This window comes from Escherichia sp. WS1152 (genome assembly GCF_046487665.1).
Lineage (GTDB): Bacteria > Pseudomonadota > Gammaproteobacteria > Enterobacterales > Enterobacteriaceae > Escherichia > Escherichia coli.
In genome coordinates, this window is the sequence record NZ_JBJQJA010000001.1 from 403,700 (window position 1) to 814,351 (window position 410,652).

Annotated in this window: 411 protein-coding genes, 3 tRNA genes, 1 other RNA gene, 7 pseudogenes and 1 other annotated feature (1 of these 423 running past the window's edge); of the genes and pseudogenes, 255 read left to right on the top strand and 167 right to left on the bottom strand. The window is 50.0% G+C overall.

Annotated features, from left to right (window positions below; genetic code table 11):
* The 10 genes in view from ACJHW7_RS01825 to ycdU are tightly spaced (at most 13 nt apart) and all read left to right on the top strand, a layout consistent with a single transcriptional unit that may run on beyond the window.
* A protein-coding gene (locus ACJHW7_RS01825; protein WP_021574566.1) for a beta-ketoacyl-[acyl-carrier-protein] synthase family protein crosses the window boundary here: on the top strand, nucleotides 1-236 show its 3' portion. 2,323 nt of this gene lie to the left of the window's left edge; 236 of the gene's 2,559 nt are visible here — the last part of the coding sequence; the start codon falls outside the window, past its left edge; the stop codon is at nucleotides 234-236.
* 4 nt (nucleotides 237-240) lie between these two features.
* Nucleotides 241-1,464, top strand: a complete 1,224-nt coding sequence (locus tag ACJHW7_RS01830) for a beta-ketoacyl synthase (RefSeq protein WP_021574567.1) — start codon at nucleotides 241-243, stop codon at nucleotides 1,462-1,464.
* The gene (locus ACJHW7_RS01835; protein ID WP_000137012.1) at nucleotides 1,461-2,414 is read left to right on the top strand and encodes a hypothetical protein; all 954 of its coding nucleotides are present in this window, start codon (nucleotides 1,461-1,463) and stop codon (nucleotides 2,412-2,414) included. The genes ACJHW7_RS01830 and ACJHW7_RS01835 overlap by 4 nt, the downstream gene beginning before the upstream one ends.
* A gap of 10 nt (nucleotides 2,415-2,424) precedes the next feature.
* A complete protein-coding gene (locus tag ACJHW7_RS01840) occupies nucleotides 2,425-3,132 on the top strand; it encodes an ABC transporter ATP-binding protein (protein ID WP_001192027.1) in 708 nt (235 codons plus the stop codon).
* Nucleotides 3,116-3,772 carry a hypothetical protein gene (locus tag ACJHW7_RS01845; RefSeq protein WP_040234651.1) on the top strand — a complete coding sequence of 219 codons (657 nt, stop codon included), beginning with the start codon at nucleotides 3,116-3,118 and terminating at the stop codon, nucleotides 3,770-3,772. The genes ACJHW7_RS01840 and ACJHW7_RS01845 overlap by 17 nt, the downstream gene beginning before the upstream one ends.
* Nucleotides 3,773-5,083, top strand: coding sequence for an ABC transporter permease (locus ACJHW7_RS01850; protein ID WP_040234652.1), 1,311 nt, complete (start codon nucleotides 3,773-3,775; stop codon nucleotides 5,081-5,083).
* A gap of 8 nt (nucleotides 5,084-5,091) precedes the next feature.
* Nucleotides 5,092-5,880: an outer membrane lipoprotein-sorting protein gene (locus ACJHW7_RS01855; protein WP_040234654.1), complete on the top strand. Its 789-nt coding sequence runs from the start codon at nucleotides 5,092-5,094 to the stop codon at nucleotides 5,878-5,880.
* Entirely contained in the window at nucleotides 5,877-7,265 is a 1,389-nt protein-coding gene (locus tag ACJHW7_RS01860) for a hypothetical protein (RefSeq protein ID WP_040234655.1), read from the top strand. The genes ACJHW7_RS01855 and ACJHW7_RS01860 overlap by 4 nt, the downstream gene beginning before the upstream one ends.
* A 13-nt stretch (nucleotides 7,266-7,278) precedes the next feature.
* Nucleotides 7,279-8,220: an ACP S-malonyltransferase gene (locus ACJHW7_RS01865; protein ID WP_001536743.1), complete on the top strand. Its 942-nt coding sequence runs from the start codon at nucleotides 7,279-7,281 to the stop codon at nucleotides 8,218-8,220.
* A complete protein-coding gene (ycdU, locus tag ACJHW7_RS01870) occupies nucleotides 8,217-9,203 on the top strand; it encodes a protein YcdU (protein WP_063118271.1) in 987 nt (328 codons plus the stop codon). The genes ACJHW7_RS01865 and ycdU overlap by 4 nt, the downstream gene beginning before the upstream one ends.
* Before the next feature lie 192 nt (nucleotides 9,204-9,395).
* Here ycdU and ACJHW7_RS01875 read toward each other — a convergent pair.
* Nucleotides 9,396-9,483, bottom strand: a tRNA-Ser gene (locus ACJHW7_RS01875).
* 233 nt (nucleotides 9,484-9,716) lie between these two features.
* Here ACJHW7_RS01875 and ghrA point away from each other — a divergent pair.
* The 4 genes from ghrA to ACJHW7_RS01895 all read left to right on the top strand — a co-directional run bounded on the left by ghrA (nucleotide 9,717) and on the right by ACJHW7_RS01895 (nucleotide 12,618).
* Nucleotides 9,717-10,655 carry a glyoxylate/hydroxypyruvate reductase GhrA gene (gene ghrA / locus ACJHW7_RS01880; RefSeq protein ID WP_040234658.1) on the top strand — a complete coding sequence of 313 codons (939 nt, stop codon included), beginning with the start codon at nucleotides 9,717-9,719 and terminating at the stop codon, nucleotides 10,653-10,655.
* Nucleotides 10,656-10,709: 54 nt separating this feature from the next.
* Nucleotides 10,710-11,447, top strand: coding sequence for a zinc-binding phosphatase (ycdX, locus tag ACJHW7_RS01885; RefSeq protein ID WP_000283664.1), 738 nt, complete (start codon nucleotides 10,710-10,712; stop codon nucleotides 11,445-11,447).
* 23 nt (nucleotides 11,448-11,470) lie between these two features.
* Nucleotides 11,471-12,025 (top strand): molecular chaperone YcdY, encoded by a 555-nt coding sequence (ycdY, locus tag ACJHW7_RS01890; RefSeq protein WP_021556694.1) that lies wholly within the window; start codon nucleotides 11,471-11,473, stop codon nucleotides 12,023-12,025.
* Between the two features lie 101 nt (nucleotides 12,026-12,126).
* Nucleotides 12,127-12,618 carry a DUF1097 domain-containing protein gene (locus ACJHW7_RS01895; RefSeq protein WP_001383029.1) on the top strand — a complete coding sequence of 164 codons (492 nt, stop codon included), beginning with the start codon at nucleotides 12,127-12,129 and terminating at the stop codon, nucleotides 12,616-12,618.
* Nucleotides 12,619-12,681: 63 nt separating this feature from the next.
* On the opposite strand, the gene csgG is transcribed toward ACJHW7_RS01895, so the two are convergent.
* From csgG to csgD, 4 genes are read right to left on the bottom strand one after another with little or no spacing between them, the layout of a single operon-like run.
* A complete protein-coding gene (gene csgG / locus ACJHW7_RS01900; RefSeq protein WP_001189321.1) occupies nucleotides 12,682-13,515 on the bottom strand; it encodes a curli production assembly/transport protein CsgG in 834 nt (277 codons plus the stop codon).
* A 26-nt stretch (nucleotides 13,516-13,541) separates the two neighbouring features.
* Complete coding sequence (gene csgF, locus ACJHW7_RS01905; protein WP_001264088.1) at nucleotides 13,542-13,958, bottom strand: curli production assembly/transport protein CsgF; 417 nt, start codon at nucleotides 13,956-13,958, stop codon at nucleotides 13,542-13,544.
* Nucleotides 13,959-13,982: 24 nt separating this feature from the next.
* Nucleotides 13,983-14,372: a curli production assembly/transport protein CsgE gene (csgE, locus tag ACJHW7_RS01910; protein WP_000833288.1), complete on the bottom strand. Its 390-nt coding sequence runs from the start codon at nucleotides 14,370-14,372 to the stop codon at nucleotides 13,983-13,985.
* Between the two features lie 4 nt (nucleotides 14,373-14,376).
* On the bottom strand, nucleotides 14,377-15,027 hold the full coding sequence (gene csgD, locus ACJHW7_RS01915; RefSeq protein WP_000481500.1) for a biofilm master transcriptional regulator CsgD: 651 nt from the start codon (nucleotides 15,025-15,027) through the stop codon (nucleotides 14,377-14,379).
* 753 nt (nucleotides 15,028-15,780) lie between these two features.
* Here csgD and csgB point away from each other — a divergent pair.
* The 6 genes and pseudogenes from csgB to clsC all read left to right on the top strand — a co-directional run bounded on the left by csgB (nucleotide 15,781) and on the right by clsC (nucleotide 19,608).
* Nucleotides 15,781-16,236 (top strand): curli minor subunit CsgB, encoded by a 456-nt coding sequence (csgB, locus tag ACJHW7_RS01920; RefSeq protein ID WP_000791650.1) that lies wholly within the window; start codon nucleotides 15,781-15,783, stop codon nucleotides 16,234-16,236.
* A gap of 40 nt (nucleotides 16,237-16,276) precedes the next feature.
* Nucleotides 16,277-16,735 (top strand): curli major subunit CsgA, encoded by a 459-nt coding sequence (gene csgA / locus ACJHW7_RS01925; protein ID WP_000771428.1) that lies wholly within the window; start codon nucleotides 16,277-16,279, stop codon nucleotides 16,733-16,735.
* A gap of 58 nt (nucleotides 16,736-16,793) precedes the next feature.
* A complete protein-coding gene (gene csgC / locus ACJHW7_RS01930) occupies nucleotides 16,794-17,126 on the top strand; it encodes a curli assembly chaperone CsgC (protein ID WP_000992818.1) in 333 nt (110 codons plus the stop codon).
* A gap of 120 nt (nucleotides 17,127-17,246) precedes the next feature.
* Complete coding sequence (gene ymdA, locus ACJHW7_RS01935; RefSeq protein ID WP_021556696.1) at nucleotides 17,247-17,558, top strand: protein YmdA; 312 nt, start codon at nucleotides 17,247-17,249, stop codon at nucleotides 17,556-17,558.
* A gap of 94 nt (nucleotides 17,559-17,652) precedes the next feature.
* Nucleotides 17,653-18,185: pseudogene (gene ymdB, locus ACJHW7_RS01940) on the top strand (O-acetyl-ADP-ribose deacetylase).
* The gene (gene clsC, locus ACJHW7_RS01945; RefSeq protein WP_021556697.1) at nucleotides 18,127-19,608 is read left to right on the top strand and encodes a cardiolipin synthase ClsC; all 1,482 of its coding nucleotides are present in this window, start codon (nucleotides 18,127-18,129) and stop codon (nucleotides 19,606-19,608) included. The pseudogene ymdB and the gene clsC overlap by 59 nt, the downstream one beginning before the upstream one ends.
* Before the next feature lie 7 nt (nucleotides 19,609-19,615).
* Here the strand turns inward: clsC and mdoC are convergent, their stop codons facing one another.
* A complete protein-coding gene (gene mdoC, locus ACJHW7_RS01950) occupies nucleotides 19,616-20,773 on the bottom strand; it encodes a glucans biosynthesis protein MdoC (RefSeq protein WP_001070350.1) in 1,158 nt (385 codons plus the stop codon).
* Nucleotides 20,774-21,165: 392 nt separating this feature from the next.
* Here mdoC and mdoG point away from each other — a divergent pair, with 392 nt between their 5' ends.
* From mdoG to ACJHW7_RS01965, 3 genes are all read left to right on the top strand, one after another.
* A complete protein-coding gene (gene mdoG / locus ACJHW7_RS01955; protein WP_001300662.1) occupies nucleotides 21,166-22,701 on the top strand; it encodes a glucans biosynthesis protein MdoG in 1,536 nt (511 codons plus the stop codon).
* A complete protein-coding gene (gene mdoH / locus ACJHW7_RS01960) occupies nucleotides 22,694-25,237 on the top strand; it encodes a glucans biosynthesis glucosyltransferase MdoH (protein WP_001295445.1) in 2,544 nt (847 codons plus the stop codon). The genes mdoG and mdoH overlap by 8 nt, the downstream gene beginning before the upstream one ends.
* A gap of 172 nt (nucleotides 25,238-25,409) precedes the next feature.
* Nucleotides 25,410-25,637, top strand: coding sequence for a YceK/YidQ family lipoprotein (locus tag ACJHW7_RS01965; RefSeq protein WP_001237205.1), 228 nt, complete (start codon nucleotides 25,410-25,412; stop codon nucleotides 25,635-25,637).
* Here the strand turns inward: ACJHW7_RS01965 and ACJHW7_RS01970 are convergent, their stop codons facing one another.
* The 3 genes from ACJHW7_RS01970 to lpxL form a co-directional block, all read right to left on the bottom strand.
* Complete coding sequence (locus ACJHW7_RS01970) at nucleotides 25,638-26,012, bottom strand: MysB family protein (RefSeq protein ID WP_000180058.1); 375 nt, start codon at nucleotides 26,010-26,012, stop codon at nucleotides 25,638-25,640.
* A gap of 82 nt (nucleotides 26,013-26,094) precedes the next feature.
* Entirely contained in the window at nucleotides 26,095-27,321 is a 1,227-nt protein-coding gene (gene mdtG, locus ACJHW7_RS01975; RefSeq protein ID WP_000074172.1) for a multidrug efflux MFS transporter MdtG, read from the bottom strand.
* Between the two features lie 171 nt (nucleotides 27,322-27,492).
* Nucleotides 27,493-28,413, bottom strand: coding sequence for a kdo(2)-lipid IV(A) lauroyltransferase (gene lpxL / locus ACJHW7_RS01980; RefSeq protein WP_021556698.1), 921 nt, complete (start codon nucleotides 28,411-28,413; stop codon nucleotides 27,493-27,495).
* A 224-nt stretch (nucleotides 28,414-28,637) separates the two neighbouring features.
* Here lpxL and ACJHW7_RS01985 point away from each other — a divergent pair, with 224 nt between their 5' ends.
* Entirely contained in the window at nucleotides 28,638-29,690 is a 1,053-nt protein-coding gene (locus tag ACJHW7_RS01985; RefSeq protein ID WP_001144616.1) for a rhodanese-related sulfurtransferase, read from the top strand.
* A gap of 41 nt (nucleotides 29,691-29,731) precedes the next feature.
* Here ACJHW7_RS01985 and ACJHW7_RS01990 read toward each other — a convergent pair whose 3' ends face one another.
* The 10 genes from ACJHW7_RS01990 to mdtH all read right to left on the bottom strand — a co-directional run bounded on the left by ACJHW7_RS01990 (nucleotide 29,732) and on the right by mdtH (nucleotide 37,160).
* On the bottom strand, nucleotides 29,732-30,307 hold the full coding sequence (locus ACJHW7_RS01990) for a YceI family protein (protein ID WP_001723374.1): 576 nt from the start codon (nucleotides 30,305-30,307) through the stop codon (nucleotides 29,732-29,734).
* A gap of 3 nt (nucleotides 30,308-30,310) precedes the next feature.
* Nucleotides 30,311-30,877, bottom strand: coding sequence for a cytochrome b (locus ACJHW7_RS01995; RefSeq protein WP_000011108.1), 567 nt, complete (start codon nucleotides 30,875-30,877; stop codon nucleotides 30,311-30,313).
* Between the two features lie 260 nt (nucleotides 30,878-31,137).
* Entirely contained in the window at nucleotides 31,138-31,251 is a 114-nt protein-coding gene (locus ACJHW7_RS02000) for a YceO family protein (protein ID WP_001253418.1), read from the bottom strand.
* Nucleotides 31,252-31,298: 47 nt separating this feature from the next.
* Nucleotides 31,299-32,417: an N-methyl-L-tryptophan oxidase gene (gene solA, locus ACJHW7_RS02005; protein ID WP_021556699.1), complete on the bottom strand. Its 1,119-nt coding sequence runs from the start codon at nucleotides 32,415-32,417 to the stop codon at nucleotides 31,299-31,301.
* Between the two features lie 114 nt (nucleotides 32,418-32,531).
* Nucleotides 32,532-32,786 carry a biofilm formation regulator BssS gene (bssS, locus tag ACJHW7_RS02010; protein ID WP_000414437.1) on the bottom strand — a complete coding sequence of 85 codons (255 nt, stop codon included), beginning with the start codon at nucleotides 32,784-32,786 and terminating at the stop codon, nucleotides 32,532-32,534.
* Nucleotides 32,787-33,075: 289 nt separating this feature from the next.
* Nucleotides 33,076-33,321, bottom strand: a complete 246-nt coding sequence (gene dinI / locus ACJHW7_RS02015) for a DNA damage-inducible protein I (RefSeq protein WP_001217754.1) — start codon at nucleotides 33,319-33,321, stop codon at nucleotides 33,076-33,078.
* A gap of 73 nt (nucleotides 33,322-33,394) precedes the next feature.
* Nucleotides 33,395-34,441: a dihydroorotase gene (gene pyrC, locus ACJHW7_RS02020; RefSeq protein WP_021556700.1), complete on the bottom strand. Its 1,047-nt coding sequence runs from the start codon at nucleotides 34,439-34,441 to the stop codon at nucleotides 33,395-33,397.
* Nucleotides 34,442-34,546: 105 nt separating this feature from the next.
* Nucleotides 34,547-35,107: a lipoprotein gene (locus ACJHW7_RS02025; protein ID WP_021556701.1), complete on the bottom strand. Its 561-nt coding sequence runs from the start codon at nucleotides 35,105-35,107 to the stop codon at nucleotides 34,547-34,549.
* A 133-nt stretch (nucleotides 35,108-35,240) separates the two neighbouring features.
* Complete coding sequence (gene grxB / locus ACJHW7_RS02030) at nucleotides 35,241-35,888, bottom strand: glutaredoxin 2 (RefSeq protein ID WP_001612805.1); 648 nt, start codon at nucleotides 35,886-35,888, stop codon at nucleotides 35,241-35,243.
* A gap of 63 nt (nucleotides 35,889-35,951) precedes the next feature.
* A complete protein-coding gene (gene mdtH, locus ACJHW7_RS02035; protein ID WP_000092206.1) occupies nucleotides 35,952-37,160 on the bottom strand; it encodes a multidrug efflux MFS transporter MdtH in 1,209 nt (402 codons plus the stop codon).
* Between the two features lie 235 nt (nucleotides 37,161-37,395).
* Between mdtH and rimJ the strand changes: the two genes are divergently transcribed.
* From rimJ to murJ, 4 genes are all read left to right on the top strand, one after another.
* The gene (rimJ, locus tag ACJHW7_RS02040; RefSeq protein ID WP_000468186.1) at nucleotides 37,396-37,980 is read left to right on the top strand and encodes a ribosomal protein S5-alanine N-acetyltransferase; all 585 of its coding nucleotides are present in this window, start codon (nucleotides 37,396-37,398) and stop codon (nucleotides 37,978-37,980) included.
* 10 nt (nucleotides 37,981-37,990) lie between these two features.
* Nucleotides 37,991-38,638 carry a YceH family protein gene (locus ACJHW7_RS02045; RefSeq protein WP_021556702.1) on the top strand — a complete coding sequence of 216 codons (648 nt, stop codon included), beginning with the start codon at nucleotides 37,991-37,993 and terminating at the stop codon, nucleotides 38,636-38,638.
* A gap of 1 nt (nucleotide 38,639) precedes the next feature.
* Nucleotides 38,640-39,563: a Gfo/Idh/MocA family protein gene (locus ACJHW7_RS02050; RefSeq protein ID WP_000736162.1), complete on the top strand. Its 924-nt coding sequence runs from the start codon at nucleotides 38,640-38,642 to the stop codon at nucleotides 39,561-39,563.
* A gap of 109 nt (nucleotides 39,564-39,672) precedes the next feature.
* Entirely contained in the window at nucleotides 39,673-41,208 is a 1,536-nt protein-coding gene (murJ, locus tag ACJHW7_RS02055) for a murein biosynthesis integral membrane protein MurJ (RefSeq protein WP_001050672.1), read from the top strand.
* Nucleotides 41,209-41,247: 39 nt separating this feature from the next.
* On the opposite strand, the gene flgN is transcribed toward murJ, so the two are convergent.
* The 3 genes from flgN to flgA all read right to left on the bottom strand — a co-directional run bounded on the left by flgN (nucleotide 41,248) and on the right by flgA (nucleotide 42,697).
* Nucleotides 41,248-41,664, bottom strand: a complete 417-nt coding sequence (gene flgN / locus ACJHW7_RS02060) for a flagella biosynthesis chaperone FlgN (protein WP_000197358.1) — start codon at nucleotides 41,662-41,664, stop codon at nucleotides 41,248-41,250.
* A gap of 4 nt (nucleotides 41,665-41,668) precedes the next feature.
* Nucleotides 41,669-41,962 carry a flagellar biosynthesis anti-sigma factor FlgM gene (gene flgM, locus ACJHW7_RS02065; protein ID WP_000020884.1) on the bottom strand — a complete coding sequence of 98 codons (294 nt, stop codon included), beginning with the start codon at nucleotides 41,960-41,962 and terminating at the stop codon, nucleotides 41,669-41,671.
* Nucleotides 41,963-42,037: 75 nt separating this feature from the next.
* Nucleotides 42,038-42,697 carry a flagellar basal body P-ring formation chaperone FlgA gene (flgA, locus tag ACJHW7_RS02070; protein WP_021556703.1) on the bottom strand — a complete coding sequence of 220 codons (660 nt, stop codon included), beginning with the start codon at nucleotides 42,695-42,697 and terminating at the stop codon, nucleotides 42,038-42,040.
* A gap of 154 nt (nucleotides 42,698-42,851) precedes the next feature.
* On the opposite strand from flgA, the gene flgB reads away from it, so the two are divergent.
* The 11 genes from flgB (at nucleotide 42,852) to flgL (ending at nucleotide 52,817) form a co-directional block, all read left to right on the top strand.
* Nucleotides 42,852-43,268 carry a flagellar basal body rod protein FlgB gene (gene flgB, locus ACJHW7_RS02075; RefSeq protein ID WP_000884702.1) on the top strand — a complete coding sequence of 139 codons (417 nt, stop codon included), beginning with the start codon at nucleotides 42,852-42,854 and terminating at the stop codon, nucleotides 43,266-43,268.
* A gap of 3 nt (nucleotides 43,269-43,271) precedes the next feature.
* A complete protein-coding gene (gene flgC / locus ACJHW7_RS02080) occupies nucleotides 43,272-43,676 on the top strand; it encodes a flagellar basal body rod protein FlgC (protein ID WP_001196460.1) in 405 nt (134 codons plus the stop codon).
* Between the two features lie 11 nt (nucleotides 43,677-43,687).
* Entirely contained in the window at nucleotides 43,688-44,383 is a 696-nt protein-coding gene (flgD, locus tag ACJHW7_RS02085; protein WP_000020484.1) for a flagellar hook assembly protein FlgD, read from the top strand.
* A 24-nt stretch (nucleotides 44,384-44,407) separates the two neighbouring features.
* The gene (gene flgE / locus ACJHW7_RS02090; protein WP_040234667.1) at nucleotides 44,408-45,613 is read left to right on the top strand and encodes a flagellar hook protein FlgE; all 1,206 of its coding nucleotides are present in this window, start codon (nucleotides 44,408-44,410) and stop codon (nucleotides 45,611-45,613) included.
* Nucleotides 45,614-45,632: 19 nt separating this feature from the next.
* Nucleotides 45,633-46,388, top strand: a complete 756-nt coding sequence (gene flgF, locus ACJHW7_RS02095) for a flagellar basal-body rod protein FlgF (protein WP_000349311.1) — start codon at nucleotides 45,633-45,635, stop codon at nucleotides 46,386-46,388.
* 171 nt (nucleotides 46,389-46,559) lie between these two features.
* Nucleotides 46,560-47,342 carry a flagellar basal-body rod protein FlgG gene (flgG, locus tag ACJHW7_RS02100; protein WP_000625837.1) on the top strand — a complete coding sequence of 261 codons (783 nt, stop codon included), beginning with the start codon at nucleotides 46,560-46,562 and terminating at the stop codon, nucleotides 47,340-47,342.
* A gap of 52 nt (nucleotides 47,343-47,394) precedes the next feature.
* Nucleotides 47,395-48,093 carry a flagellar basal body L-ring protein FlgH gene (gene flgH / locus ACJHW7_RS02105; RefSeq protein ID WP_001295442.1) on the top strand — a complete coding sequence of 233 codons (699 nt, stop codon included), beginning with the start codon at nucleotides 47,395-47,397 and terminating at the stop codon, nucleotides 48,091-48,093.
* A gap of 11 nt (nucleotides 48,094-48,104) precedes the next feature.
* On the top strand, nucleotides 48,105-49,202 hold the full coding sequence (gene flgI, locus ACJHW7_RS02110; RefSeq protein ID WP_000589326.1) for a flagellar basal body P-ring protein FlgI: 1,098 nt from the start codon (nucleotides 48,105-48,107) through the stop codon (nucleotides 49,200-49,202).
* Entirely contained in the window at nucleotides 49,202-50,143 is a 942-nt protein-coding gene (flgJ, locus tag ACJHW7_RS02115) for a flagellar assembly peptidoglycan hydrolase FlgJ (RefSeq protein WP_040234668.1), read from the top strand. Before flgI ends, flgJ begins: the two co-directional genes overlap by 1 nt.
* 65 nt (nucleotides 50,144-50,208) lie before the next feature.
* Nucleotides 50,209-51,852, top strand: a complete 1,644-nt coding sequence (flgK, locus tag ACJHW7_RS02120; protein WP_040234669.1) for a flagellar hook-associated protein FlgK — start codon at nucleotides 50,209-50,211, stop codon at nucleotides 51,850-51,852.
* An 11-nt stretch (nucleotides 51,853-51,863) separates the two neighbouring features.
* Nucleotides 51,864-52,817 (top strand): flagellar hook-associated protein FlgL, encoded by a 954-nt coding sequence (flgL, locus tag ACJHW7_RS02125; protein WP_044865245.1) that lies wholly within the window; start codon nucleotides 51,864-51,866, stop codon nucleotides 52,815-52,817.
* A gap of 195 nt (nucleotides 52,818-53,012) precedes the next feature.
* Here flgL and rne read toward each other — a convergent pair whose 3' ends face one another.
* Nucleotides 53,013-56,198 carry a ribonuclease E gene (gene rne / locus ACJHW7_RS02130; RefSeq protein ID WP_021556704.1) on the bottom strand — a complete coding sequence of 1,062 codons (3,186 nt, stop codon included), beginning with the start codon at nucleotides 56,196-56,198 and terminating at the stop codon, nucleotides 53,013-53,015.
* A 572-nt stretch (nucleotides 56,199-56,770) separates the two neighbouring features.
* On the opposite strand from rne, the gene rluC reads away from it, so the two are divergent.
* Entirely contained in the window at nucleotides 56,771-57,730 is a 960-nt protein-coding gene (gene rluC / locus ACJHW7_RS02135; RefSeq protein ID WP_000846342.1) for a 23S rRNA pseudouridine(955/2504/2580) synthase RluC, read from the top strand.
* A 111-nt stretch (nucleotides 57,731-57,841) separates the two neighbouring features.
* Here the strand turns inward: rluC and yceF are convergent, their stop codons facing one another.
* Nucleotides 57,842-58,426: a 7-methyl-GTP pyrophosphatase gene (yceF, locus tag ACJHW7_RS02140; protein ID WP_001125202.1), complete on the bottom strand. Its 585-nt coding sequence runs from the start codon at nucleotides 58,424-58,426 to the stop codon at nucleotides 57,842-57,844.
* Nucleotides 58,427-58,624: 198 nt separating this feature from the next.
* Here yceF and yceD point away from each other — a divergent pair, with 198 nt between their 5' ends.
* The 14 genes from yceD (at nucleotide 58,625) to ptsG (ending at nucleotide 71,133) form a co-directional block, all read left to right on the top strand.
* Entirely contained in the window at nucleotides 58,625-59,146 is a 522-nt protein-coding gene (gene yceD / locus ACJHW7_RS02145) for a 23S rRNA accumulation protein YceD (RefSeq protein ID WP_001174481.1), read from the top strand.
* 51 nt (nucleotides 59,147-59,197) lie between these two features.
* A complete protein-coding gene (gene rpmF / locus ACJHW7_RS02150; RefSeq protein WP_000290727.1) occupies nucleotides 59,198-59,371 on the top strand; it encodes a 50S ribosomal protein L32 in 174 nt (57 codons plus the stop codon).
* Nucleotides 59,372-59,451: 80 nt separating this feature from the next.
* On the top strand, nucleotides 59,452-60,522 hold the full coding sequence (gene plsX, locus ACJHW7_RS02155; protein ID WP_071781259.1) for a phosphate acyltransferase PlsX: 1,071 nt from the start codon (nucleotides 59,452-59,454) through the stop codon (nucleotides 60,520-60,522).
* A gap of 67 nt (nucleotides 60,523-60,589) precedes the next feature.
* Nucleotides 60,590-61,543: a beta-ketoacyl-ACP synthase III gene (fabH, locus tag ACJHW7_RS02160; RefSeq protein WP_000288132.1), complete on the top strand. Its 954-nt coding sequence runs from the start codon at nucleotides 60,590-60,592 to the stop codon at nucleotides 61,541-61,543.
* A 15-nt stretch (nucleotides 61,544-61,558) separates the two neighbouring features.
* Nucleotides 61,559-62,488: an ACP S-malonyltransferase gene (gene fabD, locus ACJHW7_RS02165; RefSeq protein ID WP_000191372.1), complete on the top strand. Its 930-nt coding sequence runs from the start codon at nucleotides 61,559-61,561 to the stop codon at nucleotides 62,486-62,488.
* 12 nt (nucleotides 62,489-62,500) lie between these two features.
* Entirely contained in the window at nucleotides 62,501-63,235 is a 735-nt protein-coding gene (gene fabG, locus ACJHW7_RS02170; RefSeq protein WP_001008535.1) for a 3-oxoacyl-ACP reductase FabG, read from the top strand.
* Between the two features lie 210 nt (nucleotides 63,236-63,445).
* Nucleotides 63,446-63,682: an acyl carrier protein gene (gene acpP / locus ACJHW7_RS02175; RefSeq protein ID WP_000103754.1), complete on the top strand. Its 237-nt coding sequence runs from the start codon at nucleotides 63,446-63,448 to the stop codon at nucleotides 63,680-63,682.
* 87 nt (nucleotides 63,683-63,769) lie between these two features.
* Nucleotides 63,770-65,011, top strand: a complete 1,242-nt coding sequence (gene fabF, locus ACJHW7_RS02180) for a beta-ketoacyl-ACP synthase II (protein WP_000044679.1) — start codon at nucleotides 63,770-63,772, stop codon at nucleotides 65,009-65,011.
* Between the two features lie 119 nt (nucleotides 65,012-65,130).
* On the top strand, nucleotides 65,131-65,940 hold the full coding sequence (gene pabC / locus ACJHW7_RS02185; RefSeq protein WP_000478692.1) for an aminodeoxychorismate lyase: 810 nt from the start codon (nucleotides 65,131-65,133) through the stop codon (nucleotides 65,938-65,940).
* Nucleotides 65,941-65,942: 2 nt separating this feature from the next.
* Complete coding sequence (gene yceG / locus ACJHW7_RS02190) at nucleotides 65,943-66,965, top strand: cell division protein YceG (protein WP_000756809.1); 1,023 nt, start codon at nucleotides 65,943-65,945, stop codon at nucleotides 66,963-66,965.
* Complete coding sequence (tmk, locus tag ACJHW7_RS02195) at nucleotides 66,955-67,596, top strand: dTMP kinase (protein ID WP_001257000.1); 642 nt, start codon at nucleotides 66,955-66,957, stop codon at nucleotides 67,594-67,596. Before yceG ends, tmk begins: the two co-directional genes overlap by 11 nt.
* On the top strand, nucleotides 67,593-68,597 hold the full coding sequence (gene holB / locus ACJHW7_RS02200) for a DNA polymerase III subunit delta' (RefSeq protein ID WP_001267941.1): 1,005 nt from the start codon (nucleotides 67,593-67,595) through the stop codon (nucleotides 68,595-68,597). Before tmk ends, holB begins: the two co-directional genes overlap by 4 nt.
* Before the next feature lie 10 nt (nucleotides 68,598-68,607).
* Entirely contained in the window at nucleotides 68,608-69,405 is a 798-nt protein-coding gene (locus tag ACJHW7_RS02205; protein WP_000480245.1) for a metal-dependent hydrolase, read from the top strand.
* A gap of 294 nt (nucleotides 69,406-69,699) precedes the next feature.
* Nucleotides 69,700-71,133, top strand: coding sequence for a PTS glucose transporter subunit IIBC (ptsG, locus tag ACJHW7_RS02210; protein ID WP_000475719.1), 1,434 nt, complete (start codon nucleotides 69,700-69,702; stop codon nucleotides 71,131-71,133).
* 59 nt (nucleotides 71,134-71,192) lie between these two features.
* Here ptsG and fhuE read toward each other — a convergent pair whose 3' ends face one another.
* Complete coding sequence (fhuE, locus tag ACJHW7_RS02215) at nucleotides 71,193-73,382, bottom strand: ferric-rhodotorulic acid/ferric-coprogen receptor FhuE (RefSeq protein WP_021556706.1); 2,190 nt, start codon at nucleotides 73,380-73,382, stop codon at nucleotides 71,193-71,195.
* 333 nt (nucleotides 73,383-73,715) lie between these two features.
* On the opposite strand from fhuE, the gene hinT reads away from it, so the two are divergent.
* The 8 genes from hinT to ACJHW7_RS02255 all read left to right on the top strand — a co-directional run bounded on the left by hinT (nucleotide 73,716) and on the right by ACJHW7_RS02255 (nucleotide 79,986).
* Nucleotides 73,716-74,075: a purine nucleoside phosphoramidase gene (gene hinT / locus ACJHW7_RS02220; RefSeq protein ID WP_000807125.1), complete on the top strand. Its 360-nt coding sequence runs from the start codon at nucleotides 73,716-73,718 to the stop codon at nucleotides 74,073-74,075.
* Nucleotides 74,076-74,077: 2 nt separating this feature from the next.
* The gene (locus tag ACJHW7_RS02225; RefSeq protein WP_001225281.1) at nucleotides 74,078-74,455 is read left to right on the top strand and encodes a YcfL family protein; all 378 of its coding nucleotides are present in this window, start codon (nucleotides 74,078-74,080) and stop codon (nucleotides 74,453-74,455) included.
* A 13-nt stretch (nucleotides 74,456-74,468) separates the two neighbouring features.
* Entirely contained in the window at nucleotides 74,469-75,110 is a 642-nt protein-coding gene (lpoB, locus tag ACJHW7_RS02230; RefSeq protein ID WP_000164439.1) for a penicillin-binding protein activator LpoB, read from the top strand.
* Nucleotides 75,091-75,915 (top strand): thiamine kinase, encoded by an 825-nt coding sequence (thiK, locus tag ACJHW7_RS02235; RefSeq protein WP_001536833.1) that lies wholly within the window; start codon nucleotides 75,091-75,093, stop codon nucleotides 75,913-75,915. Before lpoB ends, thiK begins: the two co-directional genes overlap by 20 nt.
* A 10-nt stretch (nucleotides 75,916-75,925) precedes the next feature.
* Nucleotides 75,926-76,951: a beta-N-acetylhexosaminidase gene (nagZ, locus tag ACJHW7_RS02240; RefSeq protein ID WP_000529291.1), complete on the top strand. Its 1,026-nt coding sequence runs from the start codon at nucleotides 75,926-75,928 to the stop codon at nucleotides 76,949-76,951.
* A 22-nt stretch (nucleotides 76,952-76,973) separates the two neighbouring features.
* Nucleotides 76,974-77,516, top strand: coding sequence for an alpha/beta hydrolase YcfP (gene ycfP / locus ACJHW7_RS02245; RefSeq protein ID WP_000587933.1), 543 nt, complete (start codon nucleotides 76,974-76,976; stop codon nucleotides 77,514-77,516).
* Between the two features lie 399 nt (nucleotides 77,517-77,915).
* Complete coding sequence (gene ndh / locus ACJHW7_RS02250) at nucleotides 77,916-79,220, top strand: NADH-quinone dehydrogenase (RefSeq protein ID WP_000211045.1); 1,305 nt, start codon at nucleotides 77,916-77,918, stop codon at nucleotides 79,218-79,220.
* 226 nt (nucleotides 79,221-79,446) lie between these two features.
* Entirely contained in the window at nucleotides 79,447-79,986 is a 540-nt protein-coding gene (locus ACJHW7_RS02255; RefSeq protein WP_001043459.1) for a glycine zipper 2TM domain-containing protein, read from the top strand.
* 61 nt (nucleotides 79,987-80,047) lie between these two features.
* On the opposite strand, the gene comR is transcribed toward ACJHW7_RS02255, so the two are convergent.
* Nucleotides 80,048-80,680 carry a TetR family copper-responsive transcriptional repressor ComR gene (comR, locus tag ACJHW7_RS02260; protein ID WP_001301779.1) on the bottom strand — a complete coding sequence of 211 codons (633 nt, stop codon included), beginning with the start codon at nucleotides 80,678-80,680 and terminating at the stop codon, nucleotides 80,048-80,050.
* 240 nt (nucleotides 80,681-80,920) lie between these two features.
* Between comR and bhsA the strand changes: the two genes are divergently transcribed.
* Complete coding sequence (gene bhsA, locus ACJHW7_RS02265; protein ID WP_000800153.1) at nucleotides 80,921-81,178, top strand: multiple stress resistance protein BhsA; 258 nt, start codon at nucleotides 80,921-80,923, stop codon at nucleotides 81,176-81,178.
* A gap of 82 nt (nucleotides 81,179-81,260) precedes the next feature.
* Here bhsA and ldtC read toward each other — a convergent pair whose 3' ends face one another.
* From ldtC to ACJHW7_RS02280, 3 genes are all read right to left on the bottom strand, one after another.
* The gene (ldtC, locus tag ACJHW7_RS02270; RefSeq protein ID WP_072769094.1) at nucleotides 81,261-82,223 is read right to left on the bottom strand and encodes a L,D-transpeptidase LdtC; all 963 of its coding nucleotides are present in this window, start codon (nucleotides 82,221-82,223) and stop codon (nucleotides 81,261-81,263) included.
* Between the two features lie 143 nt (nucleotides 82,224-82,366).
* Nucleotides 82,367-85,813, bottom strand: a complete 3,447-nt coding sequence (gene mfd, locus ACJHW7_RS02275) for a transcription-repair coupling factor (RefSeq protein ID WP_040234675.1) — start codon at nucleotides 85,811-85,813, stop codon at nucleotides 82,367-82,369.
* Nucleotides 85,814-85,940: 127 nt separating this feature from the next.
* The gene (locus ACJHW7_RS02280; RefSeq protein WP_021556709.1) at nucleotides 85,941-87,014 is read right to left on the bottom strand and encodes an acyltransferase family protein; all 1,074 of its coding nucleotides are present in this window, start codon (nucleotides 87,012-87,014) and stop codon (nucleotides 85,941-85,943) included.
* A gap of 261 nt (nucleotides 87,015-87,275) precedes the next feature.
* On the opposite strand from ACJHW7_RS02280, the gene lolC reads away from it, so the two are divergent.
* The 5 genes from lolC to cobB are packed head-to-tail and all read left to right on the top strand — an operon-like array spanning nucleotide 87,276 to nucleotide 92,190.
* A complete protein-coding gene (gene lolC / locus ACJHW7_RS02285) occupies nucleotides 87,276-88,475 on the top strand; it encodes a lipoprotein-releasing ABC transporter permease subunit LolC (RefSeq protein WP_000284714.1) in 1,200 nt (399 codons plus the stop codon).
* A complete protein-coding gene (gene lolD, locus ACJHW7_RS02290) occupies nucleotides 88,468-89,169 on the top strand; it encodes a lipoprotein-releasing ABC transporter ATP-binding protein LolD (RefSeq protein WP_001033695.1) in 702 nt (233 codons plus the stop codon). Before lolC ends, lolD begins: the two co-directional genes overlap by 8 nt.
* Nucleotides 89,169-90,413, top strand: a complete 1,245-nt coding sequence (lolE, locus tag ACJHW7_RS02295) for a lipoprotein-releasing ABC transporter permease subunit LolE (RefSeq protein WP_024227161.1) — start codon at nucleotides 89,169-89,171, stop codon at nucleotides 90,411-90,413. The genes lolD and lolE overlap by 1 nt, the downstream gene beginning before the upstream one ends.
* Nucleotides 90,414-90,441: 28 nt before the next feature.
* Nucleotides 90,442-91,353, top strand: coding sequence for an N-acetylglucosamine kinase (gene nagK / locus ACJHW7_RS02300; protein ID WP_021556711.1), 912 nt, complete (start codon nucleotides 90,442-90,444; stop codon nucleotides 91,351-91,353).
* 15 nt (nucleotides 91,354-91,368) lie between these two features.
* The gene (gene cobB, locus ACJHW7_RS02305; protein ID WP_000952736.1) at nucleotides 91,369-92,190 is read left to right on the top strand and encodes a Sir2 family NAD+-dependent deacetylase; all 822 of its coding nucleotides are present in this window, start codon (nucleotides 91,369-91,371) and stop codon (nucleotides 92,188-92,190) included.
* 155 nt (nucleotides 92,191-92,345) lie between these two features.
* On the opposite strand, the gene potD is transcribed toward cobB, so the two are convergent.
* The 4 genes from potD to potA are packed head-to-tail and all read right to left on the bottom strand — an operon-like array spanning nucleotide 92,346 to nucleotide 96,157.
* Nucleotides 92,346-93,392: a spermidine/putrescine ABC transporter substrate-binding protein PotD gene (gene potD, locus ACJHW7_RS02310; protein ID WP_000759309.1), complete on the bottom strand. Its 1,047-nt coding sequence runs from the start codon at nucleotides 93,390-93,392 to the stop codon at nucleotides 92,346-92,348.
* Nucleotides 93,389-94,183, bottom strand: coding sequence for a spermidine/putrescine ABC transporter permease PotC (potC, locus tag ACJHW7_RS02315; protein ID WP_000580316.1), 795 nt, complete (start codon nucleotides 94,181-94,183; stop codon nucleotides 93,389-93,391). The genes potD and potC overlap by 4 nt, the downstream gene beginning before the upstream one ends.
* A complete protein-coding gene (potB, locus tag ACJHW7_RS02320; protein ID WP_000799401.1) occupies nucleotides 94,180-95,037 on the bottom strand; it encodes a spermidine/putrescine ABC transporter permease PotB in 858 nt (285 codons plus the stop codon). The genes potC and potB overlap by 4 nt, the downstream gene beginning before the upstream one ends.
* Nucleotides 95,021-96,157, bottom strand: coding sequence for a spermidine/putrescine ABC transporter ATP-binding protein PotA (gene potA, locus ACJHW7_RS02325; protein WP_000531594.1), 1,137 nt, complete (start codon nucleotides 96,155-96,157; stop codon nucleotides 95,021-95,023). Before potA ends, potB begins: the two co-directional genes overlap by 17 nt.
* 249 nt (nucleotides 96,158-96,406) lie before the next feature.
* Here potA and pepT point away from each other — a divergent pair, with 249 nt between their 5' ends.
* Entirely contained in the window at nucleotides 96,407-97,636 is a 1,230-nt protein-coding gene (gene pepT / locus ACJHW7_RS02330; protein WP_000359447.1) for a peptidase T, read from the top strand.
* 145 nt (nucleotides 97,637-97,781) lie between these two features.
* On the opposite strand, the gene roxA is transcribed toward pepT, so the two are convergent.
* The 8 genes from roxA to rluE all read right to left on the bottom strand — a co-directional run bounded on the left by roxA (nucleotide 97,782) and on the right by rluE (nucleotide 105,613).
* Nucleotides 97,782-98,903 (bottom strand): [50S ribosomal protein L16]-arginine 3-hydroxylase, encoded by a 1,122-nt coding sequence (gene roxA, locus ACJHW7_RS02335; RefSeq protein WP_001295435.1) that lies wholly within the window; start codon nucleotides 98,901-98,903, stop codon nucleotides 97,782-97,784.
* A gap of 75 nt (nucleotides 98,904-98,978) precedes the next feature.
* Nucleotides 98,979-100,439: a two-component system sensor histidine kinase PhoQ gene (gene phoQ, locus ACJHW7_RS02340; protein ID WP_000735413.1), complete on the bottom strand. Its 1,461-nt coding sequence runs from the start codon at nucleotides 100,437-100,439 to the stop codon at nucleotides 98,979-98,981.
* Nucleotides 100,439-101,110, bottom strand: a complete 672-nt coding sequence (phoP, locus tag ACJHW7_RS02345) for a two-component system response regulator PhoP (RefSeq protein WP_001265481.1) — start codon at nucleotides 101,108-101,110, stop codon at nucleotides 100,439-100,441. Before phoP ends, phoQ begins: the two co-directional genes overlap by 1 nt.
* 167 nt (nucleotides 101,111-101,277) lie before the next feature.
* Nucleotides 101,278-102,648, bottom strand: coding sequence for an adenylosuccinate lyase (gene purB, locus ACJHW7_RS02350; RefSeq protein ID WP_000423723.1), 1,371 nt, complete (start codon nucleotides 102,646-102,648; stop codon nucleotides 101,278-101,280).
* 3 nt (nucleotides 102,649-102,651) lie between these two features.
* Nucleotides 102,652-103,293, bottom strand: coding sequence for a high frequency lysogenization protein HflD (gene hflD / locus ACJHW7_RS02355; protein WP_095512890.1), 642 nt, complete (start codon nucleotides 103,291-103,293; stop codon nucleotides 102,652-102,654).
* 35 nt (nucleotides 103,294-103,328) lie between these two features.
* Nucleotides 103,329-104,435 (bottom strand): tRNA 2-thiouridine(34) synthase MnmA, encoded by a 1,107-nt coding sequence (gene mnmA / locus ACJHW7_RS02360; protein WP_021556712.1) that lies wholly within the window; start codon nucleotides 104,433-104,435, stop codon nucleotides 103,329-103,331.
* A gap of 53 nt (nucleotides 104,436-104,488) precedes the next feature.
* On the bottom strand, nucleotides 104,489-104,950 hold the full coding sequence (gene nudJ, locus ACJHW7_RS02365; RefSeq protein ID WP_000476093.1) for a phosphatase NudJ: 462 nt from the start codon (nucleotides 104,948-104,950) through the stop codon (nucleotides 104,489-104,491).
* 9 nt (nucleotides 104,951-104,959) lie between these two features.
* The gene (rluE, locus tag ACJHW7_RS02370) at nucleotides 104,960-105,613 is read right to left on the bottom strand and encodes a 23S rRNA pseudouridine(2457) synthase RluE (protein WP_001248691.1); all 654 of its coding nucleotides are present in this window, start codon (nucleotides 105,611-105,613) and stop codon (nucleotides 104,960-104,962) included.
* Nucleotides 105,614-105,784: 171 nt separating this feature from the next.
* On the opposite strand from rluE, the gene icd reads away from it, so the two are divergent.
* Nucleotides 105,785-107,035 carry an NADP-dependent isocitrate dehydrogenase gene (icd, locus tag ACJHW7_RS02375; RefSeq protein ID WP_000444487.1) on the top strand — a complete coding sequence of 417 codons (1,251 nt, stop codon included), beginning with the start codon at nucleotides 105,785-105,787 and terminating at the stop codon, nucleotides 107,033-107,035.
* A gap of 102 nt (nucleotides 107,036-107,137) precedes the next feature.
* Here icd and ACJHW7_RS02380 read toward each other — a convergent pair whose 3' ends face one another.
* From ACJHW7_RS02380 to bluF, 6 genes are all read right to left on the bottom strand, one after another.
* Nucleotides 107,138-107,461, bottom strand: coding sequence for an anti-adapter protein IraM (locus tag ACJHW7_RS02380; protein WP_000872356.1), 324 nt, complete (start codon nucleotides 107,459-107,461; stop codon nucleotides 107,138-107,140).
* A 252-nt stretch (nucleotides 107,462-107,713) separates the two neighbouring features.
* Nucleotides 107,714-107,758: a protein YmgK gene (locus tag ACJHW7_RS02385; protein ID WP_120795380.1), complete on the bottom strand. Its 45-nt coding sequence runs from the start codon at nucleotides 107,756-107,758 to the stop codon at nucleotides 107,714-107,716.
* 235 nt (nucleotides 107,759-107,993) lie between these two features.
* Nucleotides 107,994-108,104, bottom strand: coding sequence for a hypothetical protein (locus tag ACJHW7_RS02390; RefSeq protein WP_032143442.1), 111 nt, complete (start codon nucleotides 108,102-108,104; stop codon nucleotides 107,994-107,996).
* 52 nt (nucleotides 108,105-108,156) lie between these two features.
* Nucleotides 108,157-108,561, bottom strand: a complete 405-nt coding sequence (locus ACJHW7_RS02395) for a DUF1398 domain-containing protein (RefSeq protein ID WP_000373096.1) — start codon at nucleotides 108,559-108,561, stop codon at nucleotides 108,157-108,159.
* 220 nt (nucleotides 108,562-108,781) lie between these two features.
* Complete coding sequence (gene bluR, locus ACJHW7_RS02400; protein WP_021556713.1) at nucleotides 108,782-109,513, bottom strand: DNA-binding transcriptional repressor BluR; 732 nt, start codon at nucleotides 109,511-109,513, stop codon at nucleotides 108,782-108,784.
* Nucleotides 109,514-109,717: 204 nt separating this feature from the next.
* Nucleotides 109,718-110,929, bottom strand: a complete 1,212-nt coding sequence (gene bluF / locus ACJHW7_RS02405; RefSeq protein ID WP_021556714.1) for a blue light-responsive regulator BluF — start codon at nucleotides 110,927-110,929, stop codon at nucleotides 109,718-109,720.
* Nucleotides 110,930-111,242: 313 nt separating this feature from the next.
* Between bluF and ycgZ the strand changes: the two genes are divergently transcribed.
* The 7 genes from ycgZ to ycgH all read left to right on the top strand — a co-directional run bounded on the left by ycgZ (nucleotide 111,243) and on the right by ycgH (nucleotide 117,722).
* Entirely contained in the window at nucleotides 111,243-111,479 is a 237-nt protein-coding gene (ycgZ, locus tag ACJHW7_RS02410; protein ID WP_000554146.1) for a regulatory protein YcgZ, read from the top strand.
* 42 nt (nucleotides 111,480-111,521) lie between these two features.
* Nucleotides 111,522-111,794 carry a hypothetical protein gene (locus ACJHW7_RS02415; protein ID WP_000858015.1) on the top strand — a complete coding sequence of 91 codons (273 nt, stop codon included), beginning with the start codon at nucleotides 111,522-111,524 and terminating at the stop codon, nucleotides 111,792-111,794.
* A 28-nt stretch (nucleotides 111,795-111,822) separates the two neighbouring features.
* Nucleotides 111,823-112,089: a biofilm/acid-resistance regulator AriR gene (gene ariR, locus ACJHW7_RS02420; protein WP_000888778.1), complete on the top strand. Its 267-nt coding sequence runs from the start codon at nucleotides 111,823-111,825 to the stop codon at nucleotides 112,087-112,089.
* Between the two features lie 112 nt (nucleotides 112,090-112,201).
* Nucleotides 112,202-112,450, top strand: a complete 249-nt coding sequence (gene ymgC, locus ACJHW7_RS02425; protein WP_001065752.1) for a protein YmgC — start codon at nucleotides 112,202-112,204, stop codon at nucleotides 112,448-112,450.
* A gap of 335 nt (nucleotides 112,451-112,785) precedes the next feature.
* Nucleotides 112,786-114,309: a cyclic diguanylate phosphodiesterase gene (locus ACJHW7_RS02430; RefSeq protein WP_001359483.1), complete on the top strand. Its 1,524-nt coding sequence runs from the start codon at nucleotides 112,786-112,788 to the stop codon at nucleotides 114,307-114,309.
* A 131-nt stretch (nucleotides 114,310-114,440) separates the two neighbouring features.
* Entirely contained in the window at nucleotides 114,441-114,659 is a 219-nt protein-coding gene (ymgF, locus tag ACJHW7_RS02435; RefSeq protein ID WP_001299921.1) for a cell division-associated protein YmgF, read from the top strand.
* A 399-nt stretch (nucleotides 114,660-115,058) separates the two neighbouring features.
* Nucleotides 115,059-117,722, top strand: a complete 2,664-nt coding sequence (ycgH, locus tag ACJHW7_RS02440) for an autotransporter YcgH (RefSeq protein WP_021556715.1) — start codon at nucleotides 115,059-115,061, stop codon at nucleotides 117,720-117,722.
* A gap of 55 nt (nucleotides 117,723-117,777) precedes the next feature.
* On the opposite strand, the gene ACJHW7_RS02445 is transcribed toward ycgH, so the two are convergent.
* Genes ACJHW7_RS02445 through ymgI form a run of 3 tightly spaced genes read right to left on the bottom strand, consistent with a single transcriptional unit; the run spans nucleotide 117,778 to nucleotide 118,636 of the window.
* Nucleotides 117,778-118,113: a YmgD family protein gene (locus ACJHW7_RS02445; RefSeq protein WP_000979977.1), complete on the bottom strand. Its 336-nt coding sequence runs from the start codon at nucleotides 118,111-118,113 to the stop codon at nucleotides 117,778-117,780.
* A 3-nt stretch (nucleotides 118,114-118,116) separates the two neighbouring features.
* Complete coding sequence (locus tag ACJHW7_RS02450) at nucleotides 118,117-118,461, bottom strand: YMGG-like glycine zipper-containing protein (RefSeq protein WP_000726974.1); 345 nt, start codon at nucleotides 118,459-118,461, stop codon at nucleotides 118,117-118,119.
* Nucleotide 118,462: 1 nt separating this feature from the next.
* Nucleotides 118,463-118,636 (bottom strand): protein YmgI, encoded by a 174-nt coding sequence (gene ymgI, locus ACJHW7_RS02455; RefSeq protein ID WP_000122465.1) that lies wholly within the window; start codon nucleotides 118,634-118,636, stop codon nucleotides 118,463-118,465.
* A 100-nt stretch (nucleotides 118,637-118,736) separates the two neighbouring features.
* Between ymgI and ACJHW7_RS02460 the strand changes: the two are divergent.
* From ACJHW7_RS02460 to ACJHW7_RS02470, 3 genes and pseudogenes are all read left to right on the top strand, one after another.
* A pseudogene (locus ACJHW7_RS02460) lies at nucleotides 118,737-118,921 on the top strand (hypothetical protein).
* Nucleotides 118,882-119,004, top strand: coding sequence for an ATPase (locus tag ACJHW7_RS02465; RefSeq protein WP_071781262.1), 123 nt, complete (start codon nucleotides 118,882-118,884; stop codon nucleotides 119,002-119,004). The pseudogene ACJHW7_RS02460 and the gene ACJHW7_RS02465 overlap by 40 nt, the downstream one beginning before the upstream one ends.
* Nucleotides 119,005-119,038: 34 nt before the next feature.
* A pseudogene (locus ACJHW7_RS02470) lies at nucleotides 119,039-119,382 on the top strand (autotransporter outer membrane beta-barrel domain-containing protein); the annotation flags it as partial.
* A gap of 371 nt (nucleotides 119,383-119,753) precedes the next feature.
* Here ACJHW7_RS02470 and minE read toward each other — a convergent pair.
* From minE to minC, 3 genes are read right to left on the bottom strand one after another with little or no spacing between them, the layout of a single operon-like run.
* Nucleotides 119,754-120,020 carry a cell division topological specificity factor MinE gene (gene minE / locus ACJHW7_RS02475; protein ID WP_001185665.1) on the bottom strand — a complete coding sequence of 89 codons (267 nt, stop codon included), beginning with the start codon at nucleotides 120,018-120,020 and terminating at the stop codon, nucleotides 119,754-119,756.
* Between the two features lie 3 nt (nucleotides 120,021-120,023).
* Entirely contained in the window at nucleotides 120,024-120,836 is an 813-nt protein-coding gene (gene minD, locus ACJHW7_RS02480; RefSeq protein ID WP_000101055.1) for a septum site-determining protein MinD, read from the bottom strand.
* A gap of 23 nt (nucleotides 120,837-120,859) precedes the next feature.
* The gene (gene minC, locus ACJHW7_RS02485; protein WP_000072536.1) at nucleotides 120,860-121,555 is read right to left on the bottom strand and encodes a septum site-determining protein MinC; all 696 of its coding nucleotides are present in this window, start codon (nucleotides 121,553-121,555) and stop codon (nucleotides 120,860-120,862) included.
* A 519-nt stretch (nucleotides 121,556-122,074) separates the two neighbouring features.
* Between minC and ACJHW7_RS02490 the strand changes: the two genes are divergently transcribed.
* Nucleotides 122,075-122,443, top strand: a complete 369-nt coding sequence (locus tag ACJHW7_RS02490; protein WP_001056840.1) for a YcgJ family protein — start codon at nucleotides 122,075-122,077, stop codon at nucleotides 122,441-122,443.
* A 119-nt stretch (nucleotides 122,444-122,562) separates the two neighbouring features.
* Here ACJHW7_RS02490 and pliG read toward each other — a convergent pair whose 3' ends face one another.
* Nucleotides 122,563-122,964 carry a g-type lysoyme inhibitor PliG gene (pliG, locus tag ACJHW7_RS02495; protein ID WP_000695220.1) on the bottom strand — a complete coding sequence of 134 codons (402 nt, stop codon included), beginning with the start codon at nucleotides 122,962-122,964 and terminating at the stop codon, nucleotides 122,563-122,565.
* A gap of 241 nt (nucleotides 122,965-123,205) precedes the next feature.
* Between pliG and ACJHW7_RS02500 the strand changes: the two genes are divergently transcribed.
* From ACJHW7_RS02500 to ACJHW7_RS02510, 3 genes are all read left to right on the top strand, one after another.
* A complete protein-coding gene (locus ACJHW7_RS02500) occupies nucleotides 123,206-123,499 on the top strand; it encodes a YcgL domain-containing protein (RefSeq protein ID WP_001295992.1) in 294 nt (97 codons plus the stop codon).
* Nucleotides 123,500-123,570: 71 nt separating this feature from the next.
* The gene (locus ACJHW7_RS02505) at nucleotides 123,571-124,230 is read left to right on the top strand and encodes a fumarylacetoacetate hydrolase family protein (protein ID WP_000284277.1); all 660 of its coding nucleotides are present in this window, start codon (nucleotides 123,571-123,573) and stop codon (nucleotides 124,228-124,230) included.
* A 91-nt stretch (nucleotides 124,231-124,321) separates the two neighbouring features.
* Nucleotides 124,322-124,768 (top strand): YcgN family cysteine cluster protein, encoded by a 447-nt coding sequence (locus ACJHW7_RS02510; protein WP_001306825.1) that lies wholly within the window; start codon nucleotides 124,322-124,324, stop codon nucleotides 124,766-124,768.
* Nucleotides 124,769-124,974: 206 nt separating this feature from the next.
* Here the strand turns inward: ACJHW7_RS02510 and hlyE are convergent, their stop codons facing one another.
* Nucleotides 124,975-125,886: a hemolysin HlyE gene (gene hlyE, locus ACJHW7_RS02515; RefSeq protein WP_001306826.1), complete on the bottom strand. Its 912-nt coding sequence runs from the start codon at nucleotides 125,884-125,886 to the stop codon at nucleotides 124,975-124,977.
* A 372-nt stretch (nucleotides 125,887-126,258) separates the two neighbouring features.
* On the opposite strand from hlyE, the gene ACJHW7_RS02520 reads away from it, so the two are divergent.
* Entirely contained in the window at nucleotides 126,259-126,678 is a 420-nt protein-coding gene (locus ACJHW7_RS02520) for a translesion error-prone DNA polymerase V autoproteolytic subunit (protein ID WP_000897378.1), read from the top strand.
* A complete protein-coding gene (gene umuC, locus ACJHW7_RS02525) occupies nucleotides 126,678-127,946 on the top strand; it encodes a DNA polymerase V catalytic protein (protein ID WP_021556717.1) in 1,269 nt (422 codons plus the stop codon). The genes ACJHW7_RS02520 and umuC overlap by 1 nt, the downstream gene beginning before the upstream one ends.
* A 45-nt stretch (nucleotides 127,947-127,991) precedes the next feature.
* On the opposite strand, the gene dsbB is transcribed toward umuC, so the two are convergent.
* Both dsbB and nhaB read right to left on the bottom strand, forming a co-directional pair.
* Nucleotides 127,992-128,522, bottom strand: a complete 531-nt coding sequence (gene dsbB, locus ACJHW7_RS02530) for a disulfide bond formation protein DsbB (protein WP_000943459.1) — start codon at nucleotides 128,520-128,522, stop codon at nucleotides 127,992-127,994.
* A gap of 145 nt (nucleotides 128,523-128,667) precedes the next feature.
* Nucleotides 128,668-130,209: a Na(+)/H(+) antiporter NhaB gene (nhaB, locus tag ACJHW7_RS02535; RefSeq protein ID WP_000406391.1), complete on the bottom strand. Its 1,542-nt coding sequence runs from the start codon at nucleotides 130,207-130,209 to the stop codon at nucleotides 128,668-128,670.
* A 221-nt stretch (nucleotides 130,210-130,430) separates the two neighbouring features.
* Here nhaB and fadR point away from each other — a divergent pair, with 221 nt between their 5' ends.
* Entirely contained in the window at nucleotides 130,431-131,150 is a 720-nt protein-coding gene (gene fadR, locus ACJHW7_RS02540) for a fatty acid metabolism transcriptional regulator FadR (protein ID WP_000234823.1), read from the top strand.
* Nucleotides 131,151-131,200: 50 nt separating this feature from the next.
* Here the strand turns inward: fadR and ACJHW7_RS02545 are convergent, their stop codons facing one another.
* Nucleotides 131,201-132,733 carry a SpoVR family protein gene (locus tag ACJHW7_RS02545; protein ID WP_000190855.1) on the bottom strand — a complete coding sequence of 511 codons (1,533 nt, stop codon included), beginning with the start codon at nucleotides 132,731-132,733 and terminating at the stop codon, nucleotides 131,201-131,203.
* Between the two features lie 329 nt (nucleotides 132,734-133,062).
* Here ACJHW7_RS02545 and dadA point away from each other — a divergent pair, with 329 nt between their 5' ends.
* Together dadA and dadX are read left to right on the top strand one after the other, a co-directional pair.
* Complete coding sequence (gene dadA / locus ACJHW7_RS02550; RefSeq protein WP_001266908.1) at nucleotides 133,063-134,361, top strand: D-amino acid dehydrogenase; 1,299 nt, start codon at nucleotides 133,063-133,065, stop codon at nucleotides 134,359-134,361.
* Between the two features lie 9 nt (nucleotides 134,362-134,370).
* On the top strand, nucleotides 134,371-135,441 hold the full coding sequence (gene dadX, locus ACJHW7_RS02555; RefSeq protein WP_000197829.1) for a catabolic alanine racemase DadX: 1,071 nt from the start codon (nucleotides 134,371-134,373) through the stop codon (nucleotides 135,439-135,441).
* Nucleotides 135,442-135,608: 167 nt separating this feature from the next.
* Here dadX and ACJHW7_RS02560 read toward each other — a convergent pair whose 3' ends face one another.
* The 4 genes from ACJHW7_RS02560 to ldcA form a co-directional block, all read right to left on the bottom strand.
* Nucleotides 135,609-137,045 carry a hypothetical protein gene (locus ACJHW7_RS02560; protein WP_021556719.1) on the bottom strand — a complete coding sequence of 479 codons (1,437 nt, stop codon included), beginning with the start codon at nucleotides 137,043-137,045 and terminating at the stop codon, nucleotides 135,609-135,611.
* Nucleotides 137,046-137,412: 367 nt separating this feature from the next.
* Nucleotides 137,413-137,574, bottom strand: a complete 162-nt coding sequence (locus ACJHW7_RS02565) for a hypothetical protein (RefSeq protein WP_001312759.1) — start codon at nucleotides 137,572-137,574, stop codon at nucleotides 137,413-137,415.
* A gap of 120 nt (nucleotides 137,575-137,694) precedes the next feature.
* Nucleotides 137,695-139,431, bottom strand: coding sequence for a potassium/proton antiporter (locus ACJHW7_RS02570; protein WP_000340206.1), 1,737 nt, complete (start codon nucleotides 139,429-139,431; stop codon nucleotides 137,695-137,697).
* A 94-nt stretch (nucleotides 139,432-139,525) separates the two neighbouring features.
* Complete coding sequence (gene ldcA / locus ACJHW7_RS02575; RefSeq protein WP_040234682.1) at nucleotides 139,526-140,440, bottom strand: muramoyltetrapeptide carboxypeptidase; 915 nt, start codon at nucleotides 140,438-140,440, stop codon at nucleotides 139,526-139,528.
* Between the two features lie 99 nt (nucleotides 140,441-140,539).
* On the opposite strand from ldcA, the gene emtA reads away from it, so the two are divergent.
* Nucleotides 140,540-141,151 carry a membrane-bound lytic murein transglycosylase EmtA gene (gene emtA / locus ACJHW7_RS02580; protein ID WP_001295616.1) on the top strand — a complete coding sequence of 204 codons (612 nt, stop codon included), beginning with the start codon at nucleotides 140,540-140,542 and terminating at the stop codon, nucleotides 141,149-141,151.
* Between the two features lies 1 nt (nucleotide 141,152).
* Here emtA and ACJHW7_RS02585 read toward each other — a convergent pair whose 3' ends face one another.
* Nucleotides 141,153-141,887 (bottom strand): flagellar brake protein, encoded by a 735-nt coding sequence (locus ACJHW7_RS02585; protein WP_000020146.1) that lies wholly within the window; start codon nucleotides 141,885-141,887, stop codon nucleotides 141,153-141,155.
* 200 nt (nucleotides 141,888-142,087) lie between these two features.
* On the opposite strand from ACJHW7_RS02585, the gene ACJHW7_RS02590 reads away from it, so the two are divergent.
* Nucleotides 142,088-142,342 carry a GlsB/YeaQ/YmgE family stress response membrane protein gene (locus ACJHW7_RS02590; RefSeq protein ID WP_000511315.1) on the top strand — a complete coding sequence of 85 codons (255 nt, stop codon included), beginning with the start codon at nucleotides 142,088-142,090 and terminating at the stop codon, nucleotides 142,340-142,342.
* A 49-nt stretch (nucleotides 142,343-142,391) separates the two neighbouring features.
* On the opposite strand, the gene ACJHW7_RS02595 is transcribed toward ACJHW7_RS02590, so the two are convergent.
* The 10 genes from ACJHW7_RS02595 to dhaK all read right to left on the bottom strand — a co-directional run bounded on the left by ACJHW7_RS02595 (nucleotide 142,392) and on the right by dhaK (nucleotide 154,308).
* The gene (locus ACJHW7_RS02595) at nucleotides 142,392-144,362 is read right to left on the bottom strand and encodes a TonB-dependent receptor plug domain-containing protein (protein ID WP_021556721.1); all 1,971 of its coding nucleotides are present in this window, start codon (nucleotides 144,360-144,362) and stop codon (nucleotides 142,392-142,394) included.
* Nucleotides 144,363-144,387: 25 nt separating this feature from the next.
* A complete protein-coding gene (gene modD / locus ACJHW7_RS02600; RefSeq protein ID WP_000576838.1) occupies nucleotides 144,388-145,242 on the bottom strand; it encodes a ModD protein in 855 nt (284 codons plus the stop codon).
* Nucleotides 145,239-146,051 (bottom strand): class I SAM-dependent methyltransferase, encoded by an 813-nt coding sequence (locus ACJHW7_RS02605; protein ID WP_021556722.1) that lies wholly within the window; start codon nucleotides 146,049-146,051, stop codon nucleotides 145,239-145,241. Before ACJHW7_RS02605 ends, modD begins: the two co-directional genes overlap by 4 nt.
* Before the next feature lie 9 nt (nucleotides 146,052-146,060).
* Nucleotides 146,061-146,819, bottom strand: coding sequence for an ABC transporter ATP-binding protein (locus tag ACJHW7_RS02610; protein WP_000173324.1), 759 nt, complete (start codon nucleotides 146,817-146,819; stop codon nucleotides 146,061-146,063).
* The gene (locus tag ACJHW7_RS02615) at nucleotides 146,816-147,796 is read right to left on the bottom strand and encodes a FecCD family ABC transporter permease (RefSeq protein WP_021556723.1); all 981 of its coding nucleotides are present in this window, start codon (nucleotides 147,794-147,796) and stop codon (nucleotides 146,816-146,818) included. Before ACJHW7_RS02615 ends, ACJHW7_RS02610 begins: the two co-directional genes overlap by 4 nt.
* Nucleotides 147,796-148,818, bottom strand: coding sequence for an iron ABC transporter substrate-binding protein (locus tag ACJHW7_RS02620; RefSeq protein WP_021556724.1), 1,023 nt, complete (start codon nucleotides 148,816-148,818; stop codon nucleotides 147,796-147,798). Before ACJHW7_RS02620 ends, ACJHW7_RS02615 begins: the two co-directional genes overlap by 1 nt.
* Before the next feature lie 330 nt (nucleotides 148,819-149,148).
* The gene (treA, locus tag ACJHW7_RS02625) at nucleotides 149,149-150,846 is read right to left on the bottom strand and encodes an alpha,alpha-trehalase (RefSeq protein ID WP_000841726.1); all 1,698 of its coding nucleotides are present in this window, start codon (nucleotides 150,844-150,846) and stop codon (nucleotides 149,149-149,151) included.
* 319 nt (nucleotides 150,847-151,165) lie between these two features.
* Nucleotides 151,166-152,584, bottom strand: coding sequence for a dihydroxyacetone kinase phosphoryl donor subunit DhaM (dhaM, locus tag ACJHW7_RS02630; RefSeq protein ID WP_001383110.1), 1,419 nt, complete (start codon nucleotides 152,582-152,584; stop codon nucleotides 151,166-151,168).
* 10 nt (nucleotides 152,585-152,594) lie between these two features.
* Nucleotides 152,595-153,227 carry a dihydroxyacetone kinase subunit DhaL gene (gene dhaL, locus ACJHW7_RS02635; protein WP_001307735.1) on the bottom strand — a complete coding sequence of 211 codons (633 nt, stop codon included), beginning with the start codon at nucleotides 153,225-153,227 and terminating at the stop codon, nucleotides 152,595-152,597.
* 10 nt (nucleotides 153,228-153,237) lie between these two features.
* The gene (dhaK, locus tag ACJHW7_RS02640; protein ID WP_001536887.1) at nucleotides 153,238-154,308 is read right to left on the bottom strand and encodes a dihydroxyacetone kinase subunit DhaK; all 1,071 of its coding nucleotides are present in this window, start codon (nucleotides 154,306-154,308) and stop codon (nucleotides 153,238-153,240) included.
* A 227-nt stretch (nucleotides 154,309-154,535) separates the two neighbouring features.
* On the opposite strand from dhaK, the gene dhaR reads away from it, so the two are divergent.
* Nucleotides 154,536-156,455: a dihydroxyacetone kinase operon transcriptional regulator DhaR gene (gene dhaR / locus ACJHW7_RS02645; RefSeq protein WP_001385778.1), complete on the top strand. Its 1,920-nt coding sequence runs from the start codon at nucleotides 154,536-154,538 to the stop codon at nucleotides 156,453-156,455.
* Between the two features lie 99 nt (nucleotides 156,456-156,554).
* Here the strand turns inward: dhaR and ACJHW7_RS02650 are convergent, their stop codons facing one another.
* The 3 genes from ACJHW7_RS02650 to pth all read right to left on the bottom strand — a co-directional run bounded on the left by ACJHW7_RS02650 (nucleotide 156,555) and on the right by pth (nucleotide 162,076).
* Nucleotides 156,555-159,440 (bottom strand): autotransporter outer membrane beta-barrel domain-containing protein, encoded by a 2,886-nt coding sequence (locus tag ACJHW7_RS02650; protein WP_021556725.1) that lies wholly within the window; start codon nucleotides 159,438-159,440, stop codon nucleotides 156,555-156,557.
* 843 nt (nucleotides 159,441-160,283) lie between these two features.
* Nucleotides 160,284-161,375, bottom strand: a complete 1,092-nt coding sequence (gene ychF, locus ACJHW7_RS02655; RefSeq protein WP_000505866.1) for a redox-regulated ATPase YchF — start codon at nucleotides 161,373-161,375, stop codon at nucleotides 160,284-160,286.
* A gap of 116 nt (nucleotides 161,376-161,491) precedes the next feature.
* Nucleotides 161,492-162,076 carry an aminoacyl-tRNA hydrolase gene (gene pth, locus ACJHW7_RS02660; protein ID WP_021556726.1) on the bottom strand — a complete coding sequence of 195 codons (585 nt, stop codon included), beginning with the start codon at nucleotides 162,074-162,076 and terminating at the stop codon, nucleotides 161,492-161,494.
* A 277-nt stretch (nucleotides 162,077-162,353) separates the two neighbouring features.
* Between pth and ychH the strand changes: the two genes are divergently transcribed.
* The gene (ychH, locus tag ACJHW7_RS02665) at nucleotides 162,354-162,632 is read left to right on the top strand and encodes a stress-induced protein YchH (RefSeq protein WP_000823885.1); all 279 of its coding nucleotides are present in this window, start codon (nucleotides 162,354-162,356) and stop codon (nucleotides 162,630-162,632) included.
* Nucleotides 162,633-162,686: 54 nt separating this feature from the next.
* Here ychH and dauA read toward each other — a convergent pair whose 3' ends face one another.
* From dauA to lolB, 4 genes are all read right to left on the bottom strand, one after another.
* A complete protein-coding gene (dauA, locus tag ACJHW7_RS02670) occupies nucleotides 162,687-164,366 on the bottom strand; it encodes a C4-dicarboxylic acid transporter DauA (protein ID WP_024227163.1) in 1,680 nt (559 codons plus the stop codon).
* A 124-nt stretch (nucleotides 164,367-164,490) separates the two neighbouring features.
* Entirely contained in the window at nucleotides 164,491-165,438 is a 948-nt protein-coding gene (gene prs / locus ACJHW7_RS02675; protein WP_001298109.1) for a ribose-phosphate diphosphokinase, read from the bottom strand.
* 150 nt (nucleotides 165,439-165,588) lie between these two features.
* The gene (gene ispE, locus ACJHW7_RS02680; RefSeq protein WP_001260333.1) at nucleotides 165,589-166,440 is read right to left on the bottom strand and encodes a 4-(cytidine 5'-diphospho)-2-C-methyl-D-erythritol kinase; all 852 of its coding nucleotides are present in this window, start codon (nucleotides 166,438-166,440) and stop codon (nucleotides 165,589-165,591) included.
* Nucleotides 166,440-167,063: a lipoprotein insertase outer membrane protein LolB gene (gene lolB / locus ACJHW7_RS02685; RefSeq protein ID WP_001130692.1), complete on the bottom strand. Its 624-nt coding sequence runs from the start codon at nucleotides 167,061-167,063 to the stop codon at nucleotides 166,440-166,442. The genes ispE and lolB overlap by 1 nt, the downstream gene beginning before the upstream one ends.
* Nucleotides 167,064-167,276: 213 nt before the next feature.
* Between lolB and hemA the strand changes: the two genes are divergently transcribed.
* The 6 genes from hemA to kdsA are packed head-to-tail and all read left to right on the top strand — an operon-like array spanning nucleotide 167,277 to nucleotide 172,582.
* On the top strand, nucleotides 167,277-168,533 hold the full coding sequence (hemA, locus tag ACJHW7_RS02690; protein WP_001307737.1) for a glutamyl-tRNA reductase: 1,257 nt from the start codon (nucleotides 167,277-167,279) through the stop codon (nucleotides 168,531-168,533).
* Nucleotides 168,534-168,574: 41 nt separating this feature from the next.
* Entirely contained in the window at nucleotides 168,575-169,657 is a 1,083-nt protein-coding gene (gene prfA / locus ACJHW7_RS02695; RefSeq protein WP_000804726.1) for a peptide chain release factor 1, read from the top strand.
* Nucleotides 169,657-170,490, top strand: coding sequence for a peptide chain release factor N(5)-glutamine methyltransferase (gene prmC, locus ACJHW7_RS02700; RefSeq protein ID WP_021556728.1), 834 nt, complete (start codon nucleotides 169,657-169,659; stop codon nucleotides 170,488-170,490). Before prfA ends, prmC begins: the two co-directional genes overlap by 1 nt.
* Nucleotides 170,487-170,879, top strand: coding sequence for an invasion regulator SirB2 (sirB2, locus tag ACJHW7_RS02705; protein WP_000200378.1), 393 nt, complete (start codon nucleotides 170,487-170,489; stop codon nucleotides 170,877-170,879). The genes prmC and sirB2 overlap by 4 nt, the downstream gene beginning before the upstream one ends.
* 3 nt (nucleotides 170,880-170,882) lie before the next feature.
* Nucleotides 170,883-171,692, top strand: coding sequence for an invasion regulator SirB1 (gene sirB1, locus ACJHW7_RS02710; protein WP_001257044.1), 810 nt, complete (start codon nucleotides 170,883-170,885; stop codon nucleotides 171,690-171,692).
* Nucleotides 171,693-171,727: 35 nt separating this feature from the next.
* A complete protein-coding gene (kdsA, locus tag ACJHW7_RS02715) occupies nucleotides 171,728-172,582 on the top strand; it encodes a 3-deoxy-8-phosphooctulonate synthase (RefSeq protein ID WP_000811065.1) in 855 nt (284 codons plus the stop codon).
* Nucleotides 172,583-172,730: 148 nt separating this feature from the next.
* Here kdsA and ACJHW7_RS02720 read toward each other — a convergent pair whose 3' ends face one another.
* Both ACJHW7_RS02720 and chaA read right to left on the bottom strand, forming a co-directional pair.
* The gene (locus ACJHW7_RS02720; protein WP_000170965.1) at nucleotides 172,731-172,838 is read right to left on the bottom strand and encodes a type I toxin-antitoxin system toxin Ldr family protein; all 108 of its coding nucleotides are present in this window, start codon (nucleotides 172,836-172,838) and stop codon (nucleotides 172,731-172,733) included.
* Nucleotides 172,839-173,242: 404 nt separating this feature from the next.
* Nucleotides 173,243-174,343, bottom strand: a complete 1,101-nt coding sequence (gene chaA, locus ACJHW7_RS02725) for a sodium-potassium/proton antiporter ChaA (protein WP_001295620.1) — start codon at nucleotides 174,341-174,343, stop codon at nucleotides 173,243-173,245.
* A 269-nt stretch (nucleotides 174,344-174,612) separates the two neighbouring features.
* On the opposite strand from chaA, the gene chaB reads away from it, so the two are divergent.
* Together chaB and chaC are read left to right on the top strand one after the other, a co-directional pair.
* The gene (chaB, locus tag ACJHW7_RS02730; RefSeq protein WP_001146442.1) at nucleotides 174,613-174,843 is read left to right on the top strand and encodes a putative cation transport regulator ChaB; all 231 of its coding nucleotides are present in this window, start codon (nucleotides 174,613-174,615) and stop codon (nucleotides 174,841-174,843) included.
* 157 nt (nucleotides 174,844-175,000) lie between these two features.
* Complete coding sequence (gene chaC / locus ACJHW7_RS02735; protein ID WP_001297117.1) at nucleotides 175,001-175,696, top strand: glutathione-specific gamma-glutamylcyclotransferase; 696 nt, start codon at nucleotides 175,001-175,003, stop codon at nucleotides 175,694-175,696.
* A gap of 43 nt (nucleotides 175,697-175,739) precedes the next feature.
* Here the strand turns inward: chaC and ychN are convergent, their stop codons facing one another.
* Entirely contained in the window at nucleotides 175,740-176,093 is a 354-nt protein-coding gene (gene ychN, locus ACJHW7_RS02740; protein ID WP_001169669.1) for a DsrE/F sulfur relay family protein YchN, read from the bottom strand.
* Nucleotides 176,094-176,277: 184 nt separating this feature from the next.
* On the opposite strand from ychN, the gene ychO reads away from it, so the two are divergent.
* Nucleotides 176,278-177,672 (top strand): inverse autotransporter invasin YchO, encoded by a 1,395-nt coding sequence (gene ychO, locus ACJHW7_RS02745; protein ID WP_000086213.1) that lies wholly within the window; start codon nucleotides 176,278-176,280, stop codon nucleotides 177,670-177,672.
* Here ychO and narL read toward each other — a convergent pair whose 3' ends face one another.
* Both narL and narX read right to left on the bottom strand, forming a co-directional pair.
* Complete coding sequence (gene narL, locus ACJHW7_RS02750) at nucleotides 177,673-178,323, bottom strand: two-component system response regulator NarL (protein WP_000070491.1); 651 nt, start codon at nucleotides 178,321-178,323, stop codon at nucleotides 177,673-177,675. It lies immediately after the preceding gene.
* Nucleotides 178,316-180,112, bottom strand: coding sequence for a nitrate/nitrite two-component system sensor histidine kinase NarX (gene narX / locus ACJHW7_RS02755; protein WP_000918060.1), 1,797 nt, complete (start codon nucleotides 180,110-180,112; stop codon nucleotides 178,316-178,318). The genes narL and narX overlap by 8 nt, the downstream gene beginning before the upstream one ends.
* A gap of 338 nt (nucleotides 180,113-180,450) precedes the next feature.
* Between narX and narK the strand changes: the two genes are divergently transcribed.
* The 5 genes from narK to narI all read left to right on the top strand — a co-directional run bounded on the left by narK (nucleotide 180,451) and on the right by narI (nucleotide 188,897).
* A complete protein-coding gene (narK, locus tag ACJHW7_RS02760) occupies nucleotides 180,451-181,842 on the top strand; it encodes a nitrate transporter NarK (RefSeq protein ID WP_000019827.1) in 1,392 nt (463 codons plus the stop codon).
* A 392-nt stretch (nucleotides 181,843-182,234) separates the two neighbouring features.
* On the top strand, nucleotides 182,235-185,978 hold the full coding sequence (locus ACJHW7_RS02765) for a nitrate reductase subunit alpha (protein WP_000032935.1): 3,744 nt from the start codon (nucleotides 182,235-182,237) through the stop codon (nucleotides 185,976-185,978).
* Nucleotides 185,975-187,513 (top strand): nitrate reductase subunit beta, encoded by a 1,539-nt coding sequence (narH, locus tag ACJHW7_RS02770; RefSeq protein WP_000702660.1) that lies wholly within the window; start codon nucleotides 185,975-185,977, stop codon nucleotides 187,511-187,513. The genes ACJHW7_RS02765 and narH overlap by 4 nt, the downstream gene beginning before the upstream one ends.
* On the top strand, nucleotides 187,510-188,220 hold the full coding sequence (gene narJ / locus ACJHW7_RS02775) for a nitrate reductase molybdenum cofactor assembly chaperone (protein WP_000571681.1): 711 nt from the start codon (nucleotides 187,510-187,512) through the stop codon (nucleotides 188,218-188,220). Before narH ends, narJ begins: the two co-directional genes overlap by 4 nt.
* Complete coding sequence (narI, locus tag ACJHW7_RS02780; RefSeq protein ID WP_001160110.1) at nucleotides 188,220-188,897, top strand: respiratory nitrate reductase subunit gamma; 678 nt, start codon at nucleotides 188,220-188,222, stop codon at nucleotides 188,895-188,897. The genes narJ and narI overlap by 1 nt, the downstream gene beginning before the upstream one ends.
* A gap of 183 nt (nucleotides 188,898-189,080) precedes the next feature.
* On the opposite strand, the gene ACJHW7_RS02785 is transcribed toward narI, so the two are convergent.
* From ACJHW7_RS02785 to ACJHW7_RS02805, 5 genes are all read right to left on the bottom strand, one after another.
* Nucleotides 189,081-189,212, bottom strand: a non-coding RNA gene (locus ACJHW7_RS02785) — RtT sRNA.
* Nucleotides 189,213-189,258: 46 nt separating this feature from the next.
* Nucleotides 189,259-189,343, bottom strand: a tRNA-Tyr gene (locus ACJHW7_RS02790).
* A gap of 34 nt (nucleotides 189,344-189,377) precedes the next feature.
* Nucleotides 189,378-189,462: transfer RNA gene (locus ACJHW7_RS02795), tRNA-Tyr, on the bottom strand.
* A gap of 159 nt (nucleotides 189,463-189,621) precedes the next feature.
* Nucleotides 189,622-190,464, bottom strand: a complete 843-nt coding sequence (purU, locus tag ACJHW7_RS02800; protein ID WP_021556729.1) for a formyltetrahydrofolate deformylase — start codon at nucleotides 190,462-190,464, stop codon at nucleotides 189,622-189,624.
* Nucleotides 190,465-190,513: 49 nt separating this feature from the next.
* A complete protein-coding gene (locus ACJHW7_RS02805) occupies nucleotides 190,514-190,972 on the bottom strand; it encodes a YchJ family protein (protein WP_021556730.1) in 459 nt (152 codons plus the stop codon).
* Nucleotides 190,973-191,084: 112 nt separating this feature from the next.
* Here ACJHW7_RS02805 and rssA point away from each other — a divergent pair, with 112 nt between their 5' ends.
* From rssA to galU, 3 genes are all read left to right on the top strand, one after another.
* On the top strand, nucleotides 191,085-191,990 hold the full coding sequence (rssA, locus tag ACJHW7_RS02810) for a patatin-like phospholipase RssA (RefSeq protein ID WP_001226476.1): 906 nt from the start codon (nucleotides 191,085-191,087) through the stop codon (nucleotides 191,988-191,990).
* Nucleotides 191,991-192,081: 91 nt separating this feature from the next.
* Nucleotides 192,082-193,095, top strand: a complete 1,014-nt coding sequence (gene rssB, locus ACJHW7_RS02815) for a two-component system response regulator RssB (RefSeq protein ID WP_000193447.1) — start codon at nucleotides 192,082-192,084, stop codon at nucleotides 193,093-193,095.
* A gap of 201 nt (nucleotides 193,096-193,296) precedes the next feature.
* Nucleotides 193,297-194,205, top strand: a complete 909-nt coding sequence (gene galU / locus ACJHW7_RS02820; RefSeq protein ID WP_000718995.1) for a UTP--glucose-1-phosphate uridylyltransferase GalU — start codon at nucleotides 193,297-193,299, stop codon at nucleotides 194,203-194,205.
* A gap of 143 nt (nucleotides 194,206-194,348) precedes the next feature.
* On the opposite strand, the gene hns is transcribed toward galU, so the two are convergent.
* Nucleotides 194,349-194,762: a histone-like nucleoid-structuring protein H-NS gene (gene hns, locus ACJHW7_RS02825; protein ID WP_001287378.1), complete on the bottom strand. Its 414-nt coding sequence runs from the start codon at nucleotides 194,760-194,762 to the stop codon at nucleotides 194,349-194,351.
* Between the two features lie 603 nt (nucleotides 194,763-195,365).
* Between hns and tdk the strand changes: the two genes are divergently transcribed.
* The gene (gene tdk / locus ACJHW7_RS02830) at nucleotides 195,366-195,983 is read left to right on the top strand and encodes a thymidine kinase (RefSeq protein ID WP_000068079.1); all 618 of its coding nucleotides are present in this window, start codon (nucleotides 195,366-195,368) and stop codon (nucleotides 195,981-195,983) included.
* A gap of 300 nt (nucleotides 195,984-196,283) precedes the next feature.
* On the opposite strand, the gene adhE is transcribed toward tdk, so the two are convergent.
* Nucleotides 196,284-198,959, bottom strand: a complete 2,676-nt coding sequence (gene adhE, locus ACJHW7_RS02835; RefSeq protein ID WP_000301651.1) for a bifunctional acetaldehyde-CoA/alcohol dehydrogenase — start codon at nucleotides 198,957-198,959, stop codon at nucleotides 196,284-196,286.
* A 392-nt stretch (nucleotides 198,960-199,351) separates the two neighbouring features.
* Here adhE and ychE (ACJHW7_RS02840) point away from each other — a divergent pair, with 392 nt between their 5' ends.
* Both ychE (ACJHW7_RS02840) and ychE (ACJHW7_RS02845) read left to right on the top strand, forming a co-directional pair.
* Nucleotides 199,352-199,405, top strand: a complete 54-nt coding sequence (ychE, locus tag ACJHW7_RS02840) for a protein YchT (protein ID WP_211180492.1) — start codon at nucleotides 199,352-199,354, stop codon at nucleotides 199,403-199,405.
* Nucleotides 199,406-199,435: 30 nt separating this feature from the next.
* Complete coding sequence (gene ychE, locus ACJHW7_RS02845) at nucleotides 199,436-200,083, top strand: NAAT family transporter YchE (protein WP_000616773.1); 648 nt, start codon at nucleotides 199,436-199,438, stop codon at nucleotides 200,081-200,083.
* 157 nt (nucleotides 200,084-200,240) lie between these two features.
* Here ychE (ACJHW7_RS02845) and ACJHW7_RS02850 read toward each other — a convergent pair whose 3' ends face one another.
* The gene (locus ACJHW7_RS02850; RefSeq protein WP_021556731.1) at nucleotides 200,241-200,537 is read right to left on the bottom strand and encodes a hypothetical protein; all 297 of its coding nucleotides are present in this window, start codon (nucleotides 200,535-200,537) and stop codon (nucleotides 200,241-200,243) included.
* Between the two features lie 283 nt (nucleotides 200,538-200,820).
* Here ACJHW7_RS02850 and oppA point away from each other — a divergent pair, with 283 nt between their 5' ends.
* The 5 genes from oppA to oppF all read left to right on the top strand — a co-directional run bounded on the left by oppA (nucleotide 200,821) and on the right by oppF (nucleotide 206,407).
* Nucleotides 200,821-202,452, top strand: coding sequence for an oligopeptide ABC transporter substrate-binding protein OppA (oppA, locus tag ACJHW7_RS02855; protein ID WP_001297114.1), 1,632 nt, complete (start codon nucleotides 200,821-200,823; stop codon nucleotides 202,450-202,452).
* An 85-nt stretch (nucleotides 202,453-202,537) separates the two neighbouring features.
* Nucleotides 202,538-203,458, top strand: coding sequence for an oligopeptide ABC transporter permease OppB (gene oppB / locus ACJHW7_RS02860; protein WP_000911112.1), 921 nt, complete (start codon nucleotides 202,538-202,540; stop codon nucleotides 203,456-203,458).
* A 14-nt stretch (nucleotides 203,459-203,472) separates the two neighbouring features.
* On the top strand, nucleotides 203,473-204,381 hold the full coding sequence (gene oppC / locus ACJHW7_RS02865; protein ID WP_000979661.1) for an oligopeptide ABC transporter permease OppC: 909 nt from the start codon (nucleotides 203,473-203,475) through the stop codon (nucleotides 204,379-204,381).
* An 11-nt stretch (nucleotides 204,382-204,392) separates the two neighbouring features.
* Entirely contained in the window at nucleotides 204,393-205,406 is a 1,014-nt protein-coding gene (oppD, locus tag ACJHW7_RS02870; protein WP_000110954.1) for a murein tripeptide/oligopeptide ABC transporter ATP-binding protein OppD, read from the top strand.
* Nucleotides 205,403-206,407, top strand: coding sequence for a murein tripeptide/oligopeptide ABC transporter ATP-binding protein OppF (oppF, locus tag ACJHW7_RS02875; RefSeq protein ID WP_000994905.1), 1,005 nt, complete (start codon nucleotides 205,403-205,405; stop codon nucleotides 206,405-206,407). Before oppD ends, oppF begins: the two co-directional genes overlap by 4 nt.
* Before the next feature lie 52 nt (nucleotides 206,408-206,459).
* Here oppF and ACJHW7_RS02880 read toward each other — a convergent pair whose 3' ends face one another.
* Complete coding sequence (locus ACJHW7_RS02880; RefSeq protein ID WP_000366959.1) at nucleotides 206,460-206,789, bottom strand: HI1450 family dsDNA-mimic protein; 330 nt, start codon at nucleotides 206,787-206,789, stop codon at nucleotides 206,460-206,462.
* 34 nt (nucleotides 206,790-206,823) lie between these two features.
* Nucleotides 206,824-208,284 carry a cardiolipin synthase gene (cls, locus tag ACJHW7_RS02885; RefSeq protein ID WP_000214516.1) on the bottom strand — a complete coding sequence of 487 codons (1,461 nt, stop codon included), beginning with the start codon at nucleotides 208,282-208,284 and terminating at the stop codon, nucleotides 206,824-206,826.
* Between the two features lie 142 nt (nucleotides 208,285-208,426).
* Between cls and ACJHW7_RS02890 the strand changes: the two genes are divergently transcribed.
* Nucleotides 208,427-208,600: a YciY family protein gene (locus ACJHW7_RS02890; protein ID WP_001309467.1), complete on the top strand. Its 174-nt coding sequence runs from the start codon at nucleotides 208,427-208,429 to the stop codon at nucleotides 208,598-208,600.
* Between the two features lie 53 nt (nucleotides 208,601-208,653).
* Here the strand turns inward: ACJHW7_RS02890 and kch are convergent, their stop codons facing one another.
* A complete protein-coding gene (gene kch / locus ACJHW7_RS02895) occupies nucleotides 208,654-209,907 on the bottom strand; it encodes a voltage-gated potassium channel protein (protein WP_001299682.1) in 1,254 nt (417 codons plus the stop codon).
* Between the two features lie 504 nt (nucleotides 209,908-210,411).
* Here kch and ACJHW7_RS02900 point away from each other — a divergent pair.
* Entirely contained in the window at nucleotides 210,412-211,605 is a 1,194-nt protein-coding gene (locus ACJHW7_RS02900) for a tyrosine-type recombinase/integrase (protein WP_000627155.1), read from the top strand.
* 235 nt (nucleotides 211,606-211,840) lie between these two features.
* Here the strand turns inward: ACJHW7_RS02900 and ACJHW7_RS02905 are convergent, their stop codons facing one another.
* The 7 genes from ACJHW7_RS02905 to ACJHW7_RS02935 all read right to left on the bottom strand — a co-directional run bounded on the left by ACJHW7_RS02905 (nucleotide 211,841) and on the right by ACJHW7_RS02935 (nucleotide 219,121).
* Complete coding sequence (locus tag ACJHW7_RS02905) at nucleotides 211,841-212,083, bottom strand: DUF4060 family protein (protein WP_001237029.1); 243 nt, start codon at nucleotides 212,081-212,083, stop codon at nucleotides 211,841-211,843.
* A 38-nt stretch (nucleotides 212,084-212,121) separates the two neighbouring features.
* Nucleotides 212,122-213,234 carry a RecT family recombinase gene (locus tag ACJHW7_RS02910; RefSeq protein WP_000432226.1) on the bottom strand — a complete coding sequence of 371 codons (1,113 nt, stop codon included), beginning with the start codon at nucleotides 213,232-213,234 and terminating at the stop codon, nucleotides 212,122-212,124.
* A gap of 11 nt (nucleotides 213,235-213,245) precedes the next feature.
* A complete protein-coding gene (locus tag ACJHW7_RS02915) occupies nucleotides 213,246-216,155 on the bottom strand; it encodes a RecE family exodeoxyribonuclease (protein WP_370554237.1) in 2,910 nt (969 codons plus the stop codon).
* Nucleotides 216,156-216,293: 138 nt separating this feature from the next.
* Nucleotides 216,294-216,455: a YdaE family protein gene (locus ACJHW7_RS02920; RefSeq protein WP_016236987.1), complete on the bottom strand. Its 162-nt coding sequence runs from the start codon at nucleotides 216,453-216,455 to the stop codon at nucleotides 216,294-216,296.
* 11 nt (nucleotides 216,456-216,466) lie between these two features.
* Nucleotides 216,467-216,673 (bottom strand): hypothetical protein, encoded by a 207-nt coding sequence (locus tag ACJHW7_RS02925; protein WP_001567552.1) that lies wholly within the window; start codon nucleotides 216,671-216,673, stop codon nucleotides 216,467-216,469.
* 588 nt (nucleotides 216,674-217,261) lie between these two features.
* Nucleotides 217,262-218,665, bottom strand: a complete 1,404-nt coding sequence (locus ACJHW7_RS02930) for a hypothetical protein (protein ID WP_370554236.1) — start codon at nucleotides 218,663-218,665, stop codon at nucleotides 217,262-217,264.
* A 42-nt stretch (nucleotides 218,666-218,707) separates the two neighbouring features.
* Nucleotides 218,708-219,121 carry a helix-turn-helix domain-containing protein gene (locus tag ACJHW7_RS02935; protein WP_001568769.1) on the bottom strand — a complete coding sequence of 138 codons (414 nt, stop codon included), beginning with the start codon at nucleotides 219,119-219,121 and terminating at the stop codon, nucleotides 218,708-218,710.
* A 72-nt stretch (nucleotides 219,122-219,193) separates the two neighbouring features.
* Between ACJHW7_RS02935 and ACJHW7_RS02940 the strand changes: the two genes are divergently transcribed.
* The 25 genes and pseudogenes from ACJHW7_RS02940 (at nucleotide 219,194) to ACJHW7_RS03060 (ending at nucleotide 231,561) form a co-directional block, all read left to right on the top strand.
* Entirely contained in the window at nucleotides 219,194-219,412 is a 219-nt protein-coding gene (locus tag ACJHW7_RS02940; RefSeq protein ID WP_001568772.1) for a transcriptional regulator, read from the top strand.
* A gap of 11 nt (nucleotides 219,413-219,423) precedes the next feature.
* Nucleotides 219,424-219,981: a toxin YdaT family protein gene (locus ACJHW7_RS02945; RefSeq protein WP_001472167.1), complete on the top strand. Its 558-nt coding sequence runs from the start codon at nucleotides 219,424-219,426 to the stop codon at nucleotides 219,979-219,981.
* A gap of 84 nt (nucleotides 219,982-220,065) precedes the next feature.
* Nucleotides 220,066-220,974 (top strand): replication protein, encoded by a 909-nt coding sequence (locus ACJHW7_RS02950; RefSeq protein ID WP_000072106.1) that lies wholly within the window; start codon nucleotides 220,066-220,068, stop codon nucleotides 220,972-220,974.
* Nucleotides 220,971-221,660 carry a replication protein P gene (locus ACJHW7_RS02955; RefSeq protein WP_000838082.1) on the top strand — a complete coding sequence of 230 codons (690 nt, stop codon included), beginning with the start codon at nucleotides 220,971-220,973 and terminating at the stop codon, nucleotides 221,658-221,660. The genes ACJHW7_RS02950 and ACJHW7_RS02955 overlap by 4 nt, the downstream gene beginning before the upstream one ends.
* A 1-nt stretch (nucleotide 221,661) precedes the next feature.
* Nucleotides 221,662-222,006, top strand: a complete 345-nt coding sequence (locus ACJHW7_RS02960; protein WP_016066204.1) for a winged helix-turn-helix transcriptional regulator — start codon at nucleotides 221,662-221,664, stop codon at nucleotides 222,004-222,006.
* Nucleotides 222,003-222,200: a hypothetical protein gene (locus tag ACJHW7_RS02965; protein ID WP_016066205.1), complete on the top strand. Its 198-nt coding sequence runs from the start codon at nucleotides 222,003-222,005 to the stop codon at nucleotides 222,198-222,200. Before ACJHW7_RS02960 ends, ACJHW7_RS02965 begins: the two co-directional genes overlap by 4 nt.
* On the top strand, nucleotides 222,197-222,742 hold the full coding sequence (locus ACJHW7_RS02970; RefSeq protein ID WP_016236990.1) for an ead/Ea22-like family protein: 546 nt from the start codon (nucleotides 222,197-222,199) through the stop codon (nucleotides 222,740-222,742). Before ACJHW7_RS02965 ends, ACJHW7_RS02970 begins: the two co-directional genes overlap by 4 nt.
* Nucleotide 222,743: 1 nt before the next feature.
* Complete coding sequence (locus ACJHW7_RS02975; protein WP_016236991.1) at nucleotides 222,744-222,947, top strand: hypothetical protein; 204 nt, start codon at nucleotides 222,744-222,746, stop codon at nucleotides 222,945-222,947.
* A 3-nt stretch (nucleotides 222,948-222,950) separates the two neighbouring features.
* A complete protein-coding gene (locus ACJHW7_RS02980; RefSeq protein ID WP_016236992.1) occupies nucleotides 222,951-223,400 on the top strand; it encodes a DUF550 domain-containing protein in 450 nt (149 codons plus the stop codon).
* A gap of 53 nt (nucleotides 223,401-223,453) precedes the next feature.
* Nucleotides 223,454-223,774, top strand: a complete 321-nt coding sequence (locus ACJHW7_RS02985) for a hypothetical protein (protein WP_016236993.1) — start codon at nucleotides 223,454-223,456, stop codon at nucleotides 223,772-223,774.
* Nucleotides 223,775-224,029: 255 nt separating this feature from the next.
* Entirely contained in the window at nucleotides 224,030-224,680 is a 651-nt protein-coding gene (locus tag ACJHW7_RS02990) for a hypothetical protein (protein WP_016236994.1), read from the top strand.
* Entirely contained in the window at nucleotides 224,661-225,764 is a 1,104-nt protein-coding gene (locus ACJHW7_RS02995) for a helix-turn-helix domain-containing protein (protein WP_016236995.1), read from the top strand. Before ACJHW7_RS02990 ends, ACJHW7_RS02995 begins: the two co-directional genes overlap by 20 nt.
* A 46-nt stretch (nucleotides 225,765-225,810) precedes the next feature.
* A pseudogene (locus ACJHW7_RS03000) lies at nucleotides 225,811-225,909 on the top strand (DNA methyltransferase); the annotation flags it as partial.
* Between the two features lie 145 nt (nucleotides 225,910-226,054).
* Nucleotides 226,055-226,288, top strand: a complete 234-nt coding sequence (locus ACJHW7_RS03005) for a DinI family protein (RefSeq protein ID WP_016236996.1) — start codon at nucleotides 226,055-226,057, stop codon at nucleotides 226,286-226,288.
* A gap of 117 nt (nucleotides 226,289-226,405) precedes the next feature.
* Entirely contained in the window at nucleotides 226,406-226,654 is a 249-nt protein-coding gene (locus ACJHW7_RS03010; RefSeq protein ID WP_016066207.1) for a hypothetical protein, read from the top strand.
* A gap of 34 nt (nucleotides 226,655-226,688) precedes the next feature.
* The gene (locus tag ACJHW7_RS03015; protein WP_016066208.1) at nucleotides 226,689-227,288 is read left to right on the top strand and encodes a DUF1367 family protein; all 600 of its coding nucleotides are present in this window, start codon (nucleotides 226,689-226,691) and stop codon (nucleotides 227,286-227,288) included.
* Entirely contained in the window at nucleotides 227,288-227,494 is a 207-nt protein-coding gene (locus tag ACJHW7_RS03020) for a hypothetical protein (RefSeq protein ID WP_001568779.1), read from the top strand. Before ACJHW7_RS03015 ends, ACJHW7_RS03020 begins: the two co-directional genes overlap by 1 nt.
* A gap of 2 nt (nucleotides 227,495-227,496) precedes the next feature.
* A complete protein-coding gene (locus ACJHW7_RS03025; protein WP_016236997.1) occupies nucleotides 227,497-228,108 on the top strand; it encodes a recombination protein NinG in 612 nt (203 codons plus the stop codon).
* Nucleotides 228,105-228,242, top strand: a complete 138-nt coding sequence (locus ACJHW7_RS03030) for a YlcG family protein (protein WP_016156248.1) — start codon at nucleotides 228,105-228,107, stop codon at nucleotides 228,240-228,242. The genes ACJHW7_RS03025 and ACJHW7_RS03030 overlap by 4 nt, the downstream gene beginning before the upstream one ends.
* Complete coding sequence (locus tag ACJHW7_RS03035) at nucleotides 228,239-228,928, top strand: bacteriophage antitermination protein Q (RefSeq protein ID WP_016236998.1); 690 nt, start codon at nucleotides 228,239-228,241, stop codon at nucleotides 228,926-228,928. Before ACJHW7_RS03030 ends, ACJHW7_RS03035 begins: the two co-directional genes overlap by 4 nt.
* A 281-nt stretch (nucleotides 228,929-229,209) precedes the next feature.
* Entirely contained in the window at nucleotides 229,210-229,515 is a 306-nt protein-coding gene (locus tag ACJHW7_RS03040; RefSeq protein WP_001472851.1) for a phage holin family protein, read from the top strand.
* Nucleotides 229,502-229,942: a lysozyme gene (locus ACJHW7_RS03045; protein ID WP_001194848.1), complete on the top strand. Its 441-nt coding sequence runs from the start codon at nucleotides 229,502-229,504 to the stop codon at nucleotides 229,940-229,942. The genes ACJHW7_RS03040 and ACJHW7_RS03045 overlap by 14 nt, the downstream gene beginning before the upstream one ends.
* Complete coding sequence (locus ACJHW7_RS03050; protein WP_016236999.1) at nucleotides 229,939-230,409, top strand: lysis protein; 471 nt, start codon at nucleotides 229,939-229,941, stop codon at nucleotides 230,407-230,409. The genes ACJHW7_RS03045 and ACJHW7_RS03050 overlap by 4 nt, the downstream gene beginning before the upstream one ends.
* Before the next feature lie 32 nt (nucleotides 230,410-230,441).
* Nucleotides 230,442-230,846 carry a DUF2513 domain-containing protein gene (locus tag ACJHW7_RS03055; protein ID WP_001165319.1) on the top strand — a complete coding sequence of 135 codons (405 nt, stop codon included), beginning with the start codon at nucleotides 230,442-230,444 and terminating at the stop codon, nucleotides 230,844-230,846.
* 76 nt (nucleotides 230,847-230,922) lie between these two features.
* Entirely contained in the window at nucleotides 230,923-231,561 is a 639-nt protein-coding gene (locus ACJHW7_RS03060) for a hypothetical protein (protein WP_016237000.1), read from the top strand.
* A gap of 10 nt (nucleotides 231,562-231,571) precedes the next feature.
* Here ACJHW7_RS03060 and ACJHW7_RS03065 read toward each other — a convergent pair whose 3' ends face one another.
* Nucleotides 231,572-232,075 carry a hypothetical protein gene (locus ACJHW7_RS03065; protein WP_016237001.1) on the bottom strand — a complete coding sequence of 168 codons (504 nt, stop codon included), beginning with the start codon at nucleotides 232,073-232,075 and terminating at the stop codon, nucleotides 231,572-231,574.
* Between the two features lie 289 nt (nucleotides 232,076-232,364).
* Here ACJHW7_RS03065 and ACJHW7_RS03070 point away from each other — a divergent pair, with 289 nt between their 5' ends.
* The 24 genes from ACJHW7_RS03070 (at nucleotide 232,365) to ACJHW7_RS03185 (ending at nucleotide 252,354) form a co-directional block, all read left to right on the top strand.
* Entirely contained in the window at nucleotides 232,365-232,934 is a 570-nt protein-coding gene (locus ACJHW7_RS03070) for a hypothetical protein (protein ID WP_000210383.1), read from the top strand.
* Nucleotides 232,876-234,999, top strand: a complete 2,124-nt coding sequence (locus tag ACJHW7_RS03075; protein WP_268557378.1) for a phage terminase large subunit family protein — start codon at nucleotides 232,876-232,878, stop codon at nucleotides 234,997-234,999. The genes ACJHW7_RS03070 and ACJHW7_RS03075 overlap by 59 nt, the downstream gene beginning before the upstream one ends.
* 8 nt (nucleotides 235,000-235,007) lie before the next feature.
* A complete protein-coding gene (gene gpW / locus ACJHW7_RS03080; protein WP_000483309.1) occupies nucleotides 235,008-235,271 on the top strand; it encodes a gpW family head-tail joining protein in 264 nt (87 codons plus the stop codon).
* On the top strand, nucleotides 235,271-236,908 hold the full coding sequence (locus ACJHW7_RS03085) for a phage portal protein (RefSeq protein ID WP_001045359.1): 1,638 nt from the start codon (nucleotides 235,271-235,273) through the stop codon (nucleotides 236,906-236,908). The genes gpW and ACJHW7_RS03085 overlap by 1 nt, the downstream gene beginning before the upstream one ends.
* A complete protein-coding gene (locus ACJHW7_RS03090; protein ID WP_001052909.1) occupies nucleotides 236,905-237,771 on the top strand; it encodes a S49 family peptidase in 867 nt (288 codons plus the stop codon). The genes ACJHW7_RS03085 and ACJHW7_RS03090 overlap by 4 nt, the downstream gene beginning before the upstream one ends.
* A 1-nt stretch (nucleotide 237,772) precedes the next feature.
* Nucleotides 237,773-238,363, top strand: coding sequence for a hypothetical protein (locus tag ACJHW7_RS03095; protein WP_370554233.1), 591 nt, complete (start codon nucleotides 237,773-237,775; stop codon nucleotides 238,361-238,363).
* Nucleotides 238,363-238,767 (top strand): head decoration protein, encoded by a 405-nt coding sequence (locus ACJHW7_RS03100; RefSeq protein WP_174613345.1) that lies wholly within the window; start codon nucleotides 238,363-238,365, stop codon nucleotides 238,765-238,767. Before ACJHW7_RS03095 ends, ACJHW7_RS03100 begins: the two co-directional genes overlap by 1 nt.
* A 97-nt stretch (nucleotides 238,768-238,864) precedes the next feature.
* Nucleotides 238,865-239,914 carry a major capsid protein gene (locus ACJHW7_RS03105; protein WP_044076541.1) on the top strand — a complete coding sequence of 350 codons (1,050 nt, stop codon included), beginning with the start codon at nucleotides 238,865-238,867 and terminating at the stop codon, nucleotides 239,912-239,914.
* 1 nt (nucleotide 239,915) lies between these two features.
* The gene (locus ACJHW7_RS03110; RefSeq protein WP_065800238.1) at nucleotides 239,916-240,296 is read left to right on the top strand and encodes a hypothetical protein; all 381 of its coding nucleotides are present in this window, start codon (nucleotides 239,916-239,918) and stop codon (nucleotides 240,294-240,296) included.
* A 4-nt stretch (nucleotides 240,297-240,300) separates the two neighbouring features.
* Nucleotides 240,301-240,660 (top strand): hypothetical protein, encoded by a 360-nt coding sequence (locus tag ACJHW7_RS03115; RefSeq protein WP_053290024.1) that lies wholly within the window; start codon nucleotides 240,301-240,303, stop codon nucleotides 240,658-240,660.
* Nucleotides 240,657-241,202 (top strand): hypothetical protein, encoded by a 546-nt coding sequence (locus ACJHW7_RS03120; protein WP_040210568.1) that lies wholly within the window; start codon nucleotides 240,657-240,659, stop codon nucleotides 241,200-241,202. Before ACJHW7_RS03115 ends, ACJHW7_RS03120 begins: the two co-directional genes overlap by 4 nt.
* A gap of 2 nt (nucleotides 241,203-241,204) precedes the next feature.
* The gene (locus ACJHW7_RS03125) at nucleotides 241,205-241,402 is read left to right on the top strand and encodes a DUF2635 domain-containing protein (protein ID WP_113078429.1); all 198 of its coding nucleotides are present in this window, start codon (nucleotides 241,205-241,207) and stop codon (nucleotides 241,400-241,402) included.
* On the top strand, nucleotides 241,399-242,901 hold the full coding sequence (locus tag ACJHW7_RS03130) for a phage tail sheath subtilisin-like domain-containing protein (protein ID WP_023157310.1): 1,503 nt from the start codon (nucleotides 241,399-241,401) through the stop codon (nucleotides 242,899-242,901). The genes ACJHW7_RS03125 and ACJHW7_RS03130 overlap by 4 nt, the downstream gene beginning before the upstream one ends.
* Before the next feature lie 3 nt (nucleotides 242,902-242,904).
* Entirely contained in the window at nucleotides 242,905-243,276 is a 372-nt protein-coding gene (locus tag ACJHW7_RS03135) for a phage tail tube protein (RefSeq protein ID WP_000896638.1), read from the top strand.
* A 1-nt stretch (nucleotide 243,277) separates the two neighbouring features.
* Nucleotides 243,278-243,556: a phage tail assembly protein gene (locus ACJHW7_RS03140; protein ID WP_000807719.1), complete on the top strand. Its 279-nt coding sequence runs from the start codon at nucleotides 243,278-243,280 to the stop codon at nucleotides 243,554-243,556.
* Between the two features lie 141 nt (nucleotides 243,557-243,697).
* On the top strand, nucleotides 243,698-245,626 hold the full coding sequence (locus ACJHW7_RS03145) for a hypothetical protein (RefSeq protein ID WP_001568796.1): 1,929 nt from the start codon (nucleotides 243,698-243,700) through the stop codon (nucleotides 245,624-245,626).
* Nucleotides 245,627-245,969: 343 nt separating this feature from the next.
* Nucleotides 245,970-247,373, top strand: a complete 1,404-nt coding sequence (locus ACJHW7_RS03150) for a DNA circularization protein (protein ID WP_370554232.1) — start codon at nucleotides 245,970-245,972, stop codon at nucleotides 247,371-247,373.
* Nucleotides 247,370-248,455, top strand: coding sequence for a phage baseplate assembly protein (locus ACJHW7_RS03155; protein ID WP_001548480.1), 1,086 nt, complete (start codon nucleotides 247,370-247,372; stop codon nucleotides 248,453-248,455). Before ACJHW7_RS03150 ends, ACJHW7_RS03155 begins: the two co-directional genes overlap by 4 nt.
* Nucleotides 248,452-249,036, top strand: coding sequence for a phage baseplate assembly protein (locus ACJHW7_RS03160; protein WP_172901405.1), 585 nt, complete (start codon nucleotides 248,452-248,454; stop codon nucleotides 249,034-249,036). The genes ACJHW7_RS03155 and ACJHW7_RS03160 overlap by 4 nt, the downstream gene beginning before the upstream one ends.
* The gene (locus tag ACJHW7_RS03165; protein WP_001279799.1) at nucleotides 249,033-249,470 is read left to right on the top strand and encodes a phage GP46 family protein; all 438 of its coding nucleotides are present in this window, start codon (nucleotides 249,033-249,035) and stop codon (nucleotides 249,468-249,470) included. The genes ACJHW7_RS03160 and ACJHW7_RS03165 overlap by 4 nt, the downstream gene beginning before the upstream one ends.
* Before the next feature lies 1 nt (nucleotide 249,471).
* Entirely contained in the window at nucleotides 249,472-250,614 is a 1,143-nt protein-coding gene (locus tag ACJHW7_RS03170) for a baseplate J/gp47 family protein (protein ID WP_001116110.1), read from the top strand.
* Nucleotides 250,611-251,204 carry a YmfQ family protein gene (locus ACJHW7_RS03175; RefSeq protein WP_000051911.1) on the top strand — a complete coding sequence of 198 codons (594 nt, stop codon included), beginning with the start codon at nucleotides 250,611-250,613 and terminating at the stop codon, nucleotides 251,202-251,204. Before ACJHW7_RS03170 ends, ACJHW7_RS03175 begins: the two co-directional genes overlap by 4 nt.
* Nucleotides 251,205-251,255: 51 nt before the next feature.
* Nucleotides 251,256-251,918: a gp53-like domain-containing protein gene (locus tag ACJHW7_RS03180; RefSeq protein WP_370554231.1), complete on the top strand. Its 663-nt coding sequence runs from the start codon at nucleotides 251,256-251,258 to the stop codon at nucleotides 251,916-251,918.
* A 1-nt stretch (nucleotide 251,919) separates the two neighbouring features.
* Nucleotides 251,920-252,354, top strand: coding sequence for a tail fiber assembly protein (locus tag ACJHW7_RS03185; protein WP_370554230.1), 435 nt, complete (start codon nucleotides 251,920-251,922; stop codon nucleotides 252,352-252,354).
* On the opposite strand, the gene ACJHW7_RS03190 is transcribed toward ACJHW7_RS03185, so the two are convergent.
* Together ACJHW7_RS03190 and ACJHW7_RS03195 are read right to left on the bottom strand one after the other, a co-directional pair.
* Nucleotides 252,326-252,751 (bottom strand): tail fiber assembly protein, encoded by a 426-nt coding sequence (locus ACJHW7_RS03190; protein ID WP_370554229.1) that lies wholly within the window; start codon nucleotides 252,749-252,751, stop codon nucleotides 252,326-252,328. The two genes, ACJHW7_RS03185 and ACJHW7_RS03190, sit on opposite strands and share 29 nt — an antisense overlap.
* Before the next feature lies 1 nt (nucleotide 252,752).
* The gene (locus ACJHW7_RS03195) at nucleotides 252,753-253,106 is read right to left on the bottom strand and encodes a gp53-like domain-containing protein (protein WP_096321492.1); all 354 of its coding nucleotides are present in this window, start codon (nucleotides 253,104-253,106) and stop codon (nucleotides 252,753-252,755) included.
* A 55-nt stretch (nucleotides 253,107-253,161) separates the two neighbouring features.
* Here ACJHW7_RS03195 and ACJHW7_RS03200 point away from each other — a divergent pair, with 55 nt between their 5' ends.
* Nucleotides 253,162-253,710, top strand: coding sequence for a recombinase family protein (locus ACJHW7_RS03200; protein WP_000639140.1), 549 nt, complete (start codon nucleotides 253,162-253,164; stop codon nucleotides 253,708-253,710).
* Between the two features lie 118 nt (nucleotides 253,711-253,828).
* Here the strand turns inward: ACJHW7_RS03200 and ACJHW7_RS03205 are convergent, their stop codons facing one another.
* Complete coding sequence (locus ACJHW7_RS03205) at nucleotides 253,829-254,125, bottom strand: YciI family protein (protein WP_000967595.1); 297 nt, start codon at nucleotides 254,123-254,125, stop codon at nucleotides 253,829-253,831.
* Between the two features lie 223 nt (nucleotides 254,126-254,348).
* Here ACJHW7_RS03205 and tonB point away from each other — a divergent pair, with 223 nt between their 5' ends.
* On the top strand, nucleotides 254,349-255,068 hold the full coding sequence (gene tonB / locus ACJHW7_RS03210; protein WP_000171276.1) for a TonB system transport protein TonB: 720 nt from the start codon (nucleotides 254,349-254,351) through the stop codon (nucleotides 255,066-255,068).
* 39 nt (nucleotides 255,069-255,107) lie between these two features.
* On the opposite strand, the gene yciA is transcribed toward tonB, so the two are convergent.
* The 4 genes and pseudogenes from yciA to ACJHW7_RS03230 all read right to left on the bottom strand — a co-directional run.
* Nucleotides 255,108-255,506 carry an acyl-CoA thioester hydrolase YciA gene (gene yciA / locus ACJHW7_RS03215; protein WP_000108160.1) on the bottom strand — a complete coding sequence of 133 codons (399 nt, stop codon included), beginning with the start codon at nucleotides 255,504-255,506 and terminating at the stop codon, nucleotides 255,108-255,110.
* Between the two features lie 104 nt (nucleotides 255,507-255,610).
* Nucleotides 255,611-256,150 (bottom strand): septation protein A, encoded by a 540-nt coding sequence (locus ACJHW7_RS03220; protein WP_000808667.1) that lies wholly within the window; start codon nucleotides 256,148-256,150, stop codon nucleotides 255,611-255,613.
* 29 nt (nucleotides 256,151-256,179) lie between these two features.
* Nucleotides 256,180-256,923 (bottom strand): YciC family protein, encoded by a 744-nt coding sequence (locus tag ACJHW7_RS03225; protein ID WP_000028541.1) that lies wholly within the window; start codon nucleotides 256,921-256,923, stop codon nucleotides 256,180-256,182.
* Between the two features lie 27 nt (nucleotides 256,924-256,950).
* Nucleotides 256,951-257,040: pseudogene (locus ACJHW7_RS03230) on the bottom strand (YkgJ family cysteine cluster protein); the annotation flags it as partial.
* A gap of 239 nt (nucleotides 257,041-257,279) precedes the next feature.
* On the opposite strand from ACJHW7_RS03230, the gene ompW reads away from it, so the two are divergent.
* Nucleotides 257,280-257,918 (top strand): outer membrane protein OmpW, encoded by a 639-nt coding sequence (gene ompW, locus ACJHW7_RS03235; protein WP_000737226.1) that lies wholly within the window; start codon nucleotides 257,280-257,282, stop codon nucleotides 257,916-257,918.
* A 59-nt stretch (nucleotides 257,919-257,977) separates the two neighbouring features.
* Here ompW and ACJHW7_RS03240 read toward each other — a convergent pair whose 3' ends face one another.
* From ACJHW7_RS03240 to trpL, 9 genes are all read right to left on the bottom strand, one after another.
* On the bottom strand, nucleotides 257,978-258,484 hold the full coding sequence (locus ACJHW7_RS03240) for a ferritin-like domain-containing protein (RefSeq protein WP_021556732.1): 507 nt from the start codon (nucleotides 258,482-258,484) through the stop codon (nucleotides 257,978-257,980).
* Between the two features lie 45 nt (nucleotides 258,485-258,529).
* The gene (locus ACJHW7_RS03245; RefSeq protein ID WP_021556733.1) at nucleotides 258,530-259,030 is read right to left on the bottom strand and encodes a ferritin-like domain-containing protein; all 501 of its coding nucleotides are present in this window, start codon (nucleotides 259,028-259,030) and stop codon (nucleotides 258,530-258,532) included.
* Nucleotides 259,031-259,115: 85 nt separating this feature from the next.
* Nucleotides 259,116-259,295, bottom strand: a complete 180-nt coding sequence (locus tag ACJHW7_RS03250; RefSeq protein WP_021556734.1) for a general stress protein — start codon at nucleotides 259,293-259,295, stop codon at nucleotides 259,116-259,118.
* A 380-nt stretch (nucleotides 259,296-259,675) separates the two neighbouring features.
* Complete coding sequence (trpA, locus tag ACJHW7_RS03255; protein ID WP_021556735.1) at nucleotides 259,676-260,482, bottom strand: tryptophan synthase subunit alpha; 807 nt, start codon at nucleotides 260,480-260,482, stop codon at nucleotides 259,676-259,678.
* On the bottom strand, nucleotides 260,482-261,675 hold the full coding sequence (gene trpB, locus ACJHW7_RS03260; protein ID WP_000209513.1) for a tryptophan synthase subunit beta: 1,194 nt from the start codon (nucleotides 261,673-261,675) through the stop codon (nucleotides 260,482-260,484). The genes trpA and trpB overlap by 1 nt, the downstream gene beginning before the upstream one ends.
* Before the next feature lie 11 nt (nucleotides 261,676-261,686).
* Complete coding sequence (gene trpCF / locus ACJHW7_RS03265; protein WP_072769093.1) at nucleotides 261,687-263,048, bottom strand: bifunctional indole-3-glycerol-phosphate synthase TrpC/phosphoribosylanthranilate isomerase TrpF; 1,362 nt, start codon at nucleotides 263,046-263,048, stop codon at nucleotides 261,687-261,689.
* On the bottom strand, nucleotides 263,049-264,644 hold the full coding sequence (gene trpD, locus ACJHW7_RS03270) for a bifunctional anthranilate synthase glutamate amidotransferase component TrpG/anthranilate phosphoribosyltransferase TrpD (protein ID WP_000763524.1): 1,596 nt from the start codon (nucleotides 264,642-264,644) through the stop codon (nucleotides 263,049-263,051).
* The gene (trpE, locus tag ACJHW7_RS03275) at nucleotides 264,644-266,206 is read right to left on the bottom strand and encodes an anthranilate synthase component I (protein ID WP_021556737.1); all 1,563 of its coding nucleotides are present in this window, start codon (nucleotides 266,204-266,206) and stop codon (nucleotides 264,644-264,646) included. Before trpE ends, trpD begins: the two co-directional genes overlap by 1 nt.
* A gap of 21 nt (nucleotides 266,207-266,227) precedes the next feature.
* Nucleotides 266,228-266,321 (bottom strand) — a sequence feature (Trp leader region).
* Nucleotides 266,298-266,342: a trp operon leader peptide gene (trpL, locus tag ACJHW7_RS03280; RefSeq protein WP_001386774.1), complete on the bottom strand. Its 45-nt coding sequence runs from the start codon at nucleotides 266,340-266,342 to the stop codon at nucleotides 266,298-266,300. Its footprint overlaps the feature before it by 24 nt.
* Before the next feature lie 137 nt (nucleotides 266,343-266,479).
* Between trpL and rnm the strand changes: the two genes are divergently transcribed.
* From rnm to rluB, 4 genes and pseudogenes are all read left to right on the top strand, one after another.
* Nucleotides 266,480-267,361 (top strand): RNase RNM, encoded by an 882-nt coding sequence (rnm, locus tag ACJHW7_RS03285; RefSeq protein WP_001285678.1) that lies wholly within the window; start codon nucleotides 266,480-266,482, stop codon nucleotides 267,359-267,361.
* Nucleotides 267,358-267,978 carry an L-threonylcarbamoyladenylate synthase gene (locus ACJHW7_RS03290; protein WP_021556738.1) on the top strand — a complete coding sequence of 207 codons (621 nt, stop codon included), beginning with the start codon at nucleotides 267,358-267,360 and terminating at the stop codon, nucleotides 267,976-267,978. Before rnm ends, ACJHW7_RS03290 begins: the two co-directional genes overlap by 4 nt.
* A 27-nt stretch (nucleotides 267,979-268,005) precedes the next feature.
* Nucleotides 268,006-269,900: pseudogene (locus ACJHW7_RS03295) on the top strand (DUF2207 domain-containing protein).
* A 212-nt stretch (nucleotides 269,901-270,112) separates the two neighbouring features.
* Nucleotides 270,113-270,985, top strand: coding sequence for a 23S rRNA pseudouridine(2605) synthase RluB (gene rluB / locus ACJHW7_RS03300; RefSeq protein WP_001291216.1), 873 nt, complete (start codon nucleotides 270,113-270,115; stop codon nucleotides 270,983-270,985).
* Nucleotides 270,986-271,024: 39 nt separating this feature from the next.
* On the opposite strand, the gene cobO is transcribed toward rluB, so the two are convergent.
* Entirely contained in the window at nucleotides 271,025-271,615 is a 591-nt protein-coding gene (cobO, locus tag ACJHW7_RS03305) for a cob(I)yrinic acid a,c-diamide adenosyltransferase (RefSeq protein WP_001278904.1), read from the bottom strand.
* Nucleotides 271,612-272,370 (bottom strand): YciK family oxidoreductase, encoded by a 759-nt coding sequence (locus ACJHW7_RS03310; RefSeq protein WP_000559283.1) that lies wholly within the window; start codon nucleotides 272,368-272,370, stop codon nucleotides 271,612-271,614. Before ACJHW7_RS03310 ends, cobO begins: the two co-directional genes overlap by 4 nt.
* Nucleotides 272,371-272,589: 219 nt before the next feature.
* Here ACJHW7_RS03310 and sohB point away from each other — a divergent pair, with 219 nt between their 5' ends.
* Nucleotides 272,590-273,639, top strand: a complete 1,050-nt coding sequence (gene sohB, locus ACJHW7_RS03315; RefSeq protein WP_000422045.1) for a protease SohB — start codon at nucleotides 272,590-272,592, stop codon at nucleotides 273,637-273,639.
* 35 nt (nucleotides 273,640-273,674) lie between these two features.
* On the opposite strand, the gene ACJHW7_RS03320 is transcribed toward sohB, so the two are convergent.
* Nucleotides 273,675-273,926, bottom strand: a complete 252-nt coding sequence (locus tag ACJHW7_RS03320) for a YciN family protein (RefSeq protein WP_001031530.1) — start codon at nucleotides 273,924-273,926, stop codon at nucleotides 273,675-273,677.
* A gap of 379 nt (nucleotides 273,927-274,305) precedes the next feature.
* Between ACJHW7_RS03320 and topA the strand changes: the two genes are divergently transcribed.
* From topA to acnA, 6 genes are all read left to right on the top strand, one after another.
* A complete protein-coding gene (gene topA / locus ACJHW7_RS03325; protein WP_001309471.1) occupies nucleotides 274,306-276,903 on the top strand; it encodes a type I DNA topoisomerase in 2,598 nt (865 codons plus the stop codon).
* A gap of 209 nt (nucleotides 276,904-277,112) precedes the next feature.
* Nucleotides 277,113-278,087, top strand: a complete 975-nt coding sequence (gene cysB, locus ACJHW7_RS03330; protein WP_000776253.1) for an HTH-type transcriptional regulator CysB — start codon at nucleotides 277,113-277,115, stop codon at nucleotides 278,085-278,087.
* A gap of 318 nt (nucleotides 278,088-278,405) precedes the next feature.
* Nucleotides 278,406-278,546 (top strand): YmiA family putative membrane protein, encoded by a 141-nt coding sequence (locus ACJHW7_RS03335; protein ID WP_001300896.1) that lies wholly within the window; start codon nucleotides 278,406-278,408, stop codon nucleotides 278,544-278,546.
* Between the two features lie 2 nt (nucleotides 278,547-278,548).
* Nucleotides 278,549-278,716: a protein YciX gene (gene yciX, locus ACJHW7_RS03340; RefSeq protein WP_021556741.1), complete on the top strand. Its 168-nt coding sequence runs from the start codon at nucleotides 278,549-278,551 to the stop codon at nucleotides 278,714-278,716.
* 113 nt (nucleotides 278,717-278,829) lie between these two features.
* A complete protein-coding gene (ymiC, locus tag ACJHW7_RS03345; RefSeq protein WP_001310756.1) occupies nucleotides 278,830-278,925 on the top strand; it encodes a small membrane protein YmiC in 96 nt (31 codons plus the stop codon).
* Between the two features lie 163 nt (nucleotides 278,926-279,088).
* On the top strand, nucleotides 279,089-281,764 hold the full coding sequence (gene acnA / locus ACJHW7_RS03350; protein ID WP_021556742.1) for an aconitate hydratase AcnA: 2,676 nt from the start codon (nucleotides 279,089-279,091) through the stop codon (nucleotides 281,762-281,764).
* Between the two features lie 63 nt (nucleotides 281,765-281,827).
* Here acnA and ribA read toward each other — a convergent pair whose 3' ends face one another.
* Entirely contained in the window at nucleotides 281,828-282,418 is a 591-nt protein-coding gene (gene ribA, locus ACJHW7_RS03355; RefSeq protein ID WP_001176295.1) for a GTP cyclohydrolase II, read from the bottom strand.
* Nucleotides 282,419-282,587: 169 nt separating this feature from the next.
* On the opposite strand from ribA, the gene pgpB reads away from it, so the two are divergent.
* The 5 genes from pgpB to yciH all read left to right on the top strand — a co-directional run bounded on the left by pgpB (nucleotide 282,588) and on the right by yciH (nucleotide 286,241).
* Nucleotides 282,588-283,352 (top strand): phosphatidylglycerophosphatase B, encoded by a 765-nt coding sequence (pgpB, locus tag ACJHW7_RS03360; RefSeq protein ID WP_001256540.1) that lies wholly within the window; start codon nucleotides 282,588-282,590, stop codon nucleotides 283,350-283,352.
* Nucleotides 283,353-283,500: 148 nt separating this feature from the next.
* Nucleotides 283,501-283,809: a lipopolysaccharide assembly protein LapA gene (lapA, locus tag ACJHW7_RS03365; RefSeq protein ID WP_000876292.1), complete on the top strand. Its 309-nt coding sequence runs from the start codon at nucleotides 283,501-283,503 to the stop codon at nucleotides 283,807-283,809.
* 6 nt (nucleotides 283,810-283,815) lie between these two features.
* Nucleotides 283,816-284,985 carry a lipopolysaccharide assembly protein LapB gene (gene lapB / locus ACJHW7_RS03370; protein WP_000891353.1) on the top strand — a complete coding sequence of 390 codons (1,170 nt, stop codon included), beginning with the start codon at nucleotides 283,816-283,818 and terminating at the stop codon, nucleotides 284,983-284,985.
* A 192-nt stretch (nucleotides 284,986-285,177) separates the two neighbouring features.
* Nucleotides 285,178-285,915, top strand: a complete 738-nt coding sequence (gene pyrF, locus ACJHW7_RS03375) for an orotidine-5'-phosphate decarboxylase (RefSeq protein ID WP_024227164.1) — start codon at nucleotides 285,178-285,180, stop codon at nucleotides 285,913-285,915.
* Nucleotides 285,915-286,241, top strand: a complete 327-nt coding sequence (gene yciH / locus ACJHW7_RS03380; RefSeq protein WP_001362354.1) for a stress response translation initiation inhibitor YciH — start codon at nucleotides 285,915-285,917, stop codon at nucleotides 286,239-286,241. Before pyrF ends, yciH begins: the two co-directional genes overlap by 1 nt.
* Before the next feature lie 125 nt (nucleotides 286,242-286,366).
* Here yciH and osmB read toward each other — a convergent pair whose 3' ends face one another.
* The 3 genes from osmB to yciZ all read right to left on the bottom strand — a co-directional run bounded on the left by osmB (nucleotide 286,367) and on the right by yciZ (nucleotide 287,866).
* Nucleotides 286,367-286,585 carry an osmotically-inducible lipoprotein OsmB gene (osmB, locus tag ACJHW7_RS03385; RefSeq protein ID WP_000498253.1) on the bottom strand — a complete coding sequence of 73 codons (219 nt, stop codon included), beginning with the start codon at nucleotides 286,583-286,585 and terminating at the stop codon, nucleotides 286,367-286,369.
* Nucleotides 286,586-286,853: 268 nt separating this feature from the next.
* On the bottom strand, nucleotides 286,854-287,603 hold the full coding sequence (locus ACJHW7_RS03390; RefSeq protein ID WP_021556744.1) for a DNA-binding transcriptional regulator YciT: 750 nt from the start codon (nucleotides 287,601-287,603) through the stop codon (nucleotides 286,854-286,856).
* Between the two features lie 89 nt (nucleotides 287,604-287,692).
* Nucleotides 287,693-287,866, bottom strand: a complete 174-nt coding sequence (gene yciZ, locus ACJHW7_RS03395; RefSeq protein ID WP_001288368.1) for a protein YciZ — start codon at nucleotides 287,864-287,866, stop codon at nucleotides 287,693-287,695.
* Between the two features lie 37 nt (nucleotides 287,867-287,903).
* Here yciZ and ymiD point away from each other — a divergent pair, with 37 nt between their 5' ends.
* Nucleotides 287,904-288,032: a protein YmiD gene (gene ymiD, locus ACJHW7_RS03400; RefSeq protein ID WP_023148853.1), complete on the top strand. Its 129-nt coding sequence runs from the start codon at nucleotides 287,904-287,906 to the stop codon at nucleotides 288,030-288,032.
* On the opposite strand, the gene pdeR is transcribed toward ymiD, so the two are convergent.
* Nucleotides 288,014-289,999: a cyclic di-GMP phosphodiesterase gene (pdeR, locus tag ACJHW7_RS03405; protein WP_021556745.1), complete on the bottom strand. Its 1,986-nt coding sequence runs from the start codon at nucleotides 289,997-289,999 to the stop codon at nucleotides 288,014-288,016. The two genes, ymiD and pdeR, sit on opposite strands and share 19 nt — an antisense overlap.
* 53 nt (nucleotides 290,000-290,052) lie before the next feature.
* On the opposite strand from pdeR, the gene ACJHW7_RS03410 reads away from it, so the two are divergent.
* Nucleotides 290,053-290,157 carry a hypothetical protein gene (locus ACJHW7_RS03410; RefSeq protein ID WP_000221855.1) on the top strand — a complete coding sequence of 35 codons (105 nt, stop codon included), beginning with the start codon at nucleotides 290,053-290,055 and terminating at the stop codon, nucleotides 290,155-290,157.
* 76 nt (nucleotides 290,158-290,233) lie between these two features.
* On the opposite strand, the gene rnb is transcribed toward ACJHW7_RS03410, so the two are convergent.
* The 3 genes from rnb to fabI all read right to left on the bottom strand — a co-directional run bounded on the left by rnb (nucleotide 290,234) and on the right by fabI (nucleotide 294,295).
* Nucleotides 290,234-292,168: an exoribonuclease II gene (gene rnb / locus ACJHW7_RS03415; RefSeq protein WP_000484984.1), complete on the bottom strand. Its 1,935-nt coding sequence runs from the start codon at nucleotides 292,166-292,168 to the stop codon at nucleotides 290,234-290,236.
* Between the two features lie 67 nt (nucleotides 292,169-292,235).
* A complete protein-coding gene (locus ACJHW7_RS03420; protein WP_072847796.1) occupies nucleotides 292,236-293,363 on the bottom strand; it encodes a carboxymuconolactone decarboxylase family protein in 1,128 nt (375 codons plus the stop codon).
* 143 nt (nucleotides 293,364-293,506) lie between these two features.
* Nucleotides 293,507-294,295 (bottom strand): enoyl-ACP reductase FabI, encoded by a 789-nt coding sequence (fabI, locus tag ACJHW7_RS03425; protein ID WP_000506490.1) that lies wholly within the window; start codon nucleotides 294,293-294,295, stop codon nucleotides 293,507-293,509.
* Between the two features lie 477 nt (nucleotides 294,296-294,772).
* On the opposite strand from fabI, the gene ACJHW7_RS03430 reads away from it, so the two are divergent.
* From ACJHW7_RS03430 to ACJHW7_RS03450, 5 genes are all read left to right on the top strand, one after another.
* Nucleotides 294,773-295,339, top strand: a complete 567-nt coding sequence (locus tag ACJHW7_RS03430) for a TetR/AcrR family transcriptional regulator (protein ID WP_000202113.1) — start codon at nucleotides 294,773-294,775, stop codon at nucleotides 295,337-295,339.
* A 148-nt stretch (nucleotides 295,340-295,487) separates the two neighbouring features.
* Nucleotides 295,488-296,609 (top strand): efflux RND transporter periplasmic adaptor subunit, encoded by a 1,122-nt coding sequence (locus tag ACJHW7_RS03435; RefSeq protein ID WP_000873810.1) that lies wholly within the window; start codon nucleotides 295,488-295,490, stop codon nucleotides 296,607-296,609.
* Entirely contained in the window at nucleotides 296,609-299,716 is a 3,108-nt protein-coding gene (locus tag ACJHW7_RS03440) for an efflux RND transporter permease subunit (RefSeq protein WP_040234686.1), read from the top strand. The genes ACJHW7_RS03435 and ACJHW7_RS03440 overlap by 1 nt, the downstream gene beginning before the upstream one ends.
* A gap of 3 nt (nucleotides 299,717-299,719) precedes the next feature.
* Nucleotides 299,720-301,093 carry an efflux transporter outer membrane subunit gene (locus ACJHW7_RS03445; RefSeq protein ID WP_021556748.1) on the top strand — a complete coding sequence of 458 codons (1,374 nt, stop codon included), beginning with the start codon at nucleotides 299,720-299,722 and terminating at the stop codon, nucleotides 301,091-301,093.
* Nucleotides 301,094-301,101: 8 nt separating this feature from the next.
* The gene (locus ACJHW7_RS03450) at nucleotides 301,102-302,265 is read left to right on the top strand and encodes a multidrug effflux MFS transporter (RefSeq protein WP_000135022.1); all 1,164 of its coding nucleotides are present in this window, start codon (nucleotides 301,102-301,104) and stop codon (nucleotides 302,263-302,265) included.
* A 49-nt stretch (nucleotides 302,266-302,314) separates the two neighbouring features.
* Here the strand turns inward: ACJHW7_RS03450 and sapF are convergent, their stop codons facing one another.
* The 9 genes from sapF to puuA form a co-directional block, all read right to left on the bottom strand.
* A complete protein-coding gene (gene sapF / locus ACJHW7_RS03455; RefSeq protein WP_000573407.1) occupies nucleotides 302,315-303,121 on the bottom strand; it encodes a peptide ABC transporter ATP-binding protein SapF in 807 nt (268 codons plus the stop codon).
* Between the two features lies 1 nt (nucleotide 303,122).
* Nucleotides 303,123-304,115 (bottom strand): peptide ABC transporter ATP-binding protein SapD, encoded by a 993-nt coding sequence (gene sapD, locus ACJHW7_RS03460; RefSeq protein ID WP_001128858.1) that lies wholly within the window; start codon nucleotides 304,113-304,115, stop codon nucleotides 303,123-303,125.
* Entirely contained in the window at nucleotides 304,115-305,005 is an 891-nt protein-coding gene (sapC, locus tag ACJHW7_RS03465; protein WP_001146163.1) for a peptide ABC transporter permease SapC, read from the bottom strand. Before sapC ends, sapD begins: the two co-directional genes overlap by 1 nt.
* A complete protein-coding gene (gene sapB / locus ACJHW7_RS03470) occupies nucleotides 304,992-305,957 on the bottom strand; it encodes a putrescine export ABC transporter permease SapB (RefSeq protein WP_000583277.1) in 966 nt (321 codons plus the stop codon). The genes sapC and sapB overlap by 14 nt, the downstream gene beginning before the upstream one ends.
* On the bottom strand, nucleotides 305,954-307,597 hold the full coding sequence (gene sapA, locus ACJHW7_RS03475) for an ABC transporter substrate-binding protein SapA (protein WP_001250213.1): 1,644 nt from the start codon (nucleotides 307,595-307,597) through the stop codon (nucleotides 305,954-305,956). The genes sapB and sapA overlap by 4 nt, the downstream gene beginning before the upstream one ends.
* Before the next feature lie 311 nt (nucleotides 307,598-307,908).
* Entirely contained in the window at nucleotides 307,909-308,154 is a 246-nt protein-coding gene (locus ACJHW7_RS03480) for a YmjA family protein (protein WP_001015099.1), read from the bottom strand.
* A 133-nt stretch (nucleotides 308,155-308,287) separates the two neighbouring features.
* Nucleotides 308,288-309,673, bottom strand: a complete 1,386-nt coding sequence (puuP, locus tag ACJHW7_RS03485) for a putrescine/proton symporter PuuP (protein ID WP_000996861.1) — start codon at nucleotides 309,671-309,673, stop codon at nucleotides 308,288-308,290.
* On the bottom strand, nucleotides 309,663-309,827 hold the full coding sequence (locus ACJHW7_RS03490) for a protein YmjE (RefSeq protein WP_120795382.1): 165 nt from the start codon (nucleotides 309,825-309,827) through the stop codon (nucleotides 309,663-309,665). The genes puuP and ACJHW7_RS03490 overlap by 11 nt, the downstream gene beginning before the upstream one ends.
* Before the next feature lie 148 nt (nucleotides 309,828-309,975).
* Entirely contained in the window at nucleotides 309,976-311,394 is a 1,419-nt protein-coding gene (gene puuA, locus ACJHW7_RS03495; protein WP_001296746.1) for a glutamate-putrescine ligase, read from the bottom strand.
* A gap of 211 nt (nucleotides 311,395-311,605) precedes the next feature.
* Here puuA and puuD point away from each other — a divergent pair, with 211 nt between their 5' ends.
* The 5 genes from puuD to puuE all read left to right on the top strand — a co-directional run bounded on the left by puuD (nucleotide 311,606) and on the right by puuE (nucleotide 317,301).
* On the top strand, nucleotides 311,606-312,370 hold the full coding sequence (gene puuD, locus ACJHW7_RS03500) for a gamma-glutamyl-gamma-aminobutyrate hydrolase (protein ID WP_001307158.1): 765 nt from the start codon (nucleotides 311,606-311,608) through the stop codon (nucleotides 312,368-312,370).
* 26 nt (nucleotides 312,371-312,396) lie between these two features.
* Complete coding sequence (gene puuR, locus ACJHW7_RS03505; protein ID WP_001278727.1) at nucleotides 312,397-312,954, top strand: HTH-type transcriptional regulator PuuR; 558 nt, start codon at nucleotides 312,397-312,399, stop codon at nucleotides 312,952-312,954.
* A 274-nt stretch (nucleotides 312,955-313,228) separates the two neighbouring features.
* Complete coding sequence (gene puuC, locus ACJHW7_RS03510) at nucleotides 313,229-314,716, top strand: aldehyde dehydrogenase PuuC (RefSeq protein ID WP_032296666.1); 1,488 nt, start codon at nucleotides 313,229-313,231, stop codon at nucleotides 314,714-314,716.
* 1 nt (nucleotide 314,717) lies between these two features.
* A complete protein-coding gene (puuB, locus tag ACJHW7_RS03515; RefSeq protein ID WP_000134843.1) occupies nucleotides 314,718-315,998 on the top strand; it encodes a gamma-glutamylputrescine oxidase in 1,281 nt (426 codons plus the stop codon).
* A 37-nt stretch (nucleotides 315,999-316,035) separates the two neighbouring features.
* On the top strand, nucleotides 316,036-317,301 hold the full coding sequence (puuE, locus tag ACJHW7_RS03520) for a 4-aminobutyrate transaminase (protein ID WP_000069228.1): 1,266 nt from the start codon (nucleotides 316,036-316,038) through the stop codon (nucleotides 317,299-317,301).
* 119 nt (nucleotides 317,302-317,420) lie between these two features.
* On the opposite strand, the gene pspF is transcribed toward puuE, so the two are convergent.
* Complete coding sequence (gene pspF / locus ACJHW7_RS03525) at nucleotides 317,421-318,398, bottom strand: phage shock protein operon transcriptional activator (RefSeq protein WP_000852835.1); 978 nt, start codon at nucleotides 318,396-318,398, stop codon at nucleotides 317,421-317,423.
* A 166-nt stretch (nucleotides 318,399-318,564) separates the two neighbouring features.
* On the opposite strand from pspF, the gene pspA reads away from it, so the two are divergent.
* From pspA to ompG, 16 genes are all read left to right on the top strand, one after another.
* Complete coding sequence (gene pspA / locus ACJHW7_RS03530; protein WP_000511025.1) at nucleotides 318,565-319,233, top strand: phage shock protein PspA; 669 nt, start codon at nucleotides 318,565-318,567, stop codon at nucleotides 319,231-319,233.
* 53 nt (nucleotides 319,234-319,286) lie between these two features.
* On the top strand, nucleotides 319,287-319,511 hold the full coding sequence (pspB, locus tag ACJHW7_RS03535) for an envelope stress response membrane protein PspB (protein WP_001274963.1): 225 nt from the start codon (nucleotides 319,287-319,289) through the stop codon (nucleotides 319,509-319,511).
* On the top strand, nucleotides 319,511-319,870 hold the full coding sequence (gene pspC, locus ACJHW7_RS03540; RefSeq protein WP_000907382.1) for an envelope stress response membrane protein PspC: 360 nt from the start codon (nucleotides 319,511-319,513) through the stop codon (nucleotides 319,868-319,870). The genes pspB and pspC overlap by 1 nt, the downstream gene beginning before the upstream one ends.
* Before the next feature lie 8 nt (nucleotides 319,871-319,878).
* Complete coding sequence (gene pspD / locus ACJHW7_RS03545; protein WP_001295585.1) at nucleotides 319,879-320,100, top strand: phage shock protein PspD; 222 nt, start codon at nucleotides 319,879-319,881, stop codon at nucleotides 320,098-320,100.
* A 74-nt stretch (nucleotides 320,101-320,174) separates the two neighbouring features.
* Complete coding sequence (pspE, locus tag ACJHW7_RS03550; RefSeq protein WP_000473109.1) at nucleotides 320,175-320,489, top strand: thiosulfate sulfurtransferase PspE; 315 nt, start codon at nucleotides 320,175-320,177, stop codon at nucleotides 320,487-320,489.
* Nucleotides 320,490-320,700: 211 nt separating this feature from the next.
* Nucleotides 320,701-322,380 (top strand): glucosylglycerate phosphorylase, encoded by a 1,680-nt coding sequence (gene ycjM / locus ACJHW7_RS03555; protein ID WP_000810500.1) that lies wholly within the window; start codon nucleotides 320,701-320,703, stop codon nucleotides 322,378-322,380.
* Nucleotides 322,381-322,393: 13 nt separating this feature from the next.
* On the top strand, nucleotides 322,394-323,686 hold the full coding sequence (locus ACJHW7_RS03560) for an ABC transporter substrate-binding protein (protein WP_000597458.1): 1,293 nt from the start codon (nucleotides 322,394-322,396) through the stop codon (nucleotides 323,684-323,686).
* 20 nt (nucleotides 323,687-323,706) lie between these two features.
* Nucleotides 323,707-324,588, top strand: a complete 882-nt coding sequence (locus ACJHW7_RS03565; RefSeq protein WP_001080790.1) for a carbohydrate ABC transporter permease — start codon at nucleotides 323,707-323,709, stop codon at nucleotides 324,586-324,588.
* On the top strand, nucleotides 324,575-325,417 hold the full coding sequence (locus tag ACJHW7_RS03570; RefSeq protein WP_000224659.1) for a carbohydrate ABC transporter permease: 843 nt from the start codon (nucleotides 324,575-324,577) through the stop codon (nucleotides 325,415-325,417). The genes ACJHW7_RS03565 and ACJHW7_RS03570 overlap by 14 nt, the downstream gene beginning before the upstream one ends.
* A gap of 30 nt (nucleotides 325,418-325,447) precedes the next feature.
* On the top strand, nucleotides 325,448-326,500 hold the full coding sequence (locus ACJHW7_RS03575) for a zinc-dependent alcohol dehydrogenase (protein ID WP_000737327.1): 1,053 nt from the start codon (nucleotides 325,448-325,450) through the stop codon (nucleotides 326,498-326,500).
* Between the two features lie 17 nt (nucleotides 326,501-326,517).
* Complete coding sequence (locus ACJHW7_RS03580; RefSeq protein ID WP_000690232.1) at nucleotides 326,518-327,306, top strand: sugar phosphate isomerase/epimerase family protein; 789 nt, start codon at nucleotides 326,518-326,520, stop codon at nucleotides 327,304-327,306.
* 9 nt (nucleotides 327,307-327,315) lie between these two features.
* Nucleotides 327,316-328,371, top strand: a complete 1,056-nt coding sequence (locus tag ACJHW7_RS03585) for a Gfo/Idh/MocA family protein (RefSeq protein ID WP_001300711.1) — start codon at nucleotides 327,316-327,318, stop codon at nucleotides 328,369-328,371.
* The gene (ycjT, locus tag ACJHW7_RS03590; protein WP_032296667.1) at nucleotides 328,368-330,635 is read left to right on the top strand and encodes a kojibiose phosphorylase; all 2,268 of its coding nucleotides are present in this window, start codon (nucleotides 328,368-328,370) and stop codon (nucleotides 330,633-330,635) included. Before ACJHW7_RS03585 ends, ycjT begins: the two co-directional genes overlap by 4 nt.
* Entirely contained in the window at nucleotides 330,632-331,291 is a 660-nt protein-coding gene (gene pgmB / locus ACJHW7_RS03595) for a beta-phosphoglucomutase (RefSeq protein ID WP_032296668.1), read from the top strand. The genes ycjT and pgmB overlap by 4 nt, the downstream gene beginning before the upstream one ends.
* Nucleotides 331,292-331,304: 13 nt before the next feature.
* Nucleotides 331,305-332,387 carry an ABC transporter ATP-binding protein gene (locus ACJHW7_RS03600; protein WP_000057977.1) on the top strand — a complete coding sequence of 361 codons (1,083 nt, stop codon included), beginning with the start codon at nucleotides 331,305-331,307 and terminating at the stop codon, nucleotides 332,385-332,387.
* A gap of 44 nt (nucleotides 332,388-332,431) precedes the next feature.
* Nucleotides 332,432-333,337: a monomeric porin OmpG gene (gene ompG / locus ACJHW7_RS03605; protein WP_000735257.1), complete on the top strand. Its 906-nt coding sequence runs from the start codon at nucleotides 332,432-332,434 to the stop codon at nucleotides 333,335-333,337.
* 110 nt (nucleotides 333,338-333,447) lie between these two features.
* Here ompG and ACJHW7_RS03610 read toward each other — a convergent pair whose 3' ends face one another.
* Nucleotides 333,448-334,446 (bottom strand): LacI family DNA-binding transcriptional regulator, encoded by a 999-nt coding sequence (locus ACJHW7_RS03610; protein ID WP_000075383.1) that lies wholly within the window; start codon nucleotides 334,444-334,446, stop codon nucleotides 333,448-333,450.
* 154 nt (nucleotides 334,447-334,600) lie between these two features.
* Here ACJHW7_RS03610 and ACJHW7_RS03615 point away from each other — a divergent pair, with 154 nt between their 5' ends.
* From ACJHW7_RS03615 to tyrR, 3 genes are all read left to right on the top strand, one after another.
* On the top strand, nucleotides 334,601-335,998 hold the full coding sequence (locus tag ACJHW7_RS03615; protein ID WP_000825784.1) for a YcjX family protein: 1,398 nt from the start codon (nucleotides 334,601-334,603) through the stop codon (nucleotides 335,996-335,998).
* Nucleotides 335,995-337,056, top strand: coding sequence for a YcjF family protein (locus tag ACJHW7_RS03620; protein ID WP_000138717.1), 1,062 nt, complete (start codon nucleotides 335,995-335,997; stop codon nucleotides 337,054-337,056). The genes ACJHW7_RS03615 and ACJHW7_RS03620 overlap by 4 nt, the downstream gene beginning before the upstream one ends.
* A 147-nt stretch (nucleotides 337,057-337,203) precedes the next feature.
* Nucleotides 337,204-338,745, top strand: a complete 1,542-nt coding sequence (gene tyrR / locus ACJHW7_RS03625; RefSeq protein ID WP_001349886.1) for a transcriptional regulator TyrR — start codon at nucleotides 337,204-337,206, stop codon at nucleotides 338,743-338,745.
* 43 nt (nucleotides 338,746-338,788) lie between these two features.
* On the opposite strand, the gene tpx is transcribed toward tyrR, so the two are convergent.
* A complete protein-coding gene (gene tpx / locus ACJHW7_RS03630; protein ID WP_000084387.1) occupies nucleotides 338,789-339,295 on the bottom strand; it encodes a thiol peroxidase in 507 nt (168 codons plus the stop codon).
* Nucleotides 339,296-339,413: 118 nt separating this feature from the next.
* Here tpx and ycjG point away from each other — a divergent pair, with 118 nt between their 5' ends.
* Nucleotides 339,414-340,379 carry an L-Ala-D/L-Glu epimerase gene (gene ycjG, locus ACJHW7_RS03635; protein ID WP_001295588.1) on the top strand — a complete coding sequence of 322 codons (966 nt, stop codon included), beginning with the start codon at nucleotides 339,414-339,416 and terminating at the stop codon, nucleotides 340,377-340,379.
* Here ycjG and mpaA read toward each other — a convergent pair.
* The 4 genes from mpaA to ACJHW7_RS03655 form a co-directional block, all read right to left on the bottom strand.
* On the bottom strand, nucleotides 340,354-341,082 hold the full coding sequence (gene mpaA / locus ACJHW7_RS03640) for a murein tripeptide amidase MpaA (RefSeq protein WP_000217817.1): 729 nt from the start codon (nucleotides 341,080-341,082) through the stop codon (nucleotides 340,354-340,356). The genes ycjG and mpaA overlap by 26 nt on opposite strands.
* 308 nt (nucleotides 341,083-341,390) lie before the next feature.
* The gene (locus tag ACJHW7_RS03645) at nucleotides 341,391-342,029 is read right to left on the bottom strand and encodes an SDR family oxidoreductase (protein ID WP_024192759.1); all 639 of its coding nucleotides are present in this window, start codon (nucleotides 342,027-342,029) and stop codon (nucleotides 341,391-341,393) included.
* 17 nt (nucleotides 342,030-342,046) lie between these two features.
* The gene (locus tag ACJHW7_RS03650) at nucleotides 342,047-342,979 is read right to left on the bottom strand and encodes an alpha/beta hydrolase (protein WP_000680607.1); all 933 of its coding nucleotides are present in this window, start codon (nucleotides 342,977-342,979) and stop codon (nucleotides 342,047-342,049) included.
* The gene (locus ACJHW7_RS03655; protein ID WP_001345592.1) at nucleotides 342,979-343,899 is read right to left on the bottom strand and encodes an alpha/beta hydrolase; all 921 of its coding nucleotides are present in this window, start codon (nucleotides 343,897-343,899) and stop codon (nucleotides 342,979-342,981) included. The genes ACJHW7_RS03650 and ACJHW7_RS03655 overlap by 1 nt, the downstream gene beginning before the upstream one ends.
* 137 nt (nucleotides 343,900-344,036) lie before the next feature.
* Here ACJHW7_RS03655 and pgrR point away from each other — a divergent pair, with 137 nt between their 5' ends.
* Together pgrR and mppA are read left to right on the top strand one after the other, a co-directional pair.
* Complete coding sequence (pgrR, locus tag ACJHW7_RS03660) at nucleotides 344,037-344,936, top strand: DNA-binding transcriptional regulator PgrR (protein WP_000817693.1); 900 nt, start codon at nucleotides 344,037-344,039, stop codon at nucleotides 344,934-344,936.
* A gap of 336 nt (nucleotides 344,937-345,272) precedes the next feature.
* A complete protein-coding gene (gene mppA / locus ACJHW7_RS03665; RefSeq protein ID WP_040234693.1) occupies nucleotides 345,273-346,886 on the top strand; it encodes a murein tripeptide ABC transporter substrate-binding protein MppA in 1,614 nt (537 codons plus the stop codon).
* A 50-nt stretch (nucleotides 346,887-346,936) separates the two neighbouring features.
* Here the strand turns inward: mppA and ynaI are convergent, their stop codons facing one another.
* Complete coding sequence (gene ynaI / locus ACJHW7_RS03670; RefSeq protein ID WP_000559901.1) at nucleotides 346,937-347,968, bottom strand: low conductance mechanosensitive channel YnaI; 1,032 nt, start codon at nucleotides 347,966-347,968, stop codon at nucleotides 346,937-346,939.
* Nucleotides 347,969-348,211: 243 nt separating this feature from the next.
* On the opposite strand from ynaI, the gene ACJHW7_RS03675 reads away from it, so the two are divergent.
* A complete protein-coding gene (locus ACJHW7_RS03675; protein WP_000605090.1) occupies nucleotides 348,212-348,469 on the top strand; it encodes a DUF2534 family protein in 258 nt (85 codons plus the stop codon).
* Between the two features lie 49 nt (nucleotides 348,470-348,518).
* On the opposite strand, the gene uspE is transcribed toward ACJHW7_RS03675, so the two are convergent.
* From uspE to abgA, 6 genes are all read right to left on the bottom strand, one after another.
* Nucleotides 348,519-349,469, bottom strand: coding sequence for a universal stress protein UspE (gene uspE / locus ACJHW7_RS03680; RefSeq protein WP_001262123.1), 951 nt, complete (start codon nucleotides 349,467-349,469; stop codon nucleotides 348,519-348,521).
* Between the two features lie 151 nt (nucleotides 349,470-349,620).
* Nucleotides 349,621-350,373: a fumarate/nitrate reduction transcriptional regulator Fnr gene (gene fnr, locus ACJHW7_RS03685; RefSeq protein WP_000611911.1), complete on the bottom strand. Its 753-nt coding sequence runs from the start codon at nucleotides 350,371-350,373 to the stop codon at nucleotides 349,621-349,623.
* A 194-nt stretch (nucleotides 350,374-350,567) separates the two neighbouring features.
* Nucleotides 350,568-351,083 carry a methylated-DNA--[protein]-cysteine S-methyltransferase gene (ogt, locus tag ACJHW7_RS03690; protein ID WP_000945011.1) on the bottom strand — a complete coding sequence of 172 codons (516 nt, stop codon included), beginning with the start codon at nucleotides 351,081-351,083 and terminating at the stop codon, nucleotides 350,568-350,570.
* Between the two features lie 10 nt (nucleotides 351,084-351,093).
* Entirely contained in the window at nucleotides 351,094-352,620 is a 1,527-nt protein-coding gene (gene abgT / locus ACJHW7_RS03695) for a p-aminobenzoyl-glutamate transporter (RefSeq protein WP_000062967.1), read from the bottom strand.
* Nucleotides 352,621-352,653: 33 nt separating this feature from the next.
* On the bottom strand, nucleotides 352,654-354,099 hold the full coding sequence (abgB, locus tag ACJHW7_RS03700) for a p-aminobenzoyl-glutamate hydrolase subunit AbgB (protein ID WP_040234696.1): 1,446 nt from the start codon (nucleotides 354,097-354,099) through the stop codon (nucleotides 352,654-352,656).
* Nucleotides 354,099-355,409: a p-aminobenzoyl-glutamate hydrolase subunit AbgA gene (gene abgA / locus ACJHW7_RS03705; protein ID WP_021556761.1), complete on the bottom strand. Its 1,311-nt coding sequence runs from the start codon at nucleotides 355,407-355,409 to the stop codon at nucleotides 354,099-354,101. The genes abgB and abgA overlap by 1 nt, the downstream gene beginning before the upstream one ends.
* A 175-nt stretch (nucleotides 355,410-355,584) precedes the next feature.
* Between abgA and ACJHW7_RS03710 the strand changes: the two genes are divergently transcribed.
* Together ACJHW7_RS03710 and smrA are read left to right on the top strand one after the other, a co-directional pair.
* A complete protein-coding gene (locus ACJHW7_RS03710; RefSeq protein ID WP_000885454.1) occupies nucleotides 355,585-356,493 on the top strand; it encodes a LysR family transcriptional regulator in 909 nt (302 codons plus the stop codon).
* Nucleotides 356,494-356,822: 329 nt separating this feature from the next.
* Nucleotides 356,823-357,386: a DNA endonuclease SmrA gene (smrA, locus tag ACJHW7_RS03715; protein WP_001046829.1), complete on the top strand. Its 564-nt coding sequence runs from the start codon at nucleotides 356,823-356,825 to the stop codon at nucleotides 357,384-357,386.
* A 20-nt stretch (nucleotides 357,387-357,406) separates the two neighbouring features.
* Here the strand turns inward: smrA and dgcM are convergent, their stop codons facing one another.
* Nucleotides 357,407-358,639, bottom strand: a complete 1,233-nt coding sequence (dgcM, locus tag ACJHW7_RS03720; protein ID WP_000628065.1) for a diguanylate cyclase DgcM — start codon at nucleotides 358,637-358,639, stop codon at nucleotides 357,407-357,409.
* Nucleotides 358,640-358,832: 193 nt separating this feature from the next.
* On the opposite strand from dgcM, the gene ydaN reads away from it, so the two are divergent.
* The 4 genes from ydaN (at nucleotide 358,833) to dbpA (ending at nucleotide 361,728) form a co-directional block, all read left to right on the top strand.
* Nucleotides 358,833-358,880: a protein YnaN gene (ydaN, locus tag ACJHW7_RS03725; RefSeq protein ID WP_211180494.1), complete on the top strand. Its 48-nt coding sequence runs from the start codon at nucleotides 358,833-358,835 to the stop codon at nucleotides 358,878-358,880.
* A 13-nt stretch (nucleotides 358,881-358,893) separates the two neighbouring features.
* Entirely contained in the window at nucleotides 358,894-359,877 is a 984-nt protein-coding gene (gene zntB, locus ACJHW7_RS03730; RefSeq protein ID WP_000387388.1) for a zinc transporter ZntB, read from the top strand.
* Between the two features lie 274 nt (nucleotides 359,878-360,151).
* Nucleotides 360,152-360,322 (top strand): protein YnaL, encoded by a 171-nt coding sequence (gene ynaL, locus ACJHW7_RS03735; protein WP_021556762.1) that lies wholly within the window; start codon nucleotides 360,152-360,154, stop codon nucleotides 360,320-360,322.
* Between the two features lie 32 nt (nucleotides 360,323-360,354).
* Complete coding sequence (gene dbpA, locus ACJHW7_RS03740; protein ID WP_000123746.1) at nucleotides 360,355-361,728, top strand: ATP-dependent RNA helicase DbpA; 1,374 nt, start codon at nucleotides 360,355-360,357, stop codon at nucleotides 361,726-361,728.
* A 128-nt stretch (nucleotides 361,729-361,856) separates the two neighbouring features.
* Here the strand turns inward: dbpA and ttcA are convergent, their stop codons facing one another.
* From ttcA to nifJ, 4 genes are all read right to left on the bottom strand, one after another.
* Nucleotides 361,857-362,792, bottom strand: coding sequence for a tRNA 2-thiocytidine(32) synthetase TtcA (ttcA, locus tag ACJHW7_RS03745; RefSeq protein WP_000081418.1), 936 nt, complete (start codon nucleotides 362,790-362,792; stop codon nucleotides 361,857-361,859).
* Between the two features lie 175 nt (nucleotides 362,793-362,967).
* Nucleotides 362,968-363,402, bottom strand: coding sequence for a universal stress protein UspF (gene uspF, locus ACJHW7_RS03750; RefSeq protein ID WP_001295593.1), 435 nt, complete (start codon nucleotides 363,400-363,402; stop codon nucleotides 362,968-362,970).
* A 140-nt stretch (nucleotides 363,403-363,542) separates the two neighbouring features.
* Nucleotides 363,543-364,676 (bottom strand): porin OmpN, encoded by a 1,134-nt coding sequence (gene ompN / locus ACJHW7_RS03755; RefSeq protein WP_000837924.1) that lies wholly within the window; start codon nucleotides 364,674-364,676, stop codon nucleotides 363,543-363,545.
* Between the two features lie 365 nt (nucleotides 364,677-365,041).
* Nucleotides 365,042-368,566, bottom strand: coding sequence for a pyruvate:ferredoxin (flavodoxin) oxidoreductase (gene nifJ, locus ACJHW7_RS03760; protein ID WP_000628195.1), 3,525 nt, complete (start codon nucleotides 368,564-368,566; stop codon nucleotides 365,042-365,044).
* A 273-nt stretch (nucleotides 368,567-368,839) separates the two neighbouring features.
* On the opposite strand from nifJ, the gene ACJHW7_RS03765 reads away from it, so the two are divergent.
* Nucleotides 368,840-369,106 (top strand): DUF333 domain-containing protein, encoded by a 267-nt coding sequence (locus ACJHW7_RS03765; RefSeq protein ID WP_001200683.1) that lies wholly within the window; start codon nucleotides 368,840-368,842, stop codon nucleotides 369,104-369,106.
* Here ACJHW7_RS03765 and hslJ read toward each other — a convergent pair.
* Together hslJ and ldhA are read right to left on the bottom strand one after the other, a co-directional pair.
* Complete coding sequence (hslJ, locus tag ACJHW7_RS03770; protein WP_001298828.1) at nucleotides 369,103-369,525, bottom strand: heat shock protein HslJ; 423 nt, start codon at nucleotides 369,523-369,525, stop codon at nucleotides 369,103-369,105. The two genes, ACJHW7_RS03765 and hslJ, sit on opposite strands and share 4 nt — an antisense overlap.
* Nucleotides 369,526-369,635: 110 nt before the next feature.
* Nucleotides 369,636-370,625 carry a D-lactate dehydrogenase gene (gene ldhA, locus ACJHW7_RS03775; protein ID WP_000762229.1) on the bottom strand — a complete coding sequence of 330 codons (990 nt, stop codon included), beginning with the start codon at nucleotides 370,623-370,625 and terminating at the stop codon, nucleotides 369,636-369,638.
* Between the two features lie 207 nt (nucleotides 370,626-370,832).
* On the opposite strand from ldhA, the gene ACJHW7_RS03780 reads away from it, so the two are divergent.
* The 10 genes from ACJHW7_RS03780 to ACJHW7_RS03825 all read left to right on the top strand — a co-directional run bounded on the left by ACJHW7_RS03780 (nucleotide 370,833) and on the right by ACJHW7_RS03825 (nucleotide 388,487).
* Nucleotides 370,833-373,472, top strand: a complete 2,640-nt coding sequence (locus tag ACJHW7_RS03780; protein ID WP_040234700.1) for a YdbH family protein — start codon at nucleotides 370,833-370,835, stop codon at nucleotides 373,470-373,472.
* Nucleotides 373,469-373,654: a YnbE family lipoprotein gene (locus tag ACJHW7_RS03785; RefSeq protein ID WP_000706310.1), complete on the top strand. Its 186-nt coding sequence runs from the start codon at nucleotides 373,469-373,471 to the stop codon at nucleotides 373,652-373,654. The genes ACJHW7_RS03780 and ACJHW7_RS03785 overlap by 4 nt, the downstream gene beginning before the upstream one ends.
* Before the next feature lie 7 nt (nucleotides 373,655-373,661).
* Complete coding sequence (locus ACJHW7_RS03790; protein ID WP_000831640.1) at nucleotides 373,662-373,985, top strand: YdbL family protein; 324 nt, start codon at nucleotides 373,662-373,664, stop codon at nucleotides 373,983-373,985.
* A gap of 407 nt (nucleotides 373,986-374,392) precedes the next feature.
* Entirely contained in the window at nucleotides 374,393-380,287 is a 5,895-nt protein-coding gene (locus ACJHW7_RS03795; RefSeq protein WP_065311097.1) for an autotransporter domain-containing protein, read from the top strand.
* Nucleotides 380,288-380,506: 219 nt separating this feature from the next.
* Entirely contained in the window at nucleotides 380,507-381,367 is an 861-nt protein-coding gene (gene pdxI / locus ACJHW7_RS03800) for a pyridoxine 4-dehydrogenase (RefSeq protein WP_000097791.1), read from the top strand.
* A 63-nt stretch (nucleotides 381,368-381,430) separates the two neighbouring features.
* Nucleotides 381,431-383,737, top strand: coding sequence for a DUF2773 domain-containing bactofilin (locus tag ACJHW7_RS03805; RefSeq protein WP_000476131.1), 2,307 nt, complete (start codon nucleotides 381,431-381,433; stop codon nucleotides 383,735-383,737).
* Between the two features lie 169 nt (nucleotides 383,738-383,906).
* A complete protein-coding gene (locus tag ACJHW7_RS03810) occupies nucleotides 383,907-384,512 on the top strand; it encodes a CDP-alcohol phosphatidyltransferase family protein (RefSeq protein ID WP_000177502.1) in 606 nt (201 codons plus the stop codon).
* Nucleotides 384,512-385,408: a phosphatidate cytidylyltransferase gene (locus ACJHW7_RS03815; RefSeq protein ID WP_021556766.1), complete on the top strand. Its 897-nt coding sequence runs from the start codon at nucleotides 384,512-384,514 to the stop codon at nucleotides 385,406-385,408. Before ACJHW7_RS03810 ends, ACJHW7_RS03815 begins: the two co-directional genes overlap by 1 nt.
* Before the next feature lie 15 nt (nucleotides 385,409-385,423).
* Nucleotides 385,424-387,181, top strand: coding sequence for a bifunctional alpha/beta hydrolase/class I SAM-dependent methyltransferase (locus ACJHW7_RS03820; RefSeq protein ID WP_021556767.1), 1,758 nt, complete (start codon nucleotides 385,424-385,426; stop codon nucleotides 387,179-387,181).
* A complete protein-coding gene (locus ACJHW7_RS03825; RefSeq protein ID WP_021556768.1) occupies nucleotides 387,171-388,487 on the top strand; it encodes a phosphatase PAP2/dual specificity phosphatase family protein in 1,317 nt (438 codons plus the stop codon). Before ACJHW7_RS03820 ends, ACJHW7_RS03825 begins: the two co-directional genes overlap by 11 nt.
* A gap of 53 nt (nucleotides 388,488-388,540) precedes the next feature.
* Here the strand turns inward: ACJHW7_RS03825 and azoR are convergent, their stop codons facing one another.
* Nucleotides 388,541-389,146, bottom strand: coding sequence for an FMN-dependent NADH-azoreductase (gene azoR, locus ACJHW7_RS03830; RefSeq protein ID WP_000048948.1), 606 nt, complete (start codon nucleotides 389,144-389,146; stop codon nucleotides 388,541-388,543).
* A 200-nt stretch (nucleotides 389,147-389,346) separates the two neighbouring features.
* On the opposite strand from azoR, the gene hrpA reads away from it, so the two are divergent.
* From hrpA to aldA, 3 genes are all read left to right on the top strand, one after another.
* Complete coding sequence (gene hrpA, locus ACJHW7_RS03835) at nucleotides 389,347-393,249, top strand: ATP-dependent RNA helicase HrpA (RefSeq protein WP_021556769.1); 3,903 nt, start codon at nucleotides 389,347-389,349, stop codon at nucleotides 393,247-393,249.
* Nucleotides 393,250-393,520: 271 nt separating this feature from the next.
* Entirely contained in the window at nucleotides 393,521-394,321 is an 801-nt protein-coding gene (ydcF, locus tag ACJHW7_RS03840) for a DUF218 domain-containing protein YdcF (protein ID WP_001027962.1), read from the top strand.
* Between the two features lie 196 nt (nucleotides 394,322-394,517).
* Nucleotides 394,518-395,957, top strand: coding sequence for an aldehyde dehydrogenase (aldA, locus tag ACJHW7_RS03845; RefSeq protein WP_000115947.1), 1,440 nt, complete (start codon nucleotides 394,518-394,520; stop codon nucleotides 395,955-395,957).
* Between the two features lie 41 nt (nucleotides 395,958-395,998).
* Here the strand turns inward: aldA and gap are convergent, their stop codons facing one another.
* On the bottom strand, nucleotides 395,999-397,000 hold the full coding sequence (gap, locus tag ACJHW7_RS03850) for a type I glyceraldehyde-3-phosphate dehydrogenase (RefSeq protein ID WP_021556770.1): 1,002 nt from the start codon (nucleotides 396,998-397,000) through the stop codon (nucleotides 395,999-396,001).
* Nucleotides 397,001-397,188: 188 nt separating this feature from the next.
* Between gap and cybB the strand changes: the two genes are divergently transcribed.
* The 3 genes from cybB (at nucleotide 397,189) to yncP (ending at nucleotide 398,231) form a co-directional block, all read left to right on the top strand.
* Nucleotides 397,189-397,719: a cytochrome b561 gene (cybB, locus tag ACJHW7_RS03855; RefSeq protein ID WP_021556771.1), complete on the top strand. Its 531-nt coding sequence runs from the start codon at nucleotides 397,189-397,191 to the stop codon at nucleotides 397,717-397,719.
* A gap of 244 nt (nucleotides 397,720-397,963) precedes the next feature.
* A complete protein-coding gene (locus ACJHW7_RS03860; protein WP_000731833.1) occupies nucleotides 397,964-398,137 on the top strand; it encodes a periplasmic protein in 174 nt (57 codons plus the stop codon).
* Between the two features lie 25 nt (nucleotides 398,138-398,162).
* Complete coding sequence (gene yncP, locus ACJHW7_RS03865) at nucleotides 398,163-398,231, top strand: hypothetical protein (RefSeq protein ID WP_212591405.1); 69 nt, start codon at nucleotides 398,163-398,165, stop codon at nucleotides 398,229-398,231.
* Here yncP and hokB read toward each other — a convergent pair.
* Nucleotides 398,209-398,358, bottom strand: coding sequence for a type I toxin-antitoxin system toxin HokB (gene hokB, locus ACJHW7_RS03870; RefSeq protein WP_001320773.1), 150 nt, complete (start codon nucleotides 398,356-398,358; stop codon nucleotides 398,209-398,211). The genes yncP and hokB overlap by 23 nt on opposite strands.
* Nucleotides 398,359-398,756: 398 nt before the next feature.
* On the opposite strand from hokB, the gene trg reads away from it, so the two are divergent.
* Nucleotides 398,757-400,397: a methyl-accepting chemotaxis protein Trg gene (gene trg, locus ACJHW7_RS03875; RefSeq protein WP_040234704.1), complete on the top strand. Its 1,641-nt coding sequence runs from the start codon at nucleotides 398,757-398,759 to the stop codon at nucleotides 400,395-400,397.
* A gap of 37 nt (nucleotides 400,398-400,434) precedes the next feature.
* On the opposite strand, the gene ACJHW7_RS03880 is transcribed toward trg, so the two are convergent.
* A complete protein-coding gene (locus ACJHW7_RS03880; RefSeq protein WP_000414564.1) occupies nucleotides 400,435-401,358 on the bottom strand; it encodes a LysR substrate-binding domain-containing protein in 924 nt (307 codons plus the stop codon).
* A 216-nt stretch (nucleotides 401,359-401,574) separates the two neighbouring features.
* Here ACJHW7_RS03880 and ACJHW7_RS03885 point away from each other — a divergent pair, with 216 nt between their 5' ends.
* The 4 genes from ACJHW7_RS03885 (at nucleotide 401,575) to rimL (ending at nucleotide 405,761) form a co-directional block, all read left to right on the top strand.
* Complete coding sequence (locus tag ACJHW7_RS03885; RefSeq protein WP_000013789.1) at nucleotides 401,575-402,918, top strand: VOC family protein; 1,344 nt, start codon at nucleotides 401,575-401,577, stop codon at nucleotides 402,916-402,918.
* A 224-nt stretch (nucleotides 402,919-403,142) separates the two neighbouring features.
* Nucleotides 403,143-404,798, top strand: coding sequence for a glucan biosynthesis protein OpgD (opgD, locus tag ACJHW7_RS03890; protein WP_000375956.1), 1,656 nt, complete (start codon nucleotides 403,143-403,145; stop codon nucleotides 404,796-404,798).
* A 139-nt stretch (nucleotides 404,799-404,937) separates the two neighbouring features.
* Nucleotides 404,938-405,162 (top strand): YdcH family protein, encoded by a 225-nt coding sequence (locus ACJHW7_RS03895; RefSeq protein WP_001296778.1) that lies wholly within the window; start codon nucleotides 404,938-404,940, stop codon nucleotides 405,160-405,162.
* Between the two features lie 62 nt (nucleotides 405,163-405,224).
* On the top strand, nucleotides 405,225-405,761 hold the full coding sequence (gene rimL, locus ACJHW7_RS03900) for a 50S ribosomal protein L7/L12-serine acetyltransferase (protein ID WP_000140877.1): 537 nt from the start codon (nucleotides 405,225-405,227) through the stop codon (nucleotides 405,759-405,761).
* On the opposite strand, the gene ydcK is transcribed toward rimL, so the two are convergent.
* Nucleotides 405,756-406,736 carry a YdcK family protein gene (gene ydcK / locus ACJHW7_RS03905; protein WP_001234037.1) on the bottom strand — a complete coding sequence of 327 codons (981 nt, stop codon included), beginning with the start codon at nucleotides 406,734-406,736 and terminating at the stop codon, nucleotides 405,756-405,758. The two genes, rimL and ydcK, sit on opposite strands and share 6 nt — an antisense overlap.
* 123 nt (nucleotides 406,737-406,859) lie before the next feature.
* On the opposite strand from ydcK, the gene tehA reads away from it, so the two are divergent.
* The 3 genes from tehA to ACJHW7_RS03920 all read left to right on the top strand — a co-directional run bounded on the left by tehA (nucleotide 406,860) and on the right by ACJHW7_RS03920 (nucleotide 409,414).
* On the top strand, nucleotides 406,860-407,852 hold the full coding sequence (tehA, locus tag ACJHW7_RS03910) for a dicarboxylate transporter/tellurite-resistance protein TehA (protein WP_001190278.1): 993 nt from the start codon (nucleotides 406,860-406,862) through the stop codon (nucleotides 407,850-407,852).
* Nucleotides 407,849-408,442, top strand: coding sequence for a tellurite resistance methyltransferase TehB (gene tehB, locus ACJHW7_RS03915; protein ID WP_000586720.1), 594 nt, complete (start codon nucleotides 407,849-407,851; stop codon nucleotides 408,440-408,442). Before tehA ends, tehB begins: the two co-directional genes overlap by 4 nt.
* Before the next feature lie 303 nt (nucleotides 408,443-408,745).
* The gene (locus tag ACJHW7_RS03920) at nucleotides 408,746-409,414 is read left to right on the top strand and encodes a DUF3313 domain-containing protein (protein ID WP_001261020.1); all 669 of its coding nucleotides are present in this window, start codon (nucleotides 408,746-408,748) and stop codon (nucleotides 409,412-409,414) included.
* Nucleotides 409,415-409,431: 17 nt separating this feature from the next.
* Here the strand turns inward: ACJHW7_RS03920 and tnpA are convergent.
* Nucleotides 409,432-409,938 (bottom strand): annotated as a pseudogene (gene tnpA / locus ACJHW7_RS03925) (IS200/IS605 family transposase).
* A gap of 7 nt (nucleotides 409,939-409,945) precedes the next feature.
* Here tnpA and ACJHW7_RS03930 point away from each other — a divergent pair.
* Nucleotides 409,946-410,652, top strand: a 707-nt coding sequence (locus ACJHW7_RS03930; RefSeq protein WP_096960555.1) for an RNA-guided endonuclease InsQ/TnpB family protein, incomplete at its 3' end; no start/stop codon positions are given.

A 410,652-nucleotide genomic window follows, 5' to 3' on the forward strand; every position in this document is an offset into this window, starting at 1 on the left:
TAGTGAACTATAACGCTTGCTTTGGTTTTGTCGCCTCTGCCGCTGGTTTGCTTAACCTCGCCGTGATTACTGACTGCATTAAGAAGCAGGCAGTACCTGCGATTCCAAATACGGTGGAATTCTTTGATGAGCGTGTGAATTTTGTACGACAGTCGATGAAACTTGCGCTGAACCATGTCCTGCTTGTTGGCGCAACGGAAGGCGGCAACTACTACGCGTTCGTCATTAAGGGATAAGACTGTGGACAATGCCGCTATTATTTCGGGTTACAGCGTGTGGATGCCGTATGCCGAAGACTGTTCGCAGTTAATTGACAATCTGAAACAGGGGAAACGCGTTGCGCGTACACCCTGGTTTACCTCCAACGAGGAGGCCATTAAATGCGGGTTTAAGGGTAATCCGTCAGTGGCGACGTTGAAACAGGTGGACGATAGCGCATTGGACCTGCTGTCTCAGTTGATCGACGAAGCCCTGGAACAGGCAATGCTGGATAAGCATTGCCTGGCCGGGCGCAACGTTCGCGTTTACCTGACCGGTATTGGGCCGCGTATCGACGGGCTGGATTACAAGTCTTTCTATAATTACAACGATGTAGAAGATATCAACTTAACGCAATCCATCACAAATCTGCATGCCTCAAAGATGTCGCAGGACACGATTTCAAGCCATCTTGCGCGCAAATATCGCTTGCAGTATTTGCCGCCTAACATGAACTGCACCAGTAACTCGTCACTGACTGCGGTGCATCTGGCGACGCAGGGTATTGAGCAGGGCGGGATTGATCTCGCGATTGTGCTGAACTGTTCGAAAATTAAAACCCAGGACATCTGGTTCCTGGAAACTCAATCGATGCTGGACAGCGAACAGGTTCAGCCGTTTGGTGAAAACAGTAAAGGTGTGGCGTTCGCAGAAGGTTTTAGCGCGCTCCTACTGGAAAGCGTTCATCACCGCCGGGCGCGTCAACAAAGTGAGGGCGTAAGGGTGCAAACGACTTACACCCAAATCAGCGCGGGCCGCAGCAACGATGCCTCCTGGCTTAGCACTAACGTGCACAAGGTCATGCAGGCCGCGATGAAGCAGGCTGAAATTGCGCTGGAGGATCTTGCAGCCATTCTTCCACACGGCAACGGTTCGGCAGTGAGCGATAACGCGGAAGCCAAAGCCATCACCATGTTCGCAGGGGAGCGGCAGATCCCCGTTCTCGCCTATAAAGGGCAGATCGGCTATACCGCAACCGGATCTGGTGTTGTCGATCTGATCATTGGTCACCATTCGTTGACGCATCATCAACTGATCGCACCTGTTGGCAACGACGTCATTATCGACAGCATGGCTTCGCTGGTACTTACGGACGGCAGCGTGACAAACCATAGCAAACGCCATTTGCTGAAGGTTGGTGTGGGTGTCGATGGTTCGGTTATTGGCGTTGTTATGTCAAATATGCAAGCGGGGCGCGCGAAATGACGGAAAAGAGTATCTACCTGTCTTCCTGGGCGCTTACGGAACCGGACGACATTTTTTATTTTTATCAGCCGACCTGGCTCAACGCCTGGGAAGCACATATGTACGAAAGAGGATTATATGGCACCCGTGCTAATGGCTGGGGGCTGAAGCGCTTTGGCGTTGAGAACGATATTTATGCGCCGGAACGGATCCGTAATCCGCAATATATGCCTTACCTTGAGGCGATGGAGCAGGTGACCGATTCCGCATTACAACAAATGCCGACTAAAGAACGCATGAAGTTAATGAAATCGCGCACGGCATTTATTTATGCCGATTCCTGGGGCGAATCCGGTTCGTTTGAAAAAATTTCCAGTGCGCTGCATATCGCCACTATTGATACGCTTCCCAAGAATTTACTTAAGAAGTTTTCGATAACGGAACCGACTTGCAAGATTCGCGGCGAAAAACAGGCATTCGTTCAGGCGCTGCGTATGGCGCAGGATTATCTCGCCTGGGATGTATTCGATAACGTGGTGATTTGTGCTGCCTATCGGGCAATTCCGGTGCTGGTATTCTCTGAAGAAGATGTGGGTAAACCGCCTAAGCGTTTATTTCCCCGTCGTGCTGATGAGGTGAATTTATCTGTTGAACGAGTGGGTTGTTTTATTCTCAGCCAGCGTGAGAGCGCCATCAGGCTGCAATGCGGGGAATATCATTCCGGCACTGCGCCACAGCATGCTACGGATATTGATGTCATGGCCTTCAGCGAACGGCAACAAATGCCGTCCCGGCCTGCTGCTGGCGTTATCGACCTGGTGGCCCATTACGGTGAAAGCGGTTGTCTGACGCCCGCGTTGAGTATGGATTATTTAACCCGTCATATTCAGCCCGGTGGAAAAATGCGTACGGTCATTGCCGATAAACAGTTTGGTTATCACTACTTTGACCTTGAATACCTTGAAGGATAACGACAGTCGTATGCAATCTACTATTAAATCGTTGCCCGCTATTTCGCTTAGCAATATTTATAAGTGTTATGGCGCTGGGGCAGGAAAGGTTGATGCGCTTAAAAGCATTAATCTTGATATCAATAAAGGCGAATTTCTCGCACTGTGTGGGCCGTCAGGCAGTGGTAAAAGTACTCTGTTGAATATTCTCTCGGGTATTGATAAACCGACCAGCGGAACGGTGATATTTTTAAATAAATTACTGAACCAACTGCCAGAAGAGCAGTTGGCTGTGATTCGTGGAAAACATTTGGGTTTTATTTTTCAGTTTTTTAACCTTATGCCGGTATTAAATGTTTTCGATAACGTTTATTTCCCACTGGTGCTTAATGGTCAGTTCAGTAAAAAAGAAGCCACTGAACGGACGCTGCATTATCTCGATAGTGTTGGATTAAGCGGTTTTGGCGATCGCAAACCTGGACAATTATCGGGCGGTCAACAACAGCGTGTCGCCATCGCCAGGGCACTGGCCCACGAACCTATGGTGGTCATTGCCGATGAACCGACGGGAAATTTAGACCTGGCAACCGGCGAGGCTATTTTGGACTTGTTGTTGACGATTAATCAGCAGACCGGCACCACATTTGTTATTTCCACGCACTCCAGCGAATTAAAAGCGCGGGCACGGCGAGTGGTTGAAATTCAGGATGGAGTATTGATTCATGACTCAGATGCATAAAGGATTTTTGCTCATCGGCGTCTTTTTGTACGCGGCGTTTGTGGCTCCGAAGATTTACGCGGCAACACCCGACGCTGTTAACCAGGTTCTGCAACAGGGGCTCCCGGCGCAGCCTGCCGCGCTGGCGACGCTGACCGAGGCGTTAAAGAAAGAGTATGAAGCCAGGCACAATGTGGTGGCGCTGGTTTTTTACGCCTATGGCTTACTGCGTCAAGCGGACGGTTATGCGGCAACAAACGATTTTATCCATGCCTCAGAATACGCCAAAAGCGGCTTTTTCTGGTTGGATGAAGCGGTGGATTTGCAGGAGAAAAATCAACGCGTACGCTATTTACGCGCCCGCGTAGATGCCTATTTACCCGCAGACTCAGGGCGTTGCGTGGTGACAGTCAAAGACACTGAACACATGCTGGCTGACCCGGCGATATGGACGACAACGATCCGCGACCATATTCTGGCTATGCGTTATCGCGCCTTACGTCACTGCAAGGACACCACCCGCGCGAATACATTGTTGGCGCAAATTAAAGGGCAAAACGCCGCGCTTGCGCAGTCGCTGACGCAGGATTTTAATGTTGTACCAGAATGGGATAGTGAAGAGTTAACCCAGGTACTGCTGCCGCTGATGAAAGGTGAGTAAATGTCCGGGGAAATTTTAGCTGTTAATAGCGTTCTGCTGCTGATTCTGTTTTTTGTGTTTTATCAGCTTCTGTTTTATTCACGAGATGTCAAATTTGCATTTTTGAATCTCTTTCGCCACAAGCGTCGCTCTTTTTCTACTATAACCGCCATTGTATTGGGTGGCGTGGCAATTTTTTTATATGGCGGATTTATTGATTACTCTTTCTGGATCCTGAAAGAGCAGACGATTCGTACCAATATTGGTCATGTACAAATTTACAATCAGCACTATTTTGAAACGTCGAATAAAAATAAGAGCCTGATTGCCGATTATGCGGCGTTAAAGAAAGCTATTTTGTCGGACCCGACGCTGGCGGCGGATATTTCCACGCTCTCCGGGCAACTGGAGTTTACTGGCGTAATTTCACATTACGAGAGCGAAACCTCCAGCTATTTCTCCGCGCTGGGGGTGGAGCCGTTACCCGCTTTAAAGCTGGGATCGTTCGATAAGATTATCGCGGGGAGCGATCTTTCCCAGGTAAAAGGTGATGAAATCACCCTGGGCAGCGGTCTGGCGAAAACGTTGAATGCGAAATACGACGACTGGCTGGATGTGATGGTGGTCAACACGGCGGGCGGGCAGGGCGCATTGTCGCTAAAACTGCGTGGCATTTTTGAGTCAGGCATTAAAGATTATGACGATGTCGCGATGAAGATCCCGCTGGACACCGCGCAGCGCATGATGGGTACGGATGGCGTCAGCAAAGTGCTAATTCTGCTTAAAGAAGATGACACCGCGGCGTTTAGCGCAAAGCTGCGTCAATTTATCGAACGCAATCATTTGCCGCTGGTGGTCAAAGACTGGCGTGATGTTTCACTCTTTTATCAACAGGTTGAAGGGTTGCTATCGGGGATCTATTTCTTCATCAAGCTGATTGTTGCGCTGATTGTCATCTTCATGATCGGCAACTCGATGGCAATGAACATTGTTGAGCGCACCCGTGAAATTACCACTCTGCGTGCCATAGGCCTGAAGCCGCTTCACGTCACGCGCTTGTTTCTGACAGAAGGCATTTTTATTGGTGTGATTGGCGCCGTCGGCAGCCTGCTGGTGGGGGGCGTGTTAGCCTGGATTATTAATCTTTATGGTATTGCGATGCCGCCATCGCCTGGACAAACCATCGGCTATACCGCCTTTATAAAAACCAGTAACCCGGAATTGATTTGGGTGACGGTGGTATTACCCATTTTGACAGCAACAGGCGCCTCTGTGTTACCGGCTTTACGTGCTTCCCGGCTGAATATTTCTGACGCATTTAAATTCTCATAGGGCTAATTATGAATATGGCTTTTTACGGCAAGTGGTTTGCTTGCCTGTGGCTCGCTACGTCGTGCGTTCAGGCGGCGAGCACAGATAATAAGGCGCTGGAGATAATTCGTCGCGCTGACGAAATTCGTTCGCCGAATAAACCGTTTCGTTACACGCTGACGGTAACGGAATATAAAGCGGGCGCAACCCAGCCAGAGAATAAACAGGTCCTCGATATTTCCATGCGCTTTATGAAACCGCAGGGTAATGAAAAAGCGGATGCACGCTCGCTGGTGCGTTTTATTTATCCGCCGCGAGATAAAGGAAAAATCATGCTTTCCGACTGGTACGATTTATGGTTTTACACGCCGGAACTGCGACGTCCTATGCCTATTTCACGGCAACAAAGATTAATTGGGCAAATCTCTAACGGCGATGTCATTGTCACTAACTTTGAATATGCCTATGACTCGACCCTGGTGGGGGAAGTCACGTGTGCTGAAAAGCAGTGTTACAAGCTGGCGCTGGTGCGTAAATCGGCGGATATCACCTGGCCGAAGGTTATCTATTACGTTGAAAAAGACGGTGATAATCGCCCGTGGAAGGCGGCCTATTATTCGCAGGATGACCAGTTAATAAAAGAAGTGTTGTATCAGGATTTCCAGCCGGTGTTGGGGAAAACGCGACCCATGAAAATAACCGTTACCGATGTTCGTCACGGCAATAACTATTCAGTGATGGAGTACAGCGATGTTCGTCTGGAATCGCTGCCGGAGTTTCATTTCACCAAAGAGTATATTCAGCGAGGTGCGAAATGAAACGTACGCTGAAGATCTCTTCGTTGCTGTGTGTTGCGCTGCCGTTGACGGTACAGGCGGATTGCCTGTCAGGTGACGAGGTGGCACAAAACAGCGATGTGACGCTTTACGAGCAGGTGTCTTATGTCAATAAACAGGCTTCGGCCTGGCAGATTGCAGGCAAAAATCCCTACACACGTCACAACGGTTATCAGGAGGCGGGGATTGGCATCAATAGCGGTTGTTCGATAATCGACAATACGCTGGAGCTTAAGCTCAATCTGTATGGAATAAACGAATATGCGCTTAAACCCGCAGGGAAATTCGAAACGGATGATAGCCGCACGCGTGCGTTAATTAACCGCCTCAGTCTGGTCTATAGCGCTTCGGACAGCGTTCAATTTGAAGCTGGAAAATTTGCCGCGCCGTCAGGAATGTTCTTTTTGCGTTCGCCTTCTGATTTGCAAACGCATTATTACACCGGATTCCAGTCGACACGTTTGCACGATCCCAAAATGACATCGGCGTATCAGGCGTCATCGTGGGGCGCAAAAATGAACTTGGATACACGCGATTATGCGTTTTCGGCGAGCGTCATACCGAAGTTAGCCACCATCGACAAACGCTATGTGACGTCTGGCAACTGGTCTGCTAATCAGCAGGGAAACAGCGATGAAGCCTATCTGCTGAGCTACAGCGACCATCGCTTTGGTGAGCACACGCCGACAGTCAATGTGCGGCTCGGACCATCGCCGTCACTCGCGCTGTCTGACAGTTATCACTACACCCCGCAGCTGACGCTGAATGTCGACGCAGCCTACCACCGCTCCCAACAATGGCGGCATCTTTCCCACCATGAGACGGCGCAGGTCGAGGAATATCAGTTTCCGGATTCGCTCTATGAAACGAAAGACGAAAGCGGCGTGGAGCTGGCCCTGGGGGGGCAGTACACCAGCGATAATTTCAGCGTGTTTGGCGTTGAGTATTACTTTCAGAGCGAGGGGTATTCGCGCGCTGAACAGCGTCAGCAGCGCGAGTTAATTGACTTCCTCAATACCACAACCGGCTATGCGCCACTGGATCAGGCATTTGATTCTTACAAATACCTGATGGCTTCAGAAATCAGCAATACCGCCAATCAGGGGATGCTGCAGGGTAAGCACTATCTGAACGCCTGGGCCAGTCTGCCGCTGGCGGGAGAGTCGACGCTGCAGCCTTCGCTGGTGGTCAATCTCATTGATGGCAGCACGTTGCTGGGCCTGCATTATTCCACGCCGCTCAGCGCTATCAGTAACCAGCTTGAAGCCTATGCCGGTGGCTATAGCGCGCTGGGAAGTCGGTATTCTGAATTTGCGCTTTTTGGCGACACGTTAGGCCTTTATTTGGGCTTTAAATACTATCTATAAGGATAAAGAGATGATGAATAATGCTTCACAACCGACAGTACTGCTTTTTGCCGGTCAGGGTAATCCGGTTATTGGTATGGGCAGCGATCTTTGGGATCTCAACGCCAGTACAAAACATATCTGGGATTGTGCCAGCGATATTTCCGGACTGAACCTGCGTCGCCTGTGTCAGAAAGGGCCGATGAATCGCCTTATTCAAACGACGGTACAACAACTGGCGGTGACCGCAATTAATGTAACGCTCTATACCCTGTGCCGCGAGCGTCTTGAGAATTTAACGGTTGTGGGCTCCTGCGGACACAGCGTTGGTGAATACAGTGCGCTCTACGCCGCTGGAGCTATTTCTCTTGAGACGCTATTTGGCATGATTCACTTCAGAGCCAGCCTAATGCATGACGAAAGCCAGAGAAATAAAGGCGCAATGCTGGCGGTTAAAGGCATCAACCGCGAACAACTGCAGACGATGATTACGGAATCAGGCATTGCGCTGGATATTAGCTGTGATAACACGCCGCGCCAGCAGGTTATTGGGGGAACGCAGGCTGCGTTGAATGAATTTGCCACGCTGCTGATGGCCGCTGGATACGAACCGGTTAAACTCGGTGTGAGCGGTGCCTGGCACACGCGTTTGATGGAAGACGGCGTTCAGGCAATGCGCGATTATCTTGCCGGACTGGATATCGCTTCGCCAGAGCATCAGGTTCTGATGAACGTAACAGCAAAAAGCGAGGTCGCTCCGTCAATTATCAAAGAAAATCTCTCATTACACTTAACTCATACGGTGAAATGGACTGAATCTCTCGATACATTTCTGAATATGCCAACCTCGGTAGCTTTCCTTGAAATAAGTAATAAGCCCTATTTGGGGAATATGTTAAATGATTTCGCTGGCGTGGATCAGCAACGAGTTATGCATTGTCGTAAAGCATTTAGTGATGCGAAGGTATTCAAATGATTCCTGATTATTTAACTTTTATTCGCTTTCAGGATAAACGAAGTCTGATATACATTTATGCTATTGGACTTATTCTGATAGGCTTTTATTGGAAAAATGCAGGATTTACTTTTCCATCAGAGGATATTGGTGTCGTTAGTGGGATTCTGGCCCTGGTGCTGTATAATTTTATTTTTGATCTCAAGGCGTACTGGGCTTATAAATGCGTCACGAAGAATATCGATTTTTCGTGGTTTAAGAAAAAGCAGAACCACAAAATAGAATTATTTATTACGCAACCTCTGGTGGCAGGATTTCTGTCGTTAATCATGTTGAGTGCAATGAGTTGGGGGCTATACCAGCGTCTACCCTCGTTATATGCGCTGTTCCTGATTTCGTTACTTGGGCCGTTGGTTATCTTTCTGCTGTTTCGGATGATCCGCACCAGTTATGTCAAGCAGGTCGCTATTTCAGTAGCGAAAAAAGTAAAATATAAAAGTCTGACTCGCTATGTGCTGCTTTCGGTGTGCATCTCAACGGTTGTTAACCTGCTTACTATCAGCCCGTTGCGTAACAGTGATTCTTTTGTGATAGAGGGGCAGTGGTTAACGTTTAAATCGATAATTGCATTGCTCATTCTTTGTGGCGTAGTGTTGGCGATTAATCTGTTTTTTCTGCGCTTCTCCAGGCGGTACGCTTTTTTGGGCAGGCTTTTTTTGCAGGAAATCGATCTCTTTTTCTCCAGTGAAAATGTGTTGTCGACCTTTTTTGCCAAGCCGCTTTGGCTTCGGTTATTCATATTGCTGGTTATTGAAGTGATGTGGATTACGCTGGTGTCGGTATTGGCAACGCTTGTGGAATGGCGGATTTGGTTTGAAGCCTATTTTTTACTCTGCTATGTACCGTGCTTAATTTACTATTTTTTCTATTGTCGATTCCTCTGGCATAACGATTTTATGATGGCATGTGACATGTATTTCCGTTGGGGGCATTTTAATAAGTGAGGAAGTGATAGGAAGTGACCAGATAATACATATATGTTCTGTACTCTCTTGCGCATTTTGATTGTTGACTGAGTAACCAGACAGTTGATGTGCACGATTTCCCCTCGCCCTAACAGACGTGGGCGGGGGCACCCGGTGTGTGCAATATACGAAAAAAAAGCCCGTACTTTCGTACGAGCTCTTCTTTAAATATGGCGGTGAGGGGGGGATTCGAACCCCCGATACGTTGCCGTATACACACTTTCCAGGCGTGCTCCTTCAGCCACTCGGACACCTCACCAAATTGTCGTTCCTGTCTTGCTGGAACGGGCGCTAATTTAGGGAAATCATGACCTGAGGTCAACAAACTTTTTGAAAAAATCGCGCGTTTATTCAAACTTCAATCAATATGCAGTTTTAATAAGCGAAATCTGCTTTTTTTGCCACCGACCACGGATTTGTTATGCTGGTGGCCTTTGTAGATCATAACGATAAGTGCGAATAAATTTCGCACAACGCTTTTCGGGAGTCAGTATGGATATCATCTTTTATCACCCAACGTTCGATACCCAATGGTGGATTGAGGCACTGCGCAAAGCTATTCCTCAGGCAAGAGTCAGAGCATGGAAAAGCGGAGATAATGACTCTGCTGATTATGCTTTAGTCTGGCATCCTCCTGTTGAAATGCTGGCAGGGCGCGATCTTAAAGCGGTGTTCGCACTCGGGGCCGGTGTTGATTCTATTTTGAGCAAGCTACAGGCACACCCTGAAATGCTGAAGCCTTCTGTTCCACTTTTTCGCCTGGAAGATACCGGTATGGGCGAGCAAATGCAGGAATATGCTGTCAGTCAGGTGCTGCATTGGTTTCGACGTTTTGACGATTATCGCATCCAGCAAAATAGTTCGCATTGGCAACCGCTGCCTGAATATCATCGGGAAGATTTTACCATCGGCATTTTGGGCGCAGGCGTACTGGGCAGTAAAGTGGCTCAGAGTCTGCAAACCTGGCGCTTTCCGCTGCATTGCTGGAGTCGAACCCGTAAATCGTGGCCTGGCGTGCAAAGCTTTGCCGGACGGGAAGAACTGTCTGCATTTCTGAGCCAATGTCGGGTATTGATTAATTTGTTACCGAATACCCCTGAAACCGTCGGCATTATTAATCAACAATTACTCGAAAAATTACCGGATGGCGCGTATCTCCTCAACCTGGCGCGTGGTGTTCATGTTGTGGAAGATGACCTGCTCGCGGCGCTGGATAGCGGGAAAGTTAAAGGCGCAATGCTGGATGTTTTTAATCGTGAACCCTTACCGCCTGAAAGTCCGCTCTGGCAACATCCACGCGTGACGATAACACCACATGTCGCCGCGATTACCCGTCCCGCTGAAGCTGTGGAGTACATTTCTCGCACTATTGCCCAGCTCGAAAAAGGGGAGAGGGTCTGCGGGCAAGTCGACCGCGCACGCGGCTACTAATAAAGCATCAGGATTCCTGCTATCCTTGGCGGGAATTGAATACAGGAGAGAGTTATGTATCCCGTCGACCTTCATATGCATACCGTTGCCAGCACACATGCATATAGCACATTGAGTGATTACATTGCCCAGGCCAAACAAAAGGGCATTAAACTTTTTGCGATCACCGATCATGGCCCGGATATGGAAGATGCGCCGCATCACTGGCACTTCATTAACATGCGTATCTGGCCGCGAGTGGTTGATGGGGTAGGGATCCTGCGCGGCATCGAAGCTAACATTAAAAATGTTGATGGTGAAATTGACTGCAGCGGCAAAATGTTTGATTCGCTGGATCTGATTATTGCCGGTTTTCATGAGCCGGTTTTTGCACCACATGACAAAGCGACCAATACACAAGCGATGATCGCCACTATCGCCAGCGGCAATGTGCATATAATAAGCCATCCCGGAAATCCGAAATATGAGATAGATGTTAAAGCCGTTGCTGAAGCAGCCGCGAAACATCAGGTGGCGCTGGAAATCAATAATTCCTCATTTTTACACTCACGTAAGGGCAGTGAAGACAACTGTCGTGCGGTAGCCGCAGCGGTACGTGATGCTGGAGGTTGGGTGGCATTAGGCTCGGATTCTCACACCGCGTTTACCATGGGGGAATTTGAAGAGTGTCTTAAAATCCTCGACGCGGTAGATTTTCCGCCAGAGCGCATTTTGAATGTTTCTCCGCGCCGCTTACTGAACTTCCTTGAATCTCGCGGTATGGCACCGATTGCGGAATTTGCAGACCTTTAATTACTAGTAATGGAAATATATTAATGAACGAGTTTTCTATCCTCTGTCGTGTGCTGGGTTCGCTCTATTACCGCCAACCACAAGATCCTTTACTGGTGCCGCTGTTTACCCTGATTCGTGAGGGGAAACTGGCTGCGAACTGGCCACTGGAGCAGGATGAGTTGCTGACACGTTTGCAGAAAAGCTGTGATATGACGCAAGTCTCTGCCGATTACAATGCGTTGTTTATCGGCGATGAATGTGCCGTGCCGCCATATCGTAGCGCATGGGTTGAGGACGCAACGGAAGCGGAAGTGCGCGCTTTTCTTTCTGAACGAGGGATGCCACTGGCGGATACGCCAGCCGATCACATCGGCACATTGCTGCTTGCGGCTTCCTGGCTGGAAGATCAGTCAACGGAAGATGAGAGCGAAGCACTGGGAACACTGTTCAGTGAGTATCTGTTACCCTGGTGTGGCGCGTTCCTTGGCAAAGTGGAGGCCCATGCAACCACGCCTTTCTGGCGCACCATGGCACCGCTAACCCGTGATGCCATTAGTGCAATGTGGGACGAGCTGGAAGAGGATTCTGAAGAGTAAATGTGATCTGCGTCACTCATAACTGCAACAGATAATTTGTTGTTGCATAAAATGTGTGCTCGATCTCATTCATGGACGCGTTTTCTGCTATCATGCGCGGCATGAACATACTTCTCTCTATTGCAATCACAACAGGCATTCTCTCCGGTATCTGGGGATGGGTGGCTGTTTCCCTGGGCTTACTAAGCTGGGCGGGCTTCCTGGGCTGTACGGCCTACTTTGCCTGCCCGCAAGGTGGGCTGAAAGGGCTGGCGATCTCCGCTGCAACCCTGCTTAGTGGCGTGGTGTGGGCGATGGTCATTATTTACGGTAGTGCACTGACGCCACATTTGGAAATTCTCGGTTATGTCATAACCGGTATTGTCGCGTTTCTGATGTGTATTCAGGCCAAACAGCTGCTGCTTTCATTTGTTCCGGGGACGTTTATAGGCGCATGCGCGACGTTTGCCGGGCAGGGTGACTGGAAACTGGTGTTACCTTCGCTGGCGCTTGGGCTGATATTTGGTTACGCAATGAAAAACAGCGGCCTGTGGCTGGCGGCGCGTAGTGCAAAGACGGCGCACCGTGAGCAGGAAATCAAAAATAAAGCGTGAGGGGCACTCACGCTTTCGCTTAAGCAGTAAAATGCCGGATGATAATTCCGGCTTTTTTATCTGTCAGGATTCCGGTGGAACCGACATATGGCGGTATTTCACCAGAATGTCATTCTGCCGTTCTGCTTTGTTCTGCAAATCCCACAGACCACGGTCAATACCATCATTAATCAGGAAAATGACCCCTGTTTCGATAGCCGACATCAGACACAGCATAACGGGTTCGTTTGAGGTGTAACCCACTTCCCCTTCCAGCAAGCGCTGGTAGTCAATAAAGCGGAAAACCCCGGCCTGAACTTCATAGGAAAGTATCGTCTTACTGGTGTTCACCGAGGAGAGGATCTCACCGGTACTCACATTGACGACGCGCAGGTTCACGGCAATCTGATCGAGCTGGTATTGCGTGTCGGCACCGATCCCAAAATATCTTGCCCCAACCCCGCCCGATTTGACGTTGCTTTCATAACCGATAATCGAACCTTCAACCATGATATTTGCCGCCGTTAAAGATTGCAGCGGGATTCGGTTATTAATGGCAACCGTGCCGTTTTCTTGTGCCGCACGAATAATCTTGCGCTCGTTAAGCAGGTTTTGTAAGCCCTGGCGCTCCAGCGGTATAAACCAGCGAGAATCTTTCAATGCCGTGACCAGCATCGCCGTGGCGCTTTGCGGAACAGCAGTGGAGAAGTTACTTGCCGGGTAGGGTTTAAATTGCCCGGTTTCGTCCTGAATGTTGTATACCGAAACAAAGATCTTACCCGTCGGCGCTGGCAGATGGGTCAAATCTTTGTAGCTCTGAGCACGAGGCATTAATGTCGGTCTGGCGGCTTCTTTAGGCGGGGCGGTTAAGCATCCGCTCAGTAACATGACGGCAACCAAAAGAAATAAGCGCTGCATGATTATTTTCCTTATGAAGCTGGGGCTTAAAAATCGGTTGAGTTATTTTGTAAACCCGAAACCTGGATGGTCGAGGTTTGTCCGGTTTTACGATCTGTCACGTTCAACTGCAATTGACCATCGCGGTTAGCAATATCAACAATATAATCGTTGGTCACCATGCGGCCCGGTTTACCGGTATTAATATTCGACAGTAGCCCACCTAAAATTTGTGACTGGATGGCCTGAGTAAAGTTATCTAATGCTGAGGGTGTTTCAATACCAAAGTCATCGTTATAGCTCGGATCTTTATAAGAGTTTTGGGCCTGAGCGCTATTTAATAAAAAAGCGCCATTATTTGGGTTACCACCAAAGTTTGGATTACGGAACTGGAAAGTCATGGTTCCAGCCCAACTTAATGGCGAAATAAGCATGAGTAGAACTACTGCATGTTTGACACGCATTGCAGCCTCCGAACAATTTTTTATTTAGAATTCATCATGCGCCAAATCGCCCGTACTTAATAACGCCTGATTTATCTGGCGACGATTTAGTGCTTCTTCAGTTTGAATCAGTGCAAAGACGACAGTTTTTTCGAAGTCTCTTTTCAACGGGAATAAAAAAGTCTGGAAAATAACGTCCTGATTGACCGTTATAGTGATCCAACTTCCCCATCGTGCACTGGGCCTTTCATTAATCGTTAAGTTACCCGTATAGTCACTTTCCCATTTATCACTAAAGGCTCGGTAAAAATCATGGCCAATAGAGGAAACAGTATGGTCAGTTAACAATCCCGGGACTTCTACCTCAACGGCGTGAAGATTCCCTGCGGCGAACAGAAATTCTGCCGCCACAATCCAGCGTAAATAACGTTTCATGGCTTTATCGCCTGAGGTTATCGTTTGCCCAGGAAACCGCTTGTGTCCGGTTTTTTACGGCTATCTTCTTGAAAAGATTATAAAGATGCGTTTTAACCGTATTTTCGCTGATGAACAACGAACGAGCGATCTCGTTATTAGACGCGCCGATACGCAGCTTATTCAGGATCTCTTTTTCCCGATGAGTAAGGAGGGCTGATTCCGTGCTGTTATAACGATAGTTACCAGAATGTGTAATCAGGTAACTGGCAAGCTTTTGCGTAAAGTAGCATTCGCCGCGCAGGACGCCTTGCAACCCATTGACAACACGTTCTTGATCCTCCATGGCATAAAAAACGCCGTTGATATGAGGCCAGTTTTCAATGTCGCGGTACGGGTAATCTTCAGGCGTATTTAGCAACAATATTTTGATATTGTTGTTTTTCCTGCTCAAAGTATCCTGCCAATAATGGATAAGCTTTTTATCCGCTTCCATCATATCCAGAAGAATAATAGAGCCTGAAGAGATATCGTCCAGAGAACGTTGAATATTATGTAATTTTCCTGTAATTGCCAGCGATTGTTTAAGGTGCTGCAAGAGAGCTGTCGCCTGCAAAGAAGGTTTAGTGATCAACAATAATGTATGACCATGAATACTATGGACTTCATTAAACATGATGAAACCCCGCTTTTTTTATTGATCGCACACCTGACAGCTGCCTCTAAAATAGAAGCACCAGAAGTACTGACAGATGTTGCACTGCTGTGTGTAGTAATAAATCAGCCCTAAATGGGTAAAATATAAAACTAATGGATTACATCTGATTTCAATCTAGCCATTACAAATCTTAAATCAAGTGTTAAACATGTAACTAAATGTAACTCGTTATATTGAAATGTTAACTTTAAGGTTTTATTAAGTTTAGGAATGATAGAAAAGTTGTACATTTGGTTTTTATTGCACAATTTTAAAAAATCATACAAATGGTGCTAACTTACTAATAATGCATATAAAAAATATTTCGGTGTAGTCCTTTCGTCATGTAAAACGTTCTTGTTTTTTCTCCACACCACCGTGGACAATTTTTTACTGCAAAAAGACGAGGTTTGTCACGGCTTGTGCGCAAGACATATCGCAGCAATCAGCGACGGGCAAGAAGAATGACTGTCTGGTGTTTTTTGCTAGCGGAAAACGGAGATTTAAAAGAAAACAAAATATTTTTTGCGTAGATAACAGCGTATTTACGTGGCTTTTAATACTTTGGTATGAACAAAAAAAGAAAAATACAACGCGCGGGTGAGTTATTAAAAATATTTCCGCAGACATACTTTCCATCGTAACGCAGCGTTAACAAAATACAGGTTGCGTTAACAACCAAGTTGAAATGATTTAATTTCTTAAATGTACGACCAGGTCCAGGGTGACAACATGAAAAACAAATTGTTATTTATGATGTTAACAATACTGGGTGCGCCTGGGATTGCAGCCGCAGCAGGTTATGATTTAGCTAATTCAGAATATAACTTCGCGGTAAATGAATTGAGTAAGTCTTCATTTAATCAGGCAGCCATAATTGGTCAAGCTGGGACTAATAATAGTGCTCAGTTACGGCAGGGAGGCTCAAAACTTTTGGCGGTTGTTGCGCAAGAAGGTAGTAGCAACCGGGCAAAGATTGACCAGACAGGAGATTATAACCTTGCATATATTGATCAGGCGGGCAGTGCCAACGATGCCAGTATTTCGCAAGGTGCTTATGGTAATACTGCGATGATTATCCAGAAAGGTTCTGGTAATAAAGCAAATATTACACAGTATGGTACTCAAAAAACGGCAATTGTAGTGCAGAGACAGTCGCAAATGGCTATTCGCGTGACACAACGTTAATTTCCATTCGACTTTTAAATCAATCCGATGGGGGTTTTACATGAAACTTTTAAAAGTAGCAGCAATTGCAGCAATCGTATTCTCCGGTAGCGCTCTGGCAGGTGTTGTTCCTCAGTACGGCGGCGGTGGCGGTAACCACGGTGGTGGTGGTAATAACAGCGGCCCGAATTCAGAGCTGAATATTTATCAGTACGGTGGTGGTAACTCTGCACTTGCTCTGCAAGCTGATGCCCGTAACTCTGACTTGACTATTACCCAGCATGGTGGTGGTAACGGTGCAGATGTTGGTCAGGGCTCAGATGACAGCTCAATCGATCTGACCCAACGTGGCTTTGGTAACAGCGCCACTCTTGATCAGTGGAACGGTAAAGACTCTCATATGACAGTTAAACAGTTCGGTGGCGGCAACGGTGCAGCGGTTGACCAGACTGCATCTAATTCCACCGTCAACGTAACTCAGGTTGGCTTTGGTAACAACGCGACCGCTCATCAGTACTAATACATCATCTGTATTAAAGAAACAGGGCGCAAGCCCTGTTTTTTTTCGGGAGAAGAATATGAATGCGTTATTACTCCTTGCGGCACTTTCCAGTCAGATAACCTTTAATACGACCCAGCAAGGGGATATGTACACCATTATTCCTGAAGTCACTCTTACTCAATCTTGTCTGTGCAGAGTACAAATATTGTCCCTGCGCGAAGGCAGTTCAGGGCAAAGTCAGACGAAGCAAGAAAAGACCCTTTCATTGCCTGCTAATCAACCCATTGCTTTGACGAAGTTGAGTTTAAATATTTCCCCGGACGATCGGGTGAAAATAGTTGTTACTGTTTCTGATGGACAGTCACTTCATTTATCACAACAATGGCCGCCCTCTTCAGAAAAGTCTTAATTTGTTGAAATATCGAGCATAAGATGAATCTGGAGAGAATGGTCTGCTGCGAATCAGCCAACCTGAAAGTATGGATAACACAACCCTCAAGGATGACTAATCATTGAGGAAATAGAATAAATGTTCAGACCTTTTTTAAACTCTCTTATGCTCGGCAGTTTGTTTTTTCCTTTTATTGCCATCGCAGGAAGCACCGCGCAAGGGGGCGTGATCCATTTTTATGGCCAAATTGTGGAACCGGCATGTGACGTCGGCACCCAGTCATCACCCGTAGAAATGAACTGCCCACAGAATGGTTCTGTTCCGGGAAAAACCTATTCCAGTAAAGCGTTAATGAGCGGCAATGTCAAAAACGCGCAAATAGCCTCAGTAAAAGTGCAGTATCTTGATAAACAGAAAAAGCTGGCTGTAATGAACATCGAATATAACTAAGTTTCTGAACAACTCACGTTGCTGAGCAGAAAAATGCGATTTAACCAAAAAGCCTGCTGTACACTTAAGAAACAAGAAGGTGTAAGGAGGCGTTATGAAAACGCGTATTCATGTTGTGCAGGGTGATATTACCAAACTGGCCGTTGATGTGATTGTGAATGCGGCTAATCCGTCATTAATGGGAGGCGCGGCGTCGATGGGGCCATTCATCGCGCAGCGGGTCCGGCCCTGCTGGATGCTTGTTTAAAAGTCAGGCAACAGCAGGGCGATTGCCCTACGGGGCATGCCGTTATTACGCTTGCAGGCGATCTTCCCGCTAAAGCCGTAGTGCACACCGTCGGGCCAGTCTGGCGTGGTGGTGAACAAAACGAAGACCAGCTTTTGCAGGATGCCTATCTCAATAGCCTGCGACTGGTGGCGGCAAACAGCTATACGTCAGTGGCTTTTCCTGCAATCAGTACTGGGGTTTATGGTTACCCTCGTGCGGCAGCGGCTGAAATCGCAGTAAAAACCGTTTCAGAATTTATTACCCGTCACGCTTTACCCGAACAGGTATACTTTGTCTGTTATGATGAAGAAAACGCCCACCTCTACGAAAGACTCCTTACCCAACAAGGAGATGAATGATTTGCCCCGGCTGGCGAGCGCGGTGCTGCCACTGTGTTCGCAACATCCCGGTCAGTGTGGTCTTTTCCCTCTGGAGAAAAGTCTGGATGCGTTTGCCGCCCGGTATCTTCTGGCCGAAATGGCAGAGCATACGCTGGATGTTCAGTATTACATCTGGCAGGACGATATGTCGGGTCGGTTACTGTTTTCCGCCCTGTTAGCCGCAGCAAAGCGTGGCGTTCGCGTCCGTTTGTTGCTGGACGACAACAATACGCCCGGACTTGACGACATTTTACGCTTGCTTGACAGCCATCCCCGCATTGAAGTCCGGCTTTTTAATCCTTTCTCGTTTCGCTTGCTGCGTCCGCTTGGTTATATCACCGACTTTTCCCGTCTCAATCGCCGTATGCACAATAAAAGTTTCACTGTCGATGGCGTGGTGACGCTGGTAGGGGGGCGAAATATTGGTGATGCCTATTTTGGGGCAGGGGAAGAGCCACTTTTTTCGGATTTAGATGTCATGGCAATAGGACCCGTAGTAGAGGACGTTGCCGATGATTTCGCCCGCTACTGGTATTGCAAATCGGTTTCACCCTTACAGCAGGTGCTGGATGTCCCGGAAGGTGAAATGGCGGATCGCATCGAGTTACCCGCCTCATGGCATAACGATGCCATGACGCATCGTTACTTACGCAAAATGGAATCCAGTCCGTTTATAAATCATCTGGTTGATGGAACGTTGCCGCTTATCTGGGCGAAGACACGTTTATTAAGTGATGATCCGGCGAAAGGGGAGGGCAAGGCAAAACGGCATTCGCTGTTACCGCAGCGCCTGTTCGATATCATGGGCTCACCCAGTGAACGCATCGATATTATCTCTTCCTATTTTGTACCGACACGCGCAGGTGTGGCGCAACTCTTACGGATGGTGAGAAAAGGGGTAAAGATTGCGATCCTAACCAATTCTCTTGCCGCTAACGATGTTGCTGTCGTCCATGCCGGATACGCGCGCTGGCGCAAAAAATTGCTCCGTTATGGCGTGGAATTATATGAACTCAAGCCGACGCGTGAACAAAGTAGTACGTTACACGATCGCGGCATAACAGGTAATTCCGGTGCCAGCCTGCATGCTAAAACCTTTAGCATCGATGGTAAAACGGTGTTTATCGGTTCTTTCAATTTCGATCCGCGTTCAACATTGCTCAATACTGAAATGGGCTTCGTGATAGAGAGCGAAACGCTGGCTCAGTTAATTGATAAACGCTTTATTCAGAGCCAGTATGATGCGGCCTGGCAGCTCCGTCTGGACAGGTGGGGACGGATCAACTGGGTTGATCGTCATGCAAAGAAAGAGATTGTTCTCAAAAAAGAACCCGCCACCAGTTTCTGGAAGCGGGTTATGGTCAGACTGGCGTCGATATTGCCCGTGGAATGGTTATTGTAAACGCGGCTTAACGGGCTGGTGCTTTATCGTTCTCACGCTTAACAACCGGTTTACCAGAGAACAAAAACTTCAGTAATGGGATGCGTAAATGAATTTCATACAGAATTATCGCAATCCCTACTACGAATATCAGGCCACAGAGAAAACCAAGCCAGTTGGAGGTGATGTGCGGTGTAATGTATGCGCCGAAAAACAGCGTTAACGGGTGGTGAACCAGATAGATAAACAGCGATGCGTTAACAAAATAAGTCACCCGCGCTGACTGGAAGTTAAGCAAACGGTGGCCAAAGGAGAAGACCACATTCACCATCCACAGACCGAGGACCATGGTGATCACCGACTCGGTTTCGTACATCCAGGCATCGCCACTGCCATAGCGCTGGTTGAGTAAATAAGCGACAAACGCCAATGCTGCAGCGAGGGTACAGCCACGAGACGGCGTGGTAAATAAGGCTTTAAGATGAGGGAAAATGAAAGCCAGTGCGCCGAGGATAAAGAACGGTAAATAAAATAGCGTTTGCATGACAATAAAATTGAACATGCCATTACTCAGAATGGGCGGATACACAATAAAAATCGTTCTTCTTATTACCGCATAACCGATGCCGAGGCACAAAAAAATCACCGATAGTTTTACCATCGAGAATTTTTTATTCGTTTTATCAGAATTTTCTAAATTATTTCTGATGCGTTTAAATATCCATACGCACAGCGTCGTCATGACCACTAACACCAGTAAAAACCACAGGTGTGATATTAATTCCCAGGCCAACGTATTATATTTGTCATACAATGACAGTCCAGGCCAACTTTCCGCTTTCCCTTTGACGTATTGCAGCATAATAAATTGCGGTAATGTCAGTAGGGGGATGGCTGTTAACATCGGGATCCCTACACGTTCGACACGTACTTTCCACCATTTTTTCAAGGGATAGCGTAAAAAAAGCATGTAGGAAAAGTAGCCGGATATAACGAAAAATACCTGCATGCGGAACGAGTGGATGAAGTCATTAAAAAGGGTCAGCCACAATGACGGTTCGGCGCTATTCACATGCCATGTATGGCTCGAATAGATTAAAGAAATATGAAAAGGGATCCCTAACAACATCAGCCAGGCGCGGATGGAGTCGAGGAAATATTCACGTTGCGCGGGTACTGGATTCATATATGGTTAACTAATCTCGGATTTTTCGTCTTATCCCTGTCGGGTTATGCCTTTAGGCTTGTTGCCATAGCGACACCGACCTGACCGCGCCAGGCGCAGGCTTCAAGTTTTTATGCATAGCATCATCGCTACCACTAACCAGAATGGAAGCGTCTGTAAGACGGTTGATAAATAAATTTGCTGGCAAACCCTACACGAAGTCGATGCTTCTGTCTTTAGGAGAAGCACGGAAAGTGAAAACGGTTGCAATCAGGTGCTTAATCCATGAGCCAGCGTGCTGAACGATACCGGGATTCTGTTGTCGGAATGGCTGGTTATCCATTAAAATAGATCGGATCGATATAAGCACACAAAGGGGGAAGTGCTTACTAATTATGAAACATAAACTACAAATGATGAAAATGCGTTGGTTGAGTGCTGCAGTAATGTTAACCCTGTATACATCTTCAAGCTGGGCTTTCAGTATTGATGATGTCGCAAAGCAAGCTCAATCCTTAGCCGGGAAAGGCTATGAGGCGCCCAAAAGCAACTTGCCCTCCGTTTTCCGCGATATGAAATACGCGGACTATCAGCAGATCCAGTTTAATCATGACAAAGCGTACTGGAACAATCTGAAGACCCCATTCAAACTCGAGTTCTACCATCAGGGTATGTACTTCGATACCCCGGTCAAAATAAATGAAGTGACTGCCACCGCAGTCAAACGAATCAAATACAGCCCGGATTATTTCACTTTCGGCGATGTTCAGCATGACAAAGACACGGTAAAAGACCTTGGTTTTGCCGGTTTTAAAGTGCTTTACCCGATCAACAGCAAAGATAAAAACGATGAAATCGTCAGCATGCTCGGGGCCAGCTATTTCCGCGTGATTGGTGCAGGTCAGGTTTATGGCCTTTCTGCCCGCGGTCTGGCAATTGATACCGCCTTGCCATCGGGTGAAGAATTTCCACGCTTCAAAGAGTTCTGGATCGAGCGTCCAAAACCAACTGATAAACGTTTAACCATTTATGCATTGCTTGACTCGCCGCGCGCGACAGGTGCTTACAAATTCGTAGTTATGCCAGGGCGTGACACGGTTGTGGATGTGCAGTCGAAAATCTATCTGCGCGATAAAGTCGGCAAACTGGGGGTTGCACCGTTAACCAGTATGTTCCTGTTTGGGCCGAACCAACCGTCGCCAGCAAATAACTATCGTCCGGAGTTGCACGACTCTAACGGTCTCTCTATCCATGCCGGTAATGGCGAATGGATCTGGCGTCCGTTGAATAACCCGAAACATTTAGCGGTCAGCAGCTTCTCCATGGAAAACCCGCAAGGCTTTGGTCTGTTGCAGCGCGGTCGTGATTTCTCCCGCTTTGAAGATCTCGATGATCGTTACGATCTCCGTCCAAGCGCATGGGTGACTCCGAAAGGGGAGTGGGGCAAAGGCAGCGTTGAGCTGGTGGAAATTCCAACCAACGATGAAACCAACGATAACATCGTCGCTTACTGGACGCCGGATCAGCTGCCGGAGCCGGGTAAAGAGATGAACTTTAAATACACCATCACCTTCAGCCGTGATGAAGACAAACTGCATGCGCCAGATAACGCATGGGTGCAACAAACGCGTCGTTCAACGGGGGATGTGAAGCAGTCGAACCTGATTCGCCAGCCTGACGGTACTATCGCCTTTGTGGTCGATTTTACCGGCGCAGAGATGAAAAAACTGCCAGAAGATACCCCGGTCACAGCGCAAACCAGCATTGGTGATAATGGTGAGATAGTGGAAAGCACGGTGCGCTATAACCCGGTCACCAAAGGCTGGCGTCTGGTGATGCGTGTGAAAGTGAAAGATGCCAAGAAAACCACTGAAATGCGTGCTGCGCTGGTGAATGCCGATCAGACGTTGAGTGAAACCTGGAGCTACCAGTTACCTGCCAATGAATAAGACAACTGAGTACATTGACGCAATGCCCATCGCCGCAAGCGAGAAAGCGGCATTGCCGAAGACTGATATCCGCGCCGTTCATCAGGCGCTGGATGCCGAACACCGCACCTGGGCGCGGGAGGATGACTCCCCGCAAGGCTCGGTAAAGGCGCGTCTGGAACAAGCCTGGCCAGATTCACTTGCTGATGGACAGTTAATTAAAGACGACGAAGGGCGCGATCAGCTTAAGGCGATGCCAGAAGCAAAACGCTCCTCGATGTTTCCCGACCCGTGGCGTACCAACCCGGTAGGCCGTTTCTGGGATCGCCTGCGTGGACGCGATGTCACGCCGCGCTATCTGGCTCGTTTGACCAAAGAAGAGCAGGAGAGCGAGCAAAAGTGGCGTACCGTCGGTACCATCCGTCGTTACATTCTGTTGATCCTGACGCTCGCGCAAACTGTCGTCGCGACCTGGTATATGAAGACCATTCTTCCTTATCAGGGTTGGGCGCTGATTAATCCTATGGATATGGTTGGTCAGGATTTGTGGGTTTCCTTTATGCAGCTTCTGCCTTATATGCTGCAAACCGGTATCCTGATCCTCTTTGCGGTACTGTTCTGTTGGGTGTCCGCCGGATTCTGGACGGCGTTAATGGGCTTCCTGCAACTGCTTATTGGTCGCGATAAATACAGTATATCTGCGTCAACAGTTGGCGATGAACCATTAAACCCGGAGCATCGCACGGCGTTGATCATGCCTATCTGTAACGAAGACGTGAACCGTGTTTTTGCTGGCCTGCGTGCAACGTGGGAATCAGTAAAAGCCACCGGGAATGCCAAACACTTTGATGTCTACATTCTGAGTGACAGTTATAACCCGGATATCTGCGTCGCAGAGCAAAAAGCCTGGATGGAGCTTATCGCTGAAGTCGGTGGCGAAGGTCAGATTTTCTATCGCCGCCGCCGCCGTCGCGTGAAGCGTAAAAGCGGTAATATCGATGACTTCTGCCGTCGCTGGGGCAGCCAGTACAGCTATATGGTGGTGCTAGATGCTGACTCGGTAATGACCGGTGATTGTTTGTGCGGGCTGGTGCGCCTGATGGAAGCCAACCCGAACGCCGGGATCATTCAGTCGTCGCCGAAAGCGTCCGGTATGGATACGCTGTATGCGCGCTGTCAGCAGTTCGCGACCCGCGTGTATGGGCCACTGTTTACAGCCGGTTTGCACTTCTGGCAACTTGGCGAGTCGCACTACTGGGGACATAACGCGATTATCCGCGTGAAACCGTTTATCGAGCACTGCGCACTGGCTCCGCTGCCGGGCGAAGGTTCCTTTGCCGGTTCAATCCTGTCACATGACTTCGTGGAAGCGGCGTTGATGCGCCGTGCAGGTTGGGGAGTCTGGATTGCTTACGATCTCCCGGGTTCTTATGAAGAATTACCGCCTAACTTACTTGATGAGCTAAAACGTGACCGCCGCTGGTGCCACGGTAACCTGATGAACTTCCGTCTGTTCCTGGTGAAGGGGATGCACCCGGTTCACCGTGCGGTGTTCCTGACGGGCGTGATGTCTTATCTCTCCGCTCCGCTGTGGTTTATGTTCCTCGCGCTCTCTACTGCATTGCAGGTAGTGCATGCGTTAACCGAACCGCAATACTTCCTGCAACCACGGCAGTTGTTCCCGGTGTGGCCGCAGTGGCGTCCTGAGCTGGCGATTGCACTTTTTGCTTCGACCATGGTGCTGTTGTTCCTGCCGAAGTTATTGAGCATTTTGCTTATCTGGTGCAAAGGAACGAAAGAATACGGTGGCTTCTGGCGCGTTACATTATCGTTGCTGCTGGAAGTGCTTTTTTCCGTGCTGCTGGCTCCGGTACGCATGCTGTTCCATACGGTCTTCGTTGTCAGCGCGTTCCTTGGCTGGGAAGTGGTGTGGAATTCACCGCAGCGTGATGATGACTCCACTTCCTGGGGTGAAGCGTTCAAACGCCACGGCTCACAGCTGCTGTTAGGGTTAGTGTGGGCTGTTGGGATGGCGTGGTTGGATCTGCGTTTCCTGTTCTGGCTGGCACCGATTGTCTTCTCGTTGATCCTGTCACCGTTTGTTTCGGTGATTTCCAGCCGTGCCACCGTTGGTCTGCGCACCAAACGCTGGAAACTGTTCCTGATCCCGGAAGAGTATTCACCGCCGCAGGTGCTGGTTGATACCGATCGGTTCCTTGAGATGAACCGTCAACGCTCCCTTGATGATGGTTTTATGCACGCAGTGTTTAACCCGTCATTTAACGCTCTGGCCACCGCAATGGCGACCGCGCGTCACCGCGCCAGTAAGGTGCTGGAAATCGCCCGTGACCGCCACGTTGAACAGGCGCTGAACGAGACGCCAGAGAAGCTGAATCGCGATCGTCGCCTGGTGCTGCTAAGCGATCCGGTGACGATGGCCCGTCTGCATTTCCGCGTCTGGAATTCCCCGGAGAGATATTCTTCATGGGTGAGTTATTACGAAGGGATAAAGCTCAATCCACTGGCATTGCGTAAACCGGATGCGGCTTCGCAATAAAAACGTAGTTGCCTGATGCGCTATGCTTATCAGGCCTACATCGCTCCTGCAATGTGTTGATTTTGCAAGATTTTGTAGGTCGGATAAGGCGTTCACGCCACATCTGGCAAAAACAACGAGCCAATAAAAATACCGGCGTTATGCCGGTATTTTTTTACGGAAGAGGTATCAAATGCGTTTAATTGTGGTGAGCATCATGGTGACCTTGCTGAGTGGCTGTGGCAGCATCATTAGCCGCACTATACCGGGGCAGGGGCATGGCAACCAATATTATCCCGGTGTGCAATGGGATGTGCGTGACTCCGCCTGGCGTTATGTCACAATCCTTGATCTGCCATTCTCCCTGGTTTTTGATACTTTACTGCTGCCGATCGACATTCATCATGGCCCGTATGAGTAATTAACGTTCATCCCACTCATCAGCTGCTGCGCGTCCTTCCTCGGTATCCAGCGGTGGCTCAAGCTGAAATTCCCCCTCGTCCCATTCATGTAATGTATTCTCTTCCTGCCACTCCTGGCGGATCTCTATCTCATCATAGTCGCCATTAAAAACACTTTGCGCGGCTTCACCGCTAAGCATAGGTAAACATTCACCTTCTTCACCTTCGTCGGCAAAAAACTCAACTTGCCACATGATGTCGCCGTCCTGCAAAACGTATTTTTGGGCATTGAACTGTTGCACATTCGCATCTTCGGCGTCGATGCCGGGGTTGTCTGCAAGAAATTCTTCGCGTGCAGCGTCAATGGCTTCTTCAAGCGTTGCGTACATGGTCATCACGATTCTCCCTTTGAGTTGATGAGGTTTCAGGGAAAAGGATAGCTGATTCTCCGCTTTTGCAAGTATGAAAGGCGAAAAATCAGTTCGATACCTGGGGTATTCGACGACGACGTAGACTGTTCCATGAATAGACTGCGTTGAATAACACTACGCCAGCGGTGACGAGAAATACCGCTCTGAAACCGTAGTTCGCTGAAATCGCTGCTCCCATCAATGGTCCGGTAACGTTGCCAATATCACGAAACGATTGGTTATAGCTGAAGATACGTCCGGCGATTTGGTTGCTCGAGTTGTAAACCAACAGTGTCTGTACGGCGGGGAGTAGTGCACCATCGGCGGCACCGAGCAAAAAACGTAAAATCCCAAGTTGCAATGGCGTCTGAACGTAAGACATTGGGATCAACAGCAGTACAGAAAAGATCAGCGCCGTAATCAGGATCTTTTCGGGGCCGATTCGATCGCCAAGTTTGCCGAGTCGTGGTGCACTCAGCAGAGCCGCCACGCCTGGCACCGAGGCGATCATGCCACTGATAAAGGCGACGTTACTGACGTTACCCGCCAGTTCGCGGACATACAGCGTCAGAATGGGGGCAATTGAGCCCGTCGCCACTTGGATGATTAACGTAGTGACAAACAGGCTGAGTACCAGTTTCGGGTTTTTAAGTGATGTCACCACTTCCCGCATGTGCAGCATCTCTTTTTTGCTGACCGGCTGGAATTTTTCTCTGATGCAGAACAGGGTGACGAAAAAGCAGAGTATGAGCACACTGGCGGTAATAAAGAATACCGGACGTAAGCCGTAGCTATCGGCGAGCAAACCGCCAGCCATTGGGCCGAGCAACGCGCCGCTAACGCCGCCTGTGGAGAGCGTACCCAGTGCCCAGCCGCTTTTATTACGCGGTACTTGTGTGGCGATAAGAGCATTAGCGTTGGGGACAAATCCGCCAAGTAACCCAAGAAGCGCCCGCAGGATCAAAAACTGCCAGATATTTTGTGCCAGTCCCATCAACACCATCACGATGCCCATGCCGAGAGCAGAGCGTAATAGCATGAGTTTTCGGCCTTTACGGTCGGCGAGCCCACCCCAAAACGGTGAAGCGATGGCCGAAAATAAAAATGTAATGCTGAAGACAATACCGGACCACATATTCAGGGCGGAGTGACCGGTAACGCCAAGCTGCTCAACGTAGAGGGGTAAGAAGGGCATTACCAGACTGAAGGCGGCACCGGTAAGAAAACAGCCTAGCCAGGCGACGATCAGGTTTCGTTTCCAGTTTATAGGGGTGTCATTTTCACAGGGTGACATAGCAATCCGCTGTTGGTGCGCCAGGCGCGGTGAACATAAGAAGAAAAGATAAGCACACTAATTATGCGCCCGACTTCCAGGGGGCGCAATCCAGAGAGCTTTTATCGCTAAATCAGGGGGATTTGCTGTGGTAATGCCGGATGCCATTCTGAAGCATCCGGCATGGAAGATTTAATAGCGTGAAGGAACGCCTTCCGGGCGTGTTTTAAAGCGACGGTGTAACCACATATATTGCTCTGGTGCCATCATGATGCATTTTTCGACCACTTTGTTCATCCACGCGGCGGTAGTTTCGGCATCATCCAGTGGCGGAGAACACTCTGGCGGCAGCATAATCAATTGATACCCTTTGCCATCTGGCTTACGGCGTGGAACGAAGGGCACCAGACATGCGCCGGACATCCGTGCCAGCATCCAGGTTCCGGTCGTGGTCGCAGCCTGCTCAACGGCAAACAACGGGACGAAAACGCTTGAGCGCGGGCCGTAATCATGATCCGGTGCGTACCAGACCACTTCGCCTTTTTTCAGGGCTTTAATCATGCCTTTTAAATCTTTGCGGTCGAGCATCGATTTATTTGAGCGCAAACGGCCCCAGGTTTGTAGCCAGTCAATCAGTGGATTATCGTTCGGGCGGTAAACGCCAATCCCTGGTTCCTGCATACCAAACTGCCGCGCACCCAGCTCCAGTGTCAGAAAATGGATACCAACTAACAGGATGCCGCGTTTTTGCGCCTGCACGTCACGAATGTGTTCCATGCCGATCACTTCCGTCCAGCGGGCGATTCGGCGGTCCGGCCAGAACCACGCCATGCCAGTTTCCATCAGGCCCATGCCAACGGATTCGAAATTCTTCACCACCATTTTACGGCGTTCTTGTTCGCTCATTTCCGGGAAGCACAGTTCCAGGTTGCGATGCACAATTTTTGCGCGTCGTTTCATAAAACGTAACGCCAGTTTTCCTAATCCACAACCGAGGTGGTAGATAACCGGGTAGGGCAATTGCACGACTAACCAAAGTACGCCAATACCCAACCAGGTTAACCAATAACGCGGATGAAGCAGTGCGGTGGAGAACTTGGGTAGATTCGTCATATCAATCCTGTTTTTCAACCTATTCGGGCAATTGTATGTATTGTCGCATTTTTTCGCCCGCAACCAAAATTTGTGGCTGAAGACTGGGCGAAATTGCCGCGCTTGTAAATAACAAATAATTTTTAATGCGCAAATGTAGCGTAAAATGTGTGGATGTTAATTATCGATAATTGCTATATCATGCCGCGGATTTTTACTTTCCCATCTCGCAGGAACCGTACACCATGCCAGTGTTACACAACCGCATTTCCAACGACGCGTTAAAAGCCAAAATGTTGGCTGAGAGCGAACCGCGAACCACCATTTCGTTTTACAAGTATTTCCACATCGCCGATCCTAAGGCGACCCGTGACGCTTTATATCAGCTGTTTACCGCGCTGAATGTTTTTGGGCGAGTGTATCTGGCGCATGAGGGCATTAACGCGCAAATCAGCGTACCAGCGAGCAATGTTGAAACATTTCGCGCGCAGCTCTATGCCTTCGACCCGGCTTTAGAGGGTTTACGCCTGAATATCGCGTTGGATGATGATGGGAAATCTTTCTGGGTACTGCGCATGAAGGTCCGCGATCGTATCGTTGCCGACGGTATTGACGATCCTCACTTTGATGCCAGCAATGTTGGTGAGTATCTGCAAGCGGCGGAAGTGAACGCCATGCTTGACGATCCCGATGCACTATTTATCGACATGCGTAACCACTATGAGTATGAAGTGGGGCACTTTGAAAACGCGCTCGAAATTCCGGCAGATACCTTCCGTGAGCAGCTGCCAAAAGCAGTCGAGATGATGCAGGCACATAAAGATAAAAAAATCGTCATGTACTGCACCGGCGGCATTCGTTGTGAAAAGGCCAGTGCCTGGATGAAACATAACGGATTCAACAAAGTCTGGCATATCGAGGGCGGAATTATTGAATACGCCCGTAAGGCGCGCGAGCAGGGCTTGCCGGTGCGTTTTATTGGCAAAAATTTTGTTTTTGACGAGCGGATGGGCGAACGTATATCGGATGAGATTATCGCGCATTGCCACCAGTGCGGTGCGCCGTGCGACAGCCATACCAACTGTAAAAATGATGGCTGCCACCTGCTGTTTATTCAGTGTCCAGTATGCGCGGAAAAATACAAAGGTTGTTGTAGTGAAATTTGCTGCGAAGAAAGCGCGTTACCGCCAGAAGAACAGAGACGCCGTCGGGCAGGACGTGAAAATGGCAATAAGATCTTTAATAAGTCTCGTGGACGTCTGAATACAACACTGGGCATTCCTGATCCAACAGAATAAATATCATTGCCGGATGCGTGCCATCCGGCAACATTTCACTCTTACTTCTGCTGTACGCCTTCCACTGAAATAATCAGATCCACTTCCTGAGAAGCTGGACCTAAATCTGTCTTGATATTGAAGTCCTTGAGCTTAATTTTGCCTTCGGCCTCGAAGCCTGCACGTTTACCACCCCACGGGTCGTCGCCCTGACCAATTAATTTCGCTTCCAGCGTGACGGGTTTGGTTACACCATTCAGCGTCAGATCGCCGGTAATATCCAGTTCGTCACCGTCTTTCTTCACGCTGGTGGAGGTGAATGTTGCCTGTGGATATTTTGCGGTATTGAGGAAATCTGCACTGCGAAGATGTTTATCGCGTTCGGCGTGGTTAGTATCGACGCTGGTGGTCTTAATTGTCACATTCACTTTATCGGCAGCTGGATTTTTTTCATCAAAGGTAAAAGTACCGTCGAAATCTTTAAAGGTGCCATATAACCAGCTATAGCCAAGATGCTGGATGCGGAAGTTAACAAAGGCGTGCTGACCTTCTTTGTCAATTTTGTAATCGGCGGCAACCGCTGAACCGGCAGAGAACATCAGGGACGCGAAGGTTAAACCAAGCAGGCTTTTTTTCATTTTTTATACTCCATAGTCAGATGACGACTTTCCCAGCATGCGCTTCAGAGTGTCGTCTTTATCGATGAAATGATGCTTCAGGGCCATAAATCCGTGCATAACGGACAGTACTACGACGCTCCACGCGAGCCAAAAATGCAGGGCACCGGCAAAGTCTGCCTGTGCGCCAGCGTCGGCAAGGGTCGCGGGGACGTCAAACCAGCCAAAAACGCTGATCGGTTTACCATCGGCAGTTGAGATCAGATAGCCGCTGATGCCGATGGCGAACAGCAATAGGTACAATGCGAGATGTCCAGCTTTTGCGGCAAGACGAGTCATGGGCGAATAACTCGGCAGCGGACCCGGCGGTGGAGATATGACACGCCACAGAACGCGAATAACCAGCCCCATCATTAACAAAATACCGATGCTTTTATGCAGTTCGGGTGCTTTGTGATACCAGCCATCGTAATAACTGAGCGTGACCATCCACAGACCTAAAGCAAACATGCCGTAGACAATAATTGCGCTTAGCCAATGGAAGGCCGCAGATATAACACCATAGCGTTCAGGGGTATTTGTGAATGACATAAGTGCATCCAAAACGAATTTGCGAGAGAAAGAAAATGGCGTGTCGGAGAATGAATTGCAACACAAAAATAACAAATTGAATGATATTTATTTTTATTTCAATAATTTTGAATTAATAATGAAAGAATCTTCATAAGTTTAGTGGGTTCAGCATCAGAGGTGTCTGGTGAGTGCTGTAGAAGCAGGAATAATCTCATTCAATTTTTCACGCTAAATGAAAGGGAGATTAAATATTTGTCAGTTTATGTCAGTGCGGAAAACTAAAAATAAAACACATAGATCAGATCCATAATTGCCAACAATCCCCAGAGAAAAAGATAAAGCATCAGATGCTCGCGAATATTATTGATGAGATAGTGCAACAGCCGACGCATTAAATACTCCTGTAAAAACGGCCTCATTCTGGAGGCCGTAATGATGATTATTGGAAGCGGGAAAGCCTGAATGGCGTCAAATCAAAATCGCTTTTTTTGTTTTGCGCAAAATCGGCAGCTATTTCCCCTAAAACTGACGAAAATTTAAAACCGTGCCCACTCAGGCCGGTAATGAGCAGTGTATTATCGTGGTCGGGTAGGGTATCGATAATAAAATCTTCGTCAGGCGAATTATCATAGGTGCAGGCAGCGCCGTACAGGCAGCAACCGATACCCGGCAATACATTGCGCAAGAACGGGAAGGCTTCTGACCCATCACTGGCCACTTCCGCAAACGGAACACGTTCATCCGCTGAATGGATAACCTGGCCTCCGTTATGTTTGCCAATCTTCAACGCGTCGTTTTCTGCCGGAAAACCATAATATTGATCGCCATTGGGCAGTTCACCGGTAAACGCCGGGAATTTATTCTTCACGCTATAGCGGCCATCGGCCTGATACCAGGCAAATACTTTACGTACGGGCTGGACAGGCAGCTCCGGGAGCAGGTCTTTTACCCATGTTCCCGCGCAGACAATCGCTTTTTTCGCCTGATACTCACCATCAGCAGTTTCAATAGTTACGCCATCATCCTCATGACGAATTGCGGTGACCGGGCAGTTGAACAGTTGCGCACAGCCCGCTTCCTTCGCCAGTTGGATCCAGGTTTTAATCGCCAGTTCGCTGCGCAAAAAACCGGAATCAGTCTCAAATAAGCCGATGTAGTTGTCCGGGACGCGTATTTCTGGCCAGCGGGCCATAATCCCTTGCGCATCGAGCTTTTCAACGTTGAGTTGCCACTGTTCGGCGCTGTGGGCGACGTTGGCGAGAAATGCGGAGTCAGCCGGGCCAAGGTTAATGACACCAGAGCGTACAAAAATGGGATCATCTTCGTTGTGGCGGGAGAGGTCATCCCACAGCGTTTGTGCGCGGAGGACCAGCGGGACATACTTTTCGCCTTCACCATAAGCATGGCGAATTAATCGCGTATCGCCGTGGTGGCTGCCGTGTTGATGTGGTGGCATATGGGCGTCGGTCATAAGCACGTTTAAACCGGCGCGGGTTGCATAATACCCGGCGGCAGCGCCTACGGAACCGCTGCCAATAATGATGAGATCGTATTTCATTTTTTTCTCTCTGCTCTCATGGTTTAAGCAGAGTAATTAACTGAATGCAGATATACAACCCAGAAATGGTAAAGGCACCGGTGAGGTGCCTTTTGGGTGGATGGTCATGTCATGTTAATGACGCCGATACTCGTTTACCGGGAAATCACCGGATTCAATTTTGGCGATTCCTGCTTCTAATATCGAAATAAATTGTCTGGCAACATCAGTGGTTAACCAGAGCGTCTGACCAACTTCAGTCCCTTCCTGCTCGGACTTATTTGGGGTCTGGTAGTGCAAACGCAACATCAGCGCATCATAGCTATCAACGGTGCTGATGTCCCACCCTACGAGCGGATGAGTCTGAATGACTTCATTATTTTTTTCCATCATGGCCCCCTAATTCGTGTTACTAGACAACGTTATTCGAGGTTCAATGCGTTTTTATCTGAAGCAACTTCAGTATACCAATAAGTAAGGGTATTCACCGAATTTTTAAAGGGGGAAACAGATAAATTTCTGCTTTTAAGATTTATATGAACAATAAAACAGCATGTCATTCATATTTTTTTAGCATATTGTGCAATTATTTTGAGGAAGTGTAGAAATTTTGTACTCAAAATTTGTAAGTAAAATAAAAAAGCCGGGGCGACCCGGCAAAAACAAAAATCACTGCATATTATTCGCTGACAAACCAGTCATCGGCGCTTTCCCACGTTTCCTGGAGAATTTCGCTAATGCGCTGTTTATCTTCTTTTGTCGCGCCAATAACCGATAAATTATTCGCTGCGGCGTAACGTACCGATACGTGGCCTTCATTATCAGGAAACGCATACTGAATACGGCGGGAAAGTTCGCCAGCCAGGGCGTCAATAGCCCCAGCTGGCAATGGAGAAGTTTTCGCTATGGTGACTTCAATTCGCATAATAGCCCCCTGTTGAATATACTGGTTATTTATACAGGTAAAATAACCTAATGACAACAGGAAGCTACGATTTTTATTGTTTAACGGACCAGCGTACCGTTTCCCCGGCGAGGAATGGCACCAGCGTGTCATCTGTCAGTGCGATGCTTTCAGCAACCTGATGCTCTTCACGTACCAGTTCGATGAATGTGTCGTTGACCGGCAACCCATAGAACTGCGGGCCATTTACAGAACAGAATGCTTCAAAGTGCTGCAGAGCATTCATCTCTTCAAAGACGGTAGCGTAACTGCCCAGCGCGGTTGGGGCGTTGAAGCAGCCCGCGCAGCCGCAGGTGCTCTCTTTGCGATGACGTGCATGTGGCGCAGAATCCGTACCGAGGAATACTCGATTAAAACCGCTGGCGACCAGTTCACGCAGTGCCTGTTGGTGAATATTGCGTTTGAGGATGGGTAGACAATACAGGTGCGGACGCAAGCCTCCAACCAGCATATGGTTGCGGTTAAACATCAGATGCTGAGGAGTGATGGTGGCAGCCAGCCGTTCATTTCCGTCACGGACATAGTCGGCAGCATCTTTGGTGGTGATGTGCTCAAAAACGACTTTCAGCGCAGTCAGGCGCTGGCGCAGAGGTTCCATCACGCTTTCTATAAAGCGCGCTTCACGATCAAAAATGTCGATATCTGCATGTGTCACTTCACCATGCACCAGTAGCGGCATACCGATTTTTTCCATGCGCTCAAGTACCGGCATGATTGCGTCAATTGACGTCACGCCGTGGCTGGAGTTAGTGGTTGCGTTTGCCGGGTAAAGTTTTGCAGCGGTGAACACGCCTTCGTTAAATCCGCGCTCCAGCTCATTAGGATCCAGCGAATCTGTTAAATAACAGGTCATCAATGGGGTGAAATCGTGCCCGGCAGGTACGGCGTCAAGAATACGTTGGCGATACGCCACGGCAGCCTCAACGGTGGTCACGGGCGGAGCCAGATTGGGCATTACGATAGCCCGTCCATAAATTTCGCTGGTATACGGCACGACAGTTTTTAACATGTCGCCATCGCGGAGGTGAAGGTGCCAGTCGTCTGGGCGGCGGATCTTTAATACCTGGGATGGTGCAGTCATTAATCTCTATGCTCCGGCTGAAGGGATGTTTTTGCCGGACACAAAGGATAAGCGGAAACGTTTTCCTTTGCACGAAAAATAAAGGGCGCGAATGCGCCCTCGTGATTAATCAGTAAATGGAATGACAATTTCGCCTGGCTTCACTTCAATGCCTTTCGCCAGTTTTTTCGCCATTGCTTCGCCCTGGCTGCCATCTTCGCGCAGGACGTAAGAAGGTTGCTGGTTAAAGTAATTGCGTAATGCCTGGTTCAGATAGGGAAGCAACGTTTGCATCACCGTTTGCATTTTTTCCGGTTGTACCGTCGCATCGACCACTTCCATCTCTTTCAGGAAGATCGCACCTTTTTCTTTATCAAACACGGGCAGCGCTTTCAGCTTCAGTTTCATGGTCGCTTTCTGACTACCGAACAGGGAGTTCATGTCCAGATTGGCGTCTCCGGTTAGGGTAACCTTATTCGGCTCTTCGCGACCAATTTGGCTGGTCAGGTTTGTCAGAACAATATGGGCGTCAGCCACGCCGGGTAAACCGATATCTTTTGAGAAATTATTATGTTTCGCAAGCGACTGGTTAATTTCTTGTTCGGTGATGGTGTATTGGGTGAGTTGATTACAGCCAACGAGCAGGCCACTGACGATCAATGCAGCGGCAAATAAAAACTTGTTCATGGTAGTCCTCGACATGAAATCTGCGTCAATATCCTGACACAACGCAGCATGTGTCACCAGCGATAGACTCGCCAGCAGAAAAAACTGAAAACGGCGGCAACCCGCGAATACAGGCTGCCGCGGCGGGTCAGGATTAAATCGCCATTGATGATAACAAATTGATTTGTGTCTGTTTCGCCATATTATCGCGGTAATCAGCAACGCGGCTTGGCCAGTTGATTCCGGCTACCAGCGTCAGATTACGCAGTAGCGGAAATAGCTGAATATCATCTTCCGAAAGTTCGCCATTCACGGCGTTCGGTTTGACGATCAGTTTGTCCAGCGCACGTAAATCATCGCTGACATTCTTAATCAGACCGTCAGAGTGGGCCAGCAGGTCGGCAAAATTACCCGCGCTGGCCTCTTTCTTGTCGACGAAATATTTGCGCGCGGCGGGAGTAGAAAACTCATCAAATGCCGATTTGGCAAAACGCGGCAACAGCAGTTTGTTGGCGTAGCCATTGACCTTGCGCAGCCACTCTTCAATGGCAGGGGAACGTTTGCCGGTCAGTAACGGTTTGCCGTCGAGTTTATCGACATAGTGAACGATGTCCATGCTTTCTGGCATATAGCGGCTGTCATCTTTTTGCAGAATGGGAACCTGTTTTTGACCGACCATCCGGGTGGGTGTTTCTGCATCGTCGTTGAGCAGAACATGTAATTCGACGGGGATATTTTTCAGGCCGAAAATCATGCGGGCTTTGAGGCAGTAAGGGCAGTGATCGTAAATGTATAGCTTCACGTGACTCCTCCATTTGGCTGTCAGTTCACTTTCAGTATGGAGGAGTCAGGGGGGAGTATCAAATCAAGCGTCGCGTTCCAGCAAACGACGCGCGGCGCGTTTCTGGCTAAACTGCCAGCCCAGCGCAAGGAAAGTGAAGATGCCAATAATGCCCAGCATCATCCACGGAAGCTCTGGTTGGTGCGCCGATTTGCCCAGGTCAAACAGCCAGCCGCCACCGATATAACCAATAGCGCCACCAATCGCCAGACCCAGACGGCTAAACCCCATATAGCTGCCGCGAGCTCTTGCGTCCGCCAGCGAAGCACTTAAGGTTTCACGCGCAGGCTCGGCAATGATCGACCCGATATAAAACAGACAAATCAGGGTAAAAAGTTGTTGCAGGCCGCTGACCATGCCCACCGGCATCATGCTTAATGACATTATCAACAGCCCAGCCATCAACCGGTGTTCCAGACGAAAATGCTTTTCACTCCAGCGGGCGATAGGGTAGAGCAACGTTAACGACAGACACGCTTCAATGGCATACATCCATTTAACGGCAGAGGGCGCGCCAGCCACGTCGTTGACCATAATTGGCAGCATCAGCATCACTTGTACAGCCAGCATGTAGTAACCCGCCAGCGTCAGGACATAGGTGACAAAACGCTTGTCACGCATCACGCGGGTCATGCCTTCGCGAACGGGCGTGCGTACGGTGGAGAGTTTCCATGCTGGTAACAACCACGCATTGAACGCCGCACATAGCACAAATAGAACTGCCCCTGTGGCGCAGACCAGGCGAAAGTCGTATTGCAACAGCCAGCTCCCCAACAATGCGCCAATGACTGCACCGGCACTGTCCTGCATCATCAACAGCGAGAAAAAACGACCACGCTGTTGTGGACGGATTAGTTTCACCACCAGCGCCGAACGCGGCGGATCAAACAACGTGCCGCCGAGTCCCGAGAGCAGGCATGAAAACCACAATAGCCACGGTTCGTGGGCGATACCCATTGTGGCGAATCCGGCGGCGCGCATCAGCATACCGGTAACAATCATCGGTTTGGCACCAAAGCGGTCGGCAATTGCGCCGCCGAAAATACCCAGACCTTGCTGAATAAACTGGCGTAGACCGAGAGCAATACCGACCATGACGGCGGCCCAGCCCATTTGATCAACGAAGCGGATAGAGATCAGAGGGAAGACAACAAAGAACCCCAGCACGACCAGCATATTATCGATGAGCAGGAAATATTTACCCAGGTTCCTCGCCTGCGACACGCGGGACATTTCCCCTCCCGGGAAATAAAAGATGAGCACTTTCTATTCTGCATTGCCGCTAAGACTTTTCCCATCACTTCGGGGACAATATTTTTTTATCAAAACGTCGCTTTGATAGAGAGTTTTTATCAAATATGTGAATAATGCAGAAAATGGCATTTTGGACTTTTCACAGGGTCTGGTTGCGCAGGTATAGTAATACTTACAGCGTATTAAAGACGTTACGGGAAGGAGTAGGTATAGAATGTTTGGCTATCGCAGTAACGTGCCAAAAGTGCGCTTAACCACAGACCGACTGGTCGTGCGTCTGGTGCATGATCGTGATGCCTGGCGTCTTGCGGATTATTACGCAGAGAATCGCCATTTCCTCAAGCCCTGGGAGCCAGTGCGCGACGAAAGCCACTGTTATCCATCAGGCTGGCAGGCCAGGCTGGGGATGATTAACGAATTTCATAAACAAGGTTCAGCTTTCTACTTTGGCTTATTCGACCCGGACGAAAAAGAGATTATTGGCGTTGCCAATTTTTCCAATGTTGTTCGCGGCTCTTTTCATGCCTGCTATCTCGGTTATTCGATTGGGCAAAAATGGCAGGGCAAAGGACTCATGTTTGAAGCCCTGACCGCAGCCATTCGTTATATGCAGCGCACCCAACATATTCATCGCATTATGGCTAATTATATGCCGCACAATAAACGCAGCGGTGATTTACTGGCGCGACTGGGTTTTGAAAAAGAAGGCTATGCGAAAGACTATCTGTTGATTGATGGACAATGGCGCGATCACGTACTGACGGCATTAACTACCCCAGACTGGACGCCCGGCCGCTAAGGAGAATCTCATGAAATATCAACTTACTGCCCTGGAAGCTCGTGTGATTGGTTGCTTGCTGGAAAAGCAGGTGACCACGCCGGAGCAATACCCGCTCTCAGTCAATGGTGTAGTCACGGCCTGTAATCAGAAAACGAACCGTGAACCGGTCATGAATCTGAGTGAATCTGAAGTGCAGGAACAGCTGGATAATCTGGTCAAACGTCATTATCTACGCACAGTGAGCGGTTTTGGTAATCGGGTCACCAAATATGAGCAACGTTTTTGTAATTCAGAATTTGGCGATCTGAAACTGAGCGCCGCAGAAGTGGCGTTAATCACCACGTTGTTATTGCGTGGTGCCCAGACGCCGGGTGAACTGCGCAGCCGCGCCGCGCGAATGTATGAATTCAGCGATATGGCGGAAGTGGAGTTGACGCTGGAACAACTGGCGAATCGCGAAGATGGTCCTTTTGTGGTGCGTCTGGCCCGCGAACCGGGTAAACGCGAAAGCCGCTACATGCATCTTTTCAGTGGTGAGGTAGAGGATCAGCCGGCGGTAACGGATATGTCGAGCGCGGTTGACGGTGATTTACAGGCCCGCGTTGAAGCCCTGGAAATCGAAGTGGCAGAACTGAAACAGCGTCTTGATTCGTTGCTGGCCCACCTGGGAGATTAAAGTGAAAAAATTACGTATCGGCGTAGTGGGATTAGGCGGCATTGCGCAAAAAGCGTGGTTACCGGTGCTGGCGGCAGCGTCTGACTGGACGTTACAAGGAGCCTGGTCGCCTACGCGCGCGAAAGCCCTGCCAATTTGTGAAAGCTGGCGCATTCCTTATGCCGATTCGTTATCCAGCCTTGCCGCCAGTTGCGATGCGGTTTTTGTACATTCCAGCACCGCCAGTCACTTTGACGTGGTCAGTACGTTACTCAATGCGGGGGTACATGTCTGTGTCGATAAACCGCTGGCAGAAAATCTGCGCGATGCTGAACGGCTGGTGGAACTGGCGGCGCGGAAAAAACTGACGTTGATGGTCGGTTTTAACCGTCGTTTCGCACCACTCTACGGTGAGTTAAAAACGCAACTCGCCACCGCAGCCTCGCTAAGAATGGATAAACATCGTAGCAATAGCGTCGGGCCACACGATCTTTATTTCACGTTGCTGGATGATTATCTGCATGTGGTGGATACCGCGCTGTGGTTGTCGGGCGGCAAAGCCTCTCTGGATGGCGGTACGCTACTGACTAACGACGCTGGCGAAATGCTGTTTGCCGAGCACCATTTTTCGGCCGGTCCTTTGCAGATCACCACCTGTATGCATCGCCGTGCCGGAAGTCAGCGTGAAACCGTGCAGGCCGTGACTGACGGTGCGCTCATCGACATTACGGAAATGCGCGAATGGCGTGAGGAGCGTGGGCAGGGTGTAGTGAATAAACCGATTCCTGGTTGGCAGAGCACGCTTGAGCAACGTGGATTTGTCGGCTGTGCGCGGCACTTCATTGAATGTGTGCAAAATCAGACAGTTCCGCAAACCGCCGGCGAACAGGCCGTGCTGGCGCAACGTATCGTTGACAAGATCTGGCGCGATGCGATGAGTGAATAAACCCTGTAACATCTGGCGGTAGCAATTCACCATAATCCAGGTAGACTATTCGCCTCTTTCAGCGCCTGCCTTGCAGGCGTTTTGCCCGTGGGTCTGGATTAGAACACCGATGAATTTATTAAAATCGCTGGCCGCCGTCAGCTCGATGACCATGTTTTCGCGTGTGCTTGGCTTCGCACGTGACGCAATTGTCGCCAGAATCTTTGGCGCAGGGATGGCAACCGACGCCTTTTTCGTCGCTTTTAAACTTCCTAACTTGTTACGCCGTATCTTTGCCGAAGGGGCATTTTCCCAGGCATTTGTACCGATTCTGGCGGAATATAAAAGTAAGCAGGGTGAAGACGCCACGCGGGTCTTTGTCTCTTATGTTTCTGGCCTGCTGACACTTGCGCTGGCGGTTGTGACGGTTGCTGGCATGCTCGCCGCACCGTGGGTGATCATGGTGACCGCGCCAGGCTTCGCTGACACAGCTGACAAATTTGCCCTGACCAGCCAGCTACTAAAGATTACCTTTCCCTATATCTTGCTGATCTCCCTGGCGTCGCTGGTGGGAGCGATTCTGAATACGTGGAACCGCTTCTCGATTCCGGCGTTTGCGCCAACACTGCTTAACATCAGCATGATTGGTTTCGCGCTGTTTGCCGCACCGTACTTTAACCCACCGGTGCTGGCGCTGGCGTGGGCTGTTACGGTCGGCGGCATCCTGCAGCTGGTGTATCAGCTACCGCACCTGAAGAAGATCGGCATGCTGGTTTTGCCACGCATTAACTTCCACGATGCCGGAGCAATGCGCGTGGTGAAACAGATGGGACCGGCGATCCTTGGCGTCTCTGTGAGCCAGATCTCCTTAATCATCAACACCATTTTTGCCTCGTTTCTTGCTTCCGGTTCGGTGTCGTGGATGTATTACGCCGACCGCTTAATGGAGTTTCCGTCCGGTGTGCTGGGCGTGGCGCTTGGCACCATTTTGCTGCCGTCGCTGTCGAAAAGTTTTGCCAGTGGCAATCATGATGAATACAACCGTTTGATGGACTGGGGGCTGCGTCTTTGTTTCCTGTTGGCGCTGCCGAGTGCGGTTGCGTTGGGCATTCTTTCAGGTCCGTTGACCGTTTCGCTGTTCCAGTACGGTAAATTTACCGCGTTTGATGCGCTGATGACCCAGCGGGCGTTAATTGCCTACTCGGTGGGTTTGATTGGCCTGATTGTAGTGAAAGTGTTGGCTCCTGGCTTTTATTCCCGCCAGGACATTAAAACGCCAGTGAAAATTGCCATCGTTACGCTGATTTTAACGCAATTGATGAACCTGGCGTTTATCGGTCCGTTGAAACATGCCGGGCTGTCACTTTCTATTGGTCTGGCGGCGTGTCTGAATGCTTCGCTGCTTTACTGGCAGTTGCGTAAGCAGAAAATCTTTACCCCGCAACCTGGCTGGATGGCGTTTCTGTTGCGTCTGGTGGTGGCGGTACTGGTGATGTCTGGCGTGCTTTTAGGTATGTTACATATCATGCCGGAGTGGTCATTGGGTACCATGCCCTGGCGCTTGCTGCGTTTAATGGCGGTCGTGCTGGCGGGGATTGCCGCGTACTTCGCTGCACTGGCGGTACTGGGCTTCAAAGTTAAAGAATTTGCCCGCCGGACGGTGTAACAATGCATTCCGGCCTGCAGTGCAGGCCGGAGATAATCTTCAGATCGAAATCTTTTTACAGCCGCGATGGGTTGTTGAGGTCTGACCGTTCGCCCCATATAGCGTCGGTTCCTGATGCGGTTTCAACATTTCCAGCGCCTGTTGATTGCGCTCAATCTGTCCTTCCAGTAACCAGCCGTTATGTTGATTCATTTGGCGTAGTTGCTGCGTTTTCACAGCAATTTCCTGCCAGCGTTGACTAATATCAACGCTATTTGCTGTATTGGGTTCTTTCCTGCGTAACTGTTCGAGGTAATCCAACGTTGCCAGCAGTGAGCTTTTTTGTTCTGTAATCCATTGCAACTGGCTGCCGTTGATCTGCCCCATAGAGAGATGTTGCTGCTCTTGATCCATTACCGTTTTGAGATCGTTAAGCACAGCGGACATCTGGTCGAGGATCTCTGCAAGACGTGTCATACGATCAGTTACTCTGCAAGTCTTGCTGCGCTTCGTTGATCAGCGCATCGGCAATTTTGCCGGTGTCCATTTTTAGTTCACCGTTACGAATCGCCAGTTTTAACGCTTCGACACGTTCAAGATTGATATCACTGCTGCCGGGTTGCATCAGTTTTGCTTGCGCGTCGCTTAACGTCACACTGGTGCTGGTGGATGCTGTTGTTTTTGCCGCCCGGGTGTTCGTTACCGGCGCGTCAGTGGTTTCGCGCGGTTGAACGGTGCTTACGGGCTTCAGAGGCGAAGTGCGATCAATACTCATGGTTTATTCCTCATTGAGGGCGCTTTTATCATGTGTTGCTTATTTATCGGCAAGGGACGGGTAATCTTTAACAGCTTACAGGTTTATAAGAATATTCCCATCTGCATCAACAACGCCGCTGACTACCTGTCCAGATACCATGCGCACCCGCGCATTCTGTGCGACGGCTGCATTGTTCAGCGCCTGACCTTCTGCGTTGGCGCTAAACCCATCACCGCTGGCGATCACGTTGACGCGTTGTCCCGCTTTTACCCGCCATGCCTGGCGAAACTGGGTTAACTGGATAGGTTGATCGGGTGATAGATCGCGCAGGCTAACGGCATCAACAAGTTGATTGATATCCAGCACCGTACGCGGCGGCAGGGTATCCAGCCGTCCGCGTTTCAGTTTGACATTGCCAGCTCCCAGCTTTCCTCCTCGCACAATGGGCATCGCGGCAACCACATAATTTCCTGTGGCCTGCACATTAACCTGTAAATATCGTTTGTCGTTACCGCAGCGTGCCAACACATTCACATTGCCCCACAAGCGGGAATTATTGCTCATCGAAAGCAATGGCTGCTCGCACGGCGGTAGTAGATTGGGCGCTGTACGAATAGAAACACGAACCTCATCACTTATCCCTGCGAGCTGGGAGCTAAAAAAGGTTTGCAATTGCGATGTGAGATTGCTCGCCGCACTTAACGGACTGAACAGTATCGCGATGATCGCCACGCTACGTTTTATTGTCAGCATTTTCGCCCCCAGCCATTTCTACAACGTGAATTGTACCTGTCCGCAATGACCATCAACGGCATAAATAGCGACCCATTTTGCGTTTATTCCGTCGATAACGCGCGCGTAAAGGCATTTAAGCTGATGGCAGAATTTTGATACCTGCGGAGGAGATATGCTCGATAAGCTCGACGCCGCCTTACGTTTTCAACAAGAGGCGCTCAATCTGCGCGCCCAGCGTCAGGAAGTGCTGGCAGCAAACATCGCCAATGCCGATACCCCTGGTTATCAGGCGCGCGATATCGATTTTGCCAGTGAACTTAAAAAAGTCATGCAACGTGGACGGGATGCAACCAGTGTGGTTGCTCTGACGATGACCTCAACGCAACACATTCCGGCGCAGGCGCTGACGCCTCCTACCGCAGAACTGCAATACCGTATTCCGGACCAGCCTTCGCTTGACGGTAATACCGTCGATATGGATCGCGAACGCACCCAGTTTGCCGATAACAGCCTGCAATACCAGATGAGCCTTAGTGCGTTGAGCGGGCAAATCAAAGGCATGATGAACGTTTTACAGAGCGGAAATTAACGGATGGCACTGCTGAATATTTTTGATATCGCCGGATCGGCGTTAACTGCCCAGTCCCAGCGCCTGAACGTGGCGGCCAGTAATCTGGCGAATGCTGATAGCGTGACCGGTCCCGATGGACAGCCATATCGGGCAAAACAGGTGGTATTCCAGGTTAACGCTGCACCAGGTGCTGCGACAGGCGGCGTAAAGGTTGCCGATGTTATAGAAAGTCAGGCCCCGGACAAACTGGTTTATGAACCGGGTAATCCGCTGGCGGATGCAAAGGGCTACGTAAAAATGCCGAACGTTGATGTTGTCGGAGAGATGGTTAACACCATGTCGGCGTCACGCAGCTATCAGGCCAATGTTGAAGTGCTCAACACGGTGAAAAGCATGATGCTGAAAACCCTTACGCTCGGTCAATAAAGGAGAAAGCTATGTCCATTGCGGTAACCACCACCGATCCGACAAATACCGGCGTCAGTACCACCAGCAGTAGTTCGCTCACGGGCAGCAACGCCGCAGATTTACAAAGCAGTTTTCTGACTTTGTTGGTGGCGCAGCTGAAAAACCAGGACCCGACCAATCCAATGGAAAACAACGAGCTGACGTCGCAATTGGCACAAATCAGCACGGTCAGCGGGATTGAAAAACTCAATACCACGCTCGGATCTATTTCCGGACAGATTGATAACAGCCAGTCGTTACAGGCCAGTAACCTGATCGGTCACGGCGTGATGATCCCCGGCACCACTGTTCTTGCGGGAACCGGCAGTGAAGAAGGGGCTGTGACCACGACCACGCCGTTTGGTGTTGAGCTGCAACAGGCGGCAGACAAAGTTACGGCCACCATCACCGATAAAAATGGCGCGGTTGTGCGCACCATTGATATTGGTGAACTGACCGCCGGAGTCCACAGTTTCACCTGGGACGGTACGTTGACTGACGGCAGCACTGCGCCGAACGGTTCTTACAACGTAGCGATTAGCGCCAGTAACGGTGGTACACAACTGGTTGCCCAGCCGCTGCAGTTTGCTCTGGTGCAGGGTGTGATCCGCGGCAACAACGGTAATACGCTGGATCTCGGCACTTACGGCACCACCACCCTCGACGAAGTACGGCAGATAATTTAAGCCTTCACATTTCAGGAGTCAGTCATGGCCTTTTCTCAAGCGGTTAGCGGATTAAACGCTGCCGCCACCAACCTCGATGTTATTGGCAACAATATCGCCAACTCCGCCACCTACGGCTTTAAATCAGGCACGGCCTCTTTTGCCGATATGTTTGCCGGTTCGAAAGTGGGACTGGGGGTAAAGGTTGCCGGTATCACTCAGGACTTTACCGATGGCACGACCACCAACACCGGGCGAGGTCTGGACGTTGCTATCAGCCAGAACGGTTTTTTCCGTCTGGTAGACAGCAACGGTTCGGTGTTCTACAGCCGTAACGGACAATTTAAGCTGGATGAAAACCGTAACCTGGTGAATATGCAAGGTTTACAGCTGACGGGTTACCCGGCAACCGGTACGCCGCCAACTATTCAGCAAGGGGCGAATCCGACTAACATTTCGATCCCGAATACCCTGATGGCAGCGAAAACTACCACCACGGCGTCGATGCAGATCAACCTGAATTCCAGCGATCCGCTTCCCTCTGTTAACGCATTTGATGCCAGCAATGCGGATAGCTATAACAAAAAAGGTTCGGTGACTGTTTTCGATAGTCAGGGTAATGCTCATGACATGAGCGTGTACTTTGTGAAGACCGGGGATAATAACTGGGAGGTCTACACCCAGGATAGCAGTGATCCAACAGGCACAGCTGACCATGCAATGACGCTGGTGTTTAATTCCAATGGCGTTCTGACCTCAAATCCAACAGAGAATATTACCACTGGCGCAATTAACGGCGCAGATCCCGCCACGTTTAGCCTGAGCTTCCTCAACTCCATGCAGCAAAATACCGGCGCTAACAACATTGTGGCAACCACCCAGAACGGCTACAAACCGGGCGATCTCGTGAGTTATCAAATCAATGATGACGGTACGGTTGTCGGCAACTATTCCAACGAACAAACCCAACTGCTGGGGCAGATTGTACTGGCGAACTTTGCCAACAACGAAGGTCTGGCATCCGAAGGCGACAACGTCTGGTCTGCGACGCAATCTTCTGGCGTGGCGCTGTTGGGGACAGCCGGGACGGGCAACTTTGGCACCCTGACCAACGGTGCGCTGGAAGCGTCCAACGTCGATCTCAGTAAAGAACTGGTCAATATGATCGTTGCCCAGCGTAACTATCAGTCTAACGCCCAGACCATCAAAACCCAGGACCAGATCCTCAACACGCTGGTTAACTTACGCTAATCGCTGACGGGATAGCTCAATGGATCACGCAATTTATACTGCGATGGGTGCAGCCAGCCAGACGCTGAATCAACAGGCGGTAACCGCCAGTAATCTGGCCAATGCCTCTACGCCCGGTTTTCGTGCGCAGTTAAACGCCTTGCGCGCAGTGCCGGTGGAAGGGCTTTCACTGCCTACGCGCACGTTGGTAACGGCGTCAACACCGGGTGCAGACATGACGCCCGGCAAGATGGATTACACCTCGCGCCCGCTGGACGTTGCGTTGCAGCAGGATGGCTGGCTGGCCGTGCAGACCGCTGACGGCAGCGAAGGGTATACGCGTAATGGCAGCATTCAGGTTGATCCCACCGGGCAACTGACAATTCAGGGGCATCCGGTGATAGGCGAGGCGGGGCCAATTGCTGTGCCGGAAGGGGCGGAAATCACGATTGCTGCCGATGGCACAATCTCGGCGCTCAATCCGGGCGATCCGGCAAATACGGTTGCGCCAGTGGGGCGTCTGAAGCTGGTGAAAGCCACGGGCAGCGAAGTCCAGCGCGGTGACGACGGCATTTTTCGTTTAAGCGCAGAAAGCCAGGCTACACGTGGACCGGTACTGCAGGCAGATCCAACCTTGCGTGTGATGTCGGGGGTTCTGGAAGGCAGTAATGTCAATGCCGTTGCGGCAATGAGCGACATGATTGCCAGCGCGCGGCGTTTTGAAATGCAGATGAAGGTGATCAGCAGCGTCGATGATAACGCAGGCCGTGCCAACCAACTGCTGTCGATGAGTTAATTGAAAGGATACATGACAAGTATAAGTTGCCCGATGCGCAAGTTTATCGGGTCTATGGGGGCAATCGCAATTTATCGATTTTGCGAGCTCTTGTAGGCCGGATAAGGCGTTTACGCCGCATCCGGCAAGAAGACATATGCACTTTGTCACTAATCCACTACAGGACATTTTATGATCAGTTCATTATGGATCGCCAAAACGGGCCTTGACGCCCAGCAAACCAATATGGACGTCATTGCCAACAACCTGGCAAACGTCAGTACTAACGGTTTTAAGCGTCAGCGTGCGGTGTTTGAAGATCTGCTTTATCAAACCATTCGCCAGCCGGGGGCACAGTCTTCCGAACAAACCACCTTACCCTCCGGATTACAAATCGGCACGGGGGTACGCCCGGTCGCCACTGAACGCTTACACAGCCAGGGCAACCTGTCGCAGACCAACAACAGCAAAGATGTCGCGATTAAAGGGCAGGGCTTTTTCCAGGTGATGTTGCCAGATGGCTCATCAGCCTATACCCGTGACGGCTCTTTCCAGGTGGATCAGAACGGGCAGCTGGTGACGGCTGGTGGTTTTCAGGTGCAGCCAGCGATCACCATTCCGGCGAATGCGTTAAGTATCACCATCGGTCGTGATGGCGTGGTCAGCGTAACCCAACAAGGCCAGGCAGCTCCGGTTCAGGTTGGGCAGCTCAATCTCACCACCTTTATGAATGACACCGGGCTGGAGAGCATTGGCGAAAACCTCTACACCGAAACGCAATCCTCCGGTGCACCGAACGAAAGCACGCCGGGCCTGAACGGTGCGGGACTGCTGTATCAAGGGTACGTTGAAACGTCTAACGTCAACGTGGCGGAAGAACTGGTCAATATGATTCAGGTGCAACGCGCTTACGAAATCAACAGTAAAGCGGTGTCCACCACCGATCAGATGCTGCAAAAACTGACGCAACTCTAAGGCATAACCGGTGGCAGGTTCACCGGTTTATTGATTTTTGAAGATGATAGCCATGCAAAAAAACGCTGCGCATACTTATGCCATTTCCAGCTTGTTGGTGCTTTCACTAACCGGCTGCGCCTGGATACCCTCCACGCCGCTGGTGCAGGGGGCGACCAGTGCACAACCGGTTCCCGGTCCGACGCCCGTCGCCAACGGTTCTATTTTCCAGTCTGCTCAGCCGATTAACTATGGCTATCAACCGCTGTTTGAAGATCGTCGACCACGCAATATTGGCGATACGCTGACCATCGTGTTGCAGGAGAACGTCAGCGCCAGCAAAAGCTCCTCTGCGAATGCCAGCCGTGACGGTAAAACTAATTTTGGCTTTGATACTGTGCCGCGCTATTTGCAGGGGCTGTTTGGTAACGCTCGTGCCGATGTCGAAGCCTCCGGTGGTAACACGTTCAACGGAAAAGGCGGGGCCAATGCCAGCAATACCTTTAGCGGCACGTTGACGGTGACGGTTGACCAGGTACTGGTCAACGGCAATCTGCATGTGGTGGGTGAAAAACAGATTGCCATTAATCAGGGTACCGAATTTATTCGCTTCTCTGGCGTGGTTAATCCACGCACTATCAGCGGCAGCAATACCGTACCGTCTACTCAGGTGGCGGATGCGCGCATTGAATACGTAGGCAATGGCTACATTAACGAAGCGCAAAATATGGGCTGGTTGCAGCGTTTCTTCCTTAACCTGTCGCCAATGTAAGTGAGGCTGTGGTGATTAAATTTCTCTCTGCATTAATTCTTCTACTGGTTACGACGGCGGCTCAGGCTGAGCGTATTCGCGATCTCACCAGTGTTCAGGGGGTAAGGCAAAACTCACTGATTGGCTATGGCCTGGTAGTGGGGCTGGATGGCACCGGTGACCAGACAACCCAGACGCCGTTTACCACACAAACGCTTAATAACATGCTCTCACAGCTGGGAATTACCGTTCCGACGGGCACCAATATGCAGCTAAAAAACGTTGCTGCGGTAATGGTGACGGCGTCACTTCCACCGTTTGGACGTCAGGGGCAAACCATTGACGTGGTGGTTTCTTCCATGGGAAATGCCAAAAGCCTGCGTGGCGGCACATTGTTGATGACTCCGCTTAAGGGCGTTGACAGTCAGGTGTATGCGCTGGCGCAGGGCAATATTCTGGTTGGCGGCGCAGGAGCCTCCGCTGGCGGTAGCAGTGTTCAGGTGAACCAACTGAATGGTGGACGGATCACCAATGGTGCGGTTATTGAACGTGAATTGCCCAGCCAGTTTGGCGTCGGGAATACCCTTAATTTGCAACTTAACGACGAAGATTTCAGCATGGCGCAGCAAATCGCTGACACCATCAACCGAGTGCGTGGATATGGCAGCGCCACCGCGTTGGATGCGCGGACTATTCAGGTGCGCGTACCAAGTGGCAACAGTTCCCAGGTCCGTTTCCTTGCAGATATCCAGAATATGCAGGTTAATGTCACCCCGCAGGACGCTAAAGTAGTGATTAACTCGCGCACCGGTTCGGTGGTGATGAATCGCGAAGTGACCCTCGACAGCTGCGCGGTAGCGCAGGGGAATCTCTCAGTTACGGTAAATCGTCAGGCCAATGTCAGCCAACCAGATACACCGTTTGGTGGCGGACAGACCGTGGTAACGCCACAAACGCAGATCGATTTACGCCAGAGCGGCGGTTCGCTGCAAAGCGTACGTTCCAGCGCCAGCCTCAATAACGTGGTGCGTGCGCTCAATGCGCTGGGCGCTACGCCGATGGATCTGATGTCTATTTTGCAATCAATGCAAAGTGCGGGATGTCTGCGGGCAAAACTGGAAATCATCTGATGATCAGCGACAGCAAACTACTGGCAAGTGCGGCCTGGGATGCGCAATCACTCAACGAACTAAAGGCGAAAGCGAGCGAAGATCCGGCGGCAAATATCCGTCCGGTGGCCCGTCAGGTGGAAGGGATGTTCGTGCAGATGATGTTGAAAAGCATGCGCGACGCTTTACCAAAAGATGGCCTGTTCAGCAGCGAGCACACTCGCCTGTATACCAGTATGTATGACCAGCAGATTGCCCAACAGATGACGGCGGGCAAAGGTCTGGGGCTTGCAGAGATGATGGTTAAGCAGATGACGCCAGAACAACCATTGCCAGAGGAGTCCACGCCAGCAGCACCGATGAAATTCCCGCTCGAAACCGTGGTGCGTTATCAAAATCAGGCGCTTTCGCAGCTGGTGCAAAAGGCCGTGCCACGTAACTACGATGATTCGCTGCCGGGTGACAGTAAAGCATTCCTCGCGCAACTCTCGCTGCCCGCCCAACTGGCAAGCCAGCAAAGCGGTGTGCCACATCATTTGATCCTCGCTCAGGCGGCGCTGGAATCTGGCTGGGGGCAACGACAAATCCGCCGCGAAAACGGCGAACCGAGCTATAACCTGTTTGGTGTCAAAGCCTCTGGCAACTGGAAAGGGCCAGTCACTGAAATTACCACGACTGAATATGAAAACGGCGAAGCGAAGAAAGTAAAAGTGAAGTTTCGGGTCTACAGCTCGTATCTGGAAGCATTGTCGGATTACGTTGGGCTGTTAACACGTAACCCGCGCTACGCTGCCGTGACGACCGCCGCGAGTGCGGAACAGGGGGCGCAGGCCCTACAGGACGCGGGCTATGCCACCGATCCTCACTATGCCCGTAAACTCACCAACATGATTCAGCAGATGAAATCGATAAGCGACAAGGTGAGCAAAACCTACAGTATGAACATTGATAATCTGTTCTGAATAACTCAAGTCCGGCGGGGTGCTGCCGATAATACTCTGTAATTGAAGGCTTATAAGGAACCTCCATGTCCAGCTTGATCAATAACGCCATGAGCGGACTGAACGCGGCCCAGGCGGCGTTAAATACAGCAAGTAATAATATCTCCAGCTATAACGTTGCCGGATATACCCGCCAAACCACTATTATGGCGCAGGCCAATAGCACGTTGGGCGCTGGCGGCTGGGTTGGCAATGGTGTCTACGTTTCTGGTGTGCAGCGTGAGTATGATGCGTTTATTACCAACCAGTTACGTGCGGCGCAGACGCAAAGTAGCGGCCTGACTGCCCGCTATGAGCAGATGTCGAAAATCGACAATATGCTCTCCACCAGTACCTCTTCGCTGGCAACACAGATGCAGGATTTCTTCACCAGCCTGCAAACGCTGGTGAGTAACGCGGAAGACCCGGCAGCGCGCCAGGCGCTGATTGGGAAATCAGAAGGGTTGGTGAATCAGTTTAAAACCACCGATCAGTATCTTCGCGACCAGGACAAACAGGTCAATATCGCGATAGGTGCCAGCGTTGATCAGATCAACAATTACGCTAAACAAATTGCCAGCCTGAACGATCAAATCTCGCGTCTGACAGGCGTGGGGGCAGGGGCGTCACCTAACAATCTGCTGGATCAACGCGATCAACTGGTGAGCGAATTAAACCAGATTGTTGGTGTAGAAGTCAGCGTTCAGGATGGCGGCACTTATAACATCACGATGGCCAATGGTTACTCACTGGTTCAGGGAAGTACGGCGCGGCAACTGGCGGCAGTTCCTTCCAGCGCCGACCCTTCTCGTACGACTGTCACTTATGTTGATGGGACGGCAGGCAATATTGAGATCCCGGAGAAATTACTGAATACCGGGTCGCTGGGCGGCATTCTGACATTCCGTTCTCAGGATCTGGACCAGACGCGTAATACGCTTGGACAACTGGCGCTGGCATTTGCTGAGGCTTTCAACACCCAACACAAAGCCGGATTTGATGCCAACGGCGATGAGGGTGAAGATTTCTTTGCTATCGGTAAGCCCGCGGTTCTGCAAAACACGAAAAACAAAGGTAACGTTGCGATCGGTGCCACGGTAACTGATGCCTCCGCGGTACTGGCGACAGATTACAAAATCTCGTTCGATAATAATCAGTGGCAGGTCACCCGCCTTGCCAGCAATACCACTTTTACGGTGACGCCAGATGCCAACGGTAAAGTGGCATTTGATGGTCTGGAGTTGACGTTTACAGGAACGCCTGCCGTTAACGACAGCTTCACGCTGAAACCAGTAAGTGACGCCATCGTCAACATGGATGTATTAATCACCGACGAAGCGAAAATAGCGATGGCGAGCGAAGAAGATGCGGGTGATAGCGACAACCGCAACGGTCAGGCCCTGCTGGATCTGCAAAGCAACAGTAAAACGGTGGGCGGTGCGAAATCCTTTAACGACGCTTATGCCTCGTTAGTGAGTGATATCGGTAATAAAACCGCGACGTTGAAAACCAGTAGCACCACGCAAGGTAATGTGGTGACGCAGCTTTCCAATCAGCAGCAGTCGATTTCCGGTGTCAATCTCGATGAGGAGTACGGAAATCTGCAACGTTTTCAGCAGTATTACCTGGCGAATGCGCAGGTTCTGCAGACGGCAAACGCGATTTTTGATGCGCTGATTAACATTCGCTAAGGGGAGATAAAATGCGTTTCAGTACCCAGATGATGTACCAGCAAAACATGCGCGGCATCACCAATTCTCAGGCAGAATGGATGAAGTACGGCGAGCAGATGTCGACGGGTAAGCGAGTCGTTAACCCTTCAGACGATCCCATTGCTGCATCACAAGCTGTTGTTCTCTCCCAGGCACAGGCGCAAAACAGCCAGTACACGCTGGCACGTACTTTCGCCACTCAAAAAGTGTCACTGGAAGAGAGTGTACTTAGCCAGGTCACCACCGCTATCCAGAATGCTCAGGAAAAAATTGTCTACGCCAGCAATGGCACCTTGAGTGACGATGACCGGGCCTCGCTGGCTACGGATATTCAGGGGCTTCGTGACCAGTTGCTGAATCTGGCGAACACCACTGACGGTAACGGGCGCTACATTTTTGCCGGTTATAAAACAGAAACTGCGCCGTTTAGTGAGGCAGACGGCGAATATGTTGGCGGAGCAGAAAGTATTAAACAACAGGTCGATGCTTCGCGTTCGATGGTGATAGGGCACACGGGTGACAAAATTTTCGACAGTATTACCAGCAACGCGGTAGCGGAACCAGACGGTAGCGCTTCTGAAACCAATCTTTTTGCTATGCTGGATAGCGCCATCGCAGCCCTGAAAACGCCGGTCGCGGATAGCGAGGCGGATAAAGAAATCGCCGCTGCGGCATTGGATAAAACCAACCGTGGACTGAAAAACTCGCTGAATAATGTCCTTACCGTTCGCGCGGAATTAGGCACGCAACTGAACGAACTGGAGTCGCTGGATTCATTAGGTAGCGATCGCGCTTTAGGGCAAACGCAGCAGATGAGCGATCTGGTTGATGTGGACTGGAATGCAACTATTTCATCTTACATCATGCAGCAAACGGCATTGCAGGCATCGTATAAAGCATTTACCGATATGCAGGGATTGTCGCTCTTCCAGCTCAACAAATAATTTCGCTTTAAAACATATCATGAAACTGGGTATGTTTTGTCTGCCTGCTCTGGGATCGCCGGGGCGGGCATTTTTTTGCCTATTTTGCATTGTTGGTTAGCAAGGATGCCATTCGATGAATTTTAATATGTTGATTCAAAGATGAAATAAAAAAGCCCTGGCAGTTACCAGGGCTTGATTACTTTGAGCTAATTATTACTCAACAGGTTGCGGACGCGCAGGAGCGGCAGAGGCATGATGTGTTGCCGTATGACCACCTGCGGCACCTTTACCTTCGAAGGCAAAAGTAGGGCGCTGCCAGTCACTGTGACGCGGTGCCTCCGGAACATATTCCGGTGCTGGAGCGCGCGTCATTGGTGCGGTAGCGTGGTTATGCTCAACGGTGACCTCAGGTTCAACCGCAGCTACCGTTTCAACTTCTGCTGCGACTTCAGCGACGACTGGCGCGGCAGGTTGAGCAACAACTTCAGGTTCAGCAACTACAACCTCAGCAGTTTCGGCAACTTCTTCAATATCTGCCGTCTCTTCCTGCGGTTCAACCACCGGTTCTGCGTGTTCTGCAACTTCCTGGGCTACGGCAACATCAGACTCGGTAATCACCTGCGGCTGTTCAGTTACCGCGGCGGCAATTACTTCAGGATGCGTCGTTTCAACCACTTCCGGTTGCGGTTCGGCAATCTGAACGGGGGCTTCTACGACTTCAGCCACTTCTTCAACAACTGGCGCGCTAACAACCGGTTCGACAGCGGCGGCGACAGGCACCTCAGTCACCATCGGCTGCACTTGCACTTCTTCCTGTTCGCGCTGCTCTTCAACCTGTACATCTTGTGGACGTACAATCGGATAGCGGATCCAGACTTTGCCAGAGGCCAGTTCCGGAGACGCGCACGCTACGGTCAACGGCATTGGCGATTGGGTTGGATAACGCTCGTCACGATAGCGACGACGACGCTGACCACTCACGCGCAGGTGACGAGGCGAGCGGCGAGAACGACGCGGCATGCCACCGTTGTCACGGTTATCAGCATTGTTCTCTTCTTGCTGTTCTGGTGCAGTTTGCGCTACGACTGGTAGCGGGACTTTCACCAGTTCTGTGCGTGGAGCTGGCGCTTCCTGAACAATTGGTTCGGCAGCGGCAGTTTCTTCAACCACCGGTGCGACTACCGCTTCTTCGGCTACGCTTTGCTCGTAACGCACTTTCTGATTGAGCTGACGCTGTTTACGACGCGGCTGAACCGGACGTACACGTTCTTCCTGTTCGGTTTCCTGAACAGATTGCTCTTCAACATTCAGCGCCTTCGCTTCTTGTTGCGCCTGACGTTTATCATCGTTACGGCGGCGGCTACGTTCACGACGCGGCGCTTGTTGCTCGTCGGTGGTACGTGCTTTTTCCGTTACCTCAGCCTGCTGACGGCTCTCACGCGTCTCGGCAGTCTGCTGCTGTGCCTGGCGACGATTACGACGGTTTTCTTCGCGATTATCGCTGCCTTCTGCACGTTCACTACGGGTGTCGCGGCGCTCATTACGGTCACGGCGGTTGTTCTGACGAGGCTTGCGACGATCCTGTTGACGTTCCGGTTTCGCTTCTACTTTCGGTGCTGCTTGCTCGGACGGTTTGGTTTCTTCACCACCGCTGAACAGCGCTTTCAGTGCGCCGAAGAAGCGGCTCAACAGCCCAGGTTGTGCAGGAGCTGCTGGTGTTGCCGGTGCAGCTTTCGGTGCTGGGGCTACAACAGGTGCGGCAGGTTCAGCTGGCGTTGGCGCAGGCGGCACATCCGGCATGGCAAAGGTTGCCAGCGCAGGTTGTTCCGGACGCTTACGTTCAGCGAACTCTTCTTCAGACGGCAGCGCCATCGCTTCTTCATGCAGCTTCGGCAGCATGTAGCTTAAGGTTGGGGTTTCTTCCCCTTTGCGCACGCGCAGCACATGGTAGTGCGGGGTTTCCATCTGATCGTTTGGCACAATCACGCAGCGCACGCCGTCCTGACGAGTTTCAATCGCATTCACTGCAGAACGTTTTTCATTCAGCAGATAAGAAGCGATTGGCACAGGAACAATGGCGTGAACTTCCTGGGTGTTCTCTTTCAGCGCTTCTTCTTCGATCAGACGCAGAATAGAGAGCGACAGCGATTCGTTGTCACGCACGGTACCGGTACCGGAGCAGCGCGGGCAGACGTGATGGCTGGATTCACCCAGTGATGGGCTCAGGCGCTGACGGGACATTTCCAGCAGGCCAAAGCGAGAAATATGGCTGATTTGAATACGCGCACGGTCCTGACGCACCGCTTCACGCAGACGGTTTTCTACCGCACGCTGGTGGCGTACTGGCGTCATGTCGATGAAGTCGATAACAATCAGGCCGCCGAGGTCACGCAGGCGCAGCTGACGAGCAATCTCATCGGCAGCTTCGAGGTTAGTGTTAAACGCGGTTTCTTCGATATCGCCGCCGCGGGTCGCGCGTGCGGAGTTGATGTCGATGGCCGTTAACGCTTCGGTGCTGTCGATAACAATGGAACCACCAGACGGCAGACGAACTTCACGCTGGAAGGCGGACTCGATCTGTGACTCGATCTGGTAGTGGCTGAACAGCGGGATCTCGCCGGTGTACAGTTTGATTTTGCTGCTGAAATCCGGGCGACCTAATGCAGCGATATGCTGACGTGCCAGTTCGAGCACTTTCGGGTTATCGATAAGGATTTCGCCGATGTCCTGACGTAAGTAATCGCGGAATGCGCGAACGATTACGTTGCTCTCCTGATGAATCAGGAACGGGGCCGGGCGGCTTTCAGCGGCTTTTTTGATGGCTTCCCAGTGTTTCAGACGGAAGCTTAAATCCCATTGCAGCGCCTCAGCAGATTTGCCGACGCCAGCGGTGCGCACGATAAGCCCCATGCCTTCCGGCAGTTCAAGGCTTGCCAGTGCTTCTTTTAATTCGGTACGGTCGTCGCCTTCGATACGGCGAGAAATGCCACCCGCGCGCGGGTTGTTCGGCATCAGAACCAGATAGCTACCCGCCAGACTGATAAAGGTGGTTAATGCCGCGCCTTTGTTGCCGCGCTCTTCTTTATCGATCTGAACAATGACCTCCTGACCTTCACGCAACACATCTTTAATGTTGGGACGACCATGAGCACTGTAGTTAGCAGGGAAATATTCGCGGGCAATTTCTTTTAGTGGGAGGAAACCGTGACGTTCAGCGCCGTAATCAACAAAAGCAGCTTCCAGACTCGGTTCAATGCGGGTGATTTTACCTTTGTAGATGTTTGCCTTTTTCTGCTCGTGCCCTGGACTTTCGATATCCAGGTCATACAGACGCTGCCCATCTACAAGGGCAACGCGCAACTCTTCCTGCTGAGTTGCGTTGATTAACATTCTTTTCATCGTAACTTACTCATTATTCTTACATTGACGACTAAGCTGCGGGCAAAGTAACGCCTTTCCGGGTGTGAACCGATGGCCTCGTGTCTAGTCGCGTCGCCAACCTCACGGTTATCGTCAGCTCAAAGAGGCGCAGAGTGTCGGTTGCCCGTTTTTCATGCGGAAAAACAGCGCAATTATCAAAGAAACAGACTGGGTATTACTCTCCAGAAATATTTCCATCTACCGGTAAGGACTGCAACCCGCAGCCCGCTAACTGCCTGAAAGATCAATACGTCTTACGCCATTGCTGCGTGGATGATCGGTCGGGCAAAATGGGTTATTCCGTAAAATTTCTTGTTTTAACAAGGATGGACACGGAAACGGCCTCATTATTCCACTGCAAGCCTTGTTATAGCAAGATGACTTTTACCATTTATCACCCGCTTACTCACAGTTTTTTCACTTCTTGCTGGTGATTGGTTTAATAACCATCAATAAAGTGATCACGCAGTGAAGTAATAAGGTGCAAAAGTAAATATAAGCATAGAAAAATGAGTGGCGCGAATCCTGTTGGCTAATTAGAATCGCCAACCATGAAAACAGAGACTCCATCCGTAAAAATTGTTGCTATCACCGCTGACGAAGCGGGGCAACGTATCGATAACTTTTTGCGTACCCAATTGAAAGGCGTACCAAAAAGTATGATTTACCGTATTTTGCGTAAAGGCGAAGTGCGGGTGAACAAAAAACGTATTAAGCCTGAATATAAACTCGAAGCGGGTGATGAGGTGCGTATTCCACCGGTTCGCGTTGCTGAGCGGGAAGAAGAGGCGGTTTCGCCACATCTGCAAAAGGTGGCGGCGCTGGCGGACGTCATCTTATATGAAGATGATCACATCCTGGTGCTGAATAAACCTTCCGGTACGGCGGTACATGGCGGCAGTGGTTTAAGCTTCGGCGTTATCGAAGGTTTGCGGGCGTTGCGCCCGGAAGCGCGGTTCCTTGAACTGGTTCATCGTCTCGACCGGGACACTTCAGGTGTGTTGCTGGTAGCGAAAAAACGCTCGGCGTTGCGTTCTCTGCATGAGCAATTACGTGAAAAAGGGATGCAAAAAGATTACCTGGCGCTGGTGCGCGGTCAGTGGCAGTCGCATGTGAAGAGCGTTCAAGCGCCGTTACTGAAAAATATTCTGCAAAGCGGCGAACGTATCGTGCGTGTGAGTCAGGAAGGCAAACCGTCGGAAACACGCTTTAAAGTGGAAGAACGCTATGCATTTGCCACCCTGGTGCGCTGTAGCCCGGTAACCGGACGTACTCATCAGATCCGTGTGCATACACAGTATGCGGGTCATCCGATTGCCTTTGACGATCGCTACGGTGACCGTGAATTTGACAGACAGCTCACTGAAGCAGGCACGGGATTAAATCGTCTGTTCCTGCACGCCGCAGCGTTGAAGTTTACCCATCCGGGGACCGGTGAGGTGATGCGTATCGAAGCGCCGATGGATGATGGTTTGAAGCGCTGTTTGCAAAAGCTGCGTAACGCGCGCTAATACGAGCATATAAGCCTAATAATGGGCGGTTGGCCTGATAAGGCGTTTACGCCGCATCAGGCCGCCAGCACCGATTGCCGGATGCGAAGTAACCGCATCCGGCGTAAAAAACTATCCCATCAGCGGGTTTTTCCCTTCCCGACGTAACATCTGACACAGCGCGATTAGCGGTAAACCAACCAGCGTGTTAGGATCACGCCCCTCTAAACGCTCAAACAGCGTAATGCCAAATCCTTCACTCTTAAAGCTACCCGCGCAGTGCAGGGGATGTTCCTTACGCACGTAATTATCAATCTCCGCCTCGCTCAGGTGACGGAAATGGACGTCAAAAGGCTCCACTTCTGTTTGTAGATGCCCATTCGCCGAATTAAACAACGCCAGTCCAGTATAGAAGGTGACGATATTGCCGCTGGCTTTGCGTAATTGCAGACGGGCATTTTCTTCCGTTAACGGTTTACCGGTGATTTCGCCATCAAGAACACATACCTGGTCTGAACCAATAATTAAATGATCCGGATAACGTGACGCCAGAGATTGCGCTTTTTCTTGTGCCAGTCGAAGCACCAACTGTCGCGGTGATTCGTCGCTGCGTGGGGTTTCGTCGACCTCTGGTGCTGCACATTCAAAAGAGATTTGCAGTTTTTCCAGAAGAGCGCGACGCCAGGGCGAGGTGGAGGCTAAAATAAGTTTAGGCATATTTTTTTCCATCAGATATAGCGTATTGATGATAGCCATTTTAAACTATGCGCTTCGTTTTGCAGGTTGATGTTCGTTATCAGCACTGAACGAAAATAAAGCAGTAACCCGCAATGTGTGCGAATTATTGGCAAAAGGCAACCACAGGCTGCCTTTTTCTTTGACTCTATGACGTTACAAAGTTAATATGCGCGCCCTATGCAAAAGGTAAAATTACCCCTGACTCTCGATCCGGTTCGTACGGCTCAAAAACGCCTTGATTACCAGGGTATCTATACCCCTGATCAGGTTGAGCGCGTCGCCGAATCCGTAGTCAGTGTGGACAGTGATGTGGAATGCTCCATGTCGTTCGCTATCGATAACCAACGTCTCGCAGTGTTAAACGGCGATGCGAAGGTGACGGTAACGCTCGAGTGTCAGCGTTGCGGGAAGCCGTTTACTCATCAGGTCTACACAACGTATTGTTTTAGTCCTGTGCGTTCAGACGAACAGGCTGAAGCACTGCCGGAAGCGTATGAACCGATTGAGGTTAACGAATTCGGTGAAATCGATCTGCTTGCAATGGTTGAAGATGAAATCATCCTCGCCTTGCCGGTAGTTCCGGTGCATGATTCTGAACACTGTGAAGTGTCCGAAGCGGACATGGTCTTTGGTGAACTGCCTGAAGAAGCGCAAAAGCCAAACCCATTTGCCGTATTAGCCAGCTTAAAGCGTAAGTAATTGGTGCTCCCCGTTGGATCGGGGATAAACCGTAATTGAGGAGTAAGGTCCATGGCCGTACAACAGAATAAACCAACCCGTTCCAAACGTGGCATGCGTCGTTCCCATGACGCGCTGACCGCAGTCACCAGCCTGTCTGTAGACAAAACTTCTGGTGAAAAACACCTGCGTCACCACATCACTGCCGACGGTTACTACCGCGGCCGCAAGGTCATCGCTAAGTAATCACGCGTCTGCGTGATGAAGCTTAGTGAGGATTTTCCCCAGGCAACTGGGGAAAGACCAAACCGGGCGGCGACGATACCTTGACACGTCTAACCCTGGCGTTAGATGTCATGGGAGGGGATTTTGGCCCTTCCGTGACAGTGCCTGCAGCATTGCAGGCACTGAATTCTAATTCGCAACTCACTCTTCTTTTAGTCGGCAATCCCGACGCCATCACGCCATTACTTGCTAAAGCTGACTTTGAACAACGTTCGCGTCTGCAGATTATTCCTGCGCAGTCAGTTATCGCCAGTGATGCCCGGCCTTCGCAAGCTATCCGCTCCAGTCGTGGGAGTTCAATGCGCGTGGCCCTGGAGCTGGTGAAAGAAGGTCGAGCGCAAGCCTGTGTCAGTGCCGGTAATACCGGGGCACTGATGGGGCTGGCAAAATTATTACTCAAGCCCCTGGAGGGGATTGAGCGTCCGGCGCTGGTGACGGTATTACCACATCAGCAAAAGGGCAAAACGGTGGTCCTTGACTTAGGGGCCAACGTCGATTGTGACAGCACAATGTTGGTGCAATTTGCCATTATGGGCTCAGTCCTGGCTGAAGAGGTGGTGGAAATTCCCAATCCTCGCGTGGCGTTGCTCAATATTGGTGAAGAAGAAGTAAAGGGTCTCGATAGTATTCGGGATGCCTCAGCGGTGCTTAAAACAATCCCTTCTATCAATTATATCGGCTATCTTGAAGCCAATGAGTTGTTAACTGGCAAGACAGATGTGCTGGTTTGTGACGGCTTTACAGGAAATGTCACATTAAAGACGATGGAAGGTGTTGTCAGGATGTTCCTTTCTCTGCTGAAATCTCAGGGTGAAGGGAAAAAACGGTCGTGGTGGCTACTGTTATTAAAGCGTTGGCTACAAAAGAGCCTGACGAGGCGATTCAGTCACCTCAACCCCGACCAGTATAACGGCGCCTGTCTGTTAGGATTGCGCGGCACGGTGATAAAAAGTCATGGTGCAGCCAATCAGCGAGCTTTTGCGGTCGCGATTGAACAGGCAGTGCAGGCGGTGCAGCGACAAGTTCCTCAGCGAATTGCCGCTCGCCTGGAATCTGTATACCCAGCTGGTTTTGAGCTGCTGGACGGTGGCAAAAGCGGAACTCTGCGGTAGCAGGACGCTGCCAGCGAACTCGCAGTTTGCAAGTGACGGTATATAACCGAAAAGTGACTGAGCGTACATGTATACGAAGATTATTGGTACTGGCAGCTATCTGCCCGAACAAGTGCGGACAAACGCCGATTTGGAAAAAATGGTGGACACCTCTGACGAGTGGATTGTCACTCGTACCGGTATCCGCGAACGCCACATTGCCGCGCCAAACGAAACCGTTTCAACCATGGGCTTTGAAGCGGCGACACGCGCAATTGAGATGGCGGGCATTGAGAAAGACCAGATTGGCCTGATCGTTGTGGCAACGACTTCTGCTACGCACGCTTTCCCGAGCGCAGCTTGTCAGATTCAAAGCATGCTGGGCATTAAAGGTTGCCCGGCATTTGACGTTGCAGCAGCCTGCGCAGGTTTCACCTATGCATTAAGCGTAGCCGATCAATACGTGAAATCTGGGGCGGTGAAGTATGCTCTGGTCGTCGGTTCCGATGTACTGGCGCGCACCTGCGATCCAACAGATCGTGGGACTATTATTATTTTTGGCGATGGCGCGGGCGCTGCGGTGCTGGCTGCCTCTGAAGAGCCGGGAATCATCTCCACCCATCTGCATGCCGACGGTAGCTATGGTGAGTTGCTGACGCTGCCTAATGCTGACCGTGTGAATCCAGAGAATTCAATTCATCTGACGATGGCGGGCAACGAAGTCTTCAAGGTTGCGGTAACGGAACTGGCGCACATCGTTGATGAGACGCTGGCGGCGAATAATCTTGACCGTTCTCAACTGGACTGGCTGGTTCCGCATCAGGCTAACCTGCGTATTATCAGTGCAACGGCGAAAAAACTCGGTATGTCGATGGACAATGTCGTGGTGACGCTGGATCGCCACGGTAATACCTCTGCGGCCTCTGTCCCGTGCGCGCTGGATGAAGCTGTACGCGACGGGCGCATCAAGCCGGGGCAGTTGGTTCTGCTTGAAGCCTTTGGCGGTGGATTCACCTGGGGCTCCGCGCTGGTTCGTTTCTAGGATAAGGATTAAAACATGACGCAATTTGCATTTGTGTTCCCTGGACAGGGTTCTCAAACCGTTGGAATGCTGGCTGATATGGCGGCGAGCTATCCAATTGTCGAAGAAACGTTTGCTGAAGCTTCTGCGGCGCTGGGCTACGACCTGTGGGCGCTGACCCAGCAGGGGCCAGCTGAAGAACTGAATAAAACCTGGCAAACCCAGCCAGCGCTGTTGACTGCCTCTGTTGCGCTGTACCGCGTATGGCAGCAGCAGGGCGGTAAAGCACCGGCAATGATGGCCGGTCACAGCCTGGGGGAATACTCCGCGCTGGTTTGCGCTGGTGTGATTGATTTCGCTGATGCGGTGCGTCTGGTTGAGATGCGCGGCAAGTTCATGCAAGAAGCCGTACCGGAAGGAACGGGCGCTATGGCGGCAATCATCGGTCTGGATGATGCGTCTATTGCGAAAGCGTGTGAAGAAGCTGCAGAAGGTCAGGTCGTTTCTCCGGTAAACTTTAACTCTCCGGGACAGGTGGTTATTGCCGGTCATAAAGAAGCGGTTGAGCGTGCTGGCGCTGCCTGTAAAGCTGCGGGCGCAAAACGCGCTCTGCCGTTACCAGTGAGCGTACCGTCTCACTGTGCGCTGATGAAACCAGCAGCCGACAAACTGGCAGTAGAATTAGCGAAAATCACCTTTAACGCACCAACAGTTCCTGTTGTGAATAACGTTGATGTGAAATGCGAAACCAATGGTGATGCCATTCGTGACGCACTGGTACGTCAGTTGTATAACCCGGTTCAGTGGACGAAGTCTGTTGAGTACATGGCAGCGCAAGGCGTAGAACATCTCTATGAAGTCGGCCCGGGCAAAGTGCTTACTGGCCTGACGAAACGCATTGTCGACACCCTGACCGCCTCGGCGCTGAACGAACCTTCAGCGATGGCAGCGGCGCTCGAGCTTTAAAAGAGGAAAATCATGAATTTTGAAGGAAAAATCGCACTGGTAACCGGTGCAAGCCGCGGAATTGGCCGCGCAATTGCTGAAACGCTCGCAGCCCGTGGCGCGAAAGTTATTGGCACTGCGACCAGTGAAAATGGCGCTCAGGCGATCAGTGATTATTTAGGTGCCAACGGCAAAGGTCTGATGTTGAATGTGACCGACCCGGCATCTATCGAATCTGTTCTGGAAAAAATTCGCGCAGAATTTGGTGAAGTGGATATCCTGGTCAATAATGCCGGTATCACTCGTGATAACCTGTTAATGCGAATGAAAGATGAAGAGTGGAACGATATTATCGAAACCAACCTTTCATCTGTTTTCCGTCTGTCAAAAGCGGTAATGCGCGCTATGATGAAAAAGCGTCATGGTCGTATTATCACTATCGGTTCTGTGGTTGGTACCATGGGAAATGGCGGTCAGGCCAACTACGCTGCGGCGAAAGCGGGCTTGATCGGCTTCAGTAAATCACTGGCGCGCGAAGTTGCGTCACGCGGTATTACTGTAAACGTTGTTGCTCCGGGCTTTATTGAAACGGACATGACACGTGCGCTGAGCGATGACCAGCGTGCGGGTATCCTGGCGCAGGTTCCTGCGGGTCGCCTCGGCGGCGCACAGGAAATCGCCAACGCGGTTGCATTCCTGGCATCCGACGAAGCAGCTTACATCACGGGTGAAACTTTGCATGTGAACGGCGGGATGTACATGGTCTGACCGCGATTTGCACAAAATGCTCATGTTGCGCGCAGTCTGCGTGGTTATGAGTAATAATTAGTGCAAAATGATTTGCGTTATTGGGGGGTAAGGCCTCAAAATAACGTAAAATCGTGGTAAGACCTGCCGGGATTTAGTTGCAAATTTTTCAACATTTTATACACTACGAAAACCATCGCGAAAGCGAGTTTTGATAGGAAATTTAAGAGTATGAGCACTATCGAAGAACGCGTTAAGAAAATTATCGGCGAACAGCTGGGCGTTAAGCAGGAAGAAGTTACCAACAATGCTTCTTTCGTTGAAGACCTGGGCGCGGATTCTCTTGACACCGTTGAGCTGGTAATGGCTCTGGAAGAAGAGTTTGATACTGAGATTCCGGACGAAGAAGCTGAGAAAATCACCACCGTTCAGGCTGCCATTGATTACATCAACGGCCACCAGGCGTAAGTGAACATCTCCAGGCGGTCGTTCGACCGCCTGAGTTTTATCTTTTTGTCCCACTAGAATCATTTTTTCCCTCCCTGGAGGACAAACGTGTCTAAGCGTCGTGTAGTTGTGACCGGACTGGGCATGTTGTCTCCTGTCGGCAATACCGTAGAGTCTACCTGGAAAGCTCTGCTTGCCGGTCAGAGTGGCATCAGCCTAATCGACCATTTCGATACTAGCGCCTATGCAACGAAATTTGCTGGCTTAGTAAAGGATTTTAACTGTGAGGACATTATCTCGCGCAAAGAACAGCGCAAGATGGATGCCTTCATTCAATATGGAATTGTCGCTGGCGTTCAGGCCATGCAGGATTCTGGCCTTGAAATAACGGAAGAGAACGCAACCCGCATTGGTGCCGCAATTGGCTCCGGGATTGGCGGCCTCGGACTGATCGAAGAAAACCACACATCTCTGATGAACGGTGGTCCACGTAAGATCAGCCCATTCTTCGTTCCGTCAACGATTGTGAACATGGTGGCAGGTCATCTGACTATCATGTATGGCCTGCGTGGCCCAAGCATCTCTATCGCGACCGCCTGTACTTCCGGCGTGCACAACATTGGCCATGCTGCGCGTATTATCGCGTATGGCGATGCTGACGTGATGGTTGCAGGTGGCGCAGAGAAAGCCAGTACGCCGCTGGGTGTTGGTGGTTTTGGCGCGGCACGTGCATTATCTACCCGCAATGATAACCCGCAAGCGGCGAGCCGCCCGTGGGATAAAGAGCGTGATGGTTTCGTACTGGGCGATGGTGCCGGTATGCTGGTACTTGAAGAGTACGAACACGCGAAAAAACGCGGTGCGAAAATTTACGCTGAACTCGTCGGCTTTGGTATGAGCAGCGATGCTTATCATATGACGTCACCGCCAGAAAATGGCGCAGGCGCAGCTCTGGCAATGGCAAATGCTCTGCGTGATGCAGGCATTGAAGCGAGTCAGATTGGCTACGTTAACGCGCACGGTACTTCTACGCCGGCTGGCGATAAAGCTGAAGCGCAGGCGGTGAAAACCATCTTCGGTGAAGCTGCAAGCCGTGTGTTGGTAAGCTCCACGAAATCTATGACCGGTCACCTGTTAGGTGCGGCGGGTGCAGTAGAATCTATCTACTCCATCCTGGCGCTGCGCGATCAGGCTGTTCCGCCAACCATCAACCTGGATAACCCGGATGAAGGTTGCGATCTGGATTTCGTACCGCATGAAGCACGTCAGGTCAGCGGAATGGAATACACGCTGTGTAACTCCTTCGGCTTCGGTGGCACTAATGGTTCTTTGATCTTTAAAAAGATCTAAGTTGTCATTTTCCACCCATATAAAAGGTCCGCTTGCGGGCCTTTTTTCTTAGCTTTTATTCCGACTTGTTCCGTAGTGAACATGCTGCCACACTAACAATTCTCTGATAAGGAGCCGGTATGTTCTTAATTAACGGTCATAAGCAGGAATCGCTGGCAGTAAGCGATCGGGCAACGCAGTTTGGTGATGGTTGTTTTACCACCGCCAGAGTTATCGACGGTAAAGTCAGTTTGTTATCGGCGCATATCCAGCGACTACAGGATGCTTGTCAGCGGTTGATGATTTCCTGTGACTTCTGGCCTCAGCTTGAACAAGAGATGAAAACGCTGGCAGCAAAACAGCAAAATGGTGTACTGAAAGTCGTGATCAGTCGCGGTAGTGGCGGGCGAGGGTACAGCACATTGAACAGTGGACCGGCAACGCGGATTCTCTCCGTTACGGCTTATCCTGCACATTACTACCGTTTGCGTAACGAGGGGATGACGTTGGCGCTAAGCCCGGTGCGGCTGGGGCGCAATCCTCATCTTGCAGGTATTAAACATCTTAATCGGCTTGAGCAAGTATTGATTCGCTCTCATCTTGAGCAGACAAACGCTGATGAGGCGCTGGTCCTTGACAGCGAAGGGTGGGTTACGGAATGCTGTGCGGCTAATTTGTTCTGGCGGAAGGGCAACGTAGTTTATACGCCGCGACTGGATCAGGCAGGTGTTAACGGCATTATGCGACAATTCTGTATCCGTTTGCTGGCACAATCCTCTTATCAGCTTGTCGAAGTGCAAGCTTCTCTGGAAGAGGCGTTGCAGGCAGATGAGATGGTTATTTGTAATGCGTTAATGCCAGTGATGCCCGTACGTGCCTGTGGCGATGTCTCCTTTTCGTCAGCAACGTTATATGAATATTTAGCCCCACTTTGTGAGCGCCCGAATTAGTCATGAAAAAAGTGTTATTGATAATCTTGTTATTGCTGGTGGTACTGGGTATCGCCGCTGGTGTGGGCATCTGGAAGGTTCGCCATCTTGCCGACAGCAAGTTGCTTATCAAAGAAGAGACGATATTTACCCTGAAGCCAGGGACCGGACGTCTGGCGCTAGGTGAACAGCTTTATACCGATAAGATCATCAATCGCCCACGGGTTTTTCAATGGTTGCTGCGTATCGAACCGGATCTTTCTCACTTTAAAGCCGGGACTTACCGCTTTACACCGCAGATGACCGTGCGCGAGATGCTGAAATTGTTGGAAAGCGGTAAAGAAGCCCAGTTCCCGCTGCGACTGGTAGAAGGGATGCGTCTGAGCGACTACCTCAAGCAATTGCGTGAGGCTCCGTATATCAAGCACACGCTGAGCGACGATAAGTACACCACCGTAGCGCAGGCACTTGAACTGGAAAACCCGGAGTGGATTGAAGGTTGGTTCTGGCCAGACACCTGGATGTATACCGCCAATACCACCGATGTCGCGTTGCTCAAGCGAGCGCACAAGAAAATGGTGAAAGCGGTCGATAGCGCCTGGGAAGGGCGTGCGGACGGTCTGCCTTATAAAGATAAAAATCAGCTGGTGACGATGGCATCAATTATCGAAAAAGAAACCGCCGTTGCCAGTGAACGCGATCAGGTTGCCTCAGTATTTATCAACCGTTTACGCATTGGTATGCGCCTGCAGACCGACCCGACCGTGATTTACGGGATGGGAGAGCGTTATAATGGCAAACTTTCTCGTGCAGACCTGGAAACGCCGACAGCGTATAACACCTATACCATTACCGGTCTGCCGCCAGGTGCGATAGCGACGCCGGGGGCGGATTCGCTGAAGGCTGCTGCGCATCCGGCAAAAACGCCGTATCTCTATTTTGTGGCCGATGGTAAAGGTGGTCACACGTTTAATACCAATCTTGCCAGTCATAACAAGTCTGTGCAGGATTATCTGAAAGTGCTTAAGGAAAAAAATGCGCAGTAAGTATATCGTCATTGAGGGGCTGGAAGGCGCAGGCAAAACTACCGCGCGTAATGTGGTGGTTGAGACGCTCGAGCAACTGGGTATCCGCGACATGGTTTTCACTCGGGAACCTGGTGGTACGCAACTTGCCGAAAAGTTAAGAAGCCTGGTGCTGGATATCAAATCGGTAGGCGATGAAGTCATTACCGATAAAGCCGAAGTTCTGATGTTTTATGCCGCGCGCGTTCAACTGGTAGAAACGGTCATCAAACCTGCGCTGGCTAACGGCACCTGGGTGATTGGCGATCGCCACGATCTCTCCACTCAGGCGTATCAGGGCGGAGGACGTGGTATTGACCAACATATGCTGGCAACACTGCGTGATGCTGTTCTCGGGGATTTTCGCCCCGACTTAACGCTCTATCTCGATGTTACCCCGGAAGTTGGCTTAAAACGCGCGCGTGCGCGCGGCGAGCTGGATCGTATTGAGCAAGAGTCTTTCGATTTCTTTAATCGCACCCGCGCCCGCTATCTGGAACTGGCTGCACAAGATAAAAGTATTCATACCATTGATGCCACCCAGCCGCTGGAGGCCGTGATGGATGCAATCCGCACTACCGTGACCCACTGGGTGAAGGAGTTGGACGCATGAGATGGTATCCATGGTTACGACCTGATTTCGAAAAACTGGTAGCCAGCTATCAGGCCGGAAGAGGTCACCATGCGCTACTCATTCAGGCGTTACCGGGCATGGGCGATGATGCTTTAATCTACGCCCTGAGCCGTTATTTACTCTGCCAACAACCGCAGGGCCACAAAAGTTGCGGTCACTGTCGTGGATGTCAGTTGATGCAGGCTGGCACGCATCCCGATTACTACACCCTGGCTCCCGAAAAAGGGAAAAATACGCTGGGCATTGATGCGGTACGTGAGGTCACCGAAAAGCTGAATGAGCACGCACGCTTAGGTGGTGCGAAAGTTGTCTGGGTAACCGATGCTGCCTTACTGACCGACGCCGCGGCTAACGCATTGCTGAAAACGCTTGAAGAGCCACCAGCAGAAACCTGGTTTTTCCTGGCTACCCGCGAGCCTGAACGTTTACTGGCAACGTTACGTAGTCGTTGTCGGTTACATTACCTTGCGCCGCCGCCGGAACAGTACGCCGTGACCTGGCTTTCACGCGAAGTGACAATGTCACAGGATGCATTACTTGCCGCATTGCGCTTAAGCGCCGGTTCGCCTGGCGCGGCACTGGCGTTGTTTCAGGGAGATAACTGGCAGGCTCGTGAAACATTGTGTCAGGCGTTGGCATATAGCGTGCCATCGGGCGACTGGTATTCGCTGCTGGCGGCCCTTAATCATGAACAAGCTCCGGCGCGTTTACACTGGCTGGCAACGTTGCTGATGGATGCGCTAAAACGCCATCATGGTGCTGCGCAGGTGACCAATGTTGATGTGCCGGGCCTGGTCGCTGAACTGGCAAACCATCTTTCTCCCTCGCGCCTGCAGGCTATACTGGGGGATGTTTGCCACATTCGTGAACAGTTAATGTCTGTTACAGGCATCAACCGCGAGCTTCTCATCACCGATCTTTTACTGCGTATTGAGCATTACCTGCAACCGGGCGTTGTGCTACCGGTTCCTCATCTTTAAGAGAGACATCATGTTTTTAGTCGACTCACACTGCCATCTCGATGGTCTGGATTATGAATCTTTGCATAAGGACGTGGATGACGTTCTGGCGAAAGCCGCCGCACGCGATGTGAAATTTTGTCTGGCAGTCGCCACAACATTACCGGGTTATTTACACATGCGGGATCTGGTAGGCGAACGTGACAACGTCGTATTTTCTTGTGGCGTGCATCCACTCAACCAGAATGATCCCTACGATGTAGAAGATTTACGCCGTCTGGCGGCAGAAGAGGGTGTTGTAGCGCTGGGTGAAACCGGGCTGGATTATTATTACACACCGGAAACTAAAGTACGTCAGCAAGAGTCCTTCATCCATCATATCCAGATTGGTCGTGAACTGAACAAGCCGGTTATCGTCCATACCCGTGACGCCCGCGCCGATACGCTGGCAATTCTGCGCGAAGAAAAAGTGACGGATTGCGGTGGCGTACTACACTGTTTTACAGAGGACAGAGAAACGGCGGGCAAATTACTGGATCTCGGATTTTACATCTCCTTTTCCGGCATTGTGACCTTCCGTAATGCGGAGCAACTGCGCGATGCTGCGCGTTATGTCCCCCTGGATCGGTTACTGGTGGAAACTGACTCACCTTACCTTGCGCCGGTGCCGCATCGAGGAAAAGAGAATCAACCTGCGATGGTTCGTGACGTTGCAGAATACATGGCTGTGTTGAAAGGTGTTGCCGTTGAAGAACTGGCGCAGGTAACCACCGATAACTTCGCCCGTCTGTTTCACATCGACGCTTCCCGCCTTCAATCCATCCGTTGAATGAGTTTTTTTAAAGCTCGTAATTAATGGCTAAAACGAGTAAAGTTCACCGCCGAAAATTGGGCGGTGAATAACCACGTTTGGAATATTGTGACATATGTTTTGTCAAAATGTGCAACTTCTCCAATGATCTGAAGTTGAAACGTGATAGCCGTCAAACAAATTGGCACTGAATTATTTTACTCTGTGTAATAAATAAAGGGCGCTTAGATGCCCTGTACACGGCGAGGCTCTCCCCCCTTGCCACGCGTGAGAACGTAAAAAAAGCACCCATACTCAGGAGCACTCTCAATTATGTTTAAGAATGCATTTGCTAACCTGCAAAAGGTCGGTAAATCGCTGATGCTGCCGGTATCCGTACTGCCTATCGCAGGTATTCTGCTGGGCGTCGGTTCCGCGAATTTCAGCTGGCTGCCCGCCGTTGTATCGCATGTTATGGCAGAAGCAGGCGGTTCCGTCTTTGCAAACATGCCACTGATTTTTGCGATCGGTGTCGCCCTCGGCTTTACCAATAACGATGGCGTATCCGCGCTGGCCGCAGTTGTTGCCTATGGCATCATGGTTAAAACCATGGCCGTGGTTGCGCCACTGGTACTGCATTTACCTGCTGAAGAAATCGCCTCTAAACACCTGGCGGATACTGGCGTACTCGGAGGGATTATATCCGGTGCGATCGCAGCGTACATGTTTAACCGTTTCTACCGTATTAAGCTGCCTGAGTATCTTGGCTTCTTTGCCGGTAAACGCTTTGTGCCGATCATTTCTGGCCTGGCTGCCATCTTTACTGGCGTTGTGCTGTCCTTCATTTGGCCGCCGATTGGTTCTGCAATCCAGACCTTCTCTCAGTGGGCTGCTTACCAGAACCCGGTAGTTGCGTTTGGCATTTACGGTTTCATCGAACGTTGCCTGGTACCGTTTGGTCTGCACCACATCTGGAACGTACCTTTCCAGATGCAGATTGGTGAATACACCAACGCAGCAGGTCAGGTTTTCCACGGCGACATTCCGCGTTATATGGCGGGTGACCCGACTGCGGGTAAACTGTCTGGTGGCTTCTTGTTCAAAATGTACGGTCTGCCAGCTGCCGCAATTGCTATCTGGCACTCTGCTAAACCAGAAAACCGCGCGAAAGTGGGCGGTATTATGATCTCCGCGGCGCTGACCTCGTTCCTGACCGGTATCACCGAGCCGATCGAGTTCTCCTTCATGTTCGTTGCGCCGATCCTGTACATCATCCACGCGATTCTGGCAGGCCTGGCATTCCCAATCTGTATTCTTCTGGGGATGCGTGACGGTACGTCGTTCTCGCACGGTCTGATCGACTTCATCGTTCTGTCTGGTAACAGCAGCAAACTGTGGCTGTTCCCGATCGTCGGTATCGGTTATGCGATTGTTTACTACACCATCTTCCGCGTGCTGATTAAAGCACTGGATCTGAAAACGCCGGGTCGTGAAGACGCGACTGAAGATGCAAAAGCGACAGGTACCAGCGAAATGGCACCGGCTCTGGTTGCTGCATTTGGTGGTAAAGAAAACATTACTAACCTCGACGCATGTATTACCCGTCTGCGCGTCAGCGTTGCTGATGTGTCTAAAGTGGATCAGGCCGGCCTGAAGAAACTGGGCGCAGCGGGCGTAGTGGTTGCTGGTTCTGGTGTTCAGGCGATTTTCGGTACTAAATCCGATAACCTGAAAACCGAGATGGATGAGTACATCCGTAACCACTAATCCGTAAGACGTTGGGGAGACTAAGGCAGCCAGATGGCTGCCTTTTTTACAGGTGTTATTCAGAATTGATACGTGCCGGTAATGCTGAAATTACGCGGTGCGCCGTAGACGATAGAACCTTCCACGTTGGTATCGTAGGTTTTGTCGAACAGGTTATTGACGTTCCCCTGTAACGAGAAGTTTTTCGTCACCTGGTAGCGGGTGAAGAGATCCACCAGCGCGTAGCTACTTTGCTCGGCGCGGAACGTGCCATACGGTGTCACTGTGTCGGTATAAACGCGATTTTGCCAGTTAACACCACCGCCGACTGTCAACTCTGGCATGACAGGCAACCGATAGCTGGTGAACATTTTAACCGTGGTGCGTGGCAGATTAGGATTAACGGCGTTTCCTTCGTTATCCTCTGCAATATAGCGCGTTGCGCCAAATGTCAGCTGCCAGTTGTCGGTAATTGCGCCGTTGAGTTCAAATTCCACACCTTTACTGACTGTCCCATCCACCGCTTTATAGGCGGTTTCGCCGTTGCTGCCGGGGATAGGTGTACCGGTGGACTGAGCGACATTATCCTGCTCAATACGGAAGATGGCTAACGTGGTGGTCAGACGGCTATTCATCCAGTCCGATTTCAGACCCAGCTCGTAGTTGTTACCGGTGATTGGAGCCAGATATTTGCCTGAACTGTCACGATCATTTTGCGGCTGGAAAATAGAGGTATAGCTGGCGTAGGTCGACCAGTTATCATTGATGTCAAACACCAGACCAGCATAAGGCGTGGTGTGGTTTTTCTCCATGCTGTAAGTCAGCGTATCAACCCGCCAGTTGGTATAACGTGCGCCGAGGATCAGATGCAGCGGATCGGCAAGGGTGACACGAGTGGCAGCATATAACGATTTCATATGTGTGGTATCGTCCTGCGCCAGGCTCTGTGGTGACCAGTCGGTTTGTGGGAAATTGCCATTAAAGTTGTAGAAACTGCCAATTTCATCCGGGAAGATGTTGGCCCATGAACTGAAGTAACGATTGTTTTGTTTGCTGTAACTGCCACCAAACATTAGATTGTGCTGACGACCAAACAATTCATAACTACCGTCAGCGAACAAATCCAGCGCATCAACTTTACGTTTGCCACTGTTCCAACCGGTGCCGCCGACATAATCAAAGCCAGGTCCATAATTACTGTATGGCCCAACCAGCATACCATCCGCTTTGTTTACATAGGCATCGACATACATCATTTTGCTGTCAAATTCGACTTCAGAGTGGGTGGCATTCAGTGTCGCTTGCCAGGTATCAGCAAACCGCTGCTTCAGGGTCATAAAGACCTTGTTGATCTCTTTATCGTTGTACGCCCAGTCAGGTGCGGTACTGCGTGCGCGATCGTAACTGTTGCTGCTGCCATCAGTATTCCAGCGCGGTAAACCGCCCCAGGTTGGGCTATTAACATCAATGCGCTGATATTCGTAACCGGCTGAAAGCGTCGTAAGATCGCCTAAATCAGCATCGACAATGCCGGAGAAGAAGGTCTTTTCACTATTGTAGCGGTCCAGCCATGAGTCGTTATTCTGGTAGCCGCCGACAATTCGCGCGCGGATTTTACCGTCTTCGGTGAGTGGGCTTTGTAAATCCGCCACATACCGTTCTTTGTTCCAGCTACCGTATTCCGCCGAGACATCGCCTTTAAATTCACGACTGGTCGCGTGTTTTCGAACCATATTAATTGCCGCAGATGGATTACCCGTCCCGGTCATGAGTCCTGTCGCGCCACGCACTACTTCTACGCGTTCAAAAAGTGCCATATCAGAAAGTGCGTCGCCCAGATTCCAGCGCGATTCAAAATAGGTGGGGATACCATCAACCATATAGTTATCGATCTGGAATCCGCGGGAATAATAAAGAGCACGATCGGAATCCGCCTGACTTTTGCTGATCCCCAGCGTGTTTTCCATCACTTCGCCCAGCGTTTGTAACTGCTGATCTTCCATCCGCTGCTGGCTAACAATAGTGACCGACTGAGGAATATCACGTTGAGTCATCTGCATTTTGGTACCCGCAGAGGTAGACGTTACGCTGTAATCATTTTCGCCATCATCTGGAGCTGTGGCTGAACCCTCAACAATCACCGTTTCTTCAGTGGCTGGTGCAGCAAAAGCGGCAGAAGGTAATAGTGCCAGTGCTATGCAACCGGCAAGTAGTGACGGTTTGGTGATGGCTTGATATTGATTATCCCTGTTAAATTGTGTTGAAAGCATTTGAAATCTCTTGGTTTATGTTGTCGTCAGGCTCATGCCGGAGGAGGGTGATGAGCGGTTATATTTAGTGTGCGAATAATTTTGTTTGTAAATGCAAATGAGAAATATACGCATTCATATTTGTCGTGTAAACCAAACAGAGAATGTCTTTTCAGCGCATTCGCAGGCAGAAATGGGAATAATGGAGATATATACGGCAGCAAAACGATTTTTTGCTTAAGAAATCGTGAGTTAAGGTTGAAAGAGCAGGTTTAACTCGACCATACTCTATACTCGCAGTGTGGCGCGGCGTAGCATGGCGCAACGCATGGCTATTTGAAAAAGGAAAATGTCGTGGCAGAAGAAACTATATTCAGCAAAATTATTCGTCGTGAGATCCCCTCCGATATCGTCTACCAGGATGATCTGGTAACGGCGTTTCGCGATATTTCGCCGCAAGCGCCAACGCATATTCTGATCATTCCGAATATCCTCATTCCGACTGTGAACGACGTGTCAGCTGAGCATGAGCAGGCGCTGGGACGCATGATCACCGTAGCGGCAAAAATTGCTGAGCAAGAAGGTATTGCCGAAGATGGCTATCGTCTGATCATGAATACCAACCGCCATGGCGGACAAGAGGTTTACCACATCCATATGCACTTGTTGGGTGGCCGTCCGCTGGGACCAATGCTGGCGCATAAAGGTCTGTAACGATGAGAAAAGGATGCTTTGGGCTGGTGTCTCTGGCGTTGTTACTGCTGGTGGGCTGTCGTTCACATCCGGAAATTCCGGTGAATGATGAGCAATCGCTGGTGATGGAGTCATCTTTATTGGCTGCGGGCATCAGTGCAGAAAAGCCCGTCCTTTCGACGTCTGATATTCAACCTTCAGCATCCTCAACGCTTTATAACGAAAGGCAAGAACCCGTTACCGTTCATTATCGTTTTTACTGGTATGACGCCAGAGGGCTGGAGATGCATCCTCTGGAAAGGCCACGCAGCGTTACCATTCCCGCACATTCGGCGGTAACGCTGTACGGCAGCGCCAATTTTCTGGGGGCGCACAAAGTCAGACTTTATCTATATTTGTAAGGGGTGAATCTTGATGACAAAAATGAGTCGCTACGCCTTGATTACCGCGCTGGCGATGTTTCTCGCCGGTTGTGTGGGGCAACGTGAACCTGCACCGGTAGAAGAAGTGAAACCAGCGCCGGAACAACCAGCCGAGCCACAACAGCCTGTCCCCACAGTGCCCTCGGTGCCGACGATCCCGCAGCAGCCAGGCCCAATTGAGCACGAAGATCAAACTGCACCGCCTGCGCCGCATATTCGCCATTATGACTGGAATGGCGCAATGCAGCCGATGGTCAGTAAGATGCTTGGGGCTGACGGGGTGACTGCGGGTAGCGTCCTGCTGGTTGATAGCGTTAACAACCGTACTAACGGTTCGCTGAATGCCGCAGAAGCGACCGAAACGCTGCGAAATGCGCTGGCTAATAACGGGAAATTTACCCTGGTTTCCGCCCAGCAGCTGTCGATGGCTAAGCAACAGTTAGGTTTGTCGCCGCAGGATAGTTTAGGCACCCGTAGTAAAGCCATAGGCATTGCCCGCAATGTCGGCGCTCATTACGTGCTGTACTCCAGCGCCTCTGGCAACGTTAACGCTCCGACCCTACAAATGCAGCTGATGCTGGTGCAGACGGGCGAAATTATCTGGTCAGGTAAAGGTGCCGTTTCGCAGCAATAATCCCATCACGCGCGACGAATTGCTGTCGCGCTTTTTCCCGCAGTTTCATCCCGTCACGACGTTTAATAGTGGGCTTAGTGGCGGTAGTTTTCTCATTGAACATCAGGGCCAGCGTTTTGTTGTGCGTCAGCCGCACGATCCTGATGCGCCGCAGTCCGCGTTCTTGCGCCAGTATCGGGCTTTATCACAACTACCCGCATGCATTGCACCGAAGCCGCATTTATATCTCCGTGACTGGATGGTAGTCGACTATCTGCCCGGCGAGGTAAAAACGTATTTGCCGGATACTAACGAACTGGCAGGCTTGCTGTATTATCTACATCAACAACCGCGTTTTGGCTGGCGAATAACGCTGTTGCCGTTACTGGAACTGTACTGGCAGCAAAGCGATCCGGCGCGGCGGACAGTGGGTTGGCTGCGAATGTTAAAACGTCTGCGCAAAGCGCGGGAACCACGGCCTTTACGCTTAAGTCCATTGCATATGGATGTCCACGCCGGAAATTTAGTGCATAGCGCGTCAGGGTTAAAACTCATCGACTGGGAGTATGCCGGAGATGGTGATATCGCGCTGGAACTGGCGGCGGTGTGGGTGGAAAATATTGAACAGCATCGGCAATTGGTCAATGACTATGCCACTCGCGCGAAGATTTATCCGGCGCAATTATGGCGTCAGGTCAGGCGATGGTTTCCCTGGCTGCTGATGCTTAAAGCAGGGTGGTTTGAGTACCGCTGGCGACAAACCGGCGATCAACAATTTATCAGGCTGGCCGATGACACCTGGCGGCAGCTATTAATAAAACAATAAGGAGAGCAGTGTGGGTCCAGTAATGTTGGATGTCGAAGGTTACGAACTGGACGCGGAAGAGCGTGAAATACTGGCGCATCCGCTGGTGGGAGGGCTGATTCTCTTTACGCGAAACTATCATGATCCTGCCCAGTTGCGTGAACTGGTGCGCCAGATCCGCGCAGCATCGCGCAATCATCTGGTGGTGGCGGTAGATCAGGAAGGTGGACGCGTTCAGCGTTTTCGCGAAGGTTTTACCCGCTTACCGGCAGCACAATCCTTTGCTGCGCTGTTGGGAATGGAAGAGGGCGGCAAACTGGCGCAAGAGGCGGGTTGGCTGATGGCCAGCGAAATGATCGCTATGGATATTGATATCAGCTTTGCGCCAGTGCTGGATGTAGGACATATCAGCGCGGCGATTGGCGAGCGTTCTTATCATGCCGACCCAGAAAAAGCCCTGGCAATCGCCAGTCGGTTTATTGATGGGATGCATGAAGCCGGAATGAAAACGACCGGGAAACACTTCCCAGGACACGGTGCAGTAACTGCAGATTCACACAAAGAGACGCCGTGCGACCCACGCCCGCAAGCGGAAATTCGTGCCAAAGATATGTCGGTTTTCAGCACGTTAATCCGCGAAAATAAACTCGACGCCATTATGCCTGCGCATGTGATCTACAGTGATGTTGATCCGCGTCCGGCGAGCGGTTCTTCCTACTGGCTGAAAACCGTTTTGCGTCAGGAACTGGGTTTTGACGGCGTGATTTTCTCTGACGATTTATCGATGGAAGGTGCCGCGATTATGGGCAGTTATGCCGAACGCGGGCAGGCATCACTGGATGCGGGTTGCGATATGATCTTGGTCTGCAATAATCGTAAAGGGGCCGTCAGCGTGTTAGATAATCTGTCACCGATCAAGGCAGAACGTGTTACACGTTTGTATCATAAAGGTTCATTTTCGCGACAGGAACTGATGGACTCGGCTCGCTGGAAAGCGATCAGCGCCCGTCTGAATCAGTTACATGAACGCTGGCAGGAAGAGAAAGCAGGTCACTAACCTTGGCTTATGTGAGGAAGCGATGATTATCTATTTACACGGTTTTGACTCTAACAGTCCGGGTAACCACGAGAAAGTCTTACAATTGCAGTTTATTGACCCGGATGTACGCTTGATAAGCTACAGTACGCGGCATCCGAAACATGATATGCAGCATCTGCTTAAAGAAGTGGACAAAATGTTGCAACTGAACGTTGACGAGCGTCCGCTAATTTGCGGCGTTGGTCTGGGCGGATACTGGGCGGAACGGATTGGTTTTCTTTGCGATATCCGCCAGGTGATCTTCAACCCTAATTTGTTCCCTTATGAGAACATGGAAGGCAAGATTGATCGCCCGGAAGAGTATGCCGATATTGCCACTAAGTGTGTGACCAACTTCCGTGAGAAGAATCGCGATCGTTGCCTGGTGATTTTGTCGCGTAATGATGAAGCGCTTAACAGCCAGCGGACATCTGAAGAGTTGCATCATTATTACGAGATTGTCTGGGACGAAGAGCAGACGCACAAATTCAAGAATATCTCCCCGCATTTGCAGCGCATTAAAGCGTTCAAAACCCTCGGGTAAATGCCCTCGTCGCATCAGGTAACCTTGCCGGTACCTGATGCGCTCCGAATTCTGTAAGTCGGATAAGGCGTTCACGCCGCATCCGACAGTCGAGCATCAATGCCTGATGCGCCTCTTATCAGACCTACCGAACGCCCTACATACACCCCTCACGCTATATCACTCTCACAAATTCGCTCAAATAATAAGCAATAAACTCTGTTTTTTGATCTCACCCGGTAAAGTCGCCTATCTTTTCAGCAACAAAACTTGATTAACATCAATTTTGGTATGACCAATGCACCATTCATGTTATTCTCAATAGCGAAGAACATTTTCATTGCTGTAACCTGTTGTTAATTAAGAGCTATGCTAATAACCATTAATTAACAATTGGTTAATAAATTTAAGGGGGTCACGTTGACTACGCCATTGAAAAAGATTGTGATTGTCGGCGGCGGTGCTGGTGGGCTGGAAATGGCAACACAGCTGGGGCATAAGCTGGGACGCAAGAAAAAAGCCAAAATTACGCTGGTCGATCGTAACCACAGCCACCTGTGGAAACCGCTGCTGCACGAAGTGGCGACTGGCTCGCTTGATGAAGGCGTCGATGCGTTGAGCTATCTGGCCCATGCGCGCAATCATGGTTTCCAGTTCCAGCTGGGTTCCGTCATTGATATTGATCGTGAAGCGAAAACAATCACTATTGCAGAACTGCGCGATGAGAAAGGTGAACTGCTGGTTCCGGAGCGTAAAATCGCCTATGACACCCTGGTAATGGCGCTGGGTAGCACCTCTAACGATTTCAATACGCCAGGTGTCAAAGAGAACTGCATTTTCCTCGATAACCCGCACCAGGCGCGTCGCTTTCACCAGGAGATGCTGAATCTCTTCCTGAAATACTCCGCCAACCTGGGCGCAAATGGCAAAGTGAACATTGCGATTGTCGGCGGCGGCGCGACGGGTGTAGAACTCTCCGCTGAATTGCACAACGCGGTCAAGCAACTGCACAGCTACGGTTACAAAGGCCTGACCAACGAAGCCCTGAACGTAACGCTGGTAGAAGCGGGAGAACGTATTTTGCCTGCATTACCGCCACGTATCTCTGCTGCGGCCCACAACGAGCTAACGAAACTTGGCGTTCGCGTGCTGACGCAAACCATGGTCACCAGTGCTGATGAAGGCGGCCTGCACACTAAAGATGGCGAATATATTGAGGCTGATCTGATGGTATGGGCAGCCGGGATCAAAGCGCCAGACTTCCTGAAAGATATCGGTGGTCTTGAAACTAACCGTATCAACCAGCTGGTGGTGGAACCGACGCTGCAAACCACCCGCGATCCAGACATTTACGCTATTGGCGACTGCGCGTCATGCCCGCGTCCGGAAGGGGGCTTTGTTCCGCCGCGTGCTCAGGCTGCACACCAGATGGCGACTTGCGCAATGAACAACATTCTGGCGCAGATGAACGGTAAGCCGCTGAAAAATTATCAGTATAAAGATCATGGTTCGCTGGTATCGCTGTCGAACTTCTCCACCGTCGGTAGCCTGATGGGTAACCTGACGCGCGGCTCAATGATGATTGAAGGACGAATTGCGCGCTTTGTATATATCTCGCTATACCGAATGCATCAGATTGCGCTGCATGGTTACTTTAAAACCGGATTAATGATGCTGGTGGGGAGTATTAACCGCGTTATCCGTCCGCGTTTGAAGTTGCATTAATCGACGTACACTGGCGGATGTGGCATAAACGCCTCATCCGCCCTGGACAAATGGTACGAGCGGTAGGCCTGATAAGACGCGTTAAGCGTCGCATCAGGCATTCCTTCAGACTCCTCCGAATCCTTAAGTATTTCCAGCCATTCCCGCGCTTTTCATCTTCTGTCTGATAGCTGCTTTTCTCCTTCGCTTGCATGATTGGCATAACTGCAAAGAAGGAGGTATTCCCGTGAATAAATCAATGTTGGCGGGTATCGGGATTGGTGTCGCAGCTGCGCTTGGCGTAGCGGCAGTGGCCAGTCTGAACGTGTTTGAACGTGGCCCGCAATACGCTCAGGTTGTTTCTGCAACCCCAATCAAGGAAACGGTTAAAACACCGCGTCAGGAGTGTCGCAACGTCACAGTGACCCATCGTCGACCGGTGCAGGATGAAAATCGCATTACCGGGTCGGTGCTCGGCGCTGTTGCTGGCGGCGTGATAGGGCATCAGTTTGGTGGTGGTCGTGGTAAAGATGTCGCCACTGTTGTGGGGGCGCTGGGTGGTGGATATGCCGGTAACCAGATCCAGGGCTCTCTCCAGGAAAGCGATACTTACACGACTACGCAACAGCGTTGTAAAACGGTGTATGACAAGTCAGAAAAAATGCTCGGTTATGATGTGACCTATAAGATTGGCGATCAGCAGGGCAAAATCCGCATGGACCGCGATCCGGGTACGCAGATCCCGCTAGATAGTAACGGGCAACTGATTTTGAATAACAAAGTATAACAAGGCTGTACTCTGCAATTTGGCCCCTCATTCGCTCAGGCTGAGGGGCTTTTTTTGCGACTTATTTCACCAGTTCGGGCCATAAACGCAAAGTCGTTCCGGCAATCTGCATCAGTTTTTCCAGCGATGCACCTTCGCGTGCGCTGATCGACATCCCCTGAATAATACAATTAAGGAATTCTGCCAGATGTGTCACGTCACAGTGGGTCGGGATTTCCCCGCGCGCTTGTCGTTGACATAAAAACTGCTGCAAAGTGCGCTCTTGCATCGCATGGCGTGATTTCAACGTATTGGCGATATCTCCTGAATCTGGGGAGAGGGTGGTGCAGTTGTTGATCATGAAGCAGCCTGCCGGGGTGTCTTTGCCGGTAAAGCAGTTGGCGATGGCAGCAAAATAGTCAGCCAGCGCAGACTCCACGCTTTTCTCTTCACAAAACAGCTGTGCTTCATGCTTAGCGGCAAAACGATCGATATAGCGGTCGAGAACGGCACGAAATAACCCCTCTTTGTTGGTAAATTCCGCGTATAGCGTGGGCGCTTTGGCTCCGGTCGCTTCGACGAGGTCCGCAAGAGAAGTCGCTTCATAACCGTGTTGCCAGAACAATTTCATGGCCTTATCAAGCGCGGCATCCCTGTCGAACACTTTTGGGCGGCCACGGCTTTTTTTTACACATTGTGTTGAGTCAGTTGCCATGATGCCGTTGTACCTGGTGACTGTGAATGAAAGGTTATTATAAAAATAATCACCTCCGTTCACCAGTCCAGATCCCATAAAAATAATTGCTTTCTATTTAACTGAAATTTAAAGATTTTTAAATTAATTAATGATTGTTATAAAAAATATCTTGTATGTGATCCAGATCACATCTATCATTTAGTTATCGATCGTTAAGTAATTGCTTGCGACGTCATTCATCTGCATAAGGCCACTATTATGAAAAACGTAAAAACCCTCATCGCTGCGGCGATTTTAAGCTCCATGTCATTTGCCAGCTTTGCGGCTGTCGAAGTTCAGTCAACGCCAGAAGGCCAACAAAAAGTCGGTACAATCAGTGCTAACGCGGGGACAAATCTGGGATCGCTGGAAGAGCAGCTGGCGCAAAAAGCGGATGAGATGGGCGCAAAATCTTTCCGTATTACTTCTGTAACCGGTCCGAATACCCTCCATGGAACAGCAGTAATTTATAAATAAGCATTAACCCTCATTAATGCCTGCTACTGCTGATTTTTTCCCCGCGACATGCCGTGTCGCGGGGATTTTTTTTATCCAGGATTTACAGAGTTTGTGGGCTCACTTGATGACGGCGGACATCCACCGGCATCCCGGAACGGACATCCATCACATGTTGCATCACTTCAGCGTCAGTTTGTGCTGCATCTTTAAATGATTGCATTGCGCTATTCAGCGTAATTGGCAGCAGCTGCGGATCGTCATCAATCTTCTCTGACAGCGGCTGATGTACTTCAACCAGACGCGCACCGTTTGGTTCGGCAGAGACTTTTATCGGAGTGTTGATGATATTCACTTTGGTGCCTGGGGTGACCTGGCTAAAGAGTGTTTTGATATCGTCATCCCGCAGACGAATACAGCCAGAACTTACCCGCATGCCAATGCCGAAATCGGCGTTCGTACCATGAAGCAAATAAACGCCGCCATAGGCCGCCAGACGAATCGCATGATGGCCCATTGGGTTATCCGGTCCAGCCGGCACTACCGCAGGCAACTCAATTCCCTGTGCTTTATAACGGGCGCGGATGTTTGCCGTTGGCGTCCAGGTTGGGTTTGCACGTTTGTCTGAAACGGTGGTCACCATTGTCGGTGTCAGCGTGTCACCACCTAACTGACCAATACCTATTGGATACACGGTTACCGAATTTTTACCCGGCGGGTAGTAATAGAGACGCAGCTCCGCAATGTTGATCACAATGCCTTCGCGCGGCGCGTCTGGAAGTAGGGTTTGCAACGGGATCGTTAACACGCTGCCCGCGCGCGGTACGTAAGGATCAACGCCGGGGTTAGCCTGTAACAGAGCGAGAAAGCCGACGTTATATTTTTTGGCGATGGCTTCCAGAGAACCACCGTCATTTTCCACCACATGAAATTTGTTTTCGCCAACCAGACGACTGCCCGCTGGCGGCAGCGGCCAGGTGTTGGCTTTTGCCGGTAGCGCCAGCGCCACGGCAGCGGCGAACGTAAAAAACGTTAGCCAGCGAGAAAAACGCGTTATGATCATCACCAAAAATCCATAATAAATATAAGGTTATTGTAATAAACAGATAAGCCTGAATTATGGATGGTGACAGTGTCGGATAGTGCAGGGAAGTGCAAAGAATTTGTAAATGTTGCAGATGGGGGCGCAGAAACGCCCCCGATTTACCATTAAGCGATCGCGTTCTCTTCCAGTTCACGCATAAACTGGCGTACCCATTCGATACGCGTTTTCCGCTCACTCAAATCCTGAATAAATTTCAGGCGCGTCGGACCATCAAGGCGGTAATGCTGCGGCTGTTTTTGCAGCAAACCAATCAACCAGGCCGGATTAACGTGATTCTTCTCGGCAAATTCGATCACCCCGCCTTTCTCATTACCTTCCAGCTTCCTGATCCCCAGTTTCTGCGCTTGCTGGCGCAGACGGGCAATATCCAGCAGGGTACGCGCCGGATCCGGCAGCAGGCCGAAGCGATCGATAAGCTCGACTTTGATCTCTTCCAGTTCGTTTTCCGTTTTGGCGCTGGCAATACGTTTATAGAACGACAAACGCGTATTCACGTCAGGAATGAAATCATCTGGCAATAGCGACGGCATCCGCAGCTCGACTTCTGTTTGCTGGCTGGTGAGATCTTCCAGCGACGGCTCGCGTCCGGCTTTCAGTGCATCGACGGCGTTTTCCAGCAACTCCATATACAGCGAGAAACCGATGGTTTCCATTGAGCCACTTTGTTCTTCGCCAAGCAGTTCACCCGCGCCGCGGATCTCCAGATCGTGCGTTGCCAGCGCAAAACCTGCACCGAGATCTTCCAGCGAGGCAATCGCTTCAAGACGTTTTTGTGCATCGGTAGTCATCGCTTTTGGATGCGGCGTCAGCAACCATGCATATGCCTGATGATGCGAACGTCCGACGCGACCGCGTAACTGGTGCAGCTGCGCCAGACCGAAGTGATCCGCGCGTTCAATGATAATGGTGTTGGCTGTCGGGATGTCGATCCCGGTTTCGATAATGGTTGTACAAACCAGCACGTTGAAACGTTGATGATGGAAATCATTCATCACCCGTTCCAGTTCGCGCTCGCGCATCTGCCCGTGACCGATGGCGATCCGCGCTTCTGGTACGAGTTCTGCCAGCCGTTCGGCGGCTTTCTGGATGTTTTCCACATCATTGTAGAGATAATAAACCTGCCCCCCGCGCAAAATTTCACGCAGGATCGCCTCCCGAACCACCAGACTATCGTACTCACGGACAAAGGTTTTAACTGCCAGACGACGGGCGGGCGGCGTGGCGATAATCGACAGGTCACGCATTCCGCTCATTGCCATATTCAGCGTACGTGGGATCGGCGTTGCAGTAAGCGTCAGAATATCCACGTTCGCGCGCATCGCTTTAATGCGCTCTTTATGACGCACCCCGAAGCGGTGTTCTTCATCGACAATCAGCAGGCCTAAATCTTTAAACTTGACGTCACTTTGCAGCAGTTTGTGCGTACCGATCAGAATATCGATTTTCCCTTCCGCCACTTCCGCAAGGATTTGCGTCTGCTCTTTGGCGCTGCGGAAACGGGAGATCATTTCGATACGTACCGGCCAGTTGGCGAAACGGTCGCGGAAGTTGTCGTAATGCTGCTGCGCGAGAAGGGTGGTAGGCACCAGCACCGCCACCTGCTTGTGGTTATCTACTGCCAGGAAAGCGGCGCGCATCGCCACTTCTGTTTTACCAAAGCCAACATCGCCGCACACCAGACGATCCATTGCCAGCGGCTGACACATGCCGCTAAGTACCGCATTAATGGCCTGCGCCTGATCCGGCGTGGTTTCAAACGGGAAGCTGTCGCAGAACAACTGATACTGCTCACGATCGTGTTTAAACGCGAAGCCCTCTTTGGCGGCGCGTTGCGCGTAGATATCCAGCAATTCCGCCGCCACATCACGCACTTTTTCCGCCGCTTTCTGCCGCGCGCGTGACCACGCATCGCCGCCAAGTTTATGCAGCGGGGCGTTTTCTTCCGCGCCACCTGCGTAACGGCTAATCAGATGCAGTGACGACACCGGAACATACAGTTTGGCGTCGTTGGCATAGGTGAGCATCAGGTACTCGCCGGTAATGCCGCCAGCTTCCAGCGTGGTCATTCCGGCATAACGACCGACGCCGTGCTCCAGATGGACCACCGGCTGGCCAATATGCAGCTCCGCGAGGTTGCGGATCAGTGTATCGGGGTTGATGGTGCGGCGAGAGTCCTGACGACGGCGGGCAACGCGTTCACCGAGCAGATCGCTTTCGCAAATCAGCGCCAGATTACGTACCGTATCGACAAAACCATGCTCTGCAGCGCCAATCATCAGATAACGCCCACGGTCGCTGGCTTCATCAAGACGCATAATGCGTTGCGGAGCAATTTTAATTCGCGCGAGCAGTTCACCCAGCGCTTCACGGCGGCCTTCACTTTCTACCGAGAACACCACCGGACCGTCGAAAGACTCGAGGAACTTACGCAGCGCATCCAGCGGCGCTTTTTGTTGTGCCTGAACGGCCAGGTCTGGCAGTTTCTGGAAACCTAAATTGGCATTCGCGGCTTTTGTCGGTAAATGTTCAGTTTTTAGCTGCACTCGGGGCCAGTTTTTCAGCTCTGAGAAGAGCTCGTCCACCCGCAGCCAGAGCGATTGTGGTGGCAACAGTGGGCGCATCGGATCGACGCCGCGATTCTCAAAACGCGCCAGCGTGTCAGCCTGGAAACGTTCGGCACTGTTTTCCAGATCGCCAGTATTCACCAGCAAGGTATTGGCAGGGAAATAACTGAACAGCGGCGGCAGTGGTTCGCTGAAGAACAATGGCTGCCAGTACTCGATCCCGGCAGGTAATGTGCCTTTACTCACTTGCTGGTAAATATGTTCCGGATCGCGCTTCACTTCGAAGGTATCGCGCCACTGGCTGCGGAACAGTTCAATTGCCGCTTTATCGGTCGGAAATTCGTGCGCGGGCAACAGATTAATCGCTTCTACTTCCTCCAGCGTGCGCTGGCTGTCGACGTCAAACACCCGCAGGCTGTCGATTTCATCATCAAAGAAATCAAGACGATAAGGCAGCTCACTCCCCATCGGGAAGAGATCCAGCAACGCGCCGCGCGTGGCGTATTCGCCGTGCTCCATCACCTGGTCAACATGGCGATAACCGGCGCTGTCCAGTTGGGTTCGTAATGCATCTCGTGACAGGCGCTGACCTTTTTTCATCACCAGCGCATGACCGTGGAGAAAACTGTGTGGGCAAACGCGCTGCATAAGCGTATTCACCGGAACAATCAGTACGCCACGCTGCATCGTCGGTAGCTGGTAAAGGGTGGAAAGGCGCGAGGAGATAATGTCCTGATGAGGCGAAAAACTGTCGTAAGGGAGGGTTTCCCAGTCCGCCAGATTCATCACCATCTGATCGGTGAACTGGCTGATTTCATCATGCAAACGCAGAGCATTTTGCATATCTGGTGCAATGAGTACCACCGGACCGGCGTGACGTTCGGCAATTTCCGCCACCAGCGTCGCGCAGGCAGCGCCGGTTAACTCGCCCAGCAGACGCTGCTCACCCGCTTTGACGGGCAGCGTATAACGATATTGTTCAGGCATAACGGTTGTCAGATTCTCGTTAGGATATGCCTCAACATATGGGGGCATATCTCTGATAAGCAATGCTGTTCATTATCCGTAATCGACATGGTTTAGCAAATTGAATCGCCCCGGCTGGGGCGATGGCTTAGCGGGAGTAACTGACGGCAGCGGGCAGTGAAGGCGGGGAGAACAACAGATCGCTGAATGCTCGCTGTGAAAGTTTTCTTACCAGCAAGCCCGCAACAGTACAGATGAACAAACTGACAAAGGGATAAACCAGCAGGAGTGTCAGTTCGACTTGCGGCGACCAGCGTGCTGCGTTCATTTGCGCAAGCAGAGTTAAGCTGAATATTTCAACCAGAATGCGATGGGTGGTGTAGATAGCAATGGTGTTGGAGCCAATCACATTCAGCAGGCTGGTGGAGCGCATACCGAAACGTTGCTCGTATTGATAAAACAGCTTCATGATCACCACAATCGATACCAGCGACAACAGCAGCGATATAGTAAACAACCAGGCACCGACCGCCAGAACGGTCAGCAAAGAAGCCATCAGCAGATGGCGGCGCAACGGCACCTCTTTAACACAGGTCATTATTGTTGCGCCAAACCATGCGCCAAGGCTGTAATAAGGCAAATTGCGGATCACACTGTTCATTCCCCACCACGGCGTGGGAACGAAATTAACCGCCACACTCAGCAGTACAAACAAGGCGAATAGTGGCAGCGCCAGACGGCTAAAAATTTTACATACCACGAAATAGACAATTAACGCATACAGATACCACAAGCTGGTGCTGGCGGTGATCATCCCGTGCAGGAACTCACCGGTGGAATCGGCATACGCGGCATTGGAGGCATTGCTTAAATCGCGCTCAGGTGCCAGCCACTGGTTCAGCGCACTTAACGCCAGCCACTGCACTACGCCCCAAAGCGCCAGCACCCAAAAGATGCTCCAGATCCGTTTATCGAGACAATTTCCCCACGGTACGCTGTCGATATAGCGGCGAATCAAATAGCCGGATATAAAGAAAAAAACCGGCATACGAAAGGGTGCAAGGTAAAGATTGAAATAGATCCAGCATTTGCTCAGGACTTCCGATAACGGATGCTGAAAAGTGGTCATATGCGGATAAAAGGTAATGACCGAGTGATAAATCACCACCAGACAAATACATAACCCTTTGATCTGGTTAATCCATAGCTCTTTTTGTTTCATCAGGACAACACGCTCTTTTTTAATTTACATGCGGTTGATCCTGCGGGTTATGACCCGAGGTGTAATGGGTATCTGTCTGTATTGGATGATTTTTCAGATTAAGATCAGGCGGCAAGATTGATGATAAAACATGGCAATTTAGCCGATTGATTTACGGGGGCTTTTCAGATTAGCCCTGACGATCACTTACAGTTCAGACGTTTACCCATCTTGCTTTCGCTTATATACTCGTGTCTTTGCTACAGCAACCAGACGGATTTCATGTACCAACCTGTCGCTCTATTTATTGGCCTGCGTTACATGCGTGGGCGTGCAGCGGATCGCTTCGGTCGTTTCGTCTCCTGGCTTTCTACCATCGGCATTACCCTCGGGGTGATGGCGCTGGTCACAGTATTGTCAGTGATGAACGGCTTTGAGCGCGAGCTGCAAAACAACATCCTTGGCCTGATGCCACAGGCAATTCTCTCTTCTGAGCATGGCTCTCTTAACCCGCAGCAACTCCCGGAAACGGCAGTCAAACTGGACGGCGTTAATCGCGTCGCACCTATTACTACCGGTGATGTGGTACTGCAAAGCGCGCGCAGCGTGGCGGTCGGGGTGATGCTGGGTATCGATCCGGCGCAAAAAGATCCACTAACGCCGTATCTGGTCAATGTGAAACAAACTGACCTCGAGCCGGGGAAATATAATGTCATCCTCGGTGAACAGCTTGCCTCACAGTTGGGCGTCAATCGCGGTGATCAAATCCGCGTGATGGTGCCATCTGCCAGCCAGTTCACGCCGATGGGGCGTATTCCAAGTCAGCGCCTGTTCAATGTGATTGGTACTTTTGCCGCTAACAGTGAAGTCGATGGCTATGAAATGCTGGTGAATATTGAGGATGCCTCGCGTCTAATGCGTTATCCGGCAGGCAATATTACCGGCTGGCGTTTGTGGCTGGATGAGCCGCTGAAAGTTGACTCTTTAAGTCAGCAAAAACTGCCTGAAGGCAGCAAATGGCAGGACTGGCGTGACCGTAAAGGCGAGCTGTTCCAGGCCGTACGCATGGAAAAAAATATGATGGGCTTACTGCTGAGCCTGATTGTCGCCGTTGCGGCGTTTAACATTATTACCTCACTAGGGCTGATGGTAATGGAGAAGCAGGGCGAAGTAGCGATCCTGCAAACGCAAGGCTTAACTCCGCGACAAATCATGATGGTCTTTATGGTGCAAGGGGCCAGCGCCGGGATTATCGGTGCGATCCTCGGAGCGGCGCTTGGCGCCCTGCTTGCCAGCCAGTTAAATAATCTGATGCCGATAATCGGCGTCCTGCTTGATGGCGCGGCGCTGCCGGTGGCTATCGAACCTTTACAGGTCATTGTTATTGCGCTGGTGGCGATGGCTATCGCGCTGCTGTCTACGCTTTACCCTTCATGGCGCGCTGCCGCCACTCAACCCGCTGAGGCTTTACGTTATGAATAAGATCCTGTTGCAATGCGACAACCTGTGCAAACGCTATCAGGAAGGCAGTGTGCAAACCGATGTGCTGCACAATGTCAGTTTCAGCGTCGGCGAAGGTGAAATGATGGCGATCGTCGGTAGCTCTGGTTCCGGTAAAAGTACCTTGCTGCACCTGCTGGGCGGGCTGGATACGCCAACCTCCGGCGATGTGATTTTTAATGGTCAGCCAATGAGCAAACTGTCGTCGGCAGCGAAAGCAGAACTGCGCAACCAGAAGCTGGGCTTTATTTATCAGTTTCACCACCTGCTGCCGGATTTTACCGCCCTGGAAAACGTGGCTATGCCGCTGCTGATTGGCAAGAAAAAGCCCGCTGAAATCAACAGCCGTGCGCTGGAAATGCTAAAAGCGGTGGGGCTGGAGCATCGTGCGAATCACCGCCCATCTGAACTTTCTGGCGGCGAACGCCAGCGTGTGGCGATTGCCCGTGCGCTGGTCAATAACCCGCGTCTGGTACTGGCGGATGAACCTACCGGTAACCTCGATGCTCGTAACGCAGACAGCATCTTCCAGTTGCTCGGGGAGTTGAATCGTTTGCAGGGTACTGCCTTCCTGGTGGTTACTCACGACCTGCAACTGGCGAAACGTATGAGCCGCCAACTGGAGATGCGTGATGGTCGTCTGACGGCAGAACTGAGCCTGATGGGGGCGGAGTAATGGCGATGCCTTTATCGTTATTAATTGGCCTGCGTTTTAGTCGCGGACGGCGACGCGGCGGCATGGTGTCGCTGATCTCCGTCATTTCTACCATTGGCATTGCCCTTGGCGTGGCGGTATTGATCGTCGGCTTAAGCGCGATGAACGGCTTTGAACGCGAACTGAATAACCGCATTCTAGCGGTGGTGCCGCATGGCGAAATAGAGGCGGTGGATCAACCGTGGACTAACTGGCAGGAAGCACTGGATAACGTGCAAAAAGTGCCAGGTATTGCCGCTGCTGCGCCGTATATCAATTTCACCGGGCTGGTGGAAAGTGGAGCGAATCTGCGCGCAATCCAGGTGAAGGGCGTTAACCCGCAACAGGAACAGCGTCTGAGCGCATTACCCTCGTTTGTTCAGGGGGATGCCTGGCGCAATTTTAAAGCGGGCGAACAGCAAATTATCATCGGCAAAGGCGTGGCGGATGCGCTGAAAGTGAAGCAGGGCGATTGGGTGTCGATTATGATCCCCAACTCGAATCCTGAGCATAAACTGATGCAGCCAAAACGAGTGCGTTTGCACGTTGCCGGTATTTTGCAATTGAGTGGTCAACTCGATCACAGTTTTGCCATGATCCCGCTGGCGGATGCCCAACAATATCTTGATATGGGTTCCAGCGTGTCAGGTATTGCCCTTAAAATGACGGATGTTTTCAACGCCAATAAGCTGGTACGCGATGCGGGTGAAGTGACCAACAGCTATGTTTATATTAAAAGCTGGATTGGTACTTACGGCTATATGTATCGCGATATTCAGATGATCCGCGCCATTATGTATCTGGCGATGGTACTGGTGATTGGCGTGGCCTGTTTCAACATCGTCTCCACCTTAGTGATGGCGGTGAAAGACAAGAGTGGCGATATCGCAGTATTAAGAACGCTGGGGGCGAAAGATGGTTTAATTCGCGCCATCTTTGTCTGGTATGGATTGCTGGCAGGGCTGTTCGGCAGCCTGTGTGGGGTGATTATCGGCGTAGTTGTTTCACTACAACTTACCCCGATTATTGAGCGGATTGAAAAGCTGATTGGTCATCATTTCCTCTCCAGCGATATCTATTTTATTGATTTCCTGCCATCGGAATTGCACTGGCTGGACGTCTTCTACGTACTGGTCACAGCATTGTTGCTGAGTCTTTTGGCAAGTTGGTATCCGGCGCGGCGCGCCAGTAATATTGACCCTGCGCGAGTCCTTAGCGGCCAGTAAAGGCAGTACATTAAAACAAGGAGCGGCAATGTATTACGGGTTTGATATTGGTGGAACAAAAATTGCGCTTGGCGTGTTTGATAGCGGTCGGCAGTTGCAGTGGGAAAAGCGGGTGCCGACACCGCGTGACAGCTATGACGCATTTTTAGATGCAGTGTGTGAGCTGGTAGCTGAAGCTGACCAACGTTTTGGCTGTAAAGGTTCTGTCGGCATTGGTATTCCGGGAATGCCGGAAACAGAAGATGGTACGCTGTATGCCGCCAATGTCCCCGCTGCCAGCGGTAGACCGCTGCGTGCCGACCTGAGCGCACGTCTTGATCGCGATGTACGCCTTGATAACGATGCCAACTGTTTTGCCCTTTCAGAAGCCTGGGATGACGAATTTACGCAATATCCGTTGGTGATGGGGTTGATTCTCGGCACCGGCGTTGGCGGCGGGCTGATTTTCAACGGCAAACCGATTACTGGTAAAAGCTACATTACCGGCGAGTTTGGCCATATGCGTCTGCCGGTTGATGCGTTAACCATGATGGGGTTGGATTTCCCGTTACGCCGCTGCGGCTGTGGTCAGCATGGCTGCATTGAAAATTATCTGTCTGGTCGCGGTTTTGCGTGGCTGTATCAACACTATTATCATCAACCGTTGCAGGCTCCCGAAATTATTGCGCTTTATGATCAAGGCGATGAGCAGGCAAGGGCGCACGTTGAGCGTTATCTGGATTTATTAGCGGTTTGTCTGGGAAATATCCTGACCATTGTTGACCCTGACCTGGTCGTCATTGGTGGTGGCTTATCGAATTTCCCGGCAATCACAACGCAACTGGCGGACAGGCTGCCTCGTCATCTCTTACCTGTAGCTCGTGTTCCGCGCATTGAACGCGCGCGCCACGGTGATGCGGGAGGAATGCGTGGTGCGGCCTTCCTACATCTAACCGATTAAACAACAGAGGTTGCTATGCTGTCGCGTCGGGGTCATCGGTTAAGTCGTTTTCGTAAAAATAAACGCCGCCTGCGCGAGCGTTTGCGTCAGCGTATTTTTTTCAGAGATAAAGTGGTGCCGGAAGCAATGGAAAAACCAAGAGTACTCGTACTGACAGGGGCAGGAATTTCTGCGGAATCAGGTATTCGTACCTTTCGCGCCGCAGATGGCCTGTGGGAAGAACATCGGGTTGAAGATGTGGCAACGCCGGAAGGTTTCGATCGCGATCCTGAACTGGTGCAAGCGTTTTATAACGCCCGTCGTCGACAGCTGCAGCAGCCAGAAATTCAGCCTAACGCCGCGCATCTTGCGCTGGCTAAACTGCAAGATGCTCTCGGCGATCGCTTTTTGCTGGTGACGCAGAATATAGACAACCTGCATGAACGCGCAGGTAATACCAATGTGATTCATATGCATGGGGAACTGCTGAAAGTTCGTTGTTCACAAAGTGGTCAGGTTCTCGACTGGACCGGAGACGTTACCCCAGAAGATAAATGCCATTGCTGCCAGTTCCCGGCACCCTTGCGCCCGCACGTAGTGTGGTTTGGCGAAATGCCACTCGGCATGGATGAAATTTATATGGCGTTGTCGATGGCCGATATTTTCATTGCCATTGGTACTTCGGGGCATGTTTATCCGGCGGCTGGGTTTGTTCACGAAGCGAAACTGCATGGCGCGCACACCGTGGAGCTGAATCTTGAACCAAGTCAGGTCGGTAATGAATTTGCCGAGAAATATTACGGCCCGGCAAGCCAGGTGGTGCCAGAATTTGTTGAAAAGTTGCTGAAGGGATTATAAAGCAGGAAGCATTGCCTGATGCGCTACGCTTATCAGGCCTACAAGCGGACCACAATACCGACGAAAGAGCGGGATAAAACTTTACTGTCCTGACTCATTAGCCACATCCTTGCTAACTAAAAAACGGGCGGTAATACCACCGCCCGCTTGCTGAATTAACGTCCTGCTTTCAGCTTCTGATAATACTCTTCATAAATGCTGCTGGCTGCGCCAACGTCATTCTGCCATTCGCCATTTTTAATGGTTTCAGCATCCGGGTAGAGCGTCTTATCGTTCGCCACTTCTGGACTTAACAGCTTACGTGCCGCAAGGTTTGGCGTTGGATAACCGATAGTTTCAGCAACCTGTTTTGCCACATCCGGGCGCAGCAGGAAGTTGATCAATTTCAGCGCGCCTTCTTTGTTTTTGGCATTTGCCGGGATCGCCAGGCTGTCCATCCAGAATATGCCGCCTTCTTTCGGCCACACCACGTCAATAGGCGTACCCGCCTGGCGTGCAACGAAAGCAGAACCGTTCCAGATCATGCCGAGGTTAACTTCGCCTTCCATGTACGGGTTAGCCGGGTTATCGGAGTTAAACGCTGCGACGTTTGGCATCAGTTTTTTCAGCTCGTTATATGCAGCTTCAATCTCTTTCGGATCGGTGGTGTTACCGGAGTAGCCCAGCTTACGCAGCGCCATCTGGAACACTTCACGGGCATCGTCGGTCAGCAGCAGGCTGCCTTTGTACTCAGGCTTCCACAGATCGGCCCAGCTGGTAACGGATTTCGGATCTACCGCATCACCGTTAACGCCAATCGCCGTCGCCCCCCAGATATACGGAATGGAGTAGTCGTTATTCGGGTCAAACGGCTTGTTGAGCATGTCTGGATCGAGGTTGCTGAAATTGCTTAACTTCGACTTGTCGATCTTCTGGATCATCCCTTCTTTACGCATTTTATCGACGTAATAGGTTGAAGGAACCACCAGGTCGTAGGCACCGTCTTTGTACGTTTTCAGCTTGGCGTACATGGTTTCGTTCGACTCGTAAGTCGAATAGATAACCTTAATACCGGTTTCTTTGGTGAACTGTTCAAGCAGTCCTGGCGGCACGTACTCGGTCCAGTTGTAGAAATACAGCGTGTTGTTGTCATCGGCGTGAGCGGCGCTCATGCCCAGTGCCAGAGCACCCGCCGCGAGCAGGTGGCGTGACCATTTTTTCATTTAACGTCCCCTGTGTTACCTTTCGTTTTATCACGAGCAATAAGCTGGCTGGCAATAACCATCACCAGCGACAGCACCAGTAATATGGTTGCCAGCGCGTTAACTTCCGGCGATACGCCAACTTTGACCATCGAATAAATTTTTAACGGCAGAATTTCATAACTTGGTCCGGTGACGAACGAAGAAACTACCACATCGTCCATCGACAGGGTAAAGCTTAACACCCAGCCCGCCGCCACCGCTGGCATTGCCAGTGGCAGAATGATTTTTCGCAGAATGGTAAATTCGCTGGCACCGAGATCTTTCGCCGCTTCCAGCATTCGCACGTCAAAACCTTTCAGGCGCGAATACACTGTCACCACCACAAATGGCAGGCAGAAGGTGATATGCGAGAACAGCAGCGACCAGAAGCCAAGCTGAATACCCAGCAGCATAAACAGCACCAGCAGCGAAATCGCCATCACGATATCTGGTGACATCATCACCACAAACAGCATTCCGCTAACGAACGGCTTACCACGAAAGCGATAACGGTACAGCGCAACTGCCGTCAGTGAACCGATAAGCGTAGCAAACGTCGCCGAAAACACCGCCATTGTTAGTGAATGCTGCGCTGCCTGTAACAGGCTGTCGTTGTTCATCAGCAGGCTATACCATTTGGTGGTAAAACCCTGCCAGTTGATGCCAAAGCGCGAGCTGTTAAAGGAGTTCACAATCAAAATAATGATTGGGATATACAGGTACGCGTAGATAGCGGTCATAAAACCGCCGCGAAGCAGTCGACCGATCATTCGAGTTCCACCTTCTTATTCAGCAGACGAGAAGCGCGCCAGTAAACCAGCAACATCAGGCCCATTACGATAGTCAGCGTAATGCTGGTGGCTGCACCAAATGGCCAGTCACGAATATTAAGGAACTGGACCTTGATGACGTTACCGATCAGCAGGTTTTTCGCACCGCCCATCAGGTCGGACACATAGAACAGGCCCATCGCTGGCAGCATTACCAGCAGACATCCGGCAATAATTCCCGGCATCGTCAGTGGAATAATGATACGGATAAAAGTCTGTAACTTGCTGGCACCGAGATCGCGCGCTGCCTCAAGCAACGGCTTATCCAGTTTTTCGATACTGGAGTACAGCGGCATCACCATAAACGGCAGCAGAATGTAAACCAGACCGATAATCACCGCACTGGGCGTGAACATGATACGAATTGGTGTATCTATAACGCCCAGCCAGAGCAAAAACTCGTTGAGGTAGCCTTTGGTGCTGAGGAAAATTTTCAGCCCGTAGATACGAATCAATGAGTTGGTCCAGAACGGAACAATCAGCAGAAACAGCAGCAGCGGACGCACCTTGTGTGGCAGCTTCGCCAGAAACCAGGCAAATGGATAGCCCAGCACCAGGCAGGCGAGGGTGGCGATCAGCGCCATATTCAGCGAGTGCAATAGCACTTCAAAATAGAGCGGATCGAGCAGACGTGTGTAGTTATCCAGCGTAAAGACCATTTTGACGAAACTGGCGTCGTCGCGGGTCAAAAAGCTGGTGCCAATGATCATCAGGTTGGGCAGAAAGACAAACAACACAAGCCAACCGACAATAGTGACAATCACTACATTCTGGAACTTACTTGTGTTCTTCATCAGCCAGTACGACCTCCCAGCTTTCTACCCAATTAATGGCCATTTTTTGGTCGAGAGAGTGGTCAAAGTCAGGATCGTCTTCATTGAAGAATTCGCTGACCATCACCATCTTGCCATTTTCCAGTTCAACAACCGACTCCAGCGTCATGCCTTTGTAGTTACGCTCGCGAACGTAACCAATCAGCCCTTCAGCGTGGTTGTCGTCGTTAATCTCTTCAACACGTAAGTCTTCCGGGCGCAGCAGAACATGCAGTTTTTGCCCCGGTTCAACGGCGAAGTTAACGTAGATATTACATTCGCGGCCTTCAACGTTGGCGCGTACGCGCTGCTCGTCGAGACGTTCGATGACAGTGGCGTTAAACATATTGATTTCGCCAATGAACCCGGCAACAAACAGGTTTTTCGGCTCTTCGTAGATTTCACGCGGCGTGCCGTCTTGCTCAATGCGACCATCGCGCATCACCACAATCCTGTCCGACATGGTGAGTGCTTCTTCCTGGTCGTGAGTCACGAAGACGAATGTAATGCCAAGCTTACGCTGTAACGCTTTCAGCTCGTTCTGCATTTGCTTGCGCAGTTTGTAATCCAGCGCTGAGAGCGACTCATCCAGCAACAACAGACGAGGCTTGTTAACCACCGCGCGAGCAATGGCGACGCGTTGCTGTTGACCACCAGAGAGCTGATGCGGTTTACGTTGAGCGAAGGTTTCCAGCTGCACCATCCGCAGGGCTTCCATCACGCGGGGCGTAATTTCAGCAGCGGGGGTTTTTTGCATGCGCAACCCAAAGGCCACATTTTCGAACACGGTCATGTGGGGGAAAAGTGCGTAGCTTTGGAAAACAGTGTTCACATAGCGGTTTTCCGCCGGAACGTGGGTGATGTCCTCGTTATCCAACATGATGCGTCCGGAATCAACAGTTTCCAGACCTGCAATCAGGCGAAGAACGGTTGTTTTACCGCAGCCAGAAGGGCCAAGCAGCGTGAGGAACTCGCCATTGTTGATAGTCAGATCCAGCTGGGGAATGACCTCTTTACCATCAAAGCATTTGCGAATTCCCGCCAATTGCACCAGCGGTGAAAGCGAACTCGGTTGTTTATTCAATTTTTTACTCTGTCCCATGTAAACGCAACGGATGGCTTACCGATGCGGGGTTTGTGGTTAACCACCTTGGTGACTCTTAATGAGGGCGGTAATTCTACGGCAAACCGCTTGAATCGCCAATCTTTGTTGTGAATTACTGGCTTAGCTTTATATTCATTAAGGTAATGCTGATAAATATTCCCGCTTGCAGGGGTAAAAGTGACCTGACGCAATATTTGTCTTTTCTTGCTTCTTAATAATGTTGTCACAAAAAGTGAGGGTGACTACATGGATAAACTACTTGAGCGATTTTTGAACTACGTGTCTCTGGATACCCAATCAAAAGCAGGGGTGAGACAGGTTCCCAGCACGGAAGGCCAATGGAAGTTATTGCATCTGCTGAAAGAGCAGCTCGAAGAGATGGGGCTTATCAATGTGACCTTAAGTGAGAAGGGCACTTTGATGGCGACGTTACCGGCTAACGTCCCTGGCGATATCCCGGCGATTGGCTTTATTTCTCATGTGGATACCTCACCGGATTGCAGCGGCAAAAATGTGAATCCGCAAATTGTTGAAAACTATCGCGGTGGCGATATTGCGCTGGGTATCGGCGATGAAGTTTTATCACCGGTTATGTTCCCGGTGCTGCATCAGCTACTGGGTCAGACGCTGATTACCACCGATGGTAAAACCTTGTTAGGTGCCGATGACAAAGCAGGTATTGCAGAAATCATGACCGCGCTGGCGGTATTGCAACAGAAAAACATTCCGCATGGTGATATTCGCGTCGCCTTTACCCCGGATGAAGAAGTGGGCAAAGGGGCGAAACATTTTGATGTTGATGCCTTCGATGCCCGCTGGGCTTACACTGTTGATGGTGGTGGCGTAGGCGAACTGGAGTTTGAAAACTTCAACGCCGCGTCGGTCAATATCAAAATTGTCGGTAACAATGTTCACCCGGGTACGGCGAAAGGAGTGATGGTAAATGCGCTGTCGCTGGCGGCACGTATTCATGCGGAAGTTCCGGCGGATGAAAGCCCGGAAATGACAGAAGGCTATGAAGGTTTCTATCACCTTGCGAGCATGAAAGGCACCGTTGAACGGGCCGATATGCACTACATCATCCGTGATTTCGACCGTAAACAGTTTGAAGCGCGTAAACGTAAAATGATGGAGATCGCCAAAAAAGTGGGCAAAGGGTTACATCCTGATTGCTACATTGAATTGGTGATTGAAGACAGTTACTACAATATGCGCGAGAAAGTGGTTGAGCATCCGCATATTCTCGATATCGCCCAGCAGGCGATGCGTGACTGCGATATTGAACCGGAACTGAAACCGATCCGCGGTGGTACCGACGGCGCGCAGTTGTCGTTTATGGGATTACCGTGCCCGAACCTGTTCACTGGCGGTTACAACTATCATGGTAAGCATGAGTTTGTGACTCTGGAAGGTATGGAAAAAGCGGTGCAGGTGATCGTCCGTATTGCCGAGTTAACGGCGCAACGGAAGTCGTGATTGCCCGATGCGTATGTGGACTGCCAATTACCGGGATGAAACCGTTATATTGACACTGGTCCACATACTTATCGTGCCTACAGGCGTTCAGTGCATGTAGGCACGATAAGGCGCAATCAGCGCCACATCCGGCTTAAATCCAAACTTACCCTTCGAAGAACCAATACCCGCTATTGACCAGCGCCGCGAGCATCGCGAGGAATGACGGATCTTCCAGCGCATCGCCAAAATTCTCCGCAGTCAGCGCAATGTTGCTGGCGAGTGCATCCAGTGCCGGACGGTGCGGGGAATCGATCTTCTCACCATTGGCATACACGTCGTCGCCAATGCGCAATACGCGCAGACCACCCAGGCGCACCAGCACATCACCTTGTTTCAGCGCATCGTAGATTTCATCCGGCTGATAAGGCGGCTCTGGCGGCGCGATATCCAGTTCATGACGTGACTGGGATATAAACTCCCCAAACCATTGCTTAAAGTGTTCCGGCTGGTTGATCAATTCGAGCATCATCTCACGCAGTTTATCCATCTCTTGCGGCAGAACATCCGCAGGATGAGCGCGAGGTGGAACATCAGGATCGCTGTAGTAGTTGCCGCCCAGTTCACGTTGCAGCACATAATCGGCAAATCCACTAATCAGTTCCCGCGTATTTGGCGCGCGAAAACCCACGGAATAGTTCATCGCATTTTCCAGCGCGTAGCCTTCATGCGGGAATCCTGGCGGAATATAAAGAATATCGCCAGGCTCCAGCTCTTCATCGATGATGGCTTCGAACGGATCGACCTGTAACAGATCCGGGTGCGGACAGTGCTGTTTCATTTGCAGCTTTTCGCCCACTCGCCAGCGACGACGACCGGTACCCTGAATGATAAACACGTCGTACTGATCGAGATGCGGGCCGACGCCGCCGCCAGGTACAGAAAAAGAGATCATCAGATCATCAATACGCCAGTCCGGTAGTTCACGGAACGGTCGCATCAGCGCGGCGGTCGGCTCATGCCAGTGGTTCACTGCTTGCACTAACAATGACCAGTTAGTTTCACCGAGATGATCGTAGCTTTCGAACGGACCGTGGCTGACCTGCCATTTTCCATCCTGGTGACTGACCAGTCGACTGTCGACTTCGCTTTCCATCGCCAGACCCGCCAACTCGTCTGGAGAGATCGGGTCAATAAAATTATTAAAGCCGCGTTTTAACACCACCGGGCGTTTCTGCCAGTGACGTTCAAGAAAATCGGGCCAGTTAAGAGTGAGTTGGTATTCCATGTTAAGCATCCACAGGCTGGTATCTGCAACCGATTATAACGGATGCTTAACGTAATGCGTGAAGTATGGACATATTTATTCATCTTTCGGCGTAGAATGCTGGCGACCAAAAATCACCTCCATCCGCGCACCGCCAAGCATGCTCTCTCCGGCGACGATTTTACCCTCATATTGCTCGGTGATTTCGCGGGCTACCGCCAGCCCCACACCTTGCCCAGGGCGTAAAGTATCAACCCGTTGACCACGGTCGAAAATGACCTCTCGCTTGCTTAATGGAATACCGGGTCCATCATCCTCGACCACAATATAGAGATGCTCGTCGGTTTGCCTTGCAGAAATTTCGACAAACTCGAGGCAATATTTACAGGCATTATCCAGCACATTGCCCATCACCTCGACAAAATCGTTCTGCTCACCGACAAAGCTGATCTCTGGCGAAATATCGAGAGAGATATTGACCCCTTTGCGTTGATACACTTTGTTCAGCGCCGAGGTGAGATTGTCCAGCAGTGGGGCGACCGGATGCAGCTCGCGGCTGAGCAATGTCCCGCCGCGCATACTGGCACGATGCAGGTAGTAGCCAATTTGCTGTGAAATGCGGCTGATTTGCTCCAGCATTACCGGTTCAGCATCACTGACGCTCATCTTTTCACTACGCAGAGAACGCAGCGTACTTTGCAGCACCGCCAGTGGCGTTTTCAGACTATGGGTCAGGTCGGTGAGCGTTGTACGATATTTGTCGTAACGTTCGCGTTCGCTTTTTAACAATCGGTTCAGGTTTCGTACCAGACTGGTCAGTTCTCGCGTTGTGGCTGGATTGAGCAATTCGCGGTTATGTTCTTCCAGTTCGCGGACTTCTTTTGCCAGGGCTTCGATGGGGCGTAAACTCCACCAGGCGGCGACCCACAGCAGCGGGATCACTAACAGCAGATTGGCTGAGAGCACATAGATAAACCAGCTCCAGACCATATAGGAACTTTTTAGCTCCACCGGAATGGTATCCACCACCACAATGGTTAACTTTGGCATCCGCGATGTTGCCGGGTAGACGTTTACCGCCACCGAGTGGGTCATCTCTGCGTCGTCATCATCTTCCCGCACTTCCTGCAACTGTTGCTGTATCGAATGATCTCCACTCAGCAAGAGGCTGGTATCGTTAACATCCGCTTCAATTTCATGAAAACCATTCGATTTCAGCCAGTCAGGCTGGATCATCTTCATCAGCCAGGGCACGTCACGTTGCGCCCATAAAAGCTGCCCGTTCTCATCATAAATTAGCGTCATGGTGGGGCTTTGCTTGTCGATATTTTCGGGTAACTCGACATGCAACTTATTGTTTTCCCACTTCGCAAGGGTATAGAACAGATTGCTCTCGCCACGTAACAGCCGAAACGTAGTTTTATCGAAACTGACGCTATAACCGATCAGCGCGACCATTCCGTAGGCAAGCGAAAGCACCAGTACTACCGCTGCCGTTGCCAACAGAAAACGTACCCGCAGCGAGAGCGGGAAAAAAAGACGCAGTAATTTTTTCATCAGCGCAATTCGAACAGATAGCCCTGGCCGCGAACGGTGGTAATCACTTCTTGGGGATATTGTGCCTGAATTTTTTTGCGCAGACGTCCCATCAGTACATCAATGGTATGGCTTTCCCGCAGCTCCGCATCCGGATAGAGTTGGAGCATTAACGAATCTTTGCTCACCACTTTGCCATTATTGCGTATCAACGTTTCCATAATGGTGTATTCGAACGCGGTCAGTTTGATCACTTCGTCATTAATAGATAATTCACGGCGAGAGAGATCAACCTGAAACGGGGGGAGCGAAATGACCTGTGAAGCCAGGCCGCTATTACGCCGCATTAATGCCTGCATTCGCGCCATCACCTCTTCAATATGAAACGGTTTAGTCACGTAATCATCAGCACCGGCACTTAATACTTCGACTTTGTCCTGCCAGCTTTCACGGGCGGTTAATACCAGAATCGGCAGTGAAACATCATTGCTACGCCAGCGGCGAATCAGTGACAGACCGTCCTCGTCTGGCAATCCGAGATCGACAATCGCAATATCCGGTAAATGTTCATTGAGATAATAATCGGCTTCTTTGGCATCTTCTGCGTCATCGACCTGATGACCAGCATCCTGAATCTGAACTTTAAGGTGGTGACGTAACAACGCATTGTCTTCAACAACCAGTACGCGCATTTTTATTTCTCCCTGTCTTAATTATTAAAATAGTGTAACGCGATTATGTGGTTATGGGGGTAAACATTAAATAAACCAGCGGGGAGGGGAGGTAAAGTGAAAAAATAAAAAGCGGATAATCTTAATAAGCAGGCCGGACAGCATCGCCATCCGGCACTGATACGAGTTTATTTCAGCTCATCAACCATGGTGATGGCGCGACCAATGTAGTTTGCCGGCGTCATCGCTTTCAGGCGGGCTTTCTCTTCTTCTGGCAACGCCAGACCGTCGATAAACTGCTTCATGCCTTCGGCGTCAACGCGCTTACCACGAGTCAGCTCTTTCAATTTCTCGTACGGTTTTTCGATGCCATAGCGACGCATAACTGTCTGGATTGGTTCTGCCAGCACTTCCCAGTTGTGATCCAGCTCATCCAGCAGATGGTCACGGTTCACTTCCAGTTTGCTCACGCCTTTCAGGGTGGATTGATACGCAATCAGCGCATAACCGATACCCACGCCGAGGTTACGCAGCACGGTGGAGTCGGTCAGGTCACGCTGCCAGCGGGAAACCGGCAGTTTGCTTGCCAGATGCTGTAATACCGCGTTGGAAAGGCCCAGATTCCCTTCGGAGTTCTCGAAGTCGATCGGGTTAACTTTATGCGGCATGGTGGAAGAACCAATCTCACCAGCAATGGTTTTCTGTTTGAAGTGGTTAAGGGCGATATAACCCCAGACGTCACGGTCAAAGTCGATCAGAATGGTGTTGAAGCGCGCAACGCAATCAAACAGTTCGGCAATGTAGTCGTGCGGTTCAATCTGGGTAGTGTACGGGTTCCATTGAATACCCAGCGAGGTGACGAACTCTTCGCTGAACTGATGCCAGTCAACTTCCGGGTAAGCGGCGATGTGGGCGTTATAGTTACCGACCGCGCCGTTGATTTTGCCGAGGATCTCCACCTGGTTAAGCTGGCGGAACTGGCGCTCCATACGGTAGGCGACGTTTGCCATCTCTTTACCGATGGTTGACGGCGTGGCTGGCTGACCGTGGGTACGAGACAGCAGCGGGATATCGCGGTACTGAACGGCGAGATCTTTAATGCCATCAATTAGTTGACGCCAGTACGGCAGGATCACTTCATCACGCGCGGTTTTCAGCATTAATGCGTGGGAGAGGTTATTGATATCTTCCGAAGTACAGGCAAAGTGGATGAATTCAGAAACCGCGTGCAGTTCCGGGATCTCCGCCACTTTTTCTTTCAGGAAATACTCAACCGCTTTAACGTCGTGGTTAGTAGTACGCTCGATGGTTTTGATGCGTGCGGCATCTTCTTCGCTGAAATTGGCGACAATTGCATCAAGGTAACCGATTGCGTCGGCAGCAAAAGCAGGAACTTCCTTGATCGCTGCGTGCGCGGCCAGTTTTTGCAGCCAACGTACTTCAACTTGTACACGGAATTTCAGCAAACCATATTCGCTGAAAATCCCGCGCAGCGCGCTGACTTTATCGCCGTAGCGTCCATCGACAGGGGAAACGGCGGTCAGTGAGGATAATTCCATAGATCACAACTCCGGGGTTAAATGAGCAAGAATTTGTTTTGCCTGAGTGGTCAGGCGATTACGAGAAAACATCAATTGCAGACGTCCGCCGCCGACCTGGTGCCAGAGCACGGCGGCGCGAATGCCTGCCAGCAGGGTTGCGCGAACTTTCGCCTGCACTTGTGGGCTTTGCAGTACAGCAGGGGAACCGGTGACCTGAATGCGCGGGCCAAGCGGGCTAATCACATCAACATAGATAGCAGCCATCGCGCTCATCAGCGTTTCGGACTGTAAATCGAAGTGTTCGAGCTGGCGTTGCAGGCCGTTGATCCGGTTGCCCAGAGTGTCGAGCGCACCTTTCGCTGAGGAGAGTTTGCGCTCAAGCACCATCAGGCTGAGTGTGTAGCGGGTTAATTCGGCGTTTAAGCCCTGGCGACTGCTGGCATTGAGCACGCCGAGCAAGGTTTCCAGCCCGACGCGCAGGTTGGCTTCGCTACCGCCAAAAACCGCCAGCGTCGAGCTGGGGGTCATATCAATAATACTGTTGAGTGAGACGTGTAGCGCATCGGCATCACAATGCCCCTGGTGAGCGAGTTGTTGCACCAGGCGTGCCGACTGACAAATACCGGCCAGGGCGAGGGTGATGTCATAGTAATTCTTTGCCACGTTCACTGCTTCCTTGTTTTAAGTAAAGATAATAATCAGACCGGCAGCGGCAGACGCTGCTCAATAATACCGCCACCGAGGCACACTTCACCGTTATAGAAGACGGCAGACTGGCCCGGCGTCACGGCGGCAACGGGCTCATCGAAAATCACTTCAATGCGATCATCGTCCAGCGCCTTGACGGTGCAGGGGATATCGGTCTGGCGATAGCGGGTTTTTACCGTGCAACGCATAGTACCGGTGAATGGTTCACGATCGACCCAGTGCAGCTGCTGGGCAATCAGACCGACAGACATCAGACGCGGGTGTTCATGGCCCTGCGCAACAATCAGAATGTTGTTTTCGACGTCTTTATCGACCACATACCACGGTTCTTCGGTGCCTTCTTTGGTGCCACCGATACCCAGGCCTTTGCGCTGACCGAGGGTGTGATACATCAGCCCCTGATGCTCACCAATTTCATCGCCATCGACGGTAATGATTTTGCCCGGTTGCGCCGGGAGATAACGGCCCAGGAACTCGCGGAATTTACGTTCGCCAATGAAGCAAATGCCGGTAGAGTCTTTTTTCTTCGCGGTGACCAGACCAAGATCTTCAGCAATCTTACGCACCTGCGGTTTTTCCAGTTCGCCGACCGGGAACAGGCTTTGCACAATCTGCTCATGGCTGAGCGTATAAAGGAAGTAGCTCTGGTCTTTATTGCTGTCCAGACCACGCAGCAGGCGGCTCTTGCCATCGACATCGGCCCGACGAACGTAATGACCGGTAGCGATATAATCGGCACCTAAATCTTCGGCGGCAAATTCGAGGAAGGCTTTAAATTTGATCTCTTTGTTGCACAGAATATCCGGATTCGGCGTGCGACCGGCTTTATATTCGGCAAGGAACAGTTCGAAGACGTTGTCCCAGTACTCGGCAGCAAAGTTAACGGTGTGCAGTTCAATGCCGAGCTTGTCGCAGACAGCCTGGGCATCAGCCAGATCCGCTGCCGCTGTGCAATATTCCTCACCGTCGTCTTCTTCCCAGTTCTTCATAAACAGGCCTTCGACCTGATATCCCTGTTGTTGCAACAGCCAGGCAGAAACGGAGGAATCAACACCGCCGGACATGCCGACGATTACTTTTTTTGCGGTTTCAGACATTGGATCACTCACGACATTGAACTTCAAGGCGGCGTATTCTATCACGCAGCCTTTTAGATGACACCCTTTGTAAAAGGCCAGTTAAAATCGCCAATCATCTCCAGCGGATAGCGTTGCCCGCTTTGATAACAACGAATACTTTCCGCCACCAGTGGCGAACGAAGATTTGACGCCTGTAAAATTTCTTCGGCGCTAACCCAACGGCAGCAGTCGATATCGCTGTCATGAGGCTGGGTCGGGCATATTTGCTCAAGCTCAATGGCAAAAAGGAAACGCAAAAACGGCGTTTTATCTGGCGCAATCCACTGATGCATACGAATAAAGTGTTGCGGCTGCGCGCTGATGCCGGTTTCTTCCCACAGCTCACGGGCGGCGGCTTCCACTAAGGTTTCATCCGCTTCCAGATGCCCCGCCGGTTGGTTCCATAACGCTTTACCATTAATCGTCTCTTCAACGACTAAAAATTTGCCTTCTGCGTGCACCACGCAAGCAACGGTAACGTGCGGTTTAAACATTTTGCATCCTTAATCTGTCACTTCTCGCCATTCGCCATTAGCAAGATTATCCAAAGAGTAATCACCCATCGCATAGCGAATCAGTCGCAGCGTGGGGAAACCAACATGGGCGGTCATGCGGCGCACCTGGCGATTACGTCCTTCATATAAGGTGATCTTCAGCCAGCTGGTGGGAATACTTTTGCGTTCACGAATTGGTGGATTCCGCGGCCATAACCACGCAGGTTCGTCAACCAGCTCCGCGCCGGCGGGCAGGGTAGGGCCATCATTTAAGGTTACGCCATTGCGCAAGGCTTCAAGTGCGTCTTGTGTGGGAATACCTTCCACCTGCACATAATAGATTTTTCCGGTGCGTTTACCCGGCTGGGTTAAACGCGCCTGCAACGCGCCGTTATTGGTCAGCACCAGTAACCCTTCGCTATCGCGGTCAAGACGACCTGCTGCATAAACGCCCTGAACCGGGATGAATTCTTTTAATGTTTTGCGTCCGGCTTCATCGGTGAACTGCGGAAGAACATCGTAGGGTTTATTGAACAGGATCACACGCGTGGGCTGGTTTTCAGGTTTACGCCTGGTAGAACGTTGCGAGCTGAATCGCTTAACCTGGTGATTTCTAAAAGAAGTTTTTTGCATGGTATTTTCAGAGATTATGAATTGCCGCATTATAGCCTAATAACGCGCATCTTTCATGACGGCAAACAATAGGGTAGTATTGACAAGCCAATTACAAATCATTAACAAAAAATTGCTCTAAAGCATCCGTATCGCAGGACGCAAACGCATATGCAACGTGGTGGCAGACGAGCAAACCAGTAGCGCTCGAAGGAGAGGTGAATGGAAAGTAAAGTAGTTGTTCCGGCACAAGGCAAGAAGATCACCCTGCAAAACGGCAAACTCAACGTTCCTGAAAATCCGATTATCCCTTACATTGAAGGTGATGGAATCGGTGTAGATGTAACCCCAGCCATGCTGAAAGTGGTCGACGCTGCAGTCGAGAAAGCCTATAAAGGCGAGCGTAAAATCTCCTGGATGGAAATTTACACCGGTGAAAAATCCACACAGGTTTATGGTCAGGACGTCTGGCTGCCTGCTGAAACCCTTGATCTGATTCGTGAATATCGCGTTGCTATTAAAGGCCCGCTGACCACTCCGGTTGGTGGCGGTATTCGTTCTCTCAACGTTGCCCTGCGCCAGGAACTGGATCTCTACATCTGCCTGCGTCCGGTACGTTACTATCAGGGCACTCCAAGCCCGGTTAAACACCCTGAACTGACCGATATGGTTATCTTCCGTGAAAACTCGGAAGACATTTATGCGGGTATCGAATGGAAAGCTGACTCTGCCGACGCCGAGAAAGTGATTAAATTCCTGCGTGAAGAGATGGGCGTGAAGAAAATTCGCTTCCCGGAACATTGCGGTATCGGTATTAAGCCGTGTTCTGAAGAAGGCACCAAACGTCTGGTTCGTGCAGCGATCGAATACGCAATTGCTAACGATCGTGACTCTGTGACCCTGGTGCACAAAGGCAACATCATGAAGTTCACCGAAGGCGCGTTTAAAGACTGGGGCTACCAGCTGGCGCGTGAAGAATTTGGCGGTGAACTGATCGACGGCGGCCCGTGGCTGAAAGTTAAAAACCCGAATACCGGCAAAGAGATCGTCATTAAAGACGTGATTGCTGATGCATTCCTGCAACAGATCCTGCTGCGTCCGGCTGAATATGATGTTATCGCCTGTATGAACCTGAACGGTGACTACATTTCTGACGCCCTGGCAGCGCAGGTTGGCGGTATCGGTATCGCCCCTGGTGCAAACATCGGTGACGAATGCGCCCTGTTTGAAGCCACCCACGGTACTGCGCCGAAATATGCCGGTCAGGACAAAGTAAACCCAGGCTCTATTATACTCTCTGCTGAGATGATGTTGCGCCACATGGGTTGGACCGAAGCCGCAGACCTGATTGTTAAAGGTATGGAAGGCGCAATCAATGCGAAGACCGTAACCTATGACTTCGAACGTTTGATGGAAGGCGCTAAACTGCTGAAATGTTCAGAGTTTGGTGATGCGATCATCAAGAATATGTAATCACTACATGTGTTAAATATTTAAACGGGCGTATAACACGCCCGTTGTTTTATTTATGTAGATATTATTAATAGCATATCGAGCATATTTATATAAAACCCATTACTTGAGCCCATACGGGCATATTTTTATAATACAACTCTTATGCAAACATTTATTTGTTATTTCGCTTTCTCCTGGAGGACACTCTTGACTGCTTTTGAGTAAACTCCATAAATTCTTGTTGAATGGTGCAATGTTATAAATAGTAATAGGATATTCTTTATCCTTAAGGATAATACCAGGCTTAACAGGTGTAAATATACTTCCAGGAGGAAGAAATATAGTAGATTGATACCAGATGATCATTTTCATATCACCCCATATGGCTGAAAAAGATATGCCGCATGTAGGTTGAATTACCGTGTCAATTACTACCCACTTCATTTGTTATGTCTTATCCTACGGTATTTAATATAGTTCATTTGGATGTTCATTTCTTTATTTTGCATATGAGTATATTACCCTTCAAAAAAATAAATTAATTAAAACGATTGCTTATATAAAACAAAATTTAAAGCAAGGAATCTCAATGGATGTTAAACAAAATGAGATTTAGTGAAAACAATAAATTATTCACTTCGTTTTAGATTTGTTTAGCTATAATGTTATACATTCAAATGACTGAACATCCTGTAATTAAAACATAGCCTTTATGCTACTTTGTGCCAATTTGCTAAACATTATGGTTGCCTTTTTATATAACGATAATAATGAATATAAGCATGACATGAGAATAAGGTTTCAATTTTTGAGTTATATAGGAAAGGTTTAACCTGTTCCTGGCTAAAATACATATAACTGGATGATGACTAAACCAAAACACATGTGCGTTAAGTATTGAAACGGGCGTATGGCACGCCCGTTGTTTTTATAAATATATTAACCGTTATAAAATAACGTATAGAAAGTCAAGTGATCACATTTCAAATATCAATTTGATAGTATTGGCCTGGTGATTATTTATGGGTAGCAATAAAAGGACAGTATTTATCATCCATAGGGATAGTCTCTGTACTTTTATTCCCATTATGCTAATGCCTTACTGAATTATGAAGCATTTCTTAAGCATCCAACTTTAGCTAGATTAATGGTTTATTATTTTCTACATCTTCAATATATAAAAGCGTATTATCAATGGCGTAGTAACTGCGTTTGTTATGATTAACATCAGTAACCCAACGGAAAACGCCCGCGTCTGCCAGTGTTGAACAGTATTCCCGAAATGTAGATTTTCCGCAAATATGAAGCAATGCGGCCTCTTTTATTTTAGCAGGGTTCTTGGTCGTACTAACTTTTAACAGGTTCCTGGTTCCTCTTAATAACAAAACCGTGTCATCGTGAGTAATAATTCTGATGTTATCCGTAGCCAGATAATAAATGTAATGTGCAATACGGTGATGTTTTAATTCTGAATAAAACCAGGAGAAGTTTTGCTCTTTTCTCACTTGCTCAAACATCTTTTGAAAAACAACGACCTGATCCATCAGGATAATAACCTCTTGTTAGTTGTGAGACTGCGTAGTGTGCACGATCGGTTTTACCACTTCAATCTGGTCTGTCCTTTGGCTGTGATATGTACAAAGTGTGAAAGGGGGATTACCTGAATTCTCCCGGTGAGCATTTTGTAATGGACCAGCTCCGGTACAAACGCTGTTGTGGGTTCAGATTATAACATTCTGTCTAAGGGGCGGGATAAAGGTGAAATTAGGGGGCATGAAAGATGACTTTATAACCTTGCTCACCCCAGTGTTGTAAAAGTTCGTTTTGCCTTCTCGTTGGTGCCATGCCTGTCCAGACAATCAATGTTTGCGTCGGGAACAGTTCCGGACGCGGTGATTCAATGGGATCAGCAAGAACAGAAATATGCCATCCTGACAATGATAAACGCCATGCTTCCAGCCACAATCGAGCTCTCTCTTCAACATTCCACGCCATCAGAATGGCATCTTTACCGGGCTTACGGCGCATTTCGAAAAGCGAGGCTGCTGCATATTCAATTAATGCGCCGTCAAACATACTGCTCATAATGCGGGAGGTGTTGTGATCAAGCACGAGACGCTGGCGAACAGGAAGGTAAACATGATTAATCAATTGATCTACTGGGTACTCTCGACCCAGTGAAATAATTCTCGCGCGTAGTTTGGCAGGATTAGCCATACGAAGAATTGACATCATCTCTTCTTGCAGGCGGCTCCAGTCATCTTCCGTATCCTGGCTGGTGGTTTCCAGTAATGCTTTAACTTTGCCTACAGGGACGCCATTACTTATCCAACGCTTGATCTCTTCGATACGTTGTATGTCTTCTTCATCAAAGAGTCGGTGTCCGCCTTCACTGCGCTGTGGTTTTAACAAACCGTAGCGGCGTTGCCAGGCCCGGAGAGTGACAGGATTAATCCCGCAACGTTCAGCAACATCACCAATGCTGTAATAAGCCACAATTCCTCCTTGCGGTCACAAATCTCCGTCGCCTGTACACGACCCAATAATACTTTGTACAATATACGCTAAAATTGTACAAAGTATAAATAAGATTTCAGCTAAATTGGATGAAACATTATATTTAATGTGGATTAAATTAAAACATAACGTATTCATTTTCACGATGATTTCCAGAAAACATGCGAAATAATGTGCTGAAAATTATTTTTTCTCCGGCCACGCAACTGAAGGGATACCATTCAATTTAGCTTTGGCAAACAGATCTCCCTGAAACATCTCAATTCCTGCAGATTCAAGCCACATCCACTCTTCTGGTGTTGCCACGCCCATAGCAGAGACTTGAATTTCAAGTGATGTACAGCATTTCATGATCGCCTGAATAATTGCCTGCCGTGGTCCGCTTTTATGAACATTGGTAATCAATTCCTGACTGATTTTAATTCTGTCAGGCTGGAAGCGTGACAGGAGTAACAAACCAGCAAAACCTGCGCCAAAATGATCAATTGCTACACTGATACCGGCAGCCTTTAGCGATTTAACCGCTTCGGCAAACTCATCAAACCGAGATATGACTTCACTTTCAGTAAATTCAACGATGATTTGTTCAGGCACCAGATCATTGGCCTTTATTTCATCAAGTAAAAAAGAGACTGCGTCAGGCTCGTTAACCAGGGTCATAGGTAATAGATTGATTGATATCATTTTATCACCGAGCTCAAGTGCGTGTGCCATCGCGAATGCAAGCGCCTTACTTTTAAGATCCGCTGTGTAGATTTCCCCGTCTTTACGCTGACCAACCGCTATAGCTGACGGGCTGTCTTCATTTTTTTGCACAATGGCTTCAAAAGCGATTATCCGCCGCGATAAGGGATCGACAATAGGATGAAAGGCAAAGTGGTCGTTTATAGTTGGTGAAAGGGTACAGGAATCAAGTTCTTTATCAGATCCGTCAGCGATAAAAAGCCAGGAGTCTTCGGCAGGGATCTCGAAATAGGTTGATTGTTCGGTTGCAAGGACAAAAGTACGAAAAAATTGTAGCGCTCTGTCATCATAAGTTAGCTGAAATTTTGATGTGCCTTTGTCGAATACGGCCTGTAAAACGTCATCTCGCTCGTGCAGGCGCAAATCAAATAATTCCATTCCCGCTTTGCCAAAACGGCGAGCAGGCGCGTAATCGCACAGCAGCTCAACAATATTATAGTGCCGTGGATCCTGGCATATAGCCCGATATATCATTTTAACCTGTTCTTCCGGACCTTCCAGAAGCTGGAAAAAATGAGAACCATTAAACAGTAAGATCCCTGTTACGTCAGACTGCATGTTCCTGCGATTTGCTATCGAAACCATTTCTTCGATTTTTTTGACAGGTTCGTCGTCACGTATATGGCTACGATAAATAAGGGTGGTAAGCATTAACTGTCCAGGGTAATGGGAGAGGCGAGAGTAAGACGGTAACAGACATATCTTCCGGTGTCTTTCTTTTAATACCAAAACATAACTGTTTCTTTACATTGATAGAAAATGGAAAAAGTTGAACACGAGTTGGCGAAAAATCTTGTATAGGTTGTCAGTTAAATGATGCAATATGTTTTATCATAACGTATTGTTTTATATGCATTAGCACTAATTGCAAAAAATTAATTTATCATTCTGTACACATATTTCGTACAATTTTGCTATTGTTACCTCACTTAACATTGATTAACATTTTTAACAGAGGCGTAGCATGCATCAAAATTCAGTGACTTTAGATTCTGCGGGAGCAATCACTCGTTACTTTGCAAAAGCTAACTTGCCTACTCAGCAGGAAACTCTCGGGGAAATTGTGACTGAGATTTTGAAAGATGGACGTAATCTGAGTCGAAAGTCGCTTTGTGCCAAACTTCTTTGCCGACTGGAACAAGCGACAGGGGAAGAGGAACAGAAACATTATAATGCACTAATTGGGTTGCTTTTTGAATAATGCAACAGCCTGATTATTTAACAGGTTAGCTATGAAGTCGTTATGAAGACATCTGATAATGAAAGTATAAAATATGAAATTACTGGCCAGGCGGTGCTCCAGATACTGCGCATGAAGATAAATTTTTCGGTGCAGACTCTTATTAAGCAATTACTCGTAATGAAATCGGCTGAGGAAAATGCTTTCCGACGAGATTTAATTGACAGCATAATTCGTGATTTTAGCAACAGTGATACAGGAGGGCCAAACCGAAGAACAGCGATAGCTGACAATAAAAGTATGTTCAATGGTAAGAAAATAAACAGAATACATTAAAATTTCATAAGTAAGATGAGAGGTTACCATGCTTGAAGATACTACAATTCATAATGCAATAACTGATAAAGCGTTATCAAGTTACTTTCGCAGTTCGGGTAATTTGTTAGAAGAAGAGTCAGCAGTGTTAGGGCAGGCTGTGACTAATTTAATGCTTTCAGGCGATAATGTTAATAATAAAAATATTATCTTAAGTCTGATACACTCCCTGGAAACAACAAGTGATATTCTCAAAGCTGACGTGATCAGAAAAACACTGGAAATCGTGTTGCGATACACAGCGGATGACATGTAACTTTTAATTATTAAGTATAAGTTTATAGAAAACTCATTCATCTTATTTTTGTCTGTCGCTTTAGACTATACACAGCATAATTTTATTGGGTTAATATTTCTACGAGGCTGACATGAATAATTCAATCCCAGAGAGATTTATTTTTCAATGTGCTTTGTTTAAAAATCTCGAGAGGGAGGTGTTCATGACGCATGGGTATGTTGATAGTCATATTATTGATCAGGCTTTACGCTTGCGTTTAAAAGATGAAACCAGTGTGATTCTTTCTGATCTCTATCTGCAAATCTTGCAGTACATTGAAATGCATAAGACTACACTAACGGATATCATTATTAATGACAGGGAATCCGTGCTCTCTTAGAACTTGAGTAAGGTTATAGAATAAACATCAGCTGTATCATCATGCTGGTGCAAAGTGAGCATTTCAGGCGTTATGCTTTCTTAATATATCCGCAATATCAGGGGGCAAACAGGAATGGAGAGCGCTCGTTTTCCATTCTTGACGCCTGATATCCCACCTAATTTGTTTAATTCTGCCTACATTGTGCTCAATAATTAATAGGTTAGATGAAGATGGAGAAAATTTTATCTTCGGCGTGGATATTTGTGATGCTCTCTACCATGCTCTCTGTAGACGCCAGCGCGAGCGAATGAACGTCATTTTCATGTATTAAACCCTTTGTTCGGGACAAGCGAATGCGCAATACACTCATACCCATCCTCGTTGCGATATGCTTGTTTATAACCGGTGTCGCTATTTTGAACATCCAGCTCTGGTATTCCGCAAAAGCAGAGTACCTGGCGGGAGCAAGATATGCCGCCAACAATATCAATCATATACTTGAAGAAGCGTCACAGGCGACTCAAACAGCGGTTAACATTGCCGGGAAGGAATGCGACCTCGAGGAGCAATATCAGCTTGGCACTGAAGCAGCTCTGAAACCTCACCTGCGCACAATCATCATTCTCAAACAGGGAACGGTCTGGTGTACATCCTTACCGGGGAATCGGGTCCTGCTGTCTCGTATTCCTGTTTTCCCGGACAGTAATTTACTGTTGGCTCCGGCAATCGACACCGTTAATAGATTACCTATCCTGCTCTATCAGAGCCAATTTGCAGATACGCGCATTTTGGTTACGATAAGTGATCAGCATATTCGCGGGGCGCTTAATGTACCCTTGAAAGGGGTAAGGTATGTATTACGCGTGGCGGATGACATTATTGGACCTACGGGTGATGTGATGACGCTTAATGGACATTATCCCTATACCGAGAAGGTTCACTCCACAAAATATCATTTCACTATTATCTTTAACTCGCCGCCACTCTTTAGCTTCTACAGACTTATCGATAAAGGCTTTGGGATTTTGATCTTTATTCTGTTAATCGCCTGCGCCGCTGCCTTCCTGCTAGATAGGTATTTCAATAAAAGCGCAACGCCTGAAGAGATCCTGCGGCGGGCTATAAATAATGGGGAGATCGTCCCTTTTTACCAACCAGTGGTGAATGGTCGGGAAGGGACATTGCGGGGAGTTGAGGTGTTAGCCCGCTGGAAACAACCTCACGGTGGATATATTTCACCCGCGGCATTTATTCCACTTGCTGAAAAATCCGGATTAATCGTTCCGCTTACGCAAAGCCTGATGAATCAGGTTGCCAGACAGATGAACGCTATCGCGAGTAAATTGCCGGAAGGTTTTCATATTGGAATTAATTTTAGCGCCTCGCATATTATTTCGCCGACGTTTGTCGACGAGTGCTTAAATTACCGTGACAGTTTTACCCGCCGCGATTTAAACCTCGTTCTGGAAGTTACCGAGCGTGAGCCATTAAATGTTGATGAAAGTCTGGTTCAGCGGTTGAACATTCTGCATGAAAATGGTTTTGTCATCGCGCTGGATGATTTCGGTACTGGCTACTCAGGGCTTTCTTATCTGCATGACCTGCATATTGATTATATCAAAATTGATCACAGTTTCGTTGGCCGCGTCAACGCAGACCCAGAATCAACCCGAATTCTGGATTGTGTATTGGATCTGGCGCGTAAACTTTCGATCAGTATCGTCGCTGAAGGTGTCGAAACGAAAGAACAACTTGACTATCTGAACCAAAATAATATCACATTTCAGCAGGGTTATTATTTCTATAAACCTGTTACATACATCGACCTGGTCAAAATTATCCTTTCTAAACCGAAGGTGAAGGTTGTGGTTGAGTGAAAATCGATCACTAAGGCCATGATGCGGTGTAATTATAGACAGCTAATTAGCTCGTTGCCTCTTGTTACTATTGTTCATTATTTTGTTTGCTATAATTGTTTGAAAGTTTTGACAGGATTGCCATTAGTAGCATGAACAATAGTAATAATCTGGATTATTTCACTCTCTATATCATCTTTTCCATTGCATTTATGCTGATCACCCTCCTGGTCATTCTTATTGCAAAACCCAGTACCGGGCTGGGAGAAGTGCTTGTGACGATAAATTTGCTTAATGCCCTTGTTTGGCTGGCGATCAATCTGGTTAATCGGTTAAGGGAAAGACTCGTCAGCCACAGGGATCAGCAATAATCTTTCAGTTTCTCACTGTCAGTATGCGGCTGAATGGGGTGCTGACAGTGAACGCCTGGATCATTGAAGGAAAGGAATTATTGCGCAAATAGTTGTCAACCCTGGTGTTATCACAGTTGTTTTTATATATCATTGAAATAATTTCTATGGCAACTATCAATGATTGTGATGTCGAAGAGTTATTTGTTAAACAAAATCGTCACCTCAAAGTGATCAATGTCATGAAAATAAGGTGAAAAATGATAATGCCGACTTATTTATCATTTATATATTGTCGCTGTTTATCTATTTAAATTTCTTGTGCTTTTGTTTTTGTCTTTACCCTCCGTTTTGGTAATCTGAACTCATAGGTTATTTGACCAGGAATGTTTGTTAATCCAATGAATGGATGGTTAATCTATGAAACTGAAAAAAATCCCCGGGTTTAGTTTGGGACTTATTGCTCTGGCGGTGGGTAATGCATATGCAACACAATTGTTGGATGATTATAGTATAATTTCCTATATAACCGATGAAGAATCGCCGATTCAAATCAAAGATAATACTTTGAAAAGTAATGAAGAATATCTAACCACTGAAGACGAAAGCCATGCTGTGAAAGTGGATGACGGTGTAACTAGATATATAAATAATGCCAGTGTGATGACTAGTGGTGATGGATCTTATGGTATTTCTGTTGATAGTCAAAACAAAGTATTATATATAAGCGATAGCGATATTAAGACCTCTGGAAGCGTATCTAACAAAGAAAATAACCAAGATGTTAATGGAGGGATAACAGCCAGCGCAGTAGTCAGTGAATTTGGTGGCACCATCGTTATGAATGGTGATAATTTAGTCGAGACGGGGGGGGCATATTCAGCGGGACTTTTAAGTCAGGTTAATGATTCTGGAAATGTGGAAAATAACACTCGTCTTGAAACCATAGATAAAACGATCATTGTTACCTCTGGGGAAAATGCAGTAGGTGTTCTTGCATGTTCAAGTCCTGGAGAGTCTCGAACATGTGTCGATGCTGTAGATGATGAAGTTAGTGATTCTAACAGTTACGAAGTTATTAGCCGTGCTGATTTAAAAATGAATGGTGGTTCCATAACAACTAATGGCATTAATAGCTATGGTGCTTATGCTAATGGGAAAAAAGCATATATTAATTTAGATTATGTGGCACTTGAAACTGTGGCTGATGGAAGTTATGCAGTTGCTATTCGACAAGGTAACATTGATATAAAAAATAGTTCTATTACAACAACAGGCACTAAAGCCCCCATTGCAAAAATATACAATGGTGGAGAGTTATTTTTTTCCAATGTCACCGCGGTATCAGTAAAAGATAAAGGAATATCAATTGATGCATCAAATATCGATTCTCATGCCAAAATAGCACTATCAAGTGTTGAACTTTCAAGTGCTTTGGATAGTATTGATGTTAACAAAACTACAACGAATTTAAGCATCCTTAATCGAAGTATTATCACGCCTGGTAATAATATTCTGGTTAATAATACTGGGGGTGACTTAAACATAATTTCGTCCAACTCTACTCTAAATGGAGCGACTAAACTCGTTAGCGGCACAACCACGCTGAAGCTTTCAGAAAACACAATCTGGAATATGAAAGATGACTCCGTTGTTACCCATCTGACTAATTCAGACAGTATTATCAATCTTTCGTATGATGATGGTCAAACATTTACCCAAGGAAAAACATTAACTGTAAAAGGTAATTATGTCGGTAATAATGGTCAGCTTAATATCCGCACCGTATTAGGTGATGATAAATCGGCTACGGACAGACTTATTGTTGAGGGTAATACTTCGGGTTCAACTACCGTCTATGTGAAAAATGCTGGAGGAAGCGGCGCGGCCACGCTAAACGGGATCGAACTCATAACTGTGAATGGCAATGAATCTCCAGCAGATGCCTTCAGACAAGGTGATGCAAGGATTGCAGCTGGAGCTTTCGAATATCAACTAAAACAACAAGGCAAAAACTGGTATTTGACAAGTTATCAGTCAGTGAATGAGGAGGATAACAGCTCAGAGGGAAATTCAGAATCAACAGAAACGCCTACCCCCGTCCTGCGCCCCGAAGCTGGAAGTTACGTCGCTAACCTGGCAGCCGCTAACACTCTTTTTGTTATGCGTCTGAACGATCGTGCAGGTGAAACGCGTTACATCGATCCTGTAACTGAACAGGAGCGTTCAAGCCGACTTTGGCTACGTCAAATTGGCGGACATAATGCCTGGCGTGACAGCAACGGACAGTTGAGAACGACCTCGCATCGCTACGTCTCGCAGTTAGGGGCCGATCTGTTAACCGGTGGTTTTACCGACAGTGACAGTTGGCGTTTGGGAGTGATGGCTGGTTATGCCCGCGACTACAACTCAACTCATTCCAGCGTGTCGGATTATCGTTCGAAAGGGAGTGTCAGAGGCTATAGCGCAGGGCTGTATGCCACCTGGTTTGCCGATGACATCAGTAAAAAAGGCGCATACATTGACGCCTGGGCGCAATATAGCTGGTTTAAAAACTCCGTGAAAGGGGATGAATTAGCCTATGAATCCTATAGCGCGAAAGGCGCAACCGTCTCGCTGGAAGCGGGTTACGGCTTTGCCCTGAATAAATCCTTTGGTCTGGAAGCGGCGAAATATACGTGGATCTTCCAGCCACAGGCACAGGCTATCTGGATGGGCGTCGATCATAATGCGCATACGGAAGCCAATGGCTCACGTATTGAGAATGACGCAAATAACAACATCCAGACCCGACTTGGTTTCCGCACCTTTATTCGTACTCAGGAGAAAAACAGCGGTCCGCACGGTGACGACTTTGAACCTTTTGTTGAAATGAACTGGATCCATAACAGTAAAGATTTTGCTGTCTCAATGAACGGTGTGAAAGTCGAACAAGACGGGGCGCGTAATCTGGGGGAAATTAAACTTGGCGTAAATGGCAATCTGAATCCGGCGGCCAGTGTCTGGGGTAATGTGGGCGTGCAGCTGGGTGATAATGGCTACAATGACACCGCAGTGATGGTGGGCCTGAAATATAAGTTCTGATCCCCGTTAGCTAAAATACCGCGTCGAATTCATCGACGCGGTAACATATTAAATATTATTTTTTGCCGATAGCACGCATGGTGTCATCAATTGCCGTGATCAACAGCATTTGCGGGTCTTTAGCGCAAACCTGATTCAGTTTTTCTACCACTTTGGCGCTCAGTTCCGGAGATTGCTCAATTTTTAAATCACGGCTGGCAACGCTGGCATTACCCATTACCGCAACAATTTCTGCAACCTGTGCGCTGTCAGTTTTTGCCATTTCGTTGGCTTCTGCGCAAGTAATATAGGTTTCTGACGGCAAACCGTTTTTAATATTGTAGTCCTGCGCCCAGGTCATTGGTGCGAAAACAAACAGGCCCGCCAGTAAAGCAAATTTTTTCATCATCATTCCTTATTTCATTTTACCCAGAATTGCACCACCCGTACCGCCAATCACGGCACCTTTAATCGCCCCTTCGAGGCCATTGCCGGTCAGAACGCCAGTGACAGCACCAACGGCGGCACCCACTTTTGCACCTTTACGTGCATTTTTACCGTCGCGGCCTTTTTCTGTTACTGCACCAACACCAGCGCCAACAGCTGCACCTTTCAGTACGCCATTAACACCATTGCCAGTAAGTAATCCAACGCCTGCGCCTAGCAATGCACCTTTCGTGGTGCGGTTCATATCCGCCATCGCTGGCGTGGAGCAGAACAATGCTGAGATAAGCCCGAAGGCAAGTATTTTTTTCTTCAACTTAGATGTCCGGTATTAAGTAAGTTGCACACACAATAATTTCGTCTTCAATTAAGATCTGCTTAACTAAAGAACGCTCGCTATTATTCAGATAATTCAAAATGAGCGTGACGGTGATGATAGGAATTATGTTTTTTACGTGAATGAGAATAATCTTAAATGAGGAATAACTCATTGATTGACAATATTTTTATTCAAGAAGTGTCATTGACTGTTAACGCAATGTTGTAAAGGTAAGATAATCTGATTTATCAATATTATTGTGTGATTTTTATGTGAGCAGAAGATATTCATCAGCAACGATTACATTAGTCATTTTATTTTGCCGACGGCCTCATTGTCGAAAAATAAGCATACGACAATATTATCAGAAAAGAATAATTTTTATCCAACCATACTTCAGCACACTGCGTTTAAAAAATGCCTCTTTCTTATGCGGGATATCATCATTTCATCATGATGTCTTTGATAAGCGGTGAACACAATATTCTTGCGCTGCCTCTTCTTCAGGATAAATCCCCTGGTCTGGTGCCTGATGGCTGATGTTGCAGCCGAGCTAAGGTCACTTAGACGCTACTATCATTTATCCAATGGCATGGAATCGAAATCAGTCGATACCCGCAGTATATATCGTGAACTGGGTGCAACGCTGAGTTACAACATGCGCCTGGGGAACGGTATGGAAATGAACCCTGGCTGAAGGCGGCTGTGCGCAAAGAATTTGTCGATGATAATCGGGTGAAAGTGAATAGTGACGGTAATTTTGTCAATGATTTGTCGGGCAGACGTGGAATATACCAGGCAGGTATTAAAGCCTCATTCAGCAGTACGTTAAGCGGGCATCTCGGGGTGGGGTATAGCAACGGTGCCGGTGTGGAATCCCCGTGGAACGCGGTGGCTGGTGTGAACTGGTCGTTCTGACCACCAACGATTAAACTGCGCTTCGGCGCAGTTTTCGTTTACAGGATGTTGAAAGAGAAAATTCTGGGGCAAAAAAAGCCCGCCAGTTACGGCGGGAAACCTCATCCTATGGGAGAACAATGAATAATGAAATTGCGGGGTTATCATCTCCCAGTATATCCACACTAACAATAAGGTTATTTACTCAACCAGGCATAAACATTTTGTTCTGTGCGTGGGAACAGCCTTAAGGTGTAAAGAGGGAGGTGGAAATAGCAATGAGGAGTATCAGCAAGAATACTCGCCGCTTTACCACAACGTCGATGAGAGGGATGAAAAACTCAAGGCAGAGATGACTCTGCCTTGAAGATAAATGCGCTTTTACAGCGGGCCTATTTCAGCTCTTCTGCTTCCGGCAAGGTCACGTTCAGCTCAAGAATAGAAATATCGCCATCTTTTTGCTCAAGCTGTACGGTTACCATCTCAGGATCAATTTGTACGTATTTACAAATGACCTCAAGAATATCTTTACGCAACTGCGGCAGATAATGCGGTTCTGCATCGCTGCGACGGCGTTCAGCAACAATAATCTGCAGCCGTTCTTTTGCAATGTTGGCTGTGTTTTTCTTCCGCGAGAGAAAGAAATCGAGTAATGCCATAACTTATCCTCCGAACAAGCGTTTGAGGAAGCCTTTCTTCTCTTCTTCAATGAAGCGGAAAGGACGTTCTTCTCCCAACAGACGTTCTACGGTATCTGCGTAGGCTTTACCCGCATCGGCGTTAATGTCGAGAATGACCGGTTCACCCTGGTTAGAGGCGCGCAATACTGATTGATCCTCTGGGATCACGCCGACGAGTTTGATGCGCAGGATCTCCAGCACATCTTCCATGCTCAGCATGTCACCTCTGCTTACGCGGCCTGGGTTATAGCGCGTTAACAGCAGGTGCTCTTTAATAGGCTCTTCGCCATTTTCTGCGCGGCGTGATTTTGACGCCAGAATGCCTAAAATACGGTCAGAGTCGCGTACTGAGGAGACTTCCGGGTTGGTGGTAATAATGGCTTCGTCTGCAAAATAGAGTGCCATTAACGCACCGGTTTCAATCCCTGCCGGGGAGTCACAAACGATAAATTCAAAATCCATCGCTTTCAGATCATCAAGAACTTTAGCGACCCCTTCACGGGTGAGGGCATCTTTATCGCGTGTTTGCGATGCCGGCAGAATATAGAGATTTTCAGTACGCTTATCTTTAATTAACGCCTGATTTAGCGTTGCATCGCCCTGAATGACGTTGACGAAATCGTAAACGACCCGGCGTTCGCAACCCATAATCAGGTCGAGATTACGCAGGCCGATATCAAAATCTATCACGACAGTTTTCTTTCCCTTCTGGGCCAAACCAGTGGCGATGGCCGCGCTGGAGGTTGTCTTACCAACACCCCCTTTGCCCGAAGTAACAACAATAATGCGTGCCATAGAAATTCCTTGTTAAAAAGGGATCAATTTAACGGTTGAACGGTCAAAGCGTTTTCGACTAACTGCAGTCGCGCCGCTTTGCCATAAAATTCTGCTGGGATTTGATCACTCAGCCAGTATTCACCTGCGATGGACACCAGTTCCGCCATCAGGTTCGTACAAAATATTTGCGTTTCCCGGTCACCACTTGCCCCTGCCAGCGCACGACCGCGCATCATGCCATAGACATGAATGTTACCATCGGCAATTAATTCGGCCCCAGCGCTAACGTGGCTTGTAACAATCAGATCACATTGTGGAGCATAAATACGCTGACCGGAACGCACCGGGGTATCTATTAAACGCGTTTTTGTGACCGGCGTTGTATTTTGCGCTGGAGCCTGCGGTGCGGGAGCTGGACGTGGCGCTTTTTCCTTTCCTTCCGTCAGGATAGGCAGCCCCATTTTTTCAATTTCGGCTTTAAGTTGCGCATCTTTGCAGCCACTTACGCCAATAACCCGCAAACCGGTTGCCGAAACCGCCTTATGCATCGCTGACCAGTTTACCGGGTCTTCCAGTGCACTGACGTTGAGTACAACGGGGGCATGTTTTAAAAATGCGGGGGCCTGAGCGATTTTGTCTTCCAGCGCCTGATGGATAACCTTAGGTTCTGCCTCATGCAGATGAACCACAGATAAAGTGAAGCTACTGCCTTTAAGCTCGATTGGCGTGTTTGACATCCTGGCCTTACTCAATTAGCTATTAATCATCGCCAGCGCGCGATGATGTTCCGAAGACTATAAGGCATGTTATAGTCTGGATTATATTGAGGCAAGTCACCCTCCCATTTATTCAGAGTAAAAGTCTATTCTGTGATAAATGGCGCTGATTCATAGCTTAAAAAATACCCTTGTCAATCAACCCATTGCCGTCGTACTTTTGATTGTTCTTATTTACGCTTCCTTTTTCCGCACCCTAATCGTGACAGCATCTTTAGACCTGTTTAAATATCCAGTATTGAGGCAAGTGTATTTTTTCACCATGCCAGGCTTTCTTAACTTTCCATTTTTTGCAGCATCATTAAAGAACAGATACCCGTTATCTTAATATCCGCCACAGAATTGCTCTATCATAGAAACCGCAGAAGACGTCTGATACTTCTGTCAGGTCATCGTAACTCGTCCAGGTCAGCTGTTTTGATTACGGATTGATGATGAAATGAGCATAAGTGTTGTACGGTTGGATTATCAGGATGTGCTATGAATATGATGCGTATTTTTTATATCGGATTGTCAGGTGTGGGGATGATGTTCTCATCAATGGCGTCTGGAAATGACGCTGGCGGACTTCAATCTCCGGCGTGCGGCGTTGTTTGCGACCCGTATATTTGTGTGAACTCAGATGGCATTTCCCCAGAGTTAACAAGGAAATATCTCGGCGAAAAAGCCGCTGAAAACTTACAATCATTACAAGGCTACGATCCCAGCGAATTTACATTCGCTAACGGTGTATTTTGCGATGTTAAAGAAAAATTATGTCGTGATGATCGTTATTTTGGTGTGGATGGTAAGCGGAGTGGAAAAATCAATCAAACCACCACAAAGATGTTATTTATGTGTCGTGAGTGATGCCTTGTTTACATTATGTTCTATTCGGCATTGTCTGCTATTCGTCATTAACCTCTTGAGCGACAGAGAGGAGTGGGGCGTTAACGTTTATGACGGGGAGAGTCCCCGTCGGTTGACATTTACTTAATTTGAATATCGACGTTATATTTTTTAGTTTTGTTTTTACGGGCGTCGTTTCGGGTTTGCAGCACTCGCAGCTCATATTTGCCAGAAGCAGGGAGTGAGTATTGTCCGTGACTATCGAGTTCTGGGGAATATCTGGATAAATCAACAGAATCATCGATTCCTGGCCCGAAGAGGTAAGTATCAGCGCCTTCATTAGAGATACTCACATGCACTTTCTGACCTTTTTTGGCATAGAAGGTATATGTATCGTAATCGTATCCCTTTATTTCGCCGGAGTACTGAGCGCTGCTATGGCCTTTTCTGAACTCAACATTGACATTCTTACCCGCAGCAAAGCTCGTGGAGGTTAGCAGTGCAAGCAGCAATACAGCCTTACTGATGCTCTTGATTTTCATTGGTAGTCTCCTGTTCAGAATGAGTACGATGAACTGTTATAATATAACAATCCCTTACGGGGGAATTCCAGTGGCTTTCCTGCGTTCGGTAAAATCCCGTCGCGGCATTTTTGCCGGGGGGATTACTTATAAAGGGGGCATGGACTCAACAAACCGTAGAAATCTACAGCTGGCTGGCTTGTGGCGCGGGTTTCATTGATGTTAGCTTATGCCAAAACCTGGCATCTTAAAGAGTAAAAGTATGTTTTGTGTGATTTATCGAAGCAGCAAGCGTGACCAGACCTATTTATATGTCGAAAAAAAAGACGATTTTTCGCGTGTTCCTGAGGAATTGATGAAAGGTTTTGGTCAGCCTCAGTTAGCGATGATTCTGCCGCTGGATGGGCGGAAGAAACTGGTCAATGCCGATATTGAAAAGGTTAAACAGGCATTAACCGAGCAAGGTTACTATTTGCAGTTACCGCCACCACCCGAAGATTTGCTGAAGCAACATCTTTCCGTCATGGGGCAGAAAACAGACGACACTAACAAATAACCGATATCCGGCGGTGGCATTATCTTTGTCGGCGCGGGTTTTCATATCCACGATAAGGTGAGGGGAACGTTATGTATCAACATCACAACTGGCAAGGTGCGCTGCTGGATTATCCGGTGAGTAAAGTAGTTTGTGTTGGCAGTAACTATGCCAAACATATTAAAGAGATGGGCAGCGCAGTGCCCGAAGAGCCAGTGCTGTTTATTAAACCAGAAACGGCACTGTGCGATCTGCGGCAGCCATTGGCGATCCCATCCGATTTCGGTTCAGTTCATCATGAAGTCGAACTGGCGGTGTTGATTGGCGCGACGCTGCGTCAGGCTACGGAAGAGCATGTCCGCAAAGCCATTGCCGGTTATGGCGTGGCGCTCGATCTGACATTGCGTGATGTTCAGGGAAAAATGAAGAAAGCCGGGCAGCCGTGGGAAAAGGCTAAAGCGTTTGATAACTCTTGTCCGCTTTCCGGGTTTATTCCCGCGGCGGAATTCACCGGCGATCCGCAAAATACAACGCTGGGCCTGAGCGTAAACGGCGAACAACGCCAGCAAGGTACGACTGCGGACATGATCCATAAAATCGTTCCGCTGATCGCTTATATGAGCAAGTTTTTTACCCTCAAGGCCGGTGACGTTGTGCTGACAGGCACGCCTGATGGCGTCGGCCCGTTGCAAAGCGGTGATGAGCTGACAGTCACTTTCGATGGGCATTCTTTGACAACTCGCGTTTTGTAATACTTTTTGCCGCCTGAAAGCGGCGGCAAAACTTGCATCGCTGTGCCAGACTGGTTATAAGGTGCGTTTTAACGTAATGGCGGAACACCTGATGAGCGATGTACCTTTCTGGCAAAGTAAAACCCTGGACGAAATGAGCGATGCGGAATGGGAGTCGTTGTGTGATGGTTGCGGTCAGTGTTGCCTGCATAAACTGATGGATGAAGACACCGACGAAATCTACTTCACTAACGTCGCCTGTCGCCAGCTCAATATTAAAACCTGTCAATGTCGGAACTACGAACGTCGTTTCGAGTTTGAACCCGACTGCATTAAATTAACCCGTGAAAATCTGCCAACATTCGAATGGCTGCCAATGACCTGCGCTTATCGTTTGCTGGCGGAAGGTAAAGATTTACCTGCGTGGCATCCGCTGCTTACTGGTTCGAAAGCGGCAATGCATGGTGAACGTATCTCTGTGCGTCATATCGCAGTGAAAGAATCAGAAGTGATTGACTGGCAGGATCATATCTTAAATAAACCTGACTGGGCGCAGTGATAAATTTAATAGATGTTGATGGGGGCTTTCTTAATATACGTCTGGATGCTCGCCATTTCGTAGCCCTGTTTTTGAAAGCGCTCTGTCATAATGAGAGTTACCCGATACCTTATTATCAACAGGTAACTCTCAATCTTTAAAAAACGTCTGTATTTTTAAATGTGATAAACTTTATACCTTGAGTACATGGAGAGAATAATCGCTGATCAGACTTCAGGTACCTCAAAGAGTGTCTTTTTACCGTGTCTTTTCTGATACTCATTACAGGTGTTAATCATTTTTTTGGCCGCTTCTTTTAGCAAAGAAAGCATTAAATCATCATAATCAACATAGAATCTGGTTGTTTCAGTTTCCGTTTTTATCTCCCCGATGGCGGCTATTTCGGTGGTTAATTTCAATTTGGCGGCATCGATATCTTTATTCGCTTGTTTAACCGTGTTAGACAGGGTGGTAAAGAAACTCTGCACAGATTTTAACTTGTTCTTCAATTCTGGGATCAGTTTCCCTTCAACTACGCCCGCGGCAATAGAATAGGAAATGATTAATCCAAATGGACCGGCGACGACACCGGCTGCGGCACCGGCATACGCTTCCTTCCTGATTTTATCTACCTGTGACTGGAAATAGCTGCTTTTTTCTGAAAAATCATTGGTTAACTGGCTATCTAACGCCAGCAGTTTCCCGGAAGCGTTGTTGAAACTTTGTGAGCTTACCAGCAGGGATTTTTGCGCTTCATTCAGCTTCGTGATGCCGTCATCCAGTACCTTAATGAGAATGTCTTTCTGGGCGGATGCTTTCTTCTCATTGTACTCATCAAATAGCAAAATATACGCTGCGAGCAATTGCGTCGCAACACCACACCATTCATACACTGTTTGGGTTGCTTCAAAATACTTATCCTGGCTATCCATAAGTAAGGTTTTAATATCGCCAACTAAAACGGAGGCTGCCTGTGAATACTCCTGTTTAAAGCGACTTAACTCTTTTATGGTTTCATCAAAGGTCTGCCAGGGGATGACCTGATCGAGATATTTATTATAAAGATCCAATGCTCCATCTGCGGTTTCGATTGCGTTTTTAACTACCTCTACCGTTTTATCTGCAACGATTTCAGTCATAATCATTCGCCTCTTTAAATATATAAATTGTAATGAAACTCCTGTTTTACAACTATTAATGAATTTTACTTCATCTAATTCATAGTTAGCCGGGAGAGATGCGTCAATGTCTTTATTTCTATTAATATGATAAATATCAAACAATGTTTAATGTCATTATGGCGAATGCTTCTATTCTATTTTTTAGCCGGGTGATATTTTTCATTTCTGCTGGATGAGCGTCGTCGCCAGAAGGCCGCGTGAGCACAGGATAAGAGAACGAAAAATCAGCAGTCTATGCAGCGACAAATATTGATAGCCTGAATCAGTATTGATCTGCTGGCAAGAACAGACTACTGTATATAAAAACAGTATAACTTCAGGCAGATTATTATGTTGTTTATCAAGCCTGCGGATCTCCGCGAAATTGTGACTTTTCCGCTATTTAGCGATCTTGTTCAGTGTGGCTTTCCTTCACCGGCCGCAGATTACGTTGAACAGCGCATCGATCTGAATCAACTGTTGATCCAGCATCCCAGCGCGACTTACTTCGTCAAAGCAAGTGGTGATTCTATGATTGATGGTGGAATTAGTGACGGTGATTTACTGATTGTCGATAGCGCTATTACCGCCAGCCATGGTGATATTGTCATCGCTGCTGTTGACGGCGAGTTTACGGTGAAAAAATTGCAACTACGCCCGACGGTACAGCTTATTCCCATGAACAGCGCGTACTCGCCCATTACCATCAGTAGTGAAGATACGCTGGATGTCTTTGGTGTGGTGATCCACGTCGTTAAGGCGATGCGCTGATGTTTGCCCTCTGTGATGTAAACGCGTTTTATGCCAGCTGTGAGACGGTGTTTCGCCCTGATTTATGGGGTAAACCGGTGGTTGTGCTATCGAATAATGACGGTTGCGTTATCGCCCGAAACGCTGAGGCAAAGGCGCTTGGCGTTAAAATGGGCGATCCCTGGTTCAAACAAAAAGATCTGTTTCGTCGCTGTGGCGTGGTTTGCTTTAGCAGCAATTATGAGCTTTACGCAGACATGAGCAATCGGGTGATGTCGACGCTGGAAGAACTATCGCCCCGCGTCGAGATTTACAGTATTGATGAGGCATTCTGCGATCTGACAGGTGTGCGTAATTGTCGCGATCTGACTGACTTTGGCAGAGAAATTCGCGCAACGGTGCTACAACGTACCCATCTTACTGTTGGTGTGGGGATCGCCCAGACCAAAACGCTGGCTAAGCTTGCCAATCATGCGGCAAAAAAATGGCAGCGGCAGACGGGTGGGGTGGTGGATTTATCAAATCTGGAACGCCAGCGTAAATTAATGTCTGCTCTCCCCGTGGATGACGTCTGGGGGATTGGACGGCGGATCAGCAAAAAACTGGACGCGATGGGGATCAAAACCGTTCTCGATTTGGCGGATACAGAGATCCGGTTTATCCGTAAACATTTTAATGTCGTGCTCGAAAGAACGGTGCGTGAACTGCGCGGTGAACCCTGTTTGCAACTGGAAGAATTTGCACCGACAAAGCAGGAAATTATCTGTTCCCGCTCGTTTGGTGAACGCATCACGGATTATACGTCGATGCGGCAGGCCATTTGTAGTTACGCTGCCCGGGCGGCGGAAAAAATTCGCAGTGAGCATCAATATTGTCGGTTTATCTCCACATTTATTAAGACGTCACCATTTGCGCTCAATGAACCTTATTACGGCAATAGCGCGTCGGTAAAACTGCTGACGCCCACTCAGGACAGCAGGGATATCATTAACGCCGCTACGCGATCTCTGGATGCCATCTGGCAAGCGGGCCATCGCTACCAAAAAGCGGGCGTGATGCTGGGGGATTTCTTCAGTCAGGGAGTCGCGCAGCTCAATTTATTCGATGACAACGCACCGCGCCCCGGGAGTGAGCAATTGATGACGGTAATGGATACACTGAATGCTAAAGAGGGCAGAGGAACACTCTATTTTGCCGGGCAGGGGATCCAGCAACAATGGCAGATGAAGCGAGCCATGCTTTCACCACGTTATACAACGCGAAGTTCTGATTTACTGCGGGTCAAATAAATATAGCGGCAGGAAAAAAGCGCTCCCGCAGGAGCGCCGAATGGATTAGCGACCGAACAGATCACGTTTTTTCGCTTTAAACGGCTGGGAAATCACCACCAGCACTGCGACAATCAGGTAAGCGATAAAAATACCGAGCAGCCACTGCGGCATTTCCAGACCTAAAAAATCCCACTGACGCTCGGCGCAATCGCCAGAGGCGACAAACACTTGCGGCACCCATTTATCCAGCGGCAGCCATTCCGGGAAACGAACCATAAAATCACAGGTCGCAAACGGCGAAGGATAGAGCTGAAGCATGGTGTGCTCGTAAGTTAACTGCACACCGCGGAACGCACTATACAACCAGATAACCATCGCTACATAACGCAGTGGCGTTTTTGGAGCGATCGCGCCAATCAGCGCAGCACCCAGAACGCCGAATAACGCGCAGCGTTCATAAATACAGAGCACGCAAGGTTTCAGTAACATCACATGCTGGAACCACAGCGCCGTCAGTTCCAGTGCCAGAGCAGTAAACGCCATCAACAGCCACGCGCCCCGGCCTTGTGAACATTGGTTCAAAAATCGCAACATAATCATTTCCCTGCAATATGCATAGAGTGCGCAGTTTAAACCAATTCATTCGCTGCGCCACCAGGAGGCAGCAAAAATAGGACGCAATTGGACAATTATCGGGCGAAAAGGCAAACCGGGCATTTATATGCCCGGTAAGTTGTTATCAAAGCGTTGCTATCCAGCCCATTTGCATAAACCATTCGGTTACAGGGGCAAGCGTAAACTCGACGCAGAGCAGTCCGACGAGTGTCAGGACGAGGGTGTAAGGCAAGGCCATCCACACCATGCGGCCATAAGAGAGGCGAATCAATGGCGCGAGTGCAGAGGTCAGCAGGAACAGGAACGCAGCCTGACCGTTCGGCGTAGCGACAGAGGGCAGATTGGTACCGGTATTAATGGCGACCGCCAGCAGCTCGTATTGCTTCAACGTGATAGCGCCACTTTCCATTGCCGCTTTCGCTTCGTTGATATAAATCGTCCCCACGAAGACGTTATCCGAAATGGATGACAGCAGACCGTTGAAAATATAGAACAGCGACAGCTGAGCATGTTCCGATGCCTGCAACACAAACTGAATAATCGGCGAAAACAGTTGTTGGTCGATAATCACCGCGACTACCGAGAAAAACACCGTCAACAGTGCGGTGAATGGCAGAGATTCGGTGAAGGCTTTACCTATAGCATGTTCATCGGTGACACCGGTCAATGATGTTGCCAGAATAATGACTGACAAACCAATCAAGCCAACTTCCGCCAGATGCAACGCCAGCGCAGTCACCAGCCAGACGCCAATAATCGCCTGGACAATCAGACGGATTTTATCCTGACGGGTACGCTGGTGGCGGCTTTGATCGTCAAACTGTTGCAACACTTCGCGGACTTTCTCCGGCAGCGTTTCACCGTAGCCAAACCAACGCAGCTTCTCTACCAGCAGGCAGGTTAACAGGCCACAAATCAGAACCGGAACGGTCACCGGCGACATGCGCAGGAAGAAATCGCCAAAATGCCAGCCAGCCGCTTTAGCGATGATCAGGTTCTGTGGTTCGCCCACCATGGTCATTACGCCGCCTAATGCGGTGCCGACACCGGCATGCATCATCAGGCTACGCAGAAAGCCACGGAACTGTTCCAGAACTACTTTGTAATGCTTGTCGATATGACTATCGTCTTGCAGGTCGGTGTCTTCGGTACGGGAAGAGGCTACGCGATGATAAATACCATAAAAACCGACTGCAACGCTGATCACCACCGCCACGACGGTTAAGGCATCGAGGAACGCGGAGAGGAATGCTGCCGCCACGCAAAAAGAGAGCGACAGCAGCATTTTGGAGCGAATGCTTAACAGCAAACGGGTAAATATGAACAGCAACAGCTGTTTCATAAAATAGATACCCGCCACCATAAACATCAATAACAGCAAGACTTCAAGATTTGCCGCCACCTCTTCACGGACGTGTTCCGCGCTGGTCATGCCGATGAATACCGCTTCGATAGCCAACAGACCACCGGGGAGTAGCGGGTAGCATTTCAGGGCCATCGCCAGAGTGAAAATAAATTCCGCTACCAGCAACCAGCCAGCGACGAAAGGGCTGATGAGGAAAATTAACGGATTTACGATTAAGAAAATGATGAGGGCGAGTTTGTACCAGTCGGGGGACTGGCCCAAAAAATTGCGCCATAGCGCGCGGCCCCAGGAGATCTCCATGATGGTTTCCCTTACCTTACAAATAATCAATGATGTTTTTATGTTTAAACGCAAAGCTTAACGGTCAGGCAGGAGTGAGGCAAGTCTTGATAGTCAAGGGGAAAGAGATGCGGAAAATGAAGCCTTGATCCCTTTTTTCTTCTTTTTGTCTGCTATCAGCGTAGTTAGCCCTCTGGTATGATGAGTCCAACTTTGTTTTGCTGTGTTATGGAAATCTCACTATGGTCATTAAGGCGCAAAGCCCGGCGGGTTTCGCGGAAGAGTACATTATTGAAAGTATCTGGAATAACCGCTTCCCTCCCGGGACTATTTTGCCCGCAGAACGTGAACTTTCAGAATTAATTGGCGTAACGCGTACTACGTTACGTGAAGTGTTACAGCGTCTGGCACGAGATGGCTGGTTGACCATTCAACATGGCAAGCCGACGAAGGTGAATAATTTCTGGGAAACCTCTGGTTTAAATATCCTTGAAACACTGGCGCGACTGGATCACGAAAGTGTGCCGCAGCTTATTGATAATTTGCTGTCGGTGCGTACCAATATTTCAACTATTTTTATTCGCACCGCGTTTCGTCAGCATCCCGATAAAGCGCAGGAAGTGCTGGCTACCGCTAATGAAGTGGCCGATCACGCCGATGCCTTTGCCGAGCTGGATTACAACATATTCCGCGGCCTGGCGTTTGCTTCCGGCAACCCGATTTACGGTCTGATCCTTAACGGGATGAAGGGACTGTATACGCGCATTGGTCGTCACTATTTCGCCAATCCGGAAGCGCGCAGTCTGGCGCTGGGCTTCTACCACAAACTGTCGGCGTTGTGCAGTGAAGGCGCGCACGATCAGGTGTACGAAACAGTGCGTCGCTATGGGCATGAGAGTGGCGAGATTTGGCACCGGATGCAGAAAAATCTGCCGGGTGATTTAGCCATTCAGGGGCGATAATCCCTTCCGTTTAAAAAACAAACCCCTCAAACGAGGGGTTTTTGTTGTTTTTACAGATTTCCCATTCTCGGCGGGCAACGTTCCAGCAACTCGACGCTGCCGTCTTCGTTTTGCTGTTCCAGCATCACATCAAATCCCCACAGGCGATGCACATGCTTCAGTACTTCTTTGCGCCCCCGATCCAGCGGTGCGCGATTATGTGGAATGTAACGCAGTGTCAGCGAACGGTCGCCGCGCAAATCCACGTTCCAGATCTGAATATTCGGCTCCAGATTACTTAAGTTATATTGCGACGATAACCGGTTACGGATCTCCCGATAACCCTCTTCATTATGAATAGCGGAAATCTCCAGATAATTATGCCGATCATCATCCAGCACGGTGAAGAAGCGGAAATCACGCATCACTTTCGGTGACAGGAACTGGCTGATAAAACTCTCATCTTTGAAATCACGCATCGCGAAATGCAGCGTTTCCAGCCAGTCGGAACCGGCGATATCCGGGAACCAGTATTTGTCTTCTTCCGTTGGCGACTGACAAATCCGTTTAATATCCTGGAACATGGCGAACCCGAGGGCATACGGGTTGATGCCGCTGTACCACGGGCTGTTATAGGGCGGCTGGAAGACCACATTGGTGTGGCTGTGCAAAAACTCCAGCATAAAACGTTCCGTTACTTTCCCTTCATCATACAGATGGTTAAGGATGGTGTAGTGCCAGAAGGTCGCCCAGCCTTCGTTCATCACCTGAGTCTGTTTTTGCGGATAAAAATACTGGCTCACCTTACGCACAATACGCAGGATTTCACGCTGCCATGATTCCAGCAGCGGCGCATTTTTCTCCATAAAATAGAGCAGGTTTTCTTGTGGCTCGGACGGATAGCGGCGCGCTTCAGCAACCGTTTTCTCTTCCTCGCGCTTCGGCAGGGTACGCCAGAGCATATTGACCTGACTTTGCAGATACTCTTCGCGACTTTTCTGCCGGGCTTTCTCTTCTTGCAGCGAGATTTTTTGCGGGCGTTTGTACCGGTCCACGCCGTAGTTCATCAGCGCGTGGCACGAGTCCAGAAGCCGTTCTACTTCATCAACGCCATAGCGCTCTTCGCACTCGGTAATATATTTACGGGCAAAAATCAGATAATCGACAATCGAACTGGCGTCGGTCCAGCTACGGAATAAGTAATTGTTTTTGAAGAAAGAGTTATGCCCATAGCAGGCATGAGCCATCACCAGCGCTTGCATGGTAATGGTGTTCTCTTCCATCAGGTAAGCGATACACGGGTTAGAGTTAATGACGATTTCATAGGCCAGTCCTTGCTGACCGTGCTTATACAGCCGTTCAGTCTCGATAAACTTTTTACCGAATGACCAGTGCGGATAGTTAATTGGCATGCCGACGCTGGAGTAGGCATCCATCATCTGTTCTGAGGTTATCACTTCAATCTGGTGCGGGTAGGTATCCAGCCGGTAGAGTTTCGCCACCCGGTCTATCTCTGCCAGATAAACATCCAGCAGGTCGAACGTCCAGTCGGGTCCATCGCTCAAACGAGTGGTGTCCTTATTCATAGAATCGATCGTCGCCATACGCGCACCTCATTGTTGTCGGCGCTCTCTGTGTGGAGCACCTCATTTCAAGCATAGAACACCTGTTAAAAACCGCGTCGCCGGAGAATTTTTTTCTTTGCGATTTCTTATTATCAGAGTGCCACTAATCCGCTTCTGAACGGAATTTTATGCTGGATAAAAAGGGCGTTCAGCAGGAGATACTAAAGACGCCATATTGCCGCAGAGTCAGGGAGATGTGAGCCAGCTCACCATAAAAAAGCCGTATGTTGAATAATATTTTCAACTGAGTTATCAAGATGTAATTAGATTATTATTCTTTTACTGTATCTACCGTTATCGGAGTGGCTATGCGAGTTGTCATACTGGGAAGTGGTGTGGTAGGCGTTGCCAGCGCCTGGTACTTAAATCAGGCAGGACATGAGGTCACCGTCATTGATCGGGAGCCGGGGGCCGCCCTGGAGACCAGTGCCGCGAATGCCGGGCAAATCTCCCCCGGATATGCTGCACCGTGGGCGGCACCAGGTGTGCCTTTAAAAGCGATCAAATGGATGTTCCAGCGCCATGCGCCGCTGGCAGTTCGTCTCGACGGTACGCAGTTCCAGTTGAAATGGATGTGGCAAATGTTACGTAACTGCGACACCAGCCACTACATGGAAAACAAAGGGCGGATGGTGCGTCTGGCGGAATACAGCCGTGATTGCCTGAAAGCATTGCGCGCCGAAACCAATATTCAGTATGAAGGGCGTCAGGGTGGGACGCTGCAACTGTTCCGTACCGAACAACAGTATGAAAATGCGACCCGCGATATCGCCGTGCTGGAAGATGCCGGCGTACCGTATCAGCTGCTGGAATCCAGCCGCCTGGCGGAAGTGGAGCCCGCGCTGGCAGAAGTGGCGCACAAACTGACGGGCGGCCTGCAGTTACCCAATGATGAAACCGGAGACTGTCAGCTATTTACCCAGAATCTGGCGCGGATGGCGGAGCAGGCGGGGGTTAAATTCCGCTTTAATACGCCCGTTGACCAACTGCTTTGCGACGGCGAGCAAATCTACGGCGTGAAGTGTGGCGATGAAGTGATTAAGGCCGATGCGTATGTGATGGCGTTTGGTTCTTACTCGACGGCGATGCTCAAAGGCATTGTTGATATTCCGGTGTATCCGCTGAAAGGCTACTCGCTGACTATTCCAATTGCGCAGGAAGATGGTGCGCCAGTATCCACCATTCTTGATGAAACCTACAAAATCGCCATTACCCGTTTCGATAACCGCATTCGTGTTGGCGGAATGGCGGAAATTGTTGGTTTTAACACCGAGCTGTTGCAACCGCGTCGTGAAACGCTGGAAATGGTGGTTCGCGATCTCTATCCACGCGGCGGTCATGTCGAGCAGGCGACTTTCTGGACGGGTCTGCGCCCGATGACGCCAGACGGTACGCCGGTTGTCGGGCGTACACGCTTTAAAAATCTGTGGCTGAATACCGGTCACGGCACGCTCGGCTGGACGATGGCTTGCGGTTCCGGTCAGTTGTTAAGCGACCTGCTCTCTGGTCGCACACCAGCGATCCCATATGAGGATCTAAGCGTAGCGCGCTACAGCCGTGGATTTACGCCATCACGTCCGGGCCATTTACATGGCGCACACAGCTAAGGAAACGAGATGACCCGTCCGATACAGGCCAGCCTCGATCTGCAGGCATTAAAACAGAATCTGTCCATTGTCCGCCAGGCCGCGCCGCACGCGCGCGTCTGGTCGGTGGTAAAAGCGAACGCTTACGGGCATGGTATTGAGCGTATCTGGAGCGCGCTCGGGGCCACCGATGGCTTTGCATTGCTTAACCTGGAAGAGGCAATAACGTTACGTGAGCGCGGCTGGAAAGGACCGATCCTGATGCTGGAAGGATTTTTCCATGCTCAGGATCTGGAGATTTATGACCAGCACCGCCTGACCACCTGCGTACACAGCAACTGGCAGCTCAAAGCACTGCAAAATGCGCGGCTAAAAGCACCGTTGGATATTTATCTTAAAGTGAACAGTGGGATGAATCGGTTGGGCTTCCAGCCCGATCGCGTGCTTACCGTCTGGCAGCAGTTGCGGGCAATGGCGAATGTTGGCGAAATGACCCTGATGTCGCATTTTGCCGAGGCGGAACATCCTGATGGAATTTCCGGCGCGATGGCGCGTATTGAGCAGGCGGCGGAAGGGCTGGAGTGTCGGCGTTCGTTGTCCAATTCGGCGGCGACTCTGTGGCACCCGGAAGCGCATTTTGACTGGGTTCGGCCTGGCATTATTTTGTATGGCGCTTCGCCGTCCGGTCAGTGGCGTGATATCGCCAATACCGGATTACGTCCGGTGATGACGCTAAGCAGTGAGATTATTGGTGTCCAGACGCTAAAAGCGGGCGAGCGTGTGGGCTACGGCGGTCGCTATACTGCGCGAGATGAACAGCGAATCGGCATTGTCGCCGCAGGATACGCCGACGGTTATCCGCGCCATGCGCCTACCGGCACCCCTGTTTTAGTGGACGGCGTGCGCACCATGACGGTGGGGACAGTCTCGATGGATATGCTGGCGGTCGATTTAACGCCTTGTCCGCAGGCGGGTATTGGTACGCCAGTTGAGCTGTGGGGCAAGGAGATCAAAATTGATGATGTCGCCGCCGCTGCCGGAACGGTGGGCTATGAGTTGATGTGCGCGCTGGCGCTACGTGTCCCAGTTGTGACGGTGTAACTTGTTGTAAGCCGGATCGGAGGCAACGTCTTTTGGTTGCAAAAAAATCATCCATCCGGCTGGTCAGCAACTGTTGCCGTTAATGTGACAGAGCCATTTCCAATGATAGTGTCCATTAAAATGATGGACACTATTTCCCCGGAACCTGAACTCACCGCACAGGCGTTCTACATAAAACGCTTACGCTTCATTGTTGACTCGGAATCGACTTCAGATAAATCACGCTTCACCCTTGATGCAGATTCGGGTTCATGTTCAGAATGTTGATTAACAGGCTGCGAGTCCTGTTGTCTTTCCAGACTCAACAGGCCCAACTGCTGATTCAGGAGTTCCAGGTCCTCCTGTACCTTCACGCGCTCCAGGAGTTCCGGGTCATCCAGGAACTCCAGATCCATAAGGTCATCCAGGTCCTCCAGCTCCTCCAGTCCCTCCAGGTCAATCTGGCCTTCCTTGCGCAAAAAGTCTAAAAGGTCCTCCAGGCCCTGCTGGTTTTTCAGGCCCTCGACGGCTTTGAGCAGCGTCGGTAAATTGTCTTTGTCCCAAGGGTTACCATTACAGTCAAACACCTTCAGGCTCTGGGGCTGCGGCACCCGTACAGTTTTAAACTGATTTTCTCCACAGTAGTATATGATTAGTTTGGGCGGCAGCCGTGGTGAAGAGATCAAATCGTTACTAGAACAGTCAAATACCTTCAGGCGAGTCAAGTTCTCAAGCACCTCATCAGGTATTGAGTTAATATTGTTGCCAGCACAGGACAGTTTATACAGGTACTGGGGCATCGACGGCGGTAAAAATTGCAAGAAGTTTTCAGAACAGTTAATCACTCTCAGGTTAGTCGACAGCTCAGGCAGCCAGATAATATAGTTTTCATAGCACTTCAGTACCATCAGTTTCGGGGGCTGCACCTTCGGTAACAAGATCAAAAAATTCTCCATACATTCAAGCACTCTCAGCCCCTTTGGCATTACCTCCGGTAAGGCGGTCAACACGTTTCTACTGCAGTTAAATTCAATCAGATGTGGAGGCAAATTTTCAGGGAGTGAAGTCAGTCCAAGGTTGCTAAGATCGAGCATACTCTGTCTTGTTATGAGACATTCCTTCATTCTGCGCAATGCTTCTGCCCGGTCTTCAATCTGGCTTGCTGACTGGTTTTCTTCCAGGATATCTTCCTTGATTTCTTTCAGTCTTTCTTTCAGGTCTTCTTGGGGAATTTCTGACTGTTTGTTTTGCCGGTTTTCTTCCAGGACGTCGTGCAGTTTTTTTTGCAGGTTTTCTTGCAAACCTTCCCGCTCCATAGCCCATTGGCACCATTCGGCGACCATCATGAACTCGTTATGTTGCGGATTCAGGGGAGTCCCCAACGTGATGATGGTATTGTTGTCCACCTGTATGTTCACTTTGCCCGCGATACTGAGGTCAATGATCTGCCAGGGGGCATCACCCCAGCTGAATTTTTGCGGGCTGAGATACTTCATGTTCTGCAAAATTTGATTCTTGAGTTCCACCGACAGGAAGAGCCGCCTTGGCGGGCGTCGTACGCCTGTGTTAACGGAAGATGGGGGAATAGCGGGGGCGAATGGGCAGATGTCTTTAAAGCTAGCCATAATGCTACGTATCCTTGAAATAAATATCCTCTGGCAGCGCCGGAGACGTGAATGTGGTCACCGCAAAGGAGCCACAGGACGTCATTTGCGCTGATATAACTACTCATCGTTGACTTTTTCCCTGGTCAGAAATGCCGTGTCGGGTCTGGTACATGCTGTATTACGGCCCAGGCAGCTCTGACGTAATAAAGAAAATACGAGAGCGAACGACCCGGAAATAATCGTTATTAAGCAAAGGAATAACTATAAGAAATCGCTCATGCATCCGGTGCTACAGGCGGATGAAACGCCACTACAGATACAGAGCAGGCTGAAACGCGTATTGTGTGGGCTACGCCAGTGCGGCAGGTTGCGTGGGGGAATATGTTCAGGCGATGTCAGGCTGGGGCCCCTGATGGTTGACGGGGATACCGGTAATGCGGGGCTGGTTATTCTTCACCTGTTGCAGTCGGAAGAAGCCATTACGCTGACTTTCTTGAGCCGGTGTTTTGAGTTTATTGGCCAGAGCCTGCAATGGTTTGTCATCCATAATTTAACCTTCTTCTGATGTTGGAATGTGCATATCAAAATCAGGAAATGACAAGTTTATATACAGGCTCAGGCTGCGTTAAGCAAAGCATCGTAACCGGCGATAGATGCTGCATTAAATTTAAGATTCAGCTTCCTCTTCAGCCACTCGAACGCCAATCTTCAACACTTCATTATCTTCTTTCTCGGCCACCGTCCAGATCATTCCGGCAAACTCTACCTGGTCACCGACAACCGGTGCCGCGCCTAACAACTGCTGGACAATTTCACCCAGCGTTTGCTGTTTATCACGATATTCTCGCCCGTCTTCCAGGCCATATATCAGCGCAACATCAGCATATTTGGCGCTGGCTTCGAGAATGAAGTCACCAAAGAAGCGTTGATCCAGCGCGACCGGTGGCGACTGGCTGAACAGTTTACCGAGCGCCGGGAGATCGCGTTCCCGACCAATTACACACAATACATCGCCTTCGCGCAGTCGGGTGCTGCCGGTAGGATGAAGCAACTGGTTATCACGAAACAGTGCTGCAATACGCGTCTCTTTTGGCATATGCAAATCGCGCAGTGCCGCACCTACACACCATTTATCAGCACTCAATTGATAAACAAACTGCTCCCACGGATTTTCCGGATGAATATCCAGGCCAACGCGTGACACCGGACGTCCGACGGGCGGAACCACCACTTTGGCTTTTTTCGCCGCCCACGAGAGTGATGTTCCCTGCAAGAGCAGTGAAACCAGAACCACAAAGAAGGCGACATTAAAGAACAGTCGCGCATTCTCCAGCCCCGCCATCATCGGGAACACGGCCAGGATGATTGGCACCGCGCCGCGTAATCCCACCCAGCTGATAAACACGCGCTCACGCAGATTAAAACCACGGAACGGTAGCAATCCGGCAAATACCGAAAGAGGACGGGCGAAGAAAATCATCCATGCGGACAAAATGAGCGCCGGAATGGCAATAGGCAGCAGATCGCTTGGGTTAACCAACAGCCCCAGCACCAGGAACATGGCGATTTGCGCCAGCCAGGCGAGGCCGTCGAAATTTTGCAGGATGCCGTAGCGGTTGCGAATCGGCCGATTACCCAGCAGAAAACCGCACAGATAAACAGCCAGAATACCGCTGCCTTCCAGCGCCGTGGTTAAAGCAAAAATTAAAATACCGCCGCTTAATGCCAGCAATGGATATAAACCGGCGGGCAGGGCGATGCGATTAATCATTTGCAGCAGTAAATAACCACCGCCAAGACCGATGACAATCCCGAGGCCAAATTGCTGCAGAATATCGACCACGAACATCCAACTGACACTGCTTTCATGCTGCTGGATCATCGCAATCAGGGTAATCGTCAGAAAGACCGCCATTGGATCATTACTGCCGGATTCAATTTCCAGCGTCGAGCCAACACGTTCGTTAAGCCCCTTACCACCCAGCAGAGAAAAGACCGCTGCAGCATCGGTGGAGCCGACGATAGCGCCGATTAATAAGCCTTCAATCAAATCAAGATTAAACAGCCACGCCGCCATCATGCCGGTTAAACCAGAGGTGATAAGTACGCCCAGCGTCGCCAGCGACAGCGCCGGTCCTAACGCCACACGAAAGGAACTGGCCTGAGTGCGCATCCCGCCGTCGAGCAAAATAATCGCCAGCGCCAGGTTACTTACCATGTAGGCGAAGGGGTAATTATCAAACGGGATACCGCCGACGCCATCGACTCCCGCCAGCATGCCGATCGCCAGAAAAATAACCAGAATAGGAATGCCAAGACGGGAAGAAAATGAACTAAGTAATATACTGCTGGTGACAAGGATGGATCCTAAGATGAAAAGGCTAATTATTGTTGTGGCATCCAACGGTCGGTTACTCCTGATTACGCTGTCTCTTATATAAACCCTACCATATTAGCGGCAGAGACAGCGTTTTACTTAGCCCTGAAGCGTGATTTTTTTACATTTTAAGAACAGGATGACCGCTAATCGTCAACTGAGTGCCTTCATGGGTGTTATTAAGCATGGCATGTGCGCCCAACGGCAGCGTAACCGTGCGTTGTTCATGACCAAAATCGAGGCCGGTAATGAGTGGAATCGACAGGCGGGAACGCAGAAACGCGTACACTGACTCCAGGTTGTAACCTGCGTCATAATCATTGGGCGTGCTGCCGCTAAAGCTACCGAGAATAATCGCCTTCTGACGTGGCAAAATTCCAGCATGATAGAGCTGCAACAGCATACGTTCGACGCGGAAAGGGTGCTCGTTAATATCTTCCAGCACCAGAATACCGTTCTCAATTTGTGGCATCCACGGTGTACCGATCAGTGAAATCAGCATCGCAAGATTGCCTCCCCACAACGTGCCTTCGGCCCGACATGTCGGGCCTTCCCCTTGCCATTCAATGGTGAAGGTTTCATTGCGTAACGCCAGCCAGAAATGGTGCTCGGTAAAGGCGTTTAGTTCATCCGCGCCAAAGTTTGCTACCAGCATGGGGCCGCTAAAGGTGATGACATTGCCTTGCGCCAGAAGACCGCACTGAATGGCGGTAAAATCGCTATGCCCGCATATGAGCAACGGGTCATATTGTTGGCGAGCCACCAGTGCCTGCCAGTCAATATCTGCCAGTAAACGACTGGCACCGTAACCGCCGCGTACAGCCAGCACGATGGTGTTGGGGGTGGTCAGTCTGGCAAGGGAATTGAGATCTTCCAGACGCTCCGTTTCCGTACCCGCAAAACGCTCACAACGACGGGCAATAACCTCGACGTTATTGACTTGATGCCCCGCGTTGGTAAGGCGCTGGATACCACGCAGCGCGGCGTGCTGTTTAATGCAGTAACCCGATGGGGCAATTAAGTGAAACAGAGACATGGCAATTCCTTGCTGACAACAGAAACGAAATGTATATCATGCCGCTTAGGTGTGCCGTTGTCACCTCAACGGCGATTCCAGGCTATAAGGATAGAAGAAGTGAAATTGAGATGGTTTGCCTTTTTGATTGTGTTATTAGCGGGTTGTTCATCAAAGCATGACTATACGAACCCGCCGTGGAACGCGAAAGTTCCGGTGCAACGTGCGATGCAGTGGATGCCAATAAGCCAGAAAGCCGGTGCAGCCTGGGGCGTCGATCCACAATTGATCACAGCGATTATCGCTATCGAATCGGGTGGTAATCCGAACGCGGTGAGTAAATCGAATGCCATTGGTTTGATGCAGTTAAAAGCTTCAACCTCCGGACGTGATGTTTATCGGCGTATGGGCTGGAGTGGTGAGCCGACGACCAGCGAGCTGAAAAATCCGGAGCGTAATATTTCTATGGGGGCGGCTTACCTGAATATTCTGGAAACCGGCCCGCTGGCAGGCATTGAAGATCCGAAGGTACTGCAATATGCGCTGGTGGTGTCATATGCTAACGGGGCAGGTGCGCTGCTACGGACTTTCTCGTCAGATCGGAAAAAGGCAATCAGCAAAATCAACGATCTGGATGCTGACGAGTTCCTCGATCACGTAGCGCGAAATCATCCTGCGCCGCAGGCTCCGCGCTATATCTACAAACTTGAGCAGGCACTGGACGCGATGTAAATCAGTCGCGTACTTTGTCCGCTTTCTCCCGGGCTTCCCGCTCGAGAGAGAAAATAATCCGCTGTAATTGCCGCTCCACCGTCGGGCTGACGTTAAGAAAACGGAAGCTCAGACGGGGAGTGGTGATGGTTTCATTCTTGCCATCAATCACTTTGCGCTCGCTGATGGAGATTAACTGGGCGTCAAAGTGAAAAACACCCCATTGCCCCATGTTGACTTCAATCTGAGCGAAGCGCATACCTTCGTGCAACCCGGCAGGCTTTGCTGTTTCCAGTAATGCGCCCATGCCGCCTAACGACAAATCATACAGGCGGAAACGTAACGTACTGTTATCCGCCAGTTTGGTCTGGCAAAAATAAGGCGGATGGAGTGGGGCGGAGATGCGGAAATATCGGCGTCGTTGTACAAACCATAAGGTGGGAGGCGGTACGGTAATAAATGCCGGAAGCTGCAAGTATTCACTCTGCTGTAGTTGTTCAACAGTAAACTCGACTTTCGCTCCCTGGGTTTCGGCGGTAATGGTAATGTGCTGTGCCTTTAGCACGGCGATGTTGTCTTCGGCTTGACTGCCGAAATCCAGCACCAGTTTATCTGGGGTTATTACCAGTATTTTGCTGATCAGCTGCCCGCCATTCCAGCTGATACGCAAAGGAATTGCGGCTTTGTGCAAATCGCGTAACACGCCCAGGACGGCTAACGGATTTTGTTTCAGGAACTGCTCATGGTAATGACTCACGCGGAAAAACTCCTGACTGACAAACTGTCTTTGGTTTATCGGTCACAGTTAACAAAACTTAATACAAATGCGTGAATATTTTTTACATGTTGTTCTTAAATCAGCCGACAAACGCCCAGCATCGATCCCGCCCTTGCCTATACTTAGAGCGTTGACGTAAGCATTTCTTGCGTCCGATTCATCGAAACGAGGGCCTGAACATGGGAATTATTGCCTGGATTATTTTTGGCCTGATAGCCGGCATTATCGCCAAGCTAATCATGCCGGGGCGTGATGGTGGTGGATTTTTCCTGACCTGTATTCTCGGGATAGTCGGTGCGGTGGTCGGCGGCTGGCTGGCGACCATGTTTGGCATTGGCGGCTCCATCAGCGGTTTTAATTTGCACAGCTTCCTGGTGGCGGTGGTGGGAGCTATTCTCGTTCTGGGCGTATTCCGCCTCCTGCGAAGAGAATAAGATTTTCATAAGGCGGATAGCGATACAGATGCCGCTATCCGCTTTCACATCAGAACGTATACTCGACACCTGCCCAGAAATTGCGGCCTTCTTCAATAAACCCTTCACTGTAGGCATATTGGGTATCAAACAGGTTATTGACCGACGCATTGACGCTGAAGCCATGACCTAAGGTGTAATCGGCTCGAATGTGGGTCACCGCAAAACCGGCGGCTTTTTGTGAACCGTCACTGTTGCTGTAGCTGGAGGAACGCGCCTCTTCCGACAGCGTTACGCTTAACGGCTCCCACGGTTTGAGAGTCATCCATGCGGTCATTGTCTGCGTTGGCAGATCGGTTATCTTGCCGATGTCTTTGCGTTTGGCGTCAGCGTGGATCAGGGCGTAGCTCAATCCTACATCCAGTATATTGCTGATTTTCCCCTTAATACCGGCATCCAGACCGCTGTAATCCACCGTGCCGCTGTTCTGATTTTGAATGGTATCGGCATCGATATTGTGCGAGAGGATGGCATCACTCACCCGGTTATAGTAAACGCTGACCTCAAATCCCCAGTCGCGCGTGAAGGCACCATTCCAGGTTAAATCCACCCCGCGAGCGCGTTCCGGCTTGAGCTGCGGGTTAACAATCGCTATCTGGTTATACGCAGGTTTGGATGTGGTATAGCGTTCTTTCAGCGTCGGAAAGCGTGTGCGGTCATAGTACGAAAGCGCCAGAGTGTCTTCATTGGCAAAGTGGTATTTCCCCATCACTTGCCAGTTAAAAGCTGACTGATTGTTGTCGTCATAATGGGTGATGCTGCCATCTTTCTCGTGTTTTTTCGCTTCTACGCTATCGCGCCAGTCATAGCTGATTCCAGCCACGACATCGACATTATCAGCAGCAGCCCATTGATATTCACTGGCGAGCGACCAGGTACGATCTTCATAGCGATCGTAAGCGGCGTGCGGCGCACCTTTTTCCCGGTGTACGTCATCTTTCCAGTTAACGGCAAACGACAGCAGATCGTTTTCACGCACATCGGCTGCCAGTTGTAATCCGGCACCGTCGCTGTAATCGGAATAATGGCTGTAGCTGCCTTTTTTATTTTTCAAATCAGCCAGCGAGTTGTACATCATCAGCGTATTTTCAAAGGTGTCGCGATACAGCCGACTTTTCAGGGTAAAACGATCGTTTAGTTGGGTCGTTCCCTGATAATAAAAACTTTCTTTGTCATACTCTGGCCACTGCCAGTAGCGTGATTTTTGACCACTATTTCCGCTGTATGGCGGGTCATCTTTTTCACCATCCTGCTTAATGTAAGTCAGTGTGTATTCATCGTTTTCACGTGGTGTAAATCCGAGCTTCACAATACCGCGTTTATCATCAGCCGATGAATTAATCATCTTGCCGTGTTTGCCTGCAATATCATTATTTACACCATGCGGCAGGCCGAGAAAATCCTGCTTTAGCTGACTACCGCTGACTTGCAAATACCCCAGTTCGCTGCTGGCGGCAAATGAAGCATGCATATCGTAGGCATTGTCCTGGCTACGGCTCCATCCCTGGCGATATCCCAGACTTGCTTCCAGAGGTTTTGTTGGCTTCTGGGTGGTGATATTAATGGCTCCGCCCATCTGATTAGGTCCCTGAAGCAGCGACGAATACCCTTTGGAAACTTCGACTGCCCCCAGATTGTTGGTCAGAATCCGCGCCAGATCGAGGTTGCCGTCATAGGGAACATAAATGGGCACACCGTCGAAATAGACCGGCACCTGCCGACTATCAAAGCCACGAACTTTTACCTGTTCTTCGTTGCGGCTGCCTGACTTTTGCAGCACCACGCCGGGGACGACACTTAATGCCTGAGCGACATTCTGTTTATCCAGGGCCTTCATGGTGGGTTGATCGAGAACGGTGGTCGTCGTCGATGATACCGGACTGGACCATACGGTCAGCGAGTCGCTCTCCTGAACCGCTACGGCCTGCTGGGTAAAGGCAAGTGATAATGCTGTGCAGAGATAATGTTTTTTGAGTCTCATAGAATAAATTCCGTTTAACAAAGAATTAAATAGAGGCTGCGGGTTGCAGACTGACTTTGATGTCAGCCGGTGCCGCGTAATAAGGCGCGGAGGTAATAAAGAGGCGAATGCCGCAGTCGAGGTAATTTTTGAGTGTCGTCAGATTAATTCCGCCGGTCAGAGCCAGCGTGCAGTGGGGAGCCAGTGACGGCGCTATTTGCGCAATTTCAGTTGCCTGTTGCGGACTAAATTTGTCGAGCTGAAGTACGTCTGGTTGCGCGCGTAACGCGGCGATTGCCTCTTTCGGCGTGTCGGCTTCAACAACAATTTTCTTCTCGGGTGCGTGGCGACGTAACTGATTGATTGCGCCTGACCAGTCCTGATTGTCATGAAGAAAATGGCGGTGGTTGGCAAACAATAATATGGTTTCCGCACATCCGGCACGATGAATCAGTCCTCCGGCAGCCAGAATTGCCTGCGAGGCCAGTAAGCGGGTGCCCGGAATTGCTTTTCGGGTGCAGGCGATATTGCCATCAGGATAACGTTCACGAAGTAACGCCAGCATTTGATCGAGATAATCAGAAACACCGCAACTCCACTCCAGCACATTCTGGATTGCCTTCCATCCCTGATGAAGTGCTGCGGCATTACCCTGCGCACGGATTAGCCGCTGACCCGCGTTCGCTTGTGAACCGTCGCTGACCGCGTCATCAATAGTTAATCCCAGCGTAGTTAACATCTTACACGCGACAGAAACGCCGCTGACGCAGCCGCCCTGACGGAGAAAAAACTCTATATAGCCATGCTGGTGTCCAATATTTAATGCTCTCGTGGTCAGGTCACCGCCCTGGATATCTTCCAGAAGTAACGCATCGATTTGTGCCTGAGAAAGGAAAATCATCGCAGTGCCTCCTGCGGTACGCTATCCCACCAGATGAGCGCCCAGTCGCGGCTGGCAGGGGCGAGGGCACGAGCATCTTGTTGTTGATACCAGCGATATAACCGCTCACGCTCATCGTCGTTAAGCGCGCCAAGACTCCAGCTGACGTTCTGCTCAAAACGTTCCCAGGTGCTGTTATCCTGTTGGCAATTTTGTCCACGGATAAAATCAACGTGGGCATAAATTCCCATCTGATACAGGACGTTGAGCGCAAAGATATAGTTGGGTAATTCGATCACTTCCCGACCAGCCGCCCGCTGAATGGCTGGAGAGACGAACGAGGTGCTGACCAGATGAGTCGTATAGACGCGAAGCCGTGCCTGATTATTCAGTTTGCTCATTGCCTGGCGCATATCAGCCACCAGAGTGGAGCGGGAAGCCACGGCAATATCGCAGCGTGGCAGGTCACTCCAGTCTTCTTCCCAGGCGCGCTGGATCCAGTGGACATTGTCTGCCTTCAGCGCGGCGGCGCGACGGGCGGCAACGTTCAGCATCCCCTGACTGTAATCAACGCCATAAATCGTCGTGAGTTTGTCAGCCAGCGCCAGCGATACGGTACCCGGTCCGCAGCCCATATCGAATAAGGTCTGAGCGCCTTGTAGGTCAATTTTAGCGATCAGTTGTTGCAGGTAGCTGTCCGTAGGCGAGGCGCAATTTTCCGCCATTTTTTCCGCCCGTTGATCCCAGTGATCCGGCGTTTTTTCTGTGCGGTGGGCCAGCTTGAGTTGCTGCAGATAAAGGTCTGCAAAATCAATATCATCAATGAGCATGATTTTTCCTTAGTGGCTAATTGCAGAGAGGTGATGATGAATCTGGTCGGCAGAAACCCGATACAGGGCAGCCAGTTTGTTTGTTGTTAACTGTTCGGTCGGTAAGCCTTGTGTTACTCGTCCATCTGGCTCTACCTGGATAATGCTGTCGGCAATGGCGTTGGCATGGAGCGGATGATGAGTCGACATTAACATTGTCATGCCGTTATTTTTGAGCTGTGCCAGCGTGTCCAGTAGTTGGATCTGATGACCGAAATCGAGGCTGGAGGCAGGCTCATCCAGTAACAACAAGCGCGGTTGCTGGACGAGTGCACGGGCGATTAAAGCCAGCTGACGTTCACCGCCGCTAAGCGTATTCCAGCGTCGTGCCGCCAGATGCAAAATACCCAGCTTTTCCAGTTGCTCCGTGGCTTTCAGGCGTTCTTGCTTACCGGGAACGGAAAAAGCGCCTATGGTGGGGGCCAGGCCCATCAACACCATATCCAGCACACTAAAAGCAAAAATACCGTCGTGCGCCTGCGGCACCCAGGCAATAGCCTGCGCGCGCTGGCGATGGCTGAGTGTCTGCACAGGGAGGCTATCCAGTAAGACCTCGCCTTTTAATAACGGTATAACGCCAAGAATGGAGCGCATGAGTGTGGTTTTGCCGCAACCATTGGCTCCTAACAGACAACAAATTGTTCCTTGCGACAGGGTGAAGGACACGTCGCGTAGCACCGGATGGCGGGAGTAACCCAGAGACGCATGACGGACGGCAAGCAAAGTCACTGGCGACCTCCGCGTAACAACAAAAGCAGGAAAAACGGTGCGCCAACAAAAGCGGTCAGAATGCCAAGTGGGATTTCTGTTGTTCCAATGCTGCGTGCCAGCGTATCGGTAAGCAGGAGCAGAATCGCGCCAGTACACATTGCCATGGGCAACAGCTGCTGATGGTTATGACCGGTCAACAAGCGGGCAATGTGCGGAACGACCAGGCCGACCCAACCAATTATGCCCGCTATTGCTACCGTACTGGCGGTGATTAGTGTGGCGCAGACAATCAATCCAAAGCGCAGACGCGTCACGTTCAGTCCCAGCGAACGGGCTTCGTCGTCGGAAAGCGTGAGTAAATTCATGCGCCAGCGGAGAAAAAACAGGGGCAAGGAGCCAATGAGAATGATCGGTGTAGCATAGCAGAGATCGCGTAAGGTCACGGTGGACAGTCCCCCCAGCAACCAGAAGGTAATTGACGGTAACTGGGTGTAAGGATCGGCCAGCGTTTTAATTAGCGATATCCCCGCTCCGCACAACGTTCCTAACGCAATGCCTACCAGCACCAGGGTTAAGATCGGATCGTGGCGGGTCACCCGACGCGTAATCAACCAGACGCCCGCGACCACCATCAGCCCGCCGCAAAATGCGTACAGCTGGATGTAAACAATGGATAATCCCCACAGAATTGCCATGCAGGCACCAAGTCCGGCACCGGCGGAGACGCCTAAAATATCCGGTGAAACTAAGGGATTACGCAACATTCCCTGATAGGTGGTTCCGGCTCCTGCCAGCGCCGCGCCCAGTAACAGCGCAGCAAGAATACGCGGCACGCGGATTTGCCAGAAGACAATTTGTTCCTGCACAGGAACATTTTCTTGACGAAGAATTAGCGCCAGCAGTTGCTGCATATCGAGATGATAAGCCCCACTTACGGCGGCAAAAGTGATACTGATAGCTGCCAGCAGCAAAATGCATCCGTTTACGATTCTCATTAGCTTGCCACCAATTTTTGATAGTCGGCGTCACTGAGTGAACAATGCCAGAACAGTTGGGCGTAATGCTGCATGTCACTTTTAAACTGGCGATTGATGGCGGGGTCCAGCCAGGCGTGAAGTCTGCGTAATCCCAGAAGACGGTTGATTCCCGGCGGGGCATCCAGCCAGCCAAAGGGCAAGCCACTTAAAAATAAGATGCGTTGTTCCGCAACGGCTTTCACGCCCTGCCAGAGAGGATCACGACGAATAAAATCTGCAGTAACGGCCTCCTGAACCAGAATAATATCCGGCTGCCAGCGCAGGAGATTTTCCATGGAAACCTGTGTCAGGCCGTGGCGATCGGCGATTTGCGCGACGTTGTGCAAACCTAATAATTCCGCCGCCTCGGTATGCAACGAACCCTTTAAGCCCGTTTCCAGCCCTCGAGGACCGCGCGCAGCATAAAAGCGGAGGTTAGCGGCGGGTGAGGTGGCGAATGCCTGAGCTTCAGCAACGAAGCGGCTGGCGAGATTGGCTTGTTCTGCGGCGCGATGCTCTTCGCCTAACGTTTTGCCAAGCGTTGTTAACTGTTCTGCTGATTGCGCCAGTTTCCCGTTAAGCAATAACCAGGGTATTTGTGTCTGTTCGCTAACCTGCCGTGCCTGGGAGATCCAGGTTTCATCCGTATTGCCGCAATCAACGACCAAATCGGGATGTAACGCCATAAGCCCTTCCAGCGAGAGTGTGCTGGCGCGCCCGGCGAGTCGTCCCAGCCTGGGTAACTGGCGAATGTGCTCTGGCAATGGAATTAATGCCTGACGGGCAAAATCAAAAGAGGAAAAACCGACCATTTTTTCTGGCGCGACAGCCAGCAATAGCAAATCGGCGGGCGCACCTGCGCTGACGATGCGTGTAATGTTTTGGGCTTCGGGAAGCGTCAGTGAGGCCCAGAATTTGACTGATTGTGCAAAAGAAGGCAGATGATGCAGGAACAACGTCGACGCAAGAATCTGTGTAAACCTCCGTCTGGTTAGTGACATAAGTTATATCCTGATAATTAAAACCGCTATATATTTACATATATATCGAAAAAAATCATGTTTGATGTCAAAATTTGTCTAAAGAGACAGAGTGATTTGCTTGTTGTTTAAATAACACTTTGTTCCACAAGAAAATTGTCAGGGAGAATGGCGGAGTGGCGAAAAATATAAATAGAGGTGTACTGATTAACAAATTGATAAAATAAAATTAAAATCTTCTCTGATATAAGAAAATAAAGGCATAGACCGTAGAATGGGGGGCATTTCGTGGCGAAAAAAGAGCAATGCCAATTTTATGCACATAATGGCATTGCTCGATATACAGCAAAGTTAAGGCGTAGGTTCCGCCTCTTTTTGTTTTACCGGCTGTGTTGTTGATTCACTGAGTGGACGCGTCGCCGGAACATTGTCACACGGTTGCTCTTTCGGGCAGATCAAATCCAGCATTTTCAGCGTCACGCCATTGGTCCAGCCAAAGCCATCCTGTAATGGATATTCGCCACCGCCGCCCCCCGTTCCGGTGGTGCTGACATCATATTTTTCCACCAGCTTTTTCTCCCGGTCATAGGTGTGCTGAACATTGGTCAGGAAGTGCCAGCTAATGTCCATCGCCACCTCTTTTTGACCGTAGTTTTGTAATCCTTCTGTCGCGACCCACTGCAACGGTGCCCAGCCATTTGGCGCATCCCATTGTTGCCCACTTTTCACCGACGTGGTGTTCAGGCCGCCTGGTTGCAGCAGATGTGTTTTCGTCGCCGTCGCCATTTTGTTGGCGCGATCTTTCGCTGCCGCATTGACGTACAGCGGGAACAGGGCGGCAGCGGTTAACTGATTGCGCACTTTATGACTTTTCAGGTCGTAATCGGCATACCAGCCTTGTTGATCGTTCCACAGGTATTTTTCGATCCCTTTTTGACGGGCATTTGCCAGCGTTTCGTACTGGTTTGCCATCGCGTTATCTCCGGCAGCCTTGCTGGCGCGGGCGAGGATTTTTTCCATTTTAAACATCAGGCTGTTCAGATCGACCGGTACGATGCTGGTGGTGCGTATGGTATTTAACTGCTGCGGATTGTCCATCCAGCGCGAGCTGAAATCCCAGCCAGACGCAGCGGCAGAGCGCAGGTCGCGGTAAATTTCAGTGGCAGGTCGATTCGGATTGCTTTTGGCGGTGGCAATATCTTCCACCCATGACTCTGGTCGTGGCGTATCACGATCGTCCCAGTAGCGGTTGAGAAGGGTACCATCCTGAAGTTTTACAACGCGTTTTTCCTGTTGTCCGGCTTGCAGGTTTTCAACACCGTCCATCCAGTAAGCATATTCTTTTTGCATTTGCGGCAGGTATTGCTTCAATGCGGCATCGCCTTCATGCTGCGCCAGTAACTCTACCATCAGGGCAAAGAAGGGCGGCTGCGAGCGGCTTAAATAGTAACTGCGGTTGCCGTTGGGAATATGACCGTAAGTGTCTATTTCATGAGCAAAATTGGCCACCATATCCGCGACTTTATCCCAGTGACCGCTTTCGGCAAGTCCTAACATGGTGAAGTAACTGTCCCAGTAATATACCTCGCGAAAACGTCCGCCCGGCACGACATAAGGTTCCGGCAGCGGTAACAGAGAATCCCATTTTTCGGTGTTTTCGGTAGAACGCGTTAATACCGGCCAAAGTCCGTCAATATGTTCGCGCAGTGACTGTCCCTCTGGCGGAACATATTTCTCGCCCTCTGTCGGCAGGGTGAAATTGACGTTAACGAAATGGCGCAGATCAAATCCGCTCTGGTTTTGCTGCATCCGATAATCAGCAAGGATCATCAGCGGATCGCTGTTCGGCACGGCATCGGCAAAGGTTTTTTGGTCCGGAAAAAGTTTGGCGTTTTGCACATCATTAAACAGCGGCCCTAATAAAATATCAGGCGGCTGTGGCGTTACCGGTGTTTCTTCTGCCTGCACCGATAGCGCAGCGAAACACAAAAAGATGCAGGCTGGAATTAACGCCATTTTTTGCGGGCGAGAAGGTGCGGGGGATTTCATCAATCATTCTCCTTAGGCGAAACCGAATAAAACGGTATTCAAGTATCAGAAAACCTTAGTTCAGGATCGCACTAGCTGCATGATCGAAATCTCATTCTGCGAACTGTCAGGCATTTTAGAAAAGGGAATTAAAGGGATAAATAACGGCGAAATAGAGTGATCAAATAACGTCTGTTTATTAGCCAGCCAGCGGCGTTTGGTTCGCGATTAGCGAAGAAAAATCATCATAAATTGGTGAAAAATATAACAGGTAGTTAAAAAACATTAGTGCTGAGTAAATTGCCGGATGACATCAGAACGATGCCATCCGAACGGTGACTTAACCCTGACGGTTGAAACGTTGCGTTTTAACGTCCAGCGTTAGCTTTTCTTCTGGTTGTATCGCATACAGTTTCTCACCCTGCTGGCAAATCCAGCCAATCCCCAGTTCACGGGCGATCAGGGCGCTGTGGGATACCGGACTTCCGGCGCTAAGGCAGATACCTTTTACAACCGCCGGATCCAGTTGCAGTACTGCGGAGGGATAAATGTTCTCCGCCAGTAGAATAGTTGGCGAGTTAAACTGCGGGAGTTCTTCTTTCGTTTGGGTCAGGTGGACCAGGGTGCGATGCAGAAGATCGTCCACATCAATATAGCGAGCTTGTAGATATTCATCATCCAGTTGCTGGTATTGCTGGCTAAGTTCTTTAAGAACTTGCTGCCAGGCATATTCTGCCGTGCAATGTTCGTGCTGAAGGAGTTCGCTTGCCGCCGCCAGCAGTTCCGGATCATCTAACAGTGTATGGTGACCAGAAAAGATTGCGGCAATATCGTCAAGCCCGCTGGCTTCTGCTTTCGCTGTTAACGTCATCAGATCTAATAACGTGAAGTCAATGGCCTGGCGTAATCGATCTTGTTCCTCTTCCACGGTCAGGGTTGATTTGGCCTGTACCGTACATAAAACTGGTTGATAATAAAATGCTTTACCCGAAACAGGCGGAACGGGACGCAGAGTAGGTGGAGCAACTTCCTCCGTTTCACCAAAGTTATCTTCAGCCAGCTGACGGAAAGCGATCAGTGCCTCTTCAGCTTCTGGCCCTTTCGCAATCAGGCGCAGCGTATCGTTATAGCGAACTTGTAGTAACGCAATCTGGTTAATACTCTCCGGTGTGACGCATTTGCCGTTTTTTTCCAGCAACATATCGGCATTAAATGTCGATAAGGTATAAACCAGCCGGGAGGCCGGACGGACGTGCAGGCCGTTACGGTTTTTAATGACCACCGCCAGAGAACGGGCTTCTTCATCGTACGCAGGACATGTGTCAGAGATTTCAGTGTCGGAGGACGGTAAACCCAGTTGTTCACGTTTGGCTTCCAGCGCATGCATGGCGTCAAAGATAACTTTGTCGATCTCCGCCCCCGAGGCCGCGCTGACCGTTGCTGCCAGTGTACCTTCGACCAACGGTGCAGCACACAAACGTACTTTTGCAGCGATCTCGGGAGCCAGCAATTCCAGCGCAGTTTCAGCACTCAATAATGCGCTACCCATATCCATCATGACCAGCACATGGTCGGCATCGGCAACAGATTCTATGGCCTCCATCACTTTGACGGCATCGGTACCAATGGGATTTTGTGGATCGTCAATTCCCGCAGCAATGGCGATTTTACAACTATCACTCATTAACATCTGACGGGCTAATTCACCGACACCTTCTCCCAGTCGGCTGCTATGTGAAACTATGACCAGGTTTACCATCACCAATTCCTTACTCTTTTGCGGCTAATGCCAACATTTGCATCATAAACATCACCGAGGTTGCGCCGGGATCCTGGTGACCAATACTGCGTTCACCGAGATAACTGGCGCGGCCTTTGCGGGCTTGCATCGTAATCGTACTTTGTGCAGCGGATTCGGCGATGCTACTGGCAGCTTCGAGTGCCGCCGGAACAGAGAGATTTTGCTCGCTGGACTGACGTAACGATTCCACCACCGGCACCCACACATCACACATGGTTTTATCGCCAGGTTCGGCTTTCCCGCGACTGATTACGCCGTCCGCGCCATCGCGGAACATCTGATAAAGCTCTTCCAGCGTCAGGCTTTGCCGTGCCTGGGTCGCCTGTGCGGCGCGTATAAAGAAGGTACCGAATAGCGGACCACTGGCACCACCGACGCTGGAAAGCAGCGTCATACCGGTATTCTTGAGAATGAAACCGATATCTTTATCTGCGATAGCAGGGAGTTTTTCCACCACTTTGCTAAAGCCTCGGTTCATATTTAGCCCGTGGTCAGCGTCGCCAATCTCGCGATCCAGTCCGGTAAGATACTCGCTCTCGGTGTTGAAAATATCGCCACAACGAGTGAGCCAGTTAACAATTTGAGTTCTGCTCAGTGACATTGCTTTCTCCTTATTTACCCCAGTTAAGGGCCGGGGTGTGGACCGGGGCGTCCCAGAGTGCCAGCGTTTCGTCATCAACTTTCAGTAAGGTGATTGAGAAACCGGTCATATCCAGTGAGGTGCAGTACGCGCCAATTAAATTACGCTCGATAGTCAATCCCGCTTGCTGGCAACGTGTGGTCAGGCGGTTATAGACGCCGTACAGCTCAGAAAGTGGAGTTGCGCCAAGATTGTTAACCAGCGCAATCACCCTGTCGCCAGACTGGAGCGGTTGTTTGGTTTGTGGTTCTTCCTGCCAGCTGCCTTGTTGATAATCCCAGAAACGCAAAGTGCGATGGTATGAGCCATTTTCCAGCAGGGTGACGAACATTTCATCGACGGTTTGATCAAGGGAAGAGAAGGGGCGACGGTCAATACCCGGCTCACCATGAATGCCGACGCCAAACTCCATCTCATTATCCGCCAGGGTAAAAGAAGGTTTGCCCGCGGCAGGAACGGTACAGGCACCGAGAGCGATACCTATTGAGTGGCCTTGATTATTCAACTTACGCCCCAGTTCCGCACAGGCGTCCAGTGAGTCGCCACGCTCCGCCGCTGCGCCTACGAGTTTTTCAATTAATACGGTGTTGGCAACGCCGCGCCGCCCGGCGGTATAAAGACTGTCTTTTACTGCAACGTCGTCATCAATGACCACAGTGGTCACTTTTACGCCGCTATCGTGCAGTAACTCGGTCGCTGTTTCAAAGTTAAGAATATCGCCGGTGTAATTTTTGATAATCAACAGTACACCTTCGCCGCCATCAACTTGCATGGCGCATTCAAAGATTTTATCGGGCGTCGGTGAGGTGAAAATTTCGCCCGGACAGGCCCCCGAAAGCATCCCCTGACCGATATAACCACAGTGCATCGGCTCGTGTCCGCTGCCGCCACCCGACAGCAGGGCGACTTTTCCTGCAACAGGGGCATCAGCTCGGGTGACATACACCGGATCCTGATGCAGTGTCAGCGATGGATGCGCTTTCGCCAGTCCTGCCAGTTGTTCGTCCAGTACGTCTTGCACATCATTGATCAATTTTTTCATTATTTTGCTCCAGCAATTACGGTAGGGCATGGATGATGTTCAACGACACGGCGACCACTGACTGCCGATGAATCCATTGTGCATCAGGCAAGGGAAAAGAAAATTAGCCCAAATTATGTTTCATAGTGAAACATATGCTTTAATGAATGTTCCATATTGAAACTTTTACGTGTATTAATACTTAAAATTGAGAGCCGGAACACCTTTTGTCATAAGGGATGCGGGATATGAGTGGCGCTTTTAACAACGATGGTCGGGGCATATCTCCCTTAATTGCAACCTCCTGGGAGCGATGCAATAAGCTGATGAAACGGGAGACATGGAACGTACCACATCAGGCCCAGGGCGTGACATTTGCTTCTATTTATCGGCGTAAGAAAGCGATGCTGACGCTCGGGCAGGCTGCGCTGGAAGATGCCTGGGAATATATGGCACCGCGAGAGTGTGCGCTGTTTATTCTCGATGAAACCGCCTGCATTCTCAGCCGTAATGGCGATCCGCAAACCTTGCAGCAGCTAAGTGCACTTGGATTCCATGACGGCACGTATTGCGCCGAGGGAATTATTGGTACTTGTGCGCTATCGTTAGCGGCTATCTCTGGTCAGGCCGTGAAAACGATGGCCGATCAACATTTCAAACAGGCACTCTGGAACTGGGCCTTTTGTGCAACGCCGTTGTTTGACAGCAAGGGCCGATTGACGGGAACAATAGCGCTGGCGTGTCCGGTTGAGCAAACTACCGCAGCTGATTTGCCGTTGACGTTGGCAATCGCCCGCGAGGTCGGTAATTTACTGCTGACGGACAGTTTGCTCGCTGAAACTAACCGTCATTTAAATCAACTTAATGCCCTGTTAGAAAGTATGGATGATGGCGTGATTAGCTGGGACGAGCAGGGTAATTTGCAATTTATTAATGCCCAGGCGGCGCGGGTCTTGCGCCTTGACGCGACGGCAAGTCAGGGACGGGCAATCACTGAACTCTTAACGTTACCCGCCGTATTGCAACAAGCAATAAAACAGGCACATCCGCTCAAACACGTAGAAGCAACCTTTGAAAGCCAGCACCAGTTTATTGATGCGGTGATAACCCTTAAACCGATAATAGAAACGCAGGGAACCAGCTTTATTTTGTTGCTCCATCCTGTGGAACAGATGCGGCAGTTAATGACCAGTCAATTAGGAAAAGTCAGCCATACCTTCGCTCATATGCCACAGGACGATCCGCAAACCCGCCGCTTGATTCATTTTGGTCGCCAGGCGGCGCGCAGTAGCTTTCCTGTCCTGCTTTGTGGAGAAGAAGGCGTGGGCAAGGCACTGCTAAGTCAGGCAATTCATAATGAAAGCGAGCGTGCTGCAGGTCCTTATATCGCCGTCAATTGTGAGTTATATGGTGATGCGGCACTGGCGGAAGAATTTATTGGCGGCGATCGCACGGACAATGAAAATGGCCGTCTGAGTCGGCTGGAACTGGCGCACGGCGGCACGCTGTTTCTTGAAAAGATTGAATATCTGGCGGTGGAGTTACAGTCTGCTTTGCTTCAGGTTATCAAGCAGGGTGTTATCACGCGACTGGATGCGCGGCGTTTAATACCAATTGATGTCAAAGTGATTGCCACAACGACCGCGGACCTCGCAATGCTGGTGGAACAAAATCGTTTTAGTCGCCAGCTGTATTACGCGCTGCATGCATTTGAAATTACCATCCCGCCTCTGCGTATGCGGCGTGGCAGCATTCCGGCGTTGGTGAATAACAAATTACGCAGTCTTGAAAAACGCTTCTCTACGCGGCTGAAAATTGATGACGATGCCCTCGCTCGCCTGGTTTCTTGTGCATGGCCTGGCAACGATTTTGAACTTTACAGCGTCATCGAGAATCTTGCTCTGAGTAGTGATAATGGGCGCATTCGCGTCAGTGATTTGCCGGAACATCTGTTTACCGAGCAGGCGACAGATGATGTCAGCGCCACACGCCTTTCCACCAGTCTGTCATTTGCGGAAGTTGAAAAAGAGGCAATTATTAACGCAGCCCAGGTCACAGGCGGTCGCATTCAGGAAATGTCGGCTTTACTTGGAATCGGCCGCACTACGCTGTGGAGGAAAATGAAGCAACATGGCATTGATGCAGGGCAGTTTAAGCGCCGGGTATGAAAGACAGAGACGATTTCTGATACATCAGAGTGATCTATATTTCATTCCGGCGCACGCTAACATTATTCAGCATCGTTTAAGGGCTTGTCTATCCTGCACTTAAAAGCTGAAGCGATATCCTCCGTTGACTTGCTTCTGATCAAAGAGGTTACCCTGCGTGTAATCCGCTTCGAGGTAGAATGTGTGCTGTTTGTTATACTGTGCACTGACTCCCACGCCGTTATTCCAGCCATTACCTTTGAAACTGTACTTCTCCCGGGAGTTATTCAACTGATATTCTGTATCCCCTGAAAACTCGCGGATAGCGCCAGTCTTCACATAGATATTCAGCTGGCTGTTGCCTGCGGTGATGTCATATCCCAGTATCATGCTGGCACGCCCCAGCAGCGATTCGTAGTGATTCAGATGTATATTGAGACCATTACTCGCCTTCATAGCCATCTCATTCTGGTGGCTGTATGTGAGCTGGGTTTGCGGCTCTATATAGAACCCATAACCAGTAGGGGTCAGGTTGAACCTCTGCCCGGCTTCCAGGGAGATGCTCAATCCATTCGCAGTGCCGTTGGCGTTAACGCCGTTGTTCTGACTGTCCAGTACGTGGAAACTATTTTTCTGGCGCGATGCTTTTACAACGAGATCGCTGTAAAAACCGTTGTGTGCCATGTAACTGGCGTACATTCCCATGTAGTCTGAACGTGCGGTACCGTCGCCACCGCTATAGTCCGGCGATGCATGTGTTGAGCCAATATACAGACCGACATACAACGGCATTACATCAGAGAGACGTTTATCCCCACCAAACTGGATACCGCTGTAACCCATGTCAAAGCCGCTCAGTTTGCCACTGGCGAAGGAGTCCAGGCTTCCCCCATAACTGCGCAGCCAGATATTACCGTCTTTACTCTGATTTCGCAGGTCATCCATTCGTTGCATCAGCGTACGGTTTTCAACATAGTTTAATAAGTAACCGACATTGAGATAATTGCCGCCAGCATCTGCAGTCGTGGTGGGTTTAGGTGTGGGAGTGGGGTTAGGCGTAGGATCGGGTTCAGGCGTAGGATCGGGGTTGACTATGGGAGGCTGAGCGGGAGCCGGTGTTGGTTCAGGATTAGGAGTCGGTTCCGGAACTGTCCCGGAAGCGTAAAGCTCCCAGTTAGTGCCATTTTTACGCACATCGTACAGATATCCCCCCAACTCAACCTGAGAAGACGCGCTGAACGAGGCCGCACCGTCAGTGGTTTTTACCACTGTCAGAACTTCATTTCCCGTTGTGGCCTCGCTGCCCTGGTTGCGGATAGCCAATACATGATTACCAGCACTACTCCCGCTGATATTCAATAAATCCCCTTTATTATTAACGCCATTACCCTCGCCAACAACATCAGCACGCATAATAAAGGTACTGTTACCGCTCAGGTTCTCTACGTTTAATGTGGTAAATGTGCCGGCAGTTGATGCGTGGCTGGCAAAATCGACAGTTGAATGGCTCAGCGCCAGCGTGTCGAGATTAGAATTACTTGTTACGTTCCAGACGCTGTTATTCATTGCAACGTCCAGTTTCCCGTCATTGACATTATCGCTAAGGGAGGAACCTGTCCAAACCGACCCTGGGTGCATATCCAGATTGATTAGCCCACCTTTGGAGAGAACGCTACCGTTGATAAGCATACGACCCGAAGCGTTGATGCGGCTGGCGGCATAACCATCGTCATGTTGCGTTGCGATGGCCATCTGGTCGGGTGTACTCATATCAATGACCAGATCGCTCGTGAGGTCGATCTGGCTGTTGGTCATGGCATAAATCCCCCTGGCTCCTGCCGCGCCGGTGATAGCCAAACTGTCTCCGGTTATTCTACCGCCGCTGAGCGCCCACAAACCCAGCGCCAGACTGCCATTACGATCAACCGTAATATCGGTATTTTGCATGTTGATAACAGCCGTTGCCGTCTGGGCCGAGGCACCATAAGAACCGCCGGAAAAGATGCTGTTTCGTTGCGCTGCCGTGCCAGAAAAATTGATTGTCGCGTCTGAACCACTGGTGACGAGACCACCGCCCTGCGCGGAAGAAATATGGCTATCTGCACCGATAGTGGTTGTACCACCACGAACTTCGACGCCATTGGCCGCGGCTCCAGTTACATCAACAGTGAGTGCATTCGCGCTAACCTGGCCAAAGCTCCAGAGGCCGTGTGCATTATCGCCACTGGTTTTAATGGAACTGTTTGTTCCGAGATCGACAACAGAGTTTTTCTGTACGTTTATCCCCATGGCGCTGTATCCCTGAACATCGATTGTCAGGTCTGTCGCCGTAAAACGCGCAGCACCATTGGCGTTATTGCCGTTGAGACCACCGATATAAACACCTGTACTTCCATCGGTCTTGATTTTACTTCCGCTTCCAAGATCGACACTGGTGCCATAGTCATTGATGGTTAGGCCTATACCGTTCGAGTTTTCAATGGTGAATTGAGTGGCTGTTAGTGTTGAGCTATGCCCAATAATGATGCCGTCATCGTTACTCTTAATGGTGCTGCCTGTGCCTAAGTCAGCATGGGTATAGTCACCAATTAAATTAATGCCGATGGCAGAGGTTTGACCAACAACATCTACTGTGAGTCGGTTAGCTGTCAGGGAGCTGTTTTTGCCCTGAATAATGATTCCTTTTGCATATCCAGAGGCGTCGTTGACATTGACGGTGACATCATTACCCAGGTTGATATTGCCAGGCGTGTTTCCTGCTGGGGTCATTACACCATAGAGGTTTCCTGATGGATCGGCGGTATCTCCTGTAATTCTGTCACCATCATTAATAGTAATATTGGTGCCATATTGACTTCCTGTATCAGCAGCTATCAGCAGGGGGGAAAAGATAATTGCATTCAAACCAATAGCGCCAAATTTTATCAGTTGAATTGAGGGCGAACGGATTTTTAATTCAGCGAGACGATCGGCTTTGGTATTCCCATTGTGTTGTTTGATGCCCATACCACTCCTATATAGTACCCAGGCTATGGGTCTATGGATTTTGTCATTTTGTTTAAGTCAATGAATAATATCCTCTTATCATCATGATATTTGTATGGTGCAATCATGATGAGCTTCTCTGAGAATAATTCTCTATTACCGGGCAAAATCAGGAACACAGGAATTAATATATATTTAACATCCCCCTTACAAAGGTGAGTTTATATCGAGTTATTCCCTAAGTTGTCGTTACTTATTCCAATTCGTTACTATGAATATGACAAAAATATTACAACAAACAGCGGTTAAAAAATTTGGTGAATATTTTTGGTAATAATCCTAATTAGTTATGGGATTTTCGCTTGATGTATCTGCATAACAAAAACAATATGCGCCATTTTTGCATTACTAATAAGAAAAAGCAAAAAACATCGATATTCATTTTTGGTCAATGGGTTTTCTGGCCTATCGTTGTTATTGTGCTACTGGTTATCATTTTCATCTTGCCAGGATCGCACATAATCACGTTATTCGGGGACTTTATCTGCGGGATATTACCCTTCAGGTAAGTCCTTTTCTCGCCAGCATATTGGAGCGTGATCAATATTGATCGGCTGTGAAGGGGGCTGATGTGTAGTGGAACAAAAACTGACGTTATATCACTGCTAATGAGATATCCGTCATCTGAACACTTATGTCTTTAATTATTCTCGTGGTTCACTGTAGGCAATAAGCACAAAAGTGTAGGATGTTACAAGAATGATTAGGACTCGGTGAAATGAAAAATCCACGCAATTGCGTGGATTTTATATACTTTTGCGCTCTTCATGAGATTTAGCGAAACCTCATGAGACAACAAATTAATTAGACGTTGAAAAGGAAGTTCATCACATCGCCATCTTTAACGATGTAGTCTTTACCTTCTGCACGCATTTTGCCTGCTTCTTTCGCGCCTTGTTCACCTTTGTAAGTGATGAAATCTTCAAACGAGATGGTTTGTGCACGGATAAAGCCTTTTTCAAAATCAGTATGGATTTTGCCCGCTGCCTGCGGCGCGGTTGCTCCAACCGGAATGGTCCATGCACGCACTTCTTTCACCCCAGCGGTGAAGTAAGTTTGCAGGTTCAGCAGCTTATAACCGGCACGGATCACACGGTTCAGGCCCGGCTCTTCAAGCCCAAGCTCCTGCATAAACTCGTCACGTTCTTCGTCGTCCAGTTCGGCAATGTCTGCTTCAACAGCGGCACAAACCGGAACCACAACAGAACCTTCTTTCGCCGCGATTTCACGCACCTGGTCAAGATATGGGTTGTTTTCAAAACCGTCTTCGTTGACGTTGGCGATGTACATTGTTGGTTTTAGCGTCAGGAAGCTCAGGTAACGAATAGCCGCTTTCTCTTCAGCGCTTAAATCCAGCGCGCGCAGCATACCTGCGTTTTCCAGCTGGGGCAGGCATTTTTCCAGGACCGCCAGCTCAGCTTTCGCGTCTTTATCGCCACCTTTGGCTTTCTTCTGTACGCGATGAATCGCACGTTCGCAGGTGTCGAGGTCTGCCAGCGCCAGTTCGGTGTTGATAACTTCAATATCGTCAGCCGGGTTAACTTTGCCGGAAACGTGAATGATGTTGTCATTTTCAAAGCAGCGAACAACGTGACCGATCGCTTCGGTTTCACGGATGTTGGTCAGGAACTGGTTACCCAGACCTTCGCCTTTCGATGCGCCTTTTACCAGACCGGCGATATCGACAAATTCCATGGTCGTGGGAAGCGTACGCTGCGGTTTTACGATTTCAGCCAGTTGATCCAGGCGAGGGTCAGGCATTGGTACGACGCCTGTGTTCGGCTCAATGGTGCAGAATGGAAAGTTGGCCGCTTCAATACCGGCTTTGGTCAGCGCGTTGAACAGGGTAGATTTCCCGACGTTGGGCAAACCGACGATACCGCATTTGAATCCCATGATTTAAATCACCTTAATATCTTAATAATCAACCTGTTATTGCTAACAGATTGCAGAAATGGAAATAACTTTGCCTATTATACACGGCACTCGGCAAAAATGCCGCAGACAACGACTTATTGCGCTTTAAAGGCGTGCAATCGGTTCGTTGCTTTGGTCAAGCCATCTGTAAACCACATTTCAGTACAACGCGCCGCTTCGTCGATGGCTTCATCAATTAACTTCTGTTCACTAACAGGCGGTTTGCCTAACACAAAACCAACAACTTTATTTTTATCGCCCGGATGACCGATTCCGATGCGTAAACGGTGAAAGTTAGGGTTATTACCCAATTTACTGATGATGTCTTTCAGTCCATTGTGACCACCATGGCCACCGCTCAACTTAAATTTGGCGACGCCAGGAGGCAGATCCAGTTCGTCGTGGGCCACCAGAATTTCGTCCGGATTAATGCGGAAAAAACTGGCCATCGCCGCAACGGCTTTGCCGCTGAGATTCATAAATGTAGTCGGGACTAACAGGCGGACATCTTCGCCTCCAAGGGTGACTCGCGAAGTATAACCAAAGAATTTAGCCTCTTCGCGCAGCGGAGCGCGCAAACGCTCTGCCAGTAAGTCAACGAACCAGGCACCAGCATTATGTCGCGTTGCGGCGTATTCAGCACCGGGGTTCGCCAGGCCGACAATCAATTTAATCGTCACGTTTTTTTGTCCTGAGTGTGTACATAACTGGCGCGTAGTTTACTGGTTGCGGCCCCGCTTGACAAAAAACTGCGTATCAAATGCAGATAACGTAATAATTGCCTGAGTGGACTATTAGAAAGTCAGGGTGTTCAGGCGTTTATTTGTAAAGTTTTGTTGAAATAAGGGTTGTAATTGTGATCACGCCCGCACATAACCCACAGGGTGTTGTCTATACTTTACACATAAGGAAGAGGGGTATTCCCTGTTACAACCCAGAAAGTTCCGGAGGTGACATATGAAACGCAAAAACGCTTCGTTACTCGGTAACGTGCTCATGGGGTTGGGTCTGGTGGTAATGGTGGTCGGCGTGGGGTATTCAATCCTCAACCAGTTACCACAGTTTAATATGCCCCAGTATTTCGCACATGGTGCAGTGCTAAGTATTTTCGTCGGTGCCATTCTCTGGCTGGCGGGTGCCCGTGTTGGCGGGCATGAACAGGTGTGCGACCGTTACTGGTGGGTTCGCCACTATGACAAACGTTGCCGCCGTAGCGATAATCGCCGTCATAGCTAACAAATAATGCAGTTTGCTGACCAGTCAGTTTGCGCTGACTGGTCAATCTCGTACTTATAAATCCGCCATCGCCGCGCGACGATTCGGGAAGAACGCGAGGCGTCCCGGGAACGGTTGAATGCCTGCGCGAGCCATAGTGCGCAGTGGCTGGAATTCCACGTTGCACACGCGCAGTTCACATCCTTCGGGTAGACGCTTCACAAAACGCTGGAACGCATCAAGACCACCAGCATCAAGTACCGGAACGGCATCCCACTTCAGAATCACAATCCGTTTGCCTTCAAGACGTGACTCCAGGTCCGTGAACAAGCCTTCAGCAGCAGCAAAAAACAGCGGGCCAATAACGCGCAGAACCAGGACATCGTCTGGAACATCTACGACTACCGGTGCCAGGCGAGTCATACGTGCGATACGACGCATAAACAGCAGCGATGCCAGCACGATCCCCACGCTGATGGCAATAACCATATCAAACAGCACGGTTAGCGACATGCACAGCAGCATGACAATGATGTCATCTTTCGGTGCATGACGCAGCAAGTCGACCACTTTATGCGCTTCACTCATGTTCCACGCTACCATCAACAGCAGGGCTGCCATAGCGGAAAGCGGCAGCCAGGAGAGCAGCGGTGCCAGTACCAGCAGGGCAAGAATAACCAGAATAGAGTGGATCACCGCCGAGATAGGGGAAGTTGCCCCGGCACGGACGTTAGCGGCAGAACGCGCGATGGCAGCGGTAGCGGTAATACCACCAAAGAACGGAGCGATGATATTCCCCAGTCCCTGTCCAACCAGTTCGCTATTCGCCTTGTGTTTCGTCCCGGTCATACCATCCAGCACCACGGCGCAGAGCAGAGATTCGATTGCGCCGAGCATTGCCATTGAGAATGCCGCAGGCAGCAGTGTGCGAATAGAATCCCAGGTTAGCGTGAATTCTGAATTAGGCAGATCCCACGGCAGCACCAGTTGCGGCAGCAGTTGCGGAATACCGTTACCCTGAGAACCATCGGCCAGGACGTAGTGGAATTGCGAACCGATGGTAGCAACATGTCCGCCGAGCAGGTTAACAATCCCCATCACCGCGCAACCAGCCAGCAAGGCCGGAAGGTGACCGGGTAAACGAATGCCCAGACGCGGCCAGAAAACAAGAATACCTAGCGTCACAATGCCAATGGCAGCATCACCCACATTAATGGTCGGCAGCGCCATAAATAATGCGCCGACTTTTTGTAGATAATGTTCCGGGACATGGGCCATTTGCAGACCGAGAAAATCTTTAATCTGCATGGTACCGATGGTGATCCCGATACCCGAGGTGAAACCTAAGGTGACGGAAACCGGAATATACTCAATCAGGCGACCAAAGCGTGCCAGACCCATCAGAATCAAAAAGATCCCCGACAGCAAGGTCGCAACCAGCAGTCCTGCCAGTCCAAACTGTTGCGACACGGGATAGAGAATTACCACAAATGCCGCAGTCGGACCGGAAACGCTAAAGCGTGACCCACCCGTCAGAGCAATGACAATCCCCGCAACAGCTGCGGTATATAAACCGTACTGGGGTGCCACACCACTACCAATAGCCAACGCCATCGCCAGCGGGATAGCAATAATCCCGACGGTTATCCCGGCAATCAGGTCACGGGTAAACCGTGCGGCAGTATATTTTTCTTTCCAGCAAGCGTCGATCAGAGCGCGGAAAGGCATCACATGTGAGGAAAATATTTTGTTCACAATAATGTTTCATCCGTGAGCGCATCATCTGTCAACTAAATGGCAGGTGAAGGAGGCATAGGTCATACAAATGGATATTACAGACAAAAAAACCCGCCGCAGCGGGTCTTTGAGCCGGGTTCGATTAGTGTTCGAACATGGCAGAGATCGATTCTTCGTTGCTGATACGACGAATCGCTTCGGCCAGCATACCTGACAGGGTCAGAGTACGCACGTTCGGCAGTGATTTGATTTCATCGCTCAGCGGAATGGTATCGCAGACAACGACTTCATCAATTACAGAGTTACGCAGGTTGTTCGCCGCGTTGCCAGAGAAGATCGGGTGAGTCGCGTACGCAAATACACGTTTAGCACCACGTTCTTTCAGAGCTTCAGCAGCTTTACACAGCGTACCGCCAGTGTCGATCATATCATCGACCAGTACGCAGTCACGACCTGCAACGTCACCGATGATATGCATCACCTGGGAAACGTTCGCACGCGGACGACGTTTGTCGATGATTGCCATATCGGTATCGTTCAGCAGCTTAGCGATAGCGCGGGCACGCACAACGCCGCCGATGTCCGGAGAAACCACAATTGGGTTATCCAGATTCAGCTGCAGCATGTCTTCCAGCAGGATCGGGCTACCAAATACGTTATCAACCGGAACGTCGAAGAAACCCTGAATCTGTTCAGCGTGCAGATCCACTGTCAGCACACGGTCAACACCGACGCTGGAGAGGAAGTCTGCAACCACTTTCGCAGTGATTGGTACACGAGCGGAACGGACGCGACGGTCCTGGCGCGCATAGCCAAAGTAGGGGATAACAGCGGTGATACGACCTGCGGAAGCACGACGCAGGGCATCAACCATAACGACTAATTCCATCAGGTTGTCGTTAGTAGGGGCACAAGTGGACTGGATGATGAAAATATCACCACCGCGTACATTTTCATTAATTTGTACGCTGACTTCGCCATCGCTAAAGCGACCTACAGCGGCGTCGCCGAGTGAAGTGTACAGGCGGTTGGCAATACGTTGTGCTAGTTCCGGGGTGGCGTTACCAGCAAAAAGCTTCATATCAGGCACGAGAAGAACCTCAGGCATGCGTCCATTGGTGGAAAGAATCTGCCGAAAACTGTGCGGGCCAGGCATGATCCTTTCCAGGCGGTGTATTAAAGAGCGCGATGCAACGTCTGGAACAAGGTGACGTTGTCACCGAAACTCAGCTTGCCCGGCTTAAAGCATAGCTCTGTGCAATGGGGAAAGATTAACGCCTTTCGCCACAAAGCCATTGAGCCATTCCGGGGCTTGCTCTAGCACCTGGCGGGCTTCAGACTCTGTATCAAATTCAGCAAAGACACAGGCCCCTGTCCCAGTCAGGCGCGACGGGGCGTATTCTAACAGCCAGGAAAGCACCGCATCAACCTCGCGAAAACGTTTTCTTGCGATAACCTCGCAATCATTGCTGAATTCACATTTTAGCAACGTTTCTATTGACCTTTTTGGCGTATTGCGCGGGAGTTCAGGATCTTTAAAAATCACCGGAGTCGGAATACTTACACCAGGGTGCGCCACCAGATACCACTTCTCTGGCGGATCCACCGGCGTTAGTATTTCACCAACGCCTTCGGCAAACGCGGCATGCCCCCGAACAAAGACAGGAACATCTGCGCCCAGCGTCAGCCCCATTTCCGCCAGCTCATCCATGCTTAGCCCGCATTGCCAGAGATGATTTAATGCCACCAGGACCGTCGCGGCATTGGATGAACCACCGCCGAGACCGCCGCCCATCGGCAAACGCTTGTCAATGCTGATATTCGCACCGCTTCCCGTCGGAAGACGCCCGCTGTCTGCCGCAGTTTTCATCAACAACCGCGCTGCGCGAACGATCAGGTTATCTTCATGTTCCACGCCTTCAACGGGCGTTAACAGACGGATATCCCCATCGTCACGAAGCTCAATGCTGATGGTGTCGCCGTAATCAAGAAACTGAAACAGCGTTTGCAGCGTGTGGTAACCATCCGCACGCTGACCGGTAATGTATAAAAACAGATTAAGTTTTGCCGGAGAGGGCCACTGTGTCCGCATTATTTCACTATCCAGTTATCCATTTTTAACTTGATGCGTTGACCACCGTCGGTGAGTTCCATATTGGCTGGCATCGCAGGTTGCGTTTTGGTGTCATAACCACCATAAACAACCTTCCAGTTTTTGCCATTCTGGCTGTAGGTAATTTCGCTCAGGCGGTACTGGTCGTCCAGTTTGTAGTCGGTTGCATCACCCGGTAAACCTAAAATCCACTGGCGCAAGCTGTTGAGCGGAATTGGCATTCCAGTCAATTTGCCAATCATCTCTTCGGCGTCATCGGCGGTATAACGCTGACCTTTATTGTCGACTAACTGCACGTTACCCGGTTGAGCATTCAGCTCCAGTTCCGTGCTGCCCAATGGGTTAGTGAGCAGCAGACGGTAGCGATCCTGGCCGGTTTGCTGCCAGAAAAAGCGGGCGTACACTTTTTGTTGGTCAGAAATATAAGCGAACGCGCCGCGAGTCTGATACTGATTAAGATTGCGCACGTCTTGCTGATGCTGACGCCATTGTGGCGAATCCGGGCTTTTGCCAGGACCTTTGGGCGTGGTAACGGAACAGGCAGTGAGCACAAGAGCAGCCAGCGGTAGCAGGCGGATAAGACGAAAATCGGGCAGGGGCATAGTGATGACAAGTCCTTGAGATACGTTGCAGTTATAACCCTTAATGCTAGCGTTACCGTCCGCTATCGTCTATGTTCAAGTTGTCTTAATTGCCAGAATCTAACGGCTTTCGGCAATTACTCCAAAAGGGGGCGCTCTCTTTTATTGATCTTACGCATCCTGTATGATGCAAGCAGACTAACCCTATCAACGTTGGTATTATTTCCCGCAGACATGACCCTTTTAGCACTCGGTATCAACCATAAAACGGCACCTGTATCGCTGCGAGAACGTGTATCGTTTTCGCCGGATAAGCTCGATCAGGCGCTTGACAGCCTGCTTGCGCAGCCGATGGTGCAGGGCGGCGTGGTGCTGTCGACGTGCAACCGCACGGAACTTTATCTTAGCGTTGAAGAGCAGGATAACCTGCAAGAGGCGTTAATCCGCTGGCTTTGCGATTATCACAATCTTAATGAAGAAGATCTGCGTAAAAGCCTCTACTGGCATCAGGATAACGACGCGGTTAGCCATTTAATGCGTGTTGCCAGCGGCCTGGATTCACTGGTTCTTGGGGAGCCGCAGATCCTCGGTCAGGTTAAAAAAGCGTTTGCCGATTCGCAAAAAGGCCATATGAAGGCCAGCGAACTGGAACGCATGTTCCAGAAATCTTTCTCTGTAGCGAAACGCGTTCGCACTGAAACAGATATCGGTGCCAGCGCTGTGTCTGTCGCTTTTGCGGCTTGTACGCTGGCGCGGCAGATCTTTGAATCGCTCTCTACGGTCACAGTGTTGCTGGTAGGCGCGGGCGAAACCATCGAGCTGGTAGCGCGTCATCTGCGCGAACATAAAGTACAGAAGATGATTATCGCCAACCGCACTCGCGAACGTGCCCAAATTCTGGCAGATGAAGTCGGCGCGGAAGTGATTGCCCTGAGTGATATCGACGAACGTCTGCACGAAGCCGATATCATCATCAGTTCCACCGCCAGCCCGTTACCGATTATCGGGAAAGGCATGGTGGAGCGCGCATTAAAAAGCCGTCGCAACCAACCAATGCTGTTGGTGGATATTGCCGTTCCGCGCGATGTTGAGCCGGAAGTTGGCAAACTGGCGAATGCTTATCTTTATAGCGTTGATGATCTGCAAAGCATCATTTCGCACAACCTGGCGCAGCGTAAAGCCGCAGCGGTTGAGGCGGAAACTATTGTCGCTCAGGAAACCAGCGAATTTATGGCGTGGCTGCGAGCACAAAGCGCCAGCGAAACCATTCGCGAGTATCGCAGCCAGGCAGAGCAAGTTCGCGATGAGTTAACCGCCAAAGCGTTAGCGGCCCTTGAGCAGGGCGGCGACGCGCAAGCCATTATGCAGGATCTGGCATGGAAGCTGACTAACCGCTTGATCCATGCGCCAACGAAATCACTTCAACAGGCCGCCCGTGACGGGGATAACGAACGCCTGAATATTCTGCGCGACAGCCTCGGGCTGGAGTAGCAGTACATCATTTTCTTTTTTTACAGGGTGCATTTACGCCTATGAAGCCTTCTATCGTTGCCAAACTGGAAGCCCTGCATGAACGCCATGAAGAAGTTCAGGCGTTGCTGGGTGACGCGCAAACTATCGCCGACCAGGAACGTTTTCGCGCATTATCACGCGAATATGCGCAGTTAAGTGATGTTTCGCGCTGTTTTACCGACTGGCAACAGGTTCAGGAAGATATCGAAACCGCACAGATGATGCTCGACGATCCTGAAATGCGTGAGATGGCGCAGGATGAACTGCGCGAAGCTAAAGAAAAAAGCGAGCAACTGGAACAGCAATTACAGGTTCTATTACTACCAAAAGATCCTGATGACGAACGTAACGCCTTCCTCGAAGTCCGTGCCGGAACCGGCGGCGACGAAGCAGCGCTGTTCGCAGGCGATCTGTTCCGTATGTACAGCCGTTACGCCGAAGCCCGCCGCTGGCGGGTAGAAATCATGAGCGCCAGCGAGGGTGAACATGGTGGTTATAAAGAGATCATCGCCAAAATTAGCGGTGATGGTGTGTATGGTCGTCTGAAATTTGAATCTGGCGGTCATCGCGTGCAGCGTGTTCCTGCTACGGAATCGCAGGGTCGTATTCATACTTCTGCTTGTACCGTTGCGGTAATGCCAGAACTGCCTGACGCAGAACTGCCGGACATCAACCCAGCAGATTTACGCATTGATACTTTCCGCTCGTCAGGGGCGGGTGGTCAGCACGTTAACACCACCGATTCGGCAATTCGTATTACTCACTTGCCGACCGGGATTGTTGTTGAATGTCAGGACGAACGTTCACAACATAAAAACAAAGCTAAAGCACTTTCTGTACTCGGTGCTCGCATCCACGCTGCTGAAATGGCAAAACGGCAACAGGCCGAAGCGTCTACCCGTCGTAACCTGCTGGGGAGTGGCGATCGCAGCGACCGTAACCGTACTTACAACTTCCCGCAGGGGCGCGTTACCGATCACCGCATCAACCTGACGCTCTACCGCCTGGATGAAGTGATGGAAGGTAAGCTGGATATGCTGATTGAACCGATTATCCAGGAACATCAGGCCGACCAACTGGCGGCGTTGTCTGAGCAGGAATAATGGAATATCAATACTGGTTACGTGAAGCAATAAGCCAACTTCAGGCGAGCGAAAGCCCGCGGCGTGATGCTGAAATCCTGCTGGAGCATGTTACCGGCAGAGGGCGTACTTTTATTCTCGCCTTTGGTGAAACGCAGCTGACTGACGAACAATGTCAGCAACTTGATGCGCTACTGACACGTCGTCGCGATGGTGAACCCATTGCTCATTTAACCGGGGTGCGAGAATTCTGGTCGTTGCCGTTATTTGTTTCGCCAGCGACCTTAATTCCGCGCCCGGATACGGAGTGTCTGGTGGAGCAGGCACTGGCGCGGTTGCCTGAACAACCTTGCCGTATTCTTGATCTCGGGACGGGTACCGGGGCGATTGCGCTTGCGCTGGCTAGCGAGCGCCCGGACTGCGAAATTATCGCTGTAGATCGTATGCCTGATGCTGTCTCCCTGGCACAACGTAATGCCCAGCATCTGGCGATCAAAAATATCCACATTCTGCAAAGCGACTGGTTTAGCGCGCTAGCCGGGCAGCAGTTTGCGATGATTGTCAGCAATCCGCCGTATATTGACGAGCAGGACCCACATCTTCAACAAGGCGATGTCCGCTTTGAGCCGCTCACTGCGCTGGTTGCGGCAGACAGTGGAATGGCAGACATCGTGCATATCATCGAACAGTCGCGTAACGCGCTGGTATCCGGCGGCTTTCTGCTTCTGGAACATGGCTGGCAGCAGGGCGAAGCGGTGCGACAAGCATTTATCCTCGCGGGGTATCATGACGTCGAAACCTGCCGTGACTATGGTGATAACGAGCGCGTAACGCTCGGCCGCTATTATCAATGACAAGTTTTTCTACACTGCTTAGTGTTCATCTTATTAGTATCGCGCTTTCTGTTGGGCTATTAACCTTACGTTTCTGGCTACGTTATCAGAAGCATCCACAGGCATTTGCTCGCTGGACGCGCATTGTGCCGCCGGTTGTCGATACGGTGTTATTGTTAAGCGGCATTGCGTTGATGGCTAAAGCGCACATCCTGCCATTTTCCGGGCAGGCACAGTGGCTGACTGAAAAGCTGTTTGGAGTTATCATTTATATCGTTTTGGGTTTTATTGCACTCGATTATCGTCGTATGCACAGTCAGCAGGCGCGCATTATTGCCTTCCCGCTGGCGTTGGTGGTGCTGTACATCATCATTAAACTCGCCACCACAAAAGTACCGTTACTGGGGTAAGTCATGAGATCGTTAGCTGATTTCGAATTTAATAAAGCGCCATTGTGCGAAGGCATGATCCTGGCTTGCGAAGCAATCCGCCGCGATTTTCCCTCGCAAGATGTTTACGACGAACTGGAGCGTCTCGTTAGTCTGGCGAAGGAAGAAATCAGCCAGCTTCTGCCTTTAGAAGAGCAGCTGGAAAAACTGATCGCGCTGTTTTACGGCGACTGGGGATTTAAAGCCTCACGCGGCGTTTATCGTCTTTCCGATGCATTATGGCTGGACCAGGTGTTAAAGAATCGACAGGGCAGTGCGGTATCATTAGGTGCGGTTTTATTATGGGTCGCGAATCGTCTCGATTTGCCGCTGCTGCCGGTGATTTTCCCTACGCAGCTGATATTGCGCATTGAATGTCCGGATGGCGAAATTTGGCTGATTAATCCTTTTAACGGTGAATCGTTAAGCGAACATATGCTGGACGTATGGTTAAAGGGAAATATCAGCCCGTCGGCGGAACTGTTTTATGAAGACCTTGATGAAGCTGATAACATTGAGGTAATCCGCAAATTGCTGGATACACTCAAAGCCTCGTTGATGGAAGAAAATCAGATGGAGCTGGCGTTACGCACCAGCGAAGCTTTATTACAATTCAACCCTGAAGATCCCTATGAAATTCGCGATCGCGGGTTGATTTATGCGCAACTGGATTGCGAACACGTTGCGTTGAACGATTTAAGTTATTTCGTTGAACAGTGTCCGGAAGACCCGATCAGCGAAATGATCCGTGCGCAAATAAATAACATCGCGCATAAACATATTGTGCTGCATTAATTAATCGACATTTTACTCAAGATTAAGGCGATCCTATGAAACAAAAAGTGGTTAGCATTGGCGACATCAACGTAGCAAATGACCTGCCGTTCGTACTGTTTGGCGGTATGAACGTGCTGGAATCTCGCGATCTGGCGATGCGCATTTGCGAGCACTACGTAACTGTGACCCAGAAACTGGGTATCCCTTACGTGTTCAAAGCCTCTTTTGACAAAGCCAACCGCTCCTCCATCCACTCTTATCGTGGACCGGGCCTGGAAGAAGGGATGAAAATCTTCCAGGAGTTGAAGCAGACTTTTGGCGTGAAAATTATCACCGACGTTCACGAACCAAGTCAGGCACAGCCCGTTGCTGATGTCGTGGATGTGATTCAGTTGCCGGCGTTTCTTGCTCGCCAGACTGACCTGGTTGAAGCCATGGCGAAAACCGGTGCGGTAATTAACGTCAAGAAACCACAGTTTGTCAGCCCGGGACAGATGGGTAATATCGTTGATAAATTCAAAGAAGGCGGCAACGAAAAAGTGATTCTTTGCGATCGTGGTGCTAACTTCGGCTATGACAACCTGGTTGTCGATATGCTGGGCTTCAGCATTATGAAGAAAGTGTCTGGTAACTCGCCGGTGATTTTCGACGTGACCCACGCACTGCAATGCCGCGATCCGTTTGGCGCAGCTTCCGGTGGTCGTCGTGCTCAGGTGGCTGAGCTGGCACGAGCCGGTATGGCGGTAGGTCTGGCGGGGCTGTTTATTGAAGCGCATCCGGATCCGGAACATGCGAAATGTGATGGTCCATCCGCGCTGCCGCTGGCTAAACTGGAACCGTTCCTCAAGCAGATGAAAGCGATTGATGATCTGGTGAAAGGTTTCGAAGAACTGGATACCAGCAAGTAATCTTTTTTGCTTGAAAAATAAAGTCTTAGCGTTCTGCGTTAAGACTTTTTTCATGGGTGCCAGATACAAAAAAGGCCGCAGGCTGTTACCCCTGCGGCCGGTTTCGGGCGCATATTGCCATCACGGCAGCCTGACGCCCGTTTTCACCTTACTTCCGGTTACGCCACCAGCTGACAATCGCTGCGGTAATAATCCCCGCCAGGATCGGTGCTGCCAGGTCGTGCCAGAAAGTCATGGCAAACTGCGCGAGCGTCATATAGCCGCCTTGTTGTAATGACAACATTTTGCGGCTATTCTTGAAGTGTCTGGTTTCAAGATTAGCCCCCGTTTTGTTGTCAGGTTTTACCTCTCAACGTGCGGGGGTTTTCTCTTTCCAGCAACCAATGCCACCAGGGATAAAGCCCCCGCAACATTGCGCCTCACCGGATAATTCCGGCTTGGTGTGGATACTACGTCTCAATTCATCTTCACTTCATCCCTGAAATGTTTGCAATAAAGAGTACATTCCGGCTTTTCAACAGCTGTTGCAGTGGTTTCGTGCAGGTTGTGGTACAGGCTCGCAATTCTGATTAACGAGCTGTCCAGGTAGTATGAAGAAATACAATAAGCAGGAATTTATCTTATCTCCCCCGATTTCCGTCATCGGAGGAGATATAACTGTCAGGCAAATATCGTCATCAAATAGGCGGCAAACAGTGCCAGATGCGCTGCGCCATTGAGCACGTTAGTACGTCCGGTGGAGAAGGAGATATGGCACAGCACTAAAGAGGCCACCATCACCACCATTTCTGGCGCACCAAGTGCAAACTGTAATTCGTTACCCGTCATAAAGGCAATTAGCGTGACGACAGGTACGGTAAGCGAAATGGTTGCTAACACTGAACCAAAGAACAGATTCATCGCGCGCTGGACCTGGTTGTTCAACACTGCTTTTAACGCACCTAAACCTTCCGGCGACAGAATCAACAGAGCCACCAGGAAGCCAGTAAAGGCGACAGGGGCATTCATGCTGTCGAGCAATGTCTCCAGCGGGCTGGCATTCATTTTGGTGACTGCAATAACGGCAATCAGATGGATAATCAACCAGATAGCATGCCACACGCTGCTATGGGCAGACGGTTTACCGTGATGCGGGTCATCGTCATCACTGTCATCTTCGTGCTCGTAGACAAACAAACTTTGATGCGTTTTGGTCTGGATCAGCAAAAATACGCCATACATTGCCGCAGAAATTAATGCTACCAGTAACGCCTGACCGGTTGAAAAATTCGCCGCAGGCAGAGCCATTGGAAATACCAGTACGATTATCGCCAGGGGGAACAGCGCAATTAAATACTGCTTGATACCAAACAGATTCATATATTGGGTGGCAAACTTACGACCGCCCAACAATAATGAAAAGCCAACCAGCCCACCGGTAACAATCATAATGATTGAATAGAGCGTATCACGCATTAGCGTTGGCGCGGCGTCGCCGGTTGCCATTAAAGCTGAAATCAAACTGACTTCAAGAATAACCACTGAAAGGCTAAGAATAAGCGAACCGTAAGGTTCTCCCAGGCGATGGGCTAATACGTCCGCATGACGGACAACACTAAAGGCGCTACTTAAAATACCAATAAGCGCAAGAAGATTGATGGCAATGACCACTGGTAGTGTCTGGCTGCTTCCCCACAGGAACAGCACTACCAGCGCCAGAACCGGGAAAATAAGCGAAGTCTCCTTGTGGCGGGTTTTTACCGCCTCTTGAGCATTTGACATTATGGTTATCCCTTTGCAGATGAATTTATCGAAAATGTAAAAAATAGGTAGGAAAAATAACAGAAAGTGTCTGGATATCGGTAACATTTTACGAATTTTTACCCCACTGTCGATTTTTTACTCATTGGGACATAAAAATAAGTATTACGTTTAGACAATGTTTGTTTTAGCGTTTCTTAAGAACAGTCTGACATGAAAATTCTTATGTTTTGGCAAGAGTAGATATTGTTGACCACACTTAATGTTCAACTTTGTAAAAGGAGTCAACGATGCCGTATAAAACGAAAAGCGATCTGCCGGAAAGCGTAAAGCACGTTCTACCGTCTCATGCCCAGGATATCTATAAAGAAGCGTTCAACAGCGCATGGGATCAATATAAAGATAAAGACGATCGGCGTGATGACGCCAGTCGCGAAGAAACCGCGCATAAAGTGGCCTGGGCTGCTGTGAAGCATGAATATGCCAAAGGGGATGATGATAAATGGCATAAAAAATCGTAAAACCGGTAGCTTAGTTAAAGCTATTCGTGCGGTGTTGCCTTGCAAGTGGTCCGTGGATTGCATATTGTCCCGTTAGTGGTTTCAAAATGAGCAGTAAAAATGTCCGGAAGACACCAAAAAGTTGTCGCAGGGAAGTATGCAGTGGCGGAGGTGTAAGGTGATAACGCGTGATTTCTTGATGAATGCCGATTGTAAAACGGCATTTGGTGCCATTGAAGAATCACTCTTATGGTCAGCAGAGCAACGGGCGGCTTCGCTGGCGGCGACGCTGGCTTGTCGACCTGATGAGGGACCGGTGTGGATCTTCGGTTATGGATCGTTGATGTGGAATCCGGCACTGGAGTTTACCGAGTCGTGCACCGGTACACTGGTTGGATGGCATCGCGCGTTTTGCCTGCGCCTGACCGCCGGGCGCGGGACTGCGCACCAGCCGGGACGGATGCTTGCACTGAAAGAGGGCGGACGCACTACAGGCGTCGCCTATCGACTGCCAGAAGAGACGCTGGAGCAGGAACTAACCCTGTTGTGGAAGCGCGAGATGATTACCGGCTGTTATCTGCCAACCTGGTGTCAGCTTGATCTTGATGATGGATGCACAGTAAACGCCATTGTGTTTATTATGGACCCGCGACATCCAGAATATGAATCTGACACTCGCGCTCAGGTCATCGCGCCGTTGATTGCGGCGGCGAGCGGTCCGCTGGGAACCAACGCACAATACCTGTTTTCACTGGAACAGGAGCTTATCAAACTGGGAATGCAGGACGATGGGCTGAATGATTTGCTGGTATCGGTAAAAAAACTGCTGGCGGAGAATTATCCGGATGGTGTGTTACGGCCGGGATTCGCCTGAGTAAACTTCCCTCATAGTGGGGCGTCAGACGCCCCCTCAAACATTAAAATGTGAGCACTTTATCGGCTGACAGCGTCCATTGCGCCAGTTCCACAAGAGTACCGATTTCCACCCCATCAATAAGAGGAAGTGTGCTAATCCCGCGCCCGTCGGTACAGGTTTTGCACAATTTCACCGGTACATTCTGAGCGGTAAGGATCTCCAGCATTTGCTGAATGTTGTAGCCTTCCCCTGGTTTTTGCCCGCGCAACCCGGCTGTGACCGCATCAGACATCAGGAACAGACGCAGATCCAGATTGCTCTCCTGCTCTCGTAACGCAATGGCCAGCCGCAAGCTGTTAAACAAGGATTCGCTCCCGTAAGGTGCGCCATTGGCAACGATCACGATTTTTTGCATTATTTACTCCTGTATTCAGGGAATTAGACATTCATCTTCTATCTTACTGCTTCTGCAGCGTCTGACCAATCGGTCACATTTTTAAGGATTTTCCTGAAAGCGCGAGAAAATACGACAAAAGTTGCCAGTAATCGTTATTCTTTAAGGCTATGGTTTTTCATTATTACCGGAAGTTACCGACGTTTTGAGCCGTTTCGTTCCTCGCATTATCCCGTTTTATTTACTCTTGCTTGTAGCAGGCGGTACAGCTAACGCACAATCTACCTTCGAGCAAAAAGCGGCAAATCCCTTTGATAATAACAATGATGGTCTGCCGGATTTAGGCATGGCTCCCGAAAATCATGATGGGGAAAAACACTTTGCTGAAATTGTGAAAGATTTCGGCGAAACCAGTATGAATGATAACGGGCTGGATACTGGCGAGCAGGCAAAAGCTTTCGCATTGGGAAAAGTCCGCGACGCGCTTAGTCAACAGGTTAATCAGCACGTAGAGTCCTGGCTATCACCGTGGGGAAATGCCAGTGTTGACGTCAAAGTGGATAACGAAGGACATTTCACCGGCAGTCGTGGAAGCTGGTTTGTGCCGTTACAAGATAATGATCGTTATCTCACCTGGAGCCAGCTTGGTCTTACTCAGCAGGATGATGGGTTGGTGAGCAATGTGGGCGTTGGGCAACGCTGGGCGCGCGGCAACTGGCTGGTGGGTTATAACACTTTTTATGACAACTTGCTGGACGAAAATCTTCAGCGAGCGGGCTTTGGTGCCGAAGCGTGGGGCGAATATTTGCGACTATCGGCAAACTTTTATCAGCCGTTTGCTGCATGGCATGAACAGACAGCCACGCAGGAACAACGGATGGCGCGCGGGTATGACCTGACAGCCCGGATGCGCATGCCGTTCTATCAACACCTCAATACCAGTGTCAGCGTAGAACAGTATTTTGGTGATCGTGTTGATTTGTTTAACTCTGGTACGGGTTATCACAATCCCGTCGCGTTGAGTCTGGGATTAAATTACACCCCTGTGCCATTAGTCACTGTGACGGCCCAGCATAAACAGGGTGAAAGTGGCGAGAATCAAAATAACCTCGGGCTGAATCTTAATTACCGCTTTGGTGTACCGCTCAAAAAACAACTTTCTGCGGGTGAGGTTGCCGAAAGTCAGTCGTTACGTGGTAGTCGCTATGACAATCCGCAGCGAAATAATCTACCGACTCTTGAGTACCGACAGCGAAAAACGTTAACGGTGTTTCTGGCGACACCGCCGTGGGATCTAAAACCTGGCGAAACAGTGCCGCTGAAATTACAAATCCGCAGTCGTTACGGTATTCGGCAACTGATTTGGCAGGGCGATACGCAGATATTAAGTTTGACGCCGGGCGCACAAGCCAACAGCGCGGAGGGCTGGACGCTGATCATGCCTGACTGGCAGAACGGGGAAAGGGCGAGCAATCACTGGCGATTGTCTGTGGTGGTGGAAGATAACCAGGGGCAGCGTGTCTCCTCCAATGAGATCACGCTAACGCTTGTCGAACCGTTCGATGCATTGTCAAACGACGAACTGCGCTGGGAACCGTAATCAGAAAATGCGCTCCTGATGCACCCATACCGCTGCTTCCACGCGAGACTTGAGCTTCATTTTCTTCAGCATGTGCTTGACGTGCACTTTTACTGTGCTTTCGGTGATGTCCAGGCGGCGGGCAATCATCTTGTTCGGCAAACCCTGGGCAATCAGCTTGAGAATATCGCGCTCGCGTGGGGTTAACTGGTTAACATCGCGCTCAGTAGTGGCACGGTTAGCACGCAAGCTGGCGGCCAGAACAGGCGTTAATGCTTCGCTTAATACCATTTCGCCAGCAGCTGCCTGATGCAATGCTTTCAGCAGATCTTCCGGTTCCATATCTTTTAACAGATAGCCATCCGCGCCGCGTTTCAGTGCGGTGACCACATCTTCTTCATGGTTAGAGACGCTGAATACCACAATGCGCCCTGAGAGGGACTTTTCGCGCAGTTTATCCAGCGTTTCCAGACCGTTCATGCCGGGCATATTGAGATCTAACAGGATCAGATCGGGATCAAGAGACTCCGCCAGTTCAATACCCTGTTCGCCATTACTCGCTTCGCCAACCACGGTGATATCTGGTGCCATACTGATAAGCTGTTTTACGCCAGTTCGCAGCATCGGGTGATCGTCAATCAGCAGGATAGTAGCCGGTTCCTGATTACTCATGGGTATCTCCTTGGACGTCTGTGAAAGTTTTTTCGGGAATAAAGGTGACCACCACTTCGGTGCCACCTGATTCACGACGGCGGACGCGGCAATCGCCTCGTAAACTTTGCGCACGGTCGCGCATTATTATCATGCCGTAGTGATTGCTGCGGATGGCATTTTCAGGCACGCCGCAGCCGTTATCCTGGACGGTCAGTTTGACCTGATTATCGTTTTGCGCCACCGTCACCACGACTTCACTCGCTTGCGAGTGTTTGAGGGCGTTACTTAATGCCTCACGGGCAATTTGCAACAAGTGGATTGCCTGATGCGAAGGCACCAGGCGAGGCGGCAATTGATAATCCAGCTTCACCGGGAAGCCAAATTTGGCGCTGTACTCTTCGCAACTCGCCTCCAGCGCCGGACGTAATCCAGGCTCGGTGAGCTGCAAGCGGAATGTGGTGAGCAATTCACGCAACTGCGCCCAGGATGCATTCAGTTCGTTACGGATCTGACTTAACAGTTCGCGGCTGCTTTCTGGCAGCGCATCGCCCTGCATCTGTAAACAACTCACCTGCATCTTCATGCAAGAGAGAGATTGGGCAATAGAATCATGCAGTTCGCGCGCAATGGTGGCACGCTCTTCCATCACGATCAACTGTTGCTGACGTTCCTGATGGCGATCCAGCGCCAGCGTGGCGGTGAGTTGTTCAACCAGGGTATCCACCAGTTGTTGTTGATCATGGCTAAGATGACGCCCCTGCGGCAGGGTCGCCAGCAAAATACCGTACTGCGTATGAGAGTCAGCCAGCCGCCACTTCAGGGTTGTGCCGCGATCACCAACGGGTAATACGCCGCGCGGGCAGAGCTGGCAGCCTTTATCATCACAAGTCATATCTGGTTGGCAGGTAAACTCCTGATGATTCTCTTCATCATCAGTATCATAAACCCGCAGTTCGATATCACGTAGCAGGGTTAAATTCTGTAAGCCGTTGAGTACAGGTGACAGGCGTTCACACAGCGGGGCTTGGGAATGCAAACGGCGGTTAGCCTGCCATAAAAAAGAGAGGATCTGATTTTTATGCTCCAGCCCGGCGGTTTTCTCCTGAACCCGCTGCTCAAGTACGGCATAACTTTCGGCCAGTTCTGCAGACATATTGTTCAACGCAGTTCCAAGCATCGCCATTTCGTTGCGCCCGCTGATGTTTGCGCGTTGGGTAAAATCGCGATGACTGACGGCACTCGCCATTGCCAGCAGTTGCCGCCACGGTTGTAGCAGTCGCGCCCGCAACCAGATAATAGTGAACACCAGTAAAAGTGCCATAAATACCGCCATTACCCGATGGACCAGTACCACTGTCTCGATGCGCATTTCCGTGGTGCGGTCAAAACCAGATACCAGCTGATCAAGCCCGGCAACAAACTGGCTGACATCCGCTGACACCGTTTCTCGGTTTTGTGCACGCATCAGCGCAGGGATCAGTTCATTACGCCAGTAATCTTGTAAACCCTGTAATTGCGCCAGTTGTCCGTCTCGTTCTGCTGCTCGAGTCAACTCGGCGCTAAATGCCGTTTGTTCCATCTCTTTAATTAAGGGCTTGTCTTTCTCGCTTAATGGCACTGCTGCCAACAGACGGTAACTTTGCATGCGCAGCGATCCCGCTTTGTTGATCGCATGGGCGCTGCCCTGAACGCCTTGCACCAGCCAGCCAGAAACCGCCATCCCTGCCAGTCCAATAGCAGTAGAAAGCAACACAATAAGCGCAACCTGATTAACCAGGGTGAGCGGAGAGAGACAACGTTTAAGCATGTAAACCTCTTCCTTCAGGCTTTAAATGAGCAATAACCTTAATGAATGTGACGATACATTCTGGAATGGCAGTATTCTCGGCTATTGGCTGAAGTATACCCATACCCGGAAAGAGTTACTCCTTATTTGCCGTGTGGTTAGTCGCTTTACATCGGTAAGGGTAGGGATTCTACAGCACCGTGAAAAATCTCATAATTTTTATGAAATCACTGTACTCACTATGGGTAATGATAAATATCAATGATAGATAAAGTTATCTTATCGTTTGATTTACATCAAATTGCCTTTAGCTACAGACACTAAGGTGGCAGACATCGAAACGAGTATCAGAGGTGTCTATGAGTCACTCATCCGCCCCCGAAAGGGCTACTGGAGCTGTCATTACAGATTGGCGACCGGAAGATCCTGCGTTCTGGCAACAACGCGGTCAACGTATTGCCAGCCGCAACCTGTGGATTTCCGTTCCCTGTCTGCTGCTGGCGTTTTGCGTATGGATGTTGTTCAGCGCTGTTGCGGTGAACTTACCGAAAGTCGGTTTTAATTTTACGACCGATCAGCTATTTATGTTGACTGCGCTGCCTTCGGTTTCTGGCGCGTTATTACGTGTTCCATACTCCTTTATGGTTCCTATCTTCGGTGGTCGTCGCTGGACGGCGTTCAGCACCGGTATTCTGATTATTCCTTGTGTCTGGCTGGGTTTTGCCGTGCAGGATACCTCCACGCCTTATAGCGTCTTCATCATCATCTCTCTGCTGTGCGGCTTTGCTGGCGCGAACTTCGCTTCCAGTATGGCAAACATCAGCTTCTTCTTTCCGAAACAGAAGCAGGGTGGCGCGCTGGGCCTGAATGGTGGTCTGGGCAACATGGGCGTTAGCGTTATGCAGTTGGTTGCTCCGCTGGTGGTATCACTGTCGATTTTCGCAGTATTTGGTAGCCAGGGCGTCAAACAGCCGGATGGGACTGAGCTGTATCTGGCGAATGCGTCCTGGATATGGGTGCCGTTCCTTGCCATCTTCACCATTGCGGCGTGGTTTGGCATGAACGATCTTGCTACCTCGAAAGCCTCCATCAAGGAGCAGTTGCCGGTACTCAAACGGGGTCATCTGTGGATTATGAGCCTGCTGTATCTGGCAACCTTCGGCTCCTTTATCGGCTTCTCCGCGGGCTTTGCGATGCTGTCAAAAACGCAGTTCCCGGATGTTCAGATTCTGCAATACGCTTTCTTCGGGCCGTTTATTGGTGCGCTGGCGCGTTCTGCAGGTGGTGCATTATCTGACCGTCTGGGCGGAACTCGTGTCACGCTGGTGAACTTTATTCTGATGGCGATTTTCAGCGGCCTGCTGTTCCTGACCTTACCGACTGACGGGCAGGGCGGAAGCTTCATGGCGTTCTTCGCGGTCTTCCTGGCGCTGTTCCTGACAGCTGGGCTGGGTAGTGGTTCCACTTTCCAGATGATTTCAGTGATCTTCCGTAAACTGACAATGGATCGCGTGAAAGCAGAAGGGGGTTCTGACGAACGTGCGATGCGTGAAGCGGCAACCGACACGGCGGCGGCGCTGGGTTTCATCTCTGCGATTGGCGCGATTGGTGGCTTCTTTATCCCGAAAGCGTTTGGTAGCTCGCTGGCATTAACGGGTTCGCCAGTCGGCGCAATGAAGGTATTTTTGATTTTCTATATCGCCTGCGTAGTGATTACCTGGGCGGTATATGGTCGGCATTCTAAAAAATAAATCTTAATATTTGATTATCCTTTGCGCGGCATGATGTCGCGCTTTTTTTATGCGTCATTTAGTTACAACATACTAATGTTATATGGTTTATTTCGCCGGATTTCATTAAGAGCCATTAATATGTTACCCATGGGGAATACTCCTTAATACCCATTTGCATAAAAATCTTAATAGTTTAAATAACTACAGGTATAAAAAGTCTTAATTTACAGCATGTTATGCTGTAACTGTTAATTATCCTAAAGGGGTATCTTAGGAATTTACTTTATTTTTCATCCCCATCACTCTTGATCGTTATCAATTCCCACGCTGTTTCAGAGCGTTACCTTGCCCTTAAACATTAGCAATGTCGATTTATCAGAGGGCCGACAGGCTCCCACAGGAGAAAACCGATGAGTAAATTCCTGGACCGGTTTCGCTACTTCAAACAGAAGGGTGAAACCTTTGCCGATGGGCATGGCCAGCTTCTCAATACCAACCGTGACTGGGAGGATGGATATCGCCAGCGTTGGCAGCATGACAAAATCGTCCGCTCTACCCACGGGGTAAACTGCACCGGCTCCTGCAGCTGGAAAATCTACGTCAAAAACGGTCTGGTCACCTGGGAAACCCAGCAGACTGACTATCCGCGTACCCGTCCGGATCTGCCAAACCATGAACCTCGCGGCTGCCCGCGCGGTGCCAGCTACTCCTGGTATCTTTACAGTGCCAACCGCCTGAAATACCCGATGATGCGCAAACGCCTGATGAAAATGTGGCGTGAAGCGAAGGCGCTGCATAGCGATCCGGTTGAGGCATGGGCTTCTATCATTGAAGACGCCGATAAAGCGAAAAGCTTTAAGCAGGCGCGTGGACGCGGTGGTTTTGTTCGTTCTTCCTGGCAGGAGGTGAACGAACTGATCGCCGCATCTAACGTTTACACCATCAAAAACTACGGCCCGGACCGTGTTGCTGGTTTCTCGCCAATTCCGGCAATGTCGATGGTTTCTTACGCATCGGGTGCACGCTATCTCTCGCTGATTGGCGGTACTTGCTTAAGCTTCTACGACTGGTACTGCGACCTGCCTCCTGCGTCTCCGCAAACCTGGGGCGAGCAAACTGACGTACCGGAATCTGCTGACTGGTACAACTCCAGCTACATCATCGCCTGGGGTTCAAACGTGCCGCAGACGCGTACCCCGGATGCTCACTTCTTTACTGAAGTGCGTTACAAAGGCACCAAAACTGTTGCCGTCACACCAGACTACGCTGAAATCGCCAAACTGTGCGATCTGTGGCTGGCACCGAAACAGGGCACCGATGCGGCAATGGCGCTGGCGATGGGCCACGTAATGCTGCGTGAATTCCACCTCGACAACCCAAGCCAGTATTTCACCGACTATGTGCGTCGCTACACCGACATGCCGATGCTGGTGATGCTGGAAGAACGCGACGGTTACTACGCTGCAGGTCGTATGCTGCGCGCTGCTGATCTGGTTGATGCGCTGGGCCAGGAAAACAATCCGGAATGGAAAACTGTCGCCTTTAATACCAATGGCGAAATGGTTGCGCCGAACGGTTCTATTGGCTTCCGCTGGGGCGAGAAGGGCAAATGGAATCTTGAGCAGCGCGACGGCAAAACTGGCGAAGAAACCGAGCTGCAACTGAGCCTGCTGGGTAGCCAGGATGAGATCGCTGAGGTAGGCTTCCCGTACTTTGGTGGCGACGGCACGGAACACTTCAACAAAGTGGAACTGGAAAACGTGCTGCTGCACAAACTGCCGGTAAAACGCCTGCAACTGGCTGATGGCAGCACCGCCCTGGTGACCACCGTTTATGATCTGACGCTGGCAAACTACGGTCTGGAACGTGGCCTGAACGACGTTAACTGTGCAACCAGCTATGACGATGTGAAAGCTTATACCCCGGCCTGGGCCGAGCAGATTACCGGCGTTTCTCGCAGCCAGATTATTCGCATCGCCCGTGAATTTGCCGATAACGCTGATAAAACGCACGGTCGTTCGATGATTATCGTCGGTGCGGGGCTGAACCACTGGTATCACCTCGATATGAACTATCGTGGTCTGATCAACATGCTGATTTTCTGCGGCTGTGTCGGTCAGAGCGGGGGCGGCTGGGCGCACTATGTAGGTCAGGAAAAACTGCGTCCGCAAACCGGATGGCAGCCGCTGGCGTTTGCCCTTGACTGGCAGCGTCCGGCGCGTCACATGAACAGCACTTCTTATTTCTATAACCACTCCAGCCAGTGGCGTTATGAAACCGTCACGGCGGAAGAGTTGCTGTCACCGATGGCGGATAAATCCCGTTATACCGGACACCTGATCGACTTTAACGTCCGTGCGGAACGCATGGGCTGGCTGCCGTCTGCACCGCAGTTAGGCACTAACCCGCTGACTATCGCTGGCGAAGCGGAAAAAGCCGGGATGAATCCGGTGGACTATACGGTGAAATCCCTGAAAGAGGGTTCCATCCGTTTTGCGGCAGAACAACCAGAAAACGGTAAAAACCACCCGCGCAACCTGTTCATCTGGCGTTCTAACCTGCTCGGTTCTTCCGGTAAAGGTCATGAGTTTATGCTCAAGTACCTGCTGGGGACGGAGCACGGTATCCAGGGTAAAGATCTGGGGCAGCAGGGCGGCGTGAAGCCGGAAGAAGTGGACTGGCAGGACAATGGTCTGGAAGGCAAGCTGGATCTGGTGGTTACGCTGGACTTCCGTCTGTCGAGCACCTGTCTCTATTCCGACATCATTTTGCCGACGGCGACCTGGTACGAAAAAGACGACATGAATACTTCGGATATGCATCCGTTTATTCACCCGCTGTCTGCGGCGGTCGATCCGGCCTGGGAAGCGAAAAGCGACTGGGAAATCTACAAAGCCATCGCGAAGAAATTCTCCGAAGTGTGCGTCGGCCATCTGGGTAAAGAAACCGACATCGTCACGCTGCCTATCCAGCACGACTCTGCCGCTGAACTGGCGCAGCCGCTGGATGTGAAAGACTGGAAAAAAGGCGAATGCGACCTGATCCCAGGCAAAACTGCACCGCACATTATGGTCGTAGAGCGCGATTATCCAGCGACTTACGAACGCTTTACCTCTATCGGCCCGCTGATGGAGAAAATCGGTAATGGCGGTAAAGGGATTGCATGGAACACCCAGAGCGAGATGGATCTGCTGCGTAAGCTCAACTACACCAAAGCGGAAGGTCCGGCGAAAGGCCAGCCGATGCTGAACACCGCAATTGATGCGGCAGAGATGATCCTGACACTGGCACCGGAAACCAACGGTCAGGTAGCCGTGAAAGCCTGGGCTGCCCTGAGCGAATTTACCGGTCGTGACCATACGCATCTGGCGCTGAATAAAGAAGACGAGAAGATCCGCTTCCGCGATATTCAGGCACAGCCGCGCAAAATCATCTCCAGCCCGACCTGGTCTGGTCTGGAAGATGAACACGTTTCTTACAACGCCGGTTACACCAACGTTCACGAGCTGATCCCGTGGCGTACGCTCTCTGGCCGTCAGCAGCTGTATCAGGATCACCAATGGATGCGTGATTTCGGTGAAAGCTTGCTGGTTTATCGTCCGCCGATCGACACCCGTTCGGTGAAAGAAGTGATAGGCCAAAAATCCAACGGCAACCCGGAAAAAGCGCTCAACTTCCTGACGCCGCACCAGAAGTGGGGTATCCACTCCACCTACAGCGACAACCTGCTGATGCTGACTTTAGGTCGCGGTGGTCCGGTGGTCTGGCTGAGTGAAGCCGATGCCAAAGATCTGGGTATTGCCGATAACGACTGGATTGAAGTCTTCAACAGCAACGGTGCTCTGACTGCCCGTGCGGTTGTCAGCCAGCGTGTTCCGGCAGGGATGACCATGATGTACCACGCGCAGGAACGTATCGTTAACCTGCCTGGTTCGGAAATTACCCAACAGCGTGGTGGTATCCATAACTCGGTCACCCGTATCACGCCGAAACCGACGCATATGATCGGCGGCTATGCCCATCTGGCATACGGCTTTAACTACTACGGCACCGTAGGTTCTAACCGCGATGAGTTTGTTGTAGTGCGTAAGATGAAGAACATTGACTGGTTAGATGGCGAAGGCAATGACCAGGTACAGGAGAGCGTAAAATGAAAATTCGTTCACAAGTCGGCATGGTGCTGAATCTCGATAAGTGCATCGGCTGCCACACCTGTTCAGTTACCTGTAAAAACGTCTGGACCAGCCGTGAAGGCGTGGAATACGCGTGGTTCAACAACGTGGAAACCAAGCCGGGCCAGGGCTTCCCGACTGACTGGGAAAACCAGGAAAAATACAAAGGCGGCTGGATCCGTAAAATCAACGGCAAACTGCAGCCGCGCATGGGTAACCGTGCCATGCTGCTGGGTAAAATCTTCGCTAACCCGCATCTGCCGGGGATCGACGATTATTACGAGCCGTTCGATTTTGACTATCAGAACCTGCATACCGCGCCGGAAGGCAGCAAATCGCAGCCGATTGCCCGTCCGCGTTCGCTGATTACCGGGGAACGGATGGCGAAAATCGAAAAAGGGCCGAACTGGGAAGATGACCTGGGCGGTGAGTTTGACAAACTGGCGAAAGACAAGAACTTCGACAACATCCAGAAGGCGATGTATAGCCAGTTCGAAAACACCTTCATGATGTATTTGCCGCGCCTGTGCGAACACTGCCTGAACCCGGCATGTGTGGCGACCTGCCCGAGCGGTGCGATTTACAAGCGTGAAGAAGATGGCATCGTCCTGATCGACCAGGATAAATGCCGTGGCTGGCGTATGTGCATCACCGGATGCCCGTACAAAAAAATCTACTTCAACTGGAAGAGCGGTAAGTCTGAGAAGTGCATCTTCTGCTATCCGCGTATTGAAGCGGGTCAGCCGACCGTGTGCTCAGAAACCTGTGTCGGTCGTATCCGTTATCTTGGCGTGCTGCTGTACGATGCCGACGCGATTGAACGTGCAGCCAGCACAGAGAACGAGAAAGATCTCTACCAGCGTCAGCTGGAGGTGTTCCTCGATCCGAACGATCCGAAAGTCATCGAACAGGCGATTAAAGACGGTATTCCGCTGAGCGTTATTGAAGCTGCACAGCAGTCGCCGGTTTATAAAATGGCAATGGAATGGAAACTGGCGCTGCCGCTGCATCCAGAATATCGCACACTGCCGATGGTCTGGTACGTGCCGCCTCTGTCTCCGATTCAGTCTGCAGCAGACGCGGGTGAGCTGGGTAGCAACGGCATTCTGCCAGACGTCGAAAGCCTGCGTATTCCGGTACAGTATCTGGCGAATCTGCTGACCGCCGGTGATACCAAACCGGTACTGCGCGCGCTGAAACGTATGCTGGCGATGCGTCATTACAAACGTGCTGAAACCGTTGACGGTAAAGTTGATACCCGTGCGCTGGAAGAGGTCGGTCTGACCGAAGCCCAGGCACAGGAGATGTACCGTTATCTGGCGATTGCTAACTACGAAGATCGCTTTGTGGTGCCGAGTAGTCATCGTGAACTGGCACGGGAAGCCTTCCCGGAGAAAAATGGCTGCGGCTTTACCTTTGGTGATGGCTGCCACGGTTCAGATACCAAATTCAATCTGTTCAACAGCCGTCGTATCGATGCCATCGATGTGACCAGCAAAACGGAGCCGCATCCATGATCGAACTCGTGATTGTATCGCGTCTCCTTGAATATCCGGATGCTGCCTTATGGCAGCATCAACAAGAGATGTTTGAGGCGATTGCCGCGTCGAAAAATCTGCCAAAAGAGGATGCCCATGCGCTGGGCATTTTCCTGCGCGATTTAACGACGATGGATCCGCTCGATGCCCAGGCGCAGTACAGCGAACTGTTCGACCGTGGCCGCGCCACGTCACTGTTGCTGTTTGAACATGTGCACGGCGAATCCCGCGACCGCGGCCAGGCGATGGTGGACCTGCTGGCGCAGTACGAGCAGCACGGCTTGCAGTTAAACAGCCGCGAATTGCCGGACCATCTGCCGCTGTATCTGGAGTACCTGGCGCAGCTGCCGCAAAGCGAAGCCGTGGAAGGTTTGAAAGATATCGCGCCGATTCTGGCATTGCTGAGCGCGCGTCTGCAACAGCGTGAAAGCCGTTATGCCGTGCTGTTTGATCTGCTGCTGAAACTGGCGAATACCGCTATCGACAGCGACAAAGTGGCGGAAAAAATTGCCGACGAAGCGCGCGATGATACGCCGCAGGCGCTGGATGCTGTCTGGGAAGAAGAGCAGGTTAAATTCTTTGCTGACAAAGGCTGCGGTGATTCAGCAATCACTGCTCATCAGCGTCGCTTTGCCGGTGCCGTCGCGCCGCAATATCTGAATATCACCACCGGAGGACAGCACTAATGCAATTCCTGAATATGTTCTTCTTTGATATCTACCCGTATATAGCCGGGGCGGTCTTCCTGATTGGTAGCTGGCTGCGTTATGACTACGGGCAGTACACCTGGCGCGCGGCGTCCAGCCAGATGCTGGATCGCAAAGGGATGAACCTGGCGTCGAACCTGTTCCATATCGGTATTCTGGGGATTTTTGTCGGTCACTTCTTCGGTATGCTGACGCCGCACTGGATGTATGAAGCCTGGCTGCCGATTGAAGTGAAACAGAAAATGGCGATGTTTGCTGGTGGTGCCAGCGGCGTGCTGTGTCTGATTGGCGGCGTGCTTTTGCTGAAGCGTCGTCTGTTCAGCCCACGCGTGCGTGCAACGACTACCGGAGCGGATATCCTGATCCTGTCGCTGCTCGTTATCCAGTGCGCGCTGGGCCTGTTGACCATTCCGTTCTCCGCCCAACATATGGACGGTAGCGAGATGATGAAACTGGTTGGCTGGGCGCAGTCGGTAGTGACCTTCCACGGTGGCGCTTCTCAACACCTCGATGGTGTGGCGTTTATCTTCCGTCTACACCTGGTGCTGGGGATGACGTTATTCCTGCTGTTCCCGTTCTCGCGTCTGGTACACATCTGGAGCGTACCGGTGGAGTATCTGACACGTAAGTACCAGCTGGTGCGGGCTCGTCACTAAGCGAATTTTAGTTCACATAGACCCTGCTTCGGCGGGGTTTTTTTATGGGCACGGTGCGGGGTGAGTTGTCGGATGCGCTTCGCTTATCCGACCTACAGGGGAGGATATTGTAGGTCCGGTAAACGTGGTGCCATCGGGCAAAATTAGCTCGGAGTAACATGTTTTGATTATTTCAGGAAGCGATGGTGGTGGGGGAAGGATTACTCAGCGCTGCGCGCTTCGCCCTTCGGGTCGTTGCCTGCGGCAACGCTCTCTCGCTGGCGCTCAAGTCGAACCTTGGTCGAAGCTTCACATCCTTCCCCGCTTGGGCAGAATATTTAATTACGGATTCGTTTGAGAGTTCAGGGACTTTTGAAAGTGATGGTGGTGGGGGAAGGATTCGAACCTTCGAAGTCGATGACGGCAGATTTACAGTCTGCTCCCTTTGGCCGCTCGGGAACCCCACCAGGGGTAATTCAAATTTTGAGGTAATGCTTGAGATGGTGGTGGGGGAAGGATTCGAACCTTCGAAGTCGATGACGGCAGATTTACAGTCTGCTCCCTTTGGCCGCTCGGGAACCCCACCACGGGGTAATGCTTTTTACTGGCCTGCTCCCTTATCGGGAAGCGGGGCGCATCATATCAAATGACGCGCCGCTGTAAAGTGTTACGTTGAGAAAAATGAACTGGTTGCGTAATTTTCATCCGTAACGGATTAAAGGTAACCAGTTATTTTTGCTGGCGATTAAAGAATAATCGTCCGATTACCGTAAACAAAGACGCGCTGCGCCAGTACTTTGTAGAGCGCGCGACTTAAGACGTTTTTCTCGACGTCACGACCTGCGCGCATCATATCTTCAGCTGTGTAGGTATGATCGACATGAATAACGTCCTGCATGATGATTGGGCCTTCGTCCAGATTGTCATTCACATAGTGAGCTGTTGCGCCAATAATCTTCACGCCACGTTCATAGGCCTGGTGATAAGGACGTGCGCCGATAAACGCTGGCAGGAAGGAATGGTGAATATTGATGATCTTATTCGGGAAGCGTGACACAAATTCCGGTGTTAATACCCGCATATACTTCGCCAGCACCACGTAGTCAGGTTGATAAGCATCAATGGCTTCCGCCATCTTTTGATCGTGCTCGTTGCGGCTTAACCCTTCATGGCTTACCAGCTCAAACGGTATATCAAAACGCTCAACCAGAGAACGTAAAGTATCGTGGTTACCAATCACTGCCGCGATTTCGACATCCAGGCCGCCATAATTGGCTTTCATCAACAAATCGCCAAGGCAATGCGCTTCTTTAGTGACCAGAATCACTATCCGGCGACGACCGGCAGGATTCAGCTCACGCACGGAGCCTTCTGGCAATGCGCTATCGAGATCCGCCAGCAGGGTGGAATCATTAAAAATCCCTTCCAGTTCCGTGCGCATAAAAAAGCGCCCGGTACGGTGATCAACAAATTCATTGTTCTGTACGATATTTAACTCGTGCTTGTAGCAAATATTGGTAATACGTGCGATCAGACCTTTTTGGTCCGGACAAATAGTACGCAGAACTTTACGTTGGAGTGAATGCATTGCTGGAAAAACCTTGTTGAGAGTGTTTGCTAAACCGTACCGTCAACCATTATTGGCCGCAGCACTTTTTAAATTTTTTACCTGAACCACAAGGGCAGGGATCGTTGCGGCCAAACTGCGGACGTGTACCGTCAATATAGTACCATTGACCGTTTTCTTTCAAAAATCGCGAACGTTCAATTATTGCACCTGTTTTGCCACCTTCGATAAATCGAGCAACAAAACTGACAAATCCGATATTGTCGGCGTCCTGCCAACAATGTTCAAATACGGTCAATCCCAACCATTCAGTATGCGCAAATCCGGCAATCAATTCGGCACGTAACGCCGCTGCTCCACAAGATGGATGCCAGGTCTTTATTAAATAATCTGCGTCTTGCATCACAAAAGCGCAGTAACGCGAACGCATGAGATGTTCTGGATCAGGTGCAACCTTTTCACCAGACACATAAGGGTGGCAACATAGGCTATACTCGACAGCACTACCACAGGGACAAAGCTGAGACACAAATAATCTCCCTGGAAACAATAACGGCGTATTAACCGCCTGAGTAGCACTATGTTAACCGAGCAGTAGCGATGTGGCTACGATTGCATTCCAGGGGAATCTTGCGGGAATAATGAGAAAGATAAAAATAGGGCTGGCGCTGGGATCTGGCGCGGCGAGAGGTTGGTCGCATATTGGCGTTATTAATGCGCTAAAAAAAGTGGGTATTGAAATTGATATCGTTGCAGGATGTTCAATTGGTTCGCTGGTGGGCGCGGCCTATGCATGCGATCGATTATCTGCGCTGGAAGATTGGGTAACCTCTTTCAGTTATTGGGATGTTTTACGCCTGATGGATCTCTCCTGGCAGCGCGGTGGGTTACTGCGCGGCGAGCGTGTCTTCAATCAATACCGCGAAATAATGCCGGAAACAGAGATCGAAAATTGTTCCCGTCGCTTCGCGGCTGTTGCCACCAATTTAAGTACGGGGCGTGAATTATGGTTTACTGAAGGCGATCTCCATCTTGCTATTCGCGCATCATGCAGTATTCCAGGACTAATGGCACCCGTTGCGCATAACGGCTACTGGCTGGTTGATGGGGCAGTCGTTAACCCAATTCCTATTTCGCTCACGCGTGCATTGGGTGCTGATATTGTGATAGCGGTCGACCTGCAGCACGATGCTCATTTGATGCAACAAGATTTGCTCTCCTTTAATGTCAGTGAAGAAAATAGCGAGAATGGTGATTCTCTGCCGTGGCATGCGCGTCTGAAAGAAAGGTTAGGCAGCATAACGACACGTCGGGCAGTGACAGCACCAACGGCAACAGAGATTATGACCACTTCTATCCAGGTGCTGGAGAACCGCCTTAAAAGGAACCGCATGGCAGGTGATCCGCCCGATATTCTGATTCAACCTGTTTGCCCGCAAATATCTACGCTTGATTTCCATCGCGCGCACGCTGCCATTGCGGCCGGACAGCTGGCAGTGGAAAAGAAAATGGACGAACTTTTGCCGTTGGTACGCACCAACATTTGACCAGAATTTTTATCTACACTTAAGTTAATTCTGACAGGCGCAGGTGGCAATAGCATGCCACTATTGAGTAAAGCCAGTCAGGGGAGAGAACATGACGCAGCCATTGGTCGGAAAACAGATTCTCATTGTTGAAGATGAGCAGGTATTTCGCTCGCTTCTGGATTCGTGGTTTTCCTCATTGGGAGCGACAACGGTACTGGCGGCTGATGGGGTGGATGCCCTTGAGTTGCTGGGAGGTTTCACTCCAGACCTGATGATATGTGATATCGCGATGCCACGAATGAACGGGCTTAAACTGCTGGAGCATATACGTAACAGAGGCGACCAGACCCCAGTTCTGGTGATATCTGCCACTGAAAATATGGCAGATATTGCCAAAGCGTTACGTCTGGGCGTTGAAGATGTTTTGCTGAAACCAGTTAAAGATCTGAATCGCTTGCGCGAGATGGTTTTTGCCTGTCTCTATCCCAGCATGTTTAATTCGCGCGTTGAGGAAGAGGAAAGGCTTTTTCGCGACTGGGATGCAATGGTTGATAACCCTGCCGCAGCGGCGAAATTATTACAGGAACTACAACCGCCGGTTCAGCAGGTGATTTCCCATTGCCGGGTTAATTACCGTCAATTGGTTGCCGCGGACAAACCCGGCCTGGTGCTTGATATTGCCGCACTTTCGGAAAACGATCTGGCATTTTATTGCCTTGATGTAACCCGAGCTGGACATAATGGCGTACTTGCTGCCTTGTTATTACGCGCATTGTTTAACGGATTATTACAGGAACAGCTTGCACACCAAAATCAACGGTTGCCAGAGTTGGGCGCGTTATTGAAGCAGGTAAACCATTTACTCCGTCAGGCCAATCTGCCGGGGCAGTTTCCGCTATTAGTTGGCTATTATCATCGCGAACTGAAAAATCTCATTCTGGTTTCTGCGGGTCTGAATGCGACGTTAAATACCGGCGAACACCAGGTGCAAATCAGTAATGGTGTTCCGTTAGGCACTTTAGGTAACGCTTATTTGAATCAATTGAGCCAGCGATGCGATGCCTGGCAATGCCAAATATGGGGAACCGGTGGTCGACTGCGCTTGATGTTGTCTGCAGAATGAGCAAACGATAACGCGGGCTAAATTTGCATTACCAGCTAATGTCGGCTGGTGGTACTATCGTCGCCATTCGTATAAGTAATTGTCTTAATTATGCTAACTCGCATCCTTTTCAGAACTTAGCCCCTCCGGGGTGCTGATATACTGGGATGCGATACAGAAATATGAACACGTTCAAAACACGAACAGTCCAGGAGAATTTAAATGGCTGCCATTAATACGAAAGTCAAAAAAGCCGTTATCCCCGTTGCGGGATTAGGAACCAGGATGTTGCCGGCGACGAAAGCCATCCCGAAAGAGATGCTGCCACTTGTCGATAAGCCATTAATTCAATACGTCGTGAATGAATGTATTGCGGCTGGCATTACTGAAATTGTGCTGGTTACACACTCATCTAAAAACTCTATTGAAAACCACTTTGATACCAGTTTTGAACTGGAAGCAATGCTGGAAAAACGTGTAAAACGTCAACTGCTTGATGAAGTGCAGTCTATTTGTCCGCCGCACGTAACTATTATGCAAGTTCGTCAGGGGCTGGCGAAAGGCCTGGGACACGCGGTATTGTGTGCTCACCCGGTAGTGGGTGATGAACCTGTGGCTGTTATTTTGCCTGACGTTATTCTGGATGAATATGAATCCGATTTGTCACAGGATAACCTGGCAGAGATGATCCGCCGCTTCGATGAAACGGGTCATAGCCAGATCATGGTTGAACCGGTTGCTGATGTGACCGCATATGGCGTTGTGGATTGCAAAGGCGTTGAATTAGCGCCGGGTGAAAGCGTACCGATGGTTGGCGTGGTTGAAAAACCAAAAGCGGATGTTGCGCCGTCTAATCTCGCTATTGTGGGTCGTTACGTACTTAGTGCGGATATTTGGCCGTTGCTGGCAAAAACCCCTCCGGGAGCTGGTGATGAAATTCAGCTCACCGACGCAATTGATATGCTAATCGAAAAAGAAACGGTTGAAGCCTATCATATGAAAGGGAAGAGCCATGACTGCGGTAATAAATTAGGTTACATGCAGGCCTTCGTTGAATACGGTATTCGTCATAACACCCTTGGCACGGAATTTAAAGCCTGGCTTGAAGAAGAGATGGGCATTAAGAAGTAACATCCGTATCGGTGTTATCCACGAAACGGCGTTGAGCAATCGACGCCGTTTTTTTATAGCTTATTCTTATTAAATTGTCTTAAACCGGACAATAAAAAATCCCGCCGATGGCGGGATTTTAAGCAAGTGCAATCTACAAAAGATTATTGCTTGATCAGGAAATCGTCGAGGGATTTACCTTGCTCATCCATTGCTTTTTTGATTACAGCTGGAGTACGGCCCTGGCCAGTCCAGGTTTTAGTTTCGCCGTTTTCGTCAACGTAGCTATATTTTGCCGGACGCTGAGCACGTTTAGCTTTGGTGCCAGATTTAACGGCGGCAAGGCTATTCAGCAGCTCGTTCGGGTCAATACCGTCAGCGATCAGCATTTCGCGATATTGCTGCAGTTTACGAGTGCGCTCTTCAACTTCAGCAGCAGCCGCGCTTTCTTCTTCGCGACGTTCGTTAACAACAACTTCTAATTTTTCCAGCATTTCTTCCAGCGTTTCAAGTGTACATTCTCTTGCCTGCGCACGAAGAGTACGGATGTTGTTCAGAATTTTAAGTGCTTCGCTCATTGTAGTAATCTCAAACTTATATTGGGGTGGTTTGTTGAGGTAATAATAGAGCCTTAAATTCAGTTGTGCAATAGCCAGGAATGTAAGGAATTCAAAATTGTTCTTTATTTTGTGCCGCCAATAAATATCTTTTCATAAAATTAGCCAGAAAAGACGCGGCATATAGCCCTATTTGTACCGATGATTTCGCAGCACGTGAGGTTAAAACTTCCTGATTCATGTCACATTTTATGGGGAGATTATCGTAGGCTGACGACCTTTCAGTCTTCTGTATTAGTCGTGTTTACGAGAATTCCCTATTAAGCGAATGATGAAAAGTAGAACAGTCGCAATAAGAGCAGGGACTTAGTATTGCACTATCTCCTGGAGGTCAACAGAGGGCTATTACTTGCGCAACAGGTTAAAGATTGTGAATAGTTACCAGCAGTCATTTACCCGCTTATAACAAGCGAGGCAGTTGTAATGATAGCTCAGAAGGATTATGCAAGGCTTCGTAAGGGAGAACGCATATACCACTTCTGTGCATACTGTTGAGCTGAAAAACTGACGAATTATGATAAACTCCAGCCAACTTTATTTCATATCATTGAGGGCCTGTGGCTGATGGCACAGCTATATTTCTACTATTCCGCAATGAATGCGGGTAAGTCTACAGCATTGTTGCAATCTTCATACAATTACCAGGAACGCGGCATGCGCACTGTCGTATATACGGCAGAAATTGATGATCGCTTTGGTGCCGGGAAAGTCAGTTCGCGTATAGGTTTGTCATCGCCTGCAAAATTATTTAACCAAAATTCATCATTATTTGATGAGATTCGTGCGGAACATGAACAGCAGGCAATTCATTGCGTACTGGTTGATGAATGCCAGTTTTTAACCAGACAACAAGTATATGAATTATCGGAGGTTGTCGATCAACTCGATATACCCGTACTTTGTTATGGTTTACGTACCGATTTTCGAGGTGAATTATTTATTGGCAGCCAATACTTACTGGCATGGTCCGACAAACTGGTTGAATTAAAAACCATCTGTTTTTGTGGCCGTAAAGCAAGCATGGTGCTGCGTCTTGATCAAGCAGGCAGACCTTATAACGAAGGTGAGCAGGTGGTTATTGGTGGTAATGAACGATACGTTTCTGTATGCCGTAAACACTATAAAGAGGCGTTACAAGTCGGCTCATTAACGGCTATTCAGGAAAGGCATCGCCACGATTAATAAGAATTTCTTTACTGACAGGGTGAGCAGGGCGTTTTTATCCTGTCAGTCCGTTTTACGCACTTCTTCTGGGTTATACACCCTTCGCGGTAGTTTTTAACGCCGCTATACGCCTCACAGAGCGCTTAAGCACCGACGTTGACTAATGACCTGTAAAGTACAATATCGCTGTGTGTAGGCGTTATACATCGTCGCAAATATGATGAAGGCTAATGCTGTCGGTTTATGGAAAAGTTGCTTTGGGTAAACAAAAAAACGGCCCCAGAAGGGGCCGTTTATGTTGCCAGACAGCGCTACTGATTAAGCGGATTTTTTCGCTTTTTTCTCAGCTTTAGCCGGAGCGGCTTCTTTTTTCGCTGCAGTTTCACCTTCTACATAATCACGACCGTAGTAGGTATCCAGCAGAATCTGTTTCAGCTCGGAGATCAGCGGGTAACGCGGGTTAGCGCCGGTGCACTGGTCATCGAATGCATCTTCAGACAGTTTATCCACGTTCGCCAGGAAGTCTGCTTCCTGAACGCCAGCTTCACGGATAGATTTCGGAATACCCAGTTCAGCCTTCAGCGTTTCCAGCCATGCCAGCAGTTTCTCGATCTTAGCAGCAGTACGGTCGCCCGGTGCGCTCAGACCCAGGTGGTCGGCAATTTCAGCATAACGACGGCGAGCCTGCGGACGGTCATACTGGCTGAATGCAGTCTGCTTGGTCGGGTTGTCGTTCGCATTGTAGCGAATAACGTTACAAATCAGCAGGGCGTTTGCCAGACCGTGCGGAATATGGAACTGGGAACCCAGTTTGTGCGCCATTGAGTGACATACACCCAGGAAGGCGTTCGCAAACGCGATACCCGCGATAGTCGCTGCACTGTGAACACGTTCACGCGCTACCGGATTTTTAGACCCTTCGTGGTAGGACGCTGGCAGATATTCTTTCAGCAGTTTCAGTGCCTGCAGAGCCTGACCATCAGAGAACTCAGATGCCAGTACAGAAACATAAGCTTCCATGGCGTGAGTTACTGCGTCCAGACCACCGAAAGCACACAGGGACTTCGGCATGTCCATAACCAGGTTGGCGTCGACAATCGCCATATCCGGGGTCAGCGCATAGTCTGCCAGCGGATATTTCTGACCAGTAGCGTCGTCAGTTACAACCGCAAACGGAGTGACTTCAGAACCTGTACCAGAAGTGGTGGTGACAGCGATCATTTTCGCTTTCACGCCCATTTTCGGGAACTTGTAGATACGTTTACGGATATCCATAAAGCGCAGCGCCAGCTCTTCGAAGTGAGTTTCCGGATGTTCGTACATAACCCACATGATCTTCGCGGCGTCCATCGGGGAACCACCACCCAGCGCGATAATCACGTCTGGTTTGAAGGAGTTTGCCAGTTCTGCACCTTTACGAACGATGCTCAGGGTCGGGTCCGCTTCTACTTCGAAGAAGACTTCAGTTTCAACGCCTGCTGCTTTCAGTACGGAAGTGATCTGATCAGCATAACCATTGTTAAACAGGAAGCGGTCAGTCACGATGAGCGCACGTTTGTGGCCATCAGTAATCACTTCATCCAGCGCGATTGGCAGGGAGCCACGGCGGAAGTAGATAGATTTCGGAAGTTTGTGCCACAACATGTTTTCAGCTCGCTTAGCAACGGTTTTCTTGTTGATCAGGTGTTTCGGACCAACGTTTTCAGAGATGGAGTTACCACCCCAGGAACCACAACCCAGAGTCAGGGAAGGTGCGAGTTTGAAGTTATACAGGTCACCGATACCACCCTGAGAAGCCGGGGTGTTAATCAGGATACGAGCCGTTTTCATTTTCTGACCGAAGTAAGAAACGCGAGCCGGTTGGTTATCCTGGTCAGTGTACAGGCAAGAGGTATGACCGATACCACCCATAGCAACCAGTTTCTCTGCTTTTTCTACCGCGTCTTCGAAATCTTTAGCGCGGTACATTGCCAGAGTCGGGGACAGTTTTTCATGTGCGAACGGTTCGCTTTCATCAACAACGGTCACTTCACCGATCAGAATCTTGGTGTTTTCTGGTACAGAGAAGCCTGCCAGTTCAGCAATTTTATAGGCTGGCTGACCTACGATAGCCGCGTTCAGCGCACCGTTTTTCAGGATAACGTCCTGAACAGCTTTCAGCTCTTTACCCTGCAACAGATAGCCGCCGTGGGTTGCGAAACGTTCACGTACTGCGTCATAAACAGAGTCAACAACAACAACAGACTGTTCAGAAGCACAGATTACGCCGTTGTCGAAGGTTTTGGACATCAGTACAGATGCAACTGCACGTTTGATATCAGCAGTTTCATCGATAACAACCGGAGTGTTACCCGCGCCTACGCCGATAGCTGGTTTACCGGAGCTGTATGCGGCTTTAACCATGCCCGGACCACCAGTCGCGAGGATCAGGTTGATGTCTGGGTGGTGCATCAGTGCGTTAGACAGTTCAACAGAAGGTTGATCGATCCAGCCGATCAGATCTTTCGGAGCACCTGCAGCGATAGCAGCCTGCAGAACGATATCAGCCGCTTTGTTGGTGGCATCTTTTGCACGCGGGTGCGGGGAGAAGATAATGGCGTTACGGGTCTTCAGACTGATCAGCGATTTGAAGATAGCAGTTGAAGTCGGGTTAGTGGTCGGAACGATACCGCAAATAATACCGATTGGTTCAGCGATAGTGATGGTACCAAAAGTGTCGTCTTCAGACAGAACACCACAGGTTTTTTCATCTTTATAGGCGTTGTAGATATATTCAGAAGCAAAGTGGTTTTTGATCACTTTATCTTCGACGATACCCATGCCGGATTCGGCAACGGCCATTTTCGCGAGTGGGATTCGAGCATCTGCAGCAGCCAGAGCGGCGGCGCGGAAGATTTTGTCTACTTGCTCTTGAGTGAAACTGGCATATTCACGCTGGGCTTTTTTTACACGCTCTACGAGTGCGTTAAGTTCAGCGACATTAGTAACAGCCATAATGCTCTCCTGATAATGTTAAACTTTTTTAGTAAATCATCTGCTCGAATACGAGAGTATAGTCAGTGCGGTGATGATTTGCTTAACCGATGAAAATCAAAAGCTTACTCGCGCTCACACTCACTGTGATTTACTAAAAGAGTTTAAACATTAGAGTTATTATCTCTAATGCGTCACTTCCAGGTGGCGTAAGCAAGATTACTCACTTCTGGGTACTGATTACGTGATCCAAATCAAATTTTTGCAAAGCTGACACCTTTCAGCATCGCTTTTCGCCATTATAGCTAACAGTTAATAAATTGTAGTATGATTTGGTGGCTACATTAGCATGTTTTGCACAACTAGATAACAATAACGAATGATAGCAATTTTAAGTAGTTAGGAGGTGAAAAATGCTGTCAAAAGGCGTATTGTCAGCGCGTCTTTTCAACCTTATTTATGGCTAACATTATCCGGCTTTTGCTTCGGAGCTAACCGTGATTCAGACCCTTTTTGATTTTCCCGTTTACTTCAAATTTTTCATCGGGTTATTTGCGCTGGTCAACCCGGTAGGGATTATTCCCGTCTTTATCAGCATGACCAGTTATCAGACAGCGGCAGCGCGAAACAAAACTAACCTTACAGCCAACCTGTCTGTGGCCATTATCTTGTGGATCTCGCTTTTTCTCGGCGACACGATTCTGCAACTTTTTGGTATATCAATTGATTCGTTCCGTATCGCCGGGGGCATCCTGGTGGTGACGATAGCGATGTCGATGATCAGCGGCAAGCTTGGCGAGGATAAACAGAACAAGCAAGAAAAATCAGAAACCGCGGTACGTGAAAGTATTGGTGTGGTGCCATTGGCGTTGCCGTTGATGGCGGGGCCAGGGGCGATCAGTTCTACCATCGTCTGGGGTACGCGTTATCACAGCATTAGCTATCTGTTTGGTTTCTTTGTGGCTATTGCATTGTTCGCTTTATGTTGTTGGGGATTGTTCCGCATGGCACCGTGGCTGGTACGGGTTTTACGCCAGACCGGCATCAACGTGATTACGCGTATTATGGGGCTATTGCTGATGGCATTGGGGATTGAATTTATCGTTACTGGTATTAAGGGGATTTTCCCCGGCCTGCTTAATTAATTCCTTTCAAATGAAACGGAGCTGCCATGCTCCGTTTACTTCGTCATTATTTTTACTTTGTTCCCGCGCAGTTATCAAAAGCAAAAGGAATAGGTAAAAATATTCTTCTCAAATTACAGTTAGTTATAAGGATTTCCTTAACTGTTTCTCTTCACCATCATGTTATTTTCGCCACATCATAATCCTGGGCTTGCTGAAGAATAATTGAAATGATATTAGTAATTCCACTGCCTTTGGTAGAGGAAAGTGCTAAATAATAATCAATTGTTAAATTATTGTGCATTTCACTACTGGAACTGTAATCAGAAAAGATAGACATGCTTAACCAATCTCTATTTGATTGAATTGAAAAATGTTTGTTAAGACATGGATGCAAGCTATAGATTCTGATACGGTCAATAAAAGAGAATTGCTTAACAATTTTGCAAAATGTATTGGCGAGTAAGAAGCGCATTTGGTACTTTCCGGGCAACCGCCAGGCGATTCTTTATTGGTAATGAGAATAATTAACAATTAAAGAGCGTCGTGAAAGAATAATGTGTCTCGACAGGGGAGACACAGTACGAATCGACATAAGGTGATCGTCTGAATCACCAGAATAAATAAAGTCGGTGATAGCAATCCGTAACGATAAAGTAACCTGACAGCAGAAAGTCTCCGAGCCTGTGCAGGGTCCCAATCCGGGATTACACATGCTGGTTAATACCAGTAATTATAATGAGGGAGTCCAAAAAACAATGACCAACATCACCAAGAGAAGTTTAGTAGCAGCTGGCGTTCTGGCTGCGCTAATGGCAGGGAATGTCGCGCTGGCAGCTGATGTACCCGCAGGCGTCACACTGGCGGAAAAACAAACGCTGGTACGTAACAATGGTTCAGAAGTTCAGTCATTAGATCCGCACAAAATTGAAGGTGTTCCGGAGTCTAATATCAGCCGAGACCTGTTTGAAGGCTTACTGGTCAGCGATCTTGACGGTCATCCAGCACCTGGCGTCGCTGAATCTTGGGATAATAAAGACGCGAAAGTCTGGACCTTCCATTTGCGTAAAGATGCGAAATGGTCTGATGGCACGCCAGTCACAGCACAAGACTTTGTGTATAGCTGGCAACGTTCTGTTGATCCGAACACTGCTTCTCCGTATGCCAGTTATCTGCAATATGGGCATATCGCCGGTATTGATGAAATTCTTGAAGGGAAAAAACCGATTACCGATCTCGGCGTGAAAGCTATTGATGATCACACATTAGAAGTCACCTTAAGTGAACCCGTTCCGTACTTCTATAAATTACTTGTTCACCCATCAACTTCACCGGTGCCAAAAGCCGCTATCGAGAAATTCGGCGAAAAATGGACCCAGCCTGGTAATATCGTCACCAACGGTGCCTATACCTTAAAAGATTGGGTCGTAAACGAACGAATCGTTCTTGAACGCAGCCCGACCTACTGGAACAACGCGAAAACCGTTATTAACCAGGTAACCTATTTGCCTATTGCTTCTGAAGTTACCGATGTCAACCGCTACCGTAGTGGTGAAATCGACATGACGTATAACAACATGCCGATCGAATTGTTCCAGAAGCTGAAAAAAGAGATCCCGGACGAAGTTCACGTTGATCCATACCTGTGCACTTACTATTACGAAATTAACAACCAGAAACCGCCATTCAACGATGTGCGTGTGCGTACCGCACTGAAACTAGGTATGGACCGCGATATCATTGTTAATAAAGTGAAAGCGCAAGGCGACATGCCCGCCTATGGTTACACTCCACCGTATACTGATGGCGCAAAATTGACTCAGCCAGAATGGTTTGGCTGGAGCCAGGAAAAACGTAACGAAGAAGCGAAAAAACTGCTGGCTGAAGCGGGTTATACCGCAGACAAACCGTTGACCATCAACCTGCTGTATAACACCTCCGATCTGCATAAAAAGCTGGCGATTGCTGCCTCTTCATTGTGGAAGAAAAACATTGGTGTAAACGTCAAACTGGTTAACCAGGAGTGGAAAACGTTCCTCGACACCCGTCACCAGGGTACTTTTGATGTGGCCCGTGCAGGCTGGTGTGCTGACTACAACGAACCAACTTCCTTCCTCAACACCATGCTTTCGAACAGCTCGATGAATACCGCGCATTATAAGAGCCCGGCCTTTGACAGCATTATGGCGGAAACGCTGAAAGTGACTGACGAGGCGCAGCGCACAGCTCTGTACACTAAAGCAGAACAACAGCTGGATAAGGATTCGGCCATTGTTCCTGTTTATTACTACGTGAATGCGCGTCTGGTGAAACCGTGGGTTGGTGGTTATACCGGCAAAGATCCGCTGGATAATACCTACACCCGAAATATGTACATTGTGAAGCACTAATGGCAATACGTGGGGCAGGAGTGTCCTGCTCCACGGTGTCTGATTTTTATCGCATTACAGAAGGCACAGGCCAGAAGGTAGGGCAATGTTAAAATTTATTCTACGTCGCTGTCTGGAAGCGATTCCGACGCTATTTATTCTTATTACTATTTCGTTCTTTATGATGCGCCTCGCGCCGGGAAGCCCTTTTACCGGCGAACGTACTTTACCACCGGAAGTAATGGCCAATATCGAAGCGAAATATCATCTTAATGATCCGATCATGACACAGTATTTCAGCTACCTGAAACAACTGGCGCATGGCGATTTCGGTCCTTCGTTTAAATATAAAGATTATTCGGTCAATGACCTGGTTGCATCCAGTTTTCCCGTTTCTGCCAAACTGGGAGCCGCAGCATTTTTCCTTGCGGTAATACTGGGTGTTAGTGCTGGCGTTATTGCCGCATTAAAACAAAACACCAAATGGGACTATACCGTGATGGGGCTGGCAATGACCGGGGTTGTTATCCCCAGTTTTGTGGTTGCGCCATTATTAGTCATGATATTTGCGATCATTTTGCATTGGCTGCCGGGCGGTGGCTGGAATGGTGGGGCGCTTAAATTCATGATATTGCCGATGGTGGCGTTGTCACTCGCCTATATCGCCAGTATTGCGCGTATTACCCGTGGCTCTATGATTGAAGTATTACACTCCAACTTTATTCGTACTGCCCGGGCGAAAGGGTTACCTATGCGGCGGATCATTTTACGCCACGCATTAAAACCTGCTCTGTTACCCGTGCTCTCCTATATGGGCCCCGCATTTGTCGGCATTATTACCGGTTCTATGGTTATCGAAACCATTTATGGTTTGCCGGGGATTGGGCAACTGTTCGTTAATGGCGCATTGAACCGTGACTATTCCTTAGTGTTAAGCCTGACCATCCTGGTTGGTGCGTTAACCATTTTGTTTAATGCCATTGTCGATGTGCTATATGCGGTTATCGACCCGAAAATCCGTTACTGATACTGGAGCTCGCGATGATGTTAAGTAAGAAAAACAGCGAGACGCTGGAAAATTTCAGTGAAAAGCTGGAGGTCGAAGGGCGCAGCTTGTGGCAGGACGCACGTCGACGTTTTATGCATAACCGTGCGGCGGTTGCAAGTCTGATAGTGCTGGTGCTGATCGCGTTATTTGTAATCCTGGCACCGATGCTTTCGCAGTTTGCCTATGACGATACTGACTGGGCGATGATGTCCAGCGCCCCGGATATGGAGTCCGGTCACTACTTTGGTACTGACTCATCCGGTCGCGACCTGCTTGTGCGCGTTGCGATTGGCGGACGTATCTCACTCATGGTCGGTGTTGCTGCGGCACTGGTGGCAGTGGTCGTGGGGACACTTTATGGTTCGCTTTCCGGTTATCTGGGCGGTAAAGTGGATTCGGTAATGATGCGTTTGCTGGAAATCCTCAACTCCTTCCCATTCATGTTCTTCGTCATTTTGCTGGTGACCTTTTTCGGTCAAAACATCCTGCTGATTTTCGTGGCGATAGGCATGGTTTCCTGGCTGGATATGGCTCGTATTGTGCGTGGGCAAACCCTGAGTCTGAAGCGCAAAGAGTTTATTGAGGCGGCACAAGTTGGCGGTGTATCGACGTCGGGCATTGTTATTCGCCACATTGTGCCGAACGTACTCGGTGTGGTGGTGGTCTACGCATCGCTACTGGTGCCCAGCATGATCCTCTTTGAATCTTTCCTTAGCTTCCTGGGGTTGGGTACGCAAGAGCCGTTAAGCAGCTGGGGGGCATTGCTGAGTGATGGCGCGAACTCGATGGAAGTCTCTCCATGGTTACTGTTGTTCCCAGCGGGATTCCTCGTGGTGACGCTGTTTTGTTTCAACTTTATCGGCGATGGCTTGCGTGATGCCCTCGACCCGAAAGATCGTTAAGGAGTGCAGCCATGAGCGTAATTGAAACTGCAACTGTGCCGCTCGCACAACAACAGGCTGACGCACTGCTGAACGTGAAAGATTTGCGTGTCACCTTTAGTACCCCGGACGGCGACGTCACGGCGGTCAATGATTTAAATTTTTCCCTACGTGCCGGAGAAACGCTGGGCATTGTAGGTGAGTCTGGTTCGGGTAAATCGCAAACTGCATTTGCGTTGATGGGCCTGTTGGCTGCCAACGGACGCATTGGCGGATCGGCAACCTTCAATGGGCGTGAAATCCTCAATTTGCCAGAGCGTGAACTCAATAAACTGCGCGCTGAACAAATCTCAATGATTTTTCAGGACCCAATGACTTCGTTGAATCCCTATATGCGCGTCGGTGAGCAGTTGATGGAAGTGCTGATGCTGCATAAGAACATGAGCAAAGCTGAGGCGTTTGAAGAGTCGGTGCGGATGCTCGATGCGGTAAAAATGCCGGAAGCGCGTAAACGCATGAAAATGTACCCGCACGAATTTTCTGGCGGCATGCGTCAGCGAGTCATGATTGCGATGGCATTGCTATGTCGGCCTAAGCTGCTGATTGCGGATGAACCCACTACTGCGCTGGACGTCACCGTACAGGCGCAGATCATGACGCTATTAAATGAACTGAAGCGGGAATTTAATACCGCCATCATTATGATCACCCACGATCTTGGCGTGGTGGCGGGGATCTGCGACAAAGTGCTGGTAATGTACGCCGGGCGCACGATGGAATATGGCAACGCGCGCGATGTCTTTTATCAACCTGTTCATCCTTATTCTATCGGTTTGCTCAACGCGGTGCCTCGTCTCGATGCGGAAGGTGAAACAATGTTGACTATTCCGGGTAATCCGCCAAACCTGCTGCGATTACCGAAAGGTTGCCCGTTCCAGCCACGTTGTCCGCATGCGATGGAAATTTGTAGTAGCGCACCGCCGCTGGAAGAGTTTACGCCTGGCCGTCTGCGTGCTTGCTTTAAACCGGTGGAGGAACTGTTATGAATGCTGTAACCGAAGGAAGAAAAGTCCTCCTCGAAATCGCCGATCTGAAAGTGCACTTTGAAATCAAAGATGGCAAACAGTGGTTCTGGCAACCACCGAAAACTCTCAAAGCCGTAGATGGTGTAACTCTTCGCCTGTATGAAGGGGAAACATTAGGTGTGGTAGGGGAATCGGGATGCGGTAAGTCCACCTTTGCTCGCGCCATCATCGGTTTGGTCAAGGCGACCGACGGTCATGTTGCCTGGTTAGGTAAAGAGTTGCTGGGCATGAAGCCCGATGAATGGCGTGCCGTTCGCAGTGATATTCAGATGATTTTCCAGGATCCGTTGGCATCGCTAAACCCGCGTATGACCATCGGCGAGATCATCGCTGAACCACTGCGTACTTATCATCCGAAAATGTCACGCCAGGAAGTTCGCGAGCGCGTGAAGGCGATGATGCTGAAAGTCGGGTTATTGCCTAACCTGATTAACCGCTATCCGCATGAGTTCTCTGGTGGGCAGTGCCAGCGTATCGGGATTGCGCGTGCTCTTATTCTTGAACCGAAGCTGATTATCTGTGATGAGCCGGTGTCGGCGCTGGACGTGTCAATTCAGGCACAGGTGGTCAACCTGCTCCAGCAGTTACAACGTGAGATGGGATTGTCATTAATTTTTATCGCTCACGACCTGGCCGTGGTAAAACACATTTCCGATCGTGTGTTGGTGATGTATCTCGGCCATGCGGTAGAACTGGGGACCTATGATGAGGTCTACCACAATCCACTACATCCTTACACCAGGGCATTGATGTCGGCAGTCCCCATACCTGATCCGGATCTGGAGAAGAACAAAACCATCCAGTTACTGGAAGGGGAATTACCGTCGCCGATCAACCCGCCTTCCGGTTGTGTTTTCCGTACCCGTTGCCCGATTGCCGGTCCAGAGTGCGCCAAAACACGTCCTGTTCTGGAGGGGAGTTTCAGACACGCCGTTTCTTGCCTGAAAGTCGATCCGCTTTAAACACAAAAAGGGCTGACAGTTGTCAGCCCTTTTTCACGCCGAAAGTGATTATTTATTCCCGCCAGATGATATGGCAAAGTTTGTGATCTTTTTCGCGGCATAACAGAATGCGGGCGAAAACATCGTTGATTTCACCATCTTCACTGTCCGCCAGACCAATCACCACTTCGGCAAAAAAGTCTGGGTTCAAATCGAAATCAACATGTTCCTGCCAGTCTTCCGCCGGATCGAATAACTCCGCGCCGCCGCGCTCTTCAAACTGAAGATTGAACAGCAGAACATCAGCTGGATCGAGATTGTCGGCAGCCAGTTCGAGAAAAATATCGTAGGCCTGCTCAAGCGTTTCATCTTCAGTCAGGCGATTGTTTAGATCCATATCCATAGTCACTACCTGTTTAACCTCTGTTGGCGACGTTTTACAGCAACGGACTGAAGAAGTAAAACAGTCGCTCGGCGACACGTTGCCATAATGGACGTTTTAGCCATAAACGGGCATCGAGCAGACGTGAACGCGAAATATAATCGTCCTGAACGGCGGCAAGGTCTGCACCAAAACCTTTATCGTCGATTGCCAGAGTAATCTCGAAATTCAGCCACAGACTACGCATATCAAGGTTAACGGTGCCAACCAGACTTAGTTCGCCATCGACCAGCACGCTCTTGGTATGCAGTAACCCGCCTTCAAACTGATAAATTTTAACCCCAGCAGCAAGCAGTTCCGTAAAGAATGCGCGACTGGCCCAGCCGACCAGCATCGAGTCATTTTTTCGCGGAAGGATAATACTGACATCCACCCCGCGCTGCGCCGCCGTGCAAATCGCATGAAGTAAATCATCGCTTGGCACAAAGTAGGGCGTTGTCATGATCAAATATTCACGCGCCGAATAAGCCGCAGTCAATAATGCCTGGTGAATGAGATCTTCCGGAAAGCCGGGGCCAGAAGCAATTGTGTGAATGGTATGACCGCTGGCCTGCTCAAACGGCATAATATTGACATCAGGTGGTGGCGGTAGAATACGTTTCCCTGTTTCAATCTCCCAGTCGCAGGAATAAATAATCCCCATCGCGGTGGCGATGGGGCCTTCCATACGCGCCATCAGATCAATCCATTGCCCTACGCCCGCATCTTGTTTGAAGTAGCGAGGATCGACCATATTCATGCTGCCGGTGTACGCGATGTAATTATCGATCATGATCATCTTGCGATGTTGGCGCAGGTCCATACGGCGTAAAAACACACGCATCAGATTGACCTTTAAGGCTTCGACCACTTCAATACCGGCATTACGCATTAGCTCGGGCCACGGGCTGCGGAAAAAAGCCACACTCCCGGCGGAGTCGAGCATCAATCGGCAATGAATGCCGCGTCGCGCAGCCGCCATTAATGATTCAGCCACCTGGTCCGCCATGCCGCCGGGCTGCCAGATATAAAACACCATCTCAATATTATGGCGCGCGAGCTGGATGTCGCGGATTAACGCCTGCATCACATCATCTGACTCGGTCATCAGTTGTAGCTGATTCCCTTTGACCCCAGCGATCCCCTGACGACGCTCGCAAAGCTTGAATAATGGCGCAGCGACACTGCTATTTTCTTCGGCGAAGATATGCTTACAGGCTTTAAGGTCGTTAAGCCATTTTGCGGTGGAAGGCCACATCGCTCTGGCGCGCTCAGCGCGGCGTTTGCCTAAATGGAGCTCGCCAACGGCAAGATAGGCAATAATTCCGACTAACGGCAGAATGTAAATAATCAACAGCCAGGCCATCGCGGAGGGAACTGCGCGTCGTTTCATTAGAATGCGTAAAGTTACGCCTGCAATGAGCAACCAGTATCCCAGAATGGCCAACCAACTCACCAACGTATAAACGGTTGTCATAGATTAGAAATCCTTTTGAAAGCGCATTGTTATGAGTTTACGCATATGGATTCATCTGGCAAATAAAAACGCGGGAAAAGCACTGGTCAGCGTCGGGGGCGGGGGTATAATGACCATTCTGTTATTGCATAGAGTAGTTAACATGAAGCGGAGTAGAACGGAAGTGGGGCGCTGGCGCATGCAGCGTCAGGCTAGCCGACGTAAATCGCGTTGGCTTGAGGGGCAGTCGCGCCGAAATATGCGTATCCACAGCATCAGGAAGTGCATTCTAAACAAACAGCGTAACTCGTTATTGTTTGCGATCTACAATATCTAAATGTTCTGGGCACCATTGCGGTGCCCAATAAGTTTACTTTTCCGTCTTTAACTCTATTTTTGCACCGATTCTTTACTGTCAGCTTTCGTTTCTTGTTCATCGTTATCGCTGAAAATGCCATGACCGGAGTTCAACAACATTGAAACGAGCATATCATTATTAATCTCTTCACCATTTAAAACTCGCGCCAGAATTTCGCTGCCAAACAGTTGCGGTGAGAGAATGATATCCGGATGTACCATCTTAATCTTATTCAGGTTTTTGCTATCACTGACGGCGAGAACTGTTTTGACATCACTGCTCATATCTTTTGCCGAGAGTACAACAAACGCGTTATCTGCATCGTTATCACTCAGCGCCAGAATGGCCCGGCAACGATCGATTCCCGCTTTCTTTAATACTGAACTGTCATTACTGTCACCGGGGATAACATCAGCGTTATCGCCTAAGCGTTGCTCAAGTTGCTTGATATCATCTTCAGGCAAGTTGCTGATAACCGTTACGTTTTGTCCGCGTTGATTCAGTTGCAGGATCGTATTGATGGCGAGAATCGAATGTCCGCAAACAATAAAATGATCTTTACGATGCATTGTATGATTGTTTCCTTTTACAAGTTTGTTGAATCCCCCGCGGATAAGCGGACCAAAAATTGAGGTCATAGATGTGGCAAAAACGGTAATGCCGGAAATAATGACCGAAATAGTGAACAATCGTGCTGATTCAGAAACAGGGACAATATCTCCATAGCCGACGGTTGACATGGTTTCTATCGAAAAATAGAACGCGGTCATCAAACTTTCTATCCGCGGATTAAAACCTTCGCTTAAATAAAGCGCACCGTAGGTTGAGTAAAACAGTAATGTCGTGAAACTAATAAATGCAAAAATTGTCCCGGCTGCGGCGCTACTGTGGGAGAAGTCTTTGCGCAGTATCAGCAAAAACACCAGCGTAAAAATGCAAAATCCAATACTAAATTTCAGCCAGGGATAAAAATGCAGGGTGTAAATTAGCGCTATCAACAACAAAATGATACTGATTGCCCATGCGAGCTTTGCCCGGAACAGTAAGCCAATGGAGTTCAGGACAAGAAAGACGCCGAGCATAAATAGTGGGGCGTTTGCCAGCAAGGAGAGATCCAACTCTGAAAATGCTTTGATATGGAAAATATCAAGCAAATTGACCGACATACCATAGATTGTTTTAAAAATAAGCAATCCATTTAAAAAGACGGCCAGCGCGAGAATGTCGTGCCGTAGGGTCACCCATAAATTTGTTGCTGTTTGTTTGAATGTAGCCCAGTGACTCACTGATACCTCTGTAACCACAATTTTGTTTAATTATCTTAACGTGCACATTTTCTGAACATACATGCGACACGTGAATGTGTTAAACAATAGTAGATGACTTTATCCGCAGTAATCAAAGGTTTTGAGTGAGCAACTCTGCGTCAGGAAAGGGCATTTTTCCTGAACATGCTCACATCATATAAAGAAATACAGATAAAGTTATTATCTGCTTGTGGTGGTGAATGCACTGACCGGCAATAAGGAAAGGCCAAACAAGAACACGGTTGCAAAAACCGTGCCCTTAAATATTGAATCTCTATTCAGAACACTTTCTTAAATTGTCATTTGGCATATTACGAACAATTCCGCGTAAAAACGTTCTGTTACGCTAAACCCTTATCCAGCAGGCTTTCAAGGATGTAAACAATAACACTCTGCGAACTAGTGTTACATTGCGTGTAGCTTTGAGTGGGCAACTTTGTGTACACTTTTGTGTACCCAAAAACAAAAATGTGTACCCATTCAATGATCACCGACACAAAGCTCAGGAAGGCGCTCGGCAAGAAAAGAGATGATATCGAGATTATTTCTGATTCGCACGGGCTCAACGCCAGAATCAGCCAGGCCGGAAAAATATCATTTTTCTATCGGTATCGCTGGGCCGGTAAAGCGGTAAAACTCAATGTTGGTGATTATCCTGCAATGAGTATCACCCAGGCAAGAGAGCGTCGCCAACAATTCAGAAACTGGTTAACTGAGGGACTGGATCCGCGAGAGCAGGTGAAGCTGGATAAGCAGACCCGACAGGAAGCGATGTCCGTTGCCGAAGCGTTCAATTACTGGATTGAAAGGCACTGTATCGCTAACGGGCTAGTTAAAGTCGATTACTATCGCCAGGTGTTTGAGAAACATATCGCCGAACCGATGAAGAATGTCAAAGTCGATAACACAGCGAAAATGCACTGGATCAACGTCTTCGATTCTATAGAAAGCAGGGTGATGGCTCATTACATGCTTTCGCTGTGCAAACGGGCGTTTAGGTTCTGCGTTAACAGAAGTGTGATCGCCTCAAACCCACTCGAGGGATTACTGCCATCTGATGTCGGGCAAAAGCCTAAAAAGAGAACTCGCAGGATGGACGATGACGATCTGCGCAAAATCTATCAGTGGTTGAAAAGCCATATGTCGATAGAGTCCGTTTTCCTGGTGAAATTTATTATGCTTACCGGATGCCGTACGGCTGAGATTCGACTTAGTGAGAGATCATGGTTTCGATTGGATGATAATGAGTGGGTCGTGCCTGCGGGCAGTTATAAAACTCGGGTACATATTAGAAGGGGACTCTCAGACGCCGCCGTTAACCTGGTCAGAAATCACCTCAAGAAAATAAACACCAATCACCTGGTGACTTCACAACGTAAAATTGATGGCGGGATCAAAGATTCGCCCGTTCATTCACCTGTGGCATCCAATTACGCCCGTTCTATTTGGAATGGAACAGGTATGGCAGAGTGGTCGCTTCATGATATGAGGCGGACGATAGCCACAAATCTCTCTGAGTTAGGTTGCCCGCCGCACGTAATTGAAAAGCTGCTCGGGCATCAGATGGTGGGGGTTATGGCGCATTACAACCTTCATGACTATATCGATGATCAGAAACACTGGCTCCGCGTTTGGCAGAGCCATCTTGAAGAGATCATCGGAGAGCCCTTCAGTTAATTTATCTTCTTTTTATCCTCCCACTCTTTGATTGACTCAGAGCGCCAGCGGTTAGGGTTGCCGGGCCAGTCAGGGGGTGGGAACGGGCATACGAAGCCCCGAGGCATTGTGTCTGCACTTTGCCATGACCAAAGGGTTTTGCGTGAAATTTTGTAGCGACTGGTCAGGTCTGACGTTACCAAAATATCATCCATAGCTCTCTCCAGTTGCCCGTTCGGGCCATTCAAAATCTTTTTCAACCAACCTGCCCGGGCAGGGAGCGGAGACGGCGCATGCCGGTCATCGCTGTGGCCACGTAGCTCGCCTTTCGGTTCACCACCTCCACCCAGACTTTCACGCCTTCAACCTTCACCGTATAAGTCTCTTTCATCTTGCTTCGCCCATAGTCGCCATATGTTTGCAAGTGAGCTGCCAGCGCGATGTCGCATGCTTGGCGAGCTAAAGGTGATTGCTTACTTCCTCGATTGATCAGTCGCATATAATCTCCTTGAGGGAGGGTTACCCCTCCCGGTCTCGTCAGGCCACGTATTCCGGTTTCATATCCGCCAGGGTGATGCTGAATTGATCGTGCAGTTCATCGCCTAAGTGACGCTTTGAAGATGCAAGCATGCGCTCGGCTTCAGCGAACCGTTCGGCTGCATGCGGCTCGTCGGGCTGGGGCAGGGATTTAATAGCCTCCTCAACCTTGTTGCGTGCATCCACTAGGTAATAACGCTTTACGGCTTTGTTTTTCAGCTCGGTGAATAGTGCGGATCCCAGCGTAGCTTTCGCCGTTTCAATGTCGGCACGCAGCGATTTGGCGCTATCCACGTCCTGAGCAGATTCGATGCGTTCGCGGAAATCATCGGCAAGAGAGTCGACATTTACCGACGATTCCTGTGCGCTTTGCGTGGTTGTGACGGTGTCACCTGAGATATCAGCCAGGCTAACGCGTTGCGGCGTTGGGTTGATCTCTTTTTCTGTGCGCTGTTCAATCTCATCAGGGGTGTACACACCAAGAACAACTGCAGGGCAATACAGGCGCGCCCAGTATTTGAGTGCCAGATAAGCGATCTGCTGTTTCGGGTTTGATACCCAAAGTGGAGAATTACGTGTGATTACGCTGGAGAGGAAAACAGGCTCTCCCCAGGTGATATCACTTTCACCGCGAATAACGGCACCTACCCGTACCGACAGTCCTTGTTCATCAGCACTTTCCCAACCGCGTACCATTTCTTTCTTGTCGTACGTCCCGCCACCTTTCGCAGGCTTTTTAACGGTTATCTCGCGGCTGCTGGCACATTTCGACCAGTCGCCCTCGTACTCATAGTGAAAGCGGCCAACGATGGCGTTTGAGCTGGAGATCACCGCATTAACCAGTTGCGCTTCGTATCCCAGGACACCGTTAACCAGGTGCGTCTTTTGCGCCACGGCGTAAGGGTTCATACCCCACTGCATCGCCTGCATGATGATGGCCATGCAGTCTGCCGGATTGCCGCGGAGGTGCTCAGGCACCGTTACGGCTGCCTGTGCCATCAACCCGGCGACAGACTGAAGCTGGGTTAAAGCCTGCACGTTGAAAATGGCATTGCTGGCTGAGATCGTGTTTGGAGTCTGCTGTTCAGCGGTTACGATATTCGTGTTTTCCATCATCATTCCCCTTATGCATGAGTACGCAGCGCTTCAAGGCGGCGCAGGTCGAAGTCGTTCAGTTCGTCGGTGTAGTCAGCAGTGATTGGCGCTGGCCATTCACCTGTGTCGAATCCGGTTGCGATATTGCGCATCGCTTTGCGGTACTCGAGCATACCCAGCTCCAGTAGTTCAGCGGATGCCTCGATGATGGCGATCCAGTGGTAGTTCTCGTCTTTGTTGACGAAAATCCAGAAGAACTGATCCAGCGCTGCGGTTTCGCAGTACATAGCCGCGCTCAGGTGATAATCACGTTCAATAATTTCCCGGTGTAGCCTGGCGCGCAGGCTTTCCTGCTTAACATTCCACATGCTGATGGTTTTCAGGTCAGCACCGATACGCACGCCGTCTAGGTCGATCTCAAGGTCAGGGCGCACACGAACTTCCAGTCCCGTCTCCTCGTCAAAGCCAAAGTAGCTCACCTCAACGGCGCGGCTCGGGTGGGTTAGCAGCATGCCTGCGGTCGGGTGCGAGAGCAGTGCTGACTGAATTGCCTGCGCGGTGGCAAGTTGCTGGTGGGTAACCAGCACTTTCCCTTCCGGGTTGTTGCGCCAAGCATCGAGCAGCTCGTCGGCGAACACTGCATCTGGTTTGACTGCCTTCACGGCCTGAATCAGATCGGCCTTCGTGCCAGAGACTTTCAGCGGTTGCAGCTTCTGAGCTTCCTGCGCGACCAGGTCAGGATTGATAATCGCAAGTTGTTCGAGTAGTGCGTCGCGGCTGCCGCTGGTTTTAATCTGCGCTGGCAGGGTGGCGTTGTACTCTTTGATGCACGCCTTCATTGCTGTTGCTGTCTTCTTCTGATCTGCATCGATACGTTGGAATTCAGCTGGCAGCGCCATATAGTTCTGCGCCGTTTCATCCAGGCTAGCGCCCAGCGGCACCAGCGCTGGCAGGGTGGCGTTGTATTCATCCAGCAAAGCTTTGATATCGTCTGCGCTCAGTTGCGCTGGCAGGCTGGCGTTGTACTCATCAATAAACGCGCGGATCGTTGCCGTGGTGGTAAATGCACCTTCCGGAATTACGGGTTCAACGCTAAATTCTTCATCGAGCTGTTCTGGCTGCAACGCCAGCGCATGTACCAGGTTTCCCATGTCCAGCACTGAGGAGCGCTCTTTGACGATGGTTTTCTCAACGTGGCGCGCATTGAAGTACATCAGCGAAACGCGCGCATCTTTTACCTGGGTGGAACTGATGCCGTTGGCAGCGTGGTAAACCTCGTTCGGCAGACCTTCATAGCGCCCAGGCTCGAAGTAATCGGGGTAAAAAACAGCTTGTTCGTCAGATTGCGCCTCTGGCTCGACGTGTGCCAAAACTGGTTCAGTCTGGTTTACAGAATCGCTATTTTGAGCGACAGATTCCGTATTTTGGTTTACATCGGCCTGCTGGCCGGGATGTGACTCTTCACCAGTTTCCAGACTGCTTTCGCCTGACTGCATTTCATTACCAACATTTTTTTCATCACTGACAGTTTCTTGAACCTGCACATTGCTGGTGGTTTCCGTAGCCTGTTTCGTGCCATGAGTTGCTGAGTTCTGCAGTAAAGCCGTAACATCGAATATTCCGTTGCCGACATTTTTAACCAGTTCTTGTTCGGCTTTATGTGGTTGTGCTGTCGTTTCCTCTGCGCGGCGGCGTGCTTCTTCTTCACGTACGCGTTGCAGGTTCTCTTCGTGAGTGCAGAAGGGTTTGCGTGGAGACTCCTTACTTTCAGGTTGGGGAATTTCCTGTGTTGCGGGCTCAGCTTCATGCAATGGCAATAACTCAACAGCAGCATTAAACGCAGCAGTCATGGTCCGGTTAACAAACTCCAGGTGAGCGACAGGAGTTAGATGAATATTTTCCGGCGCGATACGTATCAGGTTAAAAATAGCTGTGCGGTTAACGCCAAGAACGCCGGGTTGATTGCGCAGAATGCTGCTCCATGATTTCCACGGTTCTTCTTTTTTGGTCACGATTTCTTTAGCGCGACGAAGAATGCTGCCCGGGATCTCGAAGTGGTTGAAGTCCATAGGCAGAAGGGCACATGCAATCTCTAAATCTAGAGTGTCAAGGGTATGGTATGTATCAGGTCCACGGTCAGTGACGTAACCGCCGTTGGCATTGGTTCCGGAATCAGTACGCTGAACACTACTGATGTGATTACCGGCAGCCCATTCACGCGCCAGGATGCCACGGTCAATGTAATCAGTAGCCGCCCACATTCTGGTGAAACGGAGTACCAGCGCGAGTTCGTGACGCTTGTCCTGGCTGAACACTTTGCGAATGGCATCGGTGTAGCGCCACAGGTCTTTGGTGTCGTAACCCTTCACTTCCGGGCAGTTCTCAGCAGCTAACAGCAAGTTCTGGACGTAACTGTTATCAGTGTCCATCTCCAGCGCGCCGATAGCTTCGTACTCTTCGCGGGTTACGTGGTGGCGCAGTTCGTCGGCGGTGAACTGGGAAAGCAGTTGCTTACGAAACGGCATCTGCACTACCGGGTAGAGGGTTGAGTCGTCGTCGTGTTCGTCCAGCGTGATGCCAGCGGTTTCTGGCAGCGTTGACTCAGTAGTTATGTGACTATCAACGGTCTGAGCCGTTTTCTCGTCAGAGTTTTCAGCTGTGACTTTTGGCAGCCAGGTGCGGTCATCGTTCTGCAGTTCGTAGCGTTCGCACCAGGTGTAATCCACTGCGCCTTCTTCCGGCAGGTCGTCATATACCGGGAAATCGGTGCGGATTGGTTTGGCATAATCTTTACCGCGGCCAGTTTCTTCAATTCCGGCTTCTTCCAGTGCCACATCGAGTTGGAGATTGGCGCGCGCTACACTTTTCGCAGTGAACCAAATCACTGCATCTTTCTTGCCAGACTTCTGACTGGCTTTTATCAGATGGAAAAATTCCATGTGAGATCCTCTTTTTTGAGTGTTAGAATCCCCGGGCCAGAGATAGCGCCCATTGGATGTTTTTTGGTTTGGTATAAATTCCGGTGTAACTTTGGTCGGTGGCACCGGACGTGAATCCCGCCTTGCGCGGGTTTTACGTTAGCCTTCGTGAGCCATCTGGTCGTGCGAAGCGCAACGTACTGAACAGTAATCACGTTGCTCGCGTTTCAACTGCGTGCCGTGGATAAAGAGCAGTTCGTTTTTAACTTCCTTCCCTTGCTTGATCGGCTTGCGGCAGTACGCGCATTTTTTCTCCTGCATAACTCACTCCGTTAATGGCTAAGGCCATGTCCTAAACCGTTTAGATAAACCTCAACCAGCAAATCTTTGGTGTAGGTACGTTCGATGCCACGGTGAAGATACAGGCGACCGCGTGCGTTAGCAGATGCGGTCCAGGTTGAGTCTTTGTGTTTTACAAGCATCCCCGGCTGAACTGCGCCGCGGTTTACTGTCTGTGTACCGTAGTGCTGATGAACCATGATGTTCTCCACTATTGCTGAGTGAACTTCGCTGGTGGTGCCGTGACGCTGATCTTCACAGTTGAGCGTTTTAACTCTGCAATTCACCACCGCGAAGCTCACTTCTGTGTTTGCCCTTGTCGCCAGGCTGGCGGAACGTTTCAAACCTACTGCGCGTTAATATCACCACCTCATTCCGGTTTTCGTATGTCCCGGACGGCTACTTCGAGGGCTCCATGCCTGGGTGGTTCGTGGTGCGTCTTGGTGAGTTAGATTAAATCACTGGTTTATATATATGTCAACTTAAGGTTGGTGTTAATTGTAAATCTGAGGTTTATGTGGCTGGGTTTTGTGACACGTCTGCAGAATCGCAGGCAAAAAAAATCCCGACGCTAAGGTCGAGATCGGGGACTTCGTGGCTGGGTGTTGGCGGCTGAGATGGTGGGTGAGGGTGTAAAAAACCCGGCGCTGTGGCCGGGTTTTTTCATTACTGCTGGTTAAATCCTTTCGGCGAGTGCTGCTGTTCTTTATTACCAAATTTTTGATTTACAATGATTTTATAAGCGTTATTGAGAGCTTGCTTTATAGACATTAATATCTCCTTATGTGTTATTGACGATTAAAGTAGTTAGAGTTTAGCTCTTTAGGGAAGTAGTGTTTACGATTTACCCAAACAAATCCATCAACTTTTGATATCACAGCGACATCAACAGGCCCACCGACAGTTTCATAATCATGTGATACTTTTCTTTTGAATGCAGTGATGTTCACTAATGATTCGGCCATATACGCAAGATCTGCCTTCCCAAGTGATTGCAACATCGATATCATTTTATTTGTATGGTTATTAACAATATAGCTTTCAAGTTTAGTATCGTGATCTTGTAAAAGTACGTTTTTGAGTTCCTCAATTTCACTGGAGAAGTGATTGGCTAGTACTCCATTGTTCATTGCAGGGAAAATATTGCTAGAAACATAATGATTAAGCCGATCAAAAACTTCCTCTGTAAGAGTTCTGTTAAAATTAATGATGTTAGGGTTGCACCCATCAATGAAAGTTACTACTTCATCTTCTTGAGCAAATGGTATAACAAACCCCATATTGGTTACCTCATTATGGGATTTATCATCAATATTATGGATCATCAATTTGTTTTTAAAAATGCCGTAGATATGAAGAGTGCAAATGGAAGGGTAATATTCTTCCTCTCCATAACCTGTTATAACAATCCCTGAATATGTACGACTAGCATGGACTTTGAAAATTAAACAAGTGGAATATAATATGACTTTTTCCATAAGCTCTTGCTGTATATTTTCACAGTTATCAAGAACAATAATTGATGAAATGTATGGCGATATTAAATCTTGTATATATGCTAAAGCATCATTAAACTCTTCTGTATCAAACCCTTCGAAAAAGAGATTATTCCTTAAGATTTCTATCTCTAAATCAAAGGCTTGCTTAACTATGTTTTGAAAAATAACATTGTCGAGTTCAACGACGGGGTTCATTGTTAAATAGTTTACTACATTATTATCATTAATGTATCTCATCAAACCTTTGAGGTTATCAACAACAAGGTTTATAACGCAAGCCTCTCTCATTTCATTTGTTATAAGGTCTGAGTTACCATTGATGAATTTTACAAAGTCATTAACATATTCTTTAATGGTAGGGAAACTAGTTTTCCCCAATTGTTTTCTATAGGATTTAATTATAAGTTCCCACGGTGCGCCACCCAGTGTCGCATTATTATAAATCATGATCCCCACGGGATGGTGTTTAGATAGTTCGAATAGTTTTTCCGCACTATTATTTATTTTTACTAATCTATTATGCTCTGTGGTGACTGCAGAGTCAGCAGCAAGGGCGATTCCAGTATTATTTATTACAACAATCTCAGCTGTCATTGCAAAACATCCCGTGTAGTAGTGATAAATATTAATTAAATTGATAGTTTTTTTCAATCTAACATAAATGGCGGAATCACCCCCCAGTAAAGACATCATTGTCTCATGGGAACTAAAAATTCAGGACAAACCTAAAGCGATTCAGTCCCCCTGCGAGCGAATCCGCCCCTTCATGTACTTCTCGTACAGCTCATCTAACTCTTTCAGGCGAAGCGCAAAAATGCGGAGCATGTTCTGCTGCTCTTCTTCCGGTAACTGGCGGTAGAGCTCGAGCAAACGCTGTTCGTCCGGTTTGAGACCGTCTTTCTCTCCAACGTCTTCACCGAGTAGCCAGGCGACAGAAATACCAACAGCGTCGGCTATGGCCAGTGCCGATTTCTTACTAATCACGCCTTTTTTGAACCAGCCGTTTACGGCCTGAGGGGTGACTCCAGCTATTCTTGCCATGTCTGCTTTGGTAACGCCGCGATCAGTGATCTCAGTAAGGCGCTCCACCAGAACGAGGTTGGGTTCTTCTTTTCTCATATGGTCATTGTAAATATTTGGTTTATGCACGCAATAAATCCAAAGTTTGCATGAAGTATAAATCTGTGGTTTACTTCTGCTATCAATAAGCAGGAGAAGCACATGTCCGCACTCGATAAAGCAATTAAAGCCGCTGGCTCTGCCAGAAAGCTCAGCATCGCGCTTGGTGTGACGAGTATGTCTGTAAGTCATTGGAAGAATCGTGACCAAGGGATCGTCCCGCCAAGCTATATCTTCCCGATTTTCAAAATGACAGGCGTAACCCCCCACGAGCTGCGCCCTGATCTCTATCCAAATCCCACTGACGGATTACCAAAGTAGGAGCACTGACAATGCAAACACTTTCTTTTCAACAGAATAACAGAGCGCCATCAGAGCACCTGAAATTCCAGTATCAACACAGTGAGGCTGAAGGCCAGCCGGTCGATCACCGGGCTATCTGTTCTGCCGTCCGCGCCTGGGCGGCGGCAGAGGGCCGCGTGGCGGTCGCTCTGGCGATTAAAGAGGCTGCCGAACAGGCCGAGCTTGACAGCATTGACATGACCGGCAGCGCCGATGTGTGGAACGTGAAGCTGTTTCGCTGGCTGGACAACCACGAGAAATCACCGGCCTACCGGGCGAACGTCGAGCAGCTGGCGCCGGTAATAATTTCGGTTCTGCCGCTGGCGTACCGGGATCGCGTGATTAAGCACGACTGCTTTGCGGTTCGTGTCGCCAGGTCGGTGAAAGAAGACGCTGAGGCGATACAGGCTGTCGTCCTCAAAGCCCCCAGACACGAACGGATGAAGGAAATCAGCGAGAGCATCGTAGCCAAGCTCTACCTGGACGGACCTGATTCTGTGGCGCCCATTATGGCGATGGTTACAACGATGCTGGGTGGTGCGCTATGACGGGCTCAGAAATGGCGAAAGCCGCGGTGCTCGAACACCAACGGCTTTCAGGTGCAAAAACTGTGCGTAATTGCGGAGAACAGTATGTCAAATACCGCTGAAATAATCAATTTCCCAAATAAAACCGAACAACCGGGAGGTCGTATGGCCGACCTGTCGAACGGGTATACCAAGGTCGCTAACGAGATCCAACAGCTTAAGCCTCGCCTGAGACTGTCAGGCCGGGAATGGCAATGTTTTGAGGCGGTGATCTGGCTTACCTACGGCTGGAACAAGAAACAGGACCGCGTGACAAATACGGTTATTGCCGAGCTTACGGGCCTGAGCGATACGCATGTATCGGACGCGCTTAAGTCTCTCGCAGAACGCAAAATCATCTTTTCACAGAAGCAGGGCATGATGAAAATCGTCGGTGTAAACACTGACCTTTCAGCATGGATTTTAGACAAACCGGAAACGGGAAGAAAATTCCCGAAAACGGGAAAATCCTTCCCGAAATCAGGAATAACCTTCCCGAAAACGGTAGACACCCAATACAAGAACAAGAACAGTATTAAAAGATCTTCGTCCGAGAATTCTGACGAATCCTCTGACGCACGTCTGAAGAAATTTTTATCAACTCATCCTGAAGCTGCGGTCTACACACCATCCGGTGCGAAGTGGGGCTCTGCTGAAGACCTCGAGACAGCTAAGTGGATTTCCTCCAGGGTGAAGCTGATTAACCCAACCTGCAAAGCCCCGGACATGACCTCCTGGTCTAACACTGTTCGCCTGATGCGCCAGATAGACAACCGGTCGCACCAGGACATCTGCGCGCTGTATGACTGGGCTAGCAAACACCACTTCTGGCAGACCAACATCCTGAGTCCCGAAAGCCTGCGTAAGCAGTGGGACAAGCTGACAATGCAGCGTAACGCCGGAGGTGAGCAGCGCGCTGTCAAGCCAGATCTGGACTTCAACAACACTGACTGGGCCTATGGGGTGATCCGATGAAATCTCTTGCAGAGCAGATGCGTAACCACGACCGCGAGCAGATGAGCCGCATGGCCCATAACCTGCCAGAGCAGTACCAGGAGTGCGCGCCGGTCGAGCAGGTGGCGCAGGTATTCAACAAGCTGTTCAACGAGCTGCGCGCCGCGTTCCCGGCCAGCATGGCGAACTTCCGCACCCAGGAAGACCTGAACGAATTCCGCCGTCAGTGGCTGCTGGCGTTTCAGGAGAACGGGATCCACACCATGGCTCAGGTCGATGCCGGCATGCGCATTGCCCGCCGCCAGGAGCGCCCATTCCTGCCGTCGCCGGGCCAGTTCGTCGCCTGGTGCAAGCAGAGCGGCGGCGCGCTGGGCGTCAACGTTGACCAGGTGATCGCCGAATACTGGGACTGGCGTAACCGCTCGTTCGAATTCATCTCCAGCGAGCAATTTCCATGGTCGCAGCCGGTCATGTACCACATTTGCGTAGAATTGCGCCACCGCAGCACCGAGCGCCAGTTAACGCATGGTGAACTGGCACGCGAGGCAGGCGATCTGCTGGACATGTGGGAAAGGCGCGTCACCGAGGGTAAGCCAGTGCCGCCGGTACGCCGGGCTATTGCCGCACCAGCTGCCGAGCAAGGGCCGACGCCGATCCAGCTGCTGCTGGCCAAGTACAACCGCAACAAGTCGAACGGGATGGTGTGACATGAACATAACAATCCGTGAGCAGGTGCTGGCAGCCCTGCGCAACAACCCAGGGTTGAACAACGCCAAACTGGCAGGGCTTATCGGCATGGACACCAAAAAGATATCCGGAACGGTGAGCACGCTGCTGGCAGACGGCCTGATCCGCTGCGAAGGAAAATACGGCCAGCGCCTTTACAGCCTGACCAGCTACGGAATGCGCTTCGCCCCTGACACGATACCTGGCATGAAGCAGGGTAAGTCGAAGTTAATTCAGCGGACGGACACAAACGTGATCTGCCAGGAGTGCCGCAACAGCGCGGCGATGAGAAGGGTATTGATGGTTTGGGGGAGGGTAGGGGTATGAAAATCGAAGATATCAAAAACGTTGCGGTGTTCTTCAATATGAACGGCAAGACAGTAGCGTTACGAATGGATGCTGAGCAGAAGCGGATCGTCGCATTAATGGCGCTTAACACGGCTGATGCTCGGGCAGAACTGATTGAAGTGCCGCACATGACTTTACCAGCAGACCCAGCCATGGAGGAGGCCGCCCAATGAGCAACATCGACAAACGTGGATTACGGGAAGCAGCGGAGAAGGCGACGAAAGGCCGGTGGGCTGTTGAGTTCGACGATGAGATTTACTCCACTGACGGCGTGAACCATGAGCAAATAGCCATGGTATTCAGTGAAAACGAAGCGCGTGATGCTGCATTTATCGCCGCAGCCAACCCCGCCACCGTGCTGGCACTGCTGGATGAGCTGGAAGCCGCAGAGAAGCGCATAGCAGAACTGGAGGCGCGTTCATTCAATCCAGCAATTCTGGATGTGGTAGCCGAACGTCAGCGGCAACAGTCGGTTGAAGGATGGACTCCTGAACATGATAACGCATATCAAAATAGCGAATTAGCAGATGCAGCGGCTTGTTACGCAATTCATGCGCACAACCAAGGTTTCTCCACTCCAGCACATTGGCCGTGGTCGCCTGATTGGTGGAAGCAATCAGGAGCACGCTGCGACTTGGTAAAAGCTGGCGCTCTTATTCTGGCAGAAATTGAACGCATTGACCGCGCCGCTGGCATTGGCGTGAAGGGGGAATGAGATGTCAAAGTCACCAATGAAACTCATGCTACGGGCATGGAACAAAGAGCTTAAAAATCCAGAATGGGGCATGGGCAATCGTAAACACCGCAAAGCTTGTGCTCGTGATTTTGCCGGAGCCAGCATAGAAACCGATGCTGATATCCCTAACCAAGCCGAAGCAGATGACCGCCTGGCGGAAGAACTTACTTACTGGACGGACTAACCCATGACAACTAACCACCCGGCGCACGGTCATGTATCACTCGATCGCCTGCACCAGATACGCGAAATACTCAGCAACGCAGCAGCACAAAGCGACGGCGGTAATCTCGGCTACGCAATGGCTGATGCTGTGAAGGTGATTGATGGAGTTCTGGAGTCGATGGCCCGTGAGCAAGTACGCCGTGAGCATGCTACATGGTCACAGGCTACTTTCGGCGATGTCGGTCCAGTTGGTCCGCTGAAGCACCTTTCCAAAGAAGCGCTCGAGGCGGCAGCTGAACCAAGTGACCTTACCGAATGGGCTGACATGCAATTCCTGTTATGGGATGCGCAACGTCGTGCCGGTATCAGTGATGAGCAGATTACCCTGGCGATGGTAGAAAAGTTGGCGGTTAACAAACAGCGCGAATGGCCTGAGCCGAAAGATGGTGAGCCGCGTCTGCACATCAAGTAGACTCTTATGGATAATTGAACCCTAATTCATTATGAACATAATAAGGAGTCCTTATGTCTTACATAATGCCTGAAAAAGGCCAAATGAATGAATATGGAATTGAGGCTTTCGGGATCCCGCTTACCAGTAGGCATGGAGTTGCGATGGAACTGTCTCAAATGCTACGTTTTTCTTACTATGTAGCTTCAGTTGGGCTTGTAAAATGTATTGAAAGTGTCTTCTATGATTCAGGCTCTTGCTGCTGTAATTTTGAATTTATTCCCGGGTTTAATGAGTATTCGGAGGAGGCAGAAAAAATTAGACAGTGCGCGCTACGTTCGATTGGGCAATTTGAATGGTTCGGTATGATTGAACACGGCGACATCAACGGCTAAGTGTTTAACTCCAATAGCAAACGAATAAAAGCCTCTAAGTTAGAGGTTTTTTATGTCTGAAAGGTAGCATTACCAAGTCTATGGTTGCCTAGCTCAGTCAGGCTTGTATTTGGTTGCTTAGCAATCAACTCATGCGACATGAGCGGGATCTTTCTAATCATCATTTTCGGTAAATGATTTTGGTTGCTTGGTTGACAAAATCGAGAAAATGCGAAAATATATGGTTTACGAATTCCAAAAAAAGCGAAACTTGAAATGAGCGACAACCAGTTAGCACCTTGTTGGGAATTTCAGCCTTACCTTGCTGAAAGCAATGTTCGTCAGTTGTTAGCGGAAATTGCTAATGTACTCGAGCAATTGTACTACCACAAACACACACTGGACAGTAACTGGTCCGAAGGTGTAAGGGCTTATGATTGGGTCAGAAATCATTTGATTCAAAGTGAAGGGACACTGCCGGGTCTGGAAATGGTTTCGAAGGGACTGGATTATGTGGTTGCGTTAAATAAAGTGCCGCTGCAGTTCTCCAAAGATTGCATTAATAACCCGAAGAAGAAGCATCGCCTTCTTCGAAATAGGGTGGAGCATGAGCAACTTTCATTGTTCGGTGAAACTGAAGCCGAGCAAGATATTACATGGCGGATCATCGCCGAACCATTTTTATCCGATGAAGAAGATGGCGAGCTGGAATCAACATTGCCTCGCTGGGAAGTGGCTTTAGTTGGGTTTAACGCATATGGTGCCCAGATCAGTATGGTTTCACACCAATCTACTGCTTCAGCGCCGCTTATGTCTCTTGATACCAACACTCTTCCGGATGAAGCTGAGATTGGCAAAGCCTCTCTTCGCCGCCGTAAAAAAGATCAAGATTTGGATGTGAGCAGTAATGGAACATCAAGTGAATGACTTTGCTGAGTATCGTGGGGATAAGCTCAAATTAGCCAGAATGGCTGTTGGGCTCTCCTGCGAAGAGTTAGCGGAGAAAATTGGTAAAACAAAACAATTCGTTAGCAAATTGGAAAAAGGGTTTAAACCATCAGAACAGTTGTTAGAATTAATCTCATCTGCGCTGATGATTAAATCTGATTTCCTATTTACTGAACGAAAATATGCTTTAGAAAGCGATGTTTGCCATTTTCGGAGTAAAAAATCGAGAACCCAAACATTAACCAATAGTGTTCTGGCAAGGGCGGAGATTCTTAACATTATAATCTCTGCCGTTGAGGGAGAAATCGAGTTTCCTGATGTTTTCATACCTGAGCACCCCGGTGCTGAATTGCTGACTCCAAATGATATTGAACGTGTAGCGGAAGACTGCAGAAGAGCATGGAACTTAGGGCTGGGACCTATATCCTCAATGGTCAAACTGGCTGAGAGTTTGGGGGTTATTGTTGCTCATGTGACAGGAGTGGATGACCGCGTAGATGCTTTTACTGTTCATAACAACAGGCCAGTAATCATCCGAAATAACGTCAAAAAGAGTATATGCAGATTCCGATCAGATTTAGGTCACGAATTGGGGCACTTGGTTATGCACGAAGGTATAACCACAGGAGATAAAGTGACTGAATCGCAAGCGGATCGTTTTTCAAGCGCGTTGCTAGTTCCTCGATTGTCCTTTATTAAAGAGTTTCCCCGTATACGAGGAAGACAATTCGATTGGAACGCCCTAGTTGAGTTTAAGCTTCGGTGGAAGATTAGTCTTAAAATGTGCATTTACCGAGCAACAACTCTAGGCCTGCTGACGCAGGAGCAGGCAAGAACAGGTTATATGCATTTGAACTCTAAAGGATATACGAAAGTTGAACCAGGAGATGAATTTATTCGCCCGGAAGAACCGAGTATGTTAGCTGAGGCGATTGAAATGCTGGATGATGCAACATGGATGAGCATTCTCATGAAAACTGGTTTAAGCCAGGAGTTGGTTAGGGAGTTATTCTCGGTAAACCGCCCACTGTCAAATCCAAGAAATCTACTTCAACTGGTTTGACTCAAAGCTTGTAATAAACCCGCTATATGCGGGTTTTTTCTTTCTGGTAGCGCGCTGTGGTAACGCTGTGCCTCCAGCGCTCGCTGAGGCGCTGGTGCGTGCTAATTTGCCGGAGCTTTGTCAGCAGAAACAAATAGCGGCGTAATAAAACATTGCTAATTCAACCCGCTACGGCGGGTTTTCTTTTTTTAATACTGACAGAAAATTAACAATTTGTGCTCTTAAAACGTTGATCATTTCCGTGCATAGGTATACTGTATAAAAACACAGTACATGCAATGGAGGCTATTATGAAAGTTGAATTAACCATTGATCGCATGAAAGAACTTCCTAAAGGCGCAGTACCAGCACTGGAGAAAGAACTGCTTAAGCGCCTGAATGATCACTATGACAATTGCAGGCTCACAATCCGCCGTGCCGGGTCCGATGGGTTAAGTGTTTTTGGTGGTGACAAGGACGATAAAAAGAAAATTGAATCAATCCTCCAGGATACCTGGGAAAGCGCTGACGACTGGTTTTATTAGAATTGCGCTTAAGGCTGGCGCGCATTTTTCAGAATACCGCAATTTGCGTAACCCTCTGATGCTGCTGCCGACAATCTTTAATCGCGTCTGTTAGTCGCTCGAAGGGAGAACATAAATGTGAGTGATTCAGCTTTGCAAACGTCAGAAGACAACTGGTATGACATTGTAAGAAGGTCTGACGGCTGCGTGGTGTTTAGCTTTCCTTCATCGGGCAGGCATCTAATTTATCGCGTCAATGGCATGGTTTCTATGCGGCCTTTGCTGGATGATGAAGAGGTCTTTACTCCTAATGGTTTTATGCAATTTATCCGCCGTCTCGGCTACCGGGTAACACCACCTTCTGATAATATGAAATCGACGGTCTGAACAACCGTAACCTACTGCGCCACGGAGAGAAACCATGGCGCACGAACTACAACTCATTAAGCAGTCCTCAGGAATTCTGATCCCCGCTACGCCGGAGACCAGCGATATTCTGCAATCAAAAATCAAACTTGGTGCCGTATTGGTAGCCGAATTTCGTCAGGTGAGGAATCCAGCATTCCATCGCCGTTTCTTTGCGCTCCTGAATCTCGGGTTTGAATACTGGGAACCCACCGGTGGGGCGATTTCTTCCAATGAACGTAAATTGGTGACCGGGTACGCTAAATTCCTCGCGGCATTTGGTGGAAACGAAGGCGCACTGCTGGATGCTGCCGAGCAGTATCTGGACCGTATCGCCGATAAGCGCGCCGGTAGTATCAGCATCTGCAAATCCTATGACGCATATCGTGCATGGGTGATCATCGAGTCTGGCCACTACGACGCCATACAGCTTCCCGACGGCACCCTTCGCAAACACCCCCGCAGCATTGCCTTTGCCAACATGGACGAAACCGAGTTCCAGCAGCTGTACAAAGCCGCGCTCGATGTTCTGTGGCGCTGGGTATTGTCCCGGGCATTCAAGGACCAGCGTGAAGCGGAAAACGCCGCATCGCAGCTCATGAGCTTTGCGGGGTGATGGCGATGAAATATTCCTGGTTCCACCATCACGAATGCACAACCGATCAGGCCGACGAGCTGGTGGCCAGTTACCGTCGTCGTGGCGCCACGGTAGAACGTAGCCTGAATCGCGACAACATCACCTGGACTATCAGCGCAAAATTGCCTGAATGCGAGCATCCGGCGCGTACACCAAGAACCTTTCGACAAAAGGTCTGGGGGTGATTATGGCTAAGTTACCGCGCCGGAAGTGCGCCAACAAGGAATGCCGCCAGTGGTTCAATCCAGTACGCGACACGCAGACCGTCTGCGGTTATGAGTGCGCCAGCGCCGTCGGGAAAGAGCAGACCAGAAAAGCCCGGGAGGCTGCACAACGCAAAGAGTCTGCCAAGCAGCGCGCCACTGAGAAGAAAGAACGTGCAGCCTGGCGCCAGCGAAAAGCTGCAGTTAAGCCGCTGAAGCACTGGATTGACCTGACGCAGCGTGCCGTAAATGACATTTGCCGCGAGACGGAGTTGGCGGAGGGGCGGGGCTGTATTTCCTGCGGAACTAAAACGGCGTTCGCCTGGCATGCTGGCCATTATCGGACTACGGCAGCCGCTGGGCATCTGCGCTTCACTCGCTTCAACATCCATCTTCAGTGTGATGTCTGCAACGTCTACAAATCCGGGAATATCGAAGCATACCGAGCCGCGCTGGTGGAACGTTATGGCGAAGAGCTGGTACTAGCGCTCGAGAACAATAACGCTCCGCATCGTTGGACTATTGAAGAACTGAAGGAAATCAGACTGACCGCGCTGGCTGACCTGCGCGCGCTGAAAAAGCAGGAGGCAGCATGACATTCGAATCCTATTTTGCCGATCACCTCCGCGTTCGTTGGCAACGATTGCGCTTATACCACTTTCCGGGCTCTGTGCTGACGGATTACCGAATACTGAAGAACTACATCAAAACCATAGGCGGTGCAGTATGAATACTCAATTTCTCGAATACGTGCGCCAGCAGTTGATGGTGGCCACCGCCGATTTAAGTGGTGCGACGAAAGGGCAGTTGATGGCGTGGCTTGAAAACGCGCAGTTCGATACGGGAACGTTTAAACGTAAAAAGCCTCGAGTGCTGGATGAAGTGACCGGGGAAATGATTACGCTGGATAACCCGCCAATACCGGGCAAGCAGTCGCATGCCAAGGGTTCGCATATTCCCCTGGTGCAGCCGGTTGAATACTCCAGCGCATCGTGGCGCCGCGCACTGATGTCACTCGAAGAACACCAGAAAGCGTGGCTGCTATGGAACTATAGCGAGAACGTGCGCTGGTGCTATCAGGTGGAAATCACTCAATGGGCGTGGGCAGAGTTCCGGGAGCAGCTCGGCGCGAAGAAGGTGGCCGGCAAAACGATGGAGCGCCTGAAGAAGCTTGTCTGGCTCGCGGCTCAGGACGTGAAAGCAGAGCTGGCAGGGCGTGAGACGTACGAATATCAGGCGCTGGCGTCGCTGGTTGGCGTAACGCCAAAAAACTGGTCAGAGACCTTTACTGACCGCTGGGTTGAGATGCGCAGCATCTTCCTGCGACTGGATAGCGGGGCTTTATTGCAGGTTACGCGATCACGTTCACAACAAAAGGCGACAAATTTAGACTCAAGTCTTGCAAAACTGGATTGAAACGCATATATTTCATGTAAATCTGATATCGTCGCCATAGCTTCGTAGGTCGACAAAGAATTAAGAGCCTCGCCATCGTGCGGGGCTTTTTTATTTGCGGTACGCAGCACACAGAACCCACTACCTGGGACCCTTCGGCCAGAGAGCCGACATTGCCTTACCCTCACATTGCCAGCCTGTCGCTGGCTTTTTTATTTGCGATGTCCGGTCGTTGTTTCCTGGCATCCTTCCACTCTACACAAACAGCACCCCGTTCCTTCGGAGGTGATATGGCAAAGCGTATGAATGACGACCACAAAATTGTAGGCCTGTCCTGGTTAGTCCTGCTCGGCATTGCATGCTGGGGCGGTTTAGTTCGCTACCTGATCGACGTAAAGCAGAATAAAGCGACATGGAGCTGGATAAACGCGCTGGCACAGATCGCTGTCTCCGGCTTTACCGGTTTGATTGGCGGGTTGATAAGCGTGGAGAGTGGGTTGAGTTTTCACATGATCCTTGTCACGTCCGGCATTAGCGGGGCGATGGGTTCAGTGGCTCTGACCTATTTCTGGGAACGCTTGACGGGGATGAAGAATGCAAACCAGTGATAAAGGCATTGCCCTGATCAAAGAGTTCGAAGGTTGCAAGCTCACTGCCTATCAGGACAGCGTCGGCGTTTGGACGATCGGTTATGGCTGGACTCAGCCCGTCGACGGGAAACCAATCCGTGCCGGGATGACAATTAAGCAGGAAACGGCAGAACGCCTGCTGAAGACAGGAATGGTCAGTTACGAAAGTGACGTGTCACGACTGGTTAAAGTTGGCCTGACTCAGGGGCAATTCGATGCCCTGGTGTCGTTCACGTATAACCTCGGTGCGCGGTCATTGTCGACATCGACTCTCCTGCGAAAACTCAACGCCGGAGATTACGCTGGTGCAGCCGATGAGTTCCTGCGCTGGAATAAAGCTGGTGGGAAGGTGCTGAATGGGCTGACACGTCGGCGGGAGGCAGAGCGAGCTCTGTTCCTGTCATGATTAGCGCACTGGTTAAGCGTTACTGGCTGCAGTTGCTGGTGCTGGCGTTAATCGGCGCACTGGCTTTCTTCGTGAACCACTACCGCGACAACGCCATCACTTACAGAGACCAGCGCGATAAGGCCACTGAGAAACTCCTCCTGGCGACCGCCACCATTAAAGACATGCAGACCCGCCAGCGTGATGTCGCTGCACTGGATGCCAAATACACCGGAGAACTGGCTGATGCGAAAGAAACCATTGAGCGTCTGCATAGCGATGTCATTGCTGGCCGTAAGCGGCTGCAGCTCAACGCAAACTGTCCCGCGAACGGAACGACCAGCACCGGCGGCCTGGGCGATGTTACCGGCCCCCGACTTACTGACTCCGCTGAACGGGATTATTTCACCCTCAGAGAGCGAATCGTCACAGTGACGAAACAGGTTGGATATTTGCAGGAATACATCAAAGAGCAGTGCTTAAATTGATGTTAAATTAACCTTTTACATACGGAGGGGTTATGCAAATAGATCAAGAATACCTTAAAGGTTTGCTCGAGGCTTTCGAGGCATCGGATTCACCTGATACCGATATTATTCGATTAAATGATTTAGGGTTCAATTGTGAAACTGACACATTTGTGTTTCATATGCGTTTGCTTGAGGATAGAGGGCTGATTATCAGGAGTGATGGAGAGCCCGGCTTTGGTGCTATTCAGTCTTTAGACGGAATGACTCACTGGGCTGTAATGCCCTTGCGATTGACCGCGATGGGGCATGACTTCTTGGATGCTCTCCGTAACAAAGAGGTTTGGGCAACATTAAAAACCGGATTCAAAGATGCCAGTATGGGCACGCTGATGACAGTTTCGAAGGAGCTGTTTAACCGAGCTCTAGCTAAGCAACTTGATAAAATGTTCGACTAACCGCCTACGGGCGGTTTTTTATTGTCAACTTTATGAGCAAACTGATCTTAATTACTGTAACTAGGTGGTCAATGATATGGCAACGCTTAAGGACCTTTCCAGTCAGTTAAGACAGCTGCAGAAGCAAATACCGTTTGCGACTGCCCAGGCTATGACTAAAGTGGTTCGCCAGATAGAAGCGGCCCAAAAAACAGCATTTGAGCGGAATCTGGATAATCCAACACCTTTTACAGTTAAATCGGTTGGGTCAGTTGGTGCCAGGAAAAACAGCCTTCGTGCGAAGGTGTTTGTTCGTGATACTGCTGCTGGTTACCTTGAACCCTTCGAGTTCGGCGGAGAGCACAAGCTTAATGGTAGTGCTTTGCTTAACCCGAAAGACATAAAGCTTAATAAATACGGCAACCTGCCGCGTAATAAGCTCTCTCAGCTCAAAGCAAAGGAAAATGTATTCGTAGGTGAGGTGGATGGCGTTAACGCTGTCTGGCAGCGTAAGAAACCGATGAAAGCTAAGAAGCGACGGGCCAAGCGCTCCGCTAATGGGACGCGAAGACCGAAACGCAAACAGCGTTCTCCAAAGCTTTTGATCCGGTTTGGTGATGCGCTACCTGTGACTCCAGTGCTGGGGTATATGGATAGGTCCCATACCATGGCGAACGCACTGCTACCGTCTGCTTTAAATCAGGCGATAGCAGAAGCCATCAGGACGGCAAAATAAAAGCAGTAACTTATAAGCTAATTTCGCAAGCTTTTATGAAGCTGTTTACTGCAGTTGTCGATCCAGAAACATTGGCTGACATGGAATGCTGGTTTCCGCCATCCTTTGTTTGCACACCAACTAACACTTTGGATTTCGCCCCCTGAAGCTGCTTAAGCACTGTTTTTAGTTGGTCCGCGTCATCCGATTGAATCTGGAGGCTCTGAACATTACGTCTTGAAAGGGTAGCATCGAGCTTCACTGCGGTATTCCCGTCGACCTTCATTATCAGGTCCATTGGTACCTCTGATAGTGATTCGGTGCTTTTATCCATTTCAACGTATGCCGCCGATAGCTTTTCTTTAGTGCAGTCAAACACAATGGCGCCATTGTCGGATGAAACCTCGCCAAGCATCATTGCTTTCTTACCACCAGAGAAAAGGTCATCTTCAGTATTAGTTACCCACTGGGCATGAGCAATTGGTGATGCCAGCACTGCGGCTACGAAAGTTATTTTGATTATATTGTTACCCATTACATTCTCCTTGTATTGAATAGGAATAATCATAGTCGGAGCGAATGGTCGAAGCCATTAAAAAATGGGTCCTTCCTGAGACTTTTGTAAGGTACGGGCATTGCGCGCCGCGGTGTTTTCCTAGCTACAACTTTCAGATTTGTGTCCCATGTCCCACCTCTGGCGATCATTACGGACACCTCGCCAGCTCTGGCTATTCCAGTTTATTCCAGTGGGACATTCTGGTGGGACATGGCAAAAATGTCCCAGGCGAATGTCCCACCCCAGAAAATGTCCCAGGTGATGTCCCATGACCACGATGAACCAGAGTCAGTACGCACAACATTCAGGTGTGGATCGCAAAACAATTGGTCGGTGGATTAAAGCCGGGCGCTTCATTGTGATGGACGGAGACCTGATTGACGTAGAGGCCAGCGATGCGGCATTGAAGAAAAACCGCGATGGCAAAGACCCGCGCGCCTCGAACGCGAAGAAAAAGAAAACTCCCGTCGTTAGCGATAACGATGATGACGGTGATGAAATCAATAAAACTGTCCGCCAGATAATGCTCACTGAAGGGGCAGATCTTTCGAGAGAGGAAGCGGGACGTATCCGCGAGAATTACATGGCCCTGCAGGCAAAGCTGCAGTATGAAAAAGACAGCGGCCAGCTTATTGAGCTGACAGCAGCCGAGGAGGTTTTATTCAACGCCTTTCGCCAACAGCGTGATGCCTGGCTTAACTGGCCGTCCAGGGTGGCGCCGCTAATGGCTGCTGATCTGGATGTACCGGCGGACAGGATGACAGAGGTGCTGATTGAACATGTCCACAAACACATCTCAGTCCTCGGAGAGCCAGAGTTTAACCCGGCAGAAGATTGAGCGTCTTGAATTAAGCGTCCGCAAAGGCTGGACACCCCCGCCGCGTATCAGTGTGCCGCAGTGGGCAGATGACTATCGTAAGCTGGCAAAAGAGGCTGGGAGCACTTCGGGAAACTGGGAAACATCGACGGTAGAAATTGCCCGCGGACCGATGCTTGCCGCGACGGAGTCCGGGGTTCATATCATCACTGTAATGTGCTGTACCCAGTTGATGAAGACAGCACTGCTGGAAAACCTTTTTGGCTATTTTGCCCACCTCGATCCTTGTCCGATACTGCTGCTGCAGCCGAAAGAAGAAGCCGCTGAACAGTTTTCGAAAGAGCGTATTAGCCCGCTGGTAAGGGTGACGCCGGTACTGCGTAAAATCATCGGTGATTCGAAACAGAAAAGCTCGAAAGAAACCATTCTTTACAAGGCATTCACTGGCGGATTTCTGGCGCTGGCGGGTGCTGGTAGCCCTGATAACCTTGCGCGTCGTCCGATTCGTGTCCTGCTGGCGGATGAAGTGGACAAGTACCCGATAACCCGCGAAGGCGATCCAATTGCGCTGGCCGAAGAGCGTACAGCGACATTTGGCCTGACCTGGCTGTCTGTACGCGCCTGTTCGCCGACGGTGGAGGATGAGAGCCGCATTGCTGACAGCTACGCCGACTCCGATCAGCGCCGGGCATCTGTGGTTTGCCCGCACTGTGGCCACCGCCAGTTCCCCGACTTTTTCAAACACGTTCAGTGGCCGAAAGAGGGAGATAAACACCTGACTAAATCGGCGATGCTCTATTGCGAATGCTGTGGTAGTGGCTGGTCCGAAGGACAGCGCCTCAGAACTCTGCACACTATTCGATGGCATCAGACGCGCCCATTTGAGTGCTGCGGGGAGCGGCACTCACCGCTGATGGATTATGACCTTGCCTGGCGGGCGGCAGACGAGGGCAGCGTTGAAAAGGTCTGGCAATGGTCAGAGTCGGAACGGCATGCGGTCTATCGCGCAATCTGCCCCTCCTGTGGAAAGGAGGCAGTCGATAACCACCACGCGGGGTACCAGGCATCCAAGCTTTTCAGCCCCTGGCAAAAAGATAAGCCGTCGGATATTGCGAAAAAATATATCGATGCGAAGGGCGATCCGGATAAGGAACAGGCGTGGTGGAATACCCAGATGGGGCTTCCGCACCGACCTAATCATGGGAAACAGCTCCCTGTTGATGTTCTGCTGGCGCGCCGGGAAATATTTCCGGCCGTCGTTCCGGACGGGGTGGCATTGTTAACAGCTGGAGTTGATACCCAGGACGATCGCTTCGAAATTACGATCACCGGCTGGGGGAGAGATGAAGAATCGTGGTCGGTCGCGCATGACGTTATTTATGGTGACCTTGAGACGGAAGAACCCTGGAAGCGACTGGATGCATACCTGAAACAGATCTGGCGACGTGGTGACGGGCGCGGCCTGAATATCATGGCAACGTGCATGGACTCCGGCGGCCACCATACGCAGAAGGTATACGAATTCGCCAAAGAGCGTCTTGGCCGTCGTGTCTGGGCAATTAAGGGGGAGTCTGCACAGGGAGGCAAACGCAATCCTGTCTGGCCGACCAAACGACCATCATCGAAAAGCAAAGCCAGTTTCCGCCCTGTCATTCTGGGGGTTAACTCAGCGAAAGACGTGATACGCGGTCGCCTGCATCTTGAGCCACCCAAACCTGGCGCCGCCGCTGCGGGTTATATGCATTTTCCTGACGATCGCGATCTCGGGTACTTCAATCAGCTGCTGGCGGAGCGACTGGTTTACAAAGTCATTTCCGGGCAGCGGTACAGTATCTGGGAAGCAATACCAGGACGAGCTAACGAAGCGCTTGACTGCCTCGTTTACAGCTATGCCGCGCTGTGCGGTCTCAAACATATGGGGTTAAAACTCAACGTCCGGGCCGCCAACCTCGAAGCCGATCCGGATAAGTTCCTGCCAGCGCCAGTTGGACAGGAAGAAAAAATCAATTACGAGCTGCCGGGTGCGGTTATTGAAGAACCAGCGCCGGTCAAACGTAAGCGAATATCGCAACTCCTGCCGAAATAAGGAAAATCATGTTCAACCGGAACACCAGCCTGCTTGCCGGCGCAATGACTGACGATCAGCTCAGGGATGCGCTTGCGAAAGCTCAGCAGGCGTACATTGATTTAGCAACCGGGAGCCACGGTGTTTCGTTTTCCTATACGCAGGGAGACGGGACGCGATCAGTGTCCTATCAGCAAAGCACCCTGGCTGATCTGCTGGCCCTGATTCAACTTCTGCAGGCGCAACTGGGGATTATCTCTCGTCCCCGGAAACCAGCGAGGTTTAGATTCTGATGAATAAAGTACAGATACTGGGCTCTGATGGGCAGCCGTTGCGACAGCAGCGTCCCTCTATGCTGGTGGGGGGGAGCCGCGTACCTTATGACGCAGCTGACTCTTTCAGCGATCAACTGGCGAACTGGCAACCCGCGCTGTGGTCCCCGGACAATGAAATTAACATTTACCGGGATCGCATCGTGTCCCGCGCACGCGATCTGGTCCGTAATGACGGCTGGGCAAACGGTGCGGTCACACGTCTGCTGGATAATGCGGTTGGTGCCAACTTCCGCCCCATCATGAAACCCGATTACCGTGTTCTCAGAATGATCACCGGAAACAAGGCGTTTGATGCGTCCTGGGCGGAAGAGTACGGAAAAGCACTGGACGGGCACTGGCGGACCTGGAGTAACGATCCTGGCCGGTATTGTGATGTTGAACGAAAACTCACCGTGTCGCAGATGTTGCGCCTGGGATTTCGTCACAAGCTTATTGACGGGGATGCTCTGGCCATTCTCCAGTACAGAACTGACAGGCTTGGTCCCGGAAGAGGGCGTTACGCCACCACGGTACAGATTGTCGATCCTGACCGCCTCAGTAATCCTCAGCAGAATTTCGATATGCCAAATGTCCGTGGTGGCGTTGAAATTGATGCGGACGGTGCGCCGGTTGCTTACCACATCAGGGAGGCCCATATCGGTGACTGGTGGAGCGGGGCTAAAACCATGACGTGGCAGCGTATCCCGCGTGAAACTGACTGGGGCCGCCCGCATGTGGTTCACGATTTTGATCATGAGCGTGGCGCGCAGCACCGCGGTAACGGCATCCTGACTCCGGTTATTCAGCGTCTGAAAATGCTGGTGAAGTATGACCAGAGTGAGCTTGAGGCAGCAATTCTTAATGCCATATTCGCCGCTTACATTGAGTCACCCTATGACCCTGCGATGGTTCAGTCTGCCCTGGGCGAGACCTATGACGAGTCGGAGTTAGGCACTTATCAGGACGGGCGTGTTGAGTTCCATAACGATCGGCGTCTGACACTTCAGAATGGTGCCCGAATGCCCATTCTTTATCCTGGTGAGAAAATCACGACGGTTAACGCGGCGCGGCCCTACAGCAATTTTGAAGTCTTCGAATCTGCTGTTCTCCGTAATTTTTCTTCAGGAACAGGGTTGTCCCCACAGCAGGTCACCCAGGACTGGTCTGACGTTAACTACAGTTCTGCACGCTCCTCGTTGCTGGAGGCATGGAAAACACTGACTCGCCGCCGGGACGATTTTTCTACCGGCTTCGCTCAGCCCATTCTCACCGCCTTTGTTGAAGAAGTTCACGACAATGAGGATTTACCCCTGCCCGCAGGCGCACCTGATTTTGTTGACGCCAGAGCCGCGTATTCTCGCGCGCGCTGGATGGGGCCAGGGCGCGGCTGGGTGGATCCGGTTGCAGAGAAAAAAGGCGCCATTCTTGGTCTGGATGCCGGACTTTCCACCCTCGAGATTGAGGTGGGTGAAAACGTCGGTGAAGACTGGGAAGAAGTGCTTGATCAGCGCCAGAGAGAAATTGAGTCATGTCTTAAACGCGGATTACCGCTTCCGAGCTGGGCACAGGCTGACCAGTTTGCGAGCCAGACCATTACCGATCCGGAGGAAAAGTGAATCTACCCCATCTGGCCCAGCGATTATTTAACACCCCGCTGGCGCTGCACCCGAGTAAAGCCGAAGTCATCATGGCATCCGTAATGGACCGATTTGGTATCAGTAAAATCGAATCTTCTCTTGCCATGGAGGATGACTGGTACGGATATGACGATAACCGGGGACGTGAATCCCGTAGTGATCCGGGTTATGACAATGTGCTGGGTGTCGCCGTCATCCCGATATGCGGAACGCTGGTGCAAAAACTGGGCAGTCTGCGTCCGTACAGTGGAATGACAGGGTATGACGGCATTCGTCAGGCGTTTCTTACTGCGATGGAAGATCCCGACATTTCGGGCATTTGCCTGGATATCGACTCACCCGGCGGCGAGGTCGCTGGATGCTTCGATCTGGTTGATGTCATTTACGGCTCCCGGGGGAAAAAGCCTATCCATGCCATTCTGACGGAAAGCGCTTATTCCGCTGCGTATGCCATTGCCAGTGCAGCGGACCGGATTTCTGTTCCGCGCACCGGCGGAGTGGGTTCTGTGGGTGTGATCACCATGCACCTTGACTGGACGCAGCGGATTAAAGATGACGGTCTTAAAGTTACGATCATCACCTATGGATCCCGCAAGGCTGAAGGTTCGCCGCTGAGAGAGTTGTCAGATGAAGCGCTGGCCGCCATCCAGCAGGACATTAACACCATGGGCGAATTGTTTGTGAACACTGTTGCCAGAAACCGGGGGATTAGCGCAAAGGTTATAAAAAGTACCCAGGCCGCCTGTTTTATGGCTGCTGATGGCGTTGAGATTGGACTGGCTGATGAGGTGTGTCCTCCTGACGCTGCGTTCAAAAACTTACTTGAAAAAACAGGAGCCTGAAATGGCAAAGAAAAAGACGTTTAGTTTTGCTCACCTCATTGGTCTTGGCCCTTCCGCTTCTGAGGAAGAAGAGGATAAAAAAGCCAAAAAAGCGAAAGCCCGTCGCGCGGAAGAGGACGAGCGCGAAGATGATGCCGATGATGATGAGCGCGACGACGACGCGGAAGAAGACGAACGCGACGATGATGCTGAAGATGACGGCGATGATCCGGATGCGTCAGAAGATGATGATTCTGAAGACGACGGCGACGACGATCGCAAAGAGAGTAAGGCGGTAAAAAATGCACGCGCTGCTGAGCGTAAACGCTGCGCCCGTATTTTCGGCAGTAAGCATGCAGCTGCGAATCCTTCACTGGCCGCGTCACTGGCTTTCAATACCGGGATGAGTTCTGCGGCAGCAATTAATGTCCTAGCCTCTTCGGCTCCGGCCGCAGCCGCATCTAAGCCATCCCGTAAACGCTCTCTCGATCAGCGTATGCAGGAAAGCCACCAGGTCCGGCTTAATCCGGATAGCGGACAGAAAGAGACCGGAAAGTCTGCGCTGGTAAGTAAAATGACCGGCCTCTACAACTCCACAAGAGGAGAGAAATAATGGATCAGTTTGGTCAGAATGCGTTTGCGCCTGGCATGAAGAGCGCGCTGTTTGTTCCGGATCAGCTTGTCGCTGGCACGCTCCAGCTGGTGACTGACACCGGGATCATTACGGGCGGTGCCTTTAAGCGTGGTACTGTCCTGGGCCTGGTGGCTGCCAGCGGGAAATACACGCAATGTGTGAAAACGGCTGAAGATGGCAGTCAGTTACCCGTTGCTATTCTGGTTGATGATGTTGATGCATCGTCTTCCGATCAGAACGGCGGCCTGTATCTGATGGGGGAATTCAACCAGCACCGAATTATTTTTGATAACTCCTGGACGATCGCTGACCTGAAAAAAGCGCTCCGACCGCTGGCTATCTTCCTGAAAGACAGTGACCAGGCACCTGTAACCACCTCCTGATTTCCCCCACGGCTCTCCTGACGAATGCTTTAACCGGCAGGGGCTGGCTCGTTTAAATTTTTTGCCAGCTGCGGCTGGCACTATCAAGAGACTGAATATGGAAAATATTTTTGATACCAGCGTGCTGGTGCAGGTTGTTCCTAACCTGAAAACCAGTCAGAACTGGCTGCTCGATCGCTTCTTCCCGAATGTCGTGACTTACGAGACTGAAGAAGTGGCGATTGATGTTGATGTCGGCCTGCGTCGTATGGCGCCGTTCGTCTCCCCGCTGGTGGAAGGTAAGCTGGTCGAGTCCCGTAAATACCAGACCAATACGTTCAAACCAGCTTATATCAAAGATAAGCGCGCGCCGGATCTGCGTAAACCGATTCGTCGCCAGATTGGTGAGCGTATTGGCGGTGAATATACCGCCGCAGAACGCGAAATGTTGAATCTGCAGTTTGAGATGACCGATCAGATTGACATGATCAACCGTCGTCTTGAGTGGATGGCGGCCAGCGCGCTGGTGTCCGGTACCGTCACGGTTGCCGGGGAAGGCTATGAAACCAAAGTAGTGGATTTCGGGCGCTCTCCGGATTTGACTATCACTCTGAGTGGTTCAGATAAGTGGCCGCTGACGGTTGCCGCGGGTGCCACTAATACCCAGCCCTCTGATGATATTGAAATCTGGCAGACGCTTTTCCTGAAAGAATCCGGTTCCGTCGCGACGGATCTGGTGTTCACAAGCAAGTCATGGCGTGCTTTCCGACTGGACACCACCATCAAAGATAACGCCATCACGTTCCCGGCGCTGAGCCCGTTTGGTAACCAGATTAACGCTGGCCCACAGGCGATGAAGGGCGCTATTTATAAAGGACGCTGGGGTAACTTTGACCTCTGGTTATATAACGACTGGTTTATTGACCCACTTGATAATGTCGAGAAGCCGATGATCCCCGACGGCGCCGTTATTATGTCTGGCGCTGATCTGATGGGTACCCGCGCTTTTGGCGTTATCCTGGACCCGGCATTTAACTACGGTCCCCTGGCCTATGCGCCAAAATCCTGGGTGAAAGAAGATCCGGCCCAGCGTCTTATCCTGATGCAATCCTCTCCGCTGGTTATTCCGAGCCGGGTAAATGCATCCCTTTGTGCAACGGTGGTCTGATATGGCTAAAACAACCAAAACTGTACTGGGCGATGATCTGAATGCGGAAGGCGCCACCGAAGACGCCCTGAATATCGACGACCTGAATGCTGGTGGCAGCGTTCATGAGACCCAACAGCATGACGATAAACACGGCGAACCATCAGATGATGAGGATACCGCTGAAGAAGATGACCAGGAAGATGCCCCGGAGCCTGAGTTTGTGGTGCTGAAAGGGAATTGCATCCGCCATGACGGTGAGGTCTATCGGGAAAACTCCCTTATTCCGGTCTCCGGTAAGGATGCCGAGCGTCTGCTGGCAGCAGGTGTAATTGCCGATGTCCATGCTCTGCGACAGCGTGCATTATCTGCTGTGCGTGGTGTGAAAATCACAACGGAGTAAGCAGATGGGCGTGGACTGGGATTTACATCTTCTGAGTCCGCTCCATGGCGTGTTTGGCGATGAGCATGAGTACCGTCCCCGCAACGGTACTCCTTTTACGATTAACGGTATTTTTGACCGTGGCTATGCGCAGATTGCAGAAAATCTTGATGGTGAATCAGAAATTAACACCTCCAGCCCGATGCTGGGTGTGCGTGATGCTGAATTTCGTCAATTGGGTAAACCGCAGCCTGCCGTATCTGACCGTGTGTTTATTAAAACGGTCGGGGGTCAGGTCATCAATCAGTTATTTGTTGTGTCCAACGTCGAACCGGACAGCCATGGCGGCTCGCGTCTCGTTCTCAATGTAGCGAAAACCCGATGAATGCTTCCGCAATACGACAAATGGTCGTGGCCGCGCTGAAAGATAAAACCGCCGCCGGCGATCGTGTGTATTCCCCGCGTGACTGGGCAACTTCGCCGGACTTGTACCCTGCATTGCTTGTTCAGACGCCATTTGATCACAAAAAGGCGCAGGGGCGAAATACCCCGGCCTTCACCTCTCTGACCACCGTTCGTATTACCGGCCGGGTTCAGGAGTATGACAGTGAAACCACTGATGATGGCGCCATGCGCGCGGAGGTTGCACTGGAGGAGCTCCGGGAACAGGTGGAAAGGGCGGTGATTAACAGCTACGAGTTGACCCGGAACATCCAGAAATATGCGGAGGTTCGCTCGACGATTGATGTTGATGCGGATGGCGAAGCGCATATGGGCCAGCTGCTTATCGAAATTGATATTGAGCACTATCAGGGACCGGAAGACTTTTATCCGATCGATACGGTACCGCTGGCGGGGATCGACATCACCATCAACATGCCGGACGGTACGCCGCAGCCGGGCGTAAAAATAGACCTTCAGGAGTAATCATGTTTGTAAAACCGAAGGACGGGATCAGCGTTCGCTGCCCTGTCAGGGGCATCCCATTGCCTAAAGAGGGTGCTGAAGTACCTGACAATATTTTCTGGCGTCGCCGTCTGAGTGATGGGGACGTGATCCTCTCTAAAAAGGATGAGGGCGCGCCAGAGAAACAATCATTACCTAAAAAAGCGGGAGAAAATGAATGACCGTACCTTTCGCTCGTGTTCCCGATAACCTGCGGGTAGGGCTTTTCTTCGTTGAGTTTGATAACTCAATGGCGAATAACGCCACTGCCACGCAGCGCACCCTGCTTATCGGTGGGATGCTCAGTACCGGCTCAACCCCCCCTGGTATTCCGCAGCGAGTTTCCTCTTCGGATACCGTCGGTGAGCTGACAGGAAAAGGGGGAATTCTGCAGGCCATGATGGCGGCGTATCAGAAAAATGATACCGCAGCCGAAGTCTGGATCCTGCCGCTGGAGGAAGACTCCGATTCCATGGTGGCTGCAACCGGCACCATTAAAGTGAGCAGCGCACCGACGGCAACCGGAGTGATCTCCCTTTATATTGCTGGTGAGCGCATTCAGTTGACCGTTGTAGCAACAGATACGGTGGCAGCGATCGCCACCTCTCTGGCCGCGGCGATTAACGCAAAAACCACGCTACCTGTAACCGCCAGTGCGACTACGGATACCGTAACCCTGACCGCGAAGAATCTTGGTGCTACGGGTAATGGGATCGACATTCGCCTGAACTTCCTCGGCTTACCTGGAGGCGAGTCCACACCTGCAGGCCTGGAACTGACGATTACTGCTATGTCTAACGGAGTCGGGGCTCCGGATATTACCGGCGCGCTGGCAAACCTGCAGGATCGGACATTCGATTTCATCATCAACCCTTACGACGATACAACCTCGTTGAATGTGATGAAGGAGTTCCTGTCAGACACTGGCGGTCGCTGGGCATGGGACAAGCAGCTTTATGGCCATTCCTTTGGTACCACCACCGGGACTTACGCCCAGCTCGGTACCAAAGGTGAGCTGCGCAATAACCAGCATGAGACCCTGCTGGGCGTAAATAAATCGCCGTCCCCTTCCTGGGCATGGTCTGCAGCTTACACCGGCGCAGCTGCGGTGAGTCTGCGTAATGACCCCGGCCGCCCGCTACAGTCGCTCGCTGTTCAGGGGGTGCTTGCGCCAGAACTGCAGGATCGCTTTGAGCTGACCGAGCGTAACAATCTGCTGTACAGCGGCATTTCGACATTTACGGTCGATGACGATGGCACGGTGCGCATTGAAAACCTGATCACCACCTACCAGAAAAACAGCTATGGCGATGCAGATGACAGTTATCTGGAAGTGGAGACGCTGTTCAGCCTGATGTTTGTGACCCGCTACCTGCGCACAGCGGTGACCAGCAAGTTTGGCCGTATGAAGCTTGCTGCGGATGGAACCCGATTTGCACCTGGCGCGGCGATCGTCACGCCAAACATTATCAAGGCCGATCAGATTGCCGAGTACCAGACTCTGGTATGGAACGGTTATGCGCAGGATGCGGAGGCATTCGCAAAAAATATCATCGTCGAGCAGAACGCCAAAAATCCGAACCGCGTCGATGTGCTGTGGCCGGGAACCCTCATGAACCAGTTGCGCATTTTCGCGCTGCTCAATCAGTTCCGCACTCGGGCTGAATCAACAGGAGCTTAAACGATGGCAGGTGATACTACTAACCGCCTGGCGGGAACCGCCTATGTCACTGTTAACGGTGTGACGGTAATGGTGGAGGGCTCGTTTAAATACCAGGCTGCCACCGTAAACCGTACCACCCTGACAGGGATGGATGGTGTGCACGGATATAAGGAAAAACCTGTGGCGCCATACATTTCTGCCCGACTGCGTGACAGTGGCGGAACGAATGTGCAGGGCTTTAACCAGCAGACGAACGTCAACGTGATCGCCGAGCTGGCTAACGGGAAAACTATCATTGGCCGTTCACTCTGGACGGTCAACGTCCAGGAAGTGGAAAGCGAAGATGCAGTATTTGATGTTCGCTGGGAAGGCCGCGACGTAACGGAGAACTAAGATGGCTGAGATTGAACGCGTTAAAACCATTCCATTAACCGTAGCGCTGGATGATGCTGCGGAGAAGACCACTTATACGCAGCTGGAGCTGAAAGCACCCACGCTAAGCCAGGCTGAGCAGTTTTACGAGAAACAGGCTGCGTCAACGTCGCTCGCGGCGATGCGCCTGCTTATTGCGCTGGTTTCCGGTACGCGTGAAAGCGTACTGCAGCCGATGGATTTTCTCGACTTCCGTAAGTGTGAGGAGTATCTGCTCAGTTTTTTGACCTGGAAGCCCTGACAACCTGGCAGGAAATGGCCGCTGACGTCACCTTCTATTTCCGCTGGTCTGAGGACAGGGCGTGGGGAATGACCCGCGCCCGGCTGAAATGGTGGGTGGCGCAGGCATCCCGGATAAACAAGCTTAGGAAACCTGAAGACGATGAGTAATTCTTTTGATTTTGAGCTGGTGGCCAGCGACCAGGTTAGCGAGGCTATAGACCGCATTAATGAGGCTGTCCGTGACCTGGAGCCGAAGCTAGATAAAACTAAAGAAGGGCTCAAGTTAGGCGGTCAGGAAACAGCCGACGGACTGAGCGGTTTTATTTCTCGCCTCGAGAATATGTCGAAGAGCGCGCGGGATAACGTGCAGTTTATTGGCGACATGGTTCCCCCACTGAAAATGGTGGGGGAGCTCACGGGGAAGATGGGGGCGCTGGGGTTAGCCGGTGCTGCCGGCTACGGACTGAAACAGGTCGCTTATGGATTTCGGGAGGCATCCCGTCAGGCCTATAATCTTGATGTCTCGGCAAAAAATGCGGGAATGCGCGTTGACGATTTTACCCGACTTTCCGGGGCAATGCGTATTCTTGGGGCAGACAGCGAGAGCGCTAATGCATCAATAGAAGGTATTTTCAAAGCATTCAATGAGGCTGCCAGTGGTAAAAACGAGGGGGTTATGGCAGCGATGGCGCAAATTGGTGCTCAAATCCAAAAAAACAGCGATGGTTCAGTAAATACCCTTAAAACACTGGAGTCTATCGCAAAAATTTTTCCAACCTTGCGACCTGAACAGCAGAAGTCCGCCGCTGATGCACTTGGGCTGACGCCCGAATTGCTGGCGCTAATGCGTGACGGTGAGCGCATGAAAAAGCTGCTGGCGAAATCGGATGAATTTGGTCTGACTGTGGATCCGGCACTAAATCAGCAATTGAGTGAAGTGAACGGCACTATGAATGAGCTCAGCGCATCCTGGGATGGTCTGTGGCAACGTTCAAAAAACAAGGCACTTAAGACCATTCTTTCGGATGGTTCAGTCAAAGACGGCCTTGAAGGTGTTACCGATCTGTTCACTAATGGTGATTTTACTGGGCTGTCTCATGCTCTCGGTTTTATCAACAGCAATGATGCTGAGAAACTACGGCGCATTCAGAACGATAAGGAACTTTATAACAGCTTACCCCGCAGTGAACGTGGGCAGGTTGACGCGGGTTTCATGACTGATGCTGTAAGAAAGCGGTACGATGCGAATTACCGCGCGACCGATTCTGCGATTCAATTGCAGAATGACTTATCCGCTATCAGCCAGCCACAATCCAACGTTGCACGCGGCAATGTTCCTTACGGGGAAACAAGGAATAACGCAATTGGCTTCAGAAATAATAATCCCGGTAATTTGAGGGCTGCAGCAAACGCAACGGGTAAAAATGGCGGATTTTCTACCTTTGCGAATGATGCCGACGGAAGAGCTGCAATGGCGAGACAGCTGATGTTGTATGGTGACAGGGGGAATAATACTCTGGATGGGATTATTCATACCTATGCTCCGCAATCAGAGAATAATACTCGTGCATATATTGATTCCGTATCAAAAAGTACTGGGTTTGGAGCGCAGCAGCGTATTAATCTCCACGATCCTGATGTGTTAAAAACACTGATGGCAGCAATGATTAAACATGAAAGCGGAGCACAGCCGTATACCGAAAATGAACTGAGCGATTCTGTCCGGACGGCCATCATTGACGATCGGTGGAAGGGTTTACGTAGCCCGGAAGTTCTGGCTCAACAGCGATATGATATTATCTCAGGTTCGCAAACTGGAAATCGTGACTCCAGCACTCTTAGTAACCCGAGTGATGAAACTGATATTCTCTCAGGCTCGCAGAACAGAAATCGGGAATCCATCATTCTGAGTGATACGGGTAAGAAAAGTGATGAAAGTGTACTCGGCGACAATCTGGCTAAGTCTCTTAAAGAGGCAATGTCAGAACAACCACTTAAGCTCGAAATCACAATGGTTAATGATAAGGGTGAGCGAAAAACCTATAATGCGGAAAATAATGGCAGAATAACAACGGCCATGAATTACTGATCACTGTCGTCATTTCGTTAAGGAAGAAGTTATGAATGAAAAAGTTTTTGGAGCAAAAGCCATTTAGACTCCAAAGGTTTTTGCGCTTGTTTACCTGGTAATTGGCATTTTCCTCGTTTTTTCTGTTGTCTCAATGAATTTCACGGCGATTACGATATCGGTGGTAAGTGCATTGCTTTTACGTGTGCTTTATGAGTTCCTAATGAACTCATTCAAGGCGACTGAGCATCTTTACAGGATCGCCGAATCTCTTGACCGTAATGGATCCAGCGATAAATAGATAAGTCATTTCAGTGCATATGTAAACCGCCGACATGGCGGTTTTTTTATTTCCGGAGGCGTGATGCCGTCAATTATCCAGGACGCAATAACTTCTCTTTTGGGGGGAGATACCAGCGATGACTGGCAGGGGCAGTTACGGCCCAGCTCATTCAGAGGTGTGCCATTTGCAATTGTTGCTGAGGAAGGGAGCCACGGCCGACGCCAGGCGGTACATGAATATCCCTACCGTGATACAGCCTGGATAGAGGATATCGGGCGGGCAACACGGCGATTTGTTATTCGCGGTTTCTTGATCCAGAACAGCCAGGTTTACGGCGGCGGCGATGCTATCACGCAGCGCCAGTCACTGATTGAAGCCTGTGAACAAAAAGGTAGCGGTACGCTTGTCCATCCGACACTGGGCGAATTAACGGTTTCCATCCCTGAGAATGGTTTGCGTATTTCCGGTTCGATGGAGAACGGGCGAGTATTTGAATTTACCCTGATGGCAATTGAATCAGGGCTTAAAGTGTTTGCTGTCACGGGCAGTACCGTTGCAGGCGCCACGGTGAAAACCAACTATCTGAAACTGGTCAGCACTGCTGTGCTGAGCACGATTGCCAGAGTTAAGAGTGAAATCCGCGGTGTCACACAGGCTATAAACACCATCAGAGGCACGGTCACGTTCTGGACTAACATGGTTGACAGCACCATCAGTCAGGTCACGAATCTCAGCAATGTCCTGAACTCCACGTTCGGGAATACCCGGTACGGACGTTACAGTAAAGGCTCTGTGGGCGGTAGTTCCTCTGCTGTTGCTGGCAAATCGTCAGTTGCTGATGTGGATGATGAGAGAGCACTGGCTGACAAGTTAACAGCCCAGTCGGTAATGGACCGGAAAAATGTTACCGACAGGTCGAGCCAGCTTAGCAGCTCCAACACACCTGATGAGTTTGTCCAGGGCGTCGCCGACGTGGTAAACGCAATTCTTAACAGCGCCGGCAGCGTTAATGACCGAATCACAGCGCTGGAAAAACTGGCTAATTCAATCAGCACGGAGTACCAGCAGTCCGACAGCAGCAAAGCGATTTCGGCGACCATGAACACGCTGATTGTTGTGCTATGTACTGGTGCCATGACCAGTGCCGCTGCGGACTCCAGACCAGCCAGTACAGACGAGGCAGAAGAGTTAACTCAACGAGTTTCTGTGCAACTTGATATGGCGCTGGTTCTGGCTGGAGACCGCGCGGACGATGATATGTATAACGCGCTTCTCGCCGTCAGATCGGCATTCCTTTCTACGATGAGTGAGCGTGCTTCTGGTCTGAGCGAGCTTCTGCAGGTTACTACCGCTCAGCCGCTTCCGGCGCTGACGCTGGCAAACCGATTATACCAGGATGCCACCCGTGCAGATGAACTGGTACAGGAAGCGCGCGTACCGCATCCGGCGTTTATGCCGACAACCATGAAGGTACTGAGGCAATGAATGCAGACAGCGATCTGGATGTTGTTTCTTTGACGGTCGACGGCAAAATCATCGAGGGGTGGGATTCTGTCCGGGTAACGCGGGGTATTGAGCGTTTTCCCTCTGATTTCGATCTTGGGCTAATGGATTACTTCCCTGGCAACGAAGATCGTCAACTCGTTGAAGAGGGAATGTCTTGTGAAGTTCGTATCGGAGATGATCTGACACTGACGGGATATGTTGATGACTGGGAACCCGCACTATCGCGCTCCCGCCATGAGGTCCGCGCCACGGGCAGGAGCAAATGTCAGGACCTGGTGGATTGCTCAGCCGAGTGGCCTAACAACGTCATCAATGCCAGTAATGCGCTTGAAATTGCTTCTCGCCTGGCATCCTACTACGGCATCACCGTAACCACGGATGTTGATGAACTTGTGAAGGTACCCCAGTTCACTCTGAACTGGGGTGAGTCTCCGCAAGAAGTCATCGATCGGGTGGCCAGATGGTCTGCTCTGCTTTACTACGATCAGCCCGATGGAAACCTGTTACTGACCCGGGTGGGAACACGTCGTGCGGCAAGTGGGATAGCCGAAGGGGTAAATGTCGAGCAGGCATACTACCGCAAATCGATGGCTGACAGGTTTTCAGATTATGTCGGTGTATCAATGAGCGTTTCTCCAATTGCAGGGTATTCGCCTGATACGGCCTATGACGCTGTGACTCTGGCAACGGCGAGAGATCCGGAGGCCGCCCGCATGCGGTACCGAAAACATATATCGATTGTGGAAAGTACCCTGATGGCTACTCAACAGGCACAAAGTGCGATCGACTGGGAAATGAACCGGCGGTACGGACGTTCAAAACAGCTCTCGGTAACCATCGATTCCTGGCGGGATAAAGACGGGAAACTGTGGGAACCAAACACATTGATCCCCGTTGATCTTCCCACCTTACGGTTGCCGAAGACTGAATTGCTACTGGCAGAAGTCACCTATATGCGCGATGACTACGGCACCCATGCACGCATGACGCTGATGCCGCCTGAAGCATTCTCCGTTCAGCCATATGCCTTCTACCAGAACCTGGCGGGATTCAATACATGAAGCAACTATTTAAACATGCAGCGACCAGGATCGCCGGCATGCTGGGGATTGGCCGGATCACGGCTATGAAAGATGGTGGGGTGGTGCAGTCTATCCAGTACCAGACTCCGCTGGAGGTGGCCAGCGCTCCGCGGATGGCAGAATTTGGCTTTTCATCCGGCCTGCCGTCAGGGACTGACGTGGTTCTGGCTTTTATTGGCGGTGATCGTTCCAGCGCGGTGGTAATTGCGTCCAACCATCAGGGGTTCCGTCATACAGGCCTGAAAGCGGGCGAAACGGTCATGTATAACCAGTGGGGCCTTAATATTCTCCTGACGGAGAAGGGGATCTTCCTGGATGCAAAGGGCCAGAATGTTGAGGTCAATAACGCCACTAACGTGACCATCAATGCCAGCAAGGGGATCCTTGCAAATACCCCGATCCTGAGGTGCACGGGTGACATTGTTGATAACTGTGAAACCAATACCCGAACACTGAAAGAGCTGCGGGATGCACATAATGACCATGATCATGTGGTTAAAAATGCCCAGAGTGGCAATGACAATATCCGCAGCCAAAAAACAGAGGATCAGGTGACATGAGTGACATCGCTTCATTCTGGAATGTGGATGAGATGTTTGCTGACTGGCAGAAAGGGCTGGGTGAACTCACCACGGGGAACGATTTACAGACTGCAATACTGGACAGCCTGTTTACCGACAGGCTGGCGCGCGCTGACGATGATTATGAGGATAGCGATCGCCGCGGCTGGTGGGGGGATTCCGGGGAGGAATCCCAACTGGGATCCCGGCTGTGGCTGCTACGGCGGAAAAAACTGACCCCGGATGTAGCAAAAAAAGCGGAGGAATACTCGAGTGAAGCGCTCAACTGGTTAAAGGTTGATGGCGTTGTCAGCGAGGTTATTCCTGTTGCAAGGATCGTCCTGCCTGACCGGCTCAATCTCATTATCCGCTATCAGGCACCGGGGAAGGACTGGCAGGAATTCAGGTTTTACTGGATATGGGAGCAACGTTAATATGCCGTTTAAACGACCGACGCTGAGCGAACTCCGCGACGGAAACCGGAAATTTATGCAGGCGGAGCTTGAGGATGTTGGTGCGCTCCTGCGCTTCGCGAACCTGAAGGTACTGGCTGACATGGATGCGGGGATGGGGCATCTGCATTACGCCTACCTTGACTATATTGCCCTGCAGACAAACCCGTTTACCTCTACCGATGAGTATCTCGCCGGGTGGATGGCCCTTAAGCAGGTATTCAGAAAACCAGCTGCAGCGGCGAAGTCGCCTGCGGTACAGGCTAGTGGCAGTGTTGACTGTATTATCCCTGTTGGCTCGATCATTAACCGCGGGGACGGATACCAGTACCGGACGGATGCAGATCTTAAAATTCAGGCAGATGGATTTGGTATCGTCGCGGTGACGGCCATACTGCCGGATATTACCAGTGATGTAACGGGTGGAGGCGCGCGCGGTAACGCTGATGCCGGGACCATAATGACCCTGGACGCGAATATTGCTGGCGTGGATCCACAGGTAACGTTACTGTCCGCTGCGACCGGCGGAGCCGATATTGAAACGGAAGAGGATTTTCGCAGTCGTGGCTTGCTGGCATGGCAGAATCCGCCTCAGGGTGGAAGCGACGCCGATTATAAAAAATGGGCGCTTGAGGTTTCGGGCGTCACCCGCGCGTGGGTAAAGCGGCGTCTGAACGGGGCCGGGACCGTTGGCGTGTATATCATGTGTGATCGGAATGACAATGGTGGGTTTCCGGTCGGTACCGACGGAATATCCCAACTTGAGGACTGGGGGGCTGTTAAAGCCACCGGAGACCAGCTCGCTGTCGCCGACCACATCTATCCGCAGCAGACAGACACTGCCATTGTTTTCGTATGTTCCCCGATCAAGAAAGTCATCAATATTGAAATCTCTGGGATCAAAAATGCCGACAGCACCACAGTTCAGGGGATAAAAGACGCGCTGACGGCGCTGTTTTTTGATGAAGCTAACCCTGATGGTTCCGGGAAAGTTTACCTCTCTGATATTAACGGGAGTATCGGCGGTGTTAGCGGCACGACGGGCTATATTCTTAACTCTCCGACGGCCAATATCACCTTTGCTGTTGGCGAAATTCCGGTGCTTGGCGGGGTGAATTTTGTATGAGCCTCTTTTCAAAAAATGATTATGCCGGTGCGCTTGGTGCGCTGCTACCGACGGGCAGGGCGTGGCCCCGGTCGCAAAGAACGGTACAGGCTGCGGTATTACGGGCACTGGGCAGCGCGTTTCAGCGTTCTGACAACGATGCGCAAAGCCTGATTACTGGTGCTTTTCCCCCTACAGCGACGGTAATGTTGTCAGAATGGGAAAGCTCTCTGGGGTTACCAGATGATTGTGCGATTGGTGAATCCGGTGGCGTCAGCGATCGCCAGCGCGCCGTGGTGGCAAAGTTAATCAGCACCGGCGGCCTGAACCGCGATTATTACATCCGGGTGGCTGCAGCTCTTGGTTATACCATCACTATCACACAGTTCCGGCCCGCTATGAGTGGCATGTCAGTATGCGGTGATGCGCTTAACGGTGACGAGTGGCCATTTACCTGGCGGATAAATGCGCCACAAACAACGATCAAGTATTCGCTTGCTGGCGCGTCCTACTGCGGAGATCCGCTCGCATCGTGGGGCAATAAACAACTGGAGTGTTCAATCAACAAAATTGCCCCATCCCATCTGAACATCATTTTCAATTATTCATAACTGATATTTCCCCCTCTGATTTTATCGCTTAACACTAAGTGAGGATTAACTATGCTCCGAATCGGGCAAGTCGAAGCCACTGCAACGCAGGATGGCAAATATACTGATGGAAGTGTTGCTGGTGGTATTGCCGCAACGAGGCTGCGGGCAGCAGCGTTTAATGCCATGCAGGAAGAGTTAGCGCATATCGTAGAGTCAGCAGGATTGGCGCTCGACATTAACGATATGACTCAGGTTTTAAAAGCCATTCAAAAACTCACACTGAGCCGTGCAAACCCATTTGCCGATATCAAATCAGATGGTGCAGCGGCGATTTCTACGGCTCTCACAAACCTTGGCTTAGGAGATATCAGTGTTGCAGGTGTTGCGACAGGTAGTATGGGCGAAACCGGATATGCCATATTTCCGATGATGATTGGCGGTACACGTAAGACGTTTATTATGCAATGGGGAACGCTGACACTTCTGAGGTCAGGCGGCACTGTGGATATTAATCTGCCGATTGCTTTTCCTACTATGGTTATGCAGGCATATGCAACACATGATAATGTGATACAAACCGCACGACCGACAGTATATGCAATTGCCCCAACAAGCCGAACCACTATCACTGCGACGGCGATGAGCTTACGTGCTGACTCAGTGGGTGCTGCAGTGACGCGCGGTAGTGACAGTGATTTGTGTTACGGTCGTTATCTTGCAATAGGGTACTGAAATGAATCTGAAATATTTTTCTCCATCAGAAAATGCGTTTTATGCCGGGGAGCTTAAGGAAAGCTATATTGCTGCAGACTCATGGCCTTCTGATGCCTTGGAGGTTGACGAAAGTCTATATCTTGAGTTTATCGATAAACCGCCGGAAGGTAAGTATCGAGGAGTGGATAATGCAGGAATGCCCTGCTGGCTTGAAATTCCTCCTCCCACCGCAGTGGAAATGGCATCGAATGCAGAGAATATGAGACAGCAGCTCATTGATGAGGCAAATGTTTATATAAACAAACGTCAGTGGCCGGGAAAAGCAGCGATAGGCCGTTTAAAGGCGGATGAACTGGAACGATATAACCTTTGGCTGGATTACCTGGATGCGCTGGAAGTAGTAGACACCTCCAGCGCGCCAAACATTAACTGGCCTGTTCCCCCGGAAGCGTAGGCCAGACGGGTTTTGCTGTATCTACGCGCATCAGCAGAACCCGATATTTTTTCCAGTCAGCCAGCGCGACTGTTTCCTCATCCGTCGCGATACCGGCGTCAACAGCATCCTGCCGCCAGGCAATTTCAGAATCTGCGTTAGCCTTCAGACTCAACTTCATTTTTTCTGCGTCCGCTATTTTTTCCTCATATGTTGGGGGCGGGACATCAACCCATGCAGGTATACCATCAACCACTCCCCGCACTTTCCCTACAGGCAACTCCCCGTTAAATTCAGCCTCAACAGTATCATCAATATCAATTAAATCACTAAGGTCATCCCATGACGATTGATAAGCAGGGAGCATTTCAATCGGGAAAAACGCGTTATATTTTGCTGACCATTTATATTTATTCATTTTATTCACCTATGCAGAACCAGTTAAAACGAACTTGAGAACCAGTACGGCGAAAAGAAAATGACGTCCGCGAAAGTAAATTATCATCTTGAATGATATAGGACATATCCGTGTTGGTTGCAGTCCCGGATAAGATAAGGATCACTCTACCTTGCGTGGTTGGAAAAGGAATCGGGAAATTAATGGTCGCTGATGCAGCCGTACCGGTGTAAACACCCCACTGCAATAGTTTCCCGTTAGGCAATTGGCACCATCCTGAGCCATCGCCAAAGCTGGACATATCCGGTATCTGATTTGCGCCAGTACCGACATCTCTTTTCGCGGCTTCTCCCAATTGAACCTTTTTTATAACCATCAAAAATCTGGTGATGCTTCGCCGTTTCTCCTGTTTTCATAACAGGAGAAATCCCATGATTTACGGTTATGCCCGAGTATCAACAAACCACCAGGACACTGAATTGCAACTAACGGCGCTCAAGTCAGCGGGTTGTGAGAAAATTTTTGAAGAGCATGCCAGCGGGAGGAAATCGAATCGGCCGGTTCTAAAACGGCTCATCGCCACTATGCAGCCGGGGGATGAACTGGTGGTCTGGAAGCTGGACAGGATAGGCCGCAACGTTCTGCATGCGCTGTTGATGTTCCAGCAGTTACAGGAAAAGGGTATCAACTTCCGCAGTATTACCGATGGCGTGGATCTCAAAACAGCCAGCGGCCGCTATAACTTTCGTAACATCCTTTCCGCAGCACAATATGAATCTGATCTTAATAGCGAACGTACCTTAGCAGGGCTGGCCGTAGCCAGGGCAAAAGGGCGAGTTGGTGGTCGCAGGCCTAAGTTCACGGATGAGCAATGGCGGGAAATGGGGGAGCGGATGGCAACCGGTGAATCACGACAAAGCGTATCAAAAACGTATGGAGTAGGGCTCTCAACTCTGTATAAAAAGTTTCCAGCTAGCTGATAACGGGAAAGAAACAGAGAAGGGCACAAATATTGTGTACTTTAATGTGCCCTTTAATTTATTGATTGGTGGTTGAATTGTCCGTAACTTTTTGATTTAAGTGCAAATTTCTAATAAATTAGAACACTTTCTTAAATGGTTTCACTGAAACGTGTTCATAGACACCTGCCGCTACGTACGGGTCAGCATCGGCCCAGGCCTGAGCTGCTTCCAGCGATTCAAATTCAGCAATAACGGTTGAGCCAGTAAATCCCGCAGCCCCTGGATCGTTACTGTCTACCGCTGGCATTGGACCAGCTGTCAACAAACGACCTTCATCATGCAGTAACTGTAAACGTGCTAAATGTGCCGGACGAACGGAAAGGCGTTTTTCGAGGCTATCAGCTTTGTCTTGAGCGTAAATAACATACAACACGGGCACAACTCCTTGTTCGGGAAAGTTGTAAAGTACGTTATTTGAAAGGGCGAAGATCTGCAACGGAAAGATGATGTCTTTGTTAAAACCATGCGTAAAGTAAGGTCAATTACGCCAAAAATGACATTTTCACTGATCCTGATCGTCTTGCCTTATTGAATATGATTGCTATTTGCATTTAAAATCGAGACCTGGTTTTTCTACTGAAATGATTATGACTTCAATGACCCTTGATTTACCTCGCCGCTTCCCCTGGCCGACGTTACTTTCGGTCTGCATTCATGGTGCTGTTGTGGCGGGTCTGCTCTATACCTCGGTACATCAGGTTATTGAACTACCTGCGCCTGCGCAGCCAATTTCTGTCACGATGGTTGCGCCTGCTGATCTCGAACCGCCACAAGCCGTTCAGCCGCCACCGGAGCCGGTGGTAGAGCCAGAACCGGAACCTGAGCCGATCCCCGAACCGCCAAAAGAAGCACCGGTGGTCATTGAAAAGCCGAAGCCGAAACCTAAGCCAAAACCGAAGCCGGTGAAAAAGGTACAGGAGCAGCCAAAACGCGATGTCAAACCCGTAGAGTCGCGTCCGGCATCACCGTTTGAAAATACGGCACCGGCACGCCCGACATCAAGTACAGCAACGGCTGCAACCAGCAAGCCGGTTACCAGTGTGGCTTCAGGACCACGCGCATTAAGCCGTAATCAGCCGCAGTATCCGGCACGGGCACAGGCATTGCGCATTGAAGGGCAGGTTAAAGTTAAATTTGATGTCACGCCGGATGGTCGCGTGGATAACGTGCAAATCCTCTCAGCTAAACCTGCGAACATGTTTGAGCGTGAGGTGAAAAATGCGATGCGCAGATGGCGTTATGAGCCGGGTAAGCCAGGCAGTGGGATTGTGGTGAATATCCTGTTTAAAATTAACGGCACCACCGAAATTCAGTAAGCAGAAAGTCAAAAGCCTCCGACCGGAGGCTTTTGATTATTACTCAACAGGTAAGGCGCGAGGTTTTCCTTCAGGATCAACCGCGACATACTTAAATAATGCTTCTGTCGCTTTATAGCGTTGCCCGATTGGTTCAGACGCTACTTTTTTCACCCACACTTCAATATTAATGCTGACCGATGTCGTCCCTTTCTGGACACAGCGTGCATAGCAGCACACCACATCGCCGACCGCAACCGGCCGTAAGAAAGTCATTCCTTCAACCCGCACGGTCACTACGCGACCGTGGGCAATTTCTTTCGCCAGAATAGCGCCGCCAATATCCATTTGTGACATTAACCAACCACCAAAGATGTCACCATTGGCATTGGTATCGGCGGGCATGGCTAAAGTACGTAAAACAAGATCGCCCTGAGGGACGTTATGTGTTGTAGACATGATAAAACCGACTTAAAAGGAAAATCACAGGCGCGATGCTACTATGATTTTCCTGAGGAGAACAGAGGAGATACAGCGCCAGCCCCGAAAGACTGGCAGTCTGGTTAGGATTTATCTTCCTGCGGCATGTGGCGGTAGATATAGATACCGCTTAACAATGTGAAGATTAAGGTAAGGGCGGTCAGGCCAAAGACTTTAAAGTTGACCCAAATATTTTGCGGCAGCCAGAATGCGATGTAGATGTTTGCCAGACCGCAAAGGATAAAGAAAACAGCCCAGGCCAGATTCAGCTTCGACCATACCGGTTGCGGTAGCGTGAGTTCTTTACCCAGCATCCGCTGAATTAGCGGCTTTTTCATCACCCATTGGCTGACTAACAGGGCTCCCGCAAACAGAGCATAAATGACTGTAACCTTCCATTTAATAAACTCATCATTGTGGAAGAACAGCGTCAAGCCACCGAAGACGACCACCAGAACAAAAGTGATCAGGGCCATCTTCTCAACCTTACGAAAGCGAACCCAGCTATAGATAAGCACAATCGCCGTGGCGACGATCAGCGCCGCAGTAGCCGCATAGATGTCATAAATCTTGTAAAACGCGAAAAAGACAACCAGCGGTAAAAAATCAAGAAACTGCTTCATTTTACGATTCCGTAATCAAATGCTTAAGGTTATTGGCGAATCAACATATACAGACGGAACAGATAGATGAGCAATACGGCTGAAATCAGGTTGCTCAAGGTGTTCGCCAGTACGGCACCAATTTCCGGGGTTAATGCGGCAAAAGAAGAGGCAAAAAGCAGCAACAGTGTTTTTGCCAGCAACCAGCTCAGTACTGCGGGTGCCACCAGACGCATATTCGCCCAAGTCAGCCGCATACTGCTACGCATCGAGGCAAAAATGCCCATTTTGTCCTGTACCAGCATCACCGGTGCCAGGGCCAGTAAAATGGCCATGATAATTCCCGGAACGACCACCAGCATGATGCCAATCTGTACTAAAAGGGTAGTCAGAAAAATCAGAATAAATAACTTGGGCAATATCGGCGCACTGGCACCAATAGCTCGCAGCGCACTGACTCTCTGACCCGCAGACACCAGCTGGATAATTAATATTACGCCTCCGGCGAGAATGGCGTTACCGATTAATCCTGAAAAAGTGGACGCCGCTGAAGCCTGCAGCAAAATTTGTTGCTGTTCCGGTGACATATTCTGAACCAGGTCGAACAACCCACTACTGCCGCTAACGGGCACGCCGTCATTGAGCTGCGCAAGCTGTGCATCACTGGGTGAGAAAACATGCCCTAACACCACTGTGATAAACGCACATAGCAACGATACCAACAGAATGGTCATAAATTGATTACGGAAGAAATTTCCGGTGTCACGGTATACGGACTGCGCCGTGATAGACATGCACTCTCCTTGAGTTTTATGCAGGTGTTAATTAGCGGGCAATTGTACCCTGGTTAAGCCTCGGGTGGCAGCATCAGGTCTTGTATGGAAAAGCATATCTTTGTAAAGCGGAGGTAATTGCTGGCCTTCAGGCGTGGGCAAACCGCGGCAAGTGGCGAACGAGTTAATATTTGCGTAGCGAAAATATTTAAAAATTGATTTAAATCACGTTAACCAGGATTCTCAATGCAACTTCTAAATTAATCCAGATCAATAAATGGTGAATTATCATATGTAATGTGATCTATGTAGGATCATTTGTTACTCCAATGTAGGTATATTCGTCACGTTTTTATAACCATAACGACGGAGCGGATATGAAAAAGTTAACAGTGGCGGCTTTGGCAGTAACAACTCTTCTCTCTGGCAGTGCCTTTGCCCATGAAGCAGGCGAATTTTTTATGCGTGCAGGTTCTGCAACCGTACGTCCAACAGAAGGTGCTGGTGGTACGTTAGGAAGTCTGGGTGGATTCAGCGTGACCAATAACACTCAACTGGGCCTGACGTTTACTTATATGGCGACCGACAACATTGGTGTGGAATTACTTGCAGCGACGCCGTTCCGCCATAAAATCGGCACCCGGGCGACCGGCGATATTGCAACCGTTCATCATCTGCCGCCAACACTGATGGCGCAGTGGTATTTTGGTGATGCCAGCAGCAAATTCCGTCCTTATGTTGGGGCAGGTATTAACTACACCACCTTCTTTGATAATGGATTTAACGATCATGGCAAAGAGGCGGGGCTTTCCGATCTCAGTCTGAAAGATTCCTGGGGAGCTGCCGGGCAGGTGGGGGTTGATTATCTGATTAACCGTGACTGGTTGGTTAACATGTCAGTGTGGTACATGGATATCGATACCACCGCCAATTATAAACTGGGCGGTGCACAGCAACATGATAGCGTACGCCTCGATCCGTGGGTGTTTATGTTCTCAGCAGGATATCGTTTTTAATTCCGCACAAAAACGACCCCGTAATATACGGGGTCAATAAGGACATGGCATAAAGGGTATTATTTCTTCGCTTCTACGCCATCAGTTTCAGAGCGAATTAAAAATTTCTCAGTTGTTTGCGGAATATGCTGAATCAGCCAGTCGGCCATTTGCTTTTCCTCATTTAAAATCGCTTCGATGATCGGAATTGAGGCTGTATCACCGGCATTTTTTGCTGCTGCTAATAGTGAAGTATAACAGGCGATTTCAAATTGCTCGAAGACATACCCGCTAATAGAACCTTTGACTATTTCATCAGAAGGGAATATACCACCGATTGACTGCCCAAGCGCAGCCATTTTACTCATGGAATCTTTAATGACTGAACGTGAAATGTCATTACGATCAAGAATAGTTTCCAGTTGAACAATCTGGTTTTTGGTTTCACTAAGATGTTGTTCAATACGAGCACGTAGTTCAGGATAATTATCTATACGGCTGGCCATGGATTCAAGCATAGATTCGGCTTGCGTTTCCATTGCATGGGCGTCACGTAACCAGTCATGATAATGTTCAATACGATTCATGAAAATGTCCTCTTTATAAAATGACTAAAAGTTAAAGTTCATATTTCAGGCTTTATTTTCGGCTTTCTTATTTACGTTATTAAGGGCCAGATCAGTCAGTTTGATGTCGGTGGCCTTTTCTTCTTCCAGGGTTTCTTTCAGAAGCTTCGCTGCTTTACGGTAACCTAATTGTTCAGCCAGCGTCGCTAATGTCCCGTAACTGGCAATCTCATAATGCTCGACTTTCTGTGCTGCGGCAATCAGTGCGGCATCACGCACTTCGTTTTTCTCGGTACTTTCGATGACCTCATTAGCTTCTTCAATAAGACCTTCCATTGCCACACATTTCATGCGCTTAATTTTCAGATTCGATTCTGATTCCACAACTTGATCAATACGTTCAATCTGTCCATGTGTTTCCTCGAGGTGCGCATGAAAAGCCTGACTTAATTTTTCGTTTGATGTTGCTCTTGCGAGTTTTGCCAGTGCCCGGGTTAATTGTTTTTCTGCGCTGTAGGTATCTGAAAGTAGGTGAATAAATACATCTTCCATGGTCTTGATATTCATATTTTTCTCCAGTGGAATCACTGCGAGCCATACGGCCCGCAGATGCAATTATCTTTATCAGCTGATATTAATAATTAACGGTGAATCAGGATTTACCTGATTTATTACCACTGTTTTGTTGACCGCCTTTTTTACCCGCTTCAGATGCGCGTTGCGGATCATTTTTAAAATTACCGCCGCTATGCTGACCGCCTTTACGGCCTGCGTCGGATGCCTTCTCACGGTCTTCGGCGAAATTTCCTGAACCACCACGATGTTCGGCCATGTTATTTCTCCCGTTGCGTTGCATTGTTTCATTAATATGAGTGTTGTGTGTCGACACTCATTAAAATTAGTCGCTAATGAGAATTAGTCAAATTAAGCGTAACGAGAAGAAAGTGGGAAAATATATTATGAGGAACGTTCTTGATATATTAACAATTGCCTGAGGAATAAGTGACTTAGAGAAAATTATTGATTTTACTGGTGTTATGTTGCGGGATTAATTTGTTTGATTATATTACTGTTGGGCGGAAAAATGACGTAAGTTGACGTTCGACAGGGGTAAGCGAAACGGCAAAAAGATAAATATTAAATGAATTTAGGATTTTTCCGGCTTCGTTAAAGAAAGTTAAAATGCCGCCAGCGGAACTGGCGGCTGTGGGATTAACTGCGCGTCGCCGCTTTCATCGGTTGTACAAAAACTTTCAGTGCCGCCAGAATTTTCTCTGGCTCATTAATATGTTGCTCGATGATTTTAACAATGGCCGAACCAGAAATCGCGCCCGCAGCTCCTGCATCAATCGCTGCTTTTACCTGATCCGGGGCGGAAATACCAAATCCCTGCAATGGAGGTGCAGCGTTGTACTCTTTCAGCTTCGCAACCAGATGATTGAGGGGTAACGCGGCGCGGTTTTCTGCGCCGGTCACGCCCGCTCGTGACAGCAAATAGGTGTAACCACGACCGTAAGAGGCTATCTGGCGCAGCAGGTCGTCATCGGCATTTGGCGGGCAGATGAAGATAGGTGCGACATTATGACGCAACGCGGCCTGGCGGAAGGGCGCGGACTCTTCAACTGGCACATCGGCAACAAGCACCGAATCGACGCCGACTTTTTCGCACTGGGCATAAAACTCATCAATGCCTTTGTTAAACACCAGATTGGCATACATCAACAGGCCAATGGGAATGGTCGGGTGTTTCTGGCGAATCAGTGCCAGCATTTCAAAACATTGTGCCGGAGTCACACCTGCCGCAAAGGCGCGCAGAGTGGCGTTTTGAATGGTCGGGCCATCCGCCAGTGGGTCGGAGAAGGGGATACCTAACTCCAGCGCGTCAGCACCGGCTTCAATTAGCGTATCGATAATTTTCAAGGACTGCTCAATGCCCGGATCCCCGAGCGTGACGAAAGGAACGAATGCGCCTTCTTTGCGCTCCTTCAACTGGGCAAACAGAGATTCGTAGCGTTCCATCAGATTTCCCCTCGTGCTTTCAAAATATCGTGAACGGTGAAGATGTCTTTATCGCCGCGACCGGAAAGGTTAACCACCAGTAGCTGCTCTTTTTCCGGGTTTTCGCGCATCATTTTCAGCGCATGGGCCAGGGCGTGGGAGGATTCCAGCGCCGGGATGATCCCTTCGTGCAGGCACAGCGTTTTGAAGGCTTCAAGGGCTTCATCATCGGTAATAGACACGTAATCAGCGCGTCCAGTGCTGTTAAGATACGCGTGTTGTGGGCCGACAGACGGGAAATCCAGCCCGGCGGAGATGGAGTAAGATTCTTCAATCTGCCCGTCTTCGGTTTGCATCATCGGCGCTTTCATACCGAAATAGATGCCCACGCGACCATGTTTTAACGGTGCGCCGTGCTCGCCGGTTTCTATACCGTGACCGCCAGGCTCCACACCAATCAGGCCGACGTCGGTTTCGTTGATGAAATCTGCAAACATGCCGATGGCATTCGAACCGCCGCCAACACAGGCGATAACGGCATCCGGCAGGCGACCTTCTCTTTCCAGAATCTGTGCTTTGGTTTCTTCGCCAATCATCCGCTGAAACTCACGGACAATGGTCGGATAAGGATGTGGGCCAGCTGCGGTGCCCAGCATATAGTGCGCGGTTTCATAACTGCCGGACCAGTCGCGCAGCGCCTCGTTACAGGCATCTTTCAGCGTCGCGGAACCGCTATGCACCGGGATCACTTCCGCACCCATTAAACGCATACGAAAAACGTTAGGCGACTGGCGTTCAACGTCTTTGGCACCCATATAAATACGGCATTTCAGGCCGAGCAGGGCGCTGGCAAGGGCCGACGCCACGCCATGCTGACCGGCTCCGGTTTCGGCGATGATTTCAGTTTTACCCATCCGCTTCGCCAGCAACGCCTGCCCCAGCACCTGGTTGGTTTTATGCGCGCCGCCGTGCAGCAAATCTTCGCGCTTCAGATACAGCGTGGTGTTCGTCCCAGCCGTAATGTTCTGGCATTTGGTCAGCGCTGTTGGACGCCCGGCATAGTTTTTCAGCAGGTCGTTGAACTGAGCCTGAAATTCAGGATCTTTTTGCGCGCTGACAAAAGCTTCTTCCAGCTGGCGCAGAGCAGGCATCAGGATTTGTGGCACGTACATGCCGCCAAACTCACCAAAATAGGGGTTAAGTAATGTTGTCATTGTTCCTTTCCTTAATATGCGCGCAGCGTCTGGAAAACCGAGGCCAAAAGACGTGCGTCTTTGATGCCCGGTTGCGACTCTACAGCAGAATTAAAATCAAGTCCGGCGCAGCCGGTTTGTGCCGCTTCCACGCAGTTATCTGCGCCTAAGCCCCCCGCCAGCAGAACGTTGCCAAGGGATTGACCGTTTAACAGTGACCAGTAGAAACGTTGCCCGCTTCCACCCAGGCCGTTGTCTAAAACATATTTATCAACGTGCTGAAGTTCGCGGGCGGGCAGGGTTTTACCGACGCTTAATGCTTTCCAGATGGCAACGTGTGCTGGCAGAGCTTCACGCAGCGTATCGATATACAGCTGATCTTCATTACCATGCAGTTGCACTGCCGCCAGCGATAACACCTTAGCTTTGTCCAACACATCGGCAATATCGTGATTGCGGAACACGCCAACATACTGCAACGGTGCCGCAGCCATCACTTCCTGCGCCTGTTCAACGTTGACGCAACGCGGTGATGTCGCAACAAAAATCAACCCACCGTAAATCGCGCCCCCGTCATAAGCTGCTTTAGCATCTTGCCCACGCGTCAGGCCACATACTTTATTCTCACCCAGCAATACCCGGCGCACGGCGGCGTGCAAATCGTCATGGGCCATCAACGCCGAACCAATCAGAAAACCGTTAGCGAAGTGGCTTAACTCGCGCACCTGAGCGTAAGTATTGATGCCGGATTCGCTGATTACCGTCACGTTGTGCCCCAGTTTCGGCGCAAGCTCGCGGGTACGGTTGAGATCAATCGACAAATCACGCAGATCGCGGTTGTTGATGCCAACGACCTTTGCCCCCAATGCAATGGCGCGCTCCAGTTCCTCTTCATTACTGACTTCAGTCAGCACACCCATCTCCAGACTGTGGGCGACGGCTGCAAGCTGGCGATATTGGTCGTCATCCAGTACTGAAAGCATTAATAAGCAGGCATCGGCCTGGTAATAGCGCGCCAGATAGATCTGGTAAGGGTCGATAATGAAGTCTTTACATAAAATCGGCTGCGGGGCGATTTGGCTGACGATGGGGAGGAAATCAAAGCTCCCCTGAAAATATTTCTCATCAGTCAGCACCGAAATTGCCGAAGCGTAATGTTTATAAATGGCGGCAATGCGTGCTGGATCGAAATCATCACGGATCACGCCTTTTGACGGCGACGCTTTCTTGCACTCCAGAATAAACGCCGTGCGCGCACCCTGTAGCGCATCATAAAAATGTCGCGAGCTAGGCTGAACCTCATTCTGAAAACTGGCCAGCGGTTGCTGCTGTTTGCGGGCTTCTACCCAAATCGCCTTGTCTGCGACGATTTTCGCTAAAACGGTTTGCATCATTTACCCTCGTGCCGCCAGTGCGGTGACTCTGTCGTAAGCGGAACCACTGCGCAGTACCTCAAGAACGGTTTGCGCATTGGCTTGCAGATCTTCATGGCCATGCAGGCGCATTAACATGGCGACGTTCGCAGCGACGGCTGCTTCATGGGCGGCGTCGCCTTTACCTTGTAACAAACGTGTTAAAATGTCACGGTTTTCTTCCGGTGTTCCGCCTGCCAGTTGCTCCTGGTGGTAGGGTGTCAGGCCAAAATCTTCAGCGGTCAATTGATAGCTCTTAATTTCGCCGTCATGCAGCTCGGCAACGATTGTCGGCGCGTGTAATGAAACTTCATCCATCCCGCCGCTGTGCACCACCGCCGCGCGTTGATACCCCAGCACGCGCAAGGTTTCGGCAATCGGCAGCACCAGTTCCGGACTATAAACACCAATTAACGCCAGCGGCGGATGCGCCGGGTTAATCAATGGTCCCAGCACGTTGAACAAGGTGCGGGTTTTCAGTTGCTGGCGAACCGGCATCGCGTGGCGGAATCCGGTGTGATACTTCGGCGCAAAGAGGAAACATACGCCTAACTCATCCAGCGCCTGGCGCGATTTATCGGCGTTCATATCAAGATTAATACCGAACGCCGCCAGCAGATCCGACGAGCCAGATTTACTGGAGACGCTGCGGTTGCCGTGTTTTGCGACTTTCAGCCCACAGGCCGCGGCGACAAACGCACTGGCGGTAGAAATATTGATGCTGTTGCTGCCGTCACCGCCGGTGCCGACGATATCGGCAAACAGATAATCCGGGCGCGGGAACGGCGCGGCATTTTCCAGTAGCGCGGTTGCTGCCCCGGCGATTTCGTTTGGGTGCTCGCCGCGAATTTTCATGCTCACCAGCGCCGCCGCCAGTTGTTCCGGCTTCAGCTCGCCACGTACCACCGCTGAAAACAGCTGGTGGCTTTCTTGTTGGCTAAGCGTCTGCGCCTGATACAGTTTTTCCAGAATCGGTTGCAGCGTGTTGGTTGGCTCTAGTTTCTGCTGCGCCCAGGCCAGCGTTTGTTCCAGCAGGCGAGCGCCCTGGGTAGTAAGAATGGATTCCGGATGGAACTGGAATCCACAAACGCGATCCGCATCGTGACGTACTGCCATCACCATGCCATTAAAATGGGCGTTGATGGTTAAACCGGCCGGAATATTACTGCCAACCAGCGAGTGATAACGCGCCACCGGCAATGGGTTTGTTAATCCGGCAAACATCGCCTGACCGTCATGTTCAATGCTGGAGGCTTTACCGTGAAGAATTTCGCCCGCCTGACCGACATACCCCCCGTAGGCTTCGACAATCGCCTGATGACCGAGGCAAATGCCAATAATCGGCAGCTTACCGCGCAAGCGGGTGAGGAGTTCTGGCATACAACCGGCTTCACTCGGCACACCTGGCCCCGGAGAAAGCATCAGCACCGGATTGCTCATCGTCGCCAGGCGTTCAATTAAGGTTTGCGCCGGAATATGGTTGCGGTAAATCACCACGTTATGCCCATTGCTGCGCAACTGATCTGCCAGGTTGTAAGTAAAAGAGTCGATATTATCGAGCAGCAGAATGTCAGCCATCAAAAAGTCTCCTGTGCATGATGCGCGGTGGCGATAGCGCGCAGTACAGCGCGGGCTTTATTACTGGTTTCGTCGGCTTCCGACTGCGGAACAGAATCAAGGACTACGCCAGCACCGGCTTGCACGGTGGCGATACCGTTTTCCACCAGCGCCGAGCGGATCACAATGCAGGTGTCGAGATCGCCATGCGCGGTGAAATAACCTACCGCGCCGCCGTAGCTGCCGCGGCGACGACCTTCCGCCTCGGCAATTAACTGCATAGCACGCACTTTCGGCGCACCGCTTAACGTTCCCATATTCATACAGGCGCGGTAAGCGTGCAGGGCGTCGAGATCGTGGCGCAGTTCCCCGACCACTCGGGAGACCAGGTGCATCACGTAAGAGTAACGGTCAACTTTGGTGAGATCGGCGACGTAGCGGCTGCCGGGGGTGCAAATGCGTGCCAGATCATTACGGGCGAGATCCACCAGCATCAGATGTTCAGAAAGCTCTTTATGATCGGTACGCATTTCCAGTTCGATGCGGCTGTCGAGGTCTCTGTCCAGTGAACCATCGGCACGACGACCGCGTGGACGTGTTCCGGCAATCGGGTAGATCTCAATCTGGCGGCTGGTGGCGTCATACTTGAGCGAACTTTCCGGCGACGCGCCAAACAGGGTGAAATCATTATCCTGCATAAAAAACATGTACGGGCTGGGATTACTCTTTTTCAACACGTAATAGGCCGCCAGCGGTGACGGGCAGGGCAGCGAGAAACGGCGAGATGGCACGACCTGGAAAATTTCTCCGGCGCGAATCGCTTTTTGCAACAAACGCACTACGCCACCGAACTCTTCATCGCTCTGGTTACATTCACAACGCATATGCGGCACGGAAACCACCGGCAGCGGCGGCGCGGCTTCGGCCAGTTGCTGACGTAGTTCGTTCAGGCGAGCAGTGAGACGTTGTTTTTCTTCTTCATTCGGAGCAAACAGACTGGCCTGAATACGGGTGCTTTTTTTCTGATGGTCAATCACCATCAGAGTTTCAGCGAGATAAAAACAGAAATCAGGGCAGTTATTTTCCGCTGCCAGTTGCGGTAAATCTTCAAATCCCGCCACCAGATCATAAGAGAACAGGCCACCAAAGAACATCGCTTCCCGTTCTTCCTTCGGTACATTCAACAGATTCTGCAATAAGCGGAAAGCGTCAAAAACCGAAAGAGAGCATAAACGGGCATCTTCATCCAGCAGTGGACTGACCGGGGGGAAGCGCAGTATACGGCAGTTTGGTGATTGTTCATTTTCCACACCCGCAGGAAGGGCGTTATCCAGTAGTGTCAGCAGGGCTTCGCCATTGCCGGAAAGCGCCTGGATTGTGACAGTGTCACCTAATGCTGTAATGCGCAGCGCACTGTCTACCAGCAGCAGGCTTTTTAAATCATCCTTGCTGTCGATATCTGCGGATTCCAGCAGCAGCGTCGCAGGGCGATCCCCACACAACTGGTGAAAAAGCGCGGTCGGGTTGTCGCGATAAGCGCCTTCGCAGGTTAGCAGTTCGAGAGTCGGTTTTTGTGTTTGCATTGTTATTCTCTAATTTTGTTCAAAAAAAAGCCCGCTCATTAGGCGGGCTGGGTATCTGATTGCTTTACGCATGGTGAATACACTGCCCGTTTCAGGAAGTGCGCCACCAAGCTTTCAGTACGAAAATTGCTTTCATTGTCGATACCCTTTTTACGTGAACTTGCGTACTAGTTAACTAGTTCGATGATTAATTGTCAACAGCTCATTTCAGAATATTTGCCAGAACCGTTATGATGTCGGCGCAAAAAACATTATCCAGAACGGGAGTGCGCCTTGAGCGACACGAATTACGCAGTGATTTACGACCTGCACAGCCATACCACAGCTTCCGATGGCTGCCTGACGCCAGAAGCATTGGTGCACCGTGCAGTCGAGATGCGCGTCGGCACCCTGGCGATCACCGACCATGACACCACAGCTGCAATCGCGCCAGCAAGAGAGGAAATTTCACGTTCGGGACTGGCGCTGAATCTTATTCCCGGCGTGGAAATTTCCACGGTCTGGGAAAATCATGAAATTCATATTGTCGGGCTGAATATTGATATTACTCATCCGCTAATGTGTGAGTTCCTCGCACAGCAGACAGAACGGCGCAATCAGCGGGCGCAGCAAATTGCCGAAAGACTTGAAAAAGCGCAAATACCTGGGGCGCTGGAAGGCGCACAACGACTGGCGCAGGGCGGCGCAGTGACGCGCGGTCATTTTGCGCGTTTCCTTGTTGAGTGCGGCAAAGCCAGTTCAATGGCGGATGTCTTTAAAAAGTATCTGGCGCGCGGGAAAACCGGATACGTTCCGCCACAGTGGTGTACAATAGAACAAGCTATTGATGTCATTCATCATTCTGGCGGTAAGGCGGTGCTAGCTCATCCTGGGCGGTACAATCTTAGTGCTAAATGGCTGAAAAGATTGGTTGCGCATTTTGCCGAACACGACGGCGACGCGATGGAAGTCGCGCAGTGCCAGCAATCGCCCAATGAACGCACCCAGCTGGCGACACTTGCGCGTCAGCATCATTTATGGGCATCACAAGGATCTGATTTTCATCAGCCATGCCCGTGGATCGAACTGGGTCGTAAACTCTGGCTGCCCGCAGGCGTTGAAGGCGTCTGGCAGCTATGGGAACAGCCGCAGAACACCACAGAGAGGGAATTATGAGCCAGTTTTTTTATATTCATCCTGATAACCCACAGCAACGTCTGATCAACCAGGCGGTGGAGATCGTGCGCAAAGGCGGGGTGATTGTTTATCCAACTGATTCCGGCTATGCGCTCGGCTGTAAAATTGAAGATAAAAACGCCATGGAGCGTATTTGTCGTATTCGCCAGCTGCCGGACGGTCACAACTTTACCCTGATGTGTCGCGATCTTTCTGAACTCTCGACCTATTCATTTGTCGATAACGTTGCGTTTCGTTTAATGAAAAACAACACGCCGGGCAACTATACCTTCATCCTGAAGGGGTCGAAGGAAGTGCCGCGCCGTCTGTTGCAGGAAAAACGCAAAACCATCGGTATGCGTGTGCCTTCTAACCCGATTGCGCAGGCTTTGCTTGAAGCACTGGGCGAACCGATGCTTTCCACTTCGCTAATGCTGCCAGGCAGCGAATTTACCGAATCCGATCCCGAAGAAATTAAAGACCGTCTGGAAAAACAGGTAGATTTGATTATTCACGGCGGCTATCTCGGGCAGAAACCAACAACGGTTATTGATCTTACCGATGATACGCCGGTCGTGGTGCGTGAAGGCGTAGGTGATGTGAAGCCTTTCTTATAACAAATTGCGTTCCACGGATGGAAGACTATGGCAGGGAAGTTTCGCTGCATTTTGCTGTTGATAGCAGGGCTGTTTGTATCATCTCTAAGTTATGCAGAAAACAAGGAGATGCCTTCTTATGAAGAAGGGATCTCGCTCTTTGATGTTGAAGCCACTCTGCAACCGGATGGGGTGCTCGACATCAAAGAGAACATTCATTTCAGGCGCGAAATCAGCAGATTAAGCACGGGTTTTATCGTGATTTACCACGACTATGGATGCAGCCTGATGGGGACGCTGCACTGCTGAACTATCATATTGTTGGCGTCACCCGTGATGGTATTCCTGAACCTTGGCATCTTGACTGGCATATCGGGTTAATGAGTATTGTCGTGGGCGATAAACAACGTTTCTTGCCTCAAGGCGACTATCATTATCAAATTCATTATCAGGTTAAAAATGCTTTCCTGCGTGAGGGAGATTCAGATCTGTTAATCTGGAACGTGACTGGTAACCACTGGCCGTTTGAAATCTATAAGACCCGATTTTCACTCAAGTTCCCTGATATCGCGGGTAATCCATTTAGCGAAATCGATCTCTTTACTGGAGAAGAGGGCGACACATATCGAAATGGCCGCATCCTTGAGGACGGAAGAATTGAATCCAGCGATCCGTTTTATCGTGAAGATTTCACGGTACTCTACCGTTGGCCTCACTCGTTACTTAGCAATGCCCCGGCTCCACAAACGACGAATATTTTCAGCCATCTTCTTTTACCCTCCACGTCATCGTTGTTAATTTGGTTTCCGTGTCTATTCCTGGTTTGTGGATGGTTATATCTCTGGAAGCGCAGGCCGCAATTTACGCCGGTAGATGTGATTGAAACCGATGTCATTCCGCCAGATTACACGCCCGGCATGTTACGTCTCGATGCGAAGCTGGTTTACGACGATAAAGGGTTTTGTGCCGATATCGTAAATCTGATTGTGAAAGGAAAAATTCATCTGGAAGATCAGTCTGACAAGAACCAGCAAATCCTGATTCGTGTTAATGAAGGCGCGACCAGAAATAATGAGGTATTACTGCCCGCAGAGCAGTTATTACTGGAAGCGTTATTTCGTAAAGGCGATAAGGTCGTTCTTACGGGGAGACGCAACAGAGTCTTACGCAGGGCATTTTTACGGATGCAGAAATTTTATCTGCCGCGTAAAAAGTCTTCGTTTTACCGACCTGATGCGTTTTTGCAATGGGGCGGAATGGCAATATTGGCGGTCATTCTCTACGGTAACCTGAGTCCCGTAGGTTGGGCAGGAATGAGTCTGGTGGGCGATATGTTTATTATGATCTGCTGGCTTCTTCCTTTTTTATTTTGTTCCCTTGAGCTTTTGTTTGCCCGCGATGATGACAAGCCTTGCGTTAATCGTGTAATCATCACTTTGTTTTTACCACTGATTTGTTCAGGCGTAGCCTTCTATTCTCTCTATATCAATGTCGGAGATGTATTCTTTTACTGGTATATGCCAGCGGGTTATTTTAGCGCTGTTTTCCTGACCGGTTATCTCACTGGCATGGGGTATATTTTTCTGCCAAAGTTTACCCAAACTGGACAGCAACGTTATGCCCACGGTGAAGCTATCGTTAACTATCTTGCGCGTAAAGAGGCGGCAACGCACAGTGGGCGTCGGCGGAAAGGGGAAACACGGAAACTGGATTACGCGTTGCCAGGTTGGGCGGTCTCGGCAAACCTTGGCAGAGAATGGGCAGCACGTATCACCCCATCACTCACAGCGGCTGTTCGCGCCCCGGAAATTGCCCGTAGTGGCGTTTTGTTCTCATTGCAGATGCACCTGAGTCTGGGGGCCAATAGCAGTTTGTTGGGGCGAAGTTATTCCGGTGGTGGTGCTGGCGGCGGCGCGGGTGGCGGAGGCGGTGGTGGCTGGTAATCAAGCTGATGTTAATCGAAACAAGCTTTAACCATAAAGATAGTGTAGTATGTTGCGCCTCAAAGCCAGGCCAGTTAAAACGTCGAGTCGTTTACTTAAGGCCTGAAGAGTTCAAACAGACTTTACTATCAGTGAGTCAGATGTAAGTTCTGACTCACTGTTGCACAAAAGCATATCAGACGCCTGGGAAGGCGACACCAAAAGGAAGCTCTATGAGCGAAAAGCTACAGAAAGTGCTGGCGCGTGCCGGCCACGGTTCTCGCCGTGAAATCGAATCTATTATTGAAGCCGGTCGTGTGAGTGTTGATGGCAAAATTGCTAAACTCGGCGATCGCGTTGAAGTTACCCCTGGATTGAAAATCCGTATCGATGGTCACCTGATTTCGGTACGTGAGTCCGCTGAACAAATTTGTCGCGTTCTGGCCTATTACAAACCGGAAGGTGAGTTGTGTACCCGTAACGATCCGGAAGGACGTCCAACGGTGTTTGACCGTCTGCCAAAACTGCGTGGCGCACGCTGGATTGCCGTGGGTCGCTTGGACGTTAATACCTGTGGTCTGCTGCTGTTCACCACCGATGGTGAACTGGCAAACCGTTTAATGCACCCAAGCCGTGAAGTTGAACGTGAATATGCCGTGCGTGTATTTGGTCAGGTTGACGACGCGAAACTGCGTGATTTGAGTCGTGGCGTGCAACTGGAAGATGGTCCGGCAGCTTTTAAAACCATCAAGTTCAGCGGCGGCGAAGGGATCAACCAGTGGTACAACGTGACTCTGACCGAAGGCCGTAACCGTGAAGTTCGTCGTCTGTGGGAAGCGGTTGGTGTGCAGGTGAGCCGCCTGATCCGTGTTCGTTACGGTGATATCCCACTGCCAAAAGGTCTGCCACGCGGTGGCTGGACGGAGCTGGACCTCGCCCAGACTAACTATCTGCGCGAACTGGTGGAGCTTCCGCCAGAAACCAGCTCTAAAGTCGCTGTAGAAAAAGACCGTCGTCGCATGAAGGCTAATCAGATTCGTCGTGCGGTGAAACGTCACAGTCAGGTGAGCGGCGGTCGTCGTTCTGGCGGGCGTAATAACGGTTAATCAAAGTATGCCGGACGTCATATCCGGCATTTTTACAGATTAATAATCAATCCCTATTTGCGCCTTAACACCGGCATCAAACGCATGTTTGATGGGGCGCAGCTCACTTACCGTATCCGCCAGTTCAAGAATATCCCGATGACAGCCTCGACCCGTGATAATCACCGTCTGTTGATGTGGACGTTCATTTAACGCCTGCACCACTTCTTCCAGTGGCAAATAGTCATACGCCACCATATACGTCAGTTCATCAAGCAAAACCATATCCAGTGAGGAATCAGCAAGCATCCGCTTTGCATGTTGCCAGACTTCGCGGCAGGCGGCGGTATCAGACTCGCGGTTTTGTGTATCCCAGGTAAAGCCCGTTGCCATCACCTGAAACTCAACGCCATGTGGCTCCAGCAGATTGCGTTCGCCATTAGGCCAGGTGCCTTTAATAAACTGCACGACGCCTACTTTTTTTCCGTGACCAACTGCGCGTGTTGCCGTACCAAATGCCGCGGTGGTTTTGCCTTTTCCATTGCCGGTAAAGACGATGATAATACCGCGTTCATCCTGGGCCTGGGCCACACGAGCATCTACTTTTTCTTTCACTCGCTGCTGACGCTGTTGGTAGCGTTCATCACTCATTGGGAAATTCCTGGTTTACGGCCCGGTTGGGCGTCAAAGGTCATGCCGGTTTTACGGCGGCTGTCATCGCCCATCAGCCAGAGGTAGAGCGGCATGATATCAGCGGGTGTTTTAAGTTTCTGTGGATCTTCGGTCGGGAAGGCGCTTGCGCGCATTGCGGTGCGCGTACCGCCTGGGTTAATGCAGTTGACGCGCAGGCGCTGCTGATATTCATCGGCCAGTACCTGCATCATCCCTTCGGTGGCAAATTTCGACGCTGCATATGCACCCCAGTTAGCTCGTCCCTGACGTCCAACGCTTGATGAAGTAAAGACCAGTGAACCGGCGTCCGATTTGAGTAATAAAGGAAGCAGTGCCTGGGTGAGCATAAAGGTGGCATTAACGTTGACCTGCATGACGTCCTGCCAGACCTGCGGATTTTGTTCGCTCATTGGGCAAATATCGCCGAGCAATCCGGCATTATGCAAAACACCATCCAGACGCGGATAATTAACGACAATGCGCTGTGCCAGTTGTTGGCAATCTTCGGACGTGCAGGTCAGCAAATCGAGAATAAACCACTGTGGCTGACGTCCAGTTTCTTCGTTTATGTGGCTGGCTACCTGACGTAATTTTTCTTCATTACGGCCCAACAGAATCACTGTCGCACCATAGCGTGCATACGTCATCGCGGCTTCACGGCCAATCCCATCGCTGGCTCCCGTCACCAGGATAATGCGATCATTGAGTAAATCTTGTTTTGGCTGGTAATGCATGGCTACTCCTCAACGACGTTGTCTGTCGCGCTGCCAGTGTACTTTATGACTTTGGGGCTTTATGCCTGAAACAGAAGGGCATTTCAATCAGCCTGGGGCGATAACACCGCAAAATGGATACTTTGTCATACTTTCGCTGCAATAACATCTCTGCGAGACGGCTTAACATGCCTGTTGTAAACTGTGAGCCAAAGCGTTGTTTAACCAAGGTGGGGACTCGTGGAATTGTTGTCTGAATATGGTTTGTTTTTGGCGAAAATCGTTACCGTTGTGCTAGCGATTGCGGCGATTGCCGCCATTATTGTCAATGTTGCTCAACGTAATAAACGCCAGCGTGGCGAGTTACGGGTCAACAATCTCAGCGAACAGTATAAGGAGATGAAAGAAGAACTGGCCGCGGCGCTGATGGACTCACATCAGCAAAAACAGTGGCACAAAGCGCAGAAGAAAAAGCACAAGCAAGAAGCGAAAGCAGCAAAAGCGAAAGCCAAACTGGGCGAGGTGGCAACTGACAGTAAACCTCGCGTCTGGGTGCTGGATTTTAAAGGCAGCATGGACGCCCATGAAGTGAACTCGCTACGTGAAGAGATAACGGCTGTACTCGCAGCATTCAAACCGCAGGATCAGGTTGTGCTACGTCTGGAAAGCCCTGGTGGCATGGTGCATGGTTACGGGTTGGCGGCTTCGCAGCTGCAGCGTCTGCGTGATAAAAACATTCCTTTAACTGTTACGGTAGACAAAGTCGCTGCCAGCGGCGGTTACATGATGGCCTGTGTGGCGGACAAAATTGTTTCCGCACCGTTTGCTATTGTGGGTTCCATTGGGGTGGTGGCGCAAATGCCCAACTTTAACCGCTTCCTGAAAAGCAAAGATATTGATATCGAACTGCACACTGCCGGGCAGTATAAGCGTACTCTGACGTTGCTGGGTGAAAATACCGAAGAAGGGCGGGAGAAATTCCGCGAAGAGTTGAACGAAACGCATCAGTTGTTTAAAGATTTTGTGAAGCGTATGCGTCCGTCTCTGGATATTGAACAGGTGGCAACGGGTGAACACTGGTACGGACAACAGGCGGTAGAGAAAGGCCTGGTTGATGAAATCAACACCAGTGATGAAGTTATTCTTAGCCTGATGGAAGGCCGTGAAGTGGTTAATGTACGCTATATGCAGCGTAAACGACTCATTGACCGATTCACCGGCAGCGCGGCAGAGAGCGCCGATCGATTGTTGCTACGCTGGTGGCAGCGGGGTCAAAAGCCATTGATGTAAAAGACAAACGCGAGGCTAAGACCTCGCGTTTTGCTTTAATCAACCAGATGATATTTTTCTGAAAGCACATGGGCCAGGTGTTTGAACATATTAAACACCGCGGTGCTTTTGGCTGTTGGCAATCCTTGTTCATCTAAAAAGTAGTCGCCGGTAAATACCAGCACGCCATTACGCTGCGTGACGCCGGTGGCTTCAATCCCTGCGAGCGTATCCTCATGCTCACGAATGATTTTGTTGGCCTCTTTCAACAGCGTTTCGCGGTCGATGGGTTGTGTCTCTTTGTTCATTATTTACTCCTTAAACAAGGACATTAGTCTACGCCAGGCATGGCTTGCAGACAAATATACCACGCTGGTGGCAAGAGCGCCTTACTGGCAACTTTGGATTTTGCATGCTAATAAAGTTGCGTATCGGATTTTATCAGGTACAGTGTGACGCTTTCGTCAATCTGGCAATAGATTTGCTTGACATTCGACCAAAATTCCGTCGTGCTATAGCGCCTGTAGGCCAAGACCTGTTAACTCAGTCACCTGAATTTTCGTGAACAGAGTCACGACAAGGGGTTGATATCCGCAGAGAACGAGTCCATATCGGTAACTCGTTGCCAGTGGAAGGTTTATCAACGTGCGACGCATTCCTGGAAGAATCAAATTAGGTAAGGTGAATATGGGTAAAGCTCTTGTCATCGTTGAGTCCCCGGCAAAAGCCAAAACGATCAACAAGTATCTGGGTAGTGACTACGTGGTGAAATCCAGCGTCGGTCACATCCGCGATTTGCCGACCAGTGGCTCAGCTGCCAAAAAGAGTGCCGACTCTACCTCCACCAAGACGGCTAAAAAGCCTAAAAAGGATGAACGTGGCGCTCTCGTCAACCGTATGGGGGTTGACCCGTGGCACAATTGGGAGGCGCACTATGAAGTGTTGCCTGGTAAAGAGAAGGTCGTCTCTGAACTGAAACAACTGGCTGAAAAAGCCGACCACATCTATCTCGCAACCGACCTTGACCGCGAAGGGGAAGCCATTGCATGGCACCTGCGGGAAGTTATTGGGGGTGATGATGCGCGCTATAGCCGAGTGGTGTTTAACGAAATTACTAAAAACGCGATCCGCCAGGCGTTTAACAAACCGGGTGAGCTGAATATTGATCGTGTTAATGCCCAGCAGGCGCGTCGCTTTATGGACCGCGTGGTGGGGTATATGGTTTCGCCGCTGCTATGGAAAAAGATCGCTCGTGGTCTGTCTGCCGGTCGTGTGCAGTCGGTGGCAGTCCGCCTGGTGGTCGAGCGTGAGCGTGAAATTAAAGCGTTCGTGCCGGAAGAGTTCTGGGAAGTCGATGCCAGCACGACCACGCCATCTGGTGATGCGTTGGCGTTGCAGGTGACTCATCAGAACGACAAACCGTTCCGTCCGGTCAACAAAGAACAAACTCAGGCTGCGGTAAGTCTGCTGGAAAAAGCGCGCTACAGCGTGCTGGAACGTGAAGACAAACCGACAACCAGTAAACCTGGCGCTCCTTTTATTACCTCTACGCTGCAACAAGCTGCCAGCACCCGTCTTGGATTTGGCGTGAAAAAAACCATGATGATGGCGCAGCGTTTGTATGAAGCAGGCTATATCACTTACATGCGTACCGACTCTACTAACCTGAGTCAGGACGCGGTAAATATGGTTCGCGGTTATATCAGCGATAATTTTGGTAAGAAATATCTGCCGGAAAGTCCGAATCAGTACGCCAGCAAAGAAAACTCACAGGAAGCGCACGAAGCGATTCGTCCTTCTGACGTCAATGTGATGGCGGAATCGTTGAAGGATATGGAAGCAGATGCGCAGAAACTGTACCAGTTAATCTGGCGTCAGTTCGTTGCTTGCCAGATGACCCCAGCGAAATATGACTCCACGACGCTGACCGTTGGTGCGGGCGATTTCCGCCTGAAAGCACGCGGTCGTATTTTGCGCTTTGATGGCTGGACAAAAGTGATGCCTGCACTGCGTAAAGGCGATGAAGATCGTATCTTACCGGCAGTCGATAAAGGCGATGCTCTGACGCTCGTTGAACTGACACCAGCCCAGCACTTTACCAAACCGCCAGCCCGTTTCAGTGAAGCATCGCTGGTTAAAGAGCTTGAAAAACGCGGTATCGGTCGTCCGTCTACCTATGCGTCGATCATTTCGACCATTCAGGATCGTGGCTATGTGCGAGTAGAAAATCGTCGTTTCTATGCGGAAAAAATGGGCGAAATCGTCACCGATCGCCTGGAAGAGAATTTCCGCGAGTTAATGAACTACGACTTCACCGCGCAGATGGAAAACAGCCTTGACCAGGTGGCAAATCACGAAGCAGAGTGGAAAGCTGTACTGGATCACTTCTTCTCGGATTTCACTCAGCAGTTAGATAAAGCTGAAAAAGATCCGGAAGAGGGGGGTATGCGTCCGAACCAGATGGTTCTGACCAGCATCGACTGCCCGACCTGTGGTCGCAAAATGGGGATTCGCACAGCGAGCACCGGGGTATTCCTTGGCTGTTCTGGCTATGCGCTGCCGCCGAAAGAGCGTTGCAAAACAACCATTAACCTGGTGCCGGAAAACGAAGTGCTGAACGTGCTGGAAGGCGAAGACGCTGAAACCAACGCGCTGCGCGCAAAACGTCGTTGCCCGAAATGCGGCACGGCGATGGACAGCTATCTCATCGATCCGAAACGTAAGTTGCATGTCTGTGGTAATAACCCAACCTGCGACGGTTACGAGATCGAAGAGGGCGAATTCCGCATTAAAGGTTATGACGGCCCGATCGTTGAGTGTGAAAAATGTGGTTCTGAAATGCACCTGAAAATGGGGCGTTTCGGTAAATATATGGCCTGCACAAACGAAGAGTGTAAAAACACGCGTAAGATTTTACGTAACGGCGAAGTGGCACCACCGAAAGAAGATCCGGTGCCATTACCTGAGCTGCCGTGCGAAAAATCAGATGCTTATTTCGTGCTGCGTGACGGCGCTGCGGGTGTTTTCCTGGCTGCCAACACTTTCCCGAAATCGCGTGAAACGCGTGCGCCGCTGGTGGAAGAGCTGTATCGCTTCCGCGATCGTCTGCCGGAAAAACTGCGTTATCTGGCCGATGCGCCGCAGCAGGATCCGGAAGGTAATAAGACTATGGTTCGCTTTAGCCGTAAAACCAAACAGCAATATGTCTCTTCGGAAAAAGACGGAAAGGCGACTGGCTGGTCAGCATTTTATGTTGATGGCAAATGGGTTGAAGGGAAAAAATAACCTTTAATTCTGTCAGGTTTTTATAAACAAAGGGTCGCGAAAGCGGCCCTTTTTTATTGCATATTATTTTTTCTTCACACCTATACACTAAGGCTATAAATGATATAGTGGTTATAGTTAGCACCTTTTTTATTATTAAATCGTATTAGTCACCCGCCAGGTGTGACGAAAAAACGATGTTCTGATGGCGTCTAAGTGGATGGTTTAACATGAAATTACAACAACTTCGCTATATTGTTGAGGTGGTCAATCATAACCTGAATGTCTCATCAACAGCGGAAGGACTTTACACATCACAACCCGGGATCAGTAAACAAGTCAGAATGCTGGAAGACGAGCTAGGCATTCAAATTTTTTCCCGAAGCGGCAAGCACCTGACGCAGGTAACGCCAGCAGGACAAGAAATAATTCGTATCGCTCGTGAAGTCCTGTCGAAAGTTGATGCCATAAAATCGGTTGCCGGTGAGCACACCTGGCCGGATAAAGGCTCGCTGTATATCGCCACCACGCATACCCAGGCACGCTACGCGTTACCAAACGTCATCAAAGGCTTTATTGAGCGTTATCCTCGCGTTTCTTTGCATATGCACCAAGGCTCGCCGACACAAATTGCTGATGCCGTCTCTAAAGGCAATGCTGATTTCGCTATCGCCACAGAAGCGCTGCATCTGTATGAAGATTTAGTGATGTTACCGTGCTACCACTGGAATCGGGCTATTGTAGTCACTCCGGATCACCCGCTGGCAGGCAAAAAAGCCATTACCATTGAAGAACTGGCGCAATATCCGTTGGTGACATATACCTTCGGCTTTACCGGACGTTCAGAACTGGATACTGCCTTTAATCGCGCAGGGTTAACGCCGCGTATCGTTTTCACGGCAACGGATGCTGACGTCATTAAAACTTACGTCCGGTTAGGGCTGGGGGTAGGGGTCATTGCCAGCATGGCGGTGGATCCGGTCGCCGATCCCGACCTTGTGCGCGTTGATGCTCACGATATCTTCAGCCACAGTACAACCAAAATTGGTTTTCGCCGTAGTACTTTTTTGCGCAGTTATATGTATGATTTCATTCAGCGTTTTGCACCACATTTAACGCGTGATGTCGTTGATGCGGCTGTCGCATTGCGTTCCAATGAAGAAATTGAGGTCATGTTTAAAGATATAAAACTGCCGGAAAAATAATTTCTTGCGTTATTATCGGCACCTTTTATGTAGCGAAGGTGCCGTAATATATTCTCTTTTGTTACTTATTTGTATACCGTGCACAATATTTTTATCCCTCATATTTATAGGGTAAATTACCTGTAAAGTAGTGTCTAATTACCCGCCTCGCAAACTCCAGTTTTCAAATATCTATTTCAGGTCAAAAGATTGAATTATTCACTGAAGACGATTCGTAAATTCGCTGGATTTTTGACTAAAGTTTCTTTAGGATTTGTCTCATCGTATGATTAATTACACCAATCGTTCAACGTCTTGCTGATAAGTGATGGCGATTATATGAGGTTAGCAATGCCTTCTGGAAATCAGGAACCCCGCCGCGATCCTGAATTAAAACGTAAAGCCTGGCTGGCGGTTTTTCTTGGTTCTGCACTTTTCTGGGTGGTTGTCGCACTGCTGATTTGGAAAGTGTGGGGATAACTATGGTTGGTCAGGAGCAACTGGAGTCGTCACCATTATGCCAGCATAGTGACAATGAAACAGAAACGAAACGGGAATGTACCGTCGTTATTCCAGACAACTGGCAACTAACATCGCAGCAGCAAGCCTTTATAGAACTGTTTGCTGAAGATGATCAGCCGAAACAATAATTATCATCATTCTTATTACCCATTTTTAATGAATTACAGGGCTTTTAATACACCGCAGCAATAACAGGTTGAGTTATCTCAACACAAAGTAATAACCGTTAAGGGTGTAGCCTATGATCAACACAAATATGAAATATTGGTCCTGGATGGGCGCGTTTTCTCTGTCGATGCTCTTCTGGGCCGAACTCCTCTGGATCATTACTCACTGATCCTTGACCCCGCTGCGGCGGGGTTGTCATTTGCTTTGCCACAAGGTTTCTCCTCTTTTATCAATTTGGGTTGTTATCAAATCGTTACGCGATGTTTGTGTTATCTTTAATATTCACCCTGAAGAGAATCAGGGCTTCGCAACCCTGTCATTAAGGAGGAGCTATGTCGTCAACCCTACGAGAAGCCAGTAAGGACACGTTGCAGGCCAAAGATAAAACTTACCACTACTACAGCCTGCCGCTTGCTGCCAAATCACTGGGCGATATCACCCGTCTACCCAAGTCACTCAAAGTTTTGCTCGAAAACCTGCTGCGCTGGCAGGATGGTAACTCGGTTACCGAAGAGGATATCCACGCGCTGGCGGGATGGCTGAAAAATGCCCATGCTGACCGTGAAATTGCCTACCGCCCGGCAAGGGTGCTGATGCAGGACTTTACCGGCGTACCTGCCGTTGTTGATCTGGCGGCAATGCGCGAAGCGGTTAAACGCCTCGGCGGCGATACTGCAAAGGTTAATCCGCTCTCACCGGTCGACCTGGTCATTGACCACTCGGTGACCGTCGATCGTTTTGGTGATGATGAGGCATTTGAAGAAAACGTACGCCTGGAAATGGAGCGCAACCACGAACGTTATGTGTTCCTGAAATGGGGAAAGCAAGCGTTCAGTCGGTTTAGCGTCGTGCCGCCAGGCACAGGCATTTGCCATCAGGTTAACCTCGAATATCTCGGCAAAGCAGTGTGGAGCGAATTGCAGGACGGTGAATGGATTGCTTATCCGGATACACTCGTTGGTACTGACTCGCACACCACCATGATCAACGGCCTTGGCGTGCTGGGGTGGGGCGTTGGTGGCATCGAAGCAGAAGCCGCAATGTTAGGCCAGCCGGTTTCCATGCTTATCCCGGACGTAGTGGGCTTTAAACTTACCGGAAAATTACGTGAAGGTATTACCGCCACAGACCTGGTTCTCACTGTTACCCAAATGCTGCGCAAACATGGCGTGGTCGGGAAATTCGTCGAATTTTATGGTGATGGTCTGGATTCACTACCGTTGGCGGATCGCGCCACCATTGCCAATATGTCGCCAGAATATGGTGCCACCTGTGGCTTCTTCCCAATCGATGCTGTAACCCTCGATTACATGCGTTTAAGCGGGCGCAGCGAAGATCAGGTCGAGTTGGTCGAAAAATATGCCAAAGCGCAGGGCATGTGGCGTAACCCGGGCGATGAACCGATTTTTACCAGTACGTTAGAACTGGATATGAATGACGTTGAAGCGAGCCTGGCAGGGCCAAAACGCCCACAGGATCGCGTTGCACTGCCCGATGTACCAAAAGCATTTGCCGCCAGTAACGAACTGGAAGTGAATGCCACGCATAAAGATCGCCAGCCGGTCGATTATGTTATGAACGGACATCAGTATCAGTTACCTGATGGCGCTGTGGTCATTGCTGCGATAACCTCGTGCACCAACACCTCTAACCCAAGTGTGCTGATGGCTGCAGGCTTGCTGGCGAAAAAAGCCGTAACTCTGGGCCTCAAGCGGCAACCGTGGGTCAAAGCGTCGCTGGCACCAGGCTCGAAAGTTGTTTCTGACTATCTGGCAAAAGCGAAATTGACACCGTATCTCGACGAACTGGGGTTTAACCTTGTGGGATACGGTTGTACCACCTGTATTGGTAACTCTGGGCCGCTGCCCGATCCTATCGAAACGGCAATCAAAAAAGGCGATTTAACCGTCGGTGCAGTGCTGTCCGGCAACCGTAACTTTGAAGGCCGTATCCATCCGCTGGTTAAAACCAACTGGTTGGCCTCGCCGCCGCTGGTGGTTGCTTATGCGCTGGCGGGAAATATGAATATCAACCTGGCTTCTGAGCCTATTGGTCATGATCGTAGAGGCGATCCAATATATCTGAAAGATATCTGGCCATCGGCACAAGAAATTGCCCGTGCGGTAGAACAAGTCTCCACAGAAATGTTCCGCAAAGAGTACGCAGAAGTCTTTGAAGGCACTGCAGAGTGGAAAGAAATTAACGTCGCACGATCCGATACCTACGGATGGCAGGAGGATTCAACCTATATTCGTTTATCGCCTTTCTTTGATGAAATGCAGGCAACACCAGCACCTGTGGAAGATATTCACGGTGCGCGGATCCTCGCAATGCTGGGGGATTCAGTCACCACTGACCATATCTCTCCGGCGGGCAGTATTAAGCCCGACAGCCCAGCGGGTCGATACCTACAAGGTCGGGGTGTTGAGCGAAAAGACTTTAACTCCTACGGTTCGCGGCGTGGTAACCATGAAGTGATGATGCGCGGCACCTTCGCCAATATTCGCATCCGTAATGAAATGGTGCCTGGCGTTGAAGGGGGGATGACGCGGCATTTACCTGACAGCGATGTTGTCTCTATCTATGATGCCGCGATGCGCTATAAGCAGGAGCAAACGCCGCTGGCGGTGATTGCCGGGAAAGAGTATGGATCAGGCTCCAGTCGTGACTGGGCGGCAAAAGGTCCGCGTCTGCTTGGTATTCGTGTGGTGATTGCCGAATCGTTTGAACGAATTCACCGTTCGAATTTAATTGGCATGGGCATCCTGCCGCTGGAATTTCCGCAAGGCGTAACGCGTAAAACGTTAGGGCTAACCGGGGAAGAGAAGATTGATATTGGCGATCTGCAAAATCTACAACCCGGCGCGACGGTTCCGGTGACGCTTACGCACGCGGATGGTAGCCAGGAAGTCGTACCCTGCCGTTGTCGTATCGACACCGCGACGGAGTTGACTTACTACCAGAACGACGGCATTTTGCATTATGTCATTCGTAATATGTTGAAGTAACAAGTATTTGCTTGCCGGTTATTTTGCTTCCGGCAAGCAAAAGAATTACACAATGCAAGAGGGTTATTTGTTCAGCAAATGACCCATTTTCTCGGCTTTGGTATCGAGATAATGTTCGTTATTGGGGTTACGACCTACAATCAACGGTACGCGTTCAACAATATTAATTCCTGCTTCGGTCAGAATTTCGACTTTTTTCGGGTTATTGGTTAACAAGCGGACTTCATTGACGCCAAGGAGTTTGAACATATCAGCGCAAAGAGTGAAGTCGCGCTCATCAGCGGCGAAGCCTAACTGGTGGTTAGCCTCTACGGTATCGTAACCTTGATCCTGCAGTGCGTAAGCGCGGATTTTATTCAGCAGACCAATGTTACGACCTTCCTGACGGTGATACAGCAAAATACCACGGCCTTCCTCGGCAATTTGCGTCAATGCCGCTTCGAGCTGGAAGCCACAATCGCAGCGCAAGCTGAACAGGGCGTCACCGGTCAGACATTCGGAATGGACGCGCGCAAGTACCGGGGTATGCCCGGAAATATCGCCATAGACTAGCGCGACATGATCGTGTCCGGTTGCCAGTTCTTCAAATCCCACCATCAGGAAATCGCCCCATGGGGTTGGCAGTTTGGCTTCTGCCACACGTTTAAGCTGCATGAAATTCTCCAGATAATGCTGGTTCTGTATTGGCTTATTTTGCCATAACGAGAAGGGGTTCACCTAATCACGACGTGTCGATCGTTCACGGAATGGCACAAATCTGTCAATTTTTCCTGGAACTGGCATTTTCAGTTATGATTGTGGGACTTATCAAAAAGGAGAGGCCATGCGTTCGATTGCCAGACGTACCGCAGTGGGAGCTGCACTATTGCTTGTTATGCCAGTAGCCGTATGGATTTCTGGCTGGCGTTGGCAACCTGGAGAACAAAGTTGGCTACTAAAAGCGGCTTTTTGGGTTACTGAAACTGTCACCCAGCCCTGGGGCGTCATTACACATTTGATTTTATTCGGCTGGTTTCTCTGGTGTCTGCGTTTTCGCATTAAGGCTGCCTTTGTATTATTTGCCATTCTGGCGGCCGCAATCCTTGTGGGACAAGGCGTTAAATCCTGGATCAAAGACAAAGTCCAGGAACCACGACCTTTTGTTATCTGGCTGGAAAAAACACATCATATTCCGGTTGATGAGTTCTACACTTTAAAGCGAGCAGAACGCGGAAATCTAGTGAAAGAACAGTTGGCTGAAGAGAAAAATATCCCACAATATTTGCGTTCACACTGGCAGAAAGAGACGGGGTTTGCCTTTCCTTCCGGTCACACGATGTTTGCTGCCAGTTGGGCACTGCTGGCCGTTGGTTTGCTGTGGCCGCGTCGGCGAACGTTAACCATTGCTATCTTGCTGGTCTGGGCAACGGGAGTCATGGGAAGCCGCCTGCTGCTCGGGATGCATTGGCCACGCGATCTGGTGGTAGCTACGTTGATTTCGTGGGCGCTGGTGGCGGTGGCAACGTGGCTTACGCAACGAATTTGTGGGCCATTAACACCGCCTGCGGAAGAAAATCGCGAAATAGCGCAACGAGAACAAGAAAGTTAACGCTGGTTGATTTTCCGAATTTAGCCCTTAAATCATCAACAATGCGCGTGGATGCCATTTCGCAGACGGCGCGAAAATGGTACTTTAAAGGGCTATTGCGGTAAGTTGACCATAATTTATTCGCTCTAACCACATAACGGGAAGTAATGTGAAATATTTACTCATTTTCTTACTGGTGTTAGCGATCTTCGTGATTTCGGTCACGTTGGGTGCGCAGAACGATCAACAGGTGACGTTTAATTATCTGTTAGCGCAAGGGGAGTACCGTATTTCCACATTGCTGGCGGTATTGTTTGCTGCGGGTTTTGCTATCGGTTGGTTGATTTGTGGCCTGTTCTGGCTGCGAGTTCGTGTTTCCCTGGTGCGCGCTGAACGTAAAATAAAGCGACTGGAAAACCAGCTTTCACCCGCGACTGACGTGGCTGTAGTGCAGCACTCGTCAGCGGCGAAGGAATAACTTTCTATGCTGGAGTTGTTGTTTCTGCTTTTGCCTGTAGCCGCTGCCTATGGCTGGTATATGGGCCGCAGAAGTGCGCAACAAAACAAGCAAGATGAAGCCAACCGCTTGTCGCGTGATTACGTAGCGGGGGTTAACTTCCTGCTTAGTAATCAACAGGATAAAGCGGTAGACCTGTTTCTCGATATGCTTAAAGAGGATACAGGCACCGTTGAAGCCCACCTTACGCTCGGAAACCTGTTCCGTTCGCGTGGCGAAGTTGATCGCGCTATTCGCATCCATCAGACCCTAATGGAAAGCGCCTCGCTGACCTATGAACAGCGTCTGTTGGCGATTCAACAACTGGGGCGTGATTACATGGCCGCCGGGTTATACGACCGCGCGGAAGACATGTTCAATCAGCTGACCGATGAAACTGACTTCCGCATTGGCGCTCTGCAACAGTTGCTACAAATCTACCAGGCTACCAGTGAGTGGCAGAAAGCAATTGATGTTGCCGAACGCCTGGTGAAGCTGGGTAAAGATAAACAGCGCGTCGAAATTGCCCATTTCTACTGTGAGTTAGCCCTGCAGCATATGGCCAGCGACGATCTCGATCGTGCCATGACCTTGCTAAAAAAAGGGGCGGCGGCAGATAAAAACAGCGCCCGCGTATCCATCATGATGGGACGCGTGTTTATGGCGAAAGGAGAATACGCCAAAGCCGTCGAAAGTTTGCAACGCGTGATATCCCAGGACAGAGAACTGGTCAGCGAAACGCTGGAAATGCTGCAAACCTGCTATCAGCAGTTGGGTAAAACTGCCGAATGGGCAGAATTCCTGCAACGCGCGGTGGAAGAGAACACCGGTGCCGATGCTGAATTGATGCTTGCTGATATCATCGAAGCGCGCGACGGTAGTGAGGCCGCACAGGTCTATATTACGCGCCAGCTTCAGCGTCATCCGACCATGCGTGTGTTCCATAAGTTAATGGATTACCACTTAAATGAAGCGGAAGAAGGGCGTGCCAAAGAGAGCCTGATGGTGCTGCGTGACATGGTTGGCGAGAAGGTACGTAGTAAGCCTCGTTATCGCTGCCAGAAATGTGGTTTTACCGCATACACCCTCTACTGGCATTGTCCGTCTTGTCGGGCCTGGTCAACCATTAAACCGATTCGCGGTCTTGATGGCCTGTAATTTTTAAAAAAATCCGACTTTAGTTACAACATACTAGTTATTGATGTTCCATTGTGCTCCGGCAACGACGGAGCAGAAAAAGCCTGCCAGGGGAAAAATCGCAACTGTTAATTTTTTATTTCCACGGGTAGAATGCTCGCCGTTTACCTGTTTCGCGCCACTTCCGGTGCCCATCATCAAGAAGGTCTGGTCATGACGTTAACTGCTTCATCTTCTTCCCGCGCTGTTACGAATTCTCCTGTGGTTGTTGCCCTTGATTATCATAATCGTGATGCCGCGCTGGCCTTTGTCGACAAGATCGACCCACGCGATTGTCGTCTGAAGGTCGGCAAAGAGATGTTTACATTGTTTGGGCCACAGTTTGTGCGCGAACTTCAACAGCGTGGTTTTGATATCTTTCTTGACCTGAAATTCCACGATATCCCCAACACTGCAGCGCACGCTGTCGCTGCTGCAGCTGACTTAGGCGTGTGGATGGTGAATGTTCATGCCTCTGGTGGGGCGCGTATGATGACCGCAGCGCGTGAGGCACTGGTTCCGTATGGCAAAGATGCACCGCTTTTGATTGCTGTGACAGTGTTGACCAGCATGGAAGCCAGCGACATGGCCGATCTTGGCGTGACACTGTCACCTGCAGATTATGCAGAACGTCTGGCGGCACTGACGCAAAAATGTGGCCTTGATGGTGTGGTGTGTTCTGCTCAGGAAGCTGTGCGCTTTAAACAGGTATTCGGTCAGGAGTTCAAACTGGTTACACCGGGCATTCGTCCGCAGGGGAGTGAAGCAGGTGACCAGCGCCGCATTATGACGCCAGAACAGGCGTTGGCGGCTGGTGTTGATTATATGGTGATTGGTCGCCCGGTAACGCAATCGGTAGATCCAGCGCAGACGCTGAAAGCGATCAACGCCTCTTTACAGCGGAGTGCATGATGAGTGATTCCAACAGCCGTCTGGTCTACTCTACAGAAACCGGGCGTATTGATGAGCCCAAAGCGGCCCCAGTACGCCCTAAAGGCGATGGTGTGGTGCGTATTCAGCGTCAGACCAGTGGACGTAAAGGTAAGGGCGTTTGCCTGATTACCGGTATCGATCTCGATGATGCCGAACTGACAAAACTTGCAGCGGAACTGAAGAAAAAATGCGGCTGTGGCGGAGCAGTTAAAGATGGAGTTATTGAAATCCAGGGCGATAAGCGTGATTTATTAAAATCACTACTTGAAGCGAAAGGGATGAAGGTAAAACTCGCAGGCGGTTAACATAAAAAGCCACGGATATATCCGTGGCTTTCGAATATTTTACTGTGTGTATTATTCAGTTATTTCGTACTGAACAGAATCAAGCGTATTATAATTGCGAGTCGATAATCGACATTTATTTACGATTATTTACCGACCTGGTGACCAATAACACCACCGACAGCTGCGCCACCTAATGTACCCAACGTACTGCCATCGGTCAGTACTGCACCGCCTAATGCCCCTGCACCCGCGCCGATTGCGGTGTTGCGGTCCCGTTTAGACCAGTTAGAACAGGCACTCAGAGACATTGCCAGGGTAATTGCCAGAACAGCCGCGGTCATTTTTTTGCTCGTTACAAACATAATACTCTCTCCTGAATTTATGATTCACGGAAGTAAGCTCTCTATAACTATAATAGCTAAGAATAAGCCTGGTGAAATTATTCCGTGAAATCCGCTCGCGCGCAGGGTTATATCACGCAGGTGATAATGACTTCCTGTTATATCGCTGATAATAATTTTATATCTTGAGAGTGTTAATAACAGGTAAATAGTCTTAATTATCAACCAGGAATCATCTTAGAGCGGATGATTTGCCAAACTGCAAATCATCCGTAGAGAAGGGAAATGGTTAAATGTCAACGACGTGAACGGTGAGTTTACTGTGCTCAAGATGCATCAGATCGCTGGCGCGTATTTTCGAATCGGTAATCACGCGATTGAATCGCTCAACGGGACCGATGGAGTATGAATGTACAGCACCAAATTTCGAGCTGTCAGTCAGGACTATCGCTTCGCACTCTTTTTCCAGCACGGCATTCACCACATCGGTACGCATCATATCGCGACCGGTGAATCCAGTTTCAGGTTGCCAGCCATCAATACCAATAAATGCTTTGCTGAAATGTACCTGTTGGATGCACTGGCGTGTCAACGGGCCAACCATACTTTCGCTTTTTTTCTGGTACACGCCACCGAGCAAAATAACTTCACAAGGCGCGTCTTTCAGCAAATGCGCGATGTAGCTGCTGACCGTGATGATAGTGACATTTTTCTTCTGCTCCCCCAGAGTCCGGGCGAGCAGGGCATTGCTGCTGCCATTTTCGATAAAGATGGTTTCGCCCGGTTGAACCAGTGACGCGGCAAACTCGGCGAGTTCACGCTTCAGCGTATAGTTGCTCATCATACGGGTTTCGACGTCATCACTATCAAGCGAAACTGCAGAGCCATGTGCACGGCGGAGGTAACTCAGTTTTTCGAGGGTGTTGAGATCCTGGCGAATGGTAACTTCAGAAACTCCAGTGGCTTTTGCCAGATCGGTTACGCTAACCTGACCCTGGTCAATGACCATCTGTAGAATAGTTTGTTGTCGGGAATTCATCGCTGTAATTCTTATAACGTTATAATACTAAATAAAAAAATACTGACGCGCCGGGCATCCTCAAATAGGAAAACCTGAAGGCACGATTGTTAAATCTCCCACGGTGCCTTCGGGATGTCTGGCGTAGATTCAGCAACCTGGCGCAAGAGTTCTGCTTTAAGTATCTCGAGATTATGGATCGCAGAGTGGTAATCGCCTGCCACAAGGATATCTAACACAATATCAATACGTTCGGCAACGCGCTGGGCATCAAATTCAGACATCAAGGACATCCTTATAGCAAAAGGGGGAAAATGAATAATGCAAAAATTGCCGCTAAAAGAGAAGTGTTTAACAGCAACGGCTAATTATCATCCGGGAATACGATATATAATGACGGAATATAGCGCTAAGTATATATATTCATCTACTTATGCGCGCTTCAGATAGCGTTTATACCAGCGTTCGAAGGCGACGGCGGGCATCGGTTTGGCAAACAAAAATCCTTGCCGCTCATTGATCCCATTCTTGGTTAAAAAAGCATCTTCCTTTGCACTCTCTACACCTTCGGCGATCACCTGAAGATTCAATGCCTGGGCCACAGCGACGATCGCCCGGACCAGTGACTGCGAGACAGGCTGTTTGTGAATATCCCGAACAAAAACCTGGTCAAGTTTGATGGCATCGATCGGAAAGCGCGCCAGTTGCGAAAGTGAAGAGTAGCCGGTACCAAAATCGTCCAGATGTACTTGCGCACCTAATTGGCTAAATTGTTGAATAACAGACAGTGCCAGTTCATCATTCTCAATCAGGCAGCTCTCTGTCAGTTCAACATCAATAGGGCAGTATTCAAAATTGAGTTCCTGGAGAACCTGTTTCAGGGCGGTGAAAATGGTTTGATCGGCGAGCTGACGTGCAGAAATGTTTACCGCCACTCGCAGGTTAATGCCTTTATCCCGCCACTTCGCCACCTGGCGTACGACATCGAGAATAACCCAACGGCCTAAAGGCACAATTAGCCCTGACTCTTCTGCGTAGGAAATGAAGTCCAACGGTGGAATCAACCCACGTTCAGGTGACTGCCAACGTACTAGTGCTTCCAGACTGCGCACTTCGCCACGCCAGGTGATTTTCGGTTGATAGTGAATAACCAACTGATCGTTTTCCAGTGCTTTACGCAAGTTGGTATCCAGCCAGAGATATTCAAATACCCGTTGATTCATTTCTGGGGTAAAAACGCAAAATTGTCCTCGTCCGCCTTCCTTTGCTGTGTACATTGCTGTGTCGGCGTGACGAATAATAGCCGCGCTGTCCGAACCATGTTCGGGAGAGAGTGCAATACCTACTGAACAGCTGGTATAAACTTCAATTAAACCAATGCGAAAGGGGAGCCGTAAGCGGGTCAAAATTCGTGATGCCATTGCTTCCAGCGCGCTTTGTGAGGTGTTGGATGCCAGTACCAGAAACTCATCGCCACCTGGACGCGCCAACACCTGGTCATGTTCGAGACAGCTTAAAATAGCCAATGACACGTCGCGTAATAACTGGTCACCAAACAAATGCCCATAGGCGTCGTTGACCTTTTTAAAATTATCCAAATCAAGATACACAACCCCAACTTTATTGTTATCTGCATGATTAATAGCGTGATCGATTAACTCCTGCATTGCGTTACGATTCGGCAGTCCGGTGATACTGTCGGTATTTGCCAGAATACGCAGTCGCTCCTGAGCGCGGCGCTCTTCGGTAATGTCGGTGCCGGAACAGATTAAAAAAATCTCGTTTTTGCCACTGCCGCTGTGGACAAATTTATTGCGAAACAGAAACAGCCGCTGGCCTTTACGTGTTGGTATCCACAGTTCGACTTCATATGCATTGCCGCTTCGAAAAAATACACGGTTATTGCGCCTGGATGCCGCAGCTTCACGACGGCTCATAAACAGTTTAAACACGCTTTGGCCAATGACGTCGTGTTCGTTCAACCCTGTGTAATCTTCACATAACCGATTGAAGCGTTGGATATTCCCCCGGCTGTCGAGAATCACTATTGCGGAATGTGCTTCAGAAACTACCTGCTCAGCAAAGGAAAGCCCGTGTGATAAATCACGAGCAACTGCCGGTGTGTCATGCCATGCAGACGCGTTGCCAGCCCATTCCCGTTTATTTATTTTTCGTCCTACCAGATGCACAGAAAGATCGCTCTCATCGACGGTCAGACTCATCATCAGGCTGGAGGTGATGACCGTCATTTCCCTGATGCGAGCAGCCTGTTCGGCAGATAACTGCAAAGTACGATCAGGTTCTGTGGTTTCGGTGGTAGAAAAGCGCAAAACATCGCTGCTTTCCGTCAACCGCCAGTATGGATTGTGCGATCCGAGAAAGTTGTACAACGTTGTGGACTCCCTAACGGTTTTCATGATGCATATCCTCCGGTTAACAGCGGAGTCCGCGGTTAAATAAAAGGAACAACATGACTTACATGAAATTAACGGCGGCTAAACGCATTGTTTTTTTTATATATTTATTTGTAATCCAGTTTTGGAAAAACGCCAGTTTTCAAACGAAAGTCAGTTAAAAAACTGCCGGGATATGATGAAGGTAGAGCGGGGAAATAAACGGCCCATTCATAAGGAATGGGCCGTGAAAGGAGATTACGCGACCGGGCGCGCAATAATGCTGCGGGTTTCCATGCGGACTTCGGCAATGGTGACGTCAATAACGTCAGTTACTTTATAAACCGTTTCACCTTTAATTTGTACGGTGCCGTTTTCCTGGCTGCAAACCAGTTCATCGCGCACAGCGTGTAAGAAAGGTGCCGGAATAAAGGCGATAGCGCCGTTATCAACCAAACGAACACGCATGCCGCCACGGCTGATATCGACAATTTCCGCTGCGAAACGGGTGTCGGTCCCGGCTTTGTCTTTCAGGAAGCGTGCGTATAACCAGTCACCAACATCACGTTCTGCCATCCGGTTGAGACGGCGACGCTCGGCCATTTGGACAGTGATTTCATCCTGTGGACGCGTCGCAGTTTCGCCTTTGATAACCGCTTTCAGCAGACGGTGGTTGATCATGTCGCCATATTTACGGATCGGCGAAGTCCAGGTGGCGTATGCCTCCAGACCGAGGCCAAAGTGAGGACCGGGTTCAGTGCTAATTTCAGCAAATGACTGGAAGCGACGAATGCGGCTGTCGAGGAAACCAGTTGGTTGCGCATCCAGTTCACGACGCAGTTTGCAGAAACCGTCCAGCGTGAGCACTTCTTCGGCATCGACATGCAGACCGTGCGTTTTCAGCAACGCTGCCAGCGCGTCGGCATTCGCCGGATCAAAGCCCATATGCACGTTATAGATACCAAAACCGAGCTTATCGCGCAGTACGCGAGCCGCACAAATGTTAGCGGCAATCATCGCTTCTTCGACGATACGGTTGGCAATGCGACGAGGCTCGGCGACGATATCCAGCACTTCACCTTTTTCACCGAGAATAAAGCGGTAATCCGGGCGATCTTTAAACACCAGTGCGTGGTTATGACGCCACTCGCCGCGGCGTTGGCAAATTTGCGCTAGCAAACGGACTTGTTCGGCAATTGCTTCACTTTCAGGCTGCCAGTCACCGGTATTCTCCAGCCAGTCAGAAACCTGGTCATACACCAGCTTCGCTTTGGATTCGATGGTGGCGGCAAAGAATTCGATATTATCTTCAATGGTGCCATCAGCGGAGAGCGTCATGCGGCATGCCAGTACCGGGCGGACTTCATTGGCGCGCAGTGAGCAGAGATCGTCAGAAAGCTCGCGAGGCAGCATAGGGATGTTGAAGCCAGGCAGATAGTTGGTGAATGCGCGAATTTTCGCGGCTTTGTCCAGCTTACTGCCTTCAGCAATCCACGCGGTTGGATCGGCAATCGCCACAATCAGCTGAAGTTTGTCATCCGGCAACGCCTTAGCGAAAAGGGCGTCATCCATATCTTCTGTGCTGGCACTGTCGATGGTGACAAAATCCAGCGCGGTCAGATCTTCACGAACCAGACCTTCATCGAGCATTTCGGTAGCGACGCCGTCTGGTGCTTCTTTTTCCAGATTATGGCGTGCAAGGGTAACCCACCACGGTACAAAGTGATCGTCACCAAAAGTGATGTATTGTGTCAGTTCTGCATAGAAAGAACGATCGCCTTTCAGCGGATGACGGCGCATTTCGGCAACCGCCCAGTCGCCTTCTTTAAACTCGTGGTTCAGGCCACGGGCTGCGCGGCAAGGAATGGCGTCTTTTAAGAGTGGATGATCAGGAACGATGGCCAGACGGTCATTTTTGCCCTGAACTTTACCCACGAAACGAGTCAGGAACGGTTCAACCAGTTCTTCTGGCTCTGCGGATTCACGTTCTTTTTCACTGTGGATCACCGCGATAATTCGGTCGCCATGCATGACTTTTTTCATCTGCGGCGGCGGAATGAAATAACTTTTTTGCGCGTCGACTTCCAGGAAGCCAAAGCCTTTTTCTGTGGCTTTTACCACCCCTTCAGCGCGTGGCGTCTGGGAATGCAGTTGCTGTTTAAGCTGCGCTAGCAGCGGGTTGTCCTGAAACATAATTGTCTATTTTGGTGGCCATTAGAGCGGCTGACAGTTTTACGCGAATCTGTCTGACGCGGCAAGGTTAATATGTCTCACCCAACGCGATTTTTAAGCGATTTATCCAGCCACACAGCCCGCTCCATACCAGCAGATTAATAATCTGCGTTGATGATTTTTCGTGTTCGAGTAAAGGGCTGAACTGGGCGGCGCTAAAGCGATCGGGTGCTCGGGTCAGCCATTGTATCGCCTGAACGGTAGCGCGCTCAACAGAATGACGGTCAGCCCATTGGTTAATTTCATTTTCGCCCTTGCGCAGAAGGGTGCTGATTTTTTTATATTCATTTGATGAATTCATACAGGTGGCAAAACAAGCAGGACTGCCATTTATCCGCGCGCATAACAACGCCGCAAGCTGATTATTCGGCTGTGTATTGACCCGTGTGCTGTTTAATAACTTTTCGAGAAGGGAAAGTGAAATAGGGTGGAGAGAGAGTATTTCGGCCAGTTGGCAAAGTTCTGCAGTTGAACTTTTTGTGTGCTCTTCAGGTAGTTTTTCCACCTCATAGCTGCTTCGCCAGCGTAATGATTCATCAGCAAACAGTGACGCGTCGGCGTAGTTTTGTATCTCCAGCCCGGGTAACCAGCGTACCGGATGCCCGAGATAAGCCTGAAATGTCGCAATTGTCCGCGCCTGAAAGCCAATAAAACCAATGATTTGGTTAATGATCACACAGTCCCAGGCAGTAAGACCGACGTCATTCAGATGCTGGCGCGATCGGTTGTCGATAATAGAAGGCGAGCTAGCCAGTTGGCGGGCATATTGCGTGATTTGTGCCAACCGATGATTACTTTCCCTGGTGGAATCAGGCCCGGGGAGCGGCGTAAGTCGCGCCGAATAGTAGTTACATAACCGCTGGACGCCGCAAACCTGAGCAACCGTCAGGGCCGTCGACAAGCGTTCATAATCGGTGAAGGTCTGTGAACGGGTCACGGTAAGCTGGTCAGGGAACAACTCCACTGCAAGAACACGCGCAGGGTCCAGCCATGAAAGGAAGGGGGCCAGCGTTTCTTTTTCAAGGATCACGTCGAGTAGAAAGGGATCGCTGACCTTTGCGGCTTCCGGGACCAGAGGCAGAATGTCATACTCCGTAGTACTGGATTGCGTTTCATGATACCAGTGGCTTTTGCCGGTGATGTGGCGTTGTTCCATGGGCGCTCCTTGGTCGTAAAGGAAATCGTTATCCTGACGCAAGGCGGGAAGGGGAGAAAGACGGATCGGCGATAACAAATATCAGAAAGGTATAACAGAGATAACGGGCGGCAGAACGCCGCCCATCTTTACCAACAGAACGATTATTTCAGTTCGAGTTCGTTCATTGCAGCAATGCTGAAACCGCCGTCAACGTGGACCACTTCACCGGAGATACCGGCAGAGAGATCGGAGCACAGGAATGCCGCAGAGTTACCCACATCTTCAATAGTAACGGTACGGCGAATCGGGGTAACGGCTTCGCAATGAGCCAGCATTTTGCGGAAGTCTTTGATACCGGAGGCCGCCAGAGTACGGATCGGACCAGCAGAGATGGCGTTAACACGCACACCTTCCGGACCCATCGCGTTCGCCATATAGCGCACGTTCGCTTCCAGAGACGCTTTTGCCAGACCCATAACGTTGTAGTTCGGGATAGCGCGCTCAGCGCCAAGGTAGGAAAGGGTCAGCAGGGCAGAACCCGGATTCAGCATGGAGCGGCAAGCTTTTGCCATTGCAACGAAGCTGTAGGAGCTGATGTCGTGGGCAATTTTGAAGCCTTCACGAGTAACGGCGTTAACATAGTCACCATCCAGCTGATCGCCAGGTGCAAAACCAATAGAGTGTACGAAACCGTCAAATTTCGGCCAAACTTTCCCCAGTTCAGCGAACATGGTGTCGATGCTGGCATCTTCGGCAACATCGCATTGCAGAACGATGTCAGAACCCAATTGAGCGGCAAATTCTTCTACGCGGCCTTTCAGTTTGTCGTTCTGGTAGGTGAATGCCAGTTCAGCTCCTTCGCGGTGCATCGCCTGAGCGATACCGTAGGCGATGGACAGTTTGCTGGCAACACCGGTTACCAGAATGCGCTTACCGGAAAGAAAACCCATAGCTTTAATCCTTATTGTTGATGCTTGTTGTGCCTGAAAATCAGGCGATTCGTCGTTTTAGTAAACAGTACGAACAGATAAACGGTTATTATAATCAACCTGGCTGTGGGTGGCTATAGTTGCGCTTTCTGTACCGGAGAGAAGCTGCGGTACAGAGCATTTTGCGTTATCTACTCTTGACGCCTGCAAGGGGTAGGTTGGGGAAATATCTTATAGAATCTGACTATGAAACTATTCGTATTAGCTCCGATAAGTTTGATGATGAAAACAGAACTGGCGACAACAAGTAGCAGCCTTTCTGATGAATTGACCCCAACTTAATATTGTCAACTATCTTCACAGAATCTCCACAATCTCTTCATTATCAGAATATGCACCATGAATAAGATAAAAATACTTTCCATTACTTTGGAGAAACGTATAATCAGCAAAAATGAGAACGATCATTCTCACCAAGTGATAGGCCAGGAGACAGAAATGACCAGCAAGCTGGAGATACGCCACAAACAGCGTCAGGATGAAATCATTAACGCCGCCCGTCGGTGTTTTCGTCGCTGCGGGTTTCATGCCGCCAGTATGTCGCAAATTGCCAGCGAAGCTCAGCTTAGCGTGGGTCAGATATATCGTTACTTCGCCAACAAAGACGCCATTATTGAAGAGATGGTTCGCCGTATCATCGACTTTCGTATTGCCCAAATGGACATTGACGCGCGTACCGATCACTTCCCGGAAGTCCTTGCCTTGCGTAAATCCTTAAATGAGGACGACGACGCGCTGATGCTGGAAGTGGCTGCAGAAGCCACACGCAACCCGCGGGTTATGGCAATGCTTGAAGAAGCTGACGCCAGAATGTTCGCTAACGGTTGTGCACATATGAAAAGAATGCATCCCCATCTTAGCGACGAGCACATTCGTTGCTGCGTTGAAGTGTTTGCTACCATGATGGAAGGTACGGTTTATCGTCGTTTAACACCGCAAAAAAGCGATCCACAACATCTGCAGGAAATATATCAGGATATTGTTAGTATGTTGATAAATAAATAAGAACAGAATTAACCAATAGCGGGGGATATTAATCCCCCTTATTTCATTGCGAAATTCATTTCGCGATGCGGGTTCGTTATAACTGAATATCCCTGACATATCCTCATTAATTTTAATGAGGAGGGTATTTCTCACCCTGGAGAAAATAATGAAGTATATAGCAACATCTGTAGTGGCAATGCTGCTCTTATCTGGTTGTGATAATACGCAAAGTAACAATTCATCCCCGTCAGAAACAGAAGTCGGCGTTGTTACAGTCAAATCTCAACCGGTCTCGGTAGTCAGTGAATTAACCGGACGCACCAGTGCTGCGCTCAGTGCCGAAGTACGTCCGCAGGTTGGGGGAATTATCCAGAAACGCTTATTTAAGGAAGGTGATCTGGTCAAGGCTGGACAGCCGCTCTACCAGATTGATGCGGCCAGTTATCAGGCTGCATGGAATGAAGCTCGGGCAGCATTACAACAAGCACAGGCACTGGTAAAAGCCGATTGCCAGAAAGCGCAGCGTTATGCCCGACTGGTGAAAGAGAACGGTGTTTCACAACAGGATGCTGATGATGCTCAGTCTACCTGTGCACAAGATAAAGCCAGTGTAGAGGCGAAAAAAGCCGCACTGGAAACTGCGCGCATTAATCTTGACTGGACCACGGTAACCGCACCGATTTCAGGGCGCATTGGCATTTCGTCGGTAACCCCTGGCGCACTGGTGACCGCGTCGCAAGATACAGCGTTAACGACTATTCGTGGTCTGGATACAATGTATGTCGACCTCACTCGCTCCAGTGTCGATTTATTACGTCTGCGTAAACAGTCACTGGCGACCAACAGTGACACCATGAGCGTCTCACTTATTCTGGAAGATGGCACAACCTACAGCGAAAAAGGGCGTCTGGAACTCACCGAAGTCGCTGTAGATGAGTCTACCGGTTCGGTGACATTACGGGCGATTTTCCCCAATCCACAACAGCAGTTATTACCGGGAATGTTTGTTCGCGCTCGTGTCGATGAAGGCGTGATGGAAGACGCTATTCTCGCGCCGCAACAGGGCGTCACGCGCGATGCTAAAGGCAATGCAACTGCGCTGGTGGTGAATAAAGACAATAAAGTAGAGCAGCGAACGCTCGAAACGGGAGAAACATATGGTGATAAATGGCTGGTGCTAAACGGCCTGCACAACGGCGACCGACTGATTGTTGAAGGTTCTGCAAAAGTCACTTCAGGGCAGACGGTCAAGGCTGTTGAAGTTCAGGCTAATGGAGGCAACGCCTGATGTTTTCGCGCTTTTTTGTTCGCCGCCCGGTCTTTGCCTGGGTTATCGCCATTTTGATTATGTTGGCGGGGATTCTGGCTATTCGCACATTGCCCGTCGCGCAATATCCTGACGTTGCGCCACCGACCGTTAAAATTTCAGCCACTTATACTGGTGCTTCTGCCGAAACGCTGGAGAACAGCGTGACTCAGGTTATCGAGCAACAACTCACTGGGCTTGATAATTTACTCTATTTCAGCTCAACCAGCAGCTCTGATGGTTCGGTCAGTATTAATGTGACCTTTGATCAAGGTACCGATCCAGATACTGCACAGGTTCAGGTGCAGAATAAAATTCAGCAGGCGGAGTCACGCCTACCCAGCGAAGTGCAGCAAACGGGTGTTACGGTGGAGAAATCACAAAGCAACTTTTTGCTGATTGCTGCCGTGTATGACACCACTGACAAAGCCTCCAGTTCGGATATCGCCGACTGGTTGGTTAGTAACGTTCAGGACCCGCTGGCGCGTGTTGAAGGTGTGGGGAGTCTGCAAGTCTTTGGCGCGGAATACGCTATGCGCATCTGGCTTGACCCGGCCAAACTGGCGTCTTATTCGCTAATGCCTTCAGACGTGCAAAGTGCTATTGAAGCGCAAAACGTGCAGGTTACTGCCGGGAAAATAGGGGCATTGCCTTCACCGAATACTCAGCAACTGACCGCAACGGTACGTGCGCAGTCTCGCTTGCAGACGGTGGATCAGTTCAAAAATATTATCGTGAAAAGCCAGTCAGACGGCGCAGTTGTTCGTATAAAAGATGTGGCTCGCGTTGAGATGGGCAGTGAAGATTATACCGCTATCGGCAAACTTAACGGTCACCCGTCTGCCGGGGTTGCTGTAATGCTTTCGCCCGGTGCGAATGCGCTGAATACGGCGACGCTGGTCAAGGATAAGATTGCCGAATTCCAGCGGAACATGCCGCAGGGATACGACATCGCTTACCCGAAAGACAGCACTGAATTTATTAAAATCTCTGTAGAGGACGTAATTCAGACGCTGTTTGAAGCCATCGTATTGGTGGTTTGCGTGATGTATTTATTCCTGCAAAACCTGCGTGCCACACTGATTCCGGGGTTAGCTGTCCCCGTCGTTTTGCTGGGCACATTCGGCGTTCTTGCGTTGTTTGGCTATTCGATTAATACCCTGACGTTGTTTGCAATGGTGCTGGCGATCGGCTTGCTGGTGGACGATGCCATTGTGGTAGTGGAGAACGTCGAACGCATTATGCGTGACGAAGGGTTGCCCGCGCGTGAAGCCACGGAAAAATCAATGGGCGAGATTTCTGGCGCACTGGTTGCCATTGCGCTGGTGTTGTCAGCCGTATTCCTGCCTATGGCCTTCTTTGGGGGATCTACGGGGGTAATTTATCGTCAGTTTTCGATAACCATTATCTCCGCAATGCTGCTTTCCGTGGTGGTGGCATTGACCTTGACTCCCGCCCTGTGCGGTTCCGTCCTCCAGCATGTTCCGCCACATAAAAAAGGCTTTTTCGGCGCATTTAACCGCTTTTACCGCCGTACTGAAGATAAATATCAGCGAGGCGTAATTTATGTCCTGCGCCGTGCTGCTCGAACGATGGGGCTTTATCTCGTACTGGGTGGTGGAATGGCCCTGATGATGTGGAAACTGCCGGGCAGTTTCTTACCCACTGAAGACCAGGGCGAAATCATGGTGCAGTACACGCTGCCGGCCGGGGCGACCGCTGCCCGTACAGCAGAAGTGAATCGCCAGATTGTTGACTGGTTCCTGATTAACGAGAAAGCAAATACCGATGTCATTTTTACCGTTGATGGTTTCAGTTTTAGCGGCAGCGGACAGAACACCGGGATGGCGTTTGTTTCGTTGAAAAACTGGTCTCAACGTAAAGGGGCAGAAAACACCGCCCAGGCTATCGCCCTACGGGCAACCAAAGAGCTGGGCACAATTCGTGATGCCACGGTATTTGCGATGACGCCGCCAGCCGTTGATGGGCTGGGGCAAAGCAATGGTTTTACGTTTGAATTGTTATCTAACGGTGGAACCGATCGCGAAACACTACTGCAAATGCGTAATCAGTTGATAGAAAAAGCGAATCAAAGTCCGGAGTTACATTCTGTTCGTGCCAATGATTTGCCACAAATGCCGCAATTGCAGGTAGATATTGATAGTAATAAAGCGGTGTCATTAGGGTTGAGTTTGAATGATGTCACCGACACCCTGTCCAGTGCGTGGGGCGGTACTTATGTGAATGACTTTATTGACCGTGGTCGTGTGAAAAAAGTCTACATTCAGGGCGACAGTGAATTTCGTTCCGCGCCGTCAGACTTAGATAAATGGTTTGTGCGCGGTAGCGATAACGCCATGACACCATTCTCTGCTTTTGCGACCACCCGCTGGCTGTATGGACCGGAAAGACTGGTGCGCTACAACGGTTCTGCAGCCTATGAAATTCAGGGGGAAAATGCGACTGGCTTTAGTTCCGGCGATGCAATGACAAAAATGGAGGAACTGGCAAACAGTCTTCCTGCGGGAACAACCTGGGCCTGGAGTGGTTTGTCATTGCAGGAGAAACTGGCCAGCGGTCAGGCATTGAGTCTGTATGCAGTTTCTATTCTGGTGGTTTTCCTCTGCCTTGCAGCACTGTACGAAAGCTGGTCAGTCCCGTTCTCGGTCATTCTGGTGATCCCTCTGGGGCTTCTTGGCGCGGCGCTGGCGGCCTGGATGCGTGATTTAAACAACGATGTTTACTTCCAGGTGGCGCTATTAACCACTATCGGCTTGTCGTCGAAAAACGCCATTCTGATTGTGGAATTTGCTGAAGCGGCGGTTGCAGAGGGCTATTCCTTGAGTCGTGCGGCATTACGCGCGGCGCAGACTCGTTTACGCCCAATCATCATGACCTCGCTGGCGTTTATTGCGGGGGTAATGCCGCTGGCGATAGCAACCGGCGCAGGGGCGAACAGCCGCATCGCCATTGGTACGGGCATTATTGGCGGTACGCTGACCGCTACGTTGCTGGCTATTTTCTTTGTTCCTCTGTTTTTTGTACTGGTGAAACGTTTGTTTGCCGGTAAACCGCGCCGTCAGGAGTAAGTTATGTTGCGTCGTTCTCTTATTTTTCTGGTGCTGTTGAGTGCGGGATGTGTCTCGCTCGATCCCCACTACAGCACGCCTGAATCCCCAATCCCGGCGACCTTGCCGGGAGCACAGGGCCAGGGAAAGGCAATCAGCCATGACTGGCAGCAGGTGATCCACGATCCCCGATTGCAGCAGGTGGTGACTATTGCACTGAACAGTAACCGCGATGTGCAAAAAGCGATTGCTGATATTGACTCAGCACGGGCGCTCTATGGGCAAACTAATGCGTCGTTATTCCCGACGGTGAATGCGGCCTTAAGTTCGACCCGCAGTCGTTCGCTGGCGAATGGTACGGGAACAACTGCCGAGGCTGACGGCACGGTGTCCAGTTATACGTTAGATCTGTTTGGTCGTAATCAGAGTTTATCTCGGGCGGCGCGAGAAACCTGGCTTGCCAGTGAATTTACAGCCCAGAACACCCGTTTAACGCTGATTGCTGAAATCAGCACCGCCTGGCTGACACTGGCGGCCGATAACAGCAACCTGGCCCTGGCAAAAGAAACGATGGCCAGTGCAGAAAACTCATTGAAAATTATCCAGCGCCAGCAACAGGTTGGCACGGCAGCAGCGACAGATGTCAGTGAGGCGATGAGTGTTTATCAGCAAGCGCGCGCCAGCGTTGCCAGCTATCAGACACAAGTGATGCAGGATAAAAATGCGCTGAACTTACTGGCAGGTACAACGCTTGAGGAAAATCTGCTACCGGGAACACTGGAAAGCCTGCCGGAACAGATGATAAGTCTGGTTCCTGCGGGAGTGTCATCTGACGTTCTGCTGCGTCGCCCGGATATCCAGGAAGCGGAACATAATTTGAAGAGCGCCAATGCCGATATTGGCGCGGCGCGGGCTAACTTTTTCCCGACGATTTCGCTGACTGCCAGCGCTGGTGTTGGCAGTGACGCATTGTCGTCGTTGTTCAGCCACGGAATGCAGATCTGGTCATTTACGCCATCGGTCACATTACCGCTGTTCACTGGCGGAAGTAATCTGGCGCAGCTTCGTTACGCAGAAGCACAAAAGCGTGGACTCATTGCCACCTATGAAAAAACCGTTCAGAGCGCATTTAAAGATGTCGCTAACGCACTGGCGCGGCGGACCACGCTTGAAGAGCAACTGGATGCACAGCGCCAGTATGTTAAAGCTGAGCAACAAACGGTCGATGTTGGCTTGCGTCGCTATCAGACGGGTGTTGGTGATTACCTGACCGTGTTGACGGCGCAGCGCAGCTTGTGGAGCGCACAGCAGGAGCTGCTGGCACTGCAACTGACTGATTTTACAAACCGAATCACGCTCTGGCAGTCGCTGGGCGGCGGCATGTCATCACTCAAGTAAGGAATAATATGGCTAGAGTCTCTCTTTCATGGGCATTGATTCTTGGTCTTTTAGCCGGTATCGGCCCGATGTGTACCGATCTTTATTTGCCGGCTTTGCCGGAGATGTCTGAGCAACTGGCGGCAACCACGACCATAACGCAATTAACGCTGACTGCATCACTGATCGGTCTTGGCGTCGGACAACTGTTATTTGGCCCTCTGAGCGACAAAATAGGGCGTAAACGTCCGTTAATCTTGTCGTTGCTATTGTTTATTGTTTCTTCCATTTTGTGCGCGACAACGAACAATATTTACTGGCTGGTGGTCTGGCGTTTTATTCAAGGGATCGCGGGGGCGGGTGGTTCGGTGCTCTCTCGTTCTATTGCTCGTGACAAATATCAGGGAGTAACGTTGACCCAGTTTTTTGCGCTGTTAATGACGGTGAATGGCCTGGCACCGGTGTTGTCGCCAGTGCTGGGCGGGTACATTGTTAGCACTTTTGACTGGCGCACTTTATTCTGGGTAATGGCTGAAATTAGCACCGTATTGTTGCTGGGCTGCGTGTTATTTATTAATGAGACCTTGCCAGAAAATAAAAGGGGCTCATCATTGCTATTAACCGGACGAAGCGTGGTGCAGAACCGCCGTTTTATGCGCTTTTGCCTGATTCAAAGTTTTATGCTGGCAGGCTTGTTTGCGTATATCGGCTCTTCGTCGTTCGTGTTGCAGAAGGAATTTGGCTTTAGTCCAATGCAATTTAGCCTGGTGTTTGGCCTTAACGGCATCGGACTTATCATTGCTTCATGGATCTTTTCGCGTCTGGCGCGACGGATTAATGCGATGACATTGTTGCGAGGTGGCCTGATAGCGGCAATTTTGTGTGCATTGCTCACGGTCTTATGCGCATGGACACAATTGCCCATTCCGGCACTGGTGGCATTATTTTTCACTATTGCATTTTGTAGCGGCATCGGCACTGTTGGCGGGGCAGAGGCTATGAGTGCAGTAGGGACACAGGAATCTGGAACGGCGTCTGCGTTGATGGGGATGAGCATGTTTGTCTTCGGCGGTATAGCCGCGCCATTGTCGGGATTTGGCGGAGAAACACTGTTAAAAATGAGTCTGGCAATTACGGTGTGTTATACACTGGCATTCCTGGTTGCTCTCACCAGAATCGACAATCAAAAGTAATGAATACCTCATCCTGAGGGGGGCCCCTGTCAGGATGAGGTGCAGAACACTAACGGTCCTTACGCCACGCATCCGCTGTCAATGCCTCGCCAAAATGACCGGCAATCAGCCGTTTGGTGAGTTCATGCAGCGGCGATGCCAGCACATCCGCGGTGCTGCCTCGCTCGACAACCTCGCCCTGATGCATCACCAGCACCTGGTCGCTAATGTGCTTCATCATTCCGATATGCTGGGTAACATAAATATACGAAATGCCCTGTTTTTCCTGTAATTCCAGCATCAGATTAATCAACTGCGAACGCATCGACATATCCAGTGAGGCGAGGGCTTCATCGGCAATAATGACTTTTGGGCGCAATATCAGCGCGCGCGCCAGACCCAGACGCTGTTTTTGCCCTGGTGCCAACATATGCGGATAGTAACTGACGTGATCCGGTAGCAGCCCAACCATACGCATCGTTTCAATAATCTGTTTGCGACGCTGTTCCGGTTCCAGGTCGGTGTTCAGGCGCAGTGGAAAATCCAGAATTTGCGAGATACGTTGACGGGGATTCAACGAGGTCGAAGGATCCTGAAAAATCATGCGAATACGCTGACTGCGGAAGGAATAATCGCCAAAATGCAGTGGATGATCGTCAATCAATAACTCGCCGCTGGTAGGCTCTATCATTCCCGCCAGCATTTTTGCCAGCGTGGATTTACCCGAACCATTCTCGCCAATAATCGCCAGTGTCTGGCCTTCACGTAGCGTAAAGCTCAAGGGTTTTACCGCTTCTACGGTCTGACGACGAAACCAGCCGGTCCGGTAGCGGAACGTTTTACTTAAATTACGCACTTCAAGCAGCGTTTCGATCATCTCACTCTTTCTCCATGTTCAGCGGGAAATGACAGGCATAGAGATGATTTTTCGCCCCCGTCAAACGTGGCGTCACAATGCATTCTCGTTGTGCATACGGGCAACGTGGCCCCAGACGACAACCAATCGGTAACTGTTCCAGCAGTGGGATAGCGCCGGGCAGCGTATTGAGGCGACTTTTATGCGGCATCGCGCTGCCGAAGTCTGGTATCGCGCGGATCAGCGCCTGGGTATAAGGATGATGTGGCATCGTCACCAACTCCTTACTCGGCGCGGTTTCCACTGTTTGACCGCAGTAAAGCACGTTAATTTTATCCGCCCATTGGCTAAGCATTTGTAAGTCATGGCTGATAAGCAAAATAGTGGTATTGCTGTTTTGGTTGAGACGCGTCAGCAGGCGAAAGATTTGCGCCTGGGTTGTTGGCTCCATTGAGTTGGTCGGTTCGTCAGCAATCAGCAGACGCGGTTGATTCGCCAGTGCAATGGCTATCATCACTTTCTGACATTCACCTTCGGTCAACTCATAGGGAAAACTGCGCATCGCATCTTTGTGATCTTTAATCCCCACGCGGTGCAGCAGTTCAATGGCACGGCGTTTGCGCCAGCCAAAACGCTGCCACCAACGGCCTTTATAGGTCCAGGCTGGGATGTTTTGCATCAACTGGCGACCCACACGTTCTGAAGGGTCAAGACACGACTGCGGTTCCTGGAAAATCATCGACACGTTATGGCCAACCAGTTTGCGCCGTTCGCGTGCGGAGAGACGCAGCAAATCGATATCATCAAAACGCATACGGTCAGCAGTAACACGCCAGTTATCTTTATTCACCCCACAAATCGCTTTCGCAATCAAACTCTTGCCGGAACCGGATTCACCAACAAGACCGCGGATTTCACCTTCGGTTAAGGTCATACTTACCCGGTCGACGGCTTTAACCCACTCATCACCGGTTTTAAATTCAATGGTCAGGTTACGAATATCGAGTAATGGCATTATTCCACCCCCGCAATAATCGCACGACGAACGCCATCGCCAAGGAGGTTAACCAACAACACGCTAATCATAATTGCCGCACCTGGCAGCATGACAGTCCACGGGGCGACATAAATCAGTTCCAGCGCATCACCGAGCATCGCTCCCCATTCAGGCGAGGGGAGTTGTGCGCCGAGATCGAGAAAGCCCAGCGCGGCGATATCGAGAATTGCCATCGACAGTGCGCGGGTGATCTCGGTGACCAGCCCGGCGGTGATGTTTGGCATCACAGCAAACCAGAGAATATTCAGCGTTGATGCGCCATCCAGACGGGCGGCGATAACGTACTCTTTTTCCAGTTCGTCATGCACCATGCTGTAAATCGAACGTACCATACGCGGCAGCAATGCCAGCCAGACAGCAAACATAGCGTGGGACAAACTCGGTCCGGCAAACGCTACAACGATAATTGCCAGCAGCAGCGAAGGGATCGCCAGTAAGGTATCCAGAATATGGTTAAGCACCGCTGAGCGTAGGCCGTGCGTCGCCCCGGCGAAGGTGCCCAGTACCAGGCCACAGATCGTCGCGGCAAGCGTCACCACAAATGCGCCACCCACGGTTGGCGCAGCTCCGCTCAGTAAACGGCTTAAAACATCGCGTCCGAGGTCGTCAGTCCCCAGGAAGAAAGAAACTTCGCCATAGCGCGACCATGACGGCGGCAATAATTGGTAACCGAGAAATTGCTGGTCGATGCCGTAAGGCGCAAACCAGCCGCCAAAAATACACAGTACAGCCAGCCCCGCGCAGCCGTACAGGCCGACCATCGCAGAGGCGTCACTATAAAATTTGCGCCAGGCGGTACGCAGCGTGCCCGGCGGGCGCTTTTCGCTGTATACGCTATCGTAAGGCATACCATTCCTTATGTTTCAGAGGGTTAGCCATGGCACCCAAAATATCAGAAATCACGTTAACAATAATGACCAGTGAGCCACACACCATCACTCCGGCGGAAATGGCTGCGTAATCCTGCTGGCGGATGGCGTTAATTAACCAGCGCCCTAAACCCGGCCAGCTAAAAACCATTTCGGTGATCATTGCCAGCGTCAGCATGGTGGAAAACTGTAAGCCCAGGCGAGGAATAACCGGCGGTAACGCGTTATGCAGAACGTGGCGACGCAAAATAGTAAAGCGCGACAAACCGCGGGTAGCCGCCGCTTTAACATAGTTCTGGTCATACACTTCGATAGTGCTGATACGCATCAGTCGGATCACTTCAGTTGTTGGCGCAACCGACAGGGTGATCACGGGCAATATCATATGGCGGATTGCGCTCATGATCATTTCATCCCGCCATGGTGAGTCCGAAAGCCAGGCATCAATCAACGCAAACCCGGTAATCGGTTTCACTTCGTACAGCAGATCGAAACGCCCTGAAACGGGCAACCAACCTAGCGTGAGTGAACAAAACAGCGTCAACAGAAGCGCCAGCCAGAACACCGGGATTGAAAAGCCCAGCAAGGCGATGGCGTTGATCAAGTTATCCTGCCACTTATGGCGCGTAATCCCGGCAATCATCCCCACGGGGATGCCAACAATCAGCGCAAAACCGAAGGCGAGGATGCACAGTTCCATCGTCGCAGGGAAGACCTCTTTTAACTGTTCGGCAATCGGTTGACCGTTAATGCTGGAAACACCAAAATCCCAGTGGATCAGGCCGTTAAACCAGAACACCCAGGCATTCCACAGTGACGCGCCTTGTAACGGCGCGTGTGGAGTGAAATAGCTCAAACTGAAGCCAACGAAGGTCAGCAGGAACAAGGTGACAATCAATAACAAAATGCGGCGTAAGGTGAAGATAATCATGGTTTTTTCACCTCATCCTGTTTCTCGCGATACACCCCAGCAAAGGAGGCGTTACCAAACGGGCTAAGTACCAGACCTTTGATATCGTACCGATAGGCCTGCAAACGCAATGACGACGCCAGCGGCAGAATAGGTAATTCCTGCGCCAGAATACTCTGCGCTTCGTCATAGGCTTCAATACGCGCTGCCAGCTGCTGCGAGGAGAGCGCCTTACGCAACACGCTGTCGAATTTCGGATCGCACCAGTGGGCGAGGTTGGTCTGTGAATGAATTGCCGCGCAGCTCAGTAACGGACGGAAGAAACTGTCCGGGTCGTTACTGTCCGTCGCCCAACCGGATAACGTCAGATCATGGCTCATATCCATCAACCGCGCCTCCTGAAAGCGACCTTCTACCGGCACAATCACCACTTTTACGCCAACCTGCGCCATATCCGCCTGAATCAGTTCGGCAGTTTTCAGTGGACTGGGGTTCCACGCCTGCGAACGTGTGGGCACCCACAGTTTCAGCGTTAAGTTTTCCAGCCCCAACGCCTTCAACTGTTCGCGCGATTTCGCCGGATTGTATTCAGTAATTTTAGCCTCGTTGTCATAGGCCCACGAGGCGCGCGGTAAAATAGAGGCCGCCGTTTCAGCCGTACCATAATAGATGGATTGCATCAGGCGCTGGTTATTAATCGCCAGTGCCAGTGCATGGCGGACAGCGGGATTATTTAGCGGCGGTTTGGCGGTGTTAAATGCCAGATAGGCGACGTTCATCCCAGGACGCAGCGTTAAACGCAAGCGCGGGTCGTCACGCAAAATGGATAGCTGGCTGGCAGCAGGCCAGGCCAGAACGTCGCATTCCCCGGTCAGGAGTTTCGACAGACGTCCGGTGCCGCCGGAGCCTAAATCCACCACTACCTGCGGCATTAACGGTTTACCGCGCCAGAAGTCATCATGACGTTGTAGGCGAATAAATTGCCCGGCGCGGTATTCCGACAACTGATACGGACCGGTGCCGACCGGTTGACGGTCGAGTTGCTCCTGGCGATCTTCTTTCTCTAACTTCCGGGCATATTCTGCCGACATGACCGAAGCATAATGGGTTGCGAGGTGCCACAAAAAAGAAGCATCCGGCTGGGCGAGTCGGAACTCAACGGTATGATTATCCAGTTTGCGGACGCTTTTCACGTTATCGGCAAATTGCAGGCTGTCGAAGTAGGGGAAGTTGCTGCCGTTGACGTTATGCCACGGGTTGTTGCGGTCAAAAATTCGCTGGAAGGTAAACACCACATCGTCGGCATTCATTTTACGAGTGGGAGTAAACCAGTCGGTTTTTTGAAACGGAACATCGCGACGCAGGTGGAAGCGATAGGTCGCGCCGTTGTCGAGTACTTCCCAGCTTTCGGCAAGTTCCGGCATCAGGCGATAGGTATAGGGATCGACATCCAGCAGTCGATCATAAAACTGGGCGGCAAGGGTATCGACAATTAACCCACTGCTCGCTTTGGATGGGTTAAAGGTGTTGACTTGCCCGCTGACGCAATAGACAAAACCGCTGTCGCGGATATCAGCATGCGGGGGGGATTCAGGCGCGGCGATTGCCTGACCACTCACAAGTCCAGCAATCACCAAAAGAGACGATAATACCTGGCGCATAATATTAAGGGATTTTATGTAAAGAGGCTATCTTACTAATATTTAATGACATTTGCCATTACCGTTTGTGTTCAGGGGTCGTAATGAGGGCCGTGTGGTTGGTCGTTGAACAGGTGGCGTCGCCATCTGTTCAACATTCGTACCCGTGATTTCTCTATAACTATAACTCACAGAACAACTTAGCGAGGAGCAGAGCGGTACGATCGTGAGAAACCCATTAAAGCACGCTGCAGTGCGTGTCATTTTAACCGGATGCGGCGTGAACGCTTTATCCGGACAACGATACTGACCGATCGTCTGCAATTAAATAATTACTCATTACCCCATTGATTCAAAAACTCTGCGATCTCATCAATGCGTACGGGATTAATCCCCGCTTCAGCAGCCATTTCATGTTGGGCTTCTTCGCTGATCTCTTCATTGTTCATCAAACGGGTGAGCAGTAACTGGAAGTAGTGGGCCAGCGGTGTGCGTTCAGCGTCTGCGACAGGCTCTGCGCATTCGGTCGCGTACTCATCGGCAATATCAAAATATTTTAGCGGGATATCGTGGTTCATTATTTGCCCCTGGGGTTAATGCGCTAAGCATAAGGGCGGATGATAGCACTCGTGATCCGGGTCATACATCTTTTTATAGTTAATGGCGCGGCGCATTACCCTCAGGCAGGATAATGCGGCGCGCATCCGACTATTACGTTTCGCTCACTGGCGTTCTGTCACCTTCGTACAGCGGCACTTTGCGATAGCGGCGGATCAGATACCACAAATATGCGCCGCCTAACGAAGCCCATACCAGACCCAGCGTCAGCGAGGTGGCTTCGAGGTTAATCCACAGCACGCCCACCGTCAGCGCGCCAACCAGCGGCATTAATAAATAGTGGAAGTGTTCCTTCCAGCTTTTATTCATTCCTTTGCGCCGCCAGAAGTGGTTGAACACCGACAGGTTAACGAAGGTAAACGCTACCAACGCGCCGAAGTTAATTAACGCTGTGGCGGTAACTAAATCGAAGAACAGCGCCGACATCGCGACAATCCCGACCATAATGACGTTCAGTGCCGGAGTCCGCCATTTCGGATGCACATAGCCAAACACGCGCTCCGGAAACACATTGTCGCGCCCCATCACATACAGCAGACGTGACACGCTGGCATGTGAGGCCAGGCCAGACGCTAACGTGTTCACAAACGTGGTGCAAAGGAAAATCGACTGGAACAGCTTACCGCCGACGTACAGCGCAATTTCAGGCAGTGCGGCGTCCGGGTCTTTAAAGCGGCTGATATCGGGAAAGAACAGCTGCATAAAGAACGACGCCGCGATAAAGATAACGCCGCCGTATACCGCCGTCAGGAAGATGGCTTTCGGGATCACGCGTGCGGCGTCCGGCGTCTCTTCCGAAAGCGTGGTCACCGCATCGAAACCGAGGAACGAGAAACAGACAATCGTCGCACCGGTAATAATCGGGATCAGGTGCGCGTTCTCGCTGATAAACGGCTGAAGTGACCAGACGGTGCCAACGCCTTCTCCTTTATGCAGTCCCTGAACCACCAGGAAGATAAACACCACCATGATGGAAATTTGCACCAGTACAAACAGGGTATTGAAGTTAGCGACCAGGTTGACGCTCTTCAGATTCGCGGCGGTTAAAATGGCGACGAAGGTTACCACCCACACCCACGGCGGCACTTCCGGGAAGAGGGCGGAGAGATAGATTTTCGCCAACAAAACGTTGATCATTGGCAAAAAGAGATAATCCAGCAGTGATGACCAGCCGACCATAAATCCGACGTGCGGATTAATCGACTTTTGCGCGTAGGTATAGGCCGAACCGGCCTCCGGAAACTGGCGAACCAGTTTGCCGTAGCTGATAGCGGTAAACAGCACGCCCGCCAGCGCCAGCAAATAGGACGCTGGAACGTGACCGTCGCTAATGCCGGAGACAATACCAAAAGTATCAAATACGGTCATCGGCGTGAGATAGGCCAGACCCATCATTACCACCTGCCACAATTTCAGTGATTTTCGCAGACGGGTTTTGCCGGGTTGCGCAGCAATATTCAGTGGTGAATTAATAGCCATAATTGCTGCCTCCCCTGCGTAATAAGGTTTGCGGTCGTGTCGACCTGAAATCAAACCTGTTTAGCAAGGGAAGCAAAGGGGGCGGAGTCCAGTCAGTAGCAGGAGGGGCGCATACGCAGCCTCCCTCGCCATGCGGGGATTTAATCATCGGCATCATCTCATTTCCTCGTCACAGTCTTAATCGTTAACGGAAGCCCGTTGCCGCCTGCGCTCCATAACGCGACATCCGGGAAATGTCTGGATTACCAGCAAATGTCAGGCCTGGCTCCGCTCAGGCCGATGAAACAACCCCGCATGGGGAATTACGCGTTTTTCAACATCCACTCAATTTCTGTTTCTGTGATGAGGCGCTCAAACTGCAACAGCTCATCATTTTTACAGGCGTGATACACATGGCAAAACCGTTCGCCTAAATAGCGGCGCAGGTGATCATTCTCGATAAACTCACCCAGGGCATCGCTCTGGCGAATCGGGAAGGGTAAGCCTTCCTGTTCCAGCCCGTTGCCTTCGACTTCTTCCTGCAACGGCAGCTCGTTATCAAGGCCATGCAAAATACCGGCAAAAATCGCTGCCATCACCAGATATGGGTTGGCATCGGCACCCGCCACGCGATATTCCACGCGGTGATTATGACGGTCGCCGCACGGAATACGCAGGGCGACGGTGCGGTTGTTATGGCCCCACGACGCCTGCGTCGGCACATACATTCCCGGCTGGAAGCGGCGATACGAGTTCACGTTTGGTGCCAGCAACGCCATCGACGACGGCATCAGGTCAATCATCCCGGCGAGCATCTTTTTCAGCAGCGGCGAATCTTCGCCTTCCGCGTCAGAAAGCACGTTCTCGCCACGGTTATTTTGCATACTGATATGGATATGCATTCCGCTGCCCGCGTGCTCTTCATACGGCTTCGCCATAAAAGTGGCGTGCATCTTATGCTTTTCTGCCATCAGACGCACCAGGCGTTTTAGCGCCAGCGCATCATCGCAGGCTTCCAGCACGTTATCGGTATGGTAAAGGTTGATTTCAAACTGACCCGGCGAGGCTTCGGCGACCGCACCGTCGGCGGGAATTAACTGTAACTGCGCCAGTTCATCAATATCATTGAGCACATCGGCGAAGTGGTTGAGGTTATCAACGGAGTAAACCTGGCTTTGTGTATTGCGGTCATCGGTGCCGGGCGCGCAGGGCGGTTGCAGATACCCTTCAGCGTCGCGCTGACGATCCAGTAAATAGAACTCCAGCTCTACCGCTACAACCGGGAACAATCCGCGCTGGCGTAGCTGCTGCCACAGGCGGTTAAGAACGTTCCGCGGCTCAACGTCAAAGGGAGCGCCATCTTCATCGACCATGGTCAGGAGCATCTGACCGATAAACTCTGGATCGGCGGCAGAAGGGGTTAAGGAACCGAGAACAGGAACACAAGTACGATCCGGCTCGCCCATTTCCTGACCCAGACCCGCTTCTTCTACTACGTTGCCCAGAATATCCATTGCAAACACCGAGGCCGGGAAATAACACCCTTTCTCCAACTTCTTCAGGCTTGAAACAGGGATACGTTTTCCACGGAAGCAACCATTCAAATCAGTAAGTAAAACATCAACATATTGCGTATTCGGGTAGCGCTCCAGGTAGCGTTTCACTTCCTGCGTAAAGGCGCTACCCCGCCTCTCTTCTGACTGCTGAACAAAGTTCTCTACTTCAACGATATTGGTTTCCATGATTCTTCGCCTTTGGTTTGTTTTCCGCTCGTTATCAAAGCGTAAAATATAATGACCACCATTCGAATCTGTATGCAAACTAAATGTTTGTCAAATGTTAAATTGAGTTTGCAAAAATGAAAACCCACTGCTAGATTGAAAAAATATTGAACATAAAGGTCATTTAAACCGCAGTAATGGCGATAATTTAGTCCACTTTGTGAGATTGAGCATGGAAAATATAATGAACAATCCGGTTATCGGTGTCGTAATGTGCAGGAACAGGCTTAAGGGTCATGCGACCCAGACTCTGCAAGAAAAGTACCTGAATGCCATCATCCACGCAGGCGGCTTGCCAATTGCGCTACCACATGCGCTGGCGGAACCGTCATTACTTGAACAACTTTTGCCGAAACTCGATGGCATTTATCTTCCTGGTAGTCCCAGCAATGTGCAGCCGCACCTATATGGTGAAAACGGCGATGAGCCTGACGCCGATCCCGGGCGTGATCTTCTGAGCATGGCGTTAATTAATGCCGCACTCGAAAGGCGCATCCCCATTTTCGCCATCTGCCGGGGTTTACAAGAACTGGTGGTGGCAACCGGTGGTTCGTTGCATCGCAAGCTGTGCGAACAGCCTGAATTGCTGGAACATCGGGAAGATCCCGAACTGCCGGTGGAACAGCAATATGCACCGTCGCATGAAGTTCAGGTTGAAGAGGGGGGATTACTGTCTGCGTTGTTACCTGAATGTAGCAACTTTTGGGTAAACTCTCTACATGGACAAGGGGCGAAGGTCGTTAGCCCACGGTTGCGTGTTGAAGCTCGCTCGCCGGATGGCTTAGTTGAGGCGGTTAGCGTCATCAATCATCCTTTTGCGCTGGGCGTACAGTGGCACCCGGAATGGAACAGTAGCGAGTACGCGCTTTCGCGTATATTGTTCGAGGGCTTTATCACCGCTTGTCAGCACCATATCGCTGAAAAACAGCGACTCTGACCACTACAGTTTAAGGAAATGCAAATATGAGTGATGAGGGACTGGCGCCAGGAAAACGCTTGTCGGAAATCCGCCAGCAGCAGGGGCTTTCACAACGTCGTGCCGCCGAACTCTCCGGGCTGACTCACAGTGCTATCAGTACGATAGAACAAGATAAAGTCAGCCCTGCCATCAGTACGCTGCAAAAGCTGCTGAAGGTGTATGGTCTGTCACTCTCGGAATTCTTTTCCGAGCCGGAAAAACCTGATGAGCCGCAGGTCGTCATTAATCAGGACGACTTAATTGAGATGGGCAGTCAGGGTGTGTCAATGAAGCTGGTTCATAACGGTAACCCGAATCGCACGCTGGCGATGATCTTTGAAACGTACCAGCCGGGCACAACCACTGGGGAAAGAATTAAGCATCAGGGTGAGGAAATAGGCACTGTACTGGAAGGTGAAATTGTTCTGACGATTAATGGTCAGGATTATCATCTCGTCGCGGGGCAAAGTTATGCCATTAATACCGGCATCCCGCACAGTTTCAGTAATACGTCGGCAGGTATTTGCCGAATTATCAGCGCCCATACGCCCACCACGTTTTAATCTTTTTGTTCTGTAAGCCGGGTAAGCGCAATGCGCCCGGCAATCTATACACAAAATCATTCAAGTTGCATCAAGGCGGCAAGTGAGCGAATCCCGATGAGCTTACTCAGGTAAGTGATTCGGGGGAGCGAACGCAGCCAAGGCAGAGGCGGCTTGAAGGATGAAGTGTATATAAAGAATGTCGCCAGAAATAAACGGGCATACGGCCCGGGGATCTCTGCGCCCTGACGTTCACAAACTGCATATATCTGATAGACGTGAAACAGGAGTCATAATGAATTTTCATCATCTGGCTTACTGGCAGGATAAAGCGTTAAGTCTCGCCATTGAAAACCGCTTATTTATTAACGGTGAATATACTGCTGCGGCGGAAAATGAAACCTTTGAAACCGTTGATCCGGTCACCCAGGCACCGCTGGCGAAAATTGCCCGCGGCAAGAGCGTCGATATCGACCGTGCGGTGAGCGCAGCACGCGGCGTATTTGAACGCGGCGACTGGTCACTCTCTTCTCCGGCTAAACGTAAAGCGGTACTGAATAAACTCGCCGATTTAATGGAAGCCCACGCCGAAGAGCTGGCACTGCTGGAAACTCTCGACACCGGCAAACCGATTCGTCACAGTCTGCGTGATGATATTCCCGGCGCGGCGCGCGCCATTCGCTGGTACGCCGAAGCGATCGACAAAGTGTATGGCGAAGTGGCGACCACCAGTAGCCATGAGCTGGCGATGATCGTGCGTGAACCGGTCGGCGTGATTGCCGCCATCGTGCCGTGGAACTTCCCGCTGTTGCTGACTTGCTGGAAACTCGGCCCGGCGCTGGCGGCGGGAAACAGCGTGATTCTAAAACCGTCTGAAAAATCACCGCTCAGTGCGATTCGTCTCGCGGGGCTGGCGAAAGAAGCAGGCTTGCCGGATGGTGTGTTGAACGTGGTGACGGGTTTTGGTCATGAAGCGGGGCAGGCGCTGTCGCGTCATAACGATATCGACGCCATTGCCTTTACCGGTTCAACCCGTACCGGGAAACAGCTGCTGAAAGATGCGGGCGACAGCAACATGAAACGCGTCTGGCTGGAAGCGGGCGGCAAAAGCGCCAACCTCGTTTTCGCCGATTGTCCGGATCTGCAAAAAGCGGCAAGCGCCACCGCCGCAGGCATCTTCTACAACCAGGGCCAGGTGTGCATCGCCGGAACGCGTTTGTTGCTGGAAGAGAGCATCGCCGATGAATTCTTAGCCCTGTTAAAACAGCAGGCGCAAAACTGGCAGCCGGGCCATCCACTTGATCCCGCAACCACCATGGGCACCTTAATCGACTGCGCCCACGCCGACTCGGTCCATAGCTTTATTCGGGAAGGCGAAAGCAAAGGGCAACTGCTGCTGGATGGTCGTAACGCTGAGCTGGCTGCCGCCATCGGCCCGACCATCTTTGTGGATGTAGACCCGAATGCGTCCTTAAGCCGCGAAGAGATTTTCGGTCCGGTGCTGGTGGTCACGCGTTTCACATCAGAAGACCAGGCGCTACAGCTTGCCAACGACAGCCAGTACGGCCTTGGCGGGGCGGTATGGACGCGCGACCTCTCCCGCGCGCACCGCATGAGCCGCCGCCTGAAGGCTGGTTCCGTCTTCGTCAATAACTACAACGACGGCGATATGACCGTGCCGTTTGGCGGCTATAAGCAGAGCGGCAACGGTCGCGACAAATCCCTGCATGCCCTTGAAAAATTCACCGAACTGAAAACCATCTGGATAAGCCTGGAGGCCTGAAATGACCGAACATACCAGCAGTTACTACGCCGCCAGTGCGAATAAATACGCGCCATTCGACACGCTGAATGAGTCGATTTCCTGCGACGTTTGCGTGGTCGGCGGCGGCTATACCGGGCTCTCTTCCGCGCTGCATCTGGCGGAAGCGGGCTTTGACGTAGTGGTTCTCGAAGCCTCACGCATCGGCTTTGGCGCAAGCGGGCGCAATGGCGGGCAGCTTGTGAACTCCTACAGCCGCGACATCGACGTGATCGAAAAAAGCTACGGCATGGACACCGCCCGTATGCTCGGCAGCATGATGTTCGAAGGTGGTGAGATCATCCGCGAACGTATCAAACGTTATCAGATTGACTGCGACTACCGCCCCGGCGGCCTGTTTGTGGCGATGAATGATAAACAGCTCGCCACACTTGAAGAGCAGAAAGAGAACTGGGAACGCTACGGCAATAAACAGCTGGAATTGCTGGACGCCAACGCCATTCGCCGTGAAGTAGCCAGCGATCGCTATACCGGTGCGCTGCTGGATCACAGCGGTGGGCATATTCATCCGCTAAACCTCGCCATTGGCGAAGCGGACGCCATCCGCCTCAACGGCGGGCGCGTGTATGAACTTTCTGCCGTGACGCAGATCCAGCACACCACGCCAGCCGTTGTGCGAACTGCCAAAGGTCAGGTGACGGCGAAGTATGTGATTGTCGCCGGGAATGCGTATCTGGGCGATAAAGTAGAGCCGGAACTGGCGAAACGCAGCATGCCGTGCGGCACGCAGGTGATCACCACCGAACGGCTGTCGGAAGATTTAGCCCGTTCGCTGATCCCGAAAAACTACTGTGTGGAAGACTGTAACTATCTGCTTGATTACTACCGTCTTACCGCCGACAACCGCCTGCTGTACGGCGGCGGCGTGGTCTACGGCGCGCGCGACCCGGATGACGTTGAGCGCCTTGTGGTGCCGAAACTGCTGAAAACCTTCCCGCAGCTGAAGGGCGTGAAAATTGATTACCGCTGGACGGGCAACTTCCTGCTGACCTTGTCGCGCATGCCGCAGTTCGGTCGCCTTGATACCAACATCTATTACATGCAGGGCTACAGCGGCCACGGCGTCACCTGTACCCATCTTGCCGGGCGTCTGATTGCCGAACTGCTGCGCGGCGACGCCGAACGTTTCGATGCCTTCGCCAATCTGCCGCATTACCCGTTCCCCGGCGGGCGCACGCTGCGCGTGCCATTTACCGCGATGGGCGCGGCTTATTACAGCCTGCGCGATCGTCTGGGCGTTTAATTTCCGATTAACAGTGAAGAGTCAAAAGGTGTGAAACATGAGCAACAATGAATTCCATCAGCGTCGTCTTTCTGCTACCCCACGCGGGGTTGGCGTGATGTGTAACTTCTTCGCCCAGTCGGCAGAAAACGCTACGCTGAAGGACGTAGAGGGCAACGAATACATCGATTTCGCCGCAGGCATTGCGGTGCTGAATACCGGGCATCGCCACCCTGATCTGGTCGCGGCGGTGGAGCAGCAATTGCAACAGTTTACCCACACGGCGTATCAGATTGTGCCGTACGAAAGCTACGTCACGCTGGCGGAGAAAATTAACGCCCTTGCCCCAGTGAGCGGGCAGGCTAAAACCGCATTCTTCACTACCGGTGCGGAAGCGGTGGAAAACGCGGTGAAAATTGCTCGCGCCCATACCGGACGACCTGGCGTGATTGCGTTTAGCGGTGGCTTCCACGGTCGTACATATATGACCATGGCGCTGACCGGAAAAGTTGCGCCGTACAAAATCGGCTTCGGCCCGTTCCCTGGTTCGGTGTATCACGTACCTTATCCGTCAGATTTACACGGCATTTCAACACAGGACTCCCTCGACGCCATCGAACGCTTGTTTAAATCAGACATCGAAGCGAAGCAGGTCGCGGCCATTATTTTCGAACCGGTGCAGGGCGAGGGCGGTTTCAACGTTGCGCCAAAAGAGCTGGTTGCCGCCATTCGCCGCCTGTGCGACGAGCACGGTATTGTGATGATTGCCGATGAAGTGCAAAGCGGCTTTGCGCGTACCGGTAAACTGTTTGCCATGGATCATTACGCCGATAAGCCGGACTTAATGACGATGGCGAAAAGCCTCGCGGGCGGGATGCCGCTTTCGGGCGTGGTCGGTAACGCGAATATTATGGACGCGCCCGCGCCGGGCGGGTTGGGTGGCACCTACGCCGGGAACCCGCTGGCGGTGGCTGCCGCGCACGCGGTGCTCAATATTATCGACAAAGAATCACTCTGCGAACGCGCGAATCAACTGGGCCAGCGTCTCAAAAACACGTTGATTGATGCCAAAGAAAGCGTTCCGGCCATTGCTGCGGTACGCGGCCTGGGGTCGATGATTGCGGCAGAGTTTAACGATCCGCAAACGGGCAAGCCGTCAGCGGCGATTGCACAGAAAATCCAGCAACGCGCGCTGGCGCAGGGGCTGCTCCTGCTGACCTGTGGCGCATACGGCAACGTGATTCGCTTCCTGTATCCGCTGACCATCCCGGATGTGCAATTCGATGCGGCAATGAAAATTTTGCAGGATGCGCTGAGCGATTAATAGCCCAACGCAATAATGTCTGATGCGCTGCGCTTATCAGGCCTGCAAACGACGTATTGATTATGTATGCCGAATAAAGCATTCACGCCGCATCCTGCAAGTTGTATTGCTCAACTTCGCTAAATCTGGTGCTTTTTCAACAACGCGCGGAACTGATGATAAGTTAACCCCAGTAATTCAGCCGCGCGCTTCTGGTTATATTTCCCTTGTTGCAAACTGAGTTGCAGCAACTCTTTTTCCTGCTGCATCTGAAACTCACGTAAATCCAGCGGCAGTGTTGGAAGCGAGGTGGTTTCTGAAACGGCGATAGCGTCTTCAGGCGGACGCCGTTTAAAGGGATCAATAATGATGTCATCAAGCGGATAATCGCTGGTGCCGTGGCGATACACTGAACGTTCCACCACGTTTTTCAATTCACGAATATTTCCCGGCCAACGATAATTCAGCAATGTTTCTCTGGCGCGCTCCGTAAACCCCGGGAACAGAGGCAGCTTGATTTCCCGACACATCTGGATGGCAAAGTGTTCTGCCATCAACATTATGTCGCTTTCGCGCTCGCGCAGTGGTGGCAGTTGTACAACATCAAAAGCCAGTCGGTCGAGCAGGTCAGCGCGAAAAGTGCCTTCATTGACCATCGCCGGGAGATCGGCATTCGTCGCGCATACCAACCGCACATTCACCTGCAATGGCTGGCTGCCGCCAACGCGCTCCAGTTCACCGTACTCAATCACGCGCAATAATTTCTCCTGCACCATCATCGGTGCCGTAGCGAGTTCATCAAGAAATAGCGTACCGCCGTCGGCACGTTCAAATCTCCCAGGATGACGTTTTTGCGCACCGGTAAACGCCCCCGCTTCGTGACCAAACAGTTCGGAATCCAGCAGATTTTCATTTAACGCCGCGCAGTTAAGGGAAATAAACGGCCCTTGCCAACGGGAGGAGAGATAATGCAGGCGGCTGGCAATCAGCTCTTTACCGGTGCCGCGTTCGCCGATGATGAGCACCGGTTTGTCCAGCGGTGCGAGATGCGAAACCTGTTCCAGCACTTCGAGAAAGCTGTTCGCCTCACCAAGTAAATTATCTTTGTATTCTGCCATGATGAAATTCGCCACTTGTTAGTGTAATTCGCTAACTCATCCTGGCATGTTGCTGTTGATTCTTCAATCAGATCTTTATAAATCAAAAAGATAAAAAATTGGCACGCAAATTGTATTAACAGTTCAGCAGGACAATCCTGAACGCAGAAATCAAGAGGACAACATTATGGGTATTTTTTCTCGCTTTGCCGACATCGTGAATGCCAACATCAACGCTCTGTTAGAGAAAGCGGAAGATCCACAGAAACTGGTTCGTCTGATGATCCAGGAGATGGAAGATACACTGGTTGAAGTACGTTCTACTTCGGCGCGCGCGTTGGCAGAAAAGAAACAGCTGACTCGCCGTATTGAACAAGCGTCGGCGCGTGAAGTTGAATGGCAGGAAAAAGCCGAACTGGCGCTGCTGAAAGAGAGAGAGGATCTGGCACGTGCAGCGTTAATTGAAAAACAGAAACTGACCGATCTGATTAAGAGCCTGGAACATGAAGTGACGCTGGTGGACGACACGCTGGCACGCATGAAGAAAGAGATCGGTGAGCTGGAAAACAAATTGAGCGAAACACGCGCTCGCCAGCAGGCATTGATGTTACGTCATCAGGCGGCAAACTCGTCGCGCGATGTGCGTCGTCAGCTGGACAGTGGCAAACTGGATGAAGCAATGGCTCGTTTCGAATCTTTCGAACGTCGTATTGACCAGATGGAAGCGGAAGCAGAAAGCCACAGCTTCGGTAAACAAAAATCGCTGGACGATCAGTTTGCCGAACTGAAAGCCGATGATGCAATCAGCGAACAACTGGCACAATTAAAAGCCAAAATGAAGCAAGACAATCAATAATAACATCCAGGCGGCGTCCGAACGCGCCGCCGCTCATCGTCTAAGGAGTACTTATGAGCGCGCTATTTCTGGCTATTCCGTTAACCATTTTTGTGCTGTTTGTTTTACCGATCTGGTTATGGCTGCATTACAGCAATCGTTCTGGTCGCAGTGAATTGTCGCAAAGTGAGCAGCAGCGATTAGCGCAACTGGCTGATGAAGCAAAACGGATGCGCGAACGTATTCAGGCGCTGGAATCTATTCTTGATGCAGAACATCCGAACTGGAGGGATCGCTAATGGCGGGCATTAATCTCAATAAAAAATTATGGCGTATTCCACAGCAGGGCATGGTCCGCGGCGTCTGCGCCGGGATTGCCAACTATTTTGATGTACCGGCAAAACTGGTGCGTATCCTGGTGGTGCTGTCGATTTTCTTCGGTCTGGCGCTGTTTACCCTGGTTGCTTACATCATTTTGTCATTTGCGCTTGATCCAATGCCGGACAACATGGCCTTTGGTGAGCAGCTACCTTCCAGCAGCGAATTGCTGGATGAAGTCGACCGTGAACTGGCGGCAAGTGAAACGCGTTTACGCGAGATGGAACGTTATGTCACTTCCGATACTTTCACGTTACGTAGCCGTTTCCGTCAACTGTGAGGAAAGTTATGAATACTCGCTGGCAACAGGCCGGGCAAAAGGTAAAGCCTGGTTTCAAATTAGCAGGCAAGCTGGTACTTCTTACCGCACTGCGCTATGGCCCGGCGGGTGTAGCGGGCTGGGCGATAAAATCAGTTGCTCGCCGACCGCTGAAAATGTTGCTGGCTGTGGCGCTGGAACCGCTGTTAAGTCGGGCTGCTAATAAACTGGCACAGCGTTATAAAAGGTGAGGGGAGTTTCGCAAAAATTGTTAAATCTCAGGCGTATAATGGATGGCAATTTTCATCCATAGAAGGACGCTTACATGTTTAAAAAAGGCTTACTTGCTCTGGCACTGGTGTTTTCACTGCCCGTTTTCGCCGCTGAACACTGGATCGATGTTCGTGTTCCAGAGCAGTATCAGCAAGAGCACGTTCAGGGGGCCATCAATATTCCCCTGAAGGAAGTGAAAGAGCGCATTGCCACCGCCGTTCCGGATAAAAACGACACCGTGAAAGTGTATTGCAATGCCGGACGCCAGTCAGGGCAAGCAAAAGAGATCCTTAGCGAGATGGGATATACCCACGTTGAGAACGCCGGTGGCCTGAAAGACATCGCAATGCCGAAGGTCAAAGGTTAAAAGAATTCACCATGAGCGGCGCTTATGCGCCGTTTTTTTTCTGTCACACCTTATTTACATCCCCATAGATTATTTGCGTCAGCTCACAAATACGCTTTTTCCCTGGTAAAAAATGATTTCCTGCGTGACTAAAACCCTTGTGCTCAATTGACAGTTTATTTTCTGCGGAGTAGTCTCTCGTTTCATGGGACCGCTACCACGGAAAGGCAACATGAAACAGAAAATTACGGATTACCTGGACGAAATCTACGGTGGAACATTTACCGCAACTCATTTACAGAAACTTGTAACGCGTCTTGAGAGTGCGAAACGATTAATTACACAGCGACGTAAAAAACACTGGGATGAAAGTGATGTCGTGTTAATTACCTATGCCGATCAATTTCACAGCAATGATTTAAAACCATTACCCACATTTAATCAGTTTTACCATCAATGGCTGCAAAGCATTTTTTCACATGTTCATTTGTTGCCGTTTTATCCATGGTCATCTGATGATGGCTTTTCGGTAATTGATTATCATCAGGTCGCCAGTGAAGCGGGGGAGTGGCAGGATATTCAGCAACTCGGTGAATGCAGTCATTTAATGTTTGATTTTGTCTGCAACCATATGTCGGCAAAAAGTGAATGGTTTAAAAACTATTTACAACAGCATCCAGGTTTTGAAGATTTTTTTATTGCCGTTGACCCGCAAACCGATCTCAGCGCCGTCACTCGCCCGCGTGCGTTACCGTTATTAACGCCATTCCAGATGCGCGATCATTCAACGCGCCATTTATGGACCACCTTTAGTGACGATCAAATTGACCTGAATTACCGTAGCCCTGAAGTGTTGCTGGCGATGGTGGATGTTTTACTCTGTTACCTTGCGAAAGGTGCTGAGTATGTCCGCCTGGATGCCGTTGGCTTTATGTGGAAAGAGCCGGGAACAAGCTGCATCCATCTGGAAAAAACACATCTGATTATCAAACTGTTACGGTCGATTATTGATAACGTTGCGCCAGGTACAGTGATCATTACCGAGACCAATGTTCCGCATAAAGACAACATTGCTTACTTTGGCGCAGGCGATGACGAAGCACATATGGTGTACCAGTTCTCGCTGCCGCCACTGGTGCTGCATGCGGTGCAAAAACAGAACGTTGAGGCGCTTTGTGCGTGGGCGCAAAACCTGACACTACCTTCCAGCAACACCACCTGGTTTAACTTCCTCGCCTCTCACGATGGCATCGGGCTAAACCCGCTACGGGGCTTGTTGCCTGAAAGCGAAATATTAGAGCTGGTCGAGGCGTTACAGCAGGAAGGTGCATTAGTAAACTGGAAAAATAATCCCGACGGTACACGCAGTCCGTATGAAATAAATGTGACCTATATGGATGCGTTAAGCCGCCGTGAGAGTAGCGATGAAGAACGTTGCGCCAGGTTTATTCTCGCCCATGCGATTTTGTTAAGTTTCCCCGGTGTGCCAGCGATATATATTCAAAGTATTCTTGGCTCGCGTAATGATTACGCAGGTGTCGAAAAACTCGGATATAACCGTGCGATTAACCGTAAAAAATATCACAGTAAAGAGATAACCCGAGAACTGAACGATGAAGCTACATTAAGGCATGCGGTATATCATGAGTTGTCGCGTTTAATTACACTTCGTCGCAGCCATAACGAGTTTCATCCGGATAATAATTTTACCATTGATACGATTAATTCATCCGTAATGCGTATTCAAAGAAGTAACGCTGATGGTAATTGTCTGACTGGATTGTTTAATGTCAGTAAAAATATTCAGCATGTAAATATTACTAATCTGCATGGTCGGGATCTGATTAGTGAAGTTGATATATTGGGTAATGAAATAACGCTGCGCCCCTGGCAGGTTATGTGGATTAAATAAAAAGGAACATCTCATGATTAAATCAAAAATCGTGCTGTTATCAGCACTGGTTTCCTGCGCCCTGATTTCAGGCTGTAAAGAAGAAAATAAAACGAATGTATCCATCGAATTTATGCATTCTTCGGTGGAGCAGGAGCGCCAGGCCGTTATCAGTAAATTGATTGCCCGTTTTGAAAAAGAAAACCCTGGCATCACCGTTAAGCAAGTGCCCGTGGAAGAAGATGCCTATAACACTAAAGTCATTACTCTTTCACGTAGCGGTTCGCTGCCGGAAGTGATCGAAACCAGCCATGACTACGCCAAAGTGATGGACAAAGAGCAGCTTATCGATCGCAAAGCGGTTGCCACAGTCATCAGCAACGTTGGTGAAGGCGCGTTTTACGATGGCGTACTGCGTATTGTGCGTACCGAAGATGGTAGCGCATGGACCGGTGTTCCTGTCAGCGCCTGGATTGGCGGTATCTGGTATCGCAAAGATGTGCTGGCAAAAGCGGGGCTTGAGGAGCCGAAAAACTGGCAACAGCTGCTGGACGTTGCACAGAAACTGAATGACCCGGCGAATAAAAAATACGGCATTGCGCTGCCTACAGCAGAAAGCGTGTTGACGGAACAATCCTTCTCCCAGTTTGCGTTATCCAACCAGGCTAACGTCTTTAACGCCGAAGGCAAAATCACCCTTGATACACCAGAGATGATGCAGGCACTGACCTATTACCGCGACCTTGCTGCCAACACTATGCCGGGTTCTAACGACATCATGGAAGTGAAAGACGCCTTTATGAACGGCACCGCGCCGATGGCGATTTACTCCACCTATATCCTTCCGGCTGTGATTAAAGAAGGCGACCCGAAAAACGTCGGTTTCGTGGTGCCAACCGAGAAAAACTCTGCGGTCTACGGCATGTTGACCTCGCTGACCATTACCGCCGGGCAAAAGACCGAAGAGACGGAAGCAGCTGAAAAATTTGTCACCTTTATGGAGCAGGCAGACAACATTGCCGACTGGGTGATGATGTCGCCAGGTGCTGCGCTGCCGGTGAATAAAGCGGTTGTCACTACCGCCACCTGGAAAGACAACGACGTTATTAAGGCGCTGGGTGAACTACCGAATCAGCTAATCGGTGAACTGCCAAATATTCAGGTCTTTGGTGCAGTAGGGGATAAAAACTTTACCCGCATGGGTGATGTGACGGGTTCTGGCGTGGTGAGCTCCATGGTGCATAACGTCACCGTGGGTAAAGCCGATCTCCCTGGCACGCTGCAAGCGAGCCAGAAAAAGCTGGATGAACTGATCGAACAGCACTAAACCCAGGACAGGAATCCGCAATGAACAGGCTTTTTTCAGGTCGTTCCGATATGCCCTTTGCGCTGCTGCTTCTCGCGCCCAGCTTATTACTGCTGGGTGGTCTGGTTGCCTGGCCAATGGTGTCGAATATCGAAATCAGTTTTTTACGTCTGCCGCTCAATCCCAACATCGAGTCAACCTTTGTTGGGGTGAGTAACTATGTGCGTATCCTCTCCGATCCCGGCTTCTGGCACTCGCTGTGGATGACGGTCTGGTATACCGCGCTGGTGGTGGCGGGCAGCACCGTGCTCGGGCTGGCAGTGGCGATGTTTTTCAACCGCGAGTTCCGTCTGCGCAAAACCGCGCGTTCGCTGGTGATCCTCTCCTACGTAACGCCGTCCATTTCGCTGGTGTTTGCCTGGAAATACATGTTCAACAACGGCTACGGCATTGTGAACTACCTCGGCGTCGATCTTCTGCATCTCTATGAGCAGGCACCGCTGTGGTTCGATAATCCGGGCAGTAGCTTTGTGCTGGTGGTGCTGTTCGCCATCTGGCGCTACTTCCCGTATGCCTTTATCTCGTTTCTGGCGATTTTGCAGACCATCGACAAATCGCTGTACGAAGCGGCAGAGATGGATGGCGCTAATGCCTGGCAACGGTTTCGTATCGTCACGCTGCCCGCGATTATGCCGGTCCTGGCGACGGTGGTGACCCTGCGCACCATCTGGATGTTCTACATGTTCGCGGATGTTTATTTGCTGACGACCAAGGTCGATATTCTCGGTGTATATCTCTACAAAACCGCCTTTGCCTTTAATGATTTAGGAAAAGCGGCGGCGATCTCGGTGGTGCTCTTCATCATTATTTTCGCTGTCATTCTGCTGACCAGGAAACGGGTGAACCTCAATGGCAACAAATAAACGCACACTCAGTCGCATCGGTTTTTACTGCGGGCTGGCGCTGTTTCTCATCATCACGCTGTTTCCATTTTTTGTGATGCTGATGACCTCGTTCAAGGGCGCGAAAGAGGCGATCTCACTGCATCCTACGCTGCTGCCGCAGCAGTGGACGCTGGAGCATTACGTCGACATTTTTAACCCGATGATTTTCCCGTTTGTCGACTACTTCCGTAACAGTCTGGTGGTGTCGGTGGTTTCATCCGTGGTGGCGGTATTCCTCGGCATTCTTGGGGCTTACGCGCTTTCCCGCCTGCGCTTTAAAGGTCGGATGACCATCAATGCCAGCTTTTACACGGTGTATATGTTCTCTGGCATTTTGCTGGTGGTGCCGCTGTTCAAAATCATCACCGCGCTGGGCATTTACGACACTGAGATGGCGCTGATCATCACCATGGTGACGCAAACTCTGCCCACCGCCGTGTTTATGCTGAAAAGCTACTTCGACACCATCCCCGATGAGATCGAAGAAGCGGCGATGATGGATGGCCTCAACCGTCTGCAAATTATCTTCCGCATCACCGTGCCGTTGGCGATGTCCGGGCTGATATCCGTGTTCGTCTACTGCTTTATGGTGGCGTGGAACGACTATCTGTTTGCGTCGATCTTCCTCTCCAGCGCCAGCAATTTCACCTTACCGGTGGGCCTGAACGCGCTGTTCAGTACGCCAGATTACATCTGGGGACGGATGATGGCGGCCTCACTGGTGACCGCATTGCCGGTGGTGATTATGTATGCGCTTTCGGAACGTTTTATTAAGAGTGGTTTGACCGCCGGTGGCGTGAAGGGCTAAAGCGGCCAGTTTCTTTACAAGGAGTTTTAAATGAAAAAGTTAGTAGCCACAGCACCGCGTGTTGCTGCGCTGGTTGAGTATGAAGATCGGGCGATTTTAGCCAATGAAGTGAAGATCCGCGTGCGTTTCGGCGCACCGAAACACGGAACGGAAGTGGTCGACTTCCGCGCCGCCAGCCCGTTTATCGATGAAGACTTTAACGGCGAATGGCAGATGTTCACTCCGCGTCCGGCAGATGCGCCGCGCGGCATTGAGTTTGGCAAATTCCAGCTTGGAAACATGGTGGTTGGCGACATTATCGAGTGCGGCAGCGACGTTACCGACTACGCGGTGGACGACAGCGTATGCGGCTACGGCCCGCTCTCCGAGACGGTCATCATTAACGCGGTGAATAACTACAAGCTGCGCAAAATGCCGGAAGGCAGCTCGTGGAAAAACGCCGTTTGTTACGACCCGGCGCAGTTTGCCATGAGCGGCGTGCGCGATGCCAACGTGCGCGTGGGTGATTTTGTTGTGGTGGTAGGGCTTGGCGCGATTGGTCAAATTGCCATTCAACTGGCGAAACGCGCTGGCGCGTCGGTGGTGATTGGCGTCGATCCTATCGCCCATCGCTGTGATATTGCCCGTCGCCACGGCGCGGATTTCTGCCTTAACCCCATTGGTACTGACGTAGGCAAAGAGATCAAAACGCTGACCGGCAAGCAGGGTGCCGATGTGATTATCGAAACCAGCGGCTATGCCGACGCGCTGCAATCGGCGTTCCGCGGTCTGGCCTACGGTGGCACCATCTCCTATGTCGCGTTTGCCAAACCATTTGCTGAAGGTTTTAACCTCGGACGCGAAGCGCATTTCAATAACGCCAAAATTGTTTTCTCCCGCGCGTGCAGCGAACCGAACCCGGATTATCCGCGCTGGAGCCGTAAGCGTATTGAAGAAACCTGCTGGGAACTGCTGATGAACGGTTATCTCAATTGCGAAGATTTAATCGACCCGGTAGTGACCTTTGCCAATAGCCCGGAAAGCTACATGCAGTATGTCGATCAGCATCCGGAACAGAGCATCAAAATGGGCGTTACGTTTTAATTCAAAGGAATGAAAAAATGAAAATAGGCACACAGAATCAGGCATTCTTTCCGGAAAACATTCTGGAGAAATTTCGTTATATCAAAGAGATGGGCTTCGATGGTTTTGAGATTGACGGCAAACTGCTGGTCAACAACATCGAAGAAGTCAAAGCAGCAATCAAAGAAACCGGTTTACCGGTGACCACCGCCTGCGGTGGCTATGACGGCTGGATTGGTGACTTTATTGAAGAGCGTCGTCTTAATGGCTTAAAGCAGATCGAACGCATTCTCGAAGCGCTGGCAGAAGTGGGGGGTAAGGGTATCGTCGTTCCGGCAGCGTGGGGCATGTTTACCTTCCGCTTACCGCCGATGACCTCGCCGCGCAGCCTGAACGGCGATCGTAAAATGGTGAGTGATTCCCTGCGCGTACTTGAACAGGTCGCCGCGCGTACCGGAACCGTGGTGTATCTCGAACCGTTAAACCGCTATCAGGATCATATGATCAACACCCTCGCCGATGCCCGCCGTTACATCGTCGAAAACGATCTTAAACATGTACAGATTATCGGCGATTTCTATCACATGAATATCGAAGAAGATAACCTGGCGCAGGCGCTGCATGACAACCGCGACCTGCTCGGTCATGTGCATATTGCGGATAACCATCGCTACCAGCCGGGCAGCGGCACCCTGGATTTCCACGCGCTGTTTGAACAGCTGCGCGCGGATAACTATCAGGGCTATGTAGTGTACGAAGGGCGTATCCGGGCGGAAGATCCTGCCCAGGCGTACCGTGATTCGTTGGCCTGGTTGCGTACCTGCTAAGAGGTCTTTGTGAAAAGTGCAATGACAAGCTCTCCGCTGCGGGTCGCGATAATAGGCGCAGGCCAGGTGGCGGATAAGGTTCATGCTTCGTACTACTGCACCCGCAACGATCTGGAACTGGTGGCTGTCTGTGACAGCCGCCTTTCCCAGGCGCAGGCGCTGGCAGAAAAATACGGGAATGCATCCGTGTGGGACGATCCGCAGGCCATGCTGCTGGCGGTGAAACCTGATGTGGTTAGCGTCTGCTCACCTAACCGTTTTCATTACGAACATACCCTGATGGCACTGGAAGCGGGCTGCCATGTGATGTGCGAAAAACCGCCCGCCATGACGCCAGAACAGGCGCGGGAAATGTGCGATACCGCGCGCAAACTGGGCAAGGTGCTGGCCTACGACTTTCACCATCGTTTTGCGCTCGATACGCAACAGCTGCGTGAACAGGTGACCAACGGCGTTTTGGGAGAGATTTACGTTACCACCGCCCGCGCCCTGCGTCGCTGCGGCGTTCCCGGCTGGGGTGTCTTTACCAATAAAGAACTGCAGGGTGGTGGCCCGCTGATCGACATCGGCATTCATATGCTGGATGCTGCGATGTATGTGCTGGGCTTTCCGGCGGTGAAAAGCGTGAATGCGCATAGCTTTCAAAAGATCGGCACGCAAAAGAGCTGTGGTCAATTTGGCGAGTGGGATCCGGCAACTTACAGCGTCGAAGATTCGCTGTTTGGCACCATTGAATTTCATAACGGCGGCATCCTGTGGCTGGAAACGTCATTTGCACTCAACATCCGCGAACAGTCGATTATGAACGTCAGCTTTTGTGGTGATAAAGCCGGTGCGACGCTGTTTCCAGCACATATCTACACCGATAACAACGGTGAATTAATGACGCTGATGCAACGGGAAATGGCAGACGACAACCGCCATTTGCGCAGCATGGAAGCCTTTATCAATCACGTACAGGGCAAGCCCGTGATGATAGCCGACGCCGAGCAGGGGTACATCATCCAGCAACTGGTGGCGGCGTTGTATCAATCCGCAGAAACAGGGACGCGTGTGGAATTATGACCAGGCCAGTAACGTTATCAGAACCCCATTTGAGCCAGCATACCCTGAACAAGTATGCATCGCTGATGGCGCAGGGGAACGGCTATCTTGGGCTTCGCGCCAGCCATGAAGAAGATTACACGCGCCAGACGCGAGGGATGTATCTGGCGGGGCTGTATCATCGGGCGGGAAAAGGTGAAATCAACGAACTGGTGAACCTGCCTGATATCTTGGGGATGGAGATTGCCATAAATGGTGAGGTTTTCTCGTTATCCCGCGAAGCCTGGCAGCGTGAACTTGACTTTGCCAGTGGAGAATTACGCCGTAGCGTTGTCTGGCGTACCAGCAACGGCACAGGTTACACCATCGCCAGCCGTCGCTTTGTTTCGGCAGACCAACTGCCGCTCATTGTGCTGGAAATCACTATTACGCCACTGGACGCCGACGCGTCAGTGCTGATTTCAACAGGTATCGACGCCACGCAAACCAACCACGGTCGCCAACATCTCGACGAAACCCAGGTGCGGGTGTTTGGTCAGCATCTGATGCAGGGGATCTACACCACCCAGGATGGACGCAGTGATGTGGCCATCAGCTGTTGCTGTATGGTGAGCGGTGATGTGCAGCAATGCTATACCGCCAAAGAGCGCCGTTTGCAGCAACATACCAGTGCGCAGCTTCATGCAGGCGAGACAGTGACGTTGCAAAAACTGGTGTGGATCGACTGGCGGGATGACAGGCAAGCCGTTTTAGACGAGTGGGGCAGCGCGTCGCTTCGCCAGCTTGAAATGTGCGCGCAGCAGAGTTACGACCAACTTCTTGCAGCATCAACAGAAAACTGGCGTCAGTGGTGGCAGAAACGTCGTATCACGGTAAACGGCGGCGATGCGCACGATCAGCAAGCGTTAGATTATGCGCTTTATCATCTGCGCATCATGACGCCTGCTCACGACGAGCGTAGCAGCATTGCGGCAAAAGGCTTAACCGGCGAAGGCTACAAAGGCCACGTTTTCTGGGATACGGAAGTATTTTTGCTGCCGTTCCATCTGTTTAGCGATCCGACGATTGCCAGAAGTTTACTGCGTTATCGCTGGCACAACTTGCCTGGCGCGCAGGAGAAAGCGCGACGCAATGGCTGGCAGGGCGCGCTATTCCCGTGGGAAAGCGCGCGCAGCGGCGAAGAAGAGACGCCACTTTTTGCCGCCATTAACATTCGCACCGGGCTGCGGCAAAAAGTGGCCTCGGCGCAGGCGGAACATCATCTGGTGGCCGATATCGCCTGGGCGGTTATTCAATACTGGCAGACCACGGGGGATGAAAGTTTCATTGCGCATGAAGGCATGGCGCTACTTCTGGAAACTGCAAAGTTCTGGATTAGCCGCGCGGTGAGGGTTAACGACCGTCTGGAAATTCATGATGTTATTGGGCCTGACGAATATACCGAACATGTCAATAATAACGCCTTCACCAGCTATATGGCGTATTACAACGTCCAGCAGGCGCTGAGTATTGCCCGCCAGTTTGGCTGTAGCGACGACGCGTTTATTCATCGTGCCGAAATGTTCCTTAAAGAACTGCGGCTGCCAGAAATTCAGCCCGACGGCGTTTTGCCGCAGGATGATTCGTTTATGGCTAAGCCGGCGATTAACCTGGCGAAATACAAAGCGGCGGCGGGGAAGCAAACCATACTGCTGGATTATTCACGCGCAGAAGTGAACGAGATGCAGATCCTCAAGCAGGCAGATGTGGTGATGCTCAATTACATGCTGCCGGAGCAGTTCTCAGCGGCATCGTGTCTTGCCAATCTGCAATTTTATGAACCGCGCACTATTCACGACTCGTCATTAAGTAAAGCAATCCACGGCATTGTTGCCGCACGCTGTGGCCTGCTGACCCAAAGTTATCAGTTCTGGCGCGAGGGGACTGAAATCGATCTTGGTGCTGATCCGCATAGTTGTGATGATGGTATCCATGCTGCCGCAACTGGCGCTATCTGGCTGGGGGCGATTCAGGGTTTTGCCGGGGTGAGCGTGCGTGACGGTGAATTGCATCTCAATCCGGCGTTACCTGAGCAGTGGCAACAGTTGTCTTTCCCTCTGTTCTGGCAGGGCTGCGAATTACAGGTCACTCTCGACGCGCAGCGTATTGCGATTCGAACTTCTGCGCCCGTTTCACTGCGTTTGAACGGTCAGCTTATATCCGTGGCTGAAGAATCTGTTTTCTGTTTGGGTGATTTTATTTTGCCCTTCAATGGGACCGCTACCACGCATCAGGAGGGTGAATGAAACTGCAAGGGGTAATTTTCGATCTGGATGGTGTAATCACCGATACCGCGCATCTGCATTTCCTGGCGTGGCAGCAGATTGCCGCTGAAATTGGCATCAGCATTGATGCGCAGTTTAACGAATCCCTAAAAGGGATCAGCCGCGATGAGTCTCTGCGGCGCATTCTGCAACACGGGGGCAAAGAGGGCGACTTTAACCCGCAGGAGCGGGCGCAACTGGCGTATCGCAAAAATCTGCTTTACGTCCACTCACTGCGCGAGCTGACGGTTAATGCTGTGCTGCCCGGTATTCGCAATTTGCTGGCAGAGCTCCGTGCACAGCAGATTCCGGTAGGGCTGGCTTCCGTCTCCCTGAATGCGCCGACGATTTTAGCGGCGCTGGAGCTGCGCGAGTTTTTCACCTTCTGCGCGGATGCTTCCCAGCTTAAAAACTCGAAACCGGATCCGGAAATCTTTCTCGCTGCCTGTGCCGGGCTGGGCGTGCCGCCGCAGGCATGTATCGGCATTGAAGATGCGCAGGCGGGCATTGACGCCATTAACGCCAGCGGTATGCGCTCGGTGGGGATCGGCGCGGGCTTAACCGGGGCGCAATTACTGTTGCCTTCAACGGAATCACTCACCTGGCCGCGGTTATCGGCCTTCTGGCAAAACGTATAGCAAAGGAATCAACATGGCTCAGCTTTCGTTACAACATATTCAAAAAATCTACGATAACCAGGTGCATGTGGTGAAGGACTTCAACCTGGAAATTGCCGATAAAGAGTTCATCGTGTTTGTCGGCCCGTCGGGCTGCGGTAAGTCGACCACCCTGCGCATGATTGCCGGGCTTGAGGAGATCAGCGGCGGCGATCTGTTGATCGACGGCAAACGAATGAATGACGTTCCAGCCAAAGCACGCAATATAGCGATGGTGTTCCAGAACTACGCGTTGTATCCGCATATGACGGTTTACGACAACATGGCGTTTGGCCTGAAGATGCAAAAAATCGCCAAAGAGGTGATTGATGAGCGGGTGAACTGGGCGGCGCAAATTCTCGGCCTGCGTGAGTACCTGAAACGCAAGCCGGGCGCGCTTTCCGGCGGGCAACGCCAGCGTGTGGCGCTCGGGCGGGCGATTGTGCGCGAAGCGGGCGTGTTTTTAATGGATGAACCGCTCTCTAACCTTGATGCCAAGCTGCGCGTGCAAATGCGCGCAGAGATCAGCAAGCTGCACCAGAAGCTGAATACCACCATGATCTACGTGACCCACGATCAGACCGAAGCGATGACCATGGCGACGCGGATTGTGATTATGAAGGATGGGATTGTTCAGCAAGTTGGTGCGCCGAAAACGGTTTATAACCAACCAGCGAATATGTTTGTTGCCGGATTTATTGGATCACCGGCGATGAATTTTATTCGTGGCACGATCGATGGCGATAAATTCGTTACGGAAACGCTTAAATTAACCATTCCCGAAGAGAAATTAGCGGTTCTGAAAACACAGGGAAGTTTGCATAAGCCCATCGTGATGGGAATACGTCCGGAAGATATTCATCCGGACGCGCAAGAGGAAAATAACATTTCCGCCAAAATTAGCGTGGCAGAATTAACCGGTGCGGAATTTATGCTCTACACCACGGTTGGGGGGCACGAGTTAGTGGTCCGTGCTGGTGCGTTAAATGATTATCATGCAGGAGAAAATATCACTATTCATTTTGATATGACGAAATGTCATTTCTTTGATGCAGAAACGGAAATAGCAATTCGCTAAATACAGGGGGAAGGCATTCCCCCAGAATAATACAAGGAACAATAATGAAAAAGTTATTACCCTGTACCGCACTGGTGATGTGTGCGGGAATGGCCTGCGCACAGGCCGAGGAAAGGAACGACTGGCACTTTAATATCGGCGCGATGTACGAAATAGAAAACGTCGAGGGTTATGGCGAAGATATGGATGGGCTGGCGGAGCCTTCAGTCTATTTTAATGCCGCCAACGGGCCGTGGAGAATTGCTCTGGCCTATTATCAGGAAGGGCCGGTAGATTATAGCGCGGGTAAACGTGGAACGTGGTTTGATCGCCCGGAGCTGGAGGTGCATTATCAGTTCCTCGAAAACGATGATTTCAGTTTCGGCCTGACCGGCGGTTTCCGTAATTATGGTTATCACTACGTTGATGAACCGGGTAAAGACACGGCGAATATGCAGCGCTGGAAAATCGCGCCAGACTGGGATGTGAAACTGACTGACGATTTACGTTTCAACGGTTGGTTGTCGATGTATAAATTTGCCAACGATCTGAACACGACCGGTTACGCTGATACCCGAGTCGAAACGGAAACAGGCCTGCAATATACCTTCAACGAAACGGTTGCCTTGCGAGTGAACTATTATCTCGAGCGCGGCTTTAATATGGACGACAGCCGCAATAACGGTGAGTTTTCTACGCAAGAAATTCGCGCCTATTTGCCGCTGACGCTCGGCAACCACTCGGTGACGCCGTATACGCGCATTGGGCTGGATCGCTGGAGTAACTGGGACTGGCAGGATGATATCGAACGTGAAGGCCATGATTTTAACCGTGTGGGTTTATTTTACGGTTATGATTTCCAGAATGGTCTTTCCGTTTCGCTGGAATACGCGTTTGAGTGGCAGGATCACGACGAAGGCGACAGCGATAAATTCCATTATGCAGGTGTCGGCGTAAATTACTCGTTCTGATAATGGGCTAAATTGCCGGATGCGGCGCGAGTACTTTATCCGATCTATAAATGTAGGCCGGATAAGATGCGCTAGCATCGCATCCGGCATTCAGGCAAGGTAGCTGGTATTTATTTCAGCGTCATATGCGTGGCAACGGTAATATTCTGTGGTGACGGTTTTCCAGAAATTAAGCGGAATAATAACTCGCAGCTTTGTTGACCTAACTCCTGCGTCGGAACATCGATGCCGCCTGGTGCAGGCGTTAAAATAAACGACAGCGTTTCATTACTATAACCCACCACCGCTAACTGCTGCGGAATAGCAATATTTTTCTCTGCCGCCGCACGATAAATGCTCATTAATTTCAGGCTGTCAGTGGCAAACACTGCCTCAGGCAACGGTGACTGACTTAATAATTGCCGTGCTGCTTGCAGTGCTGTTTCATGGGTATAACCGCCGTCAACAATCCATTTATCACGCACTGCAATATTATGCGCGGACAGACTTTGCTTATAGCCATTAACGCGATCAACCGAAACATGGACATCAAGCGGAGCATGCAGGCAGGCAATATTTTGATGCCCACTTTCAATTAATGCATCGGTCAACGCAATGCTGTCGCCAAAATTATCGGTATCGACAGAATAAACATGGGCATATTGACCTTCAACTTTGCCAATCACCACGACAGGAATATCGTATTTATCAAGTTGGGCAAAAAATGACTCATCCGCTGGCGAACTTAGCATAATAATGCCTTTAATCATTTTCTGCTTAATTTTGCTTTCACATTTTTGTAAGTCTTCTGCCGGATTGTGCGACGTCTGCAATATCACGTCGAAACCTTCCTCTTCAGCTTTGGCGGTGATGGCATGCAAAACTTCAGAGAAAAACGGATTACCCGCCGTAGTTTTGGTCGAACGGGTAGAAATCACCATAATGGCATCAAAACCCGAAGAGGTCAGCGCGCGGGCCAGCTTGTTTGGCTGATACTGTAATTCTTCAATGGCCCGTAACACTTTTTCGCGCGCTTCCGGGGAGATATTAGTTTGCTTATTCAGCACGCGTGATACGGTGGATTTTGATACGCCTGCAACCCTGGCAATATCATAAATAGTAGGGGACATAGGTCAGGAACTCCGTCCGAACGTGAATGCTGCACATCTTATGGAGTTCGCCCGTCGATGACAACACGGGCAGTTGATAATCAATGGCCTGGCCCCCACATTCATATCCTTACGAATGATTTTTTTCTGGTCTTCAGAGCAGCACAGGACAGCAATGAAGCGACTTAAAAATGAACTTAATGCGCTGGTGAATCGGGGTGTCGACAGACATCTGCGCCTCGCCGTAACCGGACTAAGCCGCAGCGGCAAAACAGCGTTTATCACTGCGATGGTCAATCAGTTGCTCAATATTCACGCCGGAGCACGCTTGCCGCTGTTAAGCGCGGTGCGTGAAGAGCGCCTGCTGGGCGTAAAACGCATTCCTCAGCGTGACTTTGGCATTCCGCGCTTCACATATGATGAAGGACTGGCGCAGTTATATGGCGATCCTCCCGCCTGGCCGACGCCAACGCGCGGCGTCAGTGAAATCCGCCTGGCGCTACGTTTTAAATCGAACGATTCGCTGCTACGCCACTTCAAGGACACCTCCACGCTGTATCTGGAGATTGTGGATTATCCCGGCGAATGGTTGCTCGACCTGCCGATGCTGGCGCAGGACTATTTAAGCTGGTCACGCCAGATGACGGGCTTACTCAATGGTCAGCGCGGCGAATGGTCGGTCAAATGGCGAATGATGTGCGAAGGGCTGGACCCGCTAGCGCCTGCCGACGAAAACCGGCTGGCAGACATTGCCGCCGCGTGGACCGATTATCTCCACCACTGTAAACAGCAGGGGCTGCACTTTATTCAGCCTGGGCGCTTTGTCTTGCCGGGAGATATGGCAGGTGCGCCCGCGCTGCAATTCTTCCCGTGGCCGGATGTCGATGCCTGGGGCGAGTCCAAACTGGCGCAGGCCGATAAGCACACCAATGCCGGAATGCTGCGCGAGCGGTTTAATTATTACTGCGAGAAGGTGGTGAAGGGGTTCTATAAGAATCATTTTCTGCGCTTTGACCGCCAGATTGTGCTGGTTGATTGCCTGCAACCTCTCAACAGTGGGCCACAGGCATTTAATGATATGCGTCTGGCACTGACGCAGCTGATGCAAAGTTTCCACTACGGGCAGCGTACCTTGTTCCGGCGTTTGTTTTCGCCGGTTATCGATAAGCTATTGTTTGCTGCCACTAAAGCGGACCATGTGACCATCGATCAGCACGCCAATATGGTTTCATTACTGCAACAACTGATTCAGGATGCCTGGCAAAATGCGGCGTTTGAAGGGATTAGTATGGATTGCCTGGGGCTGGCCTCGGTGCAGGCGACCACCAGCGGCATTATTGACGTCAACGGCGAGAAAATTCCGGCATTGCGCGGTAACCGGCTCAGCGATGGTGCGCCACTCACCGTTTATCCCGGTGAAGTTCCTGCGCGTTTGCCCGGTCAGGCGTTCTGGGACAAGCAAGGGTTCCAGTTTGAAGCGTTTCGCCCGCAGGTGATGGATGTCGACAAACCGCTGCCGCATATTCGTCTTGATGCCGCGCTTGAATTTTTAATAGGAGATAAATTGCGATGACCGAACCGTTAAAACCACGTATTGATTTCGACGGTCCGCTGGAGGTCGATCAGAATCCAAAATTCAGGGCGCAGCAGACCTTTGACGAAAATCAGGCGCAAAATTTTGCCCCGGCCACGCTCGATGAAGCGCCTGAAGAAGAGGGGCAAGTTGAAGCGGTAATGGATGCAGCGTTACGTCCGAAACGCAGCCTGTGGCGCAAAATGGTGATGGGCGGGCTGGCTCTGTTTGGCGCAAGCGTTGTCGGGCAGGGTGTACAGTGGACAATGAATGCCTGGCAAACTCAGGACTGGGTGGCGCTGGGTGGATGTGCCGCTGGGGCATTGATTATCGGCGCTGGCGTAGGTTCTGTGGTAACAGAGTGGCGGCGCTTATGGCGCTTGCGACAGCGCGCCCATGAACGCGACGAAGCGCGCGATTTGTTGCACAGCCACGGCACGGGCAAAGGCCGCGCATTTTGCGAAAAACTGGCGCAGCAGGCGGGTATTGATCAGTCTCATCCAGCGCTGCAACGCTGGTATGCCTCAATCCATGAAACGCAAAACGACCGTGAAGTGGTCAGTTTGTATGCGCATTTGGTCCAGCCAGTTTTAGATGCCCAGGCGCGGCGCGAAATCAGCCGTTCGGCGGCGGAATCAACGTTGATGATTGCGGTCAGCCCGCTGGCGTTGGTCGATATGGCGTTTATCGCCTGGCGCAATCTGCGTTTAATTAATCGCATCGCCACGCTGTATGGCATTGAACTGGGGTATTACAGCCGTTTGCGTCTGTTTAAGCTGGTATTGCTGAATATCGCTTTTGCCGGAGCCAGCGAACTGGTGCGCGAAGTGGGGATGGACTGGATGTCGCAAGATCTCGCTGCTCGTTTGTCTACCCGCGCAGCTCAGGGAATTGGTGCTGGACTTCTGACGGCACGACTCGGGATTAAAGCTATGGAGCTTTGCCGCCCGCTGCCGTGGATTGACGATGACAAACCTCGCCTCGGGGATTTCCGTCGTCAGCTTATCGGTCAGGTGAAAGAAACGCTGCAAAAAGGCAAAACGCCCAGCGAAAAATAATGCAATATCGGGTGCTGACCGGATATCTTTACGCCGAAGTGCCCGTTTTTCCGTCTTTGTGTCAATGATTGTTGACAGAAACCTTCCTGCTATCCAAATAGTGTCATATCATCATATTAATTGTTCTTTTTTCAGGTGAAGGTTCCCATGCGTCTGGAAGTCTTTTGTGAAGACCGACTCGGTCTGACCCGCGAATTACTCGATCTACTCGTGCTAAGAGGCATTGATTTACGCGGTATTGAGATTGATCCCATTGGGCGAATCTACCTCAATTTTGCTGAACTGGAGTTTGAGAGTTTCAGCAGTCTGATGGCCGAAATACGCCGTATTGCAGGTGTTACCGATGTGCGTACTGTCCCGTGGATGCCTTCCGAACGTGAGCATCTGGCGTTGAGCGCGTTACTGGAGGCGTTGCCCGAACCTGTGCTCTCTGTCGATATGAAAAGCAAAGTGGATATGGCGAACCCGGCGAGCTGTCAGCTTTTTGCGCAAAAATTGGATCGCCTGCGCAACCATACCGCCGCACAATTGATTAACGGCTTTAATTTTTTACGTTGGCTGGAAAGCGAACCGCAAGATTCCCATAACGAGCATGTCGTTATTAATGGGCAGAATTTCCTGATGGAGATTACGCCTGTTTATCTTCAGGATGAAAATGATCAACACGTCCTGACCGGTGCGGTGGTGATGTTGCGATCAACGATTCGTATGGGCCGCCAGTTGCAAAATGTCGCCGCCCAGGACGTCAGCGCCTTCAGTCAAATTGTCGCCGTCAGCCCGAAAATGAAGCATGTTGTCGAACAGGCGCAGAAACTGGCGATGCTAAGCGCGCCGCTGCTGATTACGGGTGACACAGGTACAGGTAAAGATCTCTTTGCCTACGCCTGCCATCAGGCAAGCCCCAGAGCGGGCAAACCTTACCTGGCGCTGAACTGTGCGTCTATACCGGAAGATGCGGTCGAGAGTGAACTGTTTGGTCATGCTCCGGAAGGGAAGAAAGGATTCTTTGAGCAGGCGAACGGTGGTTCGGTGCTGTTGGATGAAATAGGTGAGATGTCACCACGGATGCAGGCGAAATTACTGCGTTTCCTTAATGATGGCACTTTCCGTCGGGTTGGCGAAGACCATGAGGTGCATGTCGATGTGCGGGTGATTTGCGCTACGCAGAAGAATCTGGTCGAACTGGTGCAAAAAGGCGTGTTCCGTGAAGATCTCTATTATCGTCTGAACGTGTTGACGCTCAATCTGCCGCCGCTACGTGACTGTCCGCAGGACATCATGCCGTTAACTGAGCTGTTCGTCGCCCGCTTTGCCGACGAGCAGGGCGTGCCGCGTCCGAAACTGGCCGCTGACCTGAATACTGTACTTACGCGTTATGCGTGGCCGGGAAATGTGCGGCAGTTAAAGAACGCTATCTATCGCGCACTGACACAACTGGACGGTTATGAGCTGCGTCCACAGGATATTTTGTTGCCGGATTATGACGCCGCAACGGTAGCCGTGGGCGAAGATGCGATGGAAGGTTCGCTGGATGAAATCACCAGCCGTTTTGAACGCTCGGTATTAACCCAGCTTTATCGCAATTATCCCAGCACGCGCAAACTGGCAAAACGTCTCGGCGTTTCACATACCGCGATTGCCAATAAGTTGCGGGAATATGGCTTAAGCCAGAAGAAGAACGAAGAGTAAGCGCGAATATGCCTGATGGTGCAACACCATCAGGCATATTAACTTATGCTTTCAGTACCGCCAGAGCTGCTTCGTAATCCGGCTCGGTGGTGATTTCATCCACCAGCTGGCTGAAAATCACATTGTCATTTTCATCAATAACCACAACGGCACGCGCTGCCAGACCTTTCAGTGGGCCATCAGCAATTGCCACACCGTAGGCTTGCAGGAATTCAGCGTTACGGAAAGTGGAGAGGGTGATAACGTTGTTCAGACCTTCTGCGCCGCAGAAACGAGACTGGGCGAACGGCAGATCGGCAGAGATACACAGCACAACGGTGTTGTCGATCTCGGTTGCCAGTTGGTTAAACTTACGTACTGATGCGGCGCAAACTCCGGTATCAATACTCGGGAAAATGTTCAGCACTTTGCGTTTACCCGCAAACTGACCGAGGGTGACGTCAGACAGATCTTTTGCTACGAGAGTAAAAGTCTGCGCTTTGCTACCCGCCTGCGGGATGGAATTGGCGACTGTAACCGGGTTGCCCTGGAAATGAACGGTTTGTGACATGATTATCTTTCCTGTTTACATATAGTTAACGTCACACCTAGTTTATGCTAACTGTCAATAACACAGCAAACGCTATTTGCGCTTAATCCGCAGACCACCGCGACAACAAGGAGTAAAGATGAGAACCGTTAAGGTATTTGAGGAAGCCTGGCCCTTACATACCCCGTTTGTGATTGCCCGGGGAAGTCGCAGTGAAGCGCGCGTGGTGGTGGTTGAACTGGAAGAAGAGGGTATTAAAGGCACCGGCGAATGCACGCCGTATCCGCGTTATGGAGAAAGTGATGCCTCGGTAATGGCGCAAATTATGAGCGTCGTGTCGCAATTAGAGAAAGGGCTGACACGGGAGGAGTTGCAAAAAATTCTCCCTGCCGGCGCAGCACGTAATGCGCTGGATTGTGCATTGTGGGATCTGGCCGCGCGAAAACAGCAGCAATCGCTGGCTGATTTGATCGGCATAACGCTTCCCGAGACAGTTATCACTGCACAGACGGTAGTCATCGGTACGCCTGATCAGATGGCCAATAGTGCATCAACACTCTGGCAGGCAGGCGCGAAATTACTGAAAGTGAAGCTGGATAACCATCTTATTAGTGAGCGGATGGTGGCAATTCGCACAGCTGTGCCCGATGCGACGCTGATCGTTGATGCAAATGAATCCTGGCGTGCAGAAGGGTTGGCGGCGCGTTGCCAGCTATTGGCGGATTTAGGCGTTGCGATGCTTGAACAACCCCTTCCTGCGCAGGACGATGCGGCGCTGGAGAATTTTATTCATCCGTTGCCGATTTGTGCTGATGAGAGTTGTCATACACGTAGCAATCTGAAGGCGCTGAAAGGGCGCTATGAGATGGTTAACATTAAGCTCGATAAAACCGGTGGTCTGACGGAAGCGCTGGCGCTGGCGACTGAAGCGCGTGCACAAGGTTTCAGTCTGATGCTGGGCTGCATGTTGTGTACCTCTCGTGCCATTAGCGCCGCTTTACCGCTGGTGCCGCAGGTCAGTTTCGCCGATCTTGACGGACCGACCTGGCTGGCGGTAGATGTGGAACCGGCGCTTCAGTTCACGACGGGCGAATTGCATCTTTAGGATGCCAGCGCAGCAAGTTTGCCATCGCAAAGAGATATTTTTCGCTGGCTTCGTCGGAGGAGATGGGCGGAAACTCTGCGGTGATGCAATGCAAGTTGAGATCTGCACACCAACTGCCGAAAGAGCCAGGCGTTTCATAACCGACGCTGGTTACCAGAGGCAATTCAAACGCCTGGGCCAGCCATTCGCCTAATTCGCTGTGTCTGGGATCTTCAATACAGGCCAGTGGATCGTGGAATGAGACCACCCAGGCAGGTTGAATGCGGTGTATAAGCTGGCACAGCGCCTGGGTTTCAGGTTCGGAGCCAGGTTTGTCACCTGTCAGTAATACGACATCACGTTCTTCAGCGGCGCTGTTCCAGCGATAAACCGTTTCACCTTCCTTCCAGTTCGCCGCCGGAAAGTTTCTGTTTAAATCCACACCATTAGCATTGGCCCGTAACCCCAGCTGGCAGCCGTCAGGATTCACACACAGCACCACATGATGGCGGCGCAAAGAAGGTGTCAAAGTCCGCAGAGCACAGGAGAGCGTGACGACCGAAGAGTTTTCATCACCGTGAGTGCCAGCCAGAATCAAACCACTTTCGCGACTGGCTGCAGTGGCCGGAAACCAGATTAACGGCGCGCCCAATAATGAACGTCCGTAATGTTCTGTTCCGGGCGGAAATGCGCCGCGTTCGGCGCGTGGGCGGTTTACGGTCATGATCGTCTCTGGTTCAGGAAGTATTACAGGCAGTGTTGTGCAAATTTTGCGGATTATCAAATCCTTTTCTTCAACGCTATGTCATCGATCTTGTATCACTTTTTTGCCGGAAGTTGTTTGCATTTTTATTGATGTGCAGATATTAGAATTATGCTGACTTAGATGTAAGTCGTAATGTTATATACATGGCGTATTTTATTCTTACTGGTTCTACACATGTTAATCGCATCGGATTGATCAGTTCACCTTAATAAGTTTAATAAATCGTACTGCACATAGTACATTACGATGGTAACTATGTAATTGATTTAAATGAATAATGGCTTGTCACCATCAGTCACGGGTTGATTGATACCTATATTATCACCAATGTGTTTCTCAGGTTTATCGATGATATCTGTGATTAATGCTGCGACACTCTTACGTGATACGATCGTACCTTTGAATGGTTCATTGCGTGAGGTAAGCTCATAATCAATAATATCTTCATCAGTCAGCCAGGCAGGGCGAAGAATTGTATATTCCAGTCCAGAAGCCTCAATTGCATCCGCAGCCCTGCGGAATGGTTTTAGGGGCTCACCAATAACTGCATTATTCCATTCGCCAAATTTTCCTGGAACTTCATCATAAATACCGAGGGAAAGAACAAAGATCAGACGTTTAACATCACAGGCTTTCATCGCAGCGATCACTGAATTTGCCTGAATATCTAAATCTTCCCCCGTAAGGTTGGCATACACAACGTCCTGTCCCTGCATGGCCTGCTTCAGTGCTGCATGATTCAGTACATCTCCCATAATAATCTTGCTATTAGTTGGATAGGGTTTGTGGATTTTTGCTGGCTGACGGGCAAATAAAGTTTGTTTAATGGTTTGTTTATCTGCCAGTTGATTAATCACATGGCGGGCTATCTGACCGCCAGCACCAAGAATCAGTACATTTTTCATAATATTTCTCATGAAACTTATCCCAGATGGGTGTTGAAAAAAGGAATAACTTTTTCCAGCGCCTCCTGAACTGCTTCCGGTTTGTCATACAGTTCATAATGTGAGAAATCGGGTAATGAAACTAACTGACGATCCTGCGAAACCATCGCCCGGCCATAGACTTCCAGTCCATCACGATAAGCACCGAAGGCACCGACTTTTTCACCAACTACTACCATCACCGGCTGAGTCAGTAACACTTCAGTAAATGCGAAGGCATCCCAGGCCAGCGTTTTCTGTGCATGTGAGAACAACATTTTTGTCGCACCTCCCGGTTGTTGCCCGCGTGGTGTTTTATAGTAGTCAGTTGCTTCATAAACATCGCGTTCGGTCAGTCCATGGGATTTTGCTGCATCCAGGCTGGCGGGAAGTAATTCGTTGATCTGTAATTCTCCACCACGAGCCTCTTTGGTTCGTTGCGACGCCATTGCATTCAATGCGCCAATCGGATCGTAATTGCTGAAACCTTCCCGAAAAAGACGCCCGATATTAACACCCGTAATACTCACTACTGCTTTAATTCGTTTTTCTGTCAGCGCGGCATTAATGGCATAGCCACCACCCCCACACACTCCCAGCACGCCAATACGTTCAGCATTAACATATGGCAGAGTTACTGCATAATCGATAACACGGCTAATATCCTCTACGCGCTGTGTCGGATCTTCTATCCAGCGAGGCTCCCCACCAGATTCTCCCTGGAAACTGGCGTCATAAGCGAGAACGAGATAGCCTTTTTCAGCCAATGCTTTGCCATAGATATTGCCAGACGTCTGCTCCTTACAACTGCCAAAAGGATGGACGCTGATAATCGCCGGATACTGTTTTGACTCATCAAAATTTGGTGGAAACTGAATATTGGCAGCAATATGCCAGGCCATATCACTATTGCGGATTTGAATATGTTTCATTACAGAGTTTCCTCAAAGAACGGAGCTAATACTGAAATTGCTTCAGCCACATAGGCTTTGCCGTCATAAAGATCCATATGGTTTGCGCCTTCAACAATGTGATAGCGTTTATCCTGGCTTGATGCCCGATCGTACAGGTCGTCACTCATCCATTTGCTCCCTGCCTGGCTGCCCGCCACAATCTGCATCGGCTGAGTCAGGTACACTTCCGCCATATGGTAAGCATCATAGGTAATAATCTGGTTAAGGCTGCGCAAAGTAGCGTAACCCGGTGCTGTTGGATACTGCGCGCGAGGGGTGTGGTAATACTCCCAGGCCTGACGCAGTTCTTCGTTCGGCGCATCGGACTCCTTCATTGGTGCCAGTGGCATAACGGCATATTCTCCGCTGCTAATATCGCTGGTTCGGGCGTTTGAACCCGCTTCAACGTATGGCAGGGCATCAATAGATTTCACATTGTTTTCCCAACCATTACGGAACATCGAACCAATATTGACCGCACTAACGGTACCGATGGCCTTGATGCGGCGATCCTGAATTGCAGCATTGGCTGTATATCCTGCACCGGCACAAATTCCCATCGCACCAATTCGGGTATTGTCGACATAAGAAAGCGTTGTCAGGTAATCAATCACGGCACTGATGTCTTCAGTACGAATGTATGGGTTTTCTAACTGACGCGGCTCGCCGCCACTTTCACCTTGATAAGATGCGTCATAAGCAATAGTGACAAATCCCTTTTCCGCCAGTTTTTTGGCATAGGTTCCGGCCGTTTGTTCTTTAACGCCCCCACCTGGGTGAGATACCACAATTGCCTGATACTGACGGGTTTCATCAAATTTTGGAGGGAAATAGATCACTGCAGACAAAGAGATGGTTGGATTATTGCTGTTAGTGAAGCTGACTTTATTATTCATCATTCCGTTCCTCATGGAGTTGTCGGTTCGTTTTAACGGTTGGTGATATCACTATAGATATTGATCATTAAGTTGATTAGACCCAAAATCATGATTAGACCTATCATTTAAATGATTAATAGATTGCATGGAGATACTGAATGAAGCGTGAAGAAATCGCTGATCTGATGGCGTTTGTCGTCGTTGCAGAGGAGCGTAGCTTCACTCGTGCAGCAGCCCGCCTGAGCATGGCGCAGTCAGCTTTAAGCCAGATAGTGCGTCGTATAGAAGAACGATTGGGATTGCGGCTTCTGACGCGAACCACGCGCAGCGTTGTTCCAACTGAAGCGGGCGAGCATCTTTTGTCTGTTCTTGGCCCTATGTTGCATGACATAGATTCAGCCCTGGCATCCCTGAGCGAGCTGCAGAACCGCCCATCCGGGACAATACGTATTACTACTGTAGAACATGCAGCAAAAACGATATTGTTACCAGCAATGCGCACATTCCTGAAATCGCATCCTGAAATTGATATTCAGCTCACCATTGATTATGGTTTGACCGATGTCGTTTCTGAACGTTTTGATGCAGGCGTCCGTCTGGGTGGGGAGATGGATAAAGATATGATCGCCATTCGAATCGGGCCAGATATACCAATGGCTATTGTTGGCTCACCGGATTATTTTTCTCGCCGAAGTGTTCCAACGTCAGTGTCACAATTAATAGATCATCAGGCAATTAATTTGTATCTTCCCACATCGGGTACAGCAAATCGCTGGAGATTAATACGCGGTGGACGTGAAGTTCGTGTTCGCATGGAAGGTCAGCTTTTACTGAATACGATAGACCTGATCATTGATGCTGCAATTGATGGGCATGGATTGGCGTATCTACCTTATGATCAGGTTGAGCGGGCTATTAAAGAAAAAAAACTGATACGTGTTTTGGATAAATTCACACCAGATTTACCCGGTTATCACCTGTACTATCCACACCGTCGACATGCTGGCTCGGCATTCTCATTATTTATAGATAGGCTGAAGTATAAAGGTGCTGTTTAGCACTACTTGCTGATACATTAATTTAATTTCTCTCTTAACGTATTCTCAGTTCCTATCAACGTTTTGGTTATTTTTTATTCTTCGTACAATGGCGACAGATGCTGATTATGATACCGAAAACTGGTTTGAACGTGCGAAGCCTGAATGTAGTGTTCGGTGTTCTATGTGCTTTACCGCATTTTGGCGTCGATTATTTACACTAAATCTGATTTAATATATTGATACATAAAACATTTTATGCTTCCTGTGTCACTTTTTTGATGGAAGTTGTTTGCATTTCTTTAAGGCGAAACAAATAATTACGCATCAATTTTAATGTCGGTTAGAGGGAAACTTATGAAGCACTCTGTTTCAGTCACGTGTTGTGCGCTGTTGGTCAGCAGCATTTCTCTTTCGTATGCTGCAGAAGTTCCGAGCGGCACAGTACTGGCAGAGAAGCAGGAGCTGGTGCGCCACATTAAAGATGAGCCTGCGTCGCTGGATCCCGCTAAAGCCGTGGGCCTGCCAGAGATTCAGGTCATTCGCGATCTGTTTGAAGGACTGGTGAATCAGAACGAGAAAGGGGAGATTGTCCCCGGCGTTGCGACTCAGTGGAAAAGTAATGACAACCGTATCTGGACTTTTACCCTGCGCGATAACGCAAAATGGGCGGATGGCACACCGGTAACGGCGCAAGATTTTGTCTACAGCTGGCAACGTCTGGTGGACCCGAAAACGCTATCGCCATTTGCATGGTTTGCCGCGCTGGCGGGAATCAACAACGCACAGGCGATTATTGATGGTAAAGCTACGCCTGACCAGCTTGGCGTCACCGCAGTTGATGCCCATACCTTGAAAATTCAGCTTGATAAACCGTTGCCGTGGTTTGTGAATTTAACCGCTAACTTTGCCTTCTTCCCGGTGCAAAAAGCCAACGTAGAAAGCGGTAAAGAGTGGACGAAACCCGGAAATCTGATCGGCAATGGCGCTTATGTTCTTAAAGAACGCGTAGTCAATGAAAAACTGGTCGTGGTACCGAATACCCATTATTGGGATAACGCCAAAACGGTACTGCAAAAAGTGACCTTCCTGCCAATTAATCAGGAATCCGCAGCCACTAAGCGTTACCTCGCGGGGGATATTGATATCACCGAATCCTTCCCGAAAAATATGTATCAGAAGCTGTTGAAGGATATTCCGGGGCAGGTTTATACGCCGCCGCAGCTCGGGACCTATTATTATGCGTTTAACACGCAAAAAGGGCCGACGGCAGATCAGCGCGTTCGTCTGGCATTAAGTATGACGATAGATCGCCGCCTGATGACCGAAAAAGTATTAGGGACGGGCGAAAAGCCAGCGTGGCATTTTACACCAGATGTTACCGCCGGATTTACGCCGGAACCTTCGCCGTTTGAACAAATGAGTCAGGAAGAACTGAATGCGCAGGCAAAAACTTTGTTGAGCGCAGCTGGTTATGGTCCGCGAAAACCGCTGAAGCTGACGCTTTTGTATAACACTTCAGAAAACCATCAAAAAATTGCGATTGCTGTAGCATCGATGTGGAAAAAGAACCTTGGCGTAGATGTTAAATTGCAAAATCAGGAATGGAAAACCTATATCGATAGCCGTAACACCGGCAATTTTGATGTTATCCGCGCCTCATGGGTGGGGGATTATAATGAACCCTCCACTTTCCTGACATTATTAACGTCAACGCATTCAGGAAATATTTCACGCTTTAACAATCCGGCATACGACAAAGTTCTGGCCCAGGCATCGACGGAAAATACCGTTAAAGCGCGTAATGCCGATTACAACGCGGCAGAAAAAATCCTCATGGAGCAAGCACCGATTGCACCAATTTATCAATATACCAATGGACGATTAATCAAGCCGTGGCTGAAAGGTTATCCCATTAATAACCCGGAAGATGTGGCGTACAGCCGGACTATGTATATTGTGAAGCATTGATGTGATGGGAACTGGCGTTACCCTTGTGGATAACGCCAGTGATGTCTGATTTAGCGCCCCTGTTCCTGCGGTGTAATGTTATCCATATACAGCGTCTGGCTGGGGAAGGCAAAGTCCGCGCCGTGTGACTGCACAATATCGATAATCTTCAAATAAACGTCTTGCTGTGCAGCAAGCCATTCAGCCCATACCGTGGTTTTGGTAAAGCAATAAACCATAATATTCAATGACGAGTCGGCAAACTGGTTGAAATAAACCAGTAAGGTTTGTCGCTGGTCGATGGCCGGGTGATTTTTCAGCATCTCACGTACGGCTTCGACAATAACGCCCACTTTTGCCGCATCCTCATAACGTAAACCAATGGTCGTGGTAATGCGGCGGTTGGTCATTCGTCCTGGGTTTTCTACGCTGATCGACGAAAACAGCGAGTTCGGTACGTACAATGGACGATTATCAAAGGTCGTAATTTTGGTAATTCGCCAGCCAATTTCCGCTACTGTACCTTCGATATTTCTGTCCGGTGAACGGATCCAGTCGCCAATACTGAAAGGACGGTCGAAATAGAGCATGATCCCGGAAAAGAAATTACTCAGAATATCTTTACCGGCCATACCGACAGCCAGACCACCAATACCACCAAAGGTCAGCAAGCCAGAAAGGCTCATGCCGAAATGTTCGCCATAAAGCAGAACAAGCACCACAATAATGGTGATTTTGATAATGCGCGACATAATCCGCGCACTGGTGATATCGCGACCTTTTTTAATCTGCTGTTTTTCAAACTGATTAATCAGCAAAAATAGCTTAATCGTCAGAATAACCGCAATCAGGGACGTACAGATAAAATCGATAACGCCTGGGGTGATAAATTTGAGTTTATAGTTTTCTATAACATAATTAATAATGCTACCAACAGCACTGATAATTATGGTGTAGATTAAAAATTGCACCGCATGGAATAAAAAACCTTTTCTTTTACGATTTCCGCGGCGAAACCAAAAGCTCATCAGAATCAATGCTGCGCAGCTACCGAAAATAATGACCAGATTAAGCGCATTATTTGTAAACAGTTCAGCGATCATTGTTTTATCAGGCTCCTCCAGATAATTGTCGTCATGCCGGAAACCCCTGGCGGGGCTATTTTACCGCGACAATTCATTCAGATCATCAATAGTCAGGGAAGTAAGTAGCAATATTAGCTAACTAATCAATGCGTTGATTGTAAATCCAGCTAAGAGGTGAGGTTTTCAGAGCAGACAACGGTGAAATGTCATGGTATTGTTACGTTTAGGTAACAAGAAATTTGTCTGCACAAGGATTACATCATGATTATGGCGAAACTGAAGTCAGCGAAAGGGAAGAAATTTCTCTTTGGTTTGTTGGCGGTTTTCATTATTGCGGCGTCGGTTGTGACTCGCGCGACTATCGGCGGCGTTATAGAACAGTACAATATTCCGCTGTCTGAGTGGACGACATCAATGTATGTGATTCAGTCATCGATGATTTTTGTTTATAGCCTGGTCTTTACTGTGTTGCTGGCAATCCCGTTGGGAATTTATTTCCTTGGCGGCGAAGAGCAGTAAGTAAAAAATAGGCCCGATAACTCGGGCCTTGTCAGTTATTGAAGAGTCGTTAATCGTCTTCTTCGTCATCCAGTTCAACGGGTGTCTGATACTGGTCAGGTTTAATGACCAACAGATCGCAGCGAAGATGATCAATCACCTGTTCCGCCGTGTTGCCGAGGAATGCTGCTGAAATACCGGTGCGTCCTACCGTGCCCAGAACCACAATCCCCGCCTGTAAGTGCTCCGCCAAATCAGGAATCACCTCTTCTGGCAGACCTTTTTCTACGTGCGTCATGTTTTCATTAATGCCGAATTTCTGCCGCAGAGCTTTCATTGCCAGCAAATGTTGCCCACGAATGGCATCGTTATAAACGCTCGGATCAAATTCCGGCAGTTCAATCGCGATATTAATTGGCGTTACCGGATAAGCGCCAACCAGATGAACTTCGGTATGGTTGACTTGTTCTGCCAGTTCGATCGTCTCTTTGACCAGTTTTTCATTGAGCGCATTATGATACGGCTCTTCACTGGCGAGATTCACCGCCACCAGCGCCTTGCCTCCTTCCGGCCACGGCTGGTCTTTCACCATCCACACCGGGCTTGGGCATTTGCGTAACAGATGCCAGTCCGTTGGCGTAAAAATCACCGCTTCCAGACGGTCATGTTGGTGCGCCATTTTTAGCACCAAATCGTGCCCGCCGCTGATCACTTCCTGAATGATGGCTTCGAAGGGACGGTTATGCCAGACCACTTTAATTTCAATGGGAACGCCAGCATTGAGATAATATTTTGCCTGCTCGTGGATCCAGGCTGTACGCTGGCTGATGACGCCCTGACGCATAGCGGTACGTTCGTCCGGGGAGAGCAGGGTGGTCATTTCGTATGAGAAGTCATAGATCGGCAAAAAGGCTTTAATTTTGCCACCAATCCGTTGATGTAAATAAACAGCTCGCCGCAATGCTGGTTGGTCGTCCTGGTTAGGATCGATAACAACGAGCATGTTCTGATACATAGCCATACAGGGTCTCCTTACAACAACTGTCAACGCAGTTTGTAATTAAAAGATTAACCCATATCTGGTGAATGAAACAGTGATGAACCTTCTGCCAGATCAATAAATCAGAAAAATTTAATGATATGACAGAAGGATAGTGAGTTATGCGGAAAAATCAGGCAACGTTACGCGTATGACCAGCAAGCTGGGCCAGCGCATCGTTATTTTCGATGGTGATGTATTTACCTTTGACTGCCAGCATGCCGCTTTTCTGGAAGCGACCCAGCAGACGGCTGATGGTTTCTACCGTCAGGCCCAGATAGTTACCGATATCGCCACGAGTCATCGTCAGGCGGAATTCACGAGGGGAGAAGCCGCGTTGGGCAAAACGACGGGACAGGTTGTAGATGAATGCAGCCAGACGTTCCTCGGCATTTTTCTTCGACAACAGCAGGATCATGTCCTGATCGCCTTTGATTTCACCGCTCATCAGACGCATCATCTGCTGACGCAGATTCGGCATTTTACCGGACAAATCGTCCAGCGTTTCGAACGGGATTTCACATACCATCGAGGTTTCCAGCGCCTGCGCGAAGCTCGGGTGATGGCCGCTGCCGATGGCGTCAAATCCCACCAGGTCGCCTGCTAAATGGAAACCAGTGATTTGCTCGTCGCCTTGCTCAGTGATGGTATAACTTTTAATCGTACCGGAGCGGATGGCATAAAGCGATTTAAGTTCATCACCAGCCTTAAACAGCGTCTGGCCTTTCTGAATAGGCTTCTTCCGCTCAATGATATTATCAAGCTGATCAAGCTCATGTTCGTTGAGTGTGAACGGGATGCAAAGCTGGCTGATGCTGCAATCCTGGCAATGGATAGCACAACCGCCAGACTGAATGCGCCGTATAATTCGCTTTTCCGGGATCATAGGTCTGCTCAAGCCGTAATTGATATTTGTCAATTTTAACATCTTTTTAGGGAGCAAGTAAGTCTAAGCAAACCTTAACAGCAGAGAATTCCGATATTAGATGTAAATATATGTCTATCTATTTGAAAACCCTTAAGTTGTTAAGGGTAACTTTACATAAAAGTGTGAACAAGCTGGCACAAATTGTTTAATGTTTACAGCAAAAGATAACCTTCGTGGCGCAATAACCACTCTTTTCGCTGAACTCCGCCTGCATATCCGGTCATGGTGCCGTTTCGGCCAATAACCCGATGGCAAGGTACGACGATGCTGATGGGATTCGATCCGTTTGCCGCACCAACGGCACGCGCCGCGCCAGGGCGGCCTAATTGTTCAGCCAGTTGGCCATAATGCATTACCTGCCCGCAGGGGATAGTGCGCAGTGTTTTCCAGACTTCGCGCTGAAATGGCGTCCCCCCCGTGGCAGTGGGAAGCGTATCAATAATGCTAAGATTACCGGCAAAATATTCACGAAGCTTGTCGCTTAAACCACCTGGGTTGGTGGCAGAAATGCGCTCATAGCCTTCTTTGCGATAATGGATGTCCAGCAGCTGCACCATGCGTTCGCTGTACTCTTCCCATTCAACCGCCCGCAGGCGAAATTGCTCATCGCAAATCACCCACAGTGGACCCAGTGGCGTGGCAATTTTTTCTTCAAGTAATCTCAGCATCCGTTCTCTCTTAAGACAAACGTGGGTAAATACCCGGACCTATCGGCAGACCGACAAGATACCACGCCAGCAACATCAGCAGCCATACCACCAAAAAGATAAGCGGATAGGGCAAGACTAACGAATAGTAAGTACCCAGTTTCGCGTCTGGTTTGTAGCGTTGCAGGAATCCAAGAAACAGTGGAACAAAAGGAGATACCGGCGCTAAAGGCAATACGGATGAGTCGGCAATACGAAAGAGGATTTGCGCAAATGCCGGGTGAAAGCCAAGTAGCATAAACATTGGTACGAAAATGGGGGCCAGAATCGACCAGATTGCGGAACCGCTGGCAATAAACATGCATAAGAAAGAGGAAAGCAACGCCAGACCGACAAACGCCGGGATGCCGCTAAGCCCTGAACTTTCAAGTATATCGGTCAGCCCCACGGCGATGAATTTCCCCATGTTGCTCCAGTTAAACATGGCGACAAACTGGGCTAGGGGAAAAACCATCACGATAAATCCCGCCATCTCTTTCATCGGTTCAATCATTAAATGCGGTAAATCCGCCTGACGTCGAATTGTGCGGGTAGCGATGCCATAAGCCAGCGAGACAACAAAGAAAAAAAGAATGATCAGTGGCACGATACCTTTAATAAAGGGTGATGGCATCACGGTGTGATTAATCGGATCGCGCAATATCCCGTTTTCCGGGATCACCATCAGCGCGATCGCAGCAATAAAAAGTAGCGATACGACACCTGCTATGCGTAAACCAAAACGCTGACTTTCGGTCAATGTCTGCAGTTTCTCATCGCTGTTTCCCTGCCATTGACCTAACCGTGGCTCGATGATTTTGTCGGTTATCAGGCCGCCAACAATCGTCAGTACGACTACGGAGCTGGCCATAAAATACCAGTTATCAATTACACTGACGTGCATTTGCGGATTGAACGCAGCCGCCGCTTCCGTGCTGATCCCCGACAGCAACACGTCGGTTGTGACAATCAGTAAATTAGCCGTGAAGCCGCAACCTACGCCTGCAATGGCGGCCAGTAAACCTGCAACTGGATGCCTGCCCACCGCCAGAAAAATCAGCGCACCCATCGGTGGCATGATCACTAACGCCGCATCGGAAGAAATGTGGCTGAAAAAAGCAATAAACAGCACCATATAACTGGCGTAGCGGGCATTAACATGCGATGCCATTTTAACCATTAGCGCTGGCAGTAAGCCGACGCGCTCCGCTAGGCCGGCACCTAAAACCAGCGCCAGGATCGCTCCAAGTGGAGCAAAACCGCTAAAGTTTTTAATCACATTGGGTAAAAACCAGTGTAATCCTTCCACACTGAGCAGGTTTTTCACCACCACCGGCGTACCATCGGTCGGGTTTTTCGCACTGACGCCAAAGGCTGACAAAATTGCCGTCGTCACCATGAGTACGATTATCAAATAGATAAAGAGCAAAAAAGGATGGGGAACCTTGTTACCAATTCTTTCGACCCAGCCATAGAGCTTCCCGGATTGGGAGGACGACGGTATGGATGACATACTCATGGGCATTCCTCGGTTGTTGTGTTTGCGTTGTTGTTATTTTAAAGGTGACGGTGTCACGTTTTTCGGGATAGGGCAGTGATACGGTTGCGTGTCCGTAACTTGCTGATGCTCTTGTTGGCATTCTTGCAATAGCCCTGAATCAATGAAGAGATTGACTGTGGTTGCTGCCATAGTTTTCGCCGCCAGCAGCATTCCTTTATGAGCAATAGATGTTCGCCCCTGGCTAACCAGTTGCCACGTATGTAGCGGTGTACCGACGGCAAAACAGGGGCTGAAACACTGGGCAACAGGCAGTTTCCAACTGACGTCGCCGACATCAGTCGATGCCGCAAGCACGTTATCGGTGGCGGCATATGGAGCGACCTCATTCGCCAGTACCGTTTCACGATGACGTAGTGCAAAAACCTTGCCGTTTTCGCCACCGGTTGCGGCGATATTATTCAGACTGTTTTGCCGATCGTTGGAGGTGAGCGTAGCCTGAATTTGTCTCGCAAAAGCCAGTTCTTCGGAGTTCCATTCCGGGGTACCAAAATGGGATAGGGCCTGGTACATGGCATTTTCTAAGGTGCGATTCGGGAGATAACTGGAACAGGCTTTGTCGAAGCGGCATTCAACCGTGGTTTCGGTCATCAATGCCGCACCTTCGGCGATTTTGGCGACCCGATCATAAATATGCTGCACGTCGGTCATTTCGGGGGCGCGGATAAGATAAAGCACTTCTGCCTGCGCCTGGACCACGTTGGGCGAGATCCCGCCGCTATTTGTGATGGCATAGTGTACGCGCGCTTTTTCAATAATATGTTCGTTGAGGAAGTTGGTGCCAGTGGTCATCAACGTTACGGCATCAAGGGCGCTGCGTCCCAAATGAGGGGAATTCGCGGCATGTGCTGCGATCCCTTTAAAGCGCCATGATGCCTGAATGTTTGCCAGCGTGCGGGTATTGAACATACCGGCAAAGGCTTCCGGGTGCCAGGTGAGTGCCGCATCCACATCATCAAATACCCCCTCGCGAACCATGAACGTTTTACCCGAGCCGCCTTCTTCGCCAGGACAACCATAAAAGCGCACCGTGCCGCCTTGCCCATATTGTTCCAGCCATTTCTTGACGGTTATTGCAGCGGCAAAGGCGGCGGTTCCCAGCAAATTGTGTCCGCAACCGTGACCATTTTCACCGGGCGTCGCGGATGTAGGTTGCGCGCAACCTGCTTGCTGACTTAAACCTGCCAGGGCGTCATATTCTCCCAGCAGGGCGATAACCGGTTTGCCTTGACCAAACGAAGCAATAAAGGCATTTGGGATATTGCCTACGTTGCGGGTAACGGTGAAGCCTGCAGATTCCAGCGCCGAAGCCAGATGCTCCGCTGACCAGAACTCTTCAAAACGTGTTTCTGGATGATCCCAGATTTGATCGGCAATATCGGTATAACGTTGGCGATCGGCTTCAATCGCATCGTCGATAAAACGATAGATTTCCTGCATCAGATACCTCGCGTCCAGGGAAAATTGAGCGCGGTGCGCGCCAGCGTTTCGACGGCAATAGCGAGAACCTGCTCGTCAAAATCGAATTTTTCGTTGTGATGACCTGCCGCCAGCTGTGTGCCAAACACCATGTAGGAGGCTTGCCCTTGATGTTGCTGCACGCGGGCCATCATTAATGTGGCATCTTCGGAACCCGCAGGCGCTTCGACACGTTCAATGGCCTGATTGACCCTCGCGACCTGAGCCGCCTGACTTTGCAACCATGCGACCCATTGCGGCGAAGGAGAACTGGCGGTAGCTGCACCCATCAGACGAATTTCAACGCCGACACCATACATGGTTGCTGCGCCCTGAATCGCTTGTTGTGCACGGTCAAAAACATATTGATTAATGACGTCGCTGGCCCCGCGTGTTTCCACTTTCAGCAACGCCGAGGCAGGAACAACATTACGACCGCTTCCTGCCTGCATAACGCCCACGTTTACTCTGGAAGCGCCTTCGCTGTGCGGGGCGATTGCATGCAGTGCAAGAGTTGCTTGTGCTGCCGCCAACAAGGCATTGTGACCGTCTTCTGGTTTTGCGCCTGCGTGAGCGGCGGTCCCGGTGAAGTGCGCGTCAAATTTGGTGGTTGCCATAAAATTATCACTGCCGCACACCACGGTGCCCGCAGGTACGCCAGTGCCAATGTGCACGGCAGTAAAATAATCAACATCATCCACTACACCTGCATCGACCATCGCCCGCGCGCCACGCGTACCTTCTTCTGCAGGTTGAAAAATCAGTTTGATGATGCCATGTAGTCCGGACTCGAACTGTTTAAGGGTATGCGCCAGCCCAAGCCCAATGGCGGTATGCCCATCATGACCACAGGCATGCATCATTCCGGCGTTACATGACACAAAACCGTCGCGGTAGGGGCGATGGCTGACATCCTGCTCTTCACTGAGATCCAGCGCGTCCATATCGACACGGAAAGCCATCACCGGACCGGGGCGACCGGTATCCAGGGTGGCGACGATACCAGTGAAACCACCTTCAAAAGCCGCAATCCATTGTGCTAGCGCACCCTGTTGACGAGCGCGCTCGAATTCGCGTTGTAGAGTGAGTTCATCAGGTAGTCCCATCCGGCTACTTTCATTAACTACTTCGCGGCCCAGCGCCAGTGAATAGCCGAGCTGCTGCAATTCTTCCGCAACAAGGGTGGCAGTGCGGAATTCCACCCAGCCAGACTCTGCATAGTGATGAAAATCACGTCGCCAGTGCGATAATTTTGGGGCAAGCGAATTAACAAATTGATTCAAATACTCCATAACCTTTCCCGTCATCAGTAAAAAGTGTGACCCGGTTCACGTAGCGATAGTTTTTACTTATCACTAACTGATTTTTCACAGTTTTAACCGTTCATAAATTACCCTGACACAATCATCTGCATTAAAGTAGATGCCAGTTTCTTTGGTCTGATAAATAACGGTTATCGGTGGCGTCATGGCTTTTCAGGTAAAAATTCATCAAATTCGGGCTTTTGTTGAAGTGGCTCGTCAGGGCAGCATTCGCGGAGCGAGCCGAATGTTGAATATGTCGCAACCGGCACTGAGTAAATCTATTCAGGAGCTGGAAGAAGGGTTAGCGGCGCAACTCTTTTTTCGCCGTAGTAAAGGCGTGACGTTAACTGATGCCGGTGAAAGTTTTTATCAGCACGCCAGTCTTATTCTTGAAGAGCTGCGCGCAGCCCAAGAGGATATTCGCCAACGACAAGGGCAACTGGCAGGGCAGATTAATATCGGCATGGGGGCCAGTATTTCCCGCAGTCTGATGCCAGCTGTCATATCTCGTTTTCATCAGCAGCATCCGCAGGTAAAAGTACGCATTATGGAAGGGCAACTGGTGTCGATGATTAATGAATTGCGTCAGGGAGAATTGGATTTCACCATCAATACCTATTATCAGGGACCGTACGACCACGAATTTACTTTTGAGAAATTACTGGAAAAGCAATTCGCGATCTTTTGCCGCCCGGGACACCCCGCCATTGGTGCCCGTTCGATCAAACAGTTACTGGATTACAGCTGGACAATGCCGACGCCACACGGCAGCTACTACAAACAGTTGAGTGAATTGCTTGACGATCAGGCGCAAACGCCACAGGTCGGTGTAGTCTGCGAGACGTTCTCAGCCTGTATCAGTCTGGTGGCAAAAAGCGATTTTCTCAGCATACTGCCTGAAGAAATGGGCTGCGATCCCTTGCACGGACAGGGGCTGGTGATGTTGCCGGTTAGCGAAATTTTACCGAAAGCGGCCTATTATTTGATTCAGCGGCGTGATAGTCGCCAGACACCACTGACCGCGTCATTAATCACGCAATTCCGGCGAGAATGCGGCTATCTGCAAAGTTAAAACTGCATAAAAAAATAGAGTCTGTCGACATCCGCCAGACTCTATAGTACACACAGCAGTGCATCCGCGTCTTAAATCCGGCATTGTCTCCTCTGCGCCGGTGACTGTGTTATAACGGTTTTAACCTTTAGTTGCCAATTTTCTTCAGTGACAGATTTCACGAAAATATAAGTTACATTATTAATATCGTGAATGAATAATCATGCATAAGCATTTTGCTTAAAATATCGGCAACATTTGGAACTTATTACTGGAATTTTGGGTAATACGTTGTTGGACCGACCCGGTCTGGTTATCATATCGCGCTCTTAATTGCGGGAGGATGTAACATGAACCTTGACGACAAATCGCTGTTTCTTGACGCCATGGAAGATGTCCAGCCGCTGAAACGTGCTACCGATGTCCACTGGCATCCCACGCGTAACCAACGTGCGCCACAGCGTATCGACACGCTGCAGCTTGATAATTTCCTCACTACCGGATTTCTCGACATTATCCCACTAAGTCAGCCGCTGGAGTTTCGGCGGGAAGGGTTGCAACATGGGGTGCTGGATAAGCTGCGCAGTGGTAAATATCCGCAACAGGCGAGCCTGAATCTTTTGCGCCAGCCGGTGGAAGAGTGCCGCAAAATGGTGTTCAGTTTTATTCAACAAGCCCTGGCGGATGGTTTGCGTAACGTGCTGATTATTCATGGTAAAGGGCGGGATGATAAATCGCATGCCAATATTGTCCGCAGCTATGTGGCGCGCTGGCTGACCGAATTTGATGATGTTCAGGCATATTGCACCGCGCTACCGCATCATGGCGGCAGCGGGGCGTGTTACGTCGCACTACGTAAAACGGCGCAGGCGAAGCAAGAAAACTGGGAGCGCCACGCTAAGCGCAGTCGTTGATCTCGAGACGCATCCGCGGCTTATGCCGCCAGCACGCGGTTGCGTCCATCATTTTTCGCCCGATACAAAGCATCATCAACGCGTTTAAACAGTTCATCGATGCTTTCATTTCCTTCGTGATGCGCCACACCAATGCTGACGGTAAAGCGTGGTAAGCCCGAAATACTCACTTTTGCCACGCTTACGCGGATAGTTTCAGCCAGCGAAAGCGCGGTATCCAGTGGGGTTCTTGGTAGCAATAAGACAAACTCTTCGCCTCCCCAACGAAACACCAAATCGCCTTTGCGAGCGCAACTTTCGAGGGTGCGGGCGAGGGCGCATAACACCTCATCACCTTTAGAATGCCCATAGAGATCGTTAATGTGTTTAAAACGATCGGTGTCGATGAGCAACAAGCTGTAATCCTGAGCGATGGCGAGATGCTGCATTTGGCCTGGTTCCGTAATGTGATAAAACTGTCGCCGATTCAGTAATCCGGTCATCGCGTCATGGTGAGCAGCATGTTCCAGCTGCTCCTCCAGCCGTTTTTGCTCAGTAATATCATGCACAATACATAACATGAGCTTGTCGCCATAAATTTCAATCGGTCCGGCATAGGTCTGCACATGACGAGTAGATCCATCCGCCAGTTTATGAACAAAATTCAAAGGTTTATGACCGCCGGGTAAATGCGAAATTTCATGCATGATAGGCATGACGCGACGCCCGAGCATATTTATTTCCCAGGTATGTTTCTGGCACATCGTTTCATGGTTATAACCATAGAAATTGAGCGCGGCGAGGTTAGCATCGACGATTTGGCCATCTCGTGACGGGTCAATCAACAACATTGGTGCAGAGTTAGTCAGAAAAAAGCGCGCATAAAAACCTTGTTTTTTGCGCTGATAATTTGCTGAGCGACTGGCTTTTAAACCCAGCGTTGCCGGCGCTTCGATACCTTCGAAAATAATCACCGGTTCTGTTTCTGTCAGCTCTCGCAAAACAAGCCGACAGCTTAATGCTGTTTCCTCTTCTTTACGCTGAACAGTGAGGATTTCGATAATATCGTGTTGGTTTTGCAGATCGGAGAGGTATTTCGGCAGTTCTTTTTGTGAGGAGACGGAATAGGGACCGGTTCGTAGCTGACTAAACGTGAGGTCTTGCATCAACAGTCGCGCCGCGCTATTGGCATAAATTAACTGTTCCTCAAAGGGCGAAACGATCCAGACAGGACTGGTGAGTAAGTCCAGGGTATTGAAGTTGTGCGTAATCATTGAGATCCCATTATTTTTATCAATTTTTGTTGCTATCCGATCGCAAAAAAGCCACGTCATATGATCAGATAATTCTGATAATGATAGACGCTATTTAACACTTCACACGGTTTGTATACGGAAAAGCATTTTGCTTTTTGTATTCAATTTAGACAGAATTTTATTAATCATTTCAGGGTAATGGGGTGATGAGATGTTGCGTAACAGGGCCAGAAGGCTAGACTACAAAATAATGCGTTGATGATGGAGGCACTGTGGAAGCGATTAAGGGATCGGACGTTAATGTCCCGGATGCAGTATTTGCCTGGATGCTGGATGGTAGAGGCGGCGTTAAACCGCTGGAAAATACAGATGTGATTGATGAAGCGCATCCCTGCTGGCTCCACCTTAATTATGTACACCATGATAGCGCCCAATGGCTGGCGACAACACCGCTGCTTCCCAATAACGTACGTGATGCGCTGGCAGGTGAGAGCACACGGCCCCGAGTCAGCCGTCTCGGTGAAGGCACGCTGATTACATTGCGCTGTATAAACGGCAGCACCGATGAACGCCCCGATCAACTGGTCGCCATGCGTGTATATATGGACGGGCGGTTAATTGTTTCGACCCGACAACGCAAAGTGTTGGCGCTGGACGATGTGGTGAGCGATCTGGAAGAGGGCACGGGTCCGACCGATTGCGGAGGGTGGCTGGTGGATGTGTGCGATGCGTTGACCGATCATTCCAGCGAATTTATCGAGCAGCTGCACGATAAAATTATCGACCTTGAAGATAATCTCCTTGATCAGCAAATTCCGCCGCGTGGATTCCTGGCTCTGCTGCGCAAACAATTAATTGTGATGCGTCGCTATATGGCACCGCAACGTGATGTTTATGCTCGTCTTGCCAGTGAACGTTTGCCGTGGATGAGCGATGACCAACGCCGTCGGATGCAGGATATTGCCGATCGCCTTGGGCGCGGCCTTGACGAAATCGACGCCTGTATAGCACGGACTGGTGTGATGGCGGATGAAATCGCTCAGGTGATGCAGGAAAATTTAGCTCGTCGTACCTATACAATGTCATTGATGGCAATGGTCTTTTTACCCAGTACCTTTCTGACAGGGTTATTTGGCGTCAACCTTGGTGGGATCCCTGGCGGCGGGTGGCAATTCGGATTTTCAATTTTTTGTATTCTGTTAGTTGTTCTTATTGGTGGTGTTGCTTTATGGTTGCATCGTAGTAAATGGTTGTAACAAAAGCAATTTTTCCGGCTGTCTGTATACAAAAACGCCGCAAAGTTTGAGCGAAGTCAATAAACTCTCTACCCATTCAGGGCAATATCTCTCTTGCAGGTGAATGCAACGTCAAGCGATGGGCGTTGCGCTCCATATTGTCTTACTTCCTTTTTTGAATTACTGCATAGCACAATTGATTCGTACGACGCCGACTTTGATGAGTCGGCTTTTTTTTGCCTGTTATTTATCAGCGTCTACCCTTTAAGAGTCCACCCAATGACCGGAGGGAAATATGACGATACTTATTTATTTGCAAATTCCTGTCCCTGAACCGATTCCTGGCGATCCTGTTCCAGTGCCCGATCCGATCCCTCGCCCGCAACCCATGCCTGACCCACCACCCGATGAAGAACCGATTAAATTGTCGCATCGTGAGCGTAGATCTGCGAGGATACGCGCCTGATGACTTTGCGTCGATGACCACGAGAATAGATTGTGACCGCTTTTTCTACCCTGAATGTTTTGCCTCCCGCCCAACTCACGAACCTTAATGAGTTGGGTTATTTAACCATGACGCCGGTGCAGGCCGCCGCGCTTCCGGCGATCCTTGCCGGAAAAGATGTTCGCGTGCAGGCGAAAACTGGCAGCGGCAAAACGGCGGCTTTTGGCCTCGGCTTGTTACAGCAAATTGATGCGTCGCTATTTCAAACCCAGGCTTTAGTGCTGTGTCCTACGCGTGAACTGGCGGATCAGGTGGCAGGTGAATTGCGTCGGCTGGCGCGTTTTCTGCCAAATACCAAAATTTTGACGTTGTGCGGTGGTCAACCGTTCGGTATGCAGCGTGATTCGTTGCAACATGCGCCGCATATTATCGTGGCAACGCCGGGCCGTTTGCTGGATCACCTGCAAAAAGGCACGGTATCACTGGATGCGCTGAATACTTTGGTGATGGATGAGGCCGACCGCATGCTGGATATGGGATTTAGCGATGCCATTGATGATGTCATCCGTTTTGCGCCTGCATCTCGACAGACGCTTCTGTTTTCGGCAACCTGGCCGGAAGCCATCGCCGCAATCAGCGGACGAGTGCAACGCGATCCTTTGGCGATTGAAATTGACTCAACAGATGCTTTGCCACCCATTGAACAACAATTTTATGAGACATCCAGTAAAGGCAAAATTCCTCTGTTGCAACGGTTATTAAGCTTGCATCAGCCATCCTCTTGCGTGGTGTTTTGCAATACCAAAAAAGATTGCCAGGCTGTCTGCGACGCGCTGAATGAAGTAGGGCAAAGTGCATTGTCATTACACGGCGATTTGGAGCAACGCGATCGCGATCAGACCCTGGTACGTTTTGCTAACGGTAGCGCCCGTGTACTGGTCGCGACTGATGTTGCTGCGCGTGGTCTGGATATTAAATCGCTTGAGCTGGTGGTGAACTTTGAGCTGGCGTGGGACCCTGAAGTTCATGTACATCGCATCGGTCGTACAGCTCGTGCAGGAAATAGCGGTCTGGCGATCAGTTTCTGTGCTCCGGAAGAAGCACAGCGGGCCAATATCATTTCTGACATGTTGCAGATAAAACTTAACTGGCAAACGCCGCCAGCTAATAGTTCCATTGTGACGCTGGAAGCAGAAATGGCAACGTTGTGTATCGATGGCGGGAAAAAAGCCAAAATGCGCCCGGGTGATGTATTAGGTGCACTGACAGGAGATATCGGGCTTGATGGCGCAGATATAGGCAAAATCGCCGTGCATCCGGCGCATGTCTATGTCGCGGTCCGTCAGGCTGTTGCTCATAAAGCATGGAAACAGTTACAGGGCGGGAAGATTAAAGGAAAAACGTGCCGGGTGCGGTTATTAAAATAATGAAATGTTGAATTGCCGGGTGCAAGAGTAAACATCTTATTCGGGATTGCCGGATGCGACGCTGGCCGCGTCTTATCCGGCCTCCATAAGAGTAGCCCGATACGCTTGCGCATCGGGCGCTATCCTGGTTATTTCACTTCAACCACATTCAGCCGTAACTCATCCAACTGATTTTCATCTTCTTCTGGCTGCCAGCCCGCCGGTTGTAGTGGGATCTCTTCGCGATCAAACGCCAGATCACCCCCGTTAACCACTTCAGAACCGTGGGTGATGCCTTTGAAATCGAACAGGTTGGTATCGCACAGATGTGACGGCACCACATTCTGCATCGCGCTGAACATCGTCTCGATACGCCCTGGATAACGTTTATCCCAGTCACGCAACATGTCAGCAATCACCTGACGTTGCAGGTTAGGCTGTGAACCGCACAGGTTGCACGGAATAATCGGGAACGCTTTTGCATCGGCAAATCGCTGAATATCTTTCTCGCGGCAGTAGGCCAGCGGACGAATAACAATATGTTTGCCATCATCGCTCATCAGTTTCGGAGGCATACCTTTCATCTTGCCGCCGTAGAACATATTTAAGAACAACGTTTGCAGGATATCGTCACGATGGTGGCCCAACGCGATCTTCGTCGCCCCCAGTTCCGTTGCGGTGCGATAAAGGATACCGCGACGTAGCCGAGAACACAGTGAGCAAGTGGTTTTGCCCTCTGGAATCTTCTCTTTCACGATACCGTAAGTGTTCTCTTCAACAATCTTGTACTCAACGCCCAGCTTTTCAAGATACTCGGGCAGAACGTGTTCCGGGAAGCCCGGTTGCTTTTGATCGAGGTTAACAGCCACCAGCGAAAAATTGATTGGCGCGCTTTGCTGCAAATTGCGCAGAATCTCCAGCATGGTATAGCTGTCTTTACCCCCGGAGAGGCAAACCATGATGCGATCGCCTTCTTCAATCATATTGAAGTCAGCAATGGCTTCGCCCACGTTACGACGCAGGCGTTTTTGTAATTTGTTCAGGTTGTATTGTTCTTTCTTGCTAATTTCTTGATTTTGCGACATTTAAAAGCGACTCAATTCGTTATATGGCATCAGAAGAGTATGCGTCATGCCGGAACGCCCAGCATAAGAAATCTGATATAAAAACTGTGGCGTGTATGGTACGGATTAGAGGGGAAAATGTCAGCACATTTGCGAAATGAATCAAAAAGCCCGCAGCAATGTGCGGGCGTTAGTGTCAGCGCACAACCAGCACGGAGCACTCTGCGTGACGCACTACAGCTGCGGCGTTGGAACCGAGCAGATAAGTGGTGATATCCGGTCGATGGGAAGCAATGATGATCATATGAGCGGGGATCTTCTTCGCCAATTCCAGAATGCGGTCTTTGGGCGAGCCTTCCTCAACATGGACATGCACTCTGTCGGTTGGCAGTTTAAATTTTTTAATGATCTCTTCCAGTTGCGATTTGGCTTCCGCTTTCAGGTCATCCATTGCCGGTAATTCTGCGGAATACGCTAAACCCAGAGAGGCATAGTAGGGCAGTGAAGGTATTACCGTCAGGAAATGAACCTCTGCATCATCAATCTTTGCCTCTGCCTCAACGTGGCTAATCACGCGTTGAGTTAATTCTGAATCGGAAATATCGATAGGGACAAGAATCGTTCTGTTCATAAAACCTCCTGTTTTAGTATCCGCATAAAGTGTAACGCCAGATGACACTTTTTGTGTAATGACGGAGTTCACATTTTTAATTTAGATCAAAGGAGGAAGAATAAGCAGAAAAAGCCCGCCATAACAGCGGGCAGGAGGATTTAGAACTGATAAACCAGACCTAAAGCGACAATATCATCGGTAGAGATGCCGTTGGCAGCGTAGAAACTGTCATCTTCATCCAACAGGTTGATTTTATAGTCAACATAGGTGGACATGTTTTTATTGAAATAGTAAGTCGCGCCAACATCGGCGTATTTAACCAGATCTTTATCATCAACACCTGCCGGGTTGTCTGCACCACCGGCAGCGTGCAGGTCACGGCCTTTAGACATCAGGAAAGAGACTGCCGGACGCAGACCAAAATCAAACTGGTACTGTGCAGTGACTTCAAAGTTCTGGGTTTTGTTTGCAACAGCATAATCGCTGTCGCCAAACGGGGTCATATTACGCGTTTCTGAATACATGGTTGCCAGGTAAATATTGTTAGCATCGTATTTTAGCCCAGCAGTCCACGCGTCTGCTTTATCACCACCCGCCGCAGTATGGTTAACCTGGTCATTGGTGCGGTCAGAAGATGTGTATGCCGCACCAGCGCTAAAGCCCATGCCTAAATCATATGTTGTGGAAAGACCCCAGCCGTCACCGTTTTCATGGCGAACATCACGTCCGTTGTTGGTGCCTTCCTGACCATTACTGGCTCCTTCGTTGTTACCTTGATACTGCACCGCGAAGTTCAGACCATTTACCAGACCGAAGAAATCAGTATTACGATAAGTCGCGACGCCATTGGCTCGACCAGTCATAAAGTTGTCTGCATTGGTATAAGAGTCACCGCCAAATTCAGGCAGCATATCGGTCCAGCCTTCGATGTCGTACATTACGCCATAATTACGTCCGTAATCGAAAGAACCGTAATCTGCAAATTTCAGTCCGGCAAATGCCAGACGGGTCCATGACTGGTTTTTTGAAGATTCAGTGTTGTTTGCCTGAATATTGTATTCCCATTGACCGTAGCCAGTAAGTTGATCGTTAATTTGGGTTTCGCCTTTAAAACCCAGACGCGCATAGCTCTGGTCGCCATCTTTCGCTGAATTATCAGAAAAATAATGCAGGCCATCAACTTTGCCATACAGATCTAATTTGTTGCCGTCTTTATTATAAACTTCGGCTGCATGTGCAGCACCTGCGGCGAGCAGGGCAGGAATTAAAAGTGCCAGTACTTTGCTTTTCATTGAATAAATCCTTTAGTTATTTTATTTGCCTTTTATCCCCATTTCGGGGAGTGAAAACATCCTAAAGGAGAAGTTCAGTTAGCTGATAAATATCATTTGTTACGCCTTAAGTAAAACCTTAATCAAATAATTCCTCTGAAATGATAATAAGTCTGGTGAATGTATCGAAGATAATACATACAAAATAAAAATTATACTTTTAATTTTCTATACGTTATTCTGCGCGGGTTATATGCCTTTATTGTCACAGATTTTATTTTCTGTTGGGCCATTGCATTGCCACTGATTTTCCAACATATAAAAAGACAAGCCCGAACAGTCGTCCGGGCTTTTTTTTAGAATTGGATAATCCTTATCCAGAGCATTTAATCGGTGTTGCTTTTTTCCGCTTTTCCGGCCATTTGTGCCAGGAAGTCATAGCGTTTTTGCAAATCAGCTGCAGCATCTTTCCATAACTGTTCTGCCACTTCTGGCTGCTGCGAATTCAGACGACGGAAACGTTGCTCGTGAAGTAACGTTTCTTCCAGTGCTTCTGACGGCGGGCGTGAATCCAGCGCCAGCGGCAGTTTGCCTTCATCGGCACGACGCGGATCGAAGCGATATAGCGGCCAGAAGCCGGTAGCTGTGAGTTGGCGCATCTGGTCATGGCTGAGTGCCAGATCGTAACCATGCTCTTCACACGGGCTATAAGCAATGATCAGCGATGGTCCCGGATACGCTTCCGCTTCCTGAATCGCTTTCACCGTCTGGTTCAGTTGCGCGCCGAGAGAAATCTGCGCCACATAAACATGACCGTACATCATCATACTGACGCCAAGATCTTTACGCGCTTTACGTTTGCCGTGCTCGCCAAATTTAGTTACTGCACCCAGCGGTGTCGCTTTCGACGCCTGACCACCGGTGTTGGAATAGCATTGCGTATCCAGCACCAGAATGTTGACGTTTTCCGTCAAACTCAATACATGATCCAGACCGCCAAAGCCGATATCGTAAGCCCAGCCGTCGCCACCAATCAGCCAGATTGATTTTTCCACCAGTGCATCTGCGTCACGCAGCAGTTCATGTGCTTCGGCAACATCATTGAGTTGCTGGCGTAAAGCTGCAACCTGTTCACGACGAACCTCTGGCGTGGCGTCTGATTTCAACGCCGTCAGTAATTCCGCCGGGATTTTATCGGCAAATTGATCCAGCAGACGCAGCACGCGGACACGGTGTTGATCGACCGTCAGGCGGAAACCAAGGCCAAATTCGGCATTATCTTCAAATAGAGAGTTCGCCCATGCCGGCCCACGACCGTTGGCATCGGTGGTATACGGTGTAGAGGGCAGGTTACCGCCATAAATTGAAGAACAGCCGGTGGCGTTAGCGATCAACATCCGGTCGCCATAGAGCTGAGTCAGCAATTTAATATACGGCGTCTCGCCACAACCGGAGCAAGCACCGGAATATTCAAACAGTGGTGTAATCAGCTGCGATGTACGAATATCAATACGTTCCAGTTTGCTACGGTCGATTTCTGGCAGGTTGAGGAAGAAATCGTAATTGATTTTCTCTTCTTCGACATGTTCCAGGCGCGACATCATATTGATGGCTTTAATCTCTGGATTCTGACGGTCTTTCGCCGGGCAAACTTCGACGCACAGGTTACAACCGGTGCAATCTTCTGGAGCCACCTGCAAGACATATTTCTGCCCGCGCATATCACGCGATTTCACATCCAGCGAATGCAGGCTGGCAGGGGCGTTTTCCATCGCTTCAGGCGGTACCACTTTTGCGCGAATAGCTGAGTGTGGGCAAGCGGCGACGCAGTGGTTACATTGGGTACAGAGTTCCTCTTTCCAGATGGGGATCTCTTCGGCGATATTGCGTTTTTCCCAGCGAGTGGTGCCCATCGGCCAGGTGCCGTCTGGCGGCAGCGCCGAAACGGGGAGGGCATCACCAAGCCCGGCGAGCATCGCCGCGGTTACGGTTTTCACGAAATCAGGGGCGGCATCGGAAACCACTGGCGGTCGATTGGCGCTGTGCGGATTTACCGGTTGCAACGGAACTTCTTCTACGGATTCACGCGCCAGCGCCAGAGCCTGCCAGTTGCGTTCCACCAGATCCTGGCCTTTGCTACTGTAACTTTTGGCAATCGCACCCTGCAATTCTGCGAGGGCGCTATCGCCAGGCAGAATTTGCGTCAGATGGAAAAAAGCCATCTGCATGACGGTATTAATACGGGCCGCCAGGCCACATTCGCGGGCGATTTTCGCTGCGTTAATTACATAGAAGCGCGCTTTTTTCTGGTTTAACACGGCCTGAACTTCTTGCGGCAAGCGCGACCACACTTCATCTGCGCTGTACGGCGTATTAAGCAGGAAAATGCCGCCAGGTTTTAAACGCTCAGCCATCTGATATTTATCGATAAACTGCAACTGGTGGCAGCCAACAAAATCAGCCTGGGAAATGAGATAAGCGGAACGAATCGGCTGTTCGCTCACGCGAAGGTGAGAAACCGTCAGGCCGCCCGCCTTTTTGGAGTCGTAAACAAAATAACCCTGTGCGTACCACGGCGTGGAATTACCGATAATCTTGATATTGTTTTTGGTCGCGGAAACGCTGCCATCACTACCAAGGCCATAAAACAAGGCTTCCAGTTTCGCCGAGTTTGGCAGGGTGTTTTCCGGCAACGGCAGTGACAGATTGGTCACATCATCGTAAATACCAACCGTAAAGCGCGCTTTCGGTTTAGCCGCGTTGAGCTCGGCAAATACCGCCAGTACACAGTCCGGGCCAAATTCTTTGGATGAAAGACCATAGCGCCCACCAATGACACGGGGCAGAGTTTCGCGCTCGCCATTATTAAAGGCTTCTGCCAGTGCGGTCATTACATCCAGATAGAGCGGTTCTGCCTGGGCACCGGGTTCTTTGGTTCTGTCCAGTACCGCCACGCTGCGTACGGATCCCGGCAGAGCTTGCAGCAAGTGTTTGGCGGAGAAGGGACGGTACAGGCGAACTTTCAGCACGCCAACTTTTTCGCCACGGGTTAGCAATTCATCAACCACTTCTTCACAGGTGCCAATGGCAGAGCCCATCAGGATAATCACCCGTTCCGCTTGCGGATGCCCGTAATATTCAAACGGCTGATACTGACGACCTGTCGCGGCAGAGAAATCATTCATCGCCTGTTCAACATGGTCATAGACCGCGTTGTACCATGGGTTGGTGGCTTCGCGAGACTGGAAATAAGTGTCAGGATTGGCTGACGTACCGCGGATCACCGGATGTTCCGGGTTGAGCGCCCGGGCGCGATGAGCATCAATTTCGGCCTGCGGCATGAGATCAAGAATAGTGTCATCGGCCAGCGGGACAATTTTGTTGATTTCGTGGGACGTACGGAAACCATCAAAGAAATGAATAAATGGCACGCGGCTTTTCAGCGTCGCGATGTGCGAAATGAGAGCAAAGTCTTGCGCTTCCTGGACGTTTGCCGCACACAACATCGCGCAACCCGTCTGGCGCACCGCCATGACGTCGGAATGATCGCCAAAAATAGAAAGTGCATGTGTGGCAACGGTACGTGCCGCTACATGCAGGACAAACGGTGTGAGTTCGCCTGCCAGTTTGTACAGCGTCGGGATCATCAGCAGCAAACCCTGCGATGACGTAAACGATGTTGAAAGGGCACCCGTCTGCAAAGCGCCATGCACGGTAGCGATAGCACCCGCCTCCGACTGCATTTCAACCACGCGTGGTGTGTCTCCCCAAACGTTCTTCAAGCCGTTTCCGGCCCAGGCATCAGCCTGTTCTGCCATCGTGGAACTGGGGGTAATAGGGTAGATGGCGATAACTTCACTGGTGCGAAACGCCACCGAAGCAACCGCGCCATTACCGTCAATAGTAATCATATGACACCCTTACATTGCGCAAATGAGGGGCGCACGAAATTGCTGCGCGCCCAGTAGTAATCCTTCAATTTTAGCAAATGGCTTTCTTCTGCATTTTCGCTTTTGTGTCCCCCACATCAGAGTAATGAATGTTTTGATCAAACAGAGGGCAAAAAAATAGCCAAAAAAAAGTAAAAATGCGGGGCAACGCGCAGGACAGCTCTCGACGCCGCCCTCTGTGCTGCCTATTATTTATGGCGGTGTCGTTTGGCTTGAAGATTAGAGGAAGAAGAGATGCGAGCAGCGTTTTGGGTAGGGGGTGCCGCTTTATTGTTGTCGGCGTGTAGTAGTGAGCCTGTTCAGCAGGCGACTGCGGCGCACGTAGCGCCAGGTTTAAAAGCGTCGATGTCCAGTAGTGGAGAAGCAAATTGTGCAATGATCGGCGGTTCGCTTTCTGTTGCCCGTCAACTGGATGGTACGGCGATTGGGATGTGTGCATTACCCAACGGCAAACGCTGTAGTGAACAGTCACTTGCCGCCGGGAGCTGTGGCAGCTATTAATTCATTAAATCCGCCAGCTTATAAGTTAATGTCTGTTTCGCGGTCGCCAGCGTTAACTGGTTCGCGGTCAGATCCACTTGTGCACCTTCTTTCAGCATTTCGCTAATGGTGTTATCGAGTTCATTAAGCTGCGGGTTAGCGCACATCATACGGGTCATTGCCAGCCCTTTGGCTGTCAGTTCACCATTAGACAGTTTGCCTTCACCGCTAAAGCGGTTACACATGCTGCCGGAAATCATCATTTTTTCACCAAAGCTGATTTCTGGCGGATTTTTATCGCTGGTCACGGGCTTACCGTTTACGCTTTCCAGCACAAAGCGATGATGCTGTAGCTGTTCTGGCGTTACAGCAATTTTGTCATTACTTACACATCCCGCCATCAGCAGGCTTAGCGCAACAAACGCGGCTACTTTCTTCATTGTGGTTCTCAATTACAGTTTCTGACTCAGGACTATTTTAAGAATAGAGGATGAAAGGTCATTGGGGATTATCTGAATCAGCTCCCCTGGATTGTAGGGGAGCGGCAAGATTAAACCAGTTCGTTCGGGCAGGTTTCGCCTTTTTCCAGATTGCTTAAGTTTTGCAGCGTAGTCTGAGAAATACTGGTCAGAGCTTCTGCTGTCAGGAATGCCTGGTGCCCGGTAAACAGCACGTTGTGGCATGCAGACAGGCGACGGAATACGTCATCCTGGATCACGTCGTTGGATTTATCTTCAAAGAACAGATCGCGTTCGTTCTCATAGACGTCCATACCCAACGAACCAATTTTCTGATTTTTCAGCGCTTCAATTGCCGCCTGAGAATCAATCAATGCACCGCGACTGGTATTGACGATCATCACGCCATTTTTCATCTGATCAAAGGCGGCTTCGTTCAACAGATGGTAGTTTTCCGGTGTCAGCGGGCAGTGCAGAGAGATAACGTCTGATTCAGAGAACAGGGTTGGCAGATCGACATACTCCACACCGAGTTCCAGCGCCGCTGCACTTGGATACGGATCGAACGCCAGCAGACGCATACCAAAACCTTTCAGAATGCGCAGCATCGCCACACCGATTTTACCGGTACCGATAACGCCTGCCGTTTTGCCATACATAGTAAAGCCGGTCAGACCTTCCAGAGAGAAGTTAGCGTCACGGGTACGCTGATACGCGCGGTGAATACGGCGGTTCAGCGTCATCATCATACCGATGGCGTGTTCAGCAACGGCTTCTGGATCATAGGCTGGAACACGAACTACTTTCAGCCCCAGTTCTTTTGCCGCGTCAAGGTCGACGTTATTGAAACCGGCACAGCGCAGGGCGATATATTTAACGCCGTGCTTTTTCAGCTCTTCCAGCACCGGGCGGCTTCCGTCATCGTTTACGAAAATACATACCGCTTCGCATCCATTGGCGGTTTTAGCGGTTTTTTCCGTCAGCAGAAAGTCAAAAAATTCCAGCTCAAAGCCAAAGGACTCGTTCACCTGTTGCAGGTACTTCTTGTCGTACTGTTTTGTGCTATAAACGGCGAGTTTCATAAGACTTTCTCCAGTGATGTTGAATCACATTTAAGCTACTAAAAATATTTTACAAAATTTCAAATATAATTGAAAGCTATGGCGATATTGAAAAATTCATCAACAACTATGCTTAGTGTAGGCGCAACCTTCAACTGAACGGTTAAACATGCCACAATACCCGTATTGAATGCTTAATTTTTCGCTAAATCAGGATATTAACTACCCATGCTGGGTAAATATAAAGCCGTTCTCGCGCTGTTATTACTGATTATTCTTGTGCCGTTGACGCTGCTGATGACGCTCGGGCTGTGGGTTCCCACGCTGGCGGGCATCTGGCTACCGCTCGGGACACGTATTGCATTAGATGAAAGCCCACGCATTACGCGTAAAGGTTTAATCATTCCCGATCTCCGTTATCTGGTGGGAGATTGTCAGCTTGCGCATATCACCAACGCCAGCCTTTCACATCCCAGCCGCTGGTTATTGAACGTCGGCACGGTAGAACTTGATTCTGCTTGTCTGGCGAAATTGCCGCAGACGGAGCAATCGCCAGCTGCTCCAAAAACCCTCGCGCAATGGCAGTCCATGCTGCCTAACACCTGGATCAATATCGATAAACTGATTTTTTCTCCCTGGCAGGAATGGCAGGGAAAACTCTCTCTCGCATTAACCTCCGATATCCAGCAACTGCGTTATCAGGGCGAAAAAGTTAAATTTCAAGGCCAGCTGAAAGGGCAACAACTTACAGTCAGCGAACTGGATGTCGTCGCGTTTGAAAATCAGCCGCCGGTTAAACTGGTGGGGGAATTTACTATGCCGCTCGTGCCGGATGGACTTCCTGTAAGTGGTCATGCTACTGCGACGTTAAACTTGCCGCAGGAACCGTCACTGGTAGATGCCGAGCTGGACTGGCAGGAGAATAGCGGGCAATTGATTGTGCTGGCACGGGATAACGGCGATCCGTTGCTCGATTTGCCGTGGCAAATTACGCGTCAACAATTGACCGTAAGCGATGGTCGCTGGAGCTGGCCGTATGCAGGTTTTCCTTTGAGTGGCCGACTGGGTGTCAAAGTCGACAACTGGCAGGCAGGGCTTGAGAACGCTCTGGTCAGCGGACGACTGAGTGTGCTGACCCAGGGGCAAGCGGGTAAGGGCAACGCGGTGCTAAATTTTGGCCCAGGAAAATTAAGCATGGATAACAGCCAGCTGCCTATGCAACTGACCGGTGAAGCGAAACAGGCGGACCTCATTTTATATGCCCGTTTACCTGCGCAGGTAAGTGGAAGTCTGTCTGACCCAACGCTGACCTTTGAGCCAGGCGCGTTACTTCGTTCAAAGGGAAGAGTCATCGATTCGCTGGACATCGATGAAATCCGCTGGCCTTTAGCGGGTGTAAAAGTCACCCAACGTGGTGTTGACGGACGTTTGCAGGCCATTTTGCAGGCGCATGAAAATGAACTGGGCGATTTCGTGCTGCATATGGATGGGCTGGCGAATGATTTTCTCCCTGACGCTGGCCGCTGGCAGTGGCGCTACTGGGGAAAAGGCAGTTTTACACCGATGAATGCCACCTGGGATGTCGCAGGAAAAGGTGAGTGGCATGACAGCACGATTACGCTGACCGACCTCTCCACCGGTTTCGACCAGTTACAATACGGTACGATGACGGTAGAAAAGCCGCGACTAATTCTCGACAAGCCCGTCGTCTGGGTACGTGACGCACAGCATCTCTCCTTCAGCGGCGCGCTGTCACTGGACGCCGGGCAAACGCTGTTCACTGGCGGCAGTGTGTTACCGCCATCAACCTTAAAGTTTAGCGTCGATGGGCGCGATCCGACGTATTTCCTCTTTAAAGGCGATTTACATGCTGGTGAGATTGGCCCGGTTCGGGTAAATGGTCGCTGGGACGGTATTCGTCTGCGCGGTAACGCCTGGTGGCCTAAACAATCACTGACTGTATTCCAGCCGCTGGTGCCACCCGACTGGAAGATGAACTTACGCGATGGTGAACTGTATGCTCAGGTTGCATTTTCTGCTGCGCCTGAACAAGGATTCCGCGCGGGAGGGCACGGCGTGTTGAAAGGCGGTAGTGCCTGGATGCCAGATAATCAGGTTAACGGTGTCGATTTTGTCCTGCCTTTCCGTTTTGCCGATGGAGCCTGGCATCTTGGGACTCGCGGCCCCGTTACGTTGCGAATTGCCGAAGTGATTAATCTGGTGACAGCGAAAAATATTACGGCTGATTTGCAAGGGCGTTATCCGTGGACTGAAGAAGAACCATTGCTGTTGACTGATGTTAGCGTCGATGTGTTAGGCGGTAACGTGCTGATGAAACAATTACGTATGCCGCAACATGACCCGGCGCTGTTGCGGCTGAATAATCTCTCATCCAGCGAACTGGTTAGCGCCGTCAATCCGAAACAATTTGCCATGTCCGGGGCATTCAGTGGGGCCTTGCCACTATGGCTGAACAATGAAAAATGGATAGTGAAAGATGGTTGGCTGGCAAATAGCGGGCCAATGACCTTGCGGCTGGATAAAGACACTGCAGATGCGGTGGCCAAAGACAATATGACCGCTGGAACTGCCATCAACTGGTTGCGTTATATGGAAATCAGTCGCTCATCAACAAGGATTAATTTAGATAATCTCGGTGTGTTAACCATGCAGGCCAACATTTCGGGCACCAGTCGCGTCGATGGTAAAAGCGGTACGGTAAACCTTAATTATCACCATGAAGAGAATATTTTTACGTTATGGCGCAGTTTACGCTTTGGCGATAATCTCCAGTTATGGCTGGAGCAGAATGCCCAGCTACCGGAAACTGGCTGCCCATCAGGAAAAGAGTGTGAGGAAAAACAATGAAAATAGTGATAGCCGCGTTTGCGTCCTCTTTTATGTTGGTTGGTTGCACGCCTCGCATTGAAGTAGCTGCGCCGAAAGAGCCAATCACCATTAATATGAACGTTAAAATTGAGCATGAAATCATCATTAAAGCGGATAAGGACGTTGAAGACCTGCTCAAAACCCGTAGCGATCTATTTTGAGGTGATGATGAAAAGAACATTACTCATAGCTGTATGGGCCATTGGCCTGATGAGCGACAGTGCAATGGCTTTAACCCTGAACGAAGCCAGAAGTCAGGGGCGGGTAGGTGAAACGCTTAACGGTTACCTGGTGGCGCTACAAACGGATGCCGAAACACAGGCATTAGTAAAAGATATTAATGAAGCTCGTAACCATAGTTACCAACAACTGGCAAAGCAAAATAATGTATCCACTAAAGAGATAGCCAAACTGGCTGGACAAAAGCTTGTTGCTCGCGCGAAGTCGGGGCAATATGTTCAGGGAGTTAATGGTAAATGGTTGCGCAAATAAATTATAGTTGGCTACAAAATGTATCTATTAATGATCTTTTACAGTATTTAAACTGACGTTAGCATGCTTAATTACCGTGGGTATTTCTACAAAAACCTTATATATCCTTCCCTTAAATAACAAATCATTACCAATATATATGTAATCACAAAATATATATGCAGCGTCAATGAATTATTAGTGTGTTTTTGTTTTTTGTCGTTAATTTTTAGATTGAAGTGAGTTTTTTGTGGAATATAATTCCATCAACTGTTTTTTTGTATGCTTTTACTTGCCTGATTTTAATATTGATTTTGTGAATTATATAAGCATTTCTTTATTGCTTATTTCACTATGAATATTTACTACGATTTATCTTCAAATTCTGCATGGCTTGTTACGCACGGTCTAGATCTAAGGAATTTTATATGCAAAGGAAAAAATTATTGTCTGTTTGTGTTGCCATGGCGTTAAGTAGCCAGACATGGGCTGCGGATACTTCAATACCCGACTCAACCGAAAAAACACGTAAGTCCAGTAAGATAACATGTCCGGCAAATATTCATTCCCTGAGCAAAGAGCAGCTAGAAAATTTATCCGCGGAGTGCAGAGAAAATAAAGATAGTGCAGTTTTACCATGGGCAGCTGCAGGTCTTGCTGCAGTAGCTACGGGAATTGCTATATATACCTTAAGTGACGATGACAATCACCACCATAATAACTCCCCAGTTCCGGATGATGGCGGTGATACGCCTGTTCCGCCAGACGACGGCGGTGATACGCCGGTTCCGCCAGATGACGGCGGTGATACGCCGGTTCCGCCAGATGACGGCGGTGATACGCCAGTTCCGCCAGATGACGGCGGTGATACGCCAGTTCCGCCAGATGACGGCGATGATACGCCGGTTCCGCCAGATGACGGCGGTGATACGCCAGTTCCGCCAGATGACGGCGGTGATACGCCAGTTCCGCCAGATGACGGCGGTGATATGCCGGTTCCACCAGATGACGGCGGTGATACGCCGGTTCCACCAGATGATGGCGGTGATACGCCAGTTCCAGACGACGGCGGTGATACGCCTGTTCCGCCAGACGATGGTGGCGATACCCCGGTTAAACACGATCCTGTCGTCTATAAAAATGACGTAACCTGGGATCAGGACGCGAAAACCGTCAAAATTCGCGAAACCACCTTTACCTACAGCCAAAATGCCGATGGGAGCTACACCTTAACGGCGCCTGAGGGCAAGGAGACGATAGTTAAGTCCTGGACAGTCCATGACGACAGCAACACCGTTGTCTTTGATGGCGTAAATACCTCAGGTGGCATCACCTGGAGTTACGACGATGATGGACTCATCCACATCACTAAAGAGGCCGGCGTCGTTGTTGACGGCACAACCGGGAATGCGATTGAGTTTGGTAACGCGATCATCACCGATCAGGGCGGCAACACGGCGCTGAATGGCGGTACTGTCATGACGGTTGATGGTGACAACATCACCCTCAACAACGACGGCAAAACGACGGCCATCGGAGAAGGCTCGGTTGTCGGTATACTCACCGGCGACAATATCACCATTAACAATAATGGCGAGACGGAAGTTGATGGCGGTACCGCGGTAATCATCAATGGCGATAATACCAAGCTAAACACTGCGGGCGACTCGACCATCACCAATGGCGGTACGGGTAGCCTTATCAATGGCGATAATGCGCGGGTTGATAATAAAGGTACTATGACCGTTGACGGTGCGAATTCCACTGGCTCGAAAGTTGTCGGTGACGATGCCATCATCAAACAGGAAGGCGACTTATACGTTAGCGGCGGTGCGCACGGTATTGACGTTGTCGGCAACAACACGTTCGTCAGCAACAAAGGTAATATTACGGTCGTCGAGGAAAACTCTATCGGCATGCTGCTTGATGGTGATGGTGTCAGCGTGATCAACATGGGTGACCTCAATGTTGGTCAGGCCGCTACAGGTGAAAATGCAATCGGCATTCAGATCGACGGTAATAATGCGACATTTGTTAACGTTGGTGATATTACCGCGACCAACGCCGGAACCGGTATCAGCGTTGCAGGCGATAAAGCCAATATTTCACTTGCGGGCGGGTTAGACGTTGGGGATTTCTCCACCGGTCTTGATGTCTCTGGTGATAATAACAACATGACGCTGTCGACTTATGGGCTGAATGTGACAGGGCAAGAAGCGACAGGTGTTAATGTTTCGGGTGATGGTAATACTATCGAAATAGCGGGCAGTATTCTGGTTGATAAAGATCAGAAAGCTGATAATGCGCAGCCTTACTTCTTTAATCCCTCAACCGGGGTAAATATCAGCGGTGACAACAACGACGTCACGCTGGATGGTCAGTTAACCGTTGTTGCTGATAGTGAAACCACGTCGCGTTCCTATGCGAGTTACGACGGTGCTCAGGAACACATTGCGGGTATTGTTATTGCTGGCGATGACAATACCTTTACGCTTAATGGCGGTGTTCATTTTGTCGGTGAAAAAAATGTCATGGATGATGGCTCAAAACCTGCCGCATCTCGTCGTGGTATCGGAGACACACCGCTTATTAACGTTGATGGGCATTCCTCGGTCTACCTGAATGGTGAGTCAACCATCAGCGGCGAGTTCCCGCTGGGGTTCGAAAATCTCATTCAGTTGAGCCATGGCGCGGAGCTGGAGATTGGCGCTGACGCAACGTTTGATATGAGTGATGTGGATTCTTTCACTTATTATTATCGTGTAGCGTTATCCACCATTAGTATTGATTCTGGTGCGAAGGCGACAAACAACGGTGAAGTGGAACTGAAAAATATCGGTTTTGCGGCTGCCTGGAATAAAGATTCAACGGTAATCAATAACGGATCCATTGGCCTGGCGATGTACGATTTTGGTACCGACCCGGCACCAAAAGTCTTTGACGTTGAATACGGTGGGATTGGCGTTAACAATGGTACCATGACCACCAAAATGATGAATCAGCACAGTGTGCTGAATTATCCGGCAGAGTGGAACTTGTCTGATGGTACCTCTTTCAATAACAAGGCATTAGGGCTGACAGGTATGCTTGCCAGCTACTCGTCATCCATTCTGAACGGCGAAACGGGTATTATTGAGATGTATGGTCGTGGCAGCGTGGGGATGTTGGCTATCGATAAATCAACCGCGGATAACGAAGGGCAAATCACCCTGGATACGCTGTGGGTCGATGAAAATGATGAAACATCGCTGCGTAATAATGTTGCAAATAGCACGGCGAAAGATTTCGGTGTGGGAATGGCTTCAGGTACCGATGCCTATAATGGGGCATTAACTAAAGCCACGGCAACCAACCACGAGAATGGTGTGATTACTGTCTACAACGCCGGTGCGGGGATGGCGGCGTATGGGAATACTAATACGGTCATTAACCAGGGAACCATCAACCTGGAGAAAAATGAAAATTACAACGATTCTCTCGGTGTGAATAAACTCGTCGGCATGGCGGTTTATCACGAAGGCACCGCCATTAATGACCAGACAGGCGTAATCAACATTAACGCGGAAAATGGTCAGGCATTCTATAACGATGGCACTGGGCTTATTATCAACTATGGCACAATTTGTACCTTTGGCGTTTGCCAGGGGGCCGATGAATATAATCCAACGGATAATTATATTGCCGATTTATATGATGATGGCGATGTATTAAGTTCTGCGGGTGAGACCGTATTATTATCGTCAGGTGCGATTATCAACGGGGATGTCACCAGTGCGGGTGCTGTTAAAAATGGAACGATCAGGATACTCGAAAATGGTGCGCTGGTTAACGAGTCGAGCGGAACCATTAGCTCAGCCATCGTCGTGAATGAAGGCGGTGCGTTAACCAATGAAGGTGTATTGAACACGGTGACTCTGGAAGGAGGAACCTTCAATAACAACGGAACGCTTAATGACGTCGTAAAAATTGAGAAAAACAGCAACGCGGTAATTAATAATACCGGTTCACTGTCAACCTTACAGCTTAACGATGGCACGGTGAATAACAGCGGTATCGCGTCGGCGCGCGTTAACGCCCAGGGCGATGCTGTATTCAATAACCTTGCAGGCGGCGAGGCGCGTAAAGGTGCCATTCTCTATAACTCTGCGGTGGTGAATAACGCGGGGACCTGGAAAATGGGTTATCAGGATGAAAATAACAATGCCGGGACGCTGGATATTGACGACCAATCAACGTTCAACAACAGCGGCAAGCTCATCCTTGATAACAGTAAAAACGCCATTCGCTTCCAGGGAAGCAATGCTAACGCCACGTTATATAACACCGGTGAAATGACGCTGGATGCCGCACTTGGCGCGGGCGCTATTCACTATGACGACGGCGCCAGCCAGTTTATTAACAAGGGCGTGGTGGATGCGAAAGTCACTGTGGCGGTAAGTACCGCTGGTGCGACAGAAAGCGATGCCTTCCTGTGGAACCAGGATGGCGGGGTGATTAACTTCGATAAAGACAACGCCAGCGCAGTTAAATTCACCCACAACAACTATGTTGCCCTCAACGATGGCGTGATGAACATCAGCGGCAACAATGCCGTGGCGATGGAAGGTGATAAAAACGCACAACTGGTTAACAACGGCGTTATCAATCTCGGCACCGAAGGCACCACCGATACCGGATTGACTGGTATGCAACTGGATGCCAATGCCACCGCCGATGCGGTAATTGAGAACAACGGCACGATCAATATTTTTGCTAACGACTCGTTTGCGTTCAGCGTACTGGGCACAGAAGGTCATATCGTTAACAACGGTACGGTGGTGATTGCCGACGGCGTGACTGGTTCGGGGTTGATTAAGCAGGGCGACAGCGTGAATGTGGAAGGGGTGAACGGCAACAGCGGTAACAATACCGAAGTGCATTACACCGACTACACGTTGCCGGACATGCCAAACACTTACACCACTTCACCTTTCAGTGAAACGACTGATAGCGGTAGTAGCGATGGCAGCAGTAACAACCTCAACGGCTATATCGTCGGTACCAACGTTGACGGCAGCGCCGGTAAACTGAAGGTTAACAACGCCAGCATGAATGGTGTCGGGATCAACACCGGTTTCGCCGCCGGTACGGCAGACACCACGGTCAGTTTCGACAACGTGGTGGAAGGCATCAACCTGACCGACGCCGATGCCATCACCTCAACGTCCGTGGTATGGACCGCCAAAGGCAGCACCGATGCCAGCGGCAACGTTGACGTCATCATGAGCAAAAACGCCTACACCGATGTGGCGACCGATGCTTCGGTGAACGATGTGGCGAAGGCACTGGATGCGGGTTACACCAATAACGAGCTGTATACCAGCCTGAACGTGGGCACCACTGCTGAACTGAATAGCGCCCTGAAGCAGGTGAGCGGTAGCCAGGCGACCACGGTATTCCGTGAAGCGCGTGTGTTAAGCAACCGCTTCAGCATGCTGGCGGATGCCGCGCCGAAGGTGGGTAACGGTCTGGCGTTCAACGTTGTTGCGAAAGGCGATCCACGTGCCGAGTTAGGTAATAATACCGAATACGACATGCTGGCATTGCGTAAAACCATCGACCTGAGCGAAAGCCAGACGATGAGTCTGGAGTACGGTATCGCTCGTCTCGATGGTGATGGTGCGCAGAAAGCGGGTGATAATGGCGTCACAGGTGGTTATAGCCAGTTCTTTGGCCTGAAGCACCAGATGTCCTTCGACAACGGCATGAACTGGAATAACGCATTGCGTTATGACGTTCACAACCTTGACAGTAGCCGTTCGATTGCATTTAGCAACACAAACAAAACGGCTGATACCGACGTGAAGCAGCAGTACCTGGAGTTCCGCAGCGAAGGGGCGAAGACTTTCGAACCGAGCGAAGGACTGAAGGTTACGCCATATGCGGGTGTAAAACTGCGTCACACACTGGAAGGTGGCTATCAGGAGCGCAATGCCGGAGACTTTAACCTGAATATGAACAGTGGCAGCGAAACGGCGGTGGACAGCATCGTCGGGCTGAAACTGGACTACGCAGGGAAAGGCGGCTGGAGCGCGAATGCGACGCTGGAAGGCGGGCCGAACCTGAGCTACAGCAAGAGCCAGCGCACGGCAAGCCTTGCAGGGGCAGGCAGCCAGCACTTTAACGTCGATGACGGTCAGAAGGGCGGCGGTATCAACAGCCTGGCGAGCGTCGGCGTGAAGTACAGTAGCAAAGAAAGTTCGCTGAATCTGGATGCGTATCACTGGAAAGAGGACGGCATCAGCGACAAAGGCGTGATGCTGAACTTTAAGAAAACGTTCTAATTTTTAGCATGTGATACACAAACCGCAACGCTGATACAGGTTGCGGTTTTTTATTGCCGGATGCGACGCTTGACTTATCTTTTGCTGTCTAATGTTTTGGTGTCTTTCAGGACAATAGTGCTACTCATCCAGAAATCTTGTTTACGCCTTCGCATTATTTATCTCTTTTCGTTTCTATACTGATTTTTCTTAATCCGTTTTATTACAGGGCAGGGTGCGATGAGCAGCAATACATTTACTCTCGGTACAAAATCCGTTAACCGTCTTGGTTATGGCGCGATGCAACTGGCAGGTCCTGGGGTTTTTGGCCCCCCAAGAGATCGCCACGTCGCTATAACCGTGCTGCGTGAGGCGCTGGCATTGGGCGTCAATCACATTGATACCAGCGACTTTTATGGTCCGCACGTCACCAATCAGATTATCCGCGAAGCGCTTTATCCTTACTCTGACGATCTGACAATTGTCACTAAAATTGGTGCGCGGCGTGGAGAGGACGCATCCTGGTTGCCCGCATTTTCTCCGGCAGAGCTGCAAAAAGCGGTACACGATAATCTACGTAATCTCGGCCTGGACATACTGGATGTGGTTAACCTGCGCGTGATGATGGGGGATGGTCATGGCCCGGCGGAAGGATCGATTGAAGCCAGCCTGACCGTGCTGGCAGAGATGCAACAACAAGGCCTGGTAAAACATATTGGCCTGAGCAACGTCACACCGACGCAGGTTGCAGAGGCGCGCAAGATTGCCGAAATCGTCTGTGTGCAGAACGAATACAACATTGCTCATCGTGCTGATGACGCAATGATTGAAGCTTTGGCTCGTGACGGCATTGCCTACGTGCCGTTCTTTCCGCTCGGGGGCTTTACGCCGCTGCAATCTTCCACGCTTTCCGATGTTGCTGCGAGCCTGGGTGCAACACCAATGCAGGTGGCGCTGGCGTGGCTGTTACAACGTTCACCGAATATTTTGCTGATCCCAGGGACGTCTTCTGTTGCGCATTTACGGGAGAATATGGCTGCTGAAAAATTGCATCTTTCTGAGGAAGTGTTGTCTACGTTGGATGGTATTTCGCGAGAATAACGAATATACAAAAGGGAAAGATGCATTTCCCTTTTGTTTCTTTTTTAATGGCATGGAGTGCATATGTTTAAGCCCAGGATTTGCAGCTGGATAGGTTTACTCCCCCTGTTTATGCTGAGTCTTCCAGTACAGGCGGAACTTCGATGTGTTGCAAATGCAGTTGATATTGAACCATTTTTTTCTGCGGCTACCGCTGAAGATAAACAACAAGTTGAACAAGCTATCAACAGTAGCGTGAATCTTGTCCCCTTCGGTTTATCTGCATCGGACTGGAAAGTGCATCGTGGCGATTTAGTGGTAGAAGGTAATATAGAGAGTAATCAAAAATTGATTGTTCTTGGCAATTTGACAGTCAAAGGTAATATTTCCACTTTCTCTCTTTCTAATCCATGGGTTATTCTCGGTAACGTGACGGCAACGAATATAGTTACGGATTCACCACTGTTAATTACCGGTTCGATAAATGCAAGTGGACTGGTATTTATCGACTCATATTACGATAATCCGTCTACGATTAAGGGGAGTATTAATGCGCGTGGGATATTTATCAATGACATAATTGCACCTGTTGTTGCGTCTTCGACAAATAGTGAATTCATGGTCCGTGCGAGTGATAAAAATGACACTGAAAATGTCAAAAAAGCGTTGAAGATAATAAATCCTGATGCATATTATTGGGGTCTAATAAATGATGAAGATGCTCTGAAAGAAATTTTTAAGCGAAGCAATATTCGCATGGCAGGGAATGTCTGTAATCAGATGAAAAAAGAAGCGCTGTTTCGCCCTAAGCCTTCTCCTGAGTTAGTGCAGGAATTGCAAATGCTGGATGAAGGCAACGTTGCTGCATTTGAAGGACGAGATATTGCGACATTTGATCTTGCCATAATGCGAACTCTCCCAAGGCTTAAAGGAATTTCAGCTAACCTACGCAAACAACTTATTAATAGCAATGATGGACAAACGATTGCAAGTATGGCGAGATATATGCCTGACAATGAGATTCTGGAGTTGACCGATCAGCAATTGGGTTACCAGCCTGTTGTTCTGGGGTTGCTCGACCGTGAACCGCTCTCTGTCGAAATAATGACGCGAATGAGTCATCTACCTGATGGTGTCGGTCCGTTGAATCTTGCGCTACGTGAAAATCTCCCTCTGGATATCGTCATGACTCTGGCGAAAAGAGATTGGGATATGATCATTCAGGAGCTTTATAAAGATGCGTGGTTATTGCCCGAATCCATTATTGATGGCTATATCCGCAGTGATGATTCCTCTATTCGTCAGGTCGGTGCTGGAGGACAACTCACCTACAATCAGGCAATGCAGTTGGCGAACGATTCATCAAACGATGTTGTCACAAGCTTAGCGTTAAAGCTGGCAGAGATGAAACACCATGGTCAATTGTTGCGGATGACGCCACAAGAGAGTGACAAAATAGCAGTATATTTATACCAAAAATTCGAGAATGACGATGATCTAATAGGTGCGTTATTTTTAGCGTTGCCAGATAACTTACAGTTTAATTTTGTTAAAAGGATGGAGAAAAAATCCCCTGCCTACTTTTGCTGTCGGGATATGCAGATAATTCACTCTGACGCTGCTTTACAACGGTTATTGACACGTTTCAACGATCCTGAGGGGTGGAGTAATCTGGCGAAAAATCAGTATCTGAGCACGTCGATGAAACAAAAAATTTGGCAACGTGCTTTATCGCATCGGAAAAATAATCCCAAAGCAGATTCAGATGCATATGAAACCAGCGCTGATATGATTTTGTCTGAGCTTATCAGCTACGGTGAAGTTGATGACCAGATGCTATTAAATGCCACCTCTCTGATACGTTCGGACGACTGGGACTTTTTAGAGAGAGCATTAATTAGTTGGGATAATTTACCCGCTGTTGTTCTCAAGGAATTACAGCAAAACACGCCACGCAATGATATTTGGGCGAAGTTTTTTCTGAGGCAGGAAAACAGTTCCCGTGCGCAGGTTAACGAAGCGTTACGTGTTTATTATGCACTAGACCCCGATGCGTTAGCACAACTGGATGTACTGGCAAAACAACCGGATCGTATATGGTGGAGTACACTGGCGAAAAGCAATCTCACATTTTTCAAGTTCGGCGCACTTAACAACCGCCACACACCGCCTGCAGTACTGGCGGCAGAAATTGATCCCGAGTGGTGGATTGTGGCGATGAATAATCCCCGTTTTCCAGTTGATGTATTAAAGGCGAGGCTGAAACGTGATCCTTTGCTGGCGTTAGAGCTTGTTAACCCTGAACTGGATTTAGTTCGCCAGCTGGCGCTTAACGGTAAGACGCGCGCAATACGGGAACAAGCGATGAGAAAACTTGATGAGTTGTATTGAATAACAGCGTAATAATTTTTAACCACTTGATTTATTGGGATAATCATTCCTGACAGTGAGTCCCCAATACCTTGATATATTCTGAATTTTTAATGAAGCGTCGTGTTGCGATATCTCCGTCAGGGGAATTGATGCACCATAGCGCAAACCGAATTATCAAGGATTGATAATGACGCTCTACCAGATAAAACCGCTCTTTCAGTCGCTGTTAAGGCCGACGATGTTTTGGCTTTATAAGCACCATGTTACAGCGAATCACATCACTCTTGCTGCACTGGCGCTTTCTCTTATTACCGGATTGCTGTTGATGTTGGTCGCACAACCCATCCTCTTTTTGCTATTGCCCATCGTGCTTTTTATCCGTATGGCACTCAATGCGCTGGATGGCATGTTGGCGCGTGAGTGCAATCTGCAAACACGTCTGGGGGCGATTTTGAATGAAACTGGCGATGTTATTTCCGATATTGCGCTCTATTTACCGTTTTTATTTTTACCAGAAAGTAACGCATCACTCGTAATACTCATGTTATTTTTCACCATATTGACTGAGTTTTGCGGTTTACTCGCGCAGACGATTAACGGTATTCGCAGTTATGCCGGTCCATTCGGCAAAAGCGATCGTGCGTTAATATTTGGGTTGTGGGGGCTGGCCGTTGCCATTTATCCACAGTGGATGCAATGGAATAATCTTTTATGGGGCATTGCTTCAATTCTGCTTATCTGGACTGCGATTAATCGTTGTCGGAGTGTGCTCCTGATGAGTGCTGAAAGATAATGCTGGAAAAATCTCTGGCAACACTTTTCGCGTTGTTAATTTTAGCAACGCTGATAAACCGTTTTCGGGTATGGCGGTTACCGGAGAGAAAAGAGGATGAAGTTACATTACGTATTCGTACCTGGTGGGGTATCGTCATTTGTTTTTCACTGGTGATTTCAGGTCCACGCTGGATGACGTTGACGTTTTTTGCGCTGATAAGTTTTCTGGCATTGAAAGAATATTGTACGCTTATATCCGTACATTTTCCGCGTTGGTTATATTGGGTTATTCCTCTTAACTATTTGCTTATCGGTTTTAATTGCTTTGAGCTGTTTCTGTTATTTATACCTTTGGCTGGGTTTCTGATATTAACCACCTGGCGAGTTTTAGTAGGTGATACCTCCGGTTTTCTGCATACCGTGAGCGCCATTTTTTGGGGCTGGATAATGACCGTTTTCGCCTTGAGTCATGCCGCCTGGTTATTAATGTTGCCAACCACAAATACCCAGGGCGGGGCGTTACTGGTGTTATTTCTTTTGGCGACAACAGAGTCAAACGATATTGCACAGTATTTATGGGGGAAATCCTGCGGCAGAAGAAAAGTGGTCCCCAAAGTCAGCCCGGGAAAAACGCTGGAAGGTCTGGTGGGGGGCGTAATCACCACCATGATTGCGTCACTTATTATTGGACCGTTGCTGACACCGCTAAATACATTACAGGCATTATTAGCGGGTTTGTTAATTGGTATTAGTGGTTTTTGCGGCGATGTAGTGATGTCAGCCATCAAACGAGATATTAGTGTTAAAGATAGCGGAAAACTATTACCAGGACATGGCGGACTCCTTGACAGGATTGACTCATTAATTTTCACCGCTCCGGTATTTTTTTATTTTATTCGCTACTGCTGTTACTGAAGGAAAATAGAGAAAATGGAAAATTCACGCATCCCTGGGGAACATTTTTTTACCACCAGTGATAATACAGCGTTGTTTTATCGGCACTGGCCCGCTTTACAGTCCGGGGCGAAAAAGGTCATCGTCTTATTTCATCGCGGTCATGAACATTCTGGTCGTCTACAACATCTCGTTGATGAACTGGCGATGCCAGATACTGCTTTTTATGCATGGGATGCCCGAGGGCATGGAAAAACTTCGGGGCCGCGTGGTTATAGCCCATCTCTTGCGCGTTCAGTGCGGGATGTCGATGAATTTGTCCGTTTTGCTGCCAGCGACAGCCAGGTTGGGCTGGAAGAGGTGGTAGTGATCGCGCAGAGCGTCGGCGCAGTGCTGGTTGCCACATGGGTTCATGATTATGCGCCTGCAATTCGCGGGCTGCTGCTGGCTTCTCCGGCCTTTAAGGTTAAATTGTATGTGCCGCTGGCGCGTCCTGCGCTGGCGTTATGGCATCGTCTGCGTGGTCTGTTTTTTATTAATTCCTATGTGCAAGGACGCTATTTGACCCACGATCGGCAACGGGTGGCGAGTTTCAATAATGATCCGCTGATCACACGGGCGATTGCCGTCAATATCTTGCTCGATCTCTATAAAACGTCTGAACGTATTGTTAGCGATGCGGCGGCGATTACGCTCCCCACGCAACTTCTGATATCAGGCGATGACTATGTGGTGCATCGCCAACCGCAGATCGATTTTTATCAGCGTTTACGTAGCCCTCTCAAAGAGCTGCATCTGCTGCCAGGCTTTTATCACGACACGTTGGGTGAAGAGAACAGGGCGCTGGCATTTGAAAAAATGCAAAGCTTTATTAGTCGCTTATATGCTAACAAATCACAAAAATTTGATTATCAGCATGAAGACCGCACTGGACCATCAGCGGATCGCTGGCGGCTCCTTTCAGGTGGACCCGTGCCATTATCGCCGGTTGATTTGGCGTATCGCTTTATGCGTAAAGCGATGAAATTGTTCGGGGCGCACTCTGCGGGCCTGCATCTCGGAATGAGCACCGGCTTTGATTCAGGCAGTTCGCTGGATTATGTCTATCAAAATCAACCGCAAGGTAGTAACGCATTCGGGCGCTTAATCGACAAAATCTACCTGAACAGTGTTGGCTGGCGCGGTATTCGCCAGCGCAAAACCCATTTACAAATACTGATTAAACAAGCCGTTGCCGATCTCCACGCCAAAGGTTTAGCCGTCCGCGTGGTTGACATTGCCGCAGGGCATGGGCGCTATGTACTGGATGCGCTGGCAAACGAGCCTGCCGTAAGCGATATTTTGTTACGTGATTACAGCGAGTTAAATGTTGCACAGGGGCAAGAGATGATTGCTCAACGGGGAATGTCTGGGCGGGTGCGTTTTGAACAGGGCGATGCGTTTAACCCAGAGGAACTCAGCGCGTTAACTCCGCGGCCTACGCTGGCGATTGTCTCTGGCCTGTATGAGCTTTTTCCCGAAAATGAGCAGGTAAAAAACTCACTCGCAGGTCTTGCCAATGCCATCGAACCGGGCGGCATTCTCCTCTACACCGGGCAGCCGTGGCACCCACAACTGGAGCTGATTGCCGGGGTGTTAACCAGTCATAAAGATGGTAAACCGTGGGTAATGCGCGTGCGTTCGCAAGGGGAGATGGATTCACTCGTGCGTGATGCCGGATTTGATAAATGCACACAACGGATTGATGAGTGGGGTATTTTTACGGTTTCGATGGCGGTGCGTCGTGATAACTGAACGTCGGAACGTATTGCTACAAGGCGCTGGCTGGTTATTGTTGCTGTCCCCGTTTTTCTTCTTCACCTATGGATCTCTTAATCAGTTCACCGCGGTTCAGGACCTTAACAGCCATGATATCCCCAGTCAGGTATTCGGTTGGGAAACGGCGATCCCTTTTCTTCCCTGGACTATTGTTCCTTACTGGAGTCTGGATCTTTTATATGGATTTTCGCTGTTCGTTTGTAGCTCGACATTCGAACAGCGCCGACTTGTCCACCGGCTTATTCTGGCAACGGTAATGACCTGCTGCGGTTTTTTTCTCTACCCGCTGAAGTTTAGCTTTATCCGTCCTGAAGTGAGTGGGGTGACAGGATGGCTATTTTCGCAACTTGAACTGTTTGATCTGCCCTATAACCAGTCTCCTTCGCTGCATATTATTCTCTGCTGGCTACTTTGGCGTCACTTTCGTCAGCATCTGGCTGTGAAGTGGCGTAAAGTCTGCGGCGGATGGTTTTTACTCATCGCCATTTCGACGCTGACAACCTGGCAGCATCATTTTATTGATGTCATCACAGGGCTGGCGGTAGGTATGTTGATTGACTGGATGGTACCCGTCGACCGTCGTTGGAATTATCAGAAACCTGATCAACGTCGAATCAAAATAGCACTGCCATATGTCGTAGGCGCGTGCGCGTGCATTGTGTTGATGGAGCTAATGATGATGGTTCAGTTATGGTGGTCAGTCTGGTTATGTTGGCCAGTATTATCGCTACTCATTATTGGCCGTGGGTACGGTGGGCTTGGCGCGATAACAACAGGGAAAGATAGTCAGGGGAAACTCCCGCCCGCCGTTTACTGGCTGACATTGCCCTGGCGTATCGGGATGTGGCTATCTATGCGTTGGTTTTGTCGTCGCCTGGAGCCGGTGAGCAAAATGACTGCTGGTGTTTATTTAGGGGCGTTTCCACGACATATTCCGGCACAGAATGCGGTTCTGGACGTCACCTTTGAATTCCCTCGAGGACGAGAGACAAAAGATCGACTCTATTTCTGTGTACCGATGTTGGATCTGGTGGTTCCGGAAGAGAGGGAACTCCGACAGGCCGTGGCGATGCTGGAAACATTACGCGAAGAGCAAGGCAGCGTTCTGGTCCATTGTGCATTGGGATTATCGCGCGGTGCGCTGGTGGTGGCGGCATGGTTGTTATGTTACGGACACTGTAAAACCGTTAATGAAGCGATTAGCTATATTCGAGCCAGACGCCCGCAGATTGTGCTGACAGACGAACACAAAGCGATGCTGAGATTGTGGGAAAACAGGTAAGTGGATTGAGATGTGGACTGAATATCTACAGTCCACATCAAGACCGTGTCCGGTTATGCAGCAACAATGCTGTCGATGGCTGCTTTTGCGTCAGACTGCGCTTTCGCTGCCATTTCCGGACCGTATGCGATCCCTTCGGCGAAGACAAATTTCACATCGGTAATGCCGATAAAGCCCAGGAACGTGGACAGATACGGCGTCACCAGGTCCGTTGGTCCATCTTTGTGGATCCCACCGCGGCTGGTAATAACGATGGCTTTTTTACCCGTTACCAGACCTTCCGGACCATTCTCGGTATAGCGGAAAGTAACGCCTGCACGTGCAACCAGGTCAAAATAGTTTTTCAGCTGAGTCGAGATGTTGAAGTTATACATCGGTGCCGCAATAACGATAACGTCATGGGCTTTCAGCTCGGCAATCAGCTCATCGGAAAGTGCCAGAGCTTCCTGCTGACGCGGAGTCAGCGGCGCATCGCTCGGACGCAGAGCGCCAACCAGTTCGCCATCCAGTACCGGAATTGGATTTGCAGCCAGGTCGCGAACGGTGATTTCATCAGCGGAGTGCTTTTCGCGCCATTGTTCAACAAAATAATCGGACAACTGATTAGACTGAGAGTACCCTGCCAGGATGCTGGATTTAAGAACTAATACCTTGCTCATGGTGTTTCCTTATGGATATTTGAATGGGCGATGCCCCGTTGCTTGTTGACACTTTATTCACAATCCTGCCACAGAGATAGCGCAATAAATCGAAGCCTATGTTCGAATTTATTGAACAACGCATAGAAAGCCGCGATGTGGTACTCTATATCTATCATTTCAAAGAAAATTAATCAGGCAGACTACTGCCCACTAACGTTATGACAGAACAACAAAAATTGACCTTTACGGCCTTGCAGCAGCGGCTGGATTCGCTGATGCTGCGTGACAGACTGCGTTTTTCTCGCCGTCTGCACGGCGTGAAGAAGGTTAAAAATCCTGATGCACAACAGGCCATTTTCCAGGAGATGGCGAAAGAGATTGACCAGGCGGCAGGGAAAGTCCTGCTGCGTGAAGCGGCACGACCGGAAATTACTTATCCTGACAATTTACCGGTTAGTCAGAAAAAGCAGGACATTCTCGAAGCGATTCGTGATCACCAGGTGGTGATCGTCGCCGGGGAAACGGGTTCTGGTAAAACGACTCAGTTACCGAAAATCTGTATGGAGCTGGGGCGCGGGATTAAAGGGCTGATCGGCCATACCCAGCCGCGTCGCCTGGCGGCAAGAACGGTGGCGAACCGTATTGCGGAAGAGCTGAAAACGGAGCCGGGCGGTTGCATCGGTTACAAAGTGCGTTTCAGCGATCACGTAAGTGATAACACGATGGTCAAGCTGATGACCGACGGTATCCTGCTGGCGGAGATCCAGCAAGACCGCCTGCTGATGCAGTACGACACCATCATTATTGACGAAGCGCACGAACGCAGCCTGAATATCGATTTTCTGCTCGGCTATTTGAAAGAGTTGCTGCCGCGGCGTCCTGACCTAAAAATCATTATCACTTCCGCGACTATCGACCCGGAACGCTTTTCGCGCCACTTTAATAATGCGCCGATTATTGAAGTCTCCGGTCGGACCTATCCGGTGGAAGTGCGCTATCGCCCGATTGTTGAAGAAGCCGATGACACCGAGCGCGATCAGTTGCAGGCGATTTTTGACGCCGTAGACGAACTAAGCCAGGAAAGCCCCGGCGACATTCTGATCTTTATGAGCGGCGAGCGGGAAATTCGCGATACCGCCGATGCGCTGAACAAGCTGAACTTACGCCATACCGAAATCTTGCCGCTTTATGCGCGGCTTTCGAATAGCGAACAGAACCGCGTGTTCCAGTCGCACAGCGGGCGACGCATTGTGCTGGCGACCAACGTCGCGGAAACCTCGCTGACTGTACCGGGGATTAAATACGTTATCGACCCCGGTACGGCGCGTATCAGCCGCTACAGCTATCGCACCAAAGTGCAGCGTTTGCCGATTGAGCCCATTTCGCAGGCGTCTGCCAATCAGCGTAAAGGCCGCTGTGGTCGTGTGTCCGAAGGGATCTGTATTCGTCTCTATTCCGAAGACGATTTCCTCTCGCGCCCGGAGTTTACCGACCCGGAAATTCTGCGTACCAACCTGGCCTCGGTTATTTTGCAGATGACCGCGCTGGGGCTGGGCGATATCGCTGCGTTCCCGTTTGTCGAAGCACCGGATAAACGCAATATCCAGGATGGCGTGCGTCTGCTCGAAGAGCTGGGCGCGATCACCACTGATGAACAGGCCAGCGCCTATAAATTGACGCCGCTCGGTCGCCAGCTCTCGCAGTTGCCTGTCGACCCACGTCTGGCGCGTATGGTGCTGGAAGCGCAAAAACATGGCTGCGTGCGTGAGGCGATGATTATCACGTCCGCGCTCTCCATTCAGGATCCGCGCGAACGTCCGATGGACAAACAGCAGGCATCGGACGAAAAACATCGTCGCTTCCACGACAAAGAGTCTGACTTCCTCGCGTTTGTGAATCTGTGGAATTATCTTGGCGAGCAGCAAAAGGCGCTTTCTTCCAACGCCTTCCGTCGCCTGTGTCGTACCGATTATCTCAACTATCTGCGCGTGCGCGAATGGCAGGATATCTACACCCAGTTGCGCCAGGTGGTGAAAGAACTCGGCATTCCGGTGAACAGCGAACCGGCGGAATATCGCGAAATTCACATTGCGTTGCTGACGGGTTTGCTTTCCCATATCGGCATGAAAGATGCCGATAAACAAGAATATACCGGCGCACGTAACGCGCGTTTCTCCATCTTCCCCGGTTCTGGTTTATTCAAAAAACCGCCGAAATGGGTAATGGTGGCGGAACTGGTAGAAACCAGCCGCCTGTGGGGGCGCATTGCTGCGCGTATCGACCCGGAATGGGTGGAGCCTGTCGCTCAGCATTTGATTAAACGTACCTACAGCGAACCGCACTGGGAACGGGCGCAGGGCGCGGTGATGGCAACGGAAAAAGTCACTGTTTATGGTTTGCCGATTGTTGCCGCGCGCAAGGTCAACTACAGCCAGATCGATCCGGCGTTATGTCGTGAACTCTTTATTCGCCACGCGCTGGTGGAAGGTGACTGGCAGACGCGTCACGCATTCTTCCGTGAAAACCTGAAACTGCGGGCCGAAGTGGAAGAGCTTGAACACAAATCACGTCGCCGCGATATTCTGGTTGATGACGAAACGCTGTTTGAGTTCTACGACCAGCGCATCAGCCACGATGTAATCTCCGCTCGTCACTTCGACAGCTGGTGGAAAAAAGTCAGCCGCGAAACGCCTGATTTGCTCAACTTTGAAAAGAGCATGTTGATCAAAGAAGGGGCGGAAAAGATCAGCAAGCTGGATTACCCGAACTTCTGGCATCAGGGCAATCTCAAGCTGCGTTTGAGCTATCAGTTTGAGCCCGGCGCGGATGCTGACGGTGTGACCGTACATATTCCGCTGCCGTTACTTAACCAGGTTGAGGAAAGCGGGTTTGAATGGCAGATCCCTGGTCTGCGCCGCGAACTGGTGATTGCTCTGATTAAATCGTTGCCGAAACCGGTACGCCGTAATTTTGTACCTGCGCCAAACTATGCCGAAGCGTTTTTAGGCCGCGTCACACCGCTGGAGTTACCGTTGCTCGACAGCCTTGAGCGCGAGTTACGGCGGATGACCGGCGTTACCGTTGACCGCGAAGACTGGCACTGGGATCAGGTGCCCGATCACCTGAAAATCACCTTCCGCGTGGTGGATGACAAAAACAAGAAGCTAAAAGAAGGGCGCTCGCTACAAGATCTGAAAGATGCGCTGAAAGGCAAAGTGCAGGAAACGCTATCTGCGGTGGCGGATGACGGTATCGAGCAGAGCGGCTTACATATCTGGAGTTTTGGTCAGTTGCCGGAAAGCTACGAACAGAAGCGTGGTAACTACAAAGTGAAGGCGTGGCCGGCGCTGGTGGATGAGCGCGACAGTGTGGCGATCAAACTGTTTGATAACCCGCTGGAGCAAAAACAGGCAATGTGGAACGGTCTTCGCCGTCTACTGCTGCTGAATATTCCCTCACCAATCAAGTATTTACATGAGAAGTTACCAAACAAAGCCAAGCTGGGGCTGTACTTTAACCCGTATGGCAAAGTGCTGGAGCTGATCGACGACTGTATCTCCTGCGGTGTGGATCAACTGATCGACGCCAATGGTGGCCCGGTCTGGACGGAAGAAGGCTTTGCTGCGCTGCATGAAAAAGTTCGCGCTGAACTGAACGACACGGTGGTGGATATTGCGAAGCAGGTCGAGCAAATCCTTACGGCAGTGTTCAATATCAACAAACGCCTGAAAGGGCGGGTGGATATGACCATGGCGCTGGGGCTTTCTGACATTAAAGCGCAGATGGGCGGGTTGGTGTATCGCGGTTTTGTGACTGGTAACGGCTTCAAACGGCTGGGCGACACGCTGCGTTATTTGCAGGCGATTGAAAAACGACTGGAAAAACTGGGGGTTGACCCACATCGCGACCGTGCTCAGATGCTGAAAGTCGAAAACGTCCAGCAGGCGTGGCAGCAATGGATCAACAAACTGCCGCCTGCACGTCGTGAGGATGAAGACGTGAAAGAGATCCGTTGGATGATAGAAGAGCTGCGCGTCAGCTATTTTGCCCAACAACTCGGTACACCTTATCCGATTTCAGATAAGCGTATTTTGCAGGCGATGGAGCAGATTAGCGGTTAACGCGGCTATTTGCCTGATAAATATAAAACCCGGTAAGCATTTAGCGCCGGGTTTTTTATTAATTCTAAAACGGTAAGGGCAAAAATTCAGGAATTCAGAAAAATACAATTCTCTGCTGCAAGATGAATAATGTTTATCTACAGCATTTCCTTAAAAGATATGTCAGGCTTGCGGAGTGGCGGTTAAGGAAATACGACATCCTCCTTTCAGAGTGCTCCGCTTCTCACTATTATCTCACGCAGTATTCTTAAGGGAACGATAAGGAGGAACCATGAACATTACCCCGTTTCCGACGCTTTCGACGGCAACTATAGATGCCATAAATGTTATCGGACAGTGGCTGGCGCAGGATGATTTCTCCGGTGAGGTGCCGTATCAGGCTGATTGCGTCATACTTGCAGGAAATGCGGTTATGCCGACTATCGATGCGGCATGTAAGATTGCTCGCGATCAGCAAATTCCTTTACTGATTAGTGGTGGTATCGGTCACTCGACCACTTTTTTGTATAGCGCCATCGCACAGCATCCGCACTACAACACTATCCGCACCACTGGCAGAGCAGAAGCGACCATCCTGGCGGATATCGCTCATCAGTTCTGGCATATTCCGCATGAAAAAATCTGGATTGAAGACCAGTCAACAAACTGCGGTGAAAACGCACGCTTTAGCATCGCGCTATTGAATCAGGCCGTAGAACGAGTTCATACGGCTATCGTTGTACAGGACCCCACCATGCAGCGGCGCACGATGGCAACGTTCCGCCGTATGACCGGGGACAATCCCGATGCACCCCGCTGGTTGAGTTATCCCGGATTCGTTCCTCAGTTAGGAAATAACGCAGACAGTGTAATCTTTATTAATCAGTTACAAGGATTATGGCCGGTTGAGCGTTATCTCTCACTACTCACTGGCGAGCTGCCGCGTTTACGCGATGATAGCGATGGCTACGGTCCCCGCGGGCGAGATTTTATCGTTCACGTTGATTTTCCGGCAGAAGTCATCCATGCATGGCAAACGCTGAAACACGATGCGGTGCTCATCGAGGCGATGGAAAGTCGCTCGTTACGTTAAAAATTGCCCGTTTGTGAACCACTTGTTTGCAAACGGGCATGACTCCTGACTTTTATTTCTGCCTTTTATTCCTTTTACACTTGTTTTTATGAAGCCCTTCACAGAATTGTCCTTTCGCGATGCCGTCTCTCTGATGATTGATGTTAATTAACAATGTATTCACCAAAAACAAACATATAAATCACAGGAGTCGCCCATGTCAGTACCCGTTCAACATCCTATGTATATTGATGGACAGTTTGTTACCTGGCGTGGAGACGCATGGATTGATGTGGTAAACCCTGCTACAGAGGCTGTCATTTCCCGCATTCCCGATGGTCAGGCCGAGGATGCCCGTAAGGCAATCGATGCAGCAGAACGTGCACAACCAGAATGGGAAGCGTTGCCTGCAATTGAACGCGCCAGTTGGTTGCGCAAAATCTCCGCCGGGATCCGCGAACGCGCCAGTGAAATCAGTGCGCTGATTGTTGAAGAAGGGGGCAAGATCCAGCAGCTGGCTGAAGTCGAAGTGGCTTTTACTGCCGACTATATCGATTACATGGCGGAGTGGGCACGGCGTTACGAGGGCGAGATTATTCAAAGCGATCGTCCAGGAGAAAATATTCTTCTGTTTAAACGTGCGCTTGGTGTGACTACCGGCATTCTGCCGTGGAACTTCCCGTTCTTCCTCATTGCCCGCAAAATGGCTCCCGCTCTTTTGACTGGTAATACCATTGTCATTAAACCCAGTGAATTTACGCCAAACAATGCGATTGCATTCGCCAAAATCGTCGATGAAATAGGCCTTCCGCGCGGCGTGTTTAACCTTGTTCTGGGGCGTGGTGAAACCGTTGGGCAAGAACTGGCGGGTAACCCAAAGGTCGCAATGGTCAGTATGACAGGCAGCGTCTCTGCAGGTGAGAAGATCATGGCGACTGCGGCGAAAAACATCACCAAAGTGTGCCTGGAACTGGGGGGTAAAGCACCAGCTATCGTAATGGACGATGCCGATCTTGAACTGGCAGTCAAAGCCATCGTTGATTCACGTGTCATTAATAGTGGGCAAGTGTGTAACTGTGCAGAACGTGTTTATGTACAGAAAGGCATTTATGATCAGTTCGTCAATCGGCTGGGTGAAGCGATGCAGGCGGTTCAATTTGGTAACCCCGCTGAACGCAACGACATTGCGATGGGGCCGTTGATTAACGCCGCGGCGCTGGAAAGGGTCGAGCAAAAAGTGGCGCGCGCAGTAGAAGAAGGGGCGAGAGTGGCGTTGGGTGGCAAAGCGGTAGAGGGGAAAGGATATTATTATCCGCCGACATTGCTGCTGGATGTTCGCCAGGAAATGTCGATTATGCATGAGGAAACCTTTGGCCCGGTTCTGCCGGTAGTCGCATTTGACACGCTGGAAGATGCTATCTCAATGGCTAATGACAGTGATTACGGCCTGACCTCATCAATCTATACCCAAAATCTGAACGTCGCGATGAAAGCCATTAAAGGGCTGAAGTTTGGTGAAACTTACATCAACCGTGAAAACTTCGAAGCTATGCAAGGCTTCCACGCCGGATGGCGTAAATCCGGTATTGGCGGCGCAGATGGTAAACATGGCCTGCATGAATATCTGCAGACCCAGGTGGTTTATTTACAGTCTTGATGAGTGAAAGAGGCGGAGGTTTTTTCCTCCGCCTGTGCGCGTCAGAGTTTAGCGAATTTTTCGAGGGTGCGAATAAGCTGCGTGACGAAGCCATATTCGTTATCGTACCAGGCGACCGTTTTCACCAGTTGTAAATCGCCCACGGCGGTAATTTCCGTTTGCGTGGCATCAAACACCGAACCGAAATGGCTGCCAATGATATCGGAAGAGACTATTTCTTCATCGGTATAACCAAATGACTCGTTATTGGTGGTTGCTTGTTTAAGTGCGTTATTCACCTCTTCGGCAGTCACTTTTTTTCCGAGAATCGATACCAGTTCAGTGACCGAACCTGTTTTCACCGGCACGCGTTGCGCATGACCTTTCAGTTTGCCGCTCAGTTCCGGGATCACCAGACCAATGGCTTTTGCCGCGCCCGTAGTGTGGGGAATGATATTTTCTGCCGCGGCGCGTGAAGCACGTAAATCTTTACCATGCGGGCCATCCACCAGTGACTGGGTGCCAGTATAGGCATGAATGGTCGTCATCGTGCCGACTTCTATCCCGAAACTGTCATGCAAGGCTTTGGCCATCGGCGCAAGGCAGTTAGTGGTGCATGACGCCACGGAAACAATGGTATCGTTGCCATCCAGAGTGTCGTCATTAACGTTATAAACGATGGTTTTCATTTCACCGGCAGGAGCGGAAATCAACACCTTCTTCGCACCAGCATCAAGATGCGCCTGCGATTTATCGGCGGAGGTATAAAAGCCAGTACATTCGACAATGATTTCTGCACCTTTCGCTTTCCACGGAATATTTTTAGCCTCTTTTTCGGCGTAAACCGAGATACTTTTCCCATCAACGATAAGTGAATCTTCCGTAAAATCAACGCTCCAGGGGAACGGACCATAGTTTGAATCATGTTTCAGCAGATAGGCGAGAATTTTTGGGGAAGTAAGATCATTAATAGCGACAACGTCTATGTTGCTTTTGACTTCAAGTAATCGACGCAACACCAGTCGACCGATACGACCAAAACCGTTAATACCAACTTTACTCATGGTTTTCTCCTGTCAGGAACGTTCGGATGAAAATTGATCCTTTCCAGGCTTAGCCCAGGATTGTGGGATGGGCAATCTCCATTCTTACAGTGAAACGTAACGTACTGAAAACGGGTGAACAATATTTAATGAAATTTTGAGAAAAGCCCGTTATGTTAACGGAAAATTATGTTAAAGCAGGAAATGTTATGGAAAATAAATACTCAAGGTTACAAATCAGCATTCACTGGCTGGTCTTTTTGCTGGTTATCGCAGCGTATTGCGCAATGGAGTTTCGGGGTTTCTTCCCACGTAGCGATCGGCCGCTCATCAACATGATTCATGTTTCCTGTGGCATCTCAATTCTCGTGCTGATGGTGGTTCGTCTTTTGTTAAGACTGAAATACCCAACCCCGCCGATTATACCTAAGCCGAAACCGATGATGACGGGACTGGCGCATTTGGGACATTTGGTGATTTATCTCCTGTTTATTGCGCTGCCAGTGATTGGTTTGGTGATGATGTATAACCGGGGCAACCCGTGGTTTGTGTTTGGTTTGACGATGCCTTACGCTTCAGAGGCCAATTTCGAACGGGTTGATAGCTTAAAGTCGTGGCATGAGACGCTGGCGAATCTGGGATATTTTCTCATCGGGTTGCACGCTGCGGCTGCACTGGCACACCACTATTTCTGGAAGGACAACACACTTCTACGCATGATGCCGCGTAAACGTTCCTGAAGGATATTTAAAGAAAACGCCTGTACTAAAACCGACCCGTGGTACAGGCGAAGAATACGGGTCTACATCGGAAGCGCCTATTATATTTATTTGTATGACAAATAAAACCATAATCCTTGCCCATACGTCCATCTGCCTTATTTTTAATCAATTCACCCGATCTTTGATCTCATCAACGGTATCAAAATAAACCAGCGTATAACGTTCAAATCGAACATAAGATTCGATAAACCATGGAGGTTATATGAAAAAACTGGCACTTATTTTGTTTATGGGAACGCTTGTTTCCTTTTATGCCGATGCCGGGCGCAAACCCTGTTCTGGTTCGAAAGGGGGGATCTCACACTGTACGGCAGGCGGCAAATTTGTCTGTAATGATGGTTCTATTAGTGCATCGAAAAAAACATGCACTAACTGAAGTGTAAAAGGGGTGCCATGAGAAAATGAATCTGCTAGTCAGATGCGCGGGGAAAATCCCCGCGCTTGCCCTTACCTGGACGTGCAGGCCATGAGCGCAGCAACCTCCTTATCACCGTCCCGGAACCGCAGTTCGTAGAGCGTTTGTCGGGTCAGGAGTGTGAATGTCAGAATCGTAATGCAGATAATGAGCAGACACACCACCAGAGGGTTGTGCTTCATAGCCTTTCTCCTTGCCGGATGGCGGGTAAGAGGCTAAGATCTGAATTGCTAGGTTCATTCGTTGGCCTCGGTTGATAGAAATATCGGTCGGGGCCTTCGTCTTTCTGATTCCCGGTTAGCCTGAAAACAGAAAGTCTCAGGCACCCGTGAGCATCCTATGTGGTTTCCTTAGGGACGAAAATAATCACCTGACGAAATTGCGTGCTGTTTTCCAGAATTTTTCGTCATTCGGGTTAGCCAGTTTAACCATTCGTTACTCTCTTCATTCCAATGGCATTAATCTTCTCTGCAATAATTGTTGTAAAAATGTGACGCAAAGAGGCTTTTAGTCGTAAGTAATTACCGTCAAATGCCGATGACTTTCTATCAGGAGTAAACCTGGACGAGAGACAACGGTAATGAATACAACTCCCTCACAGCGATTAGGTTTTTTGCATCACATCAGGTTGGTTCCGTTATTTGCCTGCATTCTAGGCGGTATCTTAGTTCTATTCGCATTAAGTTCAGCCCTGGCTGGCTATTTCCTCTGGCAGGCCGATCGCGATCAGCGTGATGTTACTGCGGAGATTGAGATTCGGACCGGGTTAGCGAACAGTTCAGATTTTTTGCGTTCAGCCCGGATCAATATGATTCAGGCCGGGGCTGCGAGTCGTATTGCGGAAATGGAAGCAATGAAGCGAAATATTACGCAAGCCGAATCGGAGATTAAACAGTCGCAGCAAGGTTATCGTGCTTATCAGAATCGGCCGGTGAAAACACCTGCTGATGAAGCCCTAGACACTGAATTAAATCAACGCTTCCAGGCTTATATCACGGGTATGCAACCTATGATGAAATATGCCAAAAATGGCATGTTTGAAGCGATTATCAATCATGAAAGTGAGCAGATCCGAACGCTGGATAATGCTTATACCGATATTTTGAACAAAGCCGTTAAGATACGTAGCACCAGAGCCAACCAACTGGCGGAACTGGCCCATCAGCGCACCAGCCTGGGTGGGATGTTTATGATTGGCGCGTTTGTGCTTGCCCTGGTCATGACGCTGATAACATTTATGGTGCTACGTCGGATCGTCATTCGTCCACTGCAACATGCCGCACAACGGATTGAAAAAATCGCCAGTGGCGATCTGACGATGAATGATGAACCGGCGGGTCGTAATGAAATCGGTCGCTTAAGTCGTCATTTACAGCAAATGCAGCATTCACTGGGGATGACAGTAGGGACTGTTCGACAGGGCGCGGAAGAGATTTATCGTGGCACCAGCGAAATTTCCGCTGGCAATGCGGACCTTTCATCTCGCACCGAAGAACAAGCGGCGGCAATTGAACAAACTGCCGCCAGCATGGAGCAACTCACTGCGACGGTGAAACAGAATGCGGATAATGCGCATTATGCCAGTAAACTGGCGCAAGAGGCTTCTATTAAAGCCAGCGATGGCGGGCAGACGGTTTCCGGTGTAGTAAAAACGATGGGCGCTATCTCCACGAGTTCGAAGAAAATTTCTGAGATCACCGCCGTCATCAACAGTATTGCTTTCCAGACGAATATTCTGGCACTGAATGCTGCCGTTGAAGCTGCGCGAGCGGGTGAGCAAGGGCGTGGATTTGCCGTTGTCGCCAGCGAAGTACGGACACTCGCAAGCCGCAGCGCCCAGGCGGCAAAAGAAATTGAAGGCTTGATCAGTGAATCAGTCAGGTTAATTGACCTGGGATCGGATGAGGTGGCAACGGCCGGGAAAACCATGAGCACTATTGTTGATGCCGTCGCGAGTGTCACACATATCATGCAGGAAATTGCCGCCGCCTCGGATGAGCAAAGTAGGGGCATAACGCAGGTTAGCCAGGCGATTTCTGAAATGGATAAGGTGACGCAACAGAATGCTTCTCTGGTAGAAGAGGCCTCAGCGGCGGCGGTGTCCCTTGAAGAACAGGCGGCACGATTAACTGAGGCGGTGGATGTATTCCGTCTGCACAAACATTCTGTGTCGGCAGAACCTCGCGGAGCGGGTGAACCAGTTAGTTTCGCTACGGTGTGAAAATGTTCAAGGAGGGATCGACAGATCCCTTCACCTTTCAGAACGGCATTGATTTTCGAATAGCGTTAATCATCAACTGGCAACCAGAAGAGAACGTCGCATCTACGCGGGTCAGTATTCCAATCGGTTCGCCTGCACCATGTCCCGGAACAGGCAGGGCCACCAGCGTGGCATGACGCAGGTCGTCTTTTACAGCGCCAGAAGGGACAAACCACACGTAATCGTATTCAACCGTAAGTTGACGAGATAGCGAAGCAGACAGCGTTTCGATACAACCCGAAGGAATTTTACAGCCCTGGCTCTGCACTAATGCATCTGAATGCTGGCGTGGCGCAGTGCCTTCTGGTGATACAACGACCGGCCATTCCAGCACCCGGCTTAGCGTTACGTTCTCCTGAAGTAGCGGGTGATTAGGGCGGACAACCAGCTTCAACGATTCAAGAAACAGCAGTTCGTAATTAAGCCCGGTCATCAGTTCAGGATCTGACATCCGACCAATGCCGATATCGATTTCCCCGGTTTTTAAACCCGCCAGAATCATAGGGTTACTCATTGTCGCAACTTGCAAGGTCGTCTCTTTTTGTTGCTGATGAAACTGACCTATAACCGAAGGTAATATCCCCAGTGCCGCAGTAGGTAGTGCACCAACCCTGACGACATCATTATTAAGACCTTCTTTACGATGAAGCGACTGTCCGGCAGTGTTGATGGCGTCAAGAACTCTGACTGCATGCGTTAAAAATTGTTCGCCGGGTAAGGTAAGTTGCGCCCCCTGACGACCACGCTCAAACAAGCGAGCGCCAGTCAGCTGCTCCAGTTCATTCAATGTCTTAGAGAGCGCAGGTTGACTCAAATTAAGGGTTTCAGCCGCGCGCCCCAAAGTTCCTTGTTGTGCGACAGCTACGAATGTATGAAGGTGGCGCAAACGGATGCGCTGACTAAACAGACTATTTTTTTCCATAAGCGATGTTAAAAACGAAGCGGTGTCGCTGACAAGTGAAGTTGTTTGATTATGATAACTTGATTGCAAAATATTATTAACAATTAAAGCAATTGTGTTACAGCAAAATGGATAATATTGATGTTTTCGCGGCGAGATCACAGTTTGTAAATTCTTCCCGCCAGAGTGAATGCGGTTACCTACACTCCAGATTACTGACCACTGGAGGCAGACACTATGGCGAACAGCATCACGGCGGATGAGATTCGGGAACAGTTTTCGCAGGCAATGTCAGCCATGTACCAGCAAGAAGTTCCGCAATATGGCACGCTGCTGGAACTGGTAGCTGATGTGAATCTGGCTGTGCTGGAAAACAATCCTCAACTGCACGAAAAAATGGTAAATGCAGACGAGCTGGCGCGACTGAATGTTGAACGTCATGGGGCGATTCGCGTTGGGACTGCACAAGAGCTTGCTACTCTTCGGCGGATGTTTGCCATTATGGGGATGTACCCGGTGAGCTATTACGATCTCTCGCAGGCAGGGGTGCCGGTACATTCGACAGCATTTCGGCCCATTGATGATGCTTCTCTGGCGCGTAATCCCTTCCGCGTTTTTACCTCCTTACTCCGCCTTGAGCTTATCGAGAACGAAATTTTGCGCCAGAAAGCGGCGGAGATTCTGCGTCAGCGCGATATCTTCACCCCACGTTGTCGACAACTGTTAGAGGAATATGAGCAGCAGGGCGGTTTTAACGAAACACAGGCACAGGAGTTTGTGCAGGAAGCCCTGGAAACGTTTCGCTGGCACCAGTCAGCAACGGTAGATGAAGAAACCTATCGCGCCTTGCACAACGAACATCGGTTGATTGCTGATGTGGTCTGTTTTCCTGGATGCCATATCAACCACCTGACGCCACGTACGCTGGATATTGACCGGGTGCAGTCGATGATGCCTGAATGCGGAATTGAACCAAAAATTCTGATCGAAGGGCCGCCGCGCCGCGAGGTACCGATTTTACTACGCCAGACCAGCTTTAAAGCACTGGAAGAGACGGTGTTGTTTGCGGGGCAGAAACAGGGCACGCATACTGCGCGCTTTGGTGAAATAGAGCAGCGTGGTGTGGCATTAACGCCGAAAGGGCGACAACTGTATGATGATCTTCTGCGTAACGCTGGAACCGGGCAGGATAATCTCACTCACCAAATGCATTTACAGGAAACCTTCCGCACTTTTCCTGACAGTGAGTTTTTAATGCGTCAGCAAGGGTTGGCATGGTTCCGGTACCGTCTGACGCCTTCGGGTGAGGCGCATCGTCAGGCGATTCATCCTGGAGACGATCCACAGCCCTTAATTGAACGTGGTTGGGTAGTGGCGCAACCCATCACCTATGAAGATTTCTTGCCCGTTAGCGCGGCGGGGATCTTCCAGTCAAATCTGGGTAATGAAACGCAGACACGCAGTCACGGTAATGCCAGTCGCGAAGCATTTGAGCAGGCGTTGGGTTGTCCGGTTTTGGATGAGTTCCAGCTTTACCAGGAAGCGGAAGAACGCAGTAAACGTCGCTGTGGTTTGCTTTAAATTCTGACCATCCGCCTTTGCAAAAATTTGCCTGATTTTACAAACGAATCAGGCTCATCCCATCGACATAAAAAAAATGCCGATTTATGCATATTCTCTCAGTTCAACAATTGGATTATTAATAAATATTGTCTAGAGTGAGCGGTCATAAATAAGCACTTTCTTGCCGCTGAAAACGACCAGCGCGGGACCATTCACAACACCAGAAGGACTCACTTTCAGGTATGGATCGTAGACGATTTATTAAAGGTTCAATGGCTATGGCCGCCGTGTGCGGTACCAGCGGCATTGCTTCTCTTTTTTCTCAGGCGGCATTCGCGGCAGATTCTGATATTGCCGACGGGCAAACCCAGCGTTTTGACTTCTCCATTCTACAGTCAATGGCGCACGACTTAGCGCAAACAGCGTGGCGTGGTGCGCCTCGTCCGTTACCTGACACGCTGGCGACAATGACGCCGCAGGCTTATAACAGTATTCAATACGACGCCGAAAAATCGCTCTGGCATAACGTTGAGAACCGTCAACTGGACGCTCAGTTCTTCCATATGGGAATGGGATTCCGTCGCCGCGTTCGTATGTTTTCTGTAGATCCAGCAACACATCTGGCGCGTGAAATTCACTTTCGCCCGGAGTTGTTCAAATACAACGATGCAGGTGTTGATACAAAACAATTAGAAGGGCAAAGCGATCTCGGCTTTGCCGGTTTTCGCGTGTTTAAAGCCCCCGAACTGGCGCGCCGTGATGTAGTATCATTTCTCGGCGCGAGTTATTTCCGCGCCGTTGATGATACATATCAATACGGTTTGTCGGCCCGCGGCCTGGCGATCGACACTTACACCGACAGTAAAGAAGAGTTCCCCGACTTTACCGCCTTCTGGTTTGATACGGTAAAACCGGGGGCAACTACCTTTACCGTTTATGCGTTGCTCGATAGCGCCAGCATTACTGGTGCCTATAAGTTCACTATCCATTGTGAGAAAAGTCAGGTGATTATGGATGTGGAAAATCACCTGTATGCGCGCAAAGACATTAAACAGCTGGGCATTGCGCCGATGACCAGTATGTTCAGCTGCGGTACTAATGAACGTCGGATGTGCGATACAATTCATCCGCAAATTCATGACTCTGATCGTCTGTCCATGTGGCGGGGCAACGGCGAGTGGATTTGCCGTCCGCTGAATAATCCGCAAAAATTGCAATTCAATGCTTACACCGACAACAACCCGAAAGGGTTTGGTTTATTGCAACTGGATCGTGACTTCTCCCATTATCAGGACATTATGGGCTGGTATAACAAACGCCCAAGTCTGTGGGTGGAACCGCGTAACAAGTGGGGTAAGGGCACCATCGGCCTGATGGAAATCCCAACAACGGGCGAAACGCTGGATAACATTGTCTGCTTCTGGCAGCCAGAAAAAGCTGTAAAAGCAGGTGATGAGTTTGCATTCCAGTATCGTCTGTACTGGAGTGCGCAACCGCCTGTTCATTGCCCATTAGCGCGCGTTATGGCGACGCGTACCGGCATGGGCGGTTTCCCGGAAGGTTGGGCGCCAGGTGAACACTATCCCGAAAAATGGGCGCGTCGTTTTGCCGTTGATTTCGTTGGTGGTGATCTGAAAGCTGCCGCGCCAAAAGGCATTGAGCCGGTGATTACGCTTTCCAGTGGGGAAGCGAAGCAAATCGAAATTCTCTATATTGAACCCATCGATGGTTATCGTATTCAGTTTGACTGGTATCCGACTTCGGACTCCACTGATCCGGTCGATATGCGGATGTATCTACGTTGTCAGGGGGACGCTATCAGTGAAACATGGCTGTATCAGTATTTCCCGCCAGCGCCGGATAAACGTCAGTATGTTGACGACCGCGTGATGAGTTAATCGTTTTTTCTTCGGCACCTTCTTCGGGAGGTGCCGTCTGGTTAAACACGATCCCGCTCGCATTTTTCCCTAAGTTAAATGAGTAATCTGATGGTGTGTATTTCAGATACACCTTGTCAGCCACTAACAGGGAGTGCGTATGTTTCCAGAATACCGAGATTTAATATCCCGTCTGAAAAACGAAAATCCTCGCTTTATGTCCTTGTTCGATAAACACAATAAACTTGATCATGAAATTGCCAGAAAGGAAGGTTCCGACGGTCGAGGGTACAATGCGGAAGTGGTCCGCATGAAAAAACAAAAGCTACAGTTAAAAGATGAGATGCTCAAAATCCTGCAGCAGGAGAGCGTCAAAGAGGTGTAAACTTTCCTAAGCCGCCAGCCAGGCGGCTTTTTTAACAACAGCATGGATTGACTGGAGATAAGATGACTGAAACGATAAAAGTAAGCGAATCACTTGAATTACATGCTGTTGCAGAAAATCACGTCACTCCTCTTTATCAGTTAATCTGTAAAAATAAAACCTGGTTACAGCAGTCGCTAAACTGGCCGCAGTTCGTTCAGAGTGAAGAGGACACGCGAAAAACGGTGCAGGGTAATGTGATGTTGCATCAACGCGGCTATGCCAAAATGTTCATGATTTTCAAAGAAGATGAACTTATCGGCGTTATCTCGTTTAATCGTATTGAACCACTGAATAAAACCGCTGAAATAGGCTACTGGCTGGACGAATCTCATCAGGGGCAGGGGATCATTTCTCAGGCGCTGCAGGCATTGATTCATCATTACGCCCAGTCTGGTGAACTTAGACGCTTCGTGATCAAATGTCGGGTGGACAATCCGCAAAGCAACCAGGTCGCTTTGCGCAATGGTTTTATCCTTGAAGGTTGCCTGAAACAGGCTGAGTTCCTGAATGATGCCTATGATGATGTGAACTTATACGCGCGTATTATCGATTCATAATAACCCTGCCAGCGGCGTTCGCGTAATGCGCTCCTCGCCGTTAATGACTTTTGGACCACGGACATGAACCGTGTCGCCATCAAAGGCTTCAACGACGGCGTGGTCGGTTAACTCCACATGGTTTTCAATTATCACCGCACCTGTAATACGGCTCTCACCTTGTATTACAACGTGCTCGTCGAGCAGAATCGGTCCACCACGTACCACGGCATTTCCGCCAATCAAGACATGATGTTTTAACACACAATTACCTTCCACAATGGCATATTCCGCCACCTGCGAACTGTAATGAATCGTTGGAATGGCATCTTCTTCTATGCCAGCTTTCACCTGCGCGTGACCGTAGACTTTAGCGCAATCGCATAGCCAGACGTTGTTCTCTTCATTACCTTCAATACTGGCAAAATCAAAAACTTCGGCACGATGTTCAATAAAAGCATACCGGATGACGGCATCGCCATAAATTTGTGCCTGGTGGACAATACGCGAGGCGCTAACCCTTGCGCGATCATAAATTTGTAGCAGGAGTTGATGGTCAGGCGTTAAGCCTTGTGCTGCGACGATCATAGAATGTTGATTAATTAAGGCGTGACCAAATATTCTACATTGCCCGCAAACCAGTGAGTCATGAATGGTGACGCTGTCACTTATATATGCACCCTGGCTGATTTCACTATTATCGATCCAGACATTATCCGTTGCGTAAACCTCTCCCCACAGCACGCTGGTGCCGGTGATGCGCGTATTACCGGAAATCACCGCTCCGCCGAACGCAATAGCGTTCTGGTCGTAAATCCAGCAATTTCCTTCCTGTGCTAACACCGTTTCGCGATCGATCCAGCCGCCAGCGGTTCCTGCTATCACATCGTTAAAATCGCTAATGGCGATAATCTGCCGTAATAACACATTTTTTTTAGTGCCATCTTCCTGATAACTAAAGGCTCGCTGTTCTTCACTTAGACGATATTTGCGCATAGCGTTTTCCCACAGGTGACTTACTATAACCGTAGCAAATTCTGCGGCTCTGGCTATGCTCGAGAAAATTCCATAAAATGCATTTCAAATATACTTTATAAATTAAACAAAATGAGTAAGAAGATGCAGAGCGATAAAGTGCTCAATTTGCCGGCAGGCTACTTTGGTATTGTGTTGGGGACGATAGGGATGGGATTTGCCTGGCGCTATGCCAGCCAGGTTTGGCAGGTCAGCCACTGGTTAGGGGATGGGCTGGTGATTCTGGCGATGATCATCTGGGGATTGTTAACTAGCGCATTTATTACCCGACTCATACGCTTTCCGCATAGCGTGCTGGCAGAAGTGCGCCATCCAGTGATGAGCAGTTTTGTGAGTTTGTTTCCGGCAACGACGATGCTGGTGGCGATTGGTTTTGTTCCGTGGTTTCGCCCACTGGCGGTGTGCCTGTTCAGTTTTGGTGTCGTGGTTCAGTTGGCTTATGCCGCCTGGCAAACTGCGGGATTATGGCGCGGATCTCACCCTGAAGAAGCTACCACGCCTGGACTGTATCTGCCGACAGTTGCCAACAACTTTATCAGCGCAATGGCCTGTGGTGCGTTGGGCTACACCGACGCCGGTCTGGTGTTTTTAGGCGCAGGCGTTTTCTCATGGCTAAGCCTTGAACCTGTGATCTTGCAGCGTCTGCGCAGTTCGGGAGAATTACCCACGGCACTGCGGACATCACTCGGCATTCAGCTCGCTCCTGCGCTGGTGGCCTGTAGTGCTTGGTTGAGCGTCAACGGCGGCGAGGGTGATACGCTGGCGAAAATGCTTTTTGGTTATGGACTGCTGCAACTGCTGTTTATGCTACGTCTGATGCCATGGTATCTCTCCCAGCCATTTAATGCTTCATTCTGGAGTTTCTCGTTCGGCGTATCTGCACTGGCAACCACCGGTTTGCATCTGGGGAGTGGCAGCGAAAATGGATTTTTCCATACGCTGGCGGTACCGCTGTTTATCTTTACCAATTTTATTATTGCAATACTGCTCATCCGTACTTTCGCGCTTCTGATGCAGGGAAAATTGTTAGTCAGAACCGAGCGCGCCGTTTTAATGAAAGCAGAGGACAAAGAATGATCATTCGTGACGAAAACTATTTTACTGATAAATATGAATTAACCCGCACACACTCTGAAGTACTGGAAGCGGTGAAAGTGGTTAAACCGGGTAAAACGCTGGATCTGGGCTGTGGCAATGGTCGTAACAGTCTTTACCTGGCAGCCAATGGTTATGATGTTGACGCATGGGATAAAAATGCCATGAGTATCGCCAACGTCGAGCGCATTAAATCCATTGAAAATCTGGATAATTTACACACCCGGGTCGTTGATCTGAATAACCTCACATTTGATGGACAGTACGATTTTATTCTTTCGACTGTGGTGCTGATGTTCCTTGAGGCTAAAACCATCCCCGGGTTGATTGCCAATATGCAACGTTGCACTAAACCTGGTGGTTACAACCTGATTGTGGCGGCGATGGATACCGCTGATTATCCATGTACCGTCGGCTTCCCGTTTGCCTTCAAAGAGGGAGAATTACGTCGATATTACGAAGGCTGGGAGAGGGTGAAATACAATGAAGACGTCGGCGAGCTGCACCGCACCGACGCCAACGGTAATCGTATTAAACTGCGTTTCGCCACGATGCTGGCACGTAAAAAATGACCCGCTAAGAATAAGGCGCGTGAAAATTCCCCACGCTGAGATGATTTACTGTTCTTCTTTTCGGTAAGCATATTTTTTATCGAAGGGATGTGAAATTAATCACAGTAGTCGAAGTTTTTTAGCAGCTTAACTTACTGAAATTTAACTACTGATGATTGACTTAGCCCCTTTTGCGGCATTGACTATGTCGTCTGAAAAGGGGCTAAAAAAATTTATTTTCACCAACACTTTTTTTGCCACAACACGAAGCGGCGCTTTTTGCTATAACTTAAAAAGTAATATAATCATCTCAGGAAACTATTCATGCGTACCACATCATTTGCGAAAGTTGCAGCTTTATGCGGCTTGTTGGCTCTGTCTGGTTGTGCCTCTAAAATCACCCAGCCAGATAAATATTCTGGTTTTTTAAACAATTACTCTGATTTAAAAGAAACAACCTCAGCAACAGGTAAACCTGTTTTACGTTGGGTAGACCCGAGTTTTGATCAAAGCAAATATGACAGCATCGTCTGGAACCCAATCACTTATTATCCGGTACCAAAACCTTCTACCCAGGTAGGGCAGAAAGTTCTGGATAAAATTTTGAACTATACCAACACCGAAATGAAAGAAGCGATAGCGCAGCGTAAACCAGTGGTTACCACCGCTGGGCCGCGTAGTCTGATTTTCCGTGGGGCCATTACCGGTGTAGATACCAGCAAAGAAGGGCTGCAATTCTATGAAGTGGTTCCTGTTGCATTAGTGGTTGCGGGGACGCAAATGGCTACAGGCCACCGTACCATGGATACTCGCCTCTATTTTGAAGGTGAGCTGATTGATGCAGCGACTAATAAACCGGTTATCAAAGTCGTTCGTCAGGGCGAAGGTAAAGACCTGAATAACGAAAGTACGCCAATGGCTTTCGAAAATATTAAACAAGTTATTGATGACATGGCGACCGATGCCACCATGTTTGACGTTAACAAAAAGTAGTTCCAGACGCGCCATCGTTAGATGGCGCTTTTTATCCGGTGCGCCGTAAAACCCCATCCTTCAGGGCGGGGATATAAGGCGCGGTTTTCCACCTGACCAGGTGTTTGCTGTTGTTCAATGTATTGGCGGATGACGGATATTGGCGCACCTCCGCAGCTACTGGCAAAATAGCCAGGACTCCACAAAACGCCTTTGTAGTAATACCTGACTGCAATATCTGGTCGATCTCGTCGCAGTAACCTACCCGATACGCCTTTGAGGCTGTTTACCAGACTGGATATCGCCAGTTTGGGAGGTTAGTTAATTAACAAATGGACGTGATCTGGTTCGCCATCCATTTCAACCAGTTCAGCTTCAAAATAAGCACATACATTTGAAAAGTAAGTGCGTAGTTTTTCTGTCGCGTCATGGTCAAAAATCTGGCGTCGGTATCTGGTGACAAAGACCAGGTGAACATGCATCAGGAAAACACAATGCCTTCCACGCCGGATATCGGTTTCTTTTTTCACAGACCAAAGTATCATTTGACCTGTGAAACGATTACAGGCATTTAAATTCCAGTTAAGACCAGGTGGTCAACAGGAGTGTGAAATGAGGCGCTTCGCAGGCGCATGTCGTTTCGTTTTCAATCGTGCTCTGGCACGTCAGAATGAGAATCATGAGGCCGGTAATAAATACATCCCTTACGGGAAAATGGCTTCCTGGCTGGTTGAGTGGAAAAATGCCACTGAAACGCAATGGCTTAAAGATTCTCCCTCACAGCCATTGCAACAGTCACTGAAAGACCTTGAGCGGGCTTACAAAAACTTCTTCCGGAAGCGGGCTGCTTTTCCCCGATTCAAAAAGCGGGGACAGAATGATGCATTCCGCTACCCGCAGGGCGTTAAGCTCGATCAGGAAAACAGCCGTATTTTTCTGCCGAAACTGGGCTGGATGCGCTACCGGAACAGCCGTCAGGTCACGGGTGTTGTGAAAAATGTCACTGTCAGCCAGTCCTGCGGTAAGTGGTACATCAGTATTCAGACAGAAAGTGAAGTATCCACTCCGGCTCACCCTTCAGCATCAATGGTCGGGCTGGATGCTGGCGTGGCTAAACTCGCCACGCTGTCAGATGGCACAGTCTTTGAGCCTGTAAACAGTTTTCAGAAAAACCAGAAGACGCTGGCGAGACTTCAGCGACAGTTAAGCCGCAAGGTCAAATTCAGCAACAACTGGCAGAAGCAGAAACGCAAAATACA

What these genes read in the sequence shown, in the direction of transcription:
- ACJHW7_RS01835 (WP_000137012.1), top strand. Translation starts at nt 1,461, where the DNA reads ATGACGGAAAAGAGTATCTACCTGTCTTCCTGGGCGCTTACGGAACCG.
- ACJHW7_RS01840 (WP_001192027.1), top strand. Translation starts at nt 2,425, where the DNA reads ATGCAATCTACTATTAAATCGTTGCCCGCTATTTCGCTTAGCAATATT.
- ACJHW7_RS01845 (WP_040234651.1), top strand. Translation starts at nt 3,116, where the DNA reads ATGACTCAGATGCATAAAGGATTTTTGCTCATCGGCGTCTTTTTGTAC.
- ACJHW7_RS01850 (WP_040234652.1), top strand. Translation starts at nt 3,773, where the DNA reads ATGTCCGGGGAAATTTTAGCTGTTAATAGCGTTCTGCTGCTGATTCTG.
- ACJHW7_RS01855 (WP_040234654.1), top strand. Translation starts at nt 5,092, where the DNA reads ATGAATATGGCTTTTTACGGCAAGTGGTTTGCTTGCCTGTGGCTCGCT.
- ACJHW7_RS01860 (WP_040234655.1), top strand. Translation starts at nt 5,877, where the DNA reads ATGAAACGTACGCTGAAGATCTCTTCGTTGCTGTGTGTTGCGCTGCCG.
- ACJHW7_RS01865 (WP_001536743.1), top strand. Translation starts at nt 7,279, where the DNA reads ATGAATAATGCTTCACAACCGACAGTACTGCTTTTTGCCGGTCAGGGT.
- ycdU (WP_063118271.1), top strand. Translation starts at nt 8,217, where the DNA reads ATGATTCCTGATTATTTAACTTTTATTCGCTTTCAGGATAAACGAAGT.
- ghrA (WP_040234658.1), top strand. Translation starts at nt 9,717, where the DNA reads ATGGATATCATCTTTTATCACCCAACGTTCGATACCCAATGGTGGATT.
- ycdX (WP_000283664.1), top strand. Translation starts at nt 10,710, where the DNA reads ATGTATCCCGTCGACCTTCATATGCATACCGTTGCCAGCACACATGCA.
- ycdY (WP_021556694.1), top strand. Translation starts at nt 11,471, where the DNA reads ATGAACGAGTTTTCTATCCTCTGTCGTGTGCTGGGTTCGCTCTATTAC.
- ACJHW7_RS01895 (WP_001383029.1), top strand. Translation starts at nt 12,127, where the DNA reads ATGAACATACTTCTCTCTATTGCAATCACAACAGGCATTCTCTCCGGT.
- csgG (WP_001189321.1), bottom strand. Translation starts at nt 13,515, where the DNA reads ATGCAGCGCTTATTTCTTTTGGTTGCCGTCATGTTACTGAGCGGATGC.
- csgF (WP_001264088.1), bottom strand. Translation starts at nt 13,958, where the DNA reads ATGCGTGTCAAACATGCAGTAGTTCTACTCATGCTTATTTCGCCATTA.
- csgE (WP_000833288.1), bottom strand. Translation starts at nt 14,372, where the DNA reads ATGAAACGTTATTTACGCTGGATTGTGGCGGCAGAATTTCTGTTCGCC.
- csgD (WP_000481500.1), bottom strand. Translation starts at nt 15,027, where the DNA reads ATGTTTAATGAAGTCCATAGTATTCATGGTCATACATTATTGTTGATC.
- csgB (WP_000791650.1), top strand. Translation starts at nt 15,781, where the DNA reads ATGAAAAACAAATTGTTATTTATGATGTTAACAATACTGGGTGCGCCT.
- csgA (WP_000771428.1), top strand. Translation starts at nt 16,277, where the DNA reads ATGAAACTTTTAAAAGTAGCAGCAATTGCAGCAATCGTATTCTCCGGT.
- csgC (WP_000992818.1), top strand. Translation starts at nt 16,794, where the DNA reads ATGAATGCGTTATTACTCCTTGCGGCACTTTCCAGTCAGATAACCTTT.
- ymdA (WP_021556696.1), top strand. Translation starts at nt 17,247, where the DNA reads ATGTTCAGACCTTTTTTAAACTCTCTTATGCTCGGCAGTTTGTTTTTT.
- clsC (WP_021556697.1), top strand. Translation starts at nt 18,127, where the DNA reads ATGATGAAGAAAACGCCCACCTCTACGAAAGACTCCTTACCCAACAAG.
- mdoC (WP_001070350.1), bottom strand. Translation starts at nt 20,773, where the DNA reads ATGAATCCAGTACCCGCGCAACGTGAATATTTCCTCGACTCCATCCGC.
- mdoG (WP_001300662.1), top strand. Translation starts at nt 21,166, where the DNA reads ATGATGAAAATGCGTTGGTTGAGTGCTGCAGTAATGTTAACCCTGTAT.
- mdoH (WP_001295445.1), top strand. Translation starts at nt 22,694, where the DNA reads ATGAATAAGACAACTGAGTACATTGACGCAATGCCCATCGCCGCAAGC.
- ACJHW7_RS01965 (WP_001237205.1), top strand. Translation starts at nt 25,410, where the DNA reads ATGCGTTTAATTGTGGTGAGCATCATGGTGACCTTGCTGAGTGGCTGT.
- ACJHW7_RS01970 (WP_000180058.1), bottom strand. Translation starts at nt 26,012, where the DNA reads ATGACCATGTACGCAACGCTTGAAGAAGCCATTGACGCTGCACGCGAA.
- mdtG (WP_000074172.1), bottom strand. Translation starts at nt 27,321, where the DNA reads ATGTCACCCTGTGAAAATGACACCCCTATAAACTGGAAACGAAACCTG.
- lpxL (WP_021556698.1), bottom strand. Translation starts at nt 28,413, where the DNA reads ATGACGAATCTACCCAAGTTCTCCACCGCACTGCTTCATCCGCGTTAT.
- ACJHW7_RS01985 (WP_001144616.1), top strand. Translation starts at nt 28,638, where the DNA reads ATGCCAGTGTTACACAACCGCATTTCCAACGACGCGTTAAAAGCCAAA.
- ACJHW7_RS01990 (WP_001723374.1), bottom strand. Translation starts at nt 30,307, where the DNA reads ATGAAAAAAAGCCTGCTTGGTTTAACCTTCGCGTCCCTGATGTTCTCT.
- ACJHW7_RS01995 (WP_000011108.1), bottom strand. Translation starts at nt 30,877, where the DNA reads ATGTCATTCACAAATACCCCTGAACGCTATGGTGTTATATCTGCGGCC.
- ACJHW7_RS02000 (WP_001253418.1), bottom strand. Translation starts at nt 31,251, where the DNA reads ATGCGTCGGCTGTTGCACTATCTCATCAATAATATTCGCGAGCATCTG.
- solA (WP_021556699.1), bottom strand. Translation starts at nt 32,417, where the DNA reads ATGAAATACGATCTCATCATTATTGGCAGCGGTTCCGTAGGCGCTGCC.
- bssS (WP_000414437.1), bottom strand. Translation starts at nt 32,786, where the DNA reads ATGGAAAAAAATAATGAAGTCATTCAGACTCATCCGCTCGTAGGGTGG.
- dinI (WP_001217754.1), bottom strand. Translation starts at nt 33,321, where the DNA reads ATGCGAATTGAAGTCACCATAGCGAAAACTTCTCCATTGCCAGCTGGG.
- pyrC (WP_021556700.1), bottom strand. Translation starts at nt 34,441, where the DNA reads ATGACTGCACCATCCCAGGTATTAAAGATCCGCCGCCCAGACGACTGG.
- ACJHW7_RS02025 (WP_021556701.1), bottom strand. Translation starts at nt 35,107, where the DNA reads ATGAACAAGTTTTTATTTGCCGCTGCATTGATCGTCAGTGGCCTGCTC.
- mdtH (WP_000092206.1), bottom strand. Translation starts at nt 37,160, where the DNA reads ATGTCCCGCGTGTCGCAGGCGAGGAACCTGGGTAAATATTTCCTGCTC.
- rimJ (WP_000468186.1), top strand. Translation starts at nt 37,396, where the DNA reads ATGTTTGGCTATCGCAGTAACGTGCCAAAAGTGCGCTTAACCACAGAC.
- ACJHW7_RS02045 (WP_021556702.1), top strand. Translation starts at nt 37,991, where the DNA reads ATGAAATATCAACTTACTGCCCTGGAAGCTCGTGTGATTGGTTGCTTG.
- murJ (WP_001050672.1), top strand. Translation starts at nt 39,673, where the DNA reads ATGAATTTATTAAAATCGCTGGCCGCCGTCAGCTCGATGACCATGTTT.
- flgN (WP_000197358.1), bottom strand. Translation starts at nt 41,664, where the DNA reads ATGACACGTCTTGCAGAGATCCTCGACCAGATGTCCGCTGTGCTTAAC.
- flgM (WP_000020884.1), bottom strand. Translation starts at nt 41,962, where the DNA reads ATGAGTATTGATCGCACTTCGCCTCTGAAGCCCGTAAGCACCGTTCAA.
- flgA (WP_021556703.1), bottom strand. Translation starts at nt 42,697, where the DNA reads ATGCTGACAATAAAACGTAGCGTGGCGATCATCGCGATACTGTTCAGT.
- flgB (WP_000884702.1), top strand. Translation starts at nt 42,852, where the DNA reads ATGCTCGATAAGCTCGACGCCGCCTTACGTTTTCAACAAGAGGCGCTC.
- flgC (WP_001196460.1), top strand. Translation starts at nt 43,272, where the DNA reads ATGGCACTGCTGAATATTTTTGATATCGCCGGATCGGCGTTAACTGCC.
- flgD (WP_000020484.1), top strand. Translation starts at nt 43,688, where the DNA reads ATGTCCATTGCGGTAACCACCACCGATCCGACAAATACCGGCGTCAGT.
- flgE (WP_040234667.1), top strand. Translation starts at nt 44,408, where the DNA reads ATGGCCTTTTCTCAAGCGGTTAGCGGATTAAACGCTGCCGCCACCAAC.
- flgF (WP_000349311.1), top strand. Translation starts at nt 45,633, where the DNA reads ATGGATCACGCAATTTATACTGCGATGGGTGCAGCCAGCCAGACGCTG.
- flgG (WP_000625837.1), top strand. Translation starts at nt 46,560, where the DNA reads ATGATCAGTTCATTATGGATCGCCAAAACGGGCCTTGACGCCCAGCAA.
- flgH (WP_001295442.1), top strand. Translation starts at nt 47,395, where the DNA reads ATGCAAAAAAACGCTGCGCATACTTATGCCATTTCCAGCTTGTTGGTG.
- flgJ (WP_040234668.1), top strand. Translation starts at nt 49,202, where the DNA reads ATGATCAGCGACAGCAAACTACTGGCAAGTGCGGCCTGGGATGCGCAA.
- flgK (WP_040234669.1), top strand. Translation starts at nt 50,209, where the DNA reads ATGTCCAGCTTGATCAATAACGCCATGAGCGGACTGAACGCGGCCCAG.
- flgL (WP_044865245.1), top strand. Translation starts at nt 51,864, where the DNA reads ATGCGTTTCAGTACCCAGATGATGTACCAGCAAAACATGCGCGGCATC.
- rne (WP_021556704.1), bottom strand. Translation starts at nt 56,198, where the DNA reads ATGAAAAGAATGTTAATCAACGCAACTCAGCAGGAAGAGTTGCGCGTT.
- rluC (WP_000846342.1), top strand. Translation starts at nt 56,771, where the DNA reads ATGAAAACAGAGACTCCATCCGTAAAAATTGTTGCTATCACCGCTGAC.
- yceF (WP_001125202.1), bottom strand. Translation starts at nt 58,426, where the DNA reads ATGCCTAAACTTATTTTAGCCTCCACCTCGCCCTGGCGTCGCGCTCTT.
- yceD (WP_001174481.1), top strand. Translation starts at nt 58,625, where the DNA reads ATGCAAAAGGTAAAATTACCCCTGACTCTCGATCCGGTTCGTACGGCT.
- rpmF (WP_000290727.1), top strand. Translation starts at nt 59,198, where the DNA reads ATGGCCGTACAACAGAATAAACCAACCCGTTCCAAACGTGGCATGCGT.
- fabH (WP_000288132.1), top strand. Translation starts at nt 60,590, where the DNA reads ATGTATACGAAGATTATTGGTACTGGCAGCTATCTGCCCGAACAAGTG.
- fabD (WP_000191372.1), top strand. Translation starts at nt 61,559, where the DNA reads ATGACGCAATTTGCATTTGTGTTCCCTGGACAGGGTTCTCAAACCGTT.
- fabG (WP_001008535.1), top strand. Translation starts at nt 62,501, where the DNA reads ATGAATTTTGAAGGAAAAATCGCACTGGTAACCGGTGCAAGCCGCGGA.
- acpP (WP_000103754.1), top strand. Translation starts at nt 63,446, where the DNA reads ATGAGCACTATCGAAGAACGCGTTAAGAAAATTATCGGCGAACAGCTG.
- pabC (WP_000478692.1), top strand. Translation starts at nt 65,131, where the DNA reads ATGTTCTTAATTAACGGTCATAAGCAGGAATCGCTGGCAGTAAGCGAT.
- yceG (WP_000756809.1), top strand. Translation starts at nt 65,943, where the DNA reads ATGAAAAAAGTGTTATTGATAATCTTGTTATTGCTGGTGGTACTGGGT.
- tmk (WP_001257000.1), top strand. Translation starts at nt 66,955, where the DNA reads ATGCGCAGTAAGTATATCGTCATTGAGGGGCTGGAAGGCGCAGGCAAA.
- holB (WP_001267941.1), top strand. Translation starts at nt 67,593, where the DNA reads ATGAGATGGTATCCATGGTTACGACCTGATTTCGAAAAACTGGTAGCC.
- ACJHW7_RS02205 (WP_000480245.1), top strand. Translation starts at nt 68,608, where the DNA reads ATGTTTTTAGTCGACTCACACTGCCATCTCGATGGTCTGGATTATGAA.
- ptsG (WP_000475719.1), top strand. Translation starts at nt 69,700, where the DNA reads ATGTTTAAGAATGCATTTGCTAACCTGCAAAAGGTCGGTAAATCGCTG.
- fhuE (WP_021556706.1), bottom strand. Translation starts at nt 73,382, where the DNA reads ATGCTTTCAACACAATTTAACAGGGATAATCAATATCAAGCCATCACC.
- ACJHW7_RS02225 (WP_001225281.1), top strand. Translation starts at nt 74,078, where the DNA reads ATGAGAAAAGGATGCTTTGGGCTGGTGTCTCTGGCGTTGTTACTGCTG.
- lpoB (WP_000164439.1), top strand. Translation starts at nt 74,469, where the DNA reads ATGACAAAAATGAGTCGCTACGCCTTGATTACCGCGCTGGCGATGTTT.
- ycfP (WP_000587933.1), top strand. Translation starts at nt 76,974, where the DNA reads ATGATTATCTATTTACACGGTTTTGACTCTAACAGTCCGGGTAACCAC.
- comR (WP_001301779.1), bottom strand. Translation starts at nt 80,680, where the DNA reads ATGGCAACTGACTCAACACAATGTGTAAAAAAAAGCCGTGGCCGCCCA.
- bhsA (WP_000800153.1), top strand. Translation starts at nt 80,921, where the DNA reads ATGAAAAACGTAAAAACCCTCATCGCTGCGGCGATTTTAAGCTCCATG.
- mfd (WP_040234675.1), bottom strand. Translation starts at nt 85,813, where the DNA reads ATGCCTGAACAATATCGTTATACGCTGCCCGTCAAAGCGGGTGAGCAG.
- ACJHW7_RS02280 (WP_021556709.1), bottom strand. Translation starts at nt 87,014, where the DNA reads ATGAAACAAAAAGAGCTATGGATTAACCAGATCAAAGGGTTATGTATT.
- lolC (WP_000284714.1), top strand. Translation starts at nt 87,276, where the DNA reads ATGTACCAACCTGTCGCTCTATTTATTGGCCTGCGTTACATGCGTGGG.
- lolD (WP_001033695.1), top strand. Translation starts at nt 88,468, where the DNA reads ATGAATAAGATCCTGTTGCAATGCGACAACCTGTGCAAACGCTATCAG.
- lolE (WP_024227161.1), top strand. Translation starts at nt 89,169, where the DNA reads ATGGCGATGCCTTTATCGTTATTAATTGGCCTGCGTTTTAGTCGCGGA.
- nagK (WP_021556711.1), top strand. Translation starts at nt 90,442, where the DNA reads ATGTATTACGGGTTTGATATTGGTGGAACAAAAATTGCGCTTGGCGTG.
- cobB (WP_000952736.1), top strand. Translation starts at nt 91,369, where the DNA reads ATGCTGTCGCGTCGGGGTCATCGGTTAAGTCGTTTTCGTAAAAATAAA.
- potD (WP_000759309.1), bottom strand. Translation starts at nt 93,392, where the DNA reads ATGAAAAAATGGTCACGCCACCTGCTCGCGGCGGGTGCTCTGGCACTG.
- potC (WP_000580316.1), bottom strand. Translation starts at nt 94,183, where the DNA reads ATGATCGGTCGACTGCTTCGCGGCGGTTTTATGACCGCTATCTACGCG.
- potB (WP_000799401.1), bottom strand. Translation starts at nt 95,037, where the DNA reads ATGAAGAACACAAGTAAGTTCCAGAATGTAGTGATTGTCACTATTGTC.
- potA (WP_000531594.1), bottom strand. Translation starts at nt 96,157, where the DNA reads ATGGGACAGAGTAAAAAATTGAATAAACAACCGAGTTCGCTTTCACCG.
- pepT (WP_000359447.1), top strand. Translation starts at nt 96,407, where the DNA reads ATGGATAAACTACTTGAGCGATTTTTGAACTACGTGTCTCTGGATACC.
- roxA (WP_001295435.1), bottom strand. Translation starts at nt 98,903, where the DNA reads ATGGAATACCAACTCACTCTTAACTGGCCCGATTTTCTTGAACGTCAC.
- phoQ (WP_000735413.1), bottom strand. Translation starts at nt 100,439, where the DNA reads ATGAAAAAATTACTGCGTCTTTTTTTCCCGCTCTCGCTGCGGGTACGT.
- phoP (WP_001265481.1), bottom strand. Translation starts at nt 101,110, where the DNA reads ATGCGCGTACTGGTTGTTGAAGACAATGCGTTGTTACGTCACCACCTT.
- purB (WP_000423723.1), bottom strand. Translation starts at nt 102,648, where the DNA reads ATGGAATTATCCTCACTGACCGCCGTTTCCCCTGTCGATGGACGCTAC.
- mnmA (WP_021556712.1), bottom strand. Translation starts at nt 104,435, where the DNA reads ATGTCTGAAACCGCAAAAAAAGTAATCGTCGGCATGTCCGGCGGTGTT.
- nudJ (WP_000476093.1), bottom strand. Translation starts at nt 104,950, where the DNA reads ATGTTTAAACCGCACGTTACCGTTGCTTGCGTGGTGCACGCAGAAGGC.
- rluE (WP_001248691.1), bottom strand. Translation starts at nt 105,613, where the DNA reads ATGCGGCAATTCATAATCTCTGAAAATACCATGCAAAAAACTTCTTTT.
- icd (WP_000444487.1), top strand. Translation starts at nt 105,785, where the DNA reads ATGGAAAGTAAAGTAGTTGTTCCGGCACAAGGCAAGAAGATCACCCTG.
- ACJHW7_RS02380 (WP_000872356.1), bottom strand. Translation starts at nt 107,461, where the DNA reads ATGAAGTGGGTAGTAATTGACACGGTAATTCAACCTACATGCGGCATA.
- ACJHW7_RS02390 (WP_032143442.1), bottom strand. Translation starts at nt 108,104, where the DNA reads ATGGGAATAAAAGTACAGAGACTATCCCTATGGATGATAAATACTGTC.
- ACJHW7_RS02395 (WP_000373096.1), bottom strand. Translation starts at nt 108,561, where the DNA reads ATGGATCAGGTCGTTGTTTTTCAAAAGATGTTTGAGCAAGTGAGAAAA.
- bluF (WP_021556714.1), bottom strand. Translation starts at nt 110,929, where the DNA reads ATGCTTACCACCCTTATTTATCGTAGCCATATACGTGACGACGAACCT.
- ycgZ (WP_000554146.1), top strand. Translation starts at nt 111,243, where the DNA reads ATGCATCAAAATTCAGTGACTTTAGATTCTGCGGGAGCAATCACTCGT.
- ACJHW7_RS02415 (WP_000858015.1), top strand. Translation starts at nt 111,522, where the DNA reads ATGAAGACATCTGATAATGAAAGTATAAAATATGAAATTACTGGCCAG.
- ariR (WP_000888778.1), top strand. Translation starts at nt 111,823, where the DNA reads ATGCTTGAAGATACTACAATTCATAATGCAATAACTGATAAAGCGTTA.
- ymgC (WP_001065752.1), top strand. Translation starts at nt 112,202, where the DNA reads ATGAATAATTCAATCCCAGAGAGATTTATTTTTCAATGTGCTTTGTTT.
- ACJHW7_RS02430 (WP_001359483.1), top strand. Translation starts at nt 112,786, where the DNA reads ATGCGCAATACACTCATACCCATCCTCGTTGCGATATGCTTGTTTATA.
- ymgF (WP_001299921.1), top strand. Translation starts at nt 114,441, where the DNA reads ATGAACAATAGTAATAATCTGGATTATTTCACTCTCTATATCATCTTT.
- ycgH (WP_021556715.1), top strand. Translation starts at nt 115,059, where the DNA reads ATGAAACTGAAAAAAATCCCCGGGTTTAGTTTGGGACTTATTGCTCTG.
- ACJHW7_RS02445 (WP_000979977.1), bottom strand. Translation starts at nt 118,113, where the DNA reads ATGATGATGAAAAAATTTGCTTTACTGGCGGGCCTGTTTGTTTTCGCA.
- ymgI (WP_000122465.1), bottom strand. Translation starts at nt 118,636, where the DNA reads ATGAGTTATTCCTCATTTAAGATTATTCTCATTCACGTAAAAAACATA.
- ACJHW7_RS02465 (WP_071781262.1), top strand. Translation starts at nt 118,882, where the DNA reads ATGCCTCTTTCTTATGCGGGATATCATCATTTCATCATGATGTCTTTG.
- minE (WP_001185665.1), bottom strand. Translation starts at nt 120,020, where the DNA reads ATGGCATTACTCGATTTCTTTCTCTCGCGGAAGAAAAACACAGCCAAC.
- minD (WP_000101055.1), bottom strand. Translation starts at nt 120,836, where the DNA reads ATGGCACGCATTATTGTTGTTACTTCGGGCAAAGGGGGTGTTGGTAAG.
- minC (WP_000072536.1), bottom strand. Translation starts at nt 121,555, where the DNA reads ATGTCAAACACGCCAATCGAGCTTAAAGGCAGTAGCTTCACTTTATCT.
- ACJHW7_RS02490 (WP_001056840.1), top strand. Translation starts at nt 122,075, where the DNA reads ATGAATATGATGCGTATTTTTTATATCGGATTGTCAGGTGTGGGGATG.
- pliG (WP_000695220.1), bottom strand. Translation starts at nt 122,964, where the DNA reads ATGAAAATCAAGAGCATCAGTAAGGCTGTATTGCTGCTTGCACTGCTA.
- ACJHW7_RS02500 (WP_001295992.1), top strand. Translation starts at nt 123,206, where the DNA reads ATGTTTTGTGTGATTTATCGAAGCAGCAAGCGTGACCAGACCTATTTA.
- ACJHW7_RS02505 (WP_000284277.1), top strand. Translation starts at nt 123,571, where the DNA reads ATGTATCAACATCACAACTGGCAAGGTGCGCTGCTGGATTATCCGGTG.
- ACJHW7_RS02510 (WP_001306825.1), top strand. Translation starts at nt 124,322, where the DNA reads ATGAGCGATGTACCTTTCTGGCAAAGTAAAACCCTGGACGAAATGAGC.
- hlyE (WP_001306826.1), bottom strand. Translation starts at nt 125,886, where the DNA reads ATGACTGAAATCGTTGCAGATAAAACGGTAGAGGTAGTTAAAAACGCA.
- ACJHW7_RS02520 (WP_000897378.1), top strand. Translation starts at nt 126,259, where the DNA reads ATGTTGTTTATCAAGCCTGCGGATCTCCGCGAAATTGTGACTTTTCCG.
- umuC (WP_021556717.1), top strand. Translation starts at nt 126,678, where the DNA reads ATGTTTGCCCTCTGTGATGTAAACGCGTTTTATGCCAGCTGTGAGACG.
- dsbB (WP_000943459.1), bottom strand. Translation starts at nt 128,522, where the DNA reads ATGTTGCGATTTTTGAACCAATGTTCACAAGGCCGGGGCGCGTGGCTG.
- nhaB (WP_000406391.1), bottom strand. Translation starts at nt 130,209, where the DNA reads ATGGAGATCTCCTGGGGCCGCGCGCTATGGCGCAATTTTTTGGGCCAG.
- fadR (WP_000234823.1), top strand. Translation starts at nt 130,431, where the DNA reads ATGGTCATTAAGGCGCAAAGCCCGGCGGGTTTCGCGGAAGAGTACATT.
- ACJHW7_RS02545 (WP_000190855.1), bottom strand. Translation starts at nt 132,733, where the DNA reads ATGGCGACGATCGATTCTATGAATAAGGACACCACTCGTTTGAGCGAT.
- dadA (WP_001266908.1), top strand. Translation starts at nt 133,063, where the DNA reads ATGCGAGTTGTCATACTGGGAAGTGGTGTGGTAGGCGTTGCCAGCGCC.
- dadX (WP_000197829.1), top strand. Translation starts at nt 134,371, where the DNA reads ATGACCCGTCCGATACAGGCCAGCCTCGATCTGCAGGCATTAAAACAG.
- ACJHW7_RS02560 (WP_021556719.1), bottom strand. Translation starts at nt 137,045, where the DNA reads ATGGCTAGCTTTAAAGACATCTGCCCATTCGCCCCCGCTATTCCCCCA.
- ACJHW7_RS02565 (WP_001312759.1), bottom strand. Translation starts at nt 137,574, where the DNA reads ATGGATGACAAACCATTGCAGGCTCTGGCCAATAAACTCAAAACACCG.
- ldcA (WP_040234682.1), bottom strand. Translation starts at nt 140,440, where the DNA reads ATGTCTCTGTTTCACTTAATTGCCCCATCGGGTTACTGCATTAAACAG.
- ACJHW7_RS02590 (WP_000511315.1), top strand. Translation starts at nt 142,088, where the DNA reads ATGGGAATTATTGCCTGGATTATTTTTGGCCTGATAGCCGGCATTATC.
- ACJHW7_RS02595 (WP_021556721.1), bottom strand. Translation starts at nt 144,362, where the DNA reads ATGAGACTCAAAAAACATTATCTCTGCACAGCATTATCACTTGCCTTT.
- modD (WP_000576838.1), bottom strand. Translation starts at nt 145,242, where the DNA reads ATGATTTTCCTTTCTCAGGCACAAATCGATGCGTTACTTCTGGAAGAT.
- ACJHW7_RS02605 (WP_021556722.1), bottom strand. Translation starts at nt 146,051, where the DNA reads ATGCTCATTGATGATATTGATTTTGCAGACCTTTATCTGCAGCAACTC.
- ACJHW7_RS02615 (WP_021556723.1), bottom strand. Translation starts at nt 147,796, where the DNA reads ATGAGAATCGTAAACGGATGCATTTTGCTGCTGGCAGCTATCAGTATC.
- ACJHW7_RS02620 (WP_021556724.1), bottom strand. Translation starts at nt 148,818, where the DNA reads ATGTCACTAACCAGACGGAGGTTTACACAGATTCTTGCGTCGACGTTG.
- treA (WP_000841726.1), bottom strand. Translation starts at nt 150,846, where the DNA reads ATGAAATCCCCCGCACCTTCTCGCCCGCAAAAAATGGCGTTAATTCCA.
- dhaM (WP_001383110.1), bottom strand. Translation starts at nt 152,584, where the DNA reads ATGGTAAACCTGGTCATAGTTTCACATAGCAGCCGACTGGGAGAAGGT.
- dhaL (WP_001307735.1), bottom strand. Translation starts at nt 153,227, where the DNA reads ATGTCACTGAGCAGAACTCAAATTGTTAACTGGCTCACTCGTTGTGGC.
- dhaK (WP_001536887.1), bottom strand. Translation starts at nt 154,308, where the DNA reads ATGAAAAAATTGATCAATGATGTGCAAGACGTACTGGACGAACAACTG.
- dhaR (WP_001385778.1), top strand. Translation starts at nt 154,536, where the DNA reads ATGAGTGGCGCTTTTAACAACGATGGTCGGGGCATATCTCCCTTAATT.
- ACJHW7_RS02650 (WP_021556725.1), bottom strand. Translation starts at nt 159,440, where the DNA reads ATGGGCATCAAACAACACAATGGGAATACCAAAGCCGATCGTCTCGCT.
- ychF (WP_000505866.1), bottom strand. Translation starts at nt 161,375, where the DNA reads ATGGGATTCAAATGCGGTATCGTCGGTTTGCCCAACGTCGGGAAATCT.
- ychH (WP_000823885.1), top strand. Translation starts at nt 162,354, where the DNA reads ATGAAACGCAAAAACGCTTCGTTACTCGGTAACGTGCTCATGGGGTTG.
- ispE (WP_001260333.1), bottom strand. Translation starts at nt 166,440, where the DNA reads ATGCGGACACAGTGGCCCTCTCCGGCAAAACTTAATCTGTTTTTATAC.
- lolB (WP_001130692.1), bottom strand. Translation starts at nt 167,063, where the DNA reads ATGCCCCTGCCCGATTTTCGTCTTATCCGCCTGCTACCGCTGGCTGCT.
- hemA (WP_001307737.1), top strand. Translation starts at nt 167,277, where the DNA reads ATGACCCTTTTAGCACTCGGTATCAACCATAAAACGGCACCTGTATCG.
- prfA (WP_000804726.1), top strand. Translation starts at nt 168,575, where the DNA reads ATGAAGCCTTCTATCGTTGCCAAACTGGAAGCCCTGCATGAACGCCAT.
- prmC (WP_021556728.1), top strand. Translation starts at nt 169,657, where the DNA reads ATGGAATATCAATACTGGTTACGTGAAGCAATAAGCCAACTTCAGGCG.
- sirB2 (WP_000200378.1), top strand. Translation starts at nt 170,487, where the DNA reads ATGACAAGTTTTTCTACACTGCTTAGTGTTCATCTTATTAGTATCGCG.
- sirB1 (WP_001257044.1), top strand. Translation starts at nt 170,883, where the DNA reads ATGAGATCGTTAGCTGATTTCGAATTTAATAAAGCGCCATTGTGCGAA.
- kdsA (WP_000811065.1), top strand. Translation starts at nt 171,728, where the DNA reads ATGAAACAAAAAGTGGTTAGCATTGGCGACATCAACGTAGCAAATGAC.
- ACJHW7_RS02720 (WP_000170965.1), bottom strand. Translation starts at nt 172,838, where the DNA reads ATGACGCTCGCGCAGTTTGCCATGACTTTCTGGCACGACCTGGCAGCA.
- chaA (WP_001295620.1), bottom strand. Translation starts at nt 174,343, where the DNA reads ATGTCAAATGCTCAAGAGGCGGTAAAAACCCGCCACAAGGAGACTTCG.
- chaB (WP_001146442.1), top strand. Translation starts at nt 174,613, where the DNA reads ATGCCGTATAAAACGAAAAGCGATCTGCCGGAAAGCGTAAAGCACGTT.
- ychN (WP_001169669.1), bottom strand. Translation starts at nt 176,093, where the DNA reads ATGCAAAAAATCGTGATCGTTGCCAATGGCGCACCTTACGGGAGCGAA.
- narL (WP_000070491.1), bottom strand. Translation starts at nt 178,323, where the DNA reads ATGAGTAATCAGGAACCGGCTACTATCCTGCTGATTGACGATCACCCG.
- narX (WP_000918060.1), bottom strand. Translation starts at nt 180,112, where the DNA reads ATGCTTAAACGTTGTCTCTCTCCGCTCACCCTGGTTAATCAGGTTGCG.
- narK (WP_000019827.1), top strand. Translation starts at nt 180,451, where the DNA reads ATGAGTCACTCATCCGCCCCCGAAAGGGCTACTGGAGCTGTCATTACA.
- ACJHW7_RS02765 (WP_000032935.1), top strand. Translation starts at nt 182,235, where the DNA reads ATGAGTAAATTCCTGGACCGGTTTCGCTACTTCAAACAGAAGGGTGAA.
- narH (WP_000702660.1), top strand. Translation starts at nt 185,975, where the DNA reads ATGAAAATTCGTTCACAAGTCGGCATGGTGCTGAATCTCGATAAGTGC.
- narJ (WP_000571681.1), top strand. Translation starts at nt 187,510, where the DNA reads ATGATCGAACTCGTGATTGTATCGCGTCTCCTTGAATATCCGGATGCT.
- narI (WP_001160110.1), top strand. Translation starts at nt 188,220, where the DNA reads ATGCAATTCCTGAATATGTTCTTCTTTGATATCTACCCGTATATAGCC.
- purU (WP_021556729.1), bottom strand. Translation starts at nt 190,464, where the DNA reads ATGCATTCACTCCAACGTAAAGTTCTGCGTACTATTTGTCCGGACCAA.
- rssA (WP_001226476.1), top strand. Translation starts at nt 191,085, where the DNA reads ATGAGAAAGATAAAAATAGGGCTGGCGCTGGGATCTGGCGCGGCGAGA.
- rssB (WP_000193447.1), top strand. Translation starts at nt 192,082, where the DNA reads ATGACGCAGCCATTGGTCGGAAAACAGATTCTCATTGTTGAAGATGAG.
- galU (WP_000718995.1), top strand. Translation starts at nt 193,297, where the DNA reads ATGGCTGCCATTAATACGAAAGTCAAAAAAGCCGTTATCCCCGTTGCG.
- hns (WP_001287378.1), bottom strand. Translation starts at nt 194,762, where the DNA reads ATGAGCGAAGCACTTAAAATTCTGAACAACATCCGTACTCTTCGTGCG.
- tdk (WP_000068079.1), top strand. Translation starts at nt 195,366, where the DNA reads ATGGCACAGCTATATTTCTACTATTCCGCAATGAATGCGGGTAAGTCT.
- adhE (WP_000301651.1), bottom strand. Translation starts at nt 198,959, where the DNA reads ATGGCTGTTACTAATGTCGCTGAACTTAACGCACTCGTAGAGCGTGTA.
- ACJHW7_RS02850 (WP_021556731.1), bottom strand. Translation starts at nt 200,537, where the DNA reads ATGCGCTTCTTACTCGCCAATACATTTTGCAAAATTGTTAAGCAATTC.
- oppA (WP_001297114.1), top strand. Translation starts at nt 200,821, where the DNA reads ATGACCAACATCACCAAGAGAAGTTTAGTAGCAGCTGGCGTTCTGGCT.
- oppB (WP_000911112.1), top strand. Translation starts at nt 202,538, where the DNA reads ATGTTAAAATTTATTCTACGTCGCTGTCTGGAAGCGATTCCGACGCTA.
- oppC (WP_000979661.1), top strand. Translation starts at nt 203,473, where the DNA reads ATGATGTTAAGTAAGAAAAACAGCGAGACGCTGGAAAATTTCAGTGAA.
- oppD (WP_000110954.1), top strand. Translation starts at nt 204,393, where the DNA reads ATGAGCGTAATTGAAACTGCAACTGTGCCGCTCGCACAACAACAGGCT.
- oppF (WP_000994905.1), top strand. Translation starts at nt 205,403, where the DNA reads ATGAATGCTGTAACCGAAGGAAGAAAAGTCCTCCTCGAAATCGCCGAT.
- ACJHW7_RS02880 (WP_000366959.1), bottom strand. Translation starts at nt 206,789, where the DNA reads ATGGATATGGATCTAAACAATCGCCTGACTGAAGATGAAACGCTTGAG.
- cls (WP_000214516.1), bottom strand. Translation starts at nt 208,284, where the DNA reads ATGACAACCGTTTATACGTTGGTGAGTTGGTTGGCCATTCTGGGATAC.
- ACJHW7_RS02890 (WP_001309467.1), top strand. Translation starts at nt 208,427, where the DNA reads ATGAAGCGGAGTAGAACGGAAGTGGGGCGCTGGCGCATGCAGCGTCAG.
- ACJHW7_RS02900 (WP_000627155.1), top strand. Translation starts at nt 210,412, where the DNA reads ATGATCACCGACACAAAGCTCAGGAAGGCGCTCGGCAAGAAAAGAGAT.
- ACJHW7_RS02905 (WP_001237029.1), bottom strand. Translation starts at nt 212,083, where the DNA reads ATGCGACTGATCAATCGAGGAAGTAAGCAATCACCTTTAGCTCGCCAA.
- ACJHW7_RS02910 (WP_000432226.1), bottom strand. Translation starts at nt 213,234, where the DNA reads ATGGAAAACACGAATATCGTAACCGCTGAACAGCAGACTCCAAACACG.
- ACJHW7_RS02915 (WP_370554237.1), bottom strand. Translation starts at nt 216,155, where the DNA reads ATGGAATTTTTCCATCTGATAAAAGCCAGTCAGAAGTCTGGCAAGAAA.
- ACJHW7_RS02920 (WP_016236987.1), bottom strand. Translation starts at nt 216,455, where the DNA reads ATGCAGGAGAAAAAATGCGCGTACTGCCGCAAGCCGATCAAGCAAGGG.
- ACJHW7_RS02925 (WP_001567552.1), bottom strand. Translation starts at nt 216,673, where the DNA reads ATGGTTCATCAGCACTACGGTACACAGACAGTAAACCGCGGCGCAGTT.
- ACJHW7_RS02930 (WP_370554236.1), bottom strand. Translation starts at nt 218,665, where the DNA reads ATGATGTCTTTACTGGGGGGTGATTCCGCCATTTATGTTAGATTGAAA.
- ACJHW7_RS02940 (WP_001568772.1), top strand. Translation starts at nt 219,194, where the DNA reads ATGTCCGCACTCGATAAAGCAATTAAAGCCGCTGGCTCTGCCAGAAAG.
- ACJHW7_RS02945 (WP_001472167.1), top strand. Translation starts at nt 219,424, where the DNA reads ATGCAAACACTTTCTTTTCAACAGAATAACAGAGCGCCATCAGAGCAC.
- ACJHW7_RS02950 (WP_000072106.1), top strand. Translation starts at nt 220,066, where the DNA reads ATGTCAAATACCGCTGAAATAATCAATTTCCCAAATAAAACCGAACAA.
- ACJHW7_RS02955 (WP_000838082.1), top strand. Translation starts at nt 220,971, where the DNA reads ATGAAATCTCTTGCAGAGCAGATGCGTAACCACGACCGCGAGCAGATG.
- ACJHW7_RS02960 (WP_016066204.1), top strand. Translation starts at nt 221,662, where the DNA reads ATGAACATAACAATCCGTGAGCAGGTGCTGGCAGCCCTGCGCAACAAC.
- ACJHW7_RS02965 (WP_016066205.1), top strand. Translation starts at nt 222,003, where the DNA reads ATGAAAATCGAAGATATCAAAAACGTTGCGGTGTTCTTCAATATGAAC.
- ACJHW7_RS02970 (WP_016236990.1), top strand. Translation starts at nt 222,197, where the DNA reads ATGAGCAACATCGACAAACGTGGATTACGGGAAGCAGCGGAGAAGGCG.
- ACJHW7_RS02975 (WP_016236991.1), top strand. Translation starts at nt 222,744, where the DNA reads ATGTCAAAGTCACCAATGAAACTCATGCTACGGGCATGGAACAAAGAG.
- ACJHW7_RS02980 (WP_016236992.1), top strand. Translation starts at nt 222,951, where the DNA reads ATGACAACTAACCACCCGGCGCACGGTCATGTATCACTCGATCGCCTG.
- ACJHW7_RS02985 (WP_016236993.1), top strand. Translation starts at nt 223,454, where the DNA reads ATGTCTTACATAATGCCTGAAAAAGGCCAAATGAATGAATATGGAATT.
- ACJHW7_RS02990 (WP_016236994.1), top strand. Translation starts at nt 224,030, where the DNA reads ATGAGCGACAACCAGTTAGCACCTTGTTGGGAATTTCAGCCTTACCTT.
- ACJHW7_RS02995 (WP_016236995.1), top strand. Translation starts at nt 224,661, where the DNA reads ATGGAACATCAAGTGAATGACTTTGCTGAGTATCGTGGGGATAAGCTC.
- ACJHW7_RS03005 (WP_016236996.1), top strand. Translation starts at nt 226,055, where the DNA reads ATGAAAGTTGAATTAACCATTGATCGCATGAAAGAACTTCCTAAAGGC.
- ACJHW7_RS03015 (WP_016066208.1), top strand. Translation starts at nt 226,689, where the DNA reads ATGGCGCACGAACTACAACTCATTAAGCAGTCCTCAGGAATTCTGATC.
- ACJHW7_RS03020 (WP_001568779.1), top strand. Translation starts at nt 227,288, where the DNA reads ATGGCGATGAAATATTCCTGGTTCCACCATCACGAATGCACAACCGAT.
- ACJHW7_RS03025 (WP_016236997.1), top strand. Translation starts at nt 227,497, where the DNA reads ATGGCTAAGTTACCGCGCCGGAAGTGCGCCAACAAGGAATGCCGCCAG.
- ACJHW7_RS03030 (WP_016156248.1), top strand. Translation starts at nt 228,105, where the DNA reads ATGACATTCGAATCCTATTTTGCCGATCACCTCCGCGTTCGTTGGCAA.
- ACJHW7_RS03035 (WP_016236998.1), top strand. Translation starts at nt 228,239, where the DNA reads ATGAATACTCAATTTCTCGAATACGTGCGCCAGCAGTTGATGGTGGCC.
- ACJHW7_RS03040 (WP_001472851.1), top strand. Translation starts at nt 229,210, where the DNA reads ATGAATGACGACCACAAAATTGTAGGCCTGTCCTGGTTAGTCCTGCTC.
- ACJHW7_RS03045 (WP_001194848.1), top strand. Translation starts at nt 229,502, where the DNA reads ATGCAAACCAGTGATAAAGGCATTGCCCTGATCAAAGAGTTCGAAGGT.
- ACJHW7_RS03050 (WP_016236999.1), top strand. Translation starts at nt 229,939, where the DNA reads ATGATTAGCGCACTGGTTAAGCGTTACTGGCTGCAGTTGCTGGTGCTG.
- ACJHW7_RS03055 (WP_001165319.1), top strand. Translation starts at nt 230,442, where the DNA reads ATGCAAATAGATCAAGAATACCTTAAAGGTTTGCTCGAGGCTTTCGAG.
- ACJHW7_RS03060 (WP_016237000.1), top strand. Translation starts at nt 230,923, where the DNA reads ATGGCAACGCTTAAGGACCTTTCCAGTCAGTTAAGACAGCTGCAGAAG.
- ACJHW7_RS03065 (WP_016237001.1), bottom strand. Translation starts at nt 232,075, where the DNA reads ATGGGTAACAATATAATCAAAATAACTTTCGTAGCCGCAGTGCTGGCA.
- ACJHW7_RS03070 (WP_000210383.1), top strand. Translation starts at nt 232,365, where the DNA reads ATGACCACGATGAACCAGAGTCAGTACGCACAACATTCAGGTGTGGAT.
- ACJHW7_RS03075 (WP_268557378.1), top strand. Translation starts at nt 232,876, where the DNA reads ATGTCCACAAACACATCTCAGTCCTCGGAGAGCCAGAGTTTAACCCGG.
- gpW (WP_000483309.1), top strand. Translation starts at nt 235,008, where the DNA reads ATGTTCAACCGGAACACCAGCCTGCTTGCCGGCGCAATGACTGACGAT.
- ACJHW7_RS03085 (WP_001045359.1), top strand. Translation starts at nt 235,271, where the DNA reads ATGAATAAAGTACAGATACTGGGCTCTGATGGGCAGCCGTTGCGACAG.
- ACJHW7_RS03095 (WP_370554233.1), top strand. Translation starts at nt 237,773, where the DNA reads ATGGCAAAGAAAAAGACGTTTAGTTTTGCTCACCTCATTGGTCTTGGC.
- ACJHW7_RS03100 (WP_174613345.1), top strand. Translation starts at nt 238,363, where the DNA reads ATGGATCAGTTTGGTCAGAATGCGTTTGCGCCTGGCATGAAGAGCGCG.
- ACJHW7_RS03105 (WP_044076541.1), top strand. Translation starts at nt 238,865, where the DNA reads ATGGAAAATATTTTTGATACCAGCGTGCTGGTGCAGGTTGTTCCTAAC.
- ACJHW7_RS03110 (WP_065800238.1), top strand. Translation starts at nt 239,916, where the DNA reads ATGGCTAAAACAACCAAAACTGTACTGGGCGATGATCTGAATGCGGAA.
- ACJHW7_RS03115 (WP_053290024.1), top strand. Translation starts at nt 240,301, where the DNA reads ATGGGCGTGGACTGGGATTTACATCTTCTGAGTCCGCTCCATGGCGTG.
- ACJHW7_RS03120 (WP_040210568.1), top strand. Translation starts at nt 240,657, where the DNA reads ATGAATGCTTCCGCAATACGACAAATGGTCGTGGCCGCGCTGAAAGAT.
- ACJHW7_RS03125 (WP_113078429.1), top strand. Translation starts at nt 241,205, where the DNA reads ATGTTTGTAAAACCGAAGGACGGGATCAGCGTTCGCTGCCCTGTCAGG.
- ACJHW7_RS03130 (WP_023157310.1), top strand. Translation starts at nt 241,399, where the DNA reads ATGACCGTACCTTTCGCTCGTGTTCCCGATAACCTGCGGGTAGGGCTT.
- ACJHW7_RS03135 (WP_000896638.1), top strand. Translation starts at nt 242,905, where the DNA reads ATGGCAGGTGATACTACTAACCGCCTGGCGGGAACCGCCTATGTCACT.
- ACJHW7_RS03140 (WP_000807719.1), top strand. Translation starts at nt 243,278, where the DNA reads ATGGCTGAGATTGAACGCGTTAAAACCATTCCATTAACCGTAGCGCTG.
- ACJHW7_RS03145 (WP_001568796.1), top strand. Translation starts at nt 243,698, where the DNA reads ATGAGTAATTCTTTTGATTTTGAGCTGGTGGCCAGCGACCAGGTTAGC.
- ACJHW7_RS03150 (WP_370554232.1), top strand. Translation starts at nt 245,970, where the DNA reads ATGCCGTCAATTATCCAGGACGCAATAACTTCTCTTTTGGGGGGAGAT.
- ACJHW7_RS03155 (WP_001548480.1), top strand. Translation starts at nt 247,370, where the DNA reads ATGAATGCAGACAGCGATCTGGATGTTGTTTCTTTGACGGTCGACGGC.
- ACJHW7_RS03160 (WP_172901405.1), top strand. Translation starts at nt 248,452, where the DNA reads ATGAAGCAACTATTTAAACATGCAGCGACCAGGATCGCCGGCATGCTG.
- ACJHW7_RS03165 (WP_001279799.1), top strand. Translation starts at nt 249,033, where the DNA reads ATGAGTGACATCGCTTCATTCTGGAATGTGGATGAGATGTTTGCTGAC.
- ACJHW7_RS03170 (WP_001116110.1), top strand. Translation starts at nt 249,472, where the DNA reads ATGCCGTTTAAACGACCGACGCTGAGCGAACTCCGCGACGGAAACCGG.
- ACJHW7_RS03175 (WP_000051911.1), top strand. Translation starts at nt 250,611, where the DNA reads ATGAGCCTCTTTTCAAAAAATGATTATGCCGGTGCGCTTGGTGCGCTG.
- ACJHW7_RS03180 (WP_370554231.1), top strand. Translation starts at nt 251,256, where the DNA reads ATGCTCCGAATCGGGCAAGTCGAAGCCACTGCAACGCAGGATGGCAAA.
- ACJHW7_RS03185 (WP_370554230.1), top strand. Translation starts at nt 251,920, where the DNA reads ATGAATCTGAAATATTTTTCTCCATCAGAAAATGCGTTTTATGCCGGG.
- ACJHW7_RS03190 (WP_370554229.1), bottom strand. Translation starts at nt 252,751, where the DNA reads ATGAATAAATATAAATGGTCAGCAAAATATAACGCGTTTTTCCCGATT.
- ACJHW7_RS03195 (WP_096321492.1), bottom strand. Translation starts at nt 253,106, where the DNA reads ATGGTTATAAAAAAGGTTCAATTGGGAGAAGCCGCGAAAAGAGATGTC.
- ACJHW7_RS03200 (WP_000639140.1), top strand. Translation starts at nt 253,162, where the DNA reads ATGATTTACGGTTATGCCCGAGTATCAACAAACCACCAGGACACTGAA.
- tonB (WP_000171276.1), top strand. Translation starts at nt 254,349, where the DNA reads ATGACCCTTGATTTACCTCGCCGCTTCCCCTGGCCGACGTTACTTTCG.
- yciA (WP_000108160.1), bottom strand. Translation starts at nt 255,506, where the DNA reads ATGTCTACAACACATAACGTCCCTCAGGGCGATCTTGTTTTACGTACT.
- ACJHW7_RS03220 (WP_000808667.1), bottom strand. Translation starts at nt 256,150, where the DNA reads ATGAAGCAGTTTCTTGATTTTTTACCGCTGGTTGTCTTTTTCGCGTTT.
- ACJHW7_RS03225 (WP_000028541.1), bottom strand. Translation starts at nt 256,923, where the DNA reads ATGTCTATCACGGCGCAGTCCGTATACCGTGACACCGGAAATTTCTTC.
- ompW (WP_000737226.1), top strand. Translation starts at nt 257,280, where the DNA reads ATGAAAAAGTTAACAGTGGCGGCTTTGGCAGTAACAACTCTTCTCTCT.
- ACJHW7_RS03240 (WP_021556732.1), bottom strand. Translation starts at nt 258,484, where the DNA reads ATGAATCGTATTGAACATTATCATGACTGGTTACGTGACGCCCATGCA.
- ACJHW7_RS03245 (WP_021556733.1), bottom strand. Translation starts at nt 259,030, where the DNA reads ATGAATATCAAGACCATGGAAGATGTATTTATTCACCTACTTTCAGAT.
- ACJHW7_RS03250 (WP_021556734.1), bottom strand. Translation starts at nt 259,295, where the DNA reads ATGGCCGAACATCGTGGTGGTTCAGGAAATTTCGCCGAAGACCGTGAG.
- trpA (WP_021556735.1), bottom strand. Translation starts at nt 260,482, where the DNA reads ATGGAACGCTACGAATCTCTGTTTGCCCAGTTGAAGGAGCGCAAAGAA.
- trpB (WP_000209513.1), bottom strand. Translation starts at nt 261,675, where the DNA reads ATGACAACATTACTTAACCCCTATTTTGGTGAGTTTGGCGGCATGTAC.
- trpCF (WP_072769093.1), bottom strand. Translation starts at nt 263,048, where the DNA reads ATGATGCAAACCGTTTTAGCGAAAATCGTCGCAGACAAGGCGATTTGG.
- trpD (WP_000763524.1), bottom strand. Translation starts at nt 264,644, where the DNA reads ATGGCTGACATTCTGCTGCTCGATAATATCGACTCTTTTACTTACAAC.
- trpE (WP_021556737.1), bottom strand. Translation starts at nt 266,206, where the DNA reads ATGCAAACACAAAAACCGACTCTCGAACTGCTAACCTGCGAAGGCGCT.
- ACJHW7_RS03290 (WP_021556738.1), top strand. Translation starts at nt 267,358, where the DNA reads ATGAGCCAGTTTTTTTATATTCATCCTGATAACCCACAGCAACGTCTG.
- rluB (WP_001291216.1), top strand. Translation starts at nt 270,113, where the DNA reads ATGAGCGAAAAGCTACAGAAAGTGCTGGCGCGTGCCGGCCACGGTTCT.
- cobO (WP_001278904.1), bottom strand. Translation starts at nt 271,615, where the DNA reads ATGAGTGATGAACGCTACCAACAGCGTCAGCAGCGAGTGAAAGAAAAA.
- ACJHW7_RS03310 (WP_000559283.1), bottom strand. Translation starts at nt 272,370, where the DNA reads ATGCATTACCAGCCAAAACAAGATTTACTCAATGATCGCATTATCCTG.
- ACJHW7_RS03320 (WP_001031530.1), bottom strand. Translation starts at nt 273,926, where the DNA reads ATGAACAAAGAGACACAACCCATCGACCGCGAAACGCTGTTGAAAGAG.
- topA (WP_001309471.1), top strand. Translation starts at nt 274,306, where the DNA reads ATGGGTAAAGCTCTTGTCATCGTTGAGTCCCCGGCAAAAGCCAAAACG.
- cysB (WP_000776253.1), top strand. Translation starts at nt 277,113, where the DNA reads ATGAAATTACAACAACTTCGCTATATTGTTGAGGTGGTCAATCATAAC.
- ACJHW7_RS03335 (WP_001300896.1), top strand. Translation starts at nt 278,406, where the DNA reads ATGAGGTTAGCAATGCCTTCTGGAAATCAGGAACCCCGCCGCGATCCT.
- yciX (WP_021556741.1), top strand. Translation starts at nt 278,549, where the DNA reads ATGGTTGGTCAGGAGCAACTGGAGTCGTCACCATTATGCCAGCATAGT.
- ymiC (WP_001310756.1), top strand. Translation starts at nt 278,830, where the DNA reads ATGATCAACACAAATATGAAATATTGGTCCTGGATGGGCGCGTTTTCT.
- acnA (WP_021556742.1), top strand. Translation starts at nt 279,089, where the DNA reads ATGTCGTCAACCCTACGAGAAGCCAGTAAGGACACGTTGCAGGCCAAA.
- ribA (WP_001176295.1), bottom strand. Translation starts at nt 282,418, where the DNA reads ATGCAGCTTAAACGTGTGGCAGAAGCCAAACTGCCAACCCCATGGGGC.
- pgpB (WP_001256540.1), top strand. Translation starts at nt 282,588, where the DNA reads ATGCGTTCGATTGCCAGACGTACCGCAGTGGGAGCTGCACTATTGCTT.
- lapB (WP_000891353.1), top strand. Translation starts at nt 283,816, where the DNA reads ATGCTGGAGTTGTTGTTTCTGCTTTTGCCTGTAGCCGCTGCCTATGGC.
- pyrF (WP_024227164.1), top strand. Translation starts at nt 285,178, where the DNA reads ATGACGTTAACTGCTTCATCTTCTTCCCGCGCTGTTACGAATTCTCCT.
- yciH (WP_001362354.1), top strand. Translation starts at nt 285,915, where the DNA reads ATGAGTGATTCCAACAGCCGTCTGGTCTACTCTACAGAAACCGGGCGT.
- osmB (WP_000498253.1), bottom strand. Translation starts at nt 286,585, where the DNA reads ATGTTTGTAACGAGCAAAAAAATGACCGCGGCTGTTCTGGCAATTACC.
- ACJHW7_RS03390 (WP_021556744.1), bottom strand. Translation starts at nt 287,603, where the DNA reads ATGAATTCCCGACAACAAACTATTCTACAGATGGTCATTGACCAGGGT.
- yciZ (WP_001288368.1), bottom strand. Translation starts at nt 287,866, where the DNA reads ATGTCTGAATTTGATGCCCAGCGCGTTGCCGAACGTATTGATATTGTG.
- ymiD (WP_023148853.1), top strand. Translation starts at nt 287,904, where the DNA reads ATGCAAAAATTGCCGCTAAAAGAGAAGTGTTTAACAGCAACGGCTAAT.
- pdeR (WP_021556745.1), bottom strand. Translation starts at nt 289,999, where the DNA reads ATGAAAACCGTTAGGGAGTCCACAACGTTGTACAACTTTCTCGGATCG.
- ACJHW7_RS03410 (WP_000221855.1), top strand. Translation starts at nt 290,053, where the DNA reads ATGACTTACATGAAATTAACGGCGGCTAAACGCATTGTTTTTTTTATA.
- rnb (WP_000484984.1), bottom strand. Translation starts at nt 292,168, where the DNA reads ATGTTTCAGGACAACCCGCTGCTAGCGCAGCTTAAACAGCAACTGCAT.
- ACJHW7_RS03420 (WP_072847796.1), bottom strand. Translation starts at nt 293,363, where the DNA reads ATGGAACAACGCCACATCACCGGCAAAAGCCACTGGTATCATGAAACG.
- fabI (WP_000506490.1), bottom strand. Translation starts at nt 294,295, where the DNA reads ATGGGTTTTCTTTCCGGTAAGCGCATTCTGGTAACCGGTGTTGCCAGC.
- ACJHW7_RS03430 (WP_000202113.1), top strand. Translation starts at nt 294,773, where the DNA reads ATGACCAGCAAGCTGGAGATACGCCACAAACAGCGTCAGGATGAAATC.
- ACJHW7_RS03435 (WP_000873810.1), top strand. Translation starts at nt 295,488, where the DNA reads ATGAAGTATATAGCAACATCTGTAGTGGCAATGCTGCTCTTATCTGGT.
- ACJHW7_RS03440 (WP_040234686.1), top strand. Translation starts at nt 296,609, where the DNA reads ATGTTTTCGCGCTTTTTTGTTCGCCGCCCGGTCTTTGCCTGGGTTATC.
- ACJHW7_RS03445 (WP_021556748.1), top strand. Translation starts at nt 299,720, where the DNA reads ATGTTGCGTCGTTCTCTTATTTTTCTGGTGCTGTTGAGTGCGGGATGT.
- ACJHW7_RS03450 (WP_000135022.1), top strand. Translation starts at nt 301,102, where the DNA reads ATGGCTAGAGTCTCTCTTTCATGGGCATTGATTCTTGGTCTTTTAGCC.
- sapF (WP_000573407.1), bottom strand. Translation starts at nt 303,121, where the DNA reads ATGATCGAAACGCTGCTTGAAGTGCGTAATTTAAGTAAAACGTTCCGC.
- sapD (WP_001128858.1), bottom strand. Translation starts at nt 304,115, where the DNA reads ATGCCATTACTCGATATTCGTAACCTGACCATTGAATTTAAAACCGGT.
- sapC (WP_001146163.1), bottom strand. Translation starts at nt 305,005, where the DNA reads ATGCCTTACGATAGCGTATACAGCGAAAAGCGCCCGCCGGGCACGCTG.
- sapB (WP_000583277.1), bottom strand. Translation starts at nt 305,957, where the DNA reads ATGATTATCTTCACCTTACGCCGCATTTTGTTATTGATTGTCACCTTG.
- sapA (WP_001250213.1), bottom strand. Translation starts at nt 307,597, where the DNA reads ATGCGCCAGGTATTATCGTCTCTTTTGGTGATTGCTGGACTTGTGAGT.
- ACJHW7_RS03480 (WP_001015099.1), bottom strand. Translation starts at nt 308,154, where the DNA reads ATGAACCACGATATCCCGCTAAAATATTTTGATATTGCCGATGAGTAC.
- puuP (WP_000996861.1), bottom strand. Translation starts at nt 309,673, where the DNA reads ATGGCTATTAATTCACCACTGAATATTGCTGCGCAACCCGGCAAAACC.
- ACJHW7_RS03490 (WP_120795382.1), bottom strand. Translation starts at nt 309,827, where the DNA reads ATGCCGATGATTAAATCCCCGCATGGCGAGGGAGGCTGCGTATGCGCC.
- puuA (WP_001296746.1), bottom strand. Translation starts at nt 311,394, where the DNA reads ATGGAAACCAATATCGTTGAAGTAGAGAACTTTGTTCAGCAGTCAGAA.
- puuD (WP_001307158.1), top strand. Translation starts at nt 311,606, where the DNA reads ATGGAAAATATAATGAACAATCCGGTTATCGGTGTCGTAATGTGCAGG.
- puuR (WP_001278727.1), top strand. Translation starts at nt 312,397, where the DNA reads ATGAGTGATGAGGGACTGGCGCCAGGAAAACGCTTGTCGGAAATCCGC.
- puuC (WP_032296666.1), top strand. Translation starts at nt 313,229, where the DNA reads ATGAATTTTCATCATCTGGCTTACTGGCAGGATAAAGCGTTAAGTCTC.
- puuB (WP_000134843.1), top strand. Translation starts at nt 314,718, where the DNA reads ATGACCGAACATACCAGCAGTTACTACGCCGCCAGTGCGAATAAATAC.
- puuE (WP_000069228.1), top strand. Translation starts at nt 316,036, where the DNA reads ATGAGCAACAATGAATTCCATCAGCGTCGTCTTTCTGCTACCCCACGC.
- pspF (WP_000852835.1), bottom strand. Translation starts at nt 318,398, where the DNA reads ATGGCAGAATACAAAGATAATTTACTTGGTGAGGCGAACAGCTTTCTC.
- pspA (WP_000511025.1), top strand. Translation starts at nt 318,565, where the DNA reads ATGGGTATTTTTTCTCGCTTTGCCGACATCGTGAATGCCAACATCAAC.
- pspB (WP_001274963.1), top strand. Translation starts at nt 319,287, where the DNA reads ATGAGCGCGCTATTTCTGGCTATTCCGTTAACCATTTTTGTGCTGTTT.
- pspC (WP_000907382.1), top strand. Translation starts at nt 319,511, where the DNA reads ATGGCGGGCATTAATCTCAATAAAAAATTATGGCGTATTCCACAGCAG.
- pspD (WP_001295585.1), top strand. Translation starts at nt 319,879, where the DNA reads ATGAATACTCGCTGGCAACAGGCCGGGCAAAAGGTAAAGCCTGGTTTC.
- pspE (WP_000473109.1), top strand. Translation starts at nt 320,175, where the DNA reads ATGTTTAAAAAAGGCTTACTTGCTCTGGCACTGGTGTTTTCACTGCCC.
- ycjM (WP_000810500.1), top strand. Translation starts at nt 320,701, where the DNA reads ATGAAACAGAAAATTACGGATTACCTGGACGAAATCTACGGTGGAACA.
- ACJHW7_RS03560 (WP_000597458.1), top strand. Translation starts at nt 322,394, where the DNA reads ATGATTAAATCAAAAATCGTGCTGTTATCAGCACTGGTTTCCTGCGCC.
- ACJHW7_RS03565 (WP_001080790.1), top strand. Translation starts at nt 323,707, where the DNA reads ATGAACAGGCTTTTTTCAGGTCGTTCCGATATGCCCTTTGCGCTGCTG.
- ACJHW7_RS03570 (WP_000224659.1), top strand. Translation starts at nt 324,575, where the DNA reads ATGGCAACAAATAAACGCACACTCAGTCGCATCGGTTTTTACTGCGGG.
- ACJHW7_RS03575 (WP_000737327.1), top strand. Translation starts at nt 325,448, where the DNA reads ATGAAAAAGTTAGTAGCCACAGCACCGCGTGTTGCTGCGCTGGTTGAG.
- ACJHW7_RS03580 (WP_000690232.1), top strand. Translation starts at nt 326,518, where the DNA reads ATGAAAATAGGCACACAGAATCAGGCATTCTTTCCGGAAAACATTCTG.
- ycjT (WP_032296667.1), top strand. Translation starts at nt 328,368, where the DNA reads ATGACCAGGCCAGTAACGTTATCAGAACCCCATTTGAGCCAGCATACC.
- pgmB (WP_032296668.1), top strand. Translation starts at nt 330,632, where the DNA reads ATGAAACTGCAAGGGGTAATTTTCGATCTGGATGGTGTAATCACCGAT.
- ACJHW7_RS03600 (WP_000057977.1), top strand. Translation starts at nt 331,305, where the DNA reads ATGGCTCAGCTTTCGTTACAACATATTCAAAAAATCTACGATAACCAG.
- ompG (WP_000735257.1), top strand. Translation starts at nt 332,432, where the DNA reads ATGAAAAAGTTATTACCCTGTACCGCACTGGTGATGTGTGCGGGAATG.
- ACJHW7_RS03610 (WP_000075383.1), bottom strand. Translation starts at nt 334,446, where the DNA reads ATGTCCCCTACTATTTATGATATTGCCAGGGTTGCAGGCGTATCAAAA.
- ACJHW7_RS03615 (WP_000825784.1), top strand. Translation starts at nt 334,601, where the DNA reads ATGAAGCGACTTAAAAATGAACTTAATGCGCTGGTGAATCGGGGTGTC.
- ACJHW7_RS03620 (WP_000138717.1), top strand. Translation starts at nt 335,995, where the DNA reads ATGACCGAACCGTTAAAACCACGTATTGATTTCGACGGTCCGCTGGAG.
- tyrR (WP_001349886.1), top strand. Translation starts at nt 337,204, where the DNA reads ATGCGTCTGGAAGTCTTTTGTGAAGACCGACTCGGTCTGACCCGCGAA.
- tpx (WP_000084387.1), bottom strand. Translation starts at nt 339,295, where the DNA reads ATGTCACAAACCGTTCATTTCCAGGGCAACCCGGTTACAGTCGCCAAT.
- ycjG (WP_001295588.1), top strand. Translation starts at nt 339,414, where the DNA reads ATGAGAACCGTTAAGGTATTTGAGGAAGCCTGGCCCTTACATACCCCG.
- mpaA (WP_000217817.1), bottom strand. Translation starts at nt 341,082, where the DNA reads ATGACCGTAAACCGCCCACGCGCCGAACGCGGCGCATTTCCGCCCGGA.
- ACJHW7_RS03645 (WP_024192759.1), bottom strand. Translation starts at nt 342,029, where the DNA reads ATGAAAAATGTACTGATTCTTGGTGCTGGCGGTCAGATAGCCCGCCAT.
- ACJHW7_RS03650 (WP_000680607.1), bottom strand. Translation starts at nt 342,979, where the DNA reads ATGAAACATATTCAAATCCGCAATAGTGATATGGCCTGGCATATTGCT.
- ACJHW7_RS03655 (WP_001345592.1), bottom strand. Translation starts at nt 343,899, where the DNA reads ATGATGAATAATAAAGTCAGCTTCACTAACAGCAATAATCCAACCATC.
- pgrR (WP_000817693.1), top strand. Translation starts at nt 344,037, where the DNA reads ATGAAGCGTGAAGAAATCGCTGATCTGATGGCGTTTGTCGTCGTTGCA.
- mppA (WP_040234693.1), top strand. Translation starts at nt 345,273, where the DNA reads ATGAAGCACTCTGTTTCAGTCACGTGTTGTGCGCTGTTGGTCAGCAGC.
- ynaI (WP_000559901.1), bottom strand. Translation starts at nt 347,968, where the DNA reads ATGATCGCTGAACTGTTTACAAATAATGCGCTTAATCTGGTCATTATT.
- ACJHW7_RS03675 (WP_000605090.1), top strand. Translation starts at nt 348,212, where the DNA reads ATGATTATGGCGAAACTGAAGTCAGCGAAAGGGAAGAAATTTCTCTTT.
- uspE (WP_001262123.1), bottom strand. Translation starts at nt 349,469, where the DNA reads ATGGCTATGTATCAGAACATGCTCGTTGTTATCGATCCTAACCAGGAC.
- fnr (WP_000611911.1), bottom strand. Translation starts at nt 350,373, where the DNA reads ATGATCCCGGAAAAGCGAATTATACGGCGCATTCAGTCTGGCGGTTGT.
- ogt (WP_000945011.1), bottom strand. Translation starts at nt 351,083, where the DNA reads ATGCTGAGATTACTTGAAGAAAAAATTGCCACGCCACTGGGTCCACTG.
- abgT (WP_000062967.1), bottom strand. Translation starts at nt 352,620, where the DNA reads ATGAGTATGTCATCCATACCGTCGTCCTCCCAATCCGGGAAGCTCTAT.
- abgB (WP_040234696.1), bottom strand. Translation starts at nt 354,099, where the DNA reads ATGCAGGAAATCTATCGTTTTATCGACGATGCGATTGAAGCCGATCGC.
- abgA (WP_021556761.1), bottom strand. Translation starts at nt 355,409, where the DNA reads ATGGAGTATTTGAATCAATTTGTTAATTCGCTTGCCCCAAAATTATCG.
- ACJHW7_RS03710 (WP_000885454.1), top strand. Translation starts at nt 355,585, where the DNA reads ATGGCTTTTCAGGTAAAAATTCATCAAATTCGGGCTTTTGTTGAAGTG.
- smrA (WP_001046829.1), top strand. Translation starts at nt 356,823, where the DNA reads ATGAACCTTGACGACAAATCGCTGTTTCTTGACGCCATGGAAGATGTC.
- dgcM (WP_000628065.1), bottom strand. Translation starts at nt 358,639, where the DNA reads ATGATTACGCACAACTTCAATACCCTGGACTTACTCACCAGTCCTGTC.
- ynaL (WP_021556762.1), top strand. Translation starts at nt 360,152, where the DNA reads ATGACGATACTTATTTATTTGCAAATTCCTGTCCCTGAACCGATTCCT.
- ttcA (WP_000081418.1), bottom strand. Translation starts at nt 362,792, where the DNA reads ATGTCGCAAAATCAAGAAATTAGCAAGAAAGAACAATACAACCTGAAC.
- uspF (WP_001295593.1), bottom strand. Translation starts at nt 363,402, where the DNA reads ATGAACAGAACGATTCTTGTCCCTATCGATATTTCCGATTCAGAATTA.
- ompN (WP_000837924.1), bottom strand. Translation starts at nt 364,676, where the DNA reads ATGAAAAGCAAAGTACTGGCACTTTTAATTCCTGCCCTGCTCGCCGCA.
- nifJ (WP_000628195.1), bottom strand. Translation starts at nt 368,566, where the DNA reads ATGATTACTATTGACGGTAATGGCGCGGTTGCTTCGGTGGCGTTTCGC.
- ACJHW7_RS03765 (WP_001200683.1), top strand. Translation starts at nt 368,840, where the DNA reads ATGCGAGCAGCGTTTTGGGTAGGGGGTGCCGCTTTATTGTTGTCGGCG.
- hslJ (WP_001298828.1), bottom strand. Translation starts at nt 369,525, where the DNA reads ATGAAGAAAGTAGCCGCGTTTGTTGCGCTAAGCCTGCTGATGGCGGGA.
- ldhA (WP_000762229.1), bottom strand. Translation starts at nt 370,625, where the DNA reads ATGAAACTCGCCGTTTATAGCACAAAACAGTACGACAAGAAGTACCTG.
- ACJHW7_RS03780 (WP_040234700.1), top strand. Translation starts at nt 370,833, where the DNA reads ATGCTGGGTAAATATAAAGCCGTTCTCGCGCTGTTATTACTGATTATT.
- ACJHW7_RS03785 (WP_000706310.1), top strand. Translation starts at nt 373,469, where the DNA reads ATGAAAATAGTGATAGCCGCGTTTGCGTCCTCTTTTATGTTGGTTGGT.
- ACJHW7_RS03790 (WP_000831640.1), top strand. Translation starts at nt 373,662, where the DNA reads ATGAAAAGAACATTACTCATAGCTGTATGGGCCATTGGCCTGATGAGC.
- ACJHW7_RS03795 (WP_065311097.1), top strand. Translation starts at nt 374,393, where the DNA reads ATGCAAAGGAAAAAATTATTGTCTGTTTGTGTTGCCATGGCGTTAAGT.
- pdxI (WP_000097791.1), top strand. Translation starts at nt 380,507, where the DNA reads ATGAGCAGCAATACATTTACTCTCGGTACAAAATCCGTTAACCGTCTT.
- ACJHW7_RS03805 (WP_000476131.1), top strand. Translation starts at nt 381,431, where the DNA reads ATGTTTAAGCCCAGGATTTGCAGCTGGATAGGTTTACTCCCCCTGTTT.
- ACJHW7_RS03810 (WP_000177502.1), top strand. Translation starts at nt 383,907, where the DNA reads ATGACGCTCTACCAGATAAAACCGCTCTTTCAGTCGCTGTTAAGGCCG.
- ACJHW7_RS03815 (WP_021556766.1), top strand. Translation starts at nt 384,512, where the DNA reads ATGCTGGAAAAATCTCTGGCAACACTTTTCGCGTTGTTAATTTTAGCA.
- ACJHW7_RS03820 (WP_021556767.1), top strand. Translation starts at nt 385,424, where the DNA reads ATGGAAAATTCACGCATCCCTGGGGAACATTTTTTTACCACCAGTGAT.
- azoR (WP_000048948.1), bottom strand. Translation starts at nt 389,146, where the DNA reads ATGAGCAAGGTATTAGTTCTTAAATCCAGCATCCTGGCAGGGTACTCT.
- hrpA (WP_021556769.1), top strand. Translation starts at nt 389,347, where the DNA reads ATGACAGAACAACAAAAATTGACCTTTACGGCCTTGCAGCAGCGGCTG.
- ydcF (WP_001027962.1), top strand. Translation starts at nt 393,521, where the DNA reads ATGAACATTACCCCGTTTCCGACGCTTTCGACGGCAACTATAGATGCC.
- aldA (WP_000115947.1), top strand. Translation starts at nt 394,518, where the DNA reads ATGTCAGTACCCGTTCAACATCCTATGTATATTGATGGACAGTTTGTT.
- gap (WP_021556770.1), bottom strand. Translation starts at nt 397,000, where the DNA reads ATGAGTAAAGTTGGTATTAACGGTTTTGGTCGTATCGGTCGACTGGTG.
- cybB (WP_021556771.1), top strand. Translation starts at nt 397,189, where the DNA reads ATGGAAAATAAATACTCAAGGTTACAAATCAGCATTCACTGGCTGGTC.
- ACJHW7_RS03860 (WP_000731833.1), top strand. Translation starts at nt 397,964, where the DNA reads ATGAAAAAACTGGCACTTATTTTGTTTATGGGAACGCTTGTTTCCTTT.
- hokB (WP_001320773.1), bottom strand. Translation starts at nt 398,358, where the DNA reads ATGAAGCACAACCCTCTGGTGGTGTGTCTGCTCATTATCTGCATTACG.
- trg (WP_040234704.1), top strand. Translation starts at nt 398,757, where the DNA reads ATGAATACAACTCCCTCACAGCGATTAGGTTTTTTGCATCACATCAGG.
- ACJHW7_RS03880 (WP_000414564.1), bottom strand. Translation starts at nt 401,358, where the DNA reads ATGGAAAAAAATAGTCTGTTTAGTCAGCGCATCCGTTTGCGCCACCTT.
- ACJHW7_RS03885 (WP_000013789.1), top strand. Translation starts at nt 401,575, where the DNA reads ATGGCGAACAGCATCACGGCGGATGAGATTCGGGAACAGTTTTCGCAG.
- opgD (WP_000375956.1), top strand. Translation starts at nt 403,143, where the DNA reads ATGGATCGTAGACGATTTATTAAAGGTTCAATGGCTATGGCCGCCGTG.
- ACJHW7_RS03895 (WP_001296778.1), top strand. Translation starts at nt 404,938, where the DNA reads ATGTTTCCAGAATACCGAGATTTAATATCCCGTCTGAAAAACGAAAAT.
- rimL (WP_000140877.1), top strand. Translation starts at nt 405,225, where the DNA reads ATGACTGAAACGATAAAAGTAAGCGAATCACTTGAATTACATGCTGTT.
- ydcK (WP_001234037.1), bottom strand. Translation starts at nt 406,736, where the DNA reads ATGCGCAAATATCGTCTAAGTGAAGAACAGCGAGCCTTTAGTTATCAG.
- tehA (WP_001190278.1), top strand. Translation starts at nt 406,860, where the DNA reads ATGCAGAGCGATAAAGTGCTCAATTTGCCGGCAGGCTACTTTGGTATT.
- tehB (WP_000586720.1), top strand. Translation starts at nt 407,849, where the DNA reads ATGATCATTCGTGACGAAAACTATTTTACTGATAAATATGAATTAACC.
- ACJHW7_RS03920 (WP_001261020.1), top strand. Translation starts at nt 408,746, where the DNA reads ATGCGTACCACATCATTTGCGAAAGTTGCAGCTTTATGCGGCTTGTTG.